Annotated in this window: 367 protein-coding genes, 1 tRNA gene and 1 CRISPR repeat array (1 of these 369 only partly in view); of the genes, 157 read left to right on the top strand and 211 right to left on the bottom strand. The window is 38.9% G+C overall.

Features of this window, described 5'->3' with window-relative positions; translation table 11 throughout:
* Positions 1–524, top strand: the 3' portion of a protein-coding gene (locus tag AC0L7T_RS04630) for a hypothetical protein (RefSeq protein ID WP_473341306.1). It extends 847 nt beyond the left edge of the window; only the last 524 of its 1,371 coding nucleotides appear in the window; the start codon falls outside the window, past its left edge; its stop codon occupies positions 522–524.
* A gap of 24 nt (positions 525–548) precedes the next feature.
* Here the strand turns inward: AC0L7T_RS04630 and rpiB are convergent, their stop codons facing one another.
* The 3 genes from rpiB to glyA are packed head-to-tail and all read right to left on the bottom strand — an operon-like array spanning position 549 to position 3,122.
* On the bottom strand, positions 549–986 hold the full coding sequence (rpiB, locus tag AC0L7T_RS04625) for a ribose 5-phosphate isomerase B (protein ID WP_473341305.1): 438 nt from the start codon (positions 984–986) through the stop codon (positions 549–551).
* Positions 987–996: 10 nt separating this feature from the next.
* Entirely contained in the window at positions 997–1,842 is an 846-nt protein-coding gene (gene tatC / locus AC0L7T_RS04620; protein WP_473341304.1) for a twin-arginine translocase subunit TatC, read from the bottom strand.
* An 11-nt stretch (positions 1,843–1,853) separates the two neighbouring features.
* Entirely contained in the window at positions 1,854–3,122 is a 1,269-nt protein-coding gene (gene glyA / locus AC0L7T_RS04615; protein WP_473341303.1) for a serine hydroxymethyltransferase, read from the bottom strand.
* Between the two features lie 156 nt (positions 3,123–3,278).
* Here glyA and AC0L7T_RS04610 point away from each other — a divergent pair, with 156 nt between their 5' ends.
* The 3 genes from AC0L7T_RS04610 to AC0L7T_RS04600 all read left to right on the top strand — a co-directional run bounded on the left by AC0L7T_RS04610 (position 3,279) and on the right by AC0L7T_RS04600 (position 4,918).
* Positions 3,279–3,419, top strand: coding sequence for a hypothetical protein (locus tag AC0L7T_RS04610; protein ID WP_473341302.1), 141 nt, complete (start codon positions 3,279–3,281; stop codon positions 3,417–3,419).
* Positions 3,420–3,529: 110 nt separating this feature from the next.
* Entirely contained in the window at positions 3,530–3,922 is a 393-nt protein-coding gene (locus AC0L7T_RS04605; protein WP_473341301.1) for a UDP-glucuronosyltransferase, read from the top strand.
* Positions 3,923–3,994: 72 nt separating this feature from the next.
* On the top strand, positions 3,995–4,918 hold the full coding sequence (locus AC0L7T_RS04600) for an AEC family transporter (protein ID WP_473341300.1): 924 nt from the start codon (positions 3,995–3,997) through the stop codon (positions 4,916–4,918).
* Positions 4,919–4,993: 75 nt separating this feature from the next.
* Here the strand turns inward: AC0L7T_RS04600 and AC0L7T_RS04595 are convergent, their stop codons facing one another.
* From AC0L7T_RS04595 to AC0L7T_RS04535, 13 genes are all read right to left on the bottom strand, one after another.
* Positions 4,994–7,996, bottom strand: coding sequence for an AsmA-like C-terminal region-containing protein (locus tag AC0L7T_RS04595; RefSeq protein ID WP_473341299.1), 3,003 nt, complete (start codon positions 7,994–7,996; stop codon positions 4,994–4,996).
* Between the two features lie 310 nt (positions 7,997–8,306).
* Complete coding sequence (locus AC0L7T_RS04590) at positions 8,307–8,915, bottom strand: NADPH-dependent F420 reductase (RefSeq protein WP_473341298.1); 609 nt, start codon at positions 8,913–8,915, stop codon at positions 8,307–8,309.
* A 227-nt stretch (positions 8,916–9,142) separates the two neighbouring features.
* Positions 9,143–9,937: an inositol monophosphatase family protein gene (locus tag AC0L7T_RS04585; protein ID WP_473341297.1), complete on the bottom strand. Its 795-nt coding sequence runs from the start codon at positions 9,935–9,937 to the stop codon at positions 9,143–9,145.
* 1 nt (position 9,938) lies between these two features.
* Positions 9,939–10,625, bottom strand: coding sequence for a 16S rRNA (cytidine(1402)-2'-O)-methyltransferase (gene rsmI / locus AC0L7T_RS04580; protein WP_473341296.1), 687 nt, complete (start codon positions 10,623–10,625; stop codon positions 9,939–9,941).
* A gap of 1 nt (position 10,626) precedes the next feature.
* Positions 10,627–10,857 carry a 4a-hydroxytetrahydrobiopterin dehydratase gene (locus AC0L7T_RS04575; protein ID WP_473341295.1) on the bottom strand — a complete coding sequence of 77 codons (231 nt, stop codon included), beginning with the start codon at positions 10,855–10,857 and terminating at the stop codon, positions 10,627–10,629.
* Positions 10,858–10,872: 15 nt separating this feature from the next.
* On the bottom strand, positions 10,873–11,139 hold the full coding sequence (locus AC0L7T_RS04570; RefSeq protein WP_473341294.1) for a DUF493 family protein: 267 nt from the start codon (positions 11,137–11,139) through the stop codon (positions 10,873–10,875).
* A 97-nt stretch (positions 11,140–11,236) separates the two neighbouring features.
* Entirely contained in the window at positions 11,237–13,351 is a 2,115-nt protein-coding gene (locus AC0L7T_RS04565) for a SurA N-terminal domain-containing protein (RefSeq protein ID WP_473341293.1), read from the bottom strand.
* Positions 13,352–13,445: 94 nt separating this feature from the next.
* Positions 13,446–14,705 (bottom strand): hemolysin family protein, encoded by a 1,260-nt coding sequence (locus AC0L7T_RS04560; RefSeq protein ID WP_473341292.1) that lies wholly within the window; start codon positions 14,703–14,705, stop codon positions 13,446–13,448.
* Positions 14,705–14,923: a hypothetical protein gene (locus AC0L7T_RS04555; protein ID WP_473341291.1), complete on the bottom strand. Its 219-nt coding sequence runs from the start codon at positions 14,921–14,923 to the stop codon at positions 14,705–14,707. The genes AC0L7T_RS04560 and AC0L7T_RS04555 overlap by 1 nt, the downstream gene beginning before the upstream one ends.
* A 9-nt stretch (positions 14,924–14,932) precedes the next feature.
* The gene (gene lptC / locus AC0L7T_RS04550; RefSeq protein WP_473341290.1) at positions 14,933–15,523 is read right to left on the bottom strand and encodes an LPS export ABC transporter periplasmic protein LptC; all 591 of its coding nucleotides are present in this window, start codon (positions 15,521–15,523) and stop codon (positions 14,933–14,935) included.
* A 624-nt stretch (positions 15,524–16,147) separates the two neighbouring features.
* A complete protein-coding gene (locus tag AC0L7T_RS04545; RefSeq protein WP_473341289.1) occupies positions 16,148–17,452 on the bottom strand; it encodes a tetratricopeptide repeat protein in 1,305 nt (434 codons plus the stop codon).
* An 11-nt stretch (positions 17,453–17,463) separates the two neighbouring features.
* Positions 17,464–18,759: a hypothetical protein gene (locus AC0L7T_RS04540; RefSeq protein ID WP_473341288.1), complete on the bottom strand. Its 1,296-nt coding sequence runs from the start codon at positions 18,757–18,759 to the stop codon at positions 17,464–17,466.
* Complete coding sequence (locus AC0L7T_RS04535) at positions 18,746–19,471, bottom strand: type III pantothenate kinase (protein ID WP_473341287.1); 726 nt, start codon at positions 19,469–19,471, stop codon at positions 18,746–18,748. Before AC0L7T_RS04535 ends, AC0L7T_RS04540 begins: the two co-directional genes overlap by 14 nt.
* 104 nt (positions 19,472–19,575) lie before the next feature.
* Between AC0L7T_RS04535 and AC0L7T_RS04530 the strand changes: the two genes are divergently transcribed.
* The 3 genes from AC0L7T_RS04530 to AC0L7T_RS04520 all read left to right on the top strand — a co-directional run bounded on the left by AC0L7T_RS04530 (position 19,576) and on the right by AC0L7T_RS04520 (position 23,620).
* On the top strand, positions 19,576–20,673 hold the full coding sequence (locus AC0L7T_RS04530; protein ID WP_473341286.1) for an anhydro-N-acetylmuramic acid kinase: 1,098 nt from the start codon (positions 19,576–19,578) through the stop codon (positions 20,671–20,673).
* 19 nt (positions 20,674–20,692) lie between these two features.
* On the top strand, positions 20,693–21,919 hold the full coding sequence (locus AC0L7T_RS04525) for a Glu/Leu/Phe/Val dehydrogenase dimerization domain-containing protein (RefSeq protein WP_473341285.1): 1,227 nt from the start codon (positions 20,693–20,695) through the stop codon (positions 21,917–21,919).
* 177 nt (positions 21,920–22,096) lie between these two features.
* Positions 22,097–23,620 carry a sodium:proton antiporter gene (locus tag AC0L7T_RS04520; RefSeq protein WP_473341284.1) on the top strand — a complete coding sequence of 508 codons (1,524 nt, stop codon included), beginning with the start codon at positions 22,097–22,099 and terminating at the stop codon, positions 23,618–23,620.
* Between the two features lie 364 nt (positions 23,621–23,984).
* Here the strand turns inward: AC0L7T_RS04520 and AC0L7T_RS04515 are convergent, their stop codons facing one another.
* Both AC0L7T_RS04515 and gpmI read right to left on the bottom strand, forming a co-directional pair.
* Positions 23,985–24,551 (bottom strand): hypothetical protein, encoded by a 567-nt coding sequence (locus AC0L7T_RS04515; protein WP_473341283.1) that lies wholly within the window; start codon positions 24,549–24,551, stop codon positions 23,985–23,987.
* Positions 24,552–24,556: 5 nt separating this feature from the next.
* Positions 24,557–26,086, bottom strand: a complete 1,530-nt coding sequence (gene gpmI / locus AC0L7T_RS04510; RefSeq protein ID WP_473341282.1) for a 2,3-bisphosphoglycerate-independent phosphoglycerate mutase — start codon at positions 26,084–26,086, stop codon at positions 24,557–24,559.
* Between the two features lie 249 nt (positions 26,087–26,335).
* On the opposite strand from gpmI, the gene AC0L7T_RS04505 reads away from it, so the two are divergent.
* Together AC0L7T_RS04505 and nadC are read left to right on the top strand one after the other, a co-directional pair.
* On the top strand, positions 26,336–26,737 hold the full coding sequence (locus AC0L7T_RS04505; protein ID WP_473341281.1) for a DUF4783 domain-containing protein: 402 nt from the start codon (positions 26,336–26,338) through the stop codon (positions 26,735–26,737).
* Between the two features lie 43 nt (positions 26,738–26,780).
* Positions 26,781–27,659 carry a carboxylating nicotinate-nucleotide diphosphorylase gene (gene nadC / locus AC0L7T_RS04500; protein WP_473341280.1) on the top strand — a complete coding sequence of 293 codons (879 nt, stop codon included), beginning with the start codon at positions 26,781–26,783 and terminating at the stop codon, positions 27,657–27,659.
* On the opposite strand, the gene AC0L7T_RS04495 is transcribed toward nadC, so the two are convergent.
* The 7 genes from AC0L7T_RS04495 to AC0L7T_RS04465 all read right to left on the bottom strand — a co-directional run bounded on the left by AC0L7T_RS04495 (position 27,616) and on the right by AC0L7T_RS04465 (position 35,372).
* Positions 27,616–29,427, bottom strand: a complete 1,812-nt coding sequence (locus AC0L7T_RS04495) for an ABC transporter ATP-binding protein (protein ID WP_473341279.1) — start codon at positions 29,425–29,427, stop codon at positions 27,616–27,618. The two genes, nadC and AC0L7T_RS04495, sit on opposite strands and share 44 nt — an antisense overlap.
* Before the next feature lie 29 nt (positions 29,428–29,456).
* Complete coding sequence (locus AC0L7T_RS04490) at positions 29,457–29,801, bottom strand: DUF6787 family protein (protein ID WP_473341278.1); 345 nt, start codon at positions 29,799–29,801, stop codon at positions 29,457–29,459.
* A gap of 2 nt (positions 29,802–29,803) precedes the next feature.
* Complete coding sequence (locus tag AC0L7T_RS04485) at positions 29,804–31,129, bottom strand: aspartate kinase (protein ID WP_473341277.1); 1,326 nt, start codon at positions 31,127–31,129, stop codon at positions 29,804–29,806.
* Positions 31,130–31,170: 41 nt separating this feature from the next.
* A complete protein-coding gene (gene ribH, locus AC0L7T_RS04480) occupies positions 31,171–31,647 on the bottom strand; it encodes a 6,7-dimethyl-8-ribityllumazine synthase (protein ID WP_473341276.1) in 477 nt (158 codons plus the stop codon).
* A gap of 76 nt (positions 31,648–31,723) precedes the next feature.
* On the bottom strand, positions 31,724–32,446 hold the full coding sequence (locus tag AC0L7T_RS04475; RefSeq protein ID WP_473343353.1) for a tetratricopeptide repeat protein: 723 nt from the start codon (positions 32,444–32,446) through the stop codon (positions 31,724–31,726).
* 341 nt (positions 32,447–32,787) lie between these two features.
* Positions 32,788–34,197 carry an alkaline phosphatase PhoX gene (locus tag AC0L7T_RS04470; RefSeq protein ID WP_473341275.1) on the bottom strand — a complete coding sequence of 470 codons (1,410 nt, stop codon included), beginning with the start codon at positions 34,195–34,197 and terminating at the stop codon, positions 32,788–32,790.
* A 308-nt stretch (positions 34,198–34,505) separates the two neighbouring features.
* Positions 34,506–35,372 carry an endonuclease/exonuclease/phosphatase family protein gene (locus tag AC0L7T_RS04465; RefSeq protein WP_473341274.1) on the bottom strand — a complete coding sequence of 289 codons (867 nt, stop codon included), beginning with the start codon at positions 35,370–35,372 and terminating at the stop codon, positions 34,506–34,508.
* 275 nt (positions 35,373–35,647) lie between these two features.
* On the opposite strand from AC0L7T_RS04465, the gene AC0L7T_RS04460 reads away from it, so the two are divergent.
* The 3 genes from AC0L7T_RS04460 (at position 35,648) to AC0L7T_RS04450 (ending at position 38,241) form a co-directional block, all read left to right on the top strand.
* Positions 35,648–35,827 (top strand): hypothetical protein, encoded by a 180-nt coding sequence (locus AC0L7T_RS04460; RefSeq protein WP_473341273.1) that lies wholly within the window; start codon positions 35,648–35,650, stop codon positions 35,825–35,827.
* Positions 35,828–35,885: 58 nt separating this feature from the next.
* The gene (locus AC0L7T_RS04455; protein ID WP_473341272.1) at positions 35,886–36,992 is read left to right on the top strand and encodes a hypothetical protein; all 1,107 of its coding nucleotides are present in this window, start codon (positions 35,886–35,888) and stop codon (positions 36,990–36,992) included.
* Between the two features lie 316 nt (positions 36,993–37,308).
* On the top strand, positions 37,309–38,241 hold the full coding sequence (locus tag AC0L7T_RS04450; RefSeq protein ID WP_473341271.1) for an SGNH/GDSL hydrolase family protein: 933 nt from the start codon (positions 37,309–37,311) through the stop codon (positions 38,239–38,241).
* 37 nt (positions 38,242–38,278) lie between these two features.
* Here AC0L7T_RS04450 and selD read toward each other — a convergent pair whose 3' ends face one another.
* The 12 genes from selD to AC0L7T_RS04390 all read right to left on the bottom strand — a co-directional run bounded on the left by selD (position 38,279) and on the right by AC0L7T_RS04390 (position 47,499).
* Positions 38,279–39,319 (bottom strand): selenide, water dikinase SelD, encoded by a 1,041-nt coding sequence (selD, locus tag AC0L7T_RS04445; protein WP_473341270.1) that lies wholly within the window; start codon positions 39,317–39,319, stop codon positions 38,279–38,281.
* 4 nt (positions 39,320–39,323) lie between these two features.
* The gene (gene mnmH, locus AC0L7T_RS04440) at positions 39,324–40,334 is read right to left on the bottom strand and encodes a tRNA 2-selenouridine(34) synthase MnmH (RefSeq protein WP_473341269.1); all 1,011 of its coding nucleotides are present in this window, start codon (positions 40,332–40,334) and stop codon (positions 39,324–39,326) included.
* A gap of 220 nt (positions 40,335–40,554) precedes the next feature.
* A complete protein-coding gene (gene atpG, locus AC0L7T_RS04435; protein WP_473341268.1) occupies positions 40,555–41,427 on the bottom strand; it encodes an ATP synthase F1 subunit gamma in 873 nt (290 codons plus the stop codon).
* A 45-nt stretch (positions 41,428–41,472) separates the two neighbouring features.
* Positions 41,473–43,050, bottom strand: a complete 1,578-nt coding sequence (atpA, locus tag AC0L7T_RS04430; RefSeq protein WP_473341267.1) for a F0F1 ATP synthase subunit alpha — start codon at positions 43,048–43,050, stop codon at positions 41,473–41,475.
* A 34-nt stretch (positions 43,051–43,084) separates the two neighbouring features.
* Positions 43,085–43,648 (bottom strand): ATP synthase F1 subunit delta, encoded by a 564-nt coding sequence (gene atpH / locus AC0L7T_RS04425; protein WP_473341266.1) that lies wholly within the window; start codon positions 43,646–43,648, stop codon positions 43,085–43,087.
* A 9-nt stretch (positions 43,649–43,657) separates the two neighbouring features.
* Positions 43,658–44,152, bottom strand: coding sequence for a F0F1 ATP synthase subunit B (locus AC0L7T_RS04420; protein ID WP_473341265.1), 495 nt, complete (start codon positions 44,150–44,152; stop codon positions 43,658–43,660).
* An 82-nt stretch (positions 44,153–44,234) separates the two neighbouring features.
* Positions 44,235–44,492: an ATP synthase F0 subunit C gene (gene atpE / locus AC0L7T_RS04415; protein WP_473341264.1), complete on the bottom strand. Its 258-nt coding sequence runs from the start codon at positions 44,490–44,492 to the stop codon at positions 44,235–44,237.
* Between the two features lie 41 nt (positions 44,493–44,533).
* Complete coding sequence (gene atpB / locus AC0L7T_RS04410) at positions 44,534–45,559, bottom strand: F0F1 ATP synthase subunit A (protein WP_473341263.1); 1,026 nt, start codon at positions 45,557–45,559, stop codon at positions 44,534–44,536.
* Positions 45,560–45,577: 18 nt separating this feature from the next.
* Positions 45,578–45,967: a hypothetical protein gene (locus AC0L7T_RS04405; protein WP_473341262.1), complete on the bottom strand. Its 390-nt coding sequence runs from the start codon at positions 45,965–45,967 to the stop codon at positions 45,578–45,580.
* 44 nt (positions 45,968–46,011) lie between these two features.
* The gene (locus tag AC0L7T_RS04400; RefSeq protein WP_473343352.1) at positions 46,012–46,170 is read right to left on the bottom strand and encodes an AtpZ/AtpI family protein; all 159 of its coding nucleotides are present in this window, start codon (positions 46,168–46,170) and stop codon (positions 46,012–46,014) included.
* Between the two features lie 40 nt (positions 46,171–46,210).
* Positions 46,211–46,630: a bactofilin family protein gene (locus AC0L7T_RS04395; RefSeq protein WP_473341261.1), complete on the bottom strand. Its 420-nt coding sequence runs from the start codon at positions 46,628–46,630 to the stop codon at positions 46,211–46,213.
* Between the two features lie 2 nt (positions 46,631–46,632).
* Positions 46,633–47,499, bottom strand: a complete 867-nt coding sequence (locus tag AC0L7T_RS04390) for a M23 family metallopeptidase (protein ID WP_473341260.1) — start codon at positions 47,497–47,499, stop codon at positions 46,633–46,635.
* Positions 47,500–47,609: 110 nt separating this feature from the next.
* Here AC0L7T_RS04390 and porW point away from each other — a divergent pair, with 110 nt between their 5' ends.
* The 3 genes from porW (at position 47,610) to uvrC (ending at position 54,571) form a co-directional block, all read left to right on the top strand.
* Complete coding sequence (gene porW, locus AC0L7T_RS04385) at positions 47,610–50,243, top strand: type IX secretion system periplasmic lipoprotein PorW/SprE (RefSeq protein ID WP_473343351.1); 2,634 nt, start codon at positions 47,610–47,612, stop codon at positions 50,241–50,243.
* An 8-nt stretch (positions 50,244–50,251) separates the two neighbouring features.
* A complete protein-coding gene (locus AC0L7T_RS04380; RefSeq protein ID WP_473341259.1) occupies positions 50,252–52,561 on the top strand; it encodes a penicillin-binding protein 1A in 2,310 nt (769 codons plus the stop codon).
* 213 nt (positions 52,562–52,774) lie between these two features.
* Positions 52,775–54,571 carry an excinuclease ABC subunit UvrC gene (gene uvrC, locus AC0L7T_RS04375; protein WP_473343350.1) on the top strand — a complete coding sequence of 599 codons (1,797 nt, stop codon included), beginning with the start codon at positions 52,775–52,777 and terminating at the stop codon, positions 54,569–54,571.
* 55 nt (positions 54,572–54,626) lie between these two features.
* Here uvrC and porN read toward each other — a convergent pair whose 3' ends face one another.
* From porN to AC0L7T_RS04325, 10 genes are all read right to left on the bottom strand, one after another.
* A complete protein-coding gene (porN, locus tag AC0L7T_RS04370; RefSeq protein WP_473341258.1) occupies positions 54,627–55,451 on the bottom strand; it encodes a type IX secretion system ring subunit PorN/GldN in 825 nt (274 codons plus the stop codon).
* A 43-nt stretch (positions 55,452–55,494) separates the two neighbouring features.
* The gene (gene porM, locus AC0L7T_RS04365; RefSeq protein WP_473341257.1) at positions 55,495–57,096 is read right to left on the bottom strand and encodes a type IX secretion system motor protein PorM/GldM; all 1,602 of its coding nucleotides are present in this window, start codon (positions 57,094–57,096) and stop codon (positions 55,495–55,497) included.
* Positions 57,097–57,154: 58 nt separating this feature from the next.
* Positions 57,155–57,964: a type IX secretion system motor protein PorL/GldL gene (gene porL / locus AC0L7T_RS04360; protein ID WP_473341256.1), complete on the bottom strand. Its 810-nt coding sequence runs from the start codon at positions 57,962–57,964 to the stop codon at positions 57,155–57,157.
* A gap of 62 nt (positions 57,965–58,026) precedes the next feature.
* Positions 58,027–59,121, bottom strand: coding sequence for a T9SS ring complex lipoprotein PorK/GldK (porK, locus tag AC0L7T_RS04355; protein ID WP_473343349.1), 1,095 nt, complete (start codon positions 59,119–59,121; stop codon positions 58,027–58,029).
* Positions 59,122–59,235: 114 nt separating this feature from the next.
* Entirely contained in the window at positions 59,236–60,210 is a 975-nt protein-coding gene (locus AC0L7T_RS04350; protein ID WP_473341255.1) for a PorP/SprF family type IX secretion system membrane protein, read from the bottom strand.
* 77 nt (positions 60,211–60,287) lie between these two features.
* Positions 60,288–61,061: a uroporphyrinogen-III synthase gene (locus AC0L7T_RS04345; RefSeq protein ID WP_473343348.1), complete on the bottom strand. Its 774-nt coding sequence runs from the start codon at positions 61,059–61,061 to the stop codon at positions 60,288–60,290.
* A gap of 15 nt (positions 61,062–61,076) precedes the next feature.
* The gene (locus AC0L7T_RS04340) at positions 61,077–62,189 is read right to left on the bottom strand and encodes a DUF4271 domain-containing protein (protein WP_473341254.1); all 1,113 of its coding nucleotides are present in this window, start codon (positions 62,187–62,189) and stop codon (positions 61,077–61,079) included.
* A complete protein-coding gene (locus tag AC0L7T_RS04335; RefSeq protein ID WP_473341253.1) occupies positions 62,189–63,925 on the bottom strand; it encodes a BamA/TamA family outer membrane protein in 1,737 nt (578 codons plus the stop codon). The genes AC0L7T_RS04340 and AC0L7T_RS04335 overlap by 1 nt, the downstream gene beginning before the upstream one ends.
* On the bottom strand, positions 63,919–64,833 hold the full coding sequence (locus AC0L7T_RS04330; RefSeq protein WP_473341252.1) for an SMP-30/gluconolactonase/LRE family protein: 915 nt from the start codon (positions 64,831–64,833) through the stop codon (positions 63,919–63,921). Before AC0L7T_RS04330 ends, AC0L7T_RS04335 begins: the two co-directional genes overlap by 7 nt.
* A 167-nt stretch (positions 64,834–65,000) precedes the next feature.
* Entirely contained in the window at positions 65,001–65,156 is a 156-nt protein-coding gene (locus tag AC0L7T_RS04325) for a hypothetical protein (protein WP_473343413.1), read from the bottom strand.
* Between AC0L7T_RS04325 and hemW the strand changes: the two genes are divergently transcribed.
* Together hemW and AC0L7T_RS04315 are read left to right on the top strand one after the other, a co-directional pair.
* Positions 65,136–66,260, top strand: a complete 1,125-nt coding sequence (hemW, locus tag AC0L7T_RS04320) for a radical SAM family heme chaperone HemW (protein WP_473341251.1) — start codon at positions 65,136–65,138, stop codon at positions 66,258–66,260. The genes AC0L7T_RS04325 and hemW overlap by 21 nt on opposite strands.
* Before the next feature lie 23 nt (positions 66,261–66,283).
* Positions 66,284–66,598: a DciA family protein gene (locus tag AC0L7T_RS04315; RefSeq protein WP_473341250.1), complete on the top strand. Its 315-nt coding sequence runs from the start codon at positions 66,284–66,286 to the stop codon at positions 66,596–66,598.
* Positions 66,599–66,741: 143 nt separating this feature from the next.
* On the opposite strand, the gene AC0L7T_RS04310 is transcribed toward AC0L7T_RS04315, so the two are convergent.
* Together AC0L7T_RS04310 and AC0L7T_RS04305 are read right to left on the bottom strand one after the other, a co-directional pair.
* Positions 66,742–68,190 (bottom strand): aldehyde dehydrogenase (NADP(+)), encoded by a 1,449-nt coding sequence (locus AC0L7T_RS04310; protein ID WP_473341249.1) that lies wholly within the window; start codon positions 68,188–68,190, stop codon positions 66,742–66,744.
* A gap of 439 nt (positions 68,191–68,629) precedes the next feature.
* The gene (locus AC0L7T_RS04305) at positions 68,630–69,883 is read right to left on the bottom strand and encodes a dipeptidase (protein WP_473341247.1); all 1,254 of its coding nucleotides are present in this window, start codon (positions 69,881–69,883) and stop codon (positions 68,630–68,632) included.
* Between the two features lie 164 nt (positions 69,884–70,047).
* Here AC0L7T_RS04305 and AC0L7T_RS04300 point away from each other — a divergent pair, with 164 nt between their 5' ends.
* Both AC0L7T_RS04300 and AC0L7T_RS04295 read left to right on the top strand, forming a co-directional pair.
* On the top strand, positions 70,048–70,944 hold the full coding sequence (locus AC0L7T_RS04300) for an NHL repeat-containing protein (RefSeq protein ID WP_473341246.1): 897 nt from the start codon (positions 70,048–70,050) through the stop codon (positions 70,942–70,944).
* A 188-nt stretch (positions 70,945–71,132) separates the two neighbouring features.
* On the top strand, positions 71,133–72,137 hold the full coding sequence (locus tag AC0L7T_RS04295) for an acyl-ACP desaturase (protein WP_473341245.1): 1,005 nt from the start codon (positions 71,133–71,135) through the stop codon (positions 72,135–72,137).
* A gap of 684 nt (positions 72,138–72,821) precedes the next feature.
* Here AC0L7T_RS04295 and AC0L7T_RS04290 read toward each other — a convergent pair.
* From AC0L7T_RS04290 to rho, 5 genes are all read right to left on the bottom strand, one after another.
* Complete coding sequence (locus AC0L7T_RS04290) at positions 72,822–75,503, bottom strand: hypothetical protein (RefSeq protein ID WP_473341244.1); 2,682 nt, start codon at positions 75,501–75,503, stop codon at positions 72,822–72,824.
* A 115-nt stretch (positions 75,504–75,618) separates the two neighbouring features.
* Positions 75,619–75,762: a hypothetical protein gene (locus AC0L7T_RS04285; RefSeq protein ID WP_473341242.1), complete on the bottom strand. Its 144-nt coding sequence runs from the start codon at positions 75,760–75,762 to the stop codon at positions 75,619–75,621.
* A gap of 46 nt (positions 75,763–75,808) precedes the next feature.
* The gene (gene recQ / locus AC0L7T_RS04280; RefSeq protein WP_473341241.1) at positions 75,809–77,938 is read right to left on the bottom strand and encodes a DNA helicase RecQ; all 2,130 of its coding nucleotides are present in this window, start codon (positions 77,936–77,938) and stop codon (positions 75,809–75,811) included.
* Between the two features lie 354 nt (positions 77,939–78,292).
* The gene (locus AC0L7T_RS04275; protein ID WP_473341239.1) at positions 78,293–80,017 is read right to left on the bottom strand and encodes a fibronectin type III domain-containing protein; all 1,725 of its coding nucleotides are present in this window, start codon (positions 80,015–80,017) and stop codon (positions 78,293–78,295) included.
* Between the two features lie 246 nt (positions 80,018–80,263).
* Entirely contained in the window at positions 80,264–82,099 is a 1,836-nt protein-coding gene (gene rho / locus AC0L7T_RS04270) for a transcription termination factor Rho (protein WP_473341238.1), read from the bottom strand.
* A 275-nt stretch (positions 82,100–82,374) separates the two neighbouring features.
* Between rho and AC0L7T_RS04265 the strand changes: the two genes are divergently transcribed.
* A complete protein-coding gene (locus AC0L7T_RS04265; RefSeq protein WP_473341237.1) occupies positions 82,375–83,487 on the top strand; it encodes an AI-2E family transporter in 1,113 nt (370 codons plus the stop codon).
* 737 nt (positions 83,488–84,224) lie between these two features.
* On the opposite strand, the gene AC0L7T_RS04260 is transcribed toward AC0L7T_RS04265, so the two are convergent.
* Complete coding sequence (locus AC0L7T_RS04260; RefSeq protein ID WP_473341235.1) at positions 84,225–85,187, bottom strand: glycoside hydrolase family 43 protein; 963 nt, start codon at positions 85,185–85,187, stop codon at positions 84,225–84,227.
* Between the two features lie 510 nt (positions 85,188–85,697).
* Here AC0L7T_RS04260 and AC0L7T_RS04255 point away from each other — a divergent pair.
* The 17 genes from AC0L7T_RS04255 (at position 85,698) to AC0L7T_RS04175 (ending at position 108,425) form a co-directional block, all read left to right on the top strand.
* A complete protein-coding gene (locus AC0L7T_RS04255; RefSeq protein ID WP_473341234.1) occupies positions 85,698–85,991 on the top strand; it encodes a carboxypeptidase-like regulatory domain-containing protein in 294 nt (97 codons plus the stop codon).
* A complete protein-coding gene (locus AC0L7T_RS04250; protein ID WP_473341233.1) occupies positions 85,988–88,798 on the top strand; it encodes a SusC/RagA family TonB-linked outer membrane protein in 2,811 nt (936 codons plus the stop codon). The genes AC0L7T_RS04255 and AC0L7T_RS04250 overlap by 4 nt, the downstream gene beginning before the upstream one ends.
* 27 nt (positions 88,799–88,825) lie before the next feature.
* A complete protein-coding gene (locus AC0L7T_RS04245; protein ID WP_473341232.1) occupies positions 88,826–90,331 on the top strand; it encodes a RagB/SusD family nutrient uptake outer membrane protein in 1,506 nt (501 codons plus the stop codon).
* A 161-nt stretch (positions 90,332–90,492) separates the two neighbouring features.
* Positions 90,493–91,533 carry a ThuA domain-containing protein gene (locus AC0L7T_RS04240; protein WP_473341231.1) on the top strand — a complete coding sequence of 347 codons (1,041 nt, stop codon included), beginning with the start codon at positions 90,493–90,495 and terminating at the stop codon, positions 91,531–91,533.
* A 28-nt stretch (positions 91,534–91,561) separates the two neighbouring features.
* A complete protein-coding gene (locus AC0L7T_RS04235) occupies positions 91,562–92,413 on the top strand; it encodes a sugar phosphate isomerase/epimerase family protein (protein WP_473341230.1) in 852 nt (283 codons plus the stop codon).
* Positions 92,414–92,473: 60 nt separating this feature from the next.
* Positions 92,474–93,298 (top strand): sugar phosphate isomerase/epimerase family protein, encoded by an 825-nt coding sequence (locus tag AC0L7T_RS04230; RefSeq protein ID WP_473341229.1) that lies wholly within the window; start codon positions 92,474–92,476, stop codon positions 93,296–93,298.
* Between the two features lie 3 nt (positions 93,299–93,301).
* Positions 93,302–94,105, top strand: a complete 804-nt coding sequence (locus AC0L7T_RS04225; RefSeq protein WP_473341228.1) for an alpha/beta fold hydrolase — start codon at positions 93,302–93,304, stop codon at positions 94,103–94,105.
* A 542-nt stretch (positions 94,106–94,647) separates the two neighbouring features.
* The gene (locus AC0L7T_RS04220) at positions 94,648–95,778 is read left to right on the top strand and encodes an FG-GAP repeat domain-containing protein (protein ID WP_473341227.1); all 1,131 of its coding nucleotides are present in this window, start codon (positions 94,648–94,650) and stop codon (positions 95,776–95,778) included.
* Positions 95,779–95,953: 175 nt separating this feature from the next.
* Positions 95,954–97,531, top strand: coding sequence for a calcineurin-like phosphoesterase C-terminal domain-containing protein (locus AC0L7T_RS04215; RefSeq protein ID WP_473341226.1), 1,578 nt, complete (start codon positions 95,954–95,956; stop codon positions 97,529–97,531).
* A gap of 169 nt (positions 97,532–97,700) precedes the next feature.
* Positions 97,701–97,805 (top strand): type II toxin-antitoxin system HicA family toxin, encoded by a 105-nt coding sequence (locus AC0L7T_RS04210; RefSeq protein WP_473343347.1) that lies wholly within the window; start codon positions 97,701–97,703, stop codon positions 97,803–97,805.
* Positions 97,806–98,480: 675 nt separating this feature from the next.
* Entirely contained in the window at positions 98,481–98,987 is a 507-nt protein-coding gene (locus AC0L7T_RS04205) for a cupin domain-containing protein (RefSeq protein WP_473341225.1), read from the top strand.
* A 174-nt stretch (positions 98,988–99,161) separates the two neighbouring features.
* Positions 99,162–100,718 (top strand): sulfatase, encoded by a 1,557-nt coding sequence (locus AC0L7T_RS04200; protein ID WP_473341224.1) that lies wholly within the window; start codon positions 99,162–99,164, stop codon positions 100,716–100,718.
* Between the two features lie 491 nt (positions 100,719–101,209).
* Positions 101,210–101,983, top strand: coding sequence for a non-homologous end joining protein Ku (gene ku, locus AC0L7T_RS04195; RefSeq protein WP_473341223.1), 774 nt, complete (start codon positions 101,210–101,212; stop codon positions 101,981–101,983).
* Positions 101,984–104,416: a DNA ligase D gene (ligD, locus tag AC0L7T_RS04190; RefSeq protein WP_473341222.1), complete on the top strand. Its 2,433-nt coding sequence runs from the start codon at positions 101,984–101,986 to the stop codon at positions 104,414–104,416.
* A gap of 495 nt (positions 104,417–104,911) precedes the next feature.
* The gene (locus AC0L7T_RS04185) at positions 104,912–106,420 is read left to right on the top strand and encodes a TolB family protein (protein ID WP_473341221.1); all 1,509 of its coding nucleotides are present in this window, start codon (positions 104,912–104,914) and stop codon (positions 106,418–106,420) included.
* A 63-nt stretch (positions 106,421–106,483) separates the two neighbouring features.
* Positions 106,484–107,776, top strand: coding sequence for an alpha/beta hydrolase family protein (locus tag AC0L7T_RS04180; RefSeq protein ID WP_473341220.1), 1,293 nt, complete (start codon positions 106,484–106,486; stop codon positions 107,774–107,776).
* Between the two features lie 292 nt (positions 107,777–108,068).
* Positions 108,069–108,425, top strand: coding sequence for a DUF6970 domain-containing protein (locus AC0L7T_RS04175; protein ID WP_473341219.1), 357 nt, complete (start codon positions 108,069–108,071; stop codon positions 108,423–108,425).
* Positions 108,426–108,821: 396 nt separating this feature from the next.
* On the opposite strand, the gene AC0L7T_RS04170 is transcribed toward AC0L7T_RS04175, so the two are convergent.
* Both AC0L7T_RS04170 and AC0L7T_RS04165 read right to left on the bottom strand, forming a co-directional pair.
* Positions 108,822–109,844, bottom strand: coding sequence for a PorP/SprF family type IX secretion system membrane protein (locus tag AC0L7T_RS04170; RefSeq protein WP_473341218.1), 1,023 nt, complete (start codon positions 109,842–109,844; stop codon positions 108,822–108,824).
* On the bottom strand, positions 109,841–114,778 hold the full coding sequence (locus tag AC0L7T_RS04165) for a PKD domain-containing protein (protein WP_473341217.1): 4,938 nt from the start codon (positions 114,776–114,778) through the stop codon (positions 109,841–109,843). The genes AC0L7T_RS04170 and AC0L7T_RS04165 overlap by 4 nt, the downstream gene beginning before the upstream one ends.
* A gap of 1,004 nt (positions 114,779–115,782) precedes the next feature.
* On the opposite strand from AC0L7T_RS04165, the gene AC0L7T_RS04160 reads away from it, so the two are divergent.
* The 19 genes from AC0L7T_RS04160 (at position 115,783) to AC0L7T_RS04070 (ending at position 143,045) form a co-directional block, all read left to right on the top strand.
* Positions 115,783–116,385, top strand: coding sequence for a hypothetical protein (locus tag AC0L7T_RS04160; protein ID WP_473341216.1), 603 nt, complete (start codon positions 115,783–115,785; stop codon positions 116,383–116,385).
* Between the two features lie 374 nt (positions 116,386–116,759).
* Positions 116,760–117,335, top strand: coding sequence for a DJ-1/PfpI family protein (locus AC0L7T_RS04155; RefSeq protein WP_473341215.1), 576 nt, complete (start codon positions 116,760–116,762; stop codon positions 117,333–117,335).
* Between the two features lie 586 nt (positions 117,336–117,921).
* Complete coding sequence (locus AC0L7T_RS04150; RefSeq protein ID WP_473341214.1) at positions 117,922–118,920, top strand: bestrophin family protein; 999 nt, start codon at positions 117,922–117,924, stop codon at positions 118,918–118,920.
* 176 nt (positions 118,921–119,096) lie between these two features.
* Positions 119,097–119,621 carry a DUF2306 domain-containing protein gene (locus tag AC0L7T_RS04145; protein ID WP_473341213.1) on the top strand — a complete coding sequence of 175 codons (525 nt, stop codon included), beginning with the start codon at positions 119,097–119,099 and terminating at the stop codon, positions 119,619–119,621.
* Positions 119,622–119,850: 229 nt separating this feature from the next.
* Positions 119,851–120,477, top strand: coding sequence for a helix-turn-helix domain-containing protein (locus AC0L7T_RS04140; protein WP_473341212.1), 627 nt, complete (start codon positions 119,851–119,853; stop codon positions 120,475–120,477).
* Between the two features lie 156 nt (positions 120,478–120,633).
* Positions 120,634–121,389 (top strand): carbohydrate-binding family 9-like protein, encoded by a 756-nt coding sequence (locus AC0L7T_RS04135; RefSeq protein WP_473341211.1) that lies wholly within the window; start codon positions 120,634–120,636, stop codon positions 121,387–121,389.
* 284 nt (positions 121,390–121,673) lie between these two features.
* Entirely contained in the window at positions 121,674–122,909 is a 1,236-nt protein-coding gene (locus tag AC0L7T_RS04130) for a hypothetical protein (RefSeq protein WP_473341210.1), read from the top strand.
* Positions 122,906–124,996, top strand: coding sequence for a Kelch repeat-containing protein (locus AC0L7T_RS04125; RefSeq protein ID WP_473341209.1), 2,091 nt, complete (start codon positions 122,906–122,908; stop codon positions 124,994–124,996). Before AC0L7T_RS04130 ends, AC0L7T_RS04125 begins: the two co-directional genes overlap by 4 nt.
* Positions 124,997–125,208: 212 nt before the next feature.
* Positions 125,209–126,786 carry an SGNH/GDSL hydrolase family protein gene (locus AC0L7T_RS04120; protein WP_473341208.1) on the top strand — a complete coding sequence of 526 codons (1,578 nt, stop codon included), beginning with the start codon at positions 125,209–125,211 and terminating at the stop codon, positions 126,784–126,786.
* A 51-nt stretch (positions 126,787–126,837) separates the two neighbouring features.
* On the top strand, positions 126,838–128,337 hold the full coding sequence (locus tag AC0L7T_RS04115) for a TlpA family protein disulfide reductase (RefSeq protein WP_473341207.1): 1,500 nt from the start codon (positions 126,838–126,840) through the stop codon (positions 128,335–128,337).
* A 104-nt stretch (positions 128,338–128,441) separates the two neighbouring features.
* Entirely contained in the window at positions 128,442–129,929 is a 1,488-nt protein-coding gene (locus AC0L7T_RS04110) for a pyridoxal phosphate-dependent decarboxylase family protein (protein ID WP_473341206.1), read from the top strand.
* 239 nt (positions 129,930–130,168) lie between these two features.
* Entirely contained in the window at positions 130,169–130,696 is a 528-nt protein-coding gene (locus tag AC0L7T_RS04105; RefSeq protein ID WP_473341205.1) for a helix-turn-helix domain-containing protein, read from the top strand.
* 228 nt (positions 130,697–130,924) lie between these two features.
* On the top strand, positions 130,925–131,623 hold the full coding sequence (locus tag AC0L7T_RS04100; RefSeq protein WP_473341204.1) for a response regulator transcription factor: 699 nt from the start codon (positions 130,925–130,927) through the stop codon (positions 131,621–131,623).
* Positions 131,624–131,628: 5 nt separating this feature from the next.
* Positions 131,629–133,086: a sensor histidine kinase gene (locus AC0L7T_RS04095; protein ID WP_473341203.1), complete on the top strand. Its 1,458-nt coding sequence runs from the start codon at positions 131,629–131,631 to the stop codon at positions 133,084–133,086.
* 386 nt (positions 133,087–133,472) lie between these two features.
* Entirely contained in the window at positions 133,473–134,720 is a 1,248-nt protein-coding gene (locus AC0L7T_RS04090; RefSeq protein ID WP_473341202.1) for a spondin domain-containing protein, read from the top strand.
* Positions 134,721–135,074: 354 nt separating this feature from the next.
* Positions 135,075–135,551 (top strand): PAS domain-containing protein, encoded by a 477-nt coding sequence (locus tag AC0L7T_RS04085; protein WP_473341200.1) that lies wholly within the window; start codon positions 135,075–135,077, stop codon positions 135,549–135,551.
* Positions 135,552–135,584: 33 nt separating this feature from the next.
* Positions 135,585–136,970, top strand: a complete 1,386-nt coding sequence (locus AC0L7T_RS04080; protein WP_473341199.1) for a PAS domain S-box protein — start codon at positions 135,585–135,587, stop codon at positions 136,968–136,970.
* A 434-nt stretch (positions 136,971–137,404) separates the two neighbouring features.
* Complete coding sequence (locus AC0L7T_RS04075) at positions 137,405–140,056, top strand: PAS domain S-box protein (RefSeq protein WP_473341198.1); 2,652 nt, start codon at positions 137,405–137,407, stop codon at positions 140,054–140,056.
* 337 nt (positions 140,057–140,393) lie between these two features.
* Positions 140,394–143,045, top strand: coding sequence for a PAS domain S-box protein (locus tag AC0L7T_RS04070; protein WP_473341197.1), 2,652 nt, complete (start codon positions 140,394–140,396; stop codon positions 143,043–143,045).
* Positions 143,046–143,428: 383 nt separating this feature from the next.
* Here the strand turns inward: AC0L7T_RS04070 and AC0L7T_RS04065 are convergent, their stop codons facing one another.
* The 7 genes from AC0L7T_RS04065 to AC0L7T_RS04035 all read right to left on the bottom strand — a co-directional run bounded on the left by AC0L7T_RS04065 (position 143,429) and on the right by AC0L7T_RS04035 (position 151,232).
* Positions 143,429–144,556 carry a M23 family metallopeptidase gene (locus AC0L7T_RS04065; RefSeq protein ID WP_473341196.1) on the bottom strand — a complete coding sequence of 376 codons (1,128 nt, stop codon included), beginning with the start codon at positions 144,554–144,556 and terminating at the stop codon, positions 143,429–143,431.
* Between the two features lie 1,585 nt (positions 144,557–146,141).
* The gene (locus tag AC0L7T_RS04060) at positions 146,142–146,693 is read right to left on the bottom strand and encodes a DinB family protein (RefSeq protein ID WP_473341195.1); all 552 of its coding nucleotides are present in this window, start codon (positions 146,691–146,693) and stop codon (positions 146,142–146,144) included.
* Between the two features lie 387 nt (positions 146,694–147,080).
* A complete protein-coding gene (locus tag AC0L7T_RS04055) occupies positions 147,081–147,338 on the bottom strand; it encodes a hypothetical protein (protein WP_473341194.1) in 258 nt (85 codons plus the stop codon).
* Positions 147,339–147,373: 35 nt separating this feature from the next.
* Positions 147,374–148,231, bottom strand: a complete 858-nt coding sequence (locus tag AC0L7T_RS04050) for a hypothetical protein (protein WP_473341193.1) — start codon at positions 148,229–148,231, stop codon at positions 147,374–147,376.
* 276 nt (positions 148,232–148,507) lie between these two features.
* Positions 148,508–149,332 carry a hypothetical protein gene (locus tag AC0L7T_RS04045; protein ID WP_473341192.1) on the bottom strand — a complete coding sequence of 275 codons (825 nt, stop codon included), beginning with the start codon at positions 149,330–149,332 and terminating at the stop codon, positions 148,508–148,510.
* Positions 149,333–149,500: 168 nt separating this feature from the next.
* Positions 149,501–150,463, bottom strand: a complete 963-nt coding sequence (locus tag AC0L7T_RS04040; RefSeq protein ID WP_473341191.1) for an alpha/beta fold hydrolase — start codon at positions 150,461–150,463, stop codon at positions 149,501–149,503.
* Positions 150,464–150,542: 79 nt separating this feature from the next.
* Positions 150,543–151,232, bottom strand: a complete 690-nt coding sequence (locus tag AC0L7T_RS04035; protein ID WP_473341190.1) for a helix-turn-helix transcriptional regulator — start codon at positions 151,230–151,232, stop codon at positions 150,543–150,545.
* A 2,075-nt stretch (positions 151,233–153,307) separates the two neighbouring features.
* Here AC0L7T_RS04035 and tnpA (AC0L7T_RS04030) point away from each other — a divergent pair.
* On the top strand, positions 153,308–153,745 hold the full coding sequence (gene tnpA / locus AC0L7T_RS04030) for an IS200/IS605 family transposase (RefSeq protein WP_473341188.1): 438 nt from the start codon (positions 153,308–153,310) through the stop codon (positions 153,743–153,745).
* A gap of 662 nt (positions 153,746–154,407) precedes the next feature.
* Here tnpA (AC0L7T_RS04030) and AC0L7T_RS04025 read toward each other — a convergent pair.
* The 3 genes from AC0L7T_RS04025 to AC0L7T_RS04015 all read right to left on the bottom strand — a co-directional run bounded on the left by AC0L7T_RS04025 (position 154,408) and on the right by AC0L7T_RS04015 (position 156,893).
* Entirely contained in the window at positions 154,408–154,659 is a 252-nt protein-coding gene (locus AC0L7T_RS04025; protein WP_473341187.1) for a hypothetical protein, read from the bottom strand.
* A gap of 509 nt (positions 154,660–155,168) precedes the next feature.
* Positions 155,169–156,092 (bottom strand): MBL fold metallo-hydrolase, encoded by a 924-nt coding sequence (locus AC0L7T_RS04020; protein WP_473341186.1) that lies wholly within the window; start codon positions 156,090–156,092, stop codon positions 155,169–155,171.
* Positions 156,093–156,125: 33 nt separating this feature from the next.
* A complete protein-coding gene (locus tag AC0L7T_RS04015) occupies positions 156,126–156,893 on the bottom strand; it encodes a helix-turn-helix domain-containing protein (protein ID WP_473341185.1) in 768 nt (255 codons plus the stop codon).
* 981 nt (positions 156,894–157,874) lie between these two features.
* Here AC0L7T_RS04015 and AC0L7T_RS04010 point away from each other — a divergent pair.
* Positions 157,875–158,357 (top strand): hypothetical protein, encoded by a 483-nt coding sequence (locus AC0L7T_RS04010; protein WP_473341184.1) that lies wholly within the window; start codon positions 157,875–157,877, stop codon positions 158,355–158,357.
* Between the two features lie 879 nt (positions 158,358–159,236).
* Here AC0L7T_RS04010 and AC0L7T_RS04005 read toward each other — a convergent pair.
* Both AC0L7T_RS04005 and AC0L7T_RS04000 read right to left on the bottom strand, forming a co-directional pair.
* Positions 159,237–159,464 (bottom strand): helix-turn-helix domain-containing protein, encoded by a 228-nt coding sequence (locus AC0L7T_RS04005; RefSeq protein ID WP_473341183.1) that lies wholly within the window; start codon positions 159,462–159,464, stop codon positions 159,237–159,239.
* Positions 159,465–159,467: 3 nt separating this feature from the next.
* Entirely contained in the window at positions 159,468–159,947 is a 480-nt protein-coding gene (locus AC0L7T_RS04000; RefSeq protein ID WP_473341182.1) for a DUF2975 domain-containing protein, read from the bottom strand.
* A 1,416-nt stretch (positions 159,948–161,363) separates the two neighbouring features.
* On the opposite strand from AC0L7T_RS04000, the gene AC0L7T_RS03995 reads away from it, so the two are divergent.
* The 18 genes from AC0L7T_RS03995 (at position 161,364) to AC0L7T_RS03910 (ending at position 177,674) form a co-directional block, all read left to right on the top strand.
* Entirely contained in the window at positions 161,364–162,347 is a 984-nt protein-coding gene (locus tag AC0L7T_RS03995) for an NAD(P)-dependent alcohol dehydrogenase (RefSeq protein WP_473341180.1), read from the top strand.
* A gap of 33 nt (positions 162,348–162,380) precedes the next feature.
* Positions 162,381–163,313 carry a leucine-rich repeat domain-containing protein gene (locus tag AC0L7T_RS03990; protein WP_473341179.1) on the top strand — a complete coding sequence of 311 codons (933 nt, stop codon included), beginning with the start codon at positions 162,381–162,383 and terminating at the stop codon, positions 163,311–163,313.
* A 283-nt stretch (positions 163,314–163,596) separates the two neighbouring features.
* Positions 163,597–164,055 carry a hypothetical protein gene (locus tag AC0L7T_RS03985; RefSeq protein WP_473341178.1) on the top strand — a complete coding sequence of 153 codons (459 nt, stop codon included), beginning with the start codon at positions 163,597–163,599 and terminating at the stop codon, positions 164,053–164,055.
* 58 nt (positions 164,056–164,113) lie between these two features.
* Positions 164,114–165,505: a NosD domain-containing protein gene (locus AC0L7T_RS03980; RefSeq protein ID WP_473341177.1), complete on the top strand. Its 1,392-nt coding sequence runs from the start codon at positions 164,114–164,116 to the stop codon at positions 165,503–165,505.
* A 264-nt stretch (positions 165,506–165,769) separates the two neighbouring features.
* Entirely contained in the window at positions 165,770–166,669 is a 900-nt protein-coding gene (locus AC0L7T_RS03975; protein ID WP_473341176.1) for a helix-turn-helix transcriptional regulator, read from the top strand.
* 54 nt (positions 166,670–166,723) lie between these two features.
* Positions 166,724–167,164, top strand: coding sequence for an SRPBCC domain-containing protein (locus AC0L7T_RS03970; RefSeq protein WP_473341175.1), 441 nt, complete (start codon positions 166,724–166,726; stop codon positions 167,162–167,164).
* A 286-nt stretch (positions 167,165–167,450) separates the two neighbouring features.
* A complete protein-coding gene (locus AC0L7T_RS03965; protein WP_473341174.1) occupies positions 167,451–168,176 on the top strand; it encodes a DUF1919 domain-containing protein in 726 nt (241 codons plus the stop codon).
* A complete protein-coding gene (locus AC0L7T_RS03960; RefSeq protein ID WP_473341173.1) occupies positions 168,160–169,251 on the top strand; it encodes an SGNH/GDSL hydrolase family protein in 1,092 nt (363 codons plus the stop codon). The genes AC0L7T_RS03965 and AC0L7T_RS03960 overlap by 17 nt, the downstream gene beginning before the upstream one ends.
* Positions 169,252–169,583: 332 nt before the next feature.
* Complete coding sequence (locus AC0L7T_RS03955) at positions 169,584–170,000, top strand: EVE domain-containing protein (protein ID WP_473341171.1); 417 nt, start codon at positions 169,584–169,586, stop codon at positions 169,998–170,000.
* Positions 170,001–170,003: 3 nt separating this feature from the next.
* On the top strand, positions 170,004–170,468 hold the full coding sequence (locus tag AC0L7T_RS03950; RefSeq protein WP_473341170.1) for a hypothetical protein: 465 nt from the start codon (positions 170,004–170,006) through the stop codon (positions 170,466–170,468).
* A 196-nt stretch (positions 170,469–170,664) separates the two neighbouring features.
* Positions 170,665–171,708 (top strand): alpha/beta fold hydrolase, encoded by a 1,044-nt coding sequence (locus tag AC0L7T_RS03945; protein WP_473341169.1) that lies wholly within the window; start codon positions 170,665–170,667, stop codon positions 171,706–171,708.
* Positions 171,709–171,804: 96 nt separating this feature from the next.
* Complete coding sequence (locus AC0L7T_RS03940) at positions 171,805–172,233, top strand: DUF1330 domain-containing protein (RefSeq protein WP_473341168.1); 429 nt, start codon at positions 171,805–171,807, stop codon at positions 172,231–172,233.
* A gap of 504 nt (positions 172,234–172,737) precedes the next feature.
* On the top strand, positions 172,738–173,310 hold the full coding sequence (locus AC0L7T_RS03935; protein WP_473341167.1) for a TetR/AcrR family transcriptional regulator: 573 nt from the start codon (positions 172,738–172,740) through the stop codon (positions 173,308–173,310).
* A gap of 10 nt (positions 173,311–173,320) precedes the next feature.
* Positions 173,321–174,322, top strand: coding sequence for an NADP-dependent oxidoreductase (locus AC0L7T_RS03930; protein ID WP_473341166.1), 1,002 nt, complete (start codon positions 173,321–173,323; stop codon positions 174,320–174,322).
* 183 nt (positions 174,323–174,505) lie between these two features.
* Entirely contained in the window at positions 174,506–175,183 is a 678-nt protein-coding gene (locus AC0L7T_RS03925; protein WP_473341165.1) for a type 1 glutamine amidotransferase domain-containing protein, read from the top strand.
* Positions 175,184–175,316: 133 nt separating this feature from the next.
* A complete protein-coding gene (locus AC0L7T_RS03920; RefSeq protein WP_473341164.1) occupies positions 175,317–176,078 on the top strand; it encodes a YoaK family protein in 762 nt (253 codons plus the stop codon).
* A gap of 31 nt (positions 176,079–176,109) precedes the next feature.
* Positions 176,110–176,844: an SDR family oxidoreductase gene (locus tag AC0L7T_RS03915; protein WP_473341163.1), complete on the top strand. Its 735-nt coding sequence runs from the start codon at positions 176,110–176,112 to the stop codon at positions 176,842–176,844.
* Positions 176,845–176,867: 23 nt separating this feature from the next.
* A complete protein-coding gene (locus AC0L7T_RS03910) occupies positions 176,868–177,674 on the top strand; it encodes a DUF6503 family protein (RefSeq protein ID WP_473341162.1) in 807 nt (268 codons plus the stop codon).
* 47 nt (positions 177,675–177,721) lie between these two features.
* Here the strand turns inward: AC0L7T_RS03910 and AC0L7T_RS03905 are convergent, their stop codons facing one another.
* From AC0L7T_RS03905 to AC0L7T_RS03890, 4 genes are all read right to left on the bottom strand, one after another.
* Complete coding sequence (locus tag AC0L7T_RS03905; RefSeq protein ID WP_473341161.1) at positions 177,722–178,777, bottom strand: fatty acid desaturase family protein; 1,056 nt, start codon at positions 178,775–178,777, stop codon at positions 177,722–177,724.
* Positions 178,767–179,864, bottom strand: coding sequence for a fatty acid desaturase family protein (locus tag AC0L7T_RS03900; protein ID WP_473341160.1), 1,098 nt, complete (start codon positions 179,862–179,864; stop codon positions 178,767–178,769). Before AC0L7T_RS03900 ends, AC0L7T_RS03905 begins: the two co-directional genes overlap by 11 nt.
* Positions 179,865–179,997: 133 nt before the next feature.
* Positions 179,998–183,279, bottom strand: coding sequence for a PVC-type heme-binding CxxCH protein (locus AC0L7T_RS03895; protein ID WP_473341159.1), 3,282 nt, complete (start codon positions 183,277–183,279; stop codon positions 179,998–180,000).
* Positions 183,280–183,522: 243 nt separating this feature from the next.
* Complete coding sequence (locus AC0L7T_RS03890; RefSeq protein ID WP_473341157.1) at positions 183,523–184,899, bottom strand: sulfatase family protein; 1,377 nt, start codon at positions 184,897–184,899, stop codon at positions 183,523–183,525.
* 525 nt (positions 184,900–185,424) lie between these two features.
* Here AC0L7T_RS03890 and AC0L7T_RS03885 point away from each other — a divergent pair.
* The 4 genes from AC0L7T_RS03885 to AC0L7T_RS03870 all read left to right on the top strand — a co-directional run bounded on the left by AC0L7T_RS03885 (position 185,425) and on the right by AC0L7T_RS03870 (position 188,232).
* A complete protein-coding gene (locus AC0L7T_RS03885; RefSeq protein WP_473341156.1) occupies positions 185,425–186,429 on the top strand; it encodes a hypothetical protein in 1,005 nt (334 codons plus the stop codon).
* A gap of 599 nt (positions 186,430–187,028) precedes the next feature.
* Positions 187,029–187,577, top strand: a complete 549-nt coding sequence (locus AC0L7T_RS03880) for a hypothetical protein (RefSeq protein ID WP_473341155.1) — start codon at positions 187,029–187,031, stop codon at positions 187,575–187,577.
* A gap of 19 nt (positions 187,578–187,596) precedes the next feature.
* Complete coding sequence (locus AC0L7T_RS03875; RefSeq protein WP_473341154.1) at positions 187,597–187,872, top strand: hypothetical protein; 276 nt, start codon at positions 187,597–187,599, stop codon at positions 187,870–187,872.
* 6 nt (positions 187,873–187,878) lie between these two features.
* Entirely contained in the window at positions 187,879–188,232 is a 354-nt protein-coding gene (locus AC0L7T_RS03870; RefSeq protein ID WP_473341153.1) for a hypothetical protein, read from the top strand.
* 180 nt (positions 188,233–188,412) lie between these two features.
* Here AC0L7T_RS03870 and AC0L7T_RS03865 read toward each other — a convergent pair whose 3' ends face one another.
* The 29 genes from AC0L7T_RS03865 to AC0L7T_RS03725 form a co-directional block, all read right to left on the bottom strand.
* Positions 188,413–190,722 (bottom strand): alpha/beta hydrolase, encoded by a 2,310-nt coding sequence (locus tag AC0L7T_RS03865; protein ID WP_473341152.1) that lies wholly within the window; start codon positions 190,720–190,722, stop codon positions 188,413–188,415.
* Between the two features lie 36 nt (positions 190,723–190,758).
* A complete protein-coding gene (locus tag AC0L7T_RS03860; protein WP_473341151.1) occupies positions 190,759–192,210 on the bottom strand; it encodes a hypothetical protein in 1,452 nt (483 codons plus the stop codon).
* 5 nt (positions 192,211–192,215) lie between these two features.
* The gene (locus tag AC0L7T_RS03855) at positions 192,216–193,067 is read right to left on the bottom strand and encodes a rhamnogalacturonan acetylesterase (protein ID WP_473341150.1); all 852 of its coding nucleotides are present in this window, start codon (positions 193,065–193,067) and stop codon (positions 192,216–192,218) included.
* A 61-nt stretch (positions 193,068–193,128) separates the two neighbouring features.
* Positions 193,129–194,841 (bottom strand): RagB/SusD family nutrient uptake outer membrane protein, encoded by a 1,713-nt coding sequence (locus tag AC0L7T_RS03850; protein ID WP_473341149.1) that lies wholly within the window; start codon positions 194,839–194,841, stop codon positions 193,129–193,131.
* 26 nt (positions 194,842–194,867) lie between these two features.
* Positions 194,868–198,434, bottom strand: coding sequence for a TonB-dependent receptor (locus tag AC0L7T_RS03845; RefSeq protein ID WP_473341148.1), 3,567 nt, complete (start codon positions 198,432–198,434; stop codon positions 194,868–194,870).
* Positions 198,435–198,561: 127 nt separating this feature from the next.
* Positions 198,562–199,635, bottom strand: coding sequence for a FecR family protein (locus tag AC0L7T_RS03840; protein ID WP_473341147.1), 1,074 nt, complete (start codon positions 199,633–199,635; stop codon positions 198,562–198,564).
* 105 nt (positions 199,636–199,740) lie between these two features.
* Entirely contained in the window at positions 199,741–200,346 is a 606-nt protein-coding gene (locus AC0L7T_RS03835; RefSeq protein WP_473341146.1) for an RNA polymerase sigma factor, read from the bottom strand.
* 399 nt (positions 200,347–200,745) lie between these two features.
* Positions 200,746–201,201 (bottom strand): hypothetical protein, encoded by a 456-nt coding sequence (locus tag AC0L7T_RS03830; RefSeq protein ID WP_473341145.1) that lies wholly within the window; start codon positions 201,199–201,201, stop codon positions 200,746–200,748.
* 202 nt (positions 201,202–201,403) lie between these two features.
* On the bottom strand, positions 201,404–202,009 hold the full coding sequence (locus tag AC0L7T_RS03825) for an RNA polymerase sigma factor (RefSeq protein ID WP_473341144.1): 606 nt from the start codon (positions 202,007–202,009) through the stop codon (positions 201,404–201,406).
* Between the two features lie 471 nt (positions 202,010–202,480).
* Positions 202,481–203,542, bottom strand: coding sequence for a prenyltransferase/squalene oxidase repeat-containing protein (locus AC0L7T_RS03820; protein WP_473341143.1), 1,062 nt, complete (start codon positions 203,540–203,542; stop codon positions 202,481–202,483).
* 673 nt (positions 203,543–204,215) lie between these two features.
* The gene (locus AC0L7T_RS03815; protein ID WP_473341142.1) at positions 204,216–205,034 is read right to left on the bottom strand and encodes a ferritin-like domain-containing protein; all 819 of its coding nucleotides are present in this window, start codon (positions 205,032–205,034) and stop codon (positions 204,216–204,218) included.
* Positions 205,035–205,058: 24 nt separating this feature from the next.
* The gene (locus AC0L7T_RS03810) at positions 205,059–205,757 is read right to left on the bottom strand and encodes a ferritin-like domain-containing protein (RefSeq protein ID WP_473341141.1); all 699 of its coding nucleotides are present in this window, start codon (positions 205,755–205,757) and stop codon (positions 205,059–205,061) included.
* 335 nt (positions 205,758–206,092) lie between these two features.
* On the bottom strand, positions 206,093–207,655 hold the full coding sequence (locus AC0L7T_RS03805; RefSeq protein WP_473341140.1) for a hypothetical protein: 1,563 nt from the start codon (positions 207,653–207,655) through the stop codon (positions 206,093–206,095).
* 37 nt (positions 207,656–207,692) lie between these two features.
* The gene (locus tag AC0L7T_RS03800) at positions 207,693–208,328 is read right to left on the bottom strand and encodes a GyrI-like domain-containing protein (RefSeq protein ID WP_473341139.1); all 636 of its coding nucleotides are present in this window, start codon (positions 208,326–208,328) and stop codon (positions 207,693–207,695) included.
* Positions 208,329–208,616: 288 nt separating this feature from the next.
* Entirely contained in the window at positions 208,617–209,249 is a 633-nt protein-coding gene (locus tag AC0L7T_RS03795) for a nitroreductase family protein (RefSeq protein WP_473341138.1), read from the bottom strand.
* Between the two features lie 10 nt (positions 209,250–209,259).
* Positions 209,260–209,724 (bottom strand): MarR family winged helix-turn-helix transcriptional regulator, encoded by a 465-nt coding sequence (locus tag AC0L7T_RS03790; RefSeq protein ID WP_473341137.1) that lies wholly within the window; start codon positions 209,722–209,724, stop codon positions 209,260–209,262.
* Between the two features lie 6 nt (positions 209,725–209,730).
* Positions 209,731–210,150 carry a DoxX family protein gene (locus AC0L7T_RS03785; protein WP_473341136.1) on the bottom strand — a complete coding sequence of 140 codons (420 nt, stop codon included), beginning with the start codon at positions 210,148–210,150 and terminating at the stop codon, positions 209,731–209,733.
* A gap of 113 nt (positions 210,151–210,263) precedes the next feature.
* Positions 210,264–210,935: an SCO family protein gene (locus AC0L7T_RS03780; RefSeq protein ID WP_473341135.1), complete on the bottom strand. Its 672-nt coding sequence runs from the start codon at positions 210,933–210,935 to the stop codon at positions 210,264–210,266.
* Positions 210,928–211,533, bottom strand: coding sequence for a toxin-antitoxin system YwqK family antitoxin (locus tag AC0L7T_RS03775; protein ID WP_473341134.1), 606 nt, complete (start codon positions 211,531–211,533; stop codon positions 210,928–210,930). The genes AC0L7T_RS03780 and AC0L7T_RS03775 overlap by 8 nt, the downstream gene beginning before the upstream one ends.
* Positions 211,520–212,335, bottom strand: coding sequence for a YHYH protein (locus AC0L7T_RS03770; protein ID WP_473341133.1), 816 nt, complete (start codon positions 212,333–212,335; stop codon positions 211,520–211,522). The genes AC0L7T_RS03775 and AC0L7T_RS03770 overlap by 14 nt, the downstream gene beginning before the upstream one ends.
* A 209-nt stretch (positions 212,336–212,544) precedes the next feature.
* Positions 212,545–213,027: a Spy/CpxP family protein refolding chaperone gene (locus AC0L7T_RS03765; protein WP_473341132.1), complete on the bottom strand. Its 483-nt coding sequence runs from the start codon at positions 213,025–213,027 to the stop codon at positions 212,545–212,547.
* Positions 213,024–213,305: a hypothetical protein gene (locus tag AC0L7T_RS03760; protein WP_473341131.1), complete on the bottom strand. Its 282-nt coding sequence runs from the start codon at positions 213,303–213,305 to the stop codon at positions 213,024–213,026. The genes AC0L7T_RS03765 and AC0L7T_RS03760 overlap by 4 nt, the downstream gene beginning before the upstream one ends.
* Positions 213,306–213,325: 20 nt before the next feature.
* Entirely contained in the window at positions 213,326–213,928 is a 603-nt protein-coding gene (locus AC0L7T_RS03755) for an RNA polymerase sigma factor (protein ID WP_473341130.1), read from the bottom strand.
* A 68-nt stretch (positions 213,929–213,996) separates the two neighbouring features.
* A complete protein-coding gene (locus tag AC0L7T_RS03750) occupies positions 213,997–215,013 on the bottom strand; it encodes a 2-hydroxyacid dehydrogenase (protein ID WP_473341129.1) in 1,017 nt (338 codons plus the stop codon).
* 67 nt (positions 215,014–215,080) lie between these two features.
* On the bottom strand, positions 215,081–215,629 hold the full coding sequence (locus AC0L7T_RS03745; protein ID WP_473341128.1) for a dihydrofolate reductase family protein: 549 nt from the start codon (positions 215,627–215,629) through the stop codon (positions 215,081–215,083).
* A gap of 159 nt (positions 215,630–215,788) precedes the next feature.
* Positions 215,789–216,682, bottom strand: coding sequence for a DUF6528 family protein (locus tag AC0L7T_RS03740; RefSeq protein WP_473341127.1), 894 nt, complete (start codon positions 216,680–216,682; stop codon positions 215,789–215,791).
* 111 nt (positions 216,683–216,793) lie between these two features.
* Positions 216,794–217,501 (bottom strand): ZIP family metal transporter, encoded by a 708-nt coding sequence (locus tag AC0L7T_RS03735; protein ID WP_473341126.1) that lies wholly within the window; start codon positions 217,499–217,501, stop codon positions 216,794–216,796.
* A gap of 104 nt (positions 217,502–217,605) precedes the next feature.
* Entirely contained in the window at positions 217,606–218,694 is a 1,089-nt protein-coding gene (locus AC0L7T_RS03730; protein WP_473341125.1) for an Ldh family oxidoreductase, read from the bottom strand.
* Between the two features lie 136 nt (positions 218,695–218,830).
* Positions 218,831–219,460, bottom strand: a complete 630-nt coding sequence (locus tag AC0L7T_RS03725; RefSeq protein ID WP_473341124.1) for a 3-keto-disaccharide hydrolase — start codon at positions 219,458–219,460, stop codon at positions 218,831–218,833.
* 291 nt (positions 219,461–219,751) lie between these two features.
* Here AC0L7T_RS03725 and AC0L7T_RS03720 point away from each other — a divergent pair, with 291 nt between their 5' ends.
* The 6 genes from AC0L7T_RS03720 (at position 219,752) to AC0L7T_RS03695 (ending at position 225,898) form a co-directional block, all read left to right on the top strand.
* The gene (locus AC0L7T_RS03720) at positions 219,752–220,135 is read left to right on the top strand and encodes a TraR/DksA family transcriptional regulator (protein ID WP_473341123.1); all 384 of its coding nucleotides are present in this window, start codon (positions 219,752–219,754) and stop codon (positions 220,133–220,135) included.
* Between the two features lie 2 nt (positions 220,136–220,137).
* Positions 220,138–220,698, top strand: coding sequence for an SMC-Scp complex subunit ScpB (gene scpB, locus AC0L7T_RS03715; RefSeq protein WP_473341122.1), 561 nt, complete (start codon positions 220,138–220,140; stop codon positions 220,696–220,698).
* 117 nt (positions 220,699–220,815) lie between these two features.
* Entirely contained in the window at positions 220,816–221,868 is a 1,053-nt protein-coding gene (locus AC0L7T_RS03710) for a pseudouridine synthase (protein WP_473341121.1), read from the top strand.
* 63 nt (positions 221,869–221,931) lie between these two features.
* Positions 221,932–222,213 carry a DUF427 domain-containing protein gene (locus AC0L7T_RS03705; RefSeq protein ID WP_473341120.1) on the top strand — a complete coding sequence of 94 codons (282 nt, stop codon included), beginning with the start codon at positions 221,932–221,934 and terminating at the stop codon, positions 222,211–222,213.
* Between the two features lie 6 nt (positions 222,214–222,219).
* The gene (locus tag AC0L7T_RS03700) at positions 222,220–223,602 is read left to right on the top strand and encodes a mercuric reductase (protein WP_473341119.1); all 1,383 of its coding nucleotides are present in this window, start codon (positions 222,220–222,222) and stop codon (positions 223,600–223,602) included.
* 409 nt (positions 223,603–224,011) lie between these two features.
* Positions 224,012–225,898: an IS1634 family transposase gene (locus AC0L7T_RS03695; RefSeq protein ID WP_473340023.1), complete on the top strand. Its 1,887-nt coding sequence runs from the start codon at positions 224,012–224,014 to the stop codon at positions 225,896–225,898.
* 455 nt (positions 225,899–226,353) lie between these two features.
* On the opposite strand, the gene AC0L7T_RS03690 is transcribed toward AC0L7T_RS03695, so the two are convergent.
* The 14 genes from AC0L7T_RS03690 to AC0L7T_RS03625 form a co-directional block, all read right to left on the bottom strand.
* The gene (locus AC0L7T_RS03690) at positions 226,354–227,625 is read right to left on the bottom strand and encodes a D-arabinono-1,4-lactone oxidase (protein ID WP_473341118.1); all 1,272 of its coding nucleotides are present in this window, start codon (positions 227,623–227,625) and stop codon (positions 226,354–226,356) included.
* A gap of 201 nt (positions 227,626–227,826) precedes the next feature.
* Positions 227,827–228,993 (bottom strand): DUF4221 family protein, encoded by a 1,167-nt coding sequence (locus AC0L7T_RS03685; protein ID WP_473341117.1) that lies wholly within the window; start codon positions 228,991–228,993, stop codon positions 227,827–227,829.
* A gap of 74 nt (positions 228,994–229,067) precedes the next feature.
* Positions 229,068–229,322: a hypothetical protein gene (locus tag AC0L7T_RS03680; protein WP_473341116.1), complete on the bottom strand. Its 255-nt coding sequence runs from the start codon at positions 229,320–229,322 to the stop codon at positions 229,068–229,070.
* Positions 229,323–229,502: 180 nt separating this feature from the next.
* Positions 229,503–230,663: a DUF4221 family protein gene (locus AC0L7T_RS03675; protein ID WP_473341115.1), complete on the bottom strand. Its 1,161-nt coding sequence runs from the start codon at positions 230,661–230,663 to the stop codon at positions 229,503–229,505.
* A 45-nt stretch (positions 230,664–230,708) separates the two neighbouring features.
* Positions 230,709–231,866 carry a DUF4221 family protein gene (locus AC0L7T_RS03670; protein ID WP_473341114.1) on the bottom strand — a complete coding sequence of 386 codons (1,158 nt, stop codon included), beginning with the start codon at positions 231,864–231,866 and terminating at the stop codon, positions 230,709–230,711.
* A 705-nt stretch (positions 231,867–232,571) separates the two neighbouring features.
* Complete coding sequence (ltrA, locus tag AC0L7T_RS03665) at positions 232,572–234,083, bottom strand: group II intron reverse transcriptase/maturase (RefSeq protein ID WP_473341113.1); 1,512 nt, start codon at positions 234,081–234,083, stop codon at positions 232,572–232,574.
* A gap of 984 nt (positions 234,084–235,067) precedes the next feature.
* Positions 235,068–235,472 carry a group III truncated hemoglobin gene (locus AC0L7T_RS03660; RefSeq protein ID WP_473341112.1) on the bottom strand — a complete coding sequence of 135 codons (405 nt, stop codon included), beginning with the start codon at positions 235,470–235,472 and terminating at the stop codon, positions 235,068–235,070.
* A 6-nt stretch (positions 235,473–235,478) separates the two neighbouring features.
* Positions 235,479–235,826: a cupin domain-containing protein gene (locus tag AC0L7T_RS03655; protein WP_473341111.1), complete on the bottom strand. Its 348-nt coding sequence runs from the start codon at positions 235,824–235,826 to the stop codon at positions 235,479–235,481.
* A gap of 733 nt (positions 235,827–236,559) precedes the next feature.
* Positions 236,560–238,026, bottom strand: coding sequence for a glycine--tRNA ligase (locus AC0L7T_RS03650; protein ID WP_473341110.1), 1,467 nt, complete (start codon positions 238,024–238,026; stop codon positions 236,560–236,562).
* A 41-nt stretch (positions 238,027–238,067) separates the two neighbouring features.
* Positions 238,068–240,905 carry a PVC-type heme-binding CxxCH protein gene (locus AC0L7T_RS03645; protein WP_473341109.1) on the bottom strand — a complete coding sequence of 946 codons (2,838 nt, stop codon included), beginning with the start codon at positions 240,903–240,905 and terminating at the stop codon, positions 238,068–238,070.
* 3 nt (positions 240,906–240,908) lie between these two features.
* Positions 240,909–241,772 (bottom strand): sugar phosphate isomerase/epimerase family protein, encoded by an 864-nt coding sequence (locus tag AC0L7T_RS03640; protein WP_473341108.1) that lies wholly within the window; start codon positions 241,770–241,772, stop codon positions 240,909–240,911.
* A gap of 1 nt (position 241,773) precedes the next feature.
* The gene (locus AC0L7T_RS03635; protein ID WP_473341107.1) at positions 241,774–243,408 is read right to left on the bottom strand and encodes a PQQ-dependent sugar dehydrogenase; all 1,635 of its coding nucleotides are present in this window, start codon (positions 243,406–243,408) and stop codon (positions 241,774–241,776) included.
* A gap of 354 nt (positions 243,409–243,762) precedes the next feature.
* Positions 243,763–245,343, bottom strand: a complete 1,581-nt coding sequence (locus AC0L7T_RS03630) for a RagB/SusD family nutrient uptake outer membrane protein (protein WP_473341106.1) — start codon at positions 245,341–245,343, stop codon at positions 243,763–243,765.
* Between the two features lie 18 nt (positions 245,344–245,361).
* Positions 245,362–248,430 (bottom strand): SusC/RagA family TonB-linked outer membrane protein, encoded by a 3,069-nt coding sequence (locus AC0L7T_RS03625; protein ID WP_473341105.1) that lies wholly within the window; start codon positions 248,428–248,430, stop codon positions 245,362–245,364.
* A gap of 553 nt (positions 248,431–248,983) precedes the next feature.
* On the opposite strand from AC0L7T_RS03625, the gene AC0L7T_RS03620 reads away from it, so the two are divergent.
* Positions 248,984–251,404 (top strand): TonB-dependent receptor, encoded by a 2,421-nt coding sequence (locus AC0L7T_RS03620; RefSeq protein ID WP_473341104.1) that lies wholly within the window; start codon positions 248,984–248,986, stop codon positions 251,402–251,404.
* A gap of 106 nt (positions 251,405–251,510) precedes the next feature.
* Here the strand turns inward: AC0L7T_RS03620 and AC0L7T_RS03615 are convergent, their stop codons facing one another.
* Complete coding sequence (locus AC0L7T_RS03615) at positions 251,511–252,113, bottom strand: DNA-3-methyladenine glycosylase I (RefSeq protein WP_473341103.1); 603 nt, start codon at positions 252,111–252,113, stop codon at positions 251,511–251,513.
* Positions 252,114–252,291: 178 nt separating this feature from the next.
* Entirely contained in the window at positions 252,292–252,954 is a 663-nt protein-coding gene (locus AC0L7T_RS03610) for a Tll0287-like domain-containing protein (protein ID WP_473341102.1), read from the bottom strand.
* Positions 252,955–253,136: 182 nt separating this feature from the next.
* Here AC0L7T_RS03610 and AC0L7T_RS03605 point away from each other — a divergent pair, with 182 nt between their 5' ends.
* Positions 253,137–254,363 (top strand): IS4 family transposase, encoded by a 1,227-nt coding sequence (locus AC0L7T_RS03605; RefSeq protein ID WP_473341101.1) that lies wholly within the window; start codon positions 253,137–253,139, stop codon positions 254,361–254,363.
* Positions 254,364–254,617: 254 nt separating this feature from the next.
* Entirely contained in the window at positions 254,618–255,694 is a 1,077-nt protein-coding gene (gene prfA, locus AC0L7T_RS03600; RefSeq protein WP_473341100.1) for a peptide chain release factor 1, read from the top strand.
* On the opposite strand, the gene AC0L7T_RS03595 is transcribed toward prfA, so the two are convergent.
* From AC0L7T_RS03595 to mfd, 3 genes are all read right to left on the bottom strand, one after another.
* Entirely contained in the window at positions 255,691–258,465 is a 2,775-nt protein-coding gene (locus AC0L7T_RS03595; RefSeq protein WP_473341099.1) for a YCF48-related protein, read from the bottom strand. The two genes, prfA and AC0L7T_RS03595, sit on opposite strands and share 4 nt — an antisense overlap.
* 227 nt (positions 258,466–258,692) lie before the next feature.
* Positions 258,693–259,952: a gliding motility lipoprotein GldJ gene (gene gldJ / locus AC0L7T_RS03590; RefSeq protein ID WP_473341098.1), complete on the bottom strand. Its 1,260-nt coding sequence runs from the start codon at positions 259,950–259,952 to the stop codon at positions 258,693–258,695.
* 263 nt (positions 259,953–260,215) lie between these two features.
* Positions 260,216–263,557, bottom strand: coding sequence for a transcription-repair coupling factor (mfd, locus tag AC0L7T_RS03585; protein ID WP_473341097.1), 3,342 nt, complete (start codon positions 263,555–263,557; stop codon positions 260,216–260,218).
* Between the two features lie 345 nt (positions 263,558–263,902).
* On the opposite strand from mfd, the gene AC0L7T_RS03580 reads away from it, so the two are divergent.
* The 4 genes from AC0L7T_RS03580 (at position 263,903) to AC0L7T_RS03565 (ending at position 267,204) form a co-directional block, all read left to right on the top strand.
* A complete protein-coding gene (locus tag AC0L7T_RS03580) occupies positions 263,903–264,523 on the top strand; it encodes a cytochrome c oxidase subunit 3 (protein WP_473341096.1) in 621 nt (206 codons plus the stop codon).
* 230 nt (positions 264,524–264,753) lie between these two features.
* The gene (gene hflK, locus AC0L7T_RS03575) at positions 264,754–265,740 is read left to right on the top strand and encodes an FtsH protease activity modulator HflK (RefSeq protein WP_473341095.1); all 987 of its coding nucleotides are present in this window, start codon (positions 264,754–264,756) and stop codon (positions 265,738–265,740) included.
* A 36-nt stretch (positions 265,741–265,776) separates the two neighbouring features.
* Positions 265,777–266,715, top strand: a complete 939-nt coding sequence (gene hflC / locus AC0L7T_RS03570; RefSeq protein WP_473341094.1) for a protease modulator HflC — start codon at positions 265,777–265,779, stop codon at positions 266,713–266,715.
* Between the two features lie 24 nt (positions 266,716–266,739).
* Entirely contained in the window at positions 266,740–267,204 is a 465-nt protein-coding gene (locus AC0L7T_RS03565) for an SRPBCC family protein (RefSeq protein WP_473341093.1), read from the top strand.
* Positions 267,205–267,220: 16 nt separating this feature from the next.
* Here the strand turns inward: AC0L7T_RS03565 and AC0L7T_RS03560 are convergent, their stop codons facing one another.
* Entirely contained in the window at positions 267,221–267,691 is a 471-nt protein-coding gene (locus AC0L7T_RS03560; RefSeq protein WP_473341092.1) for a Fur family transcriptional regulator, read from the bottom strand.
* A 501-nt stretch (positions 267,692–268,192) separates the two neighbouring features.
* Between AC0L7T_RS03560 and AC0L7T_RS03555 the strand changes: the two genes are divergently transcribed.
* Entirely contained in the window at positions 268,193–269,365 is a 1,173-nt protein-coding gene (locus AC0L7T_RS03555) for a retropepsin-like aspartic protease (protein ID WP_473341091.1), read from the top strand.
* 140 nt (positions 269,366–269,505) lie between these two features.
* On the top strand, positions 269,506–272,487 hold the full coding sequence (locus AC0L7T_RS03550; RefSeq protein ID WP_473341090.1) for an ATP-binding protein: 2,982 nt from the start codon (positions 269,506–269,508) through the stop codon (positions 272,485–272,487).
* A gap of 36 nt (positions 272,488–272,523) precedes the next feature.
* Here the strand turns inward: AC0L7T_RS03550 and nagB are convergent, their stop codons facing one another.
* The 22 genes from nagB to AC0L7T_RS03440 all read right to left on the bottom strand — a co-directional run bounded on the left by nagB (position 272,524) and on the right by AC0L7T_RS03440 (position 297,286).
* On the bottom strand, positions 272,524–273,252 hold the full coding sequence (gene nagB / locus AC0L7T_RS03545; RefSeq protein ID WP_473341089.1) for a glucosamine-6-phosphate deaminase: 729 nt from the start codon (positions 273,250–273,252) through the stop codon (positions 272,524–272,526).
* 97 nt (positions 273,253–273,349) lie between these two features.
* Positions 273,350–273,952: a trimeric intracellular cation channel family protein gene (locus tag AC0L7T_RS03540; RefSeq protein WP_473343346.1), complete on the bottom strand. Its 603-nt coding sequence runs from the start codon at positions 273,950–273,952 to the stop codon at positions 273,350–273,352.
* An 8-nt stretch (positions 273,953–273,960) separates the two neighbouring features.
* Complete coding sequence (locus tag AC0L7T_RS03535) at positions 273,961–274,590, bottom strand: class I SAM-dependent methyltransferase (RefSeq protein WP_473341088.1); 630 nt, start codon at positions 274,588–274,590, stop codon at positions 273,961–273,963.
* 233 nt (positions 274,591–274,823) lie between these two features.
* Positions 274,824–277,226, bottom strand: a complete 2,403-nt coding sequence (locus AC0L7T_RS03530) for a TonB-dependent receptor (protein WP_473341087.1) — start codon at positions 277,224–277,226, stop codon at positions 274,824–274,826.
* A 60-nt stretch (positions 277,227–277,286) separates the two neighbouring features.
* Positions 277,287–277,997: a fatty acid desaturase gene (locus AC0L7T_RS03525; RefSeq protein WP_473341086.1), complete on the bottom strand. Its 711-nt coding sequence runs from the start codon at positions 277,995–277,997 to the stop codon at positions 277,287–277,289.
* A 34-nt stretch (positions 277,998–278,031) separates the two neighbouring features.
* Positions 278,032–278,877 (bottom strand): 4-hydroxy-3-methylbut-2-enyl diphosphate reductase, encoded by an 846-nt coding sequence (locus AC0L7T_RS03520; RefSeq protein ID WP_473341085.1) that lies wholly within the window; start codon positions 278,875–278,877, stop codon positions 278,032–278,034.
* Positions 278,878–279,013: 136 nt separating this feature from the next.
* Positions 279,014–279,856: a phytoene/squalene synthase family protein gene (locus AC0L7T_RS03515; protein ID WP_473343345.1), complete on the bottom strand. Its 843-nt coding sequence runs from the start codon at positions 279,854–279,856 to the stop codon at positions 279,014–279,016.
* Positions 279,857–279,880: 24 nt separating this feature from the next.
* Positions 279,881–281,365: a phytoene desaturase family protein gene (locus tag AC0L7T_RS03510; RefSeq protein WP_473341084.1), complete on the bottom strand. Its 1,485-nt coding sequence runs from the start codon at positions 281,363–281,365 to the stop codon at positions 279,881–279,883.
* A gap of 3 nt (positions 281,366–281,368) precedes the next feature.
* Positions 281,369–281,881 (bottom strand): RNA polymerase sigma factor, encoded by a 513-nt coding sequence (locus AC0L7T_RS03505; protein WP_473341083.1) that lies wholly within the window; start codon positions 281,879–281,881, stop codon positions 281,369–281,371.
* Between the two features lie 224 nt (positions 281,882–282,105).
* On the bottom strand, positions 282,106–283,176 hold the full coding sequence (locus AC0L7T_RS03500; protein ID WP_473341082.1) for a dipeptidase: 1,071 nt from the start codon (positions 283,174–283,176) through the stop codon (positions 282,106–282,108).
* Positions 283,177–283,212: 36 nt separating this feature from the next.
* Positions 283,213–284,325, bottom strand: a complete 1,113-nt coding sequence (locus tag AC0L7T_RS03495) for a D-TA family PLP-dependent enzyme (RefSeq protein WP_473341081.1) — start codon at positions 284,323–284,325, stop codon at positions 283,213–283,215.
* A gap of 7 nt (positions 284,326–284,332) precedes the next feature.
* Positions 284,333–284,797, bottom strand: coding sequence for a RidA family protein (locus tag AC0L7T_RS03490; protein WP_473341080.1), 465 nt, complete (start codon positions 284,795–284,797; stop codon positions 284,333–284,335).
* Positions 284,798–284,818: 21 nt separating this feature from the next.
* Positions 284,819–286,138, bottom strand: coding sequence for a gluconate:H+ symporter (locus AC0L7T_RS03485; protein WP_473341079.1), 1,320 nt, complete (start codon positions 286,136–286,138; stop codon positions 284,819–284,821).
* 80 nt (positions 286,139–286,218) lie between these two features.
* Entirely contained in the window at positions 286,219–287,901 is a 1,683-nt protein-coding gene (locus tag AC0L7T_RS03480; RefSeq protein WP_473341078.1) for a hypothetical protein, read from the bottom strand.
* A 325-nt stretch (positions 287,902–288,226) separates the two neighbouring features.
* Positions 288,227–289,396, bottom strand: coding sequence for an MFS transporter (locus tag AC0L7T_RS03475; RefSeq protein WP_473341077.1), 1,170 nt, complete (start codon positions 289,394–289,396; stop codon positions 288,227–288,229).
* A 50-nt stretch (positions 289,397–289,446) separates the two neighbouring features.
* Positions 289,447–290,781, bottom strand: a complete 1,335-nt coding sequence (locus tag AC0L7T_RS03470; RefSeq protein WP_473341076.1) for a sulfatase family protein — start codon at positions 290,779–290,781, stop codon at positions 289,447–289,449.
* A 183-nt stretch (positions 290,782–290,964) separates the two neighbouring features.
* On the bottom strand, positions 290,965–291,546 hold the full coding sequence (locus tag AC0L7T_RS03465) for a DUF6515 family protein (protein ID WP_473341075.1): 582 nt from the start codon (positions 291,544–291,546) through the stop codon (positions 290,965–290,967).
* Positions 291,547–291,740: 194 nt separating this feature from the next.
* Complete coding sequence (locus AC0L7T_RS03460) at positions 291,741–293,246, bottom strand: glutamate synthase-related protein (protein WP_473341074.1); 1,506 nt, start codon at positions 293,244–293,246, stop codon at positions 291,741–291,743.
* 6 nt (positions 293,247–293,252) lie between these two features.
* On the bottom strand, positions 293,253–293,462 hold the full coding sequence (locus AC0L7T_RS03455; protein WP_473341073.1) for a (4Fe-4S)-binding protein: 210 nt from the start codon (positions 293,460–293,462) through the stop codon (positions 293,253–293,255).
* 66 nt (positions 293,463–293,528) lie between these two features.
* Positions 293,529–294,068, bottom strand: a complete 540-nt coding sequence (locus AC0L7T_RS03450; protein ID WP_473341072.1) for a Crp/Fnr family transcriptional regulator — start codon at positions 294,066–294,068, stop codon at positions 293,529–293,531.
* Positions 294,069–294,403: 335 nt separating this feature from the next.
* Positions 294,404–294,730, bottom strand: coding sequence for a hypothetical protein (locus AC0L7T_RS03445; RefSeq protein ID WP_473341071.1), 327 nt, complete (start codon positions 294,728–294,730; stop codon positions 294,404–294,406).
* Between the two features lie 201 nt (positions 294,731–294,931).
* Positions 294,932–297,286 carry a T9SS type A sorting domain-containing protein gene (locus AC0L7T_RS03440; protein WP_473341070.1) on the bottom strand — a complete coding sequence of 785 codons (2,355 nt, stop codon included), beginning with the start codon at positions 297,284–297,286 and terminating at the stop codon, positions 294,932–294,934.
* 217 nt (positions 297,287–297,503) lie between these two features.
* Here AC0L7T_RS03440 and AC0L7T_RS03435 point away from each other — a divergent pair, with 217 nt between their 5' ends.
* From AC0L7T_RS03435 to AC0L7T_RS03420, 4 genes are read left to right on the top strand one after another with little or no spacing between them, the layout of a single operon-like run.
* Complete coding sequence (locus tag AC0L7T_RS03435; RefSeq protein WP_473341069.1) at positions 297,504–298,724, top strand: Lnb N-terminal periplasmic domain-containing protein; 1,221 nt, start codon at positions 297,504–297,506, stop codon at positions 298,722–298,724.
* Positions 298,725–298,779: 55 nt separating this feature from the next.
* On the top strand, positions 298,780–300,816 hold the full coding sequence (gene uvrB, locus AC0L7T_RS03430; RefSeq protein ID WP_473341068.1) for an excinuclease ABC subunit UvrB: 2,037 nt from the start codon (positions 298,780–298,782) through the stop codon (positions 300,814–300,816).
* The gene (locus AC0L7T_RS03425) at positions 300,817–301,257 is read left to right on the top strand and encodes a hypothetical protein (protein WP_473341067.1); all 441 of its coding nucleotides are present in this window, start codon (positions 300,817–300,819) and stop codon (positions 301,255–301,257) included.
* A 7-nt stretch (positions 301,258–301,264) separates the two neighbouring features.
* Positions 301,265–301,906 (top strand): AlbA family DNA-binding domain-containing protein, encoded by a 642-nt coding sequence (locus AC0L7T_RS03420; RefSeq protein WP_473341066.1) that lies wholly within the window; start codon positions 301,265–301,267, stop codon positions 301,904–301,906.
* Here the strand turns inward: AC0L7T_RS03420 and AC0L7T_RS03415 are convergent.
* A complete protein-coding gene (locus AC0L7T_RS03415) occupies positions 301,890–302,405 on the bottom strand; it encodes a regulatory protein RecX (protein WP_473341065.1) in 516 nt (171 codons plus the stop codon). The genes AC0L7T_RS03420 and AC0L7T_RS03415 overlap by 17 nt on opposite strands.
* Before the next feature lie 73 nt (positions 302,406–302,478).
* Here AC0L7T_RS03415 and tpiA point away from each other — a divergent pair, with 73 nt between their 5' ends.
* Positions 302,479–303,240: a triose-phosphate isomerase gene (gene tpiA, locus AC0L7T_RS03410; RefSeq protein ID WP_473341064.1), complete on the top strand. Its 762-nt coding sequence runs from the start codon at positions 302,479–302,481 to the stop codon at positions 303,238–303,240.
* An 85-nt stretch (positions 303,241–303,325) separates the two neighbouring features.
* Positions 303,326–304,159: a 50S ribosomal protein L11 methyltransferase gene (gene prmA, locus AC0L7T_RS03405; protein ID WP_473341063.1), complete on the top strand. Its 834-nt coding sequence runs from the start codon at positions 303,326–303,328 to the stop codon at positions 304,157–304,159.
* Between the two features lie 264 nt (positions 304,160–304,423).
* On the opposite strand, the gene AC0L7T_RS03400 is transcribed toward prmA, so the two are convergent.
* Both AC0L7T_RS03400 and AC0L7T_RS03395 read right to left on the bottom strand, forming a co-directional pair.
* Positions 304,424–305,824, bottom strand: coding sequence for a DUF4270 family protein (locus AC0L7T_RS03400; protein WP_473341062.1), 1,401 nt, complete (start codon positions 305,822–305,824; stop codon positions 304,424–304,426).
* On the bottom strand, positions 305,766–306,578 hold the full coding sequence (locus AC0L7T_RS03395) for a glycogen/starch synthase (RefSeq protein ID WP_473341061.1): 813 nt from the start codon (positions 306,576–306,578) through the stop codon (positions 305,766–305,768). Before AC0L7T_RS03395 ends, AC0L7T_RS03400 begins: the two co-directional genes overlap by 59 nt.
* A gap of 127 nt (positions 306,579–306,705) precedes the next feature.
* On the opposite strand from AC0L7T_RS03395, the gene panC reads away from it, so the two are divergent.
* The 6 genes from panC (at position 306,706) to AC0L7T_RS03365 (ending at position 312,103) form a co-directional block, all read left to right on the top strand.
* Positions 306,706–307,563: a pantoate--beta-alanine ligase gene (gene panC, locus AC0L7T_RS03390; protein ID WP_473341060.1), complete on the top strand. Its 858-nt coding sequence runs from the start codon at positions 306,706–306,708 to the stop codon at positions 307,561–307,563.
* An 8-nt stretch (positions 307,564–307,571) separates the two neighbouring features.
* Positions 307,572–307,919: an aspartate 1-decarboxylase gene (panD, locus tag AC0L7T_RS03385; protein WP_473341059.1), complete on the top strand. Its 348-nt coding sequence runs from the start codon at positions 307,572–307,574 to the stop codon at positions 307,917–307,919.
* A complete protein-coding gene (locus AC0L7T_RS03380; protein ID WP_473341058.1) occupies positions 307,916–308,911 on the top strand; it encodes a lysylphosphatidylglycerol synthase transmembrane domain-containing protein in 996 nt (331 codons plus the stop codon). Before panD ends, AC0L7T_RS03380 begins: the two co-directional genes overlap by 4 nt.
* 40 nt (positions 308,912–308,951) lie before the next feature.
* Positions 308,952–309,644, top strand: a complete 693-nt coding sequence (locus AC0L7T_RS03375) for a zinc metallopeptidase (RefSeq protein ID WP_473341057.1) — start codon at positions 308,952–308,954, stop codon at positions 309,642–309,644.
* A gap of 248 nt (positions 309,645–309,892) precedes the next feature.
* On the top strand, positions 309,893–311,032 hold the full coding sequence (locus tag AC0L7T_RS03370; protein ID WP_473341056.1) for an acyl-CoA dehydrogenase: 1,140 nt from the start codon (positions 309,893–309,895) through the stop codon (positions 311,030–311,032).
* 141 nt (positions 311,033–311,173) lie between these two features.
* Positions 311,174–312,103, top strand: a complete 930-nt coding sequence (locus tag AC0L7T_RS03365) for a helix-turn-helix domain-containing protein (RefSeq protein WP_020890662.1) — start codon at positions 311,174–311,176, stop codon at positions 312,101–312,103.
* Here the strand turns inward: AC0L7T_RS03365 and AC0L7T_RS03360 are convergent.
* From AC0L7T_RS03360 to AC0L7T_RS03350, 3 genes are read right to left on the bottom strand one after another with little or no spacing between them, the layout of a single operon-like run.
* Positions 312,086–312,865 carry a phosphoglycerol geranylgeranyltransferase gene (locus AC0L7T_RS03360; RefSeq protein WP_473341055.1) on the bottom strand — a complete coding sequence of 260 codons (780 nt, stop codon included), beginning with the start codon at positions 312,863–312,865 and terminating at the stop codon, positions 312,086–312,088. The genes AC0L7T_RS03365 and AC0L7T_RS03360 overlap by 18 nt on opposite strands.
* Positions 312,852–313,181, bottom strand: a complete 330-nt coding sequence (locus tag AC0L7T_RS03355; protein ID WP_473341054.1) for a hypothetical protein — start codon at positions 313,179–313,181, stop codon at positions 312,852–312,854. The genes AC0L7T_RS03360 and AC0L7T_RS03355 overlap by 14 nt, the downstream gene beginning before the upstream one ends.
* The gene (locus AC0L7T_RS03350; RefSeq protein ID WP_473341053.1) at positions 313,178–313,522 is read right to left on the bottom strand and encodes a phage holin family protein; all 345 of its coding nucleotides are present in this window, start codon (positions 313,520–313,522) and stop codon (positions 313,178–313,180) included. Before AC0L7T_RS03350 ends, AC0L7T_RS03355 begins: the two co-directional genes overlap by 4 nt.
* Positions 313,523–313,785: 263 nt before the next feature.
* Here AC0L7T_RS03350 and AC0L7T_RS03345 point away from each other — a divergent pair, with 263 nt between their 5' ends.
* Both AC0L7T_RS03345 and crtD read left to right on the top strand, forming a co-directional pair.
* Positions 313,786–314,442: a DsbA family oxidoreductase gene (locus AC0L7T_RS03345; RefSeq protein WP_473341052.1), complete on the top strand. Its 657-nt coding sequence runs from the start codon at positions 313,786–313,788 to the stop codon at positions 314,440–314,442.
* A 266-nt stretch (positions 314,443–314,708) separates the two neighbouring features.
* Positions 314,709–316,178: a 1-hydroxycarotenoid 3,4-desaturase CrtD gene (gene crtD, locus AC0L7T_RS03340; RefSeq protein WP_473341051.1), complete on the top strand. Its 1,470-nt coding sequence runs from the start codon at positions 314,709–314,711 to the stop codon at positions 316,176–316,178.
* Here the strand turns inward: crtD and AC0L7T_RS03335 are convergent.
* The 6 genes from AC0L7T_RS03335 to AC0L7T_RS03310 all read right to left on the bottom strand — a co-directional run bounded on the left by AC0L7T_RS03335 (position 316,175) and on the right by AC0L7T_RS03310 (position 329,012).
* Complete coding sequence (locus AC0L7T_RS03335) at positions 316,175–317,575, bottom strand: MltF family protein (protein WP_473343344.1); 1,401 nt, start codon at positions 317,573–317,575, stop codon at positions 316,175–316,177. The two genes, crtD and AC0L7T_RS03335, sit on opposite strands and share 4 nt — an antisense overlap.
* Positions 317,576–317,695: 120 nt before the next feature.
* A complete protein-coding gene (locus tag AC0L7T_RS03330; RefSeq protein ID WP_473341050.1) occupies positions 317,696–319,018 on the bottom strand; it encodes a TolC family protein in 1,323 nt (440 codons plus the stop codon).
* Position 319,019: 1 nt separating this feature from the next.
* Complete coding sequence (locus AC0L7T_RS03325; protein WP_473341049.1) at positions 319,020–322,082, bottom strand: efflux RND transporter permease subunit; 3,063 nt, start codon at positions 322,080–322,082, stop codon at positions 319,020–319,022.
* Between the two features lie 9 nt (positions 322,083–322,091).
* The gene (locus tag AC0L7T_RS03320; RefSeq protein ID WP_473341048.1) at positions 322,092–323,165 is read right to left on the bottom strand and encodes an efflux RND transporter periplasmic adaptor subunit; all 1,074 of its coding nucleotides are present in this window, start codon (positions 323,163–323,165) and stop codon (positions 322,092–322,094) included.
* Positions 323,166–323,731: 566 nt separating this feature from the next.
* Positions 323,732–325,144, bottom strand: coding sequence for a group II intron reverse transcriptase/maturase (gene ltrA / locus AC0L7T_RS03315; protein ID WP_473341047.1), 1,413 nt, complete (start codon positions 325,142–325,144; stop codon positions 323,732–323,734).
* Between the two features lie 469 nt (positions 325,145–325,613).
* Positions 325,614–329,012 carry a TonB-dependent receptor gene (locus AC0L7T_RS03310; protein ID WP_473341046.1) on the bottom strand — a complete coding sequence of 1,133 codons (3,399 nt, stop codon included), beginning with the start codon at positions 329,010–329,012 and terminating at the stop codon, positions 325,614–325,616.
* A gap of 592 nt (positions 329,013–329,604) precedes the next feature.
* Between AC0L7T_RS03310 and AC0L7T_RS03305 the strand changes: the two genes are divergently transcribed.
* A complete protein-coding gene (locus AC0L7T_RS03305) occupies positions 329,605–330,294 on the top strand; it encodes a lysoplasmalogenase (protein WP_473341045.1) in 690 nt (229 codons plus the stop codon).
* Positions 330,295–330,313: 19 nt separating this feature from the next.
* Here AC0L7T_RS03305 and aspS read toward each other — a convergent pair whose 3' ends face one another.
* Positions 330,314–332,077, bottom strand: a complete 1,764-nt coding sequence (gene aspS / locus AC0L7T_RS03300) for an aspartate--tRNA ligase (RefSeq protein ID WP_473341044.1) — start codon at positions 332,075–332,077, stop codon at positions 330,314–330,316.
* Positions 332,078–332,315: 238 nt separating this feature from the next.
* On the opposite strand from aspS, the gene AC0L7T_RS03295 reads away from it, so the two are divergent.
* From AC0L7T_RS03295 to AC0L7T_RS03280, 4 genes are all read left to right on the top strand, one after another.
* Positions 332,316–333,584 (top strand): peptidoglycan DD-metalloendopeptidase family protein, encoded by a 1,269-nt coding sequence (locus AC0L7T_RS03295; protein ID WP_473341043.1) that lies wholly within the window; start codon positions 332,316–332,318, stop codon positions 333,582–333,584.
* Between the two features lie 152 nt (positions 333,585–333,736).
* Positions 333,737–334,807 (top strand): glycosyltransferase family protein, encoded by a 1,071-nt coding sequence (locus AC0L7T_RS03290; RefSeq protein WP_473341042.1) that lies wholly within the window; start codon positions 333,737–333,739, stop codon positions 334,805–334,807.
* Between the two features lie 51 nt (positions 334,808–334,858).
* Positions 334,859–335,641, top strand: coding sequence for a glucose-1-phosphate cytidylyltransferase (rfbF, locus tag AC0L7T_RS03285; protein WP_473341041.1), 783 nt, complete (start codon positions 334,859–334,861; stop codon positions 335,639–335,641).
* Between the two features lie 24 nt (positions 335,642–335,665).
* Complete coding sequence (locus AC0L7T_RS03280) at positions 335,666–336,724, top strand: NAD-dependent epimerase/dehydratase family protein (protein WP_473341040.1); 1,059 nt, start codon at positions 335,666–335,668, stop codon at positions 336,722–336,724.
* Between the two features lie 72 nt (positions 336,725–336,796).
* On the opposite strand, the gene AC0L7T_RS03275 is transcribed toward AC0L7T_RS03280, so the two are convergent.
* Both AC0L7T_RS03275 and rfbC read right to left on the bottom strand, forming a co-directional pair.
* On the bottom strand, positions 336,797–338,092 hold the full coding sequence (locus tag AC0L7T_RS03275) for an NAD(P)H-dependent oxidoreductase (RefSeq protein ID WP_473341039.1): 1,296 nt from the start codon (positions 338,090–338,092) through the stop codon (positions 336,797–336,799).
* A 9-nt stretch (positions 338,093–338,101) separates the two neighbouring features.
* On the bottom strand, positions 338,102–338,632 hold the full coding sequence (gene rfbC / locus AC0L7T_RS03270) for a dTDP-4-dehydrorhamnose 3,5-epimerase (RefSeq protein ID WP_473341038.1): 531 nt from the start codon (positions 338,630–338,632) through the stop codon (positions 338,102–338,104).
* Between the two features lie 219 nt (positions 338,633–338,851).
* On the opposite strand from rfbC, the gene AC0L7T_RS03265 reads away from it, so the two are divergent.
* From AC0L7T_RS03265 to moeB, 3 genes are read left to right on the top strand one after another with little or no spacing between them, the layout of a single operon-like run.
* Entirely contained in the window at positions 338,852–340,237 is a 1,386-nt protein-coding gene (locus AC0L7T_RS03265; protein WP_473341037.1) for a polysaccharide biosynthesis protein, read from the top strand.
* Between the two features lie 27 nt (positions 340,238–340,264).
* Entirely contained in the window at positions 340,265–340,690 is a 426-nt protein-coding gene (locus tag AC0L7T_RS03260) for a M67 family metallopeptidase (protein ID WP_473341036.1), read from the top strand.
* A 7-nt stretch (positions 340,691–340,697) separates the two neighbouring features.
* A complete protein-coding gene (gene moeB, locus AC0L7T_RS03255; RefSeq protein WP_473341035.1) occupies positions 340,698–342,119 on the top strand; it encodes a molybdopterin-synthase adenylyltransferase MoeB in 1,422 nt (473 codons plus the stop codon).
* A 343-nt stretch (positions 342,120–342,462) separates the two neighbouring features.
* On the opposite strand, the gene AC0L7T_RS03250 is transcribed toward moeB, so the two are convergent.
* From AC0L7T_RS03250 to bshC, 12 genes are all read right to left on the bottom strand, one after another.
* Positions 342,463–343,971, bottom strand: coding sequence for an IS1634 family transposase (locus AC0L7T_RS03250; protein WP_473338654.1), 1,509 nt, complete (start codon positions 343,969–343,971; stop codon positions 342,463–342,465).
* 413 nt (positions 343,972–344,384) lie between these two features.
* A complete protein-coding gene (locus AC0L7T_RS03245; protein WP_473341034.1) occupies positions 344,385–345,626 on the bottom strand; it encodes an IS1634 family transposase in 1,242 nt (413 codons plus the stop codon).
* Between the two features lie 359 nt (positions 345,627–345,985).
* Entirely contained in the window at positions 345,986–348,349 is a 2,364-nt protein-coding gene (locus AC0L7T_RS03240; RefSeq protein ID WP_473341033.1) for an OmpA family protein, read from the bottom strand.
* A gap of 2 nt (positions 348,350–348,351) precedes the next feature.
* On the bottom strand, positions 348,352–349,326 hold the full coding sequence (locus AC0L7T_RS03235) for a PorP/SprF family type IX secretion system membrane protein (protein ID WP_473341032.1): 975 nt from the start codon (positions 349,324–349,326) through the stop codon (positions 348,352–348,354).
* A gap of 40 nt (positions 349,327–349,366) precedes the next feature.
* Entirely contained in the window at positions 349,367–352,309 is a 2,943-nt protein-coding gene (locus tag AC0L7T_RS03230; protein WP_473341031.1) for a T9SS type B sorting domain-containing protein, read from the bottom strand.
* Between the two features lie 265 nt (positions 352,310–352,574).
* Entirely contained in the window at positions 352,575–354,071 is a 1,497-nt protein-coding gene (locus tag AC0L7T_RS03225; RefSeq protein WP_473341030.1) for an LruC domain-containing protein, read from the bottom strand.
* A gap of 30 nt (positions 354,072–354,101) precedes the next feature.
* Entirely contained in the window at positions 354,102–354,563 is a 462-nt protein-coding gene (locus AC0L7T_RS03220) for a hypothetical protein (protein ID WP_473341029.1), read from the bottom strand.
* 582 nt (positions 354,564–355,145) lie between these two features.
* Positions 355,146–356,642 carry an LruC domain-containing protein gene (locus AC0L7T_RS03215; RefSeq protein ID WP_473341028.1) on the bottom strand — a complete coding sequence of 499 codons (1,497 nt, stop codon included), beginning with the start codon at positions 356,640–356,642 and terminating at the stop codon, positions 355,146–355,148.
* Positions 356,643–356,672: 30 nt separating this feature from the next.
* Positions 356,673–357,134, bottom strand: coding sequence for a hypothetical protein (locus AC0L7T_RS03210; protein ID WP_473341027.1), 462 nt, complete (start codon positions 357,132–357,134; stop codon positions 356,673–356,675).
* A 727-nt stretch (positions 357,135–357,861) separates the two neighbouring features.
* The gene (locus tag AC0L7T_RS03205; protein WP_473341026.1) at positions 357,862–358,353 is read right to left on the bottom strand and encodes a hypothetical protein; all 492 of its coding nucleotides are present in this window, start codon (positions 358,351–358,353) and stop codon (positions 357,862–357,864) included.
* A 12-nt stretch (positions 358,354–358,365) separates the two neighbouring features.
* Positions 358,366–358,953, bottom strand: coding sequence for a 5-formyltetrahydrofolate cyclo-ligase (locus AC0L7T_RS03200; RefSeq protein ID WP_473341025.1), 588 nt, complete (start codon positions 358,951–358,953; stop codon positions 358,366–358,368).
* Positions 358,913–360,508: a bacillithiol biosynthesis cysteine-adding enzyme BshC gene (bshC, locus tag AC0L7T_RS03195; protein ID WP_473341024.1), complete on the bottom strand. Its 1,596-nt coding sequence runs from the start codon at positions 360,506–360,508 to the stop codon at positions 358,913–358,915. Before bshC ends, AC0L7T_RS03200 begins: the two co-directional genes overlap by 41 nt.
* Before the next feature lie 181 nt (positions 360,509–360,689).
* On the opposite strand from bshC, the gene AC0L7T_RS03190 reads away from it, so the two are divergent.
* The 8 genes from AC0L7T_RS03190 (at position 360,690) to AC0L7T_RS03155 (ending at position 368,782) form a co-directional block, all read left to right on the top strand.
* Entirely contained in the window at positions 360,690–362,888 is a 2,199-nt protein-coding gene (locus tag AC0L7T_RS03190) for a heavy metal translocating P-type ATPase (RefSeq protein WP_473341023.1), read from the top strand.
* A 119-nt stretch (positions 362,889–363,007) separates the two neighbouring features.
* Positions 363,008–363,214: a heavy metal transport/detoxification protein gene (locus AC0L7T_RS03185; RefSeq protein WP_473341022.1), complete on the top strand. Its 207-nt coding sequence runs from the start codon at positions 363,008–363,010 to the stop codon at positions 363,212–363,214.
* A 50-nt stretch (positions 363,215–363,264) separates the two neighbouring features.
* Complete coding sequence (locus AC0L7T_RS03180; RefSeq protein WP_473341021.1) at positions 363,265–364,509, top strand: M16 family metallopeptidase; 1,245 nt, start codon at positions 363,265–363,267, stop codon at positions 364,507–364,509.
* A gap of 34 nt (positions 364,510–364,543) precedes the next feature.
* A complete protein-coding gene (gene ispF / locus AC0L7T_RS03175; protein WP_473341020.1) occupies positions 364,544–365,023 on the top strand; it encodes a 2-C-methyl-D-erythritol 2,4-cyclodiphosphate synthase in 480 nt (159 codons plus the stop codon).
* 15 nt (positions 365,024–365,038) lie between these two features.
* Positions 365,039–365,728, top strand: coding sequence for a tRNA (5-methylaminomethyl-2-thiouridine)(34)-methyltransferase MnmC2 (mnmC2, locus tag AC0L7T_RS03170; protein ID WP_473341019.1), 690 nt, complete (start codon positions 365,039–365,041; stop codon positions 365,726–365,728).
* Positions 365,713–366,258, top strand: coding sequence for a hypothetical protein (locus AC0L7T_RS03165; protein WP_473341018.1), 546 nt, complete (start codon positions 365,713–365,715; stop codon positions 366,256–366,258). The genes mnmC2 and AC0L7T_RS03165 overlap by 16 nt, the downstream gene beginning before the upstream one ends.
* A 318-nt stretch (positions 366,259–366,576) precedes the next feature.
* A complete protein-coding gene (locus AC0L7T_RS03160; protein WP_473341017.1) occupies positions 366,577–367,782 on the top strand; it encodes an FG-GAP repeat domain-containing protein in 1,206 nt (401 codons plus the stop codon).
* Between the two features lie 103 nt (positions 367,783–367,885).
* On the top strand, positions 367,886–368,782 hold the full coding sequence (locus AC0L7T_RS03155; RefSeq protein WP_473341016.1) for a TIM barrel protein: 897 nt from the start codon (positions 367,886–367,888) through the stop codon (positions 368,780–368,782).
* A 44-nt stretch (positions 368,783–368,826) separates the two neighbouring features.
* Here the strand turns inward: AC0L7T_RS03155 and AC0L7T_RS03150 are convergent, their stop codons facing one another.
* The 22 genes from AC0L7T_RS03150 to AC0L7T_RS03045 all read right to left on the bottom strand — a co-directional run bounded on the left by AC0L7T_RS03150 (position 368,827) and on the right by AC0L7T_RS03045 (position 398,045).
* A complete protein-coding gene (locus AC0L7T_RS03150) occupies positions 368,827–369,822 on the bottom strand; it encodes an adenosine kinase (RefSeq protein ID WP_473343343.1) in 996 nt (331 codons plus the stop codon).
* A gap of 61 nt (positions 369,823–369,883) precedes the next feature.
* Positions 369,884–370,261 carry a transmembrane 220 family protein gene (locus AC0L7T_RS03145; protein WP_473341015.1) on the bottom strand — a complete coding sequence of 126 codons (378 nt, stop codon included), beginning with the start codon at positions 370,259–370,261 and terminating at the stop codon, positions 369,884–369,886.
* Between the two features lie 46 nt (positions 370,262–370,307).
* Positions 370,308–371,681 (bottom strand): alkaline phosphatase family protein, encoded by a 1,374-nt coding sequence (locus AC0L7T_RS03140; RefSeq protein ID WP_473341014.1) that lies wholly within the window; start codon positions 371,679–371,681, stop codon positions 370,308–370,310.
* Positions 371,678–372,886, bottom strand: a complete 1,209-nt coding sequence (eboE, locus tag AC0L7T_RS03135; protein ID WP_473341013.1) for a metabolite traffic protein EboE — start codon at positions 372,884–372,886, stop codon at positions 371,678–371,680. Before eboE ends, AC0L7T_RS03140 begins: the two co-directional genes overlap by 4 nt.
* 33 nt (positions 372,887–372,919) lie before the next feature.
* Positions 372,920–374,080 (bottom strand): 3-dehydroquinate synthase, encoded by a 1,161-nt coding sequence (locus AC0L7T_RS03130; protein WP_473341012.1) that lies wholly within the window; start codon positions 374,078–374,080, stop codon positions 372,920–372,922.
* 70 nt (positions 374,081–374,150) lie between these two features.
* The gene (gene eboC / locus AC0L7T_RS03125; RefSeq protein ID WP_473341011.1) at positions 374,151–375,050 is read right to left on the bottom strand and encodes a UbiA-like protein EboC; all 900 of its coding nucleotides are present in this window, start codon (positions 375,048–375,050) and stop codon (positions 374,151–374,153) included.
* 8 nt (positions 375,051–375,058) lie between these two features.
* The gene (locus AC0L7T_RS03120; protein WP_473341010.1) at positions 375,059–375,970 is read right to left on the bottom strand and encodes a TatD family hydrolase; all 912 of its coding nucleotides are present in this window, start codon (positions 375,968–375,970) and stop codon (positions 375,059–375,061) included.
* 105 nt (positions 375,971–376,075) lie between these two features.
* Positions 376,076–376,963 carry an EboA domain-containing protein gene (locus AC0L7T_RS03115; protein WP_473341009.1) on the bottom strand — a complete coding sequence of 296 codons (888 nt, stop codon included), beginning with the start codon at positions 376,961–376,963 and terminating at the stop codon, positions 376,076–376,078.
* Between the two features lie 292 nt (positions 376,964–377,255).
* Positions 377,256–378,416 carry a Gfo/Idh/MocA family protein gene (locus AC0L7T_RS03110; protein ID WP_473341008.1) on the bottom strand — a complete coding sequence of 387 codons (1,161 nt, stop codon included), beginning with the start codon at positions 378,414–378,416 and terminating at the stop codon, positions 377,256–377,258.
* A gap of 52 nt (positions 378,417–378,468) precedes the next feature.
* A complete protein-coding gene (locus tag AC0L7T_RS03105) occupies positions 378,469–379,500 on the bottom strand; it encodes a sugar phosphate isomerase/epimerase family protein (RefSeq protein WP_473341007.1) in 1,032 nt (343 codons plus the stop codon).
* A 168-nt stretch (positions 379,501–379,668) separates the two neighbouring features.
* Positions 379,669–380,874 (bottom strand): class I mannose-6-phosphate isomerase, encoded by a 1,206-nt coding sequence (locus AC0L7T_RS03100; protein WP_473341006.1) that lies wholly within the window; start codon positions 380,872–380,874, stop codon positions 379,669–379,671.
* Positions 380,875–380,903: 29 nt separating this feature from the next.
* Entirely contained in the window at positions 380,904–381,971 is a 1,068-nt protein-coding gene (locus tag AC0L7T_RS03095; protein ID WP_473341005.1) for an aldose 1-epimerase family protein, read from the bottom strand.
* A 109-nt stretch (positions 381,972–382,080) separates the two neighbouring features.
* On the bottom strand, positions 382,081–382,878 hold the full coding sequence (locus AC0L7T_RS03090) for a 3-keto-disaccharide hydrolase (RefSeq protein WP_473341004.1): 798 nt from the start codon (positions 382,876–382,878) through the stop codon (positions 382,081–382,083).
* Between the two features lie 78 nt (positions 382,879–382,956).
* On the bottom strand, positions 382,957–385,596 hold the full coding sequence (locus AC0L7T_RS03085; protein ID WP_473341003.1) for a c-type cytochrome: 2,640 nt from the start codon (positions 385,594–385,596) through the stop codon (positions 382,957–382,959).
* A gap of 303 nt (positions 385,597–385,899) precedes the next feature.
* Positions 385,900–387,405 carry a RagB/SusD family nutrient uptake outer membrane protein gene (locus AC0L7T_RS03080; protein WP_473341002.1) on the bottom strand — a complete coding sequence of 502 codons (1,506 nt, stop codon included), beginning with the start codon at positions 387,403–387,405 and terminating at the stop codon, positions 385,900–385,902.
* Positions 387,406–387,434: 29 nt separating this feature from the next.
* Positions 387,435–390,527: a SusC/RagA family TonB-linked outer membrane protein gene (locus AC0L7T_RS03075; RefSeq protein WP_473341001.1), complete on the bottom strand. Its 3,093-nt coding sequence runs from the start codon at positions 390,525–390,527 to the stop codon at positions 387,435–387,437.
* 331 nt (positions 390,528–390,858) lie between these two features.
* A complete protein-coding gene (locus AC0L7T_RS03070) occupies positions 390,859–392,367 on the bottom strand; it encodes a RagB/SusD family nutrient uptake outer membrane protein (protein ID WP_473341000.1) in 1,509 nt (502 codons plus the stop codon).
* A 19-nt stretch (positions 392,368–392,386) separates the two neighbouring features.
* Positions 392,387–395,461 carry a SusC/RagA family TonB-linked outer membrane protein gene (locus tag AC0L7T_RS03065; RefSeq protein ID WP_473340999.1) on the bottom strand — a complete coding sequence of 1,025 codons (3,075 nt, stop codon included), beginning with the start codon at positions 395,459–395,461 and terminating at the stop codon, positions 392,387–392,389.
* 240 nt (positions 395,462–395,701) lie between these two features.
* Positions 395,702–396,070, bottom strand: coding sequence for a 50S ribosomal protein L19 (gene rplS / locus AC0L7T_RS03060; RefSeq protein WP_473340998.1), 369 nt, complete (start codon positions 396,068–396,070; stop codon positions 395,702–395,704).
* 65 nt (positions 396,071–396,135) lie between these two features.
* The gene (gene trmD, locus AC0L7T_RS03055; protein WP_473340997.1) at positions 396,136–396,843 is read right to left on the bottom strand and encodes a tRNA (guanosine(37)-N1)-methyltransferase TrmD; all 708 of its coding nucleotides are present in this window, start codon (positions 396,841–396,843) and stop codon (positions 396,136–396,138) included.
* A gap of 5 nt (positions 396,844–396,848) precedes the next feature.
* A complete protein-coding gene (rimM, locus tag AC0L7T_RS03050) occupies positions 396,849–397,379 on the bottom strand; it encodes a ribosome maturation factor RimM (protein WP_473340996.1) in 531 nt (176 codons plus the stop codon).
* A gap of 15 nt (positions 397,380–397,394) precedes the next feature.
* Positions 397,395–398,045 (bottom strand): 30S ribosomal protein S16, encoded by a 651-nt coding sequence (locus tag AC0L7T_RS03045; RefSeq protein WP_473340995.1) that lies wholly within the window; start codon positions 398,043–398,045, stop codon positions 397,395–397,397.
* A gap of 215 nt (positions 398,046–398,260) precedes the next feature.
* On the opposite strand from AC0L7T_RS03045, the gene AC0L7T_RS03040 reads away from it, so the two are divergent.
* The 4 genes from AC0L7T_RS03040 to AC0L7T_RS03025 all read left to right on the top strand — a co-directional run bounded on the left by AC0L7T_RS03040 (position 398,261) and on the right by AC0L7T_RS03025 (position 402,619).
* Positions 398,261–398,332: transfer RNA gene (locus tag AC0L7T_RS03040), tRNA-Arg, on the top strand.
* A gap of 512 nt (positions 398,333–398,844) precedes the next feature.
* A complete protein-coding gene (locus AC0L7T_RS03035) occupies positions 398,845–399,687 on the top strand; it encodes a hypothetical protein (protein WP_473340994.1) in 843 nt (280 codons plus the stop codon).
* A 1,143-nt stretch (positions 399,688–400,830) separates the two neighbouring features.
* Positions 400,831–401,844: a phosphotriesterase family protein gene (locus AC0L7T_RS03030; protein ID WP_473340993.1), complete on the top strand. Its 1,014-nt coding sequence runs from the start codon at positions 400,831–400,833 to the stop codon at positions 401,842–401,844.
* 148 nt (positions 401,845–401,992) lie between these two features.
* Positions 401,993–402,619, top strand: coding sequence for a hypothetical protein (locus AC0L7T_RS03025; protein WP_473340992.1), 627 nt, complete (start codon positions 401,993–401,995; stop codon positions 402,617–402,619).
* Positions 402,620–402,659: 40 nt separating this feature from the next.
* Here AC0L7T_RS03025 and AC0L7T_RS03020 read toward each other — a convergent pair whose 3' ends face one another.
* Positions 402,660–404,387, bottom strand: coding sequence for a M56 family metallopeptidase (locus tag AC0L7T_RS03020; RefSeq protein WP_473340991.1), 1,728 nt, complete (start codon positions 404,385–404,387; stop codon positions 402,660–402,662).
* Entirely contained in the window at positions 404,384–404,761 is a 378-nt protein-coding gene (locus AC0L7T_RS03015) for a BlaI/MecI/CopY family transcriptional regulator (protein ID WP_473340990.1), read from the bottom strand. Before AC0L7T_RS03015 ends, AC0L7T_RS03020 begins: the two co-directional genes overlap by 4 nt.
* A gap of 146 nt (positions 404,762–404,907) precedes the next feature.
* Between AC0L7T_RS03015 and AC0L7T_RS03010 the strand changes: the two genes are divergently transcribed.
* The 7 genes from AC0L7T_RS03010 (at position 404,908) to AC0L7T_RS02980 (ending at position 412,549) form a co-directional block, all read left to right on the top strand.
* Positions 404,908–405,660 (top strand): NRDE family protein, encoded by a 753-nt coding sequence (locus AC0L7T_RS03010; protein ID WP_473340989.1) that lies wholly within the window; start codon positions 404,908–404,910, stop codon positions 405,658–405,660.
* 462 nt (positions 405,661–406,122) lie between these two features.
* The gene (locus AC0L7T_RS03005) at positions 406,123–406,461 is read left to right on the top strand and encodes a type II toxin-antitoxin system HigB family toxin (protein WP_473340988.1); all 339 of its coding nucleotides are present in this window, start codon (positions 406,123–406,125) and stop codon (positions 406,459–406,461) included.
* 12 nt (positions 406,462–406,473) lie between these two features.
* On the top strand, positions 406,474–407,034 hold the full coding sequence (locus AC0L7T_RS03000; protein ID WP_473340987.1) for a helix-turn-helix domain-containing protein: 561 nt from the start codon (positions 406,474–406,476) through the stop codon (positions 407,032–407,034).
* Between the two features lie 405 nt (positions 407,035–407,439).
* Positions 407,440–407,949, top strand: a complete 510-nt coding sequence (locus AC0L7T_RS02995; protein WP_473340986.1) for a hypothetical protein — start codon at positions 407,440–407,442, stop codon at positions 407,947–407,949.
* A 315-nt stretch (positions 407,950–408,264) separates the two neighbouring features.
* Positions 408,265–409,251: a YpdA family putative bacillithiol disulfide reductase gene (locus AC0L7T_RS02990; RefSeq protein ID WP_473340985.1), complete on the top strand. Its 987-nt coding sequence runs from the start codon at positions 408,265–408,267 to the stop codon at positions 409,249–409,251.
* A gap of 223 nt (positions 409,252–409,474) precedes the next feature.
* Complete coding sequence (ppk1, locus tag AC0L7T_RS02985) at positions 409,475–411,469, top strand: polyphosphate kinase 1 (RefSeq protein WP_473340984.1); 1,995 nt, start codon at positions 409,475–409,477, stop codon at positions 411,467–411,469.
* A 45-nt stretch (positions 411,470–411,514) separates the two neighbouring features.
* A complete protein-coding gene (locus tag AC0L7T_RS02980) occupies positions 411,515–412,549 on the top strand; it encodes an adenylate/guanylate cyclase domain-containing protein (RefSeq protein WP_473340983.1) in 1,035 nt (344 codons plus the stop codon).
* Positions 412,550–412,832: 283 nt separating this feature from the next.
* Here the strand turns inward: AC0L7T_RS02980 and istB are convergent, their stop codons facing one another.
* The 4 genes from istB to AC0L7T_RS02960 form a co-directional block, all read right to left on the bottom strand.
* Entirely contained in the window at positions 412,833–413,552 is a 720-nt protein-coding gene (istB, locus tag AC0L7T_RS02975; protein ID WP_473340888.1) for an IS21-like element helper ATPase IstB, read from the bottom strand.
* Complete coding sequence (gene istA, locus AC0L7T_RS02970; RefSeq protein WP_473340982.1) at positions 413,539–415,122, bottom strand: IS21 family transposase; 1,584 nt, start codon at positions 415,120–415,122, stop codon at positions 413,539–413,541. Before istA ends, istB begins: the two co-directional genes overlap by 14 nt.
* Before the next feature lie 207 nt (positions 415,123–415,329).
* On the bottom strand, positions 415,330–416,187 hold the full coding sequence (locus tag AC0L7T_RS02965) for an IS4 family transposase (protein WP_473343342.1): 858 nt from the start codon (positions 416,185–416,187) through the stop codon (positions 415,330–415,332).
* A gap of 655 nt (positions 416,188–416,842) precedes the next feature.
* Positions 416,843–418,030: a Pycsar system effector family protein gene (locus AC0L7T_RS02960; RefSeq protein ID WP_473340981.1), complete on the bottom strand. Its 1,188-nt coding sequence runs from the start codon at positions 418,028–418,030 to the stop codon at positions 416,843–416,845.
* A 58-nt stretch (positions 418,031–418,088) separates the two neighbouring features.
* Between AC0L7T_RS02960 and AC0L7T_RS02955 the strand changes: the two genes are divergently transcribed.
* The 3 genes from AC0L7T_RS02955 to AC0L7T_RS02945 all read left to right on the top strand — a co-directional run bounded on the left by AC0L7T_RS02955 (position 418,089) and on the right by AC0L7T_RS02945 (position 424,354).
* On the top strand, positions 418,089–418,949 hold the full coding sequence (locus tag AC0L7T_RS02955; protein WP_473340980.1) for an SdiA-regulated domain-containing protein: 861 nt from the start codon (positions 418,089–418,091) through the stop codon (positions 418,947–418,949).
* 3 nt (positions 418,950–418,952) lie between these two features.
* Positions 418,953–422,591, top strand: a complete 3,639-nt coding sequence (locus tag AC0L7T_RS02950) for a BamA/TamA family outer membrane protein (RefSeq protein WP_473340979.1) — start codon at positions 418,953–418,955, stop codon at positions 422,589–422,591.
* A gap of 665 nt (positions 422,592–423,256) precedes the next feature.
* A complete protein-coding gene (locus AC0L7T_RS02945; protein WP_473343341.1) occupies positions 423,257–424,354 on the top strand; it encodes an IS4 family transposase in 1,098 nt (365 codons plus the stop codon).
* Here AC0L7T_RS02945 and AC0L7T_RS02940 read toward each other — a convergent pair.
* The 4 genes from AC0L7T_RS02940 to dusB all read right to left on the bottom strand — a co-directional run bounded on the left by AC0L7T_RS02940 (position 424,351) and on the right by dusB (position 429,820).
* The gene (locus AC0L7T_RS02940; protein ID WP_473340023.1) at positions 424,351–426,237 is read right to left on the bottom strand and encodes an IS1634 family transposase; all 1,887 of its coding nucleotides are present in this window, start codon (positions 426,235–426,237) and stop codon (positions 424,351–424,353) included. The genes AC0L7T_RS02945 and AC0L7T_RS02940 overlap by 4 nt on opposite strands.
* A gap of 649 nt (positions 426,238–426,886) precedes the next feature.
* On the bottom strand, positions 426,887–427,798 hold the full coding sequence (locus AC0L7T_RS02935; RefSeq protein WP_473340978.1) for a mechanosensitive ion channel family protein: 912 nt from the start codon (positions 427,796–427,798) through the stop codon (positions 426,887–426,889).
* A 65-nt stretch (positions 427,799–427,863) separates the two neighbouring features.
* Entirely contained in the window at positions 427,864–428,733 is an 870-nt protein-coding gene (locus AC0L7T_RS02930; protein WP_473343340.1) for a DMT family transporter, read from the bottom strand.
* A 97-nt stretch (positions 428,734–428,830) separates the two neighbouring features.
* On the bottom strand, positions 428,831–429,820 hold the full coding sequence (dusB, locus tag AC0L7T_RS02925) for a tRNA dihydrouridine synthase DusB (protein WP_473340977.1): 990 nt from the start codon (positions 429,818–429,820) through the stop codon (positions 428,831–428,833).
* Between the two features lie 152 nt (positions 429,821–429,972).
* On the opposite strand from dusB, the gene AC0L7T_RS02920 reads away from it, so the two are divergent.
* A complete protein-coding gene (locus tag AC0L7T_RS02920) occupies positions 429,973–430,908 on the top strand; it encodes a lysostaphin resistance A-like protein (protein WP_473340976.1) in 936 nt (311 codons plus the stop codon).
* Here AC0L7T_RS02920 and AC0L7T_RS02915 read toward each other — a convergent pair.
* Positions 430,880–431,029 carry a hypothetical protein gene (locus tag AC0L7T_RS02915; RefSeq protein WP_473340975.1) on the bottom strand — a complete coding sequence of 50 codons (150 nt, stop codon included), beginning with the start codon at positions 431,027–431,029 and terminating at the stop codon, positions 430,880–430,882. The genes AC0L7T_RS02920 and AC0L7T_RS02915 overlap by 29 nt on opposite strands.
* Positions 431,030–431,106: 77 nt before the next feature.
* Between AC0L7T_RS02915 and AC0L7T_RS02910 the strand changes: the two genes are divergently transcribed.
* The 4 genes from AC0L7T_RS02910 (at position 431,107) to AC0L7T_RS02895 (ending at position 433,837) form a co-directional block, all read left to right on the top strand.
* A complete protein-coding gene (locus AC0L7T_RS02910) occupies positions 431,107–432,045 on the top strand; it encodes a lysostaphin resistance A-like protein (RefSeq protein ID WP_473340974.1) in 939 nt (312 codons plus the stop codon).
* The gene (locus AC0L7T_RS02905) at positions 432,038–432,244 is read left to right on the top strand and encodes a putative signal transducing protein (protein ID WP_473340973.1); all 207 of its coding nucleotides are present in this window, start codon (positions 432,038–432,040) and stop codon (positions 432,242–432,244) included. Before AC0L7T_RS02910 ends, AC0L7T_RS02905 begins: the two co-directional genes overlap by 8 nt.
* On the top strand, positions 432,228–433,067 hold the full coding sequence (locus AC0L7T_RS02900; RefSeq protein ID WP_473340972.1) for a phosphatidate cytidylyltransferase: 840 nt from the start codon (positions 432,228–432,230) through the stop codon (positions 433,065–433,067). The genes AC0L7T_RS02905 and AC0L7T_RS02900 overlap by 17 nt, the downstream gene beginning before the upstream one ends.
* 107 nt (positions 433,068–433,174) lie before the next feature.
* Complete coding sequence (locus AC0L7T_RS02895) at positions 433,175–433,837, top strand: phosphatidylserine decarboxylase family protein (RefSeq protein WP_473340971.1); 663 nt, start codon at positions 433,175–433,177, stop codon at positions 433,835–433,837.
* Between the two features lie 103 nt (positions 433,838–433,940).
* Here AC0L7T_RS02895 and AC0L7T_RS02890 read toward each other — a convergent pair whose 3' ends face one another.
* The 4 genes from AC0L7T_RS02890 to AC0L7T_RS02875 all read right to left on the bottom strand — a co-directional run bounded on the left by AC0L7T_RS02890 (position 433,941) and on the right by AC0L7T_RS02875 (position 436,386).
* Positions 433,941–434,585 carry a response regulator transcription factor gene (locus tag AC0L7T_RS02890; protein ID WP_473340970.1) on the bottom strand — a complete coding sequence of 215 codons (645 nt, stop codon included), beginning with the start codon at positions 434,583–434,585 and terminating at the stop codon, positions 433,941–433,943.
* Complete coding sequence (locus AC0L7T_RS02885) at positions 434,569–435,276, bottom strand: sensor histidine kinase (protein ID WP_473340969.1); 708 nt, start codon at positions 435,274–435,276, stop codon at positions 434,569–434,571. The genes AC0L7T_RS02890 and AC0L7T_RS02885 overlap by 17 nt, the downstream gene beginning before the upstream one ends.
* A 58-nt stretch (positions 435,277–435,334) precedes the next feature.
* Positions 435,335–435,874 carry a hypothetical protein gene (locus AC0L7T_RS02880; protein WP_473340968.1) on the bottom strand — a complete coding sequence of 180 codons (540 nt, stop codon included), beginning with the start codon at positions 435,872–435,874 and terminating at the stop codon, positions 435,335–435,337.
* A 161-nt stretch (positions 435,875–436,035) separates the two neighbouring features.
* Entirely contained in the window at positions 436,036–436,386 is a 351-nt protein-coding gene (locus AC0L7T_RS02875; RefSeq protein ID WP_473340967.1) for a hypothetical protein, read from the bottom strand.
* A gap of 551 nt (positions 436,387–436,937) precedes the next feature.
* Between AC0L7T_RS02875 and AC0L7T_RS02870 the strand changes: the two genes are divergently transcribed.
* From AC0L7T_RS02870 to AC0L7T_RS02860, 3 genes are all read left to right on the top strand, one after another.
* On the top strand, positions 436,938–437,486 hold the full coding sequence (locus AC0L7T_RS02870) for a LemA family protein (protein ID WP_473340966.1): 549 nt from the start codon (positions 436,938–436,940) through the stop codon (positions 437,484–437,486).
* Between the two features lies 1 nt (position 437,487).
* Positions 437,488–439,413 carry a DUF2207 domain-containing protein gene (locus tag AC0L7T_RS02865; RefSeq protein ID WP_473340965.1) on the top strand — a complete coding sequence of 642 codons (1,926 nt, stop codon included), beginning with the start codon at positions 437,488–437,490 and terminating at the stop codon, positions 439,411–439,413.
* A gap of 130 nt (positions 439,414–439,543) precedes the next feature.
* Entirely contained in the window at positions 439,544–440,380 is an 837-nt protein-coding gene (locus AC0L7T_RS02860) for an ion transporter (protein WP_473340964.1), read from the top strand.
* A 6-nt stretch (positions 440,381–440,386) separates the two neighbouring features.
* Here AC0L7T_RS02860 and AC0L7T_RS02855 read toward each other — a convergent pair whose 3' ends face one another.
* On the bottom strand, positions 440,387–441,481 hold the full coding sequence (locus AC0L7T_RS02855) for a hypothetical protein (protein ID WP_473340963.1): 1,095 nt from the start codon (positions 441,479–441,481) through the stop codon (positions 440,387–440,389).
* Positions 441,482–442,384: 903 nt separating this feature from the next.
* Here AC0L7T_RS02855 and AC0L7T_RS02850 point away from each other — a divergent pair.
* The gene (locus tag AC0L7T_RS02850) at positions 442,385–443,194 is read left to right on the top strand and encodes an HAD-IIA family hydrolase (RefSeq protein WP_473340962.1); all 810 of its coding nucleotides are present in this window, start codon (positions 442,385–442,387) and stop codon (positions 443,192–443,194) included.
* A 1,867-nt stretch (positions 443,195–445,061) separates the two neighbouring features.
* Here the strand turns inward: AC0L7T_RS02850 and rluF are convergent.
* Positions 445,062–445,793 (bottom strand): 23S rRNA pseudouridine(2604) synthase RluF, encoded by a 732-nt coding sequence (rluF, locus tag AC0L7T_RS02845; RefSeq protein WP_473340961.1) that lies wholly within the window; start codon positions 445,791–445,793, stop codon positions 445,062–445,064.
* 15 nt (positions 445,794–445,808) lie between these two features.
* Entirely contained in the window at positions 445,809–446,798 is a 990-nt protein-coding gene (locus tag AC0L7T_RS02840; RefSeq protein ID WP_473340960.1) for a D-alanine--D-alanine ligase, read from the bottom strand.
* A gap of 282 nt (positions 446,799–447,080) precedes the next feature.
* Between AC0L7T_RS02840 and AC0L7T_RS02835 the strand changes: the two genes are divergently transcribed.
* The 9 genes from AC0L7T_RS02835 (at position 447,081) to AC0L7T_RS02795 (ending at position 461,152) form a co-directional block, all read left to right on the top strand.
* Positions 447,081–451,370 (top strand): DUF7507 domain-containing protein, encoded by a 4,290-nt coding sequence (locus AC0L7T_RS02835; RefSeq protein WP_473340959.1) that lies wholly within the window; start codon positions 447,081–447,083, stop codon positions 451,368–451,370.
* Positions 451,371–451,728: 358 nt separating this feature from the next.
* Positions 451,729–454,332: direct repeats of the CRISPR family, unit length 37 nt; unit sequence GTCCGAGAGATACATCCATTACAACAAGGATTAAGAC.
* Positions 454,333–454,400: 68 nt separating this feature from the next.
* Positions 454,401–454,703: an IS66 family insertion sequence element accessory protein TnpA gene (tnpA, locus tag AC0L7T_RS02830; RefSeq protein WP_473337686.1), complete on the top strand. Its 303-nt coding sequence runs from the start codon at positions 454,401–454,403 to the stop codon at positions 454,701–454,703.
* 3 nt (positions 454,704–454,706) lie between these two features.
* Entirely contained in the window at positions 454,707–455,054 is a 348-nt protein-coding gene (gene tnpB / locus AC0L7T_RS02825; RefSeq protein ID WP_473337684.1) for an IS66 family insertion sequence element accessory protein TnpB, read from the top strand.
* A 75-nt stretch (positions 455,055–455,129) separates the two neighbouring features.
* Positions 455,130–456,671, top strand: coding sequence for an IS66 family transposase (gene tnpC / locus AC0L7T_RS02820; protein WP_473337683.1), 1,542 nt, complete (start codon positions 455,130–455,132; stop codon positions 456,669–456,671).
* Positions 456,672–457,288: 617 nt separating this feature from the next.
* A complete protein-coding gene (locus AC0L7T_RS02815; RefSeq protein WP_473340958.1) occupies positions 457,289–458,308 on the top strand; it encodes a helix-turn-helix transcriptional regulator in 1,020 nt (339 codons plus the stop codon).
* A gap of 248 nt (positions 458,309–458,556) precedes the next feature.
* The gene (locus tag AC0L7T_RS02810) at positions 458,557–458,847 is read left to right on the top strand and encodes an HNH endonuclease (protein WP_473340957.1); all 291 of its coding nucleotides are present in this window, start codon (positions 458,557–458,559) and stop codon (positions 458,845–458,847) included.
* Positions 458,844–459,410, top strand: a complete 567-nt coding sequence (locus AC0L7T_RS02805) for a hypothetical protein (protein WP_473340956.1) — start codon at positions 458,844–458,846, stop codon at positions 459,408–459,410. Before AC0L7T_RS02810 ends, AC0L7T_RS02805 begins: the two co-directional genes overlap by 4 nt.
* A 3-nt stretch (positions 459,411–459,413) precedes the next feature.
* Positions 459,414–460,412, top strand: coding sequence for a DUF4407 domain-containing protein (locus tag AC0L7T_RS02800; protein WP_473340955.1), 999 nt, complete (start codon positions 459,414–459,416; stop codon positions 460,410–460,412).
* Positions 460,413–460,621: 209 nt separating this feature from the next.
* The gene (locus AC0L7T_RS02795) at positions 460,622–461,152 is read left to right on the top strand and encodes a hypothetical protein (RefSeq protein WP_473340954.1); all 531 of its coding nucleotides are present in this window, start codon (positions 460,622–460,624) and stop codon (positions 461,150–461,152) included.
* The last annotated feature ends 221 nt before the right edge of the window (positions 461,153–461,373 follow it).

The following is a 461,373-nucleotide window of genomic DNA, read 5'->3' as shown; positions in this document are numbered from 1 at the left end:
TAGGTATGTTTTTTTTAATGGATAGGGTAAGTCCATTCCAGTTTATAAGTGTGATACCTGTATTGGCCTATTTTATCACCCATTTTTTCACCATCTCTAAAAATAAACTGGCACAGAACGTTATTGGCTATAGTTATTTTCTAATTGTTCCGCTAATAGGATACAGCTGGACATTTTACTTGATAAATGACAGCTCATTTGACAAGTATCAACAAGGAACTATAACGAAGTATGAAATACCTGAAGGGAAAACAGTAATGGTCCTGGGAGACGATCACAGTGCCTACCAAAGCGCCGCAATGGCAAGTCCTTACCTCAACTTCAGGCTTACAGAAATCTACTTTACTAAAATGGGTGAAATGGAAAGGAACACAAGATTCTATCTGGATTTAAAAAAAGAGAACCCTGATATAATCATAGATGAAGCAGCCGTTTTTGACGTTTGGATTCAAGATCTCCCCAAATTAAAACCCCTATATACCAGATCCAATAACGGACTGATATATAGGGGAAAACAGGAATAAACCTGATAGAAATTATATTATTATTTATTTACAGGCGATTTTATCTACCCGACGGGCATGTCTTCCACCTTCAAATTTTGTCTCAAGGAAAATATCAACCATTTTTTCTGCTAGCTCAAAGGAAACAAATCTGGCTGGTATCGATATTAGGTTAGCGTCATTGTGCTGCCTGGAAAGTGATGCCAATTCCTCATTCCAGCAAATAGCAGCCCTAATTCCCTGGTGCTTGTTTGCTGTAATGGCTACACCATTCCCACTGCCACAAATAATTATCCCGCGATCAATCTCTCCGGAAGTTATCGCATCACACAATGGATGGATAAAATCTGGGTAATCAACTGATCCCTCTGAATAAGGACCGAAATCCTTTACTTCAAAACCTTTCTTCTGCAGGACTTCTATTAACTCTTGCTTATAAGTGAAGCCTGCATGGTCTCCACCTATTGCGATCATTTTTGACATACCTATCGATTTATAATTCGTCTTCCAGTTCCTCTTCTTTGCGTTTTCTTTCCAAACGTTTTGCTATAAAAATCCCTGTTTCGTAAAGGACAAGTATTGGCATAGCGATTAAAATTTGACTGATTACATCTGGTGGTGTAATAACTGCCGATAACACTAAAATCACAACAATTGAATGTCTTCTATATGCCTTAAGCATCGTAGAGGAAACAAGTCCTGCCTGAGTAAGGAAGTAAATAACTACTGGAAGCTGGAACATTACGGCCGATGCCAAAACCAACATTACCAAGGTAGAAACATAGGAGGTAATGTCAAACTCGTTCGCTATTGATGGATCAAGTTGGTAATTCGAAAGAAAGTTTATGGATAGCGGTGATAAAATAAAATAACCAAAACTAGCACCAAGGAAGAACAATAAACTAACAAAGAAAACAGCTCCTCTGGCAGCATTACGTTCCTTAGAGTACAATCCTGGACTGATAAATTTCCATACTTCCCAAAAAACGTATGGGAAGGCAACAATTAACCCTACCACCAAGCTGGAGGTAATGTGCATAGAAAACTGTCCTGTCATCTGCCTACTTTGGAGGATAAAAGGGAGTTGGTCTATGCAAAGAGCTGGAAGTGACAGCTTTTCCGAAAGCTGACAAAGCAGTCTATAGGTAATAAAGTCTACTTTGGCAGGACCAAGAATTACCTGACCAAACACAAATCCTTTGGAAAGGAATGCCATGACCATAAAAACAAGAATAGCTGATACCGATCGCAGTAAATGCCATCTCAACTGTTCTAAATGATCCAGAAAGGACATGCCATTCTCATCCTCTTCTTCTTCGTTATATTGATCCAGTGCCACTTATTTTTATTTTAGTATAAAGGAAATTGTACCATCCAGTCGTTCACTGTAGATTTGATCTCTGCCAGTTTCGCATCGTCTTCATGACTCGTAAGCGACTGATCAATCAATTCTACAATTTTCAGCATATCAGCTTCTACCAGCCCACGAGTAGTGATGGCTGCAGTACCAATACGCATTCCCGATGTTACAAAAGGAGACTTGGTGTCAAATGGAACCATGTTTTTATTAATGGTTATGTCCACTTTCCCAAGCGTATTTTCGGCAATTTTGCCAGTAAGTTCTTTATTTCGAAGATCAATCAACATCATGTGATTATCTGTACCTCCAGATATAATCTGATAGCCTTTTTCCACAAAAGATTCGGCCATAACAGCTGCATTTTTCTTTACCTGGACTACATACTCCATGTATTCGTCAGAAAGGGCTTCTTCAAAAGCAATGGCCTTGGCTGCAATTATATGTTCCAAAGGACCTCCTTGAGTACCTGGAAATACACCTGAATCCAATAAAGCAGACATTTTTCTCAATTCACCTTTTGGGTTTTTCAAGCCAAATGGATTGTCGAAATCATCTCTCATAAGGATCAATCCTCCACGAGGTCCTCTAAGTGTCTTATGGGTTGTAGTAGTAACCACATGACAAAATTCTAAGGGATCGTTCAATAAACCTCTGGCGATAAGCCCTGAAGGGTGAGAAATATCTGCAAGCAATATTGCACCTACTTCATCAGCAATTGCTCTTAATCTTTCATAATCCCAATCACGACTGTATGCAGAAGCACCACAAATCAATAATTTCGGGCTAACTTTTTTGGCCTGTTCTTCTACTTTGTCGTAGTCAATAACACCAGTTTCTTGTTCCACACCATAAAAGTGAGGTTTATAAAGTTTACCGGAAAAATTAACAGGAGACCCATGGGTAAGGTGTCCACCATGAGAAAGATCAAAACCTAAAATGGAATCACCTGCATTCAGACAAGCTAAAAACACAGCTGCATTGGCTTGCGCTCCAGAGTGAGGCTGAACATTTGCCCATGATGCTCCAAAGAGTGCTTTGGCGCGATCTATAGCAATTTGCTCTATTTCATCTACTACTTCACAACCACCATAATACCGTTTTTTGGGTAGACCTTCGGCATACTTGTTAGTCAGCACACTTCCAGCGGCCTCCATAACCTGCTTACTGGTAAAATTTTCAGAGGCGATCAGCTCTATTCCTCTTTTCTGTCTATCCTCTTCCTTCCCTATCAGGTCAAATATTAATTGATCTCTTTTCATGTAATGATCTGTTCTTTTCTCTGGATTGACATTCCTCGTAACTTACGTAAAAGAAATGAAAATCAGACTTATTTCTAATTCGAAAGCCAAAATTACTCTTAAACAATGTATAATCCAATTGTCTTTTCAATTTGATTGTTGCTAAATCCAATAAATGTGAAGCTTTTCCAAAAAGGAGTTGCTTCAATCTCTCAGATGGAAGGAATGAGATCAAAACATGGCGGGTTATGGGCATTGACCCCTATGCTAAGAACTGGTCTTTTTGATATCGCCAATAACTTTACCGATTCCGTCTGAATTTTCATAAGGTAACTCCAGATATCCCATCACCATATAGCATCATCACTCTTGGTTAATTATTATTACCATTTTAAGTGATTTGGTTTTAATTTCAAATTAGCGCTTAAATGACATATATTTGCCTGAATATGAATTTTGACTATCAACCAAAGACGTATTTCAATGGAACAGGTGCCAACGCACTTATAGCAAAGCTAACCTACCCTGAAAGTCAATGGGGTGAGGAAATCTGCATTTTTGCCACCACGCTTGACGGATTTAACTATTATGAAATTGTGGATTTTTATGGAAATGAGTATTCCATAAAACCTAGCAAGAGTAGTAACCCTTTAAAATTGCAGGAATTGATACTTTTAATAGAATCTATGGAAGTAGATAAGGAAGGTGAAATGGGAGCGATTAACCAAACTCTATTGGGCATCCCCATTGCTGAAAGCACACTTTATCCCCAGCTAAAACATTATTTCGATCAAAAAAGAAACCACTTTGGATTCGTTTGATTAAAGAAAACAGACAATCAAATTCCAAAGTTCTGTTGTCTGATTTCACCTTAGTCCTAAGAATTTATTATTATGGCCAATATACTCATTGTCATTTCCTCTATCCTGATTGGTATCGTTTTACAGAAAGTTAGAAACTTCCCTGTGGAAGCGCCTAAGGCACTAAATGCTTACTTAATCTATGTTGTTTTACCCGCAGTTTCCCTTCTTCATATTTCCAGATTGGAGCTGGGGCCAGCATTGCTTTTGCCAATTTCTGTGGGGTGGATCATATTTACTATCACCTGGTTGGTTTTCGGTTACTTGGGAAAGCGGTTTGGATGGAACAAAAAAACCATCGGTTGTTTGATAATTTGTGGGGGCCTTTCCAATACAGGCTTTATCGGTTATCCTGTAATCGAAGCAATTTATGGAGGGGAAGGTTTGAAAATTGCTGTATTAATAGACCAGACTGGCTCTTTTTTGGTAGTGAGCAGTCTTGCCATAATTGTCGCATCCTTGTATGGATCGGAAAAAATGAGAAAAAGGGACATCTCAAAACAGATGTTATTCTTCCCTCCATTCATGTTTTTTATTCTTGCCTTGTTGCTTAATATTTTCAAGGTAGAAATCAGTGGTGTGGCTGAAAAGGTCCTGCAGAGTTTTGCAGGCACATTAACGCCCATTGCACTAATAGCTGTAGGCCTACAGATAAAAATTAAAATCGCGGACATAAAGGACAATTTCCTATGGTATGGATTAACACATAAACTATTGCTTATCCCACTATTGATCTATACCATCTACCATTGGATTCCAGTAGACAATCCTGATCAGAATCTCATTTTCAAGGTTAGTGTCATGGAAGCTGCTATGGCTCCCATGATCACTTCCTCCATTATTGCTACCAATTATGATATAAGGCCCAAACTGGCTTCTTTGCTTGTAGGAGTAGGCATACCACTTTCCGTTGTTACACTTACAATGTGGTATTACCTTTTAGAATACTTCCGTTAGCCCTGAAAGCAACGGTTGCTAATCTCACATCTTACTCCTCCTTGTTTTTATAAGCTTTCTTCTTGAATCCTAAATTTATTCAGGCGTAGGCTTTTCAGGTTCCGCAGTTTTTTTCTTATTGGTAAAACCTTTGAGTAGGTTTTTCACTTCGTCCACTGCTTTCTCTTTGGCCTGGTCTATCAATTTTGTTGCTTCTTGCACAACGCTATCTTTAGCGACTTCTGATTTCTCTTTAAACTCCTGCTTCAAACTGTCCTCTTTGGCTTTAAAATCTGCAGTGATCTTTTCTTTAACATCCTCTTTCTGACCTGAAACTTTGCTTTTCAGCGCATTGGAGATATAAGCCTCCAAACCTTCAGAAGAAGCCATTGCCACGTTGGGTCTGGCGTAGCTACCCCCAATATTGAAAGCCAAAGGAACATTTGTGTCAGATAAATCTGTACCAACCAAACTTGTAACAAGACCGTTAATCTTTGATCCAAATTTACTGGCAGGGACATCTATATTGACCAGGTAGTTTATCCTTCCATCAAAGCCAGTGCTCCCCTGAATTTTTGCTGGGTAATCCCACAACTTCAGTTCAAATGGAGGAATATTTAACATTCCATCTTCTATCCTGGCTGTAATATTCATCGGTTTTAAACTAATGGTAGCCGTTTCATCTAATTTGGTAAGACTGGTAATCCCCTTAACGAGTGGACTGTCCTTTAAAGCGGTCTCAGCCAATCGAATCAAACCTGAGCCATCCAAACTTGACAATACTGGCATCATGTCCTGACCTAATAGACCGGAGAAAGAGAATTTGGTGGAAAAAACCCCCGTAACATGCTGTGCAATTGGGGCAAATGTTTGGACGGTAACAAAGGATTTAAAAGCATCTTGCACCCCTAGTTTACTAATATCAAGCGTCATGTCAAAAGAAGGTTTGGAAATGTCCTTGGCATTATAGGAACCGTCAAATACCAATGAGCCTCCCAGCATATCTGTTTTGAAACCTTCTAGTTTAAGTACTGCATCTTTAACCCATATTTTCCCAGCAGCATTGTTCAGTGTAAGATTATCGTAAAGTATTTTATCCGCTTTTACTGACATGGTAAAGTCAATATTGTCAGGCAAAGCAACCACTTCCATTGCAGTAGTATCTGTACTAGTGCTTTCAGTTCCTGTCATCCATTCATTGACATCAAAACTGCTGGAATAAACAGACAAATTCCCCTGAAGGTCATTGCCCTCATCACCAAGCAAGTAAGCCATATAATTGGACAGCGTACCATTTGCTTGGACTGGACTTTTCCCAAGGCGGGCATCCATTTTCACCAGATTAATGGCCTTTGGACTAAAATTAGCGGAGGCCTCGTTGATCCGAACTCCCTGTGGATAATCTTTATCTGCATAGTAAAAATCATTGACCAGCAGTTCGCCTTTGGTGTCAAGCTGCCCGAAACGATTGGCTTTAATTGCTTCATAACTTCCTTTGGCGTCTAGATCGGCTTTAATCTTGCCTTCTAATAATACGTCCTCCATAGGCACAATTGCAGCAATTTTTCCCAGATCTACAGCTCCATGAATGGAAAAGTCATAATTCATGGCTTCTAGATCATTTAGTTTTAAAGCGCCATTGATTTTTTCTCCTTCCAGGTCAAAACCAAACGTGGGGATATTAATCGCAAAATCATTCATTTTACCGGACTTGTTATCAGCAATTGCCCGGACATTGATATTGTCTATAGGTGCTGGATAGGCAGCGCTTTTCACATATCCCTTGGTCAATTCTATTTTGGCATTGATGGCTGGGATTATTTGGGCTACACTGTCATATCTACCCTTGGCTGTGGCATCTATAGCCAGTTGCCCTTTCAACTCCATGTCTTCAATAGGAAAAATAGAGGTTAATTCCAATAGGTCGAGCTTTCCTTTTAGCTGACCATCCATTTCATAATTTATCAAATCCTTAACCATTAATCTCCCTGAAACCGGTTGATCTCCGAACTCAAGGGAAAGCCTTGAAAGATCGATAGCGGTGTAATCCAAATCACCTGTTTCATTGACCACCTTCAAATCCAAATTCACATGCTGAACAGGTCTGGGAAGATCAGGGTATTGAAACATTCCTTCGTTAATGGTTAGCCCAAATTGGAAAGATGGAAATGAATTTTCACTATAGGTTCCTTTTAAAGCACCGGAAAAGTCCATTTCTCCAGATGTTTTCAAGTCATCAAAAGAGGCAGAATATATTCCCGGAACTAGAGAAAGAGCACTTTTGAAGTCATTGTCCTTTCCATAAAATTTCGCATCCATTTCTATATCATCACCAGGCATAGCCAAATAACCATCAATACCAAAGCCAAAATCATTGAGCTTAAAAGAAGCTCCATTCACTCCAAACTTCATGTTTTTCAAGTCTACGTTGATTTCAGAATCTATCGCCAGGGATTTATTGGAGAGGTATTCTACACCCTCATAAGCAACATTGACAATATTGCCTTCACCTTTGATCATTAGGTCATAAACATCGAGTGTCAGGTCACCGCTTCCTACAAAGTCCATTGCCGACATCACCATCAAAAAGTCAAGTGATCGATCGTCATATATAAAATCAAGATTTTCTATCTCGATTAGATCTATTCCCAATTGAAAATTTGATGAAGCTGTGTCGATAGGCTCTACCTCCTCACTTTCAACCATGATATCATAATTGGCTTGGCCATCCGCTAGCACTTTAACATAAAACTGACCATCCTGAAGGCGGATCCCTTTCAAACTTGGGTTTTCACTAAAAATAACGGACCAAATATCTAAGTCTACCTGCAGTTCTCCTACGTGTACCAAGGTGTCATTTTGAAATGGAGGATTACCTTTAACCCCAAAATCACCTAGACTAGCTGATAAGCTAGGGAAATTATTAAAAACACTCAGACTGACTTTATCACGGTCATAATAGACCGTAGCATTTACAGACTTGGCTAGCTCCTGATCAAGCTTATCAAAGATTTTGTCCTTAAATAAGTAGGGCACTGCCACCAGAGCCAATAGGATTAAAGCAAAAAAGGCAAAAATAAAATAAGCGATTTTTTTCATGGCGTATGTATTGAAAGAAAAATTAAAATACCTGAATTTGAATTAGATTACACCTTTTGGACTGCGTACAAAACCTACAATAAAATCAGTTCAATTATTATATCGCGGTGTGACATCAATAGGTTGATAGCGATAATGGCAACGAAGATCTGATTTTAAAGTAATCTCAATACGTATTAGAAAAACTGACATCTAATTAAGACAAACCTAAATTGAAACGTAAGCGGTCCATCTTAAGTTATAAACAACAAAAACAATACCGATTAAAAAAGAATCGTAAAAAACAGGATATTAAAAAACGGGAAGAAAACTAAACAGACATTAATCTAAAATGACAATCACCAGCTTTGGCTGTGGAGATCTCTTTGCTAAGGTGATATACAGCCTCAAGCAAGCAAGCATTTTTGATAGTACCCGCATCTATGGCCTTAAATCCTATAAGCTCAATCAACTTTTTAACAATCAATTTATCCTTATTGTTGTCACCACAGAAGTAAGTTTCTTTAATAAGTGCTAAAGGATCAGATTTTGGGTAATCAAGTCCAAGGTTGTTAAAAGCTTTAAAAACACGCTCATGTCCGGTTTCTTGACCTATAAGCGTTGTATTACAGGTTACACTTTCATCGTTCACGCCATTGGTACTATCAATGAACAACATATCAGGGGAACCAAATTCTCTAAGATACTTGCAAACAACAGGTAGAAATTCATTTTCACAACAAATAATAATCACATCCGAGTCGGTGATGGCATCGGCGTAATTTAGAACATTGTGATTTTGCATTTTAAGAATCTTCCACTCTATTTTCCTCGTACTAAATCCTTCTCTAACACCAAATGCAACGTCCATTCCTCTGGCAATAAATTTGTTCCCAAGGTTTGTTGCCAAATTCGTACCTCCTAAAATTCCTATTTTCATTTTATTCGAATTGTTAAATAGTGAACAGCCTATTTCGGTAAAATACGCGATGCTCAACTATAGGTGAACGAGGGGTGATAAGTCCGAAAAACAGGTTGTTTTATTAAATGATTGAAAGCTAATCAATTATAGCGAAAATACAAATTATTTTTTTACATATGAAATTTATTTATTTGAATTATGTTTTTTGTAGTTAATCCCAATTTAAAGGAGACTATTTTACCTACTTAAAACGTAAATTTCTCAGCAAGCGCTTTTTCAAAGGTGCCATGCAACTTCCCATTTGACGCTAAAATTTGCCCACCAAATATGAAATTTTGGCCTCCGCTAAAATCTGTAACCTTCCCACCTGCCTGTTTGACGATCAGGGTGCCTGCAGCCACGTCATAAGATTGTAAATTGTACTCAAGGTAACCTTCCACTCTACCACAAGCTACGTAGCACAAATCTACAGCAGCTGAGCCAAGCCTTCGAAGCCCATGGCTGTTCTTGATGAAATATTTTAAAAGCTGTAAATATTCTTCAAGTTTCCCTCCATCGTCATACGGAAAACCTGCAGCTACCAAACTATTAACCAATTCACTCACCTTGCTTACTTTTATAGGTATTCCATTACAGGTAGAAGGAGCTCCTTCATAAGCAGCAAAGCTCTCGTCAAGGTTGATTTCATACACCACCCCCACAATGATCTCTAGGCCTCTTGCCAGCGCTATAGAGACAGCATACATCGGGATACCATGAACAAAGTTAGTGGTGCCGTCCAAGGGGTCTACAATCCAGGTGTACTCTTTATCTCTTTCTGACCTTGTTCCCTCCTCTGTTATAAAACCAGCTTCAGGGACAATTTCTGCAAGCTCTTTGACTATTATCTCCTCGGCCCCTTTGTCTACATAAGACACAAGGTCATTGAAACCTTTTTGTTCTACTTTGTCAAGATTGAAATTCTTGCTTTCCTCACGGATAAATTTGCCAGCCTTTTTAGCAAGCACTTCTACTCTACTGGTAATTTCTTGCAGTTCCATATTAATTTTTCCCGGCTACTGTTAATACTATTTCACCTTTAAGGGTGTGCTCCGTATAATAATTTAAAAGCTCCAAAAGAGTACCTCTCACATTTTCTTCATGAAGTTTGGTCAACTCTCTACTTACGCAAGCAGTTCTTTCTGGGCCAAAGACCTCCATTAGTTGATTAAGCGTTTTCAATAGCCTATAAGGTGATTCATAGAAAACCATTGTTCTTCGTTCGTCCTCCAAAGCCTCTATCCTTGTTTTTCTTCCTTTTTTGTGCGGCAGAAACCCCTCAAAAACAAACCTGTCGTTAGGAAGTCCTGAATTAACAAGTCCGGGAATGATCGCTGTTGCACCAGGCAAACTGCAGATTTCAATGTTTGCGGCAATGGCCTCTCGCACCAAAAGGAAGCCAGGATCAGATATCCCTGGAGTGCCGGCGTCAGTTATAAGAGCAAATACGGTCCCTTGCTCCATTCTTTCAATAAGCCTGCTGATACTTTTATGCTCGTTGTGGATATGATAGCTTTCTAAAGGCCGCTTGATCTCATAATGTTTGAGAAGCTTACCTGAGGTCCTTGTGTCCTCTGCTAAAATCACATCAACCGTCTGCAGGGTTTCCAGGGCCCTTAAAGTAATGTCCTTAAGGTTACCAATTGGTGTTGGTACTAAATATAAGCAAATGTTTGTAGCGATTGACATACTAAATTAAACGGTCTATGGCTTGGGCTAAATCACGGTCTTTCTGCGTCACAGTGTTCCCTTTATCATGAGTGGTAAGGTCAATGTGAACTTTGTTGTATTCGTTACTCCAATTGGGATGGTGTTGTTGTGATTCTGCGAGAAAAGCTACCCTAGTCATAAAGGCAAATGCTTCACTAAAATCTTTGAATTCAAAGGTTTTTGTTAATTTATTGTTTGCTTCTTTCCACATATTAATGGGTTTTTGTTATAGTGCAATTACTCCTTTTATTTTGGCTGCATTTTCATAAATATCAATGATTGACTGGCTGTCTCTCATCATGGCTTTGATGGTAACACTAACATACTTTCCTTGTGAGGAAGGTTTTAATACCATCTCGTTTTTGGGAAGTAAGGCTCCAATCTCGTTTTCTTTACCGTTTGGCACGATAAATTTAAACATGTACAAAGCTGGAAAACTAGTTTCCATTTCCAGCTTTTCTTTGAAAGTTGAATTACTATTTAATTTTTCCATTAATTATTCAACCAATTTTTCATGAAATTAAATCCCCAGAAACCAAAAAATCCCATTCCTAATCAGGAATGGGATTTTTTATTGATTCAAGGTATTATTAAAAGAACTTATACCTGTAGTCTTTTACTCCAGCCAACTCTTCCATTGCCATCATAATCATGTAGGCAGTTCTTTGGGAGGCATTAGCCGTAATTTCGTTTTGATAACGGGTATAATCAGCAATCTCAGTAGCGGGTATGATGCCATTAAGTTTGGCAACTATCACACCTATGTCTTCTGTGATTGGAGCTGTCATATCCCCTGTATTCTGAAGGCCAAAAATGGACCCTATAGCCTTTGGTGCAAACCCTATTCCAGGCAATACACTTGCATTCAATTTCAAAGCCGGAGTGGTACCAATAGACGCATCAGGATAAACTTCCTTGATTGCCTCTAAAGTCTCTAATCCTTTAATTTTCTCCTTAATGATTTCAGCTTTCTTCTCATTTCTTAAAGCCATAGTAGCCTGGGCTCTGATTTCAGGATTCTGAATACTTCCTTCACCTTCTTCAGTTTTGCTTGTAAGAAGCGCGACTACATAGGCATCGTCTAATTCAAATACCGTAGAGACCTTACCAACAGAAGCATCGTTAAACGCCCATCTTATAATCTCACGAGCGGAATTCATATTGTTGAGGCTTCTTGCATTTGCGCCAACATTTGTAGCTGTGGTTATTTGATAATTTTCTGTTGTGGCATTTTCTTCAAATGATGCAGCATCATCAGAATTAGCAGCAAAGAAATCAGCGTTTCTAAAGATGTCATTTCTTGTAACATCACTTGCTATAAGTTCCAGTTCAAGAATGGCAACCTTTTGACTAATTGTCTGAGCCAATTCGGTCACCTTAATAATATGATAACCATATTCAGTCTCTACCAACTTATTGATTACACCAAGAGATTTAGCGGCAAATACAGCGTCTGCAAATTCAGTAACAAAATTCTCTTTGAAAAACCAGCCAAGGTCTCCCCCACGCTGAGAAGTTCCATCCTGCCCATATTGAGCAGCAGCAACTTCAAAGTTTCCAGTATCACTTACTTCGTCTAGTATCTCCTGAGCCCTGATCTTCACCTGCGCTTTTCCTTCATCATCCATACCTTCAGTACTCAAAAGGATATGGCTAGCTCTCATCCTTGCAGGCCCTTCGTATTTATCAGTAATCTTATAAGTGACATAGCTTGAGTTATTGCTCAAGAAAGGACCATAGACCACACCTACTTCAGGGTTCTCTACATTATTAGTAAAGTTTGCTGGAAGTGGATCCCCTGGATTGATTGTAACAAAAGGAGTAGCTGCTTCTGAATTTCTAATAACAAAAGCAGAATCCGACTGTGTCTCTTTAAGTTCAATGGTCAGGTTCTTGATGTTTTCCAAAGTATTTGCAGAATCCTCTGCACTTGGTAGAAGTGGAAAACGAACATATTTTAAACCTCGGCTTTCCTCTACCTTAAATTTATCCTGATTTTTGCTGATGTAAGACTTAATATCTCCATCTGTAAGGGATACTACTGAATCAGAAACTGCATAGTAAGGTATCTGAATATGACTTACATCAGCAGTTGTATTAGCCATCTTGTGTTGCATTTTGGCTTCTGCGGTATTGGCATACTCAGAAGTTGCCAACATATTGTCATATTTGATCCTTAGTCTGGAATCAGCAAATAACTTCTCCTGTTGCGCCCAGAACATTTGTTGTTGAGGATCTGCCGTCTCCAGAGATTGAAGGAAGGTGATTAATTGAGACCTGTCAAACTCACCAGTTTGTGGGTTGGTCAACTGCCTTCTCAATTCTCCAATGATGTTTTTTCCTTGCACCATGTCGACGAGTTCCTCATCAGACACCACTAATCCAAGTTCTTCATACTGCTGAGAAAATATCCTTTCAACGATCAAAGCTTGCCATGCCTGGTCCCTAATACTTGAAAGTTCATTTTCTGAAGGATTTCGTCCAGTGTTTTGTTGGAAACTGAGCTTTGTCTGTTCAATTTTCTGAACATACTCTTCATAGGAAATGTCTTCCCCTGCAATTTCGCCAACAGTCGTTCTACTGGATCCCAATAACATGGAGTTCGGTCCTAAAAGGTCTCCTCCTACTAAAAAGAATATAAGTCCTACAGCGATAACTCCTATCGCCAGACCTGTTCTTTGTCTTATTTGTTTAATTAATGCCATTCTCCTATTTTTTGAAGTGTCGCAAAATAATTACATATAGTGGTAAATTCAAAATATTACCGCATCTATAAATCAAGTATTTCTACAACGTTGGTTATTCTATCTTAATTTTCACAGTATCAATTCGGTGATCTTGCTTGGAAACGATGGTAAATGTAAAAGGTCCATAGCTTACAAACTCCCCTTTTTGAGGAATGCTTTCCGTTAAGGAGAGGATAAATCCTGCCAGAGTTTCAAACTCTCCTTCAGGTAGGTTCCATTCATATTTTTCATTCAGGTAATCTATTTCATGTCTAGCACTGAGCAGATACTCTCCGTCAGCTACTTTTTGATCAATTAAATCATCATTGTCATACTCATCTTCTATCTCCCCAAATATTTCTTCAATGATGTCTTCCATACTCACAATCCCACTCGTCCCTCCAAATTCATCCACTACCAAGGCCAGGCTTTTACACTCCTTGATAAATTGCACCAACAATTCATTGGCAAGTGCAGATTCAGGTACGATTATAATAGGTGTAAGAATATCCTCTATCTCTTTTGGCTTTTTAAAAAGTTCCAAGTGATGGCAATATCCAATTACATCGTCAATGGTTTCTTTATAAATTATGATTTTTGAATGCCCGCTTTCTACAAACAGTTCCCTCAGATCTGATATCTGATCTTCTACTTCCATGGCCACAATATCAGTACGCGGAACCATACATTCTCTGACCCTAACCTTCTTAAAATCTACAGCATTGTCAAAAATCTTTGTATCAATATCTAAATCTTCCCCCTTGGTATCCATGTAATTTTGGACAAAACTATTGAGGTCAGTGATGGTATAGGCTGGCTTTTCATCGTTGTAGTCCAAATTGAGCACCCTTACAATGACAAACTTTGATAAGCCTACTACTACCCAAACTATAGGATACATCAGGTAATAGATCACTGCAAAAGGGATTGAGAAAAACGTAAGTAATCTATTGGGATTAAGAATGAAAATACTTTTTGGGATAAACTCTGCTGTCACCAGCACAATAAGCGTAGACACCAAGGTTTGGACAATCATTATACCGGCCTGTGTATTGAGTGCTTCGGGCAATAAATACCTAAGAGGTGGCTCAAGTAAATAAGCCATAAAAATACCATAAAGCACCAGACTTATGGTATTCCCCATCAACGAAGTGCCTATAAACTGGCCTGGGTTTTGAATGAAACTGGCCAATACCTTACCAGAGACCTTCCCTTGCTTTCCCTGAAGTTCTATTTGCAATCGGTTGGCCGAGACGAAGGCAATTTCCATCCCCGAAAACAAGGCCGAAAAAAACAGACTAATAAGCACTAAGAGTAAATAATGACTGTCCATTAATTCTTCTTCCGTTTATTTTTGCTTTTAATCGATTTTTTTTTGTCCATTTCTGTTTCTTCCAATTTATTTTTACGGTACATGTGCCAAAACAACAAAACAACCGCAAACATAAAAAGCGGATAAGATGCTACTATTCCCGCCTTGATCGTAAGGTGAGCGCCTATTACCACTAAAGCAGCGGCGAGAGACAATAAAACTGCACTACTTATTTTCATTTTACAATTTTAGAGAACATTTTCTATTTCACCTGTCACATTGGTAAATTTATATTCATTGAATCCCTCGTCAGCTTCCATTCCAGTTCCTTTTATAATTCGGTCTGGTTTTTCCACCGTGACAAATTTATCAGTGTAAATCTTTTTCTTAGTCTTGTCCCAATATAACTCCTCTGAGCTCAGCTTTTGCTCTTTAATAAGGTTATGCACCTGAACATCCCCTTCGCCTCTGTAGATATTGGTTTTCCTATCTAGATAACCCCTGTCAGCCCGAATGGTGGTACTCAACTCACCCTCCTTGTCAAAGAAATGAATGACAACCCCCTCGGGAAATTCGGCATCCCCATTTTTGAACTCAAGTTGTTTGTCAGCCATTAATTTGGTTCTTACAATGGCAGAGTCACTGTGGAGCATCTCCACTTTAAAGCTTGTACGGTAAGGACCTTCATAAAATTCAAGCTGACTTTTGTCTACATCTTCCCTACAACTAAAATTACCAACCACAATAACAACAAGCCACAAATACTTAATTGCTATTCCAGAAGAAACAATCTTCGCTATATATCCAAAGATTTGATGGTACAATTGTCGAACGCTCAAACTATTAATAAATATTATATCCTTACAAAGGTAAGGACATTTTGGGAGGAATTTTATTTTTTTAACCGGGATTATACAATAGGCACCTTAATGGCTTGAATCAATCTTCCTCGGTTAACGAATTATGGGCAAAATAACCTCAAAATTGGGCACTTATACAAGCGTCTTATTAGGTCGTATGAAAAGGAATGAATACTACTTATGCCATGTGTCATAATTGGTGGGCTGGTGAACAATTTATCCAATTCTTTTCAGAATAATTTTTAACCCTAGCATTTTTGAGGGCAATGGCAAAAGCTATAGTAGCATTTGCCAGGGAATTCAATCCCTGGAACAGGTAAAGTCAAAAGGCTGCCCGAAGTTAGCTTCACATCCTTACGTCCCTATAACATAAAATCCAGGTTGACCCCGGATTATGAAATAGTGTTGGTAATAGCCTGTCCTGACATTTCTCAGCCCATCCTGATGTTTTTTCAGGGCTACTGACTTCATCACTATACAGATGGTCTACTGCCTATTTCGCAAAGCATGGATTTGGGATTTTTTTTGCACCTGACACAAAGAAAAAAGGCGGTATTGCTACCGCCTTTTTAATAAACTATCTTTCTTTTTTGGATGACAACCTTAATCCCTGGTGGCTAAAGTCACAGTCTGTCCTACCCAGCATCCAGTATTAATCGTTTGACCGACCTGAAAACCTTCGGTAAACAATTCTTCTTTGGAAGGGAACCTTGCTTTTGCATTGGCCATACCCTTGCTGTCTCCAGCAACTGCATAGGCGTTGTAAGCTGCGATAAAGACAGAATAATCTTTCACTCTACTTTGACCGCCTCTACAAGCACTTGAATTTGACATAATCAATCCACCTACAAAAGAGTAAGCATCACTTTTTAATTCTCCATTAAGTTCAGCCGCTTTCATTGCTGAAGATCTGGCGCTGCTAATATTCCCAAGGTTAGCATTAACTTTTGCCATGTCCCAGTGAATTTCAGCTCTTTCTTCATCAGTACTCGCTAAGCCAAGGGCTTTTTCAAAAAGCTCTGCAGCTTTAGCATAATCCTGACTTTGCATGTAACGCATTCCCCTTACCTGGGAAGTAGTGAAGGTAGGATTGTCGTTATCTATTGTCTCAAGCGCCTTAAGGAAAATATCGCTACTTGTACATTTCTCTTTTATTGCATACTGAAATATCTGCTTCGCCAATTTAAGATTTGTAGGATCTGCTGCCAATTTTGGCCCCATATTACTTTCTATAAACTCGCAATTGATGATATCCATAATATTCAGCAACTGATCAAGCGTACTCCTTGATGAGGCTACATCACCCCCAGCAGCTTCTTCTTCATCCAACTTAGCCATGATAAACTCATATTTTCCAATAACTTCATCTGGAGTATAAGCTTTGTTATAGGTGAAATTTCTGTAAATGGCATCAAAATAAGCCCTGTACAACGTAAAAGGAGCCAATGTACCATCAATTTCTATGGTTCTTTCAAACAAGTCTGTGGCAATGCCTACTTTATCCTTGTCTCCTTTATAAAATTTGTAAGCATAATAAGCTTTATTGGCAATCCATTTAGACTCATTGTCATAAATTTTGTTTCTTAGGTCGTAGATCGTCAATACAGAATCTTGATAGACCCTGATTTCTGCCTCGTCTGTAGCTTGATTTGCTGCACCTTCATATACCTTTACCCCATTAATATAAAGTGCTTCGTTAAGATCTGGCACATTGGTAAGTAGCCAATTTAAAGGACCTTTTGCCTTTAAGAAATCTTCCGCGTTCATATAATCATTGTAGGCGGCGTTCAGTTCTTTTGCCTTACTTGTCAATTCCGGATCTTCCGGAAAATTCCAGCCATCCTGTGCTTGAGCCAGTCCCACCATGAGGAAGGACAAACATCCTATAATTGCAAATTTAACTTTCATGTTTGTCAACATCATTCAAATACTTTTTTGTAAAACCAACTGTTATCATTTATTGATAAACCTAAAGAAACTTTAATATAATTTTCTCTAACTAATCCATCATTTATTGTTCCTCTTTTACCTGCCTTTATAGCCAAATTTAGTAAAGACATACTGTATATCGGAATTGAAGTACCAAAATTAATGCCAATGTCATCAACGTTATTTTGGTTTACCTGAAAAGGTAGTCGTTCATATTCGATTCCAGCCCTAATGGTAGATCTGCTTAACAAGCTTTCAAGGGAGAAGGCATTGGGTATATATTGCCCTCCAAGGGAAAATTTAAAGGCTTTTCCCATATTATCACTTGGTGAAGAAGCATTAAACGCTCGAAAAGAGGAAAAATCCTGGAACTGCGCTTCTACACCTACCGCAAATTTATTAATTTTTTCATAAGTTACACCATATCCAAGCTTTGCAGGAATGAAAACATTCCCTGAAACATTATCAGCGATAACATCTCCAACGCTATTTGGAATGCTAGCTTGGCCAGATTCTGCGACTTTAGCAAACTCTGTTCCATTAACATTCCCAAAAACCTGATAAATGGCTCCTATATTAAGGTATTGTTGATTTCCCAGGGGCTGTGCATAATAAACGCCACCTTTGAAGACCACATCACTAAAGGTGAGCCTCTCATAGTATTCTGAAGAAACACCTATAGAATTCAGGTCAACATCTAAAAGATTCAATTGATTGTTTCTGATTGTAGAGCCAAAGGTATATGCTCCTTCCACTCCCAGACTAAGGTTTTTATAAACCTGAAAACCACTTTGCAAATAAACCTGGCTCAATCCTCCCGTACCAATTATAGTATTTTTGGATACAAGTTCTGTACCTGCCACCGGGGTATTTACAATTATATTGTAATCCACACCGGTCAATTGATTTAACCCAAACCCCATGGTGAATTTCCGGGGAATTACAGGAAATGACATGGCCACATAGCTTAATCCACCACCATCTATATCCTCAGATGACAATTCTGTAGCAGCTGTTAATTTATTGTAATTAAATGCTGCCTGAAAACCAAAAGCACCATTTTTTACCGATACGGCCGGATTTACATGATTAATACTATAACTGTTACCAAAACTTATCCCCATACCCCCCATGCCTTGATTCTGGGTTAATCCGGAATTGTTAAATATACCAACTCCTAAAGAGCTATAGGTAGATGAGGACAATTGGCCGTAACTGATATGATGGATAGCAAAGCATCCCATGAAAATAATCAGGGCTGCAACGTGTATTTTATTTTTCAACATTGTGTTTTAAGATTCTGTCCAATCCGTACAGGACCAAATTGGGGATTACAAATATGTGGTCTTTTATTAAGCTTTCAAAGATTTCAGCATCTCCACCACAAATAAAGACCTCAACAGGGCCAAAATCCTGCTGATATTTTAGAATAAACCCTTTGATTTCTTCGGCTATTCCATGATAGATTCCAGACACCATACATGTCTCTGTACTAGTTCCTAAGTAAGAAACATCCGTTTTTTGAACATTTACAAGAGGTAATCTGGCAGTATATTCATGCATGGCTCTCGCCCGCATGTTAAGTCCGGGAGAAATAGCACCACCCATGTAATTATTTTTAATATCCAGGAAATCATACGTAATACAGGTTCCAAGATCGATCACCAATACCGCCCCATCCTTCTTAAATGATCTGGCACCAATGACTCCTGCCACCCTATCCAAGCCTAAAGTTTGTGGGGTCTCATAGGAATTCGTGATTTCCAAAGGCGTATTATGATCAAAATACAAAAATGGAAAAGAGAAAATTTCCTTTAATGCATCTAAAGACAACCTAACAGAGGTAAACAACACCCTGTCATCATCCTGAGGCTTTAAATAATCACGGCATTCTTCAAGACCAGAAAATGACCTAAACGCTATCAGCCTTCCTTTTTCAAAGACACCTGTCTTTATTCGAGTATTTCCAATATCGACAACCCAGTGCCTTTGTTTCATAACCTAATAATAAACTACTTCAAAATTAGTCATTTTACTTTGGAGGCTGGTCGGTGATATATTATTTTTAGGGCAGGATTTTCTTTTTTAACAAACTTTAACCCATGACGGACTCAAGCGGATACACGATTATAGGTCTAATGTCCGGCACTTCCGGTGATGGACTGGACATTGCCTGCTGCGAATTTTCTATTAATAAAGCTTGGAGCTTCAATATATTAAAGGCTGAAACTCTGCCTTTCCCTAAAGAATTAGAGCAATCGCTTAAGAATGCTCATTTACTGGATGCTGAATCTTTGGAATGTCTGGATTTGGAATTTGGTCAGTGGATGGGTAAGGTTAGCAGTGCTTTTTGCCTTAAAAATAATCTTAAGCCCATGGCCATTGCTTCACATGGCCATACCGTCTTTCATAGACCTGACTTGAAAATGACCAAACAAATTGGGAATGGATTTGCATTAAGTTATGCTGCTGGATTACCAGTAATAAATAATTTCAGGAAATTGGATGTGATTATGGGTGGTCAGGGTGCACCACTTGTTCCTATAGGAGATGCATTGTTGTTCAACGATTTCGATTTCGCTTTAAATCTGGGTGGTATCGCCAATATTTCAATGGACAACAGTGGACAAAGGCTTGCATTTGACACCTGCCCTTTCAACTTACTCTTCAATCACTTTGCTTTAAAATCAGGCAAAGCCTATGATGAAGGCGGGAATTTAGCAAAATCAGGTTCCGTAATACCCCAGGCATTGGCAGCGTTGAATTCCTTGGAATTTTACAAACAAAAAGGAGCCAAATCACTTGGAAGGGAAAATATAACCCATGATTTCTTACCTGTATTAGACCAGGCTTCCTATTTTCCTAACGATGTTCTTGCGACTTTATCGGAACATTTTGCAGATTGCATTGCTAAAATAATCTTAGATCATGTTAAAGTAAAATCAAACAAACTCCAACTACTGGTAACAGGTGGTGGAGCCTATAACACGTTTTTTATCCAAAAGCTTCAGCATAAAATTAACCATAAAGTAAACTTGATTCTTCCCGAAACCCAGCTTATTGATTTTAAAGAAGCATTGGTATTTGCATTTTTAGGCGTTTTACGACTTCGCGGGGAGAACAATTGTTTGGCTTCGGTGACAGGAGCCACTGAAGATAACTGTGGTGGCACCATTTTTGGACTTTTTAATAAAAATTGAATTTAAACAATATAAATACATGAGAGAATTACTAAAAAAGTTTGAGAACATGCAACCAGAGATCGTCTTTGAGTGGAGCGATAGCGAAACGGAGGCAGAAGGATGGATGGTAATAGATAGCCTTAGAGGAGGAGCAGCAGGGGGAGATACAAGGATGAAGCTGGGGCTAGATAAAAATGAAGTAATTCAATTGGCCAAAAACACGGCTATAAAAAATACTGTTTCAGGTCCAGCCATTGGTGGTGCTAAATCAGGGATTAACTTTGATCCCTCCGACCCAAGAAAAGCAGGCGTTCTCGAACGATGGTTTAAAGTTGTTTCTCCCATCTTAAAAAGCTACTACGGCACAAGTGCAGGAATTAATATTGACGAAAGTACCGAACTCATTCCCATAACAGAAGAGTATGGAATTTGGCACCCTCAAGAAGGAATAGTGAATGCGCTATATAAAGGAGGCGAACCAAAAAAAATTAGAAAAATAGGCCAGTTAAGGCAGGGCCTTTCTAAAATTGTAGAAAACCCAAAGTATCTGCCTGCTAGTTCTATTAAATACCAGATAAGTGACGTGATTACTGGTTATGGACTTTCTGAGGCCGTACAACATTATTACAAGCTTTGGGGAGGGACTGCGACTGGAAAAAAGGCAATTATACAAGGCTGGGGGAATGTTGGTGCCGCTGCTGCATATTTTTTGGCTAAGGAAGGTGTTCAAATAATTGGAATCATGTCCCTTGAAGGAGCCATCATCGATGAAAACGGAATAAATCCTGAGGAGATTACCTCCCTATTTTTAAATAAGGAAAACAATAAACTAGTAAGCGATAGGCTAATTTCTTTCGAAAACGCTAAAGACAAAATATGGGATTTACCCACTGATATTTTTATTCCAGCGGCAAAAACAAGATTGATCCAAAAAGAGCATCTGAATAAGTTGATCAAAGGTGGGTTAGAATTAATCGTTTGTGGAGCAAATTTCCCCTTTGTTGAAAATGATATTTTTCTTGGCCCTGTGACAAAAATGGCGGATGACAAAATAGCCTTGATCCCAGATTTCATTTCTAATGCCGGGCTTGCAAGAATCGCTGCCTATCTTATGACAGACAAGGCACAAATAACAGATGAAGCGATGTTTCAGGATGTAAGCAAAACGGTTTATAGGGCATTAAAAAAGTGTCATACATTCAATCCACAAAAGACGAAAATCGCCCAAACTGCTTTAGAAATTGCACTTCATAAGCTACAATAATTATAACGCCAAAGGCGCTGCGGTTAAAAAACATGTTTTTTTAACCGCAGAAAAAAAATTATTTGGTTCCTAATCCACAAATTAGCTAGCTTAGGGAATTAAATAGCAAATATTTAATATTTTGACGACGATTATAAAACCTAACTTAAACAATCTTTACACAATAAATACAAGTGAATGAAGAAGTATTTAGCTTCATGGCTCCTATTCATTGGATTAATAAGCGTAACTGTTCCTCAACATTTACAAGCCCAAAACTTTACTGCTAAACAATATATTGCCCAGGCCGATAATCACGAAAATGATAGCGCGGCTCAGGAACATAAAACACAAACTGAATCCCTGGTAGATGATACTGAGGAACACCACCATGCCCCTGCATGGTTGGTTATTCCCTTTGTGGCATTGTTGCTTATGATAGCTACTGGCCCATTGTTTTACGAGAGTTTTTGGCACCACAATTACCCCAAAATTGCTGTCGGACTGGCTGTATTGGTAGTACTCTATTATTTATTTGTATTGGGCAATGTCCACAATCCTGTGCATGCCCTGGCAGAATACATCCAATTTATTTCATTACTGGCGTCCTTATTTATTGCATCAGGAGGAATTTTAATAGATGTGGATAAGAAGTCAACACCTATGGCCAATGTACTTTTATTAATTACAGGTGCATTGATTTCCAATCTAATAGGAACCACTGGTGCTTCAATGCTATTGATTCGCCCTTTTATCCGATTGAATAAAAATAACATTCAAGCTTACCATATCATATTCTTTATCTTTATGGTAAGCAATATTGGAGGTTCCCTCACACCAATAGGAGATCCGCCATTGTTTCTTGGCTTTTTAAAAGGGGTACCTTTCTTCTGGACATTGGAACATAACTGGCAGGCCTGGATATTGGCATTGACCATTTTGTCCGGGGTATTTTATTTTGTCGACCGTAAATTTGGCACCAAAGGTGATGGTGTGGTCCTTAATGAGCAAACACAATTCAGCAATAAAATATCCCTTAAAGGGACCAGAAATTTCTGGTGGCTCCTGGTAATTATTATTTCCGTATTTCTGGACCCCAACGTACTGGAGTGGGTTCCAGCCATTAACTATGACGGTCAAAAATTCAGTTTTATTAGGGAAACAATCATGCTTTCGGTGGCCTATTTTTCCTACAAATTTGCCGATCAGAAAGCCTTGGCTGGAAATGAATTTAATTTTGAACCTATCCGAGAAGTCGCCTTTATCTTTATTGGTATTTTCGGCACCATGATGCCTGCCCTCGAATTGGTAGGTGGTTTTGCGCAGTCTGAGGCAGGCGCAGCAATGATAACGCATAACACCTTGTATTGGGGTACTGGGGTACTATCTGGTTTTTTAGACAATGCACCAACATACCTCAACTTCCTTGCAGCGGCCATGGCCTCTCAGGGGGCTGATATAAACACCATTCAGCAGGTCAGAGATTTTGCCATGGACAAGTATTTTGATTCTTCATTTGAACTTATGGCCATATCCATTGCTTCAGTCTTTTTTGGAGCCATGACTTATGTAGGTAATGGCCCTAATTTTATGGTCAAATCAATCGCAGAACAAAGTGGTATAAAAATGCCTTCATTCTTTGGGTACATTTTAAGGTTTTCCATTCCTATTTTAATTCCGATTCTGTTTATCACCTGGCTTGTATTCTTTGCATTTGCCTAAGCCCCATTTAGAAGATCGGTAGATAAATTGTCATTGAAAAATTACCCATAACTCATTTCAGGTCGGATTGTACTATGCCAATTGAATAACTCACATTAAACCCGAAACATACAATAGACCTTCAATTACGTGCTGAAATCGCTTCAAAATCAGCCACTTCGTTCCTGTTTTTATTCTACTTGACGGTATACAGGTTCACCATAGCGATCGATGCTATGCGAAAATCTCCTACAGCCTGATTTTCTTGCGATTTCAACACTTCCCATAAAACACGGGAAATCCTAATGCATATTCCGGGTAAAAGAAAAAGCCAGATAAGAATATCCTATCTGGCTTTTTTATTGCTTATCTAATTAAGAATGCGTCATTTCACTTTTCCTTCTACATGAAGTTTAGTACCTGACAAGAACCATACTTTTTGATCCCCTGACATTTCATAAGAACTTACTTTCTCATTGTCATCCATTTTTATCATGCCTTCAACAGTAGATTTGTAAAACAGATTACTAATCACTGAAAGGATGGAAATCTCCACCACCTTCCCTGCTTTCTTCCTGATTTTAATGCTCTTAATATCCCCTTTTTCATTGGATTTAAGCTGATGTATTAAAAGTCCAGGCTCCTCTCTGGTCTCATAGGATGAGGCCAAGGCTGCTTTATTTATATCCGATTGAAAAAAGAAATCCAATTCCTGTCTCCACCCCAAACTATCCAAAGTAAAGTCAACAATTTCAGTATCATCATTGAAACGGATTTCTTTCACCACCTCCGCAAATTCCGACTTCCTGACACTTTCTTGCAAGAAATCAGAAAGGGGGAAGTAGGCATCTATCTGTGTAGGATTAGCAAACCCTAATTTCTCATCCTTTTTACAGGAAACCGAGATCCCTACCAATAGCAGCAGGAAAATAACTTTTTGGCACCTGCCCATTGTTTTTAGGCTTTCAGAAGGACATTACCTGTCATTTCGACTGGCTTATCCACACCTATAAGCTTTAATATTGTAGGTGCAAGATCTCCTAGTTTCCCATCATTGACTTCCAACCGATCATTTTTATCCACCATTATACAAGGCACTAAATTGGTAGAATGAGCGGTATTCGGTGATCCGTCAGGATTAATCATTACATCACTGTTTCCATGATCTGCGATTACAATTATCGTATAATCATTGGCCAAGGCCGTTTCAATTACTGAAGAGGCACATTCATCTACAGCTTCGCATGCTTTCACTGCGGCATCAAAGACGCCTGTATGACCTACCATATCTGCATTAGCGAAATTTAAGCAAATAAAATCAGCCTCCTTCTTTGGAAGTTCCTGGTTGATTTTTTTCGCAATTTCAAAAGCGGACATTTCAGGCTGCAGGTCATAAGTAGCCACTTTAGGGCTATTGCACAAGATCCTGTTTTCCCCTTCGAAAGGCTGTTCCCTACCTCCTGAGAAGAAGAAAGTTACATGTGGATATTTTTCAGTCTCAGCAATTCGTATCTGCTTCTTATGGCTGCGTTCCAAAACCTCACCGATGGTATTCCTGAGATTATCTTTCTCAAAAACTACTGCAATATCTTTGTATTTTTCGTCGTATCGAGTAAAGGTGACATAGTTGAGATCAAGTTTTTTCATGCCGTAATCAGGAAAATCCTTTTGGGTCAATACTTCTGTAATCTCTCTACCCCTATCTGTTCTAAAATTAAAACAAATAACGGTATCTCCTTCAGATATGGTTGCCAAAGGCTTTCCCTCTTCGTCCACCTGTATTATGGGACGAATGAATTCATCCGTAACTCCATTTGTATAGGATTTCCGAATAGCGGATAGCATGTCTTTGGATTTTTCCCCTTCTCCTTTAACCATGGCATCATAAGCCAATTTGACTCTTTCCCAGCGGTTGTCCCTGTCCATAGCATAATATCGACCTACTATGGAGGCTACTTTACCAGTTGAGGCTTCACAGTGGCTTTTAAGATCCTCTAAAAACCTTAATCCACCTTTAGGATCTGTGTCTCTACCATCAGTAAACGCATGAATAAAAACATTTTCATCCAATCCATTGGCTTTAGCTGCATCACAAAGTCCTTTCAGATGAGAAATATGCGCATGTACGCCTCCATCTGAAACCAACCCAAGGAAATGTACTTTTTTCCCGTTCAATTTGGCATTTGAAAAAGCTTCCTTTAACACAGGGTGATCATTAAGATCGCCTTCTTTTACTGCCTTATTAATTTTAACCAAATCCTGATAAACCACTCTACCGGCTCCGATGTTCATATGACCAACCTCTGAATTACCCATTTGGCCTTCTGGAAGACCAACGGCCAATCCTGAAGCCTCTAATTTAGAGTGAGGATACTTTTCAAATAAACTGTCGATAAAAGGCGTTTTGGCTTTATCAATAGCAGAAACTTCCGGATTTGTGGCGATGCCCCACCCGTCTAGTATCATCAATAAAACTTTTTTATTCATGTCTTTTTCTATTGGTTTCTATCAAATAAAAATTCTGAGGAAATTGCTGTTACTGTCTCGAAAATCTTACAGAGAAAACACCCCAGCATTTTATCATTTACCACGCAAATATAAGACAATAAAAGATAGGCCTCAGTAAATTGGAAAATATTCTACCCTTCCAATTGCCAAAAGTGATATCCATGGAATTTCATGAAATAAAATTTAAATTTTTTAATATATTGGTCTGGAATTTGATATAGATTAAACATGTTTCGCATTATTACTACATTTCTTTTTGTTGGTGTTTTTTTGTTTTCTAATACCATATTGGGCAAAGCCCAAGACAAAGAATTCCCCATTATTGTTGCGTTTCAGCAAGGATCAAGTAAGGCAATATCATCGTTTTTAGGAGATATGGTGGAAATTCGATTTGATAACGATAAAAGAGATTTTTCTAAAAATCAAGCAGAAATAGTCCTGGCTAATTTTTTTAAAGGAAATCCGGTAAGCAGTTTTGAATTGCTAAAACATCAAAAAATTGACACTGAAACCAGCTTCCTAATAGGTACTTATACTTCCTTAAACAATAGTTTTAAAGTATTTATTAGAGGAAAGGAATTGAAGGATGAAAATTGGTTGGTGTATAGTATGGATTTTGTCAAGGAATAATTATTGCTGTTCGAAGCAAATAATTTATTAATTTTGATTTATCATGAGAGACTATATAACAGAAGATCGGTTGACCCAATTTATGGAATCAGCCTTCCTAGAAGATGTTGGTGAAGGCGATCATTCTACATTGGCATCAGTACCCGCCAGCCAACAAGGAAATGCAAAACTTTTAATAAAGGAAAAGGGCATTATAGCTGGGCTCGAATTGGCCAAGCGCATATTCAATTTTTACGACCCTTCCCTAGAGGTCAACTTGCTGTTGAGTGATGGAGCATCAGTAAACCCGGGAGATATAGGCCTTACAGTTTCAGGAAGTGCTCAATCTATACTCACCACTGAAAGATTGGTATTGAACTGCATGCAAAGAATGAGTGGAATAGCCACCAAAACGCACCACATCAATGAATTAATTAAACATACAGGAGCCAAATTGCTTGACACTCGTAAAACTACCCCCAATTTCCGCATGATGGAAAAATGGGCTGTAGCCATTGGTGGTGGGCAAAACCACCGCTATGCATTGTATGACATGATCATGCTCAAGGACAACCATATTGATTTTGCTGGAGGAATAGAAGAAGCAATAAATGCTACCCGTTCCTACTTAAAAGCCAAGCGGTTGGACTTAAATGTAGAAATTGAGACGAGAAATTTAGAAGAAGTAAAGACCGTCCTCGCTATAGGTGGCATTGACATTATTATGCTAGACAATATGTCTCCTGCAGACATGAAGGAGGCCGTAACCTTGATCAATAAAAAATACATAACTGAAGCCTCCGGAGGCATTGACGAGTCCACAATTGTAGCCGTTGCAGAATCTGGCGTGGATTTTATCTCAGTTGGGGCCTTAACGCATCAGGTCCAAAGTCTTGACATCAGTCTAAAGGCGGTAAAGTATCATCAGCAAACTGCAGATTAACCAGATGGGCATAATGTCCTCCTTCTTTAGCAGAAAGAGATTCATGATTGCCCTCTTCTATAACTTTGCCATCTTTGATCACATAGATTCTATCTACTTTTCTAATCGTGGACAGTCTATGTGCAATAATAATGGTGGTCCTTCCTTTCATTAATTTATCCAGGGCTTCCTGCACCAAAGATTCTGTTTCAGCATCCAACGACGAGGTAGCCTCATCCAATATAAGTATCGCCGGATCCTTAAGGATAGCTCTTGCAATGGCTATCCTTTGTCTTTGTCCTCCTGATAATTTGATCCCTCTTTCTCCCACTAAAGTATCCAGCCCTTCTGGGAATTTGTCAATAAATTCCAAAGCATTGGCCTGCTTGGCTGCTTCAAGCAATTCCTCATCAGTAGCATCATGCTTGGCATACCGAATATTCTCTCTAATAGACCCCCCGAACAAGAGTACTTCCTGAGGAACCATACCAATGTTTTTTCTCAAGGCTTGAGGATCCCATTCTGCTATGGATTTATTGTCCAACAAAATGTCTCCACTTCCTACATCATAAAATTTCAGTAGTAACTGAATAATTGTAGATTTACCAGCTCCACTATGACCTGCCAGCGCTATTTTCTCTCCGGGTTCTGCATGTATGGAAATCCCATCCAACACGCGGTACTCAGGTCTTGTTGGGTAATGAAACAAAACGTTGTCAAACCGAACAGATCCCTTCATTCGTCCCATGGAGGAACCATTTATTTGTTTTTCTGTAGTCTCATTCAAAATCTCCAAAACCCTTTCTGAAGAACCAATGGCCTTTTGTACTTGACCATAAATATCTCCCAAACCAGCAATTGACCCTCCGATAAATGTCGTATACAAAACAAAGGAAATAAGATCTCCTACACTCATCTCTCCAGCACTTACCAGGGTGGCCCCATACCAGATAACGGCAACAATGCCTCCAAAAAGAGCGAAAATTATAAACGAAATAAAAGCACCTCGATAGCCTGCAGCTTTCAAGGCTACCTCTACTACACTGTTGAGTTTGTTTCGGTAGCGATTGATTTCATAGGCTTCACCAGTAAAAGATTTTACTGTCACTATGGATTGCAAAGTTTCCTCAACAACTACATTGGCGGAGGCGAGAAAATCCTGTGTTTTCTTTGATAACTTTCTGATAAACTTCCCAAAAACCATGGCAATCACCACAAGTACAGGAATGGTAATCAACATAAAGAGCGTTAGCCTCGGAGTGGTATAGAACAAAAATATAATTCCTGCGAACAAAGTAATGATTTGGCGAAATAACTCTGCTAAGGTGATGGAGAACGTATCTTGCAACATCGTAACATCAGAGGTGATCCTACTGATTAATTCACCTGTCCGGCGTTGGTCAAAGAATGTCATGGGCAATCGTACCAACCGCTCATACAATGCCACTCTAATATCTCGCATGGATTTTTCACTGACTTTGGCAAATAACCAAACCCTGAAAAACGAGAAAAAACTTTGGACAAAAAGGATTCCAATCAATATAAAGGCGATTCCATTGATATCGTTGACAATCCAATCTTTTCCCGAAGCGGCATCTATCAACTTACCTGCTACATAAGGAAAAGTCAAAAGCATCAGACTGGAAAAAAACAAAAATACCATCCCAATTATAAAAGGTGTTTTGTAGGGCATGGCAAACTTGAAAATCCCAAAAAGCTTTTCGAAGTTTTTTTTGTTCAATTTTCTCTTGTCACTTTCTTCTATAGGTAAACCTCTTTCCTTGGCCATTTATTACTATTTTTTACCTGTCAACAATTTTAGTCTTTCTTTTTATTCTTGGAGAAAAGCCCTGCCATTCGACGAAAAAATTGCTTTTCCTTTTCCCAAAAGAAAGCAAACTGCCCAAAAATAAATCCATATATCAAAAGAATTACCTGATATAAAGGCAATACCAACAATAGGTAAAGAACCGTTTTTAAGAAACTACTCTTACTGGTGTCCAATCCTAAAAAATCGAAAATTGGCTGCTTAATAAATAAGATGGTGAAACCTGTACAAGCGAACACAACCAGAACCAAAACAACCTGCCAGAGACTTTTAAGTTTCCATTTGGTTTGAAGTCTTTCCAGAAAGTTAGATTTATTTGTTTTAGGCTTAGCCATTTCTAATTAAAATCAAACAAGCCCTTATTCAAGCTTTGCAAGGCTTGATTTTTATGTTTTCCATCAATCAAAAGAGACACATTGTGCTTGCTTCCTCCATAAGAAACCATTCTAAGTGGAAAATCTTCCACACTTGCCATGATTTTATTGAGCACTTTTTTCTCTTGCATAATAGAATTCCCAACGATACAGATGATAGAAAGGTAATGATCGACCTCCACTTTTCCCAATTTCTGTAATTCAAACGTTATTTCTTTCAAATGAGTGATGTCATCCAAAGTCAAAGATATGGCCACCTCAGAGGTAGTGATCATATCAATTGAAGTTTTGTAATTTTCAAAAATCTCAAAAACCTTTCTTAAGAACCCATGGGCCAAAAGCATTCGGCTAGACTTGATTTTTATCGCGGTAATGCCATCTTTGGCAGCAATGGCTTTTACACCTACTGAACCTTCTCCAGCGCCGGTGATGGTAGTCCCCGGGGCACTAGGCTCCATAGTATTGAGTAGTTTTACAGGAACATTATGCAATTGTGCAGGCCAAATAGAGGCGGGGTGTAAGATCTTAGCGCCAAAATAAGCCAGCTCAGCAGCTTCATCAAAAGACAATTGAGCAATGGGCCTTGTATGTTCAACTATTCGGGGATCATTGTTATGCATCCCATCTATGTCTGTCCAGATTTCAACTACCGAGGCATATATAACAGAACCAATTAAAGATGCCGTGTAATCACTTCCACCTCTTTTTAGGTTATCCACTTCATTCAGGTGATTTTTGCAAATATACCCTTGGGTAATAAAAATGCTTTCATCGGGATAACCCGCCAATATAACTTCCAGATTCTCCCCTATTTTGGCAAGATTAGGTTCATTGTTTTCATCTATACACATAAATTCCAATGCAGGTAGAAATACTGCTGGAATTCCTTGCTCCTGAAGAAAGGTATAAAAAAGCTTGGTAGACAACAATTCTCCCTGAGCCAAAATATCCTTATTAATCGCTTCGTTGAAGGATATTTTGAGAATAATGGTCAAGAACTCAAAATGTTCGTTAATGATTTGAAGCGCTTTTGCTCTTCCCGCATCAGAGGTCAACAATTCCTGGTAAAATTGAAGATAATGTTGGTAAAGGCCTTCTATCTTTTCTTTGGCCTCGTCCTTTTTACCAGCAGATAAGGCATCACCTATAGCTACTAATACATTGGTAGTTCCTGACAAGGCAGACAATACCACGATTTTCTTTTCATCATCAAATGTGATCAGATCCTTTACCTGATGCATTCTTTCCGGCCTTCCAACAGAAGTACCGCCAAATTTCATGATTTTCATTAGAATACCAGATTTATTATAATATGTTGAATTGAATTGGCTTAAAAGCCTAGCATTTTTATTGCCGTGATGGCTGCTTCATCTCCTTTGTTCCCATGTTTTCCACCTGCTCTGTCCAAAGCTTGCTGTTGATTATCCGGTGTCAACACACCAAAAATAACCGGCTTGTCATACTTTAAACCTACCTGAGTAATCCCATTGGCCACAGCATCACAAATAAAATCAAAATGACGGGTTTCTCCCTGGATGACGCAACCCAAACAAATCACAGCATCTATTTCATCTAGCTTTGCCAACCATTGCGCACCAAGCGTAAGTTCAAAAGAACCCGGAACATTCTTTCTGTAAATATTTTCTTTTCTTGCTCCGTAGCGCAAGAGCGTTTCAACAGCCCCGCTGTAAAGAGAAGAAGTTATTTCATCATTCCATTCAGCCAACACCAAAGCGAATTTTTTATCGCTTATATCTGTAACATTTTCCTGGGTGTGTTGACTTAGATTTTTTAATGAAGTAGCCATAAGTTTAAAATTAATTCACAAAAAAAGAGTAAAACCTTTTGGGTCTTACTCTTTAGTATCAATGATTAAATTCATATCAATTAGAAGAAGCCAGACCTTCAAGGCGGGCTTTTTGCTTTCGCGCCTCACTGTATTCATAGGCATCAGAATACTTCGTTTCTATTTCATCATAAGTAGCTATTGCTTGATTCAATTCACCAGCCTCTTCATAAGCGATGGCAAGTTTGGTCAAATACTTAGGGGTGAAAAACTCATTAGGTTTGTAACCTGCAGCATCTTTATAATAACTTATTGCTTCGTCCAATTGGCCAAGTTCCAAATAAGCATCTCCAGTGAGCGCATAAGCATGTGGCTGAACCAAAAAGTCAGATGAAGAAAACTTTTTCAAATGATCTACAGCAGACTGAAATTCACCCTTTGAAAGGTAAATAGATCCGGCATAAAAATTAGATAAATTAGACGCATCCGTTCCGCCATATTCATCAATGATTTCAAGGAAGCCAGGTTCAACACCGTCTCCATTGAGTGCAAAGTCTACACTATCCTGTTCGAAATAGTATACTGCTTGAAACATTTCACCTTGAGCCTTCTTGTTCTGATTGGCTTTATGTATTTGAAATCCAACAATTCCTACAATGAGTAATATCCCCAATCCAATGATCCCACCTACTAATTTGGTGTTTTCCTTTAAGAAAGTCTCACCTCTTCCAAGGCGGTCAGCGATTGCTTCAGGATTCTCTAGAAGTTCATTCGATGTATCAGGAGCTGGTTTCCCTTTTTTGGTCTTTTGAGTGGCCATCATTTTTAATTTTGAGTGGCAAATATAGATTATGTTTTAATGAATAACAAAACTATTATGAACTGAGCAGTAAAAAAGAGAAAAGTGACCACATAAGTGTGGGATTTTTCAGTGTTGTATCAGGATTCAACCTATTAAAACGATGTACTAAACAATTCAAATCGATAAATGTCATCTACTTTCTAATAATTACTAAATAGCGTCATAAGTCTGTTAATCAATACTATCTCTCCATTTTGCAATTTTAACTCGTAAAGGTATAATAATCCTGGATTTGAAACAATCCCCCATCCTCAGACCATACTGAAAAAGGGGAATTCTAAATCCAAATGGTTAACTTTTTAAGTTTTCCAAGGCCCTGTAATTGCAACGGTAATTCCAGGACCCTGGATATTCACAAAGTAGGTTTTACCGGAAGGTGAAAACACACCACCCGCCATTTCAGATTCAAAACCTACATTCTCAGCAAGATGATACAACTCCCCTTTTGGGTTTACCCCTACCAGGAATGGATGCTTGTGGTCCTCACATAAGATCACATCTCCCCAAGGAGCCACGGCCAGGTTGTCACAATTTTTTAATATTTCCCTGTCAACTGACTCAACAAAAAGGGTCAGCTCTCCAGGGTTATTTTTTTCTTCAGGTTTGCCTTCATCCACACTTGGAGTATAACGAAACACCTGTCCAGCGCCGATCTTTCCACCATTGGTACATGCAAAATAAACTTCCTTGTCACCATACCAAATGCCTTCTCCTCTGGCGAAAACCGCTGCGCCTTTATCAAAGCCTTGAAATCTCAAGTCATCCTCCGGACTTTCTACGTTTTCGATATCTATCCAGGTTACTTTATGGCTTTTCATCAATGGGAACTCTGGTCCTTCGCTGTCCTCCCAGTTTCTGGTATCTCTACTTTTTTCTCCCAATATTACCAGTGCTTGTAATTTTCCTCCTTTGTGTAGTTTACCTGGACTATTCGGCAAATATCTGTAAAAAATACTATCTCCCCTGTCCTCTGTAAGGTACACAACACCCGAGGCGGGGTCGACTGCTACTGCCTCATGATTAAATCTACCCATTGCTTTGATAGGTAGTGGTTTTGCTCTTTTAATTTCCTCAGTGGCTGGTACCTCAAATACATAGCCGTGGTCTTTTTCTAAACGCCCTTCATATCCTCCCTTTTGCAAAGTACTTTCCTCACAGGTCAGCCAACTCCCCCAAGGGGTAATGCCACCCGCACAGTTCCTCACAGTTCCGGCCAAGCTGATGAACTGCTTTTCCAATTCACCAGTATTTTCATTGTATATAAACGTAGAAGTACCACCAAGACCAGGCAATAATCCTTTACCGAAATCATAAAAGTCCTTGGAAGCAATCTTGCCCAGCAATTCATTGTTTTTTCCAAAGCCAGAATTTTCCAATGAATCCGGGCTAAGTTCATGGTTACGAACAACTATTGTCCTGCCATTTTTCCCTTGAAAAGCACCCATTCCATCCGAGGCTCCAGGTAAATAGAACCCATCGTCCATCTTATCTCCTTTTTTAGTAAGCATTTTATAGGTGAAACCTTCAGGCAAGTTTAATATCCCTGCCGGATCCTTTTTTAATGGACCGTATCCGAGCGTGGTAGGCATCAATGGATTCCCAAGTACTTTTCCCGGGTTAATAAATTGGTAAAGCCCCATAAAGCCAAGAGTGGCCATTCCTGAGGTTTTTATAAAACTTCTTCGAGTGTCTTTGTTGGATAAATTCATATCAGGTTTAAAATTGATTACTACAAGCTATACACGTAAATTCTAAATTGTACCAAGTTTTTGATTAAAGATTCCTATTGCCTCAAAAACAGTAAGCAGTTTATTAAAAATCAACCCTATTTCCTAAGTCTTATCCGTAAGCGGTTAGAACCTTGGATTATGTCATCGAATTCACAATGATTTCATGAAAAGCATTGTGAATTCGGTGATTCTATTGAACGGAGATTATTCCAACAGCATGAGGTTTCAGCCCCCCTATTGCCAGGCTTTGATTTATACCAGAGGGCCAAGGGCCAAATAAGCAGGAATCACCAAGTGATCACTGCCATTACGGGAAAGTGATCCGAGGGAAAACGGTTGTGGTAAGTATCTGTAAGTAAGCCGTATTTTTCAACCTTAAGTGATTCACTGACGAAAACATGATCGATTATTCTGTCATGGCTATTTGTCAGATCAAAACCATTGGTGCTTCCATTATTTGCATAAACGAAATCAGCTGCTTCAAAGGTATCTTTCATACCAGGCGCATTTTTAAGCAATCGATATGCCTCGGTAGTTTGGTCAACATTAAAATCTCCCATTAAAAACACAGGCAAGTTTTGGGAATTAATGGTTTTGATCTTGTCAAGTATCAGTGCGGCACTTTTGTTCCTTGCTTCTACGCCACGATGATCAAAATGGGTATTGAAAACATAAAAATTTCTCCCTGTCCCTATTTCTATCATTTTGGCCCAGGTGCAAATTCTGGGTAATGCTGCATCCCAACCTTTATTTGGATGATCCGTCTCAGGTGCCAACCAAAAGGTAGCGGTCTCTTCAACTTTGTATTTCTCTTTTTGATAGAAAATAGCTGAATATTCTCCTTTTTCCTTACCATCATCCCTACCAGTGCCAACGAAGGCAAAGTTTGGCAATAGGCCTTCTAAGTCTTTTACTTGATGGTGCAAGCCTTCCTGAATTCCAAAAATATCGAATGAATGAAAACGAATCAACTGGCTTACAGCCACCTTGCGATTGTCCCAGGTATTTGGTGCGTCATTGGGATTGTCATACCGAATATTAAAAGTTGCTATTACTAGGCCTTGCTCTTGTGCATCCGCTGAATTAACACTTAGCAATACCACTAATAAAAAAAACAATAGCTTTAAAGTTTTTGCAAATCTTGTTTGAAACATGATAAATGGATTTTAATCAAACAATGCCCAAGAAATATCCTGGGCATTGTTCTAATAATTAATTGCTAATTCTATCCGTTACGTTTCTTATCCAACTCTTTGGCTCTTTTATCCGCCCTTTTTTCCATCAAGCTTTTGCCTGCTTTCTTTTTTGGGTCTTTTTTTTCTCCTTTGTCTTTGCTCATATAGATTAGTCTTTGTCGAAAATTTACCAAGTTTATTTGACAAAAACAATGTTATTACGATTTCTGAATCATTATTTTTTCACTTAAAGTGTGCATAATAAAAAATCCACCAACCTAATTGTAACTTTAAATATTTCAGCTACTTATGGACCCATTGCTTACGATGAATTAAACCTAAAACATTTATGGGCTATCTCTCATCATCAGCGAAATGCTATTGGCAAATACAAGTCATTCTCTTGCGAGAAAATCGTAACTGACCTCTGCTAAGCGTTTAATCTTTGGCTTACAAGCCTAAGCAATTACCTTTGTATGACAACCAACTATTATGAATCAAATAACTGATGAAAAAAAGGCCGCCTTAATTTCAGCCATTGCCCGGTCTGATAATCCGTTTGTAATGGCTCAAATAGAAGCACTATTGAAAAGAGCGCAGTTACTATCCCCTATTGGTGTTCTTTCCAAAGATTACCCCCTTTTGCTTCAAGTTCAATCAACAAGAGATAATTCCTTACAAACAAACCTTTCGATTAAAGCGGGAAATGCCCTAAGCAGGTACCAGGAAATAATCGTTTGGCCAAAATTTCTCCTTTCCCTGATTCTATTATTTATATCAGCGGCTATCATTAATAACTTCTCTTATGATGAAGGCCATTTGCAGTACTCTGCTTTTATTTCCCGCCTGGCTATTGTTTACGGTATATTATGGATACTGTATTTATTGGATGCATTACTGGTTGCAATATTAGCGCATAGAAGCAAAGTCAGAATAGCTCAAAGCTCTTTTATCAGAAAGTTATTGTCTTTGATTTTCCCTCCCATGGCAATTGGGCAACGACATCTGCTTGAACCGGAGAAGATTTGGCTGCCCTATTATGGCTGGTCAAAGTGCAATGAGGGGCTTTTCAATCACCTAAAAAAGCAATTTTCTATCCCAATGATAGTAATCGCACTTTTGATTATCCCCGTATTGTTAATAGAATGGCAGTATTATGACGAAGTAGAAAACTTTTTAAATACGGACTTATCTTTGGTACTTGGATTGGTTCAGGGCTTTATCTGGCTCGCATTTACTTTTGAATTTCTCCTTTTGATTGCAATTACGGATGATGAATTTACATATATCAAGAAAAACTGGATAGATCTGCTTATCATTCTCTTACCATTTGTTTCATTTGTCAGGTCACTAAGACTGGTAAAAGTGACCAAACTCTCCCAGTTGTCCCGCGGATATAAATTAAGGGCATTGTTAATGAAAGCACGTGAAGGGTTTATATTTGCCAGCTTCTTTTACAGAATTATGGCTGTGAAACCAGATTACCAGCTAAAAAAGTTGATGAAAAAACTGAATGAGAATCAAAAGGAACGGGAAATAATCGAAGAAGACCTGGCAAAATTATCCGAATGGCTCATTAAAAAGCAAGTCAAAGAATAAGCACAATGGAACTCAATATATACAGCCAATAATGTAATCGCTCCTGTATAAATTCAGGAAATTCTATTCCTCCCATTCAGAACCTATTTAAAAAAATCATCACCCAGCTCTTATTGGGTTAACCAAAATACCCACAAGCGTCAACCCAAGAATTAGTAAAATAAAAAGCCAGTTATTACAGCGCCATTTTCTCTAACAATACCTATAAAACCCGACAATAGTTAGCCTAATAAGGCTACTAATTCCTGTCTTCGAATCCGGATTAAACTAATTTTAAGTATATTAAGGGCTAAATTTGATCACAAAATTTTGTCTAATGCTACTTAAATCTATACTCGCATTTCTCCTATGGGGAGTGCTGGCCCCAAACCTTATCGCTCAAGAAACTTATGATATTCCACCTTCCGTAAAAAAGATTCTTTTTCTCGGCAATAGTATCACTTATTCAGGGCAATATGTAGACTATATTGAGACCTACCTTAGGCTATCTCACCCTGATAAAGACTGGGATTTTATCAATGTAGGCCTGCCTAGCGAGACGGTTTCAGGACTTTCTGAAGAAGGCCATGCAGGCGGAAAATTCCCAAGACCTGATCTACACGAAAGATTGGATAGGGTATTGGATGAAATAAAACCAGACCTGATTTTCTCCAATTATGGAATGAACGATGGTATTTACCTACCATTTGACGAGGAACGATTTGATGCGTATAAACAAGGGCAGAGAAAATTACATCAAAAAGCCTTGGCCATTGGCGCTAAAATCATACACAGTACCCCTCCTGTTTATGACGAGAAAAAAGGCCCCGCTTATGCCAATGTTTTGGACATTTATTCTTCCTGGCTGGTAAGTCAGCGGTATACTGAAAACTGGGAGGTAATTGATTTACATTGGCCAATGCGAAAATACCAAGAAGACAAAAGACAAAATGACCCTTCTTTTGAATTGGCAAAAGATGGCGTTCATCCCGCCGACCTGGGTCATTGGATCATGGCTAGAAGCGTACTATTGGGAATTGGGGAGGTAAAAAATCTTACTGAAGACAAGCCTCAAGTGGTTTTTAGTAGTTGGAATCAAGGTTTAGAAGTCCTCGCGCTCGTTAAAGAAAGACAATCCATCACAAAAGATGCTCTATTAAATCATATAGGACATAAACGCCCGGGTATGAAAAAAGGACTTCCATGGAAGGAAGCGAGCATAAAAAGAGCCGTTATTTTGGATGAAATCAACAACCTTATTAGAAAATAAGGCAAGAATAACGGCTCTTGTGTAAGCATTATATTCTTTAATTTATGTAAATGATTTTCTCTTTCTTTGGGATTATTTCACCAAAGGAAGTCAGGCTATAGCCTTCTTCTTTCATTTTCTTTTCAAACATGTCTGCTTTACTCGGGTCCACAGCCATCAGTAAACCGCCACTTGTTTGTGGATCTGCCAAAATTAATTTCTCTCTATTGGAGTTTATAGCTATGCCATTACCGTAGCTATCCCAGTTTCTGTGGGTGCCACCGGGAATACATTCTAAGTCTATATACTTTTGGACAAAGTCAAAGCAAGGAATTTTATCCAGTTCAAGTTGCGCCGAAAATGAAGCCCCTTTGCACATTTCGGTTAGATGGCCACCTAAACCAAAGCCTGTAACATCCGTCATGGCATGAACTTCTGACCAGCCTGCTGCCAATGCACCGATGTCATTAAGCTTAAGCATAGATGTTTTGGCCAAAAGGACATCCACTTTATCTGCCAGTTCCTTTTTCTCAGCGGTGGTTACCATCCCAACTCCTAACGCCTTGGTCAGGTACAAACGGTCTCCTACTTTTGCTGTGCTGTTTCTTTTAACCTGGTTGACCGCTATACTCCCTGTCACCGCCAAACCAAAGATAGGCTCTGGTGCATCTATACTATGCCCTCCGGCCAATGGGATACCTGCCTTATGGCATACTGATCTTCCTCCTTCCAACACCCTACTGGCCACCGCCGCAGGCAATTTGGAAATGGGCCAGCCCAAAATAGCAATGGCCATTAAGGGTTTGGCTCCCATGGCATATATATCACTTAAGGCATTGGTAGCTGCTATGGCGCCAAAGTCAAAAGGATCATCCACTATTGGCATGAAGAAGTCTGTAGTGCTTACGATGGCTGTCTCACCATCTAAACTGATTACTGCTGCATCGTCACTTTCCTCATTTCCAACCAGTAGATTGGGGAAACTTACTTTCCCAGAATCATCGTTTTGGAGAATTTCACTTAAAACTGCTGGAGATATTTTACATCCACAGCCTGCGCCATGACTGTACTTGGTAAGTTTTATTTCCTGATATTCCATATATTTATTTTACATTAATAAGGGAAGCAGCTACCTCCGATAGGTTCTCTAAACTCATGGGGATTTCCTCAACAATTGTCTTGGATTTTTTAATTAAGCCTTTGCCATAAGCTTTGTCGTAATAACTTAAAATAATGCCTGCTGCCTGGCTCATCTCTCCATTTTCAATATGATTAATGGCAAGCTCGCAATTTTCCTTCCCCAATTTTTTTGCAATATTATGTGTGGATTGAATTAATTTGTCTTTAGGCAAACTCCCATAACCTTTTACCAATACTTCAAGTCTTTGTTCTTTTGGAACAACCAAGTGAAACCGCGGAGATTTCTGCATAAGTTGGTACAATGGGGCAATGAGATGAGCCTTCCCAATTATGAAAGATTCATCTTCCAACCAAATGGGTTGTTCCAGGGAAAAACCTAGGAATTTTTCCAAGACATCATTTTGAAATTGTTCAGATGTAGGCTGGGTCTCTTCAATATGACTGCCAAAGGCGGATCCTTGGTGGTGCGCCAATCCCTCGAGGTCTACTACCTGTGCCCCTTTACTTTCCATTTCCTTAAGAAGACGTGTTTTCATTGATCCAGTTGTCCCTGCGACAATTTTAAGTTTCAGTGACTGCTCAAAAAAGGAAAGCAAGTAATTTCTATAGGATTTGTACCCTCCTTTTAAAACATGGATGTCAAAACCATAAAGTTCGAGCAGCCAGGCAAGACTCGAGGACCGCATACCTCCTCTCCAACAATGAACGAGCAACTTTTTGGAACCGAGGGATTCCGCGATTTCAATAAAGTCCACCAGTTTTGGACCGATCAATTTTAGACCCGCTTTAATTGCCTTCTCTCTACCTTCTTCTTTGTAAATGGTGCCAATTATAGCCCTTTGATCATTGTTAAACAATGGTAAATTTATCGCGCCTGGTATATGACCTGATACATACTCCCCGGGAGAACGAGTATCCAAAACAGGAAAGGAATTTTTATTTTCTAAAAATTGATCAATTTCAATTACATGCATAAGAGGCGAGCCGTTTTATCAGGGCAATATTGCATTCTTCAGTTTATCTAAACCAAGGTAAGTATCAATAACCACTTAATAAACAGATACAAAGAAAGATGTTACACTTAAAACAAGTTAACGATAAAAGTAGCAAATATGCAAAATGATTCCACCCCTCCAAAAACCAAAAAAACCGGCTGTTTTCACAACCGGTTTTTTAATATAAGTTAATTATTTACTATTTACCTTCTAAAGCATTTGCACCAGCAACGATTTCTAGAATTTCGTTGGTAATGGCTGCTTGCCTTGTTCTATTGTAGACTAGTTTTAAATCTTTCAATAGATCACCAGCATTGTCTGTAGCCTTACTCATGGCCGTCATTCTGGCACCATGCTCTGAAGCATTGCTATCCAAAATGGCTTTATAGAATTGTATTTTTAAAGAATTAGGCACTAACTCCTCAATGATATAATCTCTGGAAGGTTCCACGATATAATCTTGTTGAGACTTGTTTTCTTCTCCTTCTGACTCAATTTTGGATATTGGAAGAAACTGTTCTTTAACTACAATTTGAGTAGCTACATTTTTAAACTGGTTGTATACCAGAATCACCTGATCAAATTCTCCTTCAACAAAAGACTCCATTACAAATTCAGCAGCCTCCTTTATTGGTTGGAAAGCAATCTTTTCAAACAAACCAGCGTAGTCAGGAACCACTGGGAAATTTTGTTTCCTAAAGAAGTCCATTGCCTTTTTGCCTACTGGCATAACGGTGATTTTCTTATCCGGATTTTCTAAGAAAACTGCATTTGTAGCTTTAATCACATTAGAATTAAAAGCACCACACAAGCCTTTATCGGATGTAATAGGAATAACCAGTAAATTGCTTACACTACGTTCCTGAGCATACACGATATCTGCTACTCCTTCTGCTCCTGAAGAAATATTATTTAGGATGGAAGTCAGTTTTTGAGAATAGGGTCTCATCTGCACAATTTTCTCTTGTGCCCTTCTCAATTTAGCAGCTGCCACCATTTTCATGGCTTTGGTAATCTGCTGGGTAGAGCTTACCGAATTGATCCTTTCTTTTACTTCCTTTAGATTCGCCATAATTATTCTATATCCTTCTTATATACTATTTAAGACCAGTGCTAATTAAGCTTTGTATTTAGGAGCTAACTCCTCAATCGCTTTCTTAAGCAAATTGCCTGTAGTATCCAGATCTCCCTTATTGATAGCAGTAAGTGCTTCAGGATATTGAGCAATAATAAGATTATAAAAATCTTTTTCGAACTCTCTAACTCTATTTACAGGGATACTATCTAATAAACCTCTAGAAGAAGCAAAGATAATGGCTACCTGAAGGTCTACTCTTACAGGAGAATATTGTCCTTGTTTTAGTATTTCCTGGTTTCTTCTACCTCTCTCGATCGTTCTCTTCGTAGTAGGGTCAAGATCTGATCCAAACTTAGAGAAGGCTTCCAATTCACGGAAAGCTGCCTGATCTAGTTTCAAAGTACCTGCCACTTTTTTCATGGCTTTGATCTGAGCGTTACCACCAACACGTGATACTGAAATACCCACGTTAATTGCAGGACGAATACCAGCATTGAAAAGGTTAGTTTCCAAAAATATCTGTCCGTCTGTAATTGAAATAACGTTGGTAGGAATATAGGCAGAAACGTCACCAGCTTGGGTTTCGATAATAGGCAAAGCAGTAAGAGAACCGCCTCCTTTTACCAATGGAGCCAAGGATGGTGGCAAATCATTCATTTGTCTTGCTATCTCATCAGAAGAGTTAATCTTCGCAGCTCTTTCTAACAATCTGGAGTGAAGGTAAAATACATCACCAGGATATGCTTCACGTCCTGGAGGTCTTCTTAACAACAAGGAAACCTCACGGTAAGCAACGGCTTGCTTGGAAAGGTCATCATAGACTACCAATGCTGGCTTTCCAGTATCTCTGAAAAATTCACCAATTGTAGCTCCCGTAAATGGGGCGAAGAATTGCATAGGTGCAGGATCTGCAGCAGATGCACTTACGATGACCGTATATGGTAAAGCACCACCTTTTTCAAGAGCAGCAACCACGTTAGCAACGGTAGAAGCTTTTTGGCCTATCGCTACATATATACAGAATACAGGCTCTCCTTTATCGTAAAATTCTTTCTGGTTAAGGATAGTATCGATTGCAACAGCAGTTTTACCTGTTTGTCTGTCACCAATGATCAATTCCCTTTGTCCTCTACCAATAGGAATCATAGCATCAATAGATTTGATACCAGTTTGTAATGGCTCAGTTACTGGCTGACGATAAATCACACCAGGGGCTTTCCTTTCAAGAGGCATTTCATAAAGATCTCCTCCGAGCTCTCCTTTGCCATCAATAGGAACTCCCAAGGTGTTTACCACCCTACCCAACATACCATTACCAACTTTAATGGAGGCAATCCTTTTGGTCCTTTTAACGGTATCGCCTTCTCTTACGGATTTAGCTTCGCCAAAGAGTACAGCACCTACATTGTCTTCTTCCAAATTTAGGACCATGGCTCTTAAACCATTGTCAAATTCGATCAACTCTCCAGCTTGCACTTTAGAAAGTCCATAAATTCGGGCTACACCGTCACCGACTTGGAGCACAGTACCCACTTCTTCCAATTCTGCTTGAGTTTTGGCTTCCGAGAGTTGCTCTTTCAATATTGCCGAAACTTCATCAGGTCTTACATCTGCCATTATTGTATAGTATTATTGATTACAGCTTAATTTCTTAATAATATTTTTTCTCATACAAGTTCTGGGTGAAATCCAGACGCAATTGTTGCAACTTACTCTTGATTGATTCATCAAGTTGTTTGTCACCAACTCTAAGAACAAAACCACCAATAAGGTTGGGATTAATCTTCTCTATGAGGTTCACTTTATCTTTGCCAGAAACTTCCTTAACGATTTCCTTAAAAGAATTTCGCAGTTCGTCATCTAGCTGAATGGTACTTACCACTTCTGCAGTTTGTATCCCAAGGTGCTCATTGTATAACCTGAAAAACGCACTGGCCATTTCGGGAAGAAATGCTGTTCTGCCTTTCTTACCTACTAATTCAAAAAACTTTATCGTCAATGCGGAGGCATTTTTCCCAGCCAGTGACTTTAAAATATTTATTTTTTTCTCAGAACTTATGACTGGACTTTTAACCATGTCTAAAAAAGATGAATCTCCAGTACTCAAAGACAAGACAGCTGTCATATCCAATTGTACTTGTTTCAATTCATCTCTCTCTACTGCCAGTTCCAGCAGTGATTTTGCGTAACGAGAAGCTACTCTGTATGCTGACATTCCTGTAGGTTAGTTTAATTTTATATCCTTAACAAATTCTTCTACTAGTTCTTTTTGCGAAGCTTCACTTGAGAGGTTTTTTCTCATTAGTTTTTCGGCTACATCCAAAGAAAGTTCAGCTACCTGAATTTTGACGTCCGCTAAGGCCGCTTGCTTTTCAGTTTCTATTATAGCTTTTGCATCTTCGATCATTTTCGCACCAGCTTTAGCCGCTTCTTCCTTCGCAATTTCCATTGTCTGGGAGGCAAATTCGTTTGCTGATCTCAAAATTTCATCTCTTTCAACTCTGGCTTCCTGGAGAAGACGTTCATTGTCAGAAACAAGATTTTCCATTTCAAGCCTTGCATTTTCAGCTTCACTTAAAGATGCTTCAATAGTATCCTCTCGTTCATCAAGCGCAGAAAGAATTGGCTTCCAAGCAAATTTGGCTAAAATGAAAAATAAGATGGCAAAGCCTATCAGTTGCCAAATAATCAAACCTAAATCAGGAGTAATCAGATCCATTTCGTGTAATTTTTTAAGCTAAATATCAGTTTTGTTCAATAATTAAGAAAGGACCGGCCTAATGCCGGTCCAACTTCTGTTTCTAGAAAGTAAGATTTCCGTTAAGTGCGATAAGTAGACAAACTACTACAGCAAACAAGGAAACTACTTCAATAAGGGCAGCGATGATCAACATTGCAGTCTGGATTTTACCAGCAGCTTCAGGCTGACGTGCAATACCTTCCATGGCTTGTCCACCAATTCTACCAATACCTAGACCTGCGCCTACCGCAACAATTCCAGCACCGATACCAGCACCCATAAGTGCAAAACCGGCAGTCAATAATAATGAAGTTAACATACTCGTTTTTTATTTAATTTAATTGAACAAAGAATTCCTAATTAATGCTCATGTCCATGCTCAGCAACAGCCGAACCAATGTACATGGCAGAGAATAAAGTAAATACATACGCCTGAATCGTGGCCACCAATAATTCGATCACATTAATGAATACTATCATCAATGTGGAAGCTACGCCTACTGCGTAGGATTCAAATACGAAGATCAATCCAATAAAACTAAGGATAACAATATGACCTGCGGTAATGGCAACAAAAAGTCGGACCATCAAGGCGGCTGGCTTGGTAATAAAAGCACCTAAAATTTCAACTGGAACCAAAATAGGCAAAATGGCCTTAGGAACACCCGGAGTAGCAAATATGTGCTTCCAATACTCTTTATTCCCATTAATATTGGTGATGAAAAAGGTTATCATGGCCAAAGTAGCCGTCACCGCTATATTTCCTGTAAGGTTGGCCGCACCTGGCAGTAGCCCCATTAGGTTACCTATCCAAATAAAGAAGAATAAGGTCAAGAGATAGGGAGTGAATTTTTTGTATTTAGGACCAATATTTGGGCGTGCTATTTCGTCCCTCACAAAAATAACTATGGGTTCGATAAATGAGGCGATACCTTTTGGTGCTTTGTTGGGGTGCTTCTTATAATAACTCGAAGCAGAAAGCATAAGATAAAAAGTAACGGCCAATATTAAAATCAGCATGGCCACGTTCTTAGTAATACTTAAATCAATAAAGGATCTACTTTCATCTACGGACTGAAGCTTGTCGTGCTCATCTATATAGTAGCCGTTATGCTCCACCCCAAAATGGTGGGTTTCCGGATCCACAAAAGCAGAAGAGGAATAAAACTCAACACCTCTGTCAGAAGAATAAACAATGACTGGAAGAGATAGTGTCACATGAGTATGCCCCACGGTGGCAAAATGCCATTCATGAGAATCCTTAATGTGATGCATAATGAAGCTCGTTTTATCTTCATCACCACCTGAAGCAGCCATAACAGCTGCAGAAAATGTCAGTAAAATTACTGACATTAAGATACTTAATCTAATAACTTTGCGGACCATCAAAACAATTTTTATCCCCTATTTCGAATGAAGGCGCAAATTAGTTATTAAGCCGTACATATCAAACAATAAGTACAACAAATAAATGATAAAGAAATCCACAACAAACCAAAGTAAATTTTCATGACCTAGCCATAAAATCAAAAAAACGAAGACAATACAGCAAAGAAGTCTAATAATGGTGGTACCCAAAATGACAGAAACACTAGTAAATGTTTCTAATTTCATCAATTTACCAGCCAAAAATCCTGTGACTCCGGTAAGCACAGCAAAGAAAAATAGTATTGGATAAATCAAGATATGGAACCAAGGTCCTGGCAATAATTGCTGAAAAAGCCATATAATTGCTGCCAGGAGCATGGTAAAAAAAAGTAAACTCAGAAATGGATTTTTAAATAAAGCCTTCATTTATTATTTTTTTCTTGGCGTATAATGAAAGGCAAAACCTGACTTTATTTTTTACCCTTTGGGGAAATTGATTTGAAAAGCTGGTAAAAGGCTATCGCTGTAGAAATAAAACAGCCAAGTAATAAGTAAAGTGGAAACTCCATGTTGCTTTTTAAATGTATCCTATATCCCAGATAGCTACCGAGACCTATAATGGTGCACATCTGAAAAGCCAACCCAAAGTACTTCACATATTGTGGAGAATCAGTTTGAGGAGGCTTGTTTTTTGGTTTCTCCATCTTTTCTTTCCACTTTTAACTGGCTATTATTACCCATATTACACTTGCCGTTGAATTCTGCGCCGTTTTCTATGATTAATTTCTTGGTGTATATGTCACCATAGATCAAGGCTGATCTTTTAAGGTAAAGGGATTCGGAACAATAGATATCTCCTTTTATCTGACCTGAAATCTCCACATCTCCAGCTCTCACATCTCCATTTACTTTTGCCGATTCTCCAATGATAATCTTTTTTTGAGAATCCAAAGAGCCATCCACAGTGCCTTCTACACGGATATTTCCTTGAGAGCCTATATTTCCTACTATAACTGTTCCTAATGCCACCAAGTTACTGGAGGTAACCAGTTCTGTGGTGTTTTTTCTATCATCAGTATTTTTTGCCATATCTAATCAAAAGTAATAAATTCTTGGGGATCGAGTGGATTTCCTCTGTACCACAGTTCAAGGTGCAAGTGCTGCCCTGTAGTTTGCTCACCGGTATTTCCGATAATTGACAATATCTCCCCACCACGGATAGGGTCTCCAATGGATTTCAATATTACAGAATTATGTTTATAAATCGAAATCAATTCATTCGAATGCTGTACTGCTACTACATAGCCGGTCTCTAACGTCCAGCTAGAGAAAATCACCGTCCCATCAGCTATCGCTTTCACCGGTTCATTTTCTGCCGCCACTACATCCACGCCAAAATGATTTTGACTAGCAGAAAAGCTGCTTGTCACAACTCCTTTTACAGGAGGGAAGAAATAATTGTCTGAAAATGAACCGCTACTTATCCTTCCAAAACTCGTTTCCTCTAAAGGAAGCGATTCAAACTCGCCAATAATTTGCTTGGTAGCATCACTGCTTTTATAAAGATCTATTTCTCCCCTGTTCACCAGTTTATTTGCAGTATCAGGCCTTACCGGCTTATCGTTTTCAAACTCTCCCGAAATGACACTTTGAATGTTTTTGACATATTGATCCTTTGCATCTACTTCCAGAATCAAGGAATCAATCGTTTCAGATAGCGCATGGATCTTCACCATATTTTCTGTCTCTATATAAACCGGGTCAAACCACCTGGCCAATAAACTTTTGGATAAAAATAGAGAAATCAAAAAACAGGTCATAAATACAAGCACTAACAATAATCCAACCCTGATCTTCGTAATATTAAAAGAGGTAATGACCGAGAAGTCCTCTTCCTTTCTAATTACTATAAGGAATCTGGTTTCTATCCAGTCGTTTATTTTCTGTTTAAGGCTCAATGGACACTTGTTTTAGATATTTATTTTTTACAAAAATAGAATTTAATTCCTTTCGTTTAAATATTTATTCCAAAAGAACTAATTTGGACAGGAATTCAAACTTAAAAACATTGCAAAGGAACCTTTTATTTTTCTTTTTGGCTCTTGCCTTGAACCTGTTGCCTTCCTGCTCTTCGCAGAAAGACACCTTTACCAACCGTTTGTACCATAACACAACGGCCAAATTCAATGCCTATTATTATGCGAAAGAAAAACTTCTAGAATTAGAGAACGAAATAGAAAATGAATACCAAGAAGATTTTTCTCAGGTACTGCCTGTTTTTTACCCCATAGACAGTGCGACAATTGAAACCAAGGAAGAACTTCTGAAGGAAGCGCGAGAAATGGCTTCCAAAGCAGTCGATTGGCATAAGATAAGTAAATGGGTCGATCCCTCTTATTTTCTTATTGGTAAGGTTGACTATTACAGGGGCCAATTTGAAGATGCCCAAAACACTTTTAAATTCTTAAATGTCAACAGTGAGCAGGACGATGTCAGGCATATTGCATTGATACAGCTTTTAAGGTCTTTTATTGATCACGGACAATTCGAGGACGCTAGTTTTGTTATTGATTTTCTTTCCAAGGAAGAAAATATCATCGATGAAAACAAACAATACCTTTACAAGACTTTGGCATACTATTACGAAGCCAGAGAGGAAATGGATTTGATGGCACCATCATTGTTCAAATCTCTTGAATATACCACCGACAATTCAGAAGCTTCAAGAATTAATTTCATATTGGCCCAGCTGTATCAAAAAGCTGGCTTGGATGCATTTGCCTACGAATATTACCAGAAATCTGTTTCTGGAAGTCCAAATTATGAACGCACCTTTTTTGCGCAGTTATATTCCCAACAAGTGGCAGAACTTGAGCGAAGCAAGGACCTAAAACGGGTAAGGGATTATTATGACGACCTTTATAAGGACAACAAAAACATTGACTTTAGGGATGTCATACTTTTTGAAAAAGGCCGCTTTGAAAAAAAACAAGGGAATTTGGATGAAGCCATTCGGTTGTATTCCCTCGCTGCAAAGGAAATAACAGAAAACGACAGGCAAAAAGGATACATTTACGAAGCACTTTCTGAAGTATATCTTAACGAAAAAGAAGATTTTTTAAAAACTAAATACTATCTGGACAGTGCCTTGTCAAAATTTAAAGAGACTGATAAGAATTATGGACTACTCGCTGCAAAAAAAGTGATTTTTGATCAGTATGCTATGAATTTTGAGTTGCTAACCACCAATGATAGTCTCATTCAGCTAAGCCAACTCAGCCCAGAAGCCCAAGAAGAATTTGTCGATGATTTTTTAGCTAAAGAGGAAGAACGGCTGATCAAAGAAGCGGAGATGAACAAAGAAAAGAAGGCTCAGGGCGTATTTGAAAACCTACTGGCTTTCGGAAGTAGCGGGGGAAGCTCAGGAGCTACTTTTTATTGGGACAATCCGGTTGCGATTCAAAAAGGGGCATTGGAATTCTCGCAAATGTGGGGAAATAGACAACTCACCGATAATTGGCGAAGCAGCGATAGAGGTTTTCAAGAAGCCGCCAATTTGGAGGAAAGCAATATTGCCAATGAAAAAGCCACTGCAGAAAGTGAAAATACATCCGACAACATCAATTCAAATCTTCCGGATAAAGCATCCTTATTGAACCAAATTCCAAATTCCCCAGAACTTCGTGAGAAAATGCTGGAACAGATGGAGGAAGCTTACTTTAATCTGGGGAAATTGCTTTATTTCGACCTCAGGCAACCAGAAAAATCCATTGAATATCTGGAAGCTTTAATTGAAAAATACCCTGAAACCCAGAAAAAACCAGAAGCCTTTTACACCTTATATTTGGCCACAAAAGATTTAAATAAAGATGCTGAAAGATACGCCCAGTTATTGAATCAAGAATTCCCGAATTCTCAGTTCACCAAGTCCATCAACAATCCAGATAAGGTGTCCGGATCTCAGGCAAATCTTGCCTCAGGTGAAAATTATAAAATTGCTTATGGTTACTTTAAGGAGAGATCCTACGAAGAGGCTAAAAAAATTGTAAGGCAGACACTCAATGAATACCCCTTAACAAAAAATACGGATCGATTATTGTTACTCGACATTATGATCACAGGCCAGTTAGAGCCATTGGAGACTTACAAGGCCCGTCTAAAAACTTATTTACAGCAAACAAAGGAAGAAGAACTGTTGAACTTTGCAGAAAAATTATTGAAAGCGGTAAGTGAAGATGAGGAGGAGACTACCACTCCAAATATTAAAGACAATGATGAAAAAGAAGTAACTTCAGATATTTCAGTAGATTTACCTGAGGATCCAAATATTGAATCTCCATACAAAGAAAACCTTAATCAAACCCATATATTTATATTGCCAATGAACACCTCAGTGGCGGAAAAGGCAAGTGACCTGACCGCTGCACTCGAAAGTTTTCACAATTCAAACTTTGCCAATGAACGGTTAAGAACGGGAACAATATCACTTGGCAGAGAAACAACCATTTTGATCATTAGCCCATTTTCAAATGCAGAGAAGTCAATTGCCTATAAAGAGGCCTTTTTAAATAGTTTTAATAATGATTCCTTAACTGAGGAAATAAAAAATAGTAGTTTTGTAATTTCAATTGAGAATTTTCAACAACTCAATAAAAGGAAAGACATTGAGGAATACAGATCTTTCTATAAGAAAGCTTATTGACATTTAATATGAGTAAAATTAAAAATAAAAATACCAAGCCTCTTTATGTTAAAATAATCAGGTACATGTGGCTTGTTTTCATTTTAGGATTGGTCGGTTTCGTCCTATTTGTAGTATCAGTAAATGCAAATTTTCTTGGCCTATTTGGAGAAATGCCAGAATTCGAATCCCTGGAAAACCCTGATAGTGAGTTGGCTTCCGAACTCTACTCTGCAGACGGTATCTTACTTGGTAAATACTTTAGAGAAAACAGAACTCCAGTCACGTATAATGAACTCTCTCCCAATATTATTAATGCATTAATTTCAACAGAAGACGAAAGGTTTGAGGATCACTCTGGGATTGACCCACGAGCCTTGGCCAGGGTATTTGTTAAATCCATTATTTTGATGCAGAAAAATGCCGGGGGAGGAAGTACCCTTAGTCAGCAAACTGCCAAAAATCTTTTTAAAACCCGGTCAGGAGACTCCCAAGGATCCCTAAGTAATATTCCTGTATTGAGAATGATCATCATCAAGACCAAGGAATGGATTGTTGCTACTAAATTGGAAAGCGCCTATACCAAGGATGAAATATTGACCATGTATCTCAACACTTCTGATTTTGGCAGCAATGCATTTGGTGTTAAGACAGCCGCCAAAACATTTTTCAATAAGGATACAAGAAACCTTAACGTACAAGAATCCGCTACATTGGTGGGTTTACTGAAAGCACCTTCCTACTATAGCCCTGTTTACAACGCGGAAAATTCTACGAGAAGGAGAAACACTGTTTTGGCTCAAATGAAAAATGGAGATTTTATTTCTCAAGCTCAATTTGATTCCATTGCATCGATACCACTGGAGTTAGAATACCAGGTAGAAAGTCATAATGAAGGTTTGGCGACTTATTTCAGAGAGGCTGTTAAGGCAGACTTGATCAAATGGACCAAAGAAAACCTACAGCCAGACGGAAGTAACTATGACCTTTTTGGAGATGGTCTTAAGGTATACACTACAATAGATAGCCGTCTTCAAAAATATGCAGAAGAATCCGTTCAGGAACATATGTCTGAGCTACAAAAGAAATTTGAAGAAGAAATGGGTAATAGGGATCCATGGATTGACAACCGTCGAAGAGTCATCCCTGAATTCATAGAGAATGCTGTAAAAAGGACTGAGGCCTATAGAAACCTAAAGGCACGCTATGGAGACAATAAAGACAGTATAGATTTTCAACTCAATGTAAAGAAAAAGATGAAGGTCTTTTCTTACGAAGGGAACATTGATACATTAATGAGTACCATGGATTCCATGCGGTATTATAAGAAGTTTCTACAGACGGGATTTGTATCCATGGATCCTCATTCAGGACACATCAAAGCTTGGGTAGGAGGAGTAAATCACACTCATTTTAAGTATGATCACGTAAAACAAGGGAAAAGACAACCAGGCTCCACTTTTAAACCCTTCGTATATGCTGCTGCCATAGAAAATGGATATGGCCCATGTTATACAGTAATTGATCAACCTGTGGAAATTAACATTCCAAATCAACCTACCTGGAGACCCTCTAATGCAGATGGCAAATTTACTCATGAGCGGATGACCATCAGGTCTGCCATGTCACAATCTGTCAACTCAATCACTGCTTACATGATGAAAAAACTCAGCCCGGCTGTGGTTGTAGAGACAGCTAATCGAATTGGGATCACAAGTAAGCTAGAGGCTGTTCCAGCACTTGCCTTGGGTACAGTGGATGTCTCTATTATGGAAATGGTAGGTGCCTTTAGCACCTTTGTCAATAAAGGCGAACACATTACACCTATCTATATAGACAGAATTGAAGACAAAAATGGCAATGTTCTCCATCAATTTATCCCTAGAAAAAGAAATGCAATGAGCGAGGAGAATGCCTACATCATGGTCTATATGCTCAGAGGTGGTACAGAAGAAGAAGGTGGAACCAGTCAAGGTTTACCCTGGAGTATAAGGGATGAAGGAAATGAGATAGGAGGTAAAACCGGAACGACTCAAAATGCCTCTGATGGCTGGTACATGGGCATTACAAAAGACCTGGTAAGCGGTGTTTGGGTAGGTGGCGATGACAGAGCCATCCACTTTAGAAGCTGGATAAATGGTCAGGGATCAAGAACTGCCAGACCAATTTGGTCAAAATACATGAGCAAAGTTTACGAAGACCCTTCTTTAGGCATTACAAAAGGGCCATTTCCCAAACCAGAAAGGCCCATAAGTATAGAAATTGATTGCTCTAAATATGACTTGGAAACTGAGGAATATCAGGAGTTCGACTATGACGCAACTTCAACTGATTTTTAATCCCTATTAAGTGTCAGGTTTGGTTTTGAAGCCTGACACTTAATGTAAAATCAATGGTAATTAGGTCAATACTATTGCATTGGTTGGTGGGATAAATACATTTGACTGTTTTTAAATTGATTTCCCCATATAAAACGCCATTTTTTATTTAAACCATTTGCCAACAAATTCGATTAATAAGCATAAATAACGGTTACTACTGTCTATATGGACATGCAATCCCCATCCTATTTACCTGAGAATCACAATCAGCTGCCTGAATTGCCGGGAGTTTACAGGTATTACAATGCTGAGGATAAACTTATCTATATAGGGAAAGCCAAAAACCTAAAAAAAAGGGTCAGTAGTTATTTTAATAAAAACACCGGAATCAATCAAAAGACTAAAAAAATGGTAAAGGAGATCCGAAAGATCGAAATTACCATCGTCAATTCTGAATTTGATGCGCTATTACTAGAAAATAATTTAATTAAAAAAACCCAACCCAAATACAACATCCTTCTTAAGGATGACAAAACTTATCCCTACCTCTTACTCACGAACGAACATTTTCCAAGGATCTACAGCACGCGAAGAGTAATCCCCTCTAAGGGCACCTATTTCGGGCCTTTCGCAAGCGGTAAGGCCATGAACAATGTATTAGAGCTCCTTCATTCCTTATTTACCTTAAGAACGTGCAGGCTGGATCTTTCACCTGAAAAAATTACTGCTTCCAAATACAAAGTTTGTTTGGAATACCATCTTGGCAATTGTAAAGGGCCATGCGAAGGACTTCAGAATGAAAAAAATTACCTTGCAGATATAGAGTTGGCTAAAAACATACTCAAGGGGAACATGGGTTTGGCCAAAAGCTATTTTAAGGAAAAAATGCAGGAAAGCGCAGCATCCCTGGACTTCGAAGCTGCGCAGCAATATAAGGACAAGTTTGATTCGCTAATAAACTACCATGCAAAATCCCTTGTCATCAATCCTAATACGGATAGTCTGGATGTCTTTACCATAGTAAGTGAGGAGAAATTTGCCTTCGTGAATTACTTGCGGATAAAAAATGGTGCCATCACATTAAGTAAAACAGTAGAATTAAAAAAGAAGCTGGATGAGTCTGATCAGGAATTACTTTTAACAGCCATAATTAGGCTTAGAGATCAATTTTTAAGCGATGCAAAGGAGGTTTTGGTAAACCTGGACTTTGAAGAAAGTCCAGAAGGTTTGTCTTTAATTCAACCCAAAATAGGCGACAAACGAAAACTAATAGAGTTAAGTCTTAAGAATGCACTCTATTACAAAAAGGAAAAATTATCCTTTGCAGATGAAGGAAAGGACAAAAAAAACAGGGTATTGCTCCAATTGAAGAAAGACCTTTCTTTAAACGAGTTGCCTAATCATATAGAGTGCTTTGACAACTCCAATATTCAAGGGACTAACCCAGTGGCCAGCATGGTTTGTTTTATAAATGGCAAACCCGCAAAAAAAGAATACCGGCATTATCATATAAAAACGGTAGTTGGTCCAGATGATTTTGCAAGTATGGAAGAAGTGGTATTCAGGAGGTACAAGAGGCTTGTAATGGAAGAGAAACCACTCCCTAAGCTAATTGTAATTGATGGAGGCAAAGGTCAGTTGTCTTCTGCTGTCTCTGCTTTGAGAGACTTAGAACTTTATGGAAAGATTCCAATAATAGGTATTGCCAAGCGATTAGAGGAAATTTATTTCCCACTTGACCAATATCCCATTTATATTGACAAAAAATCTGAATCTCTTCGATTAATTCAAAGGGTTAGAGATGAAGCCCACCGCTTTGCTGTCACTTTTCATCGAGACCTTAGAAGTAAAGGAGCCCTTAATAGTAAGCTTCTAAACATTGAAGGGATAGGTGATCTTACTGCTCAGAAGTTATTGAAGCATTTTAAATCCTACAAAAAAATAGAATCGGCTACCAAAGAGGAAATAGTAGCCGTAATTGGTCAAGACAAAGGTTTGAAGCTATGGGAAACCATTAGCAAAAAATAAAAGCAGGTATTTCATTACCTGCTTTTATTTAATATATATAAATGTCTTTATCTACTTACCACTCCCAAAGGTTGTTTTCCCACTCCAGAAGTTCGTATTCAAACTCAACAGAATTCAAATAAGCTTGAAGTTCCTTGTTGGGATCATCGGAATCTACCATATCTACTATTAATGCATTATCAGGGTTGGTATATTTCCTAACCACCGAACGGAATAACCTCAAATCAAAAGCTTGACTGTAGGATAAGTTCTTGGACGTATTCTCGAAATTCATCCACTGACCGGTTTCCTGGGTACTGAAGTAATTGTAAAAATCCCTGTACCTAATAAAAGCAATGGTTTTTTGCCCTACATCATAATTGGTTTCAGATGGCATGACTAGTTCGATGTACTTAACATCAAACCTAATTTCAGAACGATTTTTATCGAAAACGAAATCCTCTCTAAAATCTAAATAATACAAATCTTTTACAAAAATTGAATCTCCATTTTCAGCTGTCAAGAAATTGGTTTGAAAATCTGTTATAGACAATCTTTCATTAAATTCCTCATCAGCGAATACTTCAATAGAATTGTCTACCACAGCATCGTAAATATTCATCATGATACCATCCAATTTCAAGCCACCAGTACCATAGAAGGGTAGGTTATACTTTTCTCTTAGATCAATCCTTCTCCACACACCAATTTGGTACATTTTGTCAGATTCTCTTATCGGTAGCACAGAATAAATTGTATCCATGGCAAATCCTCCATCACCTACATCTACTCCTGGATTTCCAGAATTAGCATTGTTTTGGGAAAAAGCAGGCAGTGCAAAAAAACAACATGCAATAACACCAACTGTCAGCAGCCCAAGACCTTTTCTTAATTCTTTCATGACTTCTCTCATTTAAATATAGAACGATGAAATTTCCAGGATATTACTTAATGGAAATTGGATAAACTTCGTTCACAGCACTTTTGATTTTATTCCCTTTGAAATTTGTCCGTGTCACTTCTTTCACAATTACCATCAATCGGTCACCTGGTTGCGCCTGAGCCAAAAGGTTTCTAACCGCTACATTTTGCCCAGAAATGGAAACACTTTCACGTGGCACATCATTTCTAACCAGTCTTACTTCTCCACCAGTAACTTCAAAATTGGCATCTCTTGTCATTGTTCTACCAAAGGTAGGTTCAGCAATGGCTCTAATCTGAAGATTTGTCAATTGGTTTGCAGGCGTCGGGGTTGACAGGTCTATTTGTCTGTCCCCACTGTATGGATGTATGGTTGGTGCAGGTACTGGTTTGATATCATAATCCACAGAACCTATTTTATTGCCACCACTAGACACACCTATAACGACTTTTCCAGAGGATGCTGGTACAATGGTAACATCTGAAGGCTTGGAGCCTTTGATGGCTTGTCCTCCAGTTACAGCAAAAGAAGGTGCATAAGTATTGCCCAATGCAGGGACTTCTATAACCAAATCATTGGCACATTCAGCATAAAGCTGGTTGACCACTTCAGAACTCACTTTGATAACAGGTTGGGCAACAAAATAATCGTAATCTATGGTAAATACACTGTCGACCCCCCCTATTGGAACTCTGATTTCACCTTTAAGTGATCTGGCAGCTAGTCCCCTGTCATCATAACTTGAGGCTGGAGGTACAGAGAAATTAATTTTACCAAACCCCTCTTCAACAGGTATTGGTCGACCACCGGCAGTCATATTTAGCTCTGTAGAGGAAGAAGAGGAAGCCAAAAACATTTCAGCTTCGAAGGTAGTACCTGCAGCAACTACATTGGAATTGGCAGCAATTCTGGCCTTCAATTTATCTGCTTCAAATATAAATGATCCGAGTGAATTGGTGATTTCAGTCAAAGCTTCACTTTCAATATTCAATACTTCATTTTGATGCTGACTGATAATGGCTAAAACCGCACCAATTGGTGATTTGACATAATTAAGGTTTACATAATCCTTGAAATTAACGTCCACATCATTCTTAAAAAGATCAATTTCATTTGCATCTTTTGCAATCTTATCAAAGGACTTGTTGATCTTCAACTCACCAAGAATTTGCTCAATTTCTTCTGGAAAACCATTCAACTTCTCCTGCATCTCGTAGCCCAATCGATTGTTGTTGAAGATATTACCTGGGATATCTACATTTTTCAATGCAGAAGTTCTGAAATTACCTTGCTCATCAACGGCATTGGATTCTTCTATCAACTTGGTTTTTGCTTCTTCCAAGTAACTAACCAGATCTGAACTCTTTTGCCTAATTGCTTTAGCGGCTTCCACTTTGGGAATATCCACCTTATTATTACCTTGCTGTTCTACCGTTGTAGAGATAATATTAACAGAAAACAGGTTTTTCTGCACATAATTTTTTGAAGTTCTTTCCAACCCATCGTTGATCAATACAAATTTTTGTAGGATTTGATTACTTACCTGTAAAGCCAGCAAAGCGGTCAATACTAAGTACATCATCCCGATCATCCGCTGTCTTGGTGTTTCTTTACCACCGGCCATAAGCTATTTTACTTTATCTTAATTATAGGAATAAAAAATTGATTGGAATCATGAGCTATTAACCCTTCATGGCTGATAGCATACCACCGTACACATTATTAAGTGAGTGGACATTTTTGTTAAGTTTTGCCAACTCAGTTTTAAACGTTTCGGTTTCCTTACCAGCTTCCTGTATGCCATCCATTGCCACTGAAATATTGGAATAGAATTTATTAATGGTTTTCGCATGCATGTTGGAATCCTTCAATTCCTCTTCATACACGTTGTTTAAGGCAGAAAGACTTCTGGTTACACTTACCAATTGGTCTCTATATGCTTTTGCCCCTTCAGATGCTGAGGACATCTCAGCAAGAGCGCTTGCCGTTTTGGTGTAAGATTCATTGATCTCAAGCATGGATTTAGATGCTTTTTTCACATTCTGCGCATAATCGTTGGTAGCTACGGTAGCGTCAGTGATATTGCCCAATTTTTCTGTTGTACTTGCAAGATTTTGCATGCCTTTTCCCAGACTCTCAATTAATTCTGGTCCAATTTTAGCTTTGCCCAACATTTCATCCAGCTTTTGAGAAGTTTGGTCAGTGTTTTGAGCCACGGCTCTTCTTGGGGTAGCCCCTGTACTTTGACCTTCAAGTTTTAGTTCAGGGTAAACCTTAGCCCAATCCAGTTCTTCACTTTTTGGTTCAAAGGCAGAAAGAAAAAATATGACTGCTTCAGTGGACAAGCCAACACCAATCATTATGGATGAAAAACGCCAATCCAAAATTTTGAACATTGCACCAAGAATTACAATAGCGGCTCCTATGCCGTAAATTTTAGGCATTATAGAGCCGTAGAACTTATAAGCGAAAGTGTTGTTTTTTGTAGACATATTATTTAAAAATAAAAATTAATAACGGTTTGCTAGTATGGTATTTACTTGATTAAGGCAAATTATCGCCGACTTCTTTTGTTTGAGTTTGAACTCATAGATCCGGATCTTCCAATATAGGTCATGGTTGTTCTAAAGCCAATATGTGCTGTCTGAACAAATTGATACTCAAAATTCCTTGAACTTGTTTCTAAAAAATACCCAACGTCTTTCCATGATCCGCCTCTAACAACTTTACGGCTTTCGGTAGAATCAATATAGGTTGGATTCATATCCCAGATCATGGCATTGGCTGCTGGATTGTACGCATCCTCTACCCACTCCGACACATTCCCAGCCATATTGTAAAGCCCATATCCATTCGGTGCAAAGGCATCTACTGGCGCAGTATACGCAAAGCCATCATCTATATAATTACCTCTTCCAGGTTTAAAGTTAGCCATCAGACAGCCTCTTCGATTTTTAATATAGGGTCCTCCCCATGGATATTTGGCAATGTCTTTACCTCCTTTGGCTGCATATTCCCATTCCGCTTCTAGAGGTAGGCGAAATTTTGGCATATCAAAATCAGATTCATCATTGGCATTCATGTGATAAGATTTCCACTCACAGAATTTCCTCGCTTGTTCCCAGCTAACGCCTACTACAGGGTAGTCGTCAAATGCAGGGTGGTCAAAATAATACTCCATCAATGGATCCCCATAATGGTGCGTAAAACTTTGTGACCAAACAGTGGTGTCCGGCAATAATTCTTCTAAAGTAAATTCAGGTGGATCTGCCTGAGTAGTAGGTGTGCCTAGGGCCAAATCCCCCATTTCGACAGCCTCAAGGAACTGCCTGTATTTATTATTGGACACCTCATATTTATCCATAAAAAATTCAGAAATAGTTACTTGCTTATTAGTTGAAGCCCTGCTTACACCAATGTCTTCATCAGCCTGACCCATCCAGAATGTTCCTGCTTTTACAGGTGCCATTTCAAAAGGCAGTGACTGCTGCCACCCAGCTCTATCAGTTACCCCCGTTACCTCTCCTCTTCTATTGAGCTTTTCACTAGCTGTGCCTTTATTACCAAAAAGCCCACAACCTTGAAGTAGTGTCATTATTAATAACCCCGAAATTAGGGTCAAAAAGCTATGATTCATTTTTCTTAACATAAATGACAATAAAGTAACTACATTCATTTTCAACCATTTAAACAATCAACTAATTCGAAATTTAACAGATTTTATTAGAAAATCGCAAGGTTTCCTACAATAAAATTCTTTATTCTAGAACCTGAATCTCGGAGTTCTTTGAATAATTCTGTCAATTTGCTTCGATACCTGAGGTATATTATAAGTAAGCATGAACTCATGAGAAGATGGTCTTTTCGCTTGAACACCACCAACCACCAAGTCAAATGCATACCCTAATCTAAGGGAGTTATCTTTTAATAAGCTATATCCCAGCAAAACTGATGCCGATTCTTCTACCCTATAAGCCATTCCGAGGCTAATACTTTTATTATATGTGCCTATAACGCTAAAGTCATAAGAAAAAGTATTTAAAGACACTGATTTAACCAACATACTAGGTTCAACACTAAACTGGGCGAAAGTGTTTATTTTATAACCCACTAGTAAATAATTATGATTCTCAAGTTGATTGGCTAAACTACCACTTCCGAAATCAAAAGCGGGCTCATTAAGACTTCGGCTACTCAATCCTAAGTAAAAATTACCTCTATCATACAATAATCCCACAGAAGCTTTTGGCCTTAATTGGTTTTCATCGCCACTGGAAGGTATACTCGGATCAGGATTAACTGGTGAAAATTCTCCGAATTTTATCGTACTGGAAAAAAAACCACCTGAAGCACCTACCCTTAAGTTACCCCTCCCTAATCGAAGGTGATAAGCAAGTGATAGATCTACTTCCTGGTTATTAAAAGGCCCAATCTGATCATTAACTGCTACTAGTCCAAAGCCAAGAGGAACGCCTTTCATCCTTCCAGAAAAGGAAAGAAGCTGTGTTGTAGGTGCACCACCTGCCCCTGAACTGGTACTATAATTTAACCATTGGCTTCTATGAAGCGCTGCAATTGAATAACCTTCCTCTTTACCTGCAAAAGCGGCATTATAAAAAAGGCCGTTGTACATATATTGTGTAAATTGTGCATCCTGTTGGGCAATGACTTTCGGAAATTCCAGAAAATAAGCCATGCCAAACAACACAAAGGTCAACAGGTAAATTCTTTTCTTCATGCGTACAAGATATTTTGCAATTTGAAATCTATTCTACACATTTAAACTGAATTTACCAGTAAAAAGATTAAAAGAAATCAGATTTTATTTGCTTTTTTTATATACAACTCCAATGCACCAGTCATACTAGGGGCATTGGGCAGTGGTGCTTCAATGTCCATGATAAGGTCCATTTCTCTTACTGCCTGGGCCGTAGTAGGGCCAAATGCAGCTATTCTGGTTTTCCCTTGCTCGAAATCCGGGAAATTTTGAAACAAAGATTTTATTCCAGAAGGACTGTAAAAAGCCAAAATATCATATTTTATATCCTTTAGGTCTGATAAATCTGCAGCTACCGTGTGGTAGATGATGGCCTCCGTAAAATCAATATTGTTTTTACTTAAGAATTGAGGAATATCGTCTTTCCTTATGTCAGAACAAGGAAATATATATTTTTCAGATTTATGTTTCTTAAAGAAATCAAATAAATCAGCAGCCGTTCGAGTACCTACGAATAATTTCCTTTTACGGATGACAATGTATTTTTGGAGGTAATGGGCTGTCTGCTCAGAAATACAAAAGTATTTCATGTCGGCAGGCATCTCAATCTTTAACTCTTGACAAATTCCAAAAAAATGATCAATCGCATTCCTACTTGTGAATATGACTGCTGTATGTTTAAGGATTTCTATCTTTTGCTTCCTAAAATCTTTCACTGATACTGGCTCAACCTGTATAAAAGGCCTAAAGTCAATTTTGATCTTATATTTTTCAGTCAAGTGAAAATAGGGGGACCGCTCATCAGTAGGTTTGGGTTGTGACACCAAAATGCTCCTAACTCGATTTAGTCTGTTTTTTGTTGCTTGCGTCATCATTATTTTTTTTCCTTATCCTAGGAGTAATTTACAAATAACCAAAAAGGGGATCAATTCTGAGGTGCAAAGGTAAGAAAATAAATGATAATTATTAAATCCATTCTTTTTATACAACCATATTGCTAAACCTATTAAACCCAAAGAATATATTATAAAAAAAGTATAATACAAATAGGAGAAATGCTCGTAAAGAGAAACCCAATTGTTTGCATAAACAACTATTAGCATGCAAATGATGATGAAAAGCGCAAATCCCCTAACTTTTAATAAATAAAAGAAATGGGGAAAAGCTATCTTTTTTAGGTTGAATAAAAAAGCCCCCGTACCCAGCCAAATAAATTTCAAAAAAGTAACAATTGTAAGCATTAATGAAAAAATTAGCCAGCCGTAAACCAGTTTTTCAACTTCCCCATCCAAGCCCATACCGTAAAAATCAATGCCCAATCCGTGAATAACCAATATCACAAGTAAACCAGTACACATATTGATAAGCACAAGGTAAAATAATAATTCAGCAGAATAAATCTTCGAAAAACTACCAGATTCCCAAATGTCTTCAATAGAAAATACACTCTTAGGGTTCCAAAAAATACTGAAAATCGCTGGAAAAAAGGCCCTAAAAATGGCAATTAAAAACAACACGGCAATAAGCGCGATAAAGAAAAAATTCTTTATCTCATCTTTATTCCGTTTCACCAAAATATTTTCTGAGCCCTCCTTTTCGTTTAAGGTTTTGAAATATCCTTTTTTTAGTGAAAAGTCTTCAAGTGATATCCCTCGCTTAAAAGCTGTAATCTCTAATTTTCCTTCATTATTTTTAAATGGAACGATGGTGTTATTGCTAATTACCAAGATGGTGTCCCGTGGGTAATATTCCCATAAGGCATCGTTTAAAAACAATCCTGTACCCTCAGGTATGCGAATCCGCCAGGAAGCATCCGGAAATTGATTCACATCCACCAATACAGTAACGGACTCTTTATGCTTGAGCCAACTGTCTGAAAAATTCTCATTTACCGCGGAATCATAATTTACCAATACCTGAGCCAGCGATTTTGTGGGAAAGCTGAACAACATCAATAAAAACAATCCCTTTAACAACATTATTTGACCAATCCACCTCATTAAAAACGACCTGTAAAACCAAAATGAATTCTAGAATAATTAAAACCTAAAGGCTGACTACCGGCCTGGCCCAATGCGTACACGAATTTAAATATCCCACCGCTAGTTTCCAAGTTTAATCCGCCTCCAAAGGAAAAAGGCCATTCTCCAGGTGAACTATCCACCTTATTCTCTACCCTGCCAACATCCGTAAATAATAAAAAATAAGAATAGGTACCAAAATAAAATCTTGGCTCTGCATTTAAATAAAAATACCGGCTGGTATAAAAATAATTTTCATTAAATCCCCTTATAGATTGTAATCCCCCAAGCCTGAACAAATCATTCAACAATAGGTTGGAATTGTCCATGTCCCCAGCGCTTAAAGCAAGTTTTAAACCTAAATTTTGTTGCCACCTGTGATAATAAGCCATTTTAGCTTGTATATAATACTGTAGGGAGGTTTTTTTAAGTCCTTCATACAGTTCTAGGGGAAGCCCTGTGTTTTCAAGTAATTGCTTATTCCCCAATCCAAATATTGTCATGGATTGCCATCCTCGTTTGGGTAAAATTATATCATCCACACGATTGATCGTAAAAGTGGCCCCATAACTATTGTACCTGAAATCGGCTATTTCCGGCAAGGAGGTAACCTGTTCGTAATTGCTTATCGCCAATAAATCTCCTGCCTGCCTTTTTCCAAAGAAGCTTAAATATGCTGATGGGCTTAATTGATACCCGATATTAAGTTCAAAAGCCCTGTTAAGAAAAGTAGTGTCTTCTTTGAGCAAAGTGAAGGAAGCGCTAACATCCAGATCAGTTCCAAGCACAAAGGGTTCTTTCGCTTCGATATTCAGATTCTGAGAGTATTGACTTAGGCGTTGCCAGTTAAGTACATAATTTCTTCCCCTTCCTGCCACATTGTACAACTGCAGATCAAACTGACCAGTCACCAACCACTTGTTTGCCTCTATTTCATTCGGTAACAAACCTATGATTCCATCCAGGCTGTTAATCTTTCTGTCATTTACAGGAAGGTATACCGTAGCTTCTTGATTTTGGAAAGACAATTCGGGAGTACTGACCACACTGATATAAGGTATGTTTTTAATGGTTCTAATGGCATCCATTACCTTCTTTTGGGAGAAAGGTTCGCCTGGTCTGATACCTAGCTTCCTGGCCAAATACATGGCCTTTGTTTTGGAATTCCCGGAAACTCTGACGGTATCGAAGGTAATCCATGGCCCCTTGTCTATATAGATACTGGCTGAAATCCCATCGTTTATTTGCTGAATACTATCAAGTTTGACAGCGATAAAGGGATAACCGTTGTTTTGCCCGATGTCAAGAATTTTATCTATCAATCTTTTTAATTCTTTGTAGCGAAAGGGCTTATTACCTGCTTTTAGGAGCGGATTATTTAACCTATTTATGATCCAAGGTTCCATATTACCTTTTCTTAGGTCTAGCCACTTGGTCTGCTCGCCTACTTTTATCTCCAGTGAAAATTGTCGATCACTTAAAAAGGTAAATTTAAGTTCAGGATAAAAGTAACCTTCAAGCTGTAAAGAATCCTCAAGCACATGCGAATAATTAATTAATCCAAGACTGTCTGAAAATGACTCTGTCACTTCTTTCAGATTCTTACCCTGGCTAAACAGCTTAATTTTTAGTGAATAAGCAGTATCTTGTGCCGATCCTGTAGCTGCCGTAAATAATAAAACAGCAAAAAAAATATAGGCTACACCTTTTACCAAACACCCCTCACCTTCATTTGAAGTGTATATACAGCTTCTGAAGCAGTGATAAACAATGTTTTTCTATCTCCTGCACCAAAACATACATTTGCGGTCCATTTTTGATCAACCGGAATATGGCCAATCTTATCTCCTTTATTGTTAAATATAGTCACTCCATCACCTGTGAGGTACAAGTTGCCCCTATTGTCTATGGTCATTCCATCAGAACCCATTTCTACAAAAACCTGCCTGTTGGTCAGGTAGCCATCTTCCTCAATGTCATAGACATAGGTTTTTTTGGCCCCCATATCAGCAACATAAAGCTTTGTCCCATCCGGAGAACCTACAATCCCATTGGGTTTTACAAGGTTTTCATCTACTCTGAAGAACTGAAATCCATCACTCCCCTGGTAATACAAGTGATTCCCATCTTGCTGCATGGCGGGATCTCTTTCCCAATATTTTCTTTCATACAAAGGATCTGTTAAATAAATTCCACCTCTGGGATTAACCCACAAATCGTTGGGGCCATTCAATTTTTTACCCTTAAAATTTTCAATTAACACTTTAGACTTACCTTCTTTATCAAAGGACCAAAGCTGATTGTCCATATCGGCACAAGCGAGTAGGTCACCCTCTCGGGTAAAATACAAACCATTGGCCCTTCCAGACGCATCTGTAAATTCAATAATCTCACCAGTTCCAAATTTCCACTGGTAAATTTTATTATTCGGTTGATCGGTAAAAAAAATGTTCCCTTCCCTGTCCACAGCCGGGCCTTCGGTAAAACCATACCCATCCCCTACTTTTACTAATTCAACATTTTTAGCCACCAAACTTTTTTTAACATCCATCTGGGCAAATGCAGGAGCGAACAAAATAAGAAACGACAAACAAAGCAACGGAAATACTCGATTCATATTCATCAATAGTATTGATTAGGGTTCTTTTTTTCTGAGAGTTACAAAATTAAGGCAATTATCACCAAAAACTAAAACCTAAACCCAATTATCTTTAACTTTGCAAAAAGAGTAACCCGAAAATTCCCACAATAAACAGATTGAGCGAATACTCGGATTATCCAATAGGATTCTTAATAGATGGCCCTGACAATTCCCGAAATTGTTTCAATTTCAAGGAAATCAGGAAGATTAAATACTTGAAATTTACTCGGAAAATTAATCTGGTGTAGCAATTGGGACATCCACTCATCCTCTAAAATCATTATATGTCGGGTATTTACATTCATGTTCCATACTGTCTACAAGCCTGCCGCTACTGTGACTTTCACTTTAGCACCAACAGGTTGAATCTTAATGAAATGGTAGACATGATTTGTCTGGAATTAGTAAATAGAAAAGATTATTTAGCCAGGGAAATGCCTATTGAAACAATATATTTTGGTGGGGGTACGCCTTCTATTTTACCCATCGAACAGCTTCAGAAAATTTGGGAAACCATCCATGACAATTTTGATTGCAAGCTTCAGGAGGCAACACTTGAGGCCAACCCTGATGACCTCGACGATGAAAAATTAACAGCGCTTTTAAACCTGGGAATAGATAGGTTAAGCATCGGGATTCAGAGTTTTCATGATTCAGTTTTGCAGTTTTATAACCGATCCCATAATGCAGAAGAATCACTTAATGTAATAAATAAGGCTAGAAATGCCGGTTTTAAAACACTTTCTATGGACCTAATTTATGGGTTTCCTCATGAAGACCATGGTTTATGGAAAAAAGATTTGGAAGCTGCGCTGGAACAAAACCCTGACCATATCAGTAGCTACTGCCTTACCGTGGAACCGAAAACGGTACTGGGGGCTTGGGAAAAAAAAGGTAAATTCAAGGAATCTTCTGAGGAATTTCAGGCAGCGCAATTTGAGATTTTGCAGCAATACCTGAAAAAGGCTGATTACATTCAATATGAAATATCCAATTTCGCAAAAAAAGATGCCTTCTCCATACATAATAGCAATTATTGGAGAGGCATTCCCTACCTCGGTGTTGGCCCAGGTGCGCATTCTTTCGATGGGCTTCATCGTGGGCATAACCTTAGTAACAATGGCAAATACATAAACCTTCTACGTTTAGGAGAACAGGCTTTTCAGGAGGATTACCTTTCGGAAGAAGACAGAATCAATGAATATATCCTCACTTCCTTGCGAACAATCTGGGGCGTAGATACCAAGTGGTTAAAGAAAAAATACAGCTATGACTTATTGCTTCAACAAGCCAGTAAACTAAATACCTTTAAAGAGCAAGAAGCAATAAAAATTGAGAATGGTTTCATTACCCTGAGTGACAAAGGGAAACTTCTGGCAGATTACATCGCTTCAAAATTATTTATCTAAGCTATTACCCGTATCTTTATTATATGAAAAAGTATTCATTTGAGCCATCCAGAAATAGGCATACCTCTCCACTTAAGGAAGTTTTCGAGGAACTTTTGGAAACCTATCGACTCAAGGATAAATTCTCAGAAAAAACCGTGATTCAGGAATGGGGACAATTGATGGGTAAAACGGTGGCTTCCCGCACCCAAAGTCTCTCGGTGAGGCAAAAAATCCTTTATGTGAAGATCACTTCTGGTCCTTTGAAAAAAGAAATCATGATGAATAAATCAAAGGTTGTGGCACTCATTGCTGAAAAATACGGAAAGGGTGTCATCAACGACATTGTAATTTTATAAACAAAGGATTCTAAAACCTTACAGCTCACCTTTCCCCCAAGGCCAGTGTCCTTTCATTAGACATAAAAAAGACGAAAAAAGCTGATTTAAAGGGCATTTATCCCCTTATAAATCAGCTTTACAAAATTTAAGCTTGTACTTTTTTATCTGATAAATACTCCATCAACCTTTCTAAGAATTCGGAGTGGGTTTTTTTCCACAAGTTCCTCTGGCAATAACTCTTCCGGCATGTCCTGAAAGGCTACCGGCCTAACAAAACGATTGATTGCTGAACTCCCAACTGAAGTACTTCTACTGTCTGTCGTAGAAGGGAAAGGCCCTCCATGTTGCATGGCATGTCCAACTTCCACACCCGTGGGCACACCACTAAATAGCAAACGACCACATTTTTCTTCTACCAAATTTAGAAAATCTTTATTGGTTGATAATTCATCCGATTTTCCCCATACGGAACAGGTCAGTTGGCCCTTTAATTTAACTGCCACCTTTTCAAGTTCTTCAATAGATTCGTATACAACCATAATGGCAAAAGGCCCAAAAACTTCTTCTTGAAATGCTTCCTCATTCAACCAATCACTTGCTTTTACTTTTGCCAGAGATGGATTCCCAGTAAGGATTTGAGTGGCTTCCGTGGTCAAAAGCCACTCAAGTTTATCTGATGCCGCAAGCTTTTTCAATGCTTGATGGTAAGTATTGCAAATCCCTTCATGAAGCATTGGTGCTCCAGCCACTTCCTTTAGCTGACTAACAACTTGGCTTGAAAAAGCTTTTTCATGTGTTTTTGGAACGAATATCAAGCCGGGATTGGTGCAAAATTGCCCTACTCCTAAAACCAAAGATCCAGCATAAGCATTTGCAGCAGCAACTAAGTTCTCGTTCAAATAGGCTTCCATTGCAAATACTGGATTCACACTACCCATCTCAGCATATACTGGAATAGGAGTTTCCCTTTTATTACAAGCATCAAACAATGCTTTACCTCCCTTAAAGGATCCTGTAAAAGCTACTGCTTTGGCCAAAGGATGGGCAGCCAATTCTTGTCCTGTATCTATCCCCCCTTCTATATGATGGAATGTCCCCTCAGGCATACCACTTACCGTCACTGCAGCTTTTATAGCATTGGCAACCATCCTTGATGTCTCGGGATGTGCAGGATGGGCTTTGTACAATACAGGACATCCTGAAGCCAAGGCCGAAACAGTATCACCACCAGCTGTAGAGAATGCCAGTGGGAAATTACTGGCACCAAATACCACGACTGGTCCAATTGGTCTTAACATTCTACGAATATCCGGTTTGGGGGCAGGTTTTCTTTCTGGATCAGAATGGTCGATTATGGCTTCCACCCAACTTCCTTCTTCTACCAAATTAGCAAAAAGCATTATTTGCCCAAGTGTTCTCCCTAATTCTCCTGTAATACGTCCTATAGGAAGATGTGATTCTCTCGCCGCAACAGGAATTAAATCTTCCCGCAAAAGCTCGATTTGACTGGCTATTTCTTTTAAGAATGCGACTCTTTTCTTGCTCCCTTGCTGCTTTAAAATTAAAAAGGCTTTTTGTGCTTCTTGAAAACTTTTTGCTATCTGACTCATATTAGATATTTTATCTTTTACTCATTTAAAACCGAAATATGCAATAAACAATTCTTTGAAAATGACTTTCTGAAAAGGGTTCGGAATTCCTACTGCATAAGCAACCAGTAACCTGATCTTACTTATTTTTTAATAAGTGAAGTTAATAGTTATTCATGGTACATACAACTTATTCAAGTTGAACCGATCACACCCTTTTAAGGCTAAACGATTACAAAAATAAATTTTACGCTAGATGTCCTATTGGGAAATAATTAGGGGTTTATAAAATTGGATTTTGGACATTTTCTCAACTATTGAGCTCAACAGCCCATCCTATATTTCCTGTTAATTTTGAAAGAAGAACACACATAAATTGTTCCAACACCCTTAAATCAAATAAAACATTTATTGTCGGCGCACTTATTTAAACCCAAATGGGATGAAACCAGCTTTCCCCTTAGTTTGCTTCTGAAAATGCTATCACTTTATTCCAAACGCGAAATATGTTTTGATAACAAATTTTCTCAATATCTTCTTTACTGTAGCCCCTTTTGAGCAATTCTGCAATAAGATTAGGGTACATCGACACATCCTTAAGACCTATTGGTAAGGTATCGCCTACACCGTCAAAATCCGAACCCAAACCAATATGGTCTATCCCTGCCAGATTACGCACATGATCTATGTGTTCCGCCACATTCTCCACAGATGGGAAAGGATTGTTTTCTTGAACATACTTATCAATATATGCCTTGGCTTCAGGATCACTTTTTTTCAAACTATTTTTAGCTAGCCAGTTCACGATATGCTCATTAACGCTATTGTTATTCTTATCAAAAGCCCCATCTATAAAACTACCCCCAAAATTAATCATGATGACACCACCATTTTCAGCCAATTTTTTAATCATTTCGTCGTCCATATTTCTCTCAAAACCTGGTGTAAAATGACGTACTGAGGAATGGGAAGCGATTACTGGTGCCTTACTTGTCTCCATGACATCATAAAAGGTCGCATCAGAGACATGCGAAATGTCTACCATTATCCCCAAACGATTCATTTCTTTAACTACCAAAACGCCAAACTCACTTAAACCTTCATGGATATAGGTAGTATCATAGGAGGAATCGCCGATCAGATTGTCTTTGCCATGGGTAAGGGTGATGTACCTGATCCCTTGATTAAAGAAATATTCCAAATTCTTAATATCCCCTTCTATTGGTGCTCCATTTTCCATACCCAAGGGAAGGGAAATTTTCCCCAATTCAAAATTTTGCTGAATATCTTGTGGACTGTATGCCATAGCAAATTTTTCCGGCCACTTCATCGCAATACTTTTGGTCATCAGTATGAGTGAATCTGCCAGAAACTTCGCTCCTCCAGTTTCCTGGTACCTGGCAGGGATGTATATGGACATGAAAGGAGCATCTAAACCTCCTTCCTTCGATCGTGGATAGTCAAAATCCCCTCCATCTGTTCGATCCGCTACATTTAAAATCTTTCCTTGCAGGGTAGATTCTCCTACCCTCATGCGATAAGGCAAGTCAACATGCCCATCAACAATGATGGTGTTATGGGCAATTTGTCTAGCTATTTCAAATCTTTCCCCTTCGGGCAGGTTTTGATAATCCTCGCTGTTGGTAGTCGAGGGTGAACAGGAAAGATACATTGCCATGATTAAGCAGTATAGAAAAGCAGTTAAATTTTTCATTTGTCACAATTTTAGAAGTTATTGCCATCCTTTTCGGATCAAGCTTCACTAAAGATAGGGATCTACTGCATTATAACTACCCACAAAAACATTCATTTTTTAATGATCATTAAGTTTTCACCAAAAAATTATCGAAATTTGATGTTCAACCAAAAACCACAACAATGAAACCATTTAACAAAATTTCATACTATAGTTTTATATTAAGCGTATTTGTCTTTTGGAGTTGCGGGTCAAACAATTCTAAAACTGCGACAGAGGAAATTTCCCAAGAGGAAGAAGTTGAACAGAAAATTACCGCGTCCCTGGAAATGGTTTGGGAAACGCCAGCGGAGCTTACCACTAATGAATCTGCCCATTATGAGGAAAGTGACGGTATGATTTATGTTGCCAATATAGAAGGGGGCCCTTCAGAAAAAGATGGCGTTGGATCCATATCTAAATTAAATCCCAAAGGGGAGATAGTTGAAAGAAATTGGGTAAGTGGATTAAATGCGCCAAAAGGAATGACCGTAATGGGTGATTACCTATACGTTACGGATGTAGACAGGCTATTGGAGATAGAATTAGCCACTGGCAAAATCAACAAATCTTACGAAGTAGAGGATGCTGTATTTTTGAATGATGCAGACACTGATGGTGAAAAAGTCTACTTTACCGATATGAAAGCCAACAAAATTCTATACTTGGAAAATGACGAAATTAAAACCTTTGCAGAAAACCAGCCCAATATCAATGGTTTACGTATAGGAAATGGCAACACCTTGTATGGACTTGATGCAGATGGCTTCAAAAAATACAATAGTGACGGAAGTTTTGAAATCATTAACGATACAGTTACCGGAGGTGATGGACTAATTGTCCTTAACGAGGATACTTTTATCGCCAGTAAATGGGGAGGAGAAATATATCTTATTCAAAATGGTGAAGCAGTAAAACTTCTGGACACAACCGCCGAGGAGTCAAATACTGCTGACATTGGCTATATTCCTGAGGACAAACTGGTAATTGTACCAACCTTCTTTAAGGATAAAGTTGTGGCCTATAAGCTCTCCTATTAAGCGTAGAGCAATTGTTTTTGTGAAATTGAATGAATTTTCCGGTGCATTCGTTATATTATAAAATAATATGTCAGATTTAAACCTATAGAATGGTTCTGATTTGCCGGTATTGTTAGTTAAATTGAAGCAAGGTGTTAATATTTTGGATAATACCAACTAATTGGCATCATAATGCGAAAGCCTAATTTATGAAGAAGTCAGAAAATATTAATTACGAACTTGAAAAGAACGCAGAAGTTATCAGCCAGCTGAATGACTTTGTGACAGAAACTGTGGGGACGACCCTTATGGATCCAGATGATTGTTGGCAACCAACTGATTTTCTTCCTGATATGACACAACCTGACGCACTAGATCAGGTGAAAGAACTAAGGGAAAGAGCAGGTGTAATCCCTGACACTATCATCACTTCGCTGATCGGTAACATGATCACAGAAGAAGCATTGCCTAGTTATCAAACTTATTTTAATATGCTTGAAGGGGTAAATGAAGATGGATCTCTTTTGAGTGATCAAGGTTGGGTACAATGGACCAAGGCATGGACAGCAGAGGAAAATCGTCATGGTGACTTGCTAAACAAGTATTTGTACTTGTCAGGTAGAGCAGATATGAGGAAAGTGGAACAAACCATTCACCGATTGATTTACAATGGATTTGATCCTCGGTCTGAGAAAGATCCTTACCAGGCAATCGTTTATACCTCCTTTCAGGAAAGAGCAACCAAAATCTCCCATGTGAATACAGGAAAACTAGCTGACAAGGCTGGGGACCATGTATTGGGCAAGATTTGTAAGCAGATAGCTGGTGATGAAGCCCGTCATGAAAAAGCTTATAAAAGCTTTATGACAGAAATTATCAAAATTGACCCAAGTGGAGCTGTTCTTGCATTTGAGAAAATGATGCGTAAGCAAATTGTTATGCCTGCGGTATTAATGGCCAAAGGAGGGAACAATCCAAGCTTATTTGATCAGTTTTCTGCAATCACCCAAAAAGTGGGGATCTATACCGGCTGGGATTATGCCCGAATAATAGACCACTTGGTGAAACTATGGGAAATAGAGACTTTAACAGGTTTAAATGAGGCGGCTACTAAGGCACAAGTATATCTTTCCGGATTGTCTTCCAGGTACATGAGATTGGCCGACCGGATGAAAACCCCAGATGAAATTAGTTTGGCATGGATTAAAAGATAAAAGGGCTATAAAAAATAGTTAAAAATGCCCTTTTTAAGTAATTAGTAAAACAAAAGTTTAAAAAGTTGCTTAATCACCCATGACAAATATACTAAATGCGCATTCTTCAAAAAATACCCCTATTGGGGTATTTTTTTTGCATTTTTGATTTATAAACACAATAATTCAAGACAAAAACAGTTGCTTACCAATGCATTAGACATATAAAACAACCTATAAAACCCTAATCCCCCTATTTTTATGACGCCAATAGAAATAAAACCCCAGGGCTATTTCCCTTTTACTCTTTCAATGAATTAAATTATGTTGTTTTAAAATCCTGTATTAAATGATTAAAACCCTGAATTGGAGGTTTTTCCACCAGATACAGCTACCCTACATTTCTTTACCCGAAGTATTTAAACTCCCTCGAAAACTAAAAAATCAACTGGTACGGATGAATATTAACTTGAACTCGGTTATAGAAAATTAGGAGTTGTTGCTGGTTATGCCTTCCAAAGCAAATGGGTAATTACCTGCTAAAGAAAACCATCTTACAATTAACCCAAATCTCATTTTTAGCCACTCACCTTTTAAAAGGGGGATTTAGCTGATCGGCTTTTTCTGCACCTATTTCAAGGAGTGAACTGTATGGCCAAATAAACCTAATTTTTTCAGGCAAGGATATAGATCGAACTCAGGTTATTAGGGAATTACACGATAGGTTTTTTGCTGATAGCCAAAGCGACCATCATTGGAAATCGCCTCAATAACCAGTATGTGTTCTCCTGTCACATCCCCATTAAAAAAGTCAACTGAAACTTCACCTTCATTACCAATATTAAGGTTTGCATCCCAATGGATAAGCGATCGTAAATCAGGTTTTTGGTTTTCTTGTACATCGGAACTATTGTATTTCGGCGTATAAAACTCCTTTTCAGGAGAAAAAGCGGGTAAAGTTGTATCGATGCTGCCTAAAGAAGGTTTTTCTGATCCGAATATCCCAATCTTGTCTTTTGTATATACAGATATGATGTGGCCTATGTAGGGGGCATCCAATGGGTTGGTTTCAGGAAACACCGTTAGGTACTGCTTTTTAAAAAATTTAGCATGTTTTATTAGCTCAACGTGTTCAACAATTCCCGGAGGCATATGCGGAACCCAGTCGTATAGGTCTTTTTCAAGCAATTCCCCATCAATTACCAGTAAGGTAGGTTCATCTTTTCCTCCTAAAATGTGTGCCAACATAAATCCATCAGGAAATTGCTCAATCCGTACCTGATCTGAAAAATTGAACAAAAGAATACTATATAAACCATAAGACCATTTTTCTTCTTTTTCACGAATAACATCCCCGGGGATAATTACATCTGGAAGCCCAAATCTTTTGTGGGCAGCTTCCATTTCCGGAGACAAGAGAAAATCTTCAACAACCACTTCCTCTAAGGCATTGAAACCATTGAGCATATTAAAATCCTCTTCAACTTTTATGCGTCTATTGCCCGATTGAATAATCTCCTTTAAATTAGGGGCCAACTCAGGTGATAAGGGCAGGTTTTGAAGGTGAATTTTTGGTGTTTTGATTGAATCTATAGAAAAAGAAAACATTCTTTCTTTCCCAGATCGCTCATTGGCCTTAAGCAAGATTCTCATCCGCTGACCATAGGCATCGTCCAATAAAAAATAGAAATTCCCTAAACTATCAGTGGTTTGTGAATAAATAATCGACTCCTTTCCAAAGGAAGCCAATGTCAAATCCACATTGTCAACAGCTTTTTTTCTTCCTAATAAGGGGGGCAACACCTTACCGCTAAAAGTAAGACCTGGCTGTGGCCTTAAAAAAGTGGCACTCTTTTGTCGGATAGGGTAAATATAATTGCGCCATCCCTGGGTCAACATGAGGGCATCCATATCACTATATCTTTCTAAATTGTCCTCATCGAAATAAAAACCAGGATCCTCAACGACTCCTTTAAGCTCCGAGCTCAAGAGAAAATAGGAGCGGATATTCCCTCCTTTATCTTTCACCCTATGTTTACCATTGACAACCATCACTGAAATATTGCTGCCAGGCACTTTGCTTTTTCTGCCAGAGATTTTGATATCCAATTTAGTTTGTTCTCGTTGCTTATAGCTTTTCTTGTCCATCTCCATTCTGACATCTAATCCCTGTTCACTGCTAGCATTAAAAAACAAGCGTTGCACTACAGGTAAACGATTGTGGTTTTCCACCGTAAAAACAATAATCCCCTCCGGCAATTGATTCACGGGTAACTTTGAAACAAGTTGTCCATTTTTTAATTTCCCCGCTATCAAAAAGTAATCAATGCCTCGGGAACTCGCCTTTATATAGACACTATCTGTCAAGGTATTAGATGCAAGTGCTAACCGTATTGTATTAGTTATTTTAGCCACAGACAATGCGGTACCTTTAGGTAATACTTTGGGCAAGGGATAAATAAGGATCGAGTCTTTAACATTTGGGAAGGTAGCTTTAGCATGATAATTGGCAAAGCTGTCCGCTTTAATGAAAAACGCACCCATACCAAGCGCATTGCTTTTAAAGTCAGTGACTTTATTCCCCATATCATCACAAATAATCCCCTCAACCATGATTCCTTTTCCATCGATTCCAATCGCTTTAAAGGCTACTTTACTACCAAAACCATGAATTAAATGCCCACTTTCAGGAAAAAACTGCACGTCTGGCAAAGCATCATTTACAAAAAATGTCCTACTTATGCGCAGGTTTTCGCCAATATCCAGTGAAAGCGAAACCCAGGGTTGATCCTCAATAAGGTCATATTCAAGAGGGTATTCGCCCTCTCTATTTCTTTTGACAGAGACCGTATCCTTGCCATTACTCCAATCCAGGAATACCTGGATTCCCCTTTCGAGTTCTTCTCCTATTTCCTGGGGTTTTAATAGCCCCTTTAATTTCAAAAATCCATTGTTGTCTTCTATGGTCAAATTGATAACAGGGTCTTTGTCTGGCACACCACTTAGGGACACTACATTTATATGGGAACTAAAAATAAAATCCTCTCCAAAATTAAGGTTCCATTGCGTATAGGCCCGAATCATATAACGTCCCTGAGGGTAGCTGTTTTCCAGCTCCAGAGAACCTTCCCCAATGCCCTTTTGCAATTTCACCAGCTTATGCGAAAGTATTTGACCATCTACCCCAATAAGATCTACATAAAGCAGTCCACTAAGCGAGGAAGGCACATTGCTTTTGGCATCTAAAACTATGGCCTTGAACCAAATGCTTTGATCCGTTGTATAAACCGATGAAGTAAGTTGCAGGTATATTTTTTCAGCAGAGTGTGCACTAGTAGCAGTGTGCTTTTCCTTCTGGGAATAAGCACAAGGAGAAAGGAAGAACAAAAAGTAAACAAATAAAAACAATACAAGATATCTGGAAAGAATTAAAAAATAAGGGCTGCAGTGAAAGGCCAAAGACTTATTGGTTGATTTAAGAAAATGGTTTGTGATCAAAACATTACCTGTTATCGATTATTGCTTCCTTTTCCTGAAGGCATGCCTCCAGCTCAAAATAAAACTCTTCAAAAATTACCCATTTTAATTCTGGTTTCCAAAGCTTTAGAAAAGCCACTTCAACAAAAGCCTCAAACACATCCTTCATAGTGGCGTAATATTAATCCATTTCAGCATGCATTCAAGGAATTCAATTAATTGTCTTTACCTATCTGTGACAAGGCAACTTTAAGTTCGAAATAGCTGTATTTTTCACCGAAATGATCCTTCAAATTTTTGAGTCCAAAACTCTCAAGTTTATTGGCATAGGTTACAATAGTCTGGGTATTTTCCTCATCCAGGAAAGTTTTTTTGTCGATTTTATTTTCCTCAATTAAGCGTACAATATGCCCTTCTATTGTGGTTTTGGCAAGGCTTCGAACTTGTGCTATTTGAAAAATAGTTTTGCCTTCCTTAAATAGTTCAAACGTCTCCTGAACGGAAGCTGATGGAGCCGTTTTTATTTTCCGGACTACGGGAGTTCCTGGGTTTTTTGGGGGAATTATATTATTTTCTTTTATATGGGTTGTTATTTCCTTCAAAAAAGCTTCTCCATACCTTTCTAACTTCAGTTGACCTATTCCGCCAATTCGTATCAATTCCTCTTCATTTTTAGGGTATCGCTGACTTATTTCTACTAGAGTGGCATCAGAAAAAACGATATAAGGAGGTACGTTTTGTTTGTCTGCCAGCTCTTTACGAATCACTCTAAGTTTATCGAAAAGAGTTTCATCCTTTTCAGTGCTTGTCTCTGTCCGTTTAAATACCTCTTCTTCCATGGACAATAAAAATTTCTCCTTCCGTTTTAATTTTTCCCAGCCCGATTCACTTAATTTTAAAATTGGCATTTTAGGATCTTCCTGAATTAGATACCCTTCTGATATAAGCTGAAATCCCAGCCTTTTCCAAAAGTCATCGCTTCTATCCTTTCCTATTCCATATACTGATAATTCTTTTTGGCTTTCTGTTACTTTTGCTGCCTGGGAGCCTCTTAACACTAATATAACATGCCCCAAGCCGAATTGCTGCCCCAAACGAACTACTGCTGAAAGAAGCATTTGAGAAAAAACAGTCATGTCTGACTTATTGTTTTTCTGAAAGCAAACATCACAATTACCACAATCCTGTGGATACTTTTCTCCAAAATAATCTAGCAAATATCGTCGTCTACAGGATTTAGTTTGACAAAACTGAACCATTGTATTCATCTTTGCCTTCATGTGCCTAACATAATCTTCGTTTTCAGCACTTTCTATCATCCTTCTCAAGGTAATACTGTCTCCCAGACTATAAAACAACAAAGCCTCTCCGGGCAATCCATCCCTTCCAGCACGTCCTGTTTCCTGATAGTAACTTTCAATATTTTGAGGCATATTGGTGTGCACCACAAACCGGACATTGGACTTGTCGATCCCCATTCCGAATGCAATCGTGGCAACCATTATTTTAACCTCATCCTTTATAAACTTCTCCTGATTTTCCTGTCTGGTATCTTTACTTAGTCCAGCATGATAAGGCAAGGCTGAAAATCCATTGGCATTTAATTTGGAAGCTGTAGCCTCTACTGACTTTCTAGATAAGCAATAAACTATCCCTGAATCCTTGGATCTCATGTGAAGGAAATCAACTAATTTACCAAATGCGTCTGACCTTAAGGCCACCCTATAAGTGATATTGGGGCGATCAAAGGATGAAATAAACCATTCAGGTTTTTTCAAACCTAGCCTTGCTGCTATATCTTGTCGGGTTTGATTGTCAGCGGTAGCTGTTAATGCCAGAAAGGGTGTGTCTGGAAAAGCTTTTCTTAATGCCCCTAACTTTAGATATTCAGGCCTAAAGTCATGCCCCCACTGGGAGACACAATGCGCCTCATCTACTGCCACAAGGGATAGATTCATTTCTTTTAGGGCATTTACCAATGGGTGGCCACCGGAAAAAAGTCGCTCAGGAGCCACATACAACAATTTTAATTTCCCATTCATGGCCTGATCAGAAACGTGCCTTTGTTCGCTGATGTCCATAGTAGAATTTAAAAAAGCTGCTGTAATGCCGATTTCATTCATCGCATCCACCTGGTCTTTCATCAACGCGATTAACGGGGAGATAACCAGGGTAAGTCCTGGTAAAACCATTGCAGGGACCTGATAACAAACTGATTTACCAGCACCAGTTGGCATCAGCGCAATACAATCTTTCTTTTTAAGAACCTGACTAATAATTGATTCCTGCTGGCCTCTAAAAGAATCGTAGCCATAAAACTTTTTTAATATTTCTATTGGTTGCATGCAGGAGGAATTAACGCGAATAGTAAAGAGAATCCTAAATTTAATACAATTAGATGTCCTTTTCAACTCCCAAACAAAGCAGGCGCTCTAAGCAGGCAGTCCAATTTATTGCATATGAAGCGCCGCTAGTCTTTGACCAAGCAAAAAAAACACTAAGTATTAGCCTCTTAGCCCAGTAAACAGTTTCATTTATATCCTCAGGCTGGATCTATATTTAACCTATTAATTAAAACCCTAAATATTTGATAGCACTTCAAAGTTGAATGATATAAAAAGGAGCTTTCCGATAGGGAAAGCTCCTTTCATTTCAAAAAATCGTAATAAATACAATCATCCAAAAAAATGGGTGACAAACTAAATTTTCATTATTTTGATTCTATAAGCTTCTCCTTCATAGAAAACTTCCAATACGCCTACTCCCTTGGTGGCATTGCTTACCACTGTCATCAACCATTGGTCAAGGGCAATACCAACTTCACCTTCAAAATTTACAGCCGTTGAAGCCTGCAGAAACCTAACGTTAACAGGGCCGGATATACTTCCAGATGCCAATTTGATATTCAAGGAAGATCCGTCAGTTGGGTTTGGATAAGCAGTCCATTGAATTGGATCCTTACTAGAAACTTCTCCAGAAGCCTTGATGGACACTACATCACTTACCATTTGATTTCCATCAAAATCAACTTGTCTGATTCTGTAATAAACAAAACCTTGTAATTCTTTCAATTCCTCGTCTTCAAAAGAGTATTTACTTACAGTATTCGTCCATCCAGAAGCATTGATTTCAGCTATTTTTTCAAAGTTGCCAATACCTCCAATAGACCGCTCTACTTCAAAATGGCTGTTTCCATCTTCCGAAGCTGTTTCCCAAACCAATTGAGAAACATTGTCATTGGTTACATTCACATCAAAAGATTTCCACACGACGGGCAGTGCAAAACAGCCTAAACCATAAAAAGCATTATCACTCAATACAATATGGTATGTGTTTTCCTTGGTTGAATTAGGGTAGTCACAAATAAACATCGCACCATCATTCTCCCCCTTTACGGTAGCTCCCTTACTGGCTGTAAGAGTACTTCCAACCATTATTTCACTATTGTTTTTCATTGTAATGGTACCATTGGTCATGGTCACTTTACCATATACTATCCCTCTCGTATTGTTATTCAATTCTATCAAGGCCCCACCACTTGTCGTAAAATTTGACTCAAAAGTAAACTCTGCATTATCACTCAAAGTCATAGAACCACCAAATCGCATATCTACCTCGCCGATTAAACGGATATTTGAATTGTCTTGCAAAATGATCGATCCACTGTTCCCAGTAGAAGATGTGCCTCCTACCAATAGTGTACTGCTATTGACCAAATTTAAAGAGCCATTCCCGATGAGCATATTTTCTGTAGCCGAAATTTGACCAGAGGTTGTAGCTGAACCGATATTAATCCTCCCTCCTGAAGAAAAATTAAGTTCATTCGTCTGACAATCTCCAAATACATTTAAAGTACTTTTATCTGCCATATTAATTTCATCATTGACTACCAATATCCCTCCTTCTTCTACCGTAATGACAGGACTGTTGTCTCCTATTTCAAAATTTTGAATGGTCATTTTGGCATTGTTAGGAACTACTATTGTAACCTTCCTATCGATATCAAATTTCCCATTAACTACCAACTCCGCACCTTCAGCCAAGGTAATGCTAGGAACTGAACCTCCACCGTTAATGGTGATATCGTTTTCCAAAATTAATTTTCCATTGGGTCCAATTTCAAGGCTATTGAATACTCCACTTCCAAAACCAGATACACTCCCTTTATAAGTTACCTCATGATTTATGACCACTGTAATTGGGCAACCCCAATTTTTAGATACAGGTGGCTGTCCATTACTAACATTGTTCCACTGTGAACAGCTAGTGGAACTTTCCCAGGTATTGTTCTTTCCCCATTCTCCATCTTCTTTACTAGTGAAATCTTGAGAATAGGCAGTTTCAGTAACCAACCCGAAGGCAGTTACCAAGATTAAGATTAAAAAACTGTTTAAAGTGTGGCTAGTATTAAAATGGGCTTTCATAGCTGTTTGTTTTAATTAACAGTATAAAAGTACTTTTTAAACTTGTGCTTTAGGAGGTTTTTCGATTAACCCAGGTTTTTCGAGGTTAAATTGGCAAAAACTGAAGGTGAACGAATTAATTATGCAAAAAACAGTATGTGAAATGTATTTTTAATGATTTAAAAAGCAAAAAACCCGTGTGAAACGGGTTTTTTGCTTTTTGCTATTGGTTCTCTAAAACCTATGTGTTTAGCTGTTAGCCAAATCCTAACTATTCATACTAATTAAAAACTCAGCATTGTCTTTTGTTCCTTTCATTCGTTGAAGCAGGAATTCCATGGCTTCTTGAGAAGTCATGTCTGACATGATTTTTCGAAGGATCCAAACGCGCTGCATTTCTTCTTTGTCCATCAAAAGATCTTCTCTTCTTGTACCAGAACCTGGAACATCTATTGCTGGGTAAATTCTTCGGTTAGAAAGCTTCCTATCAAGAGAAAGTTCCATATTACCAGTACCCTTAAATTCTTCAAAAATCACTTCATCCATTTTAGAACCTGTTTCTACAAGTGCTGTAGCAATGATTGTAAGTGATCCACCGTTCTCAACATTTCTTGCTGCTCCGAAGAAGCGTTTAGGTTTGTGCAAGGCGTTGGCATCCACACCTCCGGACAATATTTTTCCTGAAGAAGGAACTACTGTATTGTGTGCTCTTGCAAGTCGGGTAATAGAGTCAAGTAATATGACTACATCATGCCCACATTCCACCATTCTTTTGGCTTTCTCCAAAACAAGTGCAGCCACTTTAACATGTCTTTCAGCCTGTTCATCAAAAGTAGAAGAGATCACTTCTGCTTTTACTGAACGCGCCATATCTGTTACCTCTTCCGGTCTTTCGTCAATCAAGAGGATCATCAAGTGCACTTCTGGGTGATTTTCAGCAATTGCATTTGCAATTCTTTGTAAAAGCACCGTTTTACCAGTCTTAGGCTGCGCCACAATCATCCCCCTTTGTCCTTTTCCAATAGGAGCAAAAAGATCAACTATACGTGTAGACAAATTATCTTTATTGGTGGTCAATCTCAAACGCTCTTCTGGAAACAATGGCGTAAGGTATTCAAATGGAATTCTATCTCTTATTTCATCTGTAGTCTTTCCATTGACTGTACCTACTTTCAGTAAAGCGAAATATTTCTCACCTTCTTTTGGAGGCCTGATTTGCCCTTGTATACTGTCACCTGTTTTCAGGCCAAAGAGTTTTATCTGTGAAGGTGATACGTAAATATCATCTGGAGAAGCAAGATAATTATAATCTAATGAGCGTAAAAAGCCATATCCATCAGACATGATCTCAAGAACTCCAGAGTTTTCAATAATCCCATCAAAATCTTTGATGGTCACTGAAGGTTTTCGTTTAGGAGAATAAGGTTTCTCTTGAGCAGGTTGTTGATCTTCGATCACCTCTTTTGCAGGTTTTCTCTTTTGAAATTCTTGCTCAGCACTTGGGGAAGTCGCTGCCTCTTGATTTGGCTTAGTCTCTTCTACATCTACTACCGCCCTTCTCCTGGGTCTAAAACTTCTTCCTTTACCATCCTCATCTTTGGAAGGATCGTTAGGTTTTTTGTTAATTGACTTCTCCCTGACTGGTTTATCAACAGCCTCTTCTTTTTTTACTTCAGGCTTTGCAGGTCTATCTTCAGATTTGGATGGCCTATCGTCTTTTTTGGAAGGCCTTTCTTCAGACTTGACAGGCCTTTCTTTTGGTTTATTAACTTTCGAAGGCCTAATGTCTTTTACCTGCTCTTCCTTATTTTCATTCTGAACCTTAGTGACGTTTTGCCTCTTAAACTTTGGCTTTTCTTCACTTAGCGCTTCATTTTCTTTTGTTACAGCAACTGGTGCTTGTATAGCTTGATCCACCTCCACTTCCACTTTTGAAGGTTTTTTTCTAGGTAGGGATTTCTCTGGGGTGATAGCTTGTTGGTCCAAAATGGCATAAACCAAATCTTCTTTCTTTAAAGATTTAAAATTTTTTACCCCCAACTCCTCGGCTATCTCTTTTAATTCAGACAGTAGCCTGATTCTTAATTCTTCTATGTTATACATAAAAAACGCGTGAATGTAATTCTAGACTGTGTAAATGATAAAATGGTATGTATCTTGATAAGTATAAAAAGGTATACAGACAATTCTGAAACTGCCAGGGTGGCAATCTTCTGCTTTTCGATGCTACAATATTACATCAATCACCAGTAATACGCAAATTTTTATGAAATAGTTATTAAAATAGTGAAAACCAAGCATCTCTGGATTAAGAAATGATTTACTGGTTTACTGTTTTACTATTCCTTATTTTTATTGCTCTAATCAATTGCATTGCCATGTCCACAATCAAACTTCATCCCATACAATTTATAGCTTATTCTCTTGTTTCGATTTCGCTATTATTATGGTTAATGAATATCGGGGCATTTATATTTGTCCCTTTGGTTTGGGGTGCTTTTTTTGCCTTTGCATTGTACCCCATTAGCAAGTGGCTAGAGTCCAAATATTTACCCAGATCATTTGCTATTGCTGTCAGTATTCTATTTGTTTCAGTTATAGGGGCTTCTGTCATATATATCCTCATCAATCAAATGGTGCTATTGCTTAGCGACATCCCTGAAATGAACACCCTATTGCATGAAAAAACCAATAAGTATTGGTCAGAATTAGAAACCTATTTCGGTATAAATAATTACCTGGACAAAGAAGAATGGCAATCTATCCAATGGTTTGCTGACGGAAACTTAAATGAAACCCTTTTCAATACTGGCAAATCGATTACCTTAATAGGTATCATCCCCTTGTATATATTTTTACTATTGTACTATAGAGATTTTTTTGTGGCTTTCTTATTAAAAGTTTCTGCTAAAAGAAATGAGTCCATTTTAAAATGGGTGGCAGATGCTGGACGGGTGATTAATGCCTACCTGGTAGGAATGGTAAAAGTCACCTTTTTTGTTGCCTTATTGTCGGGATTGTATTTTTATTTCTTCGGCATAAAGTACTACCTCCTCTTTGCCCTATTTATAGCCATACTTAACCTTATACCTTATATAGGTGTAGCCATTAGCTCTATCTTAGTTATTTTCTACGTTTTCCTTACTTCTGACACAATTCTAGCACCAGTCTTCACATTGGCTGTACTTTGGGCAATTCAGCTCATCGAGAACAATTTGATCACACCCTTAGTTGTAGGAGCAAAAGTTAAAGTAAATGTCTTGGCAGTCCTGCTGGCAGTTCTAGTCGGAGGTGCGGTTTGGGGAATATCCGGCATGGTGCTGTTCATTCCCTTGGTTGGGATTTTAAAAATCACTTTAGACAGGATACCTTCCCTTCAACCTTATGGCTATTTATTGGGAGATGACTTCCCGAAAGTTGATAGTGATCAATCCTTCCTTAAATTCCTTAAAAAAAATTGGGCAAAAAAACAGCCAGACAAGAGCGTTTAAATAAACGCTTTATAACAAACACACGCGCCTACTAAAGGTCCTGTAATGATTGCTCGTTTTTTTTGGACGACTTTTAATTGAAATCAGGTGGTTACAATTTTTTATTAGGACCTGTTGGTAATCTGAATGTTTTAGCTTTATGGGTAGAATTTAGCCTATTCCAGGAAAGCGTTCAAATAGAATCATTGCGCTTTGAAATCAGCCCTTCCTTAAATAAAAGAAACAAGCCTTTAACCCTGGGCCTTATCATGCCTGGCCAATTAACAAGCATTGATGCAAAAAACCTCCTACGTCTCAAATAACTTTTTGGCAAACTAAATTGGATGCGTTTACGAGATGAAATTAAACTCATATTTTAAGGTTTTAAAAGGTGAGAACAATAGTTAGGTTTTTTTTTAACCTACCCTTCTTACTAACTTATTAATAAAGAATAGGTTATCCTAATTTTTAAGCTCATTTCTATTGACGCTTTCTGATTTCCTTTTCAGCAGTCATCGCACTTGCAATCCATGCCACTCGGTGGGTTTTGAATATAATGAATCATAACATGTCTATCAATCACGGTGGTTTTACTCTTCTTTAAAAAAACCTAACCTTACTCAGGCTGGGGCACCAGGTTTTCTTTCTACTTCATGGTATGGGTATCTAAAAAATTGGACATAGAAGAACCAGAATTAGCAGCTATTAAAACTTATATTTTGACCCCATTGTCTCCGACCCCGCAAAAAATTAAAACCCTATTTCATCTTTAAAAGCAATTCATCCAAAAAAGAGCGACCTACTTTAAATACTGTTCCATGTCTGGTACCTTCAGGAAAACTGATTTTTTCTGATACATCCGTCCAGTGCTCTAAATCGGAAGACATCACTGCTCCCATTGTGTGTTCCGTATATTTATCAAAATAAACAATCCATTGGTCACCAATTTTAGTAACTGTGGGGCCTTCTGCCCAATAATCCCCCGTAATGGGCTCTCCTGCTGCTCCATACCCACCTGTAAGAGAATTGCTTTTGGCTATGCGAATATTCTTCTTTGCAGGCTCTCTGGTTTCGTCTTTCACGAATAAATAATAGCTCCCATCGTGCTTTTGAATGGTTCCATCAATCACATTAAAGCCTGGCTCGTAGAACAACTTGGTTTCTGAAAAAGTCTTAAAATCTTTTGTTGTTACATAGTATTGCCTATGATTGTGGGCATTGTCCTCCTGAGATTGTGTCTCGGGATAAAGGCCTGTTATGGTGGTGGACCAATAGATGATGTACAATTCTTCATCAGCATCATAAAACACCTCTGGGGCCCAGGTATTGCGGGCATCCGGTTCATGGTCCATTACCGGTATAAACTGTTGCGCTGACCAGTTGATGAGGTCTTTGGAATAGGCATAACCTATCCCTTTTTCTTTCCAACTGACCGTCCAAACCATGTGAAATAAACCATCTGCACCTTTAATTATACAGGGGTCGCGCATAAGTTTGTCTCCTCCAACTGTGGGAGTAAGTAGAGATGCCCCTCCGTTCAAGGCCTTATAAGCATAGCCATCTGTAGAATAGGCAAGATGCAGTCCATCTTCACCATTTCCTGTGAAGTAAGAAAATAGATACACCTCTTCCTCATTTGTTTTTTGAGCACCTGTATTACAGGCGTAAAATGTAAAGAATAGCATTAATAACACCCATCCTCTAAGCTTTCCAAAATCCATAGCAATAAAATTTACCCTAAGATAACAATACAAAGTTTAGAAATAAAATACTTCATATCACATCATTAAACCAAAAAAACGAAGCACACTACTTTATCCTTTTACTTAATGGAATCGATTTAAGCTTCTAATACAAAAATTCGAGATGCTTATCCGCCTTCAAACCCGAAATATGCAATAGGAAAATTTACAAACAGAATCATATACCAACCTAAATAACTGACTACAAGCTGATATCTTTTATCGAAAAACCCACAATTAACCACCTTTAGATTTAGTTTTTATTAAATCATAAATCAGAATAGAACACCTAAGTATCGAGTTATCACAAAACTATATTACGAATTATTTAATATAAACTTGACTTAAGCAAATTAAATTTGATTGATAACCTATACAGGACAGGACAGGATAGATATCATTAAATTATTTTATATTTTTATTGATAAATACATATAAAATATAGGTTTATTTTCATTTTAAATTTAACTATCATTAAGCCCAAAAATTATGAAAAGAAATTTTATTACAACAAACAAATACCCAATACTGGCATTTGTTTTCTCTCTTTTACTTTTCAGTAGCCAAATAATGGCTCAGGAAAACAGAACGGTTAATGGCTTGATCAAATCACAAGAGGACCAGGAATTGATTCCTGGAGCATCCGTATTGGTCAAAGGAACAACTAGAGGTACTGTCACAGACATTGATGGTAAGTTTAGTTTGGAAGTAAGTAATGGTGAAATTCTGGTTGCGAGTTTTATCGGGTATGAAAAAAAGAGGTCACTATTGAGCCAGGGATGAATACCATAGAAATTTTACTTGGTTATTCATTTTCGGACTTGTCGGAAGTGGTAGTAGTGGGATATGGTACCCAAAGAAAATCCGACCTAACTGGCTCAGTAGGTTCGGTAAACAGTGAAGCCCTCGAGGAGCGGCCTTCAGCCTCCCTAAACCAGGCATTGTCAGGTAGAATTCAAGGGGTAAATGTTTCCGTTAATTCCGGGAGACCTGGAGGAAGAGCCAATATCAGAATTAGAGGCAACACCTCCGTCAGCATCGCCAATGACCCATTGTATGTTATCGATGGGGTAATCATCCATGCTGCAGGCCTGGCCAATGGCAGCACCCCTATTGACTATATAAACCCTAATGATATCGCATCTGTAGAAGTATTGAAGGATGCCTCCGCAACAGCCATTTATGGTGCCAGAGGAGCAAATGGCGTTATTCTGGTAACTACTAAAAGAGGCAACAATTCAGGCGGAATGATCACCTTCGATACGGATGTTAGCGTGGGTGTACTTCCAAAAAAAATCCCATTATTGAATTCTGAAGAATTTCTTATGGTAGAAGACATCGCCTATCAAAATGCCCAAAAATATGACCCTACGGGCTGGGCAAATGGCATCTATACTGACCCCAAATTAAAAAGAACCAATCCATTATTATTTGATGCCAATGGAAATCCTCTTCATGACACAGACTGGCAGGATGAATCTTTCCGCAAAGCAGTCACTCAAAATTACCAATTGGGACTAACGGGAGGCAATGAAAAAGACTCCTATGGCATTTACGTCAACCACAGAAATGAGGAAGGGCTTATGCGAGAATCCTACTTAAAAAGGTATGCTGGTAGGTTCGTGTTTGACAGTCAAATAAAAAAATGGTTAAAAGTAGGAGGCAGTCTTAGCTATACCGATCAGAAAGAAAACCAGGTCGACCCCTTGGGCGCTGGAGGCATTATTGCCATGAGACAGGTATTGGAAGCACTTCCCATTATTCCCGTCAAATACAGCGACGGCAGCTGGGCCGGTAATGAAGATTATCCAGGCATGGAAGGTGGGAACAATCCATTACATGTAGCAAAAGACCGGGTCTATAATGTCAATACCCAAACCATGCTGGGAAACATTTATGCTAATTTTTACCTTACTGAAGGACTGGAGTTCCGCTCCGTACTGGCAAGCAATATAATCAATCAAAGGGTTGATTATTATGGAGGCAGAACCCTTAACTACATTGCCAAAAATCAACGTGGAGATGCTTCAGTTATGAATGACAGATTAAACTCCTGGCAGTTTGAAAATTATTTGACTTACAACAAAGACATCGATGAAAACCAATCAATCAATGCACTTTTGGGAATTTCATGGCAACACGTGGATCGATTTAACAGCACAGCAAGGTCTCAGGATTTTCAGGATGATTACTTTATGTTCAATAACCTAGGTGCCGGAGCCAATGTTTATCAAACCTTGTCCGGAACATCTGCATATGGGTTAAACTCCTATTTTGGTAGGTTTAATTATAACCTAAAGGAAAAATATTTGGTAACCTTTACTGGTAGAATTGATGGATCATCAAAATTCGGTGAAGCCAATAGGTATGCTGTTTTCCCTTCTGCCGCCTTGGCTTGGAGGATTTCAGAAGAGGACTTTCTCTTAGATCATAAAACCATTTCCAACTTAAAACTCAGGGCAAGTTATGGCGTTACAGGAAATTCTGAAATAGCAGCCTACCAGGCTTTGGCAGGAATGGGTAATTATACCGTCATATTTAATGATTCCAGAAGCATAGGATTGGGTGTTAACCGACTTTCAAACCCCGACCTTAGATGGGAAAAAACTTTCCAAACTGATGTAGGATTAGAATTAGGCCTATTAAACAACCGACTTACTTTTGAATTTGACCTATACAGAAAAATAACTGAGGACATGCTCCTTAATGCACCTGTCCCCTCAAGTAGTGGTTACAGCCTTGTAACCAGAAATATTGGAAGTATGGAAAATAAAGGGGTCGAATTTGCCTTAAATTCTGTTAACATGGTAAATAAAGATTTCAAATGGGATACTCATTTTAATTTATCAATAAACAAAAATAAAGTATTGGAATTAACGGGTGGGGCGGATATATTTTCAGGATCTACTGTTATAAGAGAAGGCGAACCAGTAAGTTCATTTTTCGGATTTGTGCACCTAGGAACCTGGGATATAGATGAAGCTGATCTCGCCGCCCAATACCTTAAGTTGCCAGGAGATATTAAGTATGAAGATGTCAATGGCGACGGCGCCATTAATGACAACGATCGGGTCATTATAGGCCAGGGAATCCCCAAGGGATTTGGTACGTTAATGAATACTTTTCAATACAAAAACCTTGAATTGATGGTGGACCTTCAATTTAACTATGGCAATAAAGTATTGTGGCGAAGCAAACACTCTGCGGAAGATCGCCAGGGAATAGCAAACAGTTTCAAAACCGTTTTAAATGCCTGGACACCAGACAATCAAAATACAAATATTGCACAATTGAGACCATTGACTGCAGGATACAATACATTTAACGATTCTGACAGAACCCAAGATGGATCCTTTTTAAGAGGAAGAAATTTACTCCTCGCTTATACTTTTGAACCTACACTGATACAAAAGCTTAAGTTAAGTAGGTTAAGGGCCTATGTTTCCGTTCAAAACTTTTTCCTTAGCACCAAATACCAAGGCTATGACCCTGAGGTATCTACTTCAGGATCTCCATTTGACCAAGGGGTAGACTTGTATGCCTATCCCAAACCAAGGGTATTTATGCTAGGAATAAACATTGCCCTTTAATCAGTTTCACTTGAATATTTGAATGATATGAAAAAGAACATAAAAAACATAAGTCGTGTGATCCTTATCAGTTTGCTGATGATCGCATCCTGGGGATGCAATGAATTCCTCGATGAAACAGACAAATCCAATTTTACGCTAGAAAATTATTTCACCCGTCCAGAACATGCTACCAGTGTAGTAAACTCAATCTATGAAAGCCTCAGACCGGTAATGGAATCTGGATTTGGTGGCGGCCCTTGGATGATGCTTGAATTTGCCACAGGTCTCGCCAATACAGAACTTGGTCAGGCCCAAAACAGCTTATTTGTCAGGAATTTAATTAACAATTCAGACAATGGTTATGGACAAAATTATTGGACAAATTATTATAGAGGAATAGCCAATGCGAATCTGGCGATAGAAAAGATCCCAGAAATAGAAATGGACAATGCCACGCAAAACAAACTCTTGGGAGAAGCCAGGTTTCTCAGGGCTTATTATTACTTCAACCTTATCAGGATCTTTGGTAATATCCCTTTAATTACGACACCAATAGATTTGACCAGTCCTGAATTGTATCCGGAAGCAGCCTCCACTTCAGCAGTATATGACCAAATAGTAGCTGACCTTGAAGTAGCAGAGAATGCCGGCTTGCCCTGGAGAGATACCAGCGGGCGGGTTTCACTAGGAGCAGTCAAGACTTTAATGGCAAGTGTATACCTTACCATGGCCGGCTATCCACTGCAAGCAGGTGATCAATACTATCAATTGGCAGCAGAAAAAGCCAATGATGTCATCCAATCCGGCGTCTATGATCTGTTTACAGATTATGACAAGCTTCACTCAGTGGAAGACAAAAACCAGGGAGAACATATTTTCATGATACAATATGCCGCTTTTACTATCCCTTCGTCCTGGCAGGTATCCATTATTCCCTATAACCGAGGTATTTCTGCATATAGTGCTGAAACAGGTGGGATTTTCTCGAATCAGGAGTTTATAGATGCATTTGAAGAAAATGATAAAAGAGCGAATGAAAAAACCTTTTTCTATACTGAGTACAGTTTAGAGTCTGACAGAAGTACCATCAAAGAATTAGGAGATTATTACATCTGGAAACATTTTGATGAAGAGGCCCAACTGAACACTACCAGTAGCGGATTGAATTGGCCTGTTTTCAGGTATGCTGAGGTATTGCTTATCTATGCAGAAGCCATCAATGAGGTTAATGGCCCAACTGAGGCTGCTTTTGAGGCTGTTAATAAAATTCGTGAAAGAGCTGATTTAGACCCACTTGAAGGCCTGAGCCAACAAGAATTCAGAACGGCTGTATGGAAGGAAAAATGGGTGGAAATGTGCTTCGAAAATAAAACCTGGTTCGACATGGTAAGGCTGCGAAAGGCCTGGAATGTGACTAGCGGAGAATTTGAAGAATACGTAGGACATCAATTCACTTATGGACCCACAATTAAAGAAAGAGAATTACTTTTCCCAATACCTACAGCCGAAATAAGAAACAATGATAAATTAAGCCAAAACCAAGGCTATTAATAGCCTTAGTGGGTTCAACAATCAAGAAACAAAAGGGGTAAAAAGGAAATCAGTCATCCTTTTACCCCTTTTATACATTTTTACTTATATCTATTTGATTAAATGAAGCATTGTTCCAAACAATTTTCTTACTTTAAATCTTGAAATAACATTTCCTATAAATGAATACAAAAAATCAATTCAATAGCAAAGGGTTCAAATTAGCCACCCTATTTATTTTCACCTTTATTTGGTCTGCAAGTCTGGCCTTGGCCCAGGGTGACAAGCTTCTGTTACAATTCAAAGGCGAGACTGGTGCTGGGCAAGGAAAAAATATCGTCCTGATTAGTGGTGATGATGAATACAGGTCTGAAGAAGGTTTGCCTATGCTGGCAAAAATTCTCTCCAAACACCATGGTTTCAACACCACGGTTCTATTTGCCATCAATCCTGAGAACAATCAGGTAGTTCCAAATTACAAAACCAATATTCCGGGAATGGAACACCTAGAACAAGCGGATTTGGTCATCATTTTGTTGCGTTTTAGGGAACTCCCTGATGAGCAAATGAAATATTTTGATGCTTACCTGAAAACTGGAAAACCTCTTGTAGCCTTGCGAACTTCCACCCATGCATTTGCCTATGGAAAAGACAACAAAAGCCCTTATGCCAAATACCACTGGCAAAGTAAAGTGCCAGGGTGGGAAAAAGGCTTCGGTAAAAAAATATTGGGTGAAACCTGGGTTGCCCACCATGGACATCATGCTGTAGAAGGCACACGTGCCCTTTTAGATGGTATCCAGGTTTCTGCTAAGAACCCCCTATTAAATGGTGTAACTGATATCTGGGCCGCCTCGGATGTGTACACGGTCACCTCCTTAGGAGAAGATGCGGAGGTATTGATTCATGGAGCCTCTACAGCTGGAATGAATGCAGAAGCACCCATCAATTGGAAAAAATCCCTAATGCCTGTGGTGTGGACCAAAAGCTACCAATTAGAAGGAGGCAAGAAAGGCAAAGTGTTTGCCAGCACTTTGGGAGCATCCGTAGACCTTTTGAGCGAAGATCTTCGCCGTTTGATCGTCAATGCCAGCTATTGGGGATTGGGTATGGAAGACAAGATTCCTGAAAAAGCAAAAGTGGACATTATTGGCGATTACGCACCTTCTATGTTTGGTTTTGACAATTTCAGGCTGGGCATGAAGGTCACTGATTTCGAATAATTTTTAAAGCCTAAAATAAAAACATACAATGAACAAGATTGGATTTAACGTCCTGGCATGGTCTGCTTCGGTTTCTGATGAATTAAAACCCATCATCGAAAGACTAAAAGGGATTGGTTATGATGGTGTAGAATTTTTCGTGGGTTCACCTGACGAAATACCTTATAAGGAAATTGGGGAATTCACTGCAAGCGCAGGGCTTGAAAGCAGTACTGTTTTCGTATTGGGCCCCGATGAAAACCCCATAGATGCAGATCCAAAAGTGAGGGCAAAAGCTTTGGACAAAATAAAATGGACCATAGATCGCTCCCATGATCTGGGAGCGAAAATTATATGCGGGCCCTTTCATTCTGCCTTTTCTACTTTTGCCAAAAGATCTCCCAACGAAGATGAATACACTCGAAGTGCCGAGGTATTGCACAAAGCGGGAGAACATGCCAAACAAGCGGGAATAGTTCTTTGCCCAGAAGCATTGAACCGGTTTGAATGCTACCTGTGCAACACCATGGAGCAGTTGCTTCATTTGATCAAAAAAACAGATCACCCCAACGTTCAGGCGATGTTTGATACGCATCATGCAAATATCGAAGAGAAAAACTTGGGAGACGCCATTAGAAAAATAGCGCCTGTTTTGCATCATGTGCACATCAGCGAAAACGACAGGGGCACACCTGGATCAGGGCATGTTCCATGGGATGACACTTTCGCTACTTTAGCTGAGATAAAGTACAAAGGCTGGCTAACCATTGAAGGCTTCACCAGGAATGATCCGGATTTCGCCAATTCAATAGGCGTTTGGAGGGAATTTTCCCAACCATGGGAGATGGCAGAAAATGGCTACAAATTCATTAAAATGATGGGTGAAAAACACGGGCTTTAAGCCCTTTCACCAATATCAGTAACAATCTATTATTAACATTAACCAAAATAACCATACGAAATGTCTGAACTACCCTTTCGCTTCGGCGCAGAAGTTTATACTTGGTTTATGAGCAACAATGGAGAAACCTATAAAGGCCAGCTTGGCCATATGATCGAGGTAATTTCCAAAGCAGGCTTCACCGGTATACAACCTATTTTCACTTGGATGGGCCCATTGGCAAATGCTGATGCTCTTGAAGCAAAGCTTAAAGAGCAAAACATTTCACTAGCCGCAGTAGCCTTGGCCTTGGACTGGAATGGGAACAAAGAAACTGATGAAGAGAAAAAAATTGCTGATGAAGCCATAAAATTATTGTCCCGCTTTCCTGGATCAGTTCTTTGTACGGTACAAATCCCCACAGGGAGACATGAACTTGTTCAGCGCAGGAAAAACCTGGTGGACATCGTCAATACCGTATCGGCCAGAGCCAAAGATCATGGTGTCACAAGCAGCTTTCATCCCAATTCTCCACACACTTCCATCACCAGAACAGAGGAAGACTACAAGGTAATCCTTGAATCACTTGACCCGAAAGTTACTGGCTGGTGCCCTGATGTAGGACACATCATCAATGGCGGCATGGATCCTTTGACCAAAATGAAGGAGTACAAGTCTTTGATCAACCATGTTCATTACAAAGATTGGGACGGAAATCCTGAATTCACCTTGATGGGAAATGGAAAAGTGGAGCTTACTAGCATCACTCAATGGTTAAAAGACGAGAAATTTGATGGTTGGATCATTTGTGAAGACGAGGGTCAAGAGGCTTTGAAAGACCCTGACTTTGTAACTCTTCACGATGGGAAATGGGTGCACGAATCCCTTATTCCAAAATTGAAATAGCCCATGCCAACCATTAAAAGCAATGGAATCAACCTCTATTATGAGGAATGCGGACAAGGAGAGCCTCTGCTTCTGATCATGGGCATCACTGCCCCTGGAGCAGTATGGGAAAAGCACCTGGATCATTGGCAGCAATCCTTCAGGTGTATTATTGTAGACAATCGTGGCGTTGGACGTTCTGACAAACCTGCCGGCCCTTATACTTCAGCTCAAATGGCCGATGACTGTGCGGGATTATTGGCGCACCTTGGTTTGGAAAAAGTAAGGGTAGCTGGTGTTTCTATGGGAAGCATCATTGCACAGGAACTTGCTTTTAGGCATCCTCAACTCGTTAGGTCTATGGTACTGATGTGTCCCTGGGCAAGATGTGACAATACCGCCACAGACATCTTCAAGCATATGGTGGACATCAAGGCCAGGTTAAGACCTGAAGAATTCAGCAGATACATACAACTGCTAATTTTCTCAAAAGCCTCCTTTGACGATGAAGAAAACTATCAAGGAATGCTTGAAGACCGGGAAAATGCGAAAAATGACACCAACCCACAGCCCCTGATAGGGCTTGAAGGGCAGGCTGCTGCCTGTATGGATCATGACATTCTTGAACATTTGCACAAAATTACGCAGCCTGTATTGGTCATCGGAGGAGAAGACGACAAGTTCACCCCGCTGTGGATGACCAGGGAGGTTGCAGGTGCCCTTCTGAATGCTACTTTACACACCTACCCAAAAAGCGGTCATGCTTTCCACTGGGAAAACATAGAAGACTTCAACCCCAGGATAAACGAATGGTTTTTAAAACATTAATTTAAATACTCCACGGCTAATTTTGCAAAAAAATTGGCCGTGTTTTTTTTGGTTATAGCATCTTCTTTTTTTTATAAGAAGGAATATTTTATCAGTTCATCTATATTATGCATAGTTATTGGACTCCCGAGTGGCTCTTCTGGGAATGGGGCTGGTTTATATTCCTTTTTTAAAAGCCACAACATAAAATTGCTTTATTAAATTTTGTTTCATCTGGATAATACCTTTCTGGGGCCATTGATCTAGAAATGTTGGGGGACAAAACCTTTGAAACAAATGGACTGAGCATTGACTACCGTTTGTTTTATAACGAGGATGAAAGGCCTGTGATGATGGGATTGGCAGTAATTATCTTTACCCTTAATTGGCATATTTCTACCTAAAGACTAAAGGTTTCCATTGTACTTACGCAATACTAAGTTTGGAAAAAGCATGACCTGCTTTCCTCCAATGAAAATACCATAAAGGCTGAAGGCAATACCGTTCTTAGAAAACTGGACAGTACAGGATAGTTATTTTGGATAAAAAGCTATCTTTAATGCATGAATCTAACCCTTAATATCGCGCTTCTATTGGCAGGATTGAGCAATGATCCCAAGCCCATAACCTTTGAAAAACAATTGATAGCCATGGAGACTGCTGAATCGGCAGGTGTCTTTGATGTAGACGGAGACGGACAACTCGACATCGTCTCGGGAAGCTATTGGTACAAAGGCCCTGAATTTACCAAAAGACAATTAATCGGTCAGGTAAAGCGGGTTAGCGAATATTTTGATGATTTTTCTACCATTCCAATGGATGTCAATGGTGATGGTAAAATGGATTATGTCACTGGAGGCTGGTTTGGACAGACCCTGTACTGGGCTGAAAACCCAGGGAGCAACAAGGAATGGGCCATTCATGAAATAACAAAACCTGGCAATGTGGAAACTACCCGTGCCTGGGATGTGGACAATGATGGACACCTGGACATTGTACCCAACACGCCCAACCAACCCCTCGCCTATTACACCTTGATTCTTGATGCGGGAGGCAAAGGCACCGGCGAATTTGAAAAACATCCTGTGACGGAAAAGCATGGACATGGCCTTGGATTTGGAGATATAAATGGAGATGGTAGAGGCGATTTTATCGTTCCAGAAGGCTGGCTTGAAGCACCTCAAGACCTCAAAAATGGAAAATGGAAGCTACATGATACCTTTCAACTTGGCGGTGCCAGTGTGCCAATAATAGTAGTAGATGTAAACAAAGACGGTTTAAATGACCTCATCGTAGGACAAGGACATGACTATGGCTTGCACTGGTACGAGCAGGTCAAAAGCGGAGACACCATAACTTTTATAAAACATGCCATCGACCCCTACCAATCTCAATACCACACAATGGAATGGGTGGACATAGACGATGACGGGGAAATGGAACTCGTGACCGGCAAACGCTACCGCGCACACAACGGCAACGACCCTGGAGGAAATGACCATATGGGAATGTATTACTTCAAATGGAACGGCGAGTCATTTACCAAAAACGTGATTAGCTATGGACCTTTTGGAGAAGGCAAGGGGGCAGGTTTGTATTTCTCTGTTGCTGACTTAAATGGCAATGGCATGAAGGACATTGTGGTGGCTGGAAAAGATGGTTTGGTTGTATTTCACAACAAAGGAAGTCGCTAACAACAATAACCCAATTTGACCTGGCTGTTAATTCCAGGTGTTTGAATAATAACTTTTATTTAATAGGCTGCCCTAATCCTTGGTTAGGGCATTCTCTATATTTGATTTTCATTCCGGAAAGAAGACAGTTCAGCTAATATTCTTCTTCCCAGGTATTTTAAACAAACAATAGCTCATGAAAAAACTAATCAGCTTTTGCTGGGCCATCAGTCTCAGCTTTAGCCTAATGGCACAAAACAATGTCGTTGGGTATGTCTATGAAGACAGCAATCAAAATGGAAAAAAGGAACGTCGGGAAAAAGGGATTCCAAAAGTGGCTGTTAGCAATGGCAAAGAAGTAGTGCTAACAGACGATAAAGGAAAATACTCCTTACCGATAGGATCCGATAACATTATTTTCGTTATCAAGCCGAGTGGATTTAAAGTGCCGGTTGGAGAAAACCAGCTGCCGGATTATTATTATATCCACAAGCCAGAAGGCTCACCAGAACTTCAATACAAGGGATCCGCTCCTACCGATAAACTCCCCAAATCACTGAATTTCGCCCTCAATAAAAGCGAAGAGCCTGACAATTTCACTGCCATGGTTTTTGGAGACCCACAACCATATAATACAACAGAACTGGATCAATTCGCCAAAGGTGTTGTAGACAAGGCAAAAAATGAAGGAAATATTAGTTTTGGCATCAGTTTGGGTGATCTGGCAGGTGATGATCTGGATTTACACGCTCCCTATGTGGAGATCCTGAAAAAAACCAGCTGGCATTGGCACAATGTGATGGGCAACCATGACATGAACTACGATGCAAAGGTAGACGAGCATTCTGACGAATCCTTCGAGCGTGTCTTTGGCCCTGCTACCTATTCCTTCAACCATGGAAATGCCCACTTTATCATTTTGGATGACATTCTCTATCCAGATCCAAGAGATGGCAAAGGCTATTGGGGTGGGTTTACAAAAACCCAGCTGGAATTTATAGAAAATGACCTAAAGCATGTTTCAAAGGACAAATTAATTGTTTTGTCTTTCCATATCCCCTTTCTCCATATCAATGAAAATGGTTTCAGGAACAGTGACCGACAAAAGATTTTTGATCTATTGAAGGATTACCACAATGTATTGGCCCTTTCTGCACACACCCATTTGCAACGCCATAATTTCTACACCGAAGAGGACGGATGGAAAGGTCAAAATCCTTTTCATGAGTACAATGCAGGAACCACTTCTGGTGACTGGTATTCAGGAAAAATAAATGAGGATGGCGTACCTGTTTCCACCATGCGTGATGGCACTCCAAAAGGCTATGCCCTATTGCATATAGAAGGCAACCAATACAAAATCGATTACCAGGTAATCGGAGAATCAAAAGAACACCAGATTAAGATCTTTAACCCCAAAGTAGTGGCCAACAATAGAGGCACAGGTTCAGGCATCTTTGCCAACTTCTATATGGGAGATAAAAATGACCTTGTAGAATACAAAATTGACAATGGTCCCTGGAAGAAAATGAACTGGGTAGAAGCCCCTGACCCTTCCTATGTAGCTACTGTTATGGAATGGGACTTAATGGAGGAATTGGAGCCAGGTAGAAGACCATCTAACCCAGTAAATGTCACCCACCTGTGGCGAGGCGGAATCGACACCAAATTACCGGTAGGCAAACATACGATTACCGTAAGGGCCAAGGACATGTTTGGCCGAACCTTTACCGAAACGAGTGAATATACTGTTGCTGAACCAGTGGCTTATTAAACATTAGAGGACTTTTAGAAATTTTAAAATGGTGGCTTAAGTATTAGGAGCAGGACTTCTGATATTTTTGCCACTATTTTTTTATTGATATGGGCTAACTTTTTCAGAACCAAGAATCCTAAAGAAGGACCGATGGTATTCAGTTTTTCAAAAGGGCTGACACGTAAAGCTGAAACATGATAAGAAGGATGGCACATTCATTTTCCCAAATCATGGAAGTCAGGAACTGGGATTAGGTATACAGAAAAAGCTTTTCAACCAAGCTGGAATTTAAGGAGTATACAGATGAAAAAATGGAAAAAGAAAATAGACAATGTTGTAGAAAAAACAGCAACCGGGTTTTCGACATATGCTGAAGATCAAGCCCTATTCTATTCACGACTTCCGAGGAAATCTCTACGCTATATGAGAACCTAATTGAAGCCCTTAATCTCTATTATGAGGAGCTAGGCTACCATTACAACTGCCAATCTAAGGTTAAGAATAGATTTACAACAGTTCTTTCAGTTTTACAAGGTGCTAAATGCAAACTTTCTTGCTAAACGCATAGGCATGAGTCCAAGCCTATTGTCTCAATATGCTAGCGGTAAAAAACTTCCATCTAGCAAACAGACGGAAAAAATATTGCACGGTATCCAGGAAATTGGGAAAGAATTGTCATCTATCAATTTTGTTTAAAAGAATAGAAACATACTATGGATCAGTTAAAATTTGTATTTAGAACTTTATTTCAGAATGAATTCTTGCTGATAATGGGAAAGGAAAATTTCAGCCAACTAAAAATGAGATTTTAAATGATGGTAATTTTCTACCTTTTGTTGTAATTAATATTTAAATTAAGACAACAGAGGAAAACATAGAAATTAAAAATTGAATACAATTTCTGAAAGAAAAGTAATCCTACAAAACAATACGATACATTCTCAACGCCATTGATAAAATTAACTGAATGAAAAAATCGATTGATAAGATTATAGCCACATTGGATTTAGCACCACACCCAGAAGGTGGGTATTTTAAAGAGACTTACAGAAGTTCTGGGGAGATCAACGAAGACAGTTTAGGTGGAAATTATACGGGTAAAAGAAATTATTCAACTTGTATCTATTTTCTATTAACGTCAAATAATTTTTCCGCTTTCCATAGGATAAAACAAGACGAAATTTGGCATTTTTATGACGGCTCTCCAATCAGAATACACACCATATCAGAATCAGGAATACATGAAGAGCACCTTATTGGACGAGATTTAATTAAAGGCGAAGTCCCTCAATTTATCGTTCCTGGAGGTTATTGGTTTGGTGCAGAGGTAATCCATATGAATTCCTATACTTTGGTTGGCTGCACAGTCTCTCCGGGATTTAGCTTTGTAGACTTTGAACTTAAAACCAGAATAGAGCTAACTGATTTTTTTCCACAGCATAAAAAAATTATCGCTAATTTAACACATAAGTGAAAATCAAAAATTAACATTATAGGCTTAAAAAGCCTTAACTAAACCCTATTTCACTCCAAAACCTACAATAGCAAAGCTATTATCTAATACAGCCATATAACCAGATCATCTTTGTGTTTTAATTTTAGGATGATTGCCACTTCTTGTACCAATAATAATCTTCCTCCATCACCTATGAACAGTTTACCACTAAAATTCCGCTTTTCCCTACTCGCCTTGACTTTGCTGCTACTCAGCAATTGCAGCCCTCCACAGCAACAAATTGAGGAGAAACCAAATATCTTATTTATTGCGGTGGATGACATGAATGACTGGGCAGGCTTTTTGTCTGGTCACACGGGCATGAAAATCCACACCCCCAATATAGACCGACTGGCTGCGGCTTCAATGATTTTCACCAATGCCCATACCCCGGCTCCGGCCTGTGCGCCGACTAGAGCGGCTATACTCAGCGGAGTTCATCACGCCCGTTCTGGAGCCGAAAACGTGTACTGGGGAGACGGCCCTAAATGGCGGGAATTTGATGCCCTAAAGAAGGTGACTACACTAGAACAATTCTTCAAAAAAAATGGCTATAAAACATTGGGGGCAGGCAAAATTTACCACAGTCAGGCACCACCATGGGCTCCTACGAGTCAGGTAGAACCAGCAAACTGGGATTTTTACTACCCTAGCCCTTATATTTCCCACCCTTATCAGATCCGTGCACCCGAAGAGGTCATTTATCCGGAGGATGTGGACAATGAAAACCGTCCTGGTGGGGGAGCAAATGGCTGGTGGACCTGGGGAGCAATTCCTGTTCCTGATGAAAAAATGGCCGATTTTCATGTAGCTGATTGGGCCAGGTACCAACTCGGGCAGCAACATGACAAACCCTTTTTCTTGGCCGTAGGGATGTGGAAGCCGCATGACCCATGGGAAGTTCCGCAAAAATATTTCGACATGTACCCACTGGAAGAAATCGTTTTACCGGAACGAAAAAAAGATGACCTGGAAGATGCTTTCGATCATGGCCGAAGAAGGATAATGAAATGGGTATTGGACAACGATCAATGGGAAAAAATAATCCAGTCCTATGCAGCTTCCATCACCTTCTCTGACGCTATGGTAGGAAGGGTATTGGATGCCTATGAAAATTCTGAACATGCCAACAATACCATAGTTGTTTTATGGTCCGATCATGGCATGCATATGGGAGAAAAAGACAATATCGAAAAATTCACGCTTTGGGAAAGATCTACCAGAGTACCTTTGCTCATTTCTGCACCAGGCATGTCTCTGGGAGGGATGGTATGTGAACAACCGGTAAGTTTAATGGATTTATACCCTACACTGGTGGATTTGACGGGATTTGAGCAACCTTCTCACCTGGATGGAAAAAGTTTAGTGCCACAGCTTAAAGACCCAAATACAATTACATCACCTGTTATATCAAGCTATAAATTCACCAACCAAAAAAAGGATGCAATCATAGGTCATGCCGTGAGAAGCATGCGGTACCGCTATATTTATTATCCTGAAATCAACTTGGAAGAACTTTATGACCACGAAAATGACCCAAATGAATGGGACAATATTGCCTATAAAAAGGGGAATACCCAAGTCATTGATGACCATCGAAAAGTACTATTGGAAATGTTGCCTCAGATGGTTTGGAAAGTAGGCCCCCCTGTTGGTTATTCAATTGACAATGTTGGCAATGTGAAAAAAAATAACTTTGAATCGTTTTGAGAGGATCAATACTTAAAAAACAACAGGAGAGATAGCTACTATTTTGCGACTTATTTTGGGTTTTCCCCCATAAATTATTTTTTGTGTTACAAAAATCACTTTTTGCATCCATCCCAATGTCTCATTTTACGTTATAAAGAGGATCTAGTCCTTACTAGCTAAGCCGATTTCGAAAATATTGGTTAGTAGGATTGGTAAACCAACTTAGGTCGGTATTTTGTCAGTATTGTTGCCTAAAAAAGCAATAATACCACCAAAATCGTATCTTATATATTTCTCTAAACCATGGGTTAAAAATCATGGATATTTATTAAATCGTTATTTCTAGAAAGAGTTGGATGGTTTTTTGCAGGAGAATTTCCTGTTAGGATTAGAAATATTGTAATCCAAAGAATTCAGGCTATTGGAGAATATTAACCTGATGCCACTAGGGTGAATTATCCAAATAGAAAGGATGTGACAAATAGCAGGTATAAAACTAAAAAAATATTATGAAATCAATTTGGAATGGCACCGTCAGCTTTGGGCTTGTCTCAATTCCCATAAAAATGTATTCCGCATCAGAAGGGCGTACCCTCGATTTAGACATGCTTGACAAACATGACCATGCCCGAATCAGGTACAAACGTGTCAACGAAAATACTGGTGAGGAAGTAGCGTATAAAGACATTGTGAAGGGCTATAAAAAAGACGATGCCTATGTCATTTTAGAAAAAGAGGATTTTGAAAATGCCAACATCAAAAAAAGCAAAACCATTGATATCGAAGAATTTGTAGAAGAAACCGAAGTGGCAGATATGCTTTTTAAAAACCCATACTATCTCGAACCGCAAAAGGAAGGTGGGAAAGCGTACAATTTGTTAAGGGATGCATTAAAGAAAACCGGCAAATTAGGTGTCGCAACCTTTGTCATGCGTCAAAAAGAAAATCTTTCACTCATTGGTGTGTATAAAAATGTCATCGTTTTGCATGTTATTCGTTTCGCTGAAGAAATCCGAGACACAAAAGAAATAAAAATCCCAAAATCCAAAACCTCTGATAAGGAAATTGCCATGGCGGAATCCCTTATTGAAAATTATACTGAAAAGTTCAATTTCGAGAAATACAAGGATGTCTATAACGAACAACTGTTGAAGACCATAGAATCTAAATCCACCGGTAAAAAAATTAAGGTTGAAAAAGTGAAAAGTGAACCGACTGCTGCCAAAGATTTGATGGCAAAGCTTAAGGCAAGTCTTGAGCAACGAAAAAAGATGGCCTCCTAAATGGGACTCAAAGCGTATCGACAAAAGCGAAGCTTTAAAGACACACCTGAACCTAAAGATGTGCTTGAAAAAAGCAACCAATCCAGGTTTGTCATCCAAAGACATCGTGCCAGTCATTTACATTACGACCTGCGTTTAGAAATGGATGGAGTTCTCAAAAGCTGGGCAGTCCCTAAAGGACCTTCCATGAATCCCCGAGACAAGCGTCTGGCAGTACAAACCGAAGACCACCCCGTTGCTTATTTAAGCTTTGAAGGGGTCATTCCAAAAGGCAATTATGGCGCAGGAAAAATGACCATTTGGGACGAGGGGAACTACAAAAATTTACACCCACAAAATTCCCTGTCTTCAGACTATAACACTGGGAAGCTAAAAATCATCTTTCAAGGCAGCAAACTCAAGGGAATTTTTACCTTGGTGCGTTCTTCCTCCATGAATAAAAAAGAACAATGGTTGCTCATAAAACATGATGATGCATTTGCCACTGACCTGGATTACGATGCCGAAGATTTTACCGATGAGGCATTTTCTATAAAGGCATTCCAAAGCCCCAAAAAATTAGACCCAAAGACTATTGTAAAACCCATGCTCGCCTCTCCGGGAACGAAAATCTTTAATGATAAGGACTGGATATACGAGTTAAAATATGATGGTTACCGGGCATTGGCTAACATCCATAATGGCAAAGTGGAACTCTATTCACGCAATGGGATTTCTCTCAATGAAAAATTCATCCCCATACAGAGGGATTTAAGGACAATAGCACATACGGCAATTCTCGACGGTGAAATAGTAGTGCTGGACGCTGAAGGACTACCGCAATTTAATGCTTTGCAAAATTATAATGAAGAGACCACCAAAGGAGTATTGGTATATTATGTATTTGATTTGTTGCATCTCAACGATCACGACACATTGGAACTTCCCTTGATAGACCGCAAGCAATTGCTAAAAGAATTGATTCCGGAAGCGACACATCTTCACTATTGCGACCACATCGAAACCATGGGAATAACAGTCTATAACCAAGCCGTAGAAATGGGAATGGAAGGTGTCATCGCCAAAAAAGCCAATTCTAGTTACGACCTAAACCTTCGTTCTCCTCACTGGCTAAAGTTCAAAAAAATTGAAAACACAGAAACCATCCTCTGTGGCTATACGCTTTCCGAGAAAAAATCCCGAAAGTTTGCGTCCTTAATTTTAGGGATGGTGGAAGATGGCCAATTGACCTATGTGGGGACTTGTGGTTCCGGTTTTTCAGAAGAACAGATAAAAGAGTTGTATTACAAGTTTGAAGTACTCAAAACGGAGGAACCAGTGTTCGATATTCGCAAACACCTCAAAGGCCGTGAAGCGGTATGGTTGATTCCTAAACTGATTTGTGAAGTGAAGTTTTCGGAATGGACTTCATCTAAGGTAATGCGCCACCCAGTTTTTTTAAGGTTGCGTGAGGATAAAAATTTGGACTTCGAACAGCATCAAATACCATCTAAAAATCCAACTCCTCAAAAAAAGACACCTGACGAAGAATTTGCTTTGAAAGTGGATGGGATCACCCTCCACATCACACATCCTGAAAAGAGTTATTGGCCAGAATCCGGTTATACCAAATACGATATGTTAGATTATTATATTCAGATGTCTGACATCATCCTACCCTACCTCGTAGACCGTCCTGAAAGCTTGCATCGACATCCCACTGGCATCCATGGCGAATCCTTTTACCAGAAAGACCATGAGCATTTGCCTGACTGGACGGATACCCATACCATTTATTCAACATCTTCTGACAAAGACATCAAATACGTATTATGTCAAAACAAGGCCACCTTGCTGTATTTAAACAACCTCGGATGCATCGAACTTCATCCCTGGCATTCCACCATTTATCAATTGGACCATCCTGATTATGCTATCATCGATTTAGACCCCTCAGATGAGAACACATTCGAACAGGTAATTGAAACGGCATTGGTTGCGAATGACATTTTAAAGTTGGCAGGTATTGAGGGCTTTTGCAAAACCTCTGGTGCATCAGGCTTACATATCTATCTACCCATGGGAGGGAAATACAACTATGAAGAAGCACGTGATTTCACAAAATTAATTTGCTATTATGTCCAGGAAAAACTTCCAAAACTGACCACTTTGGAACGCTCGCTCAAAATGAGAGGCCCAAAAATATATTTGGATTACCTACAGAACCGAAAAGGTCAAACCATCGTTGCGCCTTACAGTTTAAGGCCTCAACTTCATGCTACAGTATCAATGCCATTGCACTGGTCAGAAGTTAAAACCGGATTAAAAATTACAGACTACACCATAAAAACAGTTCCAAACATCATGACTGAAAGGAAAGATAGTTTCAAAGCTGTCTTAGGCAAAGCCATTGATATGGGCAAAGCCATCGAACACCTAAACAATTTAAGTTGACTTTAGAGGTCCAATCACAGGCTTACTGACCTACACCCAGGTCAATTGAATTTTGAGCACCTTTTCATTAGTACCCTGATTTCGAGCCAATTGAATATTAAAAAATCAGTTCCAGTGAGTCTAGAGGAGGCTATAAGGAGATAAATCCAGAGGATTTCTCAAAAAAGTGAGGCTGCCACAGCCTTTCCCCCCACAGTTACCCACCTAAAAGGATTTGCGGTGAAGGTTTGTCTGTTTCAACTCATGACTATTGTTTATTTTGTGGTAGATCGAAAGAATTAGATGGAATTGAACAATTTAATTTCCCATATCTATTGGAAAAAGTGTCACCAGGAAAAACCCCTGACCATGGGATAATCGAGGCATGGCCCTAAAACAAGATTAACCAATTGATTAAAAGTAATTTAATTGTTATATTATTAGAATTTTAAACTACTATCTCTTTTAAAGGAATACCCAAAAGGCTTTATTTCACTTAAAATAACCGGACCAAATATGCCCCTTATTAAATATGCATTTACCCTAGCAATAGTATTTTTCGAATTGGGCTTCGTTGAGGCCCAGACTAAAATTGGTCTGTTTGACAATCATTTGGACATTGGAGCAGTCAAAAATGAAGGGTTTGCCCAATATCAGAAAAACGATCAAACCTATACGATTGGAGGCAGTGGTGAAAACATGTGGTTCGACAAAGATGAATTCCAATACCTGTGGACCACAATTCAGGGTGATTTTATTGTAAGGGCAGAGGTTGCGTTTTTGGGAAAGGGTGTCGACCCTCATCGAAAAGCAGGGTGGATTATAAAAAATGACTTGAATACGGACACTCCTCATGTCAACGCATCTGTTCATGGGGATGGACTGACCGCTTTACAATACCGAAGTACCATCAAAGGTGTTACGGGGGAAAATGTTTCCACCGATAGTCTTCCCGATGTTATCCAGTTGGAGAGGAGAGGAAGTACCTTTATAATGTCGACGGCGAAGTTTGGGCAACCCTTTCGTGAGGTCAAGACAACCAATACAAGTATTAAAAATCAGGTTTATATTGGCCTATATGTATGTGCTCACAATGCTGATATAGTTGAAGTAGTTAAGTTTAGAAATGTCAGAATCATACGTCCTGCAGCCTCTGATTTCAAACCTTATCGAGATTATATTGGAAGCAATCTTGAAGTAATGGAGGTATCAACAGGTCATCGGAAAATCCTACACAGCACGACGAACGCTATACAAGCTCCAAATTGGACTCCGGATGGGAACCATTTAATATACAACGGAGGAGGCCTCCTTTACAAATACCATCTTAGTGAAGAAAAAATAAGTCCATTCAATACGGGTTTTGCTATTAAAAATAACAATGACCATGTGTTGACTTTCGATGGCAGTTTAATGGGCATTAGCAATCACAATGAAGAAGACAACAATCAATCCACCCTGTATTATCTACCCTCAGAAGGAGACTCTATTCCCGTTCGGGTTACACCATCAGGTGCAGGGGATTCTTATTTACATGGTTGGTCGCCGGACAATAAAAAAATGATTTTCACAGGGCATAGAAAAGGACAATATGACATCTACACTACCGAAATCAAAACAGGTATAGAACAACAATTGACAGACCAAAAAACTTTAGATGATGGTGCAGAATACAGCCCAGATGGGGCCTACATTTTCTTTAATTCTGCAAGATCTGGCAAGATGAAAATTTGGAGAATGAATGCTGATGGTGGAAATCAAGTTCAATTGACTGGTGACGAATACAATGATTGGTTTCCTCATGTAAGCCCTGATCAAAAGTGGATTGTTTTTATTTCTTTCCCAAAAGACATTGATCCCAACGATCATCCTTTCTACAAACAATGCTACTTAAGAATTATGCCTTTCAATGGAGGTACGCCCAAAATTGTTGGATATATATATGGAGGTCAGGGATCGATAAACGTACCTAGTTGGTCTCCCGATAGCAAGTCATTTTCTTTTGTCACCAATACCAGGCTTTAAAAAGTATTTACCTCGACTCGAATGATACAATAGACTATCTATCAACTGCTGAAACCGTTAATAATGAAAAAGATCTTTGTCATTATCATCGCTTTTGGAATAATTGCTTGCCAACCTACCTCCGAAACCAATAAAGGGGAAAGGACTGGAGCCTATAGCGGTACATTTAAATATGGCAATTTTTCTGATGAGATTCTCGTGGAAGTAGAAGGCGACACCAACAATATTTCGGTGTTCTTCACAAGTTTAGCGCAAAATGCCAATCGGATTCCGTTTAAAGATGTTGAAACCAAAGGTGATTCGATAAATTTCAGGCTTCAGAGCGATTTTTATACTTACAGTTTCAGAAATAAATGGGTTGACAATTACAGTAAACTTCAAGGCTCCCTTTCTGTCGACACCATTACAACAGAATACATTCTGGAAAAGAAATTTTTGGGTCACACCAAAGCGCCAATAAATGAAGAAATAAGCTTTCAATCCAAGGGAACAAAGCTATACGGTACCATTTGGTACCCTGAAACGACAAGCAATAAGGGAATAGTGATTGTAACTTCTTCTGGAAATGCGGATAGAAGTGCCTCAAGGGCTGAAGCCATTCTCTTTTCACAAATGGGGTTTACTACTTTCCATTATGATAAAAGAGGCACTGGAAATTCTGCGGGCAATTGGGAAGCTGCAACGATGGAGGAACTTTTGTCAGATGATATTAAGGCTATAAGAGAATTTTCTGAAAAAACTGGAATACCATTTAAGGAAATAGGTATAAAAGGAAGTAGTCAAGGAGCAACCAAAATACCATACATTTTAAGTAATCTAACAAATCTATCGTATGGAATTGGCGTAAGTTGTCCAGGAGTCAGCCTTTTAGAAAGCGATTTGAACTATTGGAAAAATAGAAATGCTGAAGCCCTAGGAGATGACTTAGATGAAGCGAGTGCATTGCAACGCAAGGTTTTCGAATTTATCGCTGGAGGACTTTCAAGAACAGATTTGGAAGAGGCACTAAATACTGAAAAATCAAAATCCTGGTTTGCCAATGTTTGGGTGCCAAATTTAGATGAGGTTCAAACCGATGAAAAACTTTATTTCAGTCCGATCCCATACTTTGAAACCAGCAGGCAACCTGTTCTAATCCTCCAAGGGACATTGGATGAAATAATCCCTACCAATAGTCATGAACTCATTTCCAATGCACTTTCGAAATCCAATAAGGGTAATTTCGAAATAATTTTATTAGAGGGAGCTTCCCATTCAATGAACAATATTGGCAAAAGTGATTTCCCCTACTGGACAAAATTGCATCCTGACTATTTAAAAACTATTCAGGAATGGACAAAAACTGTTGCTAATTAAATGATATCCCCTGCTTCGTAAGCTAAAATGGAGTCTCTTTCTACAAAAAACACCCTTGTAAGAGGTCTCTACCTTAAAAAAATTAAAAGAAGTAAGGCCAGACTTGATATCTAATTGGTCTTGGCCAGCATATTTTCGGTCAAAATTTATCCTTAAATGCTCATTAAACGTACAAAGAAATATTAGTGGTTATGCGTTCATTTCCGAATAGGATAGTTTATAACCTGAAAAACAGCACTTAAAACACCACTAATTTGCCTATAAATGATCGTTTGAACTAATTTAATGACTTATGAAAAATTCAATCAAAATGGTTGTAGGACTTTTTCTGCTCTCCTTGACAGCTATGTCCTGTACGGAACTTGAATTAGAAAAAGATGTCCCAAATTGCATCAAACAAAAGATAAGAAAAATACAGAGAGAGAAGGTCCAAAACCCTCCGGCAAGCGTTTGGGAATGGAAAGATGGTGACAATACTTATTACTACTTTACTTCAGATTGTTGTGACCAATTCAACTATTTGTATGACGACAATTGCAATGAGATCTGCGCTCCCGACGGTGGATTTACAGGTGCAGGGGATGGCAATTGCCCTGACTTTAACGCCCAAATAGAAAAAACACTAATCTGGCAAGACGACAGAAATTAAAAAAAATACTGTAAGTTGAAGAAATGGAGGTCAGGACATTCATCAGGCACCTATTTATGCCATTTTACCCTTTGGGGTTTGAGCTGGTAAAATAATAGGCTCCAGGATGCATTTCCTCACCTGGAGAAAACCTTTTAATGACCTGTATTCATATTCCATGTCGCATAATAATTACTTTTCCTTAGCGAATAGACAATTTTTCCTATTCAATTGTAAGTAGTGTAAAGATCAGTTCCATTTTTTGATATTAGCGAAACCTGAATTCTTGTCGTCTCAAGTAATTTCATTAAAAGTTATTTGGGTGAATCTATAACGTTCAATATCTTTTGCTTTTTAAGGAACCTTCCAAAATCATGCTTGTACGCAGGTATTATTATGAAGAATGCTTTCTGAAGTCTACATTATATAATCAAAACATTGGAGAATTCGACTTCTTTGACCTCTGTCTTTTGGATCCCCTATGAAGAATTGGTACCGTATCGAGAGTTCATGTGCTCCTTTTGCCTGAGAACCAATGTTTGAAACCATGAAATCATAGCTGTATCCTATAACCATCCCTGATTCTAGTTTTACGCCGACCAAAAATATAATAGAGTCTTGATTTGGCATATTCCTTAAGCCTGGAATTCCTCTGTAACTTATTCCTGAAATAACAGATCTATAGAATAATTGAACCCCGATATCTATTTGCTGAAAAGCTCCCTGCTTCTTATAGTTGGCCATTATTGAGGCCATGTTGTCATACTGATTACCAGAGCTTTGATAAGCATCTAAAGGTAAATTCAATCCTCCATGTATACTCCATTTGATAGGCAAATAAATATTTTCACTATCTGGATAATAACTTAAACTTGGTTCATTCACATGGTGAAAAGCGGCTCCTAACCAAACACTTTCGTTGGTTAGAAGCCCTCCAAAAGATAAATCCAAATAGGAATACGGGTCAAAATTAGGGATATTATCCATTGTAGTCGAGCTAATCGTTCTGTTAAAAAGATCCACTTGATCGCCAAAGACAAGATTATCTAATGCTGCACTCCTGCTTACAATAGAGGCTTGGGATCCCATTCTAAAATTCCAAAATTTTGCTACCTCAAGATTGTAAGAGTAATAAAAAGAAATATCAGAGGTATTGATGTTAAAATTTGTCTCCTGAAAGCTATTTACTGATACTCCTATACCGCTGTGAAGGTCAATACTATAATGATCAAAGTATGCAGAATAAGCATTGAAATCCTGATCCAAACCTGGCCACTGCTTACGGTAATTAACACCAACTCTTGATAACTCTGTACTTCCAGTTAGAGCTGGATTTAAGTACAAGGGTGCAGAATAGAACTGGGAGTAATGAAAATCTTGTGCCATGGAGACCATTACGATTCCAGAAACAAGTAGGATAGTTAGGAGTAGTGCTCTCATTTCAGTAACATAAAAAGGTCCGTCATCGTTTGAGTTCTCCCATCGAGCGTACTAAATTTCAGCTTGTAAACATAGTTTCCTGGAATCGAAGGTTCTTGATTTAGTTTGCCATCCCATCCTTGTGAATTCAAATCATCGGTATAATAAATGGTTTCCCCCCATTTATTCAGCACCCAAAACTCTAATGACTCAATTCCTACAAACCTTGGGAAGAAATAATCATTGATACCATCACCGGTAGGAGTAAAGACATTTGGAACAACTAAGTAATAATCGAATACACTTATTTTTTTGCTTATTTTAACTGGACAACCGAAAATATCGGTTACAGTTAACACTATCTCATATTCTCCGTCTGCTTCGTAGGTATGTTTAGGATTTTCATCAAAGCTTTCTGATCCGTCACCAAAATCCCAATGGTAAGCAAGTATATTTCCAAAGGACCTATTCCAGAACTGTATTTCGAAATTGACTAAGAAGGAGTTGTACTGATCAAAAGCGACTGATTCGACTTCAGACCGGGCTATTGTTTCATTGTTTTCAATGTTATACGATTGTGTGAGGACACACCCCTTCCCATCCACAACTGTCACTTCATAGAGCCCAGGCTCAGTGGTAGTCATCGTTTTTTTATCAGAAGAGACGTTACCTCCACTCCAAGTAATGCTATAAGGAGCGATACCTCCGGATATAGTGATGTTCACTTCATCCTCAATAATTCGTGGGTCACATTGGATAATTTTATTCTGGAAGGGAGTAATTACAAGAGAAGGAGGTCTTTTTACATCGAAAGCCCTATTTATAGTACAACCAGATGCATCTGTAATAGTGACTGCGTATTGGCCTGAAGTTATTCCTGTTAAATTTTCACTTGTTTCTCCATTGCTCCATAAAATAGTATAGGGTTGAGTTCCTCCAAAAACACCTAACTGAATCTCACCACTATTGGAATTGTCACAATCCAAAGCATCTGTAATCTTTGGTTCCATGGCTAGCTGAGCTGGTTCAATAATATTGAATTCACTTCTTATTTCACAATCTGTTTGATCTTTAATGGTTACGCCATAAAAGCCTGGTGTTAGGTTAAATAGATTTTCAAGTTCTTCCCCATTATCCCATCTAATGGTTGTAGCGCCAACTCCATCTTGAAGGTTAAGTTTAATAAATCCATCATTTGCGCCATAACAGGTGATGTTACCAATCTCAGGGTCAACTTTAAATAAAGGAGCATCTACAATGGTAATTGTCTGTGATCTGACACAGCCACTTTGATCAGAAACCGACAGAGAGTAATCGCCAGGACCTAAATTATCAAAACCAATTTGGCTGGATCCAAATGACCAATTAATATTATACGGAGGCAAACCACCACTTACATCTAAATCAAGTGAACCGTCATTGGCCCCATAGCAACTGATATCAGTCTTGCTATAATTAATCACAATTGCTGCAGCTGGCTCTGTAATTTCAATACCTGTAATGACAGAAAAACAACCATTGGCATCTAAAACTGTCACTTCATATACTCCAGCCGGGATGGCTGTTAAATTTTGAGAAGTAACAGGAAATAATACTCCATTTCTTGTCCACTCAAATTGATAGGCTTCTGTTTCTATTCCCCCAGACACTGCCAATTCAATAGCTCCTGATTCATCTCCTGCACAAATAACCTTTGTCGTTGAAATCACTGATAAAGTGAGTTTCGATGGTTCATTAATATCATAGGATTTTGAAACAGAACAGCCATATTGATCTTCCACCCTAACGTTATAAGTCCCTGGAGCAATGTTTTCAATGGCACTATTGCTTGATGTAAATCCATTTGGCCCAGTCCAAGAATACGAAAACACACTATTCCCTCCAGAAGGATTAAGCTTAATGAATCCATCTGAAGCACCAGAACAACTAATCTCATATCCACTGAAATCTGAAATTTCTTCAGATAAGGTTATCGATGGGTTTACGGTAATTCTATACGTTTTTGGAACACCCGAGCATGTACCACCGTCACTGGTATTCACGTTCACTTTATATTCTACAGTGATTGGGAAATTGGTGGGATTAGTTAAGTTTTGGACTGGAATGATCGCATTTGTTCCTGAAGTCAAAACCCCTTCCACTCCATTTGCCACTGCAGTCCATGAGAAAGATGCCTCTTTAACATCTGAAATGATTGTTACTTCCTTAGATTCAGAACCTGTACAAAGCATTTGATCATCTTCTGAAAAAGTAATGGAAGGTGCTGGCTGGACAGTTACTACCAAATCAAAATCATCTCCAACACAATTACCTAATTCAGGAGTCACAGTATAAGTCACATCAAGCGCCTCATTTGTACTATTTACCAGTTGTTGATTTATAGAAATTTCTGATTGGCTTGACTCACTGGCGCCTATGATTCCTGGAGGTGCATTTACGGTCCATGTGAAATTAGATCCAGAGCCCAGGCCTATTGGCTTATAGTCAAATTCTTCATCGCTACAAATTGTTAAATTATCATCAGTATAAACAGGTTCTGGATGAACTATTACTGTGTATATGGCAGGGACTACCGAACAGTTGCCCAGGTTAGAATTAGGTATCAATGCTGTATAGATAACTTTTATCATCTGACCAGTAGAGTTTGTGAGTTCTTGAACAGGGATTTCGTCTGTTCCTGAGGAAATCACTCCTGTTACATCACCAGCATCTACGGTCCACTGGATAGCTTCTCCAGAAGGAGAAGAGCTTAATGTCACCGCCTGTGTTGATTCACCAGAACATATCTCCTGATCTGGAAGGCTAAACTGTATGGTTGGTGCCGGGTTTACCGTGACAATAACTTGTTCGGAAATCGTACATTGGGTTTCCTGATCAGTAACGGTCAGTGTATATGTGGTTGTCTGAGATGGCTTTATGGATATATCAGAAGCTTTAGAACCGGCGATTGAGCTTGCAGGAACACTGGTCCAATTGTATAAAAAATCACCACTCCCTTCTGTTGCAATTCCATTAATTTCAATCTCTTCGCCATTGCAAATTTCCAGGTCCGGCCCAAGACTAATATTCGGAGGATTAGATATGGAAAAAGTTTCTTCAACTGTGGTGGTACCACAGCTAGAGGTTACTTCCAAAGTAACTTTTTTTGGTCCCGCAGTATTGAATTCGATGGGTCCGGGGTCAAGAGAAGACGATGAAGAAGGTATGCCTCCCTCGAAGGTCCATTTATAGGTCGGTATATCAGAACTACAAACGCTAACTGTTCCTTCAGGGGTAAAGGTTGTCGGCCCACATGTTTGGGGAATTGCTCCAATAGAAATTTCTGGTGGAGCCGTAACTGTTACCTTTTGTTCCTCTTTGAATGTACCACAGCTAGCTTTAATGGTAAGACTTATTGTATATTCTCCTGGATTATTAAAAAGGAAACTTGGACTTTCAGAATTTTTATCTGAACCAGTTAAAAATTCCCAATCTGAAGCTATTCCACAATTACCTTTTGAATAACTAACCGCCCAAGTGTAAATATCATCTCCGCCCAAGCCTAAAATATTGGATGTATTAGTAGCTTTTACATTTGCCGGCCCACATACCTCCTGAGCATCCAAAGTGAATGAAGGTTCGGGCTGTGGAATAACAGTGATCGTTTTTGTTTCTTCTTTTATCCCACAGCGATTCCCTGTAATAAGTTTAATCGTGTACGTGCCTGGGGTGATAAACTTAGGGTTAAGTATGTCCGAACCAGACATCCATGAATTAGGTGATGTTGGGTTTGGTTGATTCCCCAATGAAGAACCACTACTTAGGGTCCAACCTACATCTGGTGATATCTCCCAAACAAATCTTTTATTCTCGCTACAACTTCCACTGGCACTAACTTCAGTTAAAAAGTCAGTCTCATTTTCAATCCTTATTACTTCATCTACGCATACTGTCTCTGATGAAATTGAAATTTCTGGAATTGGGGGCTCAGAGACATTGATCGGTGCTACGGTAGCTTGAGAAACCGCACAGGGGTTTCGGGCTACAATATTGACAGAAAAAGAGTTATCAAAAATACCTGAAGTTTCCCCACAAGATCCCCGGGTAAAAACATGAGAAACTGATGAAGGTGGAGGATGAGTAAACTCCTGAGGAGTAGATCCATCTGAAAAGGTTACTGTATAAGTTGTTCCATCAGGATTATTCTCTGCACCTGTAATTGGGAATGTAAGTGGATCCCCTACACAGACATTTGTGTTACCTGGATTTTCTAAACCAACTGCTGGGTTTGAGCCAACAAATACCCCAAACTTTCTGCTCACTTTACAACCATTCGCAGAAGTCACAGTATAGGTAATATTATATATACCTACATTATAAGTATGTTGAAGCGAAGACCATTTTTGTGGCTCCTCATAAACGGCACTTCCATCTCCCCAGTCAATCTCATAATTTGTATTGTTTTCGTTATTTCCCTCACCATTAAAGAAAGTAAATTCAGAAGGCTGGTTCTGACAAATAATATAATACTGTAAGTTCTCAAAAGTTGTTTCTTCCTGATCACTATTCACTATCAGAGAAGGAATTTCTTTTACGGTAACTGTTTTTGTCACTATATCGATAACATCATCCTTGTCCTTAACGGTAAGTGTTACTTTAAATATCTTTTCTCCACTACCCGTTGCTGACGAAAATGTTTTAGAAGGATCTTTTTGACTAGATCTTGTCTGGTCTCCAAAATCCCATTCATAGGTTAAATCAGATCCCACAGAAAGGTTTGTGAATTTTATCGGAGTATCAGCACATACATTGTCCGGTGAAAAAGAAAAATCTGCCACAGGGTCAGCTTCTTCCCGATCAAAAAATCTTAAATGATTTAAGTTATGAGTAGTATTTACAGCAGCAAGAATTGAGACAACTAAAAGTCCTATTAGGAAAAAACCAATAAAAACAACTCTTACAACCCTATTTATCATGAAATAAGCCAGATTAACATATTAATTAATACTTTTAATTGATCTCTTAAAATCTCTTGATGCTAGGTGGAAAGATTGTCCAGTAGCATGCCCTTCATTCACGTGATTTTCATTTAAAGATAAATGTACTTCTGAATAGGTATTGGCTAGTGTTCTATTTTTACTAGCCTGTCTATGGACAATATCTTTCATCCTTACTTTCTTTCTGGCTAATAATTGCATTACATATGTTTCAGGTATCTTATCCAACTTATTAAACATTAACTATTTATGGGTTTCATTCCTCTTATATCAATCTCTATAAACCGATACTTAGCTTCTTATCCATAAATTTCATTGACTCATAATGTAAAATACCAACACAATTAAACTTCTTCAATTGGATTGTAACCATTGGTACAATCATAAAATAAAAGAAAATATTTGACAAACTTCATTTTTCAAGACGCCAACAGTACTTTTGAAAGTACAAAATAAAAATTATTTTAATCAAAACATCGCTCAAAATAAAATTTAGTGAAATCGACCTTGGTTTTTATTTAAATTAAACCTTTAGGGGAAATACTGAAATGAATGTGCCGCAATCAAGCGAGCTCTAATTCCCCACAAGACCTAAGCTTCTCCCAAATTCAAGAAGTAGACATCCATTGAGTCCACTACTTTCATATAAATAATCGTTTACAATAATTTTAAATATGCGCTTATGAAAAATTCAATTAAAATGGTTATAGAACTCTTCCTTTTTCATCTCTCTTTTGGAATTGGGAGATCTTGTAAATCAAACGACACCTATTTATTCAATTGCATCTTTTTGTCCAAACCATCTTTAGAGCCTAAATAAAAGGTCAAAACACACCTGAATAATCGAGGAAATAGGTAAATATTATGGCTTTCATGGGGTTTTAACTCAGTTGTAACAGGTCATTTTTTATTCTATATTCACAATTTATGAAGCATATTCTTAGCCTCATTTGGGTAAAGTACTGAACCAGAAAAACATAATATTGAAGAAGGATTCTAATTACCTAAATTGGAATGCTGAACTCCGAATACACACGCTTAAAATTCATATGGGACACCTTAATTTAAATACTTTTGCTACTGTTTTCCTTGTAACCTGCTCCCTATTATCCTGCAAACAAAATACCGACGCTGTTGAAAAGGTAGTAACAGAGAAAGAGAAAAACTTGAGGCAAAAAGAAATTATCCCGAGTACCAATAAGCAAGCTACCAACCAACAAGCTCATGACAATACCATTTCAAACGAGCTTTCCTTTCTAAATGCGTTCGATAAGAAGTATCCCTATGAAATAAAACTTTTGGACCAATCAGTAATAAAAAAACGATTAGAGAAAATGCTCGGTTCTCAATATGATTTTGTAAAAAGGATTTGGGAAGTAGAAGCCCCCATTTCCATAACTAACGGGATTTTGTATGCCTGGGGAATGCAAGCACATAGTGGAGGCGACCCAAGTGCCGTTCTAATCGCTGACCTAAATAAAAATGTTTTGTATGTAGGTATTAGAAAAGACGAAAATGAAAAATTTTATTCTGAAGACGGAAGTAAGGTGCCACAAATAATGCAAGATTGGGCCGATGAACAATAACCTAATCGTGCAATTTTTATGTTTACTTTCAAGGATTGCTAATCCTGGATCCAGCATTGGAGCTTTATGGTATTTCCCTCGCTGAATTTGCTATAAAATCGAGGCCTTCGAAATTCATTTTTTGACAGCTTTCAAAAATGGTTAGCAATGGCTTTTTGCCCATTAGAACGGTCATTTTTTTATCCTTTATTCACCCTTTAAGAAGCAAAAACCGTATATTAAGGTAATGTTAATTTTAGCCTAATTGCAAAACCCTCCCATATTTCATATTCGGTTTGAATTAATTAAATTAGGCATCTAAACACCCAAAAAACCATGTACAACAAGGTTGGTAGCAACCTTAGAAAACAAATAACAAATTTAAATTCTAAGAAATGAAAAAGGTATTATTTTTAACTGGAGACTTTACAGAGGACTATGAAACGATGGTTCCTTTTCAAATGCTTGAAATGGTAGGATATACTGTGCATACCGTTTGCCCAAATAAAAAAAAGGGAGACATTGTTAAGACCGCCATCCATGATTTTGAAGGTGACCAGACTTATACTGAAAAACCAGGCCACAATTTTGTGCTAAACTATAGCTTTGATGATGTAAAAGTTAAAGACTATGATGGCTTGGTAATTGCAGGCGGAAGAGCACCTGAATATTTGAGATTAAATGGGAAATTAATCGAAATGGTAAAACACTTTTTCGAAGCTGACAAGCCTGTTGCCGCTATCTGCCATGGCATCCAGATTTTGACTACAGCTGGCGTTGTAAAAGGAAGAAAACTAACCGCTTACCCAGCTGTTGGTCCTGAAGTAACCTTAGCAGGTGGAGAATTCCAGGATATCCCTGCAGACCAAGCATTTGTGGATGGAAACCTTGTTACCTCCCCAGCATGGCCAGGTCACCCAAGTTTTATCAGGGAATTCCTGAAAATTATGGGAACTAAAATTGAGATATAATCTCTTCTACCAAAAAAGGTAAAGGCTGTTGTTAGGCCCTTACCTTTTTTGGACTTTTATCTCACTCGCTTTTTCATCAATAATTGGTTTGATTGGGCCTTTTTCATTTTCAAGATCAGAAAATTTTTCATTTTTTCCCTCGGTGTTTTTGTCAATCTCCTCTTCAATTGGGAGACATTGCCTCAAGAGAGGCCTAAGTTAAGGATGCCATTTAACCAGCTTCACTTTTTTAACATACTCAATAAACGAATGTCAGTAAACCCTATCTGAAAAACCAATTTGCACACTTCAACAAGTCTCTGTATATTGAATGATTCACCGTCATTAATCACCTATTTTACGGAAATTAATTTTAAATAACATTGTACCTTCCAACTTCGCGAAATTATAATTTGAATTTAAATATTTACTTTCTTTATAAACAGTAAAGTATTTAAACAACAGATATGGCAGTTACTGAATTAATAATTGTTCAATTTATTTTTGTAATTGAAACATAATGGTGAATAATTTAGCAAAAACAATTACCTCTTCCTTTTAATAGAAACCCAATATGTTGGTAACAAAGAGCATAAGTTTTAGTAGAATGTTAAAATTATCTTGGCATCACATTTTGTGGTTATCAATGTTGATGGGCCTTGTAGCATCTCTTTATCATTTTGATCTCATTAAAATTTATATTCCTTGGCTTCCGGTTTCTGTTATAGGCACTGCAGTTGCGTTTTATGTAGGGTTTAAAAACAACCAAGCCTATGACCGTATGTGGGAAGCCCGTAAAATCTGGGGAGGGATTGTCAATGAAAGTAGATCATGGGGAATGATGGTAGATGGACTAATTACCAATTTCATTTCAAAACAACCTTTTGAGGAAGACATTAAGGCAATCAAAAAGAGACTCTTTTACCGCCATATTGCATGGCTGTATGCCCATAGAAGTCAATTGCTGATCCCTACTGAATGGGAGCATATCAGCCAATCGGGCTCTGTAGGAAGACAAGCCGTTTATTTGAGGAAACAATTTGGAATAGGTTTGGTAGACGATGAAATAACCCGTACAGAACTGAAACAATTTTTATCCTCCGAGGAATACGAACGATTAATAAACAAAGCAAATACAGCCACCCAAATAATCAATGAACAATCCCGAGAATTAACCTCCTTAAGAGAGAAAGGAATTATTAATGATTTTCAGCACATGCAATTGGAAGGTGTCCTGAGAAGTTTTTACACCTTACAGGGCAAAAATGAGCGCATCAAAAAATTTCCTTTACCAAGACAATACGCCAATATTAGTAGGTATTTTGTTGGGATTTTTATTATGCTACTCCCTTTTAGTATGATACCGGAGCTACTTAATTTAAGCAATTGGGGTGTTTGGCTTTCCATTCCGATCAGTGCTTTGATTGGCTGGGTATACGTAATGATGGAGATCACCGGGGATTATTCAGAAAACCCATTTCAAGGCATGTCCAATGATATCCCAATGTTGTCCCTATGCAGAACGATAGAAATAGATTTAAGAGAAATGCTGGGAGAGACTGAGCTTCCTCCAGCCATTCAATCAAAAAATGGGGTACTCATGTAACCCTTAGACAACAGGCATTCATCTCAAAATTTGAAACAAAATGAAGGTGTGCTATTTTTACTATTACCTTTCTAAACCCTCCTATCCTATTGATTGTAAACCATTAAAATTTATCAACACAGTAAAAATATCAAAAAAAATATTTAAATTGAATACTGTAAATTACATTTAATGAGGTGATAGAAATAGGCAATTGGATACATTCTCCTATTGGAGGCATTCATTTTTTAACCTCCAATATAGGCTTGTTAACAGGCGCTTACATATTACTTGCAAAAAAAGGCTCTTTACTACACAAGAGGGTTGGCTATGTATTCGCAATAGCTTTGCTATTGGTCAATATTTCTGCCTTATTTATCTATGATTTTAATGATGGATTCTTCAGTGTCTTTCATTACTTAATCCCGGTTTCTCTGCTTTTTTTAATGTATGGAATGTACCCTATGCTTGTTAAACCCAAAAGCAAAAATCGCCTCCGCAGTCATATTATTGGAATGAATGGAGCGGCATTGGGATTATGGGCGGCAGGAGCTACCGAATACTTTGTCAGGGAATTTGCCTTTGGACTTAGCAAATCCCAATTGATTTGGTATTCCTTTATTATTTCAGTTCCATTCGCCATCTTAATAACAGTAAGTATTACCTATCACCTTAAAAAACTTTCCAAAAAGCATAGGGGATTAAATAATGCTGACCATTGACAGAAAGACAAGGAAAACCTAATTATCGCTCGATTAAAAACATCAATTCAATTAAGTTTAATAATTGCCAATAATTTAATACGGGCAGAACTGGAATAGGAAACCAATGGGTTTATGCTAAATACTATTGTTTTTTTAAGCCTTGGCTAAAGTTGACCTAAAGTAGACACAGAGTTGACACAATTAAATTGGCGAAATTCAGTTAGATTACGAGCAAAAATAAACATGAATGATCATTCCTATGCTTTCTCAAAAAATCAAAGAATTAAGAACTCAGAAGAACCTAACCCAAGAAAAGCTATCCGAACTCTCAGGAATAAGCTTGAGAACCTTACAAAGAATTGAGAAAAATGAAGGTTCCCCAACAGCCGATAGTATTTCAAAATTGTCTTTGGCCCTCAAACAAGACATTAACGGGTTAGTTGAAAAAGATTTGGAAGACAATAAACAACAAATAAAAATATTGTTTTTGTCTGCATTATCGTTTTTGATTTTCCCTCTATTAGGTGCTATTGTCCCATCAATTATTTGGGTTTGGGAAAAAGAAAAATTGAGAGAATTTGAGAACTCAATAAATTCACTGATTAATTTCCAAATAACCTGGGTAATTGTTTTTTCCCTTACTCCATTTTTTATAATCCCCATCATTTATTATCTGTTAAACATGATTTTGACGGTGATCTATACTATTATAAGTAACAACCCCATTTTTTACTTCAGGAATAGCGGCGACAGCCATTATTTTGTGTGGGCTATAATGTATATATTTAATGTATATGTAATTATTAGAAATACCTGGTTCCTTGATGAAGAGCGAAAGATCAATTTTTCCCCAAAAATACCATTCATTAAATAAGGCAAATCTCTAATCCAGTGAGTAGATTTAAGAATAAACTTATGGCTCATGTTTTAGATCACCAAATTTTCAGGCGGTCCTTGATAGAACGTTTCTAATTACTTGGATATTAGCGTTGCTCCTCCCTTAGGGTTACTTATAAAAAAATAGTAAAAATTGTCATACATCATTTATCAACAAATGCCACTAAAATATTTACTAATACTTGCCACATTTGGCCTATTCACACATTGTGCTGAAAAATCTACATCTGATTATACAATTGAAGCAACCTTTGCCTCCAAGGCTCCTGAAATCGATGGCAAAGCCGACGACCCCATTTGGCAGCAGGCCAAACCAATAGCGCTGAAGAATAATCGTTCTGGAAAGGAAGTCCAAGAAGCCGAACTACAAACCCATATCAAGGCATCTTATGATGTCAACTCCTTGTATTTCTTATTTGAATGCAAGGATCCGGATATTTGGGCGAAATTCACACAACGTGATGAATATTTGTGGAAAGAAGAGGTTGTAGAAGTATTTATTGATGTAGATAATGTTCCTGAGACCTATGTAGAAATCGAAGTTTCTCCTTCCAATATCCTTTTCGACAGTTATATTGTCGATCCTGAAAACATTGATGTTCCGGCAACAGCAAAATTTAACTTACCGGGTCTTAGTACCGGGGTGACCGTACAGGGAACCCTTAACAAGCGCGATGACATAGACAACAGCTGGGCCGTCGAAATGGCCATACCCTTTGAAGATTTGACCAATGCAACTACTGAAAAAGTAGGCCCTGAGACTGAAATTAAAATCAACTTTTATCGGTTAGACAAAAACCAGGGCAAAGAATTTAAATCTTATGCCTGGTCCCCCACAGGAAAAAGCTTTCATAAACCATCTGTTTTCGGAAAACTAATATTTAAGTAACGCAACTTTAATAACATCCAAATAAGGGAACCTTATTACTTTTAAGTTTAGCTAATATAAAGTTAAGCTGCTTTTTTTAAAGTAAATATTCACGAACATTAGATTAATTTATGTCTTTTTCTTTATGTTTGTAACCTAAATACTTTTACGTTCACACAAAATTGTGCTGTTTTTTAAAAAAGTGCCATACAATTTTTATGGCAATAATTGATCCATTTATAGCACATTAAAAAAGTATTATATAAACATCTTCCTTTTTTTAAGGTTTAATTATTTTTTGAATTATGAGAATAACAAGGCTACTGGCTGCAGCAATTTGCTGTTTTTTTGCTACCACCTATCTGGCTTTTAGTCAGGATGTAAGTCAGGACTATATCATCAATAAGGAAGGCCATAAAATTTATGGTACGATCAAAAAATCATTTGATTTTAACACGATCAAATATATCCCTTTCGTTTCGAATGAAGGAGTAAAAACCAAGTATTATCCCGATGACATTCAAGGGTTTGGCTTGTCAAATGGAAGAAAATTCATGAGTAGATATATACCAGATAAGGAAGAAGATGGAGTGGTATTTTTTCAAATTATTATAAAAGGAAAGGTTAACCTTTTGAGCTATAAAAATCAATATTATATAGAAAATGAAGACTATTTTTTGGAATTGAATATTGTTGATGAAGCAAAAGATAAAGATGGGAATTTAGTAAGGGCCAAAGACAGAGAGTACATGGGATATTTAAGTTACATGCTTTTTGGGCCATGTGGTAATAGACTTCAGGAGAAGATTGCTTCAACAAATCTATCTGAACATGAATTGATATCTACATTTAAACTTTACTATGATTGTGAACAGAAACCCTACGAACTGAATGTAAAAAACTTACCTTTTGTGAGAGCCTCCATTATCGCAGGTGCTGGCATTTCCTTTACACAATCCAACCTTACAGAAGACTCATTTGATGAAATTCCTCATGTTTTTGACACCCAACACAACCCATATATAAGTCTTGGTGTAAAGCTGGATCAATGGAGACGGTTGCCGCGTTTTGCTTTTGATGCTGGCATAGGTTTTACCAAAGGGGAAAATGTAATTAATATGGAATTGTTTAAACCAAACCAGAGATATTCCGCTACTGAAGAATATTCCAGATCAAGTTTAATTGTGCCCATATTCATCAATTATCTAGCTTACAGGTCCAAAAACAACGAGTTCTATCTTGGTGCAGGAGCTGTTATTAGGACCAATACATTGGAGAGCAAGTTTAGTATAGTGGACCATAAAATCACCTATGAGCCGGTTACAGTAAGGCTCTATGAAGAATCCGTTTTAACTTACTCATCCTCCAAATTGTCGCCTGCAATAAAACTAGGTATTAACTTTTTGTACAACCGACGTTTCGGCATTATATCTGAATTTCAATTGGAGCATATCTCAAAGGAATACACGATTGATTTAAGTAGTCGTCAATCTTACTACAATTCCCTTGTCGCATCTTACATGATAGGTTTTAGGTTATGAAAAGACACATTATTTTTAACGCACTTCTTGTGTTCTCCTTTTTAAATGCCTGTGATCAGGAGGAACTAACTCCGAGAACCAATCCCCGGTTTAGTATAGCCTATATCCAAGAATTGGATGATAGTGGAGCTGAATTTGTTTCCAATATTTACGATTTTGGAAGCGATGAAATCACAGAATATGGCTTCTTATATAGCCTTAATAGCTATCCTACCTTAAGCAATTCTGAGATAATTTCACAGCAAGGAAAACCTGAAAAAGAGTTTACCTTAAAAGCTAAGCATTCCTTGGTAAAAGGTAAAGTTTATGCTGTGGTAGCCTATATTCAAACTACCTCAGAAAGAGTTTATTCAGAACCATTTGGATTTGTAAGTCAGGGGGCTCCAGGTTTTATATTTGAAAGATTCGAATATAAAACACCTGTTTTTCACGGAGACACCATCACTGTATGGGGCAGTAACATGAGTCAACTCCATGAAAGTTACGCTGTGAATTTCCAAGACAAAGAAGCCAAAATTGTCAATATTGAAGAAAACTCATTCAAATTTATTGTTCCTGAATTTTCTAATTTCAATAATGGGGAAATTGGTCCTGATTCTTTTAACATTACTCTTCAGGTTTTGGATAAAAAGCTAGACATGAATGTAATTTTTCCTTTCCAAAATGCTGAATTCGAAGAAAGAGACACTCAATTTATCGATTATGGAGGCAGTGTTGAAATACTTGGCAAGTATTTGCAAGACATAAATTTGAAAATAGTTACTAGCCCAGATGTTCCGGAGAGAATTTACGGAAGCAATGTCACCATTCAATCTGCAGAAAACAATAAGATAGTATTTACACCCAACCCCAAATATGCAGGTATAAACAATAACCTGACCCTTGAAATTCGTGGCAAATTATACTCTATGGGGACTTATATCTTTGCTTTCAATCCACCAGAAATAAACTCCAATCAGCACCTTTTGATAAAACCATTTGAAAACTTCACAATAAAAGGTCATAATTTTAATACTGCCGCCACTAGAACTCATAAAGCTATTGTCAATGGACATCCAGTATCCTTAGAAGGATTTACTTCAGATGGTGAGTCTTTGACTTTTCGTATTGCTGATTTAGAAAGCTTTTACATGCGAACAAACAACGTGATGAAAATTAAAACTTTTGATCAGCTTTCTGAAGAGGCCATTACTTTTGAGTTTACAAATCCAGATTTTCCTTACATGCAGAATCCGTATGCATCTACTAAACCTTCACCAGATTGGAATTTGGGAAATATGGTAGGTTATGGGGAAAAAGGTTATTTCTTAGGCAATCATAATATTTTTGAATTTGATATTGATCAGAAAATTGTGGATTTAATTCACCAATTACCAAATGAAATCAGCCAACTTCAGTTTACATTTGGAGTATTATATGGTGAAAAATGGTATATAGGTGGTGGAGTCAATGCTATTAACAGTACTGTAAACCAATCCCTTTTTGTTTTTAATTTGCGAACAAAAGAATTAAGAAGGCTTCCTGATCTTCCTTTTTACGAAAAGGAATCCGTACTGGCACACGCCTTTAACGGTTTTCTTTATTTTGAGGGTGGTATCGTCATGAAAACTGGTAACGATCATAAAAATAGGTACAAATTTAATTTACAAACAGAAGAATGGATCAGGTTACCAGACAAAGAATTTGGTCGCGAATATATAGGACGAACCATTGCTTTTGAGCACAAAGAAAAACAATTTGCATTAGGGGACCCCGATGGAAGTATAAACGGAAATTTTGGGCTTTTTGAATTTGACCCTATTAAAGAACGCTGGAAATTAATTAAACAATTTGAGGGATTGAACTATTCAGGCATAAAAACTGACCAAGTTTTTGTAATTGGAAATAACGCATATTTGTTAGGAAGCAGTATGCATGTTCTGAATCTGGAAAATTACGAGATTCGATTTGTCACCAATTTTACTTTTTCGGATTTACTAAATTATAATTTTTACCGAAATATGGCATTCATGAGTAAAGGGAATATATATATTTTAGACCGTTACAGTCACCTTTGGGAGATTGACTTAGAAAAATTGAAATATTGATAAGAATAAAATGGGGCATTAAATTGAAGCCCCTCTTCTTTTAATAAAACCCAAAATCATAGGACTAAATATTGGCGCAAAATTCTTAAATTAAATTTTGGTTCGTGAAAAGCAGGTATGCGCTATTTTATGGACAAAAAACCTTGATAATACCAGCACAAAATCTCAGGGCGAATTAGTCAATATTGAATCACGTGAAAATCAGATCCCCTATGAAATTAAGCATTCTATCAATCCTTTTCTTATTTGTTACAAACGCATTTGCTCAAAACGACCCAACATGGGACAATACCCAGATTGAAAACTGGCCGGAGGAATGTTCGAGAATAATGATTCCATCCACCTTAGATGGGGAAAATCAACCTGCGATTTTTTACCCTGCAAAGCAAAAAAATCGACCTTTGATTGTCAGCCTACATACATGGAGCGCCAATTACGAACAGGAAGACGTACTGGTAGATGAGAGCATAAAGAAGGATTACAACTACATTCATCCTGATTTTAGAGGGCCAAACAAAAATTTTAAAGCTTGTGGTAGTGAATATGTAATTCAGGACATCGAAGATGCCATAACCTATGCGATAGAAAATGGCAATGCAGACCCTAACAATATTCATGTAATCGGCACAAGCGGAGGCGGATATGCCACCTTGCTTACCTATATGAACACCAATTATCCCGTAAAGACCTTTTCGGCTTGGGTACCCTTGTCGGATTTAAAAAAGTGGTATTACGAGTCAGAAGGCAGAGGAAACAAATATTCAATTGACATTGCCGCTTCAACTGTTAAGGAGGAAGATTTTGATAGGGAAAACTATTATTTAGGTGAGGAAGAAGCTGAAAAACGTTCTCCGATTTACATGAAAACGCCTGTAGAAAAACGCAAAAACAGCAAACTCTATATTTATGCTGGCATTCATGATGGGTATACCGGATCAGTCCCAATTACTCAATCTTTGGATTTTTACAATAAGGTAGTTGCTGATTTTGACGCCCAGGAGAAAAAGGAAATTATTCCTCAGGAAGACATTATAGAAATGCTCGCTTCCAGAAATTTTGTAGCCGCTGACAAAGACAGTATTGCTGACAGGCTAATTCATTATCAAAAAGCCTACAAGGATTTGGTTAAACTTACCATTTTTGAAGGTACGCATGAGTGCCTTACGAGTGTGGCTTTAGATCAGGTAGCAACAGAAAAAGTGCTGGTAATTGGAGACTCGAATGGCGCCAAAGAAAATGGATGGGTGGACCAATTGAAGAAGACGTATTTCGAGGATTTGGTGTACAACACCTGCATCTCCGGTAACACCATCGGTTTCAATAACAATGGTCAGGAAAAGCTCAACACATTACTTAATGTAGACCGGTACATGAATGAGGCAGACCAAAATTTACATGGCCTGGACAAGGTGGTGATCATGCTCGGAACCAACGATTGTAAAGCAGTCTTTGCGCCGAGAAAGGAAGAGATTCCAGCCAATATGGCCATGCTACTGAAGAAGATAAAGGCCCACCCTGTTTATGTCAAATACCAACCGGGAATTTATGTGATTTCACCTCCACCCTGTGGGGAAGATGCTATTATGAAAGAAAAATACCATGGTTCTTCTGAAAGAGTAAAATGGTTGATTCCTGAATTTGAAAAAGTAGCCACATTAAATGGCAGTAAATACATTGATATTCATACCACTTTGTCACCTCAATGGGCTTCGTTAGCAAAAGATGGCATTCATCCTGAAGAAGAAGGTCAGATGATGATGTCTAAAATGATAGCCGAGCAAATGAATTAAACCCGAAACATTACATTTCGCTGTTTCGAAACGCTTTAGCCCAAAAAACCAATGAAACCTTTCAATGCCATTATAATACTTCTCCTCTTTTTATTCCTTGGTTCCTGTGTTCAGGAGGTGAAATACAGCGAAAAGAAACCTGCCTTTGTTACTGGGAAAATACACCAATACAATGGCGAAAATTCCGCCTTAAGTTTGATTTATTCACAACCTGGCGTAAACGAGTCCACTGAATTAATCAAAATTGACAGTACTGGGAACTTCAGCTTTACTATTGAGGGACATCTTCCATTGGACGCCATGCTATTGGAGCAAAACACTTTTGCAAACATCTATTTTATTTATCATCCAGGAGATAGCGTTCACCTGGAATTTGAAGCAAAAGACAAGGGAATGGCACTTCTTAAAACTGTTAAATACAGTGGAAGTCGAGCGGAAACCAACAACAGCATCAGCGATTTTCAAGTTTTGCGGGAAACGCAAAATTTAGGCTATGCGGCCATTGACAAGGCCATTGCTTATAAGAAAAATGCAACAGATTTTATTCTTGAGATGGATGGGCTTAAGGAAAGACAATTAAAACTATACTCTTCATTCATTAAAGAATCCACTCCAAATGAGGAGGCGAAAAACTGGATAGCCCTGTATGCTTTGGAATCCTACTATCATTTTTTAGATGAATACAGCTGGAACCACCAAGATCTTCCGGAAGCTTATTTTGACTACAACTATGAAATTCTTCCGCTTTCCGAAGACAAATTAGTAAGCTGGCATGTTCTTGAAAAAAGAATCACAAGCAGTCTACAGGCAGATTTATTTTCAAAATTCGCAAAGCAATATCCTGGTATTGATTTAATACCAGCTTTAACTGACAAAACATCAAAATCAGATTCCTCTTTTGTCCAATTTGCAAGTGAAATGTATACAGACAATTTACTTCTTCAATTAAGCCTAAGTAGTTTGTATAAAAGTTTGTTCAGTATCAATTCATTGGAAAGTTATCAAAGAAATCAGGTTGCCCTCGAGAAAACATTGACCGCCCCATATATTATAAACCCACTTCAGGAAACTTATAACAAAACCCAAGAGACCCTAAACAACCCGGAAGAAAGAACCGCCTTAGTATTGAAAGAAATGATAGGCAGTCCTATAGAGGAAACCTTTAAAACGATTCTTGAAGAAAATAAAGGGAAAGTAATTTTCTTGGATTTCTGGGCAACCTGGTGCAAACCATGTATTGAAGAAATGCCAGATTCAAAGCTGTTATTATCAAAATTCGGCCAACAAGGAGTCGCTTTTGTGTACGTTTGCACAGATGAAAATAAAGAAAAAAGAGATAACCTTTTGTCAACCTTCGGTCTGGAAAGCGGCCAACACTACCAACTTGATAGCAAGCAAGCTCAATCTTTGTTTGATGTCTTCCAGTTTAATGGGATCCCTTACCATATGCTAATTGACAAAAAAGGGTCAATTATTGAACGTGGAAATCATCTTAGCCCAAGCATGAAATCGACCGAAGAAAAAATAGTAGCATTACTGAATAAATCATAATTCAGTAGGAGGTCCTTAGTCAACTTTAACCTTATTCGATACCTCACTAACTAGTTAAACCCAGTAAATTGGTAACGATATAGCCATGGAAAAATAGAATTATAATGGAAAAAACCAGAAAATCGGCTATAGAAATTAGCAAAGAAGAGTTTCGGGAAATTGGACATCAATTAATTGATGACATAGCTGATTTCATTGATTCAATCGATGAAAAACCAGTCACCCCAAATGAAAGCCTCGGCCAATTACAAAACATATTGGAGGATTCCGGCTTGCCCGAAAACGGAAAACCTGCAGCTGCCTTGGTGGCCAAAGCCTCTGAATTACTATTCAACCATTCTTTACTAAATGGGCACCCCAAATTTTTCGGATACATTACTTCTTCAGCTACGCCAATAGGCGCATTGGCTGATTTACTCGCCGCCTCAGTCAACCCTAATGTTGGCGCACATATCCTAAGCCCTATTGCCTCTGAGATTGAAAAACAAACCATCAGGTGGTTAGCAGAATTCATAGGTGTTTCTCCAAAATATGGTGGCTTATTGGTTAGTGGTGGCAATATGGCAAATTTCACTGCATTCTTAGCCGCAAGAACAGCGAAAGCACCGAAGACTGTCAAAGAAGATGGGCTAGGCAACACATCCAAAAAATTAACCGTTTATTGTTCGAATACCACCCATACCTGGGTTGAAAAAGCAGCCATTTTATTTGGGCTGGGCACTAATTCAATCCGATGGATTTCCACAAATGCTTGCAATAAAATGGACACGATGGTTTTAGAAGCCACAATTTCAGCGGATTTGAAAAAGAATTGTCAACCCATAATGGTAATTGGCACAGCCGGTGACGTAAGCACTGGCGTGGTAGATAATTTGGATGCTATAGCTGCTGTTTGCAAAAAACATGACCTGTGGTTCCATATTGATGGTGCGTATGGTGTACCTGCTGCGGTTGTCCCTCAATTCAAGCATTTATTTGAAGGAATTAAAGAGGCCGACTCTATTGCTTTAGATCCACACAAATGGTTGTATAGTCCTCTTGAGGCTGGATGTACATTGGTGAAGAACCCACAGCATTTAATTGACACTTATAGTTCACATCCTGAATACTATAACTTCAGCAATGGTGTAGAGGAAAAAACGCAAAATTTCTATGAATACGGACTTCAAAACTCCCGTGGTTTTAGGGCGCTAAAAGTTTGGCTAGCCTTGCAACAAATCGGCCGAAGTGGTTATGAAACATTGATTCGTGAAGACATTGAACTATCCCAAATGTTATTTGATTTGGCTGAAAAACATCCTGAATTGGAAGCTATTTCGCAGAATTTAAGCATAGCTACCTTTAGGTATGTCCCACTTAACGATGGCAGAAATCAGGATTACCTGAACAAACTGAATGAAGATTTATTGAATGAATTACAGGCTGGCGGAGAGGTTTTTCTATCCAATGCCATTGTTAACAAAAAATACTGCTTGAGGGCATGTATTGTCAATTTCAGAACCTCCCAAAAGGACATTGAAGAAATCATTGAAATAATAACCCAATCGGGAAGAAGGGTTCATTTAAAACGATCTCAAAAAGAACAGGATTAATTAAAAAGGTTACTATCGGGAAAATGAAAAACCCATACAACACTTTTTTCAAAATTAAATTCAACCTAAATTCAGTCATTTCATTTCTCATTTTGAAGAATCTTTTTTTTATCGACTGTCATTCTTTACAACCATAATGCTACTTCCCTAAATGCTACAATGTCGTCTAAATGTCGTAAATATGTAGTTGAATTACCTTCTAAATTCTTTCATCTTTGCATGTATAAATAAAACGGCACATGACAATTGGAGAACGCATAAAGGAACTAAGGACTCAAAGGGGGATTACCCAGGAAATTCTTGCCGAAAAAACTGGAATTACCACCCGCTCAATTCAAAGAATTGAAAATGGAGAGGTGACTCCTCGTTCTCATAGTTTATATAAAATATCAAAGGCACTTGACACATCGTTTGAAGCGTTTACAACTGATAGCGAAATCCCTTCAAAGACCAATGTGATCTGGCTTGTGGTGTTACATATTAGCGCGTTGCTTTATTTCGTTATTCCAACCCTTGTCATTTATGGATTGAAAAAACACGCTGTACCAGACATGAATTCCCATGCGGTTGATGTTATCAACTTCCAACTCAATTTGTTGATGATCATGGTTCCCTGCGGAATTTTTGCAGTTTTTATAATCCCAGTTCCAATCCTGATATTAACTGCTATCGTTGGTAGTTTAGTCATTTTAGTGAATAGTATACGTGTGGCTCTAAATAGTCCATACAGGTACCCATTAATCTACCCATTTATCAAAAAACTTTGAGCCCCATAGTCATGGCCCTTTACTTTTTAATTTTTGTGTTGCTCATCGCTAAAGTAGAAAAGAGTAAATCAAACAAAGTTAGGTGAGTTTTCTGTCATGACAATCATTAATTGGCTATGGTTAGCTTCCTGGCAATTCTTTTAAATTTGTCGTCCCCTCAAATCCTCATTGCGCTATATTATATTTGATTGTGAGACTTTTGTGATATATTTTTTTCAATATTGTAAAATGGGTGACAAAAAAATACTTCTAATTGAAGACGATAAAGACATTGCTGAGCTAGTGGTTTTACATTTAAGTAATGTGGGCTTTGCAGTGGAAAGCGTCAATACCTTTGCCAAAGGAATGGATTGTGCACTTAACAATCAGTACTTGCTTATTCTTTTAGATTTGATGTTGCCAGATGGGGATGGATTAGACATCTGCCGGAAATTAAGAATGGAGAAAATACAAACGCCCATTGTTATGCTTACAGCCAAAGCCGAAGAAATTGATAAGGTTTTGGGTCTGGAGTCTGGCGCAGATGACTATATAGGCAAACCTTTTAGTATCAGAGAATTTATTGCAAGGGTAAAAGCAATCATACGCCGTAGCTCGATATCCATCATCGAAAATGAAACCGAAGTGTTTCATTTTGATAATTTAAAGATCAATATATTTAAGCGTAAGGTTACCCTCGATGACAAAATCATTGAGCTCACAAAAAAGGAATTTGAACTCCTCTACTTCTTGGCAAAAAACAAGGGTGTAACCTATACCAGAGAAAAGCTTTTGAACATTATTTGGGGTTATGAATACGCAGGATATGACCACACTGTAAATTCTCATATCAACCGCCTTCGTGCAAAAATTGAAGACAGCCCTAACAAACCCAAATTCATTATAACAGCTTGGGGTGTTGGCTATAAATTTAACGATGAAATATAGCGTTTATGAAAAATATATTCAACAGTTTGTTTTGGCGCCTTTCGTTTTTTTTCCTCTTTTTCTTATTAATAATTTCAGGAGTTTTTATCTATATCACACACAATTCCTCAATTATCTACTCGCAGGAAACCTCCCAGAAATTAAACAGACCACTTGCTGAAAGGGTGGCAAAATTCACCCAACCATTCGTTAACGGCTCATTAAATGACGTGGATGTAGAGGAGATGTTCCACAATGTCATGGTACTTAATCCTTCTGTAGAAGTGTATCTATTGGATGAATCCGGGAAAATCCTCAGCTATTACGCCCCTTTTGGAGAAGTAAAACTCGAACGTTTAAATTTGGTTCCCATTCACCAATTTATTGACAATAAGGAAGAATTCATAAAAGGTGAAGACCCCAGAAATCCAGGTGTTCATAAGATTTTTTCTGCGGCCAGCATTATAAATGATGGCAAGCAAGTGGGTTATATCTATATCATTTTGGCAAGCGAAGAATACACCAGTGTCACGGACATGTTGGCCCATAATTATCAAATTAAGCTGGCTACCAAAGCTGTCCTAATTACCCTCTTCTCCGCAATTATTATCGGGTTTTTTGTGATTTGGTACCTCACAAAAAACATCAATAAAATTAGTGCTGCAGTAAACCGATTTAAACATGGTGATTTGAGCTCACGTATCCATTTGAAATCAAAAGGTGAATTGTCTGTACTCGCCAATAATATTGATTCAATGGCAGACACCATAGTAAGTAATATCAATGAAATCAGATCCGTAGAAAAACTGAGGAAGGAGTTGATTTCTAATATTTCTCATGACTTAAGGACTCCATTGACTTCGATACAAGGTTATGCCGAAACGCTGGTATTACTGGAAGAAAAGTTAGACAAGAAGACTAAAATCAAATATTTAGACACCATCCTTTCCAGCACCCAGCGGTTAAAGAAAATGGTTGATGATTTATTTGAAATATCAAAATTAGAAGCAAGTCAGGTTGAAACCAAGAGAGAAAATTTTTCCATAAATGAATTGCTTTCTGACATGGTCATGAAATACAACCTAATAGCAAAAAGCAAATCCATTGATTTTAAAATTCAAATGCTGGAAGAGAATGTCCTGGTGTTTGCAGACATTGCTTTAATGGAACGTGTTTTTCAAAACCTTTTGGACAATGCACTAAACCACACCAATGAAGGCGGAACAGTACTTATTGCCATTAAAAACAAGACTAAGGATTCAATTGAAATAATGATAAAAGATACTGGCGTAGGAATTTCTTCTGAAGAATTGCCTTACATTTTTGACAGGTACAAAAAAGGAAAATCCAATAATCAAGATGGAACAGGCTTGGGACTAGCCATTGTTAAAAAGATATTGGATTTGCACAAACAAGACATCAAAGTAGAAAGTGAATTGAATGTTGGTACTTCCTTTTCTTTTAACCTACCGGTACATTCATAAAAGTTGACTCTTTTGTGATCTTTTCGTGATACCATCTTGCTTAATTTGATACAGTTAATCATTAAACTTTATCAAGATGAGACAAGCCCAGTTCTTACCAAAGTCCTTATTCGCTGGCTCGAATCTGTTTGCACAAAACAGCATAACAACCTTCCTAAGTAAGGGAATTAGCGATTCTCAATATCGTAACCGAAGCAATTTTCTCAGCTAATACCCTTGACTTCAATGCCAAAGGTGTGCCTGCCTGTAAGCAGCTTATAAAAGGATTCATATGCCAAAAAAGGTATTGACCTTTTGATCCCCGAAATGAAGAAATAAATCTTCAAGTCGACCATAACTGAATTGGCTTTAAAACAAAAAACATGTATAACCTAAAACCAAATACCATGAAAAATGTAAAATTATTTAGCTTGCTCGCATTTATGGGGTCAATATTATTGCTTAATGGATGCAATGAAGATGATTCGGAAATGCCAAAAAAAACGAGCAGTGAATTCACGGTAACAATTGAGAATGTGTTTGAAGCGAAAGATTATTTTAATACCGGACAAACCGGACTAATTACACCTGGTAATTCTGAATCATTTACCTTCAATGCTGGTAAAGGACAATCTTTGAGTTTTGCTACTATGCTTGTCGAATCCAATGATTTGTTCTATGCGCCTGATGAAATGGGTATTGCCTTGTATGATGACAATGGGGAAGCCCTAACTGGTGATGTGAGCGCCATGATATCATTATGGGATGCCGGAACCGAAGTCAACGAAGCGCCTGGAATGGGAGTCAATCAACCCTTGCGACAAAGTGCCGCAAATACAGGTACGGCTGAAAACAATCCAGTTAAAATGGTAGACGATGGTTTTACCTATCCTGCCTCCAATGACGTCCTAATGGTGGACATTGAACATGACGGTGGTACGATGTTTACCGTAACCCTAAGTAATGTATCCAATAATTCAACCTTGACTTCACCTTTGGCACCAGGTGTTTGGGTAATACATTCCAGCGATCAAATGCCAATTTTCACAGATGGTACAATAGCAATGGAAGGTTTAGAGCCTTTGGCTGAAGATGGATCAAATACCTTGTTAAATACTAATCTAGTTGCTATGTCTGGTTTTTTCTCTCCATACGCTCCAGGGGCTTTTTCGGTGGGAACTGAGAACATGGTTTTTATGACTGGACAGTCAGCAAGCTCCGCGTTGGAAAATTTGGCTGAAGATGGCGACGCTTCCGGATTTTCAAATGTGTTCAACATTCCTGTTGGCGCAGCCTCTGCTGGTCCATTGCTTCCTGGTAATTCTTACTCATTCACTTTTACTGCAGAACAAGGGGACAAACTATCCTTCGCTACCATGCTTGTACAATCCAACGACTGGTTTATTGGATCTGATAACCTCGAATTATTTTCCAATGGGACAGCTTTATCAGGTGACGTTACCAGCAAGATCCATTTATTCGATGCGGGAACTGAAATTGACGAATATGCAGGTGCCGGCAACAATCAACCTTTTCGCCAAGCGGCAACCAACACCGGCATTGACGAGGGTGCAATGGTAAGCATTGAAACAAATTCCTCTTCTAATCTTCCGCAAATAAGCGACATGGTAAAAGTTACCATAACAGCAATGTAAAATAATCTTCATTTAAAATAGGGAGGCCTGTTGGTAATAATCTTTGAATTATTATCAACAGGCCTCTTTTAAGTATAGACTTTCTTCCTACTTATAAAACAACCATAAATGAGCTTATGCCCTAATTAATAATTACGAGAATACCTACACTGGAAATTATCAAAAAAAATACCTCAGGCCTACTTAAGTATTGGATGAACTACTATAGAATTTAACGAGACAAATGAAATTTTTATCACTAATACGTTAATAATTTAAATTATTACTAAATATATCCATATATATGGTGTTATTTGTTCTGTCAAATTGTATATAAAAATATAGAAAACGCCTTATTTATAACTGATCGTAATTATGCATGCTTCTGAAAAACAAATAGGTTTTATAGCTGCTAATCACATACCCGCGTTGTTAGCCTACTGGGATAAGAATGAAATATGCCGATTTGCAAACGCTGCGTATTTGAAATGGTATGGAAAACCTGAGGAAGATATAATCGACAAAATATCTAAGAAGGAACTGTTGGGCTCAAAATATGAATGTCATTTCCCTTTTATAAGAGAGGCACTCAAAGGCAATATGCAAAGTTTTGACCTCAAGACAAGGACGCTAAATGATAAATTAAGCCATTCCCAGGTTACTTATACACCCTATATCGAAAAGGGTGAAGTCCTTGGTTTTACAGCACATATTACAGAAAAGACCTCCCTAGAACCCATAAATGTCCCAAATTCTAAAACTGAAAAACTTTTAAAGGACTTTTTGGAATCGGCCCCAGACGCCATTGTAATAGTGGACAGTTCTGGAACAATACAACTGGTAAATCAATAGGCTGAAAACATATTTGGTTACTCAAAACTTGAAATGCTTGGAAAAGAAATAACATTATTATTTCCAGAAAGTCATAGGGAAAAGCACAAAGGCCATGTTGAAAAATTCTTCAATTCTTCCGCAATCAGACCAATGGGCAAAGACTTGAAATTGTATGGTAGGAGAAAGAAGGGAGAAAAGTTTCGAATCGAAGTAAGCCTAAGTTCTACTAATTCAGAAGATGGCATTCTTGTAATGGCTGCTGTCAGAGACATTACATCTATTAAAAGTGCGGAAATAAATTTAAACACATTAAATGAAGAACAAAAAGCTATCCTTAATTCTGGGTCAGTATCCATCATAGGTACTGACAAGGAGGGTATAATCACCCATTTCAATCGGGGTGCTGAAAAGATGCTGCAGTATTCCGCCTCAGAAATAATTGGAAAGAAAACACCGGATTTTTTTCACTTAGAGGAAGAACTCGTAAAACGGGGAAAGGAACTGTCAACTCAATTGGGCCGGCAGGTAAGCGGCTTTGAAGTTTTTGTAGAAACCTCAAATCTTGGTGACCAAGGTACCAATGAATGGACCTTTATCAGAAAAGATGGGCAAAAGCTTATTGTACTTTTAACCTTAACTCCCCTGAAGAATCATCAAGGAGAAACAATTGGCACGTTAGGGATAGCAACAGACATAAATGAGCGAGTAGAAAATCAACTAAAACTAAAAGAAGCCAAAGAAAATTTAGAAATACTGACAGAAAAACTTACTTCTCAAAATATGCAACTCGCCAACTTTGCCCACATTACTTCTCATAACTTACGGGCTCCTGTGAGCAATCTTAATTCCCTTCTTCAATTTTATCACAGCAGTGAAGGGCAGGAGATAAAAAGTACCGTCATAGATAATTTCGAAACTGTTTGTAAACACCTAACGAATACGCTAGATAATTTAGTAGGGTTGTTAAAAATCCAGGAAGAAGGTTCTAAAAAAATTGAAATTATAAATTTTGATGAGGTACTTGGTAAAACCAAAGAAATGCTTGTTGGTCATATAATGGAGTCGGAGGCACAAATAATTGCTGATTTTTCAAAGGCTCCAAAAATTACATACAACCGTATTTTTTTAGAAAGCATTTTTCTAAATCTGGTAGGTAATGCTATAAAATACCGTTCAGCCGACAGAACCCCAATTATTAAACTTGAAACAGACATTGACCATAACCGAATTCTATTTACAATAACCGACAATGGCTTGGGTATTGACTTAAAGAAACACAGCAAAAACTTATTTGGGCTTCACAAAACATTCCATGAAAATACCGAAGCAAAAGGCATAGGTTTATTCCTAACCAAAAATCATATTGAGGCAATGGGTGGACGAATTTTTGTGATAAGCGAAGTTGGAAAAGGAACAACCTTCACTGTCAAGTTTTAGCCATGGCCATTTATTTTTTTGCTGGATAGACTTACTGTGAAACACAATTGTATCATTCCAACTAACTCAGGCTTCTATTGGCATAAGTTTGCCAATGTAATAACACTGGCCTTTTGTAAGATTCTTACTGTTGGAATGGTATTCGATATGAGGTTTAAGTTGAGTCTTAAATTCTACTAACTTTTATTTATTTTGTGCTTGGCTAAAATTTGCAAAGCAAAAAGATAAAACAACAATAAGGCTGGTTTTAAATAAGCACAAATCTACTGCAGAACGAGAGAGCCCATTTATTGTTTTTTAACAAATGCTATAACTTTTTATGGATAAGTCAGTTTTCATGTAGATAATCACTAAATTAATACAGCCATATTTATTTAACTAGTTGATTTTTATATTATACTATAATTAACGTCCTATTTAAACAGACTTCCATTATGCATGCTTCTAGTAAACAAATAGGCATAAAAGCGGCTAATCAAATTAACGCATTATTAGCCTATTGGGACAAGAATGAAATATGTCGGTTTGCCAATGCGGCCTATTTGGAATGGTATGGAAAGTCTCAAGAAGAGATGGTAGACAAAATGTCTAAGAGGGAATTATTGGGAACAATGTATACAGAGCATACTTCTTTTATAAAGGAAGTACTCAAGGGCAAGGAACAAAGTTTTGACCTGGAGATAAAGACACCAAATGGTGAATTGCGCCACTCTCATGCTAATTATATCCCAGACATAGAAAATGGTGTAGTCCTTGGATTTACTGCACACATTACTAAAATAAAAACTAGAAAGCACTTAGAAGTCTCTAAGACTAAGTCTGAGAAGCTATTGAAAAACCTGCTGGAATCCGCACCTGATGCTATGGTAATAGTGGATAGTACTGGAACAATCCAATTGGTTAATCTACAAGCTGAAAATATATTTGGCTACACAAAAATGGAGATGTTGGGAAAGGAAATAGAATTGCTAATTCCTGGTGGACACAGAATTAAGCACAAAGGTCATATTGAAAAATATTTTGATTCTGCCACTATCAGGCCAATGGGTAAAAATCTGAAATTGTTTGGTAAACGAAAGAATGGAGAAAATTTTCGCGTTGAAATAAGCTTGAGTCCCACCAAAACAGAAGATGGTATTCTTGTAATGGCTGCTATTCGGGACATTACAGATAGGGTAAAAATGGAAACAGAATTGGCTGAAAGCAATAAGCGAAACAGCATTTTTGTTCAACAAGCCCCTAATGCAATTGCCATGTTTGATAAGGAAATGCGCTATATGGCCGCCTCTATGAAATGGATGCAAGATTATGGATTAGAGGGTAAGGATATTATTGGTCAATCGCACTATGCTATTTTTCCAGAGATAGGCGAGGAATGGAAACAGAAACATAAACGCTGCTTAAAGGGAGAAATTAATCAATGTGCTGAAGCTCCTTTTGATCGTGCCGACGGCTCGAGGCAATGGATTACATGGGACGTTCGCCCATGGTATGTTTCAGAAGGCGAAATAGGTGGTCTCCTTATTTACACCGCAGACATTACAGCTCTGAAAAAGAAAGAACAGGAAAAACAACGGATTGAAGAAATATTAGAAAGGACAAATGCCATCGCGCGGATTGGAACATGGGAGATGGATATTAATCAGAAAAAATTAATATGGAGTAAAATTACACGGGAGATACATGAGGTATCTAATGATTTTGAACCTGACTTACCAATTGGCATCAGCTTTTATAAAGAAGGGGAAAGCCGGGATAAAATATCAAAAGCTGCTTCAGAAGCAATTAACAAAGGCACTCCATTTGATTTGGAACTTGAACTGCTGACTGCAAAAGGGAATTCAGTATGGGTTCGCGTCATAGGACAGGCAGAACTGCTTAACGGAAAGTGCCAACGCATTTATGGCATTTTCCAGGACATTACCAAAATCAAAAAAGCCGAAATAAGTTTAAACCGTTTAAACGAAGAATTAAAAGCACTCCTTAACGCTGAATCAGTTTCTATCATTGGCACAGACACAGAGGGGCTAATTACAAATTTCAATCGAGGTGCAGAGAAAATGCTTCAGTATTCTGGAACAGAAATGATAGGAAAGAAGTCACCAGCAATTTTTCATGTCAAAGAAGAAATAGAAAAACTTGGTGCCGAATTGTCAGCTCATCTGGGCCGACCAATAACTGGCTTCGAAATTTTTGTAGAATGCGCTAAAAACAAAGCGTTCAATACACGTGAATGGACCTATATCAGAAAAGATGGATCAAAATTTTTCGTCCTTCTTGTGACAACACCACTAAGAGATCATCAAGGAGAAATATATGGTTTCCTAGGAATAGCTACAGACATAAATGAACGCGTAGAAAATCAGCTAAAAATAAAGGAGGCCAAAGAAAATTCAGAAGTATTGGCAGAGAAACTTTCTGCTCAAAATACGCAACTCGCAAACTTTGCACACATTGCCTCTCATAACTTACGCGCTCCAGTTAGTAATCTAAATGCCCTGCTTAAATTTTATCATTCAAGCGAAGGACAAGGGATGAAAGAAGAAATTATTGGCAATTTTGAGACAGTTAGCAAACACTTGTCCACCACCCTTCACAGCTTAGTTGAAACACTAAAGATTCAGGATGAAGGTTCTAAAAATTTGGAAATCATGCATTTTGATGATATACTTGATAAAATCAAAGAAATTCTAGTCGCCCATATTAGGGAGTCAAGAGTCCAAATATTGGCTGATTTTTCAAAAGCGCCCAAAATTACATACAATCGCGTTTTTCTTGAAAGCATCTTCCTTAACTTAGTGGGAAATGCAATCAAATATCGCTCACCTGATAGGCTTCCAATTATTAAATTAGAAACTGACATTAACTATAACCGAATCCTATTTACGATAGCTGACAATGGCTTAGGCTTAGACCTGGCCAAACACGGCAATAAATTGTTTGGTCTTCACAAAACATTTCACAATCATGCGGAGGCAAAAGGGGTAGGATTATTCTTGACAAAAAAACACATTGATGCAATGGGAGGAACAATCTCTGTAAAAAGTAAAGTTGGGGAAGGCACCACCTTCACTGTAAAATTTTAGCAATTGTCATTTATAGATTTGCGGTTTTCATTGGTTTAAGTAAAATATTATAAACTAATTCACCCTTAGTGTTGTATTCCATTTAAAGCTCAAATTCGACACACAGCTAATTATTTTGGCTTTAAATAAAATTCACAATATAAACAGATAAAAAATCCATAACTTTGTCATCATTTGAAAACACAATCAAAGAATTTAAAGTATTTCTAAAACTTTTAATCACTAAATCAGTTTTCATGTAGGTTATCATTATCTTAACCTTTCTATTTTGTATTCTTTTACTTATTAATTTGTGGGTTTTACTATAAATTAAATTTTTATTTAACCAGATTTTTATATGCATGCTTCTAGTAAACAAATTGGCTTAAAAGCTGCTAATCAAATCCCTGCTTTGTTGGCTTATTGGGACAAAAATGAAATATGTCGATTTGCCAATACCGCTTATTTGGATTGGTATGGAAAATCTCAGGAGGAGATGATAGATCATATGTCAAAGAGGGAACTTTTAGGAGCCATGTACTCAATGCATATCCCTTATATAAAAGAAGTTCTTAAGGGCAATAAACAAAATTTTGACTTAGAAATTAGCACTCCTAATGGAGAATTGAGACATTCACATGCTACTTATACTCCCGATGTAGAAAACGGTGAAATACTTGGATTCACAGCACATATTACTGATATAACCGCCAGAAAAAAAATAGAGTTTTCTTATATCAAGTCCGAGCGGCTTTTAAAAAATCTTCTGGAATCTGCACCAGATGCCATAGTGATCGTTGACAGTTCTGGAACGATTCAAATGGTAAACCAGCAAGCTGAAAACATATTTGGCTATACAAAATCTGAAATGCTGGGAAAAGAAATTGAGTTATTAATCCCAGGGGCACAAAAATCAAATCACAAAGCCCACATTAAAAATTACTTCCAATCCGCTACTATCAGGCAAATGGGAGAAGGCATAAAATTGTACGGTAATCGGAAAAATGGTAACAAGTTTCGCGTAGAGGTAAGCCTGAGTCCTACCCAAACAGAAGATGGAATTTTTGTAATGGCTGCTGTTAGAGACATTACGGATAGGGTCAGAATGGAAACAGAATTGGCAGAAAGCAATAAGCGTAATAGTATCTTTATTCAACAGGCCCCTAGTGCCATTGCCATGTTTGATAAAGAAATGCGCTACATGGCAGCCTCTCAGAAATGGATTGAAGATTATGGATTAGAAGGCAGGGACATTATTGGTGAATCTCATTATGAAATTTTTCCGGAAATTGGAGAGGAGTGGAAACAAAAACACCAACGGTGCTTAAAGGGTGAAATAAATAAATGCGCTGAAGCGCCCTTTGATCGGGCGGATGGTTCCAGGCAATGGTTAACATGGGATGTCCGTCCATGGTATGTAACAGAAGACAAAATTGGTGGTCTTCTCATGTATACTGCTGACATTACTAAAATTAAAGAAAAAGACCAGGAAAAACAGCGAATCGAAGAAATTTTAGAAAGAACCAATGAGATTGCTCGGATTGGAACCTGGGAAATGAATTTGGACCAAGGAGAAATATTATGGAGTAGAATTACCCGTGAGATACATGAAGCGGCTGATGATTTTGAGCCTGTACTGGCAACCGGCATTGAGTTTTATAAGAAGGGTGAAAGCCGGGATAAAATAACAAAGGCAGTTTCAGAAGCAATAGAAAAGGGCACTCCATTTGATTTAGAACTTGAACTGGTCACAGCAAAAGGCAATGCAGTATGGGTTCGTAGCATAGGGCAGGCTGCCATTGAAAATGGAAAATGCCAGCGACTCTATGGTATCTTTCAAGATATCAATACCATTAAAAAAGCAGAGATAGCCTTGAACCACGCCAATGAAGAATTAAATGTAATCTTAAACACTGATTCGGTATCTATAATTGGAACAGACACATCAGGTGTGATCACTCACTTTAATCGGGGTGCAGAGAAAATGCTCCAATATTCCGAACTGGATATGGTTGGAAAAACGACCCCACAAACTTTTCATGACATAAAAGAAATATTAAAGGTAGGAGAGGGATTGACAACCTTACTTGGACGACCAATAACTGGGTTTGAAATTTTTGCAGAATGCGCTAAAAATCCAGGATATAAAACTCGTGAATGGACTTATATTAGAAAAGATGGGTCTAAACTCATCGTCCTTCTGGTTGTTACGCCGCTAAGGAATCCTCAGGGAGAAATCTATGGTTATTTAGGCGTAGGTACTGACATAAATGAACGCGTAGAAAGTCAGCAAAAACTAAAAGAGGCAAAAGATAGCCTGGAAATCTTGACAGAAAAACTTACCTCTCAGAATACGCAACTCGCGAACTTTGCACATATCGCCTCTCATAACTTACGGGCTCCTGTGAGCAATCTGAATGCCCTTCTGCAGTTTTACAACAGTAGCCAAGATGCAGAAATGAAAAATGCAATCATGGGCAACTTCGAGAAAGTCAGTCAGCACCTGACTACCACACTTGACACCTTAGTAGAAACGCTAAAAATCCAGGATGAGGGTTCTAAAAATATGGAAATCATGCATTTTGATGAGGTTCTTGATAAAACCAAGGAAATATTAATTGCCCATATTATGGAGTCAAAAGTTCAAATTTCAGCTGATTTTTCAAAAGCACCCAAAATCACATTCAATCGCGTTTTTCTAGAAAGTATCTTTCTAAACCTGGTGGGCAATGCGATTAAATATCGCTCTCCAGACAGCATACCAACTATTAAATTGGAAACTGAATTTAGTTATAACCGTCTTGTACTTACCATTGCTGATAACGGCCTGGGAATAGACTTAAAGAAACACAGCAAAAATCTATTTGGTTTACACAAAACATTTCATAGACATCCTGAAGCAAAAGGCATTGGACTCTTCCTGACAAAAAATCACATTGAAGCAATGGGAGGAGCCATAACCGTCAGAAGTGAAGTTGGAAAAGGAACCACCTTTATCATAAAATTCTAAATAGTATTAAGTCACTTTAAGTTAGATTTAATTCGACTTTTTTCGCACCTGGAAATCGTTCTTTTGAATTTAATGGGAGATGAGTGGAATAATCCATATTAATCCCCCATAAAACCAGACTGCGAATCCTTTTTTGACCCAGTGTCCAAAAAAGGATTCGCAGTGATGATTTTAACTTTAAACCCAAAATATGCAATAGACCTTCTTTTACGTGATGAAATCACTCATTACGAGTCCTATTGCAAAATATAGGTTAAATCAGAATTTTTCGATTACCAAATCTCCACTACAATAGGTTTGTTAGGTTTTTGATTTCGTTCATTGCCCTATGGGATTCGCTCCTCTCATTCGCAATGGATTTCTTGTAGACATGAAAAACCATTCTAAAATAAAATAACATCGCTTTCAGATGGAAGGACATTATTAAATACTTCAGCCATAGTTGGGAGGAAGGGATAAATTGGATCTTCATCCAAGTATCCAATAGGGGTTGCACCTAATTTTGTGAATTCTAAAAACTTATAGGGTTGACTTTCCATATAAAGTCCATCTGAATATTCTAAAATCTTTTTACCCTCTTGGTTTGAGAGCACGTGCATATGCAAATGCGGGGCAAAAGAATTTCCTGAATTACCTAATCGCCCAAGTGGTTGCCCGGGGATTACCAGGTCTCCTATTTCCACTAAAATGGAATTGGTTTTCAAGTGAGAATAATTTCCAATTGTTCCATCGGCATGTTCAATATAGATCACATTACCAGTGGCATTGTTGATATCTGTTGGATAATCCAATTCAAATGGGGTTTGATTGTCTGGAATACCGTCTTTAGTAAAGATTACTTTCCCCTCTTTCGCTGCCAATATGGGTAGATCGTAACAGTGCCAGTCTTCAAGGTTTGAGCCGTCATTTACATAAGGCAACCCATCAACCAACATGGCATAATCAATGGCATAGCGCTGGGGATTATTCCCAAATAAATAACCCTCCTGCTCTTGGTTAAAAAGAGGTTCATTATAGGGGAACAAGGCTCTGGTGTGGTAAGAGTTGGCACCTGGAGCACCCTCCGCAAGCCATACTCCTTGTGGAACTGGAAAAGCAATGGTTATGGGATCTGGGTATTGTTGCTGCAGGTTTAGATTGAAGGTATGTTGTTTCGGATTGCCAGAAGCATCCTGGTACTGAAATTCGTGCACCAGTTCTTGATTCTGCCAGCCTGTTTGAGGGTACTCAAGCCATATGCTTGCCGTATTATTACCCTCCCTGCCACTAAAATCGGTATAGGACAGTAGCTTGTTGCTTTCATTATAAACATCCACTTTTTGGAGGCTTGGCGTTGTTATATGTAGCTCATAAACAAACCAGGTTCCACTTGTATTTATTACCTTAACAGGAGGAGAAGGAAGGGCTACATAAAGATCAGGTATTTTCTCCGGAGGATCTATAATCCTATTGCATGAGGAGATTACTATTACCGAAAAAATTAATAAGAGGTTAAATCTTTTGTTAAGCATTATCCGGATGTTTTTGGTTAGCGTATAAATATTGGCACCCAAAAGGGGTAATTGACATTTATTTCAGGATGAACCCTGTCTGGTCCAAGTTTAGCAAAGCGTAACTTTAGACCTAAAATACCAAAAGTTTTCAAATTCATTAAATAGATCCAAGATTTTTGCCCGAACCTATTGATCAAAGCAATCATTTCATTAGAAATGGGCTTTAGCCAAAATTTAGAGAACAAAAGGGTTTATTTATAATTATACTTTAACCAATGATTTGGATCCGGAAACCTTTGGCTTCGGAAGGCTCAGCCACCGGTAGGTAGGCTGGTCTAAGTTTAGCGAAGCGTAACTTAGACCTAAAATGCCGAAAGTTTTCAAATTCATTCAATAGCTCCGCTTTCCTCCCCCACAAATTGATTAATCAAACCACCTCAATAGGAAGGTGCTTTAGCCCATTTATCATTGGCAATTCCATTTCATCCGGCTTTAGCCGAAATTTGGAGGAGAGATGGGTGCTGGAAAAATAAACCATCAACCTAGATTCAGAGCTTAATTAATCTTTTTATTCTTGAAAGGTGAATAATGGGCTAAAGCCCCTAGATATGATATTACATTCTAACCCCCAGCTGAAGCTGGGGGCTATTGATATTTGGGTATCAATTCGATTGAAATTGGAACTTCGACTCCGGTGGCTTCGACAGGCTGGCTTCGACAAGCTCAGCCACCGTCAATGTGATCCATCCTGGTCCAAGTTTAGCGAAGTGTAACTTAGACCTAAAATGCCGAAAGTTTTCAAATTCATTCAATAGCTCCGCTTTCCTCCCACGCAAATTGATTAACGAAATCTGATCAATAGGAATGGGCTTTAGCCCATTTATCATTGGCAATTCCATTTCATCCGGCTTTAGCCGAAATTTAGAGGAGAGATGGGTGCTGGAAAAACAAACCATCTACCTAGGTTTTTAGAGCTTAATTAATCTTTTATTCTTGAAAGGTTAAGGTTGGGCTAAAGCCCCAAGATATGATATTACATTCCAATCCCCCAGCTGAAGCTGGGGGCTATTGATATCTGGGAATCAATTCGATTTGAAATTGGATACTTCGACTCCGCTGGCTTCGACAAGCTGGCTTCGACAAGCTCAGCCACCGTCAATGTGATCCATCCTGGTCCAAGTTTAGCGAAGTGTAACTTAGACCTAAAATGCCGAAAGTTTTCAAATTCATTCAATAGCTCCGCTTTCCTCCCACGCAAATTGATTAACGAAATCTGATCAATAGGAATGGGCTTTAGCCCATTTATAAAAGCCATACCATTTGACCCGGCTTTAGCCAAAATTTGGAGAGGAGTTGGGTGCTTAAAAATAAGGCATCAACCTAGGTTTAGGGTTAAATTAATTCTTATAACCTTGAAAGGTGAAGATTGGACTAAAGCCCCTAGATATGATATTACATTTTAATCCCCCAGCTGAAGCTGGGGGCTATTGAAATCTGGAAATCAATTGAATAAAACCAAAGAAAAACATAAAACCACTTGCTTTTTCATACTCCAAACGCTAAAAAGAAACATAAGGGGAAAAACCATTCTCCAGAGATATCTTCATGCCCATATTTCTGGACGATTAATTTTCATTGCTCTTAAATAGGAAAGAAATTGTCCTGCATGAACGGATTCGTGATATCCAATCCGTAGCAAATATTTTGCAAGATTTTTTTTATCTCCATTACCGGGATGGATGATTTCTGTTTCGTTTAATTCTCTATCTGAAAATTGTCGAACACTTTCCAAAAATGTATTTCTATAGGGTTCGGCAAATTCAAGTTCGTCGGTAAGGCTAATGAATGGTCGATTTTTCCAGGGGGTTGAATAATTTGCCATATCCCCTTTATTGATTATAATATTCCAGCCATAATCCGCTTCTAAAACATGCCTAATCATTCCAATAGCTGTCATTGCTTTATCGTCAGGCTTCCAATTGTAATGGCTTTTAGGAAGTCCTTTCCAAAGTTTGATGCTTTTTCTCCTTATTTCTGTAAAATTTAATATTATAAGTTCAGACTGGGTCATGTTCTTTCTGTCGTGAAGGTAGTTCAACCCGAAATATGCAATAGACATTCTATTACGTGCTGAAATCGCTTTAATATCAGCCACTTCGTTGCTGTTTTCAATTCTACCTGACGGTAGACAGGTTCATCATAGCGGTGCTATGCTAAAATCTCCAAACAGCCTGATTTTCTTGCGATTGCAACACTTCCCGTAAACACGGGACAGGCTATCACGAATCCTATTACATAATCCGGGTTCAACATTTCCGAGTAGAGTAGCGAATAGTTGTCTACTCTATATATACCTATAAAGATAATAAGAAGAAGTAAACTATCAGCGGCCCATTCATCAAAACGTACCCGGAAGGCACGGGGCCGGCAATGAAGTTTTCCATTATACGGCGTACCGATAGCCTTCTTTATTTGCTTTTCATATTAGAACAAACCTATAGCCCCATTTAGAATCAACATCTAAAGTAAACGGCTACTTCTATCACATTTGCCAACGGTATCCTAAGTGAAGGTTTTTTAACGAGCTCAATTCCGCAATCCTTCTTCGTGTTTCAATCTCACGCCTAATAACTATAAAAATTCGCCTCGCCCAGTTCCTTTCGTTCAAAAGAGTAATGGAATATTCATCTTGCACATCCTTTTTAATCACTTCCACTTTTCTCTTGAATTCGATGGTATTCTCCAAGCGTCCTCTACCACCCTCAATAATATTAGATTGCCCTATTCTTTTTGTTTTCATATTGTAAATATACTTATACACAAAACGTTAGCAGTTTATTTTTCATTTTTCTTTCTCCGATTTTCTTGGTCTTTGTTGATTTTGTCGACTATACTCATCGGAATTACTGTCAGTTGGTCTATCTCACAATTCCATATATTTAAATATTTCTTAGAAACAACATTATGTGTTTTCCATTTTGCAAACTTCTCATAAAGCATCAACGTGCAAATGTCCGTTGCAGTAATAAAGTCCCCTGTCTCTGGCAAATGACTGTGCATTGCTCCTTCAACTTCTACACCTTCTTCAACGTTGCCGTATTCAATTGAAATGATATTTTTATGAAGCTGTTTTTTTGTTACGAGTTTGTTTTCTTTATCAAAGGTTAGTAAGTAGTCATTTCCGAAAATTACAACACCATGCTGTTGAGGACCTGTCAATATGTAAACCTTCTTTTCTTCATCATAAATCAGCGGAATTATATTTGGATCTGTGTTTTCATAGAACTTAAAAAGGCCATCTCTGTTTGTTTGCAGTTCTCTCAATGCTATTTCTCTAATTTGATATAGGTCATTTTCTGCCTCTGTAAAAACTCTTTCTGTCAAGTCTGTTTTAGCTTTTGCTACATCATAGCTACTATCAAAAGAAATTGTCCCGATTACTTTAGGCTTTTCTGACTTTGAGAAAAATACACATATAGCAGTGGCATTCTCTGAGTAGGAGAAATATCCGCCAACATTCTCTATGTCTTTATAGTTTTCCAAAAAAACGTCCGTTCCATACCATGATGCCATTTCCGATTTGTAGAGAAGTTTGCCTTCCGCAACTATTGGCTGTGCTTTTTCGGTTGGACTCTTTTGTCCAAAAACACTAATGGTAAAAAGAGTCAGAATAATTGTCAATACTTTTTTCATCTTATTGTAATGTTCTGCTTAGAGCTAACATCTGTTTTAAACAGATTCTAGCCTTGAAATTACCTATATACGAACTGTGTATCTCACTCCTTGGCTTATATTTAATTGTCAAATTAAACATTTCGGAGAAGGAACCAATTGCTGGAAAGCCATTTTTACTTTAAATTGCCAAAATATCGTTTTACAGTTAGGGGGAAAAGAGCTGATAGGTGGTATTCCAACGGGGAATTTCTATTGAATAAACCACGAAAATCAAATCTAGCTACAGGTTTTTTTTTAATATCTGTAGGCATACTCACTGTTTCCAGACATAACTTTAATGGGGTAATCATTTGGACTGTATTCATAGGAGGTGCTGCTTATAGTGCTTTCGTCGAAGCCGGGAGTACCTTCATATCTAACCGTGGTTGTTTCGATTGCATTATTTGGATTGGTATACAATCCCGGATTACCCAAATCCTTGAAAATCACAAAAGGATTCTTTTTATTGTCATATTTAAAGGAGGTTTCGCTCATTAATCTTGGAGCTGTACTTTCAGAAAAAAGATAAGTGAAGTATTTTTCGTTGCTTACATTCCCATTTTGATCATATTCATAAGCATTAAATTGAGTTATCTTCCCTTTTTCATCGTGTAAATTTCTTTTAACAATTTTCCCGTCAACAAATTCAAAACTCAGTTTAGACCTTAATTCAAAATCACCTTCCTCTTTAAAATAGTTCTCAATTTCTAATAAATTTCCATTTCCATCGTATCCAAAATATTGATAACTAGAAATTTTGCTGTTTTCAGCAGTCATCAATGCTGTTTTTTCAATTGGCATCGTAGAAGAATGTATTAGTGGGTCTACGGCTGTTTCAATTTTGATGAGTTTGCCTTCATTGTCATATAAATACCTACTATAAAAATACGCGCCCTCTTTCTCCTCAATTTTCCCTATAGTATTGTACTTATAGTTCGATATGATTTTACTCCCTGCTAATTCAGCTTTTATAAAGCCATTGTCTTGGGAAAAGTCCCTGTCGAGTTCATCATTTACACAGGATGTAATAAAAAACGAAACTACTACAGCAAGCTTAAAGTATAGGGAATGTTTTTTCATCACACATTTTGGTTTATGGGTTTTACCAAGTTAAAACGAAATTTTTATAAGTTAGGTTTGGCGATTATTGTCTTTTTCAAAATTATTCAAAAAGGTTTAGTACAATTAGGCGTACTTTAAAGCATAATTACCTGACATCGATTCTTAAAATTTGTTTCTGTCTCCTAATTAGCCATTATGTCGATCTAACCAATTTAAAATGGCTTGATTGGTTTCTTCCGGAAGCTCTTGCTGAATACAATGCCCACAATCCAGGCTGATCACCTCCACATTAGGCACAAACTCAGGCAATCTATCAAACTTAGGAATCATATCACGCTCGCCATAAATCATAAGTGTGGGATGTTGAATGATTGGATCCACTTCAGCCAACAAGTGCCAATTTCGGTCCAGGTTTCTGTACCAGTTTATACTTCCTGTGAAGCCAGAAGCTTCGAAGGCAGAGACGAAAACAGCTAGTTCACTGTCGCTCATTATGGGTTCACCGAGTGGTTTTTCTGCTCTTGCAAGGTTAATCATCAACATTCCTGGTTCAGGTGGTATGGGAGGTAGGTTCTTGCGGAATATATTTCGAAGAAACTGAGACGTATTTTCATTCAATACAGCATCTGCAACTCCCGGCTGCCGGTTGAAGTGCACAAAGTAAAAGTCTCCACCAAATATTTCTTCCATGAATTCAATCCATGGTTTTTCTCCCCGCTCTTGATAAGGCAATGCCAGGTTTATTATTTTATTTATCCTTTTAGGATGCAATTGAGCCAATCTCCATACCACATTTGCCCCCCAATCGTGGCCGATAAAGGTAGCCTTTTCATATCCATAGTGATCCAAAAGTGCCACAAGGTCTCCTGTTAAATGCTCAATACCATAGGCAGTTACTTGAGTAGGACAAGAGGAGTGACCATAACCTCGCTGATTAGGGACAATGACATGGTAGCCCGCTTTGACAAGAGCTGGCACCTGATGACGCCAAGAAAATGCATTTTCCGGAAAACCGTGGCAGAGTACGATAGGTTTTCCGGCATTTTGTTTACCTGCTTCAAAGACTTCCAATTCTATGCCATTGACCGGAATCATGGTAGGCTTTGGAAATTCGGCTGGATTGAATTTAGTGTTCATTACGTTAATCATTCTTTTTATGGTTTAAAAATTAAGATGACACAAACGTAACTATGGCCTGTGACAGCCCTTTGTCAAGGGTCAAAAAGAATTAATGGTATTTGTCAAAATATTCTTGCAAAGTCATATTATGAGGTTCAAAATTTTCAGGTAGAATTTCCATTTTTTGAATTCTGTCTGGGCGAAAAAATCGAAACTCTTTTCGCAGCCGACACCATGCAACTAAATACCAATTTTCGGAATTCAATATTGCAAATGGCTCTATTATTCTATTTGACACCCTATTTTCCTTGTTGATATACTCTATTTTGACAAGGTTATAATTGGTTAGTGCATATTGTAAATCTGATAAGTTGTTACTATTCCTTTCTTGGTTTATGACTTGATTGTATTGGGTTCTATCTGCAAGTAAATTTGTTTTGTCTTTGATATTATACTTTAGGATTGATTTGATTTTATCAATTGCCTCGGAATAGTCCTTTACAAAGGAGGCGTCCTTGCTTTTGAGCACCAACTGTTCTGCAAGTATTAAGGCATTGGCTTGTTTTTCGGTGAACATTACTGGCGGTATTTTATAACCTTCCATTAACGTGTACCCTTTTCCTTCTTCTGTCAGAATAGGTATACCTGCTTTCTCTAATGCTTTTACATCTCGGTAAATTGTCCTTTTGCTAACTTGAAATTTTTGAGATAATTCAGTAGCTGTGACAATTCTCTTCGTCTGAAATTGAACTAAAATGGCTGTTAGCCGTGACAATCTATTTACTTCGGAATATTCCATTTTCAGACCTAGTTACAGTTTTTTTTTGATGCCTTTGAACGTTCATTAAATTAGCAGATTGCGTATTGCTTTCCTACCCAAATACAAGAAAGGTGAATATCGGCTAAAGCCCCGAGATATCATATTACATTCTAAATCCCCCATCTGAAGCTGGGGGCTATTGATAATCAGGGATCAATTCGATTTGAAATTGGATACTCGACTCCGCTGGCTTCGACAGGCTGGCTTCGACAAGCTCAGCCACCGGAAATGTGATACCGGCAGGCTGGTCCAAGTTTAGCGAAGCGTAGCTTGGACCTAAAATACCGAAAATTTCCAAATTCATTTAATAGCTCCGTCAAATTGAATAACAAAACCTGGTAAATAGGAATGGGCTTTAGCCCATTATAAAAGGCATACCATTTCACCCGGCTTTAGCCAAAATTTGGAGGGGAGTTGGGTGCTTGAAAAATAAGCCATCAACCTAGGTTTAGGGCAAATTTAATCTTTTTAACTTTTAAAGGTAAATATTGGGCTAAAGCCCCGAAATATGATATTACATTCCAAGCCCCCAGCTGAAGCTGGGGGCTATTGAAATCTGGAAATCAATTCGATTTGAAATTGGATACTCGACTCCGCTGGCTTCGACAGGCTGGCTTCGACAAGCTCAGCCACCGGAAATGTGATACCAGCAGGCTGGTCCAAGTTTAGCGAAGCGTACCTTGGACCTAAAATGCAGAAAGTTTCCAAATTCATTTAATAGCTCCGTCAAATTGAATAACAAAACCTGGTAAATAGGAATGGGCTTTAGCCCATTATAAAAGGCATACCATTTCATCCGGCTTTAGCCAAAATTTGGAGGGGAGTTGGGTGCTTGAAAAATAAGCCATCAACCTAGGTTTAGGGCAAAATTAATTCTTATAACCTTGAAAGGTGATGATTGGGCTAAAGCCCCGAAATATGATATTACATTTTAATCCCCCAGCTGAAGCTGGGGGCTATTGATGATTGGGGTCAATTCGATTTGAAATTGGACACTTCGACTCTGCTGGCTTCGACAGGCTGGCTTCGACAAGCTCAGCCACCGGAAATGTGATACCAGCAGGCTGGTCCAAGTTTAGCGAAGCGTAACTTGGACCTAAAATACCGAAAATTTCCAAATTTCTTTTAATAGCACCGTCAAATTGAATAACAAAACCTGCTCAATAGGAATGGGCTTTAGCCCATTTTTAAAAGGCACACCATTTCACCCGGCTTTAGCCAAAATTTGGAGGGGAGTTGGGTGCTTGAAAAATAAGCCATCAACCTAGGTTTAGGGCAAAATTAATCTTTTTAACTTTTAAAGGTAAATATTGGGCTAAAGCCCCGAAATATGATATTACATTCTAATCCCCCAGCTAAAGCTGGGGGCTATTGATAATCAGGGATCAATTCGATTGGGAATTGGATACTTCGACTCCGCTGGCTTCGACAAGCTCAGCCACCGGAAATGTGATACCGGCAGGCTGGTCCAAGTTTAGCGAAGCGTAACTTGGACCTAAAATACCGAAAATTTCCAAATTCATTTAATAGCTCCGCTTTCCTCCCATTCAAATTGAATAACGAAACTGCTCAATAGGAATGGGCTTTAGCCCATTTTTAAAAGGCACACCATTTCACACGGCTTTAGCCAAAATTTGGAGGGGAGTTGGGTGCTTGAAAAATAAGCCATCAACCTAGGTTTAGAGCTTAATTAATCTTTTTATTCTTGAAAGGTGAATATTGGGCTAAAGCCCAGATAGGATATTACATTCCAATCCCCCAGCTGAAGCTGGGGGCTATTGATAATCAGATTCATTTCAATGGGAAATAAAAATGTATTATATTTTGTAAGCGGTATTTCTGAATTATTTAACAGAACTCCCTCAATAGGAATGGGCTTTAGCCCATTTATTAAGAGTCATACCATTTTATCCGGCTTTAGCCGAAATTTATCCAGAATAAGAATAAAATCAAGTCAGGACCTTAACTTACAGCAATTTACCTCTACACTCCCTAAAAATATTGAAATTGTAAAGAAATCATTAAATTAGACCTTGAAACAATAAGTTTTACCCATGCCCTTCGTAAAGGTTTATATTCATTTAGTTTGGAGCACCAAAAACAGGTTTCCATTTTTAAATTCCAAAGAATTGAGAACTAAGGTATGGAGCCACATTCGAGATAATTCTAATAAGAAAGGAATTTTTATCGACCACATAAATGGTTATTCAGAACATTGTCATTGTTTGGTTTCTCTTGGAGTTAACCAAACCATTCAAAAAGTGGTGCAATTGATTAAAGGAGAATCTTCTTTTTGGATCAACCAAAATAAGCTTACCCAAGATAAATTTGAATGGCAAGATGAATATTTAGCTACATCTGTTTCAGAATCAGGAGTAAGAAAGGTCAGAGATTATATTAGAAACCAAGAAAACCATCACAAAAATGTAACATTTGAAGACGAATATTTAGCGTTTATCAAAAAACATAATTTTAAGAAAATAAAGGATTGAGATTGGGCTAATGCCCGTAGACACGATATTCCAATTCAATCCCCCAGCTACAGCTGGGGGCTATTAATATTTGGGAATCAATTCGATTGGAAATGGGATGCATTATGCCGTTTCCGGGCTATAACTGAATTATTTGATTAAAGAAATCACCTCAATAGGAATGGGCTTTAGCCCATTTATAAAAGGCACACCATTTAACCCGGCTTTAGCCAAAATTTGGAGGAGAGTTGGGTGCTTGAAAAATAAGGCGTCAACCTAGGTTTAAGGTTAAATTAATTCTTATAACCTTGAAAGGTGAATATTGGGCTAAAGCCCCGAGATATCATATTACATTCTAAATCCCCCAGCTGAAGCTGGGGGCTATTGATGATTAGGGAATCAATTTGATTGGGAATTGGATACTTCGACTCCGGTGGCTTCGACAAGCTCAGCCACCGGAAATGTGATACCGGCAGTCTGGTCCAAGTTTAGCGAAGCGTAACTTGGACCTAAAATGCGGAAAGTTATCAACTTTCATTAAAAACATTACAGTTTACGCCATCGAATTATCCTTCAGAGGTGCCCTGGGTTGACTTCGACTCCGCTCAGTCACCGGGTTTCGACTCCGCTGGCTTCGACAGGCTCAGCCACCGGGACCGAATTATCAACGATAAAAGCTATTGCTATAGTGTTAGCGCATATCCTGCAGTCAAGAAAAAGAAGATAAGAACGATAACATGCCCTATAACTCCAATTACTGTTCGGGCGGACTTATTCTTACGAATTTCAGAGATTCCCAGAAAGAGTCCTGCGATACTTATTCCAAAAGCTACTGTTACGGTCAATGCGAGTGGAGTTTTGTTTTCACCAAATCCTAGGTAATCCCAAAATGTCGCCACGATAAGTATCAATACGATGATAGAAATACTAACCAAAAAAAGATTGAATGTTTTTTTCATGTTTCTTTTAATGCGCTACATCATCTTTTTATATACACATTTAGCATAAGATTTGCGTATATACGAACCATCTACACGCCCTTTACTGTATCCTTTGTCAAATTAAGGATTTCGGAGAAGGAATCAATCTACGTACAAATAAAAATTTTGGAATATTAAATTTTCTGGAGCAAAAAAATAGAAATACCATCATTCACCAAGCTTCTGAAATGTTCCCTTCGACAGGCTCAGGGTACACTTAAACATTGAGCTTGCAAGAATGCTTGGTTATTTGGCAATTGAAATAGACCTTATTTAGTGCGCGAATTTTAAACCTAAGGCTTAATTTGTAAAAGACACCAGTCTATTTCTTAAATTAACGGTACCGATCAGCTGTATTTAGGAGCTGAGCGCTAAGTCTCGCCTTTATTCCCCCTCTTTGTTTAAAGATGGCTTCCAGACTAGGGCTTAAAGTTGGCAGAATGAAATGTAACAGGCAATTGATTTTACTCTTCATGTCCATAAACCACTCGGATTTCAGAATGGCCTTCAACAAATTTAACTAATTGGCCAAGGCTATTTTCCGCCAATACATTGTCATCCACCCAACCTGGTTCGATCTGATGAACAAAACCATATTTTGTATGACTGGCATCCCCTGTTAATAATACCGGACCTCCCTTGGTTACTAATAAATAAGACAAATGACTGTTAGAATGTCCTGGTGTATGAATTCCCCAAAAGGAACCATCCCCAAATATATCAATTACAGATTCCAAAGGAGATATGGACAAGCTTTTTTTCCAATCAAGTTCTCTAAGCGTATCTTCTTTTGTTAGGTGATTTGAACTGTAAAGGAGGGGAATGTTTAGATGTGCTTCTCCTTTCCCAATATATTTTGGTATAGCCGGGTCAATTTCGGGCAATCCTGCAGTATGATCCCCATGAAGGTGGGTAAGAAATATTCCTTTGACCGATTTATCCTCCTTATCCAGCTGTGCTTTAATGTTTTGGGATTTATTTTGCCTGGCGTCTTTTATAAACTTACCTGCCAGTAGGCCATTGATATTCCCCTTATCCTGAAAAGAACTGTCAAGACCTGTATCGATCATATACCATCCTTTTTTTTCATGATGAAATAAGAAAGCAAATACGTCTACCCACAAAAAGTCAGGCAATCCATGATCAGCAGCCAATTTATTTACATTTAGCATGCCATCTAAAGGCACCTTAACCTTTCCTGTATTAAGAATTTTAAAGGAGTCAATTTGAGCATCCATTTTAAATATTTCTTTCCAGCTCTTGTGCATCAATTTGCTTGGAGGCAATGGATGATTGCTTCTCATTGGCTGAGAGGATTCACAACCAATAATCGCACTCCCTAGTATTAGAGCAAGGATAAATGTGTAGCACCTTAATTTTATGTTCATGTCTTACTTTATTTTTATAAGACAAAGGTGGGTTCAGATGGGAAAGAAAACTTGAACGAATTTGCTGTTTTTCAAAACAGCAGAAGGAGGAATGCCTATGGTTTTAACAAAAGTACGCGTTAGATGCGCTTGATCTGAAAACCCTGCCTCATAGGCCGCTTGAGTGAGGCTATTGCCTTCAATAATTTTATTAAAAGCCATTTTTATTCTGCACCAAAGAATATAATTCCGAATGGGCAATCCCATTTCTTGTTTAAATAAATGGAGCAGTCTGCTCTCACTTAAATAAGACTGCTCCATTAGTGTCTTGGTAGTAATTTCAGAGGTAATATTACTATTTATAAAATCCAGGACGTTTTGAATTCGCCCATCCTTCTTTTTAGAAACCGGTACAGAACCATTAAAACCGAGAGCACCCCTAATCATTTGATGTATTTCAGCCCATTGATTGTCCGCTAGTAAGCTAATCAATCCGGGGAAATCAAGTTTATCATAATTGGGTAAAAAATCAATGATTGATTTAGATTTCAAGTACCTCTCTTTAAGGTATTCTCCCAAATGAGATTCATTGTCAATACTGACAATTACCACTTTCTGTCCCTTGGCGTCACATTCATGAGGATGGTTTGGCGCTACCAATAGAACATTTTTATCTATCCAGTTTCCACTTTCATCCTTCCAAAGGTAGGGGCTATTAACTCCGGCTATCAGCTGAATTAATGGGTGCTGGTGCTTAGCTATGGCTCTATAGTTAACTCCAATAAAAACAGACAGTTCCTTCCAAATAATTAAATGGTTCAAAGGTTTAAGATTTAAGTATTGCGAAGTAAAATCCCTAACATTAAAAAGAGCTACAGGGAATTAACAGGTACACTAAGGTAAGGAAATTAGGACAAGGTATTGTCGGCATTGTTGCAAAAAAAGCCACCACTCCCCTGCTGCAACCTGCCTGGCCTATTTAGGGAATCCATTTCTGGTCCAAGTTTCCTTTCTGGTCCAAGTTTAGCGAAGCGTAACTTGGACCTAAAATGCCGAAAGTTTCCAAATTCGTTTAATAGCACCATCAAATTGAATAACGAAACTGCTCAATAGGAATGGGCTTTAGCCAATTATAAAAGCCATACCATTTCACCCGGCTTTAGCCAAATTTTGGAGGGGAGTTGGGTGCTTGAAAAATAAGCCATCAACCTAGGTTTAGGGTTAAATTAATTCTTATAACCTTGAAAGGTGATGATTGGGCTAAAGCCCCGAAATATGATATTACATTCAAATCCCCCAGCTGAAGCTGGGGGCTATTGATAATCAGAAATCAATTCGATTTGAAATTGGATACTTCGACTCGGCTGGCTTCGACAGGCTCAGCCACCGGAAATGTGATACCGGCAGGCTGGTCCAAGTTTAGCGAAGCGTAGCTTGGACCTAAAATGCCGAAAATCTCCAAATTCATTCAATAGCTCTGCTTTCCTCCCACGCAAATTCATTAACGAAACCTGCGCAATAGGAATGGGCTTTAGCCAATTATAAAAGCCATACCATTTCACCCGGCTTTAGCCGAAATTTGGATAGAGAATGGAGCATTAAATACCACACCTAGGCTTCGACAAGCTCAGCCACCGGAGTTCGTCAGAATCAGCCACAAGTATAGTTATTTTTTGATAATTGAGAACTTCACAGTTAAATACCTACCTTTTTAATGCATTTGACAGCTCTTTATTTGCATTTTATATAATAAAAAAGTATTTTCAATGTAGTTTATTAAATTTTACATTAAACCCAATTAACATGAGTACGAAAAACACAGTATCTATTGCAATTCCGGAAGCGGAATTGCAAACCGTTAAAGAAGCCATCGCTACCCTTAAAAACACTTTAAGCCCCTACATGATTGCGATTAGTGCCGTCGAGAGACAGAAAGTGCCTAAAATGGGCGATGGTACCATGCCCTTTGTGGAAAAAGTAATGGAATATGCCCAGGAAGATGGTCAATTTCTTCCTCCCTTTGTTGATTTGAATGAATTGAATAAAGACTGGGCGGCAGTGAAAGGCCTGATGCCACTGCTTAGGGATTTGCAGCAGGTGGAAAGCAACCTGAATGATACCGTAATGATGGCAGGGTCTGAAGCCTATGTGGGAGCACTTAGCTACTATAACTCTGTGAAATATGGTGCCAAATTAAATATTGCGGATGCTAAAGTGATCCACGATGATCTTAAGCAACGCTTTTTAAGAGCTAAATATGGTTCTTCCGATGAATCCAATAACTAAATAACAAACCATGCTTATGTCACCCAAATCAATTTAAGGGGTACAGTCAAAATCTATTGAGCTGTACCCTATTTTTTTTTCAGGTGATTTGTAATCTCTCTTCTTTTTCTTCTTTGCCCCGCTATTCAAACAGCTAATAACGAATTAAAAAAATCGAATTATTCGGTTCTACCATCGAATTTTGACCCTTTTTGGTCGAATTACCGAGCTTCTATCTCAATTGATCTGCCAAAAAGGCGGAATTTTCCGGATAAAAAATTGAAAACCCCACCTCAAAGCTCGAATTTTGAAGCTAAAAACTGAAATGGGTACCCTCGAAGGTACCCTTCTCTACGTTGGGATACCAATTTTCTCACCCATACCCTTAAAATTCCGGCAATTATGTCATATTTTCGACGTTAAGACCAGAATGATGTCCCTTTTTGGTCGAAATTTCGATGGTTTAGGTCGAAAATTTGAGTTCAAAGGTGGAAAATTCGAGCTAAAAGGTCGAATGTTGTCAGTTTTAGGCACTACCCCTCTGTTTCTTGTCAGAAATTGGAGTTAGGAAGGTATAAGGGTATGTTCAAGGGTACCTTATAAGCCTCTGAGACACTCAACAAAACCTACCCAATCCGCAAACTAGAACTACAACGGGATCTTGTTTCCAATTCCGATCGAGCGAGACAATGAATCGAAACCTTAATTGTATAACCTTTGCTAATTTATTATGCACTAGGTTTTGGACATGATTTCACTGACTGTTTTTCAAAATACTTCACAGGTATAAGGTTAGTTGCCTATGCAACCAACTGCCTTATTATAATTGTAATTTACAATAGGGAGATTAGTAGGGGCTACCGAATAGTGAAGAATCAAACTTTTAATATTTATGGGATATTAGCTGTTGGTTGGTCCATTTTCATCATTTACATACTCCAGAATATCACTTGGCTGGCAGTCCAATGCTTTACAAATAGATTCTAAGGTACTAAAACGAATAGCTTTCGCCTTACCTGTCTTTAAGATAGAAAGGTTAGATAAGGTTAAATTAACCCTTTCAGAAAGTTCATTGAGAGAAACTTTACGCTTGGCCATTATCACATCTAAATTTACAATAATTGGCATAGCTTAAATTGTTAAGTCATTTTCGGATTTCATATCAATGGCATTTTGCAATAATTTTTGAAATATTGCCGCTGTGGTAGCAATGACTATTGATGCAAAAGTAGTTACAATGCAAATGGCAAGAAAGCCCGCTGGGTCGTCCTCTATATTATGAGATATTCTTATGATGATACCTGCTGCTACAATTAATGCACTTATTGCAATGGCACAATTCTTAATACTCTTTAAAGCGTTAACAGCGTTTGATGAAAATACATTATTTTGTCCAATGTATCCTAGTAATCTGAAAGCTTTGTAAAGTGCAATAAAAAAGAGGATTGATACGGCATATCCATACAAAATGAACGGGTCAAAATATATGTTAAACAAGTCTAAATTAGTGGCTCTTCCTTCGGTCAAGGGAAACCAAATCAAAATGGCAAAAGCCCCAATTCCGATAAGCAATAGGACTGCCTTAAGGAATATTATTGAATATTTATTCATAATGAATTTACGAAATCTTATGTTTATCAACAAAAGTAATAAATATTTATTGATAAACAATAAATATTTATTACAAAGATGAATTATCGAAAATTTTAATTCTTTGTGTTATGAACCCTATTTTCAAGTTTTGCATTTGAATCATCGGAGGGTTAGGATAACTAATCAAATCCGGTACTTTGGATTTGCATGTCTGTTATTTTTATACTGAGGCTTGTTTTCAGTGAAGGCTAAAGGTTAAGGCCAAGAGCAGTTGTTGAATTTGTTCAACTACTTTCCGGCTTAAAAGAACTTTTAATTAAAAAACAGATCTAGTTACCACTACACCCGTTATTGTCAATACGAATGTGGACAGCTACCTTAGAATTATCCCCTTTCTGGTCCAAGTTTCCTTTCTGGTCCAAGTTTAGCGAAGCGTAACTTGGACCTAAAATGCCGAAAGTTTCCAACTTTCTTTTAATAGCACCATCAAATTGAATAACGAAACTGCTCAATAGGAATGGGCTTTGGACAATTATAAAAGCCATACCATTTCACCCGGCTTTAGCCGAAATTTGGAGGGGAGTTGGATGCTTAAAAATAAGGCATCAACCTAGGTTTAGGGTTAAATTAATTCTTATAACCTTGAAAGGTGAAGATTGGGCTAAAGCCCCGAGATTTGATATTTCATTCCAATCCCCCAGCTGAAGCTGGGGGCTATTGATATCTGGGATCAATTCGATTTGAAATTGGAGACTTCGACTCCTCTGGCTTCGACAAGCTCAGCCACCGGTAGGTAGGCTGGTCCAAGTTTAGCGAAGCGTAACTTAGACCTAAAATGCCGAAAATTTCCAAATTCATTCAATAGCTCTGCTTTCCTCCCATTCAAATTGATTAACGAAATCTGCTCAATAAGAAAGGGTTTTAGCCCATTTATAAAAGCCATACCAATTCACCCGTCTTTAGCCAAATTTTGGAGGAGAGATGGGTGCTGGAAAAATAAGGCATCAACCTAGGTTTAGGGCAAAATTAATATTTTTAACTTTTTAAGGTGAAGATTGGGCTAAAGCCCCGAGATATGATATTACATTCATATCCCCCAGCTGAAGCTGGGGGATATTGAGGTTCTGTAATCAATTTTATTGATAAATGAATTCAATTAATATTTTCATGGGCCTATTGAATTGGTTAATGAAAACCAATTCAACAGGATCGGGCTTTAGGTGAAATCTACTTTGGATGCCAGAAAAAAAACAGATTACCTAAATTCTACCTGGGTGTCCAACCAATCTGCCTTCTTCAAAACTTTCTTTTCAAGCTCATTATTAAAGAAATTTGTTCGGATTTATAATCCTGAACAGATGGATGGAATCTGGAACGCAAACGCCTGCATTTTGTCCCACATTTGTTTTGTAAACCATCAAAACAAATAAAAAAATGAAAGCAATTATCACAACTGGTTATGGTTCTCCAGAGGTATTCAAACTAAACCTGGTAGCCAAGCCTAGCCCAAAATCAAATGAAATTCTTGTCCGCATTCACGCATCTGCGGTAACCAAAGCAGACACGATGATGCGAACCGGAAAACCTTATATAGGTAGACTGTTTTTAGGCATCTCCAAACCAAAGCATCAAATCTGGGGTACAGGCTTTGCCGGAGTTGTAGTGGCCGTTGGTTCGGAGGTAACAAATTTTAAAATAGGTGACAACGTATTTGGGGAAAACATAGCCTCTTTTGGTACCTACGCACAGTTTGTAACCATACCCGAAGAGGGTGTAGTGGCACATATGCCCAAATCAATCAGCTTTGAAGAGGCAGCAGGAATGTGTGATGGCGGCATTACTTCCCTCAACTTTCTATGCAATATCGGCAATATTTATCCCGGACAGAAAGTGTTAATCAATGGAGCATCAGGCAGTTTGGGAGCGGCCGCAATCCAAATCGCCAAATATTATGGTGCCATTGTAACTGCTGTCTGTAGCACAGCCAATATTGAAATGGTAAATTCCCTCGGTGCTGATGCCGTCATCGACTACACAAAAAAAGATTTTGCCCAAAACAAAAATAGTTACGACTTAATCTATGACACTGTGGGTTCTCGGTCCTTTGCAGAATGTAAAGATGCCCTAACCGAAAATGGCTGTTATGCTTCCCCTGTATTGGGTATGCCATTATTGGGGGACATGGTGACTACTTCCCTATTTGGAAACAAGAAAGCCAAATTTTCGGCTACTGGATCTTTACCTACGGAGGAGATCAAGCGACTAATGGGAGTATTGCTTGAAATCATTGAAGCTGGGCATTTCAAATCCCCAATCGACCGCCGTTACAAGTTAGAACAAGTAGTTGAAGCACATGCCTATATAGATAAAGGCCACAAAAAGGGCAATGTTGTCCTTAAGCCTTTTGCCCTTGCCTAATCTATTCCTTTATCAAAAATGACACGAACTAAAATGAAAAAGCAAATAATTTCAACTTATTCTCAATTGTTATTCGGGCTCTTTGGTATTATTTCCTCATGTTCAGAAGATGGGCTAATAGCTACACCGGATACAAACCAAAAGCATATCACTGAAATTCCGGATCCGAATTTTGAAAAAAAATTAATTGAACTCGGCATCGATAGTGACGGATTAATTAACCAAATGCTTTTAACAGAGGATGCCAGGAATATCAGCACATTGGTTTTAGACAGCTCTCTTGAAACGCCTGAAGAAGACAAAATAGCAAACCTTAAAGGTATTGAGGCTTTTGAAGATCTGGTATCCTTATCCGCTGGAAACAATGCTTTAACTGAAATTAATTTAGCAGCAAACCAAAAATTAACCTCCTTGTACCTTGAAGCCAATTATCTTCAGACATTGGACATTGGCCACAACAAGCAACTGGAAGACATTAATCTCATCTTAAATAATCTTACTGAAATCAATGGATTAAATAATGCCAATCAGTTGAAGACCTTAAACCTTTCATGGAATCTGCTGGAAAGCCTTTCTGTCAACCTTCCAGGTTTAAAAGGACTGAATGTTGAAACCAATAAGCTAAAGGAATTGGATGTGCAGGGCTGCAGTTCCTTAGAGACCATGATCGCCAAATTAAACGAGCTTGAAACCATAGACTTAAGCACCAATACAAATTTGAAATATGTGACCTTATCGGCCAATCAATTAAAAGAGATAGATCTTACCAACAATGTTAGCTTAGAAAAATTATGGCTTTCAAGCAATTCTCTCAAGGGCTTGGATGTCAGAAATCTCATTGGGCTGAATCTGCTTGATATTAGCAAAAATACAAATCTAAGTTGTGTGAGAATTGGCCAAAACCAAAATATTTTGACGATAGCCAAGCAGGATCACCAGGAACTTAGGACTAGCCCTTGCGATTGAGACAAAAGAAAAAGTGAACCTGAAGAGCATTTAGCAAGAACCTAGGCTTCTGTAATGAAGAAATTAACGAAATTAATCAAAGACCCGAAAATTTTAAAAAGTGAATTGCTCAACCAGCACGGAGAAAGTAATACACCTACCAAACGGAAAAATCAATAAAAAGGCAAGGCACTTTGCCTACATTGGAACGTTCGCCCTTTTGCCTTATATTTAAGCTGAATTAGTTGAATAACTATTCAAATTAATTGGTGAAAAAGATTTCTGGGACCAAAGTAAATACATTATGAAAATCAATTCTCTAAAACCAAGACCAGAAATTAGCAATAACCCAAAATTACAAAAGGTTTATACGCAATTTGAAAAATTAATAGATGAGCTAAAGGTTATAGCATTGCCAGAAAAAATTACAGTTTTTATAAATGCATCCATAGATGAATTGAATTTGATTTCTAATGAAAAATTGCGAAGTCAAACCAAAAAGAAACAGTCTAAAATCATCACCCTTATAGAAAAAGAACTAAAAATTGTCCCTATCAACCATTATCGCAATACATGGATGGCGATAGGAATGTCCGCTTTTGGCGTTCCACTAGGCGTAGCACTCGGCGCAAGTCTAGGGAATATGGGTCTTATAGCAATTGGTTTACCCATTGGTATGGCCATCGGTCTTTCGGTAGGTACAAGCATGGATAAGAAAGCACATGAAGAAGGCAGGCAGCTAAACATGGAAGTGAAATTCTAAGCCATTCTTCCAGGTTGGATAATTTTAAAAGAAAGAAAATTTAGCGAAGCAAAAAAAGATGCATTTTAACAAACTGAAAACAACCCTATTAACCATCCTATTCCTTTCCATTTTAAGCTGGAATGTCGATGCAGAAAGGATAGAAAAACAAAAATTATCCACCCTTGCCGTCACAAATGAAAAAATAGCTACGGTTGAAGCCTTGACCAACCATGGGAAGTTTACCTACCACCTTGACAATACCGGAAACCTTGAGGTTTCAGCTGCGCTACAGGCTATCTTCGATGAACTTGGGGCTTTAAAAGATGTATCGGCAACCATTACATTTTTACCCGGAGTGTACTTCCTGGATGCCCCTGTCGTTGTTAAAATAGCCAGTGTCAAACTAATTGGGCATGCCCACGGGGGAATTGACATACATGGTGCAAATATTGAAAGTGGCACAATTTTCCGACTAGGCAAAAACACTGGCCCTAACTGCATCACCTTTGACTATGCGGGACGTAGCAAAGCTTTTCCTTCAGGAGAAACACCTTGGCCCAATCAAAATTTAAAAGTGGAATTGGAAAACCTTTCTTTTGTAGGGTATAACAATACCGGAGTGAATACTGCCGATGGCTATAGCCGATTTCGAAATGATGAACCCAATTTTAGAGGGCTACACTGGTACCCTGCCGAGGACAGGTATAAGGATGTAGAGGCAGAAGGTCAACGGGCAATCGTATTGCCAAAGGCACCCAAAGGAGAAGGTGTAGCAAAATGTGAATTACTTAGGGTTACAGGCTGCTATTTTACTGAATTATACGTGGCCATAGACATTGCCGATTGCGACGTTAGTTACATCAATAAAAACTGGTTTGGGCAACTGACCTACGGAATCAGACTCCATGGCAATGGCCAAGGAATGATGGCCAGTGACAACTTATTTGCCGACTTGGAAACAGCTTTTAAATTGAAGAAACCTGTATTTTCTAGCTTCCACAACAATACTTTTGCTTATATAAGTAAATGCTTTGAAATTGATGAAATCCAGAGTTCTACAATTACTGGAAATGCAGTCTACAACTGGAAAATCTCCACAGGTGCAGCAGCCTATGGCTCTTTTTGCCATGTTAAGAAAAGCATGAATTTAAATGTTTCAGGAAACAGCATTGCCCAATACCTCGACAGCAGAAAGCGAAGCAAAACAACGGATTCAGAACCAAATGGGCAATCATTTATTCAGTTCGACAACGCAAAGCAGCTGATGTTTTCTAACAATATTGTCCATACCCTTATTAGTCAGACAGTCGTTCGACTGCACAATTCAAGTAACTGTGTGGTAGTAGACAATATTATCACCTTTGGAGAGGGTGGCAACGCAGTGGCTGAAACGGGAAATTCCAAGGACAACCTTTACAGGCCTATTGACCCAAAAGATTCTGCACCATTTGACAAGTACAAATATTAACTTGCCTCCGATAAGATTTTGTCAGCATTGTTGCAGAAAAAAAGCAACAATACCGCCAAAATCAGGTTATTCTAAACGTTTTCCCCAAGGCCTGACACCTTTGGCTACATATATTTCGCACCGCTAGGGCTCTGATTTATCGTTAAATTTATCGGATTATTGCATTTACAAGAAAACCAGACTGTTTTCAATTTCAGCATGTAAAAGATGCTTATTTAGGATTTTAGCAATTTAAAGCAAGGCCAAAGAAATTATTCGTCTAAGATGGAACAAGCTACAAACATCGCTAAAAGGACCTCCAATCTGTGGGAATTGAACAAACTTCAAATTTCTCACAATATCATTGATTACGATTCTCTTGGGCTTAATATTTCAAAAAATGAATCCGAATTTGTAAGGCTTCACTTTGGACTCCATGGGGCTTATGATTTCAAGTTTACGCAGCTTAACGCTTCCTATCAACTTTCAGGACACCATAACAATATTTTGTATTCTGATGGGCTTGAAATAACCGTTGAAAATAAAAGCAAAAGGATTGAGACTTTTGGAATAAGCTTCAACACTGATTTTTTTATTGAGATTGCGCAAAATGGGAATGAATCACTAAAAAGACTTGCTGAAAAGGTAATTAACAAGGAAAATGCCATTCTTTCACCCGAATGGAAAACCAATAATTTCAAAATTCAATCTGTTATCAATGAGATTATTCATTGCCCTTATTCAGAAGGTCTCAAAGATTTGTTTCTCTTATCCAAAAGTATAGAATTGCTGGTGCTACAAGCTGAATTGTATGAACAACAAGTGAACAAGACTTATATAAAAGACGACAATGACCGGAAGAAACTATTAGATGCCAAAGAATTATTGACTGCGAGAATTGACAATCCACCTACATTAAGTGAGTTATCAAAATTGGTTTCTTTAAATGAATACAAGCTTAAGAAGGGGTTTAAGGAGCTTAATGGCATTACCGTTTTTGGCTATATAAAACACATCCGCATGAACCTGGCCAAAAGGCTTTTGCTAGAAACTTCCAAAACAGCAAAAGAAATTGCCTATGAAACAGGCTATGGTTCTCCACAACATTTCTCAAAAGCCTTCAAAGAGCAATTCGGTATTGCTCCCAATAGTATTAGAAATTTTCCAGATTCTACAATCATCTAAGCCAAGAATCACTCATTTTTGGGTTTGAAAAAAACTATAAAAGAAAAAAAATCAATGGTAATCCGAAAACAAGTAGCCTTCAATGCCAGTAAATCAAAGATCTGGGATTTGCTAACCAATCCCGCAATGACAAAACAATACATGTTTGGTTGTGAGGTCCTTTCCGAATGGAAGGTTGGCAGTACTATCATTTGGAAAGGAAAAACGGAGGATGGGGATGATATTGTTCATGTTAAAGGAGAAATAACAGAAATTGAAAACGGGGAAAAAGTATCCTTCACGATGCTGGATCCCAATAGTGGAATAGTAGACAAACCGGAAAATTACGCACATTTGACCTATGAAGTAGGCGATTCAGAATCGGGAGCTACCTTCAATTTGATACAGGATTTTGAGGGGACAGAGAATGCCCAAAAGAGGCACGATGAATCTAACATGGGCTGGGACATGGTCATTGAGCGGATGAAAAAAATCCTTAGCGGAAAAGATGTATAATCTCTTTATAATGAATCACTAAAACTTTAATAGACGAAATTCATACTTTTGTAACAGACATTTTTTTAGTTATATTTAACCTCCAGATTTTAATCTCGTATAAACTTAAACGAAAGATCTGGAAAAGCGCAAAAGCGCTTATTTAATTTAACAGTGGCATAGAGCATCTTTTTGAAACCATTTTAAAGGGATTTATGATCCTTTATTTTTCTATCACCTATCGGAATAAATGCACTTAAAAAAAACACGTGAAATTTTAAAAGGTTTTTTGTACTCTCGCAGAATTTTGGCTCGTTACTATTCTTTAAAACGAATTAAAAATCATGACTTCTCTATAATATCAGACAACTGCTGGGGCCGGGAATTGTATAAATTCCTTGGATTGCCATGTCTTACTCCAACAGTGGGCATTGGCATTGAAAAAGACTATTTGGATTTTATCGAAAATTTGAATAGTGAATATGCGTATGAAGTAAAAGAACTGGATAAAACCGAATGTGAACAAATCACGGGGACAATTTACCCCGTGGGAAGAACTCCCTATGCAAAAATTCACTTTCTCCATTACGATCGATTTGATGTAGCGCAACGGCTATTCCGAATGCGGTATAAAAAAATCAACCCGGACAGAATTTTTTATAAAATCGATTTTGACTTTTACCATTGCCGTAAAAAACAAGATATAGAACGCTGGAACAAAATGAAATTACCCAACAGCGTTGCATTCTATTCTGATGAAACTTTGAAATTTTATTCCGGGAAAATCCACAACGGCGTGTATATTAAAAAGAAAAATATTGCTGATAATAATTACATATTCGGATACACTCAAAAATATTTTGATTATATTTCATGGTTAAATACTGGAACGCCTATTCAAAACAATAAATACCGGATCCTCAATCTCATTTTGTTAGACGACAGTATTAATCTGGGCTTCATACTTTTTTTAAAATCAATTTTAAAATTCTTATCCAACAGTACCTCCAAGGAAGATGAAATTAAAACTTAAAAATAAACCAGTTCTTTTTTTAGCACTCCTTTTAACTGCCACATCCATTTTGGGTTTCAATTTTAACGAGACATCGTATGATGGAAAGCAAGAAAATCTCATCGATCAGGGGAAAGTTGAACTGCACCAACAAAAGCTAAGCAACTTCACCCTTAAAGATGGAGAAGAGTACAAATTGGTGAATTCTTCCATCAAGCAATTTTACACCATCGCATTTAGTGGGGAAATTGAAAAGTTTGACACTCTTACCATTGGTAAAGGTAGTGGCAGGTACCTTACCAGTAATCTAATCATCACCCCAGACAGTATAATCTCTAACAGAGTCACCAATGTAACTGCCAGGACAGCTATCAAGCATCAGCTAAAATTAAAAAATGAAATTAGCATTAAAATTGAAAGAGGCTTAAGTTCAAGTACTGTCACCATAATAAATGAAAATGACACTTTAAGTTTTTCTTCCGATTTTATAGGAATGAACCAACCATTTATTCATTCTTCAGGTACGGAGATAAAGGTTGACACTTTTGAATTTATTTGCGAAGATTACAAGTCTGATGTATTTGTATTTGGCGACAGTTATGTAAGTAGCGCTAATCCATCAAGGTGGCCCTATTATATACATGCGGCAGGCTATCAATTTTTATGTGATGGGTTGCCAGGGGGCAAGTCTAAGGATTCCTATGATTTTATCAATGCTGCCTTTTCTATTCATAAACCCAAATATGCCATTTGGTGCCTGGGAATGAATGATAAAAGTGACGTTGAAAGAGTCGCCAATGATGAATGGAAAGCTTATGTGGAAAAGGTGATAAAATTGTGTGATGAAAACAATGTGACCCTAATTTTCGCAACCGTTCCAACTGTGGAAATAAGAAACAACAGAGGCAAGAATGATTTTGTCAGGGCTTCGGGCTATAGGTACATTGACTTTGATGAAGCAGTATCTGATGGTGAAGGAAACTGGAAAGCCGGGATGTTGGCCAAAGATGGTGTCCATCCTGATAAAAAGGGAGCAGAAGCAATGGCAGACAGATTCCTGGCCGATTTTCCTGAAATCAAGAATTACATAAGGTAAAAAGACAACCTCTTTATCAACCCCAAAAGACGATCCAAATTAACATCTGCTACTGCATAGCATTTGAAAATAAGTTTAGCAATAAACCAAGAGGTAAACATCTGCTTACCAATGGGCTATTTTCAAACTTTAGGAACCTCGATAATTTTTAGTTTTATTCAAGACATCCTTCCAGGGCTTGTTTTCTTTCCCATATCTCTATATATTAAATGGATGTTTTAGGAAGGGATGAAAAGTGGTCCCTCCAAATCATTCAACCCAACATTCTATGATATTCACCTATCAATTGGGGAACAATACAGCCTTTTGGAATCAAATAATAACCATAAACTATGAATACGTTTATTTTTCAATGTTTACCTCAAAAATACGATTTGAGAGAGAAATTGATAAAAGGACAGAAAGACACCTGGTATGCCACCCGCTATCGAAACAAAATGCAACCTGGTGATCTGGTGTACTTTTGGATGGGTGGGGACGACCGGTTTAGAGGCCTATATGGTTGGGGCGAACTCATTTCTGAGCCCTATATAAAGGAAGGTTGGGAGAGTTATGGGGTAGATGTTTTGTATAAAGAGAGGTTTGACAAACCCATTACAAAAAGTAAAGTATTAAAATACCCAAATTTATCCAACCTATTATTATTTCGAGCCCCTATGGCTTTCAATTTTTTAGTGGATTCTTCAGAGTCAAAAAGTTTGATCAAATTAATCAGTGGCCTTGGAGAACCTACACCAATAACTCAGTAAGTTATGAAAGATTCAAAGACAATTCTTGAGCTTGTAAAAACGCCACTTAGTTTCATGGTCTTTTTTTTACTATTGGTCGAGTCCTTTTTTGGCTTTCTTATTACCAATAACGATGACAGTTCAGAGAGGGCAATTCTAATCTGGTCTTCAATACTCTTTTTCGGGGTTACCTTATTGGCCATACTTCTACTTGCCGTAATCAAACCGGAAGCCCTTTCTGGGAACAAAAAATGGACAGAACGATTTGCTCACAAATTGATAACAGATATTTACGACGGATTAGACGGTTATTTGTCCAACCTCCCAAATGACATTGAGTACAAAGAGGCTTGGTTGACCACCTCGGATGTACTAAAAAACACCTATGTTGAAGACAAAGAGTTTGTGGTCTTTTGCCAAACAATGAGCAAAGAGTTAGACAAAAAAACTGAAATAAGGAAAAAGTGGGAAAGATTCAGCAAAAGCTAATTATTGCTATAAAACAGGTTAAAGCTATCCGCTCAATTTACTAGAATTTGAATCCTATTCTTTGGCATTAATTGACAGTTATAATGTTTTACTTCTCCCATTGGATTTAAATGGCACCATGCAGATAGATTTAGCATTTCCATATTGGTTATCAATCACTTAATGGAAATTGGTCTCTTTAAGAAAAATAGAATTCATGAAAAATAAACAAATTGTCTATTTCTTATTGTTTGCTTTCACTACAATATCCTTTGCCCACGGTCAAAAGATAGAGGAAGAAAAGTATGTCAGCATTGGTGGAATTGAGCAATGGGTTACGATCAAAGGAGAGGATGCTAGTAAACCCATAATTCTTTTTATCCACGGTGGGCCCGGCAGCACCCAAAGCCAGTTTGAACAAAACATGTATGCCAATTGGACCAAAGATTTTATACTTGTGCATTGGGACCAAAGAGGTGCAGGGAGAACCTATGGCCGAAATGCACCGGAAGAATTAAATGAAGCCTATTTAATCAATCATCCATTGTCAGTGGAAACAATGACCAATGATGGAATCGAACTCACCCAATACCTTCTTGATCACCTGAACAAGAAAAAAGTAATCCTTCTGGCTTCTTCATGGGGTTCGGTTTTGGCGACTAAAATGGCCTATAATAAACCAGAACTTTTCCATGCCTATGTAGGTCATTCCCAAATCGTAAATTTTTTGAAAAATATTCAAGATGCTTACGAAACTGTTTTGGTATTGGCTCAGGACAACAAAGACAATGAGGCCATGAAAATGCTTGAATCATTTGGAAAACCACCTTATGAGGAGGCCAAAAACTATGGGAAATTACTGCGGATAATAAAAAAATACGAGGCCGAAAGGGAAACTCCAGCCCCTGCTTCCTGGTTCCAAATAGCTGCAGACTATGACAATGGAAAAGACAGTGAAGACCGCTACAATGGGGATGATTATTCCTTTGTCAACCTTGTTGGTCATAAAAAATTAGGTTTAAGTTCAATGGTTTCTGGAATAGATTTTAGCGAAGATGCTTTGCACTTTAAAATACCCGTCTACCTGATTCAGGGCGAAGGCGATATATTGACTTCCAAGAATTTAAGCAAACCCTATTTTGATAAAATAACTGCACCGAACAAAGCTTACTTTTTATTACCACATGCTGCGCATGGTTTCAATCAATCTGTAGTGGACAAGCAGTACGAGGTAATAACTAAGTACCTACCCATTGAATAATGGGAATAATAAAAGAGAGGCAGGCACATAAACCAAACTGTACCATATAGAGAACACTGTCTCCGGTAGTTAATCGGATACCAATCAAAAGAAATAATGGATAAATATTTAGATGCAACGGCAGAAGCTGGAATCCGCTTTTACAAAAACTTTAATGACAAAGGCAAAGTGGTTATGATGAACCTGCTGAAGTTTAGGAACCTGGCCGATTATACCAACCTGGAATCCTTAAAACCTGCTGATCCAATTTCAGGAGAGCAAGCTTTTCAACTTTATATGGACAATACCCTTCCCCACTTGGAAGAGGCAGGAAGTCGCATTTTCTTTTACGGAGAATGCAATAATTTTATCATTGGACCTGAGGCTGAAAAATGGGACGCTGTTCTGTTGGTTGAACATCAATCTGCGACCGCATTTATATCTTTTTCTCAAAAGAAAGAATTCCTGAAATATGCCGGACACAGGACCGCTGCATTGGAAGACTCAAGACTGCTCCCCATTACCGAAAAAGAAAAATACACCTAATCTTTTTTACATTCCCTCACTACAAATCTATGGTGAGCGATTTTGTCAGCATTGACTGAACCAGGGCTACACGTGGCGGTGATATTTAGCCTTTTCGGGGCTGATAAATTGGAACAATGACCCAATTTTACTATGATTACCTCGAGTCCATAAAGAGTTAGATGGAATAAATCACACCAGTTAACTTTAAATACTCATTGCAGTGAATACCTAAACTCCCGGTGGCTGAGCGGAGCCGAAGCCTTAGGGTAACGTATCCGAAATACCTACCCCTTCCACTCAGGATCCGGTTAACCGTACTGACATCTACCTCCTACTTTAATAACCTATAAATCAATCCTTTTACTTTTCACCCTCCCCTTTCACCTCAAGACAAATTTAGCATTGATTTTGCAGGGTAAATGGTACAAGACAACTAGCATGTAATCAGTAGAAAATAAAATATTAAAAAAAATGAACGTTCATTCATTATTCTCCGTTGAGTAAGTATTCAATAAGATAAAAATGAGCAGCATCCCAAAAAGTAGGAATAAAAGAGAGGCCCTGGTAAAGGCGACAATCCAACTTGTCAACAACAATGGATTCCATGCAGCACCTATGTCTAAGATTGCAAAGATGGCAGGAGTGTCCCCAGGAACGATTTATCTCTACTTTGAAAACAAGCAGGACCTGGTCAATCAAGTATACATAGAAGTTAAAGCTTCTTTCACACAGTTTGCTTTTAAAGATTATGAAGAGACTGATTCAATAGCAATTGACTTTGAAAAAATATGGAAGAATATAGCAGCGTTCAAGTTGAATGAAATAGAAGAATCCATGTTTTTATCTCAATGTGAAAATACGCCGATGATAGATGAACCTAGCAGAAAGGAAGGCCTTAAACACTTAAGCCCTTTATTGACGCTCTGGGAGCGAGGGCAGACAGAAGGAGTTATAAAACGCGTTTCTCCTTATTTGCTTTACGCTTTTAGCATCTATCCTATATCCTTTTTATTGCAACAACGCGAGCGGTTTGAGATAAAACCGGAAAACATTAATGAAGCCTATGAAATGGCTTGGAACAGTATTAAAATTTAATTAAAAAAACATGAGTACTACAAAAACGATTAATTTAAAAAGCAGACCACAAGGAGCACCTGCCTTAACAGATTTTGACTTTACCACTTCTGAAAACCCTGAATTGCAGGATGGAGAAGTATTGTTGGCTACAAAATATGTTTCTGTGGACCCTTATTTGAGGGGAAGAATGAGCGATGCCCCTTCTTATGTCCCTCCTTTTAAGCTTAATGAACCCATTTCTTCAGGGATTATTGCTGAAGTTTTGGAATCAAAAAGCACAAAATTTACCAAAGGTGATAAGGTAATCGGTTCCTTACAATGGAAGGAAACACAGGTAGCCAAAGAACAAGGTCTAAGTAAAGTTGACCCTGATAAGGCGCCACTTTCTGCCTACCTGGGAATTATTGGCATGACTGGTCTTACTGCTTTTCTTGGGTTGAGAGAGATAGGTAAACCTAAGAAAGGTGAAACCCTCCTCGTATCCGGAGCAGCTGGGGCGGTAGGTTCTGTGGTAGGCCAAATTGGTAAAATCCTTGGACTACGAGTAGTTGGAATAGCAGGTACTGATGAAAAAGTGAAAATGCTTACTTCCGAATTCGGATTTGACGAAGGCATCAATTATAACACCACCGAAAACATGGTCGAGGCAATAAAAAGTGCTTGTCCAGATGGTGTTGACATTTACTTTGACAATGTTGGCGGTGAGATTTCAGATGCCGTACTTTTCAACATTAATCAATTCTCAAGAACCATAATTTGTGGTGCTATTTCAGTTTACAATAAAACTGAAAAGCCCAAAAGCCTCAGTGTGCAACCCTTCCTGGTAAAGAAAAGTGCTTTAATGCAGGGATTCATAGTTTCTGATTATGCAGACAAACATGCTGAAGCCATCCAACAATTGGCAGAATGGTTGCAACAAGGTAAGCTGCATGCTTCTGAAACCATCATAGAGGGATTTGACAATATACCACAAGCCTTTTTAGACCTTTTCGAAGGGAAAAACAAAGGTAAAATGGTAGTGAAAGTTTAGGCTAAAGATCAGCCATTTTAAAACATACTCTTGTTGCCAACACTTTTAAAGAGACAATTACTTGTCACTATAAAAGCGTTGGTACCGAGAAAGGATCAATAAACAAACCTTATGCTCTAAGGCTCAGTAATTTTTTTTGAAAGGCTGAAGAATCTTAGGGTAGAAATTAAAAAAATAAAAACGATGAAAGTATTATTTGTATTGACTTCCCATGATAAATTGGGCGAAACTGGAGAAAAAACCGGGTTTTGGATAGAAGAATTCGCGGCTCCTTATTATTTACTAATAGACAATGGGATTTCAATAACCCTGGCTTCCCCAAAAGGTGGACAACCCCCTATTGACCCTAAAAGCACGGAACCTGACTTCCAAACAGCATCGACAAAAAGGTTTAATGAGGACAAGGAAACACAAGAAATCCTGTCTTCCACAGTAAAATTAGAAACGGTAAATCAAGCAGATTATGATGCGGTGTTTTATCCAGGTGGTCATGGACCATTATGGGATTTAGCAGAAGACAAAAACTCTATTGCATTGATAGAGGACTTCATAAAAAACAACAAACCTGTGGCTGCTGTTTGCCATGCTCCAGCCATTTTCAAGCACACTAAAAATGCAGACGGAACACCTTTGGTTAGTGGCAAAAAAGTAACCGGTTTTACTAACGGCGAAGAAGAAGGCGTTCAATTGACAGATATTGTACCCTTCCTGGTAGAGGACATGTTGAAGAGGAATGGTGGCATCTATTCCAAAGGTGATGACTGGGCTTCCTATGCAGTAACAGACGGTTTATTGATCACTGGACAAAACCCAGCTTCTTCGGAGTTGGCCGCTGAACTTTTATTGAAAAGACTAAGTTAATATCTCTTAGGAATAAAAAGGAAGGCCTTAGGATTAGACCTTTGGCCTTCCTTTTTATTTATTTCTTTTCATTATAAAGCGATGGCGAAATATTAATTAAATTGCCTTAATCGTCACCCTAAATATAATTTAAATGTTTAGACATCAAGGCAAAAGCAGAACTTACAAGCACAATTTGCAAATTGCTACTTTTTTGTCTTTTGTGGCTGGAATTGTTAATGTGGCCGGATTTTTATCAATTAAGCAGTTGACTACAAATGTCACAGGTCACTTTGCTTTATTTATTAATGACCTTTCCAATTTTGAATTTTGGAAGGGCACCATTTATTTCCTTTATATTTTCTCCTTTCTCTTTGGCTCCTTTTTATCAAGCTTTTTAATTGAAAATTATCGAGAGAACAAGAAATTGAATGTCTTCGTTTTACCTACAATAATCGAATGCATTATTTTATTATCAATTGCCTTGATGAGTAATTTTGTAGTCATAACTCATCCAGATGTAATTGCCTGCTTGCTGCTTTTTGCAATGGGTATACAGAACTCATTCGTCACCAAAATTTCAAACACTATTGTAAGGACCACCCATTTGACTGGGCTATTTACAGATTTAGGCATAGAACTGTCTCAATTGTTATTTCCAAAACGACACCCCAACAGAGAAAAAATTAAAGCCACGATTAAACTCCGAATTTTTATTATACTCTTCTTTTTTGCTGGCGGGCTTATTGGAGGATTTCTTTACTCAAGAATTGGTCTTGAATTAAACACTTTAATTTTTGGTGCGATAATTTTATTAGGCGGTCTTTTTTACGATGATTTTAGGTACAGAGTAATTAAAACAAAGCGTAAATACGACCAAAGAAAAAGGAACAAAATCAAGAAACTAGTTGCATAGCCATTTTCCATTCCACCATCAAACGAAAATTATGAAATTAGAGAATAAAGTAATCATAGTAACAGGTTCTTCCAGAGGAATTGGCAAGGAAATCGCACTTCTTTTGGCCGAGAATGGCGCAAAAGTTATTGTAAATTCTTCTAGTAGTATGCCCGAAGCCCAAAAAGTAGTTGACACGATAGTTAAAAACGGTGGACAGGCTTTGGCCATTAAGGCGGATGTAAGTAAAAAAGAAGAAGTTACTCAGTTATTCGACGAAACGATAAAAATTTTCGGGAAGGTGGATGTATTGGTTAACAATGCCGGCGTAATGATTACAAAAAAACTAAAAGACTTTACACAGGAAGACTTTAGCTGGCAGTTCGACATTAATGTTAGGGGTGTTTTCAATACCTTGCAAGAGGCAGACAGTAAACTGGCGGACAATGGAAACATTATCAATTTCTCTTCTAGCACCGTGAAAATGATGTTCCCTACTTATGCTTTGTATTCAGCCTCAAAGGCTGCAGTGGAACAGATGACTCGGGTTTTTTCCAAAGAAATAGGTCGGGGAATTTCAGTAAATGCCATAGCACCAGGACCGACAGAAACCGAATTGTTTTTAAAAGGAAAAACGCCAGAATTTATAGATAAGCTGAGTGGCATGAATGCCTTTAATAGATTGGCAACACCTATGGACATTGCCATGTTAGTTTTGTTTTTCGCAAGCGAAGATTCTAAATGGATATCCGGCCAGGTGATAGGCGCTAATGGAGCAATGGTTTAACCCTAACAATTAAAAGATACATTATGAAACTAAGTTTAATTGCGCTGATTATTTTAAATGCACTTCTCATTTCTTGCAGTGGGAAAGACCAATCGAAGGAAAACTCAACATCCTTTCAAAACAAGGGCCATGAATTGGTTTATGAAATGGTGCAAAAAGTGGGTAATTATGCTACACTAGCAAAAAATAAAGATGTCGTATATTCTTATAAATACCAGACACCTGATGGTAAGACTGATTTATCAACAGAAAAGTACATTTTTGACGGGGAACTCTCCTATGGCGTTTATCAGCCACATGAACGAACTTTACCAGATTTTGAAGGGCCAATTGAGCAGGGATATGATGGCGATGAATTCTGGCTTAAACACAAAGGTAAAATCGTAAATGATGCCACCTCATTGAAAAAAGTTGCTTTCAACAGGCCTACCAATTTTTATTGGTTTACCATGCTTCAAAAATTATTGGATCCTGGCCTGAGTTATGAATATATCGGAGAAAAAACGATAAATAACAAGACCTATGACATTGTCAAAATCACCTTTGATTCAGTAGGAGAAAAACCCACTGACATTTATCAAGTATACATTAACAAAGACACAAAATTGGTAGACCAGTTTCTTTTTACAGTTGTAGATGCAGGAGTAATAGAAACGCCCATGTTAATGGAGCTTGAATACGAGCAAATAGATGATCTTCTCATACCTACCAAGCGACGTTATAAAAAATCCACCTGGGAAGCTGAAGTAACAGACGAACCATGGATAACGGTGGACTGGTCCAATATCAAATTCAACAACGATTTAAGCCGGGAGCTTTTTAAAAAATAAGCCTCCGAGTCAATTTTGAAATCTAGACAACACTCTAATAAAGCTACCTAGGGTCTGCTCATTCGCTTCAGTAGCTTAAAATGAGACAGAATTCCTCCAACATAACTCGTCTGATTGGGCTGGATATGGTGTTCTTCTAGTACTGAATACAAAATCTGACTGAGCTGAGGGTAATAAGTATGGTGGATATGCGGAAATAAATGATGGGCGATGTGATTGTTAAAACCTCCCAAAATGAAGTTGGCCGTTTTACTGAAAGGATGCATATCGTTGGAGCTCCTAATCTGGTTCATTACCCAGGAAGTTTCAATTGTTCCATCTTCAGTTGTCTCAGGATACAAAGTTCCCTCCACATGATGCGTCATAAAAAAGGTCAGCAATAGAAATAAAGATTGGGCCAAATGCATGGCTAAAAACCCCATTAGCACGATTGGCCAAGCCTGCTGGGAATAAAGCAAAGGTAAGACCATGATCAGCACAAAATAGCTGCTCTTTTGGATCCAAAATGAAAGGTGATAGCCTCGATTCTTAACCTGATCGTATTCATCCTTTGAATAAAGCAAGTAGAAATCTTTAACCAATATCCAAAAAAGGGAATAGGTAGTATAGGCAATTGGTGCATAGACAGGTTGAAATTTATGGTACCAAAACCAGGGACTTCCAGGAATTATCCGAATCAATTTAGAAATCCTTAGATCGGAATCGTAATCTTTAACATTCGGTGCGAAATGATGCGATTGCACATGTCTTTGCTTCCAGGCTTCCCCATGCGCACCTACAAGTGTGTACAAAGCAATAAAGCAAAGGTTATTGACTTTTTTACTTTTAAAGAGCGTATTGTGTGAACAATCGTGAGAGAAATTAAAAGCCAGCAACAAGGTCATAAAACCAAATGACACGTAAGTCAATATAAACAATGAAGGGCTTTGGACAATAAACAACAGGGCATACAAAATCCCGGACAAAGAAAAATAAAAGGAAAATTTCAGGATATTTATTTTCAAGAATACCTTTCTATCAATAAGCAGTTCCTGCTCCACTTTCCTATAAATGGTCTGGAGCAATTCACTGTCTTGGGCTATATGAAGGTGTTTATTTCTCAAAGGCCATGGGCTGTAGGGTTCTATTGACTCCCATGTATTTCAAAAACCTAAAATGTGCGGCAATTGATTTACCATAAGGCATTTCCATATAAGTCAAACCATGTTTATCCGCCAACTGCCGAAAGAGGGGCAAAATTTTCAGGTAATGAACATGACTAATATTGGGCAACAAATGATGAAGGGCATGTGCATTGAATCCGCCTAGTGTCCAATTCAAAAGAATGCTATTGGCATTATAGTCTACAGAGGTACACATCTGAAGCTTGGCCCAACTCATGTTTAGCTTATTATTGGCATCAGGCTCGGGATGGGCCACATAATCTGAAACGTGTGACACTCCTAAAACAGCTACAAAAATGAGGGAAACCATAAAATGATTCAATAGAAACGCAATCAAGACAATTCCCCAACCAAAAGGCAATAGGTAAACAGGAAGGAAAATCATGTACCCAAGGTACAGCACTTTGTATAGCAACAATTTGAATACTTCCTTTCGTGGAATTTCAACTTTGATCGTCCGACTCGAATAATTCAATAGCATTAAAGTATCCCTGAAAAAGAACCAATTAAGCGAATACAAAAGATAGAGAAAAGGTGCGTAAATGTATTGGTAGCGGTGAAACCACTTTAATTCCTGGCTTTCAGTCATACGGAAAACAGGATTGTTCAATACATCAATATCACTTCCCTCCACATTGGTATAGAGGTGATGGGATTCATTGTGGTTTTTACCCCAAACATAGGCATTGTTACCTTGAAGGTTGAAGCTTAAAGAGAAAAGAAATTTATTCCAAAATTTACTTTTTACCGCCACACCATGTGCAGCATCGTGAGATACATTGAAGGCTGTCAGAAGCACAAAAAAGCCCATCAGTAAATAGAAAACAAAGAAGCTAACAAGGTTAGTACTCGATAGCATCAATACATAAAACAAAAGGTCTAAACCAAAATAAAGGAAGATCTTAAAGTACATGGTACTGTTCCCCGTTTTCTCCAGTTTATTCTGGGAGAAATATCGACCTAATTCTTCATTCAGCTCTTTGTAAAAAGCCGTTCCTTCGTCTTTGGTAAACTTTAATTTGTTCATGATCAATGGATAACCCTTATGAGTTACCATGTAATATAGGACAAAAGTTTCTCAGTATTAGCAATAAACTTCCAAGCTGACAAAATCTTTAGCCCACCATATTTGCTTCTTCTCCCGACCAACCCCGCTCAGATCAATTTTCTGTCACCCGCATCACTCCTTTCATCATTCTCCAATGCCCGGGAAAGGAACAAATGAATGGATAATCACCAGGTTTGTCAGGTGCAGTAAAGTCCAATTGAAACACCTGATTAGAATTGACCAAAGGCGTGAAATACAATACTTCCTTCAAATCCGGCACAAAGTTTTTTTCATACCCATCTTCCAGACTGGCCATATTGTCTGCCGCTACGCCTACCTTTTCAGAGGCTCCGGGTTCAAGGATCAACACATTGTGTGGCATTTGATCTTTGTTATCGAACAGGATGGAAACCGTTTTCCCTGCTGTCACTTCAAAGCTTTCTTTATCAAAAAGCATTTTGCCTGGAAGTGTTGCCAGATTAATTACTATTTCACCTTTTTTATTGTCAGCAGTCTTTTGTAAAACCCGAGATTCTTCATCAGGGTACAACAGGTCCAAATGACTTTGTTTAAAGTTCGTTACCGCAGTCACACCTTCCAAATCTTCAAAGTCTTTTACAGATAGTGCTGCCACTCCATATTGCGCGTACTTGGGATCGTCCATAATAAATCCGGGCACCTGTAGTTCTGCTTTAGAAGCCAAAGGTCTGAGTAATCTTGCCGCTTTTTCAGGCTCATCCGCTAGAAAGGTTTTGTCTTTCCTGAACATCTCCACCCATACTGGTTTCAGGTGCTTAAAAGATTCCTTCAAAGCATAATCCAGGTAATCATCTGTTGGTAAAGCTGAAACCTCCAATAGGGTATTCACCGTGGCCTCATTTTCAAAATGGCTCAAGGCTATAACCGCTTCCAAGCGAACGCGAGGGGAAGTATCTTTGGATAGGATTTTAAGTTTTCGTTGCACATCATCCACTTCATCCTTCCAATAAAACAAGACCCTGGTAGCAGCCGCTCTTATTGGCGCTTCAGGACTATCCAATAAGGCCTCCAACAAGGAGAGGTTAGGCTGGTTAAATTGCTGATAAACCCACAAGGCTTCCATTCTTAAATGCTCCGAATTTGGGTCTTTTTGATCCAATTGATCCACCCAGGTTTGTAGCGCAGGAGCAACCTGCACCCAATCATATTCTCTCAGCTGAGTTCTGGCCCTATACCTTTCCCTGTCTTCATACACCTTAAGCTGATCGAGTAGTCCACTAACATCCAAATTTGTCATGTCTACTACTTTCAGTGGCTTTTTGTCCTTGTGGGTAATTCTCCAAATTCTACCTTTGCTTGAATCCCTTAATGGATCGCGGAAATTTTGTTCCCCGTGTTGGACAATTGGATCATACCAATCTACTACATACAATGCACCATCGGGGCCAAATTTTAAATCAACCGGACGGAAATTCGGGTCCTTGGATTGAAGTAATGGAGTTGTTTCATCTGCCTGAAAACCACTACCATCATCACTAACCACATGTTGTTTTACTCCTTGAAAACCTATAAATGTATTGAACAAAACGTTGCCTTGGGCATTTTCAGGAAATGCCCTGCTGGATATGATTTCTATCCCACAGGTTTTGGGTTTAACTGGTGAATTGAGAAAGTCTTTCATCACCACGTGCTTTTTGGGATAATCAATGTCTACGGTAAGGGGTGGTGCAAAATAATTCATCCCTGTAGAAACATCTGCCACTAAATGTGTTCCATCACGCATAAATACATTGCCCCAGGGATTGGCATAAGGATAAGAGATATAGGGCTCCAGCTTCATGGTATAAGGTTCATACCTCCAGGTAGTCCCATAAGCACCTCGACGAGGGCCATAGGGCGTTTCGATTTGCGAATGCAAGAAAGTACCCATATGAAAATACAGTGCTCCATCCTGCCCCCAGGTAAAAGCACTTAAGCTATGGTGGGAATCTTCTGTCCCCAAACCACTAAATAAAATCTTTCTGGAATCGGCCTTTCCATCACCATCCGTATCTTTCAAATGGACCAGATCAGGCGCTTGGGTAACATACACACCTCCATCTCCTAACTCAAAGCCCAGAGGCAGATAAAGGCTATCCGCAAAAATGGAATGCTTGTCTGCTTTTCCATCAAAATTGGTGTCTTCAAGGATTATCAGTTTATCCAAAGGCATATCACCTGGCGTATACTGCGGATAAGAAGGCATACTGGACACCCACATTCTACCTTGTGGATCAAAAGTTATTGCAACGGCATTGGCGATGGGGAAATCCAATTCAGAAGCAAACAACTCAATTTCATAACCTTCCTGAATTACAAACTGGGACTTTGCTTTTTCAAGCTCTTCCAAAGTAGTCGTCTGGGATTTCGTCTTTTTAACTCCTTGGTTAAAACTTATTATCCTTTCGGCTTTTTCGATGTCTGCCAGGGAATTCTCCGCACTTCCGAACCATACCACACTGTCCAGTCGCTTAATAATGGTGTCAATAACCCTGTTTTCTTCTTTCAATTTCTCTCCTCCTGACCACTCTTTGCGTCGGCCATAGATATACTCTCCATTTTGCGCTTTAAACCGATAAAAGAAATGCTGGTTTTTCTTGGCTACCGCTTCCCTAAGCAGCTCAAAAGAAGCATTTTCTTCCCAAGCAGCAACCGGAAAGTCCAAAGCTTCAGCCATGTATTCACTTACCTTTAGGTATCCATTGTCGGTAAGGTGAATACCATTCGATGTCAGTTCCTTTGATGAACCCATCCACTCTTTAGTAGGTTCGTACAAATCAATAAAAGGAATATTTAAACTTGCTGCCACCTTGCGCATCTCCTTCGTGTACATGGACAAGTTTTGATTGTTTACCGTAGGGTCCGGTAAAAAGCCTCCTTTATCTTCCTGCGCAATGGGTGAAACCAATACAATTTGAGGGCTATTTTCACCATTGAATTGCTGCTGCTTTAAGTGAGTCAGAAAGTCCAGTAGGTCTTTGCTAAAATCGGACAGACCTTCCTGGCCTTTAAAAGCTTCATTGAGACCAAAACAGGCAATAATCACATCTGCTTTCTGATGATGCAAATGATCATCTAATGTGCCAAAATCTAAAGGCCTTGGTCTAAGGCTGACTTCATCTGCATTCCAGGCAAGATTCCTTACTTTAAGGTTTCTTTCAGGAAAACTTTTGTGCAAAAGCGTTTCAAAATAATTGTTGTTCTGAAGTCGATCCGCAAAGGTGTTTCCTATAAAAACAATATTGCTATTGTCCTTTGGATCGAAATGGTGCACTACCTCTTTGCTTTCGCAAGCAAATAAAATAGAAATGGCCAGGATAGAAAAAGCCAAAACGACCTTTGATTCAAGAAATTTAATTGGGCTTACATTAATCATTAGATGTTATTTATAAACTGACAGCGTTTAACACATACCGTAAATTGGGCTTTTGGCCTGAACAACTTATTCAAAGACCAAAAACTAAAACCTCCAAAATTTAATGTATTTATCCTATTAAACCGCTCCGCTCATAAGGTATTGCTATTATTTTTCAATTGAAGACACATAAATTAAAAATTGCCCAAAACAAATCCTTCCAACTTATCAAGTTCTAGATTGTACAACAGGAAATCAGAACAATTAGTGATTTGCCTTCTCGACATGTACTTTAAGCTGCTTTTTAAGTCTCTCTTTCCTGGCATGGTATACCGGAACTTCAGCCAGGTTAATCATCTCCCCCGGATCCTTTGCAAGGTCAATCAACATTTCATCCCCATTATCATACAGCGTGTATTTAAGGTTATCCCCCCTTATCATAAAGCCCAATTCATTTTCCATAAACAAATATTCACGTGGACTGTATTTGTATTTTTGACCGTTCAATAAGACCGCAAACGAAATACCAGGCAGGTTTTCAGGCCTGGAAACACCCGCTAATTCACAGAGTGTGGGAAATAGGTCCAGGCCATTGGAAATAATATTTTCCTTATCCACCGAATGAGCATTGGCCATACCTTTGTACCAAACCACCAAAGGGATATTTGAGGATTCTTCATAAAAAACTGTTTTGTGCTCCAGTCTATGGGAAGCACTCATTTCACCATGATCCGAAGTAAAAACGACAATGGTATTGTTGGCGAAAGGTGAGGATTCCAAAGCGTCCAACACCATCCCTATTTGGACATCCACCCTTTCGGTCAATCTATGGTAGGCATACCTGTGCATTCGCCAATCTTTTTCCGTCCAGTTTTCCCGGGCATCAATAGTGAAAGAATGCAGTGCTTTCAAATCATAAATCGCACTTGGTTCAGGTGAGGTTTGTTCAAAATTAGCAGGCAGAGGAGGCACATATTTTGCCATAAAATCATTTTCACTAATGGAATCCGGAATGGCAATGGCTTCCAATAAAGGAATAGGAACCTCGGCAGGAGGTCTATTATTTGGGGGGAAATGCCTGATGGCTTCATAACAGATATCGTGAGGGTTGATAAAGTTCAAAGCCATCAGGAAAGGCTTATCCGAATTCCTCTCCAATAATAAAGCAGCGCTTTCTTTTGCCAGATCAACTCTTTCATCCTTTGAAATAAAGGTTTCAAAACCATACGTGGAAACATCATTTCTCCCTCCGGGCAAGTGGGATTTCCCTCCATAAAAAGTTTCATAGCCAGCATTGGCAAAGGCATGGCCCATTGCATTGGGAATTATCTTTTGAAGAGCTGGAATATCTAGTTTACTCCAATTGTGTCGCATGTCAATTGCAGTGGGATACTGCCCTGTGAATAGACTAAACCTGGAAGGTGAACAAACCGGGTTGGTTACATAGGCTTTTTCAAAGCGCATTCCTTTCATGGCCAGTTTATCCATATTTGGTGTCTCTAACCACTCATTGCCCGCACTGCTCATCATTTTGGCATTCTGCTGGTCCGTAATGATAATCAGGATGTTTGGCTTTTTACTTTGTGCGAATAAGACGGTACTTATAAGACCAAAACCAATAAATAAAATAATCTTTTTCATGTGCGATTATACTTAATAATAAGCTAGACTTAGAAGAAAATACGCTAAAAGTTAATTACATTATTCAGGATATATCCCCTTTTTACATCAAAATCGGATTTTTCTTGACAATTAAGCTCTCCTAGTAATAAAAATACAAGACCGATTTTGATCAATTGGTACAGAAAAGAGCCGTCCAGTTATTCTTGCACTATAAATCAACGTTTAAAGAATGAAGCCTAACATTGCGCTGGTTAATGAATTAAATGGTGAAACGATTGATTTTGAAACGGTTTTAGCTCGGAACAGGAATTCTAATGCATCTTTCGGTTTTAAATCATCTTTTTATCTTAAATTGCTTTTAGTTCAGTAATTTACCTACTAAAGAGTCAAGATCAAGGTTTAAGTCAATTGTTAGAAATCAGACTGTAGCTAAATAAACAGAAAATCAAGATCTTTTTTCTCCTCATAATGGGCTATTTCAAATATTGAAGGATCAACAAGTAAGGAATGACAAATTAATATAAATAATCAAAGCAATATAACATGGCTAAAGGACACTTGTTAAAATTGAACTCTTATTCAATTACTCTCAAAAAGTTTAACGAGAAAAAAAAAGTAAAGACAAAAGTTACATTCAAAGACTTTTTTGAGACATACCGTATTCCTGGAGAAAAGAAGGCTTCTTTAAACACCCTTTTTAATAGGTTTTACAAACATTTCAAGGAATCTTTTAATGCTGAATTCAAAAGAGATAAAGATGGTACAAAAGCATTTTCTCCAGGTGAGGATATAGAGAAAAATGCTGCTAATTCTATAATTGATGGACTATTTGAGGGAGGATTAACAGGAATTGAACAATATGTTCAAGATCAGAAAAGAAGGAAAGCTAAATCTAAAATTTCTAAAGACGATGTCGCCGCTCTACCTTTTTATTTTCTGTTTTGGTTTCCTCAGGATGTAGACTACGGAATAATAATGATTCAAAGTTATGGATCTTCTACTATCAATAGCTTAGTTAAGGAACACTTGAAGGACTTAATGAAGTTAAAAAAATTTACTTTTGATGAGCATTTTTGTATTTCGAAAGAGGATAAAGAGGAATTTTTTAAACATTCTGTTGTCGAGGAAATTTCGATATTAAATAATTATAAAATAAAAAAAGCAAGTGATAATTTTTCAGCACTATTAGGAAATTCCGATACTTTCCTAGTTGACGTTCGGATCAAAAGAATAAATAGAAATAGTGAAGAATTTTTTAAAGGTTTAAATAAATTAACAAAAAGCATCTCTAAATTGATAAATTTAGAGATTGAAGACGCTGTAAAGATTGGTGGTTCGGAACCGAAGGCTTTTTACAAGGGGGATTATTCCAAATCACATGCAGTAATAAGTGATCATAAAAATTTCATTCCTTCAATAATTTTACCAGACAATTTAAAAGCGATAGACAAAGAAATACCCGATTTAGTTTTAATTCGAAATTATTGCAAAAACTATCTTAAAATACTACAAGAAGAACAAGGTTATAATAGTTCATTTATTATATAATGAATTTATTCAAAAAAGCAAAGATAATTATAAACAATGTATCACCAATAAATATATTATTAGTGACAATTATACTTGTAATAATCTCTATTTTTATGGGTTTCAATTCGTCAATTGATTCGAACGTAACTAGCACTATAGCAACTTTTATTTCTCTTTTTAGTGGGATACTTTTTTCATTTACCTTTGTAATATTTGAATCTACCCAAAAGAAAAAAAAAGAGTTATGTGAAATACTAGATGATTTAGGTATTACATTAAGTTTGTACTTAGAATCCTATGAAATCCCTGATAATGAAAAATACCATGCTTCTGACATTAACAATAAATTAAGATTTATTAATTTCGCTGATTCCCTTTTTACTTTAATTATAATATTAGTATTTGATTCTGTATTCATTTTTTTAATAGGCATTTCGCTAGGAATTACTTTAAATTATTCTCTCATACAGAACTTTCAATTAATCTTAAATTCTTTTGGATTAACCAGTTATTCATTTCTAACCCTTGTTTATATTTATATTGTTCTAATACTTATTATGAAAGTTTACAGCTTTTACATGAATGAACTAAAACTATAATCGATAAAATATTTTCATATGATTGAATACATCAATACCTTATTATCTAAATCAAGTTTACTAAACCTTTTTATTTTCGCTTTTAGTGTATGGTTACCAGCTTTTATCACGCATCGATTCCAGATGAAAAGAGAAAAAAAGAAAGAAAAAACATTAAACAAAAACAATTTAATTCTTCTAAATCAGGAGTTGGACGTAATTTCATCTGTTAATGAACGAATCAAAAAATCTTCAATAGAGATCGTTCAGGCTTGCAAAGAAGAAAATCAATTTGTTTTTACAGAATACCCACATCGTTTGGATACCAAAACTCTTGAATCACTAGTTGCAAATTTAATTTTATACCGCGAACAAAGTCCTGCTTTATTGAGGTATTTGATTGAATTAAAATCAAATCTTCAAATAACAAATGAATCCTTAAATTTTGGATTTATAAAAACCTATTTAGAGAATAATACAAAAAATAGAATAGGGGTTGCAGTAGAAAAGTATTTTGACGGAGTACAAGAATATATTCAAGCCAATTTTGAATTTATTGAAAAGGTAAAAGCTGAAATTAAAGTATGACTTGGTATGCCAAATATACTTGAGTTGGAGAAAAGGACAGGGTGCCCGAAGGTTTATTGTGGGCAGATTAAAGCGTAATGCTACAGAGGGAGTGAAATTCGACTATCTTCCTGAAGGTGTGGCAGAAGCCAAAAAAAAAGGTTTTACTGCTTATACTGAATTCCCAGATTTGACAAAAAAATACAATGGGGGTGCCTTGGATATTTTTAGTCAAAGAATCATGAAGTCTGAGCGATCGGACATCAATGATTTTTTAAGTTTTTGGGAGATTTCTCCTAAATACAAAAGTGATTAACTTTACTTGCTTGCCAGGACGCAATGCCTAAACCCTTCAGATAATTTTGAGTTTTTAGCAGATTACAACCCCATTAAAGGGCTTTGCTTTTTGACTGACCTTGCAGGTTTAAGTAATTTAAAATTAGCTCCTACTTTCATTAAAGTTGGTGACAAGTTGACTTACCAATTGGATAAAACCAATAAATTTGATCCCAAAGCGGTCATAGTTTTCTTGAAAGGGCAGCATATAGGATATATTAAAAAAATTCATTCCAGAGTATTCCACAAAGTACAGAAAAACGAACTTCAGCTATCGGTAAAGGCCCTCGAAACCAACGGAATCATCAAGAGAATTTTTGTTAAGGTAGAACTACCTTAACCAGAAATATGTGACAACCCTTCAATTAAGTTATGAAATCTTTTCTTAATAAAATTCACAACTGATTAATACAAAACTAATTGCATAATTCGGATTTAGTAAGAAAAGGACCGTTTTTCAAACGATCCTTTTCTTACTTTTATCATAACTTATGCTAAATCCTCTACTACCCAGCAACGGTTATCTTTTGCGGGTATCCTTTAAAAAGACAGGGGCAGCTTCTATATGTTGACCTTTATTTCCTGAAGAATCTCTCAATTCAAAGGATAAATCATAAAAATAAGTAGGCTTCCCAGAAATCCTTGCACTATAAACACCATCACCTTTCACAGCATCTGCTCCAAGTCCATCATCCTTCAATTCAATGGAAAAAGAAGATGGTGTTTCGTCCCAATTCACATGTTTCAAAGTTGATTTTTCCTCATTAGGGGATAATGTTAGCATGACTTCACCAACTGAAGCGCCATCATAGACACGTGCTTCTATTCGATCATCATTCAGCACCTGCACCCATTGAACTTGCGGAGCTGTCTTGTCTTCTCCTTTCACTTCAACATTTGCTATGCCTTTGTGGATAATATGCTGACCACTAATGGGGCCAGGAGTCCAGTACTCTATATAGAAAGGTATTTCTTCTCCTTCAGGAGTTTCAGAATCCAGAACCGGCATTGTGTATTTGACAGACCCACCGATATGGTCATAATTCTGCCAAGGGTCAGCTATCCGAATGCTCACATTGCCCGGATTGATGTATTTGTTGGTAGTATAGGCATCCGTTCGCAAATACTTACCTCCTTCTTCTACCAATAGGACAATCGTTTCTCCTGGATTTGCTATTCCATCTCCATTTCCGACTCCCACTACCATGCTGACTGAATCAACAGCTTCTTTGACAATGGTGAATTCTTTGCCATCAGCAATTACAAAATTTGTTATTTTATCTACCGGGTCTTTAAATAAAATTTCAAACTCCTCTTGCCAGGAAGCCCCTGAATCATCCGTGAAATCAACTTGAAACTTAGCTATATCATACCCTTTACGGTTGTTTCTGACTTTGAAAACCCCATTTACCTGTTTCTCTTCCAAGGAGGCCAAACCATTGATTTTACCTTGGGCAGACACAATGTCCAAGCCTTCACTAATGGCACTTATTTCTGCGATGATATTCTCAGATGTCGAAAACCCTTTATTCAAAACCTTCATTGAAAGTTCAACCACCTGACCACTTTCAGCCCAGTCCATGTTCTCAATTTTAAAACTTGTCATGGATAGGTTGGGGGTGTCTTGTGAATTTGCTATTCCTATTTGGTGAGCACTACCATTGAGTGTTAGCTTAAGCCTACCTGATGCATCGCTTTGAACGGAATACTGCCTACTTTCCTTCGTGCGAAGATCTATGTCAGTCACTTTATATTCAGTACTCACTTTATAGATAGGAGCAGTTATCACCTGAACTTCTACATTTGGCATCAATTCACCATCTGGTAGAAAATTTCGCACAGCAAGGTTAAAGCCTTCTTTATCCACATTCTCCAATATGGTATAGCCTGAACGGATTCTCGATGTTTCTACTTTATACTCCCACACTTCAAAATACGGATAGATATCAATATAATCCCATTTCTCAGGGAGAGGCAAAGGGGTTTTAAAGGCTTGCATCATAAAGGCAAACATATCCCCCATTCCACAGGTAATATGAGAGGCTTCATATTGTTTGAACTGGTAGTGAGGGACTGCATTCATCAAATACCTGTTCATGTCCTCATGATAAAACCGCAAACGATCGCTGTTTCCATTGTGCATCCGCATGCTAATGGTTTTAAAATTATCATACATGTCGGCATGAGCATACCTCACAGGAAAATCCAGTGGTCCGGCAGAAAATTCGCTGGATCCACAAAAATTACCTGCGGCACTTACCCAGTCCGGCAATTTGGCTGAAAGCCAAAAGGTCATAAACCCTCCCATAGATAGACCGGAGATCCCTCTATGGGTACGGTCAGGAATCGTTCGGTAATGAGCATCTATATACCCTACAAATTCCTTAAAATATTCAGGAAACTGACGAAATGTGGAAACCAGGCTGACATTGTATGGACTCAGGTTTATTGGCTCAACTTTGAATTGATTCAAGCCATCTACTTTCACGATGATGACATCATTTTCTGAAACAAACTTTTCAATATTGTCCCCGTCATTGTCATCTCCGAAATCATAATCAGAGTAACCACTTCCCATGGAACCAAAATATCGTTGGGCCCATCCGTGAAAAAAGTAGATAACAGGATACCTTTTCTCCGAATCTTTTCGATAACTCGGGGGTAAAAATACCCGAAAGTTTCTATTGTTTGAAAAAGCTTTGCTGTAATGGTAATCGTCTATCACCTCCACCCCGGAAGCCAGTAGGTCTCCTTGGGTTTGAGACCAAGAGCTTCTTGGTTGAAGCAGTAACATTGCAATTACAATTATAAAAATCTTCGCTTGATTCATAGTTTGATGGTTTGGATTCAGTAGCAAAAACAGGGCTTATTTCAATTGTTGAAAATGCTTTATAAGTTGTTCAGTAATCAAAACTGAAGCATCCTTTTGCACCCTGTTTGTGGTCAACCAAGACTCATAACCACCCAATTTATGCTGAGCGGGAGTTGGTAAATACCCGTAAGAACCATTGGCCAATTCTATGGTAAAGGTATTTTTGAAAGGGCTCTGCTCCTTAATATCTAAACCAATTTGAGCAAAAACTTCAAAGGGTATAGAAGCAATTCCAATATCATTGATGGCAAAAGATTGCAACACCACCTTCACAGAATCAGGGTAGGATGATTCCATATTAAAAACGCGACTTGCATAGGTTTTTTCCAATCTATGAAACAGAGGCTCTGAACCATTATGATCTCTAACCAGGGCTATATTTTTGAGGATTTCAGGAGAGGCGCGTCTTACAGTAAGGGTCATTTCTGAAAGTGCTGAGCCTAGTTTAACTTCTGACTGAAAATCCAGCTCCTTGTATTTTTGATGTACTTTATCGGCAACATCGTTAGCCACGTAATGCATTTTGGCATAAGGAGGTAAGGATTCCTTAGGTCTAGGTTTAGAATAATCATTATTGTTGACATCACCTGAAGTTCCATTCGTCATAATTCCAATAAAAGCAGGTAGATCTGAGCCTGTTTCCAATAATTCACCCATACGATTTCCGAAAGCTGCAAAGTAATCCGCCGAGATATGTCCCCTAGGCACTCCACCAACATAATGTAGGGAATAGTTGGCCAATAAAGCTATGGGGGTTCCTTCTTTGGATTCTACTGCAATAAAGGACACTTCAGGATCTACAGGACCTGCTGGACGGAGCAAGGCATTGCTGTGTCCGGGATTCATTTTAGCTATCTCCAACTGTCCCAATGGACTCATTACAGAGTCTTTCATGATCCACCTTCTGTTAAATACATGCTCCAGAACATCTACGCTTCCGAAAGCAATTTTGGCTAACGTTTTGTTTTCTCTTGCAATCTTTACTCCATCTACCATTCTTTTGACAACAAAAGTCTGGTATTCATCAAGGGCAACTCCTACTTCGGGAGATATGCTTTTTAACCCTTCTCCATTAAGGCTTATCCCTGAATGGGTATGTGTTGAGGCCATCATTACATCTTTTGCCGGAATATTTAAATCTCGATCCAGCATTGCTTTGGCAGCATCAAAAACCTCCCGATTAATATGAACATTATCCACAATTACAAATACCAATTCCTTCGCACCATCATCCAGTACAAGGATCCTTACACTTAGTGGGTCATGAATGTAGGTTGCAGGAGGAGAGTTGTAATTGCCAACAATTGGATGTCCCAGATGAGGGGTAATATCAGTAATTGAAGCTCCGGCTTGAAACACCTTATTCTGAGCTATCAAATCCTTTGAAAAAAGGACTGTGCTAATGGTCAAAATCAACCCTAATAATCTTTGAATCCTTATCATCATAATTTTTATTTAATTTTAGAATAGCAATCAGGCTTATTCTTTAAAAGGTATTTCTTCAATGGAGAACCAGATTTTTCAACACCTTCTATAAACAATGCTGCAACTGCGCAGGCACCTAGCTTGCTCAAATGCGTATTGTCTTTCAGTCCCTCTTGCAGGTTTTCAAAAACACCTGGTTCAATATGTAAAAACAAAGCTTTCGAATCTTCTTCTCCTACTTTACTTAAATAATCCAAGGTCATTTTATTCAAGTCTATTAATGGAACACCTGATTCTTTAGCCGCTTCAATTGAAGCAGTTGCATAATCCCCATGAGTATTCACTGGATTGCCTTCAGCATCAAATCTTCTTCGTGCAATAGGTGTCGCTATTATGGGTCTGGCACCAAGGGATTCAGATTCCTTAACAAACCTGAGAAGGTTTTCCTTATACTCCCCAAAGGCTTCAGTATAGCGGTTTGGATCATCAGCATTTTGATCATTGTGACCAAACTGAATAATCAAAAAGTCACCTTCCTGAATATCATTTATTACCTTATCCCAATGTCTTTGGGCAATGAAATTTTTCGAGCTTCTACCGCTTACAGCTCTGTTCACTACTTCTGCTTTGTCATTCAAAAACGCAGAAAGTGTCATGGCCCAGCCCCTTCTAGGAAAATTTGAACCACCATAATGTTCATCCATTTCTTCCAAATTATAATTGCTCATGGTGGAATCGCCAATACTGAAAACGCGAATGTTTTCTTGATTGCAACTGCAAAAAAGCAATAGTACCAAGCTGTAAAAGGAGAAATAAAAAGCGCTGGATTTCAAATGAGTTATCCGGGTCAATAGACCCGGATGCTCATTGTTTTTCATTTGACTCATAGGTTTTTACCAATACAAAGTACAAAATTGTTTATAGGCTGTAATACAGTTATCACCAACCAGGATTCTGATTTAGATTTGTATTTAGGGTCAATTCTGTTTGCGGTACGCTCTCCAGGTAATTCCTGTCTGGGTTAAAATTATACCCATTTGGAATTTCAATTTGCAATGGATCAACAAGTCCATTTTCATCCAATACAGGGCTTTCATTGGGAAATTCCGAACTGTTGAAAGGATATCCTTTAGGACGCTTATTTAAAAACAGTTCATGTGCTGCCCAGCGTTTCCAATCCTGCTCTCTCAGCACCTCAAATGCCAATTCAACCCTTCTTTCTCTACGAATCTCATAGAGTGCATCCGAGATAGGGTATCCATAATCCACCTTATTTGGATCAGCATCCTGAGACATCACCTCAAAGTCTGGCATGCCTACCCTAGCCCTTAGTTGATTGAGGACATCATAAGCAACAGTCCCATCCAACTCTACCAATGCCTCTGCATAGTTTAACAGTACTTCTCCATACCTGAATACAATCCTACCAGCATCATTTGCATTGGCATAACCCAATTCCTGATAAGGGTTGGTGTATTTTTTGATTTGAAATCCAGTAGGATTATTTTCACGACTTCCTGCAAATAATGGAGGAAAATCGAACACCACATTAGAAGGATAATGTTGAACATCTCCAGGGATCCAAATACTTTGCCTTAACCTTAGATCAACATCACTGGCCAGCATTTCTAAGAAATCATTCCCTTTTTCTTGTTGGGAAATGGATAAATAATCCATCGGTTTTCCATCTTGCCCCAAGTGAGAAGTCACATAGGACCATGTTGCACCTAACTCTGAAGGTGTGGTTGTGCCATAATAATTTTGATTATGGCCAATAAATTCACCTACATTATAGGCCCTATACAGCAACACTTCACTGATACCTCCCATATCTCCTGTTCCAAATAAATCATAATAATCCTGATCCGTTTTCCCTGTAGAATATATTCCCACATTGTAATCCCCATTCATCAATTCATTTCCGGCATCCACACAGGCCTGGAAATATTTATCAGGATCAGCCCCTGGTGTTCCAAATTCATCCCCACTGTGGTATTTTTGCCAAGTCCCTTCAAACAAGGCTACCCTGGATTTAAAAGCAAGTGCTACTTCCTTATTGATTGAATTATTTCCCCAAGGAGCTTCGTCTTTTTTATCAAGGTTAATTACTGCTTTGTCTAATAAAGACAAGATAGAATCCACGACTAAAATTCTTGAATCCCTTGGTTTAATCAATTCAGCCTCATCATCAGGGGTCAATGCATGAGAATACCATGGCACATCACCATAGGTTTGTACCAAATCAAAGTATATCCAAGCCTTAAAAAACTGTGCCTCCCCAAGGTATTGTTTCCACGAGCTATAAGGATCTTCACACTTGTCATAATTATCCAAAAAGATATTTATACTTCTTACAGGTGCGAAACCACTCTGCCAGGAACCAGTAGACAAGGTCGTTTCTCCATTCAATATTGAATTGGCTGTTCTATAAGTAATATTGTTAGCTGCATCCTCACGTCCCACAGTTGACATACTGTTTTCATGATAAGGCAAGCTCTCGTAAAACTTAGCGGTGTAATTTTTGAGATCTACCGAAGATTTCCAGTATTCATCAATTCCAATCTGATCCAAAGGTGGCTTGTCCAAAAAATCTGTACAAGACCAACCTGAAAAAAATGTCAAAATAAAGACTATTTTTAGTGTATTTTTCATTGTAAATAAGTTTTGTAGAGATGAGATTAAAAGGTAACGTTCAAGCCCATTGAGTAAATGCGATCTGCTCTGTAGTCCTTGCCAGTACTATTTGAATAGCCTCCGGAAGGCAAAGTTGGATCCATTCCTACAGGCAAATGATCAAAAGTCAAAAGGTTGGAACCTGACAAGTAAATCCTTACTTTACTCAACCCAAACCTACTGATCACGGTATCATTGATACTGTACCCCAACTGAACATCCTGCAATCTTAAATAAGCGAAATTGCCTAAATATCGAGAGTTATAAGTTTGGTTTTTTACGTTAGAGGCATTGTCCTCATAAGGGCGAGGATAAAATGCGTCTGTATTTATATTCGCATCACCTTCATATAAACCTACGTACTTAGTACCTGGGGTATCTCGGTAATAATCCAAGTGATCCCATTTTGGTTGTGACCAATTTGCACGTCGAAAACCATAATAGGCATAATCATTATAATTCATACCCTTAGCGCGTTTGGCTGTTCCTTTCCATAACATGGAGAAGTCAAAACCTTTAAAATTGGCACCAAAATTAACCCCAAATTGATAGTGTGAACTGGAATTTCCTAAAAGCATTAAATCACCATGGTCATCGATTGTATTCTGACCATTGTTGATAACTCCGTCACCATTGAGGTCATCATATTTGACATCTCCTGGATTCCATAAGTTATAAATAAAGGATTGGTCGGCATGATTGTCGATCTCTTGCTGGGACTGGAACAATCCATTGGAAGACCATCCCCAGATATCTCCTACTTCCTGACCAACAAGCCAGGATCCGAGGTAACCGGTTGGATTGTTGTATTCCGTCACAACCGCCTTGGCATCATATAAGTTGAAACCAACAAAATAACTCAAATCAGAATTAACAACTTCTTTCCATTTTACAGACAATTCCCATCCTCTGGTTCTCAAGGCCGAATTGTTAGATCGTGGAACAGATGCCCCAAGAACACCCGGTAAAGTCTCAGATGGCCCGATCATGTCAGTCGTATTCCGCTCAAACCAATCAAAATTAACCCCAAGTTTACTGGCGAGAAATTCCATGTCTATACCAATATTAGTGGTGGCCGCTTTTTCCCAAGTCAATGAAGGGCTTACCAAAGAAGGCGTCAAGGTATATCCAACCTGTCCGGTTTGATTGTAACCTGGAAGCCAGTTAAGTAAGTTTTTAGACAATTGAATCAATGCCAAATCCTGGTAAGCAGCAACATTTTGGTTACCAAGTTGACCCCAAGAACCTCTAAGTTTTAAAGTGTTGATAAAACCTGATGATTGCGTCCAAAAATCTTCATTACTCACCACCCAACCGGCAGAAAATGAAGGGAAAAACCCCCATCTTTTACCTTCCAAAAAGCGAGAAGTCCCATCGTATCTCACGTTGGATTCTACAAGGTATTTTTCCTTATAATTATAAGTTAATCGACCAAAATAACCTTCAGTAGCCCACTGACTTAATCCTTCATTGATGGATGGATCTCCTGTGGCAGTATTTAAAGAAATAATATCAGGTACAATTAAATTTCTGGCTTGACCATTCAATGACCTGTATTTACCTGATTCATATTGCCCTCCAGCCATAACCATGAAATTATGAGCTTCATTAAAGCTCCATTCATAAGAAGAGTAAATATTCGAACTCCAATAATAATCACTGGAATGGTATTCATTGACCTGACTTGCTACCCACGAACTTGACTGCTCTCCTGTCAACCAATTTTGTTCTCCAAATTCTCTACCGTCATGAAGACCGTAAAAATCAGTGGATTGATAGGCAAAATCGGCATTTATTTTCCATCCTTTTAAGGGTCTCAATTCCGTACCTATGATTTGCCAGTTCTCCGTAGTCTCATCATTACTTGCTCCAGCCTCAAAAAAGCTTTTCACACTGCTCTGCACTTGATTTCCGAAACTATCGAACACTGCTTGTTTTGGTGCTGTATTGTAAATAATATGTAAAAGGGCATTGTATGAATCAGAAGACTCAGGTCTTGCACCCGTAGGGAAATGGCGATTGTTTTTCATTAAACGCGTTTCAAATCTCAAATCCCACCAATCAGTCAGTGCCGTTTTAACTTTGGCTGTTAGATTATAACGCTTGTTATAATCATCAGCCCATGTAAAGGAACTTGCTTGGTTTGTAAAACCTGCTGATAGATAATAAGAAGTTTTATCGGATCCGCCCTGTACGGAAAAATTATGAGATTGTCCCATGTTAGGACCAGTAGCCAGGTCCCAAAAATCGTTGTTAGCATGACCGTCTCCATTTCCACCGGCCCATCCACCACCAGCAGCAGGGAAAGCAGCCCAGTTGGTCACTTCACTAGCAGGGAAATCTGCAGGAAATTGTGAGCGTATAAAATCATAGTCCCCATCTTGATAGGCGATAACTCTATCAATGGTTTCCTCGCTAAACTTCAAAGAAGAACCTTTGTTTAATGCTGCTTCATTGAGTACACGAGAATAAGTGTAAGAATCCAAGGTTCCTGGCAATTTAGCAGGGGTAACCAAACTCATGCTACCTGAATAGTTTACCCTTATTTTTGAATTTTTCTTACCGGATTTGGTTGTAATAAGCACCACACCATAAGGCGCTCTTGCACCATAAATAGCAGATGCTGCTGCATCTTTTAAAACGGATATGGATTCTATGTCTTCAGGATTAAGGGAATTCATGTCACCAGGAAATCCATCTATCAGGATATAAGGCGCTCCTCCATTGAGTGATCCAATTCCACGAATATCTATAGAGGCCTTAGCCCCTGGCTGGTACCCATTGGCATCAAAACCAAAATTCAATCCAGGTGTTGTTCCAACCAATAACTGGGAAACATTTGCAGCATGACGGTCTTCTAACATATCACTGGAAATCACATCCACCGATCCAGTCAAATTAACCTTTTTCTGAGTACCATACCCTACAACCACAAATTCATCCAAGGAGGACATCTCCTCAATTAAACTCACGTCCAGCACGCTTCTGTCTCCAATTGCAATCTGTTGCGTTTCAAAACCTATAAATGAAATCACCAAAGTAGCACCCTCAGGCACCAATAGGGAATAATTACCATCAATATCTGTTGCGGTTCCTATTGAGGTGCCCTGAACAGAAACAGTTGCTCCCGGAATAGGCGCTCCACTTGCATCGGTGACGGTGCCACGAATGGTGACCTCCACTTCGACGTTTTTTTCTTCACTATTTCTTTTGGCCACTTTAACACTAATTCTATTGTCTACTTGCTTGAAAGAAAGTGTATGGCTGGCAGCTAATGACAAAAGCACATTTTCTAAGCTTTGGTGTTCTACCTGTAGGTTGACTGGTAGTGATCCATCTACCAATTCCTGGTCATAGATAAACAAAAACGATGTTTCACTTTTTATCCTATTAAAGGATTCGGCCAAGGATGCATCTTTTAGGTCTAAGCTCAAGTACACTTCACTGATATTCAGAGAACTTTGCCCCTTTGTTGGAGATGCGTACATCAGGTTTAGACACAACAGCTGTAGAAAAAAGCCGTATAGGTAATATTTCCCCACCATACTAAGTACATGTAATGATTTTTTCATAAATTTGATAGTTTTCTTGTTATCGATGGCATTAAAACTACAGTTAGAAGGAAGCCTGAGAACTTTCCCTCTTTCTGGAACTGGCCGATGAATACTGTTCATCGGCTTTTTACTTTATTTTCATAGGCTATTCACTTGCTTTAAATTGAATGAATACTGTTTTATTTTTAATCGAGAAATCAAAATTATAGGCATACCCCAAACTCTCAAGCACATCTTTTAAATAGGTGTTTTTTTTAAATTCTCCGGAAATTCTTACATTATTTTGGGGACTGTTTTTGACTTTGATTTCAGCCGCATACCAACGTTCCAGGATTTGAACAACTTCTGAAAAAGGAATTTTCTCAAAAACCAGCACACCTTCCTTCCAAGGAAAGGCCTTCTCAAGGTCAAATTTGCTTTTGATTAAATTGTTATCTGTACCAATGACCACTTCTTCTCCAGGAATTAGATCTACTGATTGTCCTTCCTCAGATGAATTTGACACCCTGACCTTACCTGTAGCCAACTGCACCTGAACAAAATTCTTTTTATAGGAATTGATGTTGAAAGAGGTGCCTAATGCTGTGGTAATTAAATCACCACTATGCACACGAAAAGGTAAGAGACTGTCGGAAGCCACTTCAAAAAAGGCTTCTCCTGATAAGAATATTTCCCGATGGCTCTGCCCAAATTCACGTTTAAATCGCAACTCGCTTTCTGCGTTCAACACCACATTGCTACCATCAGCGAGCATTAAGGTAGACTTTTGTCCTTTTGGGTTGGACTTAATGACCCATTCGTTTGACGTAGTATTTTGGGCAATTGGTTCCTTGTATTCTACTGACAAAAAGGCATAAACCAAAATCAAGGAAAATACGGCAAGTATGGATCCTCCCAGAAACAGTCTTATTTTATTTTCAAGTCTTGCATTTCCAGAAGTGTATACATGACGATTGGAATTGTCCTCTTCTTCCTCAGCAGATATAATCTTGTCTTTGATCGCCAGGAAGGTTTTTTTCTTTCTACTTTCCATCCATTTCAAAGCAGAAGAATCCAACTCAAGAAGAATGGTCTTAGCTTGTCCCAATAACTCAACCTGAGAAGGATTGGCATTTAACCAGTCCTGCCAAAATTTTGCTTGTTCGGCATCATTATTAAGCACCCATTGCTTAAAGGATTTATCTTCTAAAAAATCAGCTATTTTTTCGTAGGATTTCATTTATCAAACATCTATATCTATAAGAGGGAGATTGTTGGTAAATCTCACCATGATATTGATGTTTTTTAATAAAAATTTTAAATTTTACTATTTGCAGATAAAAAATTAGGCGTCTGCACTGATTAAACCGAACAAAACTATGATCTTAGCTGTGAAATCGGATGAAGTAAGGTACTGCTTCATGGACTTAAGTCCTTTTAGAACCAAGTTGTACAGAGAAGGCACTTTTATTCCCATCAGCTCTGAAATTTCTTCATAAGACAAATCCTGAAGATACTTTAGATAGATGGCCTCTTTTTGTCTGGTGGATAAATTATCTAATGCTGAGGAAATTTTTCTGCTTGATTCATGGGTAATCTGATTTTCAATCAAAATCTCTTGAAAGGAATCCTGCCAAGCCATGCTTGAATGATAATCCTCCAGCACCTCATGTTTTTGATTTACTTTTAGCCTTCTAACCAGCTCTCTACGGAAAGCCGAATATAAATAAAACCGAATAGAGGAGTGGATATCCAAACTGGATTTTATCTCCCAAAGGTGTACGTACACATCCTGAATGACATCTTCAATAAGCTCACAATCTGTAGTAAATTTCTGTCCATACTTATATATATCATCAGAATAGGAGGTGAAAATAAATGAAAATGCTTCCTGATCGGCGGATTGAATCAAACCCCACAATTCATAAGAACCCAGTTGTTCGTACTGCATAATAATTTGGATGTTAGGGTTTAAAACACTTAAAAATGTGGATAAATATTTAAACTTCCAAATATCAAAATAAATTATTCTTATTTCCTGGTTATGACCATCAACTTAGAAATAAAAATTAGAGGTTGCTTTTGTCTCTATTGATAAAGAAAACACTGCAAATGCAATTCACTGTTAAGGAGCAAATTTGCTTGTCCGATTACAACTACAGAAGGAACATGCGTCGCAAGCCTTTTGGCTTTTTTGAAGTCCATCATAAGTTGGATTCCAATCAGAATATCTAAAAAAACCACCCCCTATCAATTTGAGAATCTATCCACCATCCCGGTCAATAGATTCTCAAATTCCTTATTCCATTTGTCATTAAGCTTAAACGCCCATGTCTGAAAAAATTAATCCCTAAGCCTTGGTAGCTATTTCTTTAATAGCGCAAACAAATTTATCCAATTCAGGTAAACGAGTATAAACATGAGGTGTAACACGAACACAACTGATATTTTCAAAATCAATCGCTACTGTATGAATTTTGTACTTATTGAATAATAACCTTTCTAACTCATGGGGTGTGACACCATTTAGCCACTTGTGTAATTGGTTTATTGTTATCCACTGAAAAAAAACATAAACCAAGGCCAATGAAAATAAAGCAAGTATGAACCCTCCTAAGAATCGCTTTATTCTATTTTCAAGTCTTGTATTGCCAGAGGTGTATGCATATCTACTGGAAGTCACCTCCTCTTCCTCAGTAGCTATAGTCTTTTCTCTAATTGCCAGCAAGTTTTTTTTCTTTCTACTTTCCGTCCATTTCAAAGCTGAGGAATCCAACTCAAGAAGAATTGTCTTTGCTTGTCCCAATAACTCAACCTGAGAAGGATTGGCATTTAACCAGTCCTGCCATAATATTGCTTGTTCGGAGTCATTATAAAGCCCCCATTACTTAAAGGATTTCATTTATCAAACAGCTATACCTTAAAGAGAGAGATTGTTGGTAAATTTCATCATCATATTTTTGTTTTTTCAATAAATATTTAAATTTTTATCATTAATAGACAAAAATTTAGACGTATGAGCTGATGAAACCAAATAAAAATATGACTACCGCTGTAAAATCAGATGAAGAAAGGAATTGATTCATTGACTTAAGTCCTTTTAGGACCAAGTTGTACAGTGCGGTCACTTTTATCCCCATCAAGGCTGAAATCTCGTCATAAGACAATTCTAGGCGGTATTTGAGATATATGGCTTCTTTTTGTCTGGTAGATAAATTGTCTAATGCGGAGGAAATTTTTCTACTAGATTCCTGTGTAATTTGGTTTTCAATCAATATCTCTTGAAATGAATCCTGCCAAGTTATGCTTGAATGGTAATCTTCCAAAACGTCGTATTTATGATTTTCTTTAAGCCTTCTTACCAATTCTCTTCGGAAGGTTGAAAACAAATAAAATCGAATGGATGAGTGGATATCCAAACTGGATTTAAACTCCCAAAGGTGTATGAACATATCTTGAATAACATCCTCGATTAGCTCACAATCTGTAGTGAACTTCTGTCCATACTTAAATAAATCATCAGAATTAGACGCGAAAATATATGAAAATGCATCCTGATCGGCGAATTGAATCAAACCCCACAATTCATAAGAATTCAGATGTTCGTACCTCATAATAATTTGGATGTTAGGGTTTTAGTCACTTAAAAATGTGTATAAATATCCAAATTTCCAAATATCAAAATAAAATATTCCCATTTACTGATTTTGACAAATCACCATATAAAAATAAATAGCGCCTATTTTGGGATGATGAAGAGAATTTTTGGTTAAGAAAATTCAGCAATTATTTATTTTACGGAATCAGCCAAAAATTGTAAAATTTAATAGGCTGCCATCCTGAAAATGACGCTACATTTTGGAATGGCTAAAGCAATAGCATTTACAGATGCTTTTAAATAAAATTCCACTTTGACAAAAATAAAAGAGCGCTGCACACTGACTCATCCTGCTTCTTTTCAATAAAAATTTACTATAAAAAAAAATGCCCCTTCTATTACACGATTAAATCAAGCAATAAAAAGGACACCTAAGACCAAAACAAACCCTATTGTATAAAAATTGGTTTAAGAAGATTATCGTTTGTTATTCAATTAAACAATTATAATTTTTATTTGGATTCATCAAATGACCCCATCCATAAATTTCTTCATTTTCAATTCCCTTAACCGATTTCAAATAGCCACTTTCTACAAGGGCAGCCACGTGAAAATATACTGCATCAACATCAGAAGGTTCGTTTCCAGGGAAATGACTAAATCCACCATCCTCTTTTTGACACTTAAGCATCCAATTGTTAGCTTTACTATACGCTTTCTTTATATCTTTTTTTCTATTCGTAACTCCGCCTGCCTGCTTAAGAATAAACAGAGCATCATAGACTGCATGAACATCCCAATCTGGTTGATGGAGCGACCAGGATCCATCCTCTTTTTGGTCTTTAAGCACCCGAGTCACCATTTCTTTAGCCAAAGGAGTTTCCTCCCCAATTAATCGATAATAATGTGCTGCGTGAAAAGTAGACGCCACGTGATCCCCAATGTATCCATCAGCTGTTTGGTTATCCCTTAAATACCCTCTCATTTTCTCATCAATATTCGATGGCATTTTCGTCTTCCATGCACTATAAAATAGTGCAAAAAAGCTGCTTGTGTAAAGCGGTAGCTCCTGAAACCTGTTCCCTTCGAAAAAATAGGTTATAACGGGCGTAGGGTCATACTTTGGTTCTCTTCCCAATATTTTTAAGGCCGCCACACTTTGAACGGTATTGTATAATTTAGCAAGCGGCGTTTCCATGTCTCCTTCTCCCGTAGGCGCATAAAATGCACCGTCCTCCTTCTGACAGGAAAGAAAGAAATCTATGGTTGCTTGTTCATAAGGCAATTCCCAGCCAAATGTTTTATGAATGATCACCGCATAGGTAGGGGATGCAATGCCAGAAAATTTTGTATCTGAATTTCCTGCGTAATCCTTGGCTATTCCAGGCCTGAAAGTTCCGTCCTGATTAGCGATTTTTTGAAAAAATGAGCGAACCCCTTCAAGTACCTTTTTTTGATTGTCAATCATCAAAAAGTCAAAATCGCCCATCGCTACTCCTCCAGTTACTACAGGTAATAATTGCAATACTTTTCTTCGGCTAAAATTCATCTTTTGTATTTTATGTTTTCAAAAATTTTGATTTTTATTCATTATTCATCCCGAAGGAATTACTATTCTATCGCTTATTGGATTGAAGCCGAAATATGCAATCTTTCCCTCAAAGTAGAATACTATTTCAGCATATTTTAATAAATAACAAAAATAATACCCTTACAATTTCACTTCATAGATGAGATTTTGTCAGCATTCACCTGAACCACGGGCTTTACCCGTTGCTTTGATATTACGTTCCTATAGGGCTGGTGAAACAGGAGCAATAACGCTCATTTTCACCTGATCACAGCAAGTAATCAATGAGCTAGATAGAATTAGGGAATGAATTGTCGGTGGCCTATTTCGGGTAGAAGCACATATCACTTTCTCTAAGATTCAATCATAAACCCGAAATATGCAATAGACAATCTATTACGTGCTGAAATCGCTTTAAAATCAGCCACTTCGTTGCTGTATTCAATTTCACCATAGCGGTGCTATGCTAAAATATCCAAACAGCCTGATTTTCTTGCGATTGCAACACTTCCCGTAAACACGGGACAGGCTTCACCCCTGACTATTGTCAGGACGGAGAAATCCTATTAAATAATCCGGGTTAAACAAAAAAAAGGTGCCATCTCCCAACAAAGATGACACCTAAGCACTCAACCCCAACCAATTAGTTAATCTACGCTAAGAAAAGTGATGCAATTCCCAATACTTGGTCTTTGTTCAATGGCTCATCCCATCCTTCAGTTACAGCAGCAGAATCAATACCTGTCAGTTGAGTAACATCCACACCTCCATGCATTACATTTTCTTCACCGGCATATATGGCCTGGGTGGCGGCAGGTAAAGTACCATTTGACCCTTCTGTAATCCAGCCTTTAATACTGTCATGCCCTTTTTTGGTTCGAAGCCTTCTCACCATTGAAGCGTGCCTGGCTTCTACCGAATGGATAGAAAGTGCGGCAGTTAGTACCACGTCATTTTCCATTACATTGCCTGCCTGACCTTTATAAGCCCTCACTCCGGTATCCTCAAATGCTTGAGACAAGGCCAAAAAAGTAGGGTAATCCGTAAATGGTGAGAAATTTCCGCCTGCAGTAAAATCAAAGGCTGGTTCTGTCACTGGGGTTCCACCCAAAACATTCCCAACTACCTCAGTCAAAAAATTAACGTGAGCCAACTCATGGTCTCTTATTTTTTCAAAAATAGCCATATCTGCTCCTTCAATAACCCCAGCATCTAAGCCCATCTGATAATACCTGTATTCAAGATGTTCCAAAGTCAGCGCATAGTTCAAAACGCCTATCAAGCTATCTGTATCTGCCTTGGCAACTTTTGGTAAAGCGGACAAAATTCCCAAAGGAACCGCGGCCATTGCCATTTTTTTACTCAGGTCACCAAATTTGTGAAAAGCATCTCTTCTAGAAAAAAACAATTCTTTTTCATCCGAATCCTTAGTATCCGGACACATTTTATCTAATAAATTTAATAAGTTCATGTCTATCTTAGTTTAGGTTAAATATTAGCTTGGCAATTGGCTGAAGTCAATTGGAGTAGTCACATAAGTACTCGCGGCAGAAAGCACTTCTGAGAAGCTGAGTGTGCGTTCAAGACCGTTGGCATCGATCAAATCGTCACCAGCAAAATCTGCGGAACCTGGATTCAATAGGTCTCTGATTGCTGCAGCATGTCTTGCTTCTACTGAAACAATCTTACCGGCAATCAATAAATAGCCTGCATCCTGAATAAACTTTCCTGCGCCATTATAGGCAGCTACACCTAAATCCTCGAATGTTTTAGCGGCCCCTAAAACCGACATTCTGTCGTCAAAATCAATTGCACTGAAGTCTACTTCCAAATCTGCAATTGCAGCATTACCTAAAGCAGCTTTAAAAAATTCCTTATGAGCCCTTTCATGTTTTTCAAGGTCTCCCATGATTTGCTTTTCTTCCGCATTCGCATTGGCGAAATACCCCCCTTGAATTACGGTTGCGTAAAATGCCGCTTCAAGTTGTTCTAGTGCATAAGCATAGTTCAATATTCCAATATCACCGGACCCCAACATTACCCCATCTTTCATCGGCGGCATGTAATCCTCATCGTCATTACAGCCGACCATAAACAATCCTGCTGCAGCAATGGATAAGCTACCTTTTTGAAGGAACTTCCTACGGTTGGCATCCTTCACCAGTCCCTGAGGTTTAATCAAATCATTTTTCATTTTCTTAAAGTTTAGGTAAATAACTTGGTTTCGTTTTCATCATAAATGGTCAATCGAATCGATGATTGATTTTTATGACTTATTTGAGAAGAGTTACGAATCAAAAGATCCCTTTGGATCTAGGGGGAGCTAAACTTTTTTATAAAAAATGATTGAAAAGGAATATTTATCTATAAAACCCCTGCTAAATCACGCTTAACAGTGGTTTTTATTAGGTGGTAAATCATAAAAAAAAATGTTGAAAGCCAAAAAGCAAGGATAAATCACCTGTTTATCGCTTAAACGATCTTCTACTAATAAGCGCAACTATATCCCTTAAACGTGTAAAAAGTTATTCAATAACCATGGTAAAGGTACAGTGCACCATAGGTCCAATTTGGCCCAGCCATTCCTGGATAATTAATTCTATCCATCATCAAAGCCACATAGCGGAATGGGTATCCTTCAGGCAACTGCACTACATTGGGCCATACTCTTGTTCCTGAAAGCTTATCCCAAGGCGGCAAATCCATTTTCAATGTCCCAACCTCTTTCAAATCAGGATAGCTATAAATGAAAATTTCTCTCTCTGAACTTCCAGAAAAACAATACAAGCGATCACCTATTTTCTGAATGGATGTACCCGTGGAGTTGTGCGCAACAGGTCCAGCAATCTTCACATAGCCTTTGTTCCAATGGTCAGACTCCATTACAATTGCCTTGTAGCCACCTTCATTGACACAGGTCAAGATTCTCCATTTGCCTACCTCACTGTCATAAAGAATATGCGGATCCTCCACATCGCCTACTACCCCAAAAGGGGATGCCTCCATTACTGAAAAACCAAACCTTGGATCCCTTTCACTTTTAACAGCCAAGAGCTGTTTCTCTTCTTTATCTATATTGGCATAAGCACTAAAACCCGTGGTGGTACCTTTCCAAACCTTATCATTTCGGTCAAAAAAGATATGCGATGCCACTTCATTTCTTAAAAGTCCATCCTTGCGATCAAAAAGGATGACCCCTTCTAATTTAATATCGAATACAGAAGGATTCATACTGAACACACCCTGAACATGATGTGGTAAAGCCCTACCTCTAATAGACATGGTGTACCACAAGCGCCCTTGGTCCAAGAGCGGAGAACCATCCTCATAAGTGATCGCACGAATGTCGGCTAAACCTACGCCTGCAGTAAGTCCCATAAGTACCCTATCTATTTTTACTTCCCCTGAGTCAAGCCCTACATAAAGGTGTGATTGAAATGAATGCAAGTATTCCTTTTTTCGCAAATCTATTAAAGTGTTAAAATCAGACTGCCCAATGACCTGCGGCAATTCCTCGTCTTTCAAATACAGCACCAAGCCACTTCCAAGCATTTGCAGATAAAGTGTTCCTTTTAAGGAGGTGGTTTCGGAAAGGTTTACAGCGATTGACTCTTCAGTGGTCCTGCCGTTCTTGTCGGTATAGTGTAGCCTTGCGTCCTTGATTTTTTGCTCATTGAACTGCAGCTTAATGGTTAACTTCTCTTTTGTATTGGTTCCGGAAAATGAAAAACCAAGTGCTCCTTTACCAATACTTGAGTCCAAATGAATGGCATAGGTAGCTACTGGATTGAAGCCCCCGAACCAAATGGCTGTTTCCGTTTTTGCTTTGGACTGAACAATCAATTGATTGGCTATGATAGAGACTTTTGAACTATCCTTAAGCAGGCTAGTAATCGGATGCATGACAGAAAACCCTATGGTTTTTTCCGGCCAAATACCTGCCAAAGGTATGGTCTGGTCATCATCAAAAATCAACCTTTTAGAAGCTTGCCGGGTAAATTTTATTTGGTCAGGACTGGTTTGGGCCTGAAGAGGAATTCCATATAGGGTCATCCATATTATAAAAAAACAATTGAATGCAGACAATCTCATGGGCTATTGTTAAATCGGGTTATTGTTTTGATAAAAATTAAGCATCACTTTTGACCTTAAACCTCAATACCGTTTTTAATTTTTCTTCTGGCACTTTTCTGAAATCGGTGAGGTATATTTCCCTATGGGTTTTTGAAAGTCTTTCCAGACCTACCTCTTTTGCATAAGCTTCCATTTTCGCGAAGGATTCCGCCTCATTGTCATAACTGCCTACATGCAACATCTGTAAGCAAGATCCTTCCTCAATGGTATCAAACCGGGCATTCTCTAGTAAAGGCTGGGGCTTTTTCTTTTTTGTCATGGCCAACATCTCTTCATAAAAGCCCTCTTCCACAAAACTGGGTTGGCGAATCATAATGGTAAATACCAAATCATCTTTATTGATGGTTCCATCAAATTTGGCCTTGGCCGCAGCATTAATGTCCCAATCCCCTTCAAGTGGATAAACGGTATAATCCTGATAGCCTTCCGGTGGATCACTGATCTTTTTAAGGGTCATTTTTACGGCATAAGACAATGAATAGAGAACCGAAATACAATCAGCAAACTGGCTGCTATTTGGATTCCCCTCTCCAGAAATGCTGATAAACTTAAATGCAGGGACATTTACTTTTGTAGGCTTGGCTTTGGGTAAATAAAGCTCTTTTTCGGATTTCCTCCATTCATATTTCATGGTGCATTTGGGTTGATTTTGGAAGCAATAACTTGATTCAGCCAGCCATTTTTGTCTGTGCCATATTTTTTTTTTTCAATTTACCCATTCCCCTTTAAAAAGGAAAAATATTTATTTCCAGTGAAAGGGAAAATACAATTCTGAATTCAAAGCATCAGTCACTCTAAGTCAAAACAAAACTTCCTCAATTCTTGAGCAAAAAAAGAAGCCATAATAGCATTGCGCTTTTATGGCTTCTTTTCAGAATAACAATTAATAATCAAATGTATCCCTTGGTAGAGGTTTTCCTTAATCCAAAACAGTTACCAAATCCTCTTTGCTTTTTCTTACTTTCTTAAGGTTTACCAACCAATCTTGTTCGCTGTCTCTGTATCCTAAAGGAAGGACAACACAACTTCTAAGTCCTTTTTCTTTTAATCCCAAGATCTCATCAAGTGCATCAGGATCAAAACCTTCCATTGGGGTGCTGTCTACCCCTTCGAATGCAGCAGCGGCAATGGCTTGTGAAAAAGCGATATAGGCTTGCTTGGCCGCATGGTTAAAATTCTCTTCAGCCGATCTGTTCGGGTAAGTAGCGAGCAATTGTTTCCTGTAGTTTTCCCAACCTTCATTGGTAAAGCCTCTTTCCTCATTGGTGAGGTCAAACATTTTATTGATCCGCTCTTCGGTATAGGTATCCCAAGCTGCAAAAACCAACAAATGAGAACAGTCGGTAACTACAGATTGATTCCAGGCAATAGGCTTAATTTGCTCTTTGATTTCTTGATTGGTAATTACTATCACCTCAAATGGTTGCAAACCACTCGAGGTTGGTGCTAATGATATTGCTTCTATTATATTGTCCACCTTCTCTTGCGCTATTTTCTTACCATTCATGGCTTTAGCAGCATATCTCCAATTCAACTTGTCAATTAATTCCATTTTACTGATTCTATTTATTTTCGTTTTGATTACTATTTTTCGAAAGGATTTTCATCCAGGTATTTAACATTTTCCTCAATCCAGCGATCTCATCTATTTCTATGCCTTCGGCGGATAAACTTTCAAGCATTTTTTCAGGGATAGGCAAAGCCTGAACCTTCAATTTTGTCCCTTCCTCAGTTAAGGATACAATTACACTCCTTTCATCTGTGGTTGAACGAAGGCGTTTGATTAGCCCCATTGCTTCGATCCGTTTAAGTAGTGGAGAAAGGGTATTGGTATCCAATAATAATTTCTCTTTGATCTGATTTACACTTATTCCATCAGACTCCCAAAGCACCATCAACACCAGGTATTGAGGGTAAGTCAAGCCCAACTTGCTTAAAAAAGGCTTGTAGGCCTTTGTTATTAGCCGTGAGACGGAATAAAAAGGAAAACAGATTTGATTCTTTAATTCTAGTTGTGAAGCGTCCATCAATTCTTAATTTTTTTTTGATCGATAATCAGCCCATGATCCTGCAGACCAAAGGGCCCATACAATAAGCACTGGCTGGAAGAAAAGACGAATCAAGCGTGCCTTATCAGAATCCAATGCCCCGAAAGCATCTTTACCATCGAGATATTGTGCCACATTCCCAGGAAAAACCAATAGAAAAAATACGGCAAGTGCCCAACCAAAATTCACCCGCTGGCTTTTCCAAAATGCCAATCCAAGCCCAAGTGCGATTTCTACATATCCTGATAACACCACAATCAAATCTTTTTCAAAAGGCAACCAATCCGGTACCTGCGCCTGAAAATCAATTCTATTGAAGGTTAAATGACTAATTCCGGCATAAATCATAAATGCAGCCAGAATTAACCTGAAAATATTTTGTACTAAAGAGGTCTGATTATTCATTTTTTGTTTTTAAATCTTACACGCTTATATCGCAAACGATACTATTGCTTTGAAAGTTTCCTAAGCGCTAATTTCTTTTACAAAATTTTAAAGGTTAATCGAATAAGGGGGATTTATAGAGCAGCCAATTCAGCCTCAAGCATTTTGAAATCGGCCAGTAATTGCTGAATGGCTGTTTTATTCAGGCCATTGTATATGCCTCTAATGTGTCGGTCGCCATCGATAAGCAAGATGTTTTCCGTATGTAAAAAATCATCAGGGCCTTTGGCTATTCCCATGTCTTCTTCAACAAAAAATTGGTTTCTTCCCAGGTCATAAATTTGATCTCTGTCCCCTGTCAGCAAAAACCAGCTTTTATTCACTATATCATTTTTTTCAGCGTAGACTTTAAGCTCCTCAACACCATCCATTTCTGGGGTTACAGAATACGAAAGGAACATTGCTTTGTCTGTTTCCTGCAATTCTTCTTGAATCAAGTACATATTGGCCATCATCTTTGGACAAATTCCCGGGCAGGTGGTGAAAAAGAAATTTACTATACTGATTTTATTGTCCAGATCCTTTGCAGTAACCTCATTCCCATATTGGTTGAACAGGTTAAATTCAGGGATTTGGTGAAAATCCACAGGAACATCCTCCTTTGTAGAAAACCAGTGAGGAGTAAATGTAGCTTCTTCATAATAAGGCAAGGTTTCTTTGTCCTCATCAGTGGTTGTTGTTTTTGGTCCTCCATTATTACAGGCAGACGCAAAAAAAACGATCAATACAATTGTCAATTTATTCATCTATCACAATATTTTCTCCTACCAACTCGTAACACAAACTCGCTCTTTTCAAACCATAGATACGGCCATCCTTTGCTTCATAATTTACAAATAGTTTTCCATTTTCTCTCCATGCCTGCTGTATGCCTTCTTCCAAACCCTCAACGATATGGAGCACCTTAAATAGCTGTCCACTGCTGTACCATTGTTTTTGAACCCCATGGACCACTCCGTTTTGAAAATTCGCTTCAGATCTTTGCTTTCCATTGGACCACCAGGATTTAACTATTCCATTTAGTCTGTTCGCTGCATAGTTGGCTTCAAAACTCAACAGGCCATTTTCGAACCATCGCTGAAGCACCCCATCTCTTTTACCATTCAAATAGGTGATTTTTTCTGACGCGAGCCCATTTGGATAGGTCGCTATTCCTGTCCCTGTAAATGGTTCGTCCTTATAAAAAACAATCCCTTGATTGGGATTGAGTATAAGGTTCTCATCCGAAACCGTCCTCTTCTCCAATTCGGCTGGTGTTAAAGCACCATCAACAGGCGTTCCATTTGGCGTATTAAACCCAAAAACAAGTAATGAGAACCAGTATATTTGTTTAATTAATAGCATTTGGACTGCCTTGGTAATTTCCTGGAAAAAGGATGTAATACTTATTTAAATACAACTCATTTTGAATATGATAGTGGTATTCCTCCTCCTGATTGTACTTGGTGATAGAAGTATGCCCACCTGATACATCAAGGTCATTGGGATAGTCTCCTGTGCTCGCACATTTCCTGCCATACAAAAAGAATCCATCTGAAATGATCCCGATCAGGTTATCGTCATCATCAGAAAAGGCAAGTGGCTCCAGATGATAATGGTAACTTTGAGGGCCTGTATGCGCACCATTGTAATCCAAAGAAGGCGCTGCATCATCCAATGGGATGTTTGGTCCTTCCTCATCATTGTAGATCATGGATCCACTAACGGCGATCCCTATTGGCCCTAATCCTGTAGATGAGGTAGTTGATGCTTTGGCTGGAATTGCCGGCACGATAAGCGTATAGGCACCATTGAAATCATCAATATTTCCGGGGGCCATTTGACCAAAACTGGTATAGGTGGGATTTACGAAAAGCGGATGGTTTGCGGAAGCAGCTTCTGTGACCAATAAATTCCCCCTTGGGTCCGTTGCTTCCCTTTTTGTAGTATTTGACCAGTAGGGGGAAGTGTGATTTGGGAGACCATTTGATTCTATAATAATCTCGTCCCCATCTAGCATTATGGTTGTATTGGCTTCATCAAAGGCTTCAAATGCAGCTGGTAACTCGGTAAGCTTATTCTCTGGGATAAGCTCCTGATTATCGCATGAACAAGACATTATTACGATGCTTAGTACTGCTATCTTACTGAAAACTAATTTCTTCATGACTATAGTTTAACCCGAAATATGCAATAGACAATCTATTACGTGCTGAAATCGCTTCAAAATACCCAATCGTTGCTGTTTTCAATTTCACCATAGCGGTGCTATGCTAAAATATCCAAACAGCCTGATTTTCTTGCGATTGCAACACTCATCACGAATCCTATTACATAATCCGGGTTTAATTTATTTCTATAGACGTGAGAATGTAATCAATCCCTTGATAACGGGGGGATATTTCTTCTTTCTCTTAGCAAAACCTGCTGCACTTCACTGATAATCTCATTGAATTGCTCTTTTTGCTCATCCTTGCAAAGGTTTTTTAGTTCCTCAAAATGAGCAAAGGTCATGTTTATTTTTTCAGCTTCTTTAAGGGCTACTTCATTCAATTTTTCTGCTTTGGCCTCTTCGTCCACCACTGGCATTTTTAAAAACTCAAAGTATTCTTTCACCAACTTTTTTTGTTGCCGCTCTATCAAAGCCATTTCCTTCTGATGGTTTTTAGCAGACGTAAAAAAGCTTGCCTCTTGTGATTCGGAAAGATTAAGCTCCTTGCTAATCTTAAACATTAAATCAGCTTTTTCTTGGGGACCAGAAAGAGGTGGCCTGGGATGGTTCAACATAACAAAGGCCAGTACACCATTGATAATCAATAGGATAAAAAACCCAATTTTAAATATATTTTTCTTCATCATTCATAAATATTATAGTCTGAAATCAGACCAGTGTAGGTTGATTCTACTTGTTCGGTACTTTCCTGATAAGTAAAGTAGTTGTCCAGCACAAATACATTTGCACTAACCAGTAATAGCATAACTGCCGCCACAGCCATCCACTGGCTAGGGTTTTTGGCCAGTTTACTTCTTTTTTGATCGCCCAATTTTTTCTTGATTGCTAACAAGCTATCTCTAGGTGGTTGGGCATCTTCCATCCCTTCCAGGCTATTCATGATTTTGTTTTTCCAGGCTTCCATATATTCTTAGACGTATTGTGTCATTTTTTCCCTCGCTCGGGATAATATTTTTCTAGTTTTATTCTCATTGTTGCTTTTGCTCTCTGCAAAAGTGACTCTACTGACTTCCTGCTGACCTTCATGATGTCTGCAACCTCTTGTTGTGGCAAGCCGTCAATTTGGGTAAGGATAAAAACTGTCTTTTGGTTTTCTGTCAATTCATCCATGACACGAAACAAGAGTTTGGCATCTTCGGAATTTTCCATTTTCACTCCAGGGTGAACAAAATCTATGGGCTCAATAATGATTTCACCCGAATCCTTACTAAACAAGGAGGAGAATATACCTTTTCGTTTTAAACTGTTCTTTTTGCGTAGAAAGTCGAGACATTTATTAATGGTCATCCTATAAATCCAGGTACTGACAGAGGCATCGTTCTTGAATTTTGAAGCAGAATCAAATAAAGTAATAAAAACATCCTGAAGCAGTTCTTCAGCATCTTCCTCATTTTTCGTATAACTGAGTGCCGTTGAATAAACCTTTGCCGAATATTTATTATAAAAATAGTCAAGTGGCTTTTCATTGCCATTTGCCATTTCCATAAGAAATTGGGCCTCATCATTTATCTGTCGCACATTTGTCATACAGGCTTAATCTACACTATAATTTTTATAAGCTTATTTCAGGCTTGATTTAAATATAAAGGTACCCCTTAAACTTCAAATATTGTTTCAAGGTTTTTTTGGTGCTGAAGCCTTGGGTCTTTGGATTTAATAAGTATTGGTCTGTTTTCTATTACCTCTGCACACCTTTCCAAGGTTTCCCTTTCAAGCCTATCCATCGCCTCTTTGGTATAAAAGGTAAGATGCGGAAATAAAATCACATTTTCCAACTCATAAAGTTTACGTAAAGGGTGAGTGCTATGATTCAGAGGCTCCTTACTGAAGACATCTAAACCTGCCCCTCCTATCTGCCCATTGGTCAGGCTTTCCAACAAAGCTTCCTCATCTATCAAGGCTCCACGAGCAGAATTGACAATAATCGCCGTCTTCTTTAGCATCGCCAATTCATGCTTACCAATTATATGCCTGGTTTCATTATTTAACACCGCATGCAAGGAAATAAAATCACTTTGTTCGAGCAATGATTGAAGTGATTCAGTTTTAATAATCCCATTTTCGGCTAAATGTTCCTCAGATTTATAGGGATCATATCCAATTACTTTTGCCCTAAATCCCAAACCGGCCATTCTTGCCATACTATTCCCTATTCGACCACAGCCAATTATACCCAGTGTTTTGCCTGCTATATCCTGAGACATCCATTCTTGAGTAGGCCAGGCCCAGGAGGACTTTCTCATTTTATTTTGGATAGCAGGCATTTTTTTAGCCAAGGCCAGAAGCATTGCAAAGGCACCTTCTGCCACCGTTTCTTCAGCATATTCTGGAATGTTTACAACCACTATCCCCTTTTTATTGGCAGCAGGAATGTCTATGGCGTCTACCCCCACACCATATTTGATTATGGCTTTAAGGTTTTTAGCAGCATTTATAATCTTAGGCCCAATTGTGGTATAACACATCAATAATATATCACATGTCTCTACCGCGCGACAAAGGGCTTCTTCAGACACCGTTTCTGGAAGTAAAACCAACTCATGTCCCTGATCTCTAAGGACCTGATCAACCATGGGAAGTTCAAGTTCCTTGTCAGTTCTGACTATTTTCATATATAAAGCATCTTCAGTAAAAAGGGTTTACTTCTTATAAATTGACAAAGTGAAAATTGCTGGAAATTTAGTTTTCTTTAAGGATCGTAATTAGCTCGTAAGTCAAAATTTGCAAACCTTCCCGAAAGGATTCAGTTGAAACAAGTTCCAGCTTTGCTGCCGTTTTTGACTCCCCAAAAAGTGGCTGCCCCTGTCCCAAAACGATGGGGTTGACTTTTAATTTAACCTGATTGATCAAACCATTGTCCAGAAGCCAGCCAGCAAACTGACCTCCACCACATAGGTATACATCCGTACCAGAATTGCGTAGTATCTCTTTCACATTTTCGATCTCTATTTTCGCTAAATGAACATTGGCTGCTAAAGAAGAGATTTGAAGGTTATTTGAAAAGACGTAATGTTCCATATGCGGGTAAGGGGCCTGACCTGGTTTTAAGCCATACTTGTACCCAAACTCATAGGTTTTCCTGCCCATAATCACCGTATTGAATTTCTTCAAGTCATTCTGGTATTTATCTACCCCTTCTCCTTCACCAAGAAACAGGCTAATGTCATCATTTGGGCCAGAAATGAAACCATCTATAGAAATGGCTACATAATAGATCAGTTTTTTCATGATAAAAGAATTTAGTAAGATAGATAAGCCAAACACAAAGGACAATGCTAAAGTTATTCAGCATAAAATATTAACCCCTAAATACGCAATGGACCTTCTATTACTTAATGAAACCCCTCTGATCCCTTTGTATAATCCAGGATTAAATCAAATTAAAACTCACAGCACTCTGACTTTATACAATTTCATGTCATTCACCTCTAATGTATCCTGTGGGTTCGCAAAATAAATATGGTGTGTCCACCAACTTATCTCTCCTTTGGTATACACAAGCGCATCTGTTTTGGCATTAAAATTCACTGATTTCACATGCGCTACTCCCTCAAGAGGTTTAAAGGGAGTAAAGGTGGAAGTTGAAATATCAAATTGCCACACACTGTTGGTTGTTGTCAAAAGTAATCGTCGATCACTTGTAAGGAAAAGGTCATGACCACTTTCATCAGGTATTTCCCATTCATTCACTTTCTCTAATTTGGGCTGAGTACTCTCCCAATCAGCCAGCTTGTACTCTCTCAATTGAACAAACCCCAGAGCAAACAAACTGTTTTTCTCTTCATCCCAAACCACACCATGCCCGGAATATAGACTATCAGAGTATAGTATTTTATCCGACTGTTTCACATCATAAAGTCGGATTGAATTTCCGTTTTCTGCTGTGGAAAGTGCTACTACTATCCTTCCTCCGGGAAGATAGGCTGCAGAATGGGCATTGGGAACATGTGCGTAAAAAACAGTTTTTTTATCCTTCCGGTTTACCAAGGCAACTCCTCCACTAGAAGAGGTTATTAAAATCTGGCCCTCTCCAACAGGCTTACAATCATCAGTGCTCTTAAAATACCCATGGTATTCCTTGGGTAAACCCTCAGAAATAGATGCTGTCCATTCCCAAACCTTTACAAGACTATCTTTATTTGATTTTCTCTTGTCGAAAATAACTACATTCTCATCTCCACAACCGATAATTTCTAAAGCCTCTGTATTTAACAGCGATGTGTTTTTTTCAGAACAGGAAGAGAAAAAAACAACTAAAAATAGTAAAGAAATAAATTTCATGGTAAAGTAAATTTTTAAGTTCAAGCCTAAGCTTCCCCTAAAGATAATATAAAGTCAATTAAACCCGAAATATGCAATAGGACCCGGGTTAAAAGAATGATTTGGCTGCCATTAAATTATTTTTTCACCAATAATCCCAACCAAAAACCCAAGTATAGCACCCAAAGAAGAGAGGTAATTGTTTTTCAGCTTACTTTTTGGAATAATGTCCTGAATCAGTAAATACAAAATCCCTCCACTTGCGAAAACCATTAAGTAGGCAGTTAAATCTGGATAATCACTCAAATAAAAATGGCCGAGCATGGCTCCAATTATGCCTGAAAAACTCAGGAAAAAGAAAATGACAAGGGTTTTACGGATAGTAAAGCCGCTCTGAACCAAATCTCTAAATGAATTAAAAGCTTCTGGAAGATTTTGCAATCCTATAATGACGGCCAAAAGTGTGGCCATTTTCGAATTTATGGCAAAAGTGGCACCTAAGGCAATGGATTCAGGCACAAAATCCATCATCATGGCCAATAATGTGGCAATTTGCCCACCTTTTTTTGCCAAATACCAATCAATTAGCATAAATAAAATCGCTCCAAACAGGAAGGTGCCCACCAAGGGGAATAATTCCAGTTCCTTCATTCCTTGTGGTACCAATACCAGGGCCAAGGCAGACAAGATTATTCCCGCACCAAAAGACATCAGCGCATGAATAATTTCATATTTGATCGGCTTTTCTTTAATATGATGGTTAAAATAATTGGCCAATAAGCCGCCAATAAAAACCGTAATTCCTGAAAGTCCTGAAAAGAGAATAATTTTTAGTAACATAAAAATAAAGTTAAATTATTCCTTGTAAATCAACACGATACCAATTACAATATTCAATTCGAAACAGAAAAAGGAGACAAAGTCTATATCCGCTAAGGAAAATTTCAGGGTAAAGGCACATTGCAAGACTGCGAAATGTTTTTTAGCTGGTCCAAAATAATTTGATGAACAGGTATGCCTTCTTTCATTCTAAGGGAATAGGCTTCGCGCTCAGGATCTCCAGGCACAAGCACTTTGGAAGCTCCATTAGTAGCTACTGCATTCCTCATGGTAACAATCCAATGATCCATGCTTTTTTTGAAGTCCGTTAAATCCCTAAATCCTTCTATGTCCCAAGCAGTAAAAAAATGACCAATCCCTTTCCCTACCTGTGTTTCGGGCATAGAGGAGTTAATCGCAAAGGGAGTAGCAAATGGTCCCCAGTTGGCACCACTCAGGACTGCACATAAAATATCAACGGCTCCTGCTAAACAATAACCTTTGTGACCAGAACCTTCTTTTGTGCTCCCTAAAGGCAACAAAGCCCCACCATCGATCATTTCTTCAGGACTGTTGGTGGGCAGACCATTTTTATCAAGACACCAGCCTAGAGGTACATTTCTCTCTTCTCTATGGGCTATTTCCACTTTCCCATAAGCAACAGTGCTACTGGCAAAATCAATGACTACTTCCGGCTCATTCATAGATGGAAATGCCAGAGCAATCGGATTTGTTCCCAGCATTTTTTCCATTCCATTAAATGGCACAACTCCTTTGGTGGTATTGGTCATGGATAAGCCGATAAAATCTTCTTTTACTGCCATAAGTGGATAATAACCAGCCGCTCCATAATGGTTCGTATTGCAAACAGCAATGGACCCAGAACCATGTAAATGGGTTTTTGCTATCGCAATATCCATGCATTTGGGCCCAACTACCAATCCCAAACCATTGTCCCCATCTATTGTGCCTACAGCATGCTTTTCTCTAAGTACCTTCAGTTTCGGCCTTGGGTTTACCCTACCAGCATGAAGCAATTCAAAATAGGTTTGAAGCCTGGCAATCCCATGTGAATCTATGCCATGTTCATCACTATAGGCCAGGACATCTGCCGCCAAAGCAGCTTCATCATCAGGTACGCCTAAGGACATAAAAACGCTTGTTGTAAATTCTCTAAGAGCTTGGTGGTGAATATGCGTATACGCTTTAGGCATTGTTATTTGGTTAAAGATGAAGCGGATTGAAGCTTTGACATGAATTTACAATAGGATGAAACAAAACATCCGGCTAACCAAATGGCTAGCCGGATGAAATTATATTTTTAGCAACTATAAATCAAACTAAAGCCCATTATGGCAATGGTTTGATCATAATGTCTTTGTAGTAAATCAAACTTTTAGGATCATGGGCTTGAAGTGCAACCGTTCCATGGCTTAATCGCTTGCCACTGTCACCGATTTCTCCTCTATCCGTTTTCTCATTGAACTCATTGACAACTTTTCCATTTATTTTAACCGTTATGTTGTCACCCTGTACTATGATATGCTGGGTATACCATTCATTGTCTTTCACATAAGTCTCTTTGACATCTTTGAAGCTATAAACACTTCCAGTTTTTCTCCAGTCCCCTTGTGTTTGGTTAACCTGTATTTCATAACCTTTTGTTGGCCATCCATCTTTTTCAAATTCGGTATGAATAAAAATTCCTGAATTGGCTCCGGGCATGGTTTTCACCTGCATTTTTAACTCAAAGTTCTTAAAATCATGTTTTTTGTATTTACCAGTGTAGAACATGTGTGACCTTGGGCCTTCCACTTTTACCACTCCATCTTCAATACTGAATGATTCAGGGTTTTCGCTAAAAGACCAACCTTTAAAAGATTTGCCATTAAAAAGCTCTTTCCATCCTTTATCGGCTTTTTGAGCAGATACATTTAAGGAGATAAATGCACATATTAAAATTGCTATAATTCTTTTCATTAGGTGTAATTTGGATTATTATTATTTAAGGGTTCAAATTAATACTTTCTTAGGGATAATTCAAGTAGATAAAGTGAATCCCATTTCATTTTTTTTTAACTGAATTAATCCAAAGAATTTAGTAGCAGAATGAGAATAAATGAAATAAATAGGCTTAATTACTCCCTTTTCATCACTTCTTTTAAAATTAAATTAACATGGGAAGCAATTAGATAACTTCATACTTAAAAATTAAATTTTTGATTTCAAATTACTCACTGTAATTTAGAGAAATTTTTAAAGTAATGTTTTATGAGCCAGGTAGAAAAAACCAGTTATTCTAAGGAAGAACTTCAGGAATTTGAATTGCTTATTAATGAAAAACTGACAATCGCAAAAGATGAATTATTGCAGTTAAAACGGTCACTCAGCAAACAAAATGACAGTGGGACTGAAAACACAGCCTCTACTTCAAAACTGTTAGAAGATGGGGCAGACACGCTGGAAAGAGAAAACCTAAGTCAGTTGGCCGCTAGACAGCAGAAATTCATTATTAATTTGGAAAATGCCTTAAGGAGAATAAAAAATGGCACGTATGGAGTCTGTGTGGATACTGGTAAACTTATCAGCAAGGAGAGATTACGCGCTGTTCCCCACACCATGCACAGTATTGAAGCAAAGCTAGGTAAAAAATAATAGTGGATTATTTACCGCGCCATATTGAAGCCCTTGTATTTTGTTCCGCAGATCCTTTGGCCATAGAGGAAATTCAAAAGTGTCTTGCAGAAATGTTTGAGACTGAAATCCCTATGGCTCATCTGGAGGAAGCCTTGGATGTGCTGACAAAAAAATACGAATCTGAGGAATACTCTTTCAGTCTGGAAAAAATAGCCGGGGGCTACCAATTTTTAACCAAGCCTGCTTACCTGAGCAGTGTAGCAATCTTACAAAAACACCAGTCCCAAAAACGACTTTCCAATGCCCAATTGGAAACCCTTGCAATAATTGCCTACCGCCAACCGATAACAAAATCGGAAATGGAGCAAATCAGAGGGGTTAATTGTGATTACTCAGTGCAGAAACTCCTCGAAAAATCTTTGGTTGCCATCAAAGGTAAATCTGAAGGACTGGGAAGACCGATACTTTATGGTACCAGTCCAAAGTTTATGGAATATTTTGGCATCAACGACCTCAATGAGCTCCCACAACCAAAAGATTTTAAAGCAGAAGACAACGAAATAGGAAATCAAACCGATTGATTTTGAATTTCTATGTTATTTATCACATAAATAACACTAAATTTGCACCCGCTTTAAAAAAGGTCCACATGCCTTATAATTAAGCATTTACATAAGATTATTTAAAATACAGCAGAGATGCTGCAGACTATGAAAAAATTCAACAATAAAACTGGGGATTCTTCCAAAAAATCATGGGGAGACAAAAGAGAGCCAGGAAAACGAACTTCCTATTCGAAAAAAAAGGATCCCACAGATAAAACGCCTGAAGAAAAAAGCGAATACAAAGGCAGAGGACGTAACCAAAAACCCATTTTTGGAAAGGCTGAAGACAAGGACAGAGCTAAAAAACCTTTTAAAAAGCCATTTTCACCCCTTAAGGTTGGAAAAAACAAAGCAGAAGCACAGCCTGTATACAACCTAAAAACTATCCAAAAAACGTCTCAAACGGATTCGGATGAAATTAGACTTAACAAATTCATTGCCAATGCAGGCATTTGTTCCCGAAGAGATGCTGATAAACTCATTGAAAAAGGAGAAATTTCTGTAAATGGGAAAGTAGTAAAGGAAATGGGGTATAAAGTACTCCGTAAGGATCGGGTTGAATACAAGGGTAAATCTATCCGTCCTGAAAAGCCCGTTTATATATTACTTAACAAGCCAAAGGATTTTATCACCACAACTGATGATCCGTTTGAGCGGAAAACGGTCATGCACTTGGTTGAAAATGCTTGTGAAGAGCGTCTTTTCCCAGTAGGAAGATTGGACAGAAACACCACAGGTTTATTGCTTTTCACCAATGATGGAGAACTTTCAGCTAAACTCACTCACCCTTCTTATGAGATCAAGAAAATCTATCAGGTAACCCTGGACAAACCCATCGCAAAAAATGATGTTGATGCTATACTGGAAGGTGTAACGCTGGAAGATGGCCTCACTGAGGTAGATGACCTTCAAGTCCTTTCCAAAGACAGGATGATTTTAGGTATCGAAATCCATTCAGGAAAAAACAGAATCGTTCGAAGAATTTTCGCTCATTTTGGATACGATGTAAATGCATTGGACAGGGTAACTTTTGCGGGATTAAGCAAAAAAGACATCCCCAGAGGAAATTACCGTTTCTTAGATGAGAAAGAGGTAATTAACCTCAAATTTTTAAACAAAAGAAAAAGCAAAAAGCGACCTATATAGGTCGCTTTTTTTTGTTTCTAGCACGGATTTGGCTATATTATTTAAAAAATAAATCCTAACAATATGAAAGCCACCTGGAAAGGAAAAATCCTCGCAGAGTCTGACGAGACCATTTTTTTGGAGAACAATCATTATTTTCCAAATGAATCATTAAATAGAGAATTTTTCGAAATATCTCAAACTACTTCCGATTGCCCATGGAAGGGAAGGGCCAATTATTTTCACATTCGAATTGGTGAAGACACCAATCGGGATGCGGCCTGGCATTACCCGGCACCCAAGGAAGCGGCTAAAGAAATAAAGGACTATGTCGCTTTTTGGAAAGGGATAAAGATTTCAGAATAGACAGCTATGAAGAAGTACGATGCTGTCATCATTGGTGCTGGGCAATCGGGTATGCCTTTGGCAAAAAAAATTAGCGCAAAAGGTTTGACTGTGGCCTTGATTGAAAAAAGGAAAATAGGAGGAACCTGTATCAACGATGGTTGTTCACCTACCAAAACCATGGTTGCCTCTGCTAGGGTTGCACATCTTGTAGGCAGAGCCGGGGATTATGGTGTAAATGTCAAGGAATTCTCGATAGACCAGAAAACCATCAAGGCACGCAAAGACCACATTGTCAATACTTTTCGAGGTGGAGCAATAAAAAGCCTTAAAAAAGCAGAAAATATCGACATTATTCTTGGGAAGGCTTCCTTTAAAAGCGCAAACAGCATTATTGTTTCAAGAGAGGATCAAAATGACCTGGAGATTCAAGGAGCTAAATTATTTATCAACACTGGCTCTTCCCCATTCATTCCTGAGATTGAGGGCTTAAAAGAAACCCCATATCTTACCAGCACCAGCATTATGGAGCTTGAAGAGACACCTAAACACCTTATTATACTGGGTGGTGGCTATATAGGGCTTGAATTTGGTCAGATGTTTAGCAGGTTTGGCAGTGAGGTTACCATCATTGATAAGGCTACAAGACTGGTTCCGAAAGAGGATAAAGATGTTTGTGAAGAAATATCTAAGCTCTTTGCCGCAGATAAAATCAGTACCCATTTGAATGCCTCGGTCACAAAAGTTGGTTTCGAAAACAAGCAATTTAAAGTTTACCTTGAAGGTAAATCAGGGTCAGAAATTGTTGAAGGAAGTCATCTTCTAGTGGCTACAGGCAGGAAACCCAACAGCAAACACTTAGGTCTTGAAGAATTAGGCGTTCATTTAACAAAAAAAGGCCATGTGATTGTAAACGCAACTTTTGAAACCAGTATTCCAAATATCTATGCCCTTGGAGATGTAGCCGGTTCACCACCATTTACCCATATGGCATATAATGATGCACACATTGCCTTTAGGAGCATTTATGAAGGGGATAAAGAAATATCATCAAAGGACAGGCTGCTTCCCTACTGTGTATTTATCGATCCACAGCTGGCAAGAATAGGACTCAATGAAAAAGAGGCAATTGAGAAAGGCATCTCCTATAAGGTAGGTAAATTTTATATGAAGCATGCCGGCAGGGCGCTGGAAACGGATGAAACGAATGGTTTTTTTAAGGTTATTGTCGATCCGGAGAGTAAGCAGATCTTAGGTGCTACCATTTTAAGTTTAGATGGAGGAGAGGTGATGGCGGTACTTCAGATGGCCATGGTCGGTAAGGTTACTTATGATCAAATACAATATCTGCCTATTGCGCATCCTACATTGGCAGAAAGTTTGAATAATTTAATGATGCAAATTGAGTAAATCTACATTTACAACTAACTGTTTTGATGGTGGTTACGATAGTAAATCCCTCTTCAAGGGGGCTAGGGAAAGAAGATTTTCAGAAACCCCAAAGGGGTGCCAAGATTATAGCAAAATGGTACCTGAAAAATACATAAATCCCGTGGGGATGGTATTATAAAATTAGCCAATCCAGCAAAAAATTCAATAAAATAAGTTGCAGGTATAATTTTACCCTCTGATGGCTTTAACCCACATTGCAGCTTTTGGTCGTTAAATTAGAAATTTCAGTTTATTTTCTGTTTTTAATCTGCAAATTATTCGTACCCCCCTACGATCAAATTTTTTTACGCTCTCCACGGGACCTTCATTTGGTTTGTAGTACACAGAGGGTATTGGATTTGGGATCTAAAGATCAGTACTTTACGGGATGTATTTCAAGTTCTCTTTACGAAAACACCCCCAATCAGGAAAGCTATGCGGTTACTACCGTCTGGTGGAGAGTTACCGTAATGCGGACAACAGGATATGCCACCGTACCATTCTGAATGTAGGATTCATTGAGGACACCACCCCAGAGCAGCTCAATAAGATCCAGAAGCACCTTACCGATAAATATGAGCAAAAGACATCTCTATTTGATCAGGAAGAAGATCCTGAGGTCAAACGATATGTTGAAGATTTTTGGCAGCGTATCCTATTATCAAAAAAGCTGGACATCAAGTCAGCAGAGAAACTGTCGCGCATGGTCAACATGGACACACTTCAGCACAGCAATGCAAGGGAGATCGGAGCGGAGAACATAGCTTATCAGACATGGGAGAAGCTGAACCTAACGCCGTTGCTGCTTTCGGTCGGCTTCAGCCCCGAACAGGCCAAGCTTGCGGCCACACAGGTTGTAAGCCGTGCGGTATACCCGGCCTCAGAGCTGAAAACCGTGCGCTGGATAAAGGAAAACTCTGCGGTGTGCGAACTTACCGGGTACGAGGCAGACAAAGTGACAAAAGACAGGCTTTACAAAAGTGCCCTTGACTTGTACAAGGCCAAGGATTCAATCGAAAAGCACCTGTCCAGACGTACCAACGAGCTGTTTGACCTGGAGGATAAGATCATTCTTTACGACCTGACCAACACCTATTTTGAGGGAGAAAAGCGGAACAGCCAACTCGCAAAATTCGGAAGGAGCAAGGAAAAGAGAAACGACGCAAAGCTCATTGTGCTCGCCCTGGTGGTCAACGTGGAAGGCTTCATAAAATATTCCTCCATTCTGGAAGGAAACATTGCCGACTGCAATACCCTATCGGCAATGATCGAGAAACTCGCGTCCCATACCTGCCGTGGTCCTGCAGTAGTGGTACTTGATGCCGGCATCGCCACAGAGGAAAACCTCAGACTTATCGAAAGTAAAGGGTACCGATATCTCTGTGTAAGCCGTACCCGGCTGAAAGATTACAGCTATGTTCCCGGAAGGCTTACCACCTTGCTGGATACAAAATCAAAGCAGACCATCAGACTCAGATCAGTCAATACAGAAAAAAACACCGATTATTACCTTGAGGTCAAAAGCCCTTCCAAGGAAAAAAAAGAGGAAGGGATGAAGCTCCAGTTTGAAAATAGGTTTGAGCAGGAACTCCAAAAGATACACAACGCACTGCACAGCAAGGGAGGAACCAAGAAAGCTGACAAAGTCCACCAGCGTATAGGCAGGGCCAAAGAAAAATACCCGTCTGTCCAGCGTTATTATGACATTACCGTAAGCAGTGATGCGAAAACAGGTCTGGCCACAGAAATCACATGGAAAAAAGACCCGGACAGGCATCAGGAAAAAAATGAAAGCCTGGGCGTCTATTTTCTCCGGACCAACCTGAATGTACAGGAAGAGTATGTGGTCTGGAATATTTATAATACCATCAGAGAGATAGAAAACGCATTCCGTACCCTGAAAACCGACCTGGACCTAAGGCCTATCTACCACAAAAACGACGACGCCACCATGGCACACCTCCATCTGGGGATATTGGCTTACTGGCTGGTCAATACGGTAAGGCATCAGTTAAAACACAATGGCATAAAAAACTGCTGGGGAGAAATTGTCAGAATAGGCAATACCCAGAAGGTAATCACTACTTCGGGGACCAACACATACAACAAAACCATCACCACCCGAAAATGCACAGCACCCAACAAAAATCTAAAGCAGATCTACGATATCCTCCAAACCAAATACCAGCCATTTACCAAACGAAAATCCGTAGTACACAAAACGGAAATCGAAAAAATTGAAAGACCTGAAAAACAGATACTTCTGAGCGGTTAGCTGCAATGTGGGTTAATGCTGTCACCCCTTTGGGGTTTTGAATTTGATGCGATTTTTAAATCTATAATCCTGTCATCCCTTTGGGATTCGGTTTTGTAAATTTGTGTTAGTACTACCTATGAATAAAATTTAAAACGGTAAACTTTTTTCAGGACGGGTCAATTTTATACTGTAAACCTATACCAGTATATAAATAATAATATGTACTTAAATTTTAGGACGAGTCAGGATGTTTACGAAAGAATCCCCCTTTGTCCCCCTTTGAAGAAAAGGGGGGGGGGGTTGTGCTTTCAGGACTTACGAGCGCGTACCTGATCTTACATTTCCTCAGCCCGTTACAATTTCAATAATTCAGCAATAAAGTCATTTTGCCGAAACTCCCCCTTGACAATGGGGAGTAGAGCTTGTCCCGACAGAGTCATGAGGGATTTACCTCTTAAAAAACATTCTTTAGTTCAATAAATATTTTTGGAGAGGTAATGGTTTTTGAATTTTCTTTCAGGGTCGTACTTTTTGGTTAATTCCAGAAAATCAGGGTATTTTTCATACTGCTGTTGTATAGCCATGGGATGCATGGTGAAAAGTTTTCCCCAATGGGGTTTTCCATTGAAGGCAGCCAGGATTCCCTCAATTTTGGGGAGCAATTCCATTACCTCCTTGGTATGTGGCTTCCACGTAAAATGGATGGCTACACTGTCTTGGTGATAACAAGGGCTCATCCAAAAATCATCCGCAGCAATGCTCCTAATCTCAGAAATAAATAAATGTGGCGCAATCTGCTCGTTAAGTTTTTCAAGGGCAAGGATAGCCTCCACGGCATTTTTTTGGGGAATAAAAAATTCGGATTGCAGTTCGTCTCCTGCACTCGGATTAAATCCCATTTTAAAATGAGGCAATCGATCGTACCAGGGACCGGGCACGCCCATCTGTTCTGAACAGCTTTCAGCAGAATGAGCCAGGAAAGGGTGGATGTTTTTAGTAGCTGCTCTTGCGCCATAAAAATCAGCCTCCATTTGGAGAGGAGCACCGTCTACTTTCTGCTTGACCCACACTTCACTTACCTTCTTATCTCTCCAGTCTGTAAACAGGCTAACACTGTATCCGCTGGACATTATGGCATCAAAATGCAATTCCAAACTTTCTAGTGGAAGGTTTAAAAAGACATTTTGCTGAACGGAAAAGGTTTCCTGTACCTCAAGGGTTAATTTAGTAATGACGCCAAAGGCACCAAGACCTACAACCACGGCATAAAAATCAGGATGCGATTTGTCCAATTGCTTAAGCTCACCATTGGGCATGACCAACTCAATGGCTGTTACCGCCGTGGCCAGGTTCCCATTTTCAACACCCGATCCGTGGGTAGCTGTGGCACAAGCTCCCGCCACAGTAATATGAGGCAAGGAAGCCAGGTTATGCAAAGCGAAACCTTGTGCGTGTAATTTTTGACTAAAATCACCGTAGCGCACGCCTGCTTCTACCGTCAAAGTCTTTTTGTCCTTATCCAATCCAAGGACTTTGTTTAAATGCCTTGTGGAAATCTGATTTTTAGAACTGTCTGCAATATCATTGAAGCAATGTTTTGAACCCATAGCTTTTTGTTGACCCAGTTGCTTAACCAACTCCTGAATTTCGGCTACAGTGCCAGGCTCATATACGTTTTCGGCCTTGAAAGTATAATTCCCTGCCCAGTTTTTTCTCTTCGAACCTATCTCCTCACTTTCCTCCATAATTTCATTTATTTTTAAGTGGAACAAGACAAATCGGAAGCCAGCATTCCTCCATTCCTTTCCGGGTTTGAAGTTTTAACAAACCCCTTCCTTATCATTGCAAACCTTGAATATACCCGATATCCCCAATAGTATACCCATCAGGAGGGAAAACGCATTCCTTCCTTACTGATTTATAGCGTATCAATTGAAAGCAATATCTTATAACTTCTCCGGCTTAAAACCCACAAAAACCATCTCATCTTCTGAGGGACTGTTGTCGGGATGGTTAAGAGATAGGTACAGTTTGCCATTGTGGGTAAAATACATCCAATTATATATTGTATTAACCGGCAGGTCAATCTCCCCTACTTTCTCAAAGTTGCTGTTGATGATGATTACCGAAGGCAACTTATTGTCCCAGTTTCGTCGCTGCCCATCTGCCCCGATATAGTCCACTCCACGATAAGCCATACGGTAGAGCAATTTATTTTCTTCATCATAGGCAATTTCTCTATAAGAATTTGAAGTAATGTAGAATTCTTCATGTAGATCCGAAGTCGATTTTGGTCCCTCCATTGGAAGTACGTCACCAAAATACTTACTTCCGCCTTCACTTTCTATCATTTCACCCTTTCTCAAGTCGTAGATCAATAGGTTATTATAAAAAGAACTACTGAGAATCAGGTAACGGTTCTCCATCAATAGATGGGAACCATGGCAAAAATGGGAACCGTGAATATATTTGTCAAAATGGGAAGGTAACTTAAACACATGGTTGATTGAACCCTCGTTAATGGTTGATGCTTTTAAAAACATGGTTCCTGACCATATTCCAGGACTATTGAAATCGGAATCCACTCTGGTGAATAAGAAGGCATCCTGATTAATTCTGTCGAAAACTATGGGTTGATTTGTATAATAAATTTGAACGAAAGGTTTATCCTTTCTCTCTACTTCATCTGTTTTAATGATGCTTTTAATACTTCCATTAAAATCAGTTAAATACAAACGAATCCTATAAGTGCCAGCAATAAGTAAGGTAGAATCTGAAATTACTTCGAAAGCCTTAAGTTGCCCTACGCCATTTGGCCCCTCCACCTGAAAACTAACCTTAAAGTTTTTCCCCAAGCCAGAAAGTGCATAACACTCTAATTCATTGGTATTTTCATTTACCACACCTAAATAAGGGGCCTTATTGATTCGAAAACTCCTAATATAATTACTGTATACATTTGACCGGTAACCGATAGGAATGGCTATGGTGTCGGTAGGAACCAAAGTCATTTTTTGCTCAAATTCCCGGGGTGTTGGGTTTAAAATAGTATTGTTTTCACATGAAGCAAAGGTAGCTATCAAAATAGAAAAATAAATAATTTTTTTTATCATCTTATTATCTGATAAACCCATAGACATATTGTAAAATGTCTATGGGTGTCAAAGGAAAGGATTAGTTTGTTTGATTAGCAGATTTTCGGATCAGAAATGTAACAGGAACCTGATCCAGTACAGCAATCACGGCCACTGAACCAATTATATTCACTCCCCGTTTCACTTTGGGCTTGGGCGGTATTGCTCAAACTTGCCAAAGTAAGTGAGGGAAAAACATCTCCCTTGTCAAACTCCAATCCAACCATTACATTTAGCGTGAGCATCAGCCCAAACGCTCCGGCTGCAGTCCATCGCAGCCATTTGCTTGTTTTTAATACACTTTTCATAATAATTAATATTTAAAATGGTACATTATTTATACATATCAAATATATATGTTCTTTTCTGTAATAAATAGGCCAAAACAACCCATTATAAGTGATTATTAGACACAATCGGACATTTAATTAATTAATCTTTTCAGTAATCCATTTAAATAGCTTAAAATCAATTAAATCCACCCCACTTCATAACTTCACCGGCCTAAACCCCACAAAAACCATCTGGTCTTCTGAGGGACTGTTGTCGGGATGGTTGAGGGAGAGGTACAGTTTGCCATTGTGGGTAAAATACATGCGGGTGTATAGGGTGTTTTTAGGCAGATCCAATTCCCCTACTTTTTCAAAATCGCTGTTTAAGATAACTACTGAAGGCAGTTTATTGTCCCAGTTTCGTCGCTGACTATCTGGGCCGGTATAATCTACCCCTTGATAAGCGATCCTGTAAAGCAGTTTATTCTCCTCATCATAGGCCAGTTCCCGGTAGGAGTTTGAAGGAACATAAAAGCTCTCGCTCTTTCCACTCTCAGCATGTTCCCAGGGCAGGGCATCTCCAAAGTGCCTGCTTCCTGCTTCCTTTTCAATCAACTCTTCTTTTTCCAAATCATGGATTAAAATATTGTTGTAAAATGGAAGGGCAAAAATCAAAAAACGATCCTCTATCAGTAAATGAGAACTGTGACTAAAATAGGCACCATGTACATAATTGTAGAAGTGGGTGGGTAACTCAAACACATGTGTGGCCGATTCATCGTCCATATTTGGAATTTTTAAAAACATGGTTCCTGACCATTTTCCAGGAGCATTGTAATCGGTATCTGCTCCAGTAAATACATACAAATCACCATTTATCTTATTGTTCACCAATGGCTTAAATGTAGAATAGCCCTGGACAAAAGGAGATCCTTTTCGCTCAACAATATTTGTTTTTAAAGTTTTATGAAGATTCCCCTTAAAATCAGTAACAAATAGACGAATCCTATAGGTACTTCCTACTATAAGCGTAGAATCAGAAATCACTTCAAAAGCCTTTAATTTTCCAATGCCATTTGGACCTTCAGTTTTGAAATGAATTTTAAAATCGTTTGTAGAATCAACGAGCCCATAAAATTCCAGTTCATTTGTGTTTTCATTTACTACCCCTAGGTATTCATTCCCATTTATCTCAACCTCTTTAATGCATCTGCTGTAAACATCGGATTTAGCACCTATGGAAAATACCAGTGTATCTGTTGGAATCAGGGTCAATGATTCGTTAAAATCTCTAGGCATTGGATCAAGCTCATTGGCCTCCTTGCAGGAGATTATAAATACCAGCAACCAAACATATAAAAGAAGACTTTTGATCATAATCGTTTCAATTAAATCTGTATACAGGCTTTAGCCTACTTTACCTTATAACTCCTCCGGCTTAAATCCCACAAAGACCATCTTGTCTTCTGAGGGGCTGTTGTCGGGATGGTTGAGTGAGAGATACAGTTTGCCATTGTGGGTAAAATACATGCGGGTATATATGGTATTTTTAGGCAGATCCAATTCTCCTACCTTTTCAAAATCGCTGTTAATCATGATTACTGAAGGAGGTTTATTGTCCCAATTTCTCTGCTGCCCATCTGGGCCGATATAGTCCACACCCTGGTAAGCGATCCTGTAAAGTAATTTATTTTCTTCATCATACACCAGCTCCCGGTAGGAGTTGGAGGTGACATAAAATTCTTCGTCTCTACCCATATCTGGATTGTCCCAAGGGAGTGCATCTCCAAAGTGCTTGCTTCCGGCTTTCCTTTCGATAAGAGTTTCTTTTTCCAAATCATAGACCAATATATTGTTGTAAAAAGGAATCCCAAAAACCAAGTGACGATCATCTACCAACACATGCGAACTATGGCTAAAATAACCACTATAAACATACTTATTGAATCGAGAAGGTAGTTCAAACATATGTGTGATCGATTCATCATCCCTATTATGAATTTTTAAGAACATGGTTCCAGACCATATTCCAGGGCTAAAATAATCAGTATCAACTCTTGTGAACACATAAAAATCATCCATGTCTTTATGATATACCAAAGGGCTTTGTGTATAATACATCTGCACGAATGGCTTGCCATTTCTTGATGTATCATGTGTTTCTATTGTCTTTTTAAGATTCCCTTCAAAGTCAGTTACGTAAAGCCGTATTCTATAGGAACTGGCTATAAATAGGGTACTGTCAGAAATTACCTCAAAAGCCTTAAGTTGCCCTACAGCATTAGGCCCATCCAAATGGAAACGCACTTTAAAGTCTTTTCCCTTATCAGAAAGTGCATAAAATTCCAAATCATTGGTATTTACATTTACTACCCCTAGATAAGGGACATTGCCTATGTTGCAGGTTTTTACATACCTGCTGTATACATCTGATCGGTACCCAATAGGAATTGTTAAGGTATCGGTAGGAACCAAAGTCATTTTTTGGTCAAATTCACGGGGTGTTGGATCAAGTTCTTTGACTTCTTTGCAGGAAGCCGAAAGACACAGCAGGAGGACACAAATCAGTATATTTTTCATCTTCAAATTTTATTTCCGGCTATTAGGAATTACAGGACTTAAACCTTTGGTTCTTAACCCATATCTAACATTAAATTTTCAATCCGTTTTAAAACTAAAAAATTAAATTCAATAAAAAAAAACCAAATAGTTTATGTTTATTTTTTCATTTTATGAAAAATAGAACCGATTTCTAACTTTAGCCTAAAAACAAAAATACCAGTGAGGAAATAGTATGTTATTCCTGTATTAATCCCCCAGCCCTCCGTAGTGGCAAAAGTAGTTGTGGATTGAGAATTTTATTGCTTGATGCCCGGCGGCTGAGCGGAGTCGAAGCCATAGGCCAACGTGTCCGTTATACCTACTCCTTCCGCTCAGGAACCTGTTACCAGCCCGATTAATTGATTATTTATAATTTGGATTATCTAAGCTATATAATCTTCACAACTCCAAAATAACTGAAGAAGCCTGACAGGCTTCAACAACAATAACCACGGGTGGAACCCGTGGACAGCAATATTTTATCAATACGCCAACCCCGGAGTGGGTTGAACATGCCCTGATTATAGTTTGTTCAACACCTTCAGTGTTGAGAATAGGGTAGGTATTTCCTTTCCGTGGGTTGCCACCCACGGCTAATCGGGATGGGTGGGCGGTATTCTACCGCCGTCCCCCCCACACCACCAGGCATACGCTTTAACGTACCATGGCGGTTTCTTCTAACGGTTAACCCTTCTGTACAGCGACCAAAGACCTAAGACCAATGTTTGCGAACCATGCCAGGCCCATGCCCTTTCGTACATATGGTAGGTTGGCCATAGGCCACCAACCATAGAATCTCACGGCGTTCCACGATTGACCCTCTGCTAATCCAAGAGACCTTAGAAAACGGTAGGTTGCGTATTTCCGCCCGTGTTGTTTTAGCGCATAACATCTGAGTCGGTTGCGTATCCATCCGTCCATTTCTCTTAATGAACTCAGCCATGTGTTGCATTTACGGTAGTAGATTGCCCAGCCTTGGATGATCAGGTTAAGTTCTTTTATAAGCCTCTTAAGCGGTATCGCCCGATTGCGCTTTGTAACTTCCCTGATCTTTACCTTGAACCTCAAGATACTTTTATCCGCTATCCGGATTTTGCCATCTCCCATGATCGTATGACCCAAGAATTTGACTTTATCACATCTGCGGACTCCGCTTTTCTCTAGGTTCACTTTTAGCTTGAGCTTCTTTTCGATATAGGTCGTGATGGATTCCAGCACTCTGTGGGCCGATCTTTCACTTCCCACAAAGATATTACAGTCGTCCGCATATCGTACAAAGCTCAGACCCCTTACTTCTAGCTCCTTATCCAGCTCGTCTAAAACTATGTTGGACAGCAGCGGCGATAGTGGGCCTCCTTGTGGCGTTCCCGCTATTCGTTGTGTCTCCACCCCGCCTTGCATGAGTCCGGCACGAAGGAATTGGTGGATTAACTTCAATAGTTTCTTGTCCGAGATACTATTCCTGAGCCGATTCATTAATCGGTCATGGTTGATTTCATCGAAGAAACTTTTCAAGTCTATGTCCACTACCCATATCTTGCCTTCCTTTACACATTCGCTCGCACGCTCTATTGCCTGATGGGCTGAACGGCCCGGACGAAAGCCATAGCTGTTTTCACTGAAGAAGGGGTCGAATACCATTTGCAGTTCTGTCTGTATACTTTGCTGTACTAACCGGTCTGCTACGGTCGGTATACCCAATAAGCGTGTACCACCGTTCGGTTTCTCTATCTCTACTCCCCTTACCGCATTTGGCTCATAGGTTACAGCCTTGAGTTGGATTTGTAGTCGTTTAATATTCGCTAATAACTCACGCTCGTATTCTCCAACCGTTGTTCCATCTATCCCGGCTGTCCCATTGTTGCTTTTCACTCTTCGGAATGCTTGGAGTAACTGCAACTGATCTGATATTTTGTCTACTGTGTTGCTGGTCAAGGTTCGCTGTTCTTCCAGTCGAGAAATTAACGCTATCTTCTGCTCTTTCCGAGAGGTTCCTCCTCTCTTCTTGGTCACAGAATCCTGTTCTTTGGCAAACAGATCTCCCTGTATGCCATGTTTGCATTCTTTCGATAGTTTGTTCTTTTTACTCACTTTAAGTTCACTTCCTTGTTTAGAAAATTCAGGCCTTCTCCTGACTTTTATCGTCAGGATACTATGCCCTCTGCTGACTTCTGTTGACTTGGATTCCTTCAGCACTCGCACGTACCTCCGGCAATTGCCCTAGTCACAGACCTCCCGGGGTAAGACTTTCTACTTTCATCCGATGCGGCTGAATTTACCAATAGATCCTTTGTCTGACTATTGGGATTAGACGCTGCAAAGTGCGCTTCCCCAAATCTATTGGCCTACTATTCAGTTTCTGTTCGTCCACATCTGGAGTTTGCCGCCGCCTTCCTTCAGATTTCCGGTCGCCCGGAACACCCTTGGCTTTAGCTATGGGGTTCCCGTCAGAGGGCCCCCTAGGGACTTGCTCTCTCCGTTGAGATTGCTCACCCTTGAGTAGAATGCCATGCCCGGCACACTTATTGTTCAGACCCTTCAGGTCTGTTTTTTTTGTTAAAAAGAATGAAATTAGCGAGCAAGCCATTTCTGTAAGCTCTTCATTGTGAAGCCTTTTGGGATGTATTGAGCGAGATAAGGGTGTGGCAAACTTGCCTTTTATCCGCAGAAAAATCAAGCCAGCAGAAAACTTCCCCCCACAAGGCCCAACGTTGCCTTGTTCTCTGGCATCCCACCGCGCTTCCTTCTATAATGATCATTAAGTGCTACCAGAAATTGGAATCAAATAACTTAAATGACTGCAATAGTTTGGCAAAAGTTGTTTTTATTGTTGAATTGCTAAACTACCGGCGGCTGAGCGGAGTCGAAGCCATAGGTTAACGTGATCATAATGCCTGACTTTATGAGAATAGGTATCCTATTGAAAAATATCTCATTCTCGTAAAAATCCCCCTATATCCCCCTTGTCAAGGGGGAGTAGCAGAAACGTGAATTGACTGCTGAATTGGTAGAATTTTAATGGCTGAGGAAATGCAAAACAAGGTACGAACTCTTCAGTCCTGAAAACTCAAAATCCCCCTTCTAAGGGGGCGTAGAGCCTGTCCCGACATAATCGGGAGGGATTTTTAACGTAAATCTTCTAAAAAATCAGCTAGTGATAGTAGTTATGCTATCTCGCATTTAACCTTGTTTGACAGCTTTAGGCCTTCTGTTCCACATGGCCATAAACTGGAAATGGGCCATCCTTCTAGCGGACTCTTTGGCTTTATCAGCCAATTCTCCTTCATACAACTCATCTATTGTTTCAAACCATAACTGCAGCCAGATTCCAAAATGTTTTTGCTCTACGGTATGATTTAGATTCTTGTCTACATTGATATGTTTAAGCGTAGGGTTGCCCTTGAACTTAATCACTCCAAAAAGATTGGTTTCCCAGAAATCAGTAAGCTTCTCCAGGTGTTCTGGCCACCTTTCCTCCTCAATGTGTCCATTGAAAATGGGACCCAAAACTTCGTCTTTTCTGATTTTTGCATAGAATGCGTTTACCAGAACATTGATGTCTTTGCGGTTTTCAATTGGTTTCATCAGGCTTTATTTATTTGATTCCTTTACTACATTTTCTACACGTTCTACCTGATCCGATTTTGAAAGGCTCAAGCGAACCACACTGTCTTTTATAGCGGTCAGGTCATGTGGAATATTCCCTCCAAGTGCCACAATACTTCCACTTTTAAAATTGTGTACTTCTCCTTCAGCCCCAAAGTCAATCTCTCCCTCCAAGACCTGAACAACAATCGGGAACTTGGTCTTATGCTCTTTCATTACCTGGCCTTCCTTCAATAGAATGCGTATTTCTTTGGAGAATGGAGATTCCAAAATGACTTTGGTACTTATCTTTTCTCCAAATTGTAAATCTTCATTGAACGATGTAACTTCCATATTTCCTGTATTTTAAATTCAAACTCAACTTATTTATCAAGACCTTATTAAGGTACCCAAACTCATTTAAATAATAAAGGATATTTTTATCTTTTATTATTGTATAGGTATTACAATTTCAATTTAAAATGCGTTCAATTTTTTCCGTTTATTTTTTGCCGCGGTTATATGGCTGGTATTCAATTGAAATGCGCTGACTCAATTTATATTCAGAAATGCACCCGAAAATCTTAATGATTACGAACTCTCCCTTAAAAAAGGGGGACTCAGGGGGATTTTTGACGTAACCACTTTACCTACTCCTTCCGATCAGGAACCGGTTATATGGCTGATTTTATAGAAACAGGTGTTCGATTGAAAAACAATAACATTTCCGTAATAATCTCCCCGCCCCCTTGTCAAGGGGGAGTTGCGGAAACGTGAATTGACTGCTGAATAAATGTAAATTTGGGGTAGTACTAACAAGCAATAAATTTTAAAACTGTAAACTTTTTTCAGGACGAGTCAATATACGCACTCGTCAGTACTGAAAGCTCGAAATCCCCCTTAAAAAGGGGGACAAAGGGGGATTTTTAACGTATCCATTATACCTACTCCTTCCGCTCAGGATCCGGTTACTGAGCTGACCTTATGAAAATAGGTATTCTATTGAAACAGGCAATCCGATTTAAAGCCTCCAAACAAAAAAACCGGCTGTTCGGCCGGTCTTTTTTATTCGCATGTATATTGAACTTTATATTTTCTCGAAAATATTTCTGAAACTACAAGCTGTTGCAATCCTGCTGTTTAATTCAGTAATTGGTACACGCTCCTGTTCGGTGGTGTCTCTGTGACGTATCGTTACCGTATCATCTTCCAGGGTCTGGTGATCTACTGCAATACAAAATGGCGTTCCAATTAAATCCTGTCTTGTATAACGTTTCCCTATCGATCCGGCTTCTTCGTAGATAATATTGAAATCATATTTCAACTCATCAAATATTGTTTTGGCTTTATCAGGCAAGCCATCTTTCTTTGTCAATGGCAGAATTGCTGCTTTAACTGGAGACAAGGCCGGATGTAAAGCCAAGTAGGACCTTGACTTGTCTCCCACTTCTTCAGTTTTGAAGGCATTACAAAGGGTCATCAGAAACAACCTATCCGCACCAATAGAAGTTTCGACTACATAAGGAATGTAATTCTGATTGATCTCCGGATCAAAATACTGTTGCTTCTTTTTGCTGAACTCCTGATGCGCTTTAAGATCAAAATCTGTTCGAGAATGAATCCCCTCCACTTCTTTGAATCCAAAAGGGAACTGGTATTCTATATCCAAAGCAGCATTGGCATAATGTGCCAGCTTCTCATGGTCGTGTCTTCTTAGTTTTTCTTCAGGAATGCCCAAAGCTTTGTGCCAACTCATACGCGTATCAGCCCAGTGCTTGTACCATTCTAGTTCAGTACCAGGCCTAACAAAGAATTGCATTTCCATTTGTTCAAACTCCCGCATTCTGAAAATAAATTGTCTCGCAACAATCTCATTTCTAAAGGCCTTACCTATCTGTGCAATACCAAAAGGAACTTTCATTCTAGCCGTTTTCTGCACATTCAGAAAGTTCACAAATATACCTTGAGCCGTTTCTGGTCTAAGGTAAATGGTGCTTGAATCTTCTGATACGGAACCCACTTGGGTTGAAAACATAAGGTTGAATTGCCTTATTTCGGTCCAGTTAGTGGTTCCACTTACAGGGCAGGTAATGTTCTCTTCAATTAAAAATTCGCGAAGCGCTGTAAAATCTTCTTTTTCCAACAAACTCCCCATGGTAGCCAAAAGACTATTGGCTTTCTCCTGGTTGCCCTCGTTTTCATAACCGGCAGCTTTTTCTTCGATCAGTACATCCGCCCTATAGCGCTTTTTACTGTCTTTATTGTCCACCATTGGATCATTGAAACTATCCACATGGCCGGAAGCTTTCCAAGTAGTCGGATGCATAAATATTGCCGCGTCCAATCCAACGATATTTCCATTTAGACGGGTCATGGATTCCCACCATAACCTTTTAAGGTTGTTCTTTAACTCTACCCCATAAGGTCCGTAATCATACACAGCCTGAAGCCCATCATAAATTTCAGATGAAGGGTAAACAAACCCATACTCTTTGGCATGGGCAATGATATCTTTTAGCAAGCCGCTTTCCTGCTTTTGTCCTGATTTTGCCATAGGCGCAAAATTAAGCAAAAACCTATACTCTACAAGGTTTTTCAGTTACTGGTATTGCTTTGCATGAGGAAAGCTGCAATATCTGCGATATCTTGTGTCTTAAGTTGCATTTCAGAAGGGCCCGGCATCAGACTAATGGGAAGTTGTTTTCTGGTGAGTACCAGTTCTGCTGGCAAAACATGCCGTTGCCCTTGAAAATCAAGAACGGTGACCACAGGCCCTGAAGATTGTAATAGACCTAGAAGTATAGCTCCATTCTTTAGCGCAATCAAATAAGCCTCCGAACCAAAGCCTATGGCTGCATCAGGTTGGGCAATGGCGTTGACCAATGTTGGGTAATCCATTTTTTGCCCGATTTGACTCAGGTCAGGACCTATTTCATTGCCCGAGGACTCGATTTTATGACAGGCAGCACAATTTTGTATGGCTTTCACTTTGCCTGCTACAGGGTCTTTGTCAAGGGACAAGACTTCTCCTTCATCAATTGCTGCGTCCTCTCCAAAATAATGCTTCAATACCTTAAGTACTGAGGGCCTTTTTTCATCTTTAGTTACGGCTGAAAAATCCAATGTTAGGTTTTTGAAAAAGCCTTCTGCGGCCATCAAAGCCAAATGGAGTCTACCCGAAGGGTTTTCCGCCAATTGATTAAAAGCAAGCTTCTTTTGTTCATTGTTGGTTAAACTGTCTTTTAGTTGCGCTTTTAATGCAAGTAAATTGGGCTGAGCATCAGGTAAAACAATTGGAGCCTCCCAATCTTGCAGAAAAGCGCTCCACTCATTGTATTTCCTGAATTGAAGCCACCATTGGGCTTTTTCTGCAAGTATCCCCTCCGATTCAGCGGCTTTCTTTACAGCTTCCACAGCTTCTTTTTCAAAGATAAAAGCCAAGCTTTCCAAAGCCAGGTCTCTTTCATCTGTGGTAAGTGTCTCATTTTCCAATCTGGCCTTTAAAGCAGGAATGGCTGCTTTGGGATGCCACTCCCATATTAAAGAGGCAATTTTAGGAGACCATTTTGCCGGATCTATTGCAGCGATATTGTCCCGGTAATAGGTTTCAGCATTGTCTTTCATTCCTATGCCCAATGCATTTCTGTACCAAGGATCAGTCGCATCGTATGCTTTGATTAATTCTTTATAGATTTCGGAAGTTTTGTTCCAATCTTCCTTCCTAAGCAATAAGGACAGTTCCCTTCTAATCAATGGTGTTCCATCCTTAGAAAGCTTCAAAGCTTCATCAAGCAAGCGCTCTGGGGCATTGGCTGACAAAGCCCTAGCTGTGGTCAAAACGATTTCCTGATTTGCGTCTTTTAGCAATGGCAAAATTGTCTTGATCCCTTCTGCTCCCATGCCTGCCAGCGTCCAGATCGCTCTGGCCCTAAAAAAGGGATTGTCCTCATTTTTAACCATACTTTCTAGCTCAGGCAAAACCGCAGCCCCTTGTTCTTTTAACTTTTGCATGGCAAAAGCACGTACATGAACCGCTGGATTTTTTAGCGCAGCCAATTGACCTTCTGTAGTAGAATAATCTATCTTTGGAAGTGTTATTTTTTTATCTTTTGGAACAATGCGGTAAATCTTTCCTTCTCCCACTTTGTCCCTCATTTGATGACCTCCCACGATCGGATCATACCAATCTGCAATGAACAACGAACCGTCAGTCCCTATCGTTACATCACTTGGTCTGAACCATTTTCGGGGATTTTCCTCCACCTGATGCCAGATATAACCGGTATTGTCCTGGTCTACAGAGGAAACAAAGGCTTGTCTATTTTGAAGGGGATAACCAGCACCTATTACCTCAGGATTATAACCAAATACGATATTCCTTCCAGCATCTGCACTTAATAAAAGCCCTCTGAATTGCTCTCCAAGTTCGTCTCCCTCAATACGAACCATTCCAGTAGGTGAACCTGCCCCATACACATCCCCTACAGGCAAAACGCCGGGATCATGTTGGTGCCAGTGGGCTTCGGCTATGGTTTGCCCGGGCCTTCTGTCTGCCTGCCATGTTCGATCTCCTTTTGCACTAAAATAACCGGCATCACTGCCCTCCATCAACCAGGTGGTCCTGCAAGAGGCAGTTTGATCATCGTTGTCACTTTGCCACAAATTGCCATAAGAATCTACGGCCACTTCAAAAGCATTTCTGAAATTATGCGACACTACCTCCATTCCAGTTCCATCAGGATTGATTCTGATCACCAAACCACCATTGTATATTTCTCCATCATCACTGATTTGTGAAGGAACATTCTCGGTACTGTAAGGGGTAAATTCATTGTAAACGCTGCCTGAGCGAAGCGTCCATCCATCTTTTCCAGCCACTTTATGTGGCCCTGCGTTTCCTGTAATAAAGTACCACTTTCCATCCGGCCCAAGCTGTCCTGCATGTAGCCCATGGTCATGGTCTTTTCCTCCAAATCCTGTTAAAAAAATCTCTTTGCTATCAGGAATATCATCGCCATCTTCGTCTGTATAGATGATAATATTTGGAGAACAAGAGACCACTACCTGATTGCCCAGCACGGCAATACCCAAAGGGCTTCTCAGCAAGGTATCCTGAACAAAAACCTTTGAAGCATCTGCTTTGCCATCTCCATTGGTATCCTCAAGGATCATTACGCGGTCACCTTTATCCTGCACCTTGTGCCCATTAGCATTCCGGAAATCTCTGTAGTTAACTCCTTCCGTGACCCATATCCTTCCTTTGGCATCCACATCCATATTGGTCGGATTAAAGAATAGGGGGCTTTCGGCCCATACACTTACCTCTAAGCCTTCCGGAACAAATAACAATGGTTGGGCTTCCTGTTGGTTGCCGGTATTGCAAGAAAAAATTCCCAGGAATAAAAGACTACAACAGATCGGCCACTTTACCATTTTTTAGGATTTCATGAGTTGTGATACAAAATTTAAATTTTTTCTATAAGCTGGCAAGACTTCCATGCCCTTTGGAATGGCTCCCTCCATAATGCACCAACCTTTGTAGCCAATTTTATCCAGGCTTACTTTTACTTTTTCAAAATTCACCTTTCCTTGCCCAAGCAACTGACCATTTTCTTTAAAGTGAATTTCACAGATATTTTCAGCTCCTAAGAGGGCTATTTCTTTAAAAATATCATAGCCCATTTCGGTGGCATTGGCCAGGTCATAATAGACCTTTACATGGGTAGAACCTACTGCGGCTAAAATCTCGAGGTGTTCCTCTGCAGACAACCAGGATTCAATACCTAAAACCACATTGGCTTTTTCCGCCTTGGGGGCTACTTTCTTTAATCTACGGATTACTTCTTTTTTTCCTTCAGGATCATTTCTTAGGTCTCCAGCTGAAAAAAATGCCAAAAGAATATTTTTGCACCCCAATGCCTTGGCTACATCAATGCTGTCCGAAACCCAAATCTCGGTCTCTGGTGCAGATTTATAGGGCACCCGGTTGAGCTCACCTATGGCCAGACCGGCAATTTTTACTTTGTTTTTTTTAGCTGCCTGGAGGTAGGTTTGTTGCATACCCTTTTGCCTGAGATGCATGTTATTGGCCACATTCCCCAAACTTACCTGAACTCCATCAAGTCCTATTTCCCTGGCCAATTCAAATGCCCCAGGGTCTGAAGCTTTGCCAATGGACCAGTCACATGCGCCAATTCCAACTTTAGACTTGAGAATACGCTCATCTATGGCCCAAAGAGGGGCCATGGCGACCATACTACTTAGCGTAAGAATTGTTTTTCGTCGGCTAATCCTTTTCATCTTATTCTTTTATACTGGCCATTTTATACACTTTTCCATCCGCTTTGGTAAAGAGGTACATTTCTCCACTGGCATCTTTTCCAAATCTAAGGTCTACCCTTCTACTTCCAGCCAATTTTGCAAGAGGAATAGACACCCCTTCATATTCAACTGTCCATTCATAAATAGGTGCCTGTTTTCCAATTTCAAGATCCGCTATCTTTACATAAAATAATCGCCCTCTTGTAATGTCTCCAAAAAGATATTTACCATTCAAGCCTGGTACTTCTGTTCCAGTATATTCATATCCACCTGAAATGGCATTTCCTTCATCGTGGTCATACATGGCTACCGGATAAGAAAACCCAAAGGATTTTTCATTTTCAGGCAAAGGGAAAACCATATTGGAATCGTCTTCTGGTTTTAATTCGAAGGTTCCTTCTCTTACCGGCCAACCGTAATCATCACCTGGCCGAAGCATATAAATGGATTCAATTTGTCCCTGACCAATATTGGAAACGAGAATTTCCCCAGTTTTAGACCAGGTAATTCTATGTGGATTTCTGAAACCATGTGCATAGATCTCAGGCATCCAACCTTTGTCATTACCTACAAATGGATTGTCTTCAGGGATTCCATATTTTCCATTGCCACTGTTATTACCTGTGGGATCAATGCGGTAAACCGCACCCCAGGGCTGAGTGGCTCCATAAGAAATCCAGGCATGACCTCTTCCTTCAGATCCTCCATCACCTATTCCTATATAGAGTAAGCCATAATCTTTGTCTCCTTTTTTTGCAAGTGGATTGAAAGTAATTTCCTGCATGCCGTGGATAGCTGATGCCATGTCTATCCTAAACAGTTCTCTGTGTACAGAAGTACTGAGGGGTACTTCTAATGGATTATTTGTTGTCCACTCTGTAACCACCCACTGCATATCACTTTTAATACTGTCACCGAAGGCAAAATCAGCTGGTGCTGTATGGGGTTTTTCTGTATGGGTAGTATAAAACAAACCATTTTCACCAAAATCGGGATGAAAAGCAAAACTACCGAAACCAGTGGCCAGTCCAGGTTGATTTATAAAGTCAGGCATTTCCTTAGCCATATCGAGATATAAACTGGTTTTCGCCCCTTCCATAAGGTATAAATTACCACGTAAATCCAACATGTACAAGTCCTTGGTTACCGGATGGTAGTCCATTTTAGCTATACGGGTAACGGGTTTCTTTTCTGCAGAAGCAGGAATTGTACTGATCAATTCCAGGTTGACAACCAAATCAGACATGGGGATTTTTTCAGGAATAGGGTTCCAAATGGAATCCAATACTGCTTTTAAATTCTCTGCCGGTGCTTCATGCTGGTGCATATAGGCAATGATATTGTCTAATTCTTTTTCCTCCAAATGACTGAAAGAAGGCATATAAGTCTTGTACCTATCGAAAACTTTCTTGGCTCTTTCATCCCCCTTATCAATCATTTCCGTGGGGTTTTGAATAAAAGAACGCAACCATTCGAGGGATTGTTCTTTGGTAATACCACCTAGCTGTGGTCCAATACCGTTTTTATTAAAGGCGTGACAACTGCTACAATTTGTTTGGAACAAATTTTCTCCAGCATCCAGGTTGGTTTGATCCATGGGAATCAATTCTTCCAAAGGTTTATCTTTAGAACTACATGACCAACAAAAAGCTGTGAAAAACAGGAGAAACAAGAGGTTATTAAATGGGTTCATGGCGAAATGATACTGTCAAAATGGGATTTAATCAATTAAAATACGGACCCAATCTACTTCATTATCGCTATATAAAAAAAACCTTATTTATCAAAGGCTAGAAAATCACCTTTAATCGTTGAATTGTATTGAAATAAATTCCGATAAAGGTTACAGTCACTACTCTGACTGTTATAACAGAATAACATAATTTTATCGATTATAGGCAAATGAAACTTAGAGAAACAAAAAAGGGGCTTGTTTTACAACAGCCCCTTTTTTGTTATAGACTAATTATTACCAGCCTTTGTTTTGATCAATCCCCGAAGAACTTACCACACGAGTAGGTATAGGCCAAACGCCCATGGTGTTCGGGTCGAAGTTTCTTGCCGGCCATATTTCACCAATGGTGTAAGAAGAATTTGGATTGGCCCTATCCGAGTGAAGGCGACCGTGAAGAGGTTGGCTATACTTTGCCTCAGCATCTCCCCATCTCACCAAGTCAAAGTGCCTGTTGGCAAATTCACCTGCCAATTCTACCCTACGCTCATGTTTTAAATCATCCATAGTCGCATTGGTCTTTGGAGCTAAACCGGCCCTTTCCCTAACGCGGTTCAATGGCTCATCACCATTCTGTCCTTGCATAATCAAAGCCTCAGCCTTCAGCAATAAAAGCTCAGAATACCTTAATAAAGGAACATTCAGAATGGTAGTTGGATCATTTCCATTGGAATTGATATAAGTACCAACAGGGTTTTCAAATTGGTATTCATACAGGTATTTATTGAATTGCAATCCTGAAAGAGAGTTTTCCGATTGGTATTTTCTATCCTCACCAAAGAATTTGAAATCATCACCAAATTTTAATATGGTAACCTCTCTTCTATAATCTCCCTCTTCATATTCTTCATACAATTCATTTGTAGGCATGTAATAACCCCAACCATTGTATTTTCCCCAACCTTTATTTTCAAGAGAAACACCAGGAAGTTTACTTCCACCATTCACACCAGACACTACGGTCCAGATATATTCAGGTCCCCAGTTGTTCAGGTGACTGTGTAACATTCGGAAATCTTCGGCTGGAGTATTGGTCGTGTAAATGTCTCTATTGGAACCTGAATTGGTAACTGCATCCACATAGGTCACCACCTCCGAATACCTTGAAGGGTCGTATTCCGCCCAGTATAAATTGGTTTTGGCAATATAGGCTAGTGCAGCATCCTTGTGCGCACGACCCATGTTTTCAGGACTATAGGTAGTAAACAGAGGCAATAAATCTGCTGCCTTCTTAAGGTCTTCCACAATTTGCGCATAGTTTTCTTCTACGCTGGCAGGTCGGGAATAACTTCCAGGCTCATCAAACATATTCTCTTCTGTAACTATAGGCAAACCTCCACTTACCTCATCTCCATAGGTGTGAGCTAGCCAGAAATAATGGAAGCCGCGCATAAAATAGGCTTCTCCCAAAATTCGGTTCTTCAAACTCGAATCAATATCCATGTCAGGAACATTGAGAATAATATCATTTGCCCGACGGATGATTTTATAACTCTGTGGATACATCCAGTAAGCATAACCTTCATCACCAGTCATGTTAAAGTTTTTGATATTATCCGCTGTCGAATTGATTCTACCCGTCACCATATCATCTGAAGCATTGATATACCAGAAAAAACCTCTGGAAAACATGTCTTCATCTTTCATGTAAAAGTAAAGGCTATTGGCAGCGGTTATCGCATCTTGTTCGTTCTGGAAGAAGTTTTCGTAGGAAGTACTTCCGAGTGGCTCAAGATTAGTAAACTCATCTGAGCAGCCTGTCATCACCCCTAAACAAAGGGCAATCATTGTCGATATCTTATATAATGTATTTTTCATTTTTTTCACAGTTAGGTATTAAAGCGTAAGAGAAAGTCCTGCTGTAAAAGTTTTAGGCAGAGGATAACGACCCACATCCATTCCTTTACCACCAACTTCCGGATCCATACCAGAATATTTGGTGATTGTAAATAAATTTTCAGTAGAAATATAAACCCTAAGACTGCTATTTTCCCCTACATTTTTCAGAATTTCCTGAGGGAAGGTATAACCTATTGTAAGGTTTTTCATTCTCATATAAGACGCCTCTTCTAAATACCAGCTTGATGCTGTTCCAAAGTTTCTGTTGTCATCTTTGGTAGAAATTCTCGGAATATCAGTATCTGTATTTTCAGTAGTCCAGGCATCCAAAATCCTATTGTCTAAATTATAACCAGACTGAGAAGCGTTCAGAGCAGTGTATTTATAGCCGTTAAAAACTTTTACACCTGCCACTCCCTGCAAAATCATGCTTAAATCAAACCCTTTGTAATCGACGCTTAAATTAAATCCATAGGTAAAGTCAGGAAGGTAACTTTCCATAAATACTTTGTCCTCATCAGTTATTTTACCATCATTGTTTACATCGGTAAATTTAAAATCACCCGGCTTGGCATTGGGCTGTATCAGCGTCCCATCTTTAACATGCGCATCAATCTCACCTTGGGATTGGAAAATTCCTTCATAAGGCACCAAGAAAGTAGAATACAAAGATTGACCTACTTCAGATCTATATGGGTAAAGCGTACTTCTGACTTCATCAGTGTGTGCTATGAAATTAATATTGCTCTTATTGTATCCATCAAGATTCATTAATTCATTGTTGATAATACTAAAATTACCTCTAGCGCCAATATTGAACTCACCGGCCTGGGTAAAGTAGCCCGCAGAAAACTCAAGGCCTGAATTTTTCACCTCTCCACCATTCACATCTGCAGCAGTAGTTCCCTGATGCAAATCTTCCAAGCCTGGTAAAATCATGCCTTTGGTCGTTTTCACAAAGTAATCCAAGGTCAGGTCAATCTTGTTGTCGAAAAACCCTGCATCCAAACCAATATTTGTAGATTCCGAAATTTCCCATTTCAGGTCCGGATTGGATTGCCTGTTGGCATAAACCGCTCTGTAATCAAGGGAAGCATCTTGTCCAAGAATAACCGTTTGCGTACCTAAAGGCACATCAAAAGAATAATAGCCTACAGAGTTAATGTTTCCAATCTGACCCCAGGAAGCCCTTAATTTCAATATATTAACAGCATCGTTATTGAAGAAATCTTCTCCTGAAATTTTCCATGCGCCTGAAACTGCAGGGAAAACACTTGATTGATTCTGGATTGCCAGACGAGAAGTTTCGTCACGTCTTACACTACCTGCTATAAAGTATTTGTCATCGTAATTGTACATCACCCTACCGATAGCAGAAGTCAATGCATCCTCATAAACACCAGTAGTTGGGGTCATGAATTCTTCAGCATTGCTCATGTATTGATTAAAAGGTTCCTCACTACTGAATCCTCTACCTTCTTGAAAATAGGATTCACTTTTGGTAAACTGAGAAGAATAAACTGCAGTTACATTCAGGTCATGTAAGCCAAACCTTCTTTGAAAAGAAACCTGGTTGTCCCATATCCACCTTTGGGTATTTGAACTGCCCTGATAAAGATAATTTTGCAGATTAGTTCTTCCTAGTTCTGGAATCCTAGGGCTAAACTGCTTGTTATTGGACATATTGATATTGTAGCTAAAGGTACTTCTGAAAGACAGCCCAGGGATAATCTCATAATTTAAATACGTATTGGAATTTAAATTAGTGGTCGGGTTATTGGTAGTAGGCCTCAAAAGAAGTCCCATTGGGTTGTAAACATCACCATAAGTACCTGCAAATTGAGAAAGGTCATAAGGTACTACACCATGGAAAATGCCATTTTCATCGTAAACTGGGGCTGCGGAAGGCATGTACAATGCACTAATAATACTACCAGAATAGGAACTACTGGAATTGGTACCTACCGAAGTCGATCTGGTAAAATAAATATTTTCACCTATGGTCACCTTGTCTGACAAGTGAAAATCGGTTTTCAGTCTAAATGCATAGCGCTCAAATCCAGTCCCCTGCAAGAGCCCTTCTTTGTTCAAGTAGCCAAAAGAACCCATATAATTGGCAGATTCACTGGCGCCACTGACATTCACATTGGCACTGTAAACTGCCGCTGTTCTAAAAATTTCTTCCATCCAATTGGTTCGGGTAGTTTGTCCCCATGGATTTTGACTACCATCATGGGCTGCCTGACGGGCCGCACCCGCATTGTCTGCAGCCAAATTGTACACATCGGCTTGTTGCTTTGCGTTTAGGGGAGTAGGTAAATTACTTGCCTGCTGCGTACCAGAATACACATCAAAAGTAACTACAGGTTTTCCAAATGCTCCTTCTTTGGTTTTGATCACGATTACACCAGAAGCAGCCTGAGCACCATAAATGGCAGCAGCAGAAGCATCTTTCAGGATGGAAACCGATTCAATATCATTTGGATTAATCGGAGGCCCATAATAAGGCATTCCATCCACAACGGTTAAGGGTCTTTCATCAGAAAGAGAACCTATACCACGAATAACGACCAAACCTTCTTGTGAAGGATCGCCACCTTGCTGCAAAACGGTTACACCCGCCACACTACCTTGCAAGAAATCATTTAGATTTGTGACAGGCCTACTGTTGATCTTGTCAAGACCTGCTACAGAGGATACTGATGAAGTTAGGTTTTCTCTCCTGGAAGTACCGTAACCAATCATCACTACTTCGTCCATGTTAAAGACAGATTCCTCCAGGTATACATTAAGTTCAGTGTTACCATTATAAGGTAGGGTTTGGGACTGCATTCCTATAAAAGAAACAGTGACAGTTCCCGAATTTTCGCTTAAACTAAGCGAAAATTTACCGTCAATATCGGTAATGGTTCCTTGATTGCTATTGCCTGCTGGGACAATGGATGCACCTGGTACGGGCTCCTGATTAGGGTTGCTATAAACCGTTCCTTTAACAACGGTCTGGGCTTGAGCACTAAAAAAGGCCAGGCACCATAGCACGGTAAATAAATAATAGATTTTTTTCATATGGGTTAATTTTACTGATTAATTAAGAAATGCAATATTAATTTAAAAGTTTAGAGAGAGGAGGGTTTTCAAATTATTTAAGTGTTAATTAATAAGCGATTTTTAATGCCATAGCAGCTATTTTATTGCTATATCTCTCTTAATTTGGTCTTTAACAGTATTAAACAAAACTTGCAAAATACCTACTAAATAAAAAGTAAAATCACTTTAAAACATGCCATAACAGTCCATCTCGAATGCTATTTCACAAACCTAATTCAAGCACAAAAGCATGCTTATAAAAGTACGAAAATAGCTTTTAGTTCACAAAACCTCAAACGCACTTAGTCCAAAAATTTTCTCCTTAAATTTTTATAGCGTTACTTTTAAATTATTGCATTATTCCTCATGGTCAAATTCCATTTCCACCAAAAGCTTTGATTGCAATTCTTTCATTTAAAGAGATTAGTGTATTAATCCTCACAAAATTCTTTGGACATTCATGTAAAAAAACAACCTTCCTTCGAGGCGATTTTTTATATTTGCCCCTATTTAATTTACCAAAATTGCCCCCATGAAATACATCAGCCTATTAGTACTGTTTTTTTTAGCCTCTCAACCGATTTTTTCCCAATCCTCCAGTTTTGGCGAAATACAAGGAAAAGTAGTAGACAAAGAGGGCAATGGTCCACTTGGATTTGCTACGATTAGCGTTTTTTCTACTGAATCTGGAGAAAACAAACTTATTAATGGTGGAATCACCTCAGAAGATGGCCTTTTTTCTATTGACCTTCCACAAGGTAAATTCAATGTTTTGGTGGAATTCATGGGCTATAAGGGCTTGGAGATAAATGAGGTTGACATCACTAGAGAAAAGCGCAAGCTTGACCTTGGAGCAATTGGTTTATCTGCGGACACAGAAAATTTAGATGAAGTGGTTGTTCAAGGAGAAAAAACATTAATGGAATTGTCTCTGGACAAACGAATATTCAATATTGGAAAAGATCTGTCCAATGCAGGGCGTTCAGCAAATGATGTTTTAATGAATCTACCCTCCATCTCGGTGGATCCGGAAGGGGGAGTTAGTTTACGAGGTTCAAGCAATGTGCGCATACTGGTGGATGGTAAACCCTCAGGTTTGGTTAGCTTTAAAGGCAGTAGTGGACTTCAGCAATTACCTGCCAGTATGATTGAAACTGTAGAGGTAATCACCAACCCCTCTGCCCGCTATGAAGCAGAAGGAATGGCAGGAGTCATCAATATCATCTTGAAAAAAGAGAACAACCAAGGTTTCAACGCCTCTTTTGAAGGAACAGTAGGGAATCCAGATAACTTTGGCTTGGCTGCAAATCTTAATTACCGGAAAAAAAATATCAACTGGTTTATCAACTACGGTGTAGCTTACAGCAGTCCCCCAAGAGAAGGAACCATTAGCCAGACAGTGGATAACGGAGACACTACTTTTTATTCGCATCAAACAACTTCTGGTACAGTCAGTGGACTTAATAATAATATTCGTGCGGGCTTAGATTACTTCTTCAACGAAAACAGCATTTTGACAGGCTCCTACCTTTGGAGACGCAGTGATTCAAGGAGACTTACTGATATTAGGTACAACGACTATGAAGTTGAAGGTGGTCCTTTACAAAGCTACACGCTCCGAACCCAGGATGAAGATGAGAAAGAGCCTAACTCAGAATTTAACCTGACTTACAAGCGAAGTTTTGAGCAAAGCGGTCATGAGTTAACGGGAGCCATAACCTACCTTGACTATTGGGAAAATTCTGATCAGGTCTATACGCAAAATGGTTTTACCCCTGAAGGAACTGCCATTCCAGAAACTTCTTTTTATCAAACAGCGATAAACGATGAATTTGACAGACAGTGGCTATTCCAGTTGGATTATACAAAACCAATTGGTAAGGAAGGAACCTTTGAAACCGGATTCAGGAGTAGCTTTAGAAACATGAAAAATGATTTCATAGTAAGTCAAAGGCAAGAATCAGGTGAATTTGAAGCCTTACCAGGATTGGACGACATTTTTCTTTATGATGAGAACATCCAAGCTGCTTATGCCATTTTGGGCAACAAACATGACAAATTCTCTTATCAAGGTGGATTGAGGGCTGAATATACAGACGTAACTACTACATTGGTGACATCAAATGAAATCAATCCCAGAGATTATGCCAATCTCTTTCCATCAGCTCACTTTACCTATAACCTAAGTCAAGACGATGCTTTTCAGGTGAGTTACAGCAGAAGGATCAGAAGACCTGTTTACAATGATCTAAGTCCATTTATGACTCTTTCTGATGCCAGGAACTTTTTTAGTGGAAATCCTGACCTTAATCCCGAATATACGGATGCCTTCGAACTTGGCCATATAAAATACATGGAAAAAGGCTCTATATTTTCTACGATTTACTACAGGGATACAAAAGATAAAATTGAAAGAATAAGAAGCGTAGATGAGGAAGGAAATTCAACGACTATTCCTGAAAACTTAATAGGTGAAAAGTCCATGGGCTTTGAATTCACTACTGATTATATCCCCGTAGAATGGTGGAAATTAGATGCCAATTTTAATTTATTCTATGCCAAAATTGACGGGAGCAATATTATGGACACGTATACTGCAGATACCTATTCCTGGTTCACCAGGCTTACCTCCAGGTTCACACTTGCAAATGGATTAGACATACAAATTCGAGGGAATTATGAAGGGAGAAGGAAGGTTGCTCAAGGAACACGAAAAGCAATCTCCTTTATGGACATATCGGCCAGTAAGGACATTATGAAAGGGAGAGGAACCTTGATATTAAACGTTATAGACGTATTTAATTCCAGAAGAAACCGTTATCTGTTCGAAGGCCCGGGATTTACGACAGTAGGTGATGTGTTTCCACGAAAAAGGCAAATCAACCTAACCTTAAACTACAGAATCAAGCAATCAAAAGCCCAAACTAAATCCGACCTCATGGGCGGAGAATAAAAACCTTCTACCTCAAGGCATTGTACGATGCATTGCCCTGAGGTATGAAGTAAATCCACATAAATATTGTGAATTTACTTGACAAAGATTGTAGTGGTTCCAGTATTTATTTGGCCATTCGTTTCACTTCCTGATGACGAAAACACTGGACCAAATGGTCATTGACTATGCCAGTAGCTTGTAAATGAGCATAAACGGTAGTACTTCCTAAAAATTTAAACCCATACCTTTTCAATTCTTTGGCAACCTTATTGGATAGCTCAGTCGTTGACGGGACTTCATCCATACTATTCCATGCATTTTGCAATGGTTTTCCATCGACAAAATCCAGCATAAAACCTGTGAAGGTTCCATATTTCTCCTGAACCTCCATAAACTTTCTGGCATTGTTTACTGCTGCTTCAATTTTCAACCGATTCCGAACAATGCTGGGGTCCTTGATCAGTTTATTTATTTCATCCGCAGTAAAACCAGCCACCTTTTGGTAATCAAAATCTTTGAAGGCCTTTGCATACCCCTTCCTTTTCTTAAGAATGGTCGACCAACTTAGGCCTGCCTGGGCACTTTCCAAAACCAGAAACTCAAAATGCGTCCTGTCACTATATACAGGTACGCCCCATTCTTCATCATGGTACCTAATATATTCCTCAAATCCAAGGCACCATGGACAACGAAATTTTTGTGTCTGATCATGCTTATAATCGCTCATAATATCTCAAGATTTATGGTAAGCTAAAATACAATACTACCTTAATTTTCACGATTATTTGATGGATATAGCGGTGCAATTGTAAACCTATTTTTCAATGCCAGAGAAATAAATTAAAGGGTATAATCAACTTTATATCCGTTTATAAACTGGTTTTGGTTCTTTTTACAGATTACTTTTAAATGTCCTTTATCACTTCTTTTTTTGGCAATTCGATGCTCCACATACCTCTTAAATCACCTATTTTATAATTTATAGCTTTATCCTCTGGATACAAGCTCTGTATTTTTTCTAAAGTTGGTCCTTTGATGTCCGTTCCAGGCTCTCCATGACAATTAAGACAAAGGCCGTTCGGAATGGTAATCGCTTTAGTATATAATAAAACCTGTCCGTCTTCCATTTTCTGAATGTTGGGGTGGTTGTCCAGGTTATTGTCTTTGTTATACGCATAAGCATCAAGTAATTCCTTTTCCTTTTCATTGGGACTGTTTTTGGGATTACGATTTTTAACAGAGACCCTCCTAATGGTTACATTGTATTTATCTGCCACATTTTTTGTAATCTCCAACGCTTCTACATTACAAAAACCAACAGCATTTTCAGGTCCATTTTCTTGAATGGCTTTTTGCAAAACGCCCATAAGTGCCTTTTGGGCTTCTATGCTAATTTCATTTCCCCACTCCATAGCGTGTTCTGTAATTTCAGCTTCTCCCAATTTTTTTACTTCATTGGCTTTATTCACCTCATCTACGAGATCACGGTTGATTTTTTTACCATCATTACAACTGCTTATCCCTATGATCAAGAGCAGGACTAACGAAAACATGTATTTAACCTTCATAATTAAATCAATTTGATTTTACTATTAAATATAAGGACTATTCATTAAAAAAAATTACTGTCGTCCGAGAACAAAAATAGGTTAAATAAATTAATCTATAAATAGTACAAAATTAAAGATGGGAAGCTCTTTGGAGCTATCCCATCTTTTTTATATTGTTGTTTCGACCAAAAAATAACAATATGAAGCAAGATAAGAATAATTTTCTGTCGGGACACCCTATTATAGCCCAGCTTTTATCTATGATTCCAAAAGATATTTTTAACCAAGTTGTGGAACAGGAAAATAGTGATCGGTATTATAAGAAACTGAAATCTATAGATCACTTTATCTGCATGTTCTATGCCGTTTTGACTAGAAACAGTAGCCTCAGGGAAGTTTGTAAGAATATTTCCTTGATAGCTCAAAAGCTGATTCCATTTGGAATCAAGCAGTTGCCGGCAAAGAGCACACTTTCTGACGCTAACCGTAAACGGGACAATAAGGTTTTTGCAGTACTCTATTCAAGACTCTTCGCTCATTATAAAAAGAAACTTCAGGGTAATTGGTTGGATATTGGCGGAGAAGTAGATCCCAGTTGCGTGGAAGTTTTTGATTCCACAACAATTACGCTTTTTAAGGAGATACTCAAGGGAGCTGGTCGAAACCCTTTAAAGGGGAAGAAGAAAGGAGGAGCTAAAGTATTTGCCAAGATGAACCTAGCAGAAGGAGTTCCCAATTATATTTGCATCCGTTCGGCAGCCACTAATGAAAACATGTTTTTAAAAGTTATGGAACTTCCAGAACATGGAATAGCGGTATTCGACAAAGGTTATAACCGCTATTCATGTTTTGAAAAGTGGAGTAGCTCTAACAGGTATTTTGTAACTCGAAAAAAAGATAATGCCCGATATGGAGTGATTCGGGACTTTGACTGTTCCCATAGCAAAGATGTTATTTCAGACCAACTTATCTCCCTGAATTACAGAGAGAAGGGTGTTTCTCGGACAGTTGAGGCTAGATTGGTAAGTTACATTGACCCAGAAAGCGGTGAAAAACTGGAGTTTATCACTAACCTGATGGGACACAATGCCCTGACTATAGCTTTGCTTTACAAAAACAGATGGATCATAGAAGTTCTTTTTAAGCAGATTAAGCAAAATTTTGAGCTTAAATATTTTTTGTCGGACAGCGAGAACGGGATCAAAATCCAGATATGGGTGGCATTGATACTGAATTTACTCTTTACAGTACTCCATAAGAGAATAAAGGAGGCGGAGGATTTTTCCACAATGGTGATGGTGGCGGCAAAAAATTTATGCTCTTATGTCAGTCTAGAAAAGTTTTTGGTCTATTCCGAGGCTTATTTTAAAAGTATATTTCAAAAAAATCTAAATAATACCCAAACCCAATTAATGTTCTCAGGGTAGGGGTACTTTTTTAAAATCATAAATAAAGTCTTTTTAAATTCAGTATGACCACTTTATTTTAAATTTGATAATTTAGTCGGACGACAGTAAAAAAAATTGATAAAATAAAAAAACACAGAACCTCTTTGAATATTTATTTTATCGAATTTAGCGGATACAAAAAGTCTTTTTTGGATAGACTTACGCATAAAATAAATCTGTGTCGGGTATTCATCAACAATAATGCTTAATTTTGCCCTCCAAATACAATTACCATGCTGGACAAACTGGAAGCGATTAAAGATAGATTTGAGGAGGTTGCACAACTTATCATTCAACCGGATGTCATGAGTGATATGGGCAACTACACCAAACTGTCTAAGGAATATAAGGACCTTGAGAAGGTGGTTACTGCCTATGACAGCTATCGCTTGACCCTTGATAATATTGATAGCACCAAGGCAATATTGGAGAAAGAAAAGGATCCTGAATTCCGGGAAATGGCCAAGATGGAATGGGAGGAATTGAAAAATAAAAAGGATGAGATGGAGGAAGATCTCCGCAAAATGCTTATCCCGAAAGATCCCAATGACTCCAAAGATTGTATTCTTGAAATCAGAAGTGGTACAGGTGGAGATGAGGCAGCTATTTTTGCTGGAGACCTTTTCCGGATGTACCAAAGGTTTTGTGAAAAACAAAATTGGAACCTTACAGTACTTGATTTGACTTTTGGAACCTCTGGTGGCTATAAGGAAATTATAAGTTCAGTTTCAGGAGCAGATGTATATGGCATGCTCAAATATGAATCAGGCGTACATCGTGTCCAACGGGTTCCCGCTACAGAAACCCAGGGAAGAGTACATACCTCGGCTGCAACTGTTGCCGTTTTGCCAGAAATGGAAGATGTGGATGTAGAAATTGACATGAACGAAGTAAGAAAAGATACTTACTGTTCTTCTGGACCAGGTGGTCAATCAGTAAACACGACCTATTCGGCCGTAAGGTTAACCCATGAACCCTCAGGAATAGTGGTTACCTGTCAGGATCAAAAGTCACAAATCAAGAACTTTGAAAAAGCACTCAAAGTATTGAGGTCTAGAATATATGAAATAGAGTTGGCCAAACACAATGCGGTGGTAGGTGCGCAACGAAAATCCATGATAGGAAGTGGGGACCGATCAGATAAAATCCGCACCTATAATTACCCACAAAGTAGGGTTACCGACCATAGAATTAATAAAACCGTATATAATCTTCCAGAAGTTATGGAGGGTAGCATAGAAGACTTTATTGGCGCCCTTCGCTTTGCAGAAAATGCAGAAAAAATGAAAGGTGGAGGAATGGAAGATTAAAGCACCAATATTTTTCTTTTATATTCTGTCGTTTTACTCCTAAGAATAAGCACATGCAGTCCCTTTGGTAAACCATTGATAAAATAAACGAATTGCCCCACTGTGGTTGGCACTTCTTTTATTTTCTTGCCCATAGCATTATAGACTGCGATATAATCCAAACCAGCGATTCCTGTTACGGAAACATGAACATCTCCACCAAATGAAGGACTTGGAAAAACTTCAATATTGGCATCAACGGCTTCTTCCTCTACTGAGGTAATCAGGTTTACATTTACAGAAAGTACTTGGCTAGAACCTTGATTACATGCATTGATAGGTGTAACTTCTACCACATGGTCACCTGGGGTGGTCCAGTTAATCCGTACAGTTGAGGAACCTTGTCCACTAATAATTTCACCCCCTCCGTCAATTGCCCATTGGTAATTGACATCCTGCACACCAGTAATTTCATAATCTACTTCTTGAAAACCAACCTTTACTGCCCCTTGGATAGCTGAAGGTTGATCTGGTATGGTAATTACACGAATAGCCTTCTCTGTAGTAGGTCCTTGCCCACATGGATTTCTGGTGGATACAGAGATACTTTGCTCATTTAAATTGGTCCATTCAAGTGTTATTTTAGCGGTGCCTTGCCCTTCTCTAACCACCCCACCGGTAGCCTCCCAAAAGTATTCCGTTCCCGGAATCGAATCAACCATATATTCTTCGAGGGTATTCACACATACTACACCTTCACCTTGAATAGCGTTGGTTTGTTTTGGCTCTTCTGAGACAATAACTTCCAATGCGGTAGTTTCACCATTTCCACATTTATTTTTGCCACGTACCATCACAGCATTCCTCCCAGGATCATCCCATCTAACCACTACTCTAGCACTCCCTTGGCCTTGAATTATACTTCCTCCATCTACTCGCCACTCATATGTTTCGTCATCCAAGCCCAAGTCCTGTATGGAATAAATCTGCTGGCTGATGCAAATATTGTCTTCCCCAAAAATAGTTGGAATCTCATCGGGAACCTGACAAGTATATTGATAAAAAATACCATTTTCCCCAACGGCATACCCTACATTCAAGTCACCAAAGCTCAGTCCCGTAAAGTTTTGATAGGTACCTGTTTCCAACTTTTCCCAATTGTCTCCAGCATCAAAAGTTCGAATAATCAATCCATTTTCTCCAGTAATAAACCCTACGGATTCGTCGAGAAAATAGATATCTGACAATGGTGTATTAAAACCCGTTGTTAGAGGTTCCCAATTGGCACCTTTATCCGTAGTTTTAAACAAGTCTCCTGAAGAGCTAACGACAATTGCTATATTCTCATCTAAAACTGAAATAGCTTTTAGATCGACAGTACTTCCAATATTTACCCTTTGCCAACTTAGTCCACCATTGGAGGTAATCAGAACCAGCCCCTTTTCACCGATGATAACGCCATCATTTTCGTTAAAGAAAAAAATATCTTTCAAATTAAACTCAGAAGCACCAGAAGAAATAACATCCCAATTGACTCCCTGATTTTGTGTCATTGTAATTAACCCTTGATCTCCTACAGCAAACCCTTTATTAAAATCAAAGAAATAAAAGCCGTATACATTTTTGTTGGTGCCTGGGTTAAGCGTCGTCCAATTTACCCCCGAGTTTGTAGTAGAAATGATGTTACCGTTATTTCCCGAAACATAACCAGCATTGTTAGACAAAAAAAACAGAGAATTAAAAGGTAAAGATATTGGTCTAGACCTATCACTAAAGCTCGACCCTCCATTGGTAGTTGATAAAATCAAACCATTATCTCCAACAAGGTAACCTCGCAAATCTGTTGTAAATGCTACATCTCTAAAATCACTAGCCGTACCAGAAAGTCTTATAGACCAAGTTGACCCTGTATTATTGGAACTGATCAAAACCCCACTGGGTGCCACTGCTAAAACATTATTGGTTTCAGGCCTTATCGAAAGTCGTTCTACATTTTCCCCCGTTCGTGAATTAGACTCTTTAAATGTCAGCCCAGCATTAGTAGTACGCAGAATAGTCCCACCATCACCACTAATCACTCCAATAAGTGGGAAATCCGGATTAAAAAGTACATCAGTCAAATCCGTATCGATACCGCTATTAATAAACTGCCAATTCAGGGCTCCATCTTCTGTTTTGATAATTGCTCCCTGGTCTCCAACCGCATAGCCTGTAGTATCATTTATAAAATATACTGCATTCAACGCAACATCAAACCCCGACTCATGCAATTCCCATGATTCTCCTGCATTGAAAGTTTTTAGTATTTCGGAGGCTGAGCTTACGGCGTAACCAAGTTCTTGGTCGACAAAAAATACTTTTCGGATCGAAGCTTCTGTAGGCACATCAATAACACTCCATGATCCTCCTCCGTTAACTGACCGTAAAATAAGTCCATCATCTCCACTAATAATCATTCGGTTCTCATCGATATGAAGAACCCTATTCATCGTTAAATTGTCTGGATAGGTAGGGGAAGTCCAACTTTCCCCACCATTGGTGGATCTAAAAATTTGTCCCTCTTCATTAAGCAACACCCCATTTTGATCATCAAAAAAAGAAATATCCAATACATCCATTCGCATTGGAAGTTCCATTTCTACCCAGCTAAGCCCTCCGTCTATAGACTTTAGTAAAATATTTTCACCGCCTATAAAGCCAACATTGGTGTTTACCCACTTTATTGATTTATAATCATTTCCCCAGTCTCCAACTCTTCTCCAACTTTGTCCAAATCCAATCTGGAAAAGCATTAGGCAAAAAAAACATAAAAGTAAACCCCGCTTCATATAAATGCCTAAGTTTAAATAAATTATCCTTACAAAAATAATATATAATTCAGGATTTAACAGAAAAAAGAAATATAATACTCCCTTGCCATCTGAAAGGCTTTTTTCATACTACCAAATTGATAAAAGAGGGCATAAAAAAAAGGGTGAAATCACCCTTTTTAATAAATCTATAATTTCTGCTTTATTTGTTACCTGTCTTTGCCTCCTACTGCAATCATGGCACATCTGAAACCTATGTGGTTCGAAGCCGAATCCTGGTGCATAAATCTTCTTGTACCTGGAGCCAACCAATAAGCCACATCTCTCCAGGACCCACCTTTATAAACCCGATAATTATCGTCAATTAAAGTAGTTTTATAGGTGCCTTCTTCATCATTAGTACCATCTTTTCTAATTGGATTAAGGTCATCGAAATCCTGAAAAGAAAGGGGTCTATAAACATCCTGTACCCATTCATTCATGTTTCCAGCCATATTGTAAAGTCCAAAATCATTTGGGGGGAAATCATAAACATTGGTAGGGATAATTTCTCCATCATTGGATACGCTACCTGACAAACCTGCATAATCCCCACGACCCCTTTTAAAATTGGCCAGAAAATCACCTTGTCGTGATTTTCTTTTAATGTTATAAGGGTTCCGAGGGCCTCTTCCATCCCAAGGATAGATCCTGCCATTTTCTTGATTCTCATCCATGTACTGGGTTCCAATCATTCCCTTTGCCGCAAATTCCCACTCTGCTTCGTTAGGCAACCTATAATTAGGAAAAACAACTCCTCGTTCTATAAGCTGATCTAATGAAAGTGAATCGGATTGTGCATCTCCATCCTTTTTCTTCTTACCTCCAAAATTTCTCTCGCGCGCTAACTCGTTTACGTATTGGGTTCTCCACTCGCTATAAGCATTGGCCTGCGTCCAGCTAACTCCTGCCACCGGGTAAAAATTAAAGCCAGGGTACCTGAAGTAGTAAGTGGAATAAACATCATTGTAAGACATGGCATTGGCCCAAACTTTTTCATTTGGTTCAAGTTTTTCAAGTGAATCAGTACTAATATTGCTTGCGATATTAAAAAGGAATTCTTTGTAATCCACATTGGTAACCTCTGTTTCATCCATGTAAAAAGAGGCTATTGTAACAGTTCGCTCCACATTGTCACGGAAACCCATGACATCTTGTTCCTGGGAACCCAATACCGCTCTACCCCCTTGGATAAAAACAAGTCTTGGACCTATCACTTCTCTAGGAAGTCTAAAGACCTGAAAGGCTGGATCTTCCTCTTCTGGATCTTGCTCATCAAATCTAAATTCTGCTCCTGTTGAAGCACTTGTGCCTCCAGGATTGCTGGCAGTTCTTCTGGAGGTTTGATTTCCACAAGAAGACACCAATAGCCCCAGTAATGCTACTGCGGCAAAAAAACTAAATTGAAAATTTTTATTCTCAAATTTCATGCGACAAGTTTTATGTTTTGTCTTAATAAAACGCTAATATATGACCAATAATATATTATACCAATAATCTTTCCACTCCAAAACGCAAGACAAAAATCATTTTTATCTAAATCTTGTGAAATACTACAAAAAAAATTGTATCACCTATATTATTGTCCACACGAAAATATATCGGAATTATTTAAAAAACCTTAAACAACTGCAAATTTAATGGCCTAAAGTCCTCTTTATTAAACAATTCCAGTAATTAAATGGGTTCCTATTTATTTAATCATCATATCTGAAAGCCAATTCTTGGCTTTCTCAATCGTATCAACTCCTTTGACTATGAGAATTAAACGTCCTTTGGTTTCTTTTATTTTACAAAGCCTGTTCTTAGATTGAATAAACTTGATAATGTTCATAAAAACTGGAGAGGTAAAATAGGCCTCCTTTTCAGAACTAACGAAATAGCACTTCATTTGTTCATTTTTCAAGGCAAGTTTTTCAAAACCAAGCTTCTCCGCCATCCATCTAAGTTCTACGGTTTCGAATAAGGCCTGCACCCTTTCTGGGATGGTACCAAACCTATCCCTTATCTCCACTCTAAAATCATCAAGTGCCTTTTTCTCCTTAATATCATCCAATTTAGAATAAAGACTTAACCTTTCGGATATATTACTTACATAACTTTCAGGGATCAATAACTCCATGTCCGTCTCAATTACGCAATCCTGAACCAATGGAGCTACTATTTCTTTAAGATCATTTTCAAAAAGGGCAGCAAACTCTGTTTGCTTAAGTTCTTGAACAGCATCATCCAGTATTTTATGATACATTTCAAAACCCAAATCAGAGATAAATCCACTTTGTTCGGCTCCTAATAAATTCCCTGCTCCCCGAATGTCCAAATCCCTCATTGCCACCTTAAAACCATCACCCAGATCAGAAAACTCTTCCATTGCTTGAAGTCTTTTTCTGGTTTCTACAGTCAACGTAGACGTTGGGGGAGTTAACAGGTAGCAATAAGCTTTTTTATTGCTTCTTCCCACCCTACCTCTCATTTGATGCAGGTCACTCATCCCGAACATATGGGCTCTATTAATAATGATCGTATTGGCATTTGGGATATCCAATCCTGATTCTATAATATTGGTTGAAACCAAAACATCATAGGTCCCTTCAATGAAGTCCACCATGATTTTTTCCAACTTTTTCCCATCCATCTGTCCATGGGCTCCCATCACCCTCGCATCTGGGACTAGTCTTAATATTAAATTGGCAATTGAATCAATCTCTGATACCCGGTTATGTACAAAAAACACCTGTCCTCCACGTTGGATTTCATTGGAAATGGCATCTCTAATAATCTCCTCCCTAAAGGTATAGATTTCTGTAGTTACCGGCTGCCGGTTTGGCGGAGGTGTCGCAATCACAGAAAGATCTCTAGCACCCATCAGGGAGAAATGAAGCGTCCGGGGTATTGGAGTGGCTGTTAGGGTAAGTACATCAACGTTTACTCGAAGTTCCTTTAACTGATCCTTGACCTTGACACCAAACTTTTGCTCCTCATCAATGACAAGCAAGCCAAGATCTTTAAATCTCATTGCTTTATTGACAATTTTATGGGTACCGATTAAGATATCTATTTCTCCGTTACCTACTTTTTCTATGATTTCCTTTACCTCTTTTGCCGTTCTGAATCTGTTAATATAATCTATGGAAACAGGGAAGTTCTCCAAACGTTCCTTAAAAGTATGGTAATGCTGCATCGCCAAAATTGTAGTCGGCACTAATATCGCTACTTGTTTCCTGTCATTTACCGCCTTAAAAACTGCTCTTACTGCCACTTCCGTCTTACCAAAGCCAACATCCCCGCATACCAGTCTGTCCATTGGGTAAGGCTTTTCCATATCATCCTTAACGTCTGAAGTAGCAGAGGCCTGATCCGGCGTATCTTCATAGATAAATGAACTTTCCAGCTCCACCTGCAATACACTATCCGTAGAAAATTGATGTCCCAAAGCAGCCTTTCGTTTTGAATATAATTTAATTAAATCCTTTGCAATATCTTTAACCTTACTTTTAACCCTACTCTTTTTATTCTCCCATTCTGGCGTTCCTAGTTTAGACATGGTCGGCATAGCTCCTTCCTGGCTGCTATACTTGGATATCTTGTGCAAGGAATGAATGTTTACATAAAGAAGGTCATCATCCCTAAAAACCAAACGAATAGCTTCTTGCCGTTTTCCATTGACTTCCACCTTTTCCAATCCTGCAAATCGACCTATTCCATAATCTACATGAACAATATAATCCCCTGGATGTAGGCTTTTTATTTCTTTTAGGGTAAGTGCCTTCGACTTGGAATTGGTTTTGGTTGACTTGTACCGGTAGAACCTTTCAAAAATCTGGTGATCCGTATAGCAAGCAAGCTTTAGGGAGTTGTCTACAAAACCTTCCTTTAGGTTAATAGGTAAGGTTTGAACCTTTAAGGAGGGATCTAATTCATGAAAGATATTGATAAGACGGTCAGTTTGTTTTTCACTTTCCGAACAAATAATATTGGTGATCCCTTTGGTACCGTTTTCATTAAGATTTTGGACCAATAAGTCAAATTGCTTGTTGAAAGATGGTTGGGGTTGCCCTTGAAATTGGAATTCTGGCACACCTGTCCAATCAAATACATGACCAAAGGCCAGCAACGTGAAAGCTGAAAGCTGTTCTTCAAAAGAATTGGCATCTAAAAACAGCTGTTCAGGAGATAGAAGAAGGGAGTTACTTTCTCCTATACTAGCAAAATGCTGGCTTGCTTTATCAAACAGTCCCTGAATTACGTTTAGGGAATTTTTATAATCCTTAATCCAAAAGCAAGTTCCCTTTGGGAAAAAATCCATTATGGGCTGGCGACTTTCCAATTCCATCTTGGTTTGAATATTCGGAAGAATACTAATCTGCTTAACTCTTCCGGTGGACAACTGCGTTTCTGGATCAAAGGTCCTTATACTGTCCACTTCCTTGCCAAATAGCTCTAGACGGAAAGGCATATCATTCGCATAAGAGTAGATGTCAATTATCCCACCTCTCACAGCAAATTGCCCTGCTTCATAAACGAAATCAGTTTTCTCAAAGCCATAGGTGCTTAATAGTTCTTCTATGAAGGACAGATCAACTTTTTCACCTACTTTAACCGCAAAAGTATTTTCTTTGAGGCTCTTTTTATTGATGACCTTTTCATAGATGGCTTCTGGAGAAGTTATAAATACCATTCCTTCTGGAATCGGCCCGGACAACTTGTTAAGGATTTCTGCACGCATCAATACGTTGGCATTTTCCACCTCATCCGAATGATAGGGCCTTTTATAACTGGCAGGAAAATGATTAGCAACTTCTCCTGAAAAAGTTTGCCAGTCACCTGCAAGATAGGCTGCTTCTTCACGGTCATTTGCTAAAATAACATGAAAACCACCTGTAATTTTGGAGATAGCATGTACGACCAACATGTCCATACTACCCGAAAGCCCCTTGACATTCATTTTTGAATGGGCAGCAGAACCTATGCTTAATCCAAGGTTTTTTACAAATGGATCATCTATATAAAGTGATAAAAACGACTGTTTGTCCAACTAATATTCTTTTTAATGTAGCACCCTAAATTAGCACTAGCCAATTTGCTACGTAGTTAATACGATAAATAATAGGTCCCTTAATTGCTATTTTTGACTCTAGCTGATCGCCAGTATCTCAAAGATTCATAATCTCCAAACTATTTTTAGCAAGGCTATTACTTACCAAGGTTTCTAAAACAAAAATCCATATTCAAAATAAGTGGGTGCAATTTATCAAATAACATTGAAATCCCCTCAGTGGATTAAGTATATATGGCCCAGCTTAATCCTAGTATTTGCAAAAAAAATGGAGTTTTTTTCACCAAAAACAACATTATTCTCTTTTCAATTGTTAACCTTAAGATGAAGTTGCGAAAAGAAAGAAAAACAAACCATTGGTTTACAAGGATTGAACAAATGCATCCCTACCAGACACTCATTTATTTGGCCATGTTTAGCAGTGGATTAATCTTTTTTTTCTTAACGACATCATTTATATATTCTCAATCAGAAACCAGTTCATTTGGGCAATATAAAATACCCAAGTCTTTTATCATTAGTAGCTTAATATTGTTTGGTAGCGCCTTTATTTCAGAAAAAATCCTTACCGCTTATCTGGCCAATGAGCTGAAGAAAACAAAAATTTATCTTGCTTATACCCTATTTTTAGGATTAGCCTTTGCCCTATTTCAGTTTAAAGGATGGGAAGAATTATCAAATTCAGGCATTGATTTCACGGGTTTGCCAGCAGGAAGTTTTTTGTATTTACTCAGTGGTATCCACCTTGTGCACCTCGCCGGAGCAATGATTTATGCTTTAGTTCTATTACTACTTATTTACAATAGTGAAAAGGACGAGGTAAAAACTTTGGTTTTATTGACAAATCCATACGAAAAAATGAAACTTGAGTTATTCGTCATTTACTGGAAATTCATGGATATCGTCTGGTTAGTATTGTTTGGTCTCTTCCTTTGGGTTTTGTAATAGATATTATCGGCCATCTCTTCTATTTCGCATTACAACCAGATCAATAAATCAGTATAGGTTGACAATCAAAACCTTTTGAAGCCAATACCCCAATTGATCCTTTGGTATCAACGCCCATAATAAACCCAAGGGCATATTCTGCGTTTAGGTAATTCAATTGGGGAAATGAAAAATATTACCGAAGGTATTTCTGTCAATTAATCGTAAATTGCAAAAAAAGTAAACTTATGTCAGAAAAACAATTTGAAATCAATATCGATCCGGACTGGATAAAAAAATACCTGTCCAAAATCATTCTCGGATTGGTAGTAATTATCATGGTGTTTTCAGCTATTAAAACAGTAGGCCCAGAAGAGGAAGGTGTAATTATTCAACTAGGCGAGTATAATCGCACGGTTTCCCCAGGCTTAAGTTTCATCATTCCCTTTGTGGAAACCATGTATAAAATACCAGTCCAAAGACAATTAAAGCAGGAATTTGGCTTTCGCTCTACTTCCACGTCTTCTAGCGGACAATCACAATATGCCAAGTCTGGCTACATAGATGAGAGTATGATGCTAACTGGCGATCTGAATTTAACAGATGTGGAATGGGTAATACAGTATAGAATTGTAGATTCCTACAAATACCTATTCAAGGTAAGAAATGCTGAAAAAACCTTAAATGACATGTCTGAGTCTGCAATGAGGAAAATTGTAGGAGACAGAACCGTTAACGAGGTTTTAACAGTCGGTAGACAAGAAATAGCTACCAGTGTAGAAGTATTGCTACAGGAAATGTGTGATGAATATGAAAATGGCATCCGCGTAGACCAGGTAGTATTACAGGATGTAAATCCACCAGAACCGGTAAAGCCTAGTTTCAATGCCGTGAATGAAGCGCAACAAGAAAGAGAAACTTTAATCAATCAGGCAGAAGCCGATTACAATCGAATAATACCGAGAGCAAGAGGTGAGGCCGAAGAAACCATCCAATTGGCAGAAGCTTACGCATTGACCAGGGTAAATGGCGCAAGAGGGGAAGCTGAAAGATTTAATTCCATTTTTGAGGCATATATAAAATCTCCTGAAGTAACCAAACAAAGAATCTACCTGGAAACACTTGAGAAAGTTCTACCAAAAATCGGGAATAAAATCATCACTGATGAAAAGGGAAGCAACGTACTGCCATTGCTAAACATTAATAAAGCCAGTGCTTCTAGTCCTGCCCCTTAAGTAAAGTACGAACTTCACAACTAACCTCATCAAAGCATGAAAAAAAGCAATTTGTTATATATAATACTGGGAGTAATCGTCCTAATACTTTCGACTCAAAGTATTTTCATACTCGACGAAACCCAGCAAGCTATTGTCACTCAATTTGGGAAACCTGTTGGTGAACCCAGGACCAGCCCTGGGGTAAATTTCGTAATGCCATTTATCCAAAAAGTTCAGTTTTTCGATAAACGTTACCTGGAATGGGATGGAGACAAAAATCAGGTCCCAACAAAAGATAAAAAGTATATTTTTGTTGACACCTATGCCCGATGGGAGATCACCAATCCGCTTCAATTTTTCATCAGATTGCGAGACGAGCGATCCGCCCAGTCTCGCCTAGATGATATCTTAGATGGTGAAACAAGGAATGCGATAGCAAACCATAACCTTCTTGACATTGTTCGTTCAACAAACAGAGAACCTGAAATCACTGAGCAGTTCATGCAAGAACTCGAAGTTCTTGAAGAAATAGAAGTGGGAAGAGATAAAATCGAAGATATCATTTTACTGAAAGCCAATGAAAGAACTTCTGATTTAGGAGTAAGAATATTGGATTTTCGTTTTAAAAGAATGAACTATGTAGATGAAGTAAGGGACAGGGTATATGATAGAATGATAAGTGAGAGAAATAGAATAGCAGACCAGTTCAGATCTGAAGGACAGGGTGGAGCCAGAAAAATCCTTGGAGACAAGGAACGTGATTTGGCCCAAATCCAATCTGAGGCTATTAGACAGGGGGAAGAAATACGCGGTAGGGCAGATGCTGAAGCCACTGAGATTTATGCCTCTGCCTATAATCGAAACCGACAATCAATCGATTTATATAAATTTCTCCGGTCTATGGAAGCGCTCGAAAACTCTATGGACAAGGAGACTAGTTTGGTAATATCTTCAGACAGTGATCTTTTCAAGTACTTGAAAAAGATGCAATAATCGATTTGCAAACCAGAAGACTTCATGAACATTAGTCTAACGACCAAAGTAAATCAAAACTATTTAAAAGTAAAAGACGGGTTTAATGCCAATTTGTTCAAGGCATTAAACCCGTCTTTTCCCCCTGTTAAATTGCTTCGCTTCGATGGGTCCTCTAAAGGTGACTTCGTAAGCCTAGAGCTTAATTTTATTTTTTTTAAGCAGGTATGGATGAGTGAAATTACTGCTGATCATTTGGATGATACTGAATATCACTTCATCGATGAAGGCATTAAACTTCCCTTTTTTCTTAAAAAATGGCGTCATAAGCACCGTATCTTATTTGATGGAAGTGACAAAGCCAAAATAATAGATGAAATTAGTTTTTCAAGTCCAAACCTACTGTTGGATTATGCATTGTACCCCATACTTTACTTTCAGTTCTCAATGAGAAAGCCTGTATACCAAAAGGTTTTTTCGAATAGCAATGCTTCAAACACCTCTAAATAGGGTGTTAAAAAAACCATTAATGCATTGGTAAATTTTCACAATCACGTATTTGACAATCCCCATAAAGCACCAGAGAGTGACTGGTAATATGTGCAGAGAAGGCAACTCCCATCTCCTCTTTGATCAAATTAATTCTCTGATCGGAAAATTCTAAAATTTTTCTGCACTGATTGCAGACGTAATGGTCATGGTGCTTATAGGTCAAGGCTTGTTCATACAGTGCCACCTTGTCTTTAAATTGGTGTTTCACAGCCAACCCACAAGCCACCAATAAGTCAAGCGTATTGTATATAGTAGCCCTACTAATGGAATATCCATTGTTCCGCATCCTTAAAAATAGCCCTTCCACATCTATATGCTCATCTTGTGGTAAAGCATACAATTCATCTATTACAGAAAACCTTTCAGGAGTTTTGCGGCTTCCTTGCCGGACAAGGTAATTTTCAAATATTTTTTTCGCTTTCTCTATTATCGACTTATCGGCCATGGTTTATTATTATAAAGAATAAAGATGAGCTATTTTTTAGATTTTTCAAACCTTAAAACTTTTCAATCGGTAGTTAATCCCCTATTTTCAATGGTTCTAAATAGGGATTTGCCAGCGAGACCTATTTAGATCTCCATTACGTCCTCCAAAGCACGTTCAATTCGTTTGGCAGAAGGCTATTGTATGACCCTTTCATTGAAATGTAAACACCCTCCTTATTTCAGAGTTAACCCATCATTAGACATATACCTTATGTTGGTTTCCTTTTTGGAAATGGTAAACAGCATCATTAGGTCGATCATGGAAAGCAATAATACCTCATTAAGGCTATTACCTACTATGAGTGTAACTATGAGGTTAAATATTTCTAACTACTGAAAATTATTTTCTATATTAAAGGAACAAATAAGAATCATGCATTCTAAGACAAATTGGCTATTTTATTTTTTGGTTTGGGTTTTACTGGCTAGCCCAGTAAAGGCTCAAGTGCCTGGTTTTTATATGAAAAGAGACCAAAATAAAATAGTGATACCCTTTATTGACTCAAACAGCCTTATCATAATACCTGTATCTATTAATGGCGGTCCTGTCGTGAATTTTCTATTTGACACAGGAGTGAAATCCAATATTTTTTTCAGTAAATCCATAGGAGATGAGTTGGAAATGGTTTATACCCGAAAGCTCAATTTGGTAGGTGCTGATGGGAAAACAGTATTAAGTGCATCAGTTTCCCCTAACAACCACTTTGACATTGGGCCTATTGAAGGTATATTTCAAGCCATTTTAGTTTTAGATGATGATTTTTTGGAATTGGAAAAAGTTTTAGGTGTACCAGTTTATGGTGTAATCGGACATGAATTTTTCAAAAACAACCCAATCAAAATCGATTATGACAATGGACTCCTTACATTTTACAAACGCGGGACATTCAAAAGAAAACCATTTTGGTATAGAAAAATCCCAATTGAGTTATTACAAAATAAGCCATATATTTTAACTAAAATAAAGCAAGTTGATGGCCCCGATTTGGAGGCCAAATTACTTATTGACACAGGTGCCAACCATGGATTATTGCTCAACCAGGAAACGAGTGAAGACATTAAACTTCCAGAGATAAATATAGAAAGTAGTTTAGGCAGATCTTTGGGAGGAGATTTAGAAGGCCATGTGGCAAGAGTGAAAAAATTAACCATAAATGGCTTGAATTTTAGAAATGTGGTCACCTCCTACCCCGAAAAGAATGCGTATTCTGAAGTATTGATCAACACAGGGAGAATGGGCAGCTTGGGCTCAGAATTATTAAACCATATGAAGATCATCATAGATTACCCTCGCGAAAGGATATTGTATAAAAAAGGAGCCAAATACAAGACACCTTTTAAGTATGACATGAGTGGACTGACTGTTAGGGTAAGTTCTTTGGAAGAAAAAAGGTATTATATTCACCAAGTAAGGGAGGACTCTCCCGCCCATATTCATGGAGCAAGAAGTATGGATGAAATTCTAACAATTAATAAAATTCCCGCAATGTTTTGGGAGCTTTCTGACATCACCGAATTACTTAGGTCTAAAGAGGGGAAAGTCATTTCATTGGAGCTCCTAAGAATTGATCCTGAAGACAGAACCAAAACAAACATACATAAGGTTACATTTTTACTAGAAAAGCAACTGTAGAGAATCTCAGAATATAGGTAAAATAATGAACTTAATATAGAAAATAGTGAATCTGATATATTTTTTCCATTAATATCAGAAATTTTTATAAATTTATCAAAACTTTTAAGAAGATTTTAATCTTTGATTACACCCACCTAATGGTTAAAAATATTTTTAAACCCCTTTTACTCATTTTTAAAAAGTCAAATAATGGGATTTTTGAGATTCTCTACCAATCCAATGGTTTTATATCTTGGAATAAAAAAGAAGACTTCCAATTAAGTATTGAAGGGATAAATACTTTATTCCCCACACTTGAAAACTCACTTTTTGATTTAATATTTGAACACCTTGAAAATAAAAAAACGCTTGAAATCCCCCTCATTTTAGACCCCCAATCTTTTGTATGGTTGAAATTTGAAGGATATATCCTGGCGCATGAAGAAAACAGCTACCTAATCAATACAATTGTAAATCAGGATTCAACGGGGCTACCTTCATGGATAATTAATTCAAATGACCATTCTATACTCACAGAGGTGAGTAAAACAGAAGATTATTTCCCTTCAAACCTAAAAGATTTCAGTGAGTACTTAATGGTCAGATTTCCATTTCTTTCTGAAAGTATGCTTGATAATTTATTGAATCAAAACATTGAAAATGTTGAATTTACATTCATTAATCTGAGATTTAAATCCAAGAACATTTCATCTGATTATAGGTCACTCGAACTTGAAGAATATCAGGATGATGGAATTTCCATGTCCAAACTGGAAAAAAGTGACGCCATAAGTGGCAACGAAAACCATGAAATAATTTATTTCAAGTACCTAAAGAAAAGTAGGGAAATCTTTTGGTCTGGGCCATTGTTTAACCTTTTGGGCTATAAAAATGGTAATTTAAGAAGTTTTATTTTATGGGATTGGCTTAAATTAATACATCCAGAAGACCGGAAATTTGTAGAGGATTTTGTTTCTCTTGAGCAGTATGAAAAAGGCAACTATTCCATTACTTACAGGGTAAAAAACAAAAAGGGTCATTATCAATACCTCACAAATAATATAAGAACTTTTAAGAGCTCCATTTCTCAAGAAGAAGGCCTGACAGGTACATTAATAAATGCCTTTAATCAAAAAAAAGAAAAGATAAAACTAAAAGGCAAGAAAGATATTTTACAAAACCTGACAGAGAAAAGATTTATTCAGACCATGTTGACCGAGGTATCGGCCATTTCCACATTATTTAAGGGACAGAACCTATTTGAAGAAATTAACCACCTTATTTACAGAAAATTAGGGATACGATTTTGTATTATAGGTAATTTGGATTCTGGAAACAATAAAATGGAGATATTATCGATCTGTGAATCGGGGAAAAAAATTATAGACAATGACCAAAGCTGGCATAATTTTCTGAACAAGGAACTTCTTTCTATAGATCCTGCCAATCATTTCTTAATGATCAGTTCTGAAAAAGACGATGTATTAAGCCATATCTCATTTTTTGTCGAACATAGAATTACATCGTTCCTAAGGCTGTCTTTATTCGATACAGAAATGAACAAAATTGGCACTTTGTGTTTGCTCCATGATCAGCCTTTCAAAAACAAAGCTCATTATGGGGAGTTATTTAGCATTTTGAGAGATTGGATAAGCAAGGAGCTGCACAGGTTTCGATTTGAGAATGTGCTTCAAGAAACCAATTTCATGCATGATGCCATTCTAAATGGTACTGCTTATGCCATATTCGCCGTAAACCATCAGTTTGAACTTATTTTAATCAATAACAAAACCCTTCCTATATTCAACCTTAAAAGTAAGGAAGAACTAATGGGGACTATATTAATTAAAAGTAACATAAGTGCAACTTTACTAGAGGTTATTTCTGGCTTTCTGACGTCTAGTCTGAAAACTGCCTATTTCCATTTACCTTTAGAAGAGGACAATTATAAAGAACTGAAAATATCATTTACCAAAATCCAATATGGTAATGAAAACAAGGAATCCTATGTCATATTTGTTGATGACATCACCGATAGAACCCTTTCTGAAAAAAAATTAATTGCTTCTGAGCAACTGTTTAGGAGTATTGCAGAAAACTTTCCTCGTGGTTCGGTAGATGTATTGGACAAATCATTTCATTATCTGTTTACAGATGGGGAAGAATATCAATTGACTGGAACGAATCCCAAATCCTTGATTGGCACCAACCTTTTGAACCAGTTTTCAGGGGATAATTTGAAAATCACCAAGCTCAGCCTCAACAAGGTACTGAAGGGCCAAAGGGTAAGCTATGAAACAGAAGCGCACCAGAAGAAATTTCTGCAAAGTGGCGTGCCTTTGATAAACAATGCTAACGAAGTAGACCGTATTCTATTAGTGACTCAAAATATAACGGAAGCAAAGAAGCTAGAATCAGATAGAGAAAAACTAATAAAGGACCTCAAATCCCATAATGAAGAGCTATTAAGGTTTGCCTATATTGTCTCTCATAATCTCAGAGCCCCCATAGTAAATATCTCTTTGCTGCTAGACCTCTACAACGATGAAAACCCTGCTGACCCAGGCAATAGAGAGATCTGGGAAAACCTTAAAATTTCTACCAATCTGCTTGACACCACCTTGGAGGACCTTATTGAAGTTGTTTCCATAAAAAAGCAAAAAATCCCGAAAGTAGAACAAATTGACTTTAAACTCTTACTTAATAATATAGAAAAAAGCCTCTTTAACCAACTAAAAGAATCTGGAATTAAAATCCAAAAAGATTTTTCAAATCTAAGTGAGATAAATTATGTCTATGCTCATCTGGAAAACTTCTTTATGAATTTTATGACCAACTCAGTTAAATACAAACACCCAGAACGGAGCCCTGTCGTTAAAATCAGTACCTATAAGGAAAATGAATACTGCGTGATAAGGTTTGAAGACAATGGCATTGGCTTGGACTTAACAAGGTACGGTGATCGTATTTTTGGTCTATACCAAAGGTTTCACAACCATGTTGAAGGCAAGGGGTTAGGATTGTACCTAGTTAGAGAACAAATAAGGGCACATGACGGAAAAATTGAAATTGAGAGCGAAGTAGGTAAAGGAACCGTATTTAAAGTTTACCTGAGAAACTTAATCCTGAACAACTCATAGTAAGAGACTACGGCTCCAATTCCTTAAATTTCGATATTAGACTTTAAGCAAAGCGGCAGCCTCTTCATCAAGGAATATGGTAACATCTTTATGTCTTTGGAGGATCGAAGCAGGCATCGACTCTGTAATTGGTCCATTCACCATTTCTTGGATTGCAGCTGCTTTTTTAATCCCGTAGGCGATAAGTATAATTCTTTTTACTTCCATAATTGTCTGTATGCCCATCGTTACGGCTTCCTTTGGTACACTTGCTACACTTTCGAAAAAACGGGCATTTCCATCTATGGTCTCCTGTTGCAATTGGGTGACATGTGTTCTTGTATCAAATGCTGTACCTGGTTCATTAAACCCAATATGTCCATTTGTCCCGATTCCCAAAAGCTGTAAATCAATCCCTCCTGCACTAACTATTTTAGCTTCATACTCCTCGCAAACCTCCTCAAGGTCTCCAGTTCCATTAGGTACATTGGTTTGATTCAGCGGAATATTGAGGTGATTTAATAGAGAGGTATTCATAAAACACCTATAACTCTGAGGATGTGATCCCTCTAGCCCAACATATTCATCCAGATTAAATGTCATTACATCAGAATAGTCTGTACCATTCGCTTTGTGGTCTTTTATCATATTGGCATACGTTCCCAGAGGAGAGCTTCCGGTAGACAATCCTAACACAGTGTTTGGTTTGTTTTTTACAGCATCGATCAGCTCCTTAGCAACAGCCTTGTGTAAACTTTCCTCGTCTTGAAAAATCTGTATTTGCATAATTCAATAATAATTAAATGTAAATGATTAATGGGATACTCAAATTATGAATAAATGACCATTGAGTGAATTGGAAAACGAAAGCACAAATTTATCATTATTTGAGAATAGGTAAGTTGAGTTTGAATTTTACGGCTACTAATCGAATGATAATAATCAAGGCAATAGATCCCAAAAGATTTGTATCCCTATCGAGACCAAAATAATCCAAGGCAAGGTAAACAACCGCGCCAGCAAGGCAGGCTGATGCATACACTTCTTTTCTGAAAAGTATAGGAATCTCATTGGTTAGTGTATCTCTAATCACCCCTCCCATCACGGCACTAAACATCCCCATTATAGCTGCTACTTCTGGTCTAAAGCCCAGATCCAGACATTTTTCCACTCCTAAAATTGTAAAAAAAGCAATCCCCAAAGTATCAAATAAAAACAAGGTCTTCCTAAGCTTGGCCATATGAGAGAAAAATACAAATGTAGTAATCAAACCCGCAAAAATCGCATAAAGAAAATTGACATTACCTATCCAAACCAATGGATACGATCCGATCAATATATCCCGCAAACTTCCCCCGCCAATGGCAGTAATAAAACCCATAAAGCCTACTCCAAATAAATCCTGGTCCTTATTCTGAATGGCTAAGGCGCCGGAAATAGCGAAAAAGTAGGTCCCTACCAATTCTAGTGCATATTGCATGTCTATTGTTCCCATTACTTATTTCTGCCTCCTTTTTGAAAAACAAATACCCCCATAGCTCTTTTATTATGAACCAATACCGACTTCGCAGGTTCCAATAGGGTTAGCTGGTATTCGAGCATTATTTCCTTGATTAATGGTTCTGTTAAAACGAACCTTTCGGTTCCATCGGGAAGTTGTTGCATTACAAGTGACGATTGATCTATCAATTCGAAGGCTCCTCCAGCATCCGTACACATCCGTAACCAGAAAATACCCCCATTTTTTAATACCCGCATATGTTCTTTCAATAGGGTAAGAAAATGGTCCTTGCTTTTGGCAAAATGCAATACTGCACTGCTTAAAACCACATCAAATGCGGCTGTATGAAATGGAATGTCTTCTAAATTAGCCACCTGAAAACGCTTAGGATCAAAATTTGAATCCAATGTTCTCCCAGAAATTCTTGCCATGCTGATTGCTGAGGGATTAACATCTACCCCTACAATCCGGTATCCTTCTTGAATAAAATAATGCGTATTTCTCCCCTCACCACAGCCTGCATCCAGTATCATCATCTCTTTAGTGAACCTCCCTTTTAATATTAGATCCAGCAGGTAAAGGTCTATATTTCCAAGCAATTTATTTAGTTCATTAATGTTCATGTTTTAATAAATTTAGTCTGGAATTTTTTGGCAGAATAGGGGAATAATAAATCTTCATTTTCAAAGTAAGATTTTAACCCGAAAGATACAATCTCCTTTCTAATTCGTAACAGCCTGTGCCAAGAAAAACCAGGCTTGACCTGCGATTACCTGTTTGGCATTTAGTGCATGGAAATATACAAGAAGTGATTTTTAGGCTCGTTTTAAACCCAGATGATTCAAGAGGAAAAAGGTTAAAATTCCACAATTACTCCAACTGTAGGGAGTACTGTACCTGCTGGATTGGCAACTTCCCTTATTAAATAACGACTCTGGTCATCGGGGTTAACAACCAAGCCATCCTGATCATTTCGCTGAGGTATTAAATTGGCCTGCTGTTCGGCCTGAAAATTATAGGCATTTTGTATGTCAAAATACAAGTTGAGGTTCCACTTATTATAGTAATATTTCTTATCCACCCTTAAGTCCAATTGGTGAAAGCTTTTAAGGCGCTCGCCATTGATCCTTGTGTAGTCAAGGCGCCCACTACTGAAAAGGTCCCAATTGGCACGCAAAGAGGAAGACTCCAGGTCATAGGGGGTATAAGGAGTTCCTCCCAAAAACCTCCACCTGGCACCCAATTCCCAATCTTTCTTGAATCGCTTACCTGCTGTTAGGCTTACAATAAACCGATTGTCCCAGGAGGAGGGTAGGTATCCTGTGGATGGATTGGTGAATTCGCTTCTTACGAGTGTTAGTGCGGCTATCCCATAAAAACCTTTAAATAGTCTTTGCTGAGCCAGCAATTCCAAGCCATAGGCCCTTCCCCTGGCATCAGACGTTACCGGTTCATTGCCTATCACTCCAAAATCAGCTCCGAGATTTGCCAGGGCAATTCCGTTCCTGATAGAACTAGGGTAATTTGCATAACTTTTATAAAAAACCTCAGCGGAAAATTTTCTATTTTTCGCTGGATACTGCCATTCAAACCCTGTGATATAGTGGGTGCTCCTCATAAACTTAACATCATTCTCCTGATTCACATAGGCACCCTCATTGTTTTGGTAACCCAAAACCGTATAGGGTGGCTTTTGGTAATAAATGCCTGCATTTGCATTCCAAAACAAGTTGTCTTTGAGTTGATAACTTGTTGAAAACCTAGGACTAAGTTGATTCAATGGATTCTTGGCTGTCTCACCAAAATCACTCCCATCCAAACGAACACCCAGATTAACCACAAGGCGATCATCTAAATACTTCTTACTTCCCATGACAAACCCACCATAGCTATTAAAAAGGGAGATCGTAGTAACATCACGAGGCATTCCATTTTCATCAGGAAATTGGGTATCATAATTTTCTATCAAGTAGCGACTGAATTCATAATTCACGCCATATTGGAGGGTATAGCCATCTGAAAAAATGCTATTCTCTGCCCTAAACTTGTTTTCACTCTCCTGAGACAGGTAATTGTATTGCAGGTTATCTTCACTTGATTCATCGTTTCCTGTATATTTGTAGGATTGGTTATTGAGCATGTTTCTGCTCAAGATGAAAGTCCAGAATCCATTGTCTCTAAAACGCTTTAATTTAGCTCCTGTCGCATAATTCCATTGTGTAGAAATAGGCAAGTTATCCAGTAAATACAAACGGTCTTCTCTCTCTTCCGATGTTTCATCATCTGGAACGTCAAAATTGAGTGCAAATTGGTCAATCGCACCCACTCCCAAAACGGTCAATTCTGTTTTAGCATTGATTTTCGTTTTGGTCTTAAAGGTAAAATCATTAAAGGTGGGTAAAAAAGGCAAACCAATCAATCTGAATAAAGCCTGGAGATAGGATCTCCTTGCGGAAAAGATGTAGGTTGTTTTTTCACCTATAGGGCCTTCGTTGGATAGGGTTATTTCACTTGCCCCTAAAGTAACCTGGGTAAGCATCTTATCCCGCCGACCATCTTTTAATTGAAACTCAAAAAAGGAACTCAGGGCATTCATTCTATTGGCAGGAAAACCTCCACTCAACACTTCTACATTCTTAATCAAGTTTACATTTAAAATACCCACAGGGCCACCCGATGAACCTTGGGTAGCGAAGTGGTTGATTACAGGTACCTCTATTTCATCAATAAAAAATTTATTTTCATTTGGTGCGCCTCCACGAATGATGATATCATTTCTAAAACTGGCAGAACTTGCCACTCCAGGCAATGATTGTATCACCCTACTAATGTCTCTATTTCCACCAGGGTACCTTTCAATTTCATTGGAATTGAGCTGTCTAACAGAAATGGGGGTTTCCTCTGTTCTGCTAAATGTGGCATCCACAACAACCTCTTGCAGGTTGGAGGCATCCTCTTCCAATTCAAAATCCAATTGCACAGCACTGGCTTTAGTTACCTGAACCTCAAAAGCGGTTTTTGTCTTGAAACCTACAAATGAAGCCTTCACATTGTACAAACCTGGCGCTAGTCCACTGATTACATAATTTCCGTCTAGATCAGAGACTGCTCCGATTGCTAATCCCTGAACAATAATATTTGCAAAAGGGATTGGATCATTGTTGATAGGGTTAATGATTTTCCCTTGTATTGTCCCCTCTTGGCCGTATAAAGTGAGGAAAGATAAAATTAATAGGGTTGACAATAAAAACTTCTTCATAGCTATGGGTTGTGACACAATTCGTAATCCGTATTGAGATTCTGGTAGCTTACCTAATCATTAGTTAGAAAGATGTTTGGTTTTCCAAAGCCTCCACCAAGGAGCATATGGAAATTCATGATGTTCAAAGTGATAACCAAAAAAATAACAGGTAAGGAATGCCCATAAATGGTTTTTCTTTAAAGTTCCTGAATGATGTTTGTTGCTATGCATTCCTTTATGAGGTAAATAAGTGCCAAAATAAAACAATTGGAGCGTAGACAATATCGCTGGCAACATCCAAAACAGCACTAAATTAGGTACTGGAAAAACAAGTTTCAGCAAATTGAAGGTAACTGCCATTAAAAGGAATTGCCATACATTTAAATAATTCAGAATGAAACTCAGGTACCAGGGGAAAAACTTGCCAGATGAGTGAAAATCCGGATCATCCTCCGTTGCCACGTGATTGTGGTGTTTATGATGGTTGGGGAATAACTTCCAATAGAAATTAAAAGAAAATAACATGGCTGAAAACCATCCAATAAAATAATTCAATTTTTTATTTGCCGAAACTACTCCATGCATGGCATCATGGGCTGTAATAAAAAGCCCTGTATAGAGATGCATTTGTACCAATATCCCAAGGTAAAGGATCGGGTTGGCGTAATCCACTTGAAGGTGAAGCAAAAATAGCAATGAAGTGGTCCACAAAGCGATAATAGAAAAGGCAATGATCAGCCCTTTCGGATCAATGGATGAAGACAGCTGCTGTTTTAAAGAAATATTCATGGACACAATTAAAAATTAAAGGAACAAAAAACTTTTAAAATGCTTTGATCGTTTCCTCAACTTTTTCCATTAACCACATCGGGGTTGAGGTGGCGCCACAAATCCCAACACTTTGCCCAGGCTTAAACCATTTGGCATCTACCTCTTCAGGGCAAGAGACAAAATAAGTTTGTGGGTTCTTTTCTTTACAAACATTGAACAAAACTTTGCCATTGGATGATTTGGTGCCACTTACAAAGACAATATGGTCAAACTTGGCCGCGAAACCTCTTAGTTCTTTGTCCCGGTTGGACACTTGCCTGCAAATGGTATCGTTGGTATTTATAGTGATACCATTGTCCTTTAACACCTTATTGATTTCATAAAATTTGTCTGTGCTTTTGGTGGTCTGACTGTAAAGGGTAATATTTTTCGGTAGGTTGGGTAGGTCAAGCTCTTGGATATCCTGAAATACAACTGCTTTATTTCTAGTTTGACCAAGAAGCCCAATAACCTCAGCATGTCCATGTTTCCCGTAGATATAGATATTCTCATCCTTGTCAAAGGAATTTTTTATCCTGTTTTGCAACTTCAACACCACAGGACAGCTGGCATCTACCAAAGTAAGGTTGTTATTAATGGCCAATTCATAAGTAGCCGGTGGCTCACCATGAGCTCTAATCAATACCTTTTCATCTGTTAATTTCTGGAGCTCCTCATGATTGATAATAATCAGACCTTTCTTTGTCAACCTTTTGACCTCCTCATCATTATGGACTATATCTCCCAAACAATAAAGATGGCCTTCATCGTCTAAAATTTCTTCAGCCATTTCAATAGCATAAACTACACCAAAGCAAAAGCCCGAATACTGATCAATATGTACATCCAATTTCAACATATCTAATAAACCAACTTTGTAATCAAATGTTTTTTTAATATTCCTCTTTTTCAGATTAAAATACTTGGCAGAAGTATCTTAATATTCAAACGCTGTCTACTATCCAAACAGTTCCTGACGGTTTGGCCAAATTTCATTAATCCCATCCAACTTTATAGCCGAAATAGGTACTGATTAAAAGGGCGAATTTTCTCGAATTTGGTATCCTTATTCGCCTTTTAGTAATTATTTCCGGAGATAAAGACTTGATTTTATAAAATAGCTTCAGGTAATAGAGATAGGCAATTTTAACTCCAAGCATGGCCCCTTTAGGCAATTGATTTATGCCTATAAGCGCTTCGTCAAAATCCTGCTTAATGTCTAATTCTATTTCAGCTTTGACACTGCTGTTAAAGCTATTAAAATCTACTCCGGGGAAATAAACCCTACCCCTGTCCTCATAATCACTTTTTAAATCACGTAAGAAATTAACTTTCTGAAAAGCTGATCCCAATTTACAGGCGGCATGCTGTAAATGTTGATACTTTTCCTGATCTCCTTCACAAAACACCCGCAAACACATCAGTCCAACCACTTCAGCGGAGCCATAAATGTATTCCTTGTATTTGGAATCGTTATAAGTGGCGAAATCAAGGTCCATTGCCATGCTGTTAAGGAAAGCATCGATTAGCTCTCTTTCTATTTTGTATTTGTTTACAATTAATTGGAATGCATGCAAGACTGGATTCATACTTATTCCATCATCAATGGCTTTATAAGTGTCCTGTCTAAAATTCTCCAACAATCCCTTTTTATCCTTATCATGAAAGGTATCAACGATTTCATCAGCATACCGCACATACCCGTAAATCCCATAAATAGGCATGTGCAGCTTTTTACACAGCGTTTTAATACCTAAAGTAAATGAAGTGCTGTAGCGTTGTGTAATTAATTTACTACACTCCAGGGCGGTGTCATCAAAGAGTTGCTTTGGGTCCATCATGTCATTTTCAATGGTTGAAAATTATTTAACTATGGTGTTCTTTATAATTTCTTTCGCTACTACCTCCCCAGAAATTAAAGAGGGAGGCACTCCAGGCCCTGGAACAGTTAACTGCCCTGTATAATATAGGTTAGTTAATTTCTTATTCCTAAGAGAAGGCTTTAAAATTGCGGTTTGCTTTAAAGTATTTGCCAAACCGTAAGCATTTCCTTTAAAAGCATGATAATCTTTCTTAAAGTCACTGTGTGCATAAGAACGGTTGTAAACGATATGAGACCTAATGTCCTGACCTGTCTGTTGCTCAAGCCTGTTCATAATTATTTCAAAATATTTATTTCTGGTAGCTTCACTGTCTTCAAGGTCTGGGGCTAGCGGTATTAACAAAAATAGATTTTCCATTCCTTCAGGCGCTACTGTAGCATCAGTTATAGAAGGAACCGACGCATAAAACAAGGGTTTTTCAGGCCACCGTGGATTGGTATAAATGGCATCTGCATGAGGGTCCAGCGGTTCGTCAAAAAACAAATTATGGTGACAAAGATTCTTCAAGCGTTTATTTACTCCCAAGTAAAACAAAAGAGACGAAGGTGCCAAGACCCTACTGTCCCAGTATTTATCACTGTAGTTGCTGTATTGAGGTTCTAGTAAATTTTTGTCTACATGGTGGTAATCAGCACTGGCCACCAAAATATCAAAGGCTATTTCTTCACCTGAGAGTAGTTTGACTGACTTGGCCTTGCCATCACCAGCCGTTATTTTTACTACTTCTGCATTGTTTCTGAATATGACACCATTTTCTTTCGCTAATGACACCATTCCTTCTATGATCTTATGCATTCCACCTTTAGGATACCAAGTACCCAAGGCTATGTCTGCATAGTTCATTAAGCTGTACAACGCCGGAATGTTTTGGGCTGTTTCTCCAAGGAACAACACTGGAAACTCCATCAAACGGATAATTTTCTCGTTTTTAAAGTACTTGCGAATGTGCTTGGACATGGATTGAAAAATATCCATTTTCAAAACATCCCTAAATAATTTAAGGTCTAAAAACTCATACAAAGAAACACTAGGCCTGTGTACCAAATCATAAATTCCTCTTTGGTATTTAAAAGCCGCCTGCTCCAGAAAATCATCCAATTTTTCCGCTACACCCGGTTCCAGTTTTTCTAATGCCAATTTAAATTGGTCCAGGTTTGCTGGAATTTCCATAACATCCTCTTGACCAAAAATCACTGAATAAGAGGGGTCCAGACGAATCAAATCATAATAATCGGCCGTTTTTTTACCAAAATTATTAAAGTACCTGTCAAATACATCCGGCATCCAGTACCAGCTTGGCCCCATATCAAAAGTAAAACCCGCTGAATTAAATTTCCTTGCTCTTCCTCCAAGCACTTCATTTTTTTCTAAAACAGTCACTTTAAATCCCGCTACGGCGAGATGTGTAGCAGTGGAAATCCCTGAAAATCCCGAACCTATTACAACAACTTCTTTTGGCCTCATTGATTAATTTATGGTGGTATAAACCTTAAGATCGTCTTTTAAAATTTTCCTTGCAATATGTATTCTATTTTTCACCGTTCCAATGGGGATATTTAGTTGAACTGCTATTTCATGGTACTTAAAACCCTTATAATGCATTAGAAATGGGGATTTGTACACTTCATCCAATTTATCGATTGCTTTGGTAATGTCTTTCATGGTAAAATCTCCAAAAACGCCATTTTCAATCACTGCTGTGCCTGAATTGATAAAATGAAGGTTTTCAGTAGTATCTACAAATGTACCTCTCCTTACCATTCTCTGGTAATTGGTAATGAAGGTGTTTTTCATAATGGTATACAACCAGGCTTTCAAATTTGTACCGTCGGCAAACTTATCCTTGTTGGTAAAGGCTTTCACCATTGTATCCTGTAATAGATCATTTGCATCATCCATATCCCTTGTCAGTTTTAAAGCAAATGGCTTTAAGGACGTGCTGAGCTTTGTAAGCGAATAACTAAATTCTAAAGTTGTCATAGACCCTGTGTTTTTGTTTAATCAAACATAGGTATAGTTAAACAGTATTACAAATATTTTGTGTAATATTTTTTACATTAGGTTAAACAAAAAAGCGATATTTTTTATCATTAAATAAAAAAATCCCCCTATAGACATCTAAAGGGGGACTTTATAGTAAAACAATCAATATTAAGCCTTTGTCTTTTTTGTTTAATTTTAAAATATTTTATTAAACAAAAAACCTAAGACCAAGCTTCATTCAAAAATCTTAGCCAATTTTTATGCATTACTTTCTCTATATCTGTTTCAGAGTAACCTCTTTTTTGTAACATGCCAGGAATTCTTCTCAAATCTGCAATTGTTTCAAGATCATAAGGACTTTGTTCTCTTCCATATGCTCCATCCAGGTCAGTGCCTATTCCTATATGATTGGCATTCCCTGCTATTTGGCAGATATGATCCATATGATCTATGACTTTCTCCAGATCACAATCCATTTCTTTTGGTAAGGAGGTTCCTCTTATCCAGTTAGGTACCATCATCCAGGCATCTAAAGCACCTCCTATGACAGCTCCCCTATCGACAAGTGCCTTAATCATTTCGTCGCTAAACTGCCTGTTGTGATCCACCAATGCCCTGCAATTATTATGGCTAGCCCAGACAGATCCATTAAAATGATCCAAAGCCTCCCAAAAACAAACATCACATAAATGGGTAGCATCTAAAATAATGTTTAGCCTTTCCATCTCTTTCAGCAAGGCCCTGCCATTTTTCCCCAAAGGTCCTGAAGCATCTGTACCTTGAGCATATCTTCCCGGACCATAATGCGCCGGACCTAAAGCCCTTAATCCTTTTTCATAAGATTTTTCAAGATAGCTTAGGTCCACTATTGAATCAGCTCCTTCCAGAGATAAAATGTAGCCAACAGGTTTTTTATCATTTGGCTCTCCATTCATCCAAAGTGCCACATGCTCATTTAAAGCCTTTTTATCTCGAATTTGAACCATTTCTCCTTTGGCTTCCATGGCTTCATACCATGCCAATTGGCCCTGGGTTTGGGCCCAGGCTTGTTCCGGGCTGTGCCAGCCAGGAAGCGGATTATCTGGCGCCACATAACGAGCAATCTGCGTAGCTACCACCAATCCAATTTCTCCCTTTCTTAATGTAGGCAAAGAAACAGTGGCATTTCCCCGATCTGTTTTATCCGTCATCCCTTTTTCCCTGGCATTTATCGCTTCTACAGGCTGGGTAAGGTCCCTGTTCCATTCAAGCGCATTCATACTTAAATCTAAATGGGCATCTATTGTAAACATCTTTTTGGTTGATTTAAATGAGTTAAATTATTGTCCTCAAAAAGTAATTCTCCTGTCTCTGGCTACGGTTTTCCAGGTGGCAACCTGCTCTCCATTCTGAATCACCAATGCCTCCTGATAGGACGCAACTGTCGGACAAATATGAATGGGGACACCGTATAGAACGTCTCCGATCTTATAGGTATGCCCTTCTTTTGCATCCAAAACCAAGTGCTCCTCACTATGTCCCACCGGTATCAGTTCTGGTGCATTTAGAAATTTCACCCGCTCTGCCAATGGGTTTTCAGACGCAATTGATTTGTACCCCAGGTCTACGCAAACATAGTTTGAGGTGGGCAAAGAAATCACCCTACACATTACCAATGCTGCATATAGGAAAGACTGCTCTGGAAGTCCACTCGCATAGCCCTCATCCCAGTAAATAAATGTACCTGGCGCACAGGTGACACGTTCCCTTTTGGAGTGAAAAGGAAAGGTGGTCGTACCTCCAGCAATAATATCAAGTGTCAGCTTGTATTTATTTTCCAGCTTCTCTCTCATTTGAGCAATGGGTGCAAACCCCTCGTCACAAGCTATTTCTCTAAGTTTGATATCCGGGTTTCTCAGGTGACCATCATAGAGGTGAAAACCTATATTTTGCAAGCCTTTTAATTGAAGGATTTGTTCGAACAAATCTTCTGCCGGCTTTCCTGGAACCACTCCTGTCCTGTTTGTTCCAGCATTTAAATCTATATAAATGCCTATTTTTTGATTGCTTGCCAATGCTTTTTCATTCAAAGCTCTGGCCGCATCGATATGATCTAAAAGACAATGAAACTTAACATCTGGATAATGTGAAATTAAAGCCAAAAAACGATCTACTTTAGGCCCTACAGGCTGGTAAGCAAGCAGAATATCTTTCGCTCCAATGCTGGCAAGTAATTCGATTTCAGCAATCGTTGCTCCTTTGAATGCTTTAATACCGGCATCCATCATTAATTGACAGGCCTCTGCAGATTTATTGGTCTTTATGTGTGGCCTTAATCGGTCAGGTGTACCTACCTCCTTTATGACTTTTTGAATGTTTTCTTTTGCCCTGTCCAAATAGACCAATAGCGCCGGACTATCTATTTTTTCAGGATGATTTAGTTTATACCAATTGTCTTGCATATAATTTCTATTGATAGATTTCAAATGTAGCTTCTATTTCCACCGAAATATTGCCTGGCAATGAACCAAATCCAATGGCACTTCTTGAGCCGAGTCCATTTTCTTCACCCCAGACTTCAGCAAATAGTTCACTACACCCGTTGATAACAAAAGGGTGCTCCTCAAAGTCCAAAGCACAATTCACCATGCCTAAAACCTTAACAACCCTTTTAATTTTATTTAAACTTCCCAACTCAGTTTGAAGGGTAGATAACATTGTCAGTCCTACTTGTCTGGCAGCAGCTTTACCTTCAACTTTGTCCAGGTCGATGCCTATTTTACCTCTAATCATGTCTCCATTTTCCAAAACAGGACCATGGCCGGAAAGAAACAATAGGTTACCTGTGATAATAAGAGGACGATAAACACCTCCTGGAGGTGGTGCTGGAGGCAATACCAAACCCAATTCTTTAATTTTTGCTTCTGCTGACATATTTTTATTTTTTAGTTTAGGTTATATAAATAAATCCAGAATTAAAACACCTATTAGTCCCAACACTGACAATACTGTTTCAAGTAAGGTCCATGAGAGAAAGGTTTGCTTTATACTTAAGTTGAAATATTCTTTTACCAGCCAGAATCCTCCATCATTTACATGAGAAAAAATCAAGCTTCCACTCCCAATAGCCAAGACCATTAAGTTTGGATCTCCTACGCCGGAAGCAACCAAGGGAGCGATTATTCCTGCAGCAGTAAGTGCCGCAACTGTGGCCGAGCCGACAGATACCCGAATCACTGCGGCGATTAACCAACCCAATAGAAGTGGGTTAATAGCCAATTGTTGTAGAGACGCTCCAATCTGTCCACTGACACCACTGTCTACCAATACCTCTTTGTATGCTCCTGCTCCTGCTATGATTAATAAGATCAGCGCTATTTCTTTCACTGCCGATGCATACCTATTCATAATATCGGCAATCCCTATGCCTTTCATTATTCCAAGGCTAAAGGTCGCCCAAATAAGAGAAATTAACATTACAATATTAGGGTCACCAAAAAACATTATTAGGCCATACCCTGGGCTTTCTGCATTCATACCCATACCTATTAAGGACAGAGCAATCAATAGAAAAACGGGGAGTAAAGCCGTAAAGAGACTATTTACAAGACCAGGAAGTTCACTTTCAGCTTTTGGTTTCACACTAAAAACTTCCAAGGGAGTGATTTTCATTTGGCGCAAATAAGGCAGTTTACCTAACAGAGGTCCGCCTAAAACAATTACCGGAATTCCAATAATAAATCCATAAATAAGCGTGGTCCCCATATTGGCGCCAAACTGAGCGACTAACGCTACCGGAGCTGGATGCGGAGGAAGAAGGCCATGAGTAATGGACAAAGCGGCAAGCATGGGTATCCCTAGAATCATTACAGGGATTTTATACTGGTAAGCCACTGCAAATACCAAAGGCACTAGCAGTACAAATCCTACATTGAAAAACAAAGGAATGCCTACGATAAAAGCAGTAAGCGCAATTGCCCAATTGATACGTTTTTCACCAAAACCATTCATCAGAAATTGGGCGATACGTTGGGCAGCCCCACTGTCTGCGACAATTTTTCCAAGCATGGCTCCCAGGACGATCACTATTACCAGGGCTCCCATAAGGTTTCCTATTCCAGTTTGAATAGAACCTGATATTTCAGGAAGCGGTATCCCTAGCAACAGTCCCGCTAGAATAGATGTAATCAAAAAGGCAATAAATGGTTCAACTTTGATCCAAACAATCAATGCAACCAAGAGTACAATACTTGCAGCGACAATTATAAAAGTCATAGTGGTTTTTAAACGAAACCAAAAATTACAGCATATTCTGCGAAATGCCTATTTCGCTATGAGAAACTTCTATATTTTATTCAATCTTTTACCCACTTGATAACTTTTGGGGTACCCGATACATGTACAAAAATAAAATACATGCCTGGCGGTAAGTTTTCAAGTCTTAGAGGGATAATTTCCGCAATGTTTTGAATTACACCTTCTTCAACGAAAAGGGTATTGCCTGAATTATTTTTGATACCAATGATTCCGCTTTTCTTCTGCAAAGAAGGATGAAGATGAAAAGTTATATTCCCTGATAGATGGGGATTTGGAAAAACATTAAAAACCCTACCTGATGAGATGCTTCGCTTTAGCCTAATTACAGAAGTGCTGGCTACTTTGCCATCGTAGTCCACCTGATCAATTCTATAATACACCAGGTCCTGGTGGTAAATAAGGGTATCCAAAAATGAATATTTGGTAGGGTTAGGCCCATTTCCTTGGGAAACTATTTCACCTATTTGTTCAAAGGTTTGAGTGGGGTTGAATGACCTCCATACCCTGTATTTATTGTTATTTTTCTCCGCAGCTGTTTGCCAGGTTATCAAATTTCCAGCGCTGGTTTCTATGCCATCATAATCCAACCATGTTACTGGCAAAAGGAACATCACTTCCACAGTAACTGAACCACTGGCACAGTTTGAGGAATTTCCAATTTCACAAATATTGTAGGTGATGGTATAACTTCCTGGAGGTGCATCCGGGTCTACGTCTATGTAACCATCCGATCCCAGAACAATATAATCACTGGTAGCAGGAACCAAGGTACTTACAGTTACATTGGAAACGGTAGCCTGTTGCTCCATTAATTCATCATTCGTCAATACATTAACTATGGCGGTATCCCCAGCAAATGCTGGTTCAGTCACGTCAGCCTCTACACTTATGGAATTTCTGAAAAATACGATTTTCCCATCTGCCCCATTTATATTTATTACTCTGAAACCATATATAGGAAGCTCAGTGCCAAACAATATTGGAGAAATGACTACCAGGTGTTGGGGCTGGGTGGAGAAATTTCCCTGATTGACGATTTGGGTATTCCATTCGTACCCTCTTAGTTCCAAAGTTTCAGCACCATCAATTGTATTCCCATCAATGTCAAGGGCCTGAAAATTAAAAGAAGAATTTCCGCTTCTTTCCGAAACTACTAAATAGCCCGATTTGGGCACTTCCTGTGGATACATCACATCCATAAATACGTCTCCAGAAGATAACGCACCACTTTCCATATCCCAATAGGACCTTAAGTCTGGAGTAGACACCACTTCCTCCAATGCAGTCACAAATGATCCACTCTTGTGGTTTGTATAACTTGCATCATAATTGGCCACTCCTATAGCGTTATTTCCAATATTATTTGTGCCAATATCCGGATGCAGGTTCGTAACTGTGGGTGTTCTGGTTGTTGCAAAAATCTCCGTACCATTTTGAAGCAGTACTGTTTCAATGATTACTTTTTCATCATCTGGTGAAATATTGTACCTGCTAGATCCAGTTGTGGTTTGGACGTATCCAACTCCATCTACGCTCAACCTTACCTCTGAGATGGGAATGTAATTCTGGCCGGCATCTATTCTCACCTGCGCACTCAAGTTTTGGGTTAGAAATAGAAATATATGGCAAGCCAATAAGAGATAACCAAAGCGGTTAGCACTTATTCGTTTTACAATACTTTCTATAAAAAATTTTCTCCCCTCCATAGCTAAAAAAGACATTCAAAAAATAGTGAATGACTTTGATTCCAAGAGGTAAAATTACGGATTTTAACGAATTTATTAGCATCTTTTTAAAAAATAACAATATATTGTTTTGAAATAGTTTTATCTATATACCAAATACAATATTTGTTTATTATTTTTCAATGATTTTACAAAATGATTTGCAGATGAATTTTTTGGAGCAAGAAATGGCTTTGTAAAAACAAGGAAATCTATCATTCCCACTAGTTACCAGACAGATAGCAACTCATAGGTGCATTCCCTAAAGCAGAACTGATGACACAGCTGGTAAAAAGCTGATTTTTGATGAAAAGAGAAACATTTATTGGCTTTTATTGCTCAAGGCAAGCAAACCCAAAATAGGACCTATTGCCAAGAGGGTATAAATAGCGTTTGAATCCGTCAATGCCATCATACCTGTAATCAGTTGAATGCTTATTATCGAAATTGAAAACCCCAGGCAATTGACAATTGTAAGAGCAGTACCTTTAATTTTTGCTGATGCATTTTGAGCCACAAGCGTCGACAAAAGTGGGGAGTCTGAAATGACTACCATTCCCCAAAAAACAAGAAAACCTATGAACAGGGTTTCAAATTCACTATTGAATATTAATGGAGAGACAAGACAACAGGCACACGACAAAACCAAGGAGATGATCACAATCCTTTTGGCTCCAGCCGTTTCTGCAAGATAACCGCTGAATACGCAGGCCAACCCTCCTAATCCGATGATAAGAAAGGATAATATTGGGATATTGAAAAGTACTTCAGGATGTTCAGTACTGTATTTTTTCAAAATGAAGGGCACAAAGGCCCAAAAGGCATACAACTCCCACATGTGTCCAAAATAACCGATAGCTACCGAACGGAATTCACGGTTTTGAAAAACGCTAAAGAAAGCGGCTAGTTCTGCTCTTTGACTGGCTTTGCGGTAGGGACCATCAGGCACCAAAATTACCATCAATAAACCGCCCATTACTCCAAGAGAGGAAGTTGCCACCATAACAAATTTCCATGGATAAGCTCCGGTGATTTCCTTGAGCAAATGAGGAAATGCCGTTCCAATTACCAATGCACCTACTAAAAAACCAAGTGATTTACCAAGTCCTTTATCATAATAATCAGCAGCTATTTTCATCCCTACTGGGTAAATCCCAGCAAGGAAAAAGCCAGTGAAAAAACGAAGGGTCAGTAAACTAAATAAGCTATTTCCTTCCCATATCACTCCCAAATTAAATAGAGAAGCAAGCAAAGCACTGATTAAAAATACTTTTGAAGGTGAAAACCGATCAGCAATTGTAAATACAGCGAAAACCAAGGTCCCGATTATAAATCCAAATTGTACCGCTGAGGTTAAATGTCCTAAAGCACTGATTTCAAGATTAAAATCTAGCAAAAGATCATTGATCACACCATTCCCAGCAAACCAGAGTGAGGTACAACAGAACTGCGAAATAACAATTACTGGAAGAATTATTTTAGAATTTCTCAATTGTGTTTTTATTCATTTCACCTGAAGGGAATTGTATGCGATAGGGTATTTTACCTAGCCACCATTTTCACACCTTCTCTAACTTCTTTGGCCCAAGATTCAAGTTTCCCCAAAAGTTCCTCTGCCAAATCAGGCTTTTCTATACCAAGGTTTTTCTTCTCTTGTAAATCGTCCATTAAGTTATAAAGTTCAATACCCTTTCCATTTTCCCCATCAATTGAGATTAACTTCCAATCCCCACTTCTGATGAAACTTTTGTTTCCATAAGCAAAGAAAACATCTCTTTCTGGCAGATTGGTATGATGCAATAAATTTTCTTTTAGGCTCACCCCATCTATATTGGCAGCAGGCCTCTGCCCTATAAAATCCAATATGGTAGGAAGCAAATCCATAGAAAGCACAGTTTGATGGTTTACCTTGCCATTTTTAATTTGATTGGGATAGCTGAAAATCGCTGGGACACGACTTCCACCTTCAAAAGGGCTTGCCTTAAATCCCCTTAAGCCTCCATTGTCCCCAAAATGGTTTGCCCCATTGTCTGAAATAAAAATTAAAATGGTGTTCTCATACTGGCCGGTTTCTTTAAGGGTCTGCATTATCTTACCAACACCCTCATCCATCACTTCGACCATTTCTTTATAAATGGACGAAATACTATCCTCTAATACCTCCTGCGTTCCAGCAGTGCCAACTTCTCGTAAAATCTTATCAATACGTCTTTGATAGGGAGAATGTGGCGCTTCGTGAGGCAAATAAAGAAAGAAAGGTTTGTCAGTTTTCTTAGGATCATTGCGCAGAATGAATTTCACCCCATACTCTGTGATCAAGTCGGTAGAATAACCTTTTTCATTTTCAATCTCAGCACCTTGCCACCAATCAAGATATCCTTCCTGATCTATGTGTCCATGGTAATCTACATTTCCACTCACAAAACCTGTGAATTCATCAAATCCCTGCAAGGTAGGATTAAAGGCTTTGTCATAGCCCAAATGCCACTTGCCAAACATCCCAGTACTGTAACCGTATTGTTTTAATTCCTCTGCTATTGTGATTTCGTTTAGGCTTAGACCTACTTCTCGATGGCTTTTGGCAGTAACAACACCCTCCACTCCGGTACGCTGTTGGTATCGCCCGGTCATCAAAGCTGCTCGAGTAGGGCTGCATACAGCCCCATTCGAATGAAAATCAGTAAACCTAACTCCATTGGCAGCCAGTAAATCTAAATTAGGGGTATTGATTGTAGTACTGCCATAGCAAGAAATATCCCCATAGCCCAGGTCATCAGCCATAATGAGCACTATGTTTGGCCCTAATTCAGAAGTTTCTTTTTTTCCAGTGCAGGAAAAGAACAAAACGTTTACCAGTAGGATATATATGATTTTCATGTCTAAATAATAGGTTTAATAGGCAGCAATTAAGCTTATTAACGAACCAAGTGGGGAAAACTAGTCCCAAAATTCGTATTAAGATAAAAGAAATCTGGGATATTCATACCAAATAATGCTCTTCTAAACCAAATCTAACCGATCATCATCAATATTCAATTCACTCGCAGTAAAACATTCTACTTATTGCTCAATAAACCCTATTACCTCATAAGCCCTTTCTCCATTTATCTGGATTTTCTCATAAAGCACATTTGAGAATTCGTAATAGGAATTGCCATCAATTTCAACCCTTTCATAATCTTGTGGAAGCTCATATATCACCGTCCCAATTTCGGGTTCGACTACTTCATAAGCATTTTCCATATTGACATAAAAAATACCGTTAAACCAAAAATAATTTCTGTTGGGATGGTTTATTCTAATGTAACCAATGGGCAAAGTCTTTATTCGAAAGCCTTTTTGAGGAGCGATGACGATATATCTACCACCAGAATAAGTGTAAAATCTATTGTTGGCATAGTAATAATTAACCTCTTTGTGCTTAACTATTGTTCGATTTGGCAAAGACCGAACGGTTACAACTTTCCTATTCGGTTTTTTATAAATCACTTTTTTGCTTGGCACCCGCTTGCTCTCTTTCTTAATGACAATAGTTTTATTTGAATTCCTTGCGTTTCTTGAGCTTTGGGCATCAACTTTTTCGCTACTAGAAATGAAGAAAAGGAAAACCAAAATACAGGATATTTTACCAAAATTTTTCATGATCAATAGGTTTTAAATACATTGTTTTGACCATTGATTTGTCGAATGGTTTAATATGCTTAAAGACCAATATTAATCTCACTAGAAGAATTCACCCAAAAAAGGTGCTCTAATGAACATTAGAGCACCTTTTAATTTATGTTAAATTATAATTTTTAATGGGAGATGCATTTTCCACCTACCTCCATTTCCTCCTAAAGCCCAGCGAATCTAATCCCTGTCAATTCAGCCATGTCCTTTTTCCAGCTGGTGATGTCATTAGAATTAAATTGATTTAAATGATGGTGTCCGCAAGCCCTTGCCATTACCTTCATTAGTAAAGTTGAGGCAGTGAAAAAATTGTACAATTGGTTGGCAGATTTATCTACGTTAATCAATTTTCTCAATTCGGGTTTTTGGGTAGCTATTCCGGCTGGACAGTTGTTTGTGTTGCACATTCGAGCGGCTACACAACCTATTGACTGTAAGGCAGAATTGGACAATGCAACACCGTCTGCTCCTAAAGCCATTGCCTTGATAAAATCATCTGGAATGCGTATGCCACCTGTAATTATTAAAGTAACATCCTTTCTATTTACCTTGTCCAAATAATGTCGTGCTCTTGCCAATGCTGGAATCGTAGGCACGGAAATGTTATTTCTAAAAATCAAGGGTGCAGCACCAGTTCCACCACCTCTGCCGTCCAATATTATATAATCGGCACTGGCATCCAAGGCAAACTGAATGTCTTCTTCAATGTGATTTGCCGACAACTTAAAGCCAATGGGTATCCCCCCAGTAATCTTTCTTACTTTATCGGCGAAAATTTTAAAATCTTCAGGGGTATTCAAGTCAGCAAATGTTGGAGGAGATACTGCAGGCGTCCCTTCTTTTAAATTCCGTACTAGCGCAATTTTACCGGTAACTTTGTTTCCAGAAAGGTGCCCACCGGTTCCTGTTTTGGCACCCTGTCCCCCTTTAAAATGAAAGGCCTGTACCCGTTTTAATTTCTCCCAATCAAATCCGAATTTAGCAGAGGCGTATTCGTAAAAATACCTGGAATTGGAGGCTTGCTCCTCATTTAGCATCCCCCCTTCACCAGAGCAAATACCTGTCCCAGCCAGTTCTGCTCCTTTTGCCAGTGAGATTTTAGCTTCCTCAGAAAGCGCTCCAAAACTCATGTCAGAAACGAACAATGGAATTTCTAATCGCAATGGTTTTTTGGCATTCGGCCCTATAATCAGTTCGGACTGCACCTCCACATCTTCCATTAGTGGTTTGGTAGCCAACTGTGCAGCTAAAATCTGTATGTCTTTCCACATGGGCAATTCTGGGCCAGGAACTCCCATTGCACCCATTTCTCCATGGTGACCTGTTTTGGATAAACCATCTTTGGCTAAGGCCTTGATATAGGCAAGTGTGGGCTCTTCCTTTGTGGACCCACTATTCACTGAAGCAATTTCCTTTTGCTCATTCCCCACCTCCAATTGGGCATGAGTACCATCACAATAAGGTGGGTTTTTAGTGTGCTTGCATTGGCACAAATAGGCCTCCCCGGTTTCTTCTGGAGAAAACTGAAGAGGAGTAAAAGAAGTCCTCCGATGTGATCCATCACAATACGGCTGATTGCTACTTAATCCACAGGCACACCAGTACTGTTCTTCTCCCTTTTTTAGGCTTACTTTAATGGGTTTGTTGTCTGCAATATTCGGCTTGTTCATATGCTGTTATGGGTTTACAAAATAGCTTAATGCTCCTGAAGGACAGTTTTTCACCTGATTAGTTAAGTCTTCAGTAGAAGCGTTTTCAATCGCAATCCATGGTTTGTTCAGTGGGTTATATACTTTGGGAAGCATTTTTACGCAAACTCCTGCATGCTGGCATTTCTTGGGTTGCCATTTGATGGTGATTTCACCATTGGTATATTCCTTTTCCATTTTTACTTGTTTTTGAAGTAAATATGCACAACTGATATTTGCCAGACATTCATGTAGATGAAGAAATCACCCTTTCTTCTTGAGCGATAGTGACTTTCTTATCGTACTTAAGGCCTGTGGGGTTATTTCCAAGTAAGAGGCTATCATGTATTGGGGCACCCTGTTGGGTAGGTCAGGGTAGGTTTGCAAAAAGTAGTTATACCGGTCTGCAGCAGGGGTACTCATCTGCATGATTATCCTTCTTTGCAACATGCCCATTCTTCGGTAAAGCTGGGTAAGTTTTTCTTTAACAGCATCCTCATTGCCAAAATCCAGGTATTGATTCTCCCTATTTATGACCAACACTTCTGAATCCTCTATGCAATCTATTGAAAGTTGAGCAGGCTGATGGAATTCTATTGACTCAATATCAGCAATAAACCAACCTTCTGAAGCAAAGACAAATAGGTGTTCCTTGCCATTGCTATCAATAAGGTAACTTCTCACCAACCCTTTTTTTACATAAAAGACGTTATGACTAACCATTCCCCTACTTTGAATGATTTCCCCTTTCTTAAAATGCTTTGTTATCGCACTAGGATCGTGGAACATCTCTTTTTCCGGCATAATAATTTCCTCTTTTTGTGATTTCTCTCACCATCCATTTCGCAGGGTTATTGACCATTCATGATAAAACAAATTGGTCATCTTGAGAATTGTGCTGCCATAATTTCCCAATAATAATTAACCAACCCAATTCTTATTGTATAAAAAACCAAAAATCACAAAAAAACCCCTAACACAATCATCTGGTAATGTGCTGATTTTCCAAATTCATTCCCATCTTGCGCTAATGGGCTTAGCAATTTGAAAACTAAAATCAATGCCCCCTAAAAGGATAAATAAAATCCCCAATATTAAATTAGCCGTTTCTTCTGTCATCGTAATAGACCAAAGTTAAGTCAATAGAAGAATCCATAAAAAAGGAAGGCAAAGCCTGCAATTAAAAACAGGTAAGACCATATTTGCATTGAAATAAAAAAAAACTCATTTCTGGTATTCATTTTAACTTTTTCACCAGAACTATTCAGGTAAAAATCATTCCTTGTTAAAAACGTCCAAATAGCGGACAATATGAAGCCAATGCCTATAGATAGATTTAAGTCGATCGACATAAAAACACCTCCAATATTTCTTTTCAATACGCCAAGTACCGAAGCGGTTAGGAACATGGACACCATCAAATAAACCACTACTAACAACCCTTTGTTCTTCCAGAATAATATCATAATTATAATTCTGCTCTTCTAACTATTTTTCTCGGGAATAAATATAAGCTTATTGACTTAATCGTATCCCAGTAATTATGACATTACAGCTTGAAATACAACTCCACAATGTTCAAATATTAAAACCACACCACTAAAATATAATTAATTTCGCAATTGCACCATCTTCATTCTTCACAATACACCCGCAATATCGTCTAATTAATTGACTTTTAGCCACCTTATCCAATACCGCTCATTTTGAGAAATAAGTTGTACAAAATAGCTTCCGATAGGCAAGGCTTTCAAATCTTCTTCTAAAAGCATTTTGCCCGATATTCCTTCAATATACCCATCTAAAAATAGCCTCCCTTCTGAATTCCAGACACTATAGAAGATCTGCTGGTTGGAATGTAAGCCAAATAAATCCACACGAATATCCCCTTCCTGATAAGGATTAGGATAAATACGTGGCTCAGGATTGCTAAATAAGGGATTGTTAACCCTTACCACCGGACTAAAGCTCAATTCACCCTCAACATCTTCTGCCTTAACCTGATAGTACCAGTAAGCCTGATTTGAAGGGAAAAACTGGTCTCGAAAGGCCACTTTAGACCCAAAGTCTTCACTTGAGAAAATCCCAATAGGGGCAAATTCCAAGGCTTGGCCTTCAGTTCTCAAAACAGTGTATTGCGTTAGATATTCCGTATCATTCACCCAAGATAGCAGGACTTCATTCCCTTGGAATAAGGCTTCAAAGTCAAGCCATTCCAAAGGCAACACGCTTAATTCGCTAATGCTCGCAATAGCAAAAGCATTGTTCGCCAATTCATTTAAGACCACTTCTCTACCGGCCCAAAGTTTACCTGATATTTCACTTGCAGGAATATGGATCCCTTCAGCCGCCTCGCCATTTCCCGTCAAGCGCAAATGGTTAACATCTTGTATCCCCAAATCATCGGACAACACCCAAACATTAAGTACTGATGTAGCCCCAGCAGTGCCTGAAATTTCAAAATAGCTATTCAACTGATAAACAATCTCGCTTCCATCTGTATCACTAAAACCTGGTTCATAGGTAACATCAGGAATTTCCACATGATGAATCGACAGGCTATTTCCGGATCCGGGAAGGGTGCCTTCTAAAAGTAAATGTCGCTGAAATTCCAAATAGCTGTCATAAAAGGGAAACAAAGCATTGCTTTGATCCAGGGTTCCCGGTAGATTTTGATAAATGACTCCATCCACATTAAGCCAATCTCCACCCGAATAACTGTATACTCCAGTTGATCCAAAATCCAATGACAAAGAATTGCCTGAAAAATCAATGGCTCCTGCAATTTGATCAAAAGAACTAAGAATACTAAGGTCTTTCTGTAAGGAAAGCATCCCTATTGCCTTGTCCATTTCAAATTCATCCACAGAAAAAGAGGGGATATCGATCAACTGATCCTTTTCTCCAACTGGTATAAACCGTGTTGCTGTCCCATTCACAGTTCCACCATCCACAAATTGCATGTCACCACTCACTCTTAATTCCGCCGGTAGGATTTTCTCTGCAACTCCGGAAAAAGACAGGTGATTGTAAATAAACTCAGTAGCTGAGTTAGCGAAGCTACTTTCCAGAAATTCCTGGTCAACTCCTTCCCCCGCATAAGTCACATTTCCATCCAACTGCACATTTACAGCATCTATAATCGGTTCTTCTCCCAAAAGCACCAGATTGGCTCCTTCCTCAAGGACAAATGAACTTGCGGGGCGGGAATCTGTTCTCCTAATAATCTGGTTAAAAGTTTTGGTTCCATCAGAAATTAATGTCGCTCCGGACAATATCCTGAATTCCCCATAATCATCCAGACCAAATTTATCTTGAATATTAAACGAAAATGTAGAGGTATAGGTAGGAGACAGCTCCTCATTTAGGGTTTGCCTGACTGTTCCACTCCGGATTAGAAAGCTATTGGCTTTCATGGCTGAATTGACCACTAAAGTTTCGTCGGGATCGGCATCAAAAATCACTCCGAAGCGACTATTTAAATTATTGGCACTCCAGGAATTTCGATCGACCAGGGTTCGACTTGTCCCTTTAAAAACTATGTTTCCGGTTTCAGGATAAATCCAATCGGTGATGCCGGAAGTGGCATCGAAATAAATAAAATCTCCGGTATCTTCAGAAATGCTGTGAAGTTGCCCATACACCCACAATTCATTGTCTTGCAAATTGAGTTTCGGTCCTGGGTCAACACCCCCAATAGTTTCCGCAAAAAGATATAAAGAGCTGACTTCCTCATTTTTGGTCAGTCGCACCTCATTTCTCCAACCAATAAAAGCCCTGCTGGTCCTGTTTGGATAGTCTATGGCCGGCACCCAGGTAGTTCCATTGTATTGCTCCCAGGTAGCCGGATCATCCCAGTCTCCTATGCCATCAATGGGCAAACTCGTTCTGTAACAAGTGTTGTCAAGTGGAATGGCTGCGATTGAAGGGAAACATGATAGTAAAAATAGCGCAATGAATAGCCCGGTTGATAATAACCATTTAAAACAATTAAAATTCGCTATCCTATCAAAAATATCCATTATAAAACTGAATAATCAATAAAAATAGCTTTTTAACTGGTCTTTTCAAAATTTAAAGTTCATATATCTTTATATAAAATACAATTACTACGTCACAACAAAGTTAGCTAAGTAATTACCATTCTATTTATTTAAAATAGGGATGACTGTATAACCCGATTATTACTTTAAATTTGTCTGATTATCTGATAATTCATTTCTTTTTGCTTTAAGACTTATGCTATTAGACATTCATAAAGGCGGTTATTTAAAAACACTCGTATTAGGCTCTCTTTTGTTTCTGGGAATTGGACTTTCGCTCCCAGCTACTGCAGCCCAGTACAAAATCAGTTTGCTTACCTGCGACCCCGGAGATGAGCTTTACTCCACGTTTGGACACAGTGCCATACGCATCATAGAACTGGAAAGCGGGCAGGACCTGGTCTTTAATTACGGAACTTTTGATTTTAACACGCCTTTTTTTTACATAAAATTCATGCGAAGGACTTTGGATTACCAACTGTCTTTGACTACTACGGAGAATTTTTTACGTGAATACGACTATTTCAAGCGAAATGTCAGGGAGCAGGAACTTAACCTATCACCAGAACAAAGCCAAAAGATTGTAGCATTTCTACAGACCAACTACCTACCCGAGAACAGAAAGTACAGGTATGATTTCTTTTTTGACAATTGTACTACAAGGATCACAGACATGATGGAAGCTGTTTTAGGACAGTCATTGAAATGGAACTATCCGACTGAAACGGAAAATAAAACATTCCGAAATTTGATCGATGAATACGTTTATTCTCTTCCTTGGTCTGATCTGGGCATAGACCTGGCCTTGGGCTCCGTAATTGACAGAGAGGCTACTGAAGCAGAAAAAGCATTTTTACCGGATTACCTTGAGGCTGCTTTTGAAAGTGCTACTATCATTGGAGATGGGCCTGAGCGACCTCTTGTTAGTCAAAACAACATGATTTATGAATTCCCAGAAGCAAGGGGAGAAGGCATTAATCTGATTAATCCTTACGTAATCTTTTGGACCCTGGCCATTTTAGTAGGTGTCCTGACATTTATAGGTTTCAAGAAAAAGCGATTGTTTAAGGGTTTTGATATCACCCTCTTCACTGCTTTGGGCTTACTTGGAATATTGATTATTTTCCTTTGGTTTTTTACCGCCCACTCTCAAACAAAAAACAACTGGAACTTATTTTGGGCGTTTCCAGGTCATTTGTATATCGCCTATTTATTGTTCCTTAAACCTGATAAAGCCAATTTGAAAGCCTGGTTATTGGCCGCCATGATATTGGCTGATGTAGCATTGGTTGTATGGATACTGGGCTTTCAATCCTTTCACCCAAGCATCCTGCCATTGCTACTAATTGTTATTCTCAGGACAAATTTCCTGTACTACAACCTGGATCGGTTTAGGATTTTAAACAATAGAACCTGATTACTAAAACTATTCAGCCCCCATCTGACGTTGTAGGTATATAATTTAAGAATAAATGAGCTTCAATATTATTTCAGATTATGTTCCCACTGGAGACCAACCTAAGGCAATTCAAAAACTGGTTGAAGGTGTAAATGCCAACGAACCCTCCCAAGTGTTATTGGGGGTGACAGGCTCAGGAAAGACCTTTACGATTGCCAATGTCATTCAGCAGGTTCAGAAACCAACTTTGGTACTGAGCCACAATAAAACCCTTGCTGCCCAGTTGTATGGAGAATTCAAGCAGTTTTTCCCTGATAATTCAGTTGAGTTTTTCATCAGTTATTATGACTATTATCAGCCAGAGGCCTTTATTCCAACCAGTGGAACCTATATAGAAAAAGACCTTGCCATTAATGAGGAAATTGAAAAGCTAAGACTTTCTGCTACTTCAGCCTTACTTTCCGGAAGAAGAGATGTTATTGTCGTCGCTTCTGTTTCCTGTATTTATGGTATAGGCAATCCAGAGGAGTTTGGAAAAAACGTCATAAAACTTCAGGAAGGAGATCGAATACCTAGAAATCAGTTTTTATTCAAACTTGTAGAGATTCTTTACAGCCGTACTTCGGGAGACTTCACTCGAGGCACTTTTCGGGTAAAAGGTGACACTGTCGATATCTTTGTCGCTTATGGTGATTTTGCTTACAGAGTATTTTTCTGGGGGGATGAAATAGAAGCCATTCAAAGGGTAGACCCTACTAGCGGTAAAAAAATATCAGATGAAAAAATCATTACTATTTTCCCTGCCAATTTATTTGTGACAGGTAGAGATGTTATTGATACGGCCATCCATGAAATTCAAGATGACCTTGTCGCTCAGGTGGGAGCATTTGAGCGGGACATGAAATTAATGGAAGCCAAAAGGTTAAAGGAAAGAACAGAGTTTGACCTGGAGATGATTCGAGAACTTGGCTACTGCTCAGGGGTAGAAAACTATTCCAGGTATTTTGACCGAAGGCTTCCTGGCACCCGGCCTTTCTGCCTTTTGGATTATTTTCCTGACGACTTCTTAATGGTCATTGATGAAAGCCATGCCACCTTACCTCAGGTAAAGGCCATGTGGGGAGGAGACAGGTCCCGAAAAACCAACCTGGTTGATTACGGATTCAGGCTTCCTTCAGCGCTTGACAACCGCCCGTTAAAATTTGATGAATTCGAAGCCCTTACAAGCCAGGTAATCTACGTGAGCGCAACCCCCGGGGATTATGAACTCAATAAGTCTGAGGGCGTGGTAATCGAACAGATTATCCGACCAACAGGGCTTTTAGACCCCGTTATTGAGGTAAGACCAAGTGCCAATCAGATAGATGATTTACTGGATGAAATTGACAAGACCATAAAAAATGGTTTCAGGGTTTTAGTGACCACACTTACCAAAAGGATGGCTGAAGAGCTAGATAAGTACCTGGCTAAAGTGGGTGTAAAATCAAGGTATATTCACTCAGAAGTTAAACCACTTGACAGGGTGGAGATATTAAGAGAGCTTAGATTAGGGATATTTGATGTTTTAGTAGGGGTAAATCTTTTGAGAGAGGGTTTGGACCTTCCAGAAGTGGCCTTGGTTGCTATTTTTGATGCTGACAAGGAAGGTTTTTTACGTAACGTTAAAAGTCTGGTACAAACCATAGGAAGGGCTGCTAGAAACTCAGAAGGAAAGGTGATTATGTATGCTGATAAAACGACCGACAGCATGCGCTTATCCATAGATGAGACCAATCGAAGGAGGGCCAGGCAGATTGCTTATAATGAAGAGCACGGGATCACGCCAACAACTGTTATCAAATCACATGACAAGATCATGGGGCAAACAAAAGTTGCTGACAGCAAGAAAAACGCTAAGATTTATGTGGAAAACAACCCAGAAGAGGTTGATGTGGCAGCGGATCCAGTCATTCAATACCTAAGTAGAGAAAAGCTTGAAAAACTCATTTCCCAAACCCAAAAAAGAATGGAGGCAGCAGCCAAGGAATTAAACTTTATGGAGGCAGCAAGGTTGAGAGACGAATGGATGGGATTAAAGAAAAGACTCGACATTATAAATGTAGGCAAGTAGATGAAAATAATAAAAGGCATTGTCCTCATAACAAGTTTCTTACTTATAAATACTGCCAAATTACAGGCCCAACAGGCGGGGGGAAGTTTTTTGGTGAGTGCAGGTATGGACTTAATAAGGACAGATTTGTACAAAATCCTTGAAAGAGCACAATTTGGAGCGGAAGTCAATTATTTCTACCGCCATCAATTGTCATTTTCAGGGGGATACGAATACAATATTAAGCACCCGAATCAGGTAACTGCAGGCCTAAGGTATTACCCTTTAGAGCCTGTATTTATTCGTGCGCGGGCACTTCTGGGGAATGGTGCAGATCTTGGTCTAGGCGCTGGTTACACCTATAATCTAAGCTACAGGCTCCGATTGGAGGGTATTACGGACTATTATATCCAACGGCAGGCACTTGGAATCAGGGTAGGCTTGGCGTTTTTGATAAATTAAGAAAAAAATGACCTTTCAGGACATCACAAAACTAGCTCAAAAAGGAGAAGGCCTGCATGTGGAATTCAAAAAGAAAGCAGCTCATCCTGAAAAAATCGTTAAAGAAATAATAGCGATGGCCAATACTGATGGTGGTTACCTACTGTTAGGGGTGGACGATGATGGCACCGTAAGTGGCCAAAGATATATTGAGGAGGAAGTTTATGCGATGGACAAAGCAATTAAAGAATTGATCCACCCAACATTGGCTATCGAGAGAGCTATCATAGCCATCAATCAAAAAAAAGGTGTGGCCATTTATAGGATTTTAAAAAGCGCTAATGCTCCTCACTTTACCTTCGATGAAAAAAGGAAAAAAGCCTATGTGAGAGTAGCTGACAGAAGCATTCAAGCCAGCCGGGAGATGTGGGAAATAATGAGGCGAAAGAAAAGCCTAAACAATGTGATTTTCAAGTATGGGAAAAAGGAAGAGCTACTTATGAAAGCCTTGGCCACAAAACCCTATATCACTTTAAAGGAATTTATGGCTGTGGCCCGAATTCCCGTTTACATTGCCTCAAGAACGCTTGTAAAACTGGTATTGGCGAATGTTTTGGAGGTAATCCCACAGGAGTCTGAGGACAAATTTATAGCTAAAGTACATCTTTAGCGCCCATCTCCTCCACTACTTCCCAAACAAAATCAGGTTCAAACCCCCTGAAAATTAAAAATCTAACAACCTTGGCTTTCCTTTTATACAAGTTCTCTTCATTGGTTAACTTCCATTTTCTTTCTGCAAGGTGAAGCAAGGTATCCTGGTACTCCTCAGGTGCCAATAGCTCCAGTCCTTCTTGAATCAACTGGTTAGGGATTTCTCTCATTTTTAACTCTTGGCGGATTCTGATTCTCCCCCATCTTTTCAGATTAAACCTACCCTTAACAAAACTTTCCACAAATCGCTTTTCATTGATGAAATCCTGGTCTTGAAGGTTTTTTAAAATTTTTTCTGCCTCCCCCTCTTCTAGTTCCATTTCATCCAATTTCGACACAACTTCGGAGATAGTTCGTTCTTGGTAGGCGCAATAAGCGGCTACTTTTTTCAGTGCTTTTGAATAGCCACCTTTCTTTTTTGAACCTGATTCCGAATTTCCTTTTTCTGGAACTGACATTTTACGTAATTTTAGCTTTTGGTATATTAACGGGATAATCCTGACCAAATATATAAATCTAAATAGAAATATCATGCGAAAAAAAATTGTTGCTGGTAACTGGAAAATGAATTGCTTATTAGAAGAAGGTCAAAAACTTACTTCTGAGATAGTAAACATGATAAAAGACGAACCAATCAAGGACGTTAAAGTAATCTTGAATCCTCCTTTTGTTCATCTGCATGGGGTTAAAAAACTTATCGCAGGAGTTGACACCATTGCGCTAGGTGCTCAAAATTGCTCAGACAAAGAAGCTGGTGCTTATACAGGAGAGACTTCTGCTGCTATGTTGGCCTCATTTGGTGCTGAATTTGTAATCATTGGTCATAGTGAAAGAAGGGCTTTGTTCAATGAAAGCAACGAATTACTGACAGAAAAAACCAAACAAGCGCTTTCAAATGATTTAACTCCGATTTTCTGCTGTGGAGAGCCATTGGAAATCAGAGAAGCAGGCACGCATGAAGACTATGTAAAGAAACAGCTTACAGAAAGCCTGTTTGGATTTAGCGAAGCAGAAATAAAAAAATTAGTACTTGCTTACGAACCAATATGGGCAATAGGAACTGGTAAAACTGCTTCTGCTGATCAAGCACAAGAAATGCATTCTGCCATTCGCCAACACCTTTCTTCGAAATATGGTAAGGCGGTAGCTGAAGGAATCTCAATCCTATATGGTGGCAGCTGTAAACCTGACAATGCTAAGGAAATTTTCTCTAAGGCAGATGTTGATGGTGGATTAATAGGCGGTGCCTCATTAAAATCCAGAGACTTTGTAGATATCGCAAAATCTTTCTAATCCCACTCCTTAAATCTGAGGACAATTGCCCTGGTAATATTTTACCGGGGCACTTTTATATTTTTCAAATCAACACATTTAGTCAATGGAATACCTAGAATTTAAAATCAGCTGTAAGGAAGAGTACAGGGAGATTCTGATGGCCGAATTGGCAAATATTGGCTTTGATTCCTTTTTGGAAACTCCCGTTGGCTTAGACGCCTACATCCTTCAGGAAGATCTAGTAGAAGAATTATGGCAAGGGGTAATTACCCAATACCAAATCGATGCTGAGATTAAAATCGAAGAGGGTGTCCTGGCTAAAATCAATTGGAACGAAGCCTGGGAGAAAAACTACGACCCTATATCCGTAGGTGACATGGTATATGTGAGGGCTACCTTCCACCCCTCCAGAGGAAAGGATCACCGGCATGAGATTGTGATTAATCCAAAAATGTCTTTTGGAACAGGACATCATTCCACCACCTACCTTATGCTCGAATGGCAAAATGAAATTAGCCATAAAGATAAAACTGTAATGGATGCTGGCTCAGGTACAGGAATATTGGCAATAATGGCCATGAAGCTGGGAGCAGCTAAAGTCACTGCCTTTGATATAGATGAATGGAGTGTAGAAAACGGGAACGAAAATTTTGAGATCAATGGATTTCATGATCTTTCCATGCAGATAGGAGACATTCGGTCTGTAAAAACGGATGAAGCCTATGATCTTATTCTCGCCAATATTAATAAAAACGTACTGTTGGATGAGATGGAGGTTTACGCAGATAAACTATCTCAAGGTGGGAAACTACTTCTAAGTGGATTTTACGACACTGACATAGCCGATATTAGCCAAAAAGCAGAGGAAAATGGATTGCTTCCCATGGGGAAAAAGATACGCAATCAATGGACTTCTCTTTTGTTTCAGAAAGCCTGATTTAAAATGAGCAGTTATTGAAATAGAACTGCTATTACAGGTATCAACTTCAATCCTCTCCTAAGGATAAAATCAATCATCATTGATTGATGAGCACTGACAGAAAACACAAAAAAGAGACGGTAACAATTACTTGCTACCGTCTCTTTAAATTTTATTGAAATTCCTCACGCTTTAAACTTTGGATCAACCACTTCATTTGAGACTGGCAAAAAGCCAAGCTTCCTATTTATTGGAAACCCAAATCAATGATGTCAATTGTCCTTATCTTATTTTGGAGTAATAAATTTTCATTTTAATTTGATCCTTATCTACAACGAACTCTTTTAGGGAACGCTTAAAGGCATCATACGTCACAACACCACTTTCCGTGCTTGGTGTATTCGGGTATAAGAGCAAGTCTGTTTTCACTAAACCTGCCCGATACAAAGCATTGACATAGGAAGTAATCTGGTTGGAATACACTCTTGTTTCAGTATTAAAAGCTAAACCTGTTTGATTGCCTGTCACAGGAACAATATTCCCATCCTGGTCAAAACCTGTTTGGGTATTGTTTTCTCCTTGAACAGCCACTTTCGAACCATCAAAGTCTCTTCGATAGAATTCACCGCCATCTGCAAAATACATGACTAGCGCACCATAAGGGTTTTTACCTTCTGGATATTCATCCACAGGACCTACCTCAAGTATAATCTGGTTGAAGGTGACATTCTCCAAGGTATCCAGGAATTCATGCAAAGGACTCATGTCAAGTTTCACCATCATTCCCAAACCAGCTTTGACACCAACTTTATCACCTGCCACATCATAGGCAACATTTGTCTCAACTACCTGTTCTGTGACAGTTCCCTGCCGATCACTGATTACTTGGTTAAAATGCCTCGATTGAATGGTATTGATTGGGTAAGCTGTTGATACCGTGTCCTCGTCGTAATGGTAATACATGGTAATACCTGTACCACCTCCAATAGCCAAAGATACGGATGTGTTTTGAGCTGGGTCACCTTTGATAACTATACCCGGAAAATACTCTCTAAAAGCGAAAATATCATCGAAGGCAGGGTCTTGAGAAGTAAGTTTACCAAAAAGCTCAGCAGCAAAATCAGGACTTAGGTCCATACTCACTTGATTGACAGTATCTGCTTGCAACAAGAAGGAACCTTCCGCCAGGGTAATGTTATCCTCGTAATCCAGGGCACTAAAACTGTAATAAGTGGTATCCTCAATGGCCTCTAACAACCTATGAACCTTGAATTCCTTTTCTTCTTCAAAATCATCCGCTATTAAGTCCACAATATTGAAGCTGAAAATAGCGGAGTCAAATATGGCATTGTCCTCGGGTAAAACACCTCCGGGATTAAAGGAAAGCCGACTATAGCCTATTGATTCGGTGGTACCGAATATGTCACTATGATCGCCTCCAACCACCAATCGGCTCTGATTTGTAGTATTGAAAGAGTCTTCCAGTACTAAAAAAGAAGAAAGGGGTATTTCTTCATAGAATACCCCTATCTGATTGGATCCGGGATCCAATACCAATCCAATTTCGGATGGGTCGGAACAAGCTCCGGCGAAAATAACAATTGAGCACAGTGCCCCGAGGAATTTAACCTGCAAGGTCTGTGTAGATATTGTAATAGCTTTCAAAAAGCTCGTCTTGTTCATCACTATTGATTTCAAACTGTTTTTCTTTAGATGATTCTTGTATCATGGCAGCAAGGCCTTCGGAAATGTCCTCACCCTTTACAACAACGTCAGCATATTCCATTCCCAATTTCACGAAGCCTTCATAGTCTTTGGACTTCAATGGGGCAAGAAGCGCGTCATCGATATCTACCATTTTAATTTTATCGAATAAGTCGTCCCCAAATTTATGACTAAATCCGTTATTATAAATAGCATATACCGATTTTGTTTCTTTGAAAAGAGGTTCATTCTTGTAAGTAGTTTTCAGATACAGCGGTATAAGGCTGGTCATCCAATCATTACAATGAACTACATCTGGTGCCCAACCTAATTTCTTAACGGTTTCCAGCACTCCTTTGCAGAAGAAAATGGCTCTTTCGTCATTGTCTTCATAAAATTTATTTTGCTTGTCAAAGAAAACGCTCTTTCTTTGAAAATAGTCTTCATTGTCTATAAAATAAACCTGTAATTTGGCATTGGGAATAGACGCAACTTTAATTATCAATGGTTTTTCCTCTTCACCTACTGATATATTGATACCTGAAAGCCTTACAACCTCATGCAACCTGTTCTTTCTTTCATTAATCAATCCGAATCTAGGTACCAAAATTCGGATTTCCATTCCTTTTTCCTGCATTGCTTGGGGCAGGGCTCTTACAAAATTAGCAACTTCAGAAGTTTGAAGAAATGGGTTAATTTCGCTTGCTACGTAAAGGATACGAAGTTTAGACATATCGTGTGTGTTTAATTTAGGGATATAACGGGACTACAAATTTACAAAAAAATCAGCAAATTCCATTGTTTTTATTCAGAATAATATACTTTTGCACCTATTTTCCTATTCCATTTCAAAACAGGCCTTGGAAATTCACGAAACGATACCTTCTGTAATACAGCACTTAAGGGCTTTAAAAAGCCCAGACAAGTCCTTTGGTCTTGTCCCTACTATGGGGGCATTGCATCAGGGTCATTTAGAATTGATCCGACAGTCCAAGAAGAAAACGGACCTCACTATTGTGTCCATTTTCGTAAACCCCATCCAATTTAACAACTCCGAGGACCTCCAAAAATACCCCAGGAACTTAAATGCTGACTTAGCCATCTTGAGAGAAGAGGGGGTGGACATCGTTTTCGTCCCTTCAGAAAGGGAAATTTATCCTGAACCAGTATTGATGAAGTTTGATTTCGGAACCATGGAGCAGGTATTAGAAGGCAGGTTCAGGCCTGGACACTTTAATGGCGTAGCCATAGTCGTTTCTAAGCTGTTTCATATTCTCAAACCCGACATTTCATTTTTCGGACAAAAAGACCTTCAACAAGTAACCATTATTCAAAAGATGGTCAGCGATCTTTCTTTTGACATTCAGGTGGAGGTTGTTCCTACCATTAGGGAGTTTGATGGCTTAGCCCTTTCTTCTAGAAACCAGAGGCTCAGTACCGAAGGTAGAAAAATTGCACCCATACTCTACAAGGCTTTAACTAAATGCAAGGATGAACTTTTAAGTGGGGGAGATTGGTTGAACATAAAAAACAATGCCATTAAAGAACTTCTCTCGCCTCTTGCCATAAGCCCAGAGTATCTGGAACTAGTAGAGGTAACTAATTTTACGCCCATCCAAAACCCAATACCGGGAAAACCGTACGCCATTTGTATAGCGGCACACATTGAACAGGTACGATTAATTGATAACATTATCATTCGTACTGCTCACATTTAACTAATGACATGCAAATTCAGTTATTAAAATCAAAAATTCACCGGGTAAAAATTACCCAGGCAGAACTTCATTATGTCGGCAGCATCACCATAGATGAGGCATTAATGGAAGCAGCTAATATTATTGAAAATGAAAAAGTTCAGATAGTTAACATTAACAATGGGGAACGACTTGAAACTTATGTTATTAAAGGAGAGCGCGACTCTGGTCAAATCTGTCTAAATGGACCAGCCGCTCGTAAAGCCCAAGTTGGAGATGTGGTCATCATCATTTCCTATGCAACAATGGATTTTGACGAAGCAAAAAAATACAAACCCACTATTGTTTTCCCAGATGAGCAAAACAAATTGATTTGAGCAATAAGTTAATAAACAGCCTTCAAGCTATTGTCCCTTTATTGGCGGCGCTTCTGATCTTTTATTATCTCTACAAGGATATTGAAAGCGAAGTAATTTTAGAAGCACTTAAGGGCACTGACATTTTTTGGTTTTCTGCTGCCATGTGTATCGGCCTGGTTGGTTTCTGGCTTAGGGCATGGAGATGGAAGAACTTAATTGCTACAAATGAATCCATGACTGTGAAAACAGTCCCGATTTTTTGGGCTTTAATGTTTGGCAATCTAGTGAATCTTATTTTCCCTAGAGCAGGAGAAGTGGCCAGGTGTGGTGCTGTGATTAAAACCTACCCGATTAAATTTGGTAAAATTTTCGGAACTGTCGTTTTGGAAAGAACCATAGACATGCTTTTCATGCTGTTTATTGTTGCCTTGGCCTTTGTACTTGAAGGAGGGATTTTCATCGAAATTATTGAAAATCTAATTTCCTTGGACACCATCAAAGGCTTCGTGGCAGAATACTTCTATTGGGCGTTGTTATTGTTTTTTGTGCTTTTCCTAATGGGACTATTGACTTATCTGAAATTTAAGAAGACTGCCTGGATAGGTAAACTTCGTCAGTTTGCACGACAATTTGTCAGTGGATTAGAAACCCTGATCCATATGGAAAACAAAGTAGGTTTTTGGGTTGCTACATTTTCAATTTGGATTATTTATTTTTTGATGATGTATTGGATGGCATTATCCATCCCTTCTACACACTCATTATCAGCCACTTCAGTATTGATGGTCTTGGTTATGGGCAGCATAGGGATGATCGCTCCGGTTCAGGGAGGCATAGGCACCTTTCACGCCATGGTCGCTTTTATTCTGCTTTACTATGGCGTATCAGAGGAGCAGGGCAAGATATTTGCAATATTGGTTCACACCTCTCAGATCATGATTGTTTTGATTCTGGGCGGGATTAGTTTTCTTTACCTTTTCAGAAAAAGGAGGGAAACCTTGAATGTGTAAAATCGTTTAGAAGAAATAATTAAGAAATAAAAAATAGAAAATGGGAATCATACTAATAGTAGTTGTTTTTGCAATTCTAGGCTATGTTGTCAGCAACAGGTTGAAGAAAAAGTTTAAGAAGTACTCACAGGTTTCTTTAAAAGCCAACCTATCCGGTAAAGAAGTTGCTGAGTTGATGTTGGCAGATCACAACATCCACAATGTAAAGGTCAATTGTGTTGAAGGGCAGTTATCTGACCACTACAATCCAATGAACAGCACAGTAAATCTTAGCACTGATGTATATTACGGAAGGAATGTTGCTGCTACAGCAGTGGCAGCTCATGAGTGCGGGCATGCGGTACAACATGCAAATTCATATGCATGGTTGAAACTAAGGTCAACCTTGGTACCTATTCAAAACATAAGTGGTAAAATCTTGAATGTTGTATTGATTGCTTCTCTTTTTGGGGGAATAGCCTTATTTGGCCTGCCTTACGAAGCCGTAGGCATGGTAGTAGTAGGAGCATATAGTATATTGACACTTTTCAGTGTCATAACGCTACCTGTGGAATTTGACGCCAGTAACCGGGCCTTGGCTTGGGTTAAACAGAGAAACGTAGTTACTCCTGATGAATACGGCATGTCAAAAGATGCATTAAAATGGGCCGCGATGACTTATGTTGTAGCAGCATTGGCATCAATGGCAACACTAGCCTATTATATGTTTGTCTTTTTTGGTAACAGAGATTAGGTAAAACAAACTTATTTTAATTATTTAAAGGGGCAGCGTTGCCCCTTTTTTAGTTTTTGGGTATATCTATTAAGGGTAAACCTGAAATGTTCAACATTTATTGATTTGAGTGATAATAAATTTGTAAGCCACCCTATAATTTAGGTGCAAATTTCAACACCCATTCCGAAAAAGAGCAGGTAATAAAAATTCGATTTATTGGTTACCCTGTCGCGAGCTTAAAGTAGTATTAATATTAATTCAGAAGTATGGATTTTGAACTGAACGAAGAACAACGGGCCATCAAAGAAGCGGCTTCAGACTTTGCCAAAACAGAACTTTTACCAAAAGTAATCGACAGGGACATCAAGGGTGAATTTCCAAAGGAATTGATTGCAAAGATGGCTGAAATGGGATTTATGGGAATGATGGTTCCCCCGGAATATGGAGGAGGTGGAATGGACACCCTTTCCTATGTGATTGCAATGGAGGAGATTTCTAAGGTAGATGCCTCAGCAGGTGTGATCATGTCGGTGAATAACTCTCTTGTTTGTTGGGGATTAGAGAAATATGGGACAAAAGCCCAAAAAGAGAAATACCTGACACCCCTGGCCTCTGGCAAACGCCTGGGTGCATTTGCATTGTCAGAACCAGAAGCTGGATCTGATGCCACCTCACAAAAAACAACAGCCGTTGATAAAGGCGACCATTACCTAATAAATGGGACAAAAAACTGGATAACCAATGGTTTTACAGCTGACTTTTACCTGGTGGTAGCACAAACCAATAAGGAGAAGGAACATCATGGCATATCAGTATTTATAGTAGAAAGAGATTGGGAAGGTTTTGACAGAGGAACAAAGGAAGACAAAATGGGCATTAGGGCTTCCGACACCTGTTCTTTGATGTTTACTGACATGAAGGTCCCCAAAGAAAACAGAATAGGTGAGGAAGGTTTTGGTTTCAAATTTGCCATGGAAACATTAAACGGTGGACGAATTGGCATCGCTGCCCAGGCGCTTGGGATTGCAGCTGGAGCATTGGAATTGTCCGTGAAATATGCCAAAGAAAGAAAAACTTTTGGGAAAGCTATCAGTGAGCATCAGGCCATACAATTTAAGCTGGCAGACATGGATACAGAAATAGAAGCTGCCCGTTTGCTCTGTTATAAAGCCGCCTTAAAAAAAGACAAAAACGAGTCCTATGTAAAATCGAGTGCAATTGCCAAATTGTATTCTTCAAAGGTAGCCATGGAAACCACAATTGAGGCGGTCCAAATTCATGGAGGTTATGGTTATGTGCGAGAATACCACGTTGAGCGAATGATGAGGGACGCTAAAATCACACAAATCTATGAAGGCACGTCAGAAATTCAAAAAATAATTATATCCAGAAAGCTTTTAAGCTAATTGTATAAGTAGTAGAAAATCGAAAATATATAGTAATTTTCAAATCGGAATTTAGTTTATTCTAATTTTTTATTTGAAATTGTCATAACAAATCAGAAAAAAAATATACTTTTACAAAAAATAACTCTAAATGCACTAATCATGGAATATTACAATAAGGTGATAGAGTCGGTTGGGGTAAGGTACGTTAAAGGAAACAACTTCAAAATTGAGCGACCTGTAACCATCACCGATTATACAGATTCTGAAAATACAGCCATCCTTCTTCACCGGGGATCGTTGAATTATGGTGAAGACCAGGAGTCTGTAAACGAAGGGGAAATTCTATTTATTCCAGCAGCTCGTCCGACCAGGGTATCCTTCGGTACAGTCACCAAAAGGAACGAGACCAACAATGATAATTTTTTAGAAAATAAAAAGAAATACCTTCAGACTATCAGCTTCAAAAATATAAAGAACTTGGAAGATGACTGCATCACTTCAGTCACTTTTGAAGCAAAGGTTTTCGACGTTGTTAATTTCTTTAACTCACTAGGCATACCAGCTTTCGTGATCAGGTTTAATGACCGGATAGCTTCAATTATTGAAGATGTGGTGAAGGAATCAGAACAAAATACCCCCGGTAAAGAAAGAGTGATAAAGCTCTATACCGAATTACTTGTGGTGGAATTGGTTCGTCACATCCTTAAAAACAGACTATTTGTAGAGGAATTATCTACCAACAGTACTTATTTCAAGGATCCCCGTTTGATAGACATGTTCAATTATATCAAGAAAAATATCGGTGGAGACCTGTCCAATAAAGTTTTGGCTAAGGTTGCCAATGTTTCTGAAGATTATGTTGGCCAATACTTTAAAATGCTAACCGGTATTAATCCTCAGGATTATATTGAATACCAAAGAATGGAAGCGGCAGTGGAATTATTAAGAACCACCAAAAAGAGTATTCGCGACATCGGCAAAGAGGTCGGATACAAAGATACTGCTTATTTCTGTAGAAGGTTTAAGATGATGTACGGTTTACCTGCAGGAAAAATGAGGCGAAGAGAATCGCTAATTAACGTTCAATGATGAATTATAAAATTTAATATATTGTAAAACCTCAGTGATTAAGCTGGGGTTTTTTTCTGCCCCATTTCCAATAACAAGTACATCCGCACCAGCCTTCCATGCATCTTTTGCTTGTTCCAGGGATTTTATCCCTCCTCCAACTAATAGCGGACATTTTACTTCCTTACTTACTGCTTTTATCATTTTTTTAGAGACTGGCAAACTTGCACCTGAGCCAGCATCTAGGTAAAACAAAGGCAATCCCAGAAAGTTGCCTGCCAAAGCTGTAGCCACTGCAATATCAGGCTTATTGTGAGGAATTGGGATCGTTTGGCTCATGTATTCTACGCTTGTACTCGCTCCTCCATTAATTAGCATGTATCCTACAGGTAAAACCTCTAGCTTACTTTTAGACAAAGTAGGTGCTGCCAATACATGCTGTCCGATCAATAATTCAGGATTTCTTCCAGATATAAGCGAAAGAAACAAGATAGCGTCCGCTTCTTCTGAAAGCTGCATGACACTACCGGGAAACAAAACAACCGGAACATTGCCTTTGGTTACTTCCTTTAACCTGCGCAAACATTGATCGAGTCGCTTGGTGTCTACCAAACTTCCGCCTACAAAAAAAAAGTCTATCAAAAGACCGTGGGAAAGTTGCTTAAGTAAGTCCAGCGAGGGCTGCTTGTCAATTTTCTCTGGATCTATCAATAAGGCAAGGCTCTTTATGCCTTTCTTATTTCTTTGCAAAAGCAATTCACGAAGTGCATTATTTCGACTCATCTTCGGTATCCACTGTGGCCATTAGACTGTCCATGAGTCTCGCTTTTCCAATGCCAACCAGCATCCAAAAAAGCCTACTCCTTAGATTACCGAAAAAGCTATAGCCTCTCTTCTTTGATTTTTTTTTATTTTTTGAGACCTTCTTTTTATTTTTCCCTCTTAAATGCTGTACTGAATATACGGCAAGTACACCACCAAGAATTGCCAAACCTCCAACCTTAAGGTATACCTTGGAATCCTGTTTGAGAAATTGGAGTTGTTTCTCCAAGGTTTGCTCTAATTCTTGTGACTGCTTTAACAAATCCTCTTTCATCATTCGTCTTTTCTACCTTTAAATAAGAAAACATACCTGTAAAGGGAATTTTTGAGTATCCTTTGGAAAGTCGTGGCATTCCTCAATAGAACCAACAACAAAAATATTATTAAATAAATACCTGTTAACAACAGGAAGCCAATTGAGGTACTTCCATATATTTCACTAAAATAAAAAGCCAGTGCAATACTACCAAAAAGCAAAATAAAAGAAGCAGATAAAACGATTAAAACAATGACTGCAACCCTTGCTACGACCGAACTTATTTGGTCGACAATTTCGGCTTTTATAATATTAACCCTTACTTCTATCAATTTTTTAATTGTAGTAATGATCTCATTCATATTGACATAGGGATTTTAATAACAAATTACAAATTGTATAAGTCAAGTTACTATAATTTACATCAAAAACCTTGCAAGAAAAGTTGACTTCCTGTAAAAACACTTATTCCAATCGGTTTACCCATAAATTTACAAAGAAAATTTATTTATGAAGAATTTATAATTTTCAAGCACCAGAACCGAAGTGTTAGGCGAATTGTTATACAATACATAAATCTCAGTACTTCCTGGGAATCAAAAAGAATTAATTAAGTAAATAAGAGATGAAAATAGAAATCTGGAGTGATGTTGTTTGCCCATTTTGCTACATAGGAAAGCGACGTTTTGAAAATGCATTGTCCAACTTCGATCAAAGAGACAAAACCGAAGTCATTTATCGTAGTTTTCAGTTAAACCCCGATATAAAAACAGACACCGATAAATCTGTGATTCAGTACCTTTCCGAAAGCAAAGGAGTTACCTTGGAAAAAGCCGGAGAGATGACCGAATATGTTACACAGCAAGCCGCCATTGAGGGCCTTGATTACCAAATGGACCATGCTGTAGTCGCCAATACTTTTAGAAGTCACAGGTTATTACAGCTTGCGCTGACGCAGGGACTACAATTGGAAACGAAAGAGCGTTTGCTTAAAGCGTACTTTATTGAGGGAAGAAATATCGACGATATACCCACATTAATTGAGTTATCCAATGAAATAGGGCTAAAAAATGTAGTGGAAACCTTAGATACTGACAATTATGCCGACGAAGTCAAAAGAGACATTCTGGAATCAAAACAGATCGGAATTCAAGGAGTCCCTTTCTTTGTCTTCAACCGTAAATATGGCATAAGTGGTGCTCAGGAATCTAAAGTATTTGCAGACGCAATCGAACAATCCTTTAAAGAATGGGAAGAAGCATCCCTTCAGTTTAAAGATTAAACAATTCCAATCCTGAGCTGAGACGTCTAAACTACAACAGAGATAAAGCGATGTGGGTACAGGTTAGCCAACTAAAGCGATACTAGAGACCAAAAAACCACACTATAGGATAACAAAACACACCTTGATCAGGTTGTTTTAAATCAATAGTTAAAGAAAAGTTAAACTATGCTTGTCAAAAGTAGCAAAAGGAAAAGTAAATCTTAAAAATTGGATCAATCCTTTCGCCTAAAGGTTTTACGGAGGATTCAATTTGATTTAAATTTATGGGAAAAAAGGTTGTAATAGTAGGTTCTGGCATCGCAGGTTTGGCAGCAGCTATCCGTTTGTCAATTAAAGGATATCAGGTAACCGTATTTGAGGCAAATTCATATCCTGGAGGGAAGTTGTCTGAAATTAATATGGAGGGTTATCGTTTTGATGCTGGCCCTTCCCTGTTTACCCTACCTGAACAAGTAGAAGAGTTATTTGAATTGGCGGATAAAAAAACGGAAGACTTTTTCCAATACAAAAGGCTTGAAATCAATTGTAATTATTTCTGGGAAGACGGCACTAAATTAAGCGCTCATGCCGACCTGGATAAATTCGCAAAAGAAGTGAAAACTCAACTTGGGGAACAACCTGAAAACATCAAAAAAGCCTTAAGAAAATCAGCCTATATCTACCGGCACCTCGCCCCCTTATTCATGCATAGGTCATTACACAAGTGGAGCACCTGGTTCAATAAAAAAGCATTGAGTTCCTACCTTAGAATGGGTAAGCTGGGGCTTTTCAAGACCATGAACCAGGCTAATTCTCAACAATTCAATCATCCCAAACTTGTCCAGTTGTTTAACAGATATGCCACTTACAATGGATCAAACCCTTACCAGACTCCAGCCACATTAAACATTATTCCACATCTGGAATTTAATAGGGGTGCTTATTTTCCGGTTAAAGGAATGCATGACATTACCCTCAGTCTTTTTAATCTTGCCAAGGAGCTTGGGGTCAACTTTCATTTTAATCAGCCGGTAGAAAAAATTCTCGTAAAGAATAATACAGCCAAGGGTGTAGAAGCAGGAGGGAAATCCTATTTTTCCGACTTTGTAATCAATAATATGGACATGGTAACTGCCTACAAAACCATTCTTAAGGAGGAAGCACAACCTAAAAGACTATTAAAACAACCCAAATCCAGCTCCGCCCTGATCTTCTATTGGGGAATAAAGAAACACTTTCCCGAACTAGACCTTCATAACATCCTTTTTAGCAATGATTATGAAAAGGAGTTTAAGGCCATTTTTGAGCAGAAAGACCTGTACGAAGACCCAACGGTATACATCAATATCACCTCTATACATAAAGAGAAGGATGCTCCTGAAGGCTGTATGAATTGGTTTACCATGATAAACGTACCCAATAACCAAGGTCAGGATTGGGATAAAATAAAAGCTAAAGCAAAGGAATTCATTGTCAGAAAAATTAACGCCACGCTTAATACAGATATCGAGTCATTAATCGTAGTGGAGCAAATCCTGGATCCCATAGGTATTGAGACCAAAACGTCCTCTGCCAATGGTGCTTTGTACGGAAACAGCTCCAATAACAAGTATGCTGCTTTTTTAAGGCATCCAAATTATAGCTCAAAAATAGACAAGCTGTATTTTTGTGGTGGAAGTGTCCATCCTGGAGGGGGAATTCCCTTGTGCCTGTTGTCTGCAAAAATCATGGCAGACATGATTCCCAATGCTTAGGAATCAACCAATACCTTATATGATTCATACAAGCCATACACCTCTCGTACATATCGAACCGTGACATGGCCTTTGGCATAGCCACTTTTTACCCAAGGGTCCCTATAAACTTCAGGTTTTGATTTCCTTTCCAGGTAATAGGCTACATTTTCCCATCTTTTATTGTCTTTCCCATATTTATAAGCCAATCGCCAGGCATCCTGCACGTGTCCATGCCCTACATTATAAGAAGCCAAAATAAACTTTATCCGCTCATTGTTGTCAGGTACTCGGTCAAGCCAAAACCCATCCAGGTATTTCAGATAATTTACTCCACCTCTAAGGCTTTCATTGGGGTTGTTTGGGTCATTGACGCCAAATCGCTGTAAGGTCACTGGCATAAGCTGAAGTAAACCTACAGCCCCAGCATAAGATACCGCAGAATGGTTAAAGCGACTTTCTTTATAAACCAGTGCTGCCAACAACCTCCAATCCCATCCCAATTGATCTGCACCATTTTTAATTATATCATCATAGGCGGATATTCTATCTCCCGACACTGACGAAAAGGCTGAGGAGGAGCGATGGTAACTGTTTTTCTTGTTTAAAAAATATTTATGGTACAAAATGGCCTTAAACCCTGTCCTGTCAATTCTTGCGATCCATTCATTAATTTTAGCTTCCAACTGAGGTGCATTTTTTCGTATTGCCCACGAAACAGGATTTGGCTGACTGACCATAAGTTTTACATCCAAAACATCGTTGTAAGTGGCATTTACCAACGCAATATCATTGTCTACTACCGTATAGTCAATTTCTTCCTTAATCACTTGATTAATAAGGTCTTCCAGGCTGGTATTTTTTTCTTCTATCGAGAGGGAAAGTGAAAGTGAATCACTGAGCCCCATAAGGCGCTCCTTGTATATGGTGCCTTTTTTAATAAATACCTTTTTATTTGAAAGCTGAGATAAACTGTCTACATGAGATTTATCTTTCCGCTGAACCACCACTGTTTCCATAGAACCGACAGGTTCAGTGAAAGCGGCAAACTTTTTTCGCGCTTCAGTTACTTCAAAGTTAATCGCTACTATATCTGCCTTGCCTTTATTCAATAAACGAAAGGCATCTTCCAAATCATGTCTTACGATTAACCTTAAGTTTACGCCTAACTGATAGGCCAGATTCCTGAGCAATTCAAACTCATAGCCCATCGTTCTGCCTCTATAGATATAGTAGCTGGTGGAAGAATTATCTACTACAGCGCGAATAAAACCTCTTTTTTTTATGGCATCAAAATCCAATTCTGCTGGAAACTCCCAGTATTTTGGTGCCACTTTTTCTTCTACCTTTTCCTTGCAAGCTGTCAGTGCAAAGGTAAAAAAGATCAATAAAAAGTAAGAAACATTGATTTTTGACATAGAGTGAGCACTCAGGTTGTGCTTTGGTCTACTCAATTATAGGCTTTTATCCTTAATATACCAAAATATGCCCCTCAAAATGTAAATGTTCAATAATGCAATTAACAATTGATTTTGTCATTACATACCCCTATTAGCAAAATAAATCTTACCCGAAAGCCGCATTAGTTCTATTTCATTTTCTTTAATCGTGTAAAGAGACTCTATCAATCTACTTTCTGCCTGAAGTCTACTCACCTGTGCATCTCTAAATTCCAGGTAATTGGTAATCCCCAAACGAAACCTATCCAAAGTGATATCTGAACTCTCCACAGCTACCTCATAGTTGATTCTTTCGATTTCCAAAAGTCGTTTACTATTTTCATAGGTATTGTAGGTTCGCTGTAAATCTGACAACATTTGATTTTGATATTGTTCCATCAAATGCTTTTGGTTATTGATCTGGATTTTGGCTGCCTGAATTCTGCGGTTTAGAGACAAACCACTAAATAAATTTAAACTTATGGTTGCGCCCAAGTTTATTCCTTGCTGCTGATTGCTCAATAAAAACCCTGCATCTGAATTTAAGGTATTGTCTATATAAGAGCCATTCAGTGTGATGGTAGGTAAACGCTGTGCCCTTAATTCTTTCAATTGCAGGTAGGCAACATTTTCCATTCTCTGAGTAGCCAAAAAGGTCTTGTTTTGATCAAATGCACTCTCCTTTAATTCCTCTATTGAAAGGGATTCTTTAATCAGGATGGTATCTTTCACTACAAACTGCTTATCAGGCCCAATGGCCAACAATTCGTTTAGGTTTACCCTTGAATTTTGAATCACCTGCTCTTGAGAAACCAGGGCCGTAAGATCTGCATTATAATCCACTTGGGCAGCTAGAAAATCTCTTTTGGATGCTCGACCAAATTCGTATTGCGCTTTTGCAATTTCCAGTCTTTCGTCAGACAATTTCAAAGTGTGCTCAAGCACTTCATATCTTTGCAGCTCCAATACCAGTCTATAATAGGTCGTCGCTATTGATGCTACCGTATTTTCTATCACCACTTTGGCTTCTAACTCAGTTACCTCCGCAAGCTTGCCCAATCGCTGCATGGCCACAACTGCATCTGCACGAAACCCATAAATGGCAACCAAACTATAATTATTATTTCTTGTTTGTGCATTGGGAATGATGCGTGGATTTTCCGGATCACTTACAAAAGACTGCTCTGTGTCTTCCTTTCTATAAATTCTGGTATTGTTTAGATCCAGCACGGGCATTAAGAGGCTTCCAGCCTGCTTTTTCTCGTTTTCAGCCAATAAGACCTGGTTGGTAGCTATTTTAACATCAAAATTGTTTTCTAAGCCAATCTCAACAGCCTTTTCGAAAGTTAAAGACTCTTCCTGCTGTGCGTACATCTTGCAGGAAATTACCATCACCAAACCTAGCAATAAAAATTCTTTCATATTAAACTCTTGCTAATCTTCCTTGTTTTGATGTTAAATATGTATAAATGCCTGGAATAATAAATAGGGTAAGCACTGTGGCCAGTAACATACCGCCCACTACGACCACTCCCATTGGCACCCTTCCTTCTGAGCCTGCTCCCAGTGCAAGTGCTATTGGCAAAATCCCCAAAATTGTAGACAAGCTGGTCATTAATATTGGCCTAAACCTGGCAGCTGCTGCTCCTTCAATAGCCTCTTCTATAGAAAATCCCTGAGCCTTGCGTTGATTGGCAAACTCCACGATCAAAATACCATTTTTAGTAACCAGGCCGATCAGCATAATGATACCTATTTGGCTGAAAACATTAAGGGTGAAATCAAATAACCACAAAGACAATAAGGCCCCAAAAATAGCCAAGGGAACCGTAAACATAATTGTTAGTGGATCCATAAAACTTTCAAACTGGGCTGATAAAACCAGGTAAATCAAAATCAATGCAAACACAAAGGCAAATACCAGACTACTGGAGCTGTCTCTGTATTCTTTTGAGAGCCCTGCCACATCAGTGGTATATGTCTCATCCAGAACCTCCGCGGCAATCCGATCCATTTCCGCCAAACCTGTACCTACCGTTTGACCAGGTGCCAAACCTGCCTGCACAGTTGCGCTCACAAATCTATTGTAACGATAAAGTTGAGGTGGGGTACTTCTTTCAGAGATACTTACCAGGTTATCCATTTGGATCAATTGTTCATTTTCACCTTTGACATAGAGCATTCTCAGGTTTATAGGTTCGTTTCTATCCTCCAACTGCATTTCCCCTACTACCTGATACTGCTTGCCATTCATGATAAAGTAATCAAACCGCTGGCCTGAATAACTGAGTTGAAGCGTTCTGGCGATCTCTTGCACAGAGACGCCTATGTTTCTTGCTTTTTCCCTATCAATCTCAATTTCTAATTCAGGTTTAGTAAATTTCAGGTTGACATCAGGAAAGGTAAATACAGGACTCTGTCCCATTCTTTCCATAAAAACCGGTATTACTTCTTTCAATTTCTCCAGCGTCTGGGATTGGATCACATACTGGATCGGCAAGCCGGCTCTTCTATCCCCAATCGATGGTTCTTGAGCGCCAAAGGCCCTCACAGCTGTTTTATTTTTTAAGTAGACCGATACTTCATCAAATATCTCTTGCTGGCTTCTGTTTCTTTCGGCCGCATCCTTCAAAATCACTCTTATAAATCCTGAATTGGTACTTGAGGTTCCAAAGGCTGGAGAGGTAACCGAGATCAAACCAGCTCTCTCCTCTTCAGGAATCATGGACGATAACTCCTCGGTCATTTCATCAATTATACGGTCCATATAACCAAAGGTGGCTCCTTCAGGCCCTGCCATATTGATTCTAATCTGTCCTCTATCTTCCAATGGAGCCAATTCTGAAGGGATCTCATTAAAAAGTAAATAAGTGCCAATTCCCATTACCCCAATTATTACAAAGGCCATCCACCTTACCTTCATAAAGGACTTTAGCGCATGTACGTAAACCTGATTTAACCACAAGAAAAAAGGCTCTGTCTTGGTGTAAAGCCAATTGTGCCGCTTCCTTCTTTTTAAAAGCTTGGAGCTAAGCATGGGCGTCATGGTAAGGGCAACAAAAGAAGAAATAATAACAGCTCCTGCTACCACTACACCAAACTCTCTAAAAAGCCTGCCTGTAGTTCCCGTAAGAAATATTACTGGCAAAAATACTGCGGCTAAGGCTACAGTGGTGGCAATTACAGCAAAGAAGATTTCCTCAGCCCCCTTCTCAGCTGCTGTTTCCGGATCTTCTCCATTTTCTATTTTGGTATAGATATTTTCTAAAACTACAATGGCATCATCCACCACCAAACCTATGGACAATACGATACCCAATAAGGTCAGCACATTGATAGAAAATCCTGCCATGTACATGATAAAAAAGACACCTATCAAACTTATCGGAATGGTAAGTACAGGAATAAAAGTAGTGCGCCAATCCCTAAGGAAAAGGAAAATAATAAGCACTACCAGTAAAAAAGCTACAAAAATAGTCTGCTGCACTTCACTGATAGAATTTCTAATGTACTTGGTGGTATCAAAACCTATGCCTAGCTCAATGTCTTCTGGAAGGTCTTTTTTGATGAATTCAAGGCGACGGTAAAATTCGTCTATGATCTCTATGCTATTCGAACCTGGCAAAGGCACCAAAGCCACTCCCACCATAGGGATACCATCTCTTTTTAGCACCGTCCTTTCATTTAGCGGTGCCAATTCAGCCCTTCCAATATCCTGAAAACGAACTACATTGTTGGATTCTTCTTTAATAATCAAGCGGTTGAACTCCTCAGGAGTACTCATCCGGCTTCTAGTTCTTACAGACAATTCAATGGATTCTCCTTCAATCCTCCCGGTAGGAAGCTCCACATTTTCGCTTTGAACCTTATTAAGAATATCCAAAGGCGTCACGCCATAGGAAGCCATTCTCAAGGGATCCATTCTCAAGCGCATTGCATACTCCTTCTCTCCCCAAATTCGTATCTCACTTACACCACTGATGGTTTGCAGTCGCTCCTTAAAAATATTGGTGGCGATATCAGAGAGCTCCAATAAAGTTCTTTCGTTGCTCTGAACATTTAAGAAAACTATGGGTTGCGTATCCGCATCTTGTTTGGAAACAATCGGAGGTTCTGTGTCTGGAGGAAGATTTCTTTGTGCCCTGGAAACTTTGTCCCGAACATCATTCGCCGCTGCTTCCATGTCAGCACCGATTTCAAATTCCACTGTTATACTGCTATTCCCATCATTACTTACTGATGACAATGACTTTATACCAGAAATGCCATTTATGGCTTCCTCCAGCGGTTCCGTAATTTGCGCCTCAATTACATCTGCATTGGCGCCAATATAAGCCGTTCTCACATTGACTACCGGGGGGTCTACACTAGGGAATTCACGAATACCCAAAAAGGATATCCCGATAATCCCGAATATCACTATGGTGATAGACATCACAATAGACAATACTGGCCTGCGAATACTGATGGTAGATAAACTTGACATATTGTGCTATCAGTTCGTTAAATTAACATCTACGGACATTCCATCCCTTGCTTGTAATACACCTGTGGTCAATACCAGTTCACCGGATTTGACCCCGTCCAATAACTGCACCCTTGTGTCGGTACGTTGTCCGATCACCACTTTTCTGGATTCTACTATACCGTTATTCGTAACAAAAACTTTATACCCTTCTAATTCCGGAACTACGGATTCAGAAGGAACAAGAATAGCATCTGTCACCTCATTCAATACCAAACGTACCCTGACAAACATTCCAGGTAGAAATTTCTTGTCTTTATTTGCACTTTTTGCTCGAATCTTAAGGGTACGGGTAGCAGCATCTATATTTGGCTCAATGGCATAAACTTTTCCTTCTGCTTCATCATTAGAGACATTGGAACGAAAGTAAATAATTGAGCCAGGCTTTATTTCATTGGAATAGCGCTCTGGGATAGAAAATTCAATTTTTATAGGATTGACATTGACAATAGTGGCAATCAGGTCTGTCGTTCCTATTACACTACCCTCTGATATCTGTCTAAAGCCCAATTCCCCATCAAAAGGGGCCTTGATAACCATCTTATTTAACTGGGCTTCAATCAAGCGCAAATCAGCAAGATTTGTATTGTACTGATTCAATACAATATCATACTCCTCCTGACTAATCGCCTCTTTTGTTAGTAATTGCTTTTGCCTGCTCTCCTGACTTTCATACAGTTTTTTGGTATAAACAAGCCTATCGAATTGAGCCTTTAACTCATCATCATTTAAATACAATAAAGGCGTACCTTTTTTTACAAATTCTCCTTCCTCAAAAGTGATTTTCTCTACAAGCCCTGCAACCTCTGGCCTCAGATTCACTATTTCATTGGGAATAAGTGAGCCGGTAATGTTCAAGCTGGTTTCCAAACGCTCTTCCTTCAATTCAATGGCCTCTACAGGAAGGTTTGTATTGACAGCTGGAGCAGCACTAGCGGTTGTGGTTTCACTTTTAGTGAGCGTATCCATCCTGGGATAAAAAAACATAAATCCTATTACCAATAGGATAATTACTATCAAAATGATTTTAGTTTGGTTTTTCATTCTGGAACTAGAGTATTGTTTTACCTATAAGTATGCTATAAAATGTAAATTCAATTGATGGCTGAACTGAATAATGAATTAAATCTTGTCAATAAAACATGGTAAAATATTATTGACCGCCCTAGCTGCTATTAATTGCAAATCTCAACAATTGTAAAGTTAAAGTAATCTAAATTTCAATACCAAAGAAACAATAAAATTTAAGAGGTAAAACTAAGCCATTAATGGCAGGTAACAGGAATTTTCATAGATTGGATAATTTTATTACAGGTTTCAAAAGATGGAATAACATTATCTTGAGCCCAATAATATATTTCAACCCAAAACACGCAATAGCCAATCTATCATTATAAAATCGCTTTAATTCCAGCATAGCTGCCCTATATTATTACCTCCATGCAGACTAATTTTCTTGTGTTTACAGCAATTCCAACTTACTTTAGTGAGGACAGGCTATCACCAATTCTAATGCTTAATCTTGGTTAAGATCGAGTAGGAAGCTAGGGATTATTTCCCTAGCTGTCCTCTCACACCACCGTGCGTACCGTTCGGTACACGGCGGTTCTTCAGTTTACAATCCGCGCCTTTAGGTAACAGTCAGCTAGAAAGACATATCCTGCAATTTGCAGACGTTTCTTTGTAATCGTGGTTGATAAGATAAAGCTCTTGGACGTATGCCAATGTCCTTTTCTTGTGTTCGCCCATTCATACGCCTTTGATTTCTTAACTCCGAGTTTGATGAGATTGGTTATTTTGGTTCTTATTCGTTTCCATTGTTTCCAAATCACCATCCGCAGGCGCCTGCGATACCATTCATCTATACCAAGTAGAATACTTTTCATATCTGCCATCTTAAAATAATTAATCCAACCCTTTATATATTGGGATAAGGATTTTTTCCGTCTTTCATTTCCCCATCCATTACTCCTTGATGTTAGCTCTTTTAATTTGGCTTTCAGCTTGGCGATACTTTTGGGGTGAACTCTTAATCTACATTCCCCTCTATATTTATAAAAGGAATATCCAAGAAATTTAACCCCTCGGATTGATGTAACCTGGCTCTTTTCACGATTGACTCTCAAGTATAGCTTGTTTTCTATGAAGTTTGTAATGCTCTCCATTACTCGTTTACTACCTCGCTTACTCTTACATAAAATCAAAAAGTCATCTGCATAACGTACAAAGTTATGTCCTCTATGCGCTAACTCTTTGTCCAGTTCATTGAGCATAATATTGCCCAATAATGGACTCAATGGCCCGCCCTGTGGAACTCCCTCTATGCTCGGCTCAAAGGCTTGACCTATTCGGATACCTCCAGTTAGATAACGATGTATCAATGATACAACTCGATTATCTTTTACTGTTCGTGAGAGTATTTCTATCAGCTTGCTATGGTTAACTGTGTCAAAGAACTTTTCCAAGTCCATATCTACAGCGTAATTATAACCTTCTGTTATGTACCCCTTACACTTTTTCAGTGCTTGATGTGCATTGCGTTTTGGCCTGAACCCATAACTATGAGCCGAAAATTGGGGTTCGTAAAGTTTACTTAATTCTTGGGATATGGCTTGCTGGATTACTCTATCCACTACCGTGGGAATACCCAGTTTTCGCTTATTCCAATTGTCTTTTGGTATCTCTACTCTGCGTACCGCATTGGGGCGGTATTTACCATTCAGTATATTCTCTATCAGACTATCTTTATGTTGAACCAGATAATCGCTAAGCGATTCGACTTCCATCTTGTCAACTCCTGCCGAACCATTATTTCGCTGTACCTTCCGGTAGGCTAAATTTAGGTTTGTTGGAGATAGTATCATTTCTAATAAATCATATCCTGTTTCAGTTGGATTGTTGATGAGGTTGTTTTCGGTTATCCACATGAAAGTCTGCCCTCCAACATATCCTTCGGATTCCGTCCTATTCTTTTGTTTAGAGGTCTTTGATTTACCAAAGATTTTCTGCCCTCTTCCTTTCATTAGGTAACTCTCATTTACTACACATCTAATAAAGTTCAGCCCTTCCTAAATATAGTCGATACTTAGTACTATGGCTTCTGCTGACCTCTGATAGCTACTGTTGTCCGTGTTTCATACTTCGTTTCAACACGTCTATCAGATCTCCCGTGGTAAGATAATTCACTTTCACTCCATGTCCCCGCCATATATACATCCCGCTGTCTGTGTGATCTTTGGACTTCGACTTGTTTGGTAGTCTCATCCCAACGGTTATGCCTGATATGATTCGTGTTCCTCAGGGCAGAGTTTTGCTTCCAACTTCCTTCAGATTCCACCTCACAATGGACACCCTTGTCTTCAGCTAATGGTTGGTGATCACAAACCCCCATAGTGATCTTTCATCACCTAGTTAATTACCATGCACGGCACACCAAAAAAAAAGGCCGCCCTAATCGGCGGCCTTTCTTAAAAAATAAAATTTACAAAATCCTTAAAATAAATACCTCAAACCTACCTGCATGCTCCAGGTCGTTCCAAAACCACTGGCATTACGGAAAGGCGTCATTGGAAGGCTTCCTGAAATGGTATTGAGGTTAACGTCAGGCGTTGGACTAACAGATCCAGCTCGTGAAAGCAGGTTCTCAGCACCATTTAAATTGTCCTGAACCCCCCAGTCGCTATTCAATAGGTTTCCTAAATTAACAATATCCACACTCAGTTGAACGGTATTTTTCACCTTACCAAATGTTTGAGAAACATCCTGCAATACCCTGATGTCAAAACGATTTAGCCAAGGATTAAGGAAAGCATTTCTAGGTAAATAATCCCCTCTATATTTGCTCAATCCATTCTCCTCCACATAAGCATCAAAAGCAGCTCTTTGCTCTTCAGCGGTATAGACTACTTCGTCGTCCTCCATAATATCAACAAAATTCATGGTAGAAGAACTTTCAGGAAGATAAATCAGGTCTCCTGTAATGCCGTCTCCATTCAAGTCATTGCTATACACATAAGAGTACCTTCCCTGATGGGCACCATTGTAGTACATACCGATAGTAGTCGCCAATGAATTGCCATATTCAATTCTGTAACTCACGCTTCCTACTACCCTATGAGGGATGGCGAAATTTGAGATGTGTAACATTTGGTCATTCGGACTATTGATGGTTGGACTTGCGCCCCATGCAGAACTTGCATTAGACCCATCGTTTGCAGTCACATCCTTTGCGGAAGAGTAAGTATAGTACAAAGATGCACTTAAGCCTCTGTGATAAGGAACTGACAGGCCTACGGTTCCACTAAAGCTTCTTCCTTTAACATTGGTATTGGAAAGCACGGTGGCGCTATTACCGCCCATCACACTGTTATAAGCTGTGCTTTGGCCAGGAAGGAATATTTCACGGGTATCACCATAATCTCCCGGAGCATTGCTTGCGCCATAATTCATGGTATTGTTAGACCTGATACGATTGGCTCCATATTGGAACACCGCATTGATGTCCTTGGTATACAAGAAATCTGATGTCAACACCAATGGTGTATTTGGGATTTGATAATCCAGTCCAAAACTAGATCTCCAAACCATTGGCATTTTAAAATCTGGGTCAACCAAAGCAAAAGAACCTGGAGCTCCTTCTGTAGGGGAAGAAATAAATACATCTTCAGCACCTTCAGGAACATTTTCCACATAATAATAACGTTCTGGTTGGAAAGATATATTATCAATCCACCCTTCCACTTGTTCATAACTACCTGGCTCCACGTTGTTTTGAATAACTCCAGCATTGGTAGGCATATTGGTCAACCAAACAAAAGGAATTCTTCCTGAGAATACACCAGTACCTCCTCTTAAAGTAAGCGAACGGTCACCAAATACATCATAATTAAAACCAAAACGTGGTGAAACCATCAATTTTGACGTTGGCCACTTTCCTGAATCGTAATTGGTAGGCATTCCAAACTGATTTGTCAAAGTAATCTCATTGATGGAGGGATTGGCCGTTAACTCATTAAGGTATATCGGAAGTTCTGCACGAAGACCGAAAGTAATGCTAAGGTCATTGTTTACTGCATATTTGTCCTGAGCATAAAGCGAGGCCAAACCAAAATTAACCGTTGAATAGGTATCTTTTCCTGCATATGGATAAGTCAACCCAAACATGGTAGGGGCAACTTCATTTGCTGTACCTGTGGAGAGGAAATCAGCAACGGATGCATACCGATAATAAGAGGTTCCCATTCTGGTATAACTATTTCCAAAATTCTGAAGTTCAAATGCAGCACCCATTGTAATGTTATGCTTGCCTTCTACATAGTTCAGGTTATTGATGATGGAATAGTTATTATTGAGAACATCGTTATTATAGGTAAATAACTCGGTACCAAAGGATATATAATTCATAGAACCTTTGTTCTGCACCATATTTCCTTCATCGTCCGCTATCAATCCACCACCGTCCCAGATGTCAACAAATGGGAAAAGTTGATCAGATGGAGATGTTCTTTTGTCCTGAATTTTTGAATAGGTTGCCAATAACTGATTTGACCAGCTAGAACTAATATAACTGTTCAACTCTGCGGTGATGGACCTTACTGAATTTTCAAACCCATAATTTCCATTCTCAAAAGTAATGGCATTCTGGCTAACCCTTGCGCCGTTTGGCCATGGAGCTCTTGGCCGAGGACCTGATGTGGCATTGGCAAGTTGATTGGAGGTACCAATCACCTGGTTGTAACGTACTGCGAGCTTATTCTTATCGTTGATGTTCCAATCTATTCTTGCCAATAACTTGGTGCTTGATTGTTCTGCTTCATTGGCATACCCTTCATATCTTCCTGGGTCGTATCCCCATTGATTGATCAGGTGATTTTGAACCGCCTCTAGATCTGAACGTGTAGGTCGGGCGATATTGTTTTCAGGATCTGCAATACCATCTTCTGAAGGTCTCCAAAGGTTAACACCAGAGGCATTTGCCCCCGATTGGATCTCACGTTCAGCGTTTACAAAGAAAAACAATTTGTTTTTAATGATAGGTCCACCCAATCTAAATCCAAAATTATTGGTTGCCGCATCCACGGATTCCAATTCATTGTCTCCAATCTTCCTGCCTTGAAGGGATTGATTTTTTAGGAAATAATAGGCAGAACCTTCGAAGGTATTGGTACCACTTCTGGTTACAGCATTAATTCCCGCTCCTGTAAACCCACTTTGGAGTACATCATAGGGAGCAATATTCACCGTAATTTCTTCGATGGCATCTAGAGAAATCGGTTGAGAATTTCCTCCTGGAAGGGGATCTCCACTTAGTCCAAACCCATTGTTGAAATTGGCTCCATCAATTTGGAGGTTATTGTACCTGGCATCTCTTCCTGCGAAAGAATTACCACTTGCCTGCGGGGTCAATCTGGTAAATTCAAGTACACTCCTATTGATTTGTGGAAGGTTTTTCAATTGCTCATTCGAAATATTAGTAGCAGTACCTGTCCTGTTGGAGGTAAAGTCTGAACTTCTGTCCCCCTCCACTACAAATTCTGTCAGCTCAGTGTCACCATCTGACAACGCTGCATTGAGACTATAGACTTCACCCAACCTCAATATTATTCCTGTGAAAACCTGAGATTCAAAACCCAGATAATTAATTTCAATGGAATACGGTCCCCCAACTCTTAAATTGGGTAAATTAAATCTACCGTCTAAATTGGTAACAGCACCATACACAGAACCTGAAGGTTCATGCGTGGCTTTTACGGTTGCACCTATCAGTGCTTCCCCCTCATTGTCCAAAACAGATCCTTGAACGGAACTGGTAGTGACTTGCCCATAACTGCTTCCAACGGCTAGAAACATTAAGAGCAAAACAAGCATTTTCTTTTGTAACAGTTGCCTCATTTTCAAATATTTAATAGGTAAAAATAAATAATAGAATCACAAATTGGGTTGGCTATAACGGGTACAAATGTAAACTTTTAATGGTGCTAAAATTTTAGCAAAACATTAAGTTTTCAATTCAAACAGCAAAATTAATTAACAAATCCCTAACATTAGAATTTAGAAGGAAATTTTTTTATTCTATTAACACTCTGGGTAGAAAAAAATTAAAAATTGTTTTTTCAAAAATGGCTTTATGATTGTTCCAAGAAAGTCACTTCTCCATTTCTGGTATTGAAAGAACAATAAGTGGTTAGCTTAATTGCCTTTTGATACAAAAGCTACTCCCACATAAAACTGTGTCGGTTTTAAATGATTTTTTTCATATAAACTCATTATCTTGAACTTTCAACCAGAAATAGGTTTGCTGTTTTACCCAAAACTGATATTATTTCAAACACATTTAATTCGTTGGGAATATAGACCACTTCATAGAAACCCTATGGATTAAATTTCTAAACCACTTAATTTACGTTTAATTTCAATACTAACTACGTAAGTCCCTGATTGGTTCGAATTTAAGCTGAAATTAAAAATACTGAAACTTTACGAAATGCGCAAAAAAGAAATCCTTTGGTTGTATATATTCCTGTTTGCAGCACTAGCAGATATAGCGATGATTGTTAATACGGAAATCCAATACAGGTATTTCACCAAACCTCTGATAATGATCTCTTTATTGTTCTATTTTTTACAGAGCACAAAATTAATCAAAGGCAGTTTATTGAGAACAACTGTGTCAGTAGCCCTATTTTCATCTTTTTTGGGAGATGTTCTCCTTCTGAAGGAGAGTTTATTTCTATTCGGATTAGGTGCCTTCTTTATGACCCATGTATGCTATATCGTGGCTTTCAAACTGACCCAAAATCACACTTTTAATCCCTTTAAAGTGAATTTTATAAAAATGTTTGTTTATAATCTTCCACTATACATTGTTGCTGCGCTTATTTATTTTCTGATTCACTCTCAATTAAACGAGTTAAAAATACCAGTAATTATATATACAATGGCCATTGTCATGATGGTGACAATGGCCAGAGAAAGATATGGAAGAACCAATACATCCAGCTTTTGGCAGCTTTTCATTGGTGCTATTCTGTTCTTTATATCAGATAGTCTGTTGGCATTGGATCGATTTTTTTATCCCATTGTGGACGGCGACCTATTAATTATGAGCACCTATATTCTGGGACAATTACTTATCATCATGGGGATAAGAAGTCATCTTGTACATGTCAAGTAAATCGTCAGCGAACAAACAATTATTCTTTTCCTTTTTCTTCTTTGATATCTAAGGACAATTCAACCAATTGCTCTGCAGATATGCTACTTGGAGAGTTGATCATCACATCTCTTCCTGCATTATTTTTAGGGAAGGCGATATAGTCTCTGATAGAATCTGTTCCACCAAAAATGGCACATAACCTGTCAAAACCAAAAGCAATCCCACCATGTGGGGGTGCTCCGTATTCGAATGCTTCCATTAGAAAGCCGAATTGAGATTGTGCATCTTCATCGCTAAACCCAAGGTGTTTGAACATCAACTGTTGGGTCTCTTTGTCATGAATCCTAATGGAACCACCACCAATTTCAACACCGTTGATAACCAAATCATAGGCATTGGCGCGAACTTTTCCAGGATCCTGGTCCAGCAATTCCATGTCTTCTTTTTTAGGAGAAGTGAAAGGATGGTGCATGGCATGATACCTGGAGGTTTCCTCATCCCACTCAAGTAATGGAAAATCCAGTACCCATAAAGGCCTGTAAACTGATTTATCTCTCAGCCCCAATTCATCTCCCATTTTCAGCCTTAATTCAGACATTTGTTTTCTGGTCCCTTTTTCATCTCCAGAAAGCAATAGTATTAAGTCACCTGCAGTAGCACCGGCTTTTTCAGCCCAGGCTTTCAGGTCCTCCTGGCTATAAAATTTATCAACAGTGGATTTGAATGAACCATCCGTATTGCATTTTACATAAACCAATCCTTTGGCACCTATCTGAGGCCTTCTCACCCAATTGGTAAGTGCATCCAGCTGTTTTCTTGTGTATTCAGCAGCTCCTTTGGCATTGATGCCAAGTATCAGTTCAGCATCATCAAAAATACTGAAACCTTTTCCTTGAACTAAGTCGTTGAGTTCGACAAAAGGCATTCCGAATCGAATGTCCGGTTTGTCATTGCCATATAAACGCATCGCCTCATCATAGGTCATGCGTTCGATATTCCCCAAGTCCATCCCTTTTACTTCTTTAAAAAGGTGGCGCGTAAGTCCTTCAAATACTTCCAAAATATCCTCTTGGTCTACAAAGGACATTTCACAATCTATTTGCGTAAACTCAGGTTGCCTGTCGGCTCTAAGGTCTTCATCCCGAAAGCACTTCACAATTTGAAAATAGCGATCAAAACCACTGACCATCAAAAGTTGTTTAAAGGTCTGTGGAGATTGTGGTAAAGCATAAAACTCTCCTGCATGCACCCGGCTAGGAACCACAAAGTCTCTTGCACCTTCCGGTGTAGATTTGATCAACACAGGTGTTTCTACCTCAATAAATTCATTTCGATCCATGTATTTCCTGGTTTCCTGCATCATGCGATGCCTGAGTTGGAGTTTCTCTCTTACTACACTCCTTCTCAAGTCCAGGTACCGGTATTTCATTCTCAATTCCTCCCCTCCATCAGTTTCATCTTCGATGATAAAAGGAGGCACCTTGGCCTTGTTCAATATATTTAACCCACTCACGCGGATCTCAATCTCGCCAGTCGGGATTTTTTTGTTTTTAGAAGTTCGTTCAATCACGGCACCTTCTGCCTGAATGACAAATTCACGTCCTAAGGATGTTGCTGTTTTTAATAGTTCGGGAGCTACTTCTCCTTCTTCAAAAATCAGTTGGGTAATTCCATATCGGTCCCTTAAGTCTACCCATACCAATCCTCCCTTATTCCTTACCCTCTGCACCCATCCGGAAAGTTTCACTTTTTTATCCAAATCCTCCAGACGGAGTTCTCCACAAGTATGTGTTCTAAGCATTGAATTAGATTTTTTATTTGCAAATAATCGCCAAAGATAATGATTCAGTCCTGAGATTGCTATTTTTAAGCCTAAGATAAAGCAATACATTCAAGGTTATTGACGTTTATCCTAAGAAATACAATGTAATTGTTGCAGGAAAAAAACGTATATTCGCATGGTCTGCTAAATTTCTATTGTAAGAAATCAAGACACCCAACTTAAATTAGCCAACAAAATATTATTTATCCTAGATTTTATGAAAAAATATTGGACTTACGGAGGATTACTATTCATTATCTGCATCACTTTCTGGATTTTCCGCGGAAATGACTCTCTCGTCCAGGAAAATGATTCTCTGGAAATAGAAGCCACAAAAATAGCCCCTGTAGAAGAAAACTTACTATATGGTATAAATGTAGATGATTTGGACATTGTGGAAGGAGTTGTAGAACGCAACCAAACCTTGTCTACCTTGCTTGCTCCCTTCAATGTACCCTACCGAATTATTGATGAAATTGCAAAAAAGTCCAAATCCATTTTCGATGTCAAAAAAATAGCTTTCAATAAAAAATATACCGTCCTGACACCAAAAGATTCAACACAGGCGCAATTTTTTATTTACGAACCAAACAGAACTGAATTTGTTGTCTTTAATCTTGGTCAACCGGCTATTTACAAAGAAAACAAGCCAATGGAAATCAATAATAGGGAAATAGGAGGCACTATTTCTTCCTCCTTATATGTCAACATGACTGAGCTAGGCTTAACTCCAGATCTTATTGATCAATTTGCTGACTTATATGGCTGGGTAGTAGATTTTCAAAGATTGCAAAAAGACGATAAATTCAAAGTCATTTTTAAAGAGCAAGTTGTAGAAGATCAAATTGTTGGCATTGAAGACATAGAAGCAGCTTACTTTGAGCATATGGGCCAGGTATATCATGCCATCCCTTTCGAACAAAATGGAATAATTTCTTATTTTGATGAAAAGGGCAACAGCCTCAAAAAAGCTTTTCTAAGGGATCCTTTGAAATTCTCAAGGATAAGTTCACGATACAGTCTAAGCAGGTTTCACCCCGTTCAAAAAAGGTACAAAGCCCATTTAGGAACTGACTATGCCGCCCCTAGAGGGACCGAAATTCGTGCAGTAGGTGATGGCACCGTTCTGGAAGCTACATACAGAGGGGGAAATGGGAATTTTGTTAAAATCAGACACAATGGTACCTATACCACCCAATACCTTCACATGTCCAAAATAGGAAGCGGTATTAAAAAAGGCACGCGAGTAAAACAAGGTCAGGTAATAGGCTATGTCGGTAGTACTGGTTTGGCGACTGGCCCGCATCTTTGCTTCAGGTTTTGGAAACATGGCAAACAAGTGGACTGGCTTAGGGAAGAAATCCCCCCTGCAGAGCCAATAGAAGAAACCAACAAACTTGCTTTTGAACAAGTAAAAAGGGACATTGTTAACAAACTATCAAAAATTCAATATACTGAAGTTGTCCCATTGCTAACAAGCAATTAAACCATAATAGCAAATCAAAAAAATAAAAACTATTTTCATAATAGGACCACTGATTTGTAATAAATATTTCATTGTTTGATATACTAAATTTTCAAAATTTATTTTTGGTATTGTAAATGAAACCCCGGGTATTCTTAATTAACAATTATTCAATGGAGCGGGCTTATTCCCTATGGGCAAAGGGGCAAAGTGGCAGCCACCATGTTTGGGGTAAGGTAGAACTGGATCGACGCGGAAAAGTTGACATGAAGGTGTTTCCTCACGAGAAATATCCGCTTCTAAATAAAGTGGGGAGAATTTTCGGTATAGGTCATCTGGACCAGCAAATCAGAATTTTATTTAATCTTCGCAATTTTGACATTTTATATTCACCCTATTCAAAATCAAATACAAAATTATTGCTTTTTTTAAAGGCTTTAGGTTTATTTAAAAAGCCTATCGTCGTCACTATTCATCAGCCTTTCTGGAAAGGGGGAAATGAGAATAAATTTATTCGGTCCTATTCCAGGTTTTACATTTTAAATTATACAGCGGCCATATTTTTGAGTGAAACTCTCCTGGATAAAACCATCAAGCTGTTAAAAATACCAGAGAAAGACTACAAAAATAAATTCAGTCTGGCGCAATGGGGTCCTGACACGACTTATTATGAACGCTATTGTGTAAAGCGTAAATCATTTGAAGAATGTGACTTCTTTATGAGTGCGGGACATACCGATAGAGATTTTGAAACACTTATAGAAGCTTTTCGTGGACTTGACTATAAATTGAAAATATTTTGCACGCCAAAATCAATTCCCAAAACTATAGATATTCCTCCCAATGTTGAATTAAACTGGGAGGTAACCTTGTCCTTCGATCTTATCCCTTATTACCAACAATCAATTGCTATATTGATTCCACTGAAATATCCAATGTATAAAGAAGGCTGCCAGGGAATGACCAGTCTCCAGGATGTAGTTTCCTTTGGAAAGCCATTGATAATGACAAGGAATCCTTGTTTAAATTTAGATGTGGAAAAGGAAGGAATAGGCTATTATGTAGACATGTACGATATCGAGGGATGGAGGGACAAATTAAAAATACTGAAAGAGGATAAAGATGTTTGGCTTAAAATGAGCAATAATTCCCAATTAACTTTTAAGGAAACATTTAATTCAGACATTTTCGCAGCCCAATTAGAAAAGGTGCTGCTATCCGTATATAAGGGCAAGAAAGATTAACAGTCTGTGCATTGTCTAATAAATATTAGGTTTAATTTTTTATTTCAATATATGAAGGCAGTAATTTTAGCAGGAGGTTTCGGGACTCGCATAAGTGAAGAAAGCTCCATCCGCCCAAAACCAATGGTAAAAATTGGACAAAAACCCATTCTTTGGCACATCATGAAGATCTATTCCTATTACGGGATAAATGAATTCATAATATGTTGCGGGTACAAGGGGGAGATCATAAAGGAGTATTTTTCGAATTATCACCTTCTAAACTCCGATTTCACTATTGACTTAAGCACCAATCAAATTAAGGTGCATAATGCCAAGTCAGAGCCATGGAAAATAACCCTTGTGGATACAGGTCTTGACACAATGACAGGAGGAAGGTTAAAGAAAGTAAAAGAATATATCGGAAATGAGACCTTTTGCATGACCTATGGAGATGGCGTTTCTGATGTAAATATTCAAGATGCCATCGCCTACCATAAGAAAGAAGGTGCAATGGCCACTTTAACAGCTGTAAAACAACCAGGAAGATTTGGTGCATTCATTCTTTCGTCCAAAGATGCCAGAATTGAAAATTTTAGAGAAAAACCTCAAGGAGATGGCAATGAAGGTGCCATGATCAATGGCGGATTTTTTGTGCTAGAGCCTGAAGTTCTGGATTTGATAGAAAATGATCAAACCGTTTGGGAAAGAGAACCACTTGAGGAACTGGCAACTAAAAGGGAACTGGCAGCCTATGTACACCATGGATTTTGGCAGGCCATGGATTCCCTTCGGGACAAAAATTATCTCGAAGAATTATGGAACACTCAAAATGCCCCATGGAAAGTTTGGTAAAATAGACCTTAAAAAATTTCAAACATGAAAATTCTCATCACCGGAAATATGGGCTATATAGGCCCCATTTTAGTCAATCATCTAAAAAAAGTTTATCCAGACAGCACCATTATAGGATTCGACATTGGTTTTTTTGCCCAGTGTATTACCAGCAATGGTGCCTTTCCTGAAGTGAATGTTGACCAACAGTTTTTTGGTGATGTTCGAAATTTCCCGGAAAAGTTATTAGAAGGGGTAGATGCCATCATAAATCTCGCCGCTATATCCAATGACCCCATGGGTAAAAAGTTTGAAGAAATTACCTTGGACATCAATTACCGGTCTTGCATCAATTTAGCGAAAATGGCAAAAAAAGCAGGCGTTAGCCATTTTGTTTTTGCCTCAAGTTGCAGCATGTATGGGGCGGCTGACGATTTTCCTAAAACCGAAGAAGCTACACTGAACCCTCTGACTGCTTACGCTAGATCCAAGGTACTTTCAGAAAATGATCTTCAAGGACTGGCAAGTGATGATTTTATCGTAACCTGTTTACGCTTTTCTACTGCCTGTGGCTTTAGCCCAAGACTAAGATTAGACCTGGTTTTAAACGACTTTGTAGCTGGGGCAATAACGGCTGGAGAAATTTCTATCCTGAGTGATGGCACTCCATGGAGGGCCATGGTCCATGTCAGGGATATGTCCCGGGCAATAGAATGGGCTTCCATTCGGGAATTTTCTAATGGGGGATCATTCACGGCTGTGAACATTGGTACAAATATATGGAACCATCAAGTGAAGACCATGGCACTCGCGGTACAACAATTGATTCCAGACATAAATGTAACAATCAACAAGGATGCTCCCTCAGACAAACGTTCTTACAAAGTAAATTTTGAAAAGTTTGAGAAAATGGCTCCTGATCACCAACCACAATATAATCTGGAAAAAACCATCAAGGACCTGGAATTGGGATTAAAAACCATTGGTTTCACCAATACGAATTTTAGAAATTCTAACCTTATACGGTTAAAGGTTTTAAATGATTTTCAGGAGCAAGGGCTTCTTAATGAAACCCTAAACTGGACAAAAAAGTCCTTACAATAAAAACCTTTAAAAATGGCTAAGAATGGTAATACTCTTAGCCATTTATATATAGTTAAATCTCCAACCCGATTTCTACAGGTTAAAGAAATACTCGTTTTGTTCCTTCCTTAAGCGATCACTTAACCTGCCTTCTGGCACCACTACATCATTATAGGTCAACACCTGGTCTTTAGGTATATCCTTGGTGAGAACACAATCCACTGCCAATCCCAAAGGTAACAAGTGCTGCTCCATAGAAGTAGTCATATTTTCGCACAACCCATAGGTCATGTAGTGCCCTATTCCATCAAGGGTTTCGCCTTTTTTCAGGTCTCTTTTAGCAGTAGTCACCACATCTACCATTGGTTTTTCAGGGGCTATGGCTGCGTCTTGAAACAACACTGCCCTGGCCACAGTAATGGGCACCTCAAAGTGGCACAAATGGTATGGGTTATAAAAACAATACAAAGGTCCTTCGCCTACCTTGTATAAATTGAGGTAATGCTTTTGAATCGGATTATCCATTGTGCCAAGAACAAAAACGCCTGGTCCTGGACTTGCTCCAACGATATAATCTACTACTCCATCCCCTTCTAAAAGGTCTTCCAGCGGATATTCCTCAAGACAATCTTTAATGTGTTTCCCCATCTCAACGGTAGGTCCATGCATTCCTCTTTTGGCCACATGCATTCCAGTAGCATTGGCAATAATCGCCTGCTCAAATGAAATCTTACTGCCATCGGCAAATGAGGTAACCATAGCTGGATTTTGCTTCCATTTTTTAGCAAAACCTTCCTGGGTAGTGGGGTTTCTGTAAGGATCATGAAGTCCTTTTATATTGCCACAAAGCACAGGTTTTAAACCAATTTGTTTGACAAAACGATAAAGATTGAGCGTTACCCCAGGCTGATCTCCATCAGCATTGGTAAAGACGACCCCTTTTTTGTCAGCATGTACCTTTAATATTGGACCAATAGTCCCATCTGTTTCAGCATTCATCATTATGATATGCTTCCCATTTTCTATACTTTCTAGGGCAATTCGGGCACCCAAATCCACTGCACCTGTCACCTCTATCACCGCATCAATTCCTTCAGCTTGGCAAATCAGGAAGGGATCTGTAGTCACAGCCTTACCTCCTTCTTTGATTACCTTATTCAAATCCTGAAGACTGCTCACTTCCGTAGGGTGTTCATGACCAGCTTTTTGGTAAACATCTATTGCTTTTGACAGGGTTCTGTTGGCGATAACCACCAACTCCATGCCTTGGGTATACAATTCCATTTGAATGGCTATTCCTTGAGCCATAAACCCCGCTCCAACCATTCCTACCCTTACAGGCTTACCTTCTTCTTGCCTTTTTTGGAGCGCTGTGTCTATTATTATCATGATATTGATTTAAGAATTGAAATAAGGATGCGTATTGTCTTTTTCTGAAATAACGGCGATATCAATCGGCCATTGAATATTAATTTTTGGGTCATCCCACTTGATCCCTTTCTCAGCACCGGGCGCATAAAATTCAGAAACCATGTATTGAATAGCGGTATTGTCCGCTAATGTAATAAATCCATGCGCAAAATCTCTTGGCACATAGAGCATCCTGTTATTGGATTCAGAAAGTTCTACACCTGTCCATTTTAAATAGGTGGGGGAATCCTTTCTTAAGTCTACAATAATATCATAGATAGCGCCTGCCGTGCATTTGACTAGTTTTGTTTCTTCATAAGGTGATACCTGATAGTGCATCCCTCTAAGTGTACCTTTCTTAGGATTGAAAGACATATTGGCTTGTGCAATATTCGGTTCGAGTCCTATCTTTTCAAATTCATGTTTACAAAATGTCCTTGCAAAATAGCCCCTATCATCTTCTATTTTATTTATATCAACAATATAGGCACCTTCTAATTCAGTCTCTGTAAAAATCATTCGGCTAATAATTAACGTTATAAGAATTAATAAAGGAAAAATTTGAATTTATTTACGAATTTAATATTTTTTTAAATCCAGATCGTCAATATTAGTTACAAAATACATTTTTGTCCATAAAAATAACTTTATTTATGCCATATTGTGAAAAATTAATCCCTTAATCACGGTTAAGAAATCCCCCATTTCTACAACTATATTGATTATTACGTATTGTACATGGAAGCTAATCTATTTGATAAAATATGGGCTCTTTCATTTAAAGAAAAGAATGCTTCTACAACAGAGCAACTTGTTCTATTAACGGATAAACTCATTAAATTGTATGATGCCCAGGGAAGATTGGATGAAAATCCTTTAGATCCCTCCCGAAAAAGAAAGCTATCACTTCCTTTAGCTGCCATTTCAGCGTTACTTAAAGGAAAGGTTTGTTTGGTAACAGGAGGACTTGGTTGTGTAGGCTCAAAATTGGTACAGCATCTATTGAACCATTCACCCGAGAAAATAATCGTGGTTGACAAATTAGGCAAAGACGAAAGTCCTTATGACCTGCCCAAATCAAGTAGAATAATAATCGTCCAGGCAGATATTCTCGATGCGCAAAAGTTAGAAGAAATATTCAAGAAATATTCGCTGGAATTTGTGTTCCACACAGCTGCTCAACGTGATCCAGGATATGCAGAAAAAAACATCGCAGAAACTGTTAAAACAAATATTTTGGGGACATTAAATCTGCTCACTGTCTGCGAGCAATCTCCTTCAGTTAGCCAGTGTGTTTTTTCATCAACAGGAAAAGCTAGCAGGTATTACACCACGGAAATATATGCCGCTACGAAAAAGGTCTGTGAAATGCTCCTCGATTCGTTCTCCAAAGAAGGTTCTAAAAAATACAGCATGGTCAGGTTTACGCATATTGTAGACAATAGCCTTATGAATGCGCAATTGAAAGAAGCTGCACAAACTGCTGATAGAATAGGGATACACTCACCAGGTAAATTTGTGACGGCTCAGAATGTGGATGAAGCCGCTTGCTTAATGCAAAACGCCTTGATCTATTCGGAGAAAGGAAAGGCAAAGTTTCTATTGGTAAAAAACCTGGAGTGGCCAGTGGAAAGTTTGGAATTGGCGCTTTATTATATTAAAACTTTCAAAAGAAATATCCCGATAGTGTTTTCAGGAAATCCAAAAGGCTACGGAGAGAAATTCTTTAGGGGACAATTGGACTGGAAATACCCATTGGAGCTAAACCTATTGATCAACGTGTATGAAAATAGAAATAGAACAGTCAATCCGGAAGATGACATAATTATTTCTTCGATCGTTCCTTATTCTATTCCATTGCTTAAAAAGCTAATCACGGAAATCAAACACACATTAGGGGAAGAAACCACAAGGGTCGTTCTGGTAAACGGGTTAAAAGCCCTCTTCGAAGACTCACTTAAAAATGTACCAGCCTCTCAGACTTTGGAAATTCTAAAATGGGGACTAGATCCTCGAAATCTAATTACGGAAGGCCTAAAGCCAGCTGATTTCGGAGAAATGATACCAATTATGATCGCTTCCTTAGCAGGAACACCCTACGAAAATAACTATCAACTACAATAAGGCATACTATTTGAATATATAGTTCTGATGTTATATTTGGAAGAAAAAACCTTAAGAGAAATCTTAAATTTAGTAGAAAAAGTCCCTGAAGAGACTTGTGGATTTTTGTTGGGTTCGGTAACAGTAAGTAAGAATATTAAAAACATTGCAACCTTTATAGCTGTTAAAAACGTTAGCAAAAAAAATAAAACGCAAAGGTATGAAATCAGTCCCAAAGATTATCTTATGGCAGATGAGGCCGCATCAGAAAATAAGATGACCCTTATAGGTATCTACCATACCCATTTAAATTGGCCTGCGATTCCCTCTGAAACGGATCGGCTAGCGGCATTCCCCAATCTATCCTATATAATTATTTCACTAAAAGAACAGGTCTTCTCAGACATTAAATCGTGGCTACTAACCGAAGACTTCAAGTTCAAAGAAGAAAAAATAGTACTTAACAAAATTTAAGATAATTATGGCAACTGTTTTCATTCCAACTCCTTTGCGGAAATTTACAGAAAATGTTTCCAAGATTGAGATCGATGCTCAAACTGTAGGGGACTTATTGGAAGCTATGTCCAAAAGTTACCCTGAATTAAAAAAATACTTGTATACTCCGGAAGGAAAAATACCTTCTTTCATCAATATTTTTGTTGACGATGATGACATAAGGAATTTGAAGATGGAAAAGACCTCCATCTCTTCAAATAATTTGGTCAGTATTGTCCCTGCCATCGCTGGAGGCATAGACGATGTAACCTTTACCAATGCTGAACTGGCGAGGTATAACAGGCATATCATTATCCCTGAGTTTGGAATAGAGGCGCAAAAAAAGCTTAAAAGCGCCAGGGTTTTGGTCGTAGGTTCTGGGGGACTTGGTAGTCCTTTGCTATTATATCTTGCCGCTGCAGGAGTTGGGACGATCGGAATTGTGGATTTCGATATTGTGGAAGACAGCAACCTACACAGGCAGGTGTTGTTTGGCGTAGATGAAATCGGCCTTCCAAAAGTAGCCGCTGCGAAAAAAAGATTAGAGGGTATCAATCCCTACATTACTATTGAAACCTACAATGAGAAATTAACCAGTGTAAATGCACTGGAGCTGATTTCACAATACGATGTGATAGCCGACGGAACGGACAACTTTCCTACAAGGTACCTGGTAAATGATGCTTGCGTTTTGTCAAATAAAACAAATGTATACGCCTCAATATTCCAATTTGAAGGTCAGGTGTCTGTTTTTAATCACTTAATCGATGGTGTAAGAGGTCCCAATTACAGGGACTTGTACGAAACCCCGCCACCAGCAGGATTGGTCCCTAATTGTGCTGAAGGTGGAGTCCTAGGGGTATTGCCTGGTATTATAGGAAGTTTACAAGCCCTTGAAGTAATCAAGGTAATTACTGGGGTAGGGGAAGTGCTCAGTGGTAAATTATACACTTTTGACGCTTTGTCCTTCCACGCCAACACATTTAAGGTGAGAAAAAAGGACAGCAATCCATTGAATGGGGCAAATCCTACCATCACGACCCTAATTGATTATGAAGAATTCTGTAATATTGGCAATGAGGAAAGGCAGATTAAAGAAATAGGCGCGGATGAATTGAATGCACTTATCGAAGGTGAGGAGATCTTTCAGTTGATAGATGTTAGAGAACAGAATGAATTCGACCTGGCCAATATTGGAGGAGAATTAATTCCTTTGGAAACCATTTTAAATAATTCAAATAAAATAAAGCGAGACCGAAAGGTAGTGGTCCACTGTAAAATGGGAGGAAGAAGCGCAAAAGCTATACGTGATCTTGAAACTCAGTTTGGATTTGAGAATCTATACAACCTTAAGGGCGGTATAATCAACTATTTAAACCAATATGAGCCAGATTTTAAGGCCGATTAAAAGAGGGAACTGAAGATTACATTAAGTTCTCAGAGAATTAAATAACAAAACCCCTCCTGTCTTCATCATTGGGACACCTAAAATCAGGAAAAGTGCTTTAAAATTGACTGTTGTTCAATAGTTTTATCTAAAAGCATTATTTTCTCCTTTCCTGAAGGGAGTTTTAAGATAATCCCGAAAATTGTTTTGAGTATATCCAGGGCTTTTTCTGCACTAAGAGCTATTCCTTTTTCCTTTAATTGCCTTTCAAACTCTTTATAAAGCTTACAGGAAGCAAAGGCAATGCTTAACCCAACTTGGCTATTGAGTAAATTAACATTTTGATTATTAGTGTTTTACAAAATCAGTGGTACACTACATATTTTTTCACTGCCTTTTGTGTATCCGTACAGCCAGTGGCCTTGTAGATCTGTTGGACTTCCCTGATTGGCTTTGAGGGTTTTCTTATGTGGATATCCTTTTTATCGGTTGGCAGTTCTATGGTCTGGATGGTCTGTGTGGCCATGATGCGCAGGATATTCTTCCAGTCATGACGGATGCCTTTTTTCCGGAGCATGTACCGGATGGTATTTACCAGTTGATAGGCCAATATGGTCAGGTAGATGTGTGCTTCGATCCTTTCGTCATTTTGATGGAAAACTGGTCTGATGCTCAGGTCAGACTTCAGGCATCTGAAGGTAGATTCCACCTCTCTTATGGTGTTGTAAATATCCCAAAGCTCTTTTTCCCCAGGATCCTTATAACTGGTACGGATAAAATATACCCCCTTTTCCTTCTCATCTCGTACCGAGTCGGCCCTGCGTTCCCATTTTATGTCGGTGGCTGTCCCTTTGGACTGCTCTACGTTGACCTGATATCTGCCGGATGCCCGATTGTGTTTTTGCTTTGCCCTGCCGATCCGCTCCCATACTTTTTCAACCTTTTTGGTGCCTCCCTTTTTGTTGAGGGCCGCTCTGATGCCTTGCAGCTCTTCTTCAAAACGCCCTGCCAGTTTTCCGGCCATTGATTCTTCCTTCTTCCTTTTGGCAGCACTCTGCACGTACATCCAGGTGTCTGAATAGCCTTTAGGGTGGAAAATGGCCAGCTTCACTTTGTTCTTGTCCCTGTCGGTAAACTGGCTGACGGTTGTTGCCGCCGAATAATTCCGAAGCCTTTTGCGTGATACGCAGACATAGTCATAGCCCTTTTCCCTAATCAGGGCCAAGTTGTCCTCCGTGGCAATCCCGGCATCCATCACGATGGTCTTTTTATGGGCCTTGCCACTGTGTCTTTCCAGGTCTTCCACCATATCGGAGAGTGTGTTGGTATCAGGCTTGTTGCCTTCGTAGATACGGGAGTGCCGGATAAATCCCTGGGCATTGATAACCCCGGTAAAGACCACCAACGGACAGTCGCTCCTCTTTTCCTTGCTTCTTCCATGGAAGGCTAACTTACTGCCCTTTTTGCCTGTCTCAAAATAAGTATTGCTGATATCGAAGATGACCAGCTTGTCCTCAATGTCAAACATATCGGTGATATGGTCATATAAGAAACTGTCAATCTTCTCTTTGTGGGCGTAAAGTTGATCGGAAACTGCATAAAGCTGTTTATGGGTGATCGAAGAGCGGTATCCGAAACATCCTGCCAGTTCGCTGTTCATCTCCAGCAGCTGTGCGGTTTTGTACTCGGAACTGGAAAAAACAGCCCGTGAGGCGATGGCTATCAGTGCCTTATCAGCCTGCTTACCCTCAAAACCCAGGTTGAGCAGGCATTCCCTTAGCTTAAGCTTGTCCAATACCTGCCTGCACAAATGTTCGCCGCCAAAGCTCTTCACATCGGCCACTTGAAGTCCTTTGATATCGACATGGTGCATCTCGGCCCTCTCGGGTGCCGGGGGGATGGAGACCTGGTCCGGTTCTGGCTCGCCGTATTTGATAAGGTACTTTTCGTAAAGAGACAAAGCCAGTGTGTGCAAATATTCGGGGGCATCATGGGGAAAGATGTCGGGTTGCATGAAAATCTTCGATTTAAGCATGCTCAGGACAATTTTCCGGTTATCCTTGTCTGCCAGAAGGGGGTCTGAGCCCAGGTACAGTATGACGTTCTGTTTGACTTTTCCTTCAATCCTGGAGGTTTGAACCAGATTGTACTGGAAAAAAGTTTTGCTGTCTTTGCTTCGCTGTTTTTTGACTTCCCTGATGAACATGACACAAATATAGGAAATGTAAAATAAACAAACAACAACCGTACATCACTACAAATGAAAAAAGCCAAAATAATCGGCCTTTAAACGCAATAAAGGCACTTACACCTCTGAAAATTCATGAAAATATGATGCGTAGAGCCAAGTTGGGTTAAGTGAGCCTCAATCCTTCTTTTTTTATAATGGAATATTGGTCTGATTTTCAGATCAGTTTTTGTTATTCTGAAGGTGCGCTCTACTTGCCAGAGCTGCCTATAACTATCCATCACTTGGTCTGCTGACAGCTTTGTATTAGTCACATACCCCTTCAGCCCATCCCAGGCACTATCTTTCTCGTATTTTTGCTCATCTATAGTAATTGTCACATCTCCTTCTAGTTTGAGGTATTTGTTGTAACCTTTGTTGTTTATATGCTTCTTGGATAGTTTCCCTGAAGCCAATTTTTTTTTGAGTCTCTCCATTCCTTTTGCTCTGTTGTGGGCATCTTTTGATGCTCTAGATGAGGAAAATTGAACAATCAGACGAAGCCCATCTGGTCTTTTTAATTCAGAATATTTCTTGTCTTCAAGCTTTAGACTTAAGATTTTCTTTTTGAGGGTATCCGTTTCATTTTTGATCCTTCCTCCTAATATAAACTCACAGTTCTTTGCCCTTAGAAGTTTTATATTACTGTTCGACATTAGACCTGCATCAGCGATTACAGTTAGCTTTTCGAGCTTATATTTGGCTTTAAATCGTTCGATTACAGGTAACATGGTATGACCTTCAAAACTATTCCCTTGAAAGGCTTCGTAATCCAGCGGATAGCCATTTTGGGATACTAAAAGCCCTAGTACAATCTGGGGATTACTATGCTTGCCATCCTTGCTAAATCCAGATATCCTGAAGTCATCTTCATCCGCAGCCTCAAAGTACAACGTGGTTACATCATAAAATATCATTCCGAACTGACCACCAAGTACACCAACTGTATGTGTATAGCTGATCTTCTTTGCCTCCTCCATATGTGATTTATGGAACCTGTCCATGAAACGATAAATCTCATTAACAGAGATAGTAATGCCCTTGTATTTTTGGAGATAATCTATCGTTTTAAGCTTGCTGACGGGATAAATTAGTCTAGAAATTACCAAATGCCTGAATAGTTCTTCGGGTATAAGATTAAACCCAATTTGGTCAAAAATCCTCCCTAAAACGAGCTCAGGTCCAAGCATTTGAACTTTCTGGATGCTATTGTAAACCGACTGATAAAAAATATCATCATCTTGTTGACGAAAAGCAAGCGTTTGCTGCCCATGATAACTCATAATAAATTCATCGGCCATTTTTTTAGTTTTTTGACCTCAAACTCATCAGAAGAACTTCCGATTGTTTTTACAACATAAACTCCTGAACTTTTATCTATAACCTGAACTGATACACTTCCAGATCGATTCGTTTTAGCCCTCACAAACATGAAATAAAGCTACAAATAAAAGAACGGGACACCCAAGACACCAACAAAAAATAGCCTCAGGCGCTGGAATCAAATGTTATTAGTTTTATAGTTGAAAATTGATGAAGTCAGGAAAGAGGGAACTGAAGATTACATTAAGTTCTCAGAGAATTAAATAACAAAACCCCTTAGTGCCACTAAGGGGTTTTGTTATTATTGAATACAAGTGCTAACCGGAATCCGGCATGGCTATTCTTCTTTTTTAGACCAATTTTTATTCAGTTGTGGTAAGCTAAGTTCAGTTCTGCGATTGATCTGGTGCATGGCTGGAGTACAGGGTTTGCCATCACAATCATTGAAAGGTTTCTTTTTTCCGAAAAACTCATAATCCATTCTCTCTGGAGAAACGCCCCTGTCTTCAAGGTATTTCTTTACTACCAAAGCACGCTTTTCAGATAACTTTTGATTGTAGGCATCACTACCTCTGTTGTCCGTATGACCACTAATTTCCAACCTTCGTTGAAGCATTTCTCTAAGTAAAAATGCCACCCTTTCTAAAGCCATCATGTCTTCACCACTGAGCGTTGCTTTATCAAAGCCAAAATAAATGGTAGGCAATTCTACTGGTAACTGCACATTGCTAATGTCACAAAGATCAAGGTCTTTCATTTCAGGAGGTAAATTATAGGCTTTTCCTTCCTCTGGGAAGGCTAGCAACAATAATTCTGTCCTTCTATTGATCTGGTGTTTATTTTCTGGACATGGTACACCATCTCCGCAGTCAATGGCAGGCTCTTTTTCTCCAAACCACTCCGCTTCAATTCTTGATCGAGCGATACCATACTGTCCTAAATAATCCCTTACTGCATCGGCTCTTCTTTCACTCAGTGCCTCATTATAGGCTTCGCTAGCGCGTGAATCTGTATGGGACCGAACAGCTATGTTCAAAAATGAATAGGATTTCAATAGTTCAGCAACCTTGTCCAATGACGCTTCAGCATCATTCCTTATCGCTGACTCATCCAGGTTGTAGAACACCAAATCTACATAAGCTGTGGTATTATAAGGTATACGCACCATCTGATAAGTCTTTTCCAAGGAAGCTTCTTTCAGTCCTTTTGTGCTCAGTGTCTTGTCATGAATAGAAAAGTACCCCTCCTTCTTAATCGCTATTTCGAAGTCCTCTTCAGGAGCTACTGATGCTTGCAATTTTCCTTTTCCATCTTGCTTAACATCTACATTAACCCTCTCAGCACCTTCCATCAGGCTTACTTCCAAAGGACCTGACAATTGCTCGCCATTACAACCCAGGATTAAAGCCTGAAAATCTTTATAGAGGGTTTCTATTTCAAAAATATCGTCCCATCCTTTGCTTTCAGGCCTGTTAGAAGAGAGAATGGTTTTATTATCTGAAGTAATGAATAAGCCGAAATCATCCTGAGAAGAGTTATAAGGAATGCCTAGGTTTCTTATGTCTGAAAACCTATTTCCAGTAATACTAGACTCAAATATATCTAGACCACCTAAACCAATATGACCATCCGAAGCAAAATACAATTTACCCTCTTTCAAATAAGGGGCACTTTCATTTCCTTCCGAATTAATTTTACTACCCAAATTTATTGGAGCATTAAATTCAAAATCTCCATTATAATCCATATAGTACAAGTCAAAACCACCTAGACCACCAGGCATATCGGATGAGAAATACAGTCGCTTGTTTGTTTCATCCACAAATGGATTCTTTATACCGTATTCAAGCGGAGCATTTATCGACAGGCCTTTAAAATCTGTCATTTGACCCTCCGCATTGATCTGACTAAAATAGATCTCTGAATGGACTTCATAACTTCCCGACTGCCTAATATCTCTAGTCACCGTATAAAAGATCACAGGACTTTCTTGTAAAGCATAAGGATCAGTTGCATGGAATACATTTGGTACCGGAATGGCAAGGGATTCAACTTCACCAGCTTCATCCATCCTGTAGATGCTCAAAAAGTCTCTGCCGGTCCAATCTGAATTCTTATTGTAATATTTATAACTTTTAACAATTCTTATTCCTCGCTTCTTTCGATCTGAAACTCCACCTCTATCAGATGAGAAATAAATGTTCCCATCGCTATCTTTGGATATTCCGAAATCAGCACTTGTAGTATTGACACCTTCAACACCTATAACCCCGGCATTGGCTTTGGTACCATACCAGTATTTTAGTGAGTCTAAATCGAGATTTATTGTTGGAGAGGAATATTTTCCATTTAATGAATCCAAGGCATTGAAAACTGCATCTCTTTTATCGGCTTGATTAGCGGCGGCGATATAGGATAACCAATCATCGGTAGTAGCCTCTGAATATTCCACTACTCTTTTCCACCAATCATAGCTTTTCTGATAATCCTTCAAAAAGGTAAATCCTTCAGCAGCTCCTTTTGCTGCCCTATAGCTCGATCTCTTATTGTATGCTTTTGCGTAAGCATCGGCAGCTTCAAAATAATTCGATTCCACAGCTTTTTGCTGGGCATACCTTAACAGTCCGTTCTGAGCCTGTACTTGACAGGCCATGGTACTGAATAAAATTACAGGCAAGAAATAAATAAAAATCTTTTTCATATTTAGAACCATCTTGGGTTTTTCATATTCACTTTTCTTGGGGAGATATAGTAACCTAAAGACATCTCATGACTATTGTTTCTCAGTCCATTAAAGGCATTGGTTTGCACATCATAGGCATATCCCAATCTGAGTTTTTCTGTAGCAAATAATTCTAGAATTAAGGCAACTGCATTTTTAGCAGAAAGATTTGTAGGCAAATCTGTAGCTCCAATTTTTAGATTGGTACGGTAAGAAGCTCCTGCCCAAACCCTATCCATAAATAAAAACATGCCATTAAGGTCCAGATTGGTTGGGCCACTCCCTCCGTTTCTCATCAGAAAAGAGGGCTTGAACTGTACTTCATCAGAAATAGGAAACAAGGCACCTGCCGTTAGGTAATAGTGCACATCATGATATGCCAGGGCAACTGCTTTTTCTTCCAGATTTTGTTTGCCTATTAAATTGTAAGCACTGAATCCAGCATAAAATTTGGGCGTATGAAAAAAGATTCCCGTGTTTAAATTGGGCGTATAAACATTGACCCTACCTTCCGGCAACTCTCCATCTCCAAAATCATTGGGATCAAACATGGTACCATCTATGGCATACTCCGAAACCCCTCCACTGACTCCAATTCCCAAAAAGGATGAATTTCCAGTTTGGATTCTATAAGCATAAGTCAGCAAAGCAGTGTTGGTTTTTGTAGGCCCTACTTCATCAGTCATAATTGATGCCCCAAAACCCATCAAACCTTCATTTGCGCTTAGGTCTGCTGTAACAGTAAAGGTGGTAGGTGCACCAGGCAAGCTTCCCCACTGACTTCTATAGGTAGACTGTACATAATGTTCCCCTTTGTATCCTGCATAGGCAGGGTTGACATGTAAGCCATTAAACATGTATTGGCTAAACTGGGGCAACTGCTGGGCCACAGACCAATTCATCCCAACAGGAAATAATATCACCAAAAATCCAAAAACTCTAAAAATATTCTTCATCGAACTTATTATTTTAATGCTGCTACTATACACAAAATCACTATTTTATGACCTGAACCCAACCCTTGTAGGTCTGTTCATCACCACTATTGTCCGTGATCACCAGGACATAAAAGTAAGCTCCAGAATTTAGTCCTTGTGCGGCCCAATCGTTTCTGTAATCCTCTGATTCGAAAACATGGTCACCATTCCGATTGAGAATAGTCAAGGAGCTTTTTGCGAAATTTTCAATGCCTTTTATTTCAAAAGTATCGTTCTTACCATCCTGAGTTCCCGGGGTAATAACGTTTGGCACAAAAAACCTTATGATTTGATTGGTATCACTATCATCTTGGTTGGCTGAGTTGTTGGCTTGATCATCTGGCACTTCCACGTTCACCGTATTGGTCACCGTACCTAAACCGTTAGCCTGTACCTTGATGACATAAACGATTTCCTGATCCGCCGCAATATTTGGAATGGTCCAGCTTAAAGTGTTACCTGAAAGCGTTGCCCCTGGGTCTGTACCTGTAAAGCCAAGAAATACCACATTGGTTGGCAATTGGTCACTCACTTGAACATTCTCAGCTGAATTTCCTCCATTGTTAGTTATTCGGATTTCATATTCAAATTCGTTCCCTTCATAAATGGCTTTGCCAAAAGAGGTCTTAGATACACTAATATCAACAGGCTTGGCTACTACCTCGACCGGTGATGCGGTCACCTGATCTGTAAATTCGCCTACACTAATATTAGCAGTATTGATTTTCTCTCCGCGCTCAGCACCCATTGCTTCAAGTTGAAGGCTTGTTGATTGTCCGGCATCAAGCGTTGCAATCACCCAACTCCCTTCTGTACTTTGGGCTGGTGTTGTTCCCATGTTTAATAAACCTGAAGGAAGCGGATCTGAAACCAATATATCTGTAAGGTCAAATTCCGAGTTATTGGTCAATGTAATGGTATAGGTCACTATTCCTCCTATCGGAATTTCAGACACATTTGAAGTTTTACTCAATGCCAGAAGAATTGGCCTTACGAGAACACTCACCTTGGCCTGATCACAGAACAACCTATCCGTATTTTCACAAATTTCATAGGTAAATGAATCACCTCCTGAAAAATTTGTATCAGGAGTATAGGTAACTAAACCACCATCTCCAATAGCAACTGTCCCATTTACAGGATTTGCTGTAATCAATAAGGTCTCTTCGAGTATTGCGCCTACATTAGTGAAATCATTGTCCAAAATTGGAATTTCAATGGCTACATTTTGATTGGTAACTACGTCGTCATCCTTTGCTTCTAGTTTTACATCTTGTAAACTAAACCTTATTTCTCCCTGGTCTTTATTGGCGGGGTTTATGGTCTCGACGAGATCGTACAACAAGACATATTCACCTTCTGGCAAACCAGTAGGCAATGTAAGCACACCGTCTTCAGAGAGGGTAACCCCTGTAAGTCCATCATTATCTGTCAATACTGCATCCACCCGGTCTGTCGTAACAGGTTCGCTGTTTATAAGGTCATTGTCTAAAACATTCCCTATTTCACCAGCTCTGTTCGAGTTGATTGGCCCAAAGCTATCATTCACTGCATCCAAAATCGTTGATTCCACAGTGATTGTTACTGAGGCTTGATCGCATTTCCCTGGGTCCTCTTTGTCACAAATTTGATACACCAGTTCAAAATTACCTGCGGGAATTCCCTCCAGAATATCAACAGAACCATCCGCAGTCAATACAACCTTGCCTCCTGAGTTATCACTAATGGTGGTTAGATTAACATTCTCAACCAGCGCTGGTAATCCATTCAACAGGTCATTGTCCAACACATTTAGCACACTATCCTTACCAAAACTATCGTCAAGTTCTATGCTCTCATCAAAGGCAATTGGAATGTATTCTATGACTTCTATGGTTACCTCCGCTTGGTCCGAATCGCCTCCACCTGTAGAGATTTCGTATACCATTTTGTATATGCCTGGAGGGGTATTTGGCGCAACATCCACAGATCCATCAAGGTTTAATATTATGTCTCCGCTTGGAAATGGCGTAATGGATTCCAAGGTCACATCAATTGGATTCAAAGGAAAACCATTCAGCTCATCATTATCGTAAACATTGAGCACACTTTCAGCTCCTAATTCGCTATTTACCCTTTCTGCCAAATCTGGGGTTGCAGAAATAGCATTTACAAAGAAAACCAGCTTTCCATCGGGTTCATTTACCGCAATTATTCTAATTCCAAAAATAGGTTCATCCGATTCAAATAATCCTGGGGAAAAAAGAACCATAAATTGGGTTTGTGTAGGCACATTGGATACATGGTTAATACCAGTATTCCATTGATAGCCCCTTACCTCAATCACATTTGCACTCTCTATGGGATCGCCGTTCTTATCCAAAGCAATAAAATCTGTCGCAGAATTTCCGTTTCTTTCGGTATAAAGCAAATACCCTGAAGTAACTACCTGATCTTTATATTCCAAATCTACGAATCGCTCACCTCTAGGTATAGACGGCTGTCCATTGATATCCCAGTAGGACCTAATATCAGGTGTTGAAACCACTGTTTCCAAGTTATTCAGGAACCCAGGATCCAGGTGGTTGGTAATTGTATTGTTAGAATGAACAATTTGAATGGCCTCAGGTCTGAGGTCCATTGATCCAATGGCTGGATTCGGATTTTCAACAGTTGGATTTCTTGTGGTGGCATAAATCACTTTATCCGAACCAATCTTAATAGCGCTAATCACTACTGGAACATCAGCTGGACTAGGATTTTCATTGCCATCCGGAGAGGTTTGAATCAATTCATTCCCTTCAATAACATACCTCACTTCCTCAATGGGTATATTATTTTCTGTGCCTGTAACCGTAACAGTTTGAGCTGAAACCTGTCCAAAAATGGCAAACCCGAATAGTAAAACAAATGGAATAAACTTTATGGGCCTCCTTAAAAAAAAATCAAGCCCAAGCTGTACCAATAAAATTAATCTTTTCATATAAAATTAAACTTAAAAACTAGTCGCAACACCGCTATACAAAAACTAAAGAATAAAATAGTCCCCAAAAATAGGGCTTTTATTTATAACTGACAAGAGCCTCAAAGGCACTTACATACTAAATTATATAGTTTTTTTTACTAATGATTTTAACCGTAAAAACCAGGTAACTCAAAAAGAGCCACCTGGTATCTAAAACAATAACCAATCATTAAAACCAAAAAAAATTTAATCCATTTTATTTACCATTTAATGGTAATAATTTTTATCTCGCATTCAACAATACTTTATCCGAACGATAACCTTTGTTATCCTGGTACCAATCTGGATAGGCTTCCCCTCCAGTAGCGGCCCACTGATAAAACATTTTGTACCCTGTTGTGATGTTTTCTTTGTTCATCATGTAAGGAATGCTTTCGGTTACATTTAGTGCCCAAGGAAGTGCATTGTCTTTTCCTTTATAGTATGCGTTCTCGTCGCCATTAGAATTGTCATCTTTGGTTCCGAAAAGAGATTTGTCAGCATGTGCCGTTGGCATTTTCCCGGGAAGGTGAACCTCTACTCCACGTTGTTGATTTACTATTAAGAAAGGATTGAAGTTTTCCAACGTTAGCTCATCAAGCTTAATTGACGTCCCTCTACTCCTGGTGGTAACTATTTGGTCTTTTAGGTACAATATGACACGCATCTCCTCGCCAGCCTGAACTGGGAAATTAGGATCGGTATTGATTCCTACTGCTCCTCCGCCTGGATGGGTAAGCACATTCTCTACCTTATCAAATACAATAATAGTAGCATACTCGTTGCCGTCTTCAAGGCCATTGCTCCTAAATTCATGTATGCTGTTAGAACTGATTATTGTACCCTCCATTTTGACTACCTGGCTAGGGGTAATCCCTGTTAATTCTATTCCAAAACCATTGGAATAACCAGCACCCGCAGCTCTTGGTGTTATGTCCAATATAACTTCTACGATATCCCCGTCGGCATCTGTAATCCTGTTGATCTTGTAATCTAAAACCAGGTCATTAAAATCATAATCTCCTTTGGCTGGCCATAGGTCTTCAAACATCAATGTTCCAGGTCCTTCAGGAGTAAGGTAGTTATTGTAAGCCTTGTATTTATCGTCTGGATAATCGTCTTCGTTATCTACTACGCCATCTCCATCTGTATCTTTTTTCTCTCCTTGTGGAAAGCAATTGGAAGATGGATCTGAGTAATATTCTCCAGGAATTTCAATATTGTCTATTGCCATTAAGGCATCCTTTCCTTCAACCACAAAAACAAATTGAACTTTTCCTATTGCCCCTTCCATGTCCTTGGAGATTTTAAAGTCGGCTTTTTTAGTTTTATCCTTGTTTTTACTCCCATAGTTTACTTCATGGTAACCTAGGTATTCATAATCTGAGTTTTCTCCGTTTTTCTCATTGTCCTCGTCAAAAGGTATAAAGAAAGCATAAACCTTTGCTTCATCCACATCGGAATAAGGCGTCAAATCCATTTCAATTTTACCCTTTTCAAATTTTATCCATGGAGATTTAATATCAGAACGATTTCCCCTACTGCTTCCTTCAGCTATAAAACTATACTCCCCATCAGAAACATAATCTGAGTCATCAGTCAAAGTAATATCATAAAAATCCCAACATGTGGAAGTGTAATCTTTCAAGCTTCCCAATTCGCCATCATTGTTGACTTCATTGTCTGCAAATGACTGATAACTAATCAATCCAAATAAATAACAAAATAATAATTTTCTCATTGCCTTAATAGTTTAAAAATTTTCGTGATTTTATTCGAAGCTTATTTCTGTAAATACTATATCCAGTTCATCAACTTCTCTTTCTGACTCAAAAAGGAAGGATACTGAATTGTTTAGCACTTCAGAGGTTTTCTCAGTTGCTCCGTATTTCATTGTAATCACATCAATATTTGAAGGTAGGTCAAAGGTCATTACAAAATCTTCATGCATTTTGTGTGAGCCAGCAAAAATCTCAGTCCCTTCACCGGTCAATAATGATAACTTTTGATTAATACCCACATCCATTGCCATTCCTTCGATGTTCACGGTAATTTCATTGGTTGTTTTCCAATCAAAAAATTCTGATACAACCAAATCATCAATGCTTTCTACATCATCGGTAATCAACTTTGTATTGTCTTCCAATTGTTCTTCTACACAGGAGGAGAAAAATACCAGAATAGGGATAATTAATGTAAGGATTTTAAATCCAATTATTTTACTGTTTTTCATTGTTAAGCTGTTTACTGTAATCCAAAAAGTAGCGTGATATGCATCACTGAAATAATATGATACAAATATCCTCTTTTTCAAGTGTCCTAAGGGAATTATTCGATCAACTCGGGAATATGGTCGGCTAAACCATGCTTTAAGAGGGTTGAATATTTATTAATAGTTGGTTTTCAGGCATAAATGTAGAAAACATACAGAAGGCGAAAAAGTATTCCCCAATAAAAGAGAGTGGTTCAGTGATACAAAATTCTTTTTATTATTCGAAAACCAAATTTTATAGTGGGAAATATTTAACATGGATATTACTGTTTATAAGAGCTTGTTTTATGCATTTCAAAACATTCGGAAATTTAAGCAAAATTTCAAAAAGCATATTACTAGTTTTGTTCAACCAAATTTGGGAAAATCATGGCAATAAGAATCCACAAAAATTGAGTAATCCTTAATCTTAAAAAATCCATTTTTAAAATTTTAATCATTTTCGGATGATTTTAAACTACTAAAAACCAGGCAACTCTTAAAAAAGTCACCTGGTTTTCGATGTAATAAACAACCAATGATAAGATAAAAAAATTATACTACTTATCTCGCATTCAACAATACTTTATCCGAACGATAACCTTTGTTATCCTGGTACCAATCTGGATAGGCTTCCCCTCCAGTAGCGGCCCACTGATAAAACATTTTGTACCCTGTTGTGATGTTTTCTTTGTTCATCATGTAAGGAATGCTTTCGGTTACATTTAGTGCCCAAGGAAGTGCATTGTCTTTTCCTTTATAGTATGCGTTCTCGTCGCCATTAGAATTGTCATCTTTGGTTCCGAAAAGAGATTTGTCAGCATGTGCCGTTGGCATTTTCCCGGGAAGGTGAACCTCTACTCCACGTTGTTGATTTACTATTAAGAAAGGATTGAAGTTTTCCAACGTTAGCTCATCAAGCTTAATTGACGTCCCTCTACTCCTGGTGGTAACTATTTGGTCTTTTAGGTACAATATGACACGCATCTCCTCGCCAGCCTGAACTGGGAAATTAGGATCGGTATTGATTCCTACTGCTCCTCCGCCTGGATGGGTAAGCACATTCTCTACCTTATCAAATACAATAATAGTAGCATACTCGTTGCCGTCTTCAAGGCCATTGCTCCTAAATTCATGTATGCTGTTAGAACTGATTTTTGTACCCTCCATTTTGACTACCTGGCTAGGGGTAATCCCTGTTAATTCTATTCCAAAACCATTGGAATAACCAGCACCCGCAGCTCTTGGTGTTATGTCCAATATAACTTCTACGATATCCCCGTCGGCATCTGTAATCCTGTTGACCTTGTAATCTAAAACCAGGTCATTAAAATCATAATCTCCTTTGGCTGGCCATAGGTCTTCAAACATCAATGTTCCAGGTCCTTCAGGAGTAAGGTAGTTATTGTAAGCCTTGTATTTATCGTCTGGGTAATCGTCTTCGTTATCTACTACGCCATCTCCATCTGTATCTTTTTTCTCTCCTTGTGGAAAGCAATTGGAAGATGGATCTGAGTAATATTCTCCAGGAATTTCAATATTGTCTATTGCCATTAAGGCATCCTTTCCTTCAACCACAAAAACAAATTGAACTTTTCCTATTGCCCCTTCCATGTCCTTGGAGATTTTAAAGTCGGCTTTTTTAGTTTTATCCTTGTTTTTACTCCCATAGTTTACTTCATGGTAACCTAGGTACTCATAATCTGAGCTTTCTCCATTTTTCTCATTGTCCTCGTCAAAAGGTATAAAGAAAGCATAAACCTTTGCTTCATCCACATCGGAATAAGGCGTCAAATCCATTTCAATTTTACCATTTTCAAATTTTATCCATGGAGATTTAATATCAGAACGATTTCCCCTACTGCTTCCTTCAGCTATAAAACTATACTCCCCATCAGAAACATAATCTGAGTCATCAGTCAAAGTAATATCATAAAAATCCCAACATGTGGAAGTGTAATCTTTCAAGCTTCCCAATTCGCCATCATTGTTGACTTCATTGTCTGCAAATGACTGATAACTAATCAATCCAAATAAATAACAAAATAATAATTTTCTCATTGCCTTAATAGTTTAAAAATTTTCGTGATTTTATTCGAAGCTTATTTCTGTAAATACTATATCCAGTTCATCAACTTCTCTTTCTGACTCAAAAAGGAAGGATACTGAATTGTTTAGCACTTCAGAGGTTTTCTCAGTTGCTCCGTATTTCATTGTAATCACATCAATATTTGAAGGTAGGTCAAAGGTCATTACAAAATCTTCATGCATTTTGTGTGAGCCAGCAAAAATCTCAGTCCCTTCACCGGTCAATAATGATAACTTTTGATTAATACCCACATCCATTGCCATTCCTTCGATGTTCACGGTAATTTCATTGGTTGTTTTCCAATCAAAAAATTCTGATACAACCAAATCATCAATGCTTTCTACATCATTGGTAATCAACTTTGTATTGTCTTCCAATTGTTCCTCTACACAAGAGGAGAAAAATACCAGAATAGGGATAATTAATGTAAGGATTTTAAATCCAATTCTTTTACTGTTTTTCATTGTTAAGCTGTTTACTGTAATCCAAAAAGTAGCGTGATATGCATCACTGAAATAATATGATACAAATATCCTCTTTTTCAAGTGTCCGATGGGGATTATTCGATCAACTCGGGAATATGGTCGGCTAAACCATGCTTTTAGAGGGTTGAATATTTATTAATAGTTGGTTTTCAGGCATAAATGTAGAAAACATACAGAAGGCGAAAAAGTATTCCTCAATAAAAGAGAGTGGTTAACTGATACAAAATTCTTTTTATTATTCGAAAACCAAATTTTATAGTATTAATAATTAAGTATGCAATATTTTGATTTATAACCTCGCATTTGCGCCGATTGGTAAAATAATAAAATTGATTTTATCCAGAACACGTACTTTACATGCTTTGAAACGGATTAGCCAAGACCTCTTAATCTTAATAAAAGTTGAATGAGTAGACCTTTTTATTGGTAACCGAAACATAGGAGGACTCCTGGGATGGGCAACACTAGGGCAAATGCTATTTCCTCAAGGAGGTGACTTCTACCAATGGAAAAATCAAGTGCATAATTTAATTACCGAAATCAAAGAAAAAAATATATCTGGATTAATGGTAACCCTATTTAAAATCTATAGTCTGCTGCGAGGTAATTCTGTAAAGGGGCAGCTTTATTTCCTAAATTGAAATAAATAAAAATTCAATACAAAAAAAACAGACCGTGAAAATACATCACGGCCTGCCTAAAATCATCAAAATATGTAACGAACGGAAAGTGCAAAATCATCACCCCAGAATCCTCCTCCATTGACCAGGTTAATGGCTGGTTTAAAGTCCAATGAAAAATTAATCGGTAGCTCCTCTAAAACATAATCCAGACCTACAATTCCATCAATCCCTATAATAGTAGACCCTTTGTAATCACTTTTCGCCCAGTAAGGGTTTCCTGCACCACTATTCCAACTTCCTATATGTGCACCACCACCGTAAAACCATCCAAGCCCACTGACATCCTCAATGTCTTTATGGATCTCATAAAGTCCGGTAATCAACAATCCTCTCCATCTGGTATGCACTATACCTTCAAGCGCTACATCCTCCTTAATAAAATGTCTAACACTTAATCCACTGCTTGAACCAACACGCAAACCAACTGCAGTATTATAGGCTTGGGCTTTACTTTCATTCGAAATCGAAATAATCAGAATCATTGCCATTGCGGCAAACATTGCTTTTTTCATCATTGTTATTGTTGTTTAATTATTTTTATCAAAAACGACCATTCCCTCCGGATATATACATCCATCCAATGGGACATCGTGAAATTCATGAGGAATTACTTTCTCCAATGGTGCCTTGAATGACAAGCCAATTTTCAACACATCAGACCCAAGTTCCTTGAAATATTCATCGTAAAAACCCAGACCGTAGCCTAATCGGTTGCCCAAGGTATCTATCCCTAATAATGGAACGAATACCAAATCAATCAAATTGGCTTCGGCTACAAATTCTGCTGGAACGGGTACAGGTATTCCCATTTTGTCATTCTCATAAACTGTTTCAGCAGTCAACCTGACAGTAGCCATTTTTCGCGAACCGTGAACTGTAACCGAACTGTAAACCTGATAATCTAATTGAAAAAGTCTTCGCAATAATGGTACCGTATTTATCTCAAGCAATCTTTTTATGGGTAAAAAAACATGAATGTGCTTCACCTTTGGGAATTGTTTCAAGAATTCAAGGCAATTGGCGGTGATACTTTCTGAGTACCTCTCTCTTTTTTCAGCGCTTAATTCTTTGCGCTCATTTCTGAGTTGTTTTCTTAGTATTTCTTTCGTTACCATCCTCCTTTAATAGTATAAAATTAAAGTCCAACGGATCAAAGGTATCAAAAAGCTCTTGGATAAAATCCGGGTTACCTAAATAGAATTCTAGAAAATTGATTTTTCTCTCTTGTAATGTTCCTTTAGGAAAAAGCGTGTCCTTAATCTCGTATAATTGTCGGATGGCTATTGCGTTTTTCTTTTCCTCAGCCTTCCGAAATTTAGTCGCTACCTGATCTAAAACTTTCTCGTTTCGCTTGTGTGCCGCTCTTACCGCATAGCCTAAAGTAGCATCCATTGACGAAGATTTTTCCTCCAATGCTTCAAAAATGGCGGCCAATTCATTTTTTTCGTCTTTCAACTCCAGGTCTTGACCGGCATGTTCCTTTACATAAGTTATTCGTAAATCATCAATGGGAAGAAAAAGCTCCTTCTCTTTCAATCCTAGTTTTTTCATTTTCCGCTGAACAGAAACAGGTAAGACCATTGCAAAATTCCTTGGCAGTAGGAAGGGATATTCTACTGAATAATGTTTGAATACACTTTTCAATTGAAACCAATAGGCAACCTCAGCAGGACCACCTAGGTAGGCCAGATTCGGCAAGATCACTTCTTGATAAAGGGGGCGCATGACAACATTGGGACTAAAATTTTCAGGTTTTTCTTCAATATGCCTTGCCATTTCCTTTTCAGTCCATTCATTTTTACCATCATGGGTTTTAAACATACCGTCTTCACAAATCAACCTTTCCCTTCTACCGCTTTCCATATAAAAGAAATTAATCTCTCTCGGAAAGATTTGAGTCGTATAACCAGCTTCTTCCAAAGCACAATTACATTCCTTCACAAGGTCATTGGCAGTTGATGAAAAGAGATCGTCCTTGATTACAGGGATAAACATTTCCTTCAATGCTTTTTCGTTCGCATCTAGTATTACCAGGCCTTTGGCGGCAAACAAATGATGAACATATTTCCTTACGGCTTCTTTTAAAAACTTGCTTTCAGTATAGGCTGCTTTGAAAAAGTCAGGTAAAAAAGGCATTTCCCCGAGTAACTTTTTCAAGGATTTATCCAATACGAATTCACCAACTGCCCCAGTTTGATCGGTATCCCATTGATAATTCTTACCATCAAAATAAAAATGATTGATCTCTTCAAAATCATGGTCTTCACTTGCCATCCAGTAAACTGGAATGAACTGGTACCCGGGATTTTCTTTTTGAAGCTTTTCTGCCAGCGCAATGGTAGAAACGATCTTATAAATAAAATAAGAAGGGCCAGTCATTAGATTAAGCTGGTGGCCGGTGGTTACCGTAAAAGTGTTGGATTGTTTAAGTTTTTGAATGTTTGCCATGACTTCGGCACCCTCAAACCCTTCATATTGTTGCTGTAAAACATTTACGAGCGTATTTCTTTTCTCTTGGTCAAACGCTTTGTTTGCAATGGACTGTTTAAAATTCCCCAAATCTGGAAACTCCTTATAGAACTGCTTTACTGATTGCTTGTTTTGAATATAGTCTAAAAAAAGTGATGAAAACAGGCCAGTACAGGCTGGGTCTAAAGTGGATTTTAACATAAAAGGTGAAATTTCATTGTTGTTAAGGCAGCTATTGAATGCATTAAAACGGCTAAACAGCAGGTAAAGTTCAACAATTCTACCTACAAATCAGGAAACATGTTATACATTTTTTCAATAATTCTGTAACAACAATCTCCCATCCAGTTCGTAATTTTGAAGAATAAACAAGCATACGATCATGAGCAAATCTATCGAAGTACCGATTTCCGGAATGAGTTGCGCGGCATGTGCCGTAAGTGTAGAGTCCATGCTTAAAGAAACCAAAGGCATCAAATCAGCAAGTGTCAACTATGCAACCCAGTCAGCTATAATTTCCCTTGAAAAAGAAGGAATGGATCTTACTGAAGCCAAAAAGAACATTCAATCGATTGGATACGATTTATTAATAGATATAAATAACCAGGAAGACCTGGATGCTGTAAAAGCAGCTGAGTTGGCTCAATTGAAAAAGAACACTTTATATGCGGGTATTTTAGCTTTGCCTGTATTTTTAATTGGCATGATTTGGATGGATATTCCTTATGCCAATGTAATCATGTGGGCGCTGACTACACCCATTCTAGCAATATTTGGAAGGGCTTTTTTCATTAATGCCTACAAACAAACCAAGGTAGGGAATGCCAATATGGACACCCTGGTAGCCCTAAGTACAGGCGTTGCTTATGTTTACAGCACCTTTAACACCTTTTTTCCCCATTGGCTGGCATCAAGAGGGATAACCCCACATGTCTATTTTGAAGCTGCAGCAGTTATTATTTTCTTTATTCTATTGGGCAGGCTTATGGAATCCAGGGCTAAAGCAGGCACTTCAGAAGCCTTAAAAAACCTAATTGGCCTTCAGCCCACAGACCTAACGGTGATTCGTAACGGTGAATCTTTCCAAATGGCCGTCGCCGATGTTCAAACTGGCGAGACCATTCTCGTAAAACCAGGCCAGAAAATACCATTGGATGGCACGCTCACCCAAGGACAGTCATTTGTGGACGAGAGCATGCTTACCGGAGAACCCATAGCCATAGAGAAAAGCAAGGGAGACACCGTATATGCAGGCACCATCAATCAAGCAGGAAGCTTTCAATTTAAATCAAATAAAAGGAACTCAGAAACTTTGCTTTCTAGTATAATCGCCCGAGTGAAACAAGCTCAGGGATCTAAAGCTCCCATACAAAAAACGGTAGATAAAGTGACCGGAATATTTGTGCCCTCAGTTTTGGCCATTGCTCTGGTTACTTTTATTGTATGGTCTTTTAGCGGAACAGATGATGCCGGTTTGAGAGGAATGCTCTCTGCTATTACAGTATTGGTTATCGCATGCCCTTGCGCCCTAGGCCTTGCCACTCCAACGGCGATTATGGTAGGAATCGGCAAAGCTGCTTCGAAGGGAATCCTAATTAAAGATGCTGAAAGCCTTGAAACAGGAAAAAAAATTGATACCCTGATTATGGATAAAACCGGTACAATCACCGAAGGAAAACCGGGTGTTAAAAAAGCGCTTTGGAAAGCTGGCTTAGATTTTAAACCCATGACGCCTGTTTTCTGTGCCTTGGAAGAAAAAAGTGAGCACCCATTGGCTGCAGCAATAACAGAGCATTTTGCGCACGAGAAATTACCAATTGACCTATTGGAATTCGACACCCTTACGGGGAAAGGAGTTATGGGCAAGTACGATGGCAAACAATACTATATCGGGAATTTAAAATGGCTCCGATCAATGAATATCGCCATCGATGAAGACTTGTCTCAAGCTGCAGACAAAATGCTTGACTATGGGGACATTGTGGTTTACCTGGCGGAAGAAAAACAGCTGGTAGGTATTATTGGCATTGCTGATAAAATCAGAGAAACTTCAAAAACGGCCATAACGAAATTACAAAAAATGGGCATTTCGGTGCACATGCTGACAGGTGATCAAGAAAAGACTGCTGCCGCTATTGCGGGAAAAGTAGGCATCACTCATTTCCAAAGTGGGATGTTACCACAAGACAAAGGAGAACACATAAAAGATTTGCAGCAGAAAGGGCATAAGGTAGCCATGACCGGTGATGGGATCAATGATAGCGAAGCCCTTGTTTTAGCGGACTTGGGGATCGCCATGGGAGCTGGGACAGACATTGCCATGGAAACGGCCCAAGTCACTTTGATGCATTCAGATCTTATGGCCATTCCGGAATTATTGAAGTTGAGTAAAAACACGGTTGCCACCATCAGGCAAAACTTATTTTGGGCATTCATTTACAACATCATTGGTATCCCCATCGCAGCTGGCATATTGTATCCCATATCAGGCTTTTTGTTGAACCCTATGATCGCTGGCTCAGCGATGGCACTGAGTTCCTTGTCAGTGGTAGGGAATAGTCTTAGACTAAAATACACCTAGGCAGATTTAAAGTGAAAAGGATTCTTTAGCCTTTCGAGGCTTATATAAAATGATGGCTCCAAATAAAAACATAGGCTTGCCATCATGTAGAATGAAACAAAAAACTAACCAACTCAAAAATGGCACAACAAATCAAGCTTAAAACAAATGTAAAATGTGGCGCATGTGTAACGGCCATCACTCCGGCAATGAATGCTTTAAATGCAAACCATTGGGAGGTAGACTTAAAATCTCCCGACAGAATACTGACTGTAGAAGGAGAAGCCGCTGAAGCAGAAATAATGGCTGCATTGGAAAAATCCGGTTATAAGGGAGAATCTATTTGAATGAAAGAAGGCAGGATAGGTAGAAATTTTATTACTTTTGCCTCAATTCTATGATTAAACACAAATCTTTTATACTGGACAATGGCCTTCAAGTAATGGTCCACGAGGACCATTCTTCAGAAATGGCTGTTGTCAATCTATTGTACAAGGTAGGCTCAAGAAATGAGGTGGCCGGTAAAACAGGGCTGGCCCATTACTTTGAACACCTTATGTTTTCGGGCACTAAACATATCCCCGAATTTGACAGCGCTATAGAGCGGGTGGGGGGTGAATGCAATGCTTTCACCAATACCGACATCACCAACTTTTACATCACGCTGCCGGCCATCAATCTGGACACCGCACTTTGGCTGGAAGCCGACCGAATGCAATTCCTCAACCTTAAGGAAAAACCAATCAATACCCAGAAACAGGTCGTAATCGAGGAATTCAAACAACGTTACCTGAATCAACCTTATGGAGATGCTATGCATCATGTCAGGCAATTGGCTTTTACCAAGCATCCTTACCGTTGGCCAACCATCGGTGAAAAAATTGAAGACATTGAGAAATTTGACAGGGATGAATTATTGGCTTTCTATGAGCAAAATTATGCGCCGGATAATGCCGTCCTCTGTATTGCAGGCAAGGTAAACTTCGAGGAAGTGAAAGCCAGGGTACATCATTGGTTCGATGATATTCCCAAAGGAAAACATAAAACCAAATCTATTGTTGCAGAGCCAATCCAGGAAACAATAAGGCGCAAGCAAGTATTCTCTAATATACCTACTGAAGCATTGTACAAGGTATACAAGATACCAGGAAGGCTTGAAAACAATTACCTGACTTGCGACCTGATCTCAGACGTTTTGGGTTTTGGAAGATCAGCCTACCTGGAACAAAAACTGATTAAAAATTCCTCTCTATTTGCCAATTGCCAATCTTATGTACTGGGAAATATCGACCCTGGTCTATTGGTCATCACAGGGAAAATGGAAAAAGGAATCACAGCTGAGGAAGCTGAAGCTGAGTTGGATAGCACCTTGGAAACCTTTAAAGCAGTCCCAATTGCACAGCAAAACCTTCAGAAAATAAAAAACCAAGCTCAAGCAATGCAAACCTACGAATCAGTCTCCTTGCTAGGAAGAGCAATGAAACTTGCATACTACGCTTATCTGGGAGATACTCAACTGATGAAAAAGGAATTCGAGCGAAAAATGGCTATTTCAGTAGAAGAAATTCAACAGGCCACAAGCACCTATCTCAACCAGGATCTTGCTTCCGTAATTTATTATAAATGCTCACCTAAAAAATGATCCATTTAATTGATAAAACATTAACACATTAATTATGAGCGCGTTTCGTATAGGATTCGGATATGATGTTCACCAATTGAAAGAAGGTGAAGAATTTTGGTTAGGTGGAATAATAATCCCACATAGCAAAGGAGCTGTAGGTCATTCTGATGCTGATGTTCTGATACATGTAATTTGTGATGCACTTCTGGGAGCTGCCAACTTAAGGGATATTGGCTACCATTTTTCTGATCAAGACCCTCAATTTAAAGGAATTGACAGTAAAATATTGCTAAAGCAAGTAATGGATCTTATAAAAGAAAACGGTTATCAAATAGGAAACCTGGACGTCACCATTTGCCTGCAGCAACCTAAAATCAATCCGCATATCCCTGCCATGAAAACCTGCCTCGCCGAAGTGATGCAAGTCGATGAAAATAAATTGTCTTTAAAGGCTACAACCACCGAGCGGTTAGGATTTGTAGGCCGTGAAGAAGGCGTTTCTGCTTATTGTGTAGCATTGATCCACCAATAATACCACACACTAACCATGGAAAAACAAGCCCCCAGAATAATAACCACGGAAGACGGATCACACTCTGTCTACCTTCCCGAAATCAATGAAAGTTACCATTCTTCAGATGGTGCTTTCAAAGAATCCATCCATGTGTACTTATTGTATGGGCTGGAGGCCTGGTATGCAAGAAATCGAGGAAAATTCCCTATCAGAATCTTTGAAGTAGGTTTTGGTACTGGGCTTAATGCCTGGCTGACACTAATCTGGGCAGAGCAGAACCAGGTGCCGGTACTTTACCATACGATCGAACCCTACCCGCTTGAAAAAGACATTTATGAGGCGCTGAATTTCACCCAAATGGATGAAACATTGACCCATTTTAATGGCTATTTTAAGCGTCTTCACCAGATGGAATGGGACAAGGGAATGCCAATGACGGACTATTTCAATATTAAAAAAGAAAAAACCACCTTGCAAGAGGTCCAACTTTATCCTACAGACCTGGTATTTTTTGACGCATTTTCTCCAAAAAAACAACCTGAGCTATGGGAAATGGCCATCTTGGAGAAAATTGAGAAGGTTATGAATCCTTCAGCAGCTTTTGTCACCTATAGCGCTGCTGCCAACCTCAAAAAAAACCTACAATCTCTTAACCTGACCCTGGACGAGGTACCAGGACCTCTGGGTAAGAAAGAAATGACCAGGGCATGGAAAAAAAACTAATGCCACCAGTCATTCACCTCATATTTGTTTTTTCATTGTTTACCATTCTCTTTGGTTGCAATCTCAAGAGCGAAAAACAAGTGTCCATAAACAATAAGTCCAACGGTCCAGAACCAAACAATTCAAGCCTTGAACCAGAAACACCAGCAGATGGTTTTCACACCTTAGTAAATGGGGATAGTATTATCCAACGTATATTTTTGGATGGGAAACTCCATTTTGAGCGTTTGTCAATTGAAGGCCAGCAGGTTTACAATCACCTGTATCCGGAGATTAGTGATTCCTTTCTCTTTGAAGACAAATATTACCTTAAATTAAGCTACCCGATTCCATTCAGTGGTACAATAAAAACAACCATCCCAGATTCCCCAGACTATGTGCTTACCCCGATAGGTGAAGACATCCTACAAGTGGTGGTTTATAATGCTCTTGATCTCAAAGTTATAAATTTTAAATTCGACTATATCCCCTCTGAAAATGACAGCTTGATTGGCTCCGCATATCCTTTTAAATATGTAGCTTATAATTGAAGAATATTAGCCTTCACAGCAAATTGGAACATAAAAACGCTAAAATTCATCGTTTTACAGATCAAATTTGTTAATATTAGTCAGCCTTTTCATTCTTAACTGGAATTCGATGAAATTGATAATTGACGATCTGTAGCTAATTCCTTACCTCTGGATTTCCCTTCCAATGTGGACAGTTTGGGTTTAATATTTCAGTTCGCATTCTTATGGAAATAAGTGCAACTCAACAATCATTTAGACGAAGGATGCAATGGGATTTTCTGACCTTTCTCAGGTAGTTTCATCCGGCATATATGATGAATGACAAATTAAAACAAGATGAAAAACAACCTTATAATTCAGGCAAGCACGGCTTTATTTTTCTTTACAATGCTGTCTGTCAAGGCTCAATCACCCTCCTTTGCTAAGCCTATAGATGTCAGTGAAGGTTCCGTTTCTGGAGTAAGTGCATTGGATGTCGCAGATTTGAATGAAGATGGGCGATTGGATGTAGTGGTGCTAGAAGGAGGTGTTCACGCAGACGATCGTTTTACCCTAGCCTGGTTTGAGCAAACTAAAAAAGGAGAATGGGAAAGGCATGATTTCAATATCCCTGTAGAATTTGATGATTTCATTGGCTCTGCGCGATGTGCAGACATGGACAATGATGGAGACATTGACTTGGTATTTAGCAATGATGGTCATTCCACAGGCCCTATCAATGTCTATCTTCTAAAAAACCCAGGAAAAAGAAAGGTTTACAAGCAATGGGAGCCTATTCAAATTTCGAGTATTGAAGGTTTTCATGCCAATGACATGCGATTGGCAGACATGGATCTGAATGGTAAAAAAGATGTGGTAATACGTCATAAAAATCCGGAATCTTTAAAGATCATTTTCCAGAATGAAAAAGAAGACTGGCAAACCAAGACAGTCTATGAAGGCCAGGCAGGTGAAGGGCTGGCTGTTGGCGACATCAACTCGGATGGAATACCGGACATCACCATGACTGGACATTGGTTTAAGGCACCTAAAGACCCTAAAAATGGCCAATTTATAAGATTTGATATAGAAGCGGGTTTCAAGGTAGTGAATAAAGCGACCAAGGAAGAAGTTGGCGACATTAATAATGATGGCAGACCGGATGTTTTATTATCCCCTGCTGAACATTTTAAGAAATACGGAGGGGACAATTACGATCTTGCCTGGTATGAATGTCCAGAAAATCCAGAAGCAGTAACCGAATGGAAAAAGCATGTGGTAAAATCAGATTATAACAAAGCGCATTGTGCAAAACTTGCTGATATGGACAATGATGGAGATTTGGATATCATATCTGCTGTGGCTTGGGACAATCGGGAAATCAGAATATATATCAATGAAAATGGTGTGTTTAAAGAATCCATTTTAGTTGCCGAAGGTAAAGGCATTTACTCAGGGACAATAGCAGATATGGATGGGGATGGGGATTTGGATATTGTAGGGGAGGATAAATACGCTGCGGATGCCAAACCATGGTTGTTTAGAAATTTGCTTATTAAATGATCCAACTCTTCCACCCGACTAAAACCGTACATTTAGGTTATAGGACCATTGTACATGCGATTGTAGAAAATACACTTCCATCTATTTCTTAATTAACCCGCCCATGAAAAGGAGAAAATTTGTCGCCCATACGGTACTTTCAGCAGCTGCTATTGCAGGTATGCCCTACGCCAGCCTTGCTACCCCTCGAAAGGACAAGATGGATCGCATTGGCTTAACGACGGTTGTCTTCCGAAATCGTTTTGAAGCAACCAAGCCGAAGAATCAAGTTTTGGAGAATGAATTGACCCTATTAGGTACTCCTGAATATTTTGTTGACCGGTTTAAGGTACATAATGTTGAAATGTGGACGCCCCATTTTGAATCAACTAGTAAGAATTATTTGAAGGATTTAAAAAAGTCCCTAAAAAAGGAGCGATGTAAATTAATAAACCTGCAATCTGAAGGAAAATTCGATCCATCCGACCCACTGGAAGAAAATCGGTTAAAAGCAGTAGTAGAAGTTAAAAACTGGGTGAATGTTGCCAAATCACTTCAATGCGAGGCAGTACGGGTAAAGTCAATGAAAAAATCTTATTCCAAGGCTGTTCTTTCTCTCAATGAAATAACTAAATACGCCAATTCTAAAGGGATAGCAATATTAATTGAGAACCATAATGATTTGTTTTCAGACTATAAGCAACACACCAGCATAATTAAAGATGTGCCTATAGACAACATAGGCCTTTTGGCCGATTTCGGAAACTATCCCACCAATCAGCTCATGTTCGATTCGCTAAAACACATTGCGCCATTCACCAGGTTGGTCTCAGCTAAAGCAAAGGACTTCTCAGATAAAATGGAACACATCACCTACGACTTCCAGAAATGCATTCGCATTTTTGAAGAAAGTGGGTACCAAGGCATCTATTCTTGTGAACAATGGGGAAAAGCCAATCCCAATTATGACTATGAAAAAATTACGGATTGGATGATTGAGCACATAAAAGAAAGCATCTAAAACCTTTCAATCTTAGGGGTTTTAGATGCTTCCGATACTATTTTTTAAGGCTGAAGTCTGGTCAAAACAGCTTTTGCTTCTTCCCAGGTAAGTCTTGGCCCAAATTGGCTAACGATCTTTGAAGAAGCCATACTGGCCAATTTACCGCTGGAGGCATAAGAATGCCCGTTGGTAATGCCATACATAAAAGCACCAGCAAACATATCACCAGCACCATTGGTATCAACGGCTACAGTAGGGTAAGGGGCAATATCTATAAAAGTGTCCCCATCATATATCAACGCTCCATTATTCCCCTGGGTAATGACAAAATGCTTGGCCAATTTTTTCATGGCCTCACTGGCTTCAGACAAATTGTCTTTTCCTGTATAGAGCATGGCTTCTTCCTCATTTGCAAAAAGCATGTCCACTCCAGAGCCGATTACTTCTTTAAAACCATCACCAAAATATTTGACCATGGCTGGATCAGAAAAAGTTAGCGCCACTTTTACATCATTTGCTTCTGCAATTTTTTTAGCGGCCAACATGGCTTCTCTGGCATTGGGCGAAGTGATAAGGTATCCTTCAATGTATAAATACTTTGAGGCTTTTATCGCTTCCTCATTAAGTTGTGAAGTAGAAAATTGCTCGGTAATCCCCAGAAAAGTATTCATCGTTCGTTCCGCATCCGCAGTTACCATCACGAGACACTTTCCGGTAATTCCTTCTTCTAGCTTAAAAGGATCGAGGTTGTGATTGACGCCAGATTCTCTTAAGTCATCTGTGAAAAATTTTCCCAATTCGTCGTTCGCAACCTTGCAACAATAGTAAGATTTTCCTCCAAATTGACTTACGGCTATTATGGAATTTGCAGCTGAGCCTCCACATTGTAATTTTGATGTTTTGGTGTTAATTGCTGACATCAACTCACCTTGGCGCTCTTCATCAACCAAAGTCATTAACCCTTTTTCAATACCATATTTATCCAAAAAGGCATCACTAACCTCAAATTCTATATCTACCAGAGCATTTCCTATGCCCGTAACATCGTACTTTTTCATCATGTTGAATACACTATTGTTTCAGCCAGAAGTTGGCCATTTGAATAATAATTGATTAATCTTAATCCTTTAATTTTAGACTTCTCCCTTTGATGGCTTCTAATGCAAATACCATGGAACAGATAACTAAACCAAAAAACTCTCTGTTGATTTCCATGGCGTTTGTTTTCATCGAAAGGTCTTTTTGCTGCCACTCTTGCCCCACCCATCCAAAGATATTTTCAGGCCAAAAAAAGATGGATGCTATTAGGTAAGTAAAAGTAAGTATTACCAATAGATTCACATTAAACTTACCAAAAAAGGCAAATCCTGCCGTAGTAGCCGCTATCAGGTAAATAGGAATCCACCACTGTGGGTCTGGATCATTGATCTGCCAATAACTGAATAACAGAAATATTATTGACCAGCTTCCAAAGAAATACTTCCAGGGTTTACTCATAACACTTCTAAATTAATATTAATAAGTAGAAAATAACAGTATCAGGTCATTTTCTATTAACAACATCATAAATAATGGAATAAACAGCGGTTGGATCAACGTTTCCTTCTCCTTTATCCCTTTTTGTTCTGATCATAACAGGCCAGTCTTCCTCACTTTCAGGAATCCTCCCATGTGAGCCTTTGACCAGGTCAGCTTTTAAAGGAATAACATCCATCAGGTACCTAAAACCCAATTTCTTTTTCAACAGGGTCCACCCCAATTTTCCTTTCAGAAATTTAATGTCCGGATTGGCAAACATCTCTACAGGATCATACCCAGGTTTGCGGTGTATGTCCACCGTTCTGGCATAATCTGGAGCTACCTTATCGTCCAGCCAATAATAATAGGTAAACCAGGAATCCTTATCTGCCACAGCCACCAAATCACCAGTCCTTTCATGGTTCAATTTGAAATCATTTTGCTCTTCCTTGTCCAATACCTTATCCACCCCAGGTAAAGCGGCAATAATATTCTTAACTTCAGCTAAATCCTTGTCATCTTTGACGTAAATGTGTGCCAGTTGATGGTCTACAACTGCAAAAGCACGACTTGTGCCTGCATCAAGTGTTTCCAATCCCAACTCATCTTTCACTTCAATAAATCCAGCTTTTCTCAAAGCCCTATTGATATGGATTGGTTGGTTCACAGAAGTAATGCCATACTCAGACAGTAAAATCACCTCTGCCCCTTTGTCTTCATAATAAGTAATCAGGCGCTCACATAAAGCATCCACTTCATTCAAGCTTTTACTTATCTTATCAAAATCAATCCCAAATTTCTGCAGGGCATAATCCAAATGGGGTAGGTAAATCAAAGTCAAAGTTGGATCATGCCATTCGTCTACTTTCATAGAAGCTTCTGCTATCCACTTACTTGAAGCAATATTGGCATTGGGCCCCCAAAAAGAGAACAAGGGGAATTGACCCAATTCCTTTTGCAGGCGGTCTCTTAAGCCCATTGGCTGACTGTGAATATCAGGCAACTTTCTACCATCAGAAGGGTACAATGGCCTTGGTGTCACAGCATAGTCTACTGAAGAGTACATATTGTACCACCAAAACATATTGGAACAAGTGAATTCAGGATTTTCCGCCTTTAATGCGTCCCAAATTTTGGAAGACTGAACCAGGTGATTGGACTGTCTCCAGAATTTTATTTCACATTCATCTTTAAAATACCAGCCATTGCCAACGATTCCATTCTCCTCAGGCCATTTGCCTGTAAGGTATACTGACTGAGAAGAACAAGTAACTGCCGGTAGTACAGGTTGGATTGCTGAAGTTTGTCGTTTTTCACTCCACTTTTTTAAAAATGGAGTATGCGCTCCTATTACTCTTTGAGAAAGCGCCACTATATCCAATACAACCGTCTTTTTCATTCAATATGGTTTTTTACCCAGTTCAGTTCTCTTGCAATAGATTGATCCAAAGACAAATGGATGTCCTCAGGCAAAACCTCCCATGTATAGGTTTCTACCTCCAGATGACTGGTCAATTTTCGCTCTCCGTTCAATTTCAAGACGTTTAAAATATCTTCTTGGGTAGATTGTAAATGTCCATATGTAGCCAAAAACAAAGGCACATGAAAATGAACGCGCCATTCAAGTTCAACCGTGGTGGCCAAATCCAGAAGCGCATCCGGAAGATCTGGATAAGCATGCAAAGTATTGTCTTCCAATCTGCCAATTACCTGATGAAGATAAGTCGATTCTACAAATGGCAGCAGGGCTTTTTCTACTGGCTTTCTTTGGCTTACTTCCAATGGGATATTGGCTTTTAAAGCTGCGCTCAGTTGAAATTTCCCAATCTTAATGCCTTCTTTTTGAAAAGTATCCAGGACTGCCTCATGGTTTTCATAACCTACCGCAAAATGGCAAACGTCATAACAAACCCTAACGTGCTCTTTGATCAATGATTCGGCAACCTCTTCTGAGACGCCAAATTTTCCCACCATGATCGGTATGCCCATAGGAATTAGCCAATCCTTGTAAAAACTTATCATTCCTGAGGAGTTTTCAATGACTCCATCAGGTTCTGGTTCAATGTCCAGGTGAAGGTCTAAATTCTGATCCAGTTTTAATTGGTATAGATATTCCACTACCTCCATAATATGCGAACAAGATTGTTCCATCAACTGCTTCATGTCTGTTGAGGTCTTGTGCCAGTATTTATAGCTTAGTGGAGAAGTGGAGATACCTGCGTCCATGTCGGTGGGCATTATAGCCGCCAAAATGGTAAATAGTCTCAGGGTGTATTCTTTCCTGGCATCGGTGCTCCAATCAGGGAAATGGACTTCATCCTTTACTACCTGTCTGTGAAACCCCCCAAAAGGAAAACCATTGAACGTAAAAACATAACAGTTATTGGCTGTTAGCCAGGATTTGAATTCTGCTAATCTCGCAGGTTTAATCAATTCTCTACTTGCCTCATCCGAAACTCTCAAACCTATTGCGAAAGCCTTGTCAACATACAATTCTCCTTTTATCTTCGGGATGTATTCTTTGAGGTTGTCAAAGGTAGCTTCCCAACTTTCTCCTGGATGAATATTGGTACAGTAAGTTAAATGAAACTCGGCTACTTGCATATGCTGGAGGGCTATTTAATCAATAAGCCTTGATCAGGCCTTTTGATGTTCAAGTTGTAAATTTTTTAATTTTTCTATTGCTTCTATGATTAAAGCAGTGTCCATGTCGTGTACTTCAATGCCATGTCCAATTTTATCTAGAAGCATGATGGTCAGCTCTCCACCTAAATGTTCTCTAAACTCTTCAAGTCCTTGAAGCAATACCTCTCCAGACAGTTCTGGTAGGTACAAATCAAAGCCCAAATGAGTTATCACTTTTAACACTCGATTTAATTCATTCTCAGAAAGTATCCCTGATAGAAAAGAATAGGTGGTATCCAGGGCAATCCCTATGGCCACAGCCTCACCATGTCTAATTCTATAGTCTGTAAGGTGCTCTAATTTATGTGCTGCCCAATGTCCAAAATCCAACGGTCTGGAAGAGCCACTTTCAAAGGCATCCCCGGAAGCGATATGGTCCATATGCATTTGTGCACAGCGATAAATTAATTCTTCCATTGCAGGATTCCTCTTATCGAGAAGGTCGTCTACCTGCCCTTCTATCCATACGAAGAAAGAGGCATCCTTGATAAGCGCCACTTTTAAAGCTTCAGATATACCAGATCTCCAATCTCTGGGCGCCAGTGTTTGTAAGAAATCACTGTCATTGATAACCGCATAAGGAGGTGAAAATGTGCCTAAGTAATTCTTTTTACCATAGGCATTGATGCCATTTTTTACCCCTATACCTGAATCATTCTGGGATAGGACTGTGGTTGGAATCCGGATATGTCTGATCCCTCTATGGGCGATGGCAGCTGCAAAACCAACCATATCCAATAGGGCACCACCACCAAGACCTACAATATAAGAATGCCTATCAATACCGTATTCGTCGGTAGCTTTAAGTATTTCTTGAAAGTATTGTTGGTTGTTTTTCACCTGCTCGCCACCTGGGATTACCAATGGGCCTGCACATAGCATAAAAAACGCACTATTTCTCTCAGCATAGTTCTTTATTTCCGTGATCAGATCAGGGTGGGTGTCTACCACTCCCCCATCTAAAACAAAATAAACTTTAGGGATTTTATGCCCACTTACCAAGTCTGCAAAAAGATTATTATTCAATGAAAACAATGCTTTTGTAAAAAACACTTGATAACTGAAAGGAACACTGAAAACTTGTTCTATTGATTTATGCGCCACTCTATTCATTTTATTTATGATTGTCCCTAAGAACCATTTGCTTCATAATATATAAGTAATCTAACCCTTTTTTGGTTCACTAGGTAACCGCAAAACTCTTGGCCAATTGCAAAGATAACGGTAATAATAGTAAAATAACCAATCCTACTATCCAACCCGCAAAAGCGGCTGCTATTGTTGCATTTACAATAATTAAAGCCAACACTGCTGCTTTTACAGACCTACCAATTAATGACGGCTCCTTATATTTCAATGCTTTAACCAATGGTGGAAAAATAAAATAGCTTAGTAAGGCCAGAAATGGCAGGCTTTCCCACCAATTTTCGATATTCATATAGGCCAATAAGAAAATGGATACGACTATAATCCCATATATCACCAATCCTGCTTTAAGCGCAGTAGTATTCTTTCCGTGAACTTCTCCACGACTCACCATCGTAATGGCCGATACATAAAGCAAAGGTATAAGTCCGATGTACCAATAGGTTTCTACGGCACCTTCTATCAAGCTCATCCCTAGTAGCAAGTTGCCTGCTCGGCATAGCCCCATATTTATCGGGCCAAAAACATTCTGGTGTTTTCCCCAGGCATCATACAAAACCGCGAGTGAACCCACGGATAAAGCAATAAGGGCAGAAAAACCACTTACTTGCCAAGCTGCCAATACACCTATCAATAGCAATAAAAACGCCATAATCCCAGCACTCTTGATAGTTGCCTGACCACTCGGGATGGGGCGCTCAGGTCTTTCAACCCTATCCAATTCCGCATCAAAGACATCATTAAAGGCAACCCCTCCACCATATAGGCCTATGGTAGACAGTACCAGCCAACCAATAGACTTCAAAATTGTGACGTCCATTTCTTGTAATAAGAGGTAAACTGCTCCTGAAATGGCAGCACCCGCTAAAATGTCCGCAATTGCGGTGACAATGTTGGCAGGTCTGGTGAGTCTGATGTGCGCAATAATAGATGACATCTGTGGATTTAATTCTCTATAATATTGGAGGAATCATTTTCTATACGAGGGTTTTGGCCACCTCTCAATACAGTGTTTCCCCCCATTTTTTTGGTTTGATCGATTGGCTCTTTTTCCAACCAATCCTTTTCATCCATCTGTCCGCTTTGCCCGTAGGCTTTAAGGGCATTTCCATAACAAGTCATAATTATATGCTCCTCAGGAATTCCTCTTTCTCGCATCAGGTTTGCCGTTTTGGGAACCGCCAGAGGGTCACTTATGCCCCAGTCCGCTGCACTATCTACAATGATACGTTCAGGACCATATTGACGAACGATGTCAACCATTCGTTCGCTTCCCATTTTGGTATGGGGGTAAATTGTAAATGCTGCCCAATAACCTCTGTCAAGCACATCCTTTACCGTTTCCTCATTGTTATGGTCAACAATGACCATCCCAGGAGCCAGACCATGCTCTTCACTTACATCCATGCTTCGGATGGTGCCTTTCTTCTTGTCTCTATGGGGGGTATGGATCATTACTGGCAAGTCTACTTCTTTCGCAAGCTCCAATTGTAGGCGATAAAACCTGTCCTCAGCTTCGGTCTGATCATCATAACCAATCTCTCCGATGGCAACTACGCCTTCTTTGCTTACATAAAGAGGAAGGAGTTCCATTACCTCCTCTGCCAAGGCTACATTATTGGCCTCCCGGGAATTGAGTCCCATGGTGCAATAATGCACTATCCCAAATTGTTTGGCTCGGAAACGTTCCCAGCCAACAAGACTACTAAAATAATCCTGAAAACTACCAACTTTAGTTCTAGCTTGCCCTAACCAAAATGCAGGCTCAATTACAGCTACAATTCCAGCTTTTTGCATGGCTTCATAATCATCAGTAGTCCTGGAAGTAACATGTATATGTGGATCTATGTACATCATAACGCTTCAAATTTATATGCTAACCTATGTTAAATTAAATGCAAATCATAACGATAACAAATGAACGGGGAATTTCAAGTGAAAACGGCAAACTTTTACAATGAATTAATTTTTTGCTTCATAATCTTTGCCAATTTGCTCCCAACTTATTTCTCCTTTCTCTATTTTATTTTTAATTTCCGGATGTTTATCCAAAAGCCCTTTGGCGGCAATGTTGTCACTGTGATAGCAGGTCAATCCTACTGCATATTTTTCTAGATCATCTCCATTTTTCCAAACCTTTTCCAGAAGGCCAACAATTTCTTCATCAACAAAAGGAATGACAAACCGCCACAATTCCGGAACTACATTCCTGTTGGCCGACCAGCGTTCATGAACGTAATCAACCAAAGTTTTGGCCAGGCTACTATTCAACCGTTGATCAATACCAATAATCTGATAGAGGGGGCGTTGCATAAAAATGGCCTTCAAGACCATCTGGTTCCATGCTTGCTCTACCAGATAATCTGCCGGATAAGGATTGTTTAAAGCTATGGCATCAAAAACCGAGGTCATATTACTCCTAAGTCCCTCGGCCGCACGCTTCACAAACTTTTCCGGGAAAGGATAAATGGGCAAGGCAGCATACAATGCCTCTTGCTCATGAATGTCTGCTGATTCAAAAAGCTTTTCCATATCTCCGAGCCATTTCTCACTGTCCTCAGACAGTGCTTCCAATACCAGTATGGCCCTTGCCGTTTGCAGGTTAGTCCAATTTTGTGGAGAGAAACCCGTTCTGATTTTCTCTGCATCTAGTAAGTCTTGATTTGATAAGTTTAATGGACTTTTGGAAAAATGACGGGATGCCTGACTAAAGGATAAAAATAGCTTCATTGAGCCCTTATCCGCTTTAATCTTGCCTACCTGAAGTTCCAACCAAATCATACCCTCGGAGGCTGCTGTCGCCTCTAAGCTTCTTTTTAGAAATCTTATGGTGGATGAAATATCTTTCATACTTTTCGGCTTTTTGTTCAATACAAATATAACACTTATTCCATTCCAGTTTTTTGAACATGAGCACAATCATAAACGAAAAACAGGATCTTTTACCCTTCTTAAGGAATTACCTGATTGAACACCTTAATCTGGTAAAAAACTTTTCCAATAACAGGCTGAAATATCGGGATCTCCGAAAGGTTTGGAAAGAACTTGTCGCCTTTATCACCTTTTGAGTAAAAAAAGCCAAGTCATTACAAAACTGTATGACTTGGCTTTTAATTAATGCATTAAATGTTCCCTTTCAGGGTTATTCTATCCAATCAACGCCTGTATCTTTCCAGCTCCTGGATTTGGCAGAGTCCAGAACAGCTTCACAGACCTTTTGGGTTTCATACGCATCTCTAAATGTTGGGCGACAAGGCTCATCTCCTTCAAGGCTCTTGAAGAAATCTGCTACTTGATGAATAAATGAATGTTCATAACCTATACTTGTTCCAGGTATCCACCAGCGATCCATATAAGGTTGGTCCCCTTCTGTGACATGAATGGAACGCCAACCTCTTACCTGAGGCTCATCGTTGTGATCAAAATATTCCAATCTATTCAAGTCGTGTAAATCCCATCGAATGGAGGCATGTTCACCATTGATTTCGAAAGTGTAAAGGGCTTTATGGCCTCTCGCATAACGCGTCGCTTCAAAAAGACCCAGTGAGCCATTGGCAAAATGACAATGGAATGCACAAGCATCATCTATTTCAACCTTCTGTTTTTCACCGCTTCCCTGGTGTACCCTTTCCTTGATAAAGGTCTCGGTCATGGCAGAAACATCTTTGATTCCTCCATTAAGCCACATGGCAGTATCTATACAGTGAGCCAAAAGATCACCTGTCACTCCTGATCCGGCAGCAGCTGCATCCAGTCTCCAAAGTGCATCTCCACCTTGTGGCAAATCAGGACTTATCGTCCAATCCTGAAGGAAGTTGGCCCGATAATGGAAGATCTTACCTAATTTTCCGGAATCAATTATTTGTTTTGCCAAGGTTACCGCAGGAACTCTTCTGTAATTGTACCATACGGTATTTCTTACACCTGTTTCTTCGACAACTTTCACCATTTCTTCCGCTTCTTCGATGGTTCTGGAAAGCGGTTTTTCACAAAGAATCATTTTCCCAGCTTTGGCAGCAGCGATGGCTATTTCAGCATGGGTATTGTTAGGAGTACAGATATCAATGGCATCTATATCATCCCTTTCAATCATCTTTTTCCAATCCGTTTCATAAGAAGCATATCCCCATTGCTCGGCAAAATCTTTGATCTTGTCTTCCCTTCTTGAGCAAGCTGCTTGTAAAACTGGTCGGTACTCGTATTCAGGAAAAAAATCTCCCAATCTTTTATATCCGTTGGTATGGATTCTGCCCATAAGGCCCGTACCAATCAATCCTATTCTTATTTTCTTTTTTTCTGACATGTTTTATTATTTTGGTTGCTAATCAATTGCTGGTGAAATAAGGAGCTTCACACTACTCTTTCCAGCCATGTTTCTCTCTGACAGAAATCATTGCTGCCAGTATATTGTTCCAGGTACTCCCTTCATTCATTACTTGATTTGGGAACATACAACCATCCCAGCAAATGTGTTTGAAGGCTTTGGTCAATTCGCCTTTTTCATCACGTAACCAATATCCAGCATCTTCAGCAATATCCAATTTTCCGTTAGGATCATTGGCCAGGCAATGTCTACCTGTTTTGTCGTGCGAACCAGATCCAAAAACGGTAGCATCATTTTGAGCGACATGGAAATCAATTGTCCATGGTCTTAATGCATCTGTCATTTCTTTTAAAGCTGCTTTCCAAACCGATTTGTCTTTCCAGTCATATCCTTCTGGAAGCAATCTATGTTCGGGGTAATTGTATCCCAACGTATACAATAAGGTGTGGGCCATATCAGCCTGAAAACCAAGGAAAGGGCTATTTACAGACTCAAGTGTTTCAAGCATGGTTTTCCAACTTTGCATACCACCCCAGCAAATCTCACCTTCTGCAGCAAGTTTTTCGCCATAACCTTCAGCAATTTTCGCGGCCTCTTTCAGGGTTTCAACAATTATTTTCTGGCTTCCTTTTGGATCTTTTGCCCATACCTCTGGACTACTCGCAGTGTCTATCCTGACAATACCATTTGGTCTTACGCCTATCTCTCTTAATTTTTTGGCAAGCTTACAAGATTTTTCAAGCATGTCCAGGTAAACAACCCTGTCTTCTTTGGTGCCCAGAATAGGACCTCCCCAGATAGGTGCTACCACACTTCCTATTTCTAGCCCAAGGGATGAAACCTTGTCCGCTAATTTTTTAACACCATCATCATTCATGTCCAAATCGACATGAGGATCAAAAAGCCCTATATCCACCCCATCAAACTTCACACCATTCACTTCGGCATTTGCGGTGTTTTGTAACATCTCATCAAAAGAAATGATAGGCTCAGAATCAGGACCTTTCCCTACTATTCCAGGCCATGTTGCATTATGTAACTTTGGAAAATTATTTTGGGACATAATTTTATATGGTTAGCAATGAATAATTAATTTAAATCACAATAAAAAATTGAAACCTTAAGATGAAAATTAAACTTAAAGTTTAACCTTTTATATTTTCACTTCAATTTAATAAATAACTATTGGAATACCATTCTCACAAGGTTTCCAATAGTTATCTTTTTGCTTCTAAATCTTCAAATCAGGGTTTTTAGGGCCGAAATGTTTCAACATCACTATAGGATCAGTTTTCGACTGATTGGTGATTTTAACGCCTTCTTTTGCTGCTTTTTCAGTAACAAAATATTCGTCATGAGTCAATTGACCATAACGAATCAAAGAAGGTGTTTCTATATCCCATGCACCCATGGTACCATGACCCTGCATCATGATCATACCATAAGCAGCATTGTCTTTTATAACTACTGTTTGTCCTGGAAGGACGGTCAATTCTTTGGCACTAAATGCCTCTGAACGGTAACAAATCCAATTTTCAACATACCCAGCTGCTTCCATTTCTGCCGCATCTGAAACAGGAACAGGAGCCATAAAGCGGGTTTCCAATATATTAGGATCCACATTCAAATCCCAATCTATCACTTCCATCAATTGATCATAATCTCCGATTCTTTCTTTAGGAGTTCCCTTCCAAAGTAATTCTTCAGGAATAATGGCTTCATTAACCAGAGACTGGTACATAGCGAAAACGTCAGAGGCTTTCTGAGGCTCATAAGTACACATACTTCCAGGTGCGTGTAACATTCCCGGAGGAACATCCCAACCAGTTCCAGGATCAAGTTTGAAAGCCTGAGAAAAACTGGTGATTTTATTGTCTCCTTTGTTGAAGTTCTTGAGACATTCCTTGATTTGTTCTTTGGAAGTCCCCGGTGCTATACCAAAAAAGGTATAAGGGAAATCACCTCCATGGTTATTCAATTGAGGAGGAAAGTAATAGGCTTCCGGCTTGCCTTTCATTCCGATTTTGGCAGCATGCTCATCATTGTGATGAATGTGGTGAGGCAGTGGTCCCATATTGTCAAAAAACTTTGAATACATTGGCCAGCTTTCGTATTCATCCCAAATTCTGTCGCCAATAATTTCGCCTTTCAGCTCATCGATAACATCTTTCAGTAAAATTTGCTCTTCTTTTCCATCTTCTCCTAAGACCACTTTACTCAAGCCTTCATGCTCTCCAGTAAGTGGACCGTTTTCGGCAGGGCAGGTAGATGAAAACCATCTTTCATCGATACCTCCTCTTTCTCCACCCAAAACATAATAATCATCAGGATGAAGTTTTATTCTTCTTCCGGGTACACAAAAAGATCTGGGTACCCATGTAGGGGCCAGACGCAAAATCCCCTGTCCTTCTTCTAATGCTTTTTTTGCCAAACTCATAGGTTCTATTTTGATTTATTGTTAATATATTACTTGTTAATCTCTACAAATGACTGTATTTTCTTCTTATTTGTCAAGACATCAAATACCAATTCATATTGTCTCTTTTCTCCAGGCTTCAATAGGATAAGTGTGCCGTCTTCTCTGGCCTGGGCTTGACCATTTGGTGGGTTGGTTCCTGGCTCTAATGCTGTTACATACTCATTCTCTCCCCAATGCTGCCAGTTGATCAACCAGGGCAATTGTTTTTTATCAAAGGTCATCCTAAACGCAAAACCTAAGGATGGATTATACAATCCGGCCCTGCATCTGTCGTCTAACTCGGGGGTAGGCTTGATAAAAGCCACATCTTCTCCAAAGCCACTGTGCTCAGGCATGGGGGCAGGACAGGATTTAAAATCATTGTCTTTATTAAAAATCCGATTTTTGGGATCACCATCCCTGGCTTCCCAGGTTCCATTCCAAAGTATTTGAGTCCCTTCATCTACCAGCGGCCATCCAAAATTAACATGATACAGCAGCATATGAGGTGCTTCAACATTGGAAATGTTGGTGACTTCATCTGATATTTTAAGATAGGGTTGACCCAAAATTCCTGAAATGGTCCTTTTCAATAAAAGGTTAGGTCCGAAAACACTACACTCTCTTATTAAACCGGTTATGTGCATTTCCAGGTCACCGGTTTGAATATCTGGTTGCTTCATCGCTATGATTTCAGCAGGGCTATTGGAAATTCGACCGTGTAAGCCTCTCTTTCCATGTGCATCATTTTCCGGGCCTCCTACATGCGAAAGCCCACAAGTAGTAAGTAATCCTCCACCAAAAGTACTCAACCAGTCTATTCCATCCGAAGTAAATGGTGTTGGCGGAGTAATGCCTACATGACTGATCCAAGACAGCCCATGCCCAGCAAATTGGGCGGAGGAGATGTCCATGGCTCTGTCCAAAACAAGCTGATAACGAAAACCTGCACCTGTATCAATATTGGCGATTCTTACCCCTTTTCCAGTTCCATTGTCCAGTATTGATGTCTCAATACCTCCGATTTGTCGCACATTACCTACTTTCCCTCTCCAGCGCTGATTTTTTGCATCCATAGTTTTGCAAGCTTAATTACTCTATAATAGTTGTTCCTGAATGAGATGCTACCCTGATTTTTTCCGGATAGTTTAAGGACAAAGAAGTCCTGTCAGAAATCGCAGCAAATTAAAGATTTTTCAAATAGATATTGCGATAGGCGACCTGCATAGGAGGTCCTACATGAACCTGCATTCCCAAATAACCTTTAGAAGAACTGTTGGCAGGATCTTCATCTGTTACATCACTCATCAAGGTGCCATTGATGTAGTGTTGCAAGCGATTTCCTTTTGCTACAATCCGTATTTCGTTCCAATCATTTGATTTTACCACTTTTCGCATTTCATCGCGATCACCTAGTTCTTCCACTACTTCAAGTCCCAACCAAGCATTCTTTTCTACATTTGCCCTAAGGTCACCTTCTTTTTCTTGTGGATTGATTTTGGTTTTCTGCCCTATATAAGCAAGCGTAGTTCTTTTCCTTTCTTCGTAATTTTGGCCAGTGTAATTGTTTTTGCCATCAATATCTGCTTGATATCCTTTTAAAGCATGTTCCAGCCCCTCTACTTCATCACTTCTGTAATTCACCCCTGAGTTACCAGCCTCTGTGATTTTAAATTCAGCTTTAAATTCAAAATCTGCTGGCTGTCCTCCTTGATAAACTATAAAATGGTTTCTATCCAATTTGGTGGCTTCGGTGATTTCACCTACTATAGCTCCGTTCTCTACTCTCCAGTAAGTGGCATCTCCATCCCAACCATTGAGCGTTTCTCCATCAAAAATCTTTTCAAAACCATCATTAGAATCCACTACAATGGCAACTTCATCTTGGGCTGTTGCTGCCTCATCCTTTTGCTGACCTGAACCACAGGAAAAAGTCAGTGATGAAATGGCAACCAGTGAAGTTATTTTAAATATATTTTTCATTTGGTGCTGATTTAGGTTGAAAATTTTCAGGCCAAACAATAGTTGTCTGGCCTGAAAAGCATTTATCATTTATTGTTATTATTTGTAAACTTCGTGATTTGGATTGCCTCCTGACACAAGATAAGCCATCAAATCTTTCAACTCTTCTTCATTGAGTCGATTGACCAGACCTGGAAGCATCACAGATACTTCAGACTCCTTGGTGCTTGTCACTTTATCCTTTGGAACCTCCACAATCATGTCTGGAGAAAAAGGATTTTGTGAAATATAATAAGTCGTCTCATCTTCTCTTAAAAGTCTTCCAACAACAGAAGATTTATCTCCCATCACAAATACCATGGCCGCATATTGATCAGAGATCACATCATTTGGATTAATGGTTGCTTCAAGAATATCCTTAGGGCTAAATCGAGTACCGAGTTGCGTAAGGTCTGGACCAACGGCTCCACCTTCTCCGCCCATGGCGTGACAAGAAATACAAAGCGTTGCCCCAAACATAGCCTTGCCGTTTTCAAGGTCTCTTCCTTTAAGGTCGGCTACCAAAGGAGCGGCTTCTTCTACAGTCCATCTTTTACCAGGGCCTTTCGGCTGAACTGTCGTTTCTACAATCTCATTGCCAGAACCTGACAGTCTTTTACCACCTGAAAGTTCGTCGTAATATTCAAACTTGGATTTTGGAACGGTACTGAGAGCCATCTTTCTGGACCTGTCAATAAAGCCTACATAACTTCTTCCACCTTTATACTGGAATGCATTATTGGTCCAGGTGAAATATTCTTCGTAAGAAGCATCATCCCATCCCGCTTTGGCTCCACCTAGCACTGTAGCCAGGTAAGTCTGCTGCGCAGGAGGAACATTGGCCAGCATATTGGCTATATCTAAACCATACTGAGGGTTTCTCATGATCAAGTCAGAAGATGCTGTAAGGGTTTTCTGAAAGTTGGGATCATCTTTAGCCTCTTTCAGCATACTCAATAATTTAGGCACGGCAGTAGGTGCTTCCAATTTCACCAATACTTTCCCCATTACCCTATTGATTTCGTTTGTTGCAGCAGGAAACTGAGCATCCAGATAGCCAACCAATTGATCTCTTACAGAACCAGATGGATTACCATGTCTGGCAATAACCACTTCAAATGCTCTGACCAGATTCATTTGATCCTCCTCACTTAATTTATCAAAATCCAATCCCATTAAGGCTTCAGCCATTTGATTTCTCTGAGAAGCATTTCCATGTCTTGCCAAGGCAATAATGGCCTGAGTCAATGCTCTTGGGTTGGTTTCATTCAATGCTTTACTTTCCCATTCAGAAAGTGGTTGATGTTCTACAGCTATCCTTGCCGCATATTGTACAAACCTGTCGCTATGGCTTAGGTAAGGCCATGCAAAATCAAGCGCACCGGATTTTGCGCCAGTATGATATGCTTCAAGGCTTCTACGTATTTTGTGTTCTTCAGGAAGGTCAGCTTCGGTAAGTCCACCTTTACTGTCTCCACTCAAATCTCCTGTATAATGAACCCTATACAAATCAGACTCGAGGCGTCTTCCACCGGTCATAAAATACAAAGCACCATCTGGTCCGATCACACCATCTGTTAATGGTAGTGGTGAACCTGAAATAAATTCTTCACCCGTAGCTGAATAAGATCCTCCATTTGGGGTAAGGTTGATTTTGTACATGATCCCAAAACTCCAGTCAAATGCATACAATGCATTGCGGTATTCTTCAGGAAATTTGGCTTTGCTACCATAAAAAACATTGGTAGGAGAACCCTGACCAATATTCAGTACTGCTGGAAGATTGTCTGTATAATCAGGTGACCATTTCATGTTACCTGTTCTCCAGCCATATTCACTACCGCTGGTTACATGATTGATCCGGGTAGGACGGTACCAAGGCATGCCAAAGTCCCATTCCATATCGGAATCATAGGTAAACAAATCGCCTACTTCATTGAAGGCAACATCAAATGGGTTTCTATACCCTACACTGATTAACTCCCATTCTTTACCTTCAGGGTCAATTTTAGCAACCCATCCTCCTGGTGCTCCTCTGCTGTTGGCATGGCCTCTTGGATCCTTAATTTCAGGAATCAAGTTATCGTTTTCCCAGACGCGTGGAATCCTGTAACGATCCATTTCAGGTACGTCTATGTGGTTACCCACAACGATATAAATAGATTTTCCATCAGGAGAAACGACCATACTGTGTGGACCATGTTCTCCCGGGCTACCTGTAAATTCTTTTATAGTGGTGATTTTATCAAACTGATCATCACCATTGGTATCCTGCAATCTGTACAGACCTGTACTTTTGTCAAAATCCTCATTGGCACGATGGTTTACCATCACGTACAAACTGTTAAAGGCGTACAAAAGTCCCTGGGCATAGCCCATCCCTATTTTGTCGTCTCCATTGTCTCCAATTCTTAACTTTTCTACTGCAGGAGCAAGAGAATCTGATCCTATAGCTGGCACTTCCAAACGATAAATAGCTCCATATTGATCCACCGTTAATAGTCTATTTTTATCATCGAAGGTCATCCCAACCCATGATCCCTGGTCATTGTCGCCGGGGCTATATAGGTGTTCCGCTTCAAAGCCGGCGGGCAATTTTAATTTGGCGACCTTAGGGTTTACCTCCTTTTGATCACCATCGCTTTGGCCACATGATCCCAATACAAAAAGGATCAATCCGGCCATTAGCCAGTTCTTCATAATTTTATTTTTATACATAAGTTTATTGTTAATTCAACTTTCTACTCCCTATAGGTTACTACACGCTTGAAACCAATTTTAAATTTAACCCAAATTCGGTGCTAATGATAACCAATAATGTTGAAATAAAACCTTTGGTCATAAAAACCCAAAAAACAACGGAAAGCAATGAAGCTTTCCGTTGTACCTTAAACCCGAAATATGCAATAGACATTCTATTACCTGATGAAATCACTCACTACGAATTCTACTGAATAATTCGGATTAAACCCTGTGAAAGGCTTTATCTTTGCACAAACCTAATTAGAAATGAGGAGTTATCTCAGCTTCAGACGCAGGTAGGGCATAATATTTAGTAATGTTGGTGAAAGCATTGGACCTGAAAGTCGCTCCTGCTGGATAATAATAATCCAATGGGTTTGCCAAGGCTCTTTGACCAAATGCACCGATGATTTCCTGAACTCTGTCCGCTCTGGTGATATCAAACCATCTTTTGTTTTCAAAAGCCAATTCTACCCTTCTTTCCTTAAAGATAGCTTCTCTCATTTCTGTTTGGCTAGAAGCAGTGGTCTCATCCAATCCAGCCCTATCTCTGATTTGATTGATATAACCTGCCGCTTCTGATGTCTTGCCCTGCTCATTTAAGGCCTCAGCCAAAAACAGTAGCACTTCCGCATAACGATAAATTGGCCAGTTAATACCATGATTTCCATTCAAAGCGTGGGCTTTAGCATATTTCTTGATATACGGATAAACCTTATAGTCCCTATCACTGCCGGAAATCTCTACATAGGCAATAGATGCATCCTTTCTTAAATCACCATCCTCATACGCTGCTATAATGTCCGGAGTAGGAATATTGTTTCCCTCGCCATCAAGCCCCTGGGTATTTGAAGTTCCGGTAATGGGTTGTAATTCATCAGCAGTAATGGGTCTTGGCATAAAACTATACAAGAAATTTCCATTCAAACCTTCAGGACCTTCAAGGTACTGTACTTCAAACAATGATTCTATATTGTTTTTATTATCAGTACTTCCAGAAAACACATTTTCATAATCGTCTATGAGTTCATATTCTCCACTGGTTACGATCGCATTTAATAAAGCTTCGGCCTCCCCCCATTTTTTCTGGGTGATATAAACATCAGCTAATAACATTTGAGCTGTTCCTTTAGATGCTCTTCCTACACCTTGGTTAGAACGTGTTGGCAGTAGTGAGATTGAAGACTGAATATCACTGATTAGCTGATTGTAAATCTCTGCCTCTGGAGTGATAGGAAGCGCTGCTTCTTCACGTGCAGTTACAGGATCCAGATGAAGTGGTACCCCACCAAAATACCTGGCCAATTCATAATAGGCATAACCTCTTAAGAAAAGAGCTTGTCCTTTCAGATTATCCTTACTCGTCTGGTCAAACTCCACATCGTCAATAACCGAAAGAATTTGGTTGGCTCTGGCAATGATAAGGTAATCCTGTCTGTACTGGTTTAGCACATGCCCATTGGATGTGATTCCCTGAGCTTCAGGCAAGGCATGGTCAGAAATATCTTCTTGTTGCTCTGTAGCTCCAAAGTTGATATTTCTAGCATAGATCGTATTGTCCGAACGCATTTCGCATAATAACCAGGAACGGTCATCCGCTATCGAACGTAGCGGCGCATAAGTAGCATTGACGGCTTGTTCAAAATCAGACTCTGTCTTGTAAAACGTGGCAGAACTGAGTGCCGTCTCGGGAGTAATGGTCAAGAACTCTTCGCAGCTTGATACCATAATACCCAAAAGCACTATAAATATATTTATTTTTTTCATTTTTAATCAAATTAAGATAAAAGGCCTGATTAGAATGTAATGTTTGCACCGATAGTGAAGGTACGAGGAATTGGGTAACCTGTAAGGTCAACTCCTGGGCTTAGATTACCTCCATCACCTGTTCCATTGTCTTGACTAACCTCTGGGTTAGGACCTCCCCAGTAAGGAGTAAAGATGTATACATTCTGTACAGAGGCATATAATCTGGCAGATTTCACAACATTGGCAATTTTGCCTATATTATATCCTAGCGTAATGTTTTTAATAGAGAAAAAGGAAGCATCGTAGACAAAATTGCTATTCGCCCAGTCCCTTTCGATCCCTGTCACATTACCACCACCTACTGTGGTTCCGAAGATTCCTTCACCCGGATCCGAAGGAGAGCGGAAACGATCAGTTGCTTTTGCAACCATATTAAATACTCCATCCAAATTGGCTGTACTGTAAAGGTGTCTCATGTACAACTGATTGCCATGTGAGCCGGAAGCAATGATATTCAAATCCCATTGTCCGTACTTAAAGTTATTGGTAATACCATAAGTAAAGTCAGGGAAAGGATTTCCTATGATTGTTCTGTCATCATTGTCTCCTCCACGTGTAATGATACCATCACCATTAATATCTTCTAGTTTGATGGATCCTACAGTAGACCGTCCAGGAACCTGAGGAGAATTATCTAAATCATCTTGATCCATATAATTACCTAGCTTTCTCAGACCGTAAAATTGACCGAAAGGCTGTCCTACTTGCGTAATATGATAGGAACCATAAACCCTATCAATTCCATCGGCCAAGGCTACTACCTCATTTCTATTAAAAGAGATATTGGCATTGGTTGTCCATATTAATCTTCCTTCGGTATTTCTTGAAGTGATAGAAAATTCATGACCCCAGAATTTGATCTCACCAATATTATCGGTAAAGCTTCCAAAACCTGCTTCCTGAGGAATCTGCACATTGTACAACAGGTTGGTGGTGTTTTTCGAGTAAAAATCATAAATGAAAGTTACACGATCATCAAACAAGCCTAAATCAAGTCCTATATCAAATTGCCTGGTTGTTTCCCATCCTAGGAAAGGATTGGATAATGAGGTAATAGCAGCTCCTGGCACCACTGTATTGTCAAATACATGGTTTACGGTATTACTAACCAATGCGTATTGGGTATAATTACCGATGTTATTGTTACCTGTGACACCAAAGCTACCTCTAAGTTTAGCAAAGGAAACTTTGTCACTTGTATTCAAGAACCCTTCGTCAGACAATACCCAACCAGCGGATACTGAAGGGAATACACCCCAACGATTTTCAGAACCAAATCGAGAAGACCCATCAGCCCTTATCGCTGCAGTCATCAAATACTTGCCTTTGAAGTTATAAGTCAACCTGGAAAGGAATGAAGTCAATGACCACTCCTGAACATCTGACAAAGTACCTCCCCTGTTGATATTAATGGCCCCCTGAATGGTAGGAAGTCTATCATCAGCATAGGTATCTGCTGCAACTCTGGTTCTTTCTCTTCTAAACTTTTGGTTGGTAAAACCTCCCAATAACTGGAAGTTATGGTCATTGATAGATTTGTTATAAGTAACCGTATTCTCATTCAACCAGCTAAAATTATCATAATGATCCCTTACTGAAGAAGCCACTGCTGGAATAGCAATGTTTATTCCTGAAGTAGCCGTAGAGGGGTTGAAATAAAAATATTTGCTATTCCTTATTTCCGCATTAATGGTAGATTTTACAAATAATCCTTCAATAGGCTCATACTGAACATATGCATTTGAAAGCAAGTTGGTTTGCTTGGTCTCATTAGTGATCTCTAAAGCAGAACGAACATAGTTTGGATAGGCAAATATATTACCTGTTTCAGCAGGGAACCTATTGTAATAAGTCAATTCGCCTTCATCATCGTATATTGGCATATTTGGCCATGCATGTAGTGCATTGAACAAAATACCTGTACCTCTTGAACCATCTGTTCTAGGCGTATTGTCCCTTACATATTGAGGGGCAATATTGAATCCCATTGTAAGCTTGTCAGAAGCAGTATAATCGGAGTTAATCCTTAATGAAAAACGCTCGTAATCAGTATTCAATACCACACCTTCCTGGTCAAAATAACCAGCCACTACAGAAGTTCTCATTTTTTCTGTATTGGAATTAATGGTCAGGTTGTAATTGGATATTGGCGCTGTTTGTAACAAAGCGTCATACCAATCCTGGGTTTTTCCTTCATAAGAAGAAGGATTTTGAAACATATCCGGTACTGGTCTGCCTGCATCCTCATAATACTCCTTTTTAAACTGGGCAAACTCAACCGCGTCCATCATCTCCAAACGATTGTAATGGGGCACGTTTTGAAGACCTGTATAAACGTTTAGAGAAACGCTTGATTGTCCTGCTTTACCTCTTTTGGTAGTAATAAGAACAACTCCATTTGCAGCTCTAGAACCGTAAAGAGAAGTAGAGGCAGCATCTTTCAAAATGGTAATGTCTTGAATTTCATCCGGGTTTAAGGTGGAAATATCTCCTGTGATAGGGAAACCATCCACTACATATAACGGATCACTACCTGCAGAAACAGACAGTTGCCCCCTGATACGGACATTCATTCCCTGTCCTGGTCTACCTGTAGTTTGGTTTATTTGTACACCTGCCAACTGCCCCTGTAACTTTTGAGCCATTTGAGATACTGGCATGTCCATCAGATCATCTCCGTCTATGGTTTGCACCGAACCGGTTATTTCTTTTTTCAACTGACTACCGTATCCTACTACTACAACCTCAGTAAGGTCACTCATAGAAGAGGTAAGGTTTACATCATATTGCGTTTGACCACCTTGAACCGTTATCTCCCTGGTGGCATAACCGATATAGCTTATCGACAAGACTTCTCCTGCGGCAGCTTCTACCTGAAATTTACCATCAAGGTCTGTAACTGTTCCTCGTGTAGTCCCTTTTACCAACACCGACACTCCCGGTATTGTCTCGTTATCACCTTCCGAGCGTACCACACCTGAAACGGTGCTTTGCGCATAGGAAGCGAAACTCAATAACATCACAGCTAAAAGGGTAAACAGCTGCTTGTTATCCATAAATTGGTAACAATTTTTTTTCATAATTAATAGGTTTAATTTGGGTAGGGAAATTGATATCCCCATCTGATAAGTAATTAATTTAACTCCAATTAAGATTTAATTTTTTCTAAAACTATCCTGTACTGTGCTGAATGGATTTTCTGCCTTTATTCTAGTCTTACCGTGAATTGCAAATTGTTATCGCGGACAAGGATCAAACTATAGAACTTAATTCTGATTTTCGGAAAATAAAAATAAATTGTATCGCAACAGTCTTTAAAAAATAGAGTGAATGAGCTTTTATTCTGTTGACCCGTTAAAAAATTAAAATAAAGCTTCAGGAAACCGCAGTCTCCTGAAGCTTAAAAAAAAATTAATAACCTGGATTTTGTACCAATGAAGAATTTATCCTCATTTGGTCCTGCGGTATAGGAAATAGGATTTCAAATTCCTCAAAAATAAAGTCATTGTTAGAAAATGGAATCCCTTCTCTGGAAGTCGTGGGATTCGCCCGCTCTCTTAATCCATATGCGTTTAACATGGTGACTAACTCACTGGGGGTTTTGGTACGCTTCAAATCAAACCAACGATGGTTCTCAAATGCCAGTTCTATCCTTCTTTCATTTAAAAGAATTTCTCTGAAAGCATCCTTGCCCAAGCCATTAATAGGATCCAATCCTGCTCTATCTCTGATCTCATTCAGGTATCCATAAGCCGTTCCCGTGGGACCGTCTACTTCATTGATTGCCTCAGCAAGCATCAATAGCACGTCCGCATACCTTATCACAGGCCAATTGTCATTGGTAACTCCTCTTATAGTGTGTGGATGATTGAATTTGTTAATATATGGTACCCCAACATACTCTCCTTGAAGATTTGTATAACCTTCCATTAAAGATACTTCTTTTCTCAAATCGTCTTCTTCGTACAGGGCGATGATCTCATTGGTAGGTGTGTTCCAGCCACCGCCATCCTGGCCTGCGAAATCGATGACCGCACCACCTGATTCTCTTGGGGCAAAAGTATAGATAAAATTACTATTGACACCGTATTGATTGTCTCCCTGGTATTGAATATCCCAGATGGATTCCTGGTGATTTTTATTTTGTGGATCAAAGACATCCGCATAATTATCAAGCAAATCATAACCCAAAGAGGTCACCTGATTCAATGCTTCTATGGCACCCGAGTAATTTTTCCTTGTCAGGTGAACCTTACCCAATAAACTTAAAGCTGCCCCTTTGCTGACCCTACCGACATCATCTGATCCATAACTTGCAGGTAAAGCACCCACAGCAAAATTTAGATCTGAGATAATCTGCTGGTACACTGTTTCTACAGGGGATCTGTTGTACTCAAACGCCTCTGCTGGGGATTTTACCGGCTCCGTAATAACAATTACATCTCCAAAATGCTGTACCAGGTGAAAGTAAAGGTAGGCCCTGATCATTTTAAGCTCTCCTTCTGATCTCATTTTAACGGCATCAGTAGCATTGGATTCAGGTAATTTACTCAAGGCAGTATTGACGTTCACCATTATGCCATAAGTACTGTTGTACAAGTTAGTGACGTTTGAGGTAGCAGGATTGTACTGCCAAAACTCCAGGGCTTCCAAACTTGGACCATTCCCTCTGTTTCCAGGGTTAAAATGAAGGGTAGTATTGTCAGAAATAAATTCTGTATACTGCCATTGATTCAAATGCCAGGGTCTCAATTGCCCATAAACCCCATTTACCGCCTGGATAACTTGTTTTTCTGTCTGATAGAAATTATCAGATACCAAAACTGTAGGATCTGTTTTATTTAGAAATTCCTCATCGCAGGCCGTGCTAATTAGCAAAATGCCTATGCAAAGAATTGATATATTCAAATATTTTTTCATGTCTATACTCATTTTATAGTTAGAATCTTATGGATGCGCCTAATGTAAATGTCCTGGGCATTGGATAAGCTTCGTCATCCACGCCTATATTGATTCCACCTCTAGTGTTGATTTCAGGATTGGTTCCTGGAAATGAAGAAAACAGAAATGGATTCTCAGCACTGAAAAACACCCTGGCGTTGGGTATTATCGGGTTCTTTGGAATGGTATATCCAAGCGTGATATTTCTCAACCACACATGTGTAGCATCATAAATATATCGTGAATTTGACTCACGCTGCCATTTCCATGTATTGGTGGTAGCCCCTCTTCCATCTCCAGGGTTCTCCGCAGATCTCCAACGGTTGACCCCAGACTGAAGGATATTAAAAACCCCATCCATATTCATCGTAGTGGCCTCTATATTTCTAAAAACATCATAATTGAAGGCACCGGTAAACATCAGATTAAAATCGAAATTCTTGAAATCACCTCCAAGGGTATAGCCCAATATGTAATCTGGATGCGGATTTCCTATCTCGATCATGTCTTGTTGGTCATAGGAAATCACACCATCACCATTGGCATCAAAATACTTATAGGTTCCAGGAACCGCTCCATCTTGATCTGGCCATGCCTCGATCTCAGCATCTGTATCGAAAATCCCCACCATGTTAAAACCATGCAACATGGCCAATGGCTTGCCTACTTGAGAAACATTATAGGTACTATAAAATCCACCAGACCATATTTCATCATTTTCGCCTCTTATTTCCAGAACTTTATTTCTATTGATGGTCAGGTTAATATTTGACCTAATGTTCACCTGATTGAACTTGGTTCTGTAATCCAATGCCAGTTCCAGCCCCCTGTTACGCACTTTACCTACATTGTCCAGCGATTGGGTAAATCCCGAAATCACAGGCATCTCTACAGAAAGTAACATATTATTGGTCAATCGGTTGTAATACTCCGCCGTTAAAACAAGTCTGTTATCAAACATGGCCCAATCCAACCCTATATCGGTTTGTTGAGATTGTTCCCATCCCAAATTGGCATTGGCGAAATTGGAAAGGATTTGTCCGTTCGCTATAGCATTTCCCAAAACGTAATTTGAAATACCCATATTAGACAAACTGGAATAGTTACCAATGGCATTGTTTCCGGTCACACCAAAACTAGCCCTTAATTTCATATCGGTAATCCAGCGTGTTTCAGGCATAAAGGATTCTTCAGAAATTCTCCAACCAGCAGAAAAAGCAGGGAAATTACCCCACTTATTGTCAGCACCGAAACGTGAACTTCCTTCTCTTCTGAAAGAACCAGAAAAGAGATACCTGTCATTAAAAGAATAATTGGCTCTGGCAAAGTAAGCCATTAGGCTCCAATCGGCTTCTCCAGAGGTAGAAGTTTGTCTAATGGCGGCACTCAAATACCTAACCTGATCATTTGGAAATTCATTTCCATTGCCTTGCAAGTACTTGTAGGTCTCCTCTTGAGCGGAAAACCCAAGCAATCCTTCAACCCTGTGACTTCCTAAAATTTTATTGTACGACAACAATTGATCTGCCGCAATATTTAAAGTCTCATTTCTTCTCTGATACAAGGAGGCTTCTCTTGGAGGAGCCTGATTAAACCCGCCACCTGCAAGAGTAGAAGGTCTGAATTCCTTTTGATCAGAATTCTCCAAAATGGCATTTACAGAAGTTCTGAATTTAAAGTCCTTTAAAAAGGTGAATTCCAAAAAGCCATTGGTCATGATATTGTTTTCTGAAAGCTTTTGCTCCATCTCGTGCAATTCCTGCACAACATTAGCAGAACCAAACACACCGTTTGTTCCTCCAATATAATCATTGAAACTACCGTCTTCATTGTATACAGGATAACGGGGATCCGCCCATAAGGCTTTTCCTATTATGGCACTTCTTCCATTGGTAGAGGCATAGTCTTCATTGGAATGAGAAGCAGCGATGTTCCATCCCATGCTAATAAAATCATTCACCTTTCCACCTATGTTGGCCCGGACATTGAACCGCTCAAAGCCCGTTTCTATAACGGCTCCTTCCTGGTTGATATAACCCACAGATACCAATGAGCGAATTCCTCCTTTTCCAGAAGAAAGGGTAGCATTGTAATTTTGGAAACTGGCATTTTGATTTAGTATTTCGTCAAACCAATCGGTTGAGATGGTGTTTTGTTCAGGATAGCGAAATTCAAGCGGAATTTCCTCAATTGCAGGCTCTCTATTTTCAAAATACCTGATCCTGTCCACAAAGCTGTCATTTTTAAACTGCGCAAATTCTGTCCCATTCATCATCTTGGTTCTTCTACTATCGGGAACATTCTGCACGCCCCGATTGACCACAAAGTCAAGATTTACAACCCCTTCTTTTGCGGATTTAGTGGTGATAAGGATTACACCATTTGAACCTCTCGCTCCGTAAATGGCAGTAGAGGCGGCATCTTTTAGAACGGTCATGCTTTCAATATCCGAAGGGTTAAGGTTTTGACCCAAGGAAGTCCCTATTGGAAACCCATCTACCACGTAAAGGGGCCTGCTTCCAGCTCCTAAGGAACCTATTCCCCGGATAGTCACTTCCATTTCCTCCCCAGGTCTTCCCGAGGTTTGTCTTACCTGCACACCTGCGGCCTGCCCTTGAAGCAAACGCGTAACATTAGTGGTAGGGATTTCACCCAAATTATCCATGTTGATCACGGATACCGCTGAGGTAATGTCAGCTTTTCGCTGAGAACCATAGCCAACAACAACTACTTCTCCTAAGTCACCCATAGAGGATTCCATTAGGATTTCATAACTGGTCTGTCCCCCGTTGACATTCACTTCCTGGGTCGTAAAGCCAATAAAGCTTACAGTAAGCACATCACCGGAGGCAGCCTGAACTGAAAATTCCCCATCCATATTGGTAACTGTTCCACGGCTAGTGCCTTTAACAAGGATAGAAACCCCCGGAAGCGGTTCGTTATCCTCCACACTAACAACTTTTCCTGATATCTGGCTGGCCTGACGGGCGTACCCGACCATGACTACCATTATCAGCAATACAGTTATCAACATTCGGAGCTTAATTTGTACCGAATAGTAATATTTTCTCATGATTATTTTGGTTAGATTGAATAATTGAACAATTCAATTATATTGAAATAAACCCAAAATAAACCGCACATCTATCCTGCACTATCCTGCTTTTCTAAAACTTTACATAGGGAGTATCTCTAGTTCAAATTATTAAATCTTGTGAAAAAGCAATTGTAAAAAATAAACAGAAATTACCTTCTGAGGCAAAAAAAAAGGGAGCCAATGGCTCCCTTAATTCTATATTCAAATTCAAGGCAATTATTTTTTCACCCTGATTTTCTCTTTAATCTTAGCAGATTTACCATGTCTTCCTCTTAAGTAGAACAATCTTGCTCTTCTTACTTTACCTTCTCTCAAAACTTCGATTTTCTCGATACTTGGGGAGATGATTGGGAATATTCTTTCTACACCAATACCATTTGAAATTTTCCTTACGGTAAAAGTTTCGCCATTGGTATTCTTGTTTTTTCTTTGGATTACGGTTCCCTGAAACTGCTGAATTCTTTCTTTTGCACCTTCAGTAATTTTTACGTGAACATTGATGGTATCTCCAGCCTTAAACGACGGGAATTTAGATCGCGCATCTTTGTAATCCTGTTCTACGAATTTAATAAGTAGTTCGCTCATTGCTTTACTATTTTGCTTATCGCTTTTATGGATACTTAATAAGCATCCTTAATTATCGTTTTGTTCTATATATTATCGCCCTTCTCTTTGGTAAGATCGCCATCCATTAAGTCTGGCCTTCTTTCATGAGTCCGACGTACCGATTGTTCAAATCTCCATGACTCTATCTTAGCAGCATGTCCTGATAGCAAAACCTCTGGTACTTTCAGCCCAGCATAATCTGCAGGCCTGGTAAATACAGGAGGAGCCAATAGACCATCCTGAAAAGAATCAGTCAAAGCTGAAGTCTCATCATTCAAAACTCCTGGAAGCAGCCTAATGATCGCATCCGTAACAAGTGCCGCAGGAAGTTCACCTCCCGAAAGCACAAAATCACCAATACTAATTTCCCTGGTAATGAATTTTTGTCTTACCCTTTCATCTACGCCCTTATAATGGCCACAGAGAATGATTAGATTTTGTTTCAATGACAAGGCATTGGCTGTTGACTGATCGAACGTTTTACCATCAGGAGTCATGTAAATGATCTCATCGTAATCCCTCAATTTTTTCAAGGAATCGATACAATTGGCTATGGGCTCGATCATCATGACCATCCCAGCACCACCTCCAAAAGCATAACCATCTACAGTCTTTTGCTTACCGATACCATAATCTCTTAGATCATGTACTTCTACCTTAGCCAGTCCTTTTTCCTCAGCCCTTTTCAAAATTGAATGAGAAAAGGGACCTTCAAGGAGACCAGGTAAAACGGTTATGATATCAATGTGCATCAAAATTAATCCTCCAGGTAAATGTCAATCAAGCCTTCAGGCAAGCGACAGAAAACTTTTTTATCTGCCTTATCTACTTTTTGTATGATCCCATCTTTGATAGGAATGAGTACTTCTTTATCCTTGTATTCCATACCGATCAAGTCTTGCGTTTCCATATCATAGATTACCGCAACCTGACCCAACTCTCCTAGCACCTCGTCAACCACCATAAATCCCACTAAATCGTGAAAATAATACTGGTCGTCTTTAAGTTTTGGAAGAGCAGTTGATGGCAAGTATAAAGCCGAACCAACCATTGGTTTTACCTGGTCTATATGATCAAATTCTTCAAACTTGGCTAGAAACCTGCTATTGGGCTGGGACACCATGTGCTCCAATATAAATGGAACCAAACGGTTGCCATTTTCCACAAAAACATGTGCTAAACCTTCGTAGTCCTCCGGAAAATCAACATCAAGAACCAGCAAAACCTCTCCATGTAATCCATGAACTTTGGCAATATGGCCCAATTGATAACAATTGTCTTTGTTCATGGTTATTGATCCTTTTTACGCTTTGTCTTCAGGAGCTTTATCGTCCGCAGCAGGAGCATCTTCTTTTGCAGGCGCTTCAGCTACGGGAGCTTCAGGTGCTTCTGCAGTTTCAGGCGCTACTTCTGGAGCTTCAGCTTCAGGCTCAGGTGCTTTCGGTGCAGCGGCAGCTTCAGCAGCTTTGGCTTCAGCGTCAGCAACAGCTTTTGCAGCATCTTCTCTTTCTTTGATTGCGTCAAGACGAGCTTGATTTTTAGCAGTTTCTGCTTCCAATGCTGTCTTCTTAACACTATCCTTAGCAGATTGTATTTTCTCTACTTTTTCAGAAATAGTTTTCTCTTTGCCATCCAACCAAGTCTGAAATTTTTCATCCGCTTGTTCTTGAGTAATAGCACCTTTTACAACACCAATCTGAAGGTGTTTTTTCAACATGACTCCACGATAAGAAAGCATTGCTTTCACAGTATCGGTTGGTTGTGCACCATTCATCAACCATTTCAACGCTCGGTCGTTGTTGATGTTAATGGATGCGGGGTCAGTATTTGGGTTGTAAGACCCGATCTTCTCGATAAAGCGTCCATCACGTGGAGCCCTAGCATCAGCAATTACTACATCATAGATGGCCATTTTTTTACGACCTCTACGTGCTAATCTGATTTTTACTGCCATATTATATTGACTTTTAGTTAATTGATGGAACCCGTCCATCGTTATTTTTTGGACTGCAAAGATAAGCTTTTAATATCTAAAAGTACAATAAGACTATCTTTTATTTGCGTAATAGCAAAATTATGGTTTAAATTGCGAATCTTTTGGAGGGAAAAGCTACCCAAAACAAGCCCTAAATAGGTTAATCACCTGTTATTCTGAATCATACAGCAATTGGCCTCGTAGTTCAATGGATAGAATAGAAGTTTCCTAAACTTTAGATGCAAGTTCGATTCTTGCCGAGGCCACAAAAAACCCCATAAATCTTTTTTTATGGGTTTTTTCTTTTTAAGCGTTTCAGACAAATGCCTACTTCTTCTTTTTTTTTGCGAATTCTGCCTTATATGGCATGTCTTTTAAAGCAGTCGTGTTTTGATCTAAATTGTATCAAAAAAAAACTGTTTTCAGACCAACAGAGAATCTCAAGCAGGTGTATCAAGGGGTAATTTTTGAAATTTATTGCAAAAGATTAAGGCAATACTAACTTATCCATACAAGGCCTATATTTGAAAAGCTCCTTTATTTAAATAACCTGCAATAAAAAAAATAATATTTCCCAAGAATTGACTGCGTTTATTACGGTAGGAATTTGCAAAAAAAACCCAAATCGCCAACGATCAATAAGGAAAATAAAGGAGAGCGAGTCAAAATGTAGAATATATATTTTTACCTAAAATCAAAAAAATATATATTGGAATATGTTTATACAATTAAAAATTAGAAACTAAATGGCTTTTGTAATTAATTAAAATTGAGAAAAATGAATAACACTTTCATATCTACAGAACTCTACGATAAAAAATCATTATTTACTCTGGGAGGAGCCTCGACTGCAGTTTGGATTTTCACAAATATAATTGGAAATGTAATTGGCTTGGATGTTGAGAATCAATATAAATGGATTGGTCTAGCCATTTCAATCACTATCTCCCTAATAGGAGCAACTCAGATTAAAGAAAAGTATAGTTTAATAGTGGGAACAGTTGCCTTTTTTAACGGATTATTAATTTTTGTAACTGCCTCTGGCATTAATGCAATCAACCAAAGCATTCCCAATTCTTCAAATCAAAAATTAGAAGCAGGTATATTAAACAAAATTGACAACAAATCTTGGTGGGTTCCAATTGAATTGAAAAATGAAAATGAAAATCTACGAGTCGCAAATGACTCCTTAATATATGCCAATATTTTGGTAAAAAACACTTTAGATTCTTGTTTATTATTAAACAAAAAAGAATCAACAAACAATGACTCAACGGATTATTATAAAGATAAATTTATAAAGGTGCAAAAGGAGTTAAAGGCTTTGAAATTGAAACCTAAAGATGAAAAAATTAATGAGGTTAAAATAGATAATAATGAGGGCGCAAAAATAGATTCATTTACTAATGAAAAACCCAAAATTTTAAACTACATAAATGCACTAATTTTAGCTAATCAAGATTTGACAAAAAACATTAAAAACTACTTGGAAGCCGGAAGACTAAACCCTACTACTCAACAACAAGCCTATAGAAATATAAATATCAGTGTTATAACACTTAACACGGACCTAAAGACATACAATACTATACTTAATAACTTAGCTGAAGATTTAAAATAATTGAATTACGCATTTAATTATTAACTAAATTCGATAAAAAAAAGGCCTCAGTGTTTTTTTCTCCTCCATACCCAAAACAATATTTATCTAATCACCCAAAAATTTTAAAATAATATGATTAGCATGACTTGTGTAACCGGAGTATTATTAACTAATAATGTATTTAGAAAAAGAATTCTCTAATCATCCTTAAATATCTGTATAGTGCTTAAGGCAAACTCCTAAATCAAAAATATGTTCACTCATTTTGAATTCACATCGCACGCCATTTCATCTCTCAATCTAAAAATTGGACAAAAAAAAAGCTATGAAACAAAATCTCATAGCTTTAGTCAATTAACAATAAACCCAAAATAACCTGCTGTAGGAGAAGGAGTTGAACCTCCACGGAGCAGTTAGGAAAAATACGAGCTCGCTATTTTCTTTATTCTGTGATCTCCACCCCCGAGACAGGAGGGCATGTCTGCCAGTTTCATCATCCTACAGTATATGTCATCGATATTATAAAGCAAGCTTCTCTTATCGACCAAAGACCTTTTGTCCTTGTTTGATATTTCAAAGATAGTAAAAAGATCATAAAAATTAAAATTACAGCAATAAATTTGATATAAATTTACATTTTATTTAATAAACATACATTTTTATTGATGATTAAATAATTTCATACGCTATAATAACGCTACGATTGGAAGATTTTCAATTGACAAGTCCATCAATCGAAATTTGGCTACTGAAATGGTTTTTTTAGGCCATTAAAAACAAATAAAATTAGTGCTTTGAAAACCCAACACACCAAATCACCAAGAAAAGTCCCCACCATCGATAGTGGTATTTCTTTTCCTTCCAGGTAATTACTGTTTAAATCCACAATTGAAAATCGATATTTAACGAAATCCTTTGAAAGGGAACGACTAATCCCTACAAGTAATTTTCCATGCCAAACCAAAACACTACAAATTTATTATTGTGGTAATAAACAATCCTTTTTACCAATTTTTGTATGGCAGATAAAAAGTAAAAAAAAGAGTAGATTTGTTTTGAGCCAAGCCAACTACTCAACGTTAATATTAAACGTTCTGAAATCCGGATTTAACAAGGCAAACCTAATTAGGTTTTTCCTGATTCAGAATAAAAGAAAAAGCGATGGACAGTTCAATTAAAATTTGTATTTCAATTTTATCATTTGCAATTATTAACGGGTGTTCCCTAACTTCCAAAAAACCCATAATCCAAGACCTTACTGGGAAACACACAGTAACTTTAGATCAAATATGGCTGTCCCATGAACATATTTTGGTGGATTTCATAGGGGCTGATAGTATTGCTTCAAGTGACTGGAACCACGCATTGGTAATCGATGAAATGACACCCTACCTGGAAGAGTTAAGACAATACAATGTCGCTTACTTCGTGGATGCTACGCCTAATTATCTAGGGAGGGATGTTTTGCTATTGGAGAAAATTGCAAAAAGAACCGGCCTAAAGATCCTTACAAATACTGGTTTGTATGGCGCCCGGAACAATCAATTTATTCCGGATTTTGCAAAAACAATGTCTGCAAAAGAATTGTCCCATATATGGATCAAGGAATTTGAGGAAGGAATAGATGGCACATCCATCCGCCCTGGATTTATCAAAATAGGCATTGACAATACCGATCCATTGAGCCCTATGCACAGTAAGCTGGTAGCCGCTGCAGCACTGACCCATTTGAAAACCGGCCTGACCATAGCTTCCCACACAGGGGAAGCAAAGGGATTATGGCCTCAATTGGCCTTACTCAAATCTTTGAATGTGTCTCCTGAAGCATTTATTTGGGTGCATGCCCAGGCAGAAACCAACCCAGAAGAATACCTTAAAGCAGCGGCCACAGGATGCTGGATTAGTCTTGATGGATTGGGCTGGGAATTGGACAAGCACCTGGAGAAAATACTTTTCGCCAAAAGAAATGGTTTTTTGAATAAAATACTTATATCCCATGACGCAGGCTGGTACGATCCCCAAAAAGACAAACAAAGCATTCAGGGCTATACCAATCTATTCAGCAAACTTATTCCTGCATTGAAAGCACAGGACTTTACCAATGAAGACATAAAGTTGCTTTTAACCACCAATCCCTCACAGGCATTCTCCATTAAAATTAGAAATGTGGAATGAATTAAAGTGGATTTATTTTACATTGAAATGGGAGAACCATTTTTCCCTGCCATTCAAAGGATTGTTTCTATGACAAATGCTTCATAAAACATATTCGAAATCATTTGTAAGCATTTCCAAAAAGTCTACTAGAAGTCAAATTTACCTTATGAATATTCCAGAACTTATTCAACAAAAACCACTTTATTCTACGCTTGAAATCAGATGGTTCTTCACCTCTCCAGTCAAAGAACTATCGGCATTTGTTAAGGAAATATCAGCTGAGAAAAATGAGCCTGAAATTCGTACAGACATTTACTTCCCAATTGCAGAAAGACCAGATCTGGGACTCAAAATAAGGAATGATATTTATGAAATAAAACAAAGACAGGAAAAGGAAACAGCACACCAATTCGCCCTTCCCTTGCCTGGGAAATTTGAAGCCTGGGACAAATGGGCAGTGGATAAATTCCCGAAGGCTACTGGTAAGATTACTGGTCTAGAAATTTTAAAGAAACGAATACTGGTAAAGTTAGATGGGAAATTTAAGGTCGTTTCTAACTTGACAAGGCCACAACAGGGTTACCAAATCGAATATACAGAACTCCAAATCGAAGCAGCAACCTATTATACTTTTGCCCTGGAAATTTCTGGTTTCCCTACGGCAACTAGAATCCTTGAAATCGCCAGGAATACTCCGATCCACCCCCGGATGACTGCGGAATCCTGTTGCAGTTACCCTGCTTTTATTTTAGACATGGTCTCCAAAAAACAATCCCCAGGCCTTAGATTGTAGGTCTCTGGTCTGGGGTAAATATTAATTTTATCTGACTGCATTACTCTTGTAGTTCTTTGTTTTCCTTCGCTTTCAATTCCAGTTCCTTTTCCAAAAGTTTCAGCTTTTCAGCCTGTTCCTTTGCCCAAAGCTCCATTTTCTCTTCAAACTCCTTCAGCTTGGGTTCATTCTCCTTTTGCCAGGCCTCCATTTTGCGCTCAAATTCTTTCATTTTGGGTTGAAATTCTTTCTCCCAGACCTTCATTTTTTGTTCCAATTCTTTCTGAGCAACAGCCATTTTCAACTGAAGAGCCTCCAATTTTGCTTCAAGATCCTCCCTTTGGCTTTGCGACAATACAGAAGTATCACCCTTCAGCATCACTATATTTCTAGCAAAAACTTGGATACTGTCTCCAAAACCACTCATGATGTTTTGGGTATAATGAATCAAGCTATCATTAAACACCGGAGGATTAATATTAGCAACCGGGACCGGACTGAGGTTCAACACTGGCGGTTGTTGTGGCAAGGGCAAACTATCCGAAACCCCTGAGCGAATACTCGTTGTCACATTATTATTCGAATGAATGACCACCTCTACATCTTCTGTAACTTCATAATCAACGTCTAAATCTACATTTTTATTGATCACAATCACAGTATCTTCCACCTCAATGGACTGAGGCAAGGTATCCATCAAAAAGTAAGTTTTCTCATCAAATTTTGATTCCAAGGTTGTGGAAACCCAGCCTTCCTGAGTTTTTTTAACCTCATTGGCATTGCCAATTAATAGAATGGCACTAAACATTAGGGTAAGTAACATGGTCTTTGTGATTAAAGGTGAATAGGAAAATTGGGCTGGTTCTTTGCCTAACATCCGTTTGATTCGATTTAATAAGGGAAACTTTGAACTATGAGCTGCCATTGCCATCTCTGGTGATTGTTCGGTAGCCTGATTGGCGATAATGGCCAATGCATTCGCTAAATCAATGGACTTGACTCCAGCCTGAATGGCCATGTCATCTGCTATGTGTTCTCTGGCTTCTTTTACCAACAAATTTATCCACCAGAAAGCCGGGTGGTAAAAGAAAATGATCTCCAATGCCGATTGGCCAAGATTGATAACGAAATCATGTCTGCGAATGTGCGCCAGTTCATGGGCAATTATCGCTTCCAACTGTACCGGAGACAATTGCACAATTAGACCAACAGGAATCAATACAACCGGCTTTAATACACCATAAGCCAATGGTACGGTAATTTCTGCACTCAACTTAAAATCAACGCCAAATCGAATACCTAGTTGCTGCTTGATTTTTTGGGCCGTCTTGATGATATTTTGAGGCATATCTTCGTCAGCACGAGCCTTTAATTGTTGTAAGGCCGCATAATTTCCTGCATGTCTGAAGAAGTAAAATACCACTCCTATTAACCAGAAATATACCATGTAGGGTAAAACTTGTTCGATTTTATCCGATAAGGCCTCGGAAAAAACAAATGCCTCCACAGGTGACATACCATTATCTATAGCACTTAAAGGAAGGGAGATTTCCTGACTGACAGGGAGAATATTTTGGCTATATTCATAAACAAAGGTGCCTACAAACAGGCAAAATGCACCAAACAAAGCTCCCAAACCTATCAAATATCTCCTTTGAGGACTTTTGAAAGCTTCAATTTGAAAGATTCCCCAAATTACGGCAGCTATTAGAGACAATTGCCAAAGGGAATGGACGAGCGCCCAACCTAGCGCTTCCAGTACAGAATAAGCTATCCAGTCAATATTCATTGGGAATCATTTTCTATCTTGTCCAAAAAAGCGCGAATTTCTTTAATTTCCTCCCTTGAGGGCTCACTTTGTCCCAGGGCTTGCATGACCAGTTTTTTGGCCGATCCACCAAAAGCCTTGCCTATAAAACTTTTGACCAAGGACTGTTGGGTGTCTTCTTGAGAAATAGCCGCTTTATAAACATGGCTTCTTTTCTCCTCGTCTCTCGAAACCAGGCCTTTGGCAAACATGTTTTGCATGATTTTGAGGGTTGTCGTATACCCGGTTTCCTTGGTCTGAGACAATTTCTCATGCACTTGCCGCACACTGCCCTGTTCTATGTCCCATAAAACGGCCAATACTTCTAGTTCTGCTGCTGTTGGTTTGTCTACCATTTGTACTACGATTTATTTCGTATCAAATATATACGACAAATTTCGTAATTCCAAATCATACTACGATAATTATCGTATAAAAATAATAATCGAAAATTTCCAGGGTAAGGGTTTTTGATTCTGAAGTAGCTGCGTAATTTTACGAAATGTGCTTATTATCATTTAGCTGGAACCAGCATCCCGAATACAAACTAATTTTAGTCGCAAACAGGGATGAGTATTTTGACCGACCTACCAAAGGCCTCCATCAATGGGACAATGGCATCTTTGCTGGGAAGGACTTAAAAGGGGGAGGCACATGGCTGGGCTTCCATCCCAATGGTAAATTCGCTGCTTTAACCAATTTCAGAGATCCTAAAAACGAGAAGCCCTTAAGCAGAACCAGGGGTGAACTGGTTACGGGCTTTTTAAATGGAAATTTATCTCCTGAGGCTTATCTGACTCAAATAGAAAAAATTAAAAAGGACTACAATGGCTTCAACTTATTGGTGGCCGAAAAAGAGGAATTGATGGTATTTTCCAATAATGGTGGAGAGATACAAAAGGTGTCTTCTGGCATCCACGGCCTTTCCAACGCCTTTCTGAACACCCCTTGGCCAAAAGTAGCATCTGCCAAAGCCGATCTTAAAAACCTCTTAGAACAAAAAACCCCTAACCTGGAAGAATTATTACAATTATTACAATCAAAGGAAAAAGCACCTATAGCATTACTTCCCAATACCGGCATTCCCATAGAAATGGAACAAACCATTTCTTCCCAGTTTATTAGGGTAGAAGATTACTATGGAACGGTCAATACTACTGCCTTATGTTGGGGCTATGATGGCACCGTTTCTATCAAAGAAGTAAGGACCATACCGGAAAGAGAAGTCAATGAAAGTGTTTTTATAGCGAAGTAGCAGCTAAATCCATTACAAAGAACGTTCTATTTCCAAGTTGATAAAGATGGATTTGAAATCCAGATAGTATTAAAAGGTAAAACCAAAAGAGATAAATGCCCATAAACAGAGAGAAGCTTTGTCTACCAATCTTTTAATCGCAATCTGAACCCCTAAAATCACGAGTTATTTTCCCTAGATTGCGTTTAAAAGACACTCCGATGGGCGTAATTAAACCCGAAATATGCAATAGACAATCTATTACGTGCTGAAATCGCTTTAAAATCAGCCACTTCGTTGCTGTTTTCAATTTCACCATAGCGGTGCTATGCTAAAATCACCAAACAGCCTGATTTTCTTGCGATTGCAACACTTCCCGTAAACACGGGACAGGCTATCACGAATCCTATTTCATAATCCGGGTAAAAGAAAACTCACATAGTTCTGTTTTTTCCCGAACTTTTTATATATTTGCAATCGCAAATGAGACTGACCAATAAGAAATTATTAGAAAAGTTTAAAAGAAAAAACAAAGGAAATATTCCTTTGATAAAAGCCATCGACCAACTCATTAAGGATATTAACGACAATAATTGGAAGAATCCTACTGAACTGAATAAAACAAGAATAGATGCGGACAACGTCCATAGTGATGGATTTTACTTTTTCAACATCAATATTCACAGAACAATGATATTAATTGAGTTTGATGACAATGAAGCTACTGCTGTTTGGGTTGGGACACATCAAGAATATGAAACGACCTTTAAAAATAATAGAAATACTATTAGAAAGTGGTTAAAGTCTAATGATTGGATTTAAAAAAATAAGCTTATGAAAACACAATTAGACATATCAGAACTAATTGAAAATGGAAAAATCCGAAATGAATTGGATTTTGAAAGAGCAATGATTGCAGATAGGAAATTGCGTGTTCTTTCGAAGGAAAATCCGAAATTCAAATCCGTTAGAAAAAAATTAAGAGATTTAATTGAGCAGTATGAAAATCAAAATTGGAGCACAAATTCTAATATTTCTGACAAAAAACTAAGTGAAAGTGATGTTGCAGAATTGATTGCCGAAAAAGAACGGTTATTTATTCAGCGAAGAAAAGAGCTTATCCGAAAAAAACTGAAGAGCTTAAATCTAACACAACAAGACTTTGGAAAAGTTTTAGGACACCAAAGTAAATCTTATATGTCTGAATTGATTAATGGAGTTAGTCCTTTTTCCTTAAAAGATTTGATTGTTATTAACCAAATTTTGAAAATTGACTTAACCGATTTGGTTCCGACTTTTTTACCACATTCTGATAGAGTAAAAATTATAACAACAATTAAAAAATTAGACAATCCTAAACTGAAATTAAGTAATGATGACTTGGCAATAGTTTAAATCACTACTACCAAGCATTCTAATGTCTAGAAAATCCTGGTCTGGCCACCCTGTTCCCTTCGACAAGCTCAGGGTACAGGTCAATGATTTATTTCAAGAGTCCTGTTTATTAGGGATACAATGGGGAATGGTTTTTCCATTTTTGCTTTTTAAGCGTCGAGAGATTGAAAAACCACTGATTTTAGCTAAAACTATCCACTTATAAACATTAAATGCAAGACCATTTTTTGACCCTTTCCAACAAAAACAGGGTCTCCTCACTAGATATATTGAACGAAATCCTTAATTTGACAATAGAAAATAAGCAGAAGGTGCTAGGCACATATTTCGTATATTAAGCAAATCCGAGGTAAAACGTGGGTATATACAATTACCGACTACAGCATTTAAACCACTAGAAACTAAATGACAAAAAGAGACTTTTTCATTCTGCTAATAAAAGTGTTCGGACTTTTCTCAGTCGTGACTTCACTATTTTCGGTTTTACCGAGCAACATTTCATTTGCAATGATGGACATTGACGCACTTTCGATTATATGGATTGCGGTGACAATATTTGTTTTAGTTGGACTTTTTGTAGTCTTGATATTTAAAGCGAACAAGGTTGTTCGACTATTAAAACTTGACAAAGGTTTTGATGATGAAAAAATAGAAATTGGAAACTTGAAACCTACCGATATAATCAAAATCGGAACTTTTGTTATAGGTGGACTTTTATTTTTAGATAATATTCCAGCATTTTTAAGTCATTCATTTTTTGCATTTAAGGGAGACATTGTCAGACTTGAATATAACTCGCATGACAAATTTAATTGGGCAGTGAGCGGACTGAATTTAATAATTGGATTCTTGCTTTTAACCAACTATGACTTTGTAGCGAAAAAGTTGAAAACTGAGAAAACTGAAAAAGAATAATAAAACGAAACGCCAATAACGAATATAGCTTATGACGGGTGAACTTCTTCCAGCAAGGCTTTCGCTTCGTAGCCAACCTTGGTTTCGGTGGACAGGAAAGTGCTTCGAAATACAATCGACTAGAAGGCCTTGAGCCATAAGCTCACAATCTATCCCCTTTTCATCTCCAGTTAAAATCTCCTCAAAAACTTTGTCCTATCCTCCAATTAAGCTAATTTTCTTTTAATTTCACCAGTTCCTGAGAGCTCCCCAGCAATTCCAATACATAATCGGGGTTTCAAGGAACTCTAAAGCACAATTCATGCTTAATAACTTATGAAAAAGTTGGAATTACTGATAATAGGAGCCGGCCCCATTGGCCTGGCCTGTGGCATAGAAGCGAAAAAAGAAGGCATCGACTATCTGATAATAGAGAAAGGTGTGCTGACCAATTCGATTTTTAACTATCCAGTCAACATGACTTTTTTTTCCACCTCTGAGAAGTTGGAGATGGCAGATATTCCTTTTATGTCTATCACTAATAAACCAACGAGGCCTGAAGCCCTGGAATATTATAGGAGAATAGTCAAACATTACCAACTCAACATCAACCTTTACGAAAAAGTAAATACCTTAGAAAAACAGGAAGGTGGATTTTTGGTACATACCTCCAAAGGGGATTACCTGGCCGAAAAGCTTGTCCTGGCCACAGGCTTCTATGACCTGCCCAATACCATGAATGTTCCGGGTGAAGATTTACCCAAAGTTTCGCATTACTACAAAGAACCCTGGCCTTATATAGGGCAGAAAATTGTCGTGATAGGCGGAGGCAATTCAGCTGTGGATGTTGCCCTTGAGACCTGGAGAAAGGGAGCTGAGGTAAGCATGGTGGTCATGAAACCTGAAATCGACCAAACGGTAAAATACTGGGTTTTACCTGACATCGAAAACAGAATCAAAGAAGGATCGATAAAAGGCTATTACAATTCCAGCATTAAGGAAATAAGGGAAAAAGAAGTGGTACTGAATACCCCTGAGGGAGAGGTAACCATAGAAAATGACTTTGTACTGGCAATGACGGGTTATAAACCCAATTTTGAATTGCTGGACCAGCTGGGCGTCAAGCTAAGTTTGGATGAAAAAAGACAGCCATGCTTTGATGACATTAGCCAGGAGTCGAATGTACCAGGACTTTACCTTGCAGGAGTAGTTTGCGGTGGGCTTAACACCAGAGAGTTTTTTATAGAAAATACCATCTCTCATGCCAAGGCCATTATAAAAGACATTACCAGAAAAAAAGAGTCCGCAGCTGCTGGAAATTAACAGGTTTACGATTTAAAGAAATTCCTAGCCACCCGTCCCTTCTCAGACTCGAAGCAAGGATTTTTCGTATTCGCTCCCTCTCAAATCTGTATTGAATAAAGAGATTTTATATTAAATTCCTTTTGATATAGTCCTTACCTATTAGGAAGCGAACAAAAGTAATTTATTGACTTATGGAGTTAGTGTTCCTCAAAGCCTTATATTTAAGTAAATATACTATTCCATGAATTACACAGATCGGGATTTAAATTGGTTGTCTTTTAACGAACGCATCCTTCAAGAAGCGGAAAATGAAGAAAGCCCGCTGATGGAACGATTGAATTTTATTGCCATCTATTCCTCCAACCTGGAAGAATTTTATAGGGTAAGAGTTGCGAGTCATCGATTCGCCCAACAATTTCAGGGCGATCTAAAAAATAAATACGGATATCGACCTTCCTTCCTTCTCCAGAGAATAAACCAAGTGGTAAGTTCACAGCAGGAACGTATGGGTAAGGTTTTTTATTCAAAAATACTTCCAGGCCTTTCAAAAGAAGGGATTAAGCTATTGACAACCCATTTCTCTAAGGAAGACAAAAACAAGATGGGAGACTTTTATGATACTATCTTAAAAGGAAATTTCATCACCCACGACATAACGGAAAAGGTAAAACTCCAACTTAAAAATCTAACGGTCTATCTTTACGCCGTCACCAAAGAGCGCCAGTTTCTCATTGAACTAGACTATAACACCTTTGGAAGGTTTATTGATGTCTCTACCTCGGACAAGGAGAAACGTATCGTACAGTTAGATGATATTTTTAGAAGTAATGCGGAAAAGTTCTTGGGTGAAAAATCCGAAATATTTGCCGTGAAAATCTCAAGGGACGCTGAATTGTACATGGATGACGAAGAGGAGGATATTGTATCAAAAATAGAAAAAAGCATTGTTAACAGGGATACAGGTCTTCCTTCTCGCTTACTTTTTGATGAAAACATCCCTTTCAAATACATCGATACATTAAGAAAGAAAATAGAGGTGGACATGTCTGGATTAATTCCTGGAGGTCGCTATCATAATTTTTATGATTTCTTTGGTTTTCCTGTCTCGGAAAAACACTTGTTATACCCAGAAATCCCTAAAATTCCTTCCCCAAGGCTCGATCATTCTTCGGATTGGTTCGCAGAGATAAATAAGGAAGCCATTTTCCTAAGCTTCCCTTACCAAAGTTATGTATACGTAACGGACTTTTTGAAACTGGCGGCAGAAGACAAGGCTGTTGAGGAAATTAACATCACCCTCTACAGGGTGGCAAAGACCTCAGCGGTTTGCCTGGCACTTGAAGCAGCAGCCAAAAGCGGCAAGAAAGTATTTGTATTGGATGAAGCACAGGCCAGGTTTGATGAGAAGTCCAACATCTATTGGGGAGAACGCCTTAGAAAGGCTGGTGTTACAGTAAAATACGGCATAAATGAATTAAAAGTGCATGCCAAAATCTGTACAATAAAGAGAAGAGAAGGCAATGGAATCAAGACTTATGCCTACATGGGCACAGGCAATTTTAACGAAAAAACTGCCGAAATTTATGGAGACCATGCCTTGCTCACCACACAAAGCAATTACACAAAAGACCTTGATGAGGTTTTCGCCTTTCTCAAGGACAATTCCTACAAACCCAAATTTGAAAGCCTATTGGTTGCGCCTTTTAATTTAAGAAGTTCGATTGAACACTTAATAGAAAATGAAATAAGCTTCGTTAAAAAAGGAAAAAAGGGTAAATTAACCATTAAGCTAAACAGCTTAGAGGATACCCTTATGATCGATAAGCTTAGGCATGCTGCTGATGAGGGCGTTGAAATTGACCTAATTGTCCGTGGCATTTGTTGCTACCATCCACAAACGGACTTGCAAGAGAAAAACATCAAAGTGGTGAGTATAATAGATCGATTCCTGGAACACACACGAATCTATCATTTTCATAATGATGGTGCCTCAAAAGTTTATTTGGCATCTGCTGATTGGATGACCAGGAATTTATCGAAACGTATAGAAGTAGCTTTTCCGGTAGTTCAGGAAAAGGCCAAGGCACTTCTGCTAGCCGAACTTGATGCCCAACTCCAAGACAATAAAAAAGGAAGATATGTGGCATGTAAAAAAGAAAATCAGTTTATTGAAGGGGGGGAGACCATTGGATCTCAAGAGAAAATGTTTGAATTAATAAGCAAATACAATTTTTAAATGCTGTCTAGAGAAATCATTCGAAATTTTAAAATTTACTTTCTGTTGGGCGTAATTTTCATGGCTTTGTCCGCCTACAGTAGGTTTTATTTCTCTGAAATGTACCGTATAGAACCATTGGGAACAAACGCCATCGATTTATTAAACATTTTGAAATTTGTTTTCATGATGATTTTTTTAGGTTCTTTTGGTCTTGCACTTTTATCTAGCATTTTTGATGTGCTGATTCTTAAAAAACTATTAAAAAACACTTCTCCGAAAATTGCCTTAAGCATTGGTATTCCATCTCAGGCCCTCATGATTATTTTAATTGTTCAAATTTTAGACTTCATTTATGTTTATACAGTGCCGTGGATTTACGATGGACCTGTAAGTTCGAGTGAACCTTCCGAAAACATGTTTTTGATTGTTCACCTCATAGTGGCTGTAGGCCTCTCCAAGGTATTGATAGAGATTGACCGAAAACTGGGACCGGGAAATTTATGGAAAATGCTCAGTGGGAAGTTCTTTAAGCCCCGGGAAGAAGAACGGATTTTTATGTTTATTGATTTGCAGAGCTCCACTACCATTGCAGAAAAAATAGGACATCTTGAATACAGTAGATTGTTGCAGAACTGTTTTCAAGATTTTGCAATTGTAGACCGATACCGTGCAGATATTTATCAATACGTAGGTGATGAGGTAGTGGTGAGTTGGTCTCCAAAAAAGGGACTCAGAAACGATAATTTCTTAAAGGCATTTTTCGCCTTTACCGACCAACTAAAGAAAAAAGCCGACTATTATCAAAAAGAATACGGCATTGTCCCCTTCTTCAAAGCAGGCGCCAATATCGGTCCAGTGATCATTACAGAGGTTGGGGACATAAAACGAGAAATAACTTATCATGGGGACACCTTGAATACAGCTGCCAGAATACAAGAAAAGTGTAATGATTTGGATGCTCAATTGTTAATACCTGAATCCCTTTACCAACTTGTTACGAATAAAAAGGATTATCAGATTGATGATGTTGGTACCATTCATTTGAAAGGAAAAAACAATGATGTTCGACTTTATCGCGTGGCGCAGCTAGGCAATTGATTGTGTCCTAAAAGAGAAAGATCCTGAAAGGCAATATTCAACCCTTCCAGGGTTGCGATTGAAGCCGACAGTTCTCGATTCCAGAGTAAAAACCACGGTTATTATTGTCCCGGTCAATGTGCTTTTATTTTATATAAGCTGGCTAGTGATGGTAAATCGTAATATTTAGCAATGTTATTATACGAGGATGAAACCCTTGGAAATACCGGTGATGTTGACCCCTCCAACGGTGATATTGACCCCCCTTGGATTTTGGTAACTAAAAAAGGCTACTATGACAAAATTACATTAATTTTCTAAGACTCTCCCCTTTGAGTTCGATTCTGTGAGAGGTATGCACCAATCGATCCAAAATTGCATCTGCAATAGTGGCTTCACCTATAATATCAAACCAACTTCCTACCGGTAATTGACTGACTATTATTGTAGCTGTTCTGGCATGCCTGTCCTCTATTATTTCCATTAGATCCATTTGGTGTTGTTTTTCCAGATGGGTCAGCCCAAAATCGTCCAGGACAAGCAAACTGGTCTTGGATATTTTGTTTAAGAGTTGATATATGGTTCCTTCCAAACGCGCCATTTTTGTATGTTGCATGAGTTTCTGAACATTGAAATAGGCTACCTTGTACCCCTGTGCACAAGCATGATGTCCCAATGCTGAGGCTGTAAAGCTTTTTCCACATCCGGTGGACCCTGTTATCAATACAGACTCTCCGTTGTTTATATAACTGCCTGTAGCCAAAGAAGCTATAAGTCCTTTGTCCAGGCCTCGAGAGTTATCGTATTTTAATTCTTCCAGTGAGGCCTGATACCTAAATTTGGCGGTTTTTCGTAATCTTTCAAAACGGCGGTTAGCTCTGTCCTGAAGTTCTGCCTGCAAGAGTATCTCCAGGCCTTCATTGAGCGAGAGCTCGCTTGACCTTCTTGTCTCCATAAGCGCACTCCAGCTTGATTTAAACCCATACAAGCGTAATTGTGAGAGTTGATTCTCAATGTTCTCCATCGTATTTTAGTTTAAGTGATAATTGATTATCGTAATATTCTTTTCCTCTGATATTGTGGTGTTCCGGCAATTTCTTCTTGGGTTGTTCTTCTACATATTCGGTTGTTTTATTTTTGATAACGTTCTGGACAAATAGGTAACTGTAATTTTGGTAATCAATAGCCATTTGACATGCTTTTTCAAAGGTTTTCAGAGATGTGCTTTTATACAGGCTGAACAGCCCATCACAGCTTTTATAGAGCTGTTCCGGGTATCTGTTTTGGGCAAAGACGAGCTCCACAAGCTCCTCCAAGGTTTTCGATAGCTTCCCTGCTTGCTTCTTGTAATATTCAGGACTGCGGTTCAGGTAGTGTTGATGGGTCGAGCACAAGTGCTCTTTATTGGTCGTATACCTGCCAATACCTGATTTTCGTTTGTGTACAGCTATCAAGTCATGCTGATGAAAAATACGCACCAAAGAACGCGTGTACACTACTTTTAGTTTTTGCCCGATATATTGATAAGGAGCACTGTAATAATGCTTGTCCTCACTCAGGTAGATATGGTTGTTCGGTGCAAGCTTGTACTCTTTGTAGTACTTGATCTCAAAAGATTTTGTGGGCAGTTCCTTAAGCAAAGGTTTTTCGTTAGACAGGAAGTGTTCTTCTCTACAGTAATCACGCCTTTGCATGCGAGTTTGGTTGTGATTGAGCATATGGTGCTTAATGGCATCATTAAGTTGTTGCAAGGAGAAAAACTGTTGTTGCCGGATACGTGCATAAACCCGATTGTAGATAAGCTTGACCTGATTTTCTACCAGCGCCTTGTCTTTTGGTTTTCTTGCACGTGCAGGAACCACTGCCATGTTGTAGTGGTTAGCAAAATCCTCAAGAACACGATTAAGAGTAGGTTCATATTTATTGGCCTTTATAACCGCAGATTTCAGATTATCCGGCACCAGTACCTTAGGTACACCTCCAAGGCTTTCCAAACAGCAGGTAAGTGAATAAATAAAATCATCGATGCGCTGACTGGGAACAGCCAAGCAGAAGCCGTAATCTGAATAGGGAAGACAGGCAACAAACACCTGACAATTCATTATCTCTCCTGTACTTTGGTCTATGTATGAAAGTGGCTTACCTGCAAAGTCAACAAATAACTTCTCACCCGGTTGGTGAGTTAAAACCATGGACGGACTCTTGACCTTAACATGCTGGGACAAGTGATAGCTGAATTGGCTCAGGCTGTATCCTGTGGGCTGAGACATTCGGTATTCTTCCCATAAAAGCTGCTTGGTTACTCCGGTTTTTTTGAGCTCTTCTACATACCCGTCCAATCTGCTTTTTAACACTTCAAATCGATTGTCTTTATATGCGGGATTTCCTGGGTGGAACACTTTTTCAAGAGCGTGATCCTCCATTTTCAACAAGGTGGAAAGCCTTATTTTAGACTTGCGGTATTTTTCAAGATAACTTTTGACGGTATTCTTGCTGATACCCAAATCCCGGGCAATGGTCTTATTCCCATAACCTTGATTGTGTAGTTGTAGTATTTGCTTTACCTGACTCATTCTTTTAGGTTTACCTGCCATAATCAGTATTAATTAGTAGTTTAGACTACTAATTAATAAAACCTAAATCCAAGGGGTCAACATGCTCCGTTTTTTAACAAACAGAAGCTACAAATAGGGGTCAATATGCTCCGTTTTATTTTAATTCAAGAGCTAAACTTTGACGCTATTCTAAAATAAAGGGGTCAGTATCCGCCAGAATGTCACATTAAAACATCCCTTTCTGGATCACTGCTTAAGGGGGTCAACATAGTCCGGAATATCCATACCCTTTTCTGTTGCCTTTCTTATCCTCTTTTCATAGGTTGCATTATCGACAGGCATGATGACAAGCCGGCAGGGAAGTTTGGCTTTTTTACCCACCAACACGTTCAGTTCCATGTGTGATAAATTGCGTTTTTTCATTATCGCATATAAATTCTTGAAATCCATTTGTTCGCACCCGTCTTCGGCGGTATATACTACAGTCTTGGCGGGAAGTCTGTTGAGGAAAAAGGCCCCTCCCTCGGCAATTTTTTCTAGGTAAGGGAGGCTACAATAGCCAAGATCCCTGATGAAAAGGTCGTTCTCGCGGATGTCATCAGTAAAATCTCTGGAATCCGACAGGTCGTTTTTAAGCCCGTCGGTCAGCCTGAGATCCATTGTTTCTCCGCTGAGCATGTCATATTCGTACTGGACGCTGATCAGGGACTCGCAATTGTCGGACTTGCCCCCGTTGCCACCGCCCCCGTGTCCCTTGTATTTATGGGTAAAGGCTTTTGGAAGAGGAAACTTCGTTGAATCTTTTATCCTCACCCTGTTGAAACGGGAAAGCAACCCCCCAAAATCTTTACAAGTATTAAATTCGGCGGAAAGTAGCCGGTCTAGTATCCGGCGGAAGAAAAGTACGGCTCGGTCATTGAACCTGTCATCAATTGCCTGTTTTGTGATCCCCAGCTCGTATTCCTCCATAAGATCCGAACACACATCCATGAGGCTGAAAGATTTTCCTAAATGATGGGAAAACATCAGGCTCTCGAAAAACAGGTGGGGCTTAAGTTTGGATTTTCTTTTGGAAAAACCTGTTTCCTTGGCAAGACAGTCAATAATATCCGGGTTGAAAGATAAATTAAATTTTTCCGCTAAAACTCTAAATTTTACTGGTAATTTTCTTTGATTTTTGGTCTTTTAGATGGAAATTATATGTATATTTAACTAGGAAAAACAGAGGGATCAGTGGGGATTGCATTTTTCTGAATTAATAAAAAAAATACCAATTGATATGAAAAAAAGGAACAAAGATCCCAAGGGGGATCTACGGTTTTATTTAATTAGCTCATTGTCAATGATTTAAACCGTTAACTTGACGGCTATGGGGTTTTAACCCATGAAAAAGTGAAATACGAACACCGGAATTTGGCGGCATTGTTGCTTTTTATCTGCAACAATGCTGACAAAATCACGCAATTTAGCTTCATTATCTTACTTTACATTTTTCAATGTCTTCGAATCTGATTTTAAAACTTAGGAATTTCTTTGGTAATGGACGCTTCCTTTTAGATAAATTTCTGGACTGAGTATAGACAGAATATTTTTCTTCGAAACGATTTCTAAGCTCTTTTTCGTAGTCCATTGGTTTTAAAAGAATCTTTTAATGATTCAATTGTAGGACTAAGTGTCTTGTGCCTGGTTTTATTCTGTTTTGTGGTAAGGGTTTTGGGCAGATGGATTCTGTCGGTAGCATGTCCAGAAAAATCAGAAATTAATTCGCTATCGGATCAAAAATGTAGGTGGCGATTAGGAAAGAGATGACGGACATTACAAAACCAAACATAAAGATATTGTAGCATTTCCTGAGCAAGACATACTTTTTGGATAGGACAATTCCTAAGTTATAGATGTCTGTAATCATGCTGTCATAGAGGTAGGTACCATCCTCCATCAAGACATGCATTCCTTCTTTGTAATCGGGATAGGTCATCTCATGGAAATTGCCAAAATAGAGTAGGTTGCCTTTCTTTTTTCGAATGTCTTCTTTGGTGACGATGCCATTGGTTACATTGGGCCGGGTAGCCAAAATGGCAAACACCATGGCAATAAGACAGGTAATGATCAACATAAGCGTAGGAACCAAATAATAGGGAAATTCTTCGATTATCCGAATGAAAAGGGCTACTACTATGGAGATAATAATCGAATTGACAGAGATCATGATATTGGCTTTGTTGTCAGCCAAAGCGGAAAGTGCCAAATGATTTTTTGAGGTAATCCGAAACATTGTTTCTATGCCTCTTTCTGATTTTTTTTTGTTTTTGTCTTTCTTCTTGCCTCCAGTTCCAGCTTTTGAGGCCTCTTCTGCCTCTTTGATTCTCAACTCAATCAGCTTCAGGTTTGCTTCTTTTCCTGGTTGAAAATTGGTTTTGGCGTAATCGGTATGGTAATGATGAGCCAGCATAAAAAGCCGGCTTTCTTTTAGCCAGTCAATTAAAGATTTTTTTTCACAGTCAAGATTTGCCTTTTCCTTCTTTAGCAAGAGCGTCTGTTCAAAGAAATGTTCAGAACTTAAATGATATAGATCTGCATCACAAATGATCTCTTCCAAGAGGTTTTGTGGGTTTTGTGGGATTTTTGTTGCCAGGATTAAGGATTTTATGCGGTCCACCCTTTCCTGACTAAGGCCCAATTCGATAAGGTAATCCTGTGCCATTTCTGAGCCTTTCAGTTCATGTCCCTCACCTTTTCCTTCCCAATACCCGATGTCATGCATCCAGCCTGCAAAAAACAAATCTTCCTTCTCCTGCGTACCTAACTTATAGTATTCCCCAATCTCGGCGACTTTCTTAACTATCTGCAATGAATGGTCCATGTTATGGTAGCAAACCTCCGATTTTTGGCGGTTTTCAAACATTTTCCTGATCCAAAGTTCAAATTTCTCTAATTGCTTATCCACTGCTATTTGCTAATTTTGAACATACTATTTTCAAGGTAATTAATTACAATTAATAACGATGCATTTTTCACAGATTTTAACCTTTCTTATTTTTGTAAATTTCCAATGCAAGCCCAGTGCACAAAAGCTGGAAAACGAACCTTTTCCAGCAGCTTATAATCTTAACGATTACCAAAAGATTGTATTGCAGGATAAAATGGAAGAAATCTCAGGGCTTGAATGGGTAGGGAAAGAGCAACTTTTGGCTATAGAGGATGAATCCTCAATAATTTATAGCCTGGCTCCCGATACAGGTAAAATCCTGGACCAGCAAAAATTTGCAAAAAACAATGACATAGAAGACATTGCATGGATAAACAAGGTGGCATGGGTGCTGCAAAGCGATGGAACCCTCTATGAAGTCAGTTCCCCCCTGACCAAAAATGCAAAGACTATCAAACACGATTTTCCAATTGATAAAAAAAGAGACCTTGAGGCAATGGTGGTATCTGAAAATGGCGACTATCTGTATGTGTTTTGTAAATCCTGTAAATGGGACAAAGGAGCAGAAGAAGCTTCCGTTTTTCGCTTTGATTTGGCTTCGAAGCAATACGAATCAGTTTCTTTCACTACTTTGAAAAGGGATGAAATCCAAAAACACTTTACGATTAAAGACAAAGAGCCTTTGGAGATTAAGCCAGCGGCGGTAGCGCTACATCCCATAGAAAAGCAATTCTATGTGCTCTCCTCAACTGATAAGTGGTTGTTGATTACTGATTTGAACTTTAAGCCTATAGCCGTTTATCGACTTAATCCCGAAATATTTAAGCAGCCAGAAGGGATGACATTTGACCCAGATGGAAATATGTACATCTCCAATGAAGCCAGAGGTGGGGAACCTAATATTCTGGTTTTTCCTTATCATCCAATTACAAACTAAACTATGCTAAAAGTTTTTTACTTGCTGATTTTATGTTGGCTTCCTTCTTTGCTACAAGCTCAGGAGGCACCTCGGAAATTCCGGGTTTATTTGGTTGGAGACGCAGGGGAACTTGATGATGTACAACATCCTGTGGTCGAAGACATCCGTAAAAAAATTCAGGCTGACCCAGAAAGCCCAGCGCATATTATTTACCTGGGAGACAATATTTATCCGTTAGGGATGCCTGCAATTAATGCTGATAACAGAGCCGAAGGAGAGTTAATCCTTAAAACGCAAATGGACCTCTACAAATACCTTAATGGTAAAATTTGGATGGTTCCTGGGAATCATGATTGGAAAAAGGGCAAAGCTGATGGCTGGAATAGCGTGCTTAGAGCTGAAAAATATGTAGTGGAAAACTACCCTGAAGACAAGGTAATGTGGTTGCCGAGTGGTGGCTGTCCTGGCCCGAACGTAATAGCACTAGATGCGGAGACAGTCCTTGTCCTTTTGGATAGTCAATGGTGGCTTCAGCTTAAAGACAAGCCTGGAGAAGAATCGGATTGTGAATACAAGTCTGAAGATGAGATTTTGGAAGCCACACGGTATGTTCTGGAAGAAAACAAGGATAAAACAATATTGGTGGCCATGCACCACCCACTTCGGTCCTACGGGCCACATCACGGCGCCTACAGCTGGAAGGACCACCTGTTCCCCCTTACCAATGTTTCCCCCAATTTATACATTCCCTTACCAGTTATTGGCTCCATTTTCCCTCTTTATCGAACATGGTTTGGGAATATTCAGGACCTTGTTCATCCTAGGTATGAGGCAATGATTAAAGGGTTTGATGAGCTATTTAAGCGCCACCCAAATGTGATTCAAGTGGCTGGTCATGAGCATGGATTGGCTTTTACTCAAGAAGACAATGTGAATTATATAATAAGCGGTGCTGGAGCAAAACACACAACGATTAAAAAGCACAATGCGGCAGATTTTATCTATCCCAAGCAAGGCTATGCGGTATTGGACTTTTATGAAAACCATGAAGTTAAGGTATCCTTTTTTGATCCCTTGAAAAAAGAAGTGCTGTATGAAAAACAATTGGTTAAACCCTATGCCAACAATGATTCAGAATTAGAATTTTTCGACCGATCCTTACCTGATACCTTCACCAGGCCCGTTTCCACGCAATACCTTCATGGGAGAGGATACTATAAGTTTTTAGGCAAAAATTACCGGGAATCCTGGGCGATTCCAGCGACTTTTAAAACCATTGACCTGGCTTCAGCCAAGGGAGGACTTCGCATTGTCAAAAAGGGGGGAGGAATGCAAACCCGATCCTTAAGATTGGAGGATCCAAACGGTAGGGAGTATGTACTTAGGTCCATAAACAAATATCCTGCGAAGGCCCTTCCTCCTCCTTTGCGCCAAACCATTGCCAAGGAGGTCATAGAGGATCAGATCTCCTCCGGTCACCCTTATGGCGCTTTGGCCGTAGCTCGGCTAGCTGAGGAAGTAGGGATCGTCCACACCAATCCGAAAGTTGTTTATTTGCCGGACGATCCATTACTTGGCGTGTATAGAGAAGAGTTTGCAGAGGAATTGTATTTGTTTGAAGAACGAGAGATTGCCTGGAAGGGAGCGCCAGAGGATATTAAATTCTTCAGCACATCAAAGATGCTTGACAAAATTCATGGAGACAATGATCATCAGGTAAAGCAAAAGGAGGTATTAAAAGCAAGGATATTTGACCTTTGGATAGGTGACTGGGATAGGCATGATGACCAGTGGAGATGGGTAGGCGAAAAGAAGAAAAAAGGTTGGGATTTTACCCCTATGCCAAGAGATCGAGACCAGGCCTTTTTTGTGAATGAGGGGCTTATTCCAAAGATTGGCAGCCGGAAATGGTTGATCCCTAAGTTTCAGGGCTTTGATTATGATGCACCTCGCTTTGTTGCTGGGTTTATGTTTAACGGCAGGTACTTTGACCGAAGTTTTATCAATGAATTGGATCGGGAAGATTGGGAAAAAATCCTGGACAAGGAGATTGCAAAAATGACCGATCAGGCAATTGAAGGAGCTTTTCAAGATTGGCCAGATGCTGTTGCTACGAAAGATGGTCTGGAAATAAAAGCCAAGCTTCAACAGCGAAGGACCTGGTTGAAGCAACAAATGCTTGAATATTATTTGTTCCTATCCAAGGCTGTTAATGTTACGGGAACTGATAAAAATGAGTTTTTCAAAATAGTATACCAGGCCGATGGAAGGGTGGAGGTAAAAGTTAGAAAAATCGATAAGTCCGGTGATCTTGAACAGGAGCTTTACCATCGTACCTTTCTTCCTTCAGAAACACAGGAGATTCGGCTATATGGAATGGAGGGGGATGATACATTCGAGTTTAATGGAGAAGGACCTGGTACGATCAAAGTTAGGGTGATTCCTGGGCATGGGGAGAAAATCGTAGCCGATAAGGGGAAAACGGATAAGATAAACACCCTAATCTATCAAAACCGGAAGGAACAAACAGCTGTTGAATCTGGGGGAAGCACTAAAATCAAACGCTCCCGGTCTCCTTTAAGCTATAATAGGACAGAATACAAGTATGACAAGGTCATGCCATTGGCAACGCTAGCCTTTAACCGGGACGATGGTATATTCCTAGGGGCAGGTGTTTTGTGGGAAAAACAAGGTTTTAAAAAGGAGCCCTTTGCCATTCGCCAATCCATTATGGGCAAGTATGCCATTAGAACCAATGCTTTTAATATCGAGTACGAGGGCCATGCTGTCGATGTTTTAGGCAAATTAGACCTTGTATGGGAGGCAGACGTTCGGGCCCCCCATTATTCTTTTAATTATTTTGGTGTTGGGAACAATACTGAATTCAATCCAGAGAACAGGGATATAGTGTACTACAGGTCCAGGTTTAATATGTATGAAGCATACAGTGGATTGCAAGCTAAATTAGGAGGAAGTGGAAGTCTAACCATTGGGCCGAATTTTCAGGTATTCCGATTTGACCCGGATGACAATGCCGGGAAATTCATTACCTCTCCTGAAAGCGGTTTGGATCAAATACGTCTGGATCGAGCCAAATTTTACAGCGGTCTATCTGCTAAGGTGGTTTTTGATACTAGGGATCAAAAGCAAATGCCTACAAGAGGGGTATATTTCGAAGCTGACACAAAAAGAGAATGGGGCTTGAATGATTACTCCAGGAACTTCACCAGTGCAAATGCCGAACTGGCGATGTATTGGTCCTTCCGCTATCCGTCCAGATTAGTTTGGGCGTCAAAATTTGGAGCGGGCAAAAACTGGGGCAATTATGAATTCTTCCAGGCACAAACGCTAGGTGGGCTAAATAATCTTCGAGGATTTAGAAGGTTTAGGTTTAATGGGGATGCCGTGGCGTACAATAATACAGAAGTCAGAATCCGGTTGTTTAACCTAAAGACCTATGTGCTTCCTGCCAATGTCGGCGTTTTGGCTTTCAATGATGTCGGTCGGGTATGGGTGGCAAATGAGGAATCAAATAAATGGCACAATACTACTGGCGCAGGAATTTGGCTAGCGCCACTGAATCAATTGGTAGCTACTTTCTCCGTTGGCTTTAATGATGAAGAATACCTGCCTTACTTTTCATTTGGTTATCAATTTTAAATCGTTACCGTAGGTTGATTTTGTCAGCATTGTTGCAGAAAAAAAGCAACAATACCGCCAAAATCAGGGTGTATACATTCTTCTTTTCCACAGGTTTCACCCGTGGTTATTGTTATTGAAGCCCTTCAGGCTTCTTCGTTTTTTCTAGCTACCCTATTGTAGCTAAGGCCTTTGGATATTCCTTATTCTAAAGGTTTCATCCCTATGCAATGACATTGATTGCTATGTAAATCATTGCAGGTTCAGCTTTTTTAGGGAAAAGCATATTGGCCAATAGCCTTTTAAGTTTTACCATTCATTTTTTCAATTTGATTACGAGTGATGATAGATATCGGGCTTGCACAAAATAAAAAGCACATTGGCCTGAAGGGCCAAAACTACAATAGCCGTGGGTGAAACCCCATAGCCGTCAAGTTAACGGGTTAAATCATTGACAATGAGTTAATTAAATAAAAACGTAGATCCCCCTTGGGATCTTTGTTCCTTTTTTTCATGTCAATTGGTATTTTTTTTATTAATTCAGAAAATGCAATCCCCACTGACCCCCCTGTTTTTTCTAGTTAAATATACATATAATTTCCATCTAAAAGACCAAAAATCAAAGAAAATTACCAGTAAAATTTAGAGTTTTAGCGGAAAAATTTAATTTATCTTTCAACCCGGATATTATTGACTGCCTTGCCAAGGAAACAGGTTTTTCCAAAAGAAAATCCAAACTTAAGCCCCACCTGTTTTTCGAGAGCCTGATGTTTTCCCATCATTTAGGAAAATCTTTCAGCCTCATGGATGTGTGTTCGGATCTTATGGAGGAATACGAGCTGGGGATCACAAAACAGGCAATTGATGACAGGTTCAATGACCGAGCCGTACTTTTCTTCCGCCGGATACTAGACCGGCTACTTTCCGCCGAATTTAATACTTGTAAAGATTTTTGGGGGTTGCTTTCCCGTTTCAACAGGGTGAGGATAAAAGATTCAACGAAGTTTCCTCTTCCAAAAGCCTTTACCCATAAATACAAGGGACACGGGGGCGGTGGCAACGGGGGCAAGTCCGACAATTGCGAGTCCCTGATCAGCGTCCAGTACGAATATGACATGCTCAGCGGAGAAACAATGGATCTCAGGCTGACCGACGGGCTTAAAAACGACCTGTCGGATTCCAGAGATTTTACTAATGACATCCGCGAGAACGACCTTTTCATCAGGGATCTTGGCTATTGTAGCCTCCCTTACCTAGAAAAAATTGCCGAGGGAGGGGCCTTTTTCCTCAACAGACTTCCCGCCAAGACTGTAGTATATACCGCCGAAGACGGGTGCGAACAAATGGATTTCAAGAATTTATATGCGATAATGAAAAAACGCAATTTATCACACATGGAACTGAACGTGTTGGTGGGTAAAAAAGCCAAACTTCCCTGCCGGCTTGTCATCATGCCTGTCGATAATGCAACCTATGAAAAGAGGATAAGAAAGGCAACAGAAAAGGGTAAGCACTACAAGTACAAGGTGTCCCAAGAGTACAGGGCAAAGAGTAGGCTCAATTTCTTCATCACCAATGTGGACAAAAAGGACCTGGATACAGAAAAAGTACGGGAAGTTTATACACTAAGATGGCAGCTGGAACTCCTCTTCAAGGTCTGGAAATCTCAGGCGAAAATAGACCAGATCAAGGAAATGAAAATAGAACGTTTTGAGTGTCAATTGTATAGCAAACTGATCTGGCTGCTCCTAAACTGGAGGATCTTTAACCCACATTGCAGCTAACCGCTCAGAAGTATCTGTTTTTCAGGTCTTTCAATTTTTTCGATTTCCGTTTTGTGTACTACGGATTTTCGTTTGGTAAATGGCTGGTATTTGGTTTGGAGGATATCGTAGATCTGCTTTAGATTTTTGTTGGGTGCTGTGCATTTTCGGGTGGTGATGGTTTTGTTGTATGTGTTGGTCCCCGAAGTAGTGATTACCTTCTGGGTATTGCCTATTCTGACAATTTCTCCCCAGCAGTTTTTTATGCCATTGTGTTTTAACTGATGCCTTACCGTATTGACCAGCCAGTAAGCCAATATCCCCAGATGGAGGTGTGCCATGGTGGCGTCGTCGTTTTTGTGGTAGATAGGCCTTAGGTCCAGGTCGGTTTTCAGGGTACGGAATGCGTTTTCTATCTCTCTGATGGTATTATAAATATTCCAGACCACATACTCTTCCTGTACATTCAGGTTGGTCCGGAGAAAATAGACGCCTAGGCTTTCATTTTTTTCCTGATGCCTGTCCGGGTCTTTTTTCCATGTGATTTCTGTGGCCAGACCTGTTTTCGCATCACTGCTTACGGTAATGTCATAATAACGCTGGACAGACGGGTATTTTTCTTTGGCCCTGCCTATACGCTGGTGGACTTTGTCAGCTTTCTTGGTTCCTCCCTTGCTGTGCAGTGCGTTGTGTATCTTTTGGAGTTCCTGCTCAAACCTATTTTCAAACTGGAGCTTCATCCCTTCCTCTTTTTTTTCCTTGGAAGGGCTTTTGACCTCAAGGTAATAATCGGTGTTTTTTTCTGTATTGACTGATCTGAGTCTGATGGTCTGCTTTGATTTTGTATCCAGCAAGGTGGTAAGCCTTCCGGGAACATAGCTGTAATCTTTCAGCCGGGTACGGCTTACACAGAGATATCGGTACCCTTTACTTTCGATAAGTCTGAGGTTTTCCTCTGTGGCGATGCCGGCATCAAGTACCACTACTGCAGGACCACGGCAGGTATGGGACGCGAGTTTCTCGATCATTGCCGATAGGGTATTGCAGTCGGCAATGTTTCCTTCCAGAATGGAGGAATATTTTATGAAGCCTTCCACGTTGACCACCAGGGCGAGCACAATGAGCTTTGCGTCGTTTCTCTTTTCCTTGCTCCTTCCGAATTTTGCGAGTTGGCTGTTCCGCTTTTCTCCCTCAAAATAGGTGTTGGTCAGGTCGTAAAGAATGATCTTATCCTCCAGGTCAAACAGCTCGTTGGTACGTCTGGACAGGTGCTTTTCGATTGAATCCTTGGCCTTGTACAAGTCAAGGGCACTTTTGTAAAGCCTGTCTTTTGTCACTTTGTCTGCCTCGTACCCGGTAAGTTCGCACACCGCAGAGTTTTCCTTTATCCAGCGCACGGTTTTCAGCTCTGAGGCCGGGTATACCGCACGGCTTACAACCTGTGTGGCCGCAAGCTTGGCCTGTTCGGGGCTGAAGCCGACCGAAAGCAGCAACGGCGTTAGGTTCAGCTTCTCCCATGTCTGATAAGCTATGTTCTCCGCTCCGATCTCCCTTGCATTGCTGTGCTGAAGTGTGTCCATGTTGACCATGCGCGACAGTTTCTCTGCTGACTTGATGTCCAGCTTTTTTGATAATAGGATACGCTGCCAAAAATCTTCAACATATCGTTTGACCTCAGGATCTTCTTCCTGATCAAATAGAGATGTCTTTTGCTCATATTTATCGGTAAGGTGCTTCTGGATCTTATTGAGCTGCTCTGGGGTGGTGTCCTCAATGAATCCTACATTCAGAATGGTACGGTGGCATATCCTGTTGTCCGCATTACGGTAACTCTCCACCAGACGGTAGTAACCGCATAGCTTTCCTGATTGGGGGTGTTTTCGTAAAGAGAACTTGAAATACATCCCGTAAAGTACTGATCTTTAGATCCCAAATCCAATACCCTCTGTGTACTACAAACCAAATGAAGGTCCCGTGGAGAGCGTAAAAAAATTTGATCGTAGGGGGGTACGAATAATTTGCAGATTAAAAACAGAAAATAAACTGAAATTTCTAATTTAACGACCAAAAGCTGCAATGTGGGTTAAATGGATGGGAAATGAGATCTACAAAAGGGAAAGAATACTCTGCAGTGTCTGGAAGTTTTACAAATATGCAACCCGGATTGCTCAAAGACTCAGAATGGCACTGAAAGATCCCGTTCAGATGGAAAAAATCCTTATTAGGGTGTTGAAAATAGCCCCCATGGAATTTATTCTTGAAAAGAAAAAAGATAAACTATCTCAAAATCAAACGTTTACACACTTAGCCTGACGGCTATGGGGTTAAAACCCATGACCATTGACTTTATCGTTGTATTTTGAAGGAATTTACTCCAAAGCTTTCGAAGCATAAGCACCATCTCCAAAATTGAAAAACCTTAGAATACAATAGGCAATTATTCAGTTAAAATGAATACCTCCCAAGAAGGAATGTTGCTATGCCACATGCTCAAAGAAGCCCGACGCACCTTAACTAGCTAACGCCCCCTTTACACATTCTTCGAATACCTTTTTACCTTTTCGGGTTGGTTTCTGGATGGACCTTGTCTTGGTGCATTAAAATAGTGGAAGTAGGATAGGCAAGTCGGATATTGTCCTCTGGACCCAACCGCTCCAAAATACTTTCTGTAATCGCGTGCTCAAACATCCTTCGTTTTTTGGGATCACAGAGGTAGCGCATAGAAAGTTGTACGCCTCTTTCGGTGATTTTCGTGAAAATCATTGGGGTAAATTGTTTGTAGACAATCAAATGCTCTTGTTTGGCTTTTTTGAAAACCTTTTCTGCCTTTTTCAGGTCCTCATGAAGGTGCTCGTTAAGGATATCAAGTAAAATGTCCTTGGCTTTTTTAAAATCACTCCTAAGTGTGATGTAAATCCTTTGCTCATTCCAGATATAATTAAACCCTGTAGAATAGTTCGCCTGAGCATCCATAAAGACCTTCCCGTTGGGCACATGAATGACACGACCTGTACTCTGATCGGCATCTACCCAATTCCCAATCTCAAGCAATGAAAACTGAAAAAGCCGAAGATCAATAACATCTCCCTGCACCTCTCCAATCTGAATTCTGTCCCCTACATCAAAAGGTTTGCGCAGGTAAATAAATGCCCAGCCAGCAATGTTTACAAAAATGTCTTTTAAGGCAATGGCTATACCAGCAGACAATAACCCAAGAAAGGTAGTAATGGAGTGAAAATTCCCAATCCACAGGTTTCCTATGATTAGAATACCAATAATAAATGAAGCGTATTCAATAAACTTTCGGTAATGGTATTGCCTTCTTAGCTCCACAGCATCCCCCCTGTATATCAATTTAAGGGAGATCTTATTGATCAGCCACATGATGAACCCAATCAGCACCGTTTGCAGAATCCTGTTCCTTAAGGCTGGGTCAATGTCTAGGTTTAAGAAATTATCGAACATGGCATCTCGCTATGAAAACAAAAATTAGTTAAAACTTCAAAAATAAATTCACGCTATCCTTCTTATCATTCAGCGGGTTTTGCTTTTCGATTTCCGATCCACACCCCCACAACTACAGCAAATATGCCCAAATAATGAAAGGGAAACAAAGCTTCTCCATCCAAAACTCCCCAAAAGATAGCAACTATTGGAATAATATAGGTTACTGAACTGGCAAAAACCGGCGTTACCAGCTTTACAATTGAATTAAACAGAATCAATGCTGCGGCTGTCCCAATGGTCCCAAGGAAAGTAATATAAGCAGCTGCCTGATAAGCGCCATCCACATACAGCAACTTAAACGAAAAATGCGTGAAGCCAAACAGGTAAATGGAAGCAATGGGCAAAACCATCATCAAGGATATGGCCGTGATCGCAGTTGGTTGTATCTCCTTGATTTTATACTTGATGATATTGACATTGAAGCCATAACAAATGGAAGCCAGGACGATCAAAAGGCCATAGAGGTTAAGCCCGGAAAAGACATTTATTTCCCCAGAATTCCCCGCCAACACCAAAATGCACACGCCTAAAAGCGCAATGACCAACCCTATTCCGTTTCGTTTGGAAATCTTGACATTAAAAAGCAATGCCCCTATTAAACCCACCATCAAGGGCGTCAGTGCATTGATCACCCCAGCCAGTGAGCTTGAAAGTTGGGTTTGTGCTATAGCAAATAAAAAAGCAGGAATAAAGCTCCCTAAAAAGCCTATAAATAACAGGTAGCCTAATTGTTTTTTATTGAGCTGTTTCACTTTCGGAATACCCAATGGCAATAAGACCAAGGAAGCAGTAACGATTCTAAAAGCACCTACCTCCCCTGGAGAAAAAACAATCAAAGCCTTCTTGATGAGAATAAATGAACTTCCCCAAACCAAAGCCAGCAAAAGCAACATTGCCCAATGCTTTGTATTTTGATTTTGATTCTTTATTGCTTCAGGCACTTCTCTTATTGTTTGGAATCGCTAATGCTCCCTTTTAGCAAGAAATATTTCAAAGCACTTCATCTGCAAACACCCTGGAAATATCCTCCAAGATCTCATTGACTTCGGCATAATCGTCTGTAGTCACCAAGGCAGTACGGTAAGGTTTGAAATGAGGTATCCCTCTAAAATAATTGGTATAATGCCTTCTCATCTCCAGAACGCCCAATTTTTCACCTTTCCATTCTATGGAAAAATCCAGATGCTTTCTGGCTACTTTCACCCGCTCTACCATGTCTGGCGCTTCCAACATATTCCCGGTAGCCATAAAATGCTTGATCTCATTGAAGATCCATGGATACCCAATGGCTGCTCTTCCTATCATCAGCCCATCTACACCGTACTTTTCTTTGTACGCTTTGGCTTTTTGAGGACTGTCTATGTCTCCATTGCCAAAAACTGGAATTTTTATTCTGCTGTTTTTCTTAATTTCCGCCAGGTAAGACCAGTCGGCCTCCCCCTTATACATTTGCTTCCTCGTTCGGGCATGTATGCTGATCGCCTGAATGCCGACATCCTGCAAACGTTCTGTCACTTCATTGATCCTTATGGTATTCTCATCCCATCCGAGCCTGGTCTTCACCGTCACAGGTATTTTCACCGCTTTCACGATTTCGGCTGTCATGGCCACCATCTTGTCTATGTCCAACAAAATACCGGCCCCCGCACCTTTGCATGCCACTTTACTTACCGGGCACCCATAGTTGATATCCAGAATATCAGGGCCTGCTTCCTCTACAATAGCAGCGGCCTCACGCATGGAGGATATTTCATTGCCAAAAATCTGAATGCCTACTGGCCGTTCATAATCATATATATCTAATTTTTGAACAGATTTGGCTGCATCCCTGATCAAGCCTTCGGAGCTAATGAATTCGGTATACATCAAATCCGCACCATTCGTTTTGCATACTGCTCTAAATGGCGGGTCACTAACATCCTCCATAGGAGCCAATAGCAACGGAAACTCCCCTAAATTTAAATCCCCAATTTTAATCACACGCTAATTTATTTTTTTTGCAAAAATGACTGTTTTTAGTTGAATATCAATAACATTGCCATCATTGTCTTTCATTTTGAGCAAATTATTTTATTTCCGAAAACGAAAAGAATCTTCTCCCACACACTATTTACTGTAAATTTACTCTTTAAATGGAAATTTATGAAAATCGACCAGGACAAATGAACAAGCAACATTGGTTACTTTCATTTACCGTTTTGGTTTTAATCGTATTTGGAACCCTATCCATCCTGCAAACAGCAGCCTTGGCTCTATTGCCTTTCGTCTTTGGTATCTCCATTGAGCAACTCCCTTATCTTCTCGATGCAACACTTGATCACCAAAATGCTCGATTGGCTTTTCTTTTTGTTAAGGGCCTAGGCGGAGGTTTTGCTTTTTTTGTCGGAGGCTGGATTTTCATCCGTTTTGTAGACAGAAAAACCTTCCGATTGGACAAGCAGTTGACACCTCAGCAATTTGAGAGTCTTTGGATTGTGCTCCCCATCCTTATAGGGTTCGTCCTTTTCAACTCACTATTGATTTATCTTAATATGAATTTTGATTTTCCTGAAGTTCTAAGGGGACTGGAGACATCTCTTAGAGCAAAAGAGGATCAATTGATGGAATTGACAAAATACCCTACTGAATTCGACAGTATTGGTGAATTTCTATTGGGAGTATTGGTGATTGGGGTATTAGCTGGAATTGGCGAAGAGTATTTATTCAGAGGAATAGTGCAGCCCAAAATGCACCAATACACCGGAAATGCACATTGGGGGGTATGGATTACTGCTTTTATTTTCTCAGCCATTCATTTTCAATTTTATGGTTTTCTCCCCAGACTAATGCTTGGAGCTTTGTTTGGATATTTGTACCTCTATTCTGGATCTATTCTTTATCCTATGGTAGCCCATGTCTTGAACAATACCATGATGGTTACTTTGATTTATTTCAATAAACTAGGGTTGTTGGAATTCAACATGGAGGTAGTTGATACATTCAATTGGCAATATGTTTTTGGGGGTCTAATGCTATTTCTTTTTTGCTGGTATTGGTTTATTAAATCAAATAAAGATCAGGTCTATTAAGTAAAAAGGCAAAAATACCCACATCCAGAAAAGCGCCAACTAAAATCACAGGCTTATTTATGTTGGGAGAAACGGCTGTTTCTAGTTGAATATCAATAACATCGCCCTCGTTGTACTTCATTTTATTCAAATTAATTTATTTCCAAAAAACAAAAGTATCTTGTGGTGCACACTATTTACTGTAAATTTACTCTTTATATGGAAATATATGAAAATCGACCAGGACAAACGAACAACCAACATTGGTTGCTTTCATTTACCGTTTTGGTATTAATCGTATTTGGAACCCTTGCCATTCTGCAAACAGCAGCCTTAGGTTTATTGCCATTCGTCTTTGGTATCTCCTTTGATCAACTCCCTTATCTTCTCAGTGCTTCACTTGACCATCCAAATGCCAGACTGGCTTTTCTTTTCATTCAGGGTTTAGGGGGAGGACTTGGTTTTTTTGTCGGAGGCTGGATTTTCATTCGATTTGTAGACAGGAAAACCTTACGATTGGATAAACAGCTGGACCCAAAGCAATTTGAGAACCTATGGATCGTACTCCCTTTGCTTATTGGTTTTGTCCTTTTCAACTCACTATTGGTCTATCTTAATATGAATTTCGATTTTCCTGAAGCACTAAGTGGGCTTGAAGCATCCTTTAGAGCAAAAGAGGATCAATTAATGGAATTGACAAAATACCTTACTGATTTCGACAGTATTGGTGAGTTTCTATTGGGAGTATTGGTGATAGGGGTATTAGCCGGGATTGGCGAGGAATATCTATTCAGAGGAATAGTACAGCCTAAAATGCACCAATACACAGGAAACGCGCATTGGGGGGTATGGATTACTGCATTTATTTTCTCGGCCATTCATTTTCAATTTTATGGTTTTCTCCCCAGACTAATGCTTGGGGCATTGTTTGGTTATTTGTACCTGTATTCTGGATCCTTACTTTATCCTATGGTGGCACATATCTTAAACAATACCTTAACCGTAACCTTGGTCTATTTTAACAAACTAGGCTTGATGGAGTTTGACATGGAGGAGGCTGATCAACTGTACTGGCAATATGTCATTGTAGGTCTTGTAATATTTCTTTTTTGTTGGAATTGGTTTATTAAATCAACTAAAAATCAGGTGTATGAGTAATTGGCAAAAAATATTTGAGTCCAGCACTCCTATTAGGGCAGAAATTGTAAAGGGAGTACTTGAAGAAAATGGTATTACTGCGGTCATTGTTAACAAGAAGGACCCTGTATATAAGATCCATGGAAACATTGAAGTGATGGTTCTAGGGGAGGAAGCCCAGAGGGCATTAAAAATAGTTGAAAATGAAATCTCGTTTTAGTATAAGTAACTATAGTAACCTGGCCCAAAGGGTAATAACCGCCATATTAGGGACAATAATTATCATCGCCAGTACTGTATTTAGTGAGTGGTCTTATTTTATAGTATTTGCTGTTATCCTGGCATTTACCCAAATGGAGTTTTACAAACTTTGTGGGTTGGATGGCATGCTTCCGCTGAAAAGCTTTGGGACATTTATTGGTCTTTTGGTCTTTACATTTACGTTTTTAGAAGAAATGAAAGTCATCCCTATGGCCTATTATTTCTTGGTCTTCCCGCTCGTCTCCATGATCTTTTTCATCAAGCTTTACAAGAAAACGGACAAAAAGCCATTTACAGGGATTGCCTATACCTTACTGGGCATTATTTACGTGGCCATTCCCTTTTCATTGCTGACAGTGGCGGCCTTTTCTGTTGACAATACCTTTCATTTCGAAATTATCATCGGTTCTTTGTTGATGTTATGGGCGAGTGATTCGGGTGCCTACTTTGCAGGGACCAAATTTGGTAAAACAAAGCTATTTGAAAGAGTCTCTCCAAAAAAATCTTGGGAAGGAAGTCTCGGAGGAGCCTTTTCCGCAATCATTGTCACTTATTTCATTTCAAAAAATTTCACAGTATTGCCTGAATGGCAGTGGTTTTGCATTATGACCATCATAATTATTGCCGGTACTTATGGTGACCTCATAGAGTCCCTTTTCAAAAGAAGCATCGCAATAAAAGACTCAGGAAAAGGTCTACCAGGTCATGGAGGCTTTATGGATAGGTTTGATGGCCTTTTACTTTCTACTCCTTTTATTGTAGCGTTTTTGAAAATATTTTAATAATTACTCTAAAAAATCCTATTATTGTACCCTCAAAGGAATTCCAAGGGATGTTGTCTCTTGAAATCTGTTTTAATGAAGGAAGAGAAACTAAATGCTAAACCATTATGACCATTCATAAAGAAGGACGATCGCTATTATTTTGGATGTTAATTATTTTGGCAGGAATCAATATTGCTATCAATTATTTAATCCCTGTACAGGAGTTGGTTATTAACCTGGTCCTAATTGGAAGCATCGTGCTTTACTTAACTGTACTACAATTTTTCCGGAACCCCGCCATACCAATCCCAGACAAGCCTGAATTGATCTATGCGCCTGCTGACGGTAAAGTAGTAGTGATAGAAAGAACCATGGAAGAAGAATACCTTAAAGAGGAAAGAATTCAGATATCCATATTCATGTCTCCTATAAACGTACATGTTAACCGATCGCCCATTACCGGCATTCTAAAATACTTTAAATACCATCCTGGGAAATACCTTGTTGCCTGGCATCCAAAATCCAGCCTTGAAAATGAGCGAACATCTCTAGTAATAGAGCATGCGAATGGCGTTCAGCTAATGATGCGTCAAATTGCCGGCGCAATGGCAAGAAGAATCAAATGGTATGTAAAAGAAGGTGACCCTATGGCTCAGGGTTATGAGTTTGGGTTTATAAAGTTTGGATCAAGGGTGGATGTCTTTGTTCCCTTAGACGCCGAGATACTGGTCAATTTGGGCCAAACCACCAAGGGTGGGATTACGCCTATCGCTAAATTCAAGTCTTGAAAAAAGGCTTTCAATGCAATTGCAATAAATAACCCGTACCAGGCAAAAGATGAACAATTTTCTGGTTCGGGTTAATCATTCTCCTATTTATTCTTTAATAACTTTACAAGCCCATATCCAGGGCTTTTTTTACGAGCTCTGTGACTGAAGAAACATTTAATTTTTGATGCAAATGTTTGCGATGTGTCTCTACTGTAAAAATACTAAGATACAATTGCTCGGCTATTTCCTTGTTGGTTTTACCTTTTACAATCCATCTTAAAATCTCCATTTCTCTTTTGGAGAGTTTAAAGACGGCTTTAAAATGATCGTATTGTTCAAACTCATCCCCTTCCTCAGCCTGGTTTAAAACATGGTCAAAATTTACCAAATACCGGTCTTCCATGACCTCACGAATGGTATAAATCAACTCCTCAGGGTCGGCATTTTTAAGCACATATGCATTTACGCCTTGCTTGATACATTTCTTAAAAATCTCCTCATCATCATACATGGAAAGAACTATGGTTTTCACTTTCCACCTCTTCTTTTTGATATACTGAAGAATGTCCAGGCCATTAAGACCTGGCATATTCATGTCCGTAATGACCAAATCCATCTTATCTTCTTCCAAAGCCGCCAATGCCTCCTTGCCATTATGGACGACTTTTTCTACACTAAAATCTGGTTCATTGGAAAGTAATTTTTCTATTCCTGCCGCAAATAACTTATGATCGTCTGCTAATAATATCTTAGTCTTGTTTGTCATTTTCCAACTCAATTTCTATTCGGGTACCCTTCCCTAATTCTGAATCAATCTGCACCTTACCACCAATAGCCTCGACTCTCGAATTTATATTCCTCAGCCCCAATCCTTGGGACACTTTGGTCATATCAAATCCTTCACCATTGTCCTTAATGCATAGTAATAATTTATCCCCCAGGTTCTTCAATTCGATCGAGATCAAAGTCGGGGAGGCATGTTTTATGGCGTTGTTTAAGCATTCCTGAACCAAACGGATAAGCACCAGTTTTTTATCCCCTTCCACAAAATCTATTGACTCACCTTCATTCACATAGGATACTTCACAAAATCCGCTTTTTTGAACTTTCCCTAGCTCTTCTTCCAAAAAGCTTTCAAACTGAACATCATTGATATAATCTTTATTGATAGACCGGGACAAGCTACGAACCTCTTTTATGATTTGATTGATTAATTTTTTCCCTTCAAAAACAGAGGCCGGATCTGAATTATTTAGCACCAATTTGGTAAGGGACAGTAACTGCCCAATATTATCATGCAACTCCTGACTGACATAATGAAGGGTATGTTCTCTAATTTCCTTTTCTGCATTCAAAATGGTGTTTTTGAAATCAGCTTTGATAATTTGTATTTTATGCCTGTTCCTTATTTGTCTTTGCCGATGTACAATGACAATGGCAATAATAAATGCAGCCATAATAACCATAATAACCACCCCCGTTATTATAGCAAAAAATGTTTGTAAGGATTTGTCTTCAATCACTTTTTGGAGAAAAGATCAGTGGTGAATAAAAAGAAAATCCGAAAATTAGATACAATGTCGCTGCAAAAAACCGATTCAAAGAAGCCAAAATTGTTAGGTAATAATCATCCAACCCCCAGGTTACATTCAAGGAGGCAAAGTATAAAAAACTCCCAGAGTAGAAAAACAAAATTGCGGCAATGTTCCAAAAATGAGGAACACTCAGCAATGATACATTACCATCTTTGTCTGACATAAATAAAGAAAACATCAAGTAACAGCTAAAGAGAACCACTCCCAAACTCCCCAACAAATGGGTGTACTGTTGAAACACCTGTGTCGGAGATTGAATAAAGAGCGTATTTATTGCCGCCCAAACGATGAAAAAGACAATAAAATAAATGACGTTTCTTTTGATTCTTTTGGCTTCTATCAAGGAACCCAAGTAAATTAAGATCAATATCGTTTCCCCAAAAACAAAGAATATATTGTAAACAAGCACATTTTTTTCACCATTCTCCACCAAAATCAGTGCGTAAAGTTCAAAACTCAACACATAAGAGATTATGAAAAATATAAAATCATGGGACTTTCCATGCAAATGGTACTTTCTCTTAAAAAAGAAAAAAAACAATGACAGCAATAGCCCAACTACAATACAAGAAATGTAAGCGTAAAAAGTCATGGCGGTACTGTCATTGTTTACTAAATCTACTAATTACAGTTCGGTGGGCAAATTTTCCCTCCGTTCATAATCCAGGAATCATCTGTAGTACTGGAATTATCATTAGAAGCTGCTAAGATTAGGGTTAATTTCCCTATATAATCTTCACTGTCTTCTTTTTCCCCTCTTACACTTACAGTTTCCTTGTCATACATTCCCAAGTAAATTTTCAACCCACCATTCTCTTTATCAGTTTTGGCCAACAATTCTTCAATGGTCTTCCGATCAAAAAAAATAGAACGGGTCTGGTCTTTTGCTTTGTCCTCGTTTATTGCTTTTTCTGCGTTTGCAATAAATTTTTCATAATTTGCTCTTAGCTGTTTGAATATTCTTAAGTCCATATTGCGATTGGATTTAGGTAAAAATTAGTTTAACAAATTTAACCATTCTTCTTATTAAAAGCTCAATATCCCTAAAAAATCATCCAAAGGGTCCTTGATAAAAAAATAGGATGCTTTAAAACTCCTCTATTAAGAAGCTTTGTTTTGGGTGACAGCAAATTGCAAACACAACCATTTCAACTCAAATACCCATATAAAATCACATATCTCGCTTCGTATATATATTGACTATAAGGAGGTGGTGAAGCCACCTTAAAAGCCTATACCCTCATGACTTTACCTTTAACCATCCAATAAATCAACCTAATACAGCCAAAAGATTGGTTTTTATTGAGGTCCAGGGGAGTGGATTGTCCCCCCCTATTTTTGATTAAATAATTGATAGAAATAGTTCAAGTTCTAGGTAAATGCTGGTGAAACAGGCTTGATCTTAACTGATAAACTTCCTAAGCTTCACTATTTTAATCCATAAACTGAAAGAATTGGTAAATTATAAGTAATTTAATCTAACTATTTCCATTGAACTTATATTCAAGATAATCTATGAAATTATGACAATAGCCATAGTGGCAATTGGCCTTTTGCTCGCCTTTATAATGTTGACATACAACAAGCTCGTTCGCCTACGAAACAATGCCAAAGAAGGCTGGAGTGGAATAGATGTACAGCTAAAGAGAAGAGCGGATTTGGTGCCTAACCTCGTCACCACTGTGAAAGGTTATGCCAAACATGAAAAGCAGTTGCTGGAAGAATTAACTGCGCTTAGAAGCAAAACCGGAGCGCATCAATCCATGCCAGAAACCTCAAAAACTGCGACAGATCTAGGTAAATCTTTAAAAAAGCTAATGGTCGTAGCGGAAGCTTATCCGGAACTTAAAGCAGATAAAAATTTTCTGAAGCTGCAGCAGCAACTCTCTGAGATTGAGAATTACCTTCAAAAATCCAGAAGGTATTACAATGGAACAGTAAGAGAATTAAATACAAAAGTTGAATCTATCCCCTCCAATATTGTAGCCAAAGCTTTTGGTTTCAACAAACTAGAATTTTTCACAATTTCTGATGAAGCTGATCGGATGCTTCCTGAATTAAATTTTGAATAAGATGCATCGGTTTTATTTAGGCCTGGTCCTAATCCTACTCTCCAGCAGTTTATGCGTACTCGCACAAAATGAAGAGGTAATCCTCAATTACCACAGTGAGATAGCAGTACAGCTCGATGGTTCTTTGAACGTAACAGAAGACATCAAAGTCAGAAGTTTGGGCCATGATATTAGTAGAGGGGTTTTCAGAAGTTTCCCTGTAAGGTACCGCGACAGGAATAACAATCAGGTGATTGTAGGATTCAAAGTACTGGGAGTAAAGAAAAACGGTATAGATGAGCCTTATAAAGTGATCCGGCAAGGAGACTATGAGATCATTAGAATTGGTGATGAGAACACTATTTTGGAGCCTGGTATTTATGCTTATTCGCTTGCTTACGAGACAAATCGACAGATCGGCTTTTTCGAAGACTTCGACGAGCTTTATTGGAATGCCATAGGGACTGAATGGAGTTTCAAAATTCTTGAAGCAAGTGCACGAATCAAACTTCCTCCGGGTGGAATTATGGGACAGTATGCAGCTTATTCAGGGAAATCAGGCAAAACCGATTGCGACTGCACGATAAAAAAGGAATCAGAAAGCTCCTTATTTGTAAAGGTTGATCGGACTTTAATGCCCGGAGAAGGCCTTACCCTTGCGGCTTCCTGGCAAAAAGGGATAATTCCCCCGCCTACCCAAGCGGAAAAAACCAAGGCTTTTTTCAGGGACAACGCTGGCATATTCTGTCTAACCATTGGATTCATAATTGCATTGACTTATTTTTTTTATGCATGGAACAGGGTTGGCCGTGATCCACATAAAGGTGGCATTTACCCCCTGTTTGATCCCCCTGAAGGAATAGATGCTGCTGCTATGCGATACTTGTACAAAATGCGTTTTGATACCCAAACCTATGTTGCTGCTGTTGTAGAAATGGCCACCAAAGGCTGGATCAAGATCATAGAAGGAAAGAAGAAAAAATATACCTTGGAAAAAATGGCAGGGAATAATAAATCGCCAAACTCAGGTTACCAAGTAGTAATGGATGAACTCTTCCCTGCTGGACTTGAAGAAATTAGCCTGGAACAAAAGGAACACCAGAAAATCGGAGGGGCTATGCGTGGTCTACAAAAGGATTTGTATGCCAAATTGCATGGTTCGCATTTTAAAAACAATTACCTGTGGGTATTGCCGGGATTTATAATTTCTGTTATAAGCTTGGTGCTTGCAATTAAATATACCTTTCCCAATTTACTAGACGCTGAAAAAACAATGCTCATTCTGGGAATGGTAATTTGTTTCTTCCTAATAATTTTACTGGGTAAAATCTTTGATACCTTCCTGGATTATCAGGACAAAGGCCATGTAAAAAGGAGCACACTCTTAGTTGAGGGTATATTTTTGATTATCATTCTTGGGATACCAGCTTACATTGTTTATCATTTTAATCTCAGTCCACCCTTTGGCTTCCTCTTCGTTTTTCTTTTGGTAGGCCTTGCCAATGCAATTTTTATTCAATTGATGAACGCGCCCACTTTAAAAGGTAGAAAAATAATGGATGAAATAGAAGGTTTCAGAATGTACCTTAATGCCGCTGAAAAACCTTTGTTAGAAACGTATAATCCTCCTGGCATCACTCCAGCCGTTTTTGAAAAATTCCTACCATTTGCTATCGCATTGGAAGTAGGAGAAGCTTGGGGAAAAGCATTTGAGAGAAATTTGGAATCATTGGGAGAAGATTATAACAAAAGCTCTTCCTATCATCCGATGTGGTACGCTGGCTCAGCTTTTACCGCAGGATCACTCGTCGGGTTTTCTGATAATTTGAGCAGCTCCTTTGGTTCGGCCCTTGCCAATTCGTCCAGCCCTCCGGGAGGTTCTTCGGGCAGTGGCGGTGGCGGCGGTTCCGGAGGAGGAGGCGGAGGAGGTGGCGGAGGAGGCTGGTAGCCCCTCTTTATAGGATATCCGGTTACATTTCCCTATTTTAAATAGATTAGTTGTAAATTTACTGTTCTCAGAAAAAAGAAACACCAATAATACATCGCTTTTTATGTAATTGCGGACAAGCCAACATTTTATGATCTCATTACCTTCAAAAAAAAGACTGGCACATATTGTATATGAATCGGATGATCGTGCTTCCAAAGCATTTGATCTGGTTCTATTGGTTTTGATATTACTAAGTGTTGTAATCGTCATTTTAGATTCCGTTCAAGACATTCGTGACAATTACGGCAAAGTATTGTATTGGCTGGAATGGTGTTTTACACTTATTTTTACGGTAGAATATTTTCTTCGAATCTGGTTGGGTAATAATAAAACCGGATATGTTTTTAGCTTTTATGGGATCGTGGATTTGCTCGCCATACTCCCTACCTACTTGAGTCTATTTTTATTACAAACCCAATACCTGACAGTCATAAGAGCACTGCGGTTCTTAAGGATATTACGAATTCTTAAATTACCCGAATACATCAAAGAAGCTTCCAGATTAACAGAAGCACTTAAACACAGTAAGGCTAAAATTCAGATTTTCGTAGGATCTGTTTTGACCATTGTATTGGTAATGGGATCGGTGATGTACATCATTGAAGGCCCTGAAAGTGGCTTCACCTCCATTCCCAGATCGATGTATTGGGCCATCGTCACACTTACTACTGTAGGCTATGGAGACATTGCTCCTGCTACAGATTTTGGCCAATTTATGGCCTCCATCATTATGCTGATAGGTTATGCGATTATCGCAGTACCCACTGGAATCGTCACTTCTGAATTGGTTTCCGCTAGAAATGCTGAAGAGATCAAAGCCCACCCCAATATAAAAACATGTAAGGCCTGCAATTTAAAAACTCACAGTTTGGATGCGGTGTTTTGCAGACGTTGCGGGACCAGGCTTACACCCATGACTGAATAAGGTTCCTTATTGGGCATAGCTATAATTGTCATATGCCGCTACTATCCTTCTGTTGGGAGTTCTGCAAGTACTTGGGAAGTCATAGAAATACATGCATTCTGGTAGCCCATTGGTAAACGTTAAGGTCACCGATCCTTTGCTTCTACCTGAGAAACCCGAAAAAATATAATTGGCTTTTATTATGACAGGTCTTCCACTTTCGTCTCTGGAAGTTACGGAGGTATTAGAGACACTCCCTTTTTCATATTTATTCAATACCCAACCTTGAGAATGATCACCAATCAAATCATTTATCAATCGCTGATAGTTTTGGTCCTTAAAACCAGTTGATTTGCCCGACGAAATAGTGGCTTGCTCAGTAGCAGAGCTTGTAAGCCTAACGGGCTGTTTGTTAAGCGCAAAAAGTTTTAGATTCTCTTCAAACCGCATTAACCCTGAACTATTGCATTCATTCAAGACCAATAATTCATTCACATCTTGAACTATCGCCTGGGCATCACCAACCTTGTCCATCATTCCTTCCAGCCCATTGTCCTGATTTATCATACCGAAAATATTTCTGAATGCATCTGCGGATTGAATTTTTTCCAAGGCTAATTTCCCATTGTACAGCTCAGGTTTGGCATATAGCCCAGTGCCCACCGTCACCCATCGAACGCAATTCCTACTTACCTCCATGCCAAAGCCATCTGTGGTCACTTCTTCAGTGGCACATTCTTCACGGGTTATTTCTACCTTATTGGATGGCAAAAAAACCCCACATTTCCGCGCATAGCTGTTGAGATACGTACTGTAAAGCAAGGCGAACAACTGTGCATCCCTATCGATGGGGATGTTTACAAAATCCCCTTTAAAGAGATTCATTAAAAGGCCCTCGTTTGCAAGTCCTTTGGCAGTAAAAACAAGAGAATCAGGATTCACTATGGGATAAGTTGATTCCTTGGATTCAGGTAGCCCTTCAAAAATTTCTACTTGAGACATCTTCCCTAGGCCTTGGCTCTCCAAATTCTCTTGTGGGAGAAGCCCAATTAGTAGCAAAGTAAAAAAAGGAGAAATACTATAAACACACTTTTTCAAAATGTTTTTTCTCCTATTTCTCATGTTATTTATGGTTTAATCGGGGATTAAGGCCAAACCTTTAATCAACGTAGCCAAACAGGCATCAAAGAAGTCTCTCCTTTAGTATACAAATTGAAAAATACCAATAAAATAAATAAAACGAAAATGGGGAAAGGATCTTTTGCCATGGAGACTTGGACCAGGTAATAGCAATGTAATCAAGCCAATATAAATTTCGCCACTAATTAGAGTTATACAATATTGATTGATACCCCTCAGGCCAGACACAAATCATTCCCTGATAGTATTGCCCTCAAAAAAGTAGTTTTTTCAGTCAAGCATAAAAAAAAGCCATGAAACAAAATCTCATAGCTTTAGTCAATTAACAATAAACCCAAAATAACCTGCTGTAGGAGAAGGAGTTGAACCTCCACGGAGCGGTTAGGCAAAATATGAGCTCGATATTTGCTTTTTTCCGGTACCTCCACCCCCGAGACAGGAGGGCATGTCTGCCAGTTTCATCATCCTACAGTATAAATCGCCAAAAAAAGCAAGCTTCTTATTGACCAAAGACCGTTTGTCTTTGTTTGATATTTCAAAGTTAATAAAAAGAATATAAAATTACAATATTGACAAGTTTATAATTATTTTTTTCATTTTTTTTATTTTTTAATAGTTTTATTAACCTATTCAATAATTATGGACCTTCAAAATAGCCAATAATTGAAAACTATTAAAAGCGAGCTTTAAATGGATTTAAAGCAGCACATTTAAACTGGAAATTTTAAGCCAAATACACGATATTCACTTTTAGCATTTATTAAAGAAATTTAGTCTTTTTTGCTGTTTTTATATTTATGAAGGTATTTGTTTGATTTTTATATATTTTTATTCAACCTTTGTTATTGATTACATATTGTAAAATACACCACAACAACTACCATTATGAGAGAAACAGGATTTTTAATTGACATGGACGGTGTCATCTACCGGGGAGGGGAATTGATACCTGGCGCAAAGGACTTTATCCAAAAATTATTGGAAGAAGACTACCCGTTTAGATTCCTCACCAATAACAGCCAAAGAAACTGCCGAGACGTGGTAGCAAAATTAAGCAGGATGGGAATTGGTGTTGAGGAAAAACACATTTTCACCTGCGCCATAGCCACTGCCAGGTACCTTGCCGCTCAAAAGCCTAATGGAACAGCTTATGTAATTGGAGAAGGGGGTTTATTGACAGCATTGCACCAAAACGGATACTCTATAGTAGATGACGCACCGGATTATGTAGTCATCGGAGAAGGAAGAACCATTATGCTAGAATCTGTGGACAAAGCAATAAACATGGTAATGAACGGCGCAAAACTTATTGCTACCAACCTTGATGCTTATTGCCCAAGTTCCAATAACTCTATTCGTTCAGGTTGTGGCGCATTTGTTTCAATGATTGAAATGGCTACAGGAAGAAAAGCCTTTAGTGCTGGCAAACCCAACCCTGTAATGATGAGAATCGCCAAAGCAGAATTGGGAACACGTTCTGCCAACACAATCATGATCGGGGATACAATGGAAACAGATATACTGGGAGGAGTTCAAATGGGATTCAAAACTGTACTGACACTTACTGGTTCAACCAAAATTGATGACCTTGATTCTTACGCCTATTCACCAGACCATATCATTGGCAGCATTCAAGAATTAAACGACCCTATGGTATTGGAGCAAATAGTCAATGGAGACCTTGTACTTCAATAGACAATAAATTGGATTTTGATTAAACAATGAAGGTAACGTGTCGCGGCATACGTTACCTTTTTTTTTTGCGATTGCATCAATCCCCTGAGTAAAAATCAGACGGGCTGGGAAAAGCCAGGACACGCTATTGTTATCCCAATTGGGAAATTCCAACTAAATTTTTCTAAAAACAACGATATTTTCAATACCCATGGGTTTTAACCCATAGGATTAGAAAAATATACAAGACACGATTTTGGCCTCTTTAGGTTACACTTTTCCATGTCTTTGAATCCGAGTTAAAAGAAGTTTAGCTATTTTTTTAAAAAAAAAGCTATGAAACAAAATCTCATAGCTTTAGTCAATTAACAATAAACCCAAAATAACCTGCTGTAGGAGAAGGAGTTGAACCTCCACGGAGCAGTTAGGAAAAATACGAGCTCGATATTTTCTTTGTTCTGTGATCCCCACCCCCGAGACAGGAGGGCATGTCTGCCAGTTTCATCATCCTACAGTATAAATCGCCAAAAAAAGCAAGCTTTTTATTGACCAAAGACCGTTTGTCTTTGTTTGATATCTCAAAGTTAATAAAAAGAATAATAAATTAAAATTAAAGCAACAAATTAGCTAAATTTTTACACTATAATTAATAATTCAATAGTTTTTTAACCAAATCAATAAACCTACCTGATAAATTGAGTCATCTTTTAGAAAATTGGCAACAATAAATCACCAAATCATAAATAGCACTTTAAATTAGCTTTTAGAACCCAACGAAAGCAAAAAAGATTACCATACATTAAATACAAAGCATAAGCACCATGATAAGCTTTAGAACGAGTACAATGGAGACGACTACCCTAAAAAATTGGACACAAAAAAGCTATGAAACAAAATCTCATAGCTTTAGTCAATTAACAATAAACCCAAAATAACCTGCTGTAGGAGAAGGAGTTGAACCTCCACGGAGCGGTTAGGCAAAATATGAGCTCGATATTTGCTTTTTTCCAGTACCTCCACCCCCGAGACAGGAGGGCATGTCTGCCAGTTTCATCATCCTACAGTATATATCGTCAGCAACAAGTAAACTTTCACCGACCAAAGACCATTTGTCTTTGTTTGATATTTCAAAGGTAATAAAAAGATCCATTAATTAAAATTATAGCAATAAATAAGCTATTTATTTACACTATAATTATTTTATTACTATTTTTTTTACACTATAAACAATTTCCACAATTAAATCTGGGCCGGAATTGGAAGATTCGCAACAGTGAAATACTCCACCTCCTATGGCGCCTCATAATGTTATTTTTTACAATGCACAAAAGCTAAAAATTCAGGCATAAGTGACCTCCGATAGAAAAAGAAAAATTTAAATACCTGTCACGGGTAACCTGATAAGTTTTAAAAGATAAAAAGGAATGGCAAACCAAAGCGGTTAGACAAAAAAAAAAGCCATGAAACAAAATTTCATAGCTTTAGTCAATTAACAATAAACCCAAAATAACCTGCTGTAGGAGAAGGAGTCGAACCTCCACGGGGCAGTTAGAAAAATACGAGCTCGCTATTTTCTTTGTCCTGTGATCCCCACCCCCGAGACAGGAGGGCATGTCTGCCAGTTTCATCATCCTACAGTATATATCGTCAGCAACAAGTAAACTTTTCACCGACCAAAGACCGTTTGTCTTTGTTTGATATTTCAAAGGTAACAAAAAGATCGATTAATTCAAATTACAGCAATAAATACGTTATATTTTTACATTATAATTAATTATAACTGTATAAAATTAAAATAAATACAATTTAAACATACTCTTCTATCAGGGTATTAAAAAATCCATAACGACTAAGATTTCTAAAGCTAAATTTGACTATAGATCAGCTATTATTCGGTTTCAGGGGCTGTTTTCGAGGAATCTTTAACCAGATGCTGCACTTCTTCAAGTTCCTCAAGAGACAAATCTCTCCACTTACCCTTGGGTATGTCCAAGCGGATATTCATTATCCGAACACGCTGCAGGGATACCACCTTGTAACCCAAATAGTCACACATTCTCCTTATCTGCCGGTTAAGCCCTTGGGTAAGGATTATTTTAAAAGTATCTTTTCTCATTTGTTTGACTTGACACTTTTGGGTAACAGTGTCCAAAATGGGAATTCCCTTGCTCATTCTATCAATAAAGTCTCCTTCAATGTTCTTATGGACTTTTACAATGTATTCCTTTTCATGAGAATTTCCAGCCCGCAATATCTTATTGACAATGTCACCATCACTTGTCAACAAGATAAGACCTTCACTAGGTTTGTCTAATCTTCCAATATGAAAAATACGCTGAGGATGATTAATATAATCTACTATATTGTCTTTTACTTTTGTGTCTGTGGTGCAAATAATGCCTACCGGTTTATTGAAAGCAATATAGACATGCTTTTCTTCAGGAGCGGTTACCACCTCACCATCCACCTTCACTTTATCTCCAGGCCCAATTTTAGTCCCCATCTCAGGCACCTTGTCATTAATGGTCACCCTATTGGCTGCTATCATTCTGTCCGCTTCTCTTCTGGAGCAGTAGCCAATTTCACTTAGAAACTTATTAATCCTGACTTCACTTTTCACTTTTCACAATTTAAATTAATGCCACATTTCTTCAATCAGCGCTGTATAGAAATCCTTTAGCGTCATCCCCACTGCTTTTACCTGCTGGGAAATTAGGCTTGTTTCTGTCTGTCCTGGTACAGTATTGATTTCTATAAAGTAAAAATCATCAGTCTGTGTTTCCAAAAAATAATCCATCCTTACCGCTCCCTTACAATTCAATGTTTGGTAAACTTGTTCAGCTATTTTCCTTACCATTTCTACATCTCGTTCTTCCATTCTTCCAGGAGTAATTTCTTCCGAAACCCCAGGTTTGTATTTGGCCTCAAAGTCAAAAAATTCTTTGGAACTGATTATCTCCGTAGAAGGCAATACGGATATTTTTCCTTTACTTTTATAAATCCCAATCGAGAATTCCCTGCCACTAACAAACTCCTCTACCATCACCTGATCATCTTCTTTAAAGGCCAGGTCCAATGCCAAGCCTAACTCTTCGGCACTTTTCGCCTTGCTCATCCCTATACTGCTTCCACCATTATTGGGTTTGACAAAAACTGGCAAACTCAATTCTTCCAAAAGCTCTTCAGCCAGTCCACTCTTATTTTCAAATAGCTGGACAGATTTAGCTACATGCAAATCCGCAATGCCTTCTACAATTTTCTTGGTATAGGCCTTATTCATGGTGATGGAAGAAGTGAGGGCATCACAGGTAGTATAAGGAATTCCCAACATATCGAAATAGCCAACCAACTTTCCATCCTCACCAGGTGAGCCGTGAATAATATTAAAGACCCCGTCAAATTTAATTTTCTTCCCGTTTTTGATAACAAAAAACCCATTCAGGTCAACAGGGTACTTTTTACCGTCCTCTTCTTCCAGGTACCAATTTCCTGGGTAAATATGGACTTTATGCACTTCATAGCGTTCCCTATCCAAGTGCTTGGCCACCACGGAAGCGCTCTTTTCGGACACCACCGACTCCCCGGTAAAGCCTCCCATGATCAGGGCAATTTGCTTTTTATTCATTTAATCTCAGTTTTGATGCGAGTTACAGGAATATTTTGTAAATAAAATGATAAATAACTTATTTGATAAATAATTCAGCATGCATTTTTTCAATAGAAAAATTAAAGGCCACACCAAATTTACGCTCTTTTCACGGTAGCCCCTCCACTAAATAATAAAAAACATCCCCCAGTTTAAACCCATGTTAAATTTTTAGTTATCTTAGAAGCTTATTTTATAGTGGCTCTAGGCCAGTATTTTTCTTTATCTTTTGGCTTGGCATTTTTTTTATAGCTGAATTCAATGACAGTAAATAACTCATCATCTTATACAGGGAGAACCATCTCCCTCCTGTTATGGGCCTCATTTTTGTTGGTCGTACAATCGGTTTCGGTATACGCTCAAATTGCCAATCAGGTACCCTTTAAGCATAGGGTTGGCAATAATCCTCCTGCAGATGGGGTTTTTCACATCAAAGGAGATTTTACAATAATCGGGAACACCAACCTAAACATCGTTACAGATTCCGAGATTAACGACAACTCTTTTAATTTCATGGAATTTATAGATGTGGATGAAAACCCTGAAACTTTCAATTCCTCATCTGCAACCTTAATGTTTTCCCAAGAAAACGGAGCCGATTCCAACTGTTCTGAAGTTTTGTATGCAGGACTTTACTGGACTGGAAAATTGGACATGAGGCAGGGGTTCGGTTATGATTTGACAAAAAACATCACCTCTGACGCCATCAAGGAAGTAGAGGAAGAGGAACAATTTGTAAAGATAGGGGAAAAGATAAACCACAGTTCTTATTCCATGACCTATGATGTAGCCCGTGACAGTAAAGGAAAGGACTACCCCATTTACCATATTTATAATACTGAAGGTCAGGAAATAAAGATAACCTTCCCGAATGACACAACGGAAAAGGTGACTTATAAAATTGGGACAAAGGATTGGAAAGAGGTAGAAAATGAAACCAAAATTTTAGGGGAATATTTAGCTACTGCCACTTTTGACCCAATTTTGATTGAAGACAACGGAATTGTTATTGCTATTCACACCATAAAACGCACCTTGCCTAATGAATTTTCGACCCTGAAACCAAATGATATCATAGTGGAACTGACCATTTCAGGAAGCTATTATCCAATTTATCCGCACACAGTAAGTTTTGACAAGAGAAAGGTGAAACTCAAAGGCCCCGAAGCGACCGAATACACTGAGATAAACGCCCAGGGAAATGGCATTATATTCCCTTACGATAAATTTGAAGACATGTACGTCGGTTATGCGGATGTTACAGACCTGGTAAAAAGCCAGGGCCCCGGAGCGTATACATTGGCTGATTTGGCAATAATAGAAGGCAAGGGGAACAATACTGGTTATTTTGGAAACTGGGGAATGATTGTCATCTACCAAAACCCAAAAATGGATTGGCGAGACGTCAGTATTTTTGATGGCTATTCCTATGTGCAATCCTTAGATGGAGAAGCACATGTTGGTGAAATTGAAATCACTGGATTTGAAACCATCAATAAGGGCTTGGTAAATCTAAAACTAGGCGTGATGGCCTCCGAAGGTGACCGCACAATTGAAGGGGATTTTTTAGAAATAATGGATCAAAACGGCGATTGGGTTGGACTGCATCATCCATTTAATACTGAAAGCAATTTTTTCAATTCATCTATCTACACTCCTGTAGAAGACAAAGAAGGGAATTTGATGGAAACCCCAAGGAACCCAAGCCTGTCACACAACGCCGGTGCTGATTTTATTCAATGGGAGGTTCCCAATCCAGACAATTCAATAATTGCAAATGAGCAAAAATCTTTCCGGTTTCGCTTTGGCACAAAACAGGACAAATATGCCCTTTTTGCATTCGCTTTCTCGGCACCATCTTATACCCCTGAGATACAAGCCCTCAATCAAATAAAGGAAATTGAAGGCGAGGCTCCAGGTGAAGATCCTTCTATTGAACCAGGTCAGGAAATCACTTATACCTTGGAAATTCGAAACCGTGGAACTGAAGCTTCTGAAGAAAATACAATCACTATTCCATTGCCCCTTACAGCAACTTTCGTAGAGGCCAACATCTTGCCATTGGATTATGGGACAGTCACTTTTAACCCGGATGTGGGAGTAGCTGGTGCTATCATATGGGAAATTGGAGAGATTCCATTGCTAGAAGACCTCAATGAAATAGTAGCGACACTGGAATACAAATTGAAGCTCACTGAGGAATGCTTTTTTTGGGCCAACAACAACTGCGAGGTCATGATGTCCATCGATGGCAGCATGTCAGGAATAGGGGCAATTTCGAAAAGCACTTATTCCAATGCGCCATTTTTTCAGGGCTTTATGGAAGAAGAATGTTCCGGTGAAAGAATCTATGGCCCAATAGAAATCCCAATTGAAGGGAAAGCTGAATTTGCCGCAACCCACTGCAGTGATCAGGAAGGTTTTTCTACATTAGGCCCTATCCAACTACCCGACTTTTGTCAGGGAGATCCACCTATTGAATTGAGTTCCTTTATCCCCACAAGTCAGGAAGGCTTGACCTTGTATTTTTACGCACAGGAAGAAGGTGGTGAGGGATCTCTTACTTATCAAGTGAATACTGCATTGCCAGGCCAAGAGCAAATCTGGGTTGCAGAAGGTCCCTTAAGCTCCTGTACAGGAATACGCACTCCTTTAACACTATCCGTTGTAAAGCGTGCTCCTCTTCCTAGTATTCAAAATTTGATGGTTTGTCAATTCTCTGAAACCAAGGATTTCTTAGCCCACAAATTTTGGGATTATACACTGCATTTTTACGAAAATGATGATCCTCTAAGCTTGCCTTTGACCGATATCCCCAGTATTGATCCTTTGGAGGTAGGTGTATTCAGCGCCTGGGTTAGCCAATCTCGGGAAGGTGAATGCGAGAGCCATCGGATACCTGTATACATAACGGTGGAAGATTGCAGTTTTTACCCTAGCATAGCAATTGTGAAAACGGCAGATGTAGCAACTTTCAGCCAATTAAATGACAAAATTAACTATACACTCGAGGTAACCAACCCTCGAAAAGTACCACTAATAGATGTGATTGTCCACGATGACCTTACGAATGAATCGTGGGAGATACCTTACCTAGATATCAATGAAACCAAGGTCTTCACTACCAGTTACATCATCACCAGCAATGACATAAACCATGGGGTTGTCCAAAATTTCGCTTCTGTTACGGCGCTAACAGAAAATGGGGGCTTTGTGAATGACATGGACCTTGCAGAAGTAAGGGCATTAATTTATCAGGATGGTTTTCTCGACCATGTAGTTACAGCCTACCCAGAAAACTGCACCAGTGATGAGGTAGCCTTAGGGACCGTAGAAATACAGTTCCCAACCTATACTCCTCAGACGGGTACATACTTGTTAAAAAGAAAGGAAGATGGGCAGGAATTTTCTGGAGAATTTCAAAATGTTATTCGCATGCGGATAGCTGTTCCTCATGGGGAATACATTTTATTGATGAATGACGTTAATGGAAATCCTTTTAATGTAGCGGGTAGTTTTTTAGTAGAGAAAATGAAAATGGTGGACTTTTCCATACCCACTGAAATCAATACATGTTATCCCCACATGCTCGTCCCTGAATCTACGCTATCCTTAACTTACCGCCTTGAAGCACCTAGCGGAGCCATTGTTAACCAAAATACACAGGGAGGCTTCGACCTTTCAGAATCAGGCTTATACCTTATAAGGGGCACAGACAATACGGGCGTATACTGCCCTTTGGAGAAAACGTTTCAGGCTGATATAAGCCTTCCTCAAAACATCGCATTAGATTTAGCCCCTTTTTGTCGGGATGATATTTTTACCACCCTTAGCTTGCAGCAAGACCCCGCCAATTTAAAAGTGCATTGGTACCGAATAGGCTCACAGGAATCCATCCATTTATCAGCTTACGACAATAACCCCACCCTTACCATCCAAGAATCCGGCTTGTATGAAGTGACTTTGACCAGTGAGGAAGGTTGCATGGTCGGAAGAGCACAAATGGAAGTAATTCAATCCTTCTCTGAAATGCCACCCTTGCAGGAACTCTATTCAATATGCCTTGACAGAAATTTAATGGTACTGATAGATATCGGAAATAATTTCACCAATAGCCAATGGTTATTGGATGGCATCACGATTGGCACCGGCTCCATTTTCTCTCCAACAAAGGCTGGGAATTACAGTCTTTTGGCCAAAGATGAGCAAGGCTGTGAATTCTTTGTGGATTTTGAGGTCGAAGACGTTTGCAATGCGATGGTAAGCTACCCAACCGCCATCCTTCCGGGAGACTCACAAAGACCCTTCCTTATCTATCCGAACAATTTAGCCACGGAAATGGAAGTATTTATCCACAACCGCTGGGGGGAATTGATCTATTATTGTGAAGACAAAAACCCCCAGGCAAAACAACCCTCCAGATGTATTTGGGATGGATTCTATCACAACCAAAAGGTTCCCGGTGGAAACTACTCCGTAATCATTCAGTATAAAAACAAGAAAGACAAGCTGCTGACTACAGAAAAGGGAATCATTACGGTCATTGAATAGCAATGGGGTGAATGTATCAGCTTGATAGAAAAAGTGATCTGGGCGATTCCTGTGCCGAGTCGAGAAGATTACGGTCCGGATGAACTCAGCCGAGGCACAACCTGCCGGTTCCTGAGCGGAGTCGGGGGATAGGCGTTACGTCCTCGTCACCCTATGGCTTCGGCTCCGCTCAGCCGCCGAATTTTGCGTTCTTCCAAAAATTAAAGTAGCACTGATTTAAATTTGGATTAGTATCAAAAAGCCACTAGATTTACTAGTGAGGAATTCAGAAGAGAGTGTTTATGAAGGCTAAAACAAGGAGAAATCCAGCTAGAGAAGAGGGTAACAAAAAGAATTTCAACCGATTACAGATTCAGCAGTCCGAGAGATACATCCATTACAACAAGGATTAAGACATTATCCTGCCTGGCCATGGATCCAATCTTCCCGACGTCCGAGAGATACATCCATTACAACAAGGATTAAGACAAGAAAATGATCTACCTAAAATGGTAGATCATCCTTGTCCGAGAGATACATCCATTACAACAAGGATTAAGACCCTTTACCATTAACTTGATATATAATAACAGGGTCGGTCCGAGAGATACATCCATTACAACAAGGATTAAGACATAAAATGTGCAGGCCCTATCGTTTGTAGGAAGATAGTCCGAGAGATACATCCATTACAACAAGGATTAAGACTATGTTGTTCCGTAGCTTGCGGTTACTTCTACTCTAAGTCCGAGAGATACATCCATTACAACAAGGATTAAGACGTGGCTAATTTTTCTGACAAGTGATAGCCATGTAGGGTCCGAGAGATACATCCATTACAACAAGGATTAAGACACGATAAACGTTATATCGTAGTTCGATAGATTTGCGTCCGAGAGATACATCCATTACAACAAGGATTAAGACTTTGATATCAGTGTAATTCGGAAAGAAAAGCCCGAAGTCCGAGAGATACATCCATTACAACAAGGATTAAGACCTTTCAATTGTGTCTGCCTCGACCACTAATCTTCTGTCCGAGAGATACATCCATTACAACAAGGATTAAGACTCGGTGAATTTTAATCCAGCCTCAATGGTTGGTGCAAGTCCGAGAGATACATCCATTACAACAAGGATTAAGACTAACTACTAATGATATATCTGGTATTATATTACGTACAGTCCGAGAGATACATCCATTACAACAAGGATTAAGACTTTTAAACGCGTGTTGCCTGCTTTAGGCGTGACCGTTGTCCGAGAGATACATCCATTACAACAAGGATTAAGACCACGGAATCAAAATCCAAGTCCTCAATAGTAGAAAGCGTCCGAGAGATACATCCATTACAACAAGGATTAAGACTACAAACTTTTTGTTATCTTGGATCAGCTTTTCAAGTCCGAGAGATACATCCATTACAACAAGGATTAAGACGGTTCGTGTCCTGAACTATTCCCGATTAGCTTATTGTGTCCGAGAGATACATCCATTACAACAAGGATTAAGACGGTATAAATCGAATGGTTCGTTAAAATTGACTAATGTCCGAGAGATACATCCATTACAACAAGGATTAAGACGTTAACTCCTTCTATTTTTGAGATACCATAATCTACAGTCCGAGAGATACATCCATTACAACAAGGATTAAGACATGGAAACCAAATCTCCCTCAACAAATTTTAAACCAGGTCCGAGAGATACATCCATTACAACAAGGATTAAGACAACCTCATCTATAATCATAATCAATGATGTCATTTGTCCGAGAGATACATCCATTACAACAAGGATTAAGACCTTTCAATTGTGTCTGCCTCGACCACTAATCTTCTGTCCGAGAGATACATCCATTACAACAAGGATTAAGACTCGGTGAATTTTAATCCAGCCTCAATGGTTGGTGCAAGTCCGAGAGATACATCCATTACAACAAGGATTAAGACTAACTACTAATGATATATCTGGTATTATATTACGTACAGTCCGAGAGATACATCCATTACAACAAGGATTAAGACTTTTAAACGCGTGTTGCCTGCTTTAGGCGTGACCGTTGTCCGAGAGATACATCCATTACAACAAGGATTAAGACGACCCGGTATCAACCCAATCATACTCTACATTCTTAGTCCGAGAGATACATCCATTACAACAAGGATTAAGACCACGGAATCAAAATCCAAGTCCTCAATAGTAGAAAGCGTCCGAGAGATACATCCATTACAACAAGGATTAAGACACACATTACAGAAGAATTTACCACCTTCTTTCATTTGTCCGAGAGATACATCCATTACAACAAGGATTAAGACGATAAAGTGGTAAGATTGTGAGCTTTTTTGAATTGTGTCCGAGAGATACATCCATTACAACAAGGATTAAGACTAACACAACAGGTAAGAAAGGAAACCCTTTTCTTGTCGTCCGAGAGATACATCCATTACAACAAGGATTAAGACACACATTACAGAAGAATTTACCACCTTCTTTCATTTGTCCGAGAGATACATCCATTACAACAAGGATTAAGACGATAAAGTGGTAAGATTGTGAGCTTTTTTGAATTGTGTCCGAGAGATACATCCATTACAACAAGGATTAAGACAATTACATTTTCAGCTTTAAGAGCCGTTACGACTCTGTCCGAGAGATACATCCATTACAACAAGGATTAAGACAACTTCCAGCTCGTAGTGTTGATTGATGCTTTCATAAGTCCGAGAGATACATCCATTACAACAAGGATTAAGACTTTATCTCCTTTACTATTTATGAATTCATAACCTATAGTCCGAGAGATACATCCATTACAACAAGGATTAAGACGATGTCCATTTGGTCATAACTAAAAACTTAATCAGGTCCGAGAGATACATCCATTACAACAAGGATTAAGACTAGGTTGAAATTTAATTAATGCTTCTTCAATTGTAAATGTCCGAGAGATACATCCATTACAACAAGGATTAAGACGTGTTTATTTGTATCCGTCCGATAAACTACATCTTTTAGTATTGAAGATCTGTTGCTAAACTTGTGTCATGAAAAGACAGACAGAAGGCAATATGCGTAAACTATATCAAGAATGGTTATCCTCAGGGGTTAGTAAGTCAGAATTTGCCGACATGCATGGGATAGTTCGGACAACTTTTTATTATTGGACCAAAAAATTCAGCACAAAGGAAGAAGAATCCACCGAAGGAAAAGGCTTTCAATTGCTAGATCCGGTTCCTTCTGTTGGTCGACATGGTCGTGTAATAGCCCATATTCATTACCCTTCAGGAGTTAGCCTGGAACTCTATGATGAGGTTTCACCCGAGTTTGTTAAAACCCTTCTTGGTTAACAAATGCTTGCCCTATCCTCTTCATGTCGTTACTTTTTATACGACAAGCCCACCGATATGCGTTTCGGTATCAATGCACTTTCTGGATTGGTACGCAACAAGCTGGGCTTTGACCCCATGAATGGAGATGTATTCATTTTCATAGGTAAACGTGGCAACCAAATCCGACTTTTGCAATGGGACAAAGATGGTTTTGCCTTATATATCAAAAAGTTGGAACGAGGTACTTTTGAGCGCCCTGTCCTTACCGGAACAGCCATCACAAGTAATCAACTTAGCTTCCTATTACAGGGGGTAAGGCTGGAATCGGTGCGCTACAGGACCCGATATACCCCGTCAAAAAGAGCCTAAAAAAAAGAATGATTTTGAAGTAAAAAAGTACCTCAAAACCACTTTAAACCCATTTTTTATACTTATTTTTATGTTATGGAAAATGAGACAATCGACTACAAAAAGCTATATGAGCAGGAGCTCAAGGCCCATCAGGAGTCTTTGTTGACCATCTCCGAAAAGGAGGAAAATCTCTCTATAAAACAGGAACTAATCGAGGACCTGCAACATGAACTTAACAAGCTTCGGAACGCTCTTTTCGGCAGTAAAAGTGAAAAGAGACCGGCTAATGTAGCAGAAGGTCAAATGGGCCTTTTTGAACTAGGTACGACTCAAGCTGTCCAGGAAGAGCTTTCAGAATCTGTATCTAGTGCAAAACAAAAGGCCAAACCAAAGAAAAGAGCCAAAGAAACTGGGCGTATGCCTCTTCCCGAAGACCTTAAAAGGGAAGAAGTGGTGATAGAACCAAACGAATCTACTGAAGGCTGTGTGCAGATAGGTCAGGAAGTAACCGAAGTATTGGAGGTAGTTCCGGCATCTTTTTATGTAAAACGTTACGTACGTCCAAAATACGCAAAACCAAATGGTGAGGGCATACTCATTGGTACCTTACCAGACAGAGTAATAGAAAAGGGAATACCTTCAGAATCTGTGATTGCCCAGCTTACCGTAGATAAATATGTCTATGGAATGCCACTACACAGGCAGCTGGACAAATACAGCAAGATGGGGGTAAGAATTCCAGCTTCAAGTGCCTCCGACTGGGTAATGAGGGGCTGGGAACATCTAGAACCACTATGGGAGTTGCTTCGCATGATGGTACTCTTGCAAAAGTACCTGCAAGTGGACGAAACACCCGTAAAAGTATTGGATAGAGATCACAAAAACGGTATTCATCAGGGATACATGTGGCTCTACCATGCACCGGTAGACCGCCTAGTACTCTTTGATTACAGAAGAGGTAGGGATCGATCGGGTCCCAAAGAAATGCTTTCTGACTTTAAAGGTATCATCCAAACGGATGGCTACAAGGTATATGATTCCCTTTATGGGAAACATGACACTATTCATTTAACTTTTTGTATGGCACATGCCAGACGCAAGTTTGTCGAAGCAATCAAGGACAATGAAAAACATGCGAACCATGTTCTAGATGAGATGCAACTACTCTACAAGCTGGAAGCACAGATGAGAGAAAAGGGGCTTGACTACCTACAGAGAACTCAGGAGAGAAAAGAGCATGCCACCCCTGTTCTGGACAGACTAGGACTATGGCTGGACAAACACCAGTACAGCCACAGACCAACAAGCCCAATGGGCAAAGCCATAGCATATGCCAGATCAAGATGGGTAGGATTGAGTGCCTATACACTACATGGACAAATGGAGATAGACAACAATCTGGTAGAAAATGCGGTTCGTCCATTAGCGATAGGACGTAAAGCGTACCTGTTTGCAGGATCACACAAAGCAGCAGAAATGACAGCAGCCATGTATTCTTTCATGGCCAGTTGCAAAAAGAACAAAGTTAATGAGTTTGAATGGCTCAAGGATGTATTCGAAAGAATCCAGAGCCACAAGCAAAAAGATCTCTATCAACTACTACCCTCTAATTGGGAGAAGTACAACGCTAAATAGTCCCTCAAAAAATAAAATCCCGCAATTCCAAATTATTCTATATGGGTTGCTCGGATGCTTACGTTTATTTCCGATGTGATGAATTTCATAAGAATTGTCAGAGAGACATCCCGATGCGCTGCACTTTCGGGATACAACAAGGAGGACCGAGCGTGAAGAAAAGTGCCAGCGAAGGCACTTTTTAGTGAGGGGCCAGGTGGCGATTGGAGCTGGAATAATTATCGCACTCTCCACAAAAAACATGAATATCAATGCATTTAATATTAAGTAGTTTTGGCTCGACCATAACTACTTATCCGGTTCCTAAGCGGAGCCGAAAGAGTAGGCATTGCGTGCTCGTCACCCTATGGCTTCGGCTCCGCACAGCCGCCGGGAGTGGTATTAGCGGGAAGAGGTTCTATTACACCTTTAATTTAGATTTCAATCAATCGCAAAGCAAAGTATAAAAGAACCCCCAAATTGTCACTTAGTATTTGTGAGGGGCTTACTTGGCTATAAGAGAATTTGTAATTAATATTATGCCTACTGTTTTAGGACAATACCAAACTTTCTAAACCAATTCAAGTCTTAATTCCATCCATCTTCAGCATTCGAACATATAAAACATCAGCCCAATTATGGCCATAAATAAACATGTTGACATTAGATTAAGGGTTCTTGATAAATGCTTGCGAAACAAAAGCGACAGGCATGATCTAGAGAAATTAACCAAGGCTTGTTCTCAAGCCTTGTACGAGTATGATGGTACACGAAGTATTTCCCCCAGACAGGTGCGAGACGACCTAAAATACATGGAAGGAGAGCAAGGGTATAGAGCCCCCATAGAAAAATACAAATCAATTCATTACCCCAGAAAAAAATTTTTCAGGTATTCCGACCCTGATTTTTCCATAAGTAAACAGCCTCTTTCCAGAGAGGATGCCCAACAGCTTCATGAGACTTTAGTCACCCTTAAGCGGTTTAAAGGCTTACCCCAGTTTGACTGGATTCAAGAACTATCCGTTAAACTGCAAAAATTAATTGATACCAAAACTTCAGAAGTCCCCATCATCAGTTTTGACAATAATTCGCGGATTAAGGGCCTGGAATGGATAGACCCGCTTTATCATGCCATTCTGAACAAACAACCATTAATTGTTACTTATACGCCATTTTTCCAAAGCAAAGAAACCCACCTCATCTCCCCTTATTTATTAAAAGAATTTAATAACCGATGGTTTGTTTTGACTAAAACAGACAAAAAGGATTTTTTAATTAACCTGGCATTGGATCGAATTTCATCCATTGCTTCTGGGGATTTTACATATGAGAGCTTAGATTTTAGTAATCCTGAGTCCTTTTTCGAACCAATCATTGGGGTTACCAACGATTTAAATGAACCCATTCAGGATATAGTCCTGAAAGTAGAAAAATCACTGTATCCTTATCTCCAGACGAAGCCTATTCATGCCTCTCAAACAGTTCTGGATCCGATCAATAAAGACTGGATTCGAATTTCCGTTTCAATCCGTGCCAATTACGAGTTTTTTTCATTAATTCTTTCACATGGCCCGAGAATCAAAGTAGTTTCGCCCGAAACCACTAAAAAAACCATTAAAAACATAATTAGTCAAATGCAACAAAGCTATTCTGTCTAATTTTAATCAGCTGATTTTCATTTGATTAAAAAATATTTTTACATGAAGGCCCACTTGTGAACATAGAGTTCACAAGTGGGCTTTTGCTTTGTAATCTCAATTAACAGAAACCAATCTTATCAAAGCCATGATCTTACATAAATTCAAATTCATCATGTAGTCTGATTCATCTGAAACGCTTAAGGATGGTATCAGGTAAAGAAATCAATTCATTACAAGTTTATACATCTAAAAGTTAGGAGGTAAAAATGACAACTACAAAAATAAAGCAAAAAGTTTCCTACGAAGAAAAATTATTAGCTCCCCAATGGAAAAAGTTAAGGGAAGCCATACTGATCAGGGACGGGCATAGCTGCCGGAGTTGCGGAAAGAACCACTCCTTACAGGTGCATCATCGTCAATACCACCGAGACAGGCAAACTGGAGAATGGAAAAAGCCATGGGAATACCATCCGGTATTTTTGGTGACCCTGTGTGACAGGTGTCATTATGAAGGACATACATCATTTTCAATACCAATTAAAGACATAACATCATGACAATATTTGATAGATTATTCAGAAAAAAAAGCCATACCCAAACCCACGCAGAAATGCGAGATTCAGCGGGTATAGCAAAAGATTTGTTTGTGGAGGATCGAGAGCCGGAAGAGGTAATGCAAGATATCGGCCAAACCAAAGCGCTAGAGTCGATCTCAGTGCTGGAAGAATTGCTTGGCCGTGACTACTTCGCCATGGGACGGAGAGTCGGCCTAGAAGACCACCACCCAGAGGTAATGGAGGAGCAACTGGATTTAATTGCCGCAGCCTTCCGCGAGGCTTACTACAGGGAAAAAGCAGCTACCCTAGATCGAATGGACACCTACAAGTTGGAGTTAAGTCCAAAAACGAAAGAAGTAATGCCATATCAGTATGCCCGCATAGAAAAAAAGGTAGAACAAGAGCAACGAAGACTGGAAGACATACAAATTCAGATCGATCTAGCAGCTTGCGGTGAAGGGTATATAGAGCAATCGGTACGGCAATTTAAAGCCGGTTTTAGAAAGGGTTACACCCTCTGGTTAGACGAAGAAATTGTTTTTAGAGAACGTAAATTACTATAGACCATGACTATTCAATTCTTTTCAAAAATATTCGGCTATGACCTGGAAATGGTCAAAAGGCAGCCTACAGCCAGTAGGCAAAAAATTGTAACGATGGGTAGCTTAATGTTAATCCCAGTAATGCTCTGGATGTTTTCCGGCTTTTACATCAGCAGGCATTTGATGGAAACAGGTTTATTGAGTAGCCTGGCGGTTGCTTTGGTATTAGGATTAATCATAGGTATTGTGGACCGAAGCTTTATCGCTACGCCTAAAATGAAAGGCGGTTATTTACTTCTTGTATACCGCCTTGGTTTCGCTGTTATTACCACAATCTTAGGTGCCTTGGCCATTGATCTAATGGTATTTGCCGGAGACCTTGAAGAATATCGGTCGGCACAACAAGAAAAGGCTTTCAAGGCCGAAAAAGCATCTTATATAGAGGGGTATTCCGATTCAAGGGAGGCTTTTGTAATGGCTTTAGAAAAAGCAACAAGTAAGGAAGAGAGGTACAAGCAATCCTATATAGATGAAATGGAGGGCGTAGGTGGCACTGGCACTTATGGGGAGGGAAAGGTGGCTCTAGCCAAGAAAAAAATGGCAACAAAAGCTGAAATAGAAACAGAACGTACCAGAGAAAGCTTGGAAGTCTTTGATAAAAAACTAGAAAAAGACGCTGAAATCCATGCTAAAAAAGTAACTGAAAAATCGGATGCAGCCATCTTGAGTAAAATCGAAGACCTGCATGCATACCTTAAGGATCGCCCTATAGGTGAACTGATTTATTGGGTGTTTTTTCTCTTTGTTTTTTTTCTGGAAGGCGCCTTTGTCGTGTATAAATTCGCTGCTTCCAAAAGCCTTTTTGAGGACATGTTGCTGGCAGAAGAAGAAATTGGAATGTATCGACTGATGCAGTTACGGGAAAGACGGCGAAAATATTCAGATGAGGATGCCCTACTAGGCCAATCAGCCGGAACGCTACGAAAAATGGCAGACGCTACGCCATCACGAAGAATCATATAAATGAGGCTGGCTTTTGGGGAAGATTTTTAAGATGATAAACTTTTTGCCCCCAAGTTGGCCTCTTTACCCTTCAAAACATAAAGCCGGTCAAGTGAACATAGAACTGACCCTCCTTGGAGTATAAAAAACAATGGAAGCAGTAACCCATAAAAAACGGGAGGAACCGAAAAGCCATACGAGTAGGGAAAAAATTAAATCAAAAAATAAACATGACAAAACTAAGCTTAACATTTATTGCCATTCTAATTTCTATAGGCACCTATGCCGGAGACGTATTGACCCTAACCAATTCCATGGTCTTTGAGGGTAAAATCACGAAAGTAAAAGATTGTACATTGGTATTTAAAACGGACAATGGAAAATTTCACATTCCTGCCACAGATGTGGCGTCTGTAGTTTTTGGTGACCACACTGATAAAGCATATACAAATTACCTTGAAAAAGTAAATGACGATCCGGGAAATTGCCTAAAAGCAAGATTGGATGCAGAGAACTATCATGGTAAAAAAAGTGGACACTTTGTTTTAGGAGTACTGTTTGGTCCATTTGCGATGATAGGAACAGCACTGGCAAACCCCAAGCCGAAAAAAGGGAAAAACACCTATTTATTCTCTGAAAACAAGGAACTATTTGACGACCCAATGTACCTAAGTTGTTACCGTAAAAGGGCCAAAGGTCAATTGATTGGTATGGAAGCACTGGGTTGGGGATCCTGGTTATTGCTACTACTGGTTTTATAATTAATTCTCAAGGCTGGGATGGAAAGTATACTGTTTGTTATGTCACAGATGCTTTCCACCTACCCGTTGGAATCAAACAGAAACCATTTTCCCGAAAAAATACCATGATCGGGGTATTTCATTTACAGTGAAAGTTAGTTTACTTTGAGATCACCTATAAAATAGTATTTGCAATAAAGAAGGAATTTCCATAGATTAATGCACCTCTTATAACTAACACA

The sequence above is a fragment of the Cyclobacterium sp. 10D3-21 genome (assembly GCF_055809755.1).
Note: the sequence above shows the minus strand (reverse complement) of the source record. Positions and strands in the feature narration are given on the sequence as shown.

What these genes read in the sequence shown, in the direction of transcription:
- AC0L7T_RS02905 (WP_473340973.1), top strand. Translation starts at nt 432,038, where the DNA reads ATGAGTAATTGGCAAAAAATATTTGAGTCCAGCACTCCTATTAGGGCA.
- AC0L7T_RS03165 (WP_473341018.1), top strand. Translation starts at nt 365,713, where the DNA reads ATGGAAAAAAAACTAATGCCACCAGTCATTCACCTCATATTTGTTTTT.
- AC0L7T_RS04235 (WP_473341230.1), top strand. Translation starts at nt 91,562, where the DNA reads ATGAACAAGATTGGATTTAACGTCCTGGCATGGTCTGCTTCGGTTTCT.
- AC0L7T_RS03440 (WP_473341070.1), bottom strand. Translation starts at nt 297,286, where the DNA reads ATGGATATTTTTGATAGGATAGCGAATTTTAATTGTTTTAAATGGTTA.
- AC0L7T_RS03160 (WP_473341017.1), top strand. Translation starts at nt 366,577, where the DNA reads ATGAAAAACAACCTTATAATTCAGGCAAGCACGGCTTTATTTTTCTTT.
- tnpC (WP_473337683.1), top strand. Translation starts at nt 455,130, where the DNA reads ATGGAAAATGAGACAATCGACTACAAAAAGCTATATGAGCAGGAGCTC.
- AC0L7T_RS03205 (WP_473341026.1), bottom strand. Translation starts at nt 358,353, where the DNA reads ATGATGAAAAAAGCAATGTTTGCCGCAATGGCAATGATTCTGATTATT.
- AC0L7T_RS04035 (WP_473341190.1), bottom strand. Translation starts at nt 151,232, where the DNA reads ATGGAATATTCCGAAGTAAATAGATTGTCACGGCTAACAGCCATTTTA.
- AC0L7T_RS02915 (WP_473340975.1), bottom strand. Translation starts at nt 431,029, where the DNA reads ATGAAGTACAACGAGGGCGATGTTATTGATATTCAACTAGAAACAGCC.
- AC0L7T_RS04555 (WP_473341291.1), bottom strand. Translation starts at nt 14,923, where the DNA reads ATGAAAATAAGTAGTGCAGTTTTATTGTCTCTCGCCGCTGCTTTAGTG.
- eboC (WP_473341011.1), bottom strand. Translation starts at nt 375,050, where the DNA reads ATGTCATCTATTATTGCGCACATCAGACTCACCAGACCTGCCAACATT.
- AC0L7T_RS04020 (WP_473341186.1), bottom strand. Translation starts at nt 156,092, where the DNA reads ATGAACATAAAATTAAGGTGCTACACATTTATCCTTGCTCTAATACTA.
- AC0L7T_RS02855 (WP_473340963.1), bottom strand. Translation starts at nt 441,481, where the DNA reads ATGAGAAATAGGAGAAAAAACATTTTGAAAAAGTGTGTTTATAGTATT.
- AC0L7T_RS02805 (WP_473340956.1), top strand. Translation starts at nt 458,844, where the DNA reads ATGACAATATTTGATAGATTATTCAGAAAAAAAAGCCATACCCAAACC.
- AC0L7T_RS04170 (WP_473341218.1), bottom strand. Translation starts at nt 109,844, where the DNA reads ATGAGAGCACTACTCCTAACTATCCTACTTGTTTCTGGAATCGTAATG.
- AC0L7T_RS04275 (WP_473341239.1), bottom strand. Translation starts at nt 80,017, where the DNA reads ATGAAAGCCCATTTTAATACTAGCCACACTTTAAACAGTTTTTTAATC.
- AC0L7T_RS03985 (WP_473341178.1), top strand. Translation starts at nt 163,597, where the DNA reads ATGAAAATCAATTCTCTAAAACCAAGACCAGAAATTAGCAATAACCCA.
- AC0L7T_RS04065 (WP_473341196.1), bottom strand. Translation starts at nt 144,556, where the DNA reads ATGCTTAACAAAAGATTTAACCTCTTATTAATTTTTTCGGTAATAGTA.
- AC0L7T_RS04255 (WP_473341234.1), top strand. Translation starts at nt 85,698, where the DNA reads ATGAAAAGAAATTTTATTACAACAAACAAATACCCAATACTGGCATTT.
- AC0L7T_RS03200 (WP_473341025.1), bottom strand. Translation starts at nt 358,953, where the DNA reads ATGGTAACGAAAGAAATACTAAGAAAACAACTCAGAAATGAGCGCAAA.
- AC0L7T_RS02930 (WP_473343340.1), bottom strand. Translation starts at nt 428,733, where the DNA reads ATGTTGCTTTTGCTGGCTTTGGTTTGGGGAAGTTCATTTATTCTCATC.
- AC0L7T_RS03505 (WP_473341083.1), bottom strand. Translation starts at nt 281,881, where the DNA reads ATGACAACTTTAGAATTTAGTTATTCGCTTACAAAGCTCAGCACGTCC.
- AC0L7T_RS03210 (WP_473341027.1), bottom strand. Translation starts at nt 357,134, where the DNA reads ATGAAAAACAGTAAAAGAATTGGATTTAAAATCCTTACATTAATTATC.
- AC0L7T_RS03515 (WP_473343345.1), bottom strand. Translation starts at nt 279,856, where the DNA reads ATGGACCCAAAGCAACTCTTTGATGACACCGCCCTGGAGTGTAGTAAA.
- AC0L7T_RS04380 (WP_473341259.1), top strand. Translation starts at nt 50,252, where the DNA reads ATGAGTAAAATTAAAAATAAAAATACCAAGCCTCTTTATGTTAAAATA.
- AC0L7T_RS03105 (WP_473341007.1), bottom strand. Translation starts at nt 379,500, where the DNA reads ATGTCCCAAAATAATTTTCCAAAGTTACATAATGCAACATGGCCTGGA.
- porL (WP_473341256.1), bottom strand. Translation starts at nt 57,964, where the DNA reads ATGTCTACAAAAAACAACACTTTCGCTTATAAGTTCTACGGCTCTATA.
- AC0L7T_RS03765 (WP_473341132.1), bottom strand. Translation starts at nt 213,027, where the DNA reads ATGATGAAGAAAAATATATTTAAAATTGGGTTTTTTATCCTATTGATT.
- AC0L7T_RS04150 (WP_473341214.1), top strand. Translation starts at nt 117,922, where the DNA reads ATGTTAAAATTATCTTGGCATCACATTTTGTGGTTATCAATGTTGATG.
- AC0L7T_RS03690 (WP_473341118.1), bottom strand. Translation starts at nt 227,625, where the DNA reads ATGGAGGAAAGTGAGGAGATAGGTTCGAAGAGAAAAAACTGGGCAGGG.
- AC0L7T_RS03960 (WP_473341173.1), top strand. Translation starts at nt 168,160, where the DNA reads ATGAAATTAAAACTTAAAAATAAACCAGTTCTTTTTTTAGCACTCCTT.
- AC0L7T_RS02940 (WP_473340023.1), bottom strand. Translation starts at nt 426,237, where the DNA reads ATGTATTTCAAGTTCTCTTTACGAAAACACCCCCAATCAGGAAAGCTA.
- AC0L7T_RS03535 (WP_473341088.1), bottom strand. Translation starts at nt 274,590, where the DNA reads ATGAACATTAATGAACTAAATAAATTGCTTGGAAATATAGACCTTTAC.
- AC0L7T_RS04590 (WP_473341298.1), bottom strand. Translation starts at nt 8,915, where the DNA reads ATGAAAATAGGAATTTTAGGAGGTACGAATTTGGCAACAAACCTTGGG.
- AC0L7T_RS04220 (WP_473341227.1), top strand. Translation starts at nt 94,648, where the DNA reads ATGAATCTAACCCTTAATATCGCGCTTCTATTGGCAGGATTGAGCAAT.
- atpH (WP_473341266.1), bottom strand. Translation starts at nt 43,648, where the DNA reads ATGTCAGCATACAGAGTAGCTTCTCGTTACGCAAAATCACTGCTGGAA.
- AC0L7T_RS04080 (WP_473341199.1), top strand. Translation starts at nt 135,585, where the DNA reads ATGCTTGGAAAAGAAATAACATTATTATTTCCAGAAAGTCATAGGGAA.
- AC0L7T_RS04305 (WP_473341247.1), bottom strand. Translation starts at nt 69,883, where the DNA reads ATGAAAAATTTAACTGCTTTTCTATACTGCTTAATCATGGCAATGTAT.
- AC0L7T_RS03885 (WP_473341156.1), top strand. Translation starts at nt 185,425, where the DNA reads ATGGCTAAAGGACACTTGTTAAAATTGAACTCTTATTCAATTACTCTC.
- ispF (WP_473341020.1), top strand. Translation starts at nt 364,544, where the DNA reads ATGAGCGCGTTTCGTATAGGATTCGGATATGATGTTCACCAATTGAAA.
- AC0L7T_RS03860 (WP_473341151.1), bottom strand. Translation starts at nt 192,210, where the DNA reads ATGATGATAAGGATTCAAAGATTATTAGGGTTGATTTTGACCATTAGC.
- ligD (WP_473341222.1), top strand. Translation starts at nt 101,984, where the DNA reads ATGGGACTCAAAGCGTATCGACAAAAGCGAAGCTTTAAAGACACACCT.
- AC0L7T_RS04085 (WP_473341200.1), top strand. Translation starts at nt 135,075, where the DNA reads ATGCATGCTTCTGAAAAACAAATAGGTTTTATAGCTGCTAATCACATA.
- AC0L7T_RS04420 (WP_473341265.1), bottom strand. Translation starts at nt 44,152, where the DNA reads ATGGATCTGATTACTCCTGATTTAGGTTTGATTATTTGGCAACTGATA.
- AC0L7T_RS03415 (WP_473341065.1), bottom strand. Translation starts at nt 302,405, where the DNA reads ATGTCAGTTCCAGAAAAAGGAAATTCGGAATCAGGTTCAAAAAAGAAA.
- AC0L7T_RS03785 (WP_473341136.1), bottom strand. Translation starts at nt 210,150, where the DNA reads ATGAATAATCAGACCTCTTTAGTACAAAATATTTTCAGGTTAATTCTG.
- AC0L7T_RS03365 (WP_020890662.1), top strand. Translation starts at nt 311,174, where the DNA reads ATGGAATATTACAATAAGGTGATAGAGTCGGTTGGGGTAAGGTACGTT.
- AC0L7T_RS04125 (WP_473341209.1), top strand. Translation starts at nt 122,906, where the DNA reads ATGAAAAGACACATTATTTTTAACGCACTTCTTGTGTTCTCCTTTTTA.
- AC0L7T_RS03350 (WP_473341053.1), bottom strand. Translation starts at nt 313,522, where the DNA reads ATGAATGAGATCATTACTACAATTAAAAAATTGATAGAAGTAAGGGTT.
- AC0L7T_RS03720 (WP_473341123.1), top strand. Translation starts at nt 219,752, where the DNA reads ATGAGCCAGGTAGAAAAAACCAGTTATTCTAAGGAAGAACTTCAGGAA.
- AC0L7T_RS04565 (WP_473341293.1), bottom strand. Translation starts at nt 13,351, where the DNA reads ATGGCATTAATTAAACAAATAAGACAAAGAACAGGTCTGGCGATAGGA.
- atpA (WP_473341267.1), bottom strand. Translation starts at nt 43,050, where the DNA reads ATGGCAGATGTAAGACCTGATGAAGTTTCGGCAATATTGAAAGAGCAA.
- AC0L7T_RS04455 (WP_473341272.1), top strand. Translation starts at nt 35,886, where the DNA reads ATGAATCAAATAACTGATGAAAAAAAGGCCGCCTTAATTTCAGCCATT.
- AC0L7T_RS02840 (WP_473340960.1), bottom strand. Translation starts at nt 446,798, where the DNA reads ATGAATAAAAAGCAAATTGCCCTGATCATGGGAGGCTTTACCGGGGAG.
- AC0L7T_RS03180 (WP_473341021.1), top strand. Translation starts at nt 363,265, where the DNA reads ATGATTAAACACAAATCTTTTATACTGGACAATGGCCTTCAAGTAATG.
- ribH (WP_473341276.1), bottom strand. Translation starts at nt 31,647, where the DNA reads ATGGCTACTTCATTAAAAAATCTAAGTCAACACACCCAGGAAAATGTT.
- AC0L7T_RS03615 (WP_473341103.1), bottom strand. Translation starts at nt 252,113, where the DNA reads ATGAGCGATTATAAGCATGATCAGACACAAAAATTTCGTTGTCCATGG.
- AC0L7T_RS04515 (WP_473341283.1), bottom strand. Translation starts at nt 24,551, where the DNA reads ATGGGCAGGTGCCAAAAAGTTATTTTCCTGCTGCTATTGGTAGGGATC.
- AC0L7T_RS03650 (WP_473341110.1), bottom strand. Translation starts at nt 238,026, where the DNA reads ATGGCAAAATCAGGACAAAAGCAGGAAAGCGGCTTGCTAAAAGATATC.
- AC0L7T_RS02885 (WP_473340969.1), bottom strand. Translation starts at nt 435,276, where the DNA reads ATGGCTGCATTTATTATTGCCATTGTCATTGTACATCGGCAAAGACAA.
- AC0L7T_RS03945 (WP_473341169.1), top strand. Translation starts at nt 170,665, where the DNA reads ATGAAAAATAAACAAATTGTCTATTTCTTATTGTTTGCTTTCACTACA.
- rho (WP_473341238.1), bottom strand. Translation starts at nt 82,099, where the DNA reads ATGTATAACATAGAAGAATTAAGAATCAGGCTACTGTCTGAATTAAAA.
- AC0L7T_RS03370 (WP_473341056.1), top strand. Translation starts at nt 309,893, where the DNA reads ATGGATTTTGAACTGAACGAAGAACAACGGGCCATCAAAGAAGCGGCT.
- AC0L7T_RS03850 (WP_473341149.1), bottom strand. Translation starts at nt 194,841, where the DNA reads ATGAAAAATACACTAAAAATAGTCTTTATTTTGACATTTTTTTCAGGT.
- AC0L7T_RS03630 (WP_473341106.1), bottom strand. Translation starts at nt 245,343, where the DNA reads ATGAAAAATACATTATATAAGATATCGACAATGATTGCCCTTTGTTTA.
- istB (WP_473340888.1), bottom strand. Translation starts at nt 413,552, where the DNA reads ATGGAGAACATTGAGAATCAACTCTCACAATTACGCTTGTATGGGTTT.
- porM (WP_473341257.1), bottom strand. Translation starts at nt 57,096, where the DNA reads ATGGCCGGTGGTAAAGAAACACCAAGACAGCGGATGATCGGGATGATG.
- AC0L7T_RS03835 (WP_473341146.1), bottom strand. Translation starts at nt 200,346, where the DNA reads ATGCAGTACGAACAACTGGGTTCTTATGAATTGTGGGGTTTGATTCAA.
- hflK (WP_473341095.1), top strand. Translation starts at nt 264,754, where the DNA reads ATGTCAGAAAAACAATTTGAAATCAATATCGATCCGGACTGGATAAAA.
- AC0L7T_RS03735 (WP_473341126.1), bottom strand. Translation starts at nt 217,501, where the DNA reads ATGTTACTAAAAATTATTCTCTTTTCAGGACTTTCAGGAATTACGGTT.
- nadC (WP_473341280.1), top strand. Translation starts at nt 26,781, where the DNA reads ATGAGAGACTATATAACAGAAGATCGGTTGACCCAATTTATGGAATCA.
- AC0L7T_RS04180 (WP_473341220.1), top strand. Translation starts at nt 106,484, where the DNA reads ATGAAAAAGATCTTTGTCATTATCATCGCTTTTGGAATAATTGCTTGC.
- AC0L7T_RS04295 (WP_473341245.1), top strand. Translation starts at nt 71,133, where the DNA reads ATGAAGAAGTCAGAAAATATTAATTACGAACTTGAAAAGAACGCAGAA.
- AC0L7T_RS03620 (WP_473341104.1), top strand. Translation starts at nt 248,984, where the DNA reads ATGAAATACATCAGCCTATTAGTACTGTTTTTTTTAGCCTCTCAACCG.
- AC0L7T_RS03030 (WP_473340993.1), top strand. Translation starts at nt 400,831, where the DNA reads ATGGACAGTTCAATTAAAATTTGTATTTCAATTTTATCATTTGCAATT.
- prfA (WP_473341100.1), top strand. Translation starts at nt 254,618, where the DNA reads ATGCTGGACAAACTGGAAGCGATTAAAGATAGATTTGAGGAGGTTGCA.
- AC0L7T_RS04540 (WP_473341288.1), bottom strand. Translation starts at nt 18,759, where the DNA reads ATGTTGAAAAATAAAATACACGTTGCAGCCCTGATTATTTTCATGGGA.
- AC0L7T_RS04000 (WP_473341182.1), bottom strand. Translation starts at nt 159,947, where the DNA reads ATGAATAAATATTCAATAATATTCCTTAAGGCAGTCCTATTGCTTATC.
- mnmH (WP_473341269.1), bottom strand. Translation starts at nt 40,334, where the DNA reads ATGCATGTAATTGAAATTGATCAATTTTTAGAAAATAAAAATTCCTTT.
- AC0L7T_RS03710 (WP_473341121.1), top strand. Translation starts at nt 220,816, where the DNA reads ATGCTGCAGACTATGAAAAAATTCAACAATAAAACTGGGGATTCTTCC.
- bshC (WP_473341024.1), bottom strand. Translation starts at nt 360,508, where the DNA reads ATGTTAAAATCCACTTTAGACCCAGCCTGTACTGGCCTGTTTTCATCA.
- AC0L7T_RS04395 (WP_473341261.1), bottom strand. Translation starts at nt 46,630, where the DNA reads ATGGCAAAAAATACTGATGATAGAAAAAACACCACAGAACTGGTTACC.
- AC0L7T_RS03595 (WP_473341099.1), bottom strand. Translation starts at nt 258,465, where the DNA reads ATGCTTTTCCAGATTGGATTTGGACAAAGTTGGAGAAGAGTTGGAGAC.
- AC0L7T_RS03155 (WP_473341016.1), top strand. Translation starts at nt 367,886, where the DNA reads ATGAAAAGGAGAAAATTTGTCGCCCATACGGTACTTTCAGCAGCTGCT.
- AC0L7T_RS04090 (WP_473341202.1), top strand. Translation starts at nt 133,473, where the DNA reads ATGAAAAATGTAAAATTATTTAGCTTGCTCGCATTTATGGGGTCAATA.
- AC0L7T_RS02890 (WP_473340970.1), bottom strand. Translation starts at nt 434,585, where the DNA reads ATGACAAACAAGACTAAGATATTATTAGCAGACGATCATAAGTTATTT.
- AC0L7T_RS02995 (WP_473340986.1), top strand. Translation starts at nt 407,440, where the DNA reads ATGACAAAAAGAGACTTTTTCATTCTGCTAATAAAAGTGTTCGGACTT.
- AC0L7T_RS03695 (WP_473340023.1), top strand. Translation starts at nt 224,012, where the DNA reads ATGTATTTCAAGTTCTCTTTACGAAAACACCCCCAATCAGGAAAGCTA.
- AC0L7T_RS03510 (WP_473341084.1), bottom strand. Translation starts at nt 281,365, where the DNA reads ATGAGGCCAAAAGAAGTTGTTGTAATAGGTTCGGGATTTTCAGGGATT.
- AC0L7T_RS03470 (WP_473341076.1), bottom strand. Translation starts at nt 290,781, where the DNA reads ATGAAAATCATATATATCCTACTGGTAAACGTTTTGTTCTTTTCCTGC.
- AC0L7T_RS04585 (WP_473341297.1), bottom strand. Translation starts at nt 9,937, where the DNA reads ATGGAACTGCAAGAAATTACCAGTAGAGTAGAAGTGCTTGCTAAAAAG.
- trmD (WP_473340997.1), bottom strand. Translation starts at nt 396,843, where the DNA reads ATGCACATTGATATCATAACCGTTTTACCTGGTCTCCTTGAAGGTCCC.
- AC0L7T_RS03420 (WP_473341066.1), top strand. Translation starts at nt 301,265, where the DNA reads ATGACCTTTCAGGACATCACAAAACTAGCTCAAAAAGGAGAAGGCCTG.
- AC0L7T_RS03225 (WP_473341030.1), bottom strand. Translation starts at nt 354,071, where the DNA reads ATGAGAAAATTATTATTTTGTTATTTATTTGGATTGATTAGTTATCAG.
- eboE (WP_473341013.1), bottom strand. Translation starts at nt 372,886, where the DNA reads ATGCAAGTAGCCGAGTTTCATTTAACTTACTGTACCAATATTCATCCA.
- AC0L7T_RS03275 (WP_473341039.1), bottom strand. Translation starts at nt 338,092, where the DNA reads ATGATAATAATAGACACAGCGCTCCAAAAAAGGCAAGAAGAAGGTAAG.
- AC0L7T_RS03770 (WP_473341133.1), bottom strand. Translation starts at nt 212,335, where the DNA reads ATGAAGAAATTAGTTTTCAGTAAGATAGCAGTACTAAGCATCGTAATA.
- AC0L7T_RS04485 (WP_473341277.1), bottom strand. Translation starts at nt 31,129, where the DNA reads ATGAAAATCATGAAATTTGGCGGTACTTCTGTTGGAAGGCCGGAAAGA.
- crtD (WP_473341051.1), top strand. Translation starts at nt 314,709, where the DNA reads ATGGGAAAAAAGGTTGTAATAGTAGGTTCTGGCATCGCAGGTTTGGCA.
- AC0L7T_RS03610 (WP_473341102.1), bottom strand. Translation starts at nt 252,954, where the DNA reads ATGAAGGTTAAATACATGTTTTCGTTAGTCCTGCTCTTGATCATAGGG.
- AC0L7T_RS04465 (WP_473341274.1), bottom strand. Translation starts at nt 35,372, where the DNA reads ATGTTTCAAACAAGATTTGCAAAAACTTTAAAGCTATTGTTTTTTTTA.
- AC0L7T_RS03555 (WP_473341091.1), top strand. Translation starts at nt 268,193, where the DNA reads ATGAAAAGAGACCAAAATAAAATAGTGATACCCTTTATTGACTCAAAC.
- selD (WP_473341270.1), bottom strand. Translation starts at nt 39,319, where the DNA reads ATGGAATATCAGGAAATAAAACTTACCAAGTACAGTCATGGCGCAGGC.
- AC0L7T_RS04245 (WP_473341232.1), top strand. Translation starts at nt 88,826, where the DNA reads ATGAAAAAGAACATAAAAAACATAAGTCGTGTGATCCTTATCAGTTTG.
- atpB (WP_473341263.1), bottom strand. Translation starts at nt 45,559, where the DNA reads ATGGTCCGCAAAGTTATTAGATTAAGTATCTTAATGTCAGTAATTTTA.
- AC0L7T_RS02955 (WP_473340980.1), top strand. Translation starts at nt 418,089, where the DNA reads ATGCATTTTTCACAGATTTTAACCTTTCTTATTTTTGTAAATTTCCAA.
- AC0L7T_RS03445 (WP_473341071.1), bottom strand. Translation starts at nt 294,730, where the DNA reads ATGATATTATTCTGGAAGAACAAAGGGTTGTTAGTAGTGGTTTATTTG.
- AC0L7T_RS03775 (WP_473341134.1), bottom strand. Translation starts at nt 211,533, where the DNA reads ATGCTATTAATTAAACAAATATACTGGTTCTCATTACTTGTTTTTGGG.
- AC0L7T_RS03890 (WP_473341157.1), bottom strand. Translation starts at nt 184,899, where the DNA reads ATGAAAAAGATTATTTTATTTATTGGTTTTGGTCTTATAAGTACCGTC.
- AC0L7T_RS04490 (WP_473341278.1), bottom strand. Translation starts at nt 29,801, where the DNA reads ATGGCTAAGCCTAAAACAAATAAATCTAACTTTCTGGAAAGACTTCAA.
- AC0L7T_RS03560 (WP_473341092.1), bottom strand. Translation starts at nt 267,691, where the DNA reads ATGGCCGATAAGTCGATAATAGAGAAAGCGAAAAAAATATTTGAAAAT.
- AC0L7T_RS03355 (WP_473341054.1), bottom strand. Translation starts at nt 313,181, where the DNA reads ATGATGAAAGAGGATTTGTTAAAGCAGTCACAAGAATTAGAGCAAACC.
- AC0L7T_RS03815 (WP_473341142.1), bottom strand. Translation starts at nt 205,034, where the DNA reads ATGAACTTATTAAATTTATTAGATAAAATGTGTCCGGATACTAAGGAT.
- AC0L7T_RS03645 (WP_473341109.1), bottom strand. Translation starts at nt 240,905, where the DNA reads ATGGTAAAGTGGCCGATCTGTTGTAGTCTTTTATTCCTGGGAATTTTT.
- AC0L7T_RS04525 (WP_473341285.1), top strand. Translation starts at nt 20,693, where the DNA reads ATGAGAGAATTACTAAAAAAGTTTGAGAACATGCAACCAGAGATCGTC.
- AC0L7T_RS04115 (WP_473341207.1), top strand. Translation starts at nt 126,838, where the DNA reads ATGAAACCTTTCAATGCCATTATAATACTTCTCCTCTTTTTATTCCTT.
- AC0L7T_RS03400 (WP_473341062.1), bottom strand. Translation starts at nt 305,824, where the DNA reads ATGAACAAGACGAGCTTTTTGAAAGCTATTACAATATCTACACAGACC.
- AC0L7T_RS03305 (WP_473341045.1), top strand. Translation starts at nt 329,605, where the DNA reads ATGCGCAAAAAAGAAATCCTTTGGTTGTATATATTCCTGTTTGCAGCA.
- AC0L7T_RS04505 (WP_473341281.1), top strand. Translation starts at nt 26,336, where the DNA reads ATGTTTCGCATTATTACTACATTTCTTTTTGTTGGTGTTTTTTTGTTT.
- AC0L7T_RS04120 (WP_473341208.1), top strand. Translation starts at nt 125,209, where the DNA reads ATGAAATTAAGCATTCTATCAATCCTTTTCTTATTTGTTACAAACGCA.
- AC0L7T_RS04315 (WP_473341250.1), top strand. Translation starts at nt 66,284, where the DNA reads ATGAAAAAGTATTCATTTGAGCCATCCAGAAATAGGCATACCTCTCCA.
- AC0L7T_RS04070 (WP_473341197.1), top strand. Translation starts at nt 140,394, where the DNA reads ATGCATGCTTCTAGTAAACAAATTGGCTTAAAAGCTGCTAATCAAATC.
- AC0L7T_RS04530 (WP_473341286.1), top strand. Translation starts at nt 19,576, where the DNA reads ATGACGGACTCAAGCGGATACACGATTATAGGTCTAATGTCCGGCACT.
- AC0L7T_RS03900 (WP_473341160.1), bottom strand. Translation starts at nt 179,864, where the DNA reads ATGAACAAATTAAAGTTTACCAAAGACGAAGGAACGGCTTTTTACAAA.
- AC0L7T_RS03895 (WP_473341159.1), bottom strand. Translation starts at nt 183,279, where the DNA reads ATGATTAATGTAAGCCCAATTAAATTTCTTGAATCAAAGGTCGTTTTG.
- AC0L7T_RS04405 (WP_473341262.1), bottom strand. Translation starts at nt 45,967, where the DNA reads ATGAAGGCTTTATTTAAAAATCCATTTCTGAGTTTACTTTTTTTTACC.
- AC0L7T_RS03530 (WP_473341087.1), bottom strand. Translation starts at nt 277,226, where the DNA reads ATGAAGAAGTTTTTATTGTCAACCCTATTAATTTTATCTTTCCTCACT.
- gpmI (WP_473341282.1), bottom strand. Translation starts at nt 26,086, where the DNA reads ATGAATAAAAAAGTTTTATTGATGATACTAGACGGGTGGGGCATCGCC.
- AC0L7T_RS04050 (WP_473341193.1), bottom strand. Translation starts at nt 148,231, where the DNA reads ATGAAAAAAGTATTGACAATTATTCTGACTCTTTTTACCATTAGTGTT.
- AC0L7T_RS04075 (WP_473341198.1), top strand. Translation starts at nt 137,405, where the DNA reads ATGCATGCTTCTAGTAAACAAATAGGCATAAAAGCGGCTAATCAAATT.
- AC0L7T_RS03935 (WP_473341167.1), top strand. Translation starts at nt 172,738, where the DNA reads ATGAGCAGCATCCCAAAAAGTAGGAATAAAAGAGAGGCCCTGGTAAAG.
- AC0L7T_RS03915 (WP_473341163.1), top strand. Translation starts at nt 176,110, where the DNA reads ATGAAATTAGAGAATAAAGTAATCATAGTAACAGGTTCTTCCAGAGGA.
- AC0L7T_RS03880 (WP_473341155.1), top strand. Translation starts at nt 187,029, where the DNA reads ATGATTGAATACATCAATACCTTATTATCTAAATCAAGTTTACTAAAC.
- AC0L7T_RS03495 (WP_473341081.1), bottom strand. Translation starts at nt 284,325, where the DNA reads ATGCAAGACAATTGGTATAAACTAAATCATCCTGAAAAAATAGATAGT.
- AC0L7T_RS03855 (WP_473341150.1), bottom strand. Translation starts at nt 193,067, where the DNA reads ATGAAAAACAATGAGCATCCGGGTCTATTGACCCGGATAACTCATTTG.
- AC0L7T_RS03150 (WP_473343343.1), bottom strand. Translation starts at nt 369,822, where the DNA reads ATGAAAAAGTACGATGTTACGGGCATAGGAAATGCTCTGGTAGATATA.
- AC0L7T_RS02900 (WP_473340972.1), top strand. Translation starts at nt 432,228, where the DNA reads ATGAAATCTCGTTTTAGTATAAGTAACTATAGTAACCTGGCCCAAAGG.
- AC0L7T_RS03310 (WP_473341046.1), bottom strand. Translation starts at nt 329,012, where the DNA reads ATGAGGCAACTGTTACAAAAGAAAATGCTTGTTTTGCTCTTAATGTTT.
- AC0L7T_RS04600 (WP_473341300.1), top strand. Translation starts at nt 3,995, where the DNA reads ATGGCCAATATACTCATTGTCATTTCCTCTATCCTGATTGGTATCGTT.
- AC0L7T_RS03825 (WP_473341144.1), bottom strand. Translation starts at nt 202,009, where the DNA reads ATGAGGTACGAACATCTGAATTCTTATGAATTGTGGGGTTTGATTCAA.
- AC0L7T_RS03435 (WP_473341069.1), top strand. Translation starts at nt 297,504, where the DNA reads ATGCTATTAGACATTCATAAAGGCGGTTATTTAAAAACACTCGTATTA.
- AC0L7T_RS03215 (WP_473341028.1), bottom strand. Translation starts at nt 356,642, where the DNA reads ATGAGAAAATTATTATTTTGTTATTTATTTGGATTGATTAGTTATCAG.
- AC0L7T_RS04200 (WP_473341224.1), top strand. Translation starts at nt 99,162, where the DNA reads ATGAACAGTTTACCACTAAAATTCCGCTTTTCCCTACTCGCCTTGACT.
- AC0L7T_RS02950 (WP_473340979.1), top strand. Translation starts at nt 418,953, where the DNA reads ATGCTAAAAGTTTTTTACTTGCTGATTTTATGTTGGCTTCCTTCTTTG.
- AC0L7T_RS04450 (WP_473341271.1), top strand. Translation starts at nt 37,309, where the DNA reads ATGCTACTTAAATCTATACTCGCATTTCTCCTATGGGGAGTGCTGGCC.
- AC0L7T_RS03290 (WP_473341042.1), top strand. Translation starts at nt 333,737, where the DNA reads ATGGAGCGGGCTTATTCCCTATGGGCAAAGGGGCAAAGTGGCAGCCAC.
- AC0L7T_RS03460 (WP_473341074.1), bottom strand. Translation starts at nt 293,246, where the DNA reads ATGAACAAGCCGAATATTGCAGACAACAAACCCATTAAAGTAAGCCTA.
- AC0L7T_RS03740 (WP_473341127.1), bottom strand. Translation starts at nt 216,682, where the DNA reads ATGAAATTTATTTCTTTACTATTTTTAGTTGTTTTTTTCTCTTCCTGT.
- AC0L7T_RS03115 (WP_473341009.1), bottom strand. Translation starts at nt 376,963, where the DNA reads ATGAAAGATATTTCATCCACCATAAGATTTCTAAAAAGAAGCTTAGAG.
- AC0L7T_RS03230 (WP_473341031.1), bottom strand. Translation starts at nt 352,309, where the DNA reads ATGAAAAGATTAATTTTATTGGTACAGCTTGGGCTTGATTTTTTTTTA.
- aspS (WP_473341044.1), bottom strand. Translation starts at nt 332,077, where the DNA reads ATGCTTAGAACACATACTTGTGGAGAACTCCGTCTGGAGGATTTGGAT.
- istA (WP_473340982.1), bottom strand. Translation starts at nt 415,122, where the DNA reads ATGGCAGGTAAACCTAAAAGAATGAGTCAGGTAAAGCAAATACTACAA.
- atpG (WP_473341268.1), bottom strand. Translation starts at nt 41,427, where the DNA reads ATGGCGAATCTAAAGGAAGTAAAAGAAAGGATCAATTCGGTAAGCTCT.
- AC0L7T_RS03335 (WP_473343344.1), bottom strand. Translation starts at nt 317,575, where the DNA reads ATGTCAAAAATCAATGTTTCTTACTTTTTATTGATCTTTTTTACCTTT.
- gldJ (WP_473341098.1), bottom strand. Translation starts at nt 259,952, where the DNA reads ATGAAATTTGAGAATAAAAATTTTCAATTTAGTTTTTTTGCCGCAGTA.
- rpiB (WP_473341305.1), bottom strand. Translation starts at nt 986, where the DNA reads ATGTCAAAAATGATCGCAATAGGTGGAGACCATGCAGGCTTCACTTAT.
- AC0L7T_RS03280 (WP_473341040.1), top strand. Translation starts at nt 335,666, where the DNA reads ATGAAAATTCTCATCACCGGAAATATGGGCTATATAGGCCCCATTTTA.
- AC0L7T_RS02895 (WP_473340971.1), top strand. Translation starts at nt 433,175, where the DNA reads ATGACCATTCATAAAGAAGGACGATCGCTATTATTTTGGATGTTAATT.
- AC0L7T_RS04225 (WP_473341228.1), top strand. Translation starts at nt 93,302, where the DNA reads ATGCCAACCATTAAAAGCAATGGAATCAACCTCTATTATGAGGAATGC.
- AC0L7T_RS03990 (WP_473341179.1), top strand. Translation starts at nt 162,381, where the DNA reads ATGAAAAAGCAAATAATTTCAACTTATTCTCAATTGTTATTCGGGCTC.
- AC0L7T_RS03025 (WP_473340992.1), top strand. Translation starts at nt 401,993, where the DNA reads ATGAATATTCCAGAACTTATTCAACAAAAACCACTTTATTCTACGCTT.
- AC0L7T_RS03080 (WP_473341002.1), bottom strand. Translation starts at nt 387,405, where the DNA reads ATGAAAAAAATAAATATATTTATAGTGCTTTTGGGTATTATGGTATCA.
- AC0L7T_RS03940 (WP_473341168.1), top strand. Translation starts at nt 171,805, where the DNA reads ATGGATAAATATTTAGATGCAACGGCAGAAGCTGGAATCCGCTTTTAC.
- AC0L7T_RS04055 (WP_473341194.1), bottom strand. Translation starts at nt 147,338, where the DNA reads ATGAAAACAAAAAGAATAGGGCAATCTAATATTATTGAGGGTGGTAGA.
- AC0L7T_RS03675 (WP_473341115.1), bottom strand. Translation starts at nt 230,663, where the DNA reads ATGATCAAAAGTCTTCTTTTATATGTTTGGTTGCTGGTATTTATAATC.
- AC0L7T_RS03020 (WP_473340991.1), bottom strand. Translation starts at nt 404,387, where the DNA reads ATGAATATTGACTGGATAGCTTATTCTGTACTGGAAGCGCTAGGTTGG.
- AC0L7T_RS03760 (WP_473341131.1), bottom strand. Translation starts at nt 213,305, where the DNA reads ATGGAAGCCTGGAAAAACAAAATCATGAATAGCCTGGAAGGGATGGAA.
- AC0L7T_RS03295 (WP_473341043.1), top strand. Translation starts at nt 332,316, where the DNA reads ATGAAAAAATATTGGACTTACGGAGGATTACTATTCATTATCTGCATC.
- AC0L7T_RS03005 (WP_473340988.1), top strand. Translation starts at nt 406,123, where the DNA reads ATGAGACTGACCAATAAGAAATTATTAGAAAAGTTTAAAAGAAAAAAC.
- AC0L7T_RS03110 (WP_473341008.1), bottom strand. Translation starts at nt 378,416, where the DNA reads ATGTCAGAAAAAAAGAAAATAAGAATAGGATTGATTGGTACGGGCCTT.
- AC0L7T_RS03790 (WP_473341137.1), bottom strand. Translation starts at nt 209,724, where the DNA reads ATGGACGCTTCACAACTAGAATTAAAGAATCAAATCTGTTTTCCTTTT.
- AC0L7T_RS02990 (WP_473340985.1), top strand. Translation starts at nt 408,265, where the DNA reads ATGAAAAAGTTGGAATTACTGATAATAGGAGCCGGCCCCATTGGCCTG.
- AC0L7T_RS03345 (WP_473341052.1), top strand. Translation starts at nt 313,786, where the DNA reads ATGAAAATAGAAATCTGGAGTGATGTTGTTTGCCCATTTTGCTACATA.
- AC0L7T_RS03085 (WP_473341003.1), bottom strand. Translation starts at nt 385,596, where the DNA reads ATGAAGAACTGGCTAATGGCCGGATTGATCCTTTTTGTATTGGGATCA.
- moeB (WP_473341035.1), top strand. Translation starts at nt 340,698, where the DNA reads ATGGCAACTGTTTTCATTCCAACTCCTTTGCGGAAATTTACAGAAAAT.
- AC0L7T_RS04575 (WP_473341295.1), bottom strand. Translation starts at nt 10,857, where the DNA reads ATGTGGAAAGAAGCAAACAATAAATTAACAAAAACCTTTGAATTCAAA.
- AC0L7T_RS04100 (WP_473341204.1), top strand. Translation starts at nt 130,925, where the DNA reads ATGGGTGACAAAAAAATACTTCTAATTGAAGACGATAAAGACATTGCT.
- AC0L7T_RS03550 (WP_473341090.1), top strand. Translation starts at nt 269,506, where the DNA reads ATGGTTAAAAATATTTTTAAACCCCTTTTACTCATTTTTAAAAAGTCA.
- AC0L7T_RS04185 (WP_473341221.1), top strand. Translation starts at nt 104,912, where the DNA reads ATGCCCCTTATTAAATATGCATTTACCCTAGCAATAGTATTTTTCGAA.
- AC0L7T_RS02850 (WP_473340962.1), top strand. Translation starts at nt 442,385, where the DNA reads ATGAGAGAAACAGGATTTTTAATTGACATGGACGGTGTCATCTACCGG.
- AC0L7T_RS02920 (WP_473340976.1), top strand. Translation starts at nt 429,973, where the DNA reads ATGGAAATTTATGAAAATCGACCAGGACAAATGAACAAGCAACATTGG.
- AC0L7T_RS03920 (WP_473341164.1), top strand. Translation starts at nt 175,317, where the DNA reads ATGTTTAGACATCAAGGCAAAAGCAGAACTTACAAGCACAATTTGCAA.
- AC0L7T_RS03035 (WP_473340994.1), top strand. Translation starts at nt 398,845, where the DNA reads ATGAATAACACTTTCATATCTACAGAACTCTACGATAAAAAATCATTA.
- mnmC2 (WP_473341019.1), top strand. Translation starts at nt 365,039, where the DNA reads ATGGAAAAACAAGCCCCCAGAATAATAACCACGGAAGACGGATCACAC.
- AC0L7T_RS03485 (WP_473341079.1), bottom strand. Translation starts at nt 286,138, where the DNA reads ATGACTTTTATAATTGTCGCTGCAAGTATTGTACTCTTGGTTGCATTG.
- AC0L7T_RS03925 (WP_473341165.1), top strand. Translation starts at nt 174,506, where the DNA reads ATGAAAGTATTATTTGTATTGACTTCCCATGATAAATTGGGCGAAACT.
- AC0L7T_RS04495 (WP_473341279.1), bottom strand. Translation starts at nt 29,427, where the DNA reads ATGGCCAAGGAAAGAGGTTTACCTATAGAAGAAAGTGACAAGAGAAAA.
- AC0L7T_RS03490 (WP_473341080.1), bottom strand. Translation starts at nt 284,797, where the DNA reads ATGTCAGCAGAAGCAAAAATTAAAGAATTGGGTTTGGTATTGCCTCCA.
- AC0L7T_RS02815 (WP_473340958.1), top strand. Translation starts at nt 457,289, where the DNA reads ATGGCCATAAATAAACATGTTGACATTAGATTAAGGGTTCTTGATAAA.
- AC0L7T_RS03330 (WP_473341050.1), bottom strand. Translation starts at nt 319,018, where the DNA reads ATGAAAGAATTTTTATTGCTAGGTTTGGTGATGGTAATTTCCTGCAAG.
- ku (WP_473341223.1), top strand. Translation starts at nt 101,210, where the DNA reads ATGAAATCAATTTGGAATGGCACCGTCAGCTTTGGGCTTGTCTCAATT.
- AC0L7T_RS04140 (WP_473341212.1), top strand. Translation starts at nt 119,851, where the DNA reads ATGATCATTCCTATGCTTTCTCAAAAAATCAAAGAATTAAGAACTCAG.
- AC0L7T_RS03100 (WP_473341006.1), bottom strand. Translation starts at nt 380,874, where the DNA reads ATGAGTTTGGCAAAAAAAGCATTAGAAGAAGGACAGGGGATTTTGCGT.
- AC0L7T_RS03780 (WP_473341135.1), bottom strand. Translation starts at nt 210,935, where the DNA reads ATGAATAAATTGACAATTGTATTGATCGTTTTTTTTGCGTCTGCCTGT.
- AC0L7T_RS03395 (WP_473341061.1), bottom strand. Translation starts at nt 306,578, where the DNA reads ATGTCTAAACTTCGTATCCTTTACGTAGCAAGCGAAATTAACCCATTT.
- AC0L7T_RS03625 (WP_473341105.1), bottom strand. Translation starts at nt 248,430, where the DNA reads ATGAAAAAAATCTATTATTTATTTACCGTGCTATGGTGCCTGGCCTTT.
- rplS (WP_473340998.1), bottom strand. Translation starts at nt 396,070, where the DNA reads ATGAGCGAACTACTTATTAAATTCGTAGAACAGGATTACAAAGATGCG.
- porK (WP_473343349.1), bottom strand. Translation starts at nt 59,121, where the DNA reads ATGTTAAGAAAAATGAATCATAGCTTTTTGACCCTAATTTCGGGGTTA.
- AC0L7T_RS03955 (WP_473341171.1), top strand. Translation starts at nt 169,584, where the DNA reads ATGAATACGTTTATTTTTCAATGTTTACCTCAAAAATACGATTTGAGA.
- AC0L7T_RS03795 (WP_473341138.1), bottom strand. Translation starts at nt 209,249, where the DNA reads ATGGAATTAATTGACAAGTTGAATTGGAGATATGCTGCTAAAGCCATG.
- AC0L7T_RS03245 (WP_473341034.1), bottom strand. Translation starts at nt 345,626, where the DNA reads ATGGCCGATGAATTTATTATGAGTTATCATGGGCAGCAAACGCTTGCT.
- tpiA (WP_473341064.1), top strand. Translation starts at nt 302,479, where the DNA reads ATGCGAAAAAAAATTGTTGCTGGTAACTGGAAAATGAATTGCTTATTA.
- recQ (WP_473341241.1), bottom strand. Translation starts at nt 77,938, where the DNA reads ATGCAACCAATAGAAATATTAAAAAAGTTTTATGGCTACGATTCTTTT.
- AC0L7T_RS04205 (WP_473341225.1), top strand. Translation starts at nt 98,481, where the DNA reads ATGAAAAAATCGATTGATAAGATTATAGCCACATTGGATTTAGCACCA.
- AC0L7T_RS03065 (WP_473340999.1), bottom strand. Translation starts at nt 395,461, where the DNA reads ATGAGAAAATATTACTATTCGGTACAAATTAAGCTCCGAATGTTGATA.
- AC0L7T_RS03910 (WP_473341162.1), top strand. Translation starts at nt 176,868, where the DNA reads ATGAAACTAAGTTTAATTGCGCTGATTATTTTAAATGCACTTCTCATT.
- AC0L7T_RS03980 (WP_473341177.1), top strand. Translation starts at nt 164,114, where the DNA reads ATGCATTTTAACAAACTGAAAACAACCCTATTAACCATCCTATTCCTT.
- AC0L7T_RS03565 (WP_473341093.1), top strand. Translation starts at nt 266,740, where the DNA reads ATGAACATTAGTCTAACGACCAAAGTAAATCAAAACTATTTAAAAGTA.
- AC0L7T_RS04285 (WP_473341242.1), bottom strand. Translation starts at nt 75,762, where the DNA reads ATGAAGGATGTGTTTGAGGCTTTTGTTGAAGTGGCTTTTCTAAAGCTT.
- AC0L7T_RS03010 (WP_473340989.1), top strand. Translation starts at nt 404,908, where the DNA reads ATGTGCTTATTATCATTTAGCTGGAACCAGCATCCCGAATACAAACTA.
- AC0L7T_RS03450 (WP_473341072.1), bottom strand. Translation starts at nt 294,068, where the DNA reads ATGCCGGAAAAAGAGATGTTCCACGATCCTAGTGCGATAACAAAGCAT.
- AC0L7T_RS04010 (WP_473341184.1), top strand. Translation starts at nt 157,875, where the DNA reads ATGAGTACGAAAAACACAGTATCTATTGCAATTCCGGAAGCGGAATTG.
- AC0L7T_RS03140 (WP_473341014.1), bottom strand. Translation starts at nt 371,681, where the DNA reads ATGAAAAAGACGGTTGTATTGGATATAGTGGCGCTTTCTCAAAGAGTA.
- AC0L7T_RS03500 (WP_473341082.1), bottom strand. Translation starts at nt 283,176, where the DNA reads ATGTTTACAATAGATGCCCATTTAGATTTAAGTATGAATGCGCTTGAA.
- porN (WP_473341258.1), bottom strand. Translation starts at nt 55,451, where the DNA reads ATGAAAGAATTAAGAAAAGGTCTTGGGCTGCTGACAGTTGGTGTTATT.
- AC0L7T_RS02810 (WP_473340957.1), top strand. Translation starts at nt 458,557, where the DNA reads ATGACAACTACAAAAATAAAGCAAAAAGTTTCCTACGAAGAAAAATTA.
- AC0L7T_RS03090 (WP_473341004.1), bottom strand. Translation starts at nt 382,878, where the DNA reads ATGAAAAATATATTTAAAATAACTTCACTGGTTGCCATTTCATCACTG.
- AC0L7T_RS04095 (WP_473341203.1), top strand. Translation starts at nt 131,629, where the DNA reads ATGAAAAATATATTCAACAGTTTGTTTTGGCGCCTTTCGTTTTTTTTC.
- AC0L7T_RS04240 (WP_473341231.1), top strand. Translation starts at nt 90,493, where the DNA reads ATGAATACAAAAAATCAATTCAATAGCAAAGGGTTCAAATTAGCCACC.
- AC0L7T_RS04340 (WP_473341254.1), bottom strand. Translation starts at nt 62,189, where the DNA reads ATGAGGTGGATTGGTCAAATAATGTTGTTAAAGGGATTGTTTTTATTG.
- atpE (WP_473341264.1), bottom strand. Translation starts at nt 44,492, where the DNA reads ATGTTAACTTCATTATTATTGACTGCCGGTTTTGCACTTATGGGTGCT.
- AC0L7T_RS03605 (WP_473341101.1), top strand. Translation starts at nt 253,137, where the DNA reads ATGAAGCAAGATAAGAATAATTTTCTGTCGGGACACCCTATTATAGCC.
- AC0L7T_RS03070 (WP_473341000.1), bottom strand. Translation starts at nt 392,367, where the DNA reads ATGAAAAAATATTTGAATATATCAATTCTTTGCATAGGCATTTTGCTA.
- AC0L7T_RS03375 (WP_473341057.1), top strand. Translation starts at nt 308,952, where the DNA reads ATGGGAATCATACTAATAGTAGTTGTTTTTGCAATTCTAGGCTATGTT.
- AC0L7T_RS03580 (WP_473341096.1), top strand. Translation starts at nt 263,903, where the DNA reads ATGAAGTTGCGAAAAGAAAGAAAAACAAACCATTGGTTTACAAGGATT.
- uvrB (WP_473341068.1), top strand. Translation starts at nt 298,780, where the DNA reads ATGAGCTTCAATATTATTTCAGATTATGTTCCCACTGGAGACCAACCT.
- AC0L7T_RS03810 (WP_473341141.1), bottom strand. Translation starts at nt 205,757, where the DNA reads ATGAAAAATGATTTGATTAAACCTCAGGGACTGGTGAAGGATGCCAAC.
- tnpA (WP_473341188.1), top strand. Translation starts at nt 153,308, where the DNA reads ATGCCCTTCGTAAAGGTTTATATTCATTTAGTTTGGAGCACCAAAAAC.
- AC0L7T_RS03455 (WP_473341073.1), bottom strand. Translation starts at nt 293,462, where the DNA reads ATGGAAAAGGAATATACCAATGGTGAAATCACCATCAAATGGCAACCC.
- hemW (WP_473341251.1), top strand. Translation starts at nt 65,136, where the DNA reads ATGTCGGGTATTTACATTCATGTTCCATACTGTCTACAAGCCTGCCGC.
- AC0L7T_RS03520 (WP_473341085.1), bottom strand. Translation starts at nt 278,877, where the DNA reads ATGTTGAAATTGGATGTACATATTGATCAGTATTCGGGCTTTTGCTTT.
- AC0L7T_RS03840 (WP_473341147.1), bottom strand. Translation starts at nt 199,635, where the DNA reads ATGAAATCCTACGAAAAAATAGCTGATTTTTTAGAAGATAAATCCTTT.
- AC0L7T_RS04330 (WP_473341252.1), bottom strand. Translation starts at nt 64,833, where the DNA reads ATGAATATGAATCGAGTATTTCCGTTGCTTTGTTTGTCGTTTCTTATT.
- AC0L7T_RS03730 (WP_473341125.1), bottom strand. Translation starts at nt 218,694, where the DNA reads ATGCCTAAAGCGTATACGCATATTCACCACCAAGCTCTTAGAGAATTT.
- tnpA (WP_473337686.1), top strand. Translation starts at nt 454,401, where the DNA reads ATGAAAAGACAGACAGAAGGCAATATGCGTAAACTATATCAAGAATGG.
- panD (WP_473341059.1), top strand. Translation starts at nt 307,572, where the DNA reads ATGCAAATTCAGTTATTAAAATCAAAAATTCACCGGGTAAAAATTACC.
- AC0L7T_RS03705 (WP_473341120.1), top strand. Translation starts at nt 221,932, where the DNA reads ATGAAAGCCACCTGGAAAGGAAAAATCCTCGCAGAGTCTGACGAGACC.
- AC0L7T_RS03260 (WP_473341036.1), top strand. Translation starts at nt 340,265, where the DNA reads ATGTTATATTTGGAAGAAAAAACCTTAAGAGAAATCTTAAATTTAGTA.
- AC0L7T_RS04545 (WP_473341289.1), bottom strand. Translation starts at nt 17,452, where the DNA reads ATGAAAGTTAAATTTGCAATTATAGGATGTTTGTCCTTCCTCATGGTG.
- AC0L7T_RS03235 (WP_473341032.1), bottom strand. Translation starts at nt 349,326, where the DNA reads ATGAAGAATATTTTTAGAGTTTTTGGATTTTTGGTGATATTATTTCCT.
- AC0L7T_RS02935 (WP_473340978.1), bottom strand. Translation starts at nt 427,798, where the DNA reads ATGTTCGATAATTTCTTAAACCTAGACATTGACCCAGCCTTAAGGAAC.
- AC0L7T_RS04520 (WP_473341284.1), top strand. Translation starts at nt 22,097, where the DNA reads ATGAAGAAGTATTTAGCTTCATGGCTCCTATTCATTGGATTAATAAGC.
- ppk1 (WP_473340984.1), top strand. Translation starts at nt 409,475, where the DNA reads ATGAATTACACAGATCGGGATTTAAATTGGTTGTCTTTTAACGAACGC.
- AC0L7T_RS04165 (WP_473341217.1), bottom strand. Translation starts at nt 114,778, where the DNA reads ATGATAAATAGGGTTGTAAGAGTTGTTTTTATTGGTTTTTTCCTAATA.
- AC0L7T_RS03655 (WP_473341111.1), bottom strand. Translation starts at nt 235,826, where the DNA reads ATGGAAGTTACATCGTTCAATGAAGATTTACAATTTGGAGAAAAGATA.
- AC0L7T_RS04400 (WP_473343352.1), bottom strand. Translation starts at nt 46,170, where the DNA reads ATGTGCACCATTATAGGTCTCGGTAGCTATCTGGGATATAGGATACAT.
- ltrA (WP_473341047.1), bottom strand. Translation starts at nt 325,144, where the DNA reads ATGAAAGGAAGAGGGCAGAAAATCTTTGGTAAATCAAAGACCTCTAAA.
- AC0L7T_RS04045 (WP_473341192.1), bottom strand. Translation starts at nt 149,332, where the DNA reads ATGAAAAAACATTCCCTATACTTTAAGCTTGCTGTAGTAGTTTCGTTT.
- AC0L7T_RS02870 (WP_473340966.1), top strand. Translation starts at nt 436,938, where the DNA reads ATGACAATAGCCATAGTGGCAATTGGCCTTTTGCTCGCCTTTATAATG.
- AC0L7T_RS03800 (WP_473341139.1), bottom strand. Translation starts at nt 208,328, where the DNA reads ATGAAATATGAATGGAGGAAATCCGAAAAAGAGCTTTATTTACCCAAA.
- rfbC (WP_473341038.1), bottom strand. Translation starts at nt 338,632, where the DNA reads ATGATTTTTACAGAGACTGAATTAGAAGGTGCCTATATTGTTGATATA.
- AC0L7T_RS03670 (WP_473341114.1), bottom strand. Translation starts at nt 231,866, where the DNA reads ATGAAAAATATACTGATTTGTGTCCTCCTGCTGTGTCTTTCGGCTTCC.
- AC0L7T_RS04110 (WP_473341206.1), top strand. Translation starts at nt 128,442, where the DNA reads ATGGAAAAAACCAGAAAATCGGCTATAGAAATTAGCAAAGAAGAGTTT.
- AC0L7T_RS03145 (WP_473341015.1), bottom strand. Translation starts at nt 370,261, where the DNA reads ATGAGTAAACCCTGGAAGTATTTCTTTGGAAGCTGGTCAATAATATTT.
- AC0L7T_RS04040 (WP_473341191.1), bottom strand. Translation starts at nt 150,463, where the DNA reads ATGATTAACGTAATGAACACTAAATTCAATCCAGCCGAATTTCCAAAG.
- AC0L7T_RS03805 (WP_473341140.1), bottom strand. Translation starts at nt 207,655, where the DNA reads ATGAGATTGTCTGCATTCAATTGTTTTTTTATAATATGGATGACCCTA.
- AC0L7T_RS03750 (WP_473341129.1), bottom strand. Translation starts at nt 215,013, where the DNA reads ATGAAAATAGTCAGAACTGACAAGGAACTTGAACTTCCCATGGTTGAT.
- nagB (WP_473341089.1), bottom strand. Translation starts at nt 273,252, where the DNA reads ATGCAAATACAGATTTTTCAAGACGAGGAAAGTTTACACAAGGCTGTT.
- AC0L7T_RS03725 (WP_473341124.1), bottom strand. Translation starts at nt 219,460, where the DNA reads ATGAAAAGAATTATAGCAATTTTAATATGTGCATTTATCTCCTTAAAT.
- AC0L7T_RS02860 (WP_473340964.1), top strand. Translation starts at nt 439,544, where the DNA reads ATGATCTCATTACCTTCAAAAAAAAGACTGGCACATATTGTATATGAA.
- AC0L7T_RS03685 (WP_473341117.1), bottom strand. Translation starts at nt 228,993, where the DNA reads ATGATAAAAAAAATTATTTATTTTTCTATTTTGATAGCTACCTTTGCT.
- AC0L7T_RS03820 (WP_473341143.1), bottom strand. Translation starts at nt 203,542, where the DNA reads ATGAATTTTAGCCGAAGAAAAGTATTGCAATTATTACCTGTAGTAACT.
- AC0L7T_RS04470 (WP_473341275.1), bottom strand. Translation starts at nt 34,197, where the DNA reads ATGAATTTATCCAACAAAGACACTCGAAGAAGTTTTATAAAAACCTCA.
- AC0L7T_RS03930 (WP_473341166.1), top strand. Translation starts at nt 173,321, where the DNA reads ATGAGTACTACAAAAACGATTAATTTAAAAAGCAGACCACAAGGAGCA.
- AC0L7T_RS03045 (WP_473340995.1), bottom strand. Translation starts at nt 398,045, where the DNA reads ATGGCAGTAAAAATCAGATTAGCACGTAGAGGTCGTAAAAAAATGGCC.
- AC0L7T_RS04595 (WP_473341299.1), bottom strand. Translation starts at nt 7,996, where the DNA reads ATGAAAAAAATCGCTTATTTTATTTTTGCCTTTTTTGCTTTAATCCTA.
- AC0L7T_RS03130 (WP_473341012.1), bottom strand. Translation starts at nt 374,080, where the DNA reads ATGAATAGAGTGGCGCATAAATCAATAGAACAAGTTTTCAGTGTTCCT.
- AC0L7T_RS03250 (WP_473338654.1), bottom strand. Translation starts at nt 343,971, where the DNA reads ATGCACCATGTCGATATCAAAGGACTTCAAGTGGCCGATGTGAAGAGC.
- AC0L7T_RS04130 (WP_473341210.1), top strand. Translation starts at nt 121,674, where the DNA reads ATGAGAATAACAAGGCTACTGGCTGCAGCAATTTGCTGTTTTTTTGCT.
- AC0L7T_RS04570 (WP_473341294.1), bottom strand. Translation starts at nt 11,139, where the DNA reads ATGGAAAAATTAAATAGTAATTCAACTTTCAAAGAAAAGCTGGAAATG.
- uvrC (WP_473343350.1), top strand. Translation starts at nt 52,775, where the DNA reads ATGCAATCCCCATCCTATTTACCTGAGAATCACAATCAGCTGCCTGAA.
- AC0L7T_RS03995 (WP_473341180.1), top strand. Translation starts at nt 161,364, where the DNA reads ATGAAAGCAATTATCACAACTGGTTATGGTTCTCCAGAGGTATTCAAA.
- AC0L7T_RS02835 (WP_473340959.1), top strand. Translation starts at nt 447,081, where the DNA reads ATGACAGTAAATAACTCATCATCTTATACAGGGAGAACCATCTCCCTC.
- AC0L7T_RS04300 (WP_473341246.1), top strand. Translation starts at nt 70,048, where the DNA reads ATGAAACCATTTAACAAAATTTCATACTATAGTTTTATATTAAGCGTA.
- AC0L7T_RS04605 (WP_473341301.1), top strand. Translation starts at nt 3,530, where the DNA reads ATGACATATATTTGCCTGAATATGAATTTTGACTATCAACCAAAGACG.
- AC0L7T_RS03425 (WP_473341067.1), top strand. Translation starts at nt 300,817, where the DNA reads ATGAAAATAATAAAAGGCATTGTCCTCATAACAAGTTTCTTACTTATA.
- AC0L7T_RS03975 (WP_473341176.1), top strand. Translation starts at nt 165,770, where the DNA reads ATGGAACAAGCTACAAACATCGCTAAAAGGACCTCCAATCTGTGGGAA.
- AC0L7T_RS04260 (WP_473341235.1), bottom strand. Translation starts at nt 85,187, where the DNA reads ATGGATTTTGGAAAGCTTAGAGGATGGGTGTTATTAATGCTATTCTTT.
- AC0L7T_RS03845 (WP_473341148.1), bottom strand. Translation starts at nt 198,434, where the DNA reads ATGAAAAAATCATTACATGTACTTAGTATGGTGGGGAAATATTACCTA.
- AC0L7T_RS03240 (WP_473341033.1), bottom strand. Translation starts at nt 348,349, where the DNA reads ATGAAAAAGATTTTTATTTATTTCTTGCCTGTAATTTTATTCAGTACC.
- AC0L7T_RS03700 (WP_473341119.1), top strand. Translation starts at nt 222,220, where the DNA reads ATGAAGAAGTACGATGCTGTCATCATTGGTGCTGGGCAATCGGGTATG.
- AC0L7T_RS03660 (WP_473341112.1), bottom strand. Translation starts at nt 235,472, where the DNA reads ATGAAACCAATTGAAAACCGCAAAGACATCAATGTTCTGGTAAACGCA.
- AC0L7T_RS04560 (WP_473341292.1), bottom strand. Translation starts at nt 14,705, where the DNA reads ATGGACAGTCATTATTTACTCTTAGTGCTTATTAGTCTGTTTTTTTCG.
- AC0L7T_RS03220 (WP_473341029.1), bottom strand. Translation starts at nt 354,563, where the DNA reads ATGAAAAACAGTAAAATAATTGGATTTAAAATCCTTACATTAATTATC.
- AC0L7T_RS04155 (WP_473341215.1), top strand. Translation starts at nt 116,760, where the DNA reads ATGAAAAAGGTATTATTTTTAACTGGAGACTTTACAGAGGACTATGAA.
- AC0L7T_RS04265 (WP_473341237.1), top strand. Translation starts at nt 82,375, where the DNA reads ATGTCCACAATCAAACTTCATCCCATACAATTTATAGCTTATTCTCTT.
- AC0L7T_RS03325 (WP_473341049.1), bottom strand. Translation starts at nt 322,082, where the DNA reads ATGTCAAGTTTATCTACCATCAGTATTCGCAGGCCAGTATTGTCTATT.
- AC0L7T_RS03190 (WP_473341023.1), top strand. Translation starts at nt 360,690, where the DNA reads ATGAGCAAATCTATCGAAGTACCGATTTCCGGAATGAGTTGCGCGGCA.
- glyA (WP_473341303.1), bottom strand. Translation starts at nt 3,122, where the DNA reads ATGAAAAGAGATCAATTAATATTTGACCTGATAGGGAAGGAAGAGGAT.
- AC0L7T_RS03950 (WP_473341170.1), top strand. Translation starts at nt 170,004, where the DNA reads ATGAAAGATTCAAAGACAATTCTTGAGCTTGTAAAAACGCCACTTAGT.
- AC0L7T_RS03755 (WP_473341130.1), bottom strand. Translation starts at nt 213,928, where the DNA reads ATGACAAATGTGCGACAGATAAATGATGAGGCCCAATTTCTTATGGAA.
- AC0L7T_RS03120 (WP_473341010.1), bottom strand. Translation starts at nt 375,970, where the DNA reads ATGATGTACATAGATCCACATATACATGTTACTTCCAGGACTACTGAT.
- AC0L7T_RS04005 (WP_473341183.1), bottom strand. Translation starts at nt 159,464, where the DNA reads ATGCCAATTATTGTAAATTTAGATGTGATAATGGCCAAGCGTAAAGTT.
- hflC (WP_473341094.1), top strand. Translation starts at nt 265,777, where the DNA reads ATGAAAAAAAGCAATTTGTTATATATAATACTGGGAGTAATCGTCCTA.
- AC0L7T_RS04310 (WP_473341249.1), bottom strand. Translation starts at nt 68,190, where the DNA reads ATGAGTCAGATAGCAAAAAGTTTTCAAGAAGCACAAAAAGCCTTTTTA.
- tnpB (WP_473337684.1), top strand. Translation starts at nt 454,707, where the DNA reads ATGCTTGCCCTATCCTCTTCATGTCGTTACTTTTTATACGACAAGCCC.
- rimM (WP_473340996.1), bottom strand. Translation starts at nt 397,379, where the DNA reads ATGAACAAAGACAATTGTTATCAATTGGGCCATATTGCCAAAGTTCAT.
- AC0L7T_RS03075 (WP_473341001.1), bottom strand. Translation starts at nt 390,527, where the DNA reads ATGAAAAAAAATTGTTACCAATTTATGGATAACAAGCAGCTGTTTACC.
- prmA (WP_473341063.1), top strand. Translation starts at nt 303,326, where the DNA reads ATGGAATACCTAGAATTTAAAATCAGCTGTAAGGAAGAGTACAGGGAG.
- AC0L7T_RS04535 (WP_473341287.1), bottom strand. Translation starts at nt 19,471, where the DNA reads ATGAAACAAAGGCACTGGGTTGTCGATATTGGAAATACTCGAATAAAG.
- rsmI (WP_473341296.1), bottom strand. Translation starts at nt 10,625, where the DNA reads ATGTCAATCGCTACAAACATTTGCTTATATTTAGTACCAACACCAATT.
- AC0L7T_RS04475 (WP_473343353.1), bottom strand. Translation starts at nt 32,446, where the DNA reads ATGGCCACTCAAAAGACCAAAAAAGGGAAACCAGCTCCTGATACATCG.
- AC0L7T_RS03680 (WP_473341116.1), bottom strand. Translation starts at nt 229,322, where the DNA reads ATGAAAAGTGTATTAAAAACAAGCAAATGGCTGCGATGGACTGCAGCC.
- AC0L7T_RS04350 (WP_473341255.1), bottom strand. Translation starts at nt 60,210, where the DNA reads ATGAAGAAAAGAATTTACCTGTTGACCTTTGTGTTGTTTGGCATGGCT.
- AC0L7T_RS03640 (WP_473341108.1), bottom strand. Translation starts at nt 241,772, where the DNA reads ATGAAAAGGATTAGCCGACGAAAAACAATTCTTACGCTAAGTAGTATG.
- AC0L7T_RS03015 (WP_473340990.1), bottom strand. Translation starts at nt 404,761, where the DNA reads ATGGTAGACAAACCAACAGCAGCAGAACTAGAAGTATTGGCCGTTTTA.
- AC0L7T_RS03865 (WP_473341152.1), bottom strand. Translation starts at nt 190,722, where the DNA reads ATGAATCAAGCGAAGATTTTTATAATTGTAATTGCAATGTTACTGCTT.
- AC0L7T_RS03970 (WP_473341175.1), top strand. Translation starts at nt 166,724, where the DNA reads ATGGTAATCCGAAAACAAGTAGCCTTCAATGCCAGTAAATCAAAGATC.
- AC0L7T_RS02800 (WP_473340955.1), top strand. Translation starts at nt 459,414, where the DNA reads ATGACTATTCAATTCTTTTCAAAAATATTCGGCTATGACCTGGAAATG.
- AC0L7T_RS03185 (WP_473341022.1), top strand. Translation starts at nt 363,008, where the DNA reads ATGGCACAACAAATCAAGCTTAAAACAAATGTAAAATGTGGCGCATGT.
- AC0L7T_RS03320 (WP_473341048.1), bottom strand. Translation starts at nt 323,165, where the DNA reads ATGAAAAACCAAACTAAAATCATTTTGATAGTAATTATCCTATTGGTA.
- AC0L7T_RS03525 (WP_473341086.1), bottom strand. Translation starts at nt 277,997, where the DNA reads ATGAATATTTCTTTAAAACAGCAGCTGTCTTCATCCATTGATCCGAAA.
- AC0L7T_RS03265 (WP_473341037.1), top strand. Translation starts at nt 338,852, where the DNA reads ATGGAAGCTAATCTATTTGATAAAATATGGGCTCTTTCATTTAAAGAA.
- AC0L7T_RS03000 (WP_473340987.1), top strand. Translation starts at nt 406,474, where the DNA reads ATGAAAACACAATTAGACATATCAGAACTAATTGAAAATGGAAAAATC.
- AC0L7T_RS03465 (WP_473341075.1), bottom strand. Translation starts at nt 291,546, where the DNA reads ATGAAAAATTTTGGTAAAATATCCTGTATTTTGGTTTTCCTTTTCTTC.
- AC0L7T_RS04345 (WP_473343348.1), bottom strand. Translation starts at nt 61,061, where the DNA reads ATGACGCAAGCAACAAAAAACAGACTAAATCGAGTTAGGAGCATTTTG.
- rfbF (WP_473341041.1), top strand. Translation starts at nt 334,859, where the DNA reads ATGAAGGCAGTAATTTTAGCAGGAGGTTTCGGGACTCGCATAAGTGAA.
- AC0L7T_RS04105 (WP_473341205.1), top strand. Translation starts at nt 130,169, where the DNA reads ATGACAATTGGAGAACGCATAAAGGAACTAAGGACTCAAAGGGGGATT.
- AC0L7T_RS03745 (WP_473341128.1), bottom strand. Translation starts at nt 215,629, where the DNA reads ATGAAAAAACTGATCTATTATGTAGCCATTTCTATAGATGGTTTCATT.
- AC0L7T_RS02875 (WP_473340967.1), bottom strand. Translation starts at nt 436,386, where the DNA reads ATGGACTTAAGAATATTCAAACAGCTAAGAGCAAATTATGAAAAATTT.
- AC0L7T_RS02910 (WP_473340974.1), top strand. Translation starts at nt 431,107, where the DNA reads ATGGAAATATATGAAAATCGACCAGGACAAACGAACAACCAACATTGG.
- AC0L7T_RS04325 (WP_473343413.1), bottom strand. Translation starts at nt 65,156, where the DNA reads ATGAATGTAAATACCCGACATATAATGATTTTAGAGGATGAGTGGATG.
- AC0L7T_RS02795 (WP_473340954.1), top strand. Translation starts at nt 460,622, where the DNA reads ATGACAAAACTAAGCTTAACATTTATTGCCATTCTAATTTCTATAGGC.
- AC0L7T_RS03480 (WP_473341078.1), bottom strand. Translation starts at nt 287,901, where the DNA reads ATGTCTTTTTTAGCTATGGAGGGGAGAAAATTTTTTATAGAAAGTATT.
- AC0L7T_RS04250 (WP_473341233.1), top strand. Translation starts at nt 85,988, where the DNA reads ATGAATACCATAGAAATTTTACTTGGTTATTCATTTTCGGACTTGTCG.
- AC0L7T_RS03360 (WP_473341055.1), bottom strand. Translation starts at nt 312,865, where the DNA reads ATGAGTCGAAATAATGCACTTCGTGAATTGCTTTTGCAAAGAAATAAG.
- AC0L7T_RS04175 (WP_473341219.1), top strand. Translation starts at nt 108,069, where the DNA reads ATGAAAAATTCAATCAAAATGGTTGTAGGACTTTTTCTGCTCTCCTTG.
- AC0L7T_RS04230 (WP_473341229.1), top strand. Translation starts at nt 92,474, where the DNA reads ATGTCTGAACTACCCTTTCGCTTCGGCGCAGAAGTTTATACTTGGTTT.
- AC0L7T_RS04215 (WP_473341226.1), top strand. Translation starts at nt 95,954, where the DNA reads ATGAAAAAACTAATCAGCTTTTGCTGGGCCATCAGTCTCAGCTTTAGC.
- AC0L7T_RS03095 (WP_473341005.1), bottom strand. Translation starts at nt 381,971, where the DNA reads ATGGATGCAAAAAATCAGCGCTGGAGAGGGAAAGTAGGTAATGTGCGA.
- AC0L7T_RS02865 (WP_473340965.1), top strand. Translation starts at nt 437,488, where the DNA reads ATGCATCGGTTTTATTTAGGCCTGGTCCTAATCCTACTCTCCAGCAGT.